The sequence below is a fragment of the Methylobacterium sp. 142-1Y genome (genome assembly GCF_057747795.1).
In genome coordinates, this window is record NZ_CM173224.1 from 5,641,967 (window position 1) to 6,095,106 (window position 453,140).

General features: G+C 70.1%; 396 protein-coding genes, 2 tRNA genes and 5 pseudogenes (1 of these 403 cut by a window edge). 196 read left to right on the plus strand and 207 right to left on the minus strand.

All coding sequences use genetic code 11. From position 1 onward, the window contains the following. On the plus strand, positions 1-561 hold the 3' portion of the coding sequence (locus AC3AOF_RS25905; RefSeq protein WP_488346889.1) for a GlxA family transcriptional regulator. The gene continues 447 nt to the left of window position 1, outside the view; the window shows 561 of its 1,008 coding nt (coding positions 448-1,008); its start codon lies beyond the left edge, outside the window; it ends in the stop codon at positions 559-561. Positions 562-1,452: 891 nt separating this feature from the next. Here the strand turns inward: AC3AOF_RS25905 and AC3AOF_RS25910 are convergent. Beyond that, positions 1,453-1,638, minus strand: coding sequence for a YdcH family protein (locus AC3AOF_RS25910; RefSeq protein ID WP_236988162.1), 186 nt, complete (start codon positions 1,636-1,638; stop codon positions 1,453-1,455). A 240-nt stretch (positions 1,639-1,878) separates the two neighbouring features. Between AC3AOF_RS25910 and AC3AOF_RS25915 the strand changes: the two genes are divergently transcribed. From AC3AOF_RS25915 to AC3AOF_RS25930, 4 genes are all read left to right on the plus strand, one after another. Next, positions 1,879-2,097: a YdcH family protein gene (locus tag AC3AOF_RS25915; protein ID WP_236988161.1), complete on the plus strand. Its 219-nt coding sequence runs from the start codon at positions 1,879-1,881 to the stop codon at positions 2,095-2,097. A gap of 117 nt (positions 2,098-2,214) precedes the next feature. Beyond that, entirely contained in the window at positions 2,215-2,712 is a 498-nt protein-coding gene (gene purE / locus AC3AOF_RS25920) for a 5-(carboxyamino)imidazole ribonucleotide mutase (protein ID WP_488346890.1), read from the plus strand. An 89-nt stretch (positions 2,713-2,801) separates the two neighbouring features. Next, positions 2,802-3,836 carry a 5-(carboxyamino)imidazole ribonucleotide synthase gene (locus AC3AOF_RS25925; RefSeq protein WP_488349058.1) on the plus strand — a complete coding sequence of 345 codons (1,035 nt, stop codon included), beginning with the start codon at positions 2,802-2,804 and terminating at the stop codon, positions 3,834-3,836. A gap of 260 nt (positions 3,837-4,096) precedes the next feature. After that, entirely contained in the window at positions 4,097-4,978 is an 882-nt protein-coding gene (locus tag AC3AOF_RS25930; RefSeq protein WP_236988160.1) for a tetratricopeptide repeat protein, read from the plus strand. 406 nt (positions 4,979-5,384) lie between these two features. Here AC3AOF_RS25930 and AC3AOF_RS25935 read toward each other — a convergent pair whose 3' ends face one another. The 4 genes from AC3AOF_RS25935 to AC3AOF_RS25950 form a co-directional block, all read right to left on the minus strand. Continuing rightward, positions 5,385-5,831: a GNAT family N-acetyltransferase gene (locus tag AC3AOF_RS25935; RefSeq protein ID WP_236988159.1), complete on the minus strand. Its 447-nt coding sequence runs from the start codon at positions 5,829-5,831 to the stop codon at positions 5,385-5,387. A 92-nt stretch (positions 5,832-5,923) separates the two neighbouring features. Continuing rightward, positions 5,924-6,922 (minus strand): class II fructose-bisphosphatase, encoded by a 999-nt coding sequence (gene glpX / locus AC3AOF_RS25940; RefSeq protein ID WP_236988158.1) that lies wholly within the window; start codon positions 6,920-6,922, stop codon positions 5,924-5,926. Positions 6,923-7,091: 169 nt separating this feature from the next. Beyond that, the gene (locus AC3AOF_RS25945) at positions 7,092-8,414 is read right to left on the minus strand and encodes a homoserine dehydrogenase (RefSeq protein ID WP_236988157.1); all 1,323 of its coding nucleotides are present in this window, start codon (positions 8,412-8,414) and stop codon (positions 7,092-7,094) included. 110 nt (positions 8,415-8,524) lie between these two features. Continuing rightward, entirely contained in the window at positions 8,525-9,190 is a 666-nt protein-coding gene (locus AC3AOF_RS25950) for a ceramidase domain-containing protein (protein WP_488346891.1), read from the minus strand. Positions 9,191-9,292: 102 nt separating this feature from the next. Here AC3AOF_RS25950 and xth point away from each other — a divergent pair, with 102 nt between their 5' ends. Next, on the plus strand, positions 9,293-10,084 hold the full coding sequence (xth, locus tag AC3AOF_RS25955; protein WP_236992652.1) for an exodeoxyribonuclease III: 792 nt from the start codon (positions 9,293-9,295) through the stop codon (positions 10,082-10,084). On the opposite strand, the gene AC3AOF_RS25960 is transcribed toward xth, so the two are convergent. Next, the gene (locus tag AC3AOF_RS25960; protein ID WP_236988155.1) at positions 10,085-10,855 is read right to left on the minus strand and encodes a Crp/Fnr family transcriptional regulator; all 771 of its coding nucleotides are present in this window, start codon (positions 10,853-10,855) and stop codon (positions 10,085-10,087) included. It lies immediately after the preceding gene. After that, a complete protein-coding gene (locus tag AC3AOF_RS25965; protein ID WP_488346892.1) occupies positions 10,852-11,217 on the minus strand; it encodes a response regulator in 366 nt (121 codons plus the stop codon). Before AC3AOF_RS25965 ends, AC3AOF_RS25960 begins: the two co-directional genes overlap by 4 nt. Before the next feature lie 311 nt (positions 11,218-11,528). Between AC3AOF_RS25965 and AC3AOF_RS25970 the strand changes: the two genes are divergently transcribed. The 3 genes from AC3AOF_RS25970 (at position 11,529) to AC3AOF_RS25980 (ending at position 12,500) form a co-directional block, all read left to right on the plus strand. Then, positions 11,529-11,915 (plus strand): Crp/Fnr family transcriptional regulator, encoded by a 387-nt coding sequence (locus AC3AOF_RS25970; RefSeq protein WP_488346893.1) that lies wholly within the window; start codon positions 11,529-11,531, stop codon positions 11,913-11,915. Positions 11,916-12,003: 88 nt separating this feature from the next. Beyond that, positions 12,004-12,243, plus strand: a complete 240-nt coding sequence (locus AC3AOF_RS25975; protein ID WP_488346894.1) for a helix-turn-helix domain-containing protein — start codon at positions 12,004-12,006, stop codon at positions 12,241-12,243. Beyond that, positions 12,243-12,500 carry a DUF6894 family protein gene (locus AC3AOF_RS25980; RefSeq protein WP_236988153.1) on the plus strand — a complete coding sequence of 86 codons (258 nt, stop codon included), beginning with the start codon at positions 12,243-12,245 and terminating at the stop codon, positions 12,498-12,500. Before AC3AOF_RS25975 ends, AC3AOF_RS25980 begins: the two co-directional genes overlap by 1 nt. Here the strand turns inward: AC3AOF_RS25980 and AC3AOF_RS25985 are convergent. Then, positions 12,478-12,738: a hypothetical protein gene (locus AC3AOF_RS25985; RefSeq protein ID WP_236988152.1), complete on the minus strand. Its 261-nt coding sequence runs from the start codon at positions 12,736-12,738 to the stop codon at positions 12,478-12,480. The two genes, AC3AOF_RS25980 and AC3AOF_RS25985, sit on opposite strands and share 23 nt — an antisense overlap. A 25-nt stretch (positions 12,739-12,763) precedes the next feature. Between AC3AOF_RS25985 and AC3AOF_RS25990 the strand changes: the two genes are divergently transcribed. Then, positions 12,764-13,012 (plus strand): hypothetical protein, encoded by a 249-nt coding sequence (locus tag AC3AOF_RS25990; protein ID WP_236988151.1) that lies wholly within the window; start codon positions 12,764-12,766, stop codon positions 13,010-13,012. A gap of 124 nt (positions 13,013-13,136) precedes the next feature. On the opposite strand, the gene AC3AOF_RS25995 is transcribed toward AC3AOF_RS25990, so the two are convergent. From AC3AOF_RS25995 to AC3AOF_RS26005, 3 genes are all read right to left on the minus strand, one after another. Then, positions 13,137-14,030, minus strand: coding sequence for a transglutaminase family protein (locus tag AC3AOF_RS25995; RefSeq protein WP_236988150.1), 894 nt, complete (start codon positions 14,028-14,030; stop codon positions 13,137-13,139). A gap of 129 nt (positions 14,031-14,159) precedes the next feature. Continuing rightward, on the minus strand, positions 14,160-16,730 hold the full coding sequence (locus tag AC3AOF_RS26000; protein WP_488346895.1) for a circularly permuted type 2 ATP-grasp protein: 2,571 nt from the start codon (positions 16,728-16,730) through the stop codon (positions 14,160-14,162). Next, positions 16,727-19,978 (minus strand): transglutaminase family protein, encoded by a 3,252-nt coding sequence (locus tag AC3AOF_RS26005; protein WP_488346896.1) that lies wholly within the window; start codon positions 19,976-19,978, stop codon positions 16,727-16,729. Before AC3AOF_RS26005 ends, AC3AOF_RS26000 begins: the two co-directional genes overlap by 4 nt. A gap of 324 nt (positions 19,979-20,302) precedes the next feature. Between AC3AOF_RS26005 and AC3AOF_RS26010 the strand changes: the two genes are divergently transcribed. The 3 genes from AC3AOF_RS26010 to AC3AOF_RS26020 all read left to right on the plus strand — a co-directional run bounded on the left by AC3AOF_RS26010 (position 20,303) and on the right by AC3AOF_RS26020 (position 24,604). Next, entirely contained in the window at positions 20,303-21,463 is a 1,161-nt protein-coding gene (locus tag AC3AOF_RS26010; protein ID WP_236988147.1) for a zinc-binding metallopeptidase family protein, read from the plus strand. A gap of 569 nt (positions 21,464-22,032) precedes the next feature. Then, positions 22,033-23,766: a dihydroxy-acid dehydratase gene (gene ilvD / locus AC3AOF_RS26015; protein WP_488346897.1), complete on the plus strand. Its 1,734-nt coding sequence runs from the start codon at positions 22,033-22,035 to the stop codon at positions 23,764-23,766. Beyond that, entirely contained in the window at positions 23,753-24,604 is an 852-nt protein-coding gene (locus AC3AOF_RS26020) for a tetratricopeptide repeat protein (RefSeq protein WP_203154310.1), read from the plus strand. Before ilvD (AC3AOF_RS26015) ends, AC3AOF_RS26020 begins: the two co-directional genes overlap by 14 nt. A gap of 51 nt (positions 24,605-24,655) precedes the next feature. On the opposite strand, the gene AC3AOF_RS26025 is transcribed toward AC3AOF_RS26020, so the two are convergent. Then, positions 24,656-25,279 carry a glutathione S-transferase family protein gene (locus tag AC3AOF_RS26025; protein ID WP_488346898.1) on the minus strand — a complete coding sequence of 208 codons (624 nt, stop codon included), beginning with the start codon at positions 25,277-25,279 and terminating at the stop codon, positions 24,656-24,658. Between the two features lie 150 nt (positions 25,280-25,429). Here AC3AOF_RS26025 and AC3AOF_RS26030 point away from each other — a divergent pair, with 150 nt between their 5' ends. Together AC3AOF_RS26030 and AC3AOF_RS26035 are read left to right on the plus strand one after the other, a co-directional pair. After that, complete coding sequence (locus AC3AOF_RS26030; protein ID WP_236988144.1) at positions 25,430-25,756, plus strand: hypothetical protein; 327 nt, start codon at positions 25,430-25,432, stop codon at positions 25,754-25,756. Positions 25,757-25,887: 131 nt separating this feature from the next. Continuing rightward, a complete protein-coding gene (locus tag AC3AOF_RS26035; protein WP_236988143.1) occupies positions 25,888-26,253 on the plus strand; it encodes a hypothetical protein in 366 nt (121 codons plus the stop codon). A 110-nt stretch (positions 26,254-26,363) separates the two neighbouring features. On the opposite strand, the gene trxA (AC3AOF_RS26040) is transcribed toward AC3AOF_RS26035, so the two are convergent. The 4 genes from trxA (AC3AOF_RS26040) to AC3AOF_RS26055 form a co-directional block, all read right to left on the minus strand. Then, complete coding sequence (trxA, locus tag AC3AOF_RS26040; protein ID WP_236992650.1) at positions 26,364-26,684, minus strand: thioredoxin; 321 nt, start codon at positions 26,682-26,684, stop codon at positions 26,364-26,366. A 225-nt stretch (positions 26,685-26,909) separates the two neighbouring features. Then, entirely contained in the window at positions 26,910-27,230 is a 321-nt protein-coding gene (gene trxA, locus AC3AOF_RS26045; RefSeq protein ID WP_236988142.1) for a thioredoxin, read from the minus strand. A 142-nt stretch (positions 27,231-27,372) separates the two neighbouring features. After that, on the minus strand, positions 27,373-30,828 hold the full coding sequence (gene addA / locus AC3AOF_RS26050) for a double-strand break repair helicase AddA (protein WP_488346899.1): 3,456 nt from the start codon (positions 30,826-30,828) through the stop codon (positions 27,373-27,375). A 166-nt stretch (positions 30,829-30,994) separates the two neighbouring features. Further along, positions 30,995-31,348 carry a CsbD family protein gene (locus AC3AOF_RS26055; protein ID WP_488346900.1) on the minus strand — a complete coding sequence of 118 codons (354 nt, stop codon included), beginning with the start codon at positions 31,346-31,348 and terminating at the stop codon, positions 30,995-30,997. 257 nt (positions 31,349-31,605) lie between these two features. Here AC3AOF_RS26055 and AC3AOF_RS26060 point away from each other — a divergent pair, with 257 nt between their 5' ends. Further along, on the plus strand, positions 31,606-32,595 hold the full coding sequence (locus AC3AOF_RS26060; RefSeq protein WP_488346901.1) for a DUF2865 domain-containing protein: 990 nt from the start codon (positions 31,606-31,608) through the stop codon (positions 32,593-32,595). Between the two features lie 356 nt (positions 32,596-32,951). Next, positions 32,952-33,878, plus strand: a complete 927-nt coding sequence (locus AC3AOF_RS26065; RefSeq protein WP_488346902.1) for an MBL fold metallo-hydrolase — start codon at positions 32,952-32,954, stop codon at positions 33,876-33,878. Between the two features lie 356 nt (positions 33,879-34,234). Here the strand turns inward: AC3AOF_RS26065 and AC3AOF_RS26070 are convergent, their stop codons facing one another. Next, positions 34,235-35,014 carry a DUF1499 domain-containing protein gene (locus AC3AOF_RS26070; RefSeq protein WP_236988137.1) on the minus strand — a complete coding sequence of 260 codons (780 nt, stop codon included), beginning with the start codon at positions 35,012-35,014 and terminating at the stop codon, positions 34,235-34,237. Between the two features lie 239 nt (positions 35,015-35,253). Here AC3AOF_RS26070 and hisC point away from each other — a divergent pair, with 239 nt between their 5' ends. The 4 genes from hisC (at position 35,254) to AC3AOF_RS26090 (ending at position 39,350) form a co-directional block, all read left to right on the plus strand. Then, positions 35,254-36,369 carry a histidinol-phosphate transaminase gene (gene hisC / locus AC3AOF_RS26075; RefSeq protein ID WP_488346903.1) on the plus strand — a complete coding sequence of 372 codons (1,116 nt, stop codon included), beginning with the start codon at positions 35,254-35,256 and terminating at the stop codon, positions 36,367-36,369. Continuing rightward, positions 36,362-37,294 (plus strand): prephenate/arogenate dehydrogenase family protein, encoded by a 933-nt coding sequence (locus AC3AOF_RS26080; RefSeq protein WP_236988135.1) that lies wholly within the window; start codon positions 36,362-36,364, stop codon positions 37,292-37,294. Before hisC ends, AC3AOF_RS26080 begins: the two co-directional genes overlap by 8 nt. Before the next feature lie 108 nt (positions 37,295-37,402). Beyond that, positions 37,403-38,599: a patatin-like phospholipase family protein gene (locus tag AC3AOF_RS26085; protein WP_488346904.1), complete on the plus strand. Its 1,197-nt coding sequence runs from the start codon at positions 37,403-37,405 to the stop codon at positions 38,597-38,599. A gap of 22 nt (positions 38,600-38,621) precedes the next feature. Continuing rightward, positions 38,622-39,350, plus strand: a complete 729-nt coding sequence (locus AC3AOF_RS26090; RefSeq protein ID WP_236988133.1) for an SDR family oxidoreductase — start codon at positions 38,622-38,624, stop codon at positions 39,348-39,350. A 418-nt stretch (positions 39,351-39,768) separates the two neighbouring features. On the opposite strand, the gene AC3AOF_RS26095 is transcribed toward AC3AOF_RS26090, so the two are convergent. Further along, entirely contained in the window at positions 39,769-40,248 is a 480-nt protein-coding gene (locus tag AC3AOF_RS26095; protein ID WP_488346905.1) for a cupin domain-containing protein, read from the minus strand. 294 nt (positions 40,249-40,542) lie between these two features. Here AC3AOF_RS26095 and AC3AOF_RS26100 point away from each other — a divergent pair, with 294 nt between their 5' ends. The 4 genes from AC3AOF_RS26100 (at position 40,543) to AC3AOF_RS26115 (ending at position 44,360) form a co-directional block, all read left to right on the plus strand. Continuing rightward, positions 40,543-41,151, plus strand: coding sequence for an SCO family protein (locus tag AC3AOF_RS26100; protein WP_236988131.1), 609 nt, complete (start codon positions 40,543-40,545; stop codon positions 41,149-41,151). Positions 41,152-41,321: 170 nt separating this feature from the next. Next, positions 41,322-41,903: a QcrA and Rieske domain-containing protein gene (locus AC3AOF_RS26105; RefSeq protein ID WP_236988130.1), complete on the plus strand. Its 582-nt coding sequence runs from the start codon at positions 41,322-41,324 to the stop codon at positions 41,901-41,903. Positions 41,904-42,051: 148 nt separating this feature from the next. Then, positions 42,052-43,854 (plus strand): PQQ-dependent dehydrogenase, methanol/ethanol family, encoded by a 1,803-nt coding sequence (locus tag AC3AOF_RS26110; protein WP_488346906.1) that lies wholly within the window; start codon positions 42,052-42,054, stop codon positions 43,852-43,854. Then, entirely contained in the window at positions 43,851-44,360 is a 510-nt protein-coding gene (locus AC3AOF_RS26115; RefSeq protein WP_236988128.1) for a hypothetical protein, read from the plus strand. Before AC3AOF_RS26110 ends, AC3AOF_RS26115 begins: the two co-directional genes overlap by 4 nt. Positions 44,361-44,421: 61 nt before the next feature. Here the strand turns inward: AC3AOF_RS26115 and AC3AOF_RS26120 are convergent, their stop codons facing one another. Then, positions 44,422-46,095: a methyl-accepting chemotaxis protein gene (locus AC3AOF_RS26120; protein ID WP_488346907.1), complete on the minus strand. Its 1,674-nt coding sequence runs from the start codon at positions 46,093-46,095 to the stop codon at positions 44,422-44,424. A gap of 378 nt (positions 46,096-46,473) precedes the next feature. On the opposite strand from AC3AOF_RS26120, the gene AC3AOF_RS26125 reads away from it, so the two are divergent. Then, positions 46,474-47,685: an acyl-CoA dehydrogenase family protein gene (locus AC3AOF_RS26125; RefSeq protein WP_488346908.1), complete on the plus strand. Its 1,212-nt coding sequence runs from the start codon at positions 46,474-46,476 to the stop codon at positions 47,683-47,685. Between the two features lie 77 nt (positions 47,686-47,762). After that, the gene (locus AC3AOF_RS26130; protein ID WP_488346909.1) at positions 47,763-48,740 is read left to right on the plus strand and encodes an alpha/beta hydrolase; all 978 of its coding nucleotides are present in this window, start codon (positions 47,763-47,765) and stop codon (positions 48,738-48,740) included. A gap of 93 nt (positions 48,741-48,833) precedes the next feature. Here the strand turns inward: AC3AOF_RS26130 and AC3AOF_RS26135 are convergent, their stop codons facing one another. Genes AC3AOF_RS26135 through AC3AOF_RS26155 form a run of 5 tightly spaced genes read right to left on the minus strand, consistent with a single transcriptional unit; the run spans position 48,834 to position 51,873 of the window. Next, a complete protein-coding gene (locus AC3AOF_RS26135; RefSeq protein ID WP_236988124.1) occupies positions 48,834-49,244 on the minus strand; it encodes a thiol-disulfide oxidoreductase DCC family protein in 411 nt (136 codons plus the stop codon). A 45-nt stretch (positions 49,245-49,289) separates the two neighbouring features. Further along, the gene (locus AC3AOF_RS26140) at positions 49,290-49,589 is read right to left on the minus strand and encodes a hypothetical protein (protein WP_236988123.1); all 300 of its coding nucleotides are present in this window, start codon (positions 49,587-49,589) and stop codon (positions 49,290-49,292) included. 50 nt (positions 49,590-49,639) lie between these two features. After that, positions 49,640-50,665, minus strand: a complete 1,026-nt coding sequence (locus AC3AOF_RS26145) for a CobW family GTP-binding protein (RefSeq protein ID WP_488346910.1) — start codon at positions 50,663-50,665, stop codon at positions 49,640-49,642. Then, complete coding sequence (locus tag AC3AOF_RS26150; protein WP_236988121.1) at positions 50,662-50,955, minus strand: hypothetical protein; 294 nt, start codon at positions 50,953-50,955, stop codon at positions 50,662-50,664. Before AC3AOF_RS26150 ends, AC3AOF_RS26145 begins: the two co-directional genes overlap by 4 nt. 18 nt (positions 50,956-50,973) lie before the next feature. Continuing rightward, positions 50,974-51,873 (minus strand): polysaccharide deacetylase family protein, encoded by a 900-nt coding sequence (locus AC3AOF_RS26155; RefSeq protein WP_488346911.1) that lies wholly within the window; start codon positions 51,871-51,873, stop codon positions 50,974-50,976. A gap of 128 nt (positions 51,874-52,001) precedes the next feature. Here AC3AOF_RS26155 and AC3AOF_RS26160 point away from each other — a divergent pair. Continuing rightward, positions 52,002-52,093, plus strand: a tRNA-Ser gene (locus tag AC3AOF_RS26160). Between the two features lie 203 nt (positions 52,094-52,296). On the opposite strand, the gene AC3AOF_RS26165 is transcribed toward AC3AOF_RS26160, so the two are convergent. From AC3AOF_RS26165 to AC3AOF_RS26180, 4 genes are all read right to left on the minus strand, one after another. Next, positions 52,297-53,169: an isocitrate lyase/PEP mutase family protein gene (locus tag AC3AOF_RS26165; RefSeq protein ID WP_488346912.1), complete on the minus strand. Its 873-nt coding sequence runs from the start codon at positions 53,167-53,169 to the stop codon at positions 52,297-52,299. Continuing rightward, the gene (locus tag AC3AOF_RS26170) at positions 53,166-54,506 is read right to left on the minus strand and encodes an MFS transporter (protein WP_488346913.1); all 1,341 of its coding nucleotides are present in this window, start codon (positions 54,504-54,506) and stop codon (positions 53,166-53,168) included. The genes AC3AOF_RS26165 and AC3AOF_RS26170 overlap by 4 nt, the downstream gene beginning before the upstream one ends. 145 nt (positions 54,507-54,651) lie before the next feature. Further along, a complete protein-coding gene (locus tag AC3AOF_RS26175) occupies positions 54,652-55,338 on the minus strand; it encodes an SDR family NAD(P)-dependent oxidoreductase (protein ID WP_488349059.1) in 687 nt (228 codons plus the stop codon). Positions 55,339-55,410: 72 nt separating this feature from the next. Then, positions 55,411-56,838 carry an FAD-binding oxidoreductase gene (locus tag AC3AOF_RS26180; RefSeq protein ID WP_236988087.1) on the minus strand — a complete coding sequence of 476 codons (1,428 nt, stop codon included), beginning with the start codon at positions 56,836-56,838 and terminating at the stop codon, positions 55,411-55,413. Positions 56,839-56,974: 136 nt separating this feature from the next. On the opposite strand from AC3AOF_RS26180, the gene AC3AOF_RS26185 reads away from it, so the two are divergent. Further along, on the plus strand, positions 56,975-57,649 hold the full coding sequence (locus AC3AOF_RS26185) for a GntR family transcriptional regulator (protein WP_488346914.1): 675 nt from the start codon (positions 56,975-56,977) through the stop codon (positions 57,647-57,649). Between the two features lie 19 nt (positions 57,650-57,668). On the opposite strand, the gene AC3AOF_RS26190 is transcribed toward AC3AOF_RS26185, so the two are convergent. The 8 genes from AC3AOF_RS26190 to AC3AOF_RS26225 all read right to left on the minus strand — a co-directional run bounded on the left by AC3AOF_RS26190 (position 57,669) and on the right by AC3AOF_RS26225 (position 66,324). Further along, positions 57,669-58,910, minus strand: a complete 1,242-nt coding sequence (locus AC3AOF_RS26190; RefSeq protein ID WP_488346915.1) for an NAD(P)/FAD-dependent oxidoreductase — start codon at positions 58,908-58,910, stop codon at positions 57,669-57,671. Between the two features lie 346 nt (positions 58,911-59,256). Next, on the minus strand, positions 59,257-60,072 hold the full coding sequence (locus tag AC3AOF_RS26195; protein WP_488346916.1) for an ATP-binding cassette domain-containing protein: 816 nt from the start codon (positions 60,070-60,072) through the stop codon (positions 59,257-59,259). After that, entirely contained in the window at positions 60,069-60,893 is an 825-nt protein-coding gene (locus AC3AOF_RS26200) for an ATP-binding cassette domain-containing protein (protein ID WP_488346917.1), read from the minus strand. The genes AC3AOF_RS26195 and AC3AOF_RS26200 overlap by 4 nt, the downstream gene beginning before the upstream one ends. 13 nt (positions 60,894-60,906) lie before the next feature. Continuing rightward, positions 60,907-61,755: an ABC transporter permease gene (locus AC3AOF_RS26205; protein ID WP_488346918.1), complete on the minus strand. Its 849-nt coding sequence runs from the start codon at positions 61,753-61,755 to the stop codon at positions 60,907-60,909. Then, positions 61,752-62,696 carry an ABC transporter permease gene (locus tag AC3AOF_RS26210; RefSeq protein WP_488346919.1) on the minus strand — a complete coding sequence of 315 codons (945 nt, stop codon included), beginning with the start codon at positions 62,694-62,696 and terminating at the stop codon, positions 61,752-61,754. The genes AC3AOF_RS26205 and AC3AOF_RS26210 overlap by 4 nt, the downstream gene beginning before the upstream one ends. A gap of 343 nt (positions 62,697-63,039) precedes the next feature. Beyond that, entirely contained in the window at positions 63,040-64,566 is a 1,527-nt protein-coding gene (locus tag AC3AOF_RS26215; RefSeq protein WP_488346920.1) for an ABC transporter substrate-binding protein, read from the minus strand. A gap of 125 nt (positions 64,567-64,691) precedes the next feature. Beyond that, positions 64,692-65,603 carry a LysR family transcriptional regulator gene (locus AC3AOF_RS26220; protein ID WP_488346921.1) on the minus strand — a complete coding sequence of 304 codons (912 nt, stop codon included), beginning with the start codon at positions 65,601-65,603 and terminating at the stop codon, positions 64,692-64,694. A 115-nt stretch (positions 65,604-65,718) separates the two neighbouring features. Continuing rightward, on the minus strand, positions 65,719-66,324 hold the full coding sequence (locus AC3AOF_RS26225) for a hypothetical protein (protein ID WP_236988079.1): 606 nt from the start codon (positions 66,322-66,324) through the stop codon (positions 65,719-65,721). A 227-nt stretch (positions 66,325-66,551) separates the two neighbouring features. Here AC3AOF_RS26225 and AC3AOF_RS26230 point away from each other — a divergent pair, with 227 nt between their 5' ends. The 3 genes from AC3AOF_RS26230 to AC3AOF_RS26240 all read left to right on the plus strand — a co-directional run bounded on the left by AC3AOF_RS26230 (position 66,552) and on the right by AC3AOF_RS26240 (position 69,564). Continuing rightward, a complete protein-coding gene (locus AC3AOF_RS26230) occupies positions 66,552-67,709 on the plus strand; it encodes an aminotransferase (protein WP_488346922.1) in 1,158 nt (385 codons plus the stop codon). Between the two features lie 81 nt (positions 67,710-67,790). Beyond that, positions 67,791-68,345, plus strand: coding sequence for a DUF4112 domain-containing protein (locus tag AC3AOF_RS26235; protein ID WP_488346923.1), 555 nt, complete (start codon positions 67,791-67,793; stop codon positions 68,343-68,345). A gap of 28 nt (positions 68,346-68,373) precedes the next feature. Continuing rightward, a complete protein-coding gene (locus tag AC3AOF_RS26240; RefSeq protein WP_488346924.1) occupies positions 68,374-69,564 on the plus strand; it encodes an ABC transporter permease in 1,191 nt (396 codons plus the stop codon). Positions 69,565-69,800: 236 nt separating this feature from the next. Here AC3AOF_RS26240 and AC3AOF_RS26245 read toward each other — a convergent pair whose 3' ends face one another. Next, positions 69,801-70,256, minus strand: a complete 456-nt coding sequence (locus AC3AOF_RS26245; RefSeq protein ID WP_236988076.1) for a cupredoxin domain-containing protein — start codon at positions 70,254-70,256, stop codon at positions 69,801-69,803. Between the two features lie 156 nt (positions 70,257-70,412). Here AC3AOF_RS26245 and AC3AOF_RS26250 point away from each other — a divergent pair, with 156 nt between their 5' ends. The 4 genes from AC3AOF_RS26250 (at position 70,413) to AC3AOF_RS26265 (ending at position 73,245) form a co-directional block, all read left to right on the plus strand. Then, a complete protein-coding gene (locus AC3AOF_RS26250) occupies positions 70,413-71,201 on the plus strand; it encodes a VOC family protein (RefSeq protein WP_488346925.1) in 789 nt (262 codons plus the stop codon). A gap of 123 nt (positions 71,202-71,324) precedes the next feature. Continuing rightward, complete coding sequence (locus tag AC3AOF_RS26255) at positions 71,325-71,798, plus strand: DUF2721 domain-containing protein (RefSeq protein ID WP_236988074.1); 474 nt, start codon at positions 71,325-71,327, stop codon at positions 71,796-71,798. 69 nt (positions 71,799-71,867) lie between these two features. Beyond that, the gene (locus AC3AOF_RS26260; RefSeq protein ID WP_236988073.1) at positions 71,868-72,302 is read left to right on the plus strand and encodes a PRC-barrel domain-containing protein; all 435 of its coding nucleotides are present in this window, start codon (positions 71,868-71,870) and stop codon (positions 72,300-72,302) included. A gap of 7 nt (positions 72,303-72,309) precedes the next feature. Then, positions 72,310-73,245: a hypothetical protein gene (locus AC3AOF_RS26265; protein ID WP_488346926.1), complete on the plus strand. Its 936-nt coding sequence runs from the start codon at positions 72,310-72,312 to the stop codon at positions 73,243-73,245. Positions 73,246-73,357: 112 nt separating this feature from the next. On the opposite strand, the gene AC3AOF_RS26270 is transcribed toward AC3AOF_RS26265, so the two are convergent. Beyond that, positions 73,358-73,726 (minus strand): hypothetical protein, encoded by a 369-nt coding sequence (locus AC3AOF_RS26270; RefSeq protein ID WP_236988071.1) that lies wholly within the window; start codon positions 73,724-73,726, stop codon positions 73,358-73,360. 184 nt (positions 73,727-73,910) lie between these two features. Here AC3AOF_RS26270 and AC3AOF_RS26275 point away from each other — a divergent pair, with 184 nt between their 5' ends. After that, positions 73,911-74,585, plus strand: a complete 675-nt coding sequence (locus AC3AOF_RS26275) for an HAD family hydrolase (RefSeq protein ID WP_488346927.1) — start codon at positions 73,911-73,913, stop codon at positions 74,583-74,585. A gap of 140 nt (positions 74,586-74,725) precedes the next feature. Beyond that, entirely contained in the window at positions 74,726-75,820 is a 1,095-nt protein-coding gene (locus tag AC3AOF_RS26280) for an alpha/beta hydrolase (RefSeq protein WP_236992646.1), read from the plus strand. Positions 75,821-76,128: 308 nt separating this feature from the next. On the opposite strand, the gene AC3AOF_RS26285 is transcribed toward AC3AOF_RS26280, so the two are convergent. Beyond that, positions 76,129-77,826, minus strand: coding sequence for a methyl-accepting chemotaxis protein (locus tag AC3AOF_RS26285; RefSeq protein WP_488346928.1), 1,698 nt, complete (start codon positions 77,824-77,826; stop codon positions 76,129-76,131). A 629-nt stretch (positions 77,827-78,455) separates the two neighbouring features. Beyond that, positions 78,456-79,391, minus strand: coding sequence for a DUF2336 domain-containing protein (locus AC3AOF_RS26290; RefSeq protein WP_488346929.1), 936 nt, complete (start codon positions 79,389-79,391; stop codon positions 78,456-78,458). Between the two features lie 339 nt (positions 79,392-79,730). Between AC3AOF_RS26290 and AC3AOF_RS26295 the strand changes: the two genes are divergently transcribed. The 4 genes from AC3AOF_RS26295 to AC3AOF_RS26310 all read left to right on the plus strand — a co-directional run bounded on the left by AC3AOF_RS26295 (position 79,731) and on the right by AC3AOF_RS26310 (position 83,851). Then, positions 79,731-80,882 (plus strand): patatin-like phospholipase family protein, encoded by a 1,152-nt coding sequence (locus tag AC3AOF_RS26295; protein WP_236988067.1) that lies wholly within the window; start codon positions 79,731-79,733, stop codon positions 80,880-80,882. 20 nt (positions 80,883-80,902) lie between these two features. Continuing rightward, positions 80,903-81,646 carry an acetoacetate decarboxylase gene (locus AC3AOF_RS26300; RefSeq protein ID WP_488346930.1) on the plus strand — a complete coding sequence of 248 codons (744 nt, stop codon included), beginning with the start codon at positions 80,903-80,905 and terminating at the stop codon, positions 81,644-81,646. A gap of 12 nt (positions 81,647-81,658) precedes the next feature. Further along, a complete protein-coding gene (locus tag AC3AOF_RS26305) occupies positions 81,659-82,444 on the plus strand; it encodes a 3-hydroxybutyrate dehydrogenase (protein WP_236988065.1) in 786 nt (261 codons plus the stop codon). 168 nt (positions 82,445-82,612) lie between these two features. Then, positions 82,613-83,851, plus strand: a complete 1,239-nt coding sequence (locus AC3AOF_RS26310) for a hypothetical protein (protein ID WP_488346931.1) — start codon at positions 82,613-82,615, stop codon at positions 83,849-83,851. A 4-nt stretch (positions 83,852-83,855) separates the two neighbouring features. Here the strand turns inward: AC3AOF_RS26310 and AC3AOF_RS26315 are convergent, their stop codons facing one another. Next, positions 83,856-84,275 carry a GtrA family protein gene (locus tag AC3AOF_RS26315; protein WP_488346932.1) on the minus strand — a complete coding sequence of 140 codons (420 nt, stop codon included), beginning with the start codon at positions 84,273-84,275 and terminating at the stop codon, positions 83,856-83,858. Beyond that, a complete protein-coding gene (locus AC3AOF_RS26320) occupies positions 84,275-85,798 on the minus strand; it encodes a UbiA family prenyltransferase (protein WP_488346933.1) in 1,524 nt (507 codons plus the stop codon). The genes AC3AOF_RS26315 and AC3AOF_RS26320 overlap by 1 nt, the downstream gene beginning before the upstream one ends. A 381-nt stretch (positions 85,799-86,179) precedes the next feature. Here AC3AOF_RS26320 and AC3AOF_RS26325 point away from each other — a divergent pair, with 381 nt between their 5' ends. Together AC3AOF_RS26325 and AC3AOF_RS26330 are read left to right on the plus strand one after the other, a co-directional pair. Further along, positions 86,180-87,028 carry a YfdX family protein gene (locus tag AC3AOF_RS26325; protein WP_488346934.1) on the plus strand — a complete coding sequence of 283 codons (849 nt, stop codon included), beginning with the start codon at positions 86,180-86,182 and terminating at the stop codon, positions 87,026-87,028. 110 nt (positions 87,029-87,138) lie between these two features. Next, a complete protein-coding gene (locus AC3AOF_RS26330) occupies positions 87,139-87,495 on the plus strand; it encodes a hypothetical protein (protein WP_488346935.1) in 357 nt (118 codons plus the stop codon). Positions 87,496-87,708: 213 nt separating this feature from the next. Here the strand turns inward: AC3AOF_RS26330 and AC3AOF_RS26335 are convergent, their stop codons facing one another. After that, the gene (locus tag AC3AOF_RS26335) at positions 87,709-88,053 is read right to left on the minus strand and encodes a CsbD family protein (protein ID WP_488346936.1); all 345 of its coding nucleotides are present in this window, start codon (positions 88,051-88,053) and stop codon (positions 87,709-87,711) included. A gap of 649 nt (positions 88,054-88,702) precedes the next feature. Between AC3AOF_RS26335 and AC3AOF_RS26340 the strand changes: the two genes are divergently transcribed. The 6 genes from AC3AOF_RS26340 to AC3AOF_RS26365 all read left to right on the plus strand — a co-directional run bounded on the left by AC3AOF_RS26340 (position 88,703) and on the right by AC3AOF_RS26365 (position 97,483). After that, entirely contained in the window at positions 88,703-90,073 is a 1,371-nt protein-coding gene (locus AC3AOF_RS26340; RefSeq protein WP_488346937.1) for an SWIM zinc finger family protein, read from the plus strand. 61 nt (positions 90,074-90,134) lie between these two features. Further along, on the plus strand, positions 90,135-91,691 hold the full coding sequence (locus AC3AOF_RS26345) for a DUF5691 domain-containing protein (RefSeq protein WP_488346938.1): 1,557 nt from the start codon (positions 90,135-90,137) through the stop codon (positions 91,689-91,691). Between the two features lie 22 nt (positions 91,692-91,713). Beyond that, entirely contained in the window at positions 91,714-92,820 is a 1,107-nt protein-coding gene (locus AC3AOF_RS26350; RefSeq protein WP_488346939.1) for an ATP-binding protein, read from the plus strand. 348 nt (positions 92,821-93,168) lie between these two features. After that, a complete protein-coding gene (locus AC3AOF_RS26355) occupies positions 93,169-95,472 on the plus strand; it encodes a DUF5682 family protein (protein ID WP_488346940.1) in 2,304 nt (767 codons plus the stop codon). Beyond that, positions 95,469-96,623, plus strand: a complete 1,155-nt coding sequence (locus AC3AOF_RS26360) for a vWA domain-containing protein (RefSeq protein WP_236988054.1) — start codon at positions 95,469-95,471, stop codon at positions 96,621-96,623. Before AC3AOF_RS26355 ends, AC3AOF_RS26360 begins: the two co-directional genes overlap by 4 nt. 65 nt (positions 96,624-96,688) lie before the next feature. Beyond that, positions 96,689-97,483: a nucleotidyltransferase domain-containing protein gene (locus AC3AOF_RS26365; RefSeq protein WP_488346941.1), complete on the plus strand. Its 795-nt coding sequence runs from the start codon at positions 96,689-96,691 to the stop codon at positions 97,481-97,483. A 236-nt stretch (positions 97,484-97,719) separates the two neighbouring features. On the opposite strand, the gene AC3AOF_RS26370 is transcribed toward AC3AOF_RS26365, so the two are convergent. Beyond that, a complete protein-coding gene (locus AC3AOF_RS26370; RefSeq protein WP_488346942.1) occupies positions 97,720-98,685 on the minus strand; it encodes a LysR family transcriptional regulator in 966 nt (321 codons plus the stop codon). A 105-nt stretch (positions 98,686-98,790) separates the two neighbouring features. Between AC3AOF_RS26370 and AC3AOF_RS26375 the strand changes: the two genes are divergently transcribed. The 5 genes from AC3AOF_RS26375 (at position 98,791) to AC3AOF_RS26395 (ending at position 103,793) form a co-directional block, all read left to right on the plus strand. Next, positions 98,791-99,513: an SDR family oxidoreductase gene (locus AC3AOF_RS26375; protein WP_236988052.1), complete on the plus strand. Its 723-nt coding sequence runs from the start codon at positions 98,791-98,793 to the stop codon at positions 99,511-99,513. Between the two features lie 272 nt (positions 99,514-99,785). Beyond that, positions 99,786-100,184, plus strand: a complete 399-nt coding sequence (locus tag AC3AOF_RS26380) for a nuclear transport factor 2 family protein (RefSeq protein WP_236988051.1) — start codon at positions 99,786-99,788, stop codon at positions 100,182-100,184. Between the two features lie 386 nt (positions 100,185-100,570). Next, on the plus strand, positions 100,571-101,731 hold the full coding sequence (locus AC3AOF_RS26385; RefSeq protein ID WP_442919341.1) for an acyl-CoA dehydrogenase family protein: 1,161 nt from the start codon (positions 100,571-100,573) through the stop codon (positions 101,729-101,731). A 14-nt stretch (positions 101,732-101,745) separates the two neighbouring features. Continuing rightward, a complete protein-coding gene (locus AC3AOF_RS26390) occupies positions 101,746-102,840 on the plus strand; it encodes an LLM class flavin-dependent oxidoreductase (protein ID WP_442919220.1) in 1,095 nt (364 codons plus the stop codon). 8 nt (positions 102,841-102,848) lie between these two features. Beyond that, positions 102,849-103,793 (plus strand): ABC transporter substrate-binding protein, encoded by a 945-nt coding sequence (locus AC3AOF_RS26395; protein WP_488346943.1) that lies wholly within the window; start codon positions 102,849-102,851, stop codon positions 103,791-103,793. A 3-nt stretch (positions 103,794-103,796) separates the two neighbouring features. Here AC3AOF_RS26395 and AC3AOF_RS26400 read toward each other — a convergent pair whose 3' ends face one another. Beyond that, on the minus strand, positions 103,797-105,044 hold the full coding sequence (locus tag AC3AOF_RS26400; RefSeq protein WP_488346944.1) for an Hsp70 family protein: 1,248 nt from the start codon (positions 105,042-105,044) through the stop codon (positions 103,797-103,799). 167 nt (positions 105,045-105,211) lie between these two features. On the opposite strand from AC3AOF_RS26400, the gene AC3AOF_RS26405 reads away from it, so the two are divergent. From AC3AOF_RS26405 to AC3AOF_RS26425, 5 genes are all read left to right on the plus strand, one after another. After that, complete coding sequence (locus tag AC3AOF_RS26405; protein WP_048430992.1) at positions 105,212-105,415, plus strand: CsbD family protein; 204 nt, start codon at positions 105,212-105,214, stop codon at positions 105,413-105,415. 142 nt (positions 105,416-105,557) lie between these two features. Beyond that, complete coding sequence (locus AC3AOF_RS26410) at positions 105,558-105,929, plus strand: CsbD family protein (RefSeq protein ID WP_236988046.1); 372 nt, start codon at positions 105,558-105,560, stop codon at positions 105,927-105,929. Positions 105,930-106,067: 138 nt separating this feature from the next. After that, complete coding sequence (locus AC3AOF_RS26415) at positions 106,068-106,805, plus strand: NepR family anti-sigma factor (RefSeq protein ID WP_236988045.1); 738 nt, start codon at positions 106,068-106,070, stop codon at positions 106,803-106,805. Positions 106,806-107,866: 1,061 nt separating this feature from the next. After that, positions 107,867-108,655, plus strand: a complete 789-nt coding sequence (locus tag AC3AOF_RS26420; protein WP_236988044.1) for a Crp/Fnr family transcriptional regulator — start codon at positions 107,867-107,869, stop codon at positions 108,653-108,655. Positions 108,656-109,131: 476 nt separating this feature from the next. Then, a complete protein-coding gene (locus AC3AOF_RS26425) occupies positions 109,132-109,689 on the plus strand; it encodes a 2,4'-dihydroxyacetophenone dioxygenase family protein (RefSeq protein ID WP_488346945.1) in 558 nt (185 codons plus the stop codon). A gap of 141 nt (positions 109,690-109,830) precedes the next feature. Here the strand turns inward: AC3AOF_RS26425 and AC3AOF_RS26430 are convergent, their stop codons facing one another. Further along, a complete protein-coding gene (locus tag AC3AOF_RS26430) occupies positions 109,831-110,034 on the minus strand; it encodes a hypothetical protein (RefSeq protein WP_488346946.1) in 204 nt (67 codons plus the stop codon). A gap of 3 nt (positions 110,035-110,037) precedes the next feature. Here AC3AOF_RS26430 and AC3AOF_RS26435 point away from each other — a divergent pair, with 3 nt between their 5' ends. The 10 genes and pseudogenes from AC3AOF_RS26435 (at position 110,038) to AC3AOF_RS26480 (ending at position 121,178) form a co-directional block, all read left to right on the plus strand. Continuing rightward, positions 110,038-111,357, plus strand: a complete 1,320-nt coding sequence (locus AC3AOF_RS26435; RefSeq protein WP_236988041.1) for an MFS transporter — start codon at positions 110,038-110,040, stop codon at positions 111,355-111,357. Further along, a complete protein-coding gene (locus AC3AOF_RS26440) occupies positions 111,354-112,079 on the plus strand; it encodes an SDR family NAD(P)-dependent oxidoreductase (RefSeq protein WP_236988040.1) in 726 nt (241 codons plus the stop codon). Before AC3AOF_RS26435 ends, AC3AOF_RS26440 begins: the two co-directional genes overlap by 4 nt. Positions 112,080-112,105: 26 nt before the next feature. Next, positions 112,106-112,915: an IclR family transcriptional regulator gene (locus AC3AOF_RS26445; protein ID WP_488346947.1), complete on the plus strand. Its 810-nt coding sequence runs from the start codon at positions 112,106-112,108 to the stop codon at positions 112,913-112,915. A 65-nt stretch (positions 112,916-112,980) separates the two neighbouring features. After that, positions 112,981-113,925: an NUDIX hydrolase gene (locus AC3AOF_RS26450; protein ID WP_236988038.1), complete on the plus strand. Its 945-nt coding sequence runs from the start codon at positions 112,981-112,983 to the stop codon at positions 113,923-113,925. 134 nt (positions 113,926-114,059) lie between these two features. Further along, positions 114,060-115,058: a quinolinate synthase NadA gene (nadA, locus tag AC3AOF_RS26455; protein WP_488346948.1), complete on the plus strand. Its 999-nt coding sequence runs from the start codon at positions 114,060-114,062 to the stop codon at positions 115,056-115,058. Then, on the plus strand, positions 115,055-116,566 hold the full coding sequence (locus tag AC3AOF_RS26460) for an L-aspartate oxidase (protein WP_488346949.1): 1,512 nt from the start codon (positions 115,055-115,057) through the stop codon (positions 116,564-116,566). Before nadA ends, AC3AOF_RS26460 begins: the two co-directional genes overlap by 4 nt. Continuing rightward, positions 116,563-117,426, plus strand: coding sequence for a carboxylating nicotinate-nucleotide diphosphorylase (nadC, locus tag AC3AOF_RS26465; RefSeq protein ID WP_488346950.1), 864 nt, complete (start codon positions 116,563-116,565; stop codon positions 117,424-117,426). The genes AC3AOF_RS26460 and nadC overlap by 4 nt, the downstream gene beginning before the upstream one ends. A gap of 71 nt (positions 117,427-117,497) precedes the next feature. Next, positions 117,498-118,339 (plus strand): IS5 family transposase gene (locus AC3AOF_RS26470; RefSeq protein ID WP_442919232.1). Its coding sequence is split into 2 segments (ribosomal slippage): positions 117,498-117,888 and positions 117,888-118,339, totalling 843 coding nucleotides; the frame shifts between segments, so codons are not numbered across the junction. Between the two features lie 508 nt (positions 118,340-118,847). Then, positions 118,848-119,096, plus strand: a pseudogene (locus AC3AOF_RS26475) (PAS domain-containing protein); the annotation flags it as partial. Positions 119,097-119,210: 114 nt separating this feature from the next. Beyond that, the gene (locus AC3AOF_RS26480; RefSeq protein ID WP_488349060.1) at positions 119,211-121,178 is read left to right on the plus strand and encodes a hybrid sensor histidine kinase/response regulator; all 1,968 of its coding nucleotides are present in this window, start codon (positions 119,211-119,213) and stop codon (positions 121,176-121,178) included. Between the two features lie 138 nt (positions 121,179-121,316). Here the strand turns inward: AC3AOF_RS26480 and AC3AOF_RS26485 are convergent, their stop codons facing one another. The 4 genes from AC3AOF_RS26485 to AC3AOF_RS26500 all read right to left on the minus strand — a co-directional run bounded on the left by AC3AOF_RS26485 (position 121,317) and on the right by AC3AOF_RS26500 (position 128,446). Continuing rightward, positions 121,317-123,422, minus strand: a complete 2,106-nt coding sequence (locus AC3AOF_RS26485) for a carbohydrate porin (protein WP_442919219.1) — start codon at positions 123,420-123,422, stop codon at positions 121,317-121,319. Positions 123,423-123,559: 137 nt separating this feature from the next. Beyond that, entirely contained in the window at positions 123,560-124,765 is a 1,206-nt protein-coding gene (locus tag AC3AOF_RS26490; RefSeq protein ID WP_488346951.1) for a fumarylacetoacetate hydrolase family protein, read from the minus strand. A gap of 95 nt (positions 124,766-124,860) precedes the next feature. Beyond that, entirely contained in the window at positions 124,861-126,363 is a 1,503-nt protein-coding gene (locus AC3AOF_RS26495) for a phosphomannomutase/phosphoglucomutase (protein ID WP_488346952.1), read from the minus strand. 103 nt (positions 126,364-126,466) lie between these two features. After that, complete coding sequence (locus tag AC3AOF_RS26500; RefSeq protein ID WP_236988031.1) at positions 126,467-128,446, minus strand: putative bifunctional diguanylate cyclase/phosphodiesterase; 1,980 nt, start codon at positions 128,444-128,446, stop codon at positions 126,467-126,469. A gap of 243 nt (positions 128,447-128,689) precedes the next feature. Here AC3AOF_RS26500 and AC3AOF_RS26505 point away from each other — a divergent pair, with 243 nt between their 5' ends. Together AC3AOF_RS26505 and AC3AOF_RS26510 are read left to right on the plus strand one after the other, a co-directional pair. Beyond that, entirely contained in the window at positions 128,690-128,953 is a 264-nt protein-coding gene (locus AC3AOF_RS26505; protein WP_236988030.1) for a hypothetical protein, read from the plus strand. Between the two features lie 166 nt (positions 128,954-129,119). Beyond that, positions 129,120-129,716: a metallophosphoesterase gene (locus AC3AOF_RS26510; protein WP_488349061.1), complete on the plus strand. Its 597-nt coding sequence runs from the start codon at positions 129,120-129,122 to the stop codon at positions 129,714-129,716. A gap of 352 nt (positions 129,717-130,068) precedes the next feature. Here the strand turns inward: AC3AOF_RS26510 and AC3AOF_RS26515 are convergent, their stop codons facing one another. After that, a complete protein-coding gene (locus AC3AOF_RS26515) occupies positions 130,069-130,731 on the minus strand; it encodes a DUF6602 domain-containing protein (protein WP_488346953.1) in 663 nt (220 codons plus the stop codon). A 198-nt stretch (positions 130,732-130,929) separates the two neighbouring features. On the opposite strand from AC3AOF_RS26515, the gene AC3AOF_RS26520 reads away from it, so the two are divergent. Continuing rightward, positions 130,930-131,005, plus strand: a tRNA-Asn gene (locus AC3AOF_RS26520). Positions 131,006-131,373: 368 nt separating this feature from the next. Here AC3AOF_RS26520 and AC3AOF_RS26525 read toward each other — a convergent pair. Beyond that, positions 131,374-133,665: an NADP-dependent malic enzyme gene (locus tag AC3AOF_RS26525; RefSeq protein ID WP_236988029.1), complete on the minus strand. Its 2,292-nt coding sequence runs from the start codon at positions 133,663-133,665 to the stop codon at positions 131,374-131,376. Positions 133,666-133,891: 226 nt separating this feature from the next. On the opposite strand from AC3AOF_RS26525, the gene mutS reads away from it, so the two are divergent. Next, positions 133,892-136,672, plus strand: a complete 2,781-nt coding sequence (gene mutS, locus AC3AOF_RS26530) for a DNA mismatch repair protein MutS (RefSeq protein ID WP_488346954.1) — start codon at positions 133,892-133,894, stop codon at positions 136,670-136,672. A 79-nt stretch (positions 136,673-136,751) separates the two neighbouring features. On the opposite strand, the gene AC3AOF_RS26535 is transcribed toward mutS, so the two are convergent. Beyond that, a complete protein-coding gene (locus AC3AOF_RS26535; RefSeq protein WP_236988028.1) occupies positions 136,752-137,354 on the minus strand; it encodes a TetR/AcrR family transcriptional regulator in 603 nt (200 codons plus the stop codon). Positions 137,355-137,430: 76 nt separating this feature from the next. Between AC3AOF_RS26535 and bdcA the strand changes: the two genes are divergently transcribed. Further along, positions 137,431-138,159, plus strand: coding sequence for an SDR family oxidoreductase (bdcA, locus tag AC3AOF_RS26540; protein WP_236988027.1), 729 nt, complete (start codon positions 137,431-137,433; stop codon positions 138,157-138,159). Positions 138,160-138,409: 250 nt separating this feature from the next. Here bdcA and AC3AOF_RS26545 read toward each other — a convergent pair whose 3' ends face one another. Continuing rightward, the gene (locus AC3AOF_RS26545; protein ID WP_488346955.1) at positions 138,410-138,868 is read right to left on the minus strand and encodes a response regulator; all 459 of its coding nucleotides are present in this window, start codon (positions 138,866-138,868) and stop codon (positions 138,410-138,412) included. Then, positions 138,865-139,887, minus strand: coding sequence for a PAS domain-containing protein (locus AC3AOF_RS26550; protein ID WP_236988025.1), 1,023 nt, complete (start codon positions 139,885-139,887; stop codon positions 138,865-138,867). Before AC3AOF_RS26550 ends, AC3AOF_RS26545 begins: the two co-directional genes overlap by 4 nt. Positions 139,888-140,377: 490 nt before the next feature. Between AC3AOF_RS26550 and AC3AOF_RS26555 the strand changes: the two genes are divergently transcribed. Continuing rightward, positions 140,378-141,715 carry an AmpG family muropeptide MFS transporter gene (locus AC3AOF_RS26555; protein WP_488346956.1) on the plus strand — a complete coding sequence of 446 codons (1,338 nt, stop codon included), beginning with the start codon at positions 140,378-140,380 and terminating at the stop codon, positions 141,713-141,715. 103 nt (positions 141,716-141,818) lie between these two features. Next, the gene (locus AC3AOF_RS26560) at positions 141,819-142,793 is read left to right on the plus strand and encodes an EcsC family protein (RefSeq protein WP_236988023.1); all 975 of its coding nucleotides are present in this window, start codon (positions 141,819-141,821) and stop codon (positions 142,791-142,793) included. Here AC3AOF_RS26560 and AC3AOF_RS26565 read toward each other — a convergent pair. After that, positions 142,757-144,160 carry a leucyl aminopeptidase family protein gene (locus AC3AOF_RS26565; protein ID WP_488346957.1) on the minus strand — a complete coding sequence of 468 codons (1,404 nt, stop codon included), beginning with the start codon at positions 144,158-144,160 and terminating at the stop codon, positions 142,757-142,759. The genes AC3AOF_RS26560 and AC3AOF_RS26565 overlap by 37 nt on opposite strands. A gap of 212 nt (positions 144,161-144,372) precedes the next feature. Here AC3AOF_RS26565 and AC3AOF_RS26570 point away from each other — a divergent pair, with 212 nt between their 5' ends. Further along, positions 144,373-145,191 (plus strand): tetratricopeptide repeat protein, encoded by an 819-nt coding sequence (locus AC3AOF_RS26570; RefSeq protein WP_236988021.1) that lies wholly within the window; start codon positions 144,373-144,375, stop codon positions 145,189-145,191. A gap of 913 nt (positions 145,192-146,104) precedes the next feature. On the opposite strand, the gene AC3AOF_RS26575 is transcribed toward AC3AOF_RS26570, so the two are convergent. After that, a complete protein-coding gene (locus AC3AOF_RS26575) occupies positions 146,105-147,121 on the minus strand; it encodes a PAS domain-containing protein (RefSeq protein WP_488346958.1) in 1,017 nt (338 codons plus the stop codon). A gap of 299 nt (positions 147,122-147,420) precedes the next feature. Between AC3AOF_RS26575 and AC3AOF_RS26580 the strand changes: the two genes are divergently transcribed. Then, positions 147,421-148,584, plus strand: coding sequence for an acyl-CoA dehydrogenase family protein (locus AC3AOF_RS26580; protein WP_236988018.1), 1,164 nt, complete (start codon positions 147,421-147,423; stop codon positions 148,582-148,584). A 53-nt stretch (positions 148,585-148,637) separates the two neighbouring features. Further along, positions 148,638-149,339, plus strand: coding sequence for an alpha/beta fold hydrolase (locus AC3AOF_RS26585; protein WP_236988017.1), 702 nt, complete (start codon positions 148,638-148,640; stop codon positions 149,337-149,339). Positions 149,340-149,390: 51 nt separating this feature from the next. Here the strand turns inward: AC3AOF_RS26585 and AC3AOF_RS26590 are convergent, their stop codons facing one another. After that, positions 149,391-149,672: a hypothetical protein gene (locus AC3AOF_RS26590; RefSeq protein WP_236988016.1), complete on the minus strand. Its 282-nt coding sequence runs from the start codon at positions 149,670-149,672 to the stop codon at positions 149,391-149,393. A 346-nt stretch (positions 149,673-150,018) separates the two neighbouring features. Between AC3AOF_RS26590 and AC3AOF_RS26595 the strand changes: the two genes are divergently transcribed. Then, the gene (locus tag AC3AOF_RS26595) at positions 150,019-151,689 is read left to right on the plus strand and encodes a methyl-accepting chemotaxis protein (protein WP_488346959.1); all 1,671 of its coding nucleotides are present in this window, start codon (positions 150,019-150,021) and stop codon (positions 151,687-151,689) included. Positions 151,690-151,733: 44 nt separating this feature from the next. On the opposite strand, the gene AC3AOF_RS26600 is transcribed toward AC3AOF_RS26595, so the two are convergent. The 5 genes from AC3AOF_RS26600 to AC3AOF_RS26620 form a co-directional block, all read right to left on the minus strand. Beyond that, entirely contained in the window at positions 151,734-152,624 is an 891-nt protein-coding gene (locus AC3AOF_RS26600) for an NAD(P)H-hydrate dehydratase (protein WP_236988014.1), read from the minus strand. After that, positions 152,621-153,385, minus strand: coding sequence for a histidine phosphatase family protein (locus AC3AOF_RS26605; protein ID WP_236988013.1), 765 nt, complete (start codon positions 153,383-153,385; stop codon positions 152,621-152,623). Before AC3AOF_RS26605 ends, AC3AOF_RS26600 begins: the two co-directional genes overlap by 4 nt. Before the next feature lie 243 nt (positions 153,386-153,628). Then, the gene (locus AC3AOF_RS26610; protein ID WP_488346960.1) at positions 153,629-154,171 is read right to left on the minus strand and encodes a hypothetical protein; all 543 of its coding nucleotides are present in this window, start codon (positions 154,169-154,171) and stop codon (positions 153,629-153,631) included. A 163-nt stretch (positions 154,172-154,334) separates the two neighbouring features. After that, a complete protein-coding gene (locus AC3AOF_RS26615; protein WP_236988011.1) occupies positions 154,335-154,718 on the minus strand; it encodes a type II toxin-antitoxin system VapC family toxin in 384 nt (127 codons plus the stop codon). Further along, on the minus strand, positions 154,699-154,947 hold the full coding sequence (locus AC3AOF_RS26620; protein ID WP_236988010.1) for a type II toxin-antitoxin system Phd/YefM family antitoxin: 249 nt from the start codon (positions 154,945-154,947) through the stop codon (positions 154,699-154,701). The genes AC3AOF_RS26615 and AC3AOF_RS26620 overlap by 20 nt, the downstream gene beginning before the upstream one ends. A 281-nt stretch (positions 154,948-155,228) precedes the next feature. Between AC3AOF_RS26620 and AC3AOF_RS26625 the strand changes: the two genes are divergently transcribed. The 11 genes from AC3AOF_RS26625 (at position 155,229) to AC3AOF_RS26675 (ending at position 168,266) form a co-directional block, all read left to right on the plus strand. Continuing rightward, a complete protein-coding gene (locus tag AC3AOF_RS26625; RefSeq protein ID WP_488346961.1) occupies positions 155,229-155,762 on the plus strand; it encodes a (2Fe-2S)-binding protein in 534 nt (177 codons plus the stop codon). Beyond that, positions 155,759-159,310, plus strand: a complete 3,552-nt coding sequence (locus AC3AOF_RS26630; protein ID WP_488346962.1) for a molybdopterin cofactor-binding domain-containing protein — start codon at positions 155,759-155,761, stop codon at positions 159,308-159,310. The genes AC3AOF_RS26625 and AC3AOF_RS26630 overlap by 4 nt, the downstream gene beginning before the upstream one ends. A gap of 273 nt (positions 159,311-159,583) precedes the next feature. Then, entirely contained in the window at positions 159,584-160,396 is an 813-nt protein-coding gene (locus AC3AOF_RS26635; RefSeq protein ID WP_236988007.1) for an FTR1 family iron permease, read from the plus strand. Between the two features lie 276 nt (positions 160,397-160,672). Next, a complete protein-coding gene (locus AC3AOF_RS26640; RefSeq protein ID WP_488349062.1) occupies positions 160,673-161,311 on the plus strand; it encodes a glutathione S-transferase family protein in 639 nt (212 codons plus the stop codon). Between the two features lie 231 nt (positions 161,312-161,542). Beyond that, positions 161,543-162,562, plus strand: a complete 1,020-nt coding sequence (gene ilvC / locus AC3AOF_RS26645; RefSeq protein WP_048425858.1) for a ketol-acid reductoisomerase — start codon at positions 161,543-161,545, stop codon at positions 162,560-162,562. 516 nt (positions 162,563-163,078) lie between these two features. Continuing rightward, positions 163,079-164,482 (plus strand): alpha/beta hydrolase, encoded by a 1,404-nt coding sequence (locus AC3AOF_RS26650; protein WP_488346963.1) that lies wholly within the window; start codon positions 163,079-163,081, stop codon positions 164,480-164,482. Then, on the plus strand, positions 164,479-166,032 hold the full coding sequence (locus tag AC3AOF_RS26655) for a GMC family oxidoreductase (protein ID WP_488346964.1): 1,554 nt from the start codon (positions 164,479-164,481) through the stop codon (positions 166,030-166,032). Before AC3AOF_RS26650 ends, AC3AOF_RS26655 begins: the two co-directional genes overlap by 4 nt. Next, positions 166,029-166,907 (plus strand): SDR family oxidoreductase, encoded by an 879-nt coding sequence (locus AC3AOF_RS26660; protein ID WP_488346965.1) that lies wholly within the window; start codon positions 166,029-166,031, stop codon positions 166,905-166,907. Before AC3AOF_RS26655 ends, AC3AOF_RS26660 begins: the two co-directional genes overlap by 4 nt. Before the next feature lie 196 nt (positions 166,908-167,103). After that, the gene (gene dps / locus AC3AOF_RS26665; protein WP_236988002.1) at positions 167,104-167,658 is read left to right on the plus strand and encodes a DNA starvation/stationary phase protection protein Dps; all 555 of its coding nucleotides are present in this window, start codon (positions 167,104-167,106) and stop codon (positions 167,656-167,658) included. 201 nt (positions 167,659-167,859) lie between these two features. Continuing rightward, entirely contained in the window at positions 167,860-168,120 is a 261-nt protein-coding gene (locus tag AC3AOF_RS26670) for a hypothetical protein (protein WP_488346966.1), read from the plus strand. A 2-nt stretch (positions 168,121-168,122) separates the two neighbouring features. Then, complete coding sequence (locus AC3AOF_RS26675) at positions 168,123-168,266, plus strand: hypothetical protein (protein WP_488346967.1); 144 nt, start codon at positions 168,123-168,125, stop codon at positions 168,264-168,266. Positions 168,267-168,273: 7 nt separating this feature from the next. Here AC3AOF_RS26675 and ilvN read toward each other — a convergent pair whose 3' ends face one another. Both ilvN and AC3AOF_RS26685 read right to left on the minus strand, forming a co-directional pair. Then, on the minus strand, positions 168,274-168,816 hold the full coding sequence (gene ilvN / locus AC3AOF_RS26680; RefSeq protein WP_236987999.1) for an acetolactate synthase small subunit: 543 nt from the start codon (positions 168,814-168,816) through the stop codon (positions 168,274-168,276). 19 nt (positions 168,817-168,835) lie between these two features. Beyond that, positions 168,836-170,614 (minus strand): acetolactate synthase 3 large subunit, encoded by a 1,779-nt coding sequence (locus AC3AOF_RS26685; protein ID WP_236987998.1) that lies wholly within the window; start codon positions 170,612-170,614, stop codon positions 168,836-168,838. A 512-nt stretch (positions 170,615-171,126) separates the two neighbouring features. Here AC3AOF_RS26685 and AC3AOF_RS26690 point away from each other — a divergent pair. After that, positions 171,127-171,810, plus strand: a complete 684-nt coding sequence (locus tag AC3AOF_RS26690) for a LabA-like NYN domain-containing protein (RefSeq protein ID WP_236987997.1) — start codon at positions 171,127-171,129, stop codon at positions 171,808-171,810. 85 nt (positions 171,811-171,895) lie between these two features. Here AC3AOF_RS26690 and AC3AOF_RS26695 read toward each other — a convergent pair whose 3' ends face one another. The 3 genes from AC3AOF_RS26695 to AC3AOF_RS26705 all read right to left on the minus strand — a co-directional run bounded on the left by AC3AOF_RS26695 (position 171,896) and on the right by AC3AOF_RS26705 (position 176,180). Beyond that, entirely contained in the window at positions 171,896-172,819 is a 924-nt protein-coding gene (locus AC3AOF_RS26695) for an NAD-dependent epimerase/dehydratase family protein (protein WP_488346968.1), read from the minus strand. Beyond that, on the minus strand, positions 172,816-173,826 hold the full coding sequence (locus AC3AOF_RS26700; protein WP_488346969.1) for an MraY family glycosyltransferase: 1,011 nt from the start codon (positions 173,824-173,826) through the stop codon (positions 172,816-172,818). The genes AC3AOF_RS26695 and AC3AOF_RS26700 overlap by 4 nt, the downstream gene beginning before the upstream one ends. 335 nt (positions 173,827-174,161) lie before the next feature. Continuing rightward, positions 174,162-176,180, minus strand: a complete 2,019-nt coding sequence (locus tag AC3AOF_RS26705; protein ID WP_488346970.1) for a protein meaA — start codon at positions 176,178-176,180, stop codon at positions 174,162-174,164. A gap of 202 nt (positions 176,181-176,382) precedes the next feature. Between AC3AOF_RS26705 and ccrA the strand changes: the two genes are divergently transcribed. The 3 genes from ccrA to AC3AOF_RS26720 all read left to right on the plus strand — a co-directional run bounded on the left by ccrA (position 176,383) and on the right by AC3AOF_RS26720 (position 179,738). Next, a complete protein-coding gene (gene ccrA, locus AC3AOF_RS26710) occupies positions 176,383-177,678 on the plus strand; it encodes a crotonyl-CoA carboxylase/reductase (RefSeq protein WP_236987993.1) in 1,296 nt (431 codons plus the stop codon). 106 nt (positions 177,679-177,784) lie between these two features. Continuing rightward, positions 177,785-178,387, plus strand: a complete 603-nt coding sequence (gene leuD, locus AC3AOF_RS26715; RefSeq protein WP_236987992.1) for a 3-isopropylmalate dehydratase small subunit — start codon at positions 177,785-177,787, stop codon at positions 178,385-178,387. A gap of 151 nt (positions 178,388-178,538) precedes the next feature. Then, entirely contained in the window at positions 178,539-179,738 is a 1,200-nt protein-coding gene (locus AC3AOF_RS26720) for a lytic murein transglycosylase (protein ID WP_236987991.1), read from the plus strand. 314 nt (positions 179,739-180,052) lie between these two features. Here AC3AOF_RS26720 and AC3AOF_RS26725 read toward each other — a convergent pair whose 3' ends face one another. Then, positions 180,053-181,309, minus strand: a complete 1,257-nt coding sequence (locus AC3AOF_RS26725; protein WP_488346971.1) for a deoxyguanosinetriphosphate triphosphohydrolase — start codon at positions 181,307-181,309, stop codon at positions 180,053-180,055. A 79-nt stretch (positions 181,310-181,388) separates the two neighbouring features. Between AC3AOF_RS26725 and erpA the strand changes: the two genes are divergently transcribed. Both erpA and AC3AOF_RS26735 read left to right on the plus strand, forming a co-directional pair. Then, positions 181,389-181,715: an iron-sulfur cluster insertion protein ErpA gene (erpA, locus tag AC3AOF_RS26730; RefSeq protein ID WP_203158773.1), complete on the plus strand. Its 327-nt coding sequence runs from the start codon at positions 181,389-181,391 to the stop codon at positions 181,713-181,715. A gap of 31 nt (positions 181,716-181,746) precedes the next feature. Next, positions 181,747-183,585, plus strand: coding sequence for a hypothetical protein (locus AC3AOF_RS26735; RefSeq protein ID WP_488346972.1), 1,839 nt, complete (start codon positions 181,747-181,749; stop codon positions 183,583-183,585). 181 nt (positions 183,586-183,766) lie between these two features. On the opposite strand, the gene AC3AOF_RS26740 is transcribed toward AC3AOF_RS26735, so the two are convergent. From AC3AOF_RS26740 to AC3AOF_RS26750, 3 genes are all read right to left on the minus strand, one after another. Then, positions 183,767-185,338, minus strand: coding sequence for an undecaprenyl-phosphate glucose phosphotransferase (locus AC3AOF_RS26740; RefSeq protein ID WP_236987988.1), 1,572 nt, complete (start codon positions 185,336-185,338; stop codon positions 183,767-183,769). 143 nt (positions 185,339-185,481) lie between these two features. Continuing rightward, a complete protein-coding gene (locus tag AC3AOF_RS26745) occupies positions 185,482-186,612 on the minus strand; it encodes a glycosyltransferase family 4 protein (RefSeq protein WP_236992642.1) in 1,131 nt (376 codons plus the stop codon). 224 nt (positions 186,613-186,836) lie between these two features. After that, positions 186,837-187,409, minus strand: a complete 573-nt coding sequence (locus tag AC3AOF_RS26750; RefSeq protein WP_236987987.1) for a polysaccharide biosynthesis/export family protein — start codon at positions 187,407-187,409, stop codon at positions 186,837-186,839. A gap of 196 nt (positions 187,410-187,605) precedes the next feature. Here AC3AOF_RS26750 and AC3AOF_RS26755 point away from each other — a divergent pair, with 196 nt between their 5' ends. After that, positions 187,606-190,182 (plus strand): exopolysaccharide transport family protein, encoded by a 2,577-nt coding sequence (locus tag AC3AOF_RS26755; RefSeq protein WP_488346973.1) that lies wholly within the window; start codon positions 187,606-187,608, stop codon positions 190,180-190,182. Positions 190,183-191,055: 873 nt separating this feature from the next. On the opposite strand, the gene AC3AOF_RS26760 is transcribed toward AC3AOF_RS26755, so the two are convergent. Both AC3AOF_RS26760 and AC3AOF_RS26765 read right to left on the minus strand, forming a co-directional pair. Further along, positions 191,056-191,592 (minus strand): GNAT family N-acetyltransferase, encoded by a 537-nt coding sequence (locus AC3AOF_RS26760; protein WP_488346974.1) that lies wholly within the window; start codon positions 191,590-191,592, stop codon positions 191,056-191,058. A gap of 180 nt (positions 191,593-191,772) precedes the next feature. Beyond that, positions 191,773-192,939 carry a type III PLP-dependent enzyme gene (locus AC3AOF_RS26765; protein ID WP_488346975.1) on the minus strand — a complete coding sequence of 389 codons (1,167 nt, stop codon included), beginning with the start codon at positions 192,937-192,939 and terminating at the stop codon, positions 191,773-191,775. 709 nt (positions 192,940-193,648) lie between these two features. On the opposite strand from AC3AOF_RS26765, the gene AC3AOF_RS26770 reads away from it, so the two are divergent. The 3 genes from AC3AOF_RS26770 (at position 193,649) to AC3AOF_RS26780 (ending at position 196,367) form a co-directional block, all read left to right on the plus strand. Beyond that, entirely contained in the window at positions 193,649-195,268 is a 1,620-nt protein-coding gene (locus AC3AOF_RS26770) for an OpgD/OpgG family glucan biosynthesis protein (protein ID WP_488346976.1), read from the plus strand. Continuing rightward, a complete protein-coding gene (locus tag AC3AOF_RS26775; RefSeq protein ID WP_488346977.1) occupies positions 195,265-195,753 on the plus strand; it encodes a GNAT family N-acetyltransferase in 489 nt (162 codons plus the stop codon). The genes AC3AOF_RS26770 and AC3AOF_RS26775 overlap by 4 nt, the downstream gene beginning before the upstream one ends. Positions 195,754-195,947: 194 nt before the next feature. Beyond that, on the plus strand, positions 195,948-196,367 hold the full coding sequence (locus AC3AOF_RS26780; RefSeq protein ID WP_488346978.1) for a hypothetical protein: 420 nt from the start codon (positions 195,948-195,950) through the stop codon (positions 196,365-196,367). A gap of 28 nt (positions 196,368-196,395) precedes the next feature. Here AC3AOF_RS26780 and AC3AOF_RS26785 read toward each other — a convergent pair whose 3' ends face one another. Next, on the minus strand, positions 196,396-197,007 hold the full coding sequence (locus AC3AOF_RS26785; RefSeq protein WP_488349063.1) for a CatB-related O-acetyltransferase: 612 nt from the start codon (positions 197,005-197,007) through the stop codon (positions 196,396-196,398). A gap of 84 nt (positions 197,008-197,091) precedes the next feature. On the opposite strand from AC3AOF_RS26785, the gene AC3AOF_RS26790 reads away from it, so the two are divergent. Next, on the plus strand, positions 197,092-199,431 hold the full coding sequence (locus AC3AOF_RS26790; RefSeq protein WP_272913242.1) for an NADP-dependent malic enzyme: 2,340 nt from the start codon (positions 197,092-197,094) through the stop codon (positions 199,429-199,431). 245 nt (positions 199,432-199,676) lie between these two features. Here AC3AOF_RS26790 and AC3AOF_RS26795 read toward each other — a convergent pair whose 3' ends face one another. After that, positions 199,677-200,438 (minus strand): hypothetical protein, encoded by a 762-nt coding sequence (locus tag AC3AOF_RS26795; RefSeq protein ID WP_488346979.1) that lies wholly within the window; start codon positions 200,436-200,438, stop codon positions 199,677-199,679. 254 nt (positions 200,439-200,692) lie between these two features. Here AC3AOF_RS26795 and AC3AOF_RS26800 point away from each other — a divergent pair, with 254 nt between their 5' ends. Further along, the gene (locus AC3AOF_RS26800; RefSeq protein WP_488346980.1) at positions 200,693-201,490 is read left to right on the plus strand and encodes an eCIS core domain-containing protein; all 798 of its coding nucleotides are present in this window, start codon (positions 200,693-200,695) and stop codon (positions 201,488-201,490) included. 233 nt (positions 201,491-201,723) lie between these two features. Here the strand turns inward: AC3AOF_RS26800 and AC3AOF_RS26805 are convergent, their stop codons facing one another. From AC3AOF_RS26805 to AC3AOF_RS26820, 4 genes are all read right to left on the minus strand, one after another. Continuing rightward, entirely contained in the window at positions 201,724-202,521 is a 798-nt protein-coding gene (locus AC3AOF_RS26805) for an LptA/OstA family protein (RefSeq protein ID WP_236987977.1), read from the minus strand. 3 nt (positions 202,522-202,524) lie between these two features. After that, positions 202,525-203,268, minus strand: a complete 744-nt coding sequence (lptC, locus tag AC3AOF_RS26810) for an LPS export ABC transporter periplasmic protein LptC (RefSeq protein ID WP_488346981.1) — start codon at positions 203,266-203,268, stop codon at positions 202,525-202,527. Positions 203,269-203,385: 117 nt separating this feature from the next. Beyond that, the gene (locus AC3AOF_RS26815; protein ID WP_236987975.1) at positions 203,386-204,000 is read right to left on the minus strand and encodes a ribonuclease D; all 615 of its coding nucleotides are present in this window, start codon (positions 203,998-204,000) and stop codon (positions 203,386-203,388) included. Positions 204,001-204,092: 92 nt separating this feature from the next. Continuing rightward, positions 204,093-204,491 (minus strand): ComEA family DNA-binding protein, encoded by a 399-nt coding sequence (locus AC3AOF_RS26820; protein ID WP_236987974.1) that lies wholly within the window; start codon positions 204,489-204,491, stop codon positions 204,093-204,095. Positions 204,492-204,750: 259 nt separating this feature from the next. Between AC3AOF_RS26820 and rpmF the strand changes: the two genes are divergently transcribed. Further along, positions 204,751-204,936, plus strand: a complete 186-nt coding sequence (gene rpmF, locus AC3AOF_RS26825; RefSeq protein ID WP_048425702.1) for a 50S ribosomal protein L32 — start codon at positions 204,751-204,753, stop codon at positions 204,934-204,936. Positions 204,937-205,028: 92 nt separating this feature from the next. Here the strand turns inward: rpmF and AC3AOF_RS26830 are convergent, their stop codons facing one another. Further along, positions 205,029-206,231 carry a YbfB/YjiJ family MFS transporter gene (locus AC3AOF_RS26830; protein ID WP_488346982.1) on the minus strand — a complete coding sequence of 401 codons (1,203 nt, stop codon included), beginning with the start codon at positions 206,229-206,231 and terminating at the stop codon, positions 205,029-205,031. A 73-nt stretch (positions 206,232-206,304) separates the two neighbouring features. On the opposite strand from AC3AOF_RS26830, the gene AC3AOF_RS26835 reads away from it, so the two are divergent. Further along, on the plus strand, positions 206,305-207,249 hold the full coding sequence (locus tag AC3AOF_RS26835) for a LysR substrate-binding domain-containing protein (protein WP_488346983.1): 945 nt from the start codon (positions 206,305-206,307) through the stop codon (positions 207,247-207,249). 141 nt (positions 207,250-207,390) lie between these two features. Here the strand turns inward: AC3AOF_RS26835 and AC3AOF_RS26840 are convergent, their stop codons facing one another. Next, positions 207,391-207,621 (minus strand): hypothetical protein, encoded by a 231-nt coding sequence (locus AC3AOF_RS26840; RefSeq protein WP_488346984.1) that lies wholly within the window; start codon positions 207,619-207,621, stop codon positions 207,391-207,393. Positions 207,622-207,738: 117 nt separating this feature from the next. Continuing rightward, positions 207,739-208,341, minus strand: coding sequence for a polyhydroxyalkanoate synthesis repressor PhaR (gene phaR / locus AC3AOF_RS26845; RefSeq protein ID WP_236987970.1), 603 nt, complete (start codon positions 208,339-208,341; stop codon positions 207,739-207,741). Positions 208,342-208,621: 280 nt separating this feature from the next. On the opposite strand from phaR, the gene AC3AOF_RS26850 reads away from it, so the two are divergent. Next, on the plus strand, positions 208,622-209,803 hold the full coding sequence (locus AC3AOF_RS26850) for an acetyl-CoA C-acetyltransferase (protein WP_236987969.1): 1,182 nt from the start codon (positions 208,622-208,624) through the stop codon (positions 209,801-209,803). 189 nt (positions 209,804-209,992) lie between these two features. After that, the gene (gene phbB / locus AC3AOF_RS26855) at positions 209,993-210,721 is read left to right on the plus strand and encodes an acetoacetyl-CoA reductase (RefSeq protein ID WP_488346985.1); all 729 of its coding nucleotides are present in this window, start codon (positions 209,993-209,995) and stop codon (positions 210,719-210,721) included. Positions 210,722-210,758: 37 nt separating this feature from the next. Here the strand turns inward: phbB and AC3AOF_RS26860 are convergent, their stop codons facing one another. Further along, positions 210,759-211,994 (minus strand): ABC transporter substrate-binding protein, encoded by a 1,236-nt coding sequence (locus tag AC3AOF_RS26860; protein WP_236987967.1) that lies wholly within the window; start codon positions 211,992-211,994, stop codon positions 210,759-210,761. 245 nt (positions 211,995-212,239) lie between these two features. On the opposite strand from AC3AOF_RS26860, the gene secA reads away from it, so the two are divergent. After that, positions 212,240-215,110 (plus strand): preprotein translocase subunit SecA, encoded by a 2,871-nt coding sequence (gene secA, locus AC3AOF_RS26865; RefSeq protein ID WP_488346986.1) that lies wholly within the window; start codon positions 212,240-212,242, stop codon positions 215,108-215,110. Positions 215,111-215,439: 329 nt separating this feature from the next. Here secA and AC3AOF_RS26870 read toward each other — a convergent pair whose 3' ends face one another. The 4 genes from AC3AOF_RS26870 to paaG all read right to left on the minus strand — a co-directional run bounded on the left by AC3AOF_RS26870 (position 215,440) and on the right by paaG (position 218,906). Beyond that, entirely contained in the window at positions 215,440-216,066 is a 627-nt protein-coding gene (locus tag AC3AOF_RS26870; protein WP_236987965.1) for a TetR/AcrR family transcriptional regulator, read from the minus strand. A 12-nt stretch (positions 216,067-216,078) separates the two neighbouring features. After that, positions 216,079-217,428: a phenylacetate--CoA ligase PaaK gene (paaK, locus tag AC3AOF_RS26875; protein ID WP_488346987.1), complete on the minus strand. Its 1,350-nt coding sequence runs from the start codon at positions 217,426-217,428 to the stop codon at positions 216,079-216,081. Positions 217,429-217,641: 213 nt separating this feature from the next. Beyond that, positions 217,642-218,067 carry a hydroxyphenylacetyl-CoA thioesterase PaaI gene (paaI, locus tag AC3AOF_RS26880; protein WP_236992639.1) on the minus strand — a complete coding sequence of 142 codons (426 nt, stop codon included), beginning with the start codon at positions 218,065-218,067 and terminating at the stop codon, positions 217,642-217,644. A 35-nt stretch (positions 218,068-218,102) separates the two neighbouring features. Next, on the minus strand, positions 218,103-218,906 hold the full coding sequence (gene paaG, locus AC3AOF_RS26885; RefSeq protein WP_488346988.1) for a 2-(1,2-epoxy-1,2-dihydrophenyl)acetyl-CoA isomerase PaaG: 804 nt from the start codon (positions 218,904-218,906) through the stop codon (positions 218,103-218,105). 244 nt (positions 218,907-219,150) lie between these two features. Between paaG and AC3AOF_RS26890 the strand changes: the two genes are divergently transcribed. The 4 genes from AC3AOF_RS26890 (at position 219,151) to AC3AOF_RS26905 (ending at position 224,116) form a co-directional block, all read left to right on the plus strand. After that, positions 219,151-220,323: an ABC transporter substrate-binding protein gene (locus AC3AOF_RS26890; protein WP_488346989.1), complete on the plus strand. Its 1,173-nt coding sequence runs from the start codon at positions 219,151-219,153 to the stop codon at positions 220,321-220,323. Positions 220,324-220,546: 223 nt separating this feature from the next. Further along, on the plus strand, positions 220,547-221,584 hold the full coding sequence (locus tag AC3AOF_RS26895; protein ID WP_488346990.1) for a branched-chain amino acid ABC transporter permease: 1,038 nt from the start codon (positions 220,547-220,549) through the stop codon (positions 221,582-221,584). Between the two features lies 1 nt (position 221,585). Continuing rightward, complete coding sequence (locus AC3AOF_RS26900; protein ID WP_488346991.1) at positions 221,586-223,364, plus strand: branched-chain amino acid ABC transporter ATP-binding protein/permease; 1,779 nt, start codon at positions 221,586-221,588, stop codon at positions 223,362-223,364. Further along, the gene (locus AC3AOF_RS26905; RefSeq protein ID WP_236987959.1) at positions 223,361-224,116 is read left to right on the plus strand and encodes an ABC transporter ATP-binding protein; all 756 of its coding nucleotides are present in this window, start codon (positions 223,361-223,363) and stop codon (positions 224,114-224,116) included. Before AC3AOF_RS26900 ends, AC3AOF_RS26905 begins: the two co-directional genes overlap by 4 nt. Positions 224,117-224,427: 311 nt before the next feature. Here the strand turns inward: AC3AOF_RS26905 and AC3AOF_RS26910 are convergent. The 17 genes and pseudogenes from AC3AOF_RS26910 to AC3AOF_RS26990 form a co-directional block, all read right to left on the minus strand. Further along, positions 224,428-225,819, minus strand: a pseudogene (locus tag AC3AOF_RS26910) (ComEC/Rec2 family competence protein); the annotation flags it as partial. 43 nt (positions 225,820-225,862) lie between these two features. Beyond that, positions 225,863-227,644, minus strand: coding sequence for a tyrosine-type recombinase/integrase (locus tag AC3AOF_RS26915; RefSeq protein ID WP_488346992.1), 1,782 nt, complete (start codon positions 227,642-227,644; stop codon positions 225,863-225,865). Between the two features lie 3 nt (positions 227,645-227,647). After that, the gene (locus tag AC3AOF_RS26920; protein WP_488346993.1) at positions 227,648-228,004 is read right to left on the minus strand and encodes a helix-turn-helix domain-containing protein; all 357 of its coding nucleotides are present in this window, start codon (positions 228,002-228,004) and stop codon (positions 227,648-227,650) included. A 160-nt stretch (positions 228,005-228,164) separates the two neighbouring features. Then, positions 228,165-228,410, minus strand: a complete 246-nt coding sequence (locus AC3AOF_RS26925; RefSeq protein ID WP_488346994.1) for a hypothetical protein — start codon at positions 228,408-228,410, stop codon at positions 228,165-228,167. 43 nt (positions 228,411-228,453) lie between these two features. Next, positions 228,454-228,729 (minus strand): hypothetical protein, encoded by a 276-nt coding sequence (locus tag AC3AOF_RS26930; protein WP_488346995.1) that lies wholly within the window; start codon positions 228,727-228,729, stop codon positions 228,454-228,456. After that, the gene (locus AC3AOF_RS26935) at positions 228,719-230,743 is read right to left on the minus strand and encodes an AAA family ATPase (RefSeq protein WP_488346996.1); all 2,025 of its coding nucleotides are present in this window, start codon (positions 230,741-230,743) and stop codon (positions 228,719-228,721) included. The genes AC3AOF_RS26930 and AC3AOF_RS26935 overlap by 11 nt, the downstream gene beginning before the upstream one ends. Positions 230,744-231,168: 425 nt before the next feature. Continuing rightward, positions 231,169-233,967, minus strand: coding sequence for a phospholipase D-like domain-containing anti-phage protein (locus tag AC3AOF_RS26940; RefSeq protein ID WP_488346997.1), 2,799 nt, complete (start codon positions 233,965-233,967; stop codon positions 231,169-231,171). Further along, complete coding sequence (locus tag AC3AOF_RS26945) at positions 233,967-236,939, minus strand: anti-phage-associated DUF1156 domain-containing protein (RefSeq protein WP_488346998.1); 2,973 nt, start codon at positions 236,937-236,939, stop codon at positions 233,967-233,969. Before AC3AOF_RS26945 ends, AC3AOF_RS26940 begins: the two co-directional genes overlap by 1 nt. 15 nt (positions 236,940-236,954) lie before the next feature. Then, the gene (locus AC3AOF_RS26950; RefSeq protein ID WP_488346999.1) at positions 236,955-237,545 is read right to left on the minus strand and encodes an anti-phage-associated DUF3780 domain-containing protein; all 591 of its coding nucleotides are present in this window, start codon (positions 237,543-237,545) and stop codon (positions 236,955-236,957) included. Beyond that, positions 237,542-240,742, minus strand: a complete 3,201-nt coding sequence (locus AC3AOF_RS26955; RefSeq protein ID WP_488347000.1) for an anti-phage-associated DUF499 domain-containing protein — start codon at positions 240,740-240,742, stop codon at positions 237,542-237,544. Before AC3AOF_RS26955 ends, AC3AOF_RS26950 begins: the two co-directional genes overlap by 4 nt. Beyond that, on the minus strand, positions 240,694-240,894 hold the full coding sequence (locus AC3AOF_RS26960) for a hypothetical protein (RefSeq protein ID WP_488347001.1): 201 nt from the start codon (positions 240,892-240,894) through the stop codon (positions 240,694-240,696). Before AC3AOF_RS26960 ends, AC3AOF_RS26955 begins: the two co-directional genes overlap by 49 nt. Before the next feature lie 326 nt (positions 240,895-241,220). After that, positions 241,221-241,925, minus strand: coding sequence for a hypothetical protein (locus tag AC3AOF_RS26965; protein WP_488347002.1), 705 nt, complete (start codon positions 241,923-241,925; stop codon positions 241,221-241,223). A gap of 39 nt (positions 241,926-241,964) precedes the next feature. Next, positions 241,965-242,996: a CBASS cGAMP-activated phospholipase gene (locus tag AC3AOF_RS26970; protein WP_488347003.1), complete on the minus strand. Its 1,032-nt coding sequence runs from the start codon at positions 242,994-242,996 to the stop codon at positions 241,965-241,967. 1 nt (position 242,997) lies between these two features. Further along, positions 242,998-243,462, minus strand: coding sequence for a type II CBASS E2 protein (locus AC3AOF_RS26975; protein WP_488347004.1), 465 nt, complete (start codon positions 243,460-243,462; stop codon positions 242,998-243,000). Continuing rightward, complete coding sequence (locus tag AC3AOF_RS26980) at positions 243,456-244,703, minus strand: nucleotidyltransferase domain-containing protein (RefSeq protein WP_488349064.1); 1,248 nt, start codon at positions 244,701-244,703, stop codon at positions 243,456-243,458. The genes AC3AOF_RS26975 and AC3AOF_RS26980 overlap by 7 nt, the downstream gene beginning before the upstream one ends. A gap of 153 nt (positions 244,704-244,856) precedes the next feature. Beyond that, positions 244,857-245,567 (minus strand): ImmA/IrrE family metallo-endopeptidase, encoded by a 711-nt coding sequence (locus AC3AOF_RS26985; protein ID WP_488347005.1) that lies wholly within the window; start codon positions 245,565-245,567, stop codon positions 244,857-244,859. Between the two features lie 16 nt (positions 245,568-245,583). Next, the gene (locus AC3AOF_RS26990) at positions 245,584-245,901 is read right to left on the minus strand and encodes a helix-turn-helix domain-containing protein (RefSeq protein WP_488347006.1); all 318 of its coding nucleotides are present in this window, start codon (positions 245,899-245,901) and stop codon (positions 245,584-245,586) included. A gap of 431 nt (positions 245,902-246,332) precedes the next feature. Between AC3AOF_RS26990 and AC3AOF_RS26995 the strand changes: the two genes are divergently transcribed. Both AC3AOF_RS26995 and AC3AOF_RS27000 read left to right on the plus strand, forming a co-directional pair. Next, positions 246,333-246,695 (plus strand): hypothetical protein, encoded by a 363-nt coding sequence (locus AC3AOF_RS26995; protein WP_488347007.1) that lies wholly within the window; start codon positions 246,333-246,335, stop codon positions 246,693-246,695. Positions 246,696-246,704: 9 nt separating this feature from the next. Further along, on the plus strand, positions 246,705-247,514 hold the full coding sequence (locus AC3AOF_RS27000; RefSeq protein ID WP_488347008.1) for a hypothetical protein: 810 nt from the start codon (positions 246,705-246,707) through the stop codon (positions 247,512-247,514). 23 nt (positions 247,515-247,537) lie between these two features. Here the strand turns inward: AC3AOF_RS27000 and AC3AOF_RS27005 are convergent, their stop codons facing one another. The 4 genes from AC3AOF_RS27005 to AC3AOF_RS27020 all read right to left on the minus strand — a co-directional run bounded on the left by AC3AOF_RS27005 (position 247,538) and on the right by AC3AOF_RS27020 (position 249,810). Continuing rightward, the gene (locus tag AC3AOF_RS27005; RefSeq protein ID WP_488347009.1) at positions 247,538-248,233 is read right to left on the minus strand and encodes a hypothetical protein; all 696 of its coding nucleotides are present in this window, start codon (positions 248,231-248,233) and stop codon (positions 247,538-247,540) included. A gap of 216 nt (positions 248,234-248,449) precedes the next feature. Further along, entirely contained in the window at positions 248,450-248,953 is a 504-nt protein-coding gene (locus AC3AOF_RS27010; RefSeq protein WP_488347010.1) for a metallophosphoesterase, read from the minus strand. 84 nt (positions 248,954-249,037) lie between these two features. After that, positions 249,038-249,262 (minus strand): metallophosphoesterase, encoded by a 225-nt coding sequence (locus tag AC3AOF_RS27015; protein WP_488347011.1) that lies wholly within the window; start codon positions 249,260-249,262, stop codon positions 249,038-249,040. After that, positions 249,259-249,810, minus strand: coding sequence for a metallophosphoesterase (locus tag AC3AOF_RS27020; protein WP_488347012.1), 552 nt, complete (start codon positions 249,808-249,810; stop codon positions 249,259-249,261). Before AC3AOF_RS27020 ends, AC3AOF_RS27015 begins: the two co-directional genes overlap by 4 nt. A gap of 249 nt (positions 249,811-250,059) precedes the next feature. Here AC3AOF_RS27020 and AC3AOF_RS27025 point away from each other — a divergent pair, with 249 nt between their 5' ends. The 4 genes from AC3AOF_RS27025 to AC3AOF_RS27040 all read left to right on the plus strand — a co-directional run bounded on the left by AC3AOF_RS27025 (position 250,060) and on the right by AC3AOF_RS27040 (position 252,576). After that, positions 250,060-250,770, plus strand: a complete 711-nt coding sequence (locus tag AC3AOF_RS27025) for a DNA-binding protein (RefSeq protein ID WP_488347013.1) — start codon at positions 250,060-250,062, stop codon at positions 250,768-250,770. Positions 250,771-250,911: 141 nt separating this feature from the next. Then, positions 250,912-251,394, plus strand: coding sequence for an Hsp20 family protein (locus AC3AOF_RS27030; RefSeq protein WP_488347014.1), 483 nt, complete (start codon positions 250,912-250,914; stop codon positions 251,392-251,394). Between the two features lie 100 nt (positions 251,395-251,494). Further along, the gene (locus AC3AOF_RS27035) at positions 251,495-252,010 is read left to right on the plus strand and encodes a hypothetical protein (protein WP_488347015.1); all 516 of its coding nucleotides are present in this window, start codon (positions 251,495-251,497) and stop codon (positions 252,008-252,010) included. Positions 252,011-252,105: 95 nt separating this feature from the next. Continuing rightward, positions 252,106-252,576 carry a YidB family protein gene (locus AC3AOF_RS27040; protein ID WP_488347016.1) on the plus strand — a complete coding sequence of 157 codons (471 nt, stop codon included), beginning with the start codon at positions 252,106-252,108 and terminating at the stop codon, positions 252,574-252,576. Positions 252,577-252,689: 113 nt separating this feature from the next. Here the strand turns inward: AC3AOF_RS27040 and AC3AOF_RS27045 are convergent, their stop codons facing one another. Then, the gene (locus AC3AOF_RS27045; protein ID WP_488347017.1) at positions 252,690-254,486 is read right to left on the minus strand and encodes a recombinase family protein; all 1,797 of its coding nucleotides are present in this window, start codon (positions 254,484-254,486) and stop codon (positions 252,690-252,692) included. A 48-nt stretch (positions 254,487-254,534) separates the two neighbouring features. Further along, positions 254,535-255,419, minus strand: a pseudogene (locus AC3AOF_RS27050) (DUF4131 domain-containing protein); the annotation flags it as partial. 159 nt (positions 255,420-255,578) lie between these two features. On the opposite strand from AC3AOF_RS27050, the gene gltX reads away from it, so the two are divergent. Then, a complete protein-coding gene (gene gltX / locus AC3AOF_RS27055; protein ID WP_488347018.1) occupies positions 255,579-257,000 on the plus strand; it encodes a glutamate--tRNA ligase in 1,422 nt (473 codons plus the stop codon). A gap of 273 nt (positions 257,001-257,273) precedes the next feature. Beyond that, positions 257,274-258,566 (plus strand): citrate synthase, encoded by a 1,293-nt coding sequence (gene gltA, locus AC3AOF_RS27060; protein ID WP_139034974.1) that lies wholly within the window; start codon positions 257,274-257,276, stop codon positions 258,564-258,566. A 230-nt stretch (positions 258,567-258,796) separates the two neighbouring features. On the opposite strand, the gene denD is transcribed toward gltA, so the two are convergent. From denD to AC3AOF_RS27090, 6 genes are all read right to left on the minus strand, one after another. Next, on the minus strand, positions 258,797-259,780 hold the full coding sequence (gene denD / locus AC3AOF_RS27065) for a D-erythronate dehydrogenase (RefSeq protein ID WP_488347019.1): 984 nt from the start codon (positions 259,778-259,780) through the stop codon (positions 258,797-258,799). A gap of 13 nt (positions 259,781-259,793) precedes the next feature. Then, a complete protein-coding gene (locus AC3AOF_RS27070) occupies positions 259,794-260,540 on the minus strand; it encodes an SDR family oxidoreductase (RefSeq protein ID WP_488347020.1) in 747 nt (248 codons plus the stop codon). 64 nt (positions 260,541-260,604) lie between these two features. Beyond that, entirely contained in the window at positions 260,605-261,765 is a 1,161-nt protein-coding gene (locus AC3AOF_RS27075; RefSeq protein WP_488347021.1) for a GNAT family N-acetyltransferase, read from the minus strand. Continuing rightward, on the minus strand, positions 261,762-262,628 hold the full coding sequence (locus tag AC3AOF_RS27080; protein WP_488347022.1) for an isocitrate lyase/PEP mutase family protein: 867 nt from the start codon (positions 262,626-262,628) through the stop codon (positions 261,762-261,764). The genes AC3AOF_RS27075 and AC3AOF_RS27080 overlap by 4 nt, the downstream gene beginning before the upstream one ends. 74 nt (positions 262,629-262,702) lie before the next feature. Beyond that, positions 262,703-263,419, minus strand: coding sequence for an aspartate/glutamate racemase family protein (locus AC3AOF_RS27085; protein ID WP_488347023.1), 717 nt, complete (start codon positions 263,417-263,419; stop codon positions 262,703-262,705). Between the two features lie 153 nt (positions 263,420-263,572). Beyond that, positions 263,573-264,349: a ferredoxin--NADP reductase gene (locus tag AC3AOF_RS27090; protein WP_236987951.1), complete on the minus strand. Its 777-nt coding sequence runs from the start codon at positions 264,347-264,349 to the stop codon at positions 263,573-263,575. Between the two features lie 302 nt (positions 264,350-264,651). Between AC3AOF_RS27090 and AC3AOF_RS27095 the strand changes: the two are divergent. Together AC3AOF_RS27095 and AC3AOF_RS27100 are read left to right on the plus strand one after the other, a co-directional pair. Then, positions 264,652-265,557 (plus strand): annotated as a pseudogene (locus tag AC3AOF_RS27095) (glycoside hydrolase 5 family protein); the annotation flags it as partial. Between the two features lie 5 nt (positions 265,558-265,562). Continuing rightward, the gene (locus AC3AOF_RS27100) at positions 265,563-266,456 is read left to right on the plus strand and encodes a PIG-L deacetylase family protein (protein WP_488347024.1); all 894 of its coding nucleotides are present in this window, start codon (positions 265,563-265,565) and stop codon (positions 266,454-266,456) included. Positions 266,457-266,478: 22 nt separating this feature from the next. Here the strand turns inward: AC3AOF_RS27100 and AC3AOF_RS27105 are convergent, their stop codons facing one another. The 5 genes from AC3AOF_RS27105 to AC3AOF_RS27125 form a co-directional block, all read right to left on the minus strand. After that, positions 266,479-266,730: a hypothetical protein gene (locus AC3AOF_RS27105; protein ID WP_236987949.1), complete on the minus strand. Its 252-nt coding sequence runs from the start codon at positions 266,728-266,730 to the stop codon at positions 266,479-266,481. A gap of 89 nt (positions 266,731-266,819) precedes the next feature. Then, a complete protein-coding gene (locus tag AC3AOF_RS27110; RefSeq protein WP_236987948.1) occupies positions 266,820-267,065 on the minus strand; it encodes a hypothetical protein in 246 nt (81 codons plus the stop codon). An 11-nt stretch (positions 267,066-267,076) separates the two neighbouring features. Further along, on the minus strand, positions 267,077-267,538 hold the full coding sequence (locus AC3AOF_RS27115; protein WP_488347025.1) for a hypothetical protein: 462 nt from the start codon (positions 267,536-267,538) through the stop codon (positions 267,077-267,079). Between the two features lie 8 nt (positions 267,539-267,546). Further along, positions 267,547-268,125, minus strand: a complete 579-nt coding sequence (locus tag AC3AOF_RS27120; RefSeq protein WP_488347026.1) for an acyl-homoserine-lactone synthase — start codon at positions 268,123-268,125, stop codon at positions 267,547-267,549. A gap of 796 nt (positions 268,126-268,921) precedes the next feature. Beyond that, positions 268,922-269,659, minus strand: a complete 738-nt coding sequence (locus AC3AOF_RS27125) for a LuxR family transcriptional regulator (protein ID WP_236987946.1) — start codon at positions 269,657-269,659, stop codon at positions 268,922-268,924. Between the two features lie 273 nt (positions 269,660-269,932). Between AC3AOF_RS27125 and purS the strand changes: the two genes are divergently transcribed. Both purS and purQ read left to right on the plus strand, forming a co-directional pair. Beyond that, the gene (purS, locus tag AC3AOF_RS27130) at positions 269,933-270,175 is read left to right on the plus strand and encodes a phosphoribosylformylglycinamidine synthase subunit PurS (RefSeq protein WP_048449910.1); all 243 of its coding nucleotides are present in this window, start codon (positions 269,933-269,935) and stop codon (positions 270,173-270,175) included. Then, positions 270,172-270,858 (plus strand): phosphoribosylformylglycinamidine synthase subunit PurQ, encoded by a 687-nt coding sequence (gene purQ, locus AC3AOF_RS27135; RefSeq protein ID WP_488347027.1) that lies wholly within the window; start codon positions 270,172-270,174, stop codon positions 270,856-270,858. The genes purS and purQ overlap by 4 nt, the downstream gene beginning before the upstream one ends. A 222-nt stretch (positions 270,859-271,080) precedes the next feature. Here the strand turns inward: purQ and AC3AOF_RS27140 are convergent, their stop codons facing one another. The 10 genes from AC3AOF_RS27140 to gap all read right to left on the minus strand — a co-directional run bounded on the left by AC3AOF_RS27140 (position 271,081) and on the right by gap (position 279,513). Then, entirely contained in the window at positions 271,081-271,626 is a 546-nt protein-coding gene (locus AC3AOF_RS27140) for an adenine phosphoribosyltransferase (protein WP_058618423.1), read from the minus strand. Between the two features lie 74 nt (positions 271,627-271,700). After that, positions 271,701-272,495: an inositol monophosphatase family protein gene (locus AC3AOF_RS27145; protein ID WP_488347028.1), complete on the minus strand. Its 795-nt coding sequence runs from the start codon at positions 272,493-272,495 to the stop codon at positions 271,701-271,703. 191 nt (positions 272,496-272,686) lie between these two features. Next, a complete protein-coding gene (locus AC3AOF_RS27150; protein WP_488347029.1) occupies positions 272,687-273,199 on the minus strand; it encodes a hypothetical protein in 513 nt (170 codons plus the stop codon). A gap of 63 nt (positions 273,200-273,262) precedes the next feature. Further along, the gene (locus AC3AOF_RS27155; RefSeq protein ID WP_488347030.1) at positions 273,263-273,538 is read right to left on the minus strand and encodes a hypothetical protein; all 276 of its coding nucleotides are present in this window, start codon (positions 273,536-273,538) and stop codon (positions 273,263-273,265) included. A gap of 30 nt (positions 273,539-273,568) precedes the next feature. Beyond that, the gene (locus AC3AOF_RS27160; protein ID WP_236987942.1) at positions 273,569-274,633 is read right to left on the minus strand and encodes a tetratricopeptide repeat protein; all 1,065 of its coding nucleotides are present in this window, start codon (positions 274,631-274,633) and stop codon (positions 273,569-273,571) included. Between the two features lie 2 nt (positions 274,634-274,635). Continuing rightward, entirely contained in the window at positions 274,636-275,352 is a 717-nt protein-coding gene (locus AC3AOF_RS27165) for a thiamine phosphate synthase (RefSeq protein ID WP_236987941.1), read from the minus strand. A 130-nt stretch (positions 275,353-275,482) separates the two neighbouring features. Continuing rightward, complete coding sequence (gene fba / locus AC3AOF_RS27170; RefSeq protein ID WP_236987940.1) at positions 275,483-276,568, minus strand: class II fructose-bisphosphate aldolase; 1,086 nt, start codon at positions 276,566-276,568, stop codon at positions 275,483-275,485. Positions 276,569-276,656: 88 nt separating this feature from the next. Then, entirely contained in the window at positions 276,657-277,859 is a 1,203-nt protein-coding gene (locus AC3AOF_RS27175) for a phosphoglycerate kinase (protein WP_236987939.1), read from the minus strand. A gap of 41 nt (positions 277,860-277,900) precedes the next feature. Further along, complete coding sequence (locus tag AC3AOF_RS27180) at positions 277,901-278,395, minus strand: hypothetical protein (protein WP_236987938.1); 495 nt, start codon at positions 278,393-278,395, stop codon at positions 277,901-277,903. Positions 278,396-278,505: 110 nt separating this feature from the next. Beyond that, positions 278,506-279,513: a type I glyceraldehyde-3-phosphate dehydrogenase gene (gap, locus tag AC3AOF_RS27185; protein WP_093568149.1), complete on the minus strand. Its 1,008-nt coding sequence runs from the start codon at positions 279,511-279,513 to the stop codon at positions 278,506-278,508. A 561-nt stretch (positions 279,514-280,074) separates the two neighbouring features. Here gap and AC3AOF_RS27190 point away from each other — a divergent pair. The 3 genes from AC3AOF_RS27190 (at position 280,075) to AC3AOF_RS27200 (ending at position 282,079) form a co-directional block, all read left to right on the plus strand. Then, positions 280,075-281,205, plus strand: coding sequence for a GGDEF domain-containing protein (locus AC3AOF_RS27190; protein WP_488347031.1), 1,131 nt, complete (start codon positions 280,075-280,077; stop codon positions 281,203-281,205). Between the two features lie 150 nt (positions 281,206-281,355). Further along, positions 281,356-281,643, plus strand: coding sequence for a DUF4164 domain-containing protein (locus AC3AOF_RS27195; protein WP_236987936.1), 288 nt, complete (start codon positions 281,356-281,358; stop codon positions 281,641-281,643). A 55-nt stretch (positions 281,644-281,698) separates the two neighbouring features. Next, the gene (locus AC3AOF_RS27200) at positions 281,699-282,079 is read left to right on the plus strand and encodes a cell division protein ZapA (protein ID WP_236987935.1); all 381 of its coding nucleotides are present in this window, start codon (positions 281,699-281,701) and stop codon (positions 282,077-282,079) included. A gap of 163 nt (positions 282,080-282,242) precedes the next feature. Here AC3AOF_RS27200 and AC3AOF_RS27205 read toward each other — a convergent pair whose 3' ends face one another. The 4 genes from AC3AOF_RS27205 to AC3AOF_RS27220 form a co-directional block, all read right to left on the minus strand. Beyond that, positions 282,243-283,484, minus strand: coding sequence for an IS110 family RNA-guided transposase (locus AC3AOF_RS27205; protein ID WP_488347032.1), 1,242 nt, complete (start codon positions 283,482-283,484; stop codon positions 282,243-282,245). A 540-nt stretch (positions 283,485-284,024) separates the two neighbouring features. After that, a complete protein-coding gene (locus AC3AOF_RS27210) occupies positions 284,025-286,868 on the minus strand; it encodes an ATP-binding protein (protein WP_488347033.1) in 2,844 nt (947 codons plus the stop codon). Positions 286,869-287,010: 142 nt separating this feature from the next. Then, positions 287,011-287,424: a DUF3830 family protein gene (locus tag AC3AOF_RS27215; RefSeq protein ID WP_165089608.1), complete on the minus strand. Its 414-nt coding sequence runs from the start codon at positions 287,422-287,424 to the stop codon at positions 287,011-287,013. Between the two features lie 69 nt (positions 287,425-287,493). Beyond that, positions 287,494-288,768 (minus strand): allantoate amidohydrolase, encoded by a 1,275-nt coding sequence (locus tag AC3AOF_RS27220; RefSeq protein ID WP_236987932.1) that lies wholly within the window; start codon positions 288,766-288,768, stop codon positions 287,494-287,496. A 227-nt stretch (positions 288,769-288,995) separates the two neighbouring features. Between AC3AOF_RS27220 and AC3AOF_RS27225 the strand changes: the two genes are divergently transcribed. From AC3AOF_RS27225 to AC3AOF_RS27235, 3 genes are all read left to right on the plus strand, one after another. After that, positions 288,996-289,898, plus strand: a complete 903-nt coding sequence (locus tag AC3AOF_RS27225) for a LysR family transcriptional regulator (protein ID WP_488347034.1) — start codon at positions 288,996-288,998, stop codon at positions 289,896-289,898. Between the two features lie 100 nt (positions 289,899-289,998). Beyond that, on the plus strand, positions 289,999-291,114 hold the full coding sequence (locus AC3AOF_RS27230) for a D-alanine--D-alanine ligase family protein (RefSeq protein ID WP_236987930.1): 1,116 nt from the start codon (positions 289,999-290,001) through the stop codon (positions 291,112-291,114). 837 nt (positions 291,115-291,951) lie between these two features. Then, positions 291,952-292,950 carry a Hint domain-containing protein gene (locus AC3AOF_RS27235; RefSeq protein WP_488347035.1) on the plus strand — a complete coding sequence of 333 codons (999 nt, stop codon included), beginning with the start codon at positions 291,952-291,954 and terminating at the stop codon, positions 292,948-292,950. 44 nt (positions 292,951-292,994) lie between these two features. On the opposite strand, the gene mdoH (AC3AOF_RS27240) is transcribed toward AC3AOF_RS27235, so the two are convergent. After that, a complete protein-coding gene (mdoH, locus tag AC3AOF_RS27240) occupies positions 292,995-294,797 on the minus strand; it encodes a glucans biosynthesis glucosyltransferase MdoH (protein WP_236987928.1) in 1,803 nt (600 codons plus the stop codon). Positions 294,798-294,869: 72 nt separating this feature from the next. Here mdoH (AC3AOF_RS27240) and AC3AOF_RS27245 point away from each other — a divergent pair, with 72 nt between their 5' ends. The 8 genes from AC3AOF_RS27245 (at position 294,870) to AC3AOF_RS27280 (ending at position 306,678) form a co-directional block, all read left to right on the plus strand. Then, the gene (locus AC3AOF_RS27245) at positions 294,870-295,772 is read left to right on the plus strand and encodes a zinc-dependent alcohol dehydrogenase (protein WP_488349065.1); all 903 of its coding nucleotides are present in this window, start codon (positions 294,870-294,872) and stop codon (positions 295,770-295,772) included. 111 nt (positions 295,773-295,883) lie between these two features. Continuing rightward, the gene (locus AC3AOF_RS27250) at positions 295,884-296,285 is read left to right on the plus strand and encodes a 6-pyruvoyl trahydropterin synthase family protein (protein WP_236987927.1); all 402 of its coding nucleotides are present in this window, start codon (positions 295,884-295,886) and stop codon (positions 296,283-296,285) included. Continuing rightward, positions 296,285-297,328, plus strand: coding sequence for a glycosyltransferase family 4 protein (locus AC3AOF_RS27255; RefSeq protein WP_488347036.1), 1,044 nt, complete (start codon positions 296,285-296,287; stop codon positions 297,326-297,328). Before AC3AOF_RS27250 ends, AC3AOF_RS27255 begins: the two co-directional genes overlap by 1 nt. 7 nt (positions 297,329-297,335) lie before the next feature. Beyond that, positions 297,336-298,190, plus strand: coding sequence for a methyltransferase domain-containing protein (locus AC3AOF_RS27260; protein WP_236987925.1), 855 nt, complete (start codon positions 297,336-297,338; stop codon positions 298,188-298,190). Between the two features lie 435 nt (positions 298,191-298,625). Continuing rightward, positions 298,626-299,666 carry a GHMP family kinase ATP-binding protein gene (locus AC3AOF_RS27265; RefSeq protein ID WP_488347037.1) on the plus strand — a complete coding sequence of 347 codons (1,041 nt, stop codon included), beginning with the start codon at positions 298,626-298,628 and terminating at the stop codon, positions 299,664-299,666. Between the two features lie 257 nt (positions 299,667-299,923). Further along, the gene (locus AC3AOF_RS27270) at positions 299,924-304,585 is read left to right on the plus strand and encodes a methyltransferase domain-containing protein (RefSeq protein ID WP_488347038.1); all 4,662 of its coding nucleotides are present in this window, start codon (positions 299,924-299,926) and stop codon (positions 304,583-304,585) included. A gap of 72 nt (positions 304,586-304,657) precedes the next feature. After that, the gene (locus AC3AOF_RS27275) at positions 304,658-305,254 is read left to right on the plus strand and encodes a D-sedoheptulose 7-phosphate isomerase (protein WP_236987922.1); all 597 of its coding nucleotides are present in this window, start codon (positions 304,658-304,660) and stop codon (positions 305,252-305,254) included. 197 nt (positions 305,255-305,451) lie between these two features. Continuing rightward, complete coding sequence (locus tag AC3AOF_RS27280; RefSeq protein ID WP_236987921.1) at positions 305,452-306,678, plus strand: HAD-IIIA family hydrolase; 1,227 nt, start codon at positions 305,452-305,454, stop codon at positions 306,676-306,678. Positions 306,679-306,749: 71 nt separating this feature from the next. On the opposite strand, the gene AC3AOF_RS27285 is transcribed toward AC3AOF_RS27280, so the two are convergent. Continuing rightward, positions 306,750-308,066, minus strand: a complete 1,317-nt coding sequence (locus tag AC3AOF_RS27285) for a sulfotransferase family protein (protein ID WP_488347039.1) — start codon at positions 308,064-308,066, stop codon at positions 306,750-306,752. A gap of 693 nt (positions 308,067-308,759) precedes the next feature. Between AC3AOF_RS27285 and AC3AOF_RS27290 the strand changes: the two genes are divergently transcribed. After that, positions 308,760-309,254: a hypothetical protein gene (locus AC3AOF_RS27290; RefSeq protein ID WP_236987918.1), complete on the plus strand. Its 495-nt coding sequence runs from the start codon at positions 308,760-308,762 to the stop codon at positions 309,252-309,254. A 145-nt stretch (positions 309,255-309,399) separates the two neighbouring features. Here the strand turns inward: AC3AOF_RS27290 and AC3AOF_RS27295 are convergent, their stop codons facing one another. After that, positions 309,400-309,939 (minus strand): cytochrome b, encoded by a 540-nt coding sequence (locus tag AC3AOF_RS27295; RefSeq protein WP_488347040.1) that lies wholly within the window; start codon positions 309,937-309,939, stop codon positions 309,400-309,402. A gap of 232 nt (positions 309,940-310,171) precedes the next feature. Here AC3AOF_RS27295 and ribA point away from each other — a divergent pair, with 232 nt between their 5' ends. Further along, entirely contained in the window at positions 310,172-311,290 is a 1,119-nt protein-coding gene (ribA, locus tag AC3AOF_RS27300; protein ID WP_488347041.1) for a GTP cyclohydrolase II RibA, read from the plus strand. Positions 311,291-311,415: 125 nt separating this feature from the next. Next, the gene (gene bfr / locus AC3AOF_RS27305) at positions 311,416-311,913 is read left to right on the plus strand and encodes a bacterioferritin (protein WP_236987915.1); all 498 of its coding nucleotides are present in this window, start codon (positions 311,416-311,418) and stop codon (positions 311,911-311,913) included. 105 nt (positions 311,914-312,018) lie between these two features. Here the strand turns inward: bfr and AC3AOF_RS27310 are convergent, their stop codons facing one another. Beyond that, positions 312,019-312,264 carry a (2Fe-2S)-binding protein gene (locus AC3AOF_RS27310; RefSeq protein WP_203152928.1) on the minus strand — a complete coding sequence of 82 codons (246 nt, stop codon included), beginning with the start codon at positions 312,262-312,264 and terminating at the stop codon, positions 312,019-312,021. Between the two features lie 301 nt (positions 312,265-312,565). Between AC3AOF_RS27310 and AC3AOF_RS27315 the strand changes: the two genes are divergently transcribed. Both AC3AOF_RS27315 and AC3AOF_RS27320 read left to right on the plus strand, forming a co-directional pair. Beyond that, entirely contained in the window at positions 312,566-315,112 is a 2,547-nt protein-coding gene (locus AC3AOF_RS27315) for a PAS domain-containing protein (RefSeq protein WP_488347042.1), read from the plus strand. A gap of 117 nt (positions 315,113-315,229) precedes the next feature. Then, complete coding sequence (locus tag AC3AOF_RS27320; RefSeq protein WP_236987913.1) at positions 315,230-316,966, plus strand: sensor histidine kinase; 1,737 nt, start codon at positions 315,230-315,232, stop codon at positions 316,964-316,966. Positions 316,967-317,029: 63 nt separating this feature from the next. On the opposite strand, the gene AC3AOF_RS27325 is transcribed toward AC3AOF_RS27320, so the two are convergent. The 3 genes from AC3AOF_RS27325 to AC3AOF_RS27335 form a co-directional block, all read right to left on the minus strand. Further along, a complete protein-coding gene (locus AC3AOF_RS27325) occupies positions 317,030-317,437 on the minus strand; it encodes a hypothetical protein (protein WP_488347043.1) in 408 nt (135 codons plus the stop codon). A gap of 111 nt (positions 317,438-317,548) precedes the next feature. Further along, positions 317,549-317,782: a hypothetical protein gene (locus AC3AOF_RS27330; RefSeq protein WP_488347044.1), complete on the minus strand. Its 234-nt coding sequence runs from the start codon at positions 317,780-317,782 to the stop codon at positions 317,549-317,551. A gap of 395 nt (positions 317,783-318,177) precedes the next feature. After that, complete coding sequence (locus AC3AOF_RS27335) at positions 318,178-318,336, minus strand: hypothetical protein (RefSeq protein WP_236987910.1); 159 nt, start codon at positions 318,334-318,336, stop codon at positions 318,178-318,180. Between the two features lie 184 nt (positions 318,337-318,520). On the opposite strand from AC3AOF_RS27335, the gene AC3AOF_RS27340 reads away from it, so the two are divergent. From AC3AOF_RS27340 to AC3AOF_RS27350, 3 genes are all read left to right on the plus strand, one after another. Continuing rightward, positions 318,521-318,787, plus strand: a complete 267-nt coding sequence (locus AC3AOF_RS27340; RefSeq protein ID WP_236987909.1) for a hypothetical protein — start codon at positions 318,521-318,523, stop codon at positions 318,785-318,787. 93 nt (positions 318,788-318,880) lie between these two features. Further along, positions 318,881-320,710 carry a dihydroxy-acid dehydratase gene (gene ilvD, locus AC3AOF_RS27345; protein ID WP_488347045.1) on the plus strand — a complete coding sequence of 610 codons (1,830 nt, stop codon included), beginning with the start codon at positions 318,881-318,883 and terminating at the stop codon, positions 320,708-320,710. A 4-nt stretch (positions 320,711-320,714) separates the two neighbouring features. Continuing rightward, on the plus strand, positions 320,715-321,878 hold the full coding sequence (locus AC3AOF_RS27350; RefSeq protein ID WP_488347046.1) for a winged helix-turn-helix domain-containing protein: 1,164 nt from the start codon (positions 320,715-320,717) through the stop codon (positions 321,876-321,878). A 266-nt stretch (positions 321,879-322,144) separates the two neighbouring features. Here AC3AOF_RS27350 and AC3AOF_RS27355 read toward each other — a convergent pair whose 3' ends face one another. The 3 genes from AC3AOF_RS27355 to dnaE all read right to left on the minus strand — a co-directional run bounded on the left by AC3AOF_RS27355 (position 322,145) and on the right by dnaE (position 328,309). Next, positions 322,145-323,620, minus strand: a complete 1,476-nt coding sequence (locus AC3AOF_RS27355) for a hypothetical protein (protein ID WP_488347047.1) — start codon at positions 323,618-323,620, stop codon at positions 322,145-322,147. A 17-nt stretch (positions 323,621-323,637) separates the two neighbouring features. Further along, complete coding sequence (locus AC3AOF_RS27360; RefSeq protein WP_488347048.1) at positions 323,638-324,537, minus strand: hypothetical protein; 900 nt, start codon at positions 324,535-324,537, stop codon at positions 323,638-323,640. A gap of 235 nt (positions 324,538-324,772) precedes the next feature. Beyond that, a complete protein-coding gene (dnaE, locus tag AC3AOF_RS27365) occupies positions 324,773-328,309 on the minus strand; it encodes a DNA polymerase III subunit alpha (protein ID WP_488347049.1) in 3,537 nt (1,178 codons plus the stop codon). 489 nt (positions 328,310-328,798) lie between these two features. Between dnaE and AC3AOF_RS27370 the strand changes: the two genes are divergently transcribed. The 6 genes from AC3AOF_RS27370 to AC3AOF_RS27395 all read left to right on the plus strand — a co-directional run bounded on the left by AC3AOF_RS27370 (position 328,799) and on the right by AC3AOF_RS27395 (position 333,044). Continuing rightward, on the plus strand, positions 328,799-330,166 hold the full coding sequence (locus AC3AOF_RS27370) for a glutamate--cysteine ligase (protein WP_488347050.1): 1,368 nt from the start codon (positions 328,799-328,801) through the stop codon (positions 330,164-330,166). A gap of 489 nt (positions 330,167-330,655) precedes the next feature. Further along, a complete protein-coding gene (locus tag AC3AOF_RS27375; protein WP_236987903.1) occupies positions 330,656-331,087 on the plus strand; it encodes a hypothetical protein in 432 nt (143 codons plus the stop codon). A gap of 113 nt (positions 331,088-331,200) precedes the next feature. Next, a complete protein-coding gene (locus tag AC3AOF_RS27380) occupies positions 331,201-331,488 on the plus strand; it encodes a sulfurtransferase TusA family protein (protein WP_236987902.1) in 288 nt (95 codons plus the stop codon). A 42-nt stretch (positions 331,489-331,530) separates the two neighbouring features. Continuing rightward, a complete protein-coding gene (locus AC3AOF_RS27385; protein ID WP_236992637.1) occupies positions 331,531-332,103 on the plus strand; it encodes an NUDIX domain-containing protein in 573 nt (190 codons plus the stop codon). Positions 332,104-332,265: 162 nt separating this feature from the next. Then, the gene (locus AC3AOF_RS27390; RefSeq protein ID WP_236987901.1) at positions 332,266-332,583 is read left to right on the plus strand and encodes a hypothetical protein; all 318 of its coding nucleotides are present in this window, start codon (positions 332,266-332,268) and stop codon (positions 332,581-332,583) included. Between the two features lie 305 nt (positions 332,584-332,888). Next, complete coding sequence (locus AC3AOF_RS27395) at positions 332,889-333,044, plus strand: hypothetical protein (RefSeq protein WP_236987900.1); 156 nt, start codon at positions 332,889-332,891, stop codon at positions 333,042-333,044. A gap of 692 nt (positions 333,045-333,736) precedes the next feature. Here AC3AOF_RS27395 and AC3AOF_RS27400 read toward each other — a convergent pair. Then, on the minus strand, positions 333,737-334,525 hold the full coding sequence (locus AC3AOF_RS27400) for an enoyl-CoA hydratase (RefSeq protein ID WP_488347051.1): 789 nt from the start codon (positions 334,523-334,525) through the stop codon (positions 333,737-333,739). Positions 334,526-334,744: 219 nt separating this feature from the next. On the opposite strand from AC3AOF_RS27400, the gene AC3AOF_RS27405 reads away from it, so the two are divergent. The 3 genes from AC3AOF_RS27405 to AC3AOF_RS27415 all read left to right on the plus strand — a co-directional run bounded on the left by AC3AOF_RS27405 (position 334,745) and on the right by AC3AOF_RS27415 (position 336,947). Beyond that, entirely contained in the window at positions 334,745-335,050 is a 306-nt protein-coding gene (locus AC3AOF_RS27405; protein ID WP_236992636.1) for a DUF3140 domain-containing protein, read from the plus strand. Between the two features lie 277 nt (positions 335,051-335,327). Beyond that, positions 335,328-336,557, plus strand: coding sequence for a COG3904 family protein (locus AC3AOF_RS27410; protein WP_488347052.1), 1,230 nt, complete (start codon positions 335,328-335,330; stop codon positions 336,555-336,557). A 114-nt stretch (positions 336,558-336,671) separates the two neighbouring features. Continuing rightward, positions 336,672-336,947: a GNAT family N-acetyltransferase gene (locus tag AC3AOF_RS27415; protein ID WP_488347053.1), complete on the plus strand. Its 276-nt coding sequence runs from the start codon at positions 336,672-336,674 to the stop codon at positions 336,945-336,947. Between the two features lie 139 nt (positions 336,948-337,086). Here the strand turns inward: AC3AOF_RS27415 and AC3AOF_RS27420 are convergent, their stop codons facing one another. The 3 genes from AC3AOF_RS27420 to AC3AOF_RS27430 all read right to left on the minus strand — a co-directional run bounded on the left by AC3AOF_RS27420 (position 337,087) and on the right by AC3AOF_RS27430 (position 340,667). Continuing rightward, positions 337,087-337,476 (minus strand): hypothetical protein, encoded by a 390-nt coding sequence (locus AC3AOF_RS27420; protein ID WP_488347054.1) that lies wholly within the window; start codon positions 337,474-337,476, stop codon positions 337,087-337,089. A gap of 260 nt (positions 337,477-337,736) precedes the next feature. After that, the gene (locus tag AC3AOF_RS27425) at positions 337,737-339,152 is read right to left on the minus strand and encodes a M20 family metallopeptidase (protein ID WP_236987895.1); all 1,416 of its coding nucleotides are present in this window, start codon (positions 339,150-339,152) and stop codon (positions 337,737-337,739) included. 135 nt (positions 339,153-339,287) lie between these two features. After that, a complete protein-coding gene (locus tag AC3AOF_RS27430) occupies positions 339,288-340,667 on the minus strand; it encodes an NAD(P)/FAD-dependent oxidoreductase (RefSeq protein WP_488347055.1) in 1,380 nt (459 codons plus the stop codon). Positions 340,668-341,001: 334 nt separating this feature from the next. Here AC3AOF_RS27430 and cysK point away from each other — a divergent pair, with 334 nt between their 5' ends. Further along, positions 341,002-341,982, plus strand: a complete 981-nt coding sequence (gene cysK / locus AC3AOF_RS27435; protein ID WP_236987893.1) for a cysteine synthase A — start codon at positions 341,002-341,004, stop codon at positions 341,980-341,982. A 252-nt stretch (positions 341,983-342,234) separates the two neighbouring features. Here the strand turns inward: cysK and AC3AOF_RS27440 are convergent, their stop codons facing one another. Further along, on the minus strand, positions 342,235-342,537 hold the full coding sequence (locus tag AC3AOF_RS27440) for a hypothetical protein (protein WP_236987892.1): 303 nt from the start codon (positions 342,535-342,537) through the stop codon (positions 342,235-342,237). Between the two features lie 148 nt (positions 342,538-342,685). Further along, on the minus strand, positions 342,686-343,150 hold the full coding sequence (locus AC3AOF_RS27445; RefSeq protein ID WP_236987891.1) for an Lrp/AsnC ligand binding domain-containing protein: 465 nt from the start codon (positions 343,148-343,150) through the stop codon (positions 342,686-342,688). A 119-nt stretch (positions 343,151-343,269) separates the two neighbouring features. Here AC3AOF_RS27445 and putA point away from each other — a divergent pair, with 119 nt between their 5' ends. Next, complete coding sequence (gene putA / locus AC3AOF_RS27450) at positions 343,270-346,359, plus strand: bifunctional proline dehydrogenase/L-glutamate gamma-semialdehyde dehydrogenase PutA (protein ID WP_488347056.1); 3,090 nt, start codon at positions 343,270-343,272, stop codon at positions 346,357-346,359. Between the two features lie 7 nt (positions 346,360-346,366). Here putA and AC3AOF_RS27455 read toward each other — a convergent pair whose 3' ends face one another. The 3 genes from AC3AOF_RS27455 to AC3AOF_RS27465 are packed head-to-tail and all read right to left on the minus strand — an operon-like array spanning position 346,367 to position 348,539. Further along, complete coding sequence (locus tag AC3AOF_RS27455) at positions 346,367-347,176, minus strand: N-acyl homoserine lactonase family protein (protein ID WP_488347057.1); 810 nt, start codon at positions 347,174-347,176, stop codon at positions 346,367-346,369. Positions 347,177-347,186: 10 nt separating this feature from the next. Further along, the gene (locus tag AC3AOF_RS27460) at positions 347,187-348,095 is read right to left on the minus strand and encodes an NAD(P)-dependent oxidoreductase (protein ID WP_236987888.1); all 909 of its coding nucleotides are present in this window, start codon (positions 348,093-348,095) and stop codon (positions 347,187-347,189) included. A 48-nt stretch (positions 348,096-348,143) separates the two neighbouring features. Continuing rightward, positions 348,144-348,539: a carboxymuconolactone decarboxylase family protein gene (locus tag AC3AOF_RS27465; RefSeq protein WP_236987887.1), complete on the minus strand. Its 396-nt coding sequence runs from the start codon at positions 348,537-348,539 to the stop codon at positions 348,144-348,146. A gap of 642 nt (positions 348,540-349,181) precedes the next feature. Here AC3AOF_RS27465 and AC3AOF_RS27470 point away from each other — a divergent pair. Next, the gene (locus tag AC3AOF_RS27470; protein ID WP_236987886.1) at positions 349,182-349,448 is read left to right on the plus strand and encodes a hypothetical protein; all 267 of its coding nucleotides are present in this window, start codon (positions 349,182-349,184) and stop codon (positions 349,446-349,448) included. A gap of 378 nt (positions 349,449-349,826) precedes the next feature. Next, positions 349,827-350,189, plus strand: coding sequence for a hypothetical protein (locus tag AC3AOF_RS27475; RefSeq protein ID WP_236987885.1), 363 nt, complete (start codon positions 349,827-349,829; stop codon positions 350,187-350,189). A 491-nt stretch (positions 350,190-350,680) separates the two neighbouring features. Here the strand turns inward: AC3AOF_RS27475 and AC3AOF_RS27480 are convergent, their stop codons facing one another. After that, complete coding sequence (locus tag AC3AOF_RS27480) at positions 350,681-350,863, minus strand: hypothetical protein (protein ID WP_236987884.1); 183 nt, start codon at positions 350,861-350,863, stop codon at positions 350,681-350,683. A 221-nt stretch (positions 350,864-351,084) separates the two neighbouring features. Beyond that, entirely contained in the window at positions 351,085-352,836 is a 1,752-nt protein-coding gene (locus tag AC3AOF_RS27485) for a carbamoyltransferase family protein (RefSeq protein ID WP_236992635.1), read from the minus strand. A 232-nt stretch (positions 352,837-353,068) separates the two neighbouring features. Here AC3AOF_RS27485 and AC3AOF_RS27490 point away from each other — a divergent pair, with 232 nt between their 5' ends. Continuing rightward, positions 353,069-356,632, plus strand: a complete 3,564-nt coding sequence (locus tag AC3AOF_RS27490) for a hypothetical protein (RefSeq protein ID WP_488347058.1) — start codon at positions 353,069-353,071, stop codon at positions 356,630-356,632. A 214-nt stretch (positions 356,633-356,846) separates the two neighbouring features. Here the strand turns inward: AC3AOF_RS27490 and AC3AOF_RS27495 are convergent, their stop codons facing one another. The 7 genes and pseudogenes from AC3AOF_RS27495 to rimP all read right to left on the minus strand — a co-directional run. Next, on the minus strand, positions 356,847-357,278 hold the full coding sequence (locus tag AC3AOF_RS27495; protein WP_488347059.1) for an acyl-CoA thioesterase: 432 nt from the start codon (positions 357,276-357,278) through the stop codon (positions 356,847-356,849). Between the two features lie 14 nt (positions 357,279-357,292). Further along, positions 357,293-358,372 (minus strand): tRNA pseudouridine(55) synthase TruB, encoded by a 1,080-nt coding sequence (gene truB / locus AC3AOF_RS27500; protein WP_236992634.1) that lies wholly within the window; start codon positions 358,370-358,372, stop codon positions 357,293-357,295. Positions 358,373-358,591: 219 nt separating this feature from the next. Beyond that, entirely contained in the window at positions 358,592-358,999 is a 408-nt protein-coding gene (rbfA, locus tag AC3AOF_RS27505; RefSeq protein WP_442919337.1) for a 30S ribosome-binding factor RbfA, read from the minus strand. Between the two features lie 185 nt (positions 359,000-359,184). Then, a complete protein-coding gene (gene infB, locus AC3AOF_RS27510) occupies positions 359,185-362,229 on the minus strand; it encodes a translation initiation factor IF-2 (protein ID WP_488347060.1) in 3,045 nt (1,014 codons plus the stop codon). A 114-nt stretch (positions 362,230-362,343) separates the two neighbouring features. After that, positions 362,344-363,135, minus strand: a complete 792-nt coding sequence (locus AC3AOF_RS27515) for an RNA-binding protein (RefSeq protein WP_488347061.1) — start codon at positions 363,133-363,135, stop codon at positions 362,344-362,346. A gap of 15 nt (positions 363,136-363,150) precedes the next feature. Then, entirely contained in the window at positions 363,151-364,872 is a 1,722-nt protein-coding gene (nusA, locus tag AC3AOF_RS27520) for a transcription termination factor NusA (protein WP_236987878.1), read from the minus strand. A gap of 71 nt (positions 364,873-364,943) precedes the next feature. Continuing rightward, a pseudogene (rimP, locus tag AC3AOF_RS27525) lies at positions 364,944-365,540 on the minus strand (ribosome maturation factor RimP); the annotation flags it as partial. A 304-nt stretch (positions 365,541-365,844) separates the two neighbouring features. Here rimP and AC3AOF_RS27530 point away from each other — a divergent pair. Continuing rightward, positions 365,845-366,201, plus strand: coding sequence for a nucleotidyltransferase domain-containing protein (locus tag AC3AOF_RS27530; RefSeq protein ID WP_236987877.1), 357 nt, complete (start codon positions 365,845-365,847; stop codon positions 366,199-366,201). After that, positions 366,176-366,661, plus strand: a complete 486-nt coding sequence (locus tag AC3AOF_RS27535; protein ID WP_488347062.1) for a HEPN domain-containing protein — start codon at positions 366,176-366,178, stop codon at positions 366,659-366,661. The genes AC3AOF_RS27530 and AC3AOF_RS27535 overlap by 26 nt, the downstream gene beginning before the upstream one ends. Positions 366,662-366,735: 74 nt before the next feature. Here AC3AOF_RS27535 and urtE read toward each other — a convergent pair whose 3' ends face one another. The 5 genes from urtE to urtA all read right to left on the minus strand — a co-directional run bounded on the left by urtE (position 366,736) and on the right by urtA (position 372,728). Continuing rightward, complete coding sequence (gene urtE / locus AC3AOF_RS27540) at positions 366,736-367,431, minus strand: urea ABC transporter ATP-binding subunit UrtE (protein ID WP_236987875.1); 696 nt, start codon at positions 367,429-367,431, stop codon at positions 366,736-366,738. A 15-nt stretch (positions 367,432-367,446) separates the two neighbouring features. Further along, entirely contained in the window at positions 367,447-368,238 is a 792-nt protein-coding gene (urtD, locus tag AC3AOF_RS27545; RefSeq protein WP_488347063.1) for an urea ABC transporter ATP-binding protein UrtD, read from the minus strand. Next, entirely contained in the window at positions 368,235-369,371 is a 1,137-nt protein-coding gene (urtC, locus tag AC3AOF_RS27550) for an urea ABC transporter permease subunit UrtC (RefSeq protein ID WP_488347064.1), read from the minus strand. Before urtC ends, urtD begins: the two co-directional genes overlap by 4 nt. A gap of 2 nt (positions 369,372-369,373) precedes the next feature. Continuing rightward, positions 369,374-370,963, minus strand: coding sequence for an urea ABC transporter permease subunit UrtB (gene urtB, locus AC3AOF_RS27555; RefSeq protein WP_488347065.1), 1,590 nt, complete (start codon positions 370,961-370,963; stop codon positions 369,374-369,376). A gap of 472 nt (positions 370,964-371,435) precedes the next feature. Then, positions 371,436-372,728: an urea ABC transporter substrate-binding protein gene (gene urtA, locus AC3AOF_RS27560; protein ID WP_236987871.1), complete on the minus strand. Its 1,293-nt coding sequence runs from the start codon at positions 372,726-372,728 to the stop codon at positions 371,436-371,438. A 271-nt stretch (positions 372,729-372,999) separates the two neighbouring features. Here urtA and AC3AOF_RS27565 point away from each other — a divergent pair, with 271 nt between their 5' ends. Further along, positions 373,000-374,664 (plus strand): alpha-amylase family protein, encoded by a 1,665-nt coding sequence (locus AC3AOF_RS27565; protein WP_488347066.1) that lies wholly within the window; start codon positions 373,000-373,002, stop codon positions 374,662-374,664. Positions 374,665-374,825: 161 nt separating this feature from the next. Here AC3AOF_RS27565 and AC3AOF_RS27570 read toward each other — a convergent pair whose 3' ends face one another. Continuing rightward, the gene (locus AC3AOF_RS27570) at positions 374,826-375,083 is read right to left on the minus strand and encodes a helix-turn-helix domain-containing protein (RefSeq protein WP_488347067.1); all 258 of its coding nucleotides are present in this window, start codon (positions 375,081-375,083) and stop codon (positions 374,826-374,828) included. A gap of 546 nt (positions 375,084-375,629) precedes the next feature. On the opposite strand from AC3AOF_RS27570, the gene AC3AOF_RS27575 reads away from it, so the two are divergent. Then, entirely contained in the window at positions 375,630-376,559 is a 930-nt protein-coding gene (locus AC3AOF_RS27575; RefSeq protein WP_236987868.1) for a DMT family transporter, read from the plus strand. 19 nt (positions 376,560-376,578) lie between these two features. On the opposite strand, the gene ycaC is transcribed toward AC3AOF_RS27575, so the two are convergent. The 7 genes from ycaC to AC3AOF_RS27610 form a co-directional block, all read right to left on the minus strand. Then, positions 376,579-377,211, minus strand: coding sequence for an isochorismate family cysteine hydrolase YcaC (gene ycaC / locus AC3AOF_RS27580; RefSeq protein ID WP_236987867.1), 633 nt, complete (start codon positions 377,209-377,211; stop codon positions 376,579-376,581). Positions 377,212-377,719: 508 nt separating this feature from the next. Further along, entirely contained in the window at positions 377,720-378,556 is an 837-nt protein-coding gene (locus AC3AOF_RS27585; protein ID WP_488347068.1) for an ABC transporter ATP-binding protein, read from the minus strand. Between the two features lie 231 nt (positions 378,557-378,787). Beyond that, positions 378,788-380,059 (minus strand): ABC transporter substrate-binding protein, encoded by a 1,272-nt coding sequence (locus AC3AOF_RS27590; protein ID WP_488347069.1) that lies wholly within the window; start codon positions 380,057-380,059, stop codon positions 378,788-378,790. A 259-nt stretch (positions 380,060-380,318) separates the two neighbouring features. Then, positions 380,319-381,392: a branched-chain amino acid ABC transporter permease gene (locus AC3AOF_RS27595; protein WP_488347070.1), complete on the minus strand. Its 1,074-nt coding sequence runs from the start codon at positions 381,390-381,392 to the stop codon at positions 380,319-380,321. Continuing rightward, on the minus strand, positions 381,392-382,285 hold the full coding sequence (locus AC3AOF_RS27600; RefSeq protein WP_048429761.1) for a branched-chain amino acid ABC transporter permease: 894 nt from the start codon (positions 382,283-382,285) through the stop codon (positions 381,392-381,394). The genes AC3AOF_RS27595 and AC3AOF_RS27600 overlap by 1 nt, the downstream gene beginning before the upstream one ends. Before the next feature lie 13 nt (positions 382,286-382,298). Further along, positions 382,299-384,233, minus strand: coding sequence for an AMP-binding protein (locus tag AC3AOF_RS27605; protein WP_488347071.1), 1,935 nt, complete (start codon positions 384,231-384,233; stop codon positions 382,299-382,301). Next, the gene (locus tag AC3AOF_RS27610; protein WP_488347072.1) at positions 384,230-385,039 is read right to left on the minus strand and encodes an ABC transporter ATP-binding protein; all 810 of its coding nucleotides are present in this window, start codon (positions 385,037-385,039) and stop codon (positions 384,230-384,232) included. Before AC3AOF_RS27610 ends, AC3AOF_RS27605 begins: the two co-directional genes overlap by 4 nt. Before the next feature lie 192 nt (positions 385,040-385,231). Between AC3AOF_RS27610 and AC3AOF_RS27615 the strand changes: the two genes are divergently transcribed. Next, complete coding sequence (locus tag AC3AOF_RS27615) at positions 385,232-385,897, plus strand: TetR/AcrR family transcriptional regulator (RefSeq protein WP_488347073.1); 666 nt, start codon at positions 385,232-385,234, stop codon at positions 385,895-385,897. 77 nt (positions 385,898-385,974) lie between these two features. Here AC3AOF_RS27615 and AC3AOF_RS27620 read toward each other — a convergent pair whose 3' ends face one another. Continuing rightward, the gene (locus tag AC3AOF_RS27620; protein ID WP_488347074.1) at positions 385,975-386,097 is read right to left on the minus strand and encodes a hypothetical protein; all 123 of its coding nucleotides are present in this window, start codon (positions 386,095-386,097) and stop codon (positions 385,975-385,977) included. Between the two features lie 138 nt (positions 386,098-386,235). On the opposite strand from AC3AOF_RS27620, the gene AC3AOF_RS27625 reads away from it, so the two are divergent. After that, the gene (locus AC3AOF_RS27625; protein WP_488347075.1) at positions 386,236-387,912 is read left to right on the plus strand and encodes a methyl-accepting chemotaxis protein; all 1,677 of its coding nucleotides are present in this window, start codon (positions 386,236-386,238) and stop codon (positions 387,910-387,912) included. Between the two features lie 48 nt (positions 387,913-387,960). On the opposite strand, the gene AC3AOF_RS27630 is transcribed toward AC3AOF_RS27625, so the two are convergent. Then, positions 387,961-389,151 carry a phenylacetate--CoA ligase family protein gene (locus AC3AOF_RS27630; RefSeq protein WP_488347076.1) on the minus strand — a complete coding sequence of 397 codons (1,191 nt, stop codon included), beginning with the start codon at positions 389,149-389,151 and terminating at the stop codon, positions 387,961-387,963. 143 nt (positions 389,152-389,294) lie between these two features. On the opposite strand from AC3AOF_RS27630, the gene AC3AOF_RS27635 reads away from it, so the two are divergent. Both AC3AOF_RS27635 and AC3AOF_RS27640 read left to right on the plus strand, forming a co-directional pair. Continuing rightward, positions 389,295-389,585 (plus strand): type II toxin-antitoxin system RelE/ParE family toxin, encoded by a 291-nt coding sequence (locus AC3AOF_RS27635; protein ID WP_488349066.1) that lies wholly within the window; start codon positions 389,295-389,297, stop codon positions 389,583-389,585. Beyond that, positions 389,586-389,858, plus strand: a complete 273-nt coding sequence (locus tag AC3AOF_RS27640) for a helix-turn-helix domain-containing transcriptional regulator (protein ID WP_236987859.1) — start codon at positions 389,586-389,588, stop codon at positions 389,856-389,858. Positions 389,859-390,099: 241 nt separating this feature from the next. Here AC3AOF_RS27640 and AC3AOF_RS27645 read toward each other — a convergent pair whose 3' ends face one another. The 6 genes from AC3AOF_RS27645 to ruvC form a co-directional block, all read right to left on the minus strand. Beyond that, positions 390,100-390,966: an HpcH/HpaI aldolase/citrate lyase family protein gene (locus AC3AOF_RS27645; RefSeq protein WP_488347077.1), complete on the minus strand. Its 867-nt coding sequence runs from the start codon at positions 390,964-390,966 to the stop codon at positions 390,100-390,102. 4 nt (positions 390,967-390,970) lie between these two features. After that, positions 390,971-391,465 (minus strand): MaoC family dehydratase, encoded by a 495-nt coding sequence (locus AC3AOF_RS27650; RefSeq protein ID WP_236987857.1) that lies wholly within the window; start codon positions 391,463-391,465, stop codon positions 390,971-390,973. Next, positions 391,462-393,408 (minus strand): acetyl/propionyl/methylcrotonyl-CoA carboxylase subunit alpha, encoded by a 1,947-nt coding sequence (locus tag AC3AOF_RS27655; RefSeq protein ID WP_488347078.1) that lies wholly within the window; start codon positions 393,406-393,408, stop codon positions 391,462-391,464. Before AC3AOF_RS27655 ends, AC3AOF_RS27650 begins: the two co-directional genes overlap by 4 nt. 18 nt (positions 393,409-393,426) lie before the next feature. Beyond that, complete coding sequence (locus AC3AOF_RS27660; RefSeq protein ID WP_236987855.1) at positions 393,427-395,034, minus strand: carboxyl transferase domain-containing protein; 1,608 nt, start codon at positions 395,032-395,034, stop codon at positions 393,427-393,429. Between the two features lie 220 nt (positions 395,035-395,254). After that, a complete protein-coding gene (locus AC3AOF_RS27665; protein ID WP_236987854.1) occupies positions 395,255-396,427 on the minus strand; it encodes an isovaleryl-CoA dehydrogenase in 1,173 nt (390 codons plus the stop codon). Between the two features lie 379 nt (positions 396,428-396,806). Next, positions 396,807-397,364 carry a crossover junction endodeoxyribonuclease RuvC gene (gene ruvC, locus AC3AOF_RS27670; RefSeq protein ID WP_236987853.1) on the minus strand — a complete coding sequence of 186 codons (558 nt, stop codon included), beginning with the start codon at positions 397,362-397,364 and terminating at the stop codon, positions 396,807-396,809. A gap of 195 nt (positions 397,365-397,559) precedes the next feature. Between ruvC and AC3AOF_RS27675 the strand changes: the two genes are divergently transcribed. After that, the gene (locus AC3AOF_RS27675) at positions 397,560-398,315 is read left to right on the plus strand and encodes a sulfite exporter TauE/SafE family protein (protein ID WP_488347079.1); all 756 of its coding nucleotides are present in this window, start codon (positions 397,560-397,562) and stop codon (positions 398,313-398,315) included. Between the two features lie 87 nt (positions 398,316-398,402). On the opposite strand, the gene AC3AOF_RS27680 is transcribed toward AC3AOF_RS27675, so the two are convergent. Then, positions 398,403-399,254 (minus strand): urea carboxylase-associated family protein, encoded by an 852-nt coding sequence (locus AC3AOF_RS27680; RefSeq protein ID WP_488347080.1) that lies wholly within the window; start codon positions 399,252-399,254, stop codon positions 398,403-398,405. 341 nt (positions 399,255-399,595) lie between these two features. Next, positions 399,596-403,087, minus strand: a complete 3,492-nt coding sequence (locus tag AC3AOF_RS27685) for an indolepyruvate ferredoxin oxidoreductase family protein (protein WP_488347081.1) — start codon at positions 403,085-403,087, stop codon at positions 399,596-399,598. Between the two features lie 227 nt (positions 403,088-403,314). On the opposite strand from AC3AOF_RS27685, the gene AC3AOF_RS27690 reads away from it, so the two are divergent. After that, on the plus strand, positions 403,315-404,346 hold the full coding sequence (locus AC3AOF_RS27690; RefSeq protein WP_236987849.1) for a cysteine synthase A: 1,032 nt from the start codon (positions 403,315-403,317) through the stop codon (positions 404,344-404,346). 294 nt (positions 404,347-404,640) lie between these two features. On the opposite strand, the gene AC3AOF_RS27695 is transcribed toward AC3AOF_RS27690, so the two are convergent. Next, a complete protein-coding gene (locus AC3AOF_RS27695) occupies positions 404,641-404,871 on the minus strand; it encodes a DUF1127 domain-containing protein (protein ID WP_236987848.1) in 231 nt (76 codons plus the stop codon). 109 nt (positions 404,872-404,980) lie between these two features. On the opposite strand from AC3AOF_RS27695, the gene gcvA reads away from it, so the two are divergent. Continuing rightward, positions 404,981-405,922, plus strand: a complete 942-nt coding sequence (gcvA, locus tag AC3AOF_RS27700) for a transcriptional regulator GcvA (RefSeq protein WP_236987847.1) — start codon at positions 404,981-404,983, stop codon at positions 405,920-405,922. A 308-nt stretch (positions 405,923-406,230) separates the two neighbouring features. Here gcvA and AC3AOF_RS27705 read toward each other — a convergent pair whose 3' ends face one another. After that, positions 406,231-407,127, minus strand: coding sequence for a LysR family transcriptional regulator (locus AC3AOF_RS27705; protein WP_236987846.1), 897 nt, complete (start codon positions 407,125-407,127; stop codon positions 406,231-406,233). A gap of 106 nt (positions 407,128-407,233) precedes the next feature. On the opposite strand from AC3AOF_RS27705, the gene AC3AOF_RS27710 reads away from it, so the two are divergent. From AC3AOF_RS27710 to AC3AOF_RS27720, 3 genes are all read left to right on the plus strand, one after another. Continuing rightward, positions 407,234-408,028: an SDR family NAD(P)-dependent oxidoreductase gene (locus AC3AOF_RS27710; RefSeq protein WP_236987845.1), complete on the plus strand. Its 795-nt coding sequence runs from the start codon at positions 407,234-407,236 to the stop codon at positions 408,026-408,028. A gap of 163 nt (positions 408,029-408,191) precedes the next feature. Further along, positions 408,192-408,953: an endonuclease/exonuclease/phosphatase family protein gene (locus AC3AOF_RS27715; RefSeq protein ID WP_236987844.1), complete on the plus strand. Its 762-nt coding sequence runs from the start codon at positions 408,192-408,194 to the stop codon at positions 408,951-408,953. Beyond that, on the plus strand, positions 408,950-409,960 hold the full coding sequence (locus AC3AOF_RS27720) for a lysylphosphatidylglycerol synthase transmembrane domain-containing protein (protein WP_442919215.1): 1,011 nt from the start codon (positions 408,950-408,952) through the stop codon (positions 409,958-409,960). Before AC3AOF_RS27715 ends, AC3AOF_RS27720 begins: the two co-directional genes overlap by 4 nt. Positions 409,961-410,311: 351 nt before the next feature. Here the strand turns inward: AC3AOF_RS27720 and AC3AOF_RS27725 are convergent, their stop codons facing one another. Next, positions 410,312-411,733 carry a phospholipase D-like domain-containing protein gene (locus AC3AOF_RS27725; RefSeq protein ID WP_488347082.1) on the minus strand — a complete coding sequence of 474 codons (1,422 nt, stop codon included), beginning with the start codon at positions 411,731-411,733 and terminating at the stop codon, positions 410,312-410,314. Between the two features lie 187 nt (positions 411,734-411,920). Here AC3AOF_RS27725 and AC3AOF_RS27730 point away from each other — a divergent pair, with 187 nt between their 5' ends. Continuing rightward, a complete protein-coding gene (locus AC3AOF_RS27730; protein WP_488347083.1) occupies positions 411,921-415,319 on the plus strand; it encodes a DEAD/DEAH box helicase in 3,399 nt (1,132 codons plus the stop codon). Between the two features lie 337 nt (positions 415,320-415,656). Here AC3AOF_RS27730 and AC3AOF_RS27735 read toward each other — a convergent pair whose 3' ends face one another. Together AC3AOF_RS27735 and AC3AOF_RS27740 are read right to left on the minus strand one after the other, a co-directional pair. Then, a complete protein-coding gene (locus AC3AOF_RS27735) occupies positions 415,657-416,424 on the minus strand; it encodes an EAL domain-containing protein (RefSeq protein WP_488347084.1) in 768 nt (255 codons plus the stop codon). A 104-nt stretch (positions 416,425-416,528) separates the two neighbouring features. Continuing rightward, the gene (locus tag AC3AOF_RS27740) at positions 416,529-417,089 is read right to left on the minus strand and encodes a cupin domain-containing protein (protein ID WP_336886923.1); all 561 of its coding nucleotides are present in this window, start codon (positions 417,087-417,089) and stop codon (positions 416,529-416,531) included. A gap of 157 nt (positions 417,090-417,246) precedes the next feature. Here AC3AOF_RS27740 and AC3AOF_RS27745 point away from each other — a divergent pair, with 157 nt between their 5' ends. The 5 genes from AC3AOF_RS27745 (at position 417,247) to AC3AOF_RS27765 (ending at position 423,733) form a co-directional block, all read left to right on the plus strand. Then, the gene (locus AC3AOF_RS27745; RefSeq protein ID WP_236987839.1) at positions 417,247-418,029 is read left to right on the plus strand and encodes an ABC transporter substrate-binding protein; all 783 of its coding nucleotides are present in this window, start codon (positions 417,247-417,249) and stop codon (positions 418,027-418,029) included. A 17-nt stretch (positions 418,030-418,046) separates the two neighbouring features. Beyond that, a complete protein-coding gene (locus AC3AOF_RS27750) occupies positions 418,047-418,703 on the plus strand; it encodes an amino acid ABC transporter permease (protein ID WP_236987838.1) in 657 nt (218 codons plus the stop codon). Next, entirely contained in the window at positions 418,700-419,431 is a 732-nt protein-coding gene (locus tag AC3AOF_RS27755) for an amino acid ABC transporter ATP-binding protein (protein ID WP_236987837.1), read from the plus strand. Before AC3AOF_RS27750 ends, AC3AOF_RS27755 begins: the two co-directional genes overlap by 4 nt. A 13-nt stretch (positions 419,432-419,444) precedes the next feature. Next, the gene (locus AC3AOF_RS27760; RefSeq protein WP_236987836.1) at positions 419,445-420,731 is read left to right on the plus strand and encodes an NAD(P)/FAD-dependent oxidoreductase; all 1,287 of its coding nucleotides are present in this window, start codon (positions 419,445-419,447) and stop codon (positions 420,729-420,731) included. A gap of 281 nt (positions 420,732-421,012) precedes the next feature. Next, entirely contained in the window at positions 421,013-423,733 is a 2,721-nt protein-coding gene (locus AC3AOF_RS27765; protein WP_488347085.1) for a bifunctional diguanylate cyclase/phosphodiesterase, read from the plus strand. Between the two features lie 7 nt (positions 423,734-423,740). Here the strand turns inward: AC3AOF_RS27765 and AC3AOF_RS27770 are convergent, their stop codons facing one another. After that, a complete protein-coding gene (locus AC3AOF_RS27770) occupies positions 423,741-424,985 on the minus strand; it encodes an amidase (protein WP_236987834.1) in 1,245 nt (414 codons plus the stop codon). 229 nt (positions 424,986-425,214) lie between these two features. On the opposite strand from AC3AOF_RS27770, the gene lptB reads away from it, so the two are divergent. From lptB to AC3AOF_RS27795, 5 genes are all read left to right on the plus strand, one after another. Next, positions 425,215-426,081, plus strand: a complete 867-nt coding sequence (gene lptB, locus AC3AOF_RS27775) for an LPS export ABC transporter ATP-binding protein (RefSeq protein WP_236987833.1) — start codon at positions 425,215-425,217, stop codon at positions 426,079-426,081. Positions 426,082-426,420: 339 nt separating this feature from the next. Next, entirely contained in the window at positions 426,421-427,983 is a 1,563-nt protein-coding gene (rpoN, locus tag AC3AOF_RS27780; RefSeq protein ID WP_488347086.1) for an RNA polymerase factor sigma-54, read from the plus strand. A gap of 162 nt (positions 427,984-428,145) precedes the next feature. Beyond that, a complete protein-coding gene (gene hpf / locus AC3AOF_RS27785) occupies positions 428,146-428,757 on the plus strand; it encodes a ribosome hibernation-promoting factor, HPF/YfiA family (protein WP_488347087.1) in 612 nt (203 codons plus the stop codon). Between the two features lie 91 nt (positions 428,758-428,848). Next, positions 428,849-429,313: a PTS IIA-like nitrogen regulatory protein PtsN gene (ptsN, locus tag AC3AOF_RS27790; RefSeq protein WP_203153008.1), complete on the plus strand. Its 465-nt coding sequence runs from the start codon at positions 428,849-428,851 to the stop codon at positions 429,311-429,313. 19 nt (positions 429,314-429,332) lie between these two features. After that, positions 429,333-429,647 carry a hypothetical protein gene (locus tag AC3AOF_RS27795; protein WP_488347088.1) on the plus strand — a complete coding sequence of 105 codons (315 nt, stop codon included), beginning with the start codon at positions 429,333-429,335 and terminating at the stop codon, positions 429,645-429,647. A 256-nt stretch (positions 429,648-429,903) separates the two neighbouring features. Here AC3AOF_RS27795 and AC3AOF_RS27800 read toward each other — a convergent pair whose 3' ends face one another. The 3 genes from AC3AOF_RS27800 to ftsE form a co-directional block, all read right to left on the minus strand. Next, a complete protein-coding gene (locus tag AC3AOF_RS27800) occupies positions 429,904-430,722 on the minus strand; it encodes a YdcF family protein (protein ID WP_488347089.1) in 819 nt (272 codons plus the stop codon). Positions 430,723-430,996: 274 nt separating this feature from the next. Next, a complete protein-coding gene (locus tag AC3AOF_RS27805) occupies positions 430,997-431,956 on the minus strand; it encodes a cell division protein FtsX (RefSeq protein WP_236987828.1) in 960 nt (319 codons plus the stop codon). An 18-nt stretch (positions 431,957-431,974) separates the two neighbouring features. After that, positions 431,975-432,694 (minus strand): cell division ATP-binding protein FtsE, encoded by a 720-nt coding sequence (gene ftsE / locus AC3AOF_RS27810; protein WP_236987827.1) that lies wholly within the window; start codon positions 432,692-432,694, stop codon positions 431,975-431,977. Positions 432,695-432,856: 162 nt separating this feature from the next. Between ftsE and AC3AOF_RS27815 the strand changes: the two genes are divergently transcribed. The 3 genes from AC3AOF_RS27815 to AC3AOF_RS27825 all read left to right on the plus strand — a co-directional run bounded on the left by AC3AOF_RS27815 (position 432,857) and on the right by AC3AOF_RS27825 (position 434,746). Next, entirely contained in the window at positions 432,857-433,591 is a 735-nt protein-coding gene (locus AC3AOF_RS27815) for a zinc-ribbon domain-containing protein (protein WP_488347090.1), read from the plus strand. Next, positions 433,588-434,157, plus strand: coding sequence for a hypoxanthine phosphoribosyltransferase (hpt, locus tag AC3AOF_RS27820; RefSeq protein ID WP_236987825.1), 570 nt, complete (start codon positions 433,588-433,590; stop codon positions 434,155-434,157). Before AC3AOF_RS27815 ends, hpt begins: the two co-directional genes overlap by 4 nt. A 208-nt stretch (positions 434,158-434,365) precedes the next feature. Beyond that, the gene (locus AC3AOF_RS27825) at positions 434,366-434,746 is read left to right on the plus strand and encodes a response regulator (RefSeq protein WP_488347091.1); all 381 of its coding nucleotides are present in this window, start codon (positions 434,366-434,368) and stop codon (positions 434,744-434,746) included. A gap of 9 nt (positions 434,747-434,755) precedes the next feature. On the opposite strand, the gene AC3AOF_RS27830 is transcribed toward AC3AOF_RS27825, so the two are convergent. Then, on the minus strand, positions 434,756-435,655 hold the full coding sequence (locus tag AC3AOF_RS27830; protein WP_488347092.1) for a LysR substrate-binding domain-containing protein: 900 nt from the start codon (positions 435,653-435,655) through the stop codon (positions 434,756-434,758). 111 nt (positions 435,656-435,766) lie between these two features. Here AC3AOF_RS27830 and AC3AOF_RS27835 point away from each other — a divergent pair, with 111 nt between their 5' ends. Further along, positions 435,767-436,747: a quinone oxidoreductase family protein gene (locus AC3AOF_RS27835; RefSeq protein WP_236987822.1), complete on the plus strand. Its 981-nt coding sequence runs from the start codon at positions 435,767-435,769 to the stop codon at positions 436,745-436,747. Between the two features lie 213 nt (positions 436,748-436,960). On the opposite strand, the gene AC3AOF_RS27840 is transcribed toward AC3AOF_RS27835, so the two are convergent. Beyond that, the gene (locus AC3AOF_RS27840; protein WP_236987821.1) at positions 436,961-437,482 is read right to left on the minus strand and encodes a TspO/MBR family protein; all 522 of its coding nucleotides are present in this window, start codon (positions 437,480-437,482) and stop codon (positions 436,961-436,963) included. Between the two features lie 103 nt (positions 437,483-437,585). Here AC3AOF_RS27840 and AC3AOF_RS27845 point away from each other — a divergent pair, with 103 nt between their 5' ends. Both AC3AOF_RS27845 and AC3AOF_RS27850 read left to right on the plus strand, forming a co-directional pair. Continuing rightward, the gene (locus AC3AOF_RS27845; protein ID WP_236987820.1) at positions 437,586-438,740 is read left to right on the plus strand and encodes a trans-sulfuration enzyme family protein; all 1,155 of its coding nucleotides are present in this window, start codon (positions 437,586-437,588) and stop codon (positions 438,738-438,740) included. Between the two features lie 71 nt (positions 438,741-438,811). Continuing rightward, on the plus strand, positions 438,812-439,276 hold the full coding sequence (locus AC3AOF_RS27850) for a hypothetical protein (RefSeq protein ID WP_488347093.1): 465 nt from the start codon (positions 438,812-438,814) through the stop codon (positions 439,274-439,276). A 255-nt stretch (positions 439,277-439,531) separates the two neighbouring features. On the opposite strand, the gene mdoH (AC3AOF_RS27855) is transcribed toward AC3AOF_RS27850, so the two are convergent. Beyond that, on the minus strand, positions 439,532-441,451 hold the full coding sequence (mdoH, locus tag AC3AOF_RS27855) for a glucans biosynthesis glucosyltransferase MdoH (RefSeq protein WP_488347094.1): 1,920 nt from the start codon (positions 441,449-441,451) through the stop codon (positions 439,532-439,534). A 645-nt stretch (positions 441,452-442,096) separates the two neighbouring features. On the opposite strand from mdoH (AC3AOF_RS27855), the gene AC3AOF_RS27860 reads away from it, so the two are divergent. Next, on the plus strand, positions 442,097-443,176 hold the full coding sequence (locus tag AC3AOF_RS27860; RefSeq protein ID WP_488347095.1) for a TIGR04295 family B12-binding domain-containing radical SAM protein: 1,080 nt from the start codon (positions 442,097-442,099) through the stop codon (positions 443,174-443,176). Beyond that, positions 443,161-444,333, plus strand: a complete 1,173-nt coding sequence (locus AC3AOF_RS27865; RefSeq protein WP_488347096.1) for a glycosyltransferase family 4 protein — start codon at positions 443,161-443,163, stop codon at positions 444,331-444,333. The genes AC3AOF_RS27860 and AC3AOF_RS27865 overlap by 16 nt, the downstream gene beginning before the upstream one ends. A gap of 71 nt (positions 444,334-444,404) precedes the next feature. Here the strand turns inward: AC3AOF_RS27865 and AC3AOF_RS27870 are convergent, their stop codons facing one another. From AC3AOF_RS27870 to AC3AOF_RS27880, 3 genes are read right to left on the minus strand one after another with little or no spacing between them, the layout of a single operon-like run. Continuing rightward, positions 444,405-445,535: a M20/M25/M40 family metallo-hydrolase gene (locus AC3AOF_RS27870; protein WP_488347097.1), complete on the minus strand. Its 1,131-nt coding sequence runs from the start codon at positions 445,533-445,535 to the stop codon at positions 444,405-444,407. 1 nt (position 445,536) lies between these two features. Next, on the minus strand, positions 445,537-446,430 hold the full coding sequence (locus tag AC3AOF_RS27875) for a polysaccharide deacetylase family protein (RefSeq protein WP_488347098.1): 894 nt from the start codon (positions 446,428-446,430) through the stop codon (positions 445,537-445,539). 14 nt (positions 446,431-446,444) lie between these two features. After that, entirely contained in the window at positions 446,445-447,758 is a 1,314-nt protein-coding gene (locus tag AC3AOF_RS27880) for an MFS transporter (RefSeq protein WP_488347099.1), read from the minus strand. A 118-nt stretch (positions 447,759-447,876) separates the two neighbouring features. Here AC3AOF_RS27880 and AC3AOF_RS27885 point away from each other — a divergent pair, with 118 nt between their 5' ends. Further along, on the plus strand, positions 447,877-448,614 hold the full coding sequence (locus tag AC3AOF_RS27885) for an IclR family transcriptional regulator (RefSeq protein WP_488347100.1): 738 nt from the start codon (positions 447,877-447,879) through the stop codon (positions 448,612-448,614). Positions 448,615-448,618: 4 nt separating this feature from the next. Here the strand turns inward: AC3AOF_RS27885 and AC3AOF_RS27890 are convergent, their stop codons facing one another. Continuing rightward, positions 448,619-448,762: a hypothetical protein gene (locus AC3AOF_RS27890; protein WP_236987811.1), complete on the minus strand. Its 144-nt coding sequence runs from the start codon at positions 448,760-448,762 to the stop codon at positions 448,619-448,621. A 252-nt stretch (positions 448,763-449,014) separates the two neighbouring features. Between AC3AOF_RS27890 and AC3AOF_RS27895 the strand changes: the two genes are divergently transcribed. Continuing rightward, positions 449,015-449,278 (plus strand): hypothetical protein, encoded by a 264-nt coding sequence (locus AC3AOF_RS27895; protein WP_236987810.1) that lies wholly within the window; start codon positions 449,015-449,017, stop codon positions 449,276-449,278. 69 nt (positions 449,279-449,347) lie between these two features. Here AC3AOF_RS27895 and AC3AOF_RS27900 read toward each other — a convergent pair whose 3' ends face one another. The 4 genes from AC3AOF_RS27900 to AC3AOF_RS27915 all read right to left on the minus strand — a co-directional run bounded on the left by AC3AOF_RS27900 (position 449,348) and on the right by AC3AOF_RS27915 (position 453,071). Beyond that, complete coding sequence (locus AC3AOF_RS27900; protein WP_488349067.1) at positions 449,348-450,529, minus strand: alpha-hydroxy acid oxidase; 1,182 nt, start codon at positions 450,527-450,529, stop codon at positions 449,348-449,350. Positions 450,530-450,747: 218 nt separating this feature from the next. Further along, entirely contained in the window at positions 450,748-452,298 is a 1,551-nt protein-coding gene (locus AC3AOF_RS27905; RefSeq protein ID WP_488347101.1) for a cation:proton antiporter, read from the minus strand. Between the two features lie 94 nt (positions 452,299-452,392). Next, the gene (locus AC3AOF_RS27910) at positions 452,393-452,608 is read right to left on the minus strand and encodes a hypothetical protein (protein WP_236987808.1); all 216 of its coding nucleotides are present in this window, start codon (positions 452,606-452,608) and stop codon (positions 452,393-452,395) included. Between the two features lie 58 nt (positions 452,609-452,666). Further along, positions 452,667-453,071 (minus strand): flagellar biosynthesis repressor FlbT, encoded by a 405-nt coding sequence (locus AC3AOF_RS27915; protein WP_236987807.1) that lies wholly within the window; start codon positions 453,069-453,071, stop codon positions 452,667-452,669. Positions 453,072-453,140: the final 69 nt, after the last annotated feature.

Below are 453,140 nucleotides of genomic sequence, written 5' to 3' on the forward strand. Positions count from 1 at the left end.
GCCTGCGCGGAACTGGCCGCGCTGGCGCCGGCCGCCCGGGTGCTGGAGGACCGGCTGTTCGTCGAGGACTGCGAGCGCCTGACCAGCGCCGGCATCACCGCCGGGATCGACCTGATGCTTCACCTCGTGGCGCGCCTCGTCGATCCGGCCTGCGCGGCGGCGGTGGCGCGCTACCTCGTGGTCTACCTGCGCCGGGCCGGCCACGACCCGCAACTCTCGCCCTGGCTGGAAGGGCGCAACCACCTCCACCCGGCGATCCACCGGGTGCAGGACGCGGTGAGCGCCGATCCGGCCCGGGCCTGGACCCTGGAGGCGCTGGCCGACCTCGCAGCCACGAGCCCGCGCCACCTGTCGCGGCTGTTCAACCGCCATGCCGGGATGAGCCTGCCCCGCTACATCAACGGCTTGCGGGTGGCGCTCGCCCGCGACCTGCTGGCCCGGACCCGCCTCGACATGGAGCGCGTGGCCGAACGGGCCGGCTTTGCCTCGCCGCGCCAGCTCCGCCGGGCCTGGAGCCGCTGGCACGACCAGCCGCCGAGTACCGCCAGGGACTTGCAGTAGCGGCGCCTGGATTCCGAATCACCGCTTGTGCGGGATGGTGCAATCCGCTTGCCCGCTTTGTCGACTCAGCGATCGTCCGGTCGCTTCGCGAGCGGCTGGAGAGGGGTCAGCCCGCGAATGGACGACCATCAGGGCTCATGGCACCAGAAGGTAACTTGGTGTATGTCGACAGACGCCGCTCAGCAACCCTCCCCCTTTGCGGGCTATTGCATTCACACATCTCGGTCCGGTGCTTCTTCCTTTGAAGATAGTGCGCCTCCCCCTGTGGGGAGGGGAGGCGCATATACTGACAGATAGTTAGATCTCAGAGGAAAAGTGTGAATCAGCCAGCATCTGCGGGGGAGGGCGACCCCCGCGTCAGTAGGGCCGGGAGTGGGGCAGCGCGGCGCTGATCCAGACGTGCCCTTGAATGTCGCGACCTCTCCGGAAGCGTCGCCCCCCGTCCCGCCCCGCATCCGAGGGGCACCCTCCCCCCTCCCAAACCGGGCTTGCCTGATTTGGGCATAGGGATGCGAAACTCGGGCAAGCCAGAGTTTCGTAGGGGGAGGATTCTGGCGCGATAGCCGTCACGCCGATGCAAAACAGGCCAAAAAGGATCTCTCGACCGCGGCCCGAGAGCTTGCTGCAGGTCTGGGCGTCGTCGAGTCGATGCGAAAGGTCTACCGGACACGTCGGCCGGCAAGGCGAGGCAACCTGCAGTTAAAAACGGTATCTTGCAGTCACATCTGCGAAACGGTGCGTCGAAATCGCGACGGAGAAGGACAAGAAAGAAGGAAGACTTCAATCGCCCGGGTCGGGCGGCTCCGACGGTGCCGGGGCTAGGCGAATGTCCTCCGGTCAGGGGCCGCCGCGTCGAACGCTGGCGCGGCGGCGCTGGAGAATTTTTCCGGGCTAGTGCATCACGCGGGTGGACGTCGTCCGCAGGCGACTGATCTCATCCTTCAGGTGAAGCTTTCGCCGCTTGAGTTCTACAACTCGCAAGTCGTCTGTGGAGAGGTGGGTGATTGCGTCCTGGATCTCGCGCTCCAACGATTCGTGCTTACGCTCAAGCTCGGAGAGATGCGTGTTCAGCGACATCAGCCATTGCCTCCTGTCATGTAGGTGACACACGGAGCCTGCCACAGCCCGCGGCCGATGTCTAAGGCATTCCGTATTGCATTTGCGTAATGTGCACCGCAGCACCCAGCCAAGGAGCCCGGCCAAGGAGGGGCTGCACAACCCTGCCGACACACTCGCGACGCCCTTGCCGGAGGCAGGGGCCTGGTTCATGCTTCGCCGCATATTTCCAGGGGCATATCTCCAGAACTTGGGGCGGCGATGGCGTTCGAGTTGAGTGCGGAATCGACGGAGGAATTCGAGACCGAGCTGGCGCGGCTCCGGGAGGAGCATCGCGACCTCGACGACGCGATCGAGGCCCTGTCCGGGGTCATGGCCGGCGACCGCCTGCAGCTCCAGCGGCTCAAGAAGCGCAAGCTGGCGCTTCGCGACCGCATCTCGTTCCTGGAGGACCAGCTGACCCCGGACATCATCGCCTGACGGGTCGACCGGGCATTTGCACTCGGCTTGCACGAATGCAAATGCGTCGCTACTGCGACAGGATCGGCTGCGGCCCGCTCGCGGCCTGGCAGCGCTTTCTGGAGGATGCGCTTGACGATGGCGGCATCGCCCCCCGTCGCGGTGATCATGGGCAGCCAGTCGGACTGGGCCACGATGCGCCACGCCGCCGAGACGCTCGATGCGCTCGGCATTCCCTACGAGGCCCGCATCGTCTCGGCCCACCGCACCCCCGACCGCCTGGTCGCCTTCGCCAAGGGCGCCAAGGCCGCGGGCTTCCGGGTGGTGATCGCGGGTGCCGGCGGCGCCGCCCACCTGCCCGGCATGGCGGCCGCGATGACGCCGCTGCCGGTCTTCGGCGTGCCGGTCGAATCGAAGGCGCTGTCGGGCCAGGACAGCCTCCTGTCGATCGTGCAGATGCCGGCCGGCATCCCGGTCGGCACGCTGGCGATCGGCCGGGCCGGCGCCGTCAACGCCGCCCTGCTGGCCGCTGCCGTCCTCGCCCTGAGCGACGACGACCTCGCCGGCCGGCTCGACGCCTGGCGCGCCCGCCAGAGCGCCGCGGTGGCCGAACACCCGGATAAGAGCGCCCCGTGAGCATCACGCCCCCCATCGCGCCGGGCGCGACCCTCGCCATCGCGCCCGGCGCGACCATCGGAATCATCGGCGGCGGCCAGCTCGGCCGCATGATCGCGGTCGCGGCGGCGCAGTACGGGCTGAAATGCCATATCTACTGCCCCGATCCGGACAGCCCGGCCTTCGAGGTGGCGGGACGGCGCACGATCGCGGCTTACGACGACGCGGCGGCGCTCCGGGCCTTCGCCGATTCCGTCGACGTGGTGACGTACGAGTTCGAGAACATTCCGAGTGCCGCGGCCGAGATCCTGGCGGCGCGCCGGCCGCTGCATCCGAGCGCCTCGGCGCTCGCCACCACCCAGGATCGGCTGACGGAAAAAAGCTTCGTCGCCGGCCTCGGCATCCCGGTGGCGCCGTTCCGGGCGGTGGACGACGCGGCGGGCCTCGCCGAGGCGATCAGGGAGATCGGCCTGCCGGCGGTGCTGAAGACCCGGCGCTTCGGCTATGACGGCAAGGGGCAGGTGATGCTGCGCGAGGCGGTCGCCGATCCCGCCGCCGTGATGGCGTCCCTGCGCGACCAGCCCTGCATCCTCGAAGGCTTCGTGCCGTTCGAGGCCGAGGTGTCGGTGGTCGCCGCCCGCAACGCGGAAGGGCGCTTCTCGGCCTACAGCCCGTGCGCCAACGAGCACCGCCACCACATCCTCGCCCGCACGGTGGTGCCGGCCCCCGGCATGGCGCCCGAGACCGCCGCGGAAGCGGTCGAGATCGCCCGCAGGATCGCCGACGCGCTCGGCTATGTCGGCGTGCTGGCGGTCGAGCTGTTCCTGGTGCGCGGCGCCGACGGCCGGGCGAGCGTGGTGGTCAACGAGATCGCCCCGCGGGTGCACAATTCCGGCCACTGGACCATCGAGGGAGCCGAGACCTCGCAATTCGCCCAGCACGTCCGGGCGATCTGCGGCTGGCCCCTCGGCAGCGCATCGCTCACCGGCACGAGCGTCGAGATGCTGAACCTGATCGGGGCCGAGGCCGACGACTGGACCCGGATCCTCGCCGAGCCGGGCCGCCATCTCCACCTCTACGGCAAGGGCGAGGCTCGCCCCGGCCGCAAGATGGGGCACGTCACCCGGGTCGCGACCGGGTCCTGACCCGTTGAGGCCCCTTGCAGGTGCGGCTTTCCGGCCACACCCGGTCCCGGCGGCGCGCTCCCCTGCCCTTGCGGCGGTAAGAGGCCACACCTTCGCCACATCGGACCGCACAAGCGTCGGGGGCGCATCGCTTTAAGCCGGCGTTCACCCCGATCCGGAATGGTCTGTCCGGCACCGGGACCGCGGCTCGAGCGGCGCGTGCGTGCGAATGGCGAAGGTGTGCGGCGCGACGTGGATGCGCCGCCCCGGGGGAGCGGGCGATGAACAACGTGATCGGCTTGAGCCGCGTGACACCGGCGGCCCGGATGCTGGGGGCGACGGTGCTGACCGCGCTGGCGCTCGCCGGCTGCGACACCGTCAGCCGGGCCACCGCGACGCGGCAATTCGCGGTGGTCGAGGCCGACAAGTCCGGCGCCACCGAGGTCAACATCGCCTCGCTGTCGGACGTGATCCAGCGCAACCCGAGCGACGCGGCGGCCTACAACACCCGCGGCGCGGCCTATGCCCGCGCGGGCAACTTCGATTCGGCGATCGCCGACTTCACCAAGGCGATCCAGCTCGATCCGAACTCGGCCTCTGCCTACGGCAACCGGGCCCTGGCCTACCGCCAGTCGGGCCGCAACGACGCGGCGCTCCAGGACTTCACCAAGGCGATCAACGCCGATCCGAACTACACCGCTGCCTATATCGGCCGGGCCAACCTGCAGCGGGCGCAGGGCAACTACGAGGCCGCCTATTCCGACCTGAGCCAGGCGATCCGCCTGACGCCGGAATCGGCCGAGGCCTATCACGCGCGCGGCCTGGTGCGGCAGGCGCAAGGCCAGCACCGCTCCGCGATCGGCGACTTCGATGCCGCCATCGACCGCAACCCCTTCGTGGCGGCGCCCTACGCCGCCCGCGGCCAGAGCCTGATCGCCACCAACCAGTACGACAAGGCGATCGAGGACTACAACGCGGCCCTCAACGTCAACAACAAGGACGCGGATTCCTGGGCCTATCGCGGGCTCGCCTACGAGAAGTCCAACCGCCGCCAGGAGGCGCTGGAGAGCTACCAGCGCGCCGTCGCCATCGACCAGGGCAACCAGATCGCCAAGCAGGGCCTGGGCCGGATGCAGGGTGGCATGGCGTCGCTGTTCCGGTAGGGGTCGCAGAAGTCTTGGATCAAAGGGCCTCCGGCGCATCGCCGGCGGCCTTTTTCTTTGGGACTCTACGCGCGCTTGAACCCTCCCCCCACTGCGCCGGGCTGCCCGGGGAAAAGAATGGCGCTGGAAATCCCCTCTCCCCGTGGGCGGGGAGAGGGCTGTGTCTCCGTTCAGGAGACGCAGCAAGCGGAGGCGAAGCCGGAGCGAGGGTGAGGGGGTGGTGCCGGAGGAGGCTCATCCGGAGATACCCCCTCACCCTCGCCCTGCGGGCTAGCTGCTGACCCAGCAAGGGGTCAGCAGCCCTCTCCCCGCCCGCGGGGAGAGGAGAGAACCCGCGCCTCTTCTTTCCCCGGACAGCCCCTGCGCAGTGGGGGGAGGGTCCCGATACGGCCCGCTCAGCGAGGCCTCACAGCACCTTCCGATACTGAATGAACCCGGGCCGGTCCGCCAGCGTGTCGTAGAGCGCCCGCGCCGTGACGTTGGCCTCCTGGGTCAGCCAGTAGACCCGGCTCGCACCGGCCTCGCGCGCCGCCGCGTAGACCGCCTCGATCAGCGCCCGTCCGGCCCCCTGCCCGCGCGCCGCTTTCGCGGTGAACAGGTCCTGGAGGTAGCAATAGGGACCCGCGGTCCAGGTCGAGCGGTGGAAGATGTAGTGGACGAGCCCGATCACGGCGCCATCCTGCTCGGCCACGAGGGCGTGCATCGGCTCCGACGCGTCGTGCAGGCGGGCCCAGGTGAGGTCGCTGACCTCGGGGGCGACCGTGGCGCCGTAGAAGGCGAGGTAGCCCTGCCAGAGCGGATCCCAGGCGGCGCGCTCGTCGGGGTGCAGCGGGCGAATCGTGGGGGTCGGCATCCGGCGGCGATCCTGTCGAAGGGAATCGCCGCCAGGGTCGCGGGGAACGATCCCCGGATCAAGGGGGCCGCGCGGCCCCCCGAGGAAACACCCTACTTCAGGTGGAACTTGTCGAAGTCGCGGTGCTCGGCCTCGATCCGGCGCACGGTGCCGGTATGCGAGCGGTAGACCACCGTCTCGGTACGGATGGTGTGGCGGCCGAAGCGGACGCCCTTGACCAGCGCCCCGTCGGTCACGCCGGTCAGCGCCACCACCACGTCGCCGCGGGCGAGGTCGTCGAGGGCGTAGAGGCGGTTCGGGTCGGAGACGCCCATCTGGGCGGCGCGGTCGCGCTTCTCCTGGGTGTCGAGGATCAGCCGGCCCTGCATCTGGCCGCCGATGCAGCGCAGCGCGCCCGCCGCCAGCACGCCCTCGGGCGCGGCGCCGATGCCGAGATAGATGTCGATGCCGGTCTCCTCCGGCATGGTGGTGAAGATCACGCCGGCCACGTCGCCATCGGAGATCAGGCGCACGCCGGCCCCGGTCCGGCGGATCGCCGCGATCAGGTCGGTGTGGCGCGGGCGGTCGAGGACGAGCGCGGTGATCTCGGCCGGCGGCACGCCCTTGGCCTTGGCGAGCGCGTGGATGTTCTCCTCAGGGCTCGCGTCGAGATGCACGGTGCCGGCCGGATACCCTGGGCCGATGGCGATCTTGTGCATGTAGACGTCGGGGGCGGCGAGCAGCGTGCCGCCCTCGGCCATCGCCATCACGGCGACCGAGCCCGGCATGTCCTTGGCGCACAGCGTGGTGCCCTCGAGCGGATCGACCGCGATGTCGACCTTCGGGCCGGAGCCGTTGCCGAGGGTCTCGCCGATGAACAGCATCGGAGCCTCGTCGCGCTCGCCCTCGCCGATGACGACGGTGCCGTCGATCGGCAGGCGGTTCAGCTCGCGGCGCATGGCATCGACGGCGGCCTGGTCGGCGGCCTTCTCGTTGCCCTGGCCGCGCAGGCGCGCCGCCGCCACGGCGGCGCGCTCGGTGACGCGCACCAGTTCAAGGGTCAGGATGCGCTCGATGACCTGGCTCGGCCCCGGCTTCTTGGCGTCCGACATGCGTTGGTGATCCTCGTTCTGGTCCTTGAGGCCGGGTCTTAAAGGAGAATCCGGCGGCGCTGAACTGAATTTTGTCAATCGGCCAGGGGTCGAGAGTCGATTGTGCGGGATCGTTTTCCGTTCAATCCGTGGCCGGAGCGGGCGGCGACTTGGCGCCGCCCACCCATGCTCACTCGCGCTCGATGCGGATGAGCTGCGGCGGCTCCGAGAGGAGACCGTCCGCCGCCATGGCGTCGAGGCTTGCGCGGATCGCCGCTTCGGTCGCCGCGTAGGTGATCAGCACCAGCGGCACGGGCAGGCCCGAGCGCCCGTGGCGGTCGCGGGCGGCGGCGCTTTCGGAGCGGTGCTGGAGGATGCTCTCGAGGGAGATCTCGCGCTCGGCCATCTTGGCGGCGACGCCGGCGGCGACGCCGGGGCGGTCGTGCACGGTGAGCCGGATGTAGTAGCCGCCCTCGTGGCGCTGCATCTCGGCCCGCACCGGGGGGTTCAGACCCGCCACCGGCCGTCCGAAGGCCGGCGGCACCCGGCCGGCGGCCACGTCGGCGATGTCGGCGACCACCGCGGAAGCCGTGGCCTCGCCGCCGGCGCCGGGGCCGATCAGGGTCAGCTCGCGCAGCGCATCGGTGTCGATGGTGACGGCGTTCGTCACGCCCATCACCTGGGCGATGGCCGAGGATTTCGGCACCATCGTCGGGTGGACGCGCTGCTCGATGCCGGCCTCGGTCGCCTCGGCGACGCCGAGCAGCTTGATCCGGTAGCCGAGCTCGTCGGCCATGCGCAGGTCGAGGGGGGTGATCGCCGAGATGCCCTCGACCGAGACACCCTCGGCGTCGAGCTCGGTGCCGAAGGCGAGGCTGGTCAGGATCGCGAGCTTGTGGGCGGTGTCGAAACCCTCGACGTCGAAGGTCGGGTCGGCCTCGGCGTAGCCGAGCGCCTGGGCGTCCTTGAGGCAGGCCTCGAAGGTCAGGCCCTCCAGCTCCATCCGGCTGAGGATGTAGTTGCAGGTGCCGTTAAGGATTCCGTAGACGCGGGAGATCCGGTTGCCGGTCAGCGCCTCGCGCAGGGCCTTGACCACCGGGATGCCGCCCGCCGCCGAGGCCTCGAAGGCGAGGGCGACGCCGGCGCCTTCCGCCGCGCGGGCCAGCGCCGGGCCATGCTTGGCGAGAAGCGCCTTGTTGGCGGTCACGACGTGCTTGGCCGAAGCGAGCGCCGCCTCGACGGTCTCGCGCGCCTTGCCCTCCGCGCCGCCGATCAGCTCGACGACGCAATCGACATCCGCAGAGCGGGCGAGCGCCACCGGATCGTCGAACCAGGTCACGCCCGCGAGGTCGAGGCCGCGGTCGCGGGTGCGGTCGCGGGCGGCGACGGCGGTGACCCGGACCGGCCGCCCGGCGGTGGCGCCGATCGCCTCGGCGCGGCGCGCGACCATGCGGACGACGGAGGCTCCGACGGTGCCGAGACCGGCGATGCCGAGGCGGAGGGCTTGAGTCATGGCGAACAATCCGGGCAGGCAGGCGCCGGGGCCGACATGTCGCAGCCCCGCAAGCGGGGTCCTTCTGCAACGGTTTCCGGACCCGTGCAAGGAAGGCGGCTCCCGCGGCGTCAGGCCGGCCCCGCGCGGCGGGTCGCCCGCACCAGCGCGTAGAGCACGCAGGCATTCAGCAGGTGCCAGAGCCAGTGGGTGCCGAAGGGCACGACCGGGCAAAAGGAGGCGTCGAGCGTGCGCGCCGCCAGCGAGACCAGGAACAGCGCCCCGATCCCGACCAGAGCCGCGCCCTCCCGCCTGCCCCGCGCCCAGGACGCCGCCCCGACGCCGAACAGGGCCAGAGCCGCGGGCGCATAGCCGATCGAACCGTTGGTGAGGGGCGAGAGCGGCTGCCCGGCGATCCGCGACAGGGCGGGCTCGAAGAACGCGGCGGCCACCGCGAAGGCCAGGGTGCCGGCGAGCGCGACGATGACGGAGAGACCGAGGAAGCGCCTGAGCGCCACGAAGAAATAAGCGTGGATGAACAGCGCGATCGGGATCACGTCGGCGAGCATCGACCATTGCACGGCGAGCGTATGGAACAGCGCGCTCCCGAGGCCGATCACCCCGATCAGCCAGGCAAAGCCGTCGGCGACCCGGTCCGGCGCCCGGCCGCGCCGCAGGAGCAGGGCAGCCGCGACCACGAAGGCGGCGTTCGAGACCGCGTTCAGCGGCTCGGCCCACAGCCCCGGCCCGGTGCGCTCGCAATAGTCGCGCACCGGCTCCCACCATCCCGACGCCATGCCCGTCCCCACCTCGCCGCTCCCCGCGGCTTGCCAGGGCGGCGCGAAACCCCGATGACGGGGCCTTCGGCGAGAGCTTGGTTGCGAGCGGCGCGGGACGCGATGCGGATCACCACCTGGAACGTCAACTCGGTCAAGCAGCGTCTGCCGCATCTCCTGGGCTTCCTGGCCGAGGCGCAACCCGACGTGGTCTGCCTCCAGGAGCTGAAATGCGTCGACGACGCGTTTCCCCGCACCGAGATCGAGGAAGCCGGCTACGTGGTGGCGACCCACGGCCAGAAGGCGTTCAACGGCGTGGCGCTCTTGGCCCGCCGGCCGCTGCCGCTCCAGGAGATCCGCCGCGGCCTGCCGGGCGACGCGACCGACGAGCAGGCGCGCTACATCGAGGCGCTGATCCCGACCCCGACGGTGCCGGTGCGGGTGGCCTCGATCTACCTGCCGAACGGCAACCCCGTCGGCACGCCGAAATACGACTACAAGCTCGCCTTCCTACGCCGCCTCCAGGCCCATGCCGTGGCCTTGCGGGCACGGGAAGAGGTGCTGGTGCTCGCCGGCGACTACAACGTGATCCCCGAGCCCGAGGATGCGGCCAACCCCGCGGAATGGGTGAGCGACGCGCTGTTCCTGCCCCAGACCCGGGCGGCGTTCCGCAGCCTCGTCAACGAGGGCTTCACCGACGGGCTTCGCGCCTGCGACGGGCGGCCGGGCGTCTACAGCTTCTGGGACTACCAGGCCGGCTGCTGGCCGCGCAACCAGGGCATCCGGATCGACCACCTGCTGCTCTCGCCGCAGGCTCTCGACCGCCTGGTCTCGGCCTCGGTGCAGAAACACCTGCGCGGCCTCGAAAAACCCTCCGACCATGTGCCGGTGACGGTGGAGCTGGATCTGGGCTGATCAGCCGGAGGTCGGCCGCAGGTAGCCGGGCTGGAACTCGGCGACGGCCTGCAAGCCGGGATGGTCGAGGATGTCGACCCGCCTGCCGCCGACCTCGACCAGCCGCATCAGGCGCAACTGCCGCAGCACCCGGTTGACGTGCACGTTCGACAGGCCGGTCGTGTCGGCGATATCCTGCTGCGTCAGCGCCAAGTCGTAGCCGCCCTTCGTCGCCCAGCCGACGATGCGCAGCCGCTCGTGCAACTCGCACAGGAGGTGCGACACCCGTTCGATCGCCGAGCGGCAGCCGATGTTCATCACCCACTCGCGGGTCGTCTCCTCCTCGGCGAGCTTGGCATGGCGCAGGGCCCGGGCGATGCCGGGATGCCGCTCGGTGAGACCGGCCATCGCCTCCCGGGGGATGCGGGCGATCCGGCAGGGGCAGAGGGTGCCGACGCTGTGGGTCATCCGGCTCAGGTACATGAGATCGGGGTCGCAGAGGTCCCCGGGCAGGAGATAGGCGGTGATCTGGCGCGCCCCGCTCGGGCGGTGGCGGTAGCGGCAGGCCACCCCCTCCAGGATCAGCACGGCGTTGTCGGGCACGGTTCCCTCGACCAGGAGGTCGAGGCGCCCGTCCACCCGCTGCCCGCCGGCGCTCAAGGTCGCGAGCGCGGATTGCTCCGCGTGGTCGAGGCCCCCGTAGGACGTGAGCTTGCGCACGATGGGATGGAACAGGGGCTCGCACGGGCCCGACACGCTGGCGGGATGGGGCATCGTCGATGTCGAAGTCATGATCGCGCCTCGCGGGCGAGCTGGCCGAGCACCAGGACGAGGTCGCGGTGCCAGGCCGGCTTGGTCAATCGGGGCGCGGCGCGAAGCTCCGGGCAAGCCGTGGCGCCGCACGCGTCGTCGGCATGGACCAGGAACGGCACGCCCCTCGCCCGCAAGACCTCGGCGAGGCGGCTGCCGTCGCCGTTCCGGAGCGGGAGGTCGAGAATGGCGAGGTCGGGCGCGGTGCCGGCCATCCAGGCCAGGGCCTCCGCCTGGCTCGCCACCGGCCCGGCGACCCGGTAGCCGACCTCCACCGGCACGTCGCCGACCAGCGGCTCTCCCTCGATCAGCAAGACGGTCGGACGGCGAACATCCTGGCGCACACGCGATTCTCCCGTCTTCGGCCCGCGGATGCGTGCCGTTGCGAAGAATTATAGGCGCATGTCGCCGCACCCGTAAGAGATCGCACGGTTCGGTGTTGTATCGTACAATGACATCACGCGGTGCCGGTTCCCGATTTGACGTAATAAATCGAAAACGATGTCGACTCGTACCAAATGACAGTCCCTATAACAATTGTTATAATTATCGATTATTTTCCAAATATTTTGAACGATTCGAGCCGAGCGCGAACCAACGACATGCCGTCCCGTTGGGACAGAAGTCCCAGCCGCCGATCCGCGAGGAGGGAGCCGTGCCGCAACCTCGGCAATCGACCCTGCGCAACCGTCTCCTGCGGGCCATGGCGCCCGAGGATTTCGCGCGGCTGCCGCCGCATCTCGAGCCGATCACGCGGCAGCTGCGCGAGGTGGTGATCGCCGCGGACGCACCGGTGGACGAGCTGTTCTTCCTCGAGACCGGCATGGTCTCGGTCTCGACCGCGCATGACGGGCGCCGGATCGAGATCGGCCTGGTCGGCCCCGAAGGACTGGTCGGCGCGGTACCGGTCGCGCTCGACGGCGTGACCACGCCGCATGTCTACTTCGTCCAGCTCTCGGGCGAGGGGTTGAGCATCGGCCGGGAGGCCTTCTGCGCCGCGCTGCGCGACAGTCCGCGCTTGCGCCGGCTGCTGCTGCGCTAAATCCATACCCTGATCGTCCAGATCACCCCGGACCGCCTACGCCCACGCGTCGCCGAGCCTGGAGGGGCGCCTCGCGCGCTGGCTGCCGATGTGCCACGACCGGACGGAGGGCGACGAACTGGTCCTCACGCACGAGTTCCTGTCGATGATGCTGGGGGTGCAACGGGCGGGGGTCACGCTGGCGATCCAGAACCTGGAGGGCGCCGGCCGCATCCGGGCCAAGCGGCGGCGCATCCAGGTGCTCGACCGCGACAAGCTCCTGGCGCTGACGAACGGCAGCTACGGCACGCCGGAAGCCGAGTATGCCCGCCTGATCGACGGCGCCTGATGCCGCGCTATTTCTTCCACGTGCGGCACGGTACCGGGTCCGACGGCCTGGCGTTGGACCCGGAGGGGGACGAGTTGGCCGGGCCGGAGGCGGCGCGCGCCCACGCGCTGATGGTCGCCCGGGACCTGATCACCCGGGTGCGGCTCCATGCGGTGCGGGACTGGTTCGCCTGCTCCTTCGAGGTGACGGACGAGGACGGCCGCCCGGTGATGACCGTGCCGTTCTCCGACACCGTCACGGAGGAGGACGGGAAATGACGTCGGCGAGTCGCCGGGCGATCCAGTCCTCCGCCGCGTCGAGATCGGCGAAGGTGATCGGCTGCGGCGAGGCCAGGCGGCCGAAGCCCGCCTCGAGGAACCATAGGCCCGCCTCGTCGCCGTACTCGTCGGAGAGACGCACCAGCACCGCCGCAAGATGGCCGTCGACGAAGACGAGCAATCCGTGCTCGGCCTCGCCTCCGGTCCTGACGCGCACGGGCTGAAGCGTGAGATCCATGCCGGGGCAACGAGGCGCCGCTAGCTTGGTTCTGGTGCGGGCCCAGCATGGCTGCGTCGCGGAACGGGTCCGGCAGGTGCGCTTGACCGGGATGCTTGCCGCGGAGCGGGCCGACCTCACCAGGGAACGGCGCAAGACGACCGGGATCACCCACGCCCTGATCGCCGCCGCACTCGTCGTCGGCACCGGCTATCGAACCCTCGCTTCGGCAAGCGCGATGACGTCAGCGATCTCTACCCGCCCCCCGAAATCGCCGAAGATTGATCCAGGTTGAGGACGCCCCCCCGAAACAGGCCCAGTGTGCCCCTCGCCACGCCGGCCCTGTCCCGTCCGAACGACGGCACTCGGCTGGTGTCGCACCCGCGGGCCGGGCCACTCGTCTCCCCGAGTTCAGCGCATCAGCCCGGCCCGCCCGCCTCTTCGTCCTCCGGCACCACGTCCACCGCGACCTGCAGGCTCTGCGCGCCCGATCCGGCGATGATGCCGGCGACCGGCGCGACGTCGGCATAGTCGCGGCCGCGGGCGACGACGATGTGGTCGTCCTGCACGCCGATGCCGTTGGTGGGATCGAGGCCGATCCACCCCTCCCCGCACCAGACCGAGACCCAGGCGTGGCTCGCATCCGCGCCCTCCAGCCGGGGCTGGCCCGGCGGCGGCAGGGTGCGCAGGTATCCGCTGACATAGGCCGCCGGCAGGCCGAGGCCGCGCAGGGCCGCGATCATGATGTGGGAGAAATCCTGGCACACGCCGCGGCGCCCGGAAAACGACTCGGCGAGCGGCGTGCCGACCTCGGTCGCCTCCGCATCGAAGGCGAAATCGGCCCGGATGCGGCGCATCAGGTCGAAGGCGCCCGCATAGGCGCCGCCGCCGGGAGGAAAGCTCGCCCGCGCATAATCGGTGATCTCGGGCAGGAGCGGCACCCGCCGGCTCGGCGCCGCGAAATGCAGGGGCGCGTCGGACCCGAGGCCGGGCCAGGTCAGCACCTGCGCCCGCACCTCCTCCCAGGCCGGTCCCGCCGCGGGGTCGGGCAATGGCGGCCGCTCGACCCGGATGCGGGAATGCGCATCGATCCGGAAGTCCCGGTGCGGCGTCTCGACGATGAGCGAGACCGCGCGGTTGCCGAAGAAGTCGGTGCGCTCGGTCGCGGTCTGCGGTGCGGGCTCGACCACCACCTCGTGCGACAGGAGCGCCTGCCCATCCCCCGCCGCGGGCGCGAGGCGCAAGGTGCAGCGGGCGAAGCCGACCGGGTTGCGGTAGGCATAGGCCGTGAGATGGCGAAGGCGGTAGAGCATCGTGGGGGGAGATAGAGCCTTGTCCGACGAAGTGGATACCGGTTCGTCGAAAGAAAATGCGGCAAAATCAAAGACCTAGAGCGCCATCCGCGTGTCGCGCGATCGGACGCCGCTCCAGGGGGCTTCGACTCACGCCAGGGTGGTGAGGGGTTCGGGCCGCGCGGCGTCCGACCCGCCCGGAAAGTAGCGCGCACCGATCGCCTCGGCGATCTCCCACAGCCGCGTCTCCCAGGCCGCCACGGTGTCGAGCGGCAGGGTGGCGGCTTCCGCGGCGGCGATCTCGCCGGATAAGCCGGCGACGAGCCGCACCGGCAATTCCGCCACCCCGTCCTGGCGCAAGGACGGCAGCACCGCAAGGCGCTCGGCGAGGCACGCGACCTGGAAGGCCAGCGAGCGGGGATTGTAGGGATCGAGCAGCACCATGTCGCGCACCGGCGCGAGCGCCACGCCGAGGATGTAGCGGGCGCCGTAGGAGATGCGCGAATCGACGAGTTCGAGCAGCACGCCGAGATCGTCGGTGCTCGCCCCCGCCGCGCCGAATTCGAGGGCGAAGCGGCAGGCGTTGACCGCCCGCTCGACCCGCCGGCCCATGTCGACGAAGGCGAAGCCACCGGCCCGGTTCATGTTCTCCTGGGCGAGGCCGGCCAGCGCCGCCGTGAGCGAGAGGGCGCGCTCGGCCCGGTCGAGGAGGGCGGCCTCCGAATCCGGGCTCTCGGCCGGCGCCTCCAGGGCGGCGTGTAGGGCCGAGAGGGCGCGCCAGGTCTCGCCGGACAGGCGCTCGCGCAACGACGCGGCGTTGCGCCTTGCCGAGAGGGCATGGGCGAGGCCGGAGCCCCATTGCGCCCCGTCCGACAGGGCGTGGTGGGCGAGAAGCACCGCCGGCCCCTCGACTGCCGGCACGGCGCCCAAGCGATGGAGCAGGGCGCGGATGCGGGCCGAGGTCGCGCGGTCCTCCTCGGCCGTCGAGATGCTGCCGGCCCCGTCGAGCAGGCAGGCGGTGAGGCGGATCACCGTCTCGGTACGCTCCAGGTGACGGCCGAGCCAGAACAGGTTGTCGGCGGCTCGGCTCGGCAACAGGCCGGGCACCCGGCGCACCGCGACCCGGTCGGTCGGCGGCAGCAGGCTCGCCTGGGCGGCGGTGGAATCGGAGGACAGGACCCAGACGTCGGCGGCGCGGACCCCGGCGCCCATCGCCACCGGGCGCACGTCCGGCGTCTCGGAGATGCGGCAGAAGCCGCCGGGCATCACCCGCCAGCCCTCCGGCGTCGCGGCGGCGAAGACCCGGAGCACGAAGGGCCGGGGCACCAGCCGGGTGCCGTCCCAGACCGGGGCGGTGGAGAGCCGCACCGGTTCGTGGGCGACGAGGTCGCCGGGCCGGTCGCGCAGGATGGCGCGCAGGCGCGCGGTCTCGGCCGCGTCGCGCCCCTCGCCGAAGGCCCGGCTGGTGAAGGCACCCTGCGCCGCCGCGGCCGCCGGCCGGAAAGCGAGGTCGTCGAACCGCGCCATCACGGCGTCGCGCTGCTCGGGATCGCCGCACCACCAGGTCGGCAGGCCGGGCAGGCGCAACCTCTCGCCGAGCAGCCGCTCGCACAGGGCCGGCAGGGAGGCGGCGAGCCAGGCGCTCTCGACGAGGCCGGTGCCCGGCATGTTGCCCATCGCCACGGCGCCGGCGCGCAGGGCCTCGACCAGGCCGGGGGCGCCGAGGCGGGAGGCGGGGTTCAGCTCGAGGGGATCGACGAAGTCGCCGTCGATGCGCCGCCACAGCACGTCGACCCGCTTCAGGCCGGCGACGGTGCGGATCGACACCATCCCGTCGCGCACCAGGAGGTCGTCGCCCTCGACGAGGGAGAAGCCGAGATAGCGGGCGAGCACCGCCTGTTCGACGTAGGTATCGCTGTAGGGGCCCGAGGTCATCAGGCCGATGCGCGGTTCGGCCCGGGTCGCCGCCGCGGCGAGGCCGTCGCGAAACGCCTGGAAGAACGAGGCGACGCGCTCGACGTCGAGGGCGCCATAGACCTCCGGCAGGGCCCGGGCCATGACGAGGCGGTTCTCGAGGGCGTGGCCGGCCCCCGACGGCGCCTGGGTCCGGTCCGCGAGTACCCGCCAGGCGCCGTCGGGCCCACGGGCGAGGTCGGCGGCGTAGAAATGCAGGTGACGCCCGCCCGGGGGCGCGACGCCCACGAGCGGACGCAGGAATTCCGGATCGCCCGCAGCGGCGGCGGCCGGCAGCTGGCCCGCCCGGGCCAGCGCCCCGTCGCCGTAGAGGTCGGTCAGCACCGCTTCCAGCAACTCGGCGCGCTGCGCCACCCCGGCGGCGATCGCCTGCCACTCCACCCCCTCGATCAGGAGCGGCAGGGCGCCGATCGGCCAATCGCGCTCGGTCGCCTCGCCATAGGCCCGGTAGGCGATGCCGGTCTCGTGGATATGCCGCCCGGCCGCGGCGAGGCGGGCGGCGATCTCGCAATCGGGCAGGTCGGCGAGGTGGCGCAGGAACCTTTCCCAGGCCGGGCGCAGGGACCCGTCCGGGGCGACCAGCTCATCGGGCAGGCCCGGCAGAGCGGCGTAACCCGCCGTCCAGCGTGCCAGCCGCTCCTCGGGCCCGTCCTTCCGCGTCCCGTCCTCGCGCAGCGCCTCCCCGCCCGGCCCGTTCTGCGGAGGAGCCGGCGCCGGGAGACCCGCCTTCGCCAGCGCCTCGCTCATCGGCCGCCAAGCGTGCGCAGGTCGAGGGTCAGGGGGAACTCGCGCCGGATTTCCTCCGGCGGCGCGCTCACCCGGCCCGGGGTGTGGCCGTTCTCCTGGAAGCGGGCGAGGCGGCGGCCTTCCGCCTCGTAGGTGTTGACCGGGAAGGTCTCGTAGTTGCGCCCGCCCGGATGGGCGACGTGGTAGACGCAGCCGCCGAGGGACCGGCCGCTCCAGGTGTCGAGCACGTCGAAGGTGAGCGGCGCGTGGACCGGGATCGTCGGATGCAGGGAGGAGGCCGGCTGCCAGGCCTTGAAGCGCAGGCCCGCCACCGCCTCGCCGGAGCGGCCGGTATCGGTCATCGGCAGGCGCCGGCCGTTGCAGGTCACGACGTGCCGGCTCGGCACGTAGCCCGACACCTTGACCTGCAGCCGCTCCACCGACGAATCGACGTAGCGCACCGTCCCGCCGATGGCGCCCTCCTCGCCCAGCACGTGCCAGGGCTCCAGGGCCTGGCGCAGCTCGAGCTTGACCCCGCCGCGCTCGACCTCGCCGTAGCGCGGGAAGCGGAACTCGGCTTGCGCCTCGTACCAGGCCGGATCGAAGGCGTAGCCGGCGCGGGTAAGGTCGCCCAGCACCGAGGAAAAATCCTCCCACAGGAAGTGGGGCAGCATGAAGCGGTCGTGGAGCGTCGTGCCCCAGCGCACGAAGCTGCCTTCCTGCGGCTCGCGCCACAGCCAGGCGACGAGGGCGCGCAAGAGCACCTGCTGGGCGAGGCTCATCCGCGCCTCGGGCGGCATCTCGAAGGAGCGGAACTCCAGCAGGCCGAGCCGCCCGGTCGGACCGTCGGGCGAGTAGAGCTTGTCGATGCAGATCTCGGACCGGTGGGTGTTGCCGGTCACGTCGGTGAGGATGTTGCGGAACAAACGGTCGACGAGCCAGAGCGGCACGTCCGGCCCGCCCGGGGGCGGCACCTGGGCGAGCGCGATCTCCAGTTCGTAGAGCCCGTCGTGGCGCGCCTCGTCCATCCGCGGCGCCTGGCTGGTCGGGCCGACATAGAGGCCCGAGAACAGGTAGGACAGGGACGGGTGGCGCTGCCAGTACAGCACCAGGCTCTTGAGCAGGTCGGGCCGGCGCAGGAACGGCGAATCGGCCGGGGTCGCGCCGCCGAGCACGACGTGGTTGCCGCCCCCCGTCCCGGTATGGCGCCCGTCGGTCATGAATTTCTGCGCGCCGAGCCGGGTCTGGCGGGCATCGTGGTAGAGGCCGGTGGTGATCTCGACCGCCTCGCGCCAGGTCTTGGCCGGCTGGACGTTGACCTCGATCACGCCGGGATCGGGCGTGACCTTGATCACCGAGAGGCGCGGATCGTAGGGCGGCTCGTAGCCCTCGACGTGGAGCGGCTGGCCGATCTCGGCGGCGGCCTCCTCCAGGACGGAGATCAGGTTCAGGTACTCGTCCACCCGCTCGACCGGCGGCATGAACACGCAGAGCACGCCGTCGCGCGGTTCGACCGCGAGTGCCGTGCGCACCGCCACGCCGACCGGGACGGGCTTGCGCGGCGGCGCGGCGGCGGCGCCGGGCTGGAACGGCCCGCGCTGCTCGACCGGATCCTGCGGCACGTAATACGGGTACTCACCCGGCGGCACGTAGGGCAGCGAGGCGAGCGGCAGGCGGAAGCCCGCCGGGGAATCGCCCGGCGCGAGGTAGATCGCCCCGCGCTTGAGTTGCCACAGTTCCGAGACCCAGTGCCGGTCGGCACCGACCGCCACGTTGGCGAGCGGCAGCACGAAGCCGACCGCGTTCTCGAGCCCGCGGGTATAGACCCGGACCATCCGCCGCTGCGATTCCTCGTCGCCGACCTTCGGGTCGAGGGGCGTGACGTTGACCGGCAGGTCGGCGACCTTGCGGTCCCAGTATTCCGGGTCCTCGAAGACCGGCTGGATATATGCGTCGAGACCGAGCCGCCGGGCGAGGCCATGGATCAGCGCCTCTGCCTCCTCGATGCCGGCATCCCGCTTGCCCGTCTCGGAGGCAATGAGCGCAGGGTCGCGCCAGACCGGCTCGCCGTCCTTGCGCCAGTACAGGCCGAAGGCCCAGCGCGGCAGGCTCTCGCCCGGATACCACTTGCCCTGGCCGTAATGCAGGAAGCCGCCGGGGCCGAAGCGGTCGCGCAAGCGGCGGATCAGCTGGTCGGCCAGGCCACGCTTCGTCGGCCCGACCGCAGCGGCGTTCCACTCGGGCGCCTCGAAATCGTCGACCGACACGAAGGTCGGCTCGCCGCCCATGGTCAGGCGCACGTCCTGGTCGGCGAGGTCGCGGTCGATGCGCTCGCCCAGCGCGTCGAGGGCATTCCACGCATCGTCCGAGAACGGCTTCGTCACCCGCGGCGCCTCGGCGACGCGGGTGACGGTCATCTCGAAGTCGAAGGTGACCTCGGCGTGGTCGGCCAGGCCCGCGATCGGCGCCGCCGAGCGGTAATGCGGGGTCGCGGCGAGCGGGATGTGGCCCTCGCCGCAGAGCAGCCCCGAGGTCGCGTCGAGCCCGATCCAGCCGGCGCCCGGCACGTAGACCTCGGCCCAGGCGTGGAGATCGGTGAAGTCGGTGGTGGTACCGGCCGGCCCGTCGACCGCGGTGGTGTCGGGCACGAGCTGGAGCAGGTAGCCGGAGACGAAGCGGGCGGCCATCCCGAGGCGGCGCAGCACCTGCACCAGCAGCCAGGCCGAATCGCGGCACGAGCCGCTGCCCTTGACGAGAGTCTCGGCCGGGGTCTGCACCCCCGGCTCCATCCGCACGACGTACTGCACCGAGTCGCGCACGAGCGCGTTCAGCGCCACCAGGAACAGCACGGTGTTGGGCTCGGCGGGCAGCCGCGCCATCAGGGCGTCGATCTCCGGGCCGCCCTCCTCGACGGCGAGATAGGGGCCGAGCTCGGCCTTCAATTCGTCCGGATAGGCGAAGGGCCGGGTCTGGGCATACTCCTCGACGAAGAAGTCGAACGGATTGATCACCGACATGTCGGCGACGAGGTCGACCTCGATCCGGAACTGCGTCGTCTTCTCGGGGAAGACGAGGCGGGCGAGCCAGTTGCCGTTGGGATCCTGCTGCCAGTTCACGAAGTGGTTGGCCGGCGTGACCTTGAGGGCATAGCTCTCGATCCGCGAGCGCGTATGCGGCGCCGGCCGCAGGCGGATCACCTGCGGGCCGAGGGAGATCGGCCGATCGTAGGTGTAGGACGTGACGTGGTGCAGTGCGGCCTTGATCGACACGACGAATCCGAACCTTCTGCTCTCGTGAGGGATGAGCCCGCCGGCCTGTTCGCGCGTTCCGTGGCTTCCAAGCTTGGGCTTCTACACCGTGGCAGGGCCCGCGTCAGCCGCCGCATCGCGTGACGGACGCTTCCTTGCACCGGTCTCGGCACCGGTCTCGCGTCTCTCTACGTCATCGCGAAACCGGTCCTGAGGCGGCAGGGCAAAAAATTGAGGCAAGTCCCGTGCCGTCCGCCACGGAACCTCCGGGCGGGATAGCTCCTTGAGGTTTCGCCCCGTCGGGTTTCCACCCCCGCATCCCGCGGGGCCCGTCCGGACGCCGCGATGAAGATCTTCCAGTGCCAGTCCTGCGCGCAGCCGGCCCATTTCGAGGCCGATTCCTGCGAGAGCTGCGAATGCCGCCTCGGCTACGATCCCGAACTGACCGACATGACCGCGATGCTGCGGGCCGGCTCGCGCTGGCGCGGCCTCGCCGATCCGCGCCGGAAGTACCGCGCTTGCGCCAACCGTGAGTCGGGCGGCTGCAACTGGCTCGTTCCCGCGGGCTCGGGCGAGACCTACTGCCTCGCCTGCCGGCACAACCGGGTGGTGCCGGACCTGTCGATTCCCTGGAACAAGACCCGCTGGCGCGAGGTCGAGGCGGCCAAGCGCCGGCTGTTCTACGCCATGCTGCGTCTGCGCCTGCCGCTCGCCTCCCGGCGCGACGACCCCACCGGCCTCGCCTTCGACTTCCTGGTCGATCCGGCGGAATCCTACCTCACCGGCCCGCCGGTGCTGACCGGGCACGACAACGGCCTCATCACCCTCAACATCGCGGAGGCCGACGACGTCGAGCGCGAGCGGCGGCGCACGCAGTTCGGCGAGCATTACCGCACATTGCTCGGGCACTTCCGCCACGAGATCGGGCATTACTTCTGGAACGTGCTGGTGCGGGCCGATCCCTGCCTCGATGCGTTCCGGACGGCATTCGGCGACGAGCGGGCCGATTACGGCGCGGCGCTCCAGCGCCACTACGCCCACGGCCCGGCCGAGGGCTGGCAGGAGACCTTCGTGTCGGCCTACGCCACCTCCCACCCCTGGGAGGACTTTGCCGAGACCTGGGCCCACTACATGCACATCGTCGACACGCTGGAGACGGCGAGCCAGTTCGGCGTGCGGGTGCAGCCCAAGCTCCAGGCCGGGCCGGCGCTCCACGCGCCGATCACGCTGGCCGCGAAAGTGGATTTCGACCCCTATCGCAGCCCGGATTTCGGCCGGCTGATCGAGGCCTGGCTGCCGCTGACCTTCGCCATGAACTCGCTCAACCGCAGCATGGGCCAGCCCGACCTGTACCCGTTCCGGATGACGCCGGCGACGATCGGCAAGCTGTCCTTCGTGCACGACCGCATCTACGCCCGCACCGACGCGGCGGAGACCGAGGCCGGGACGCTCCGGGCGGTGATCGCGGGGTTGCGGCACCGGGTGGCGGCGCCGCGCTCGGCGTGAGTACGACTCGAGGTTCGTACCGACCGTCTTGATACCCTCCTCGTCATCCCGGGGCCGCGCAAGCGGAGCCCGGAATGACCCTGTGCGGTGGAAGCTTTACTGGAAAACAGCTTTCCCGGAGCGATGCGACGCATCGCGCCGATCATCGGATGGCTGCCCCAAACCGTCCCGCGCGAGCCACATTCCCGCACGGCTCGCGCCTCACGCCGGGCACAAACAACCGGCACTCTCCCCCCATGCCGACGACCGACCGCCTCGCCTGTCAGAGCTTCTCCACAAGCTTAGCTGTGGCGAGGCCGCAACACCGCGAAAGCATCCCAGCTTTGCCCCAGACCGCCCCCCGCACCGCCGCGTTCCCGCCATAAACCGGCGGCACCTCAACGGCCACGTTAAACGACTGTCCCTACAGTGATTTATCGTGGTGTTCCGGGCCTCCCGGGGATCGCGGGCGGCGCTGGCGGATTGACTGAGGCGACGGGTCCGTTCGCGCGAGCCGTCCCAGGGCGGTGCAGGGAGCGGGACCGGGGAAAAACCGGCCTTTCAAGAAACTACGGGTACGGGACAGGGCCATGGACGCGCGTCACACCACCGACAAATCGAAGCTGCCCAGCCGCTACGTGACCGAGGGTCCCGAGCGCGCGCCGCACCGGTCGTACCTCTACGCCATGGGTCTGACCCGCGAGCAGATCCACCAGCCGCTGATCGGCGTGGCGTCCTGCTGGAACGAGGCGGCGCCCTGCAACATCTCGCTGATGCGCCAGGCCCAGGCCGTGAAGAAGGGCGTGGCGGCGGCCGGCGGCACGCCGCGGGAATTCTGCACCATCACGGTCACCGACGGCATCGCCATGGGGCATCGCGGCATGCGCGCCTCGCTGCCGTCCCGCGAGGTGATCGCCGATTCGGTCGAGCTCACCATGCGCGGCCACGCCTACGACGCGCTGGTGGGGCTTGCCGGCTGCGACAAGTCCCTGCCCGGCATGATGATGGCGATGGTGCGCCTCAACGTGCCCTCCGTCTTCATCTATGGCGGCTCGATCCTGCCCGGCACCTTCCGGGGCCAGCCGGTCACCATCCAGGACCTGTTCGAGGCGGTCGGCAAGCACTCGGTCGGCGCGATGAGCGACGACGACCTCGAGGAGCTGGAGCAGGTCGCCTGCCCGTCGGCCGGCGCCTGCGGCGCGCAGTTCACCGCCAACACCATGGCGACCGTCTCCGAGGCGATCGGCCTGGCGCTCCCCTACTCGGCCGGCGCGCCCGCTCCTTACGAGATCCGCGACCGGTTCTGCGCCACCGCCGGCGAGATGGTGATGGAGCTGCTCGCCAAGAACATCCGCCCGCGCGACATCGTTACCCGCAAGGCGCTCGAGAACGCCGCGACCGTGGTGGCGGCGTCGGGCGGCTCGACCAATGCGGCGCTCCACCTCCCGGCGATCGCGCACGAGTGCGGCATCGAGTTCAACCTGTTCGACGTCGCCGAGATCTTCAAGCGCACGCCCTACATCGCCGACCTGAAGCCCGGCGGGCGCTACGTCGCCAAGGACCTGTTCGAGGTCGGCGGCATCCCGCTGCTGATGAAGACGCTGCTCGACGGCGGCTTCCTGCACGGCGACTGCCTCACCGTCACCGGCCGCACCATCGCCGAGAACCTCGCCAAGGTGGCCTGGAACGCGCAGCAGGACGTGGTCCGTCCCTCCAGCCAGCCGATCACCGCGACCGGCGGCGTGGTCGGCCTCAAGGGCAACCTGGCGCCGGAAGGCGCGATCGTGAAGGTCGCCGGCATGCCGCCGGAGAAGCAGACCTTCGCCGGCCCGGCCCGGGTCTTCGACAACGAGGAACTCTGCTTCGAGGCGGTGAAGAACCGCAGCTACAAGGAGGGCGAGGTCCTGGTGATCCGCTACGAGGGCCCGCGCGGCGGCCCCGGCATGCGCGAGATGCTGGCGACCACCGCCGCCCTCTACGGCCAGGGCATGGGCGACAAGGTCGCGCTCATCACCGACGGGCGCTTCTCCGGCGCCACCCGCGGGTTCTGCATCGGCCATGTCGGGCCCGAAGCCGCGGTGGGCGGCCCGATCGGCCTCCTGCAGGATGGGGACATGATCCGCATCGACGCGATCCAGGGCACGCTCTCGGTCGACCTCTCGGACGACGAGCTGGCCCGGCGCCGCGCGGCCTGGCAGCCGCGGGCCAACGATTCGACCTCGGGCTACCTGTGGAAATACGCGCAGACCGTCGGCCCGGCGGTGACCGGCGCGGTGACGCATCCGGGCGGGGCCCAGGAGACGCTCTCCTATGCGGATATCTGAGGCCGGCCTGCCCAAGCGGGCGGGTCGCCGGTTCCTCCTCGCGCTCCTCGGCCTGACCATGGCCGGGGCCGGTCCCGCCGCGGCGCTCGACGCCGCGGTGCGGACCCCGGTGCCCGCCGCGACGGGCTACCGGAACGCCCGCGAGGCGATGCGGACGGGCATGCGCGACTACAATGCCGGCGACAAGGAGGGCGCGGCGCGCGCCCTCGAATACGCCGCCGGCCAGGGCCACGCCCTGGCCCTGTGGAAGCTCGGCCGCATGTATGCGGAGGGCGACGGGGTCCCGCACGACGACCTCAAGGCGTTCGAGTTCTTCTCGAAGATCGCCGACGAGAACGCCGACGAGGGCCCGGAGGCGCCGAATGCCGGCGTGGTGGCGAGCGCCTTCACGGCGCTCGGCCGCTATTTCCTCGACGGGATCAAGGGCTCCTACGTCCGCGCGAATGTCGAGCGGGCCTACGACATGTTCAACTACGCGGCGACCTATTACGGGGACCCGAACGCGCAGTACAACCTCGCCCGGCTCTACCTCGACGGGACCGGCGTGGGCCAGGACCCGCGCCAGGCGGCGCGCTGGTTCAACCTCGCCGCCGAGAAGGGGCATCCGGCGGCGCAGGCGCTGCTCGGACAGCTCCTGATCAACGGCCAGGGCGTCACGGTGCAGCGCGCCCGCGGCCTCGCGTGGCTGACGCTCGCCCGCGACGCGGCGGAGGGGCCGAAGGACCAGTGGATCGTCACCCTGCAGGAGCAGGCGATGGCGGCGGCCAACGAGCGGGACCGGGCCGAGGCCCAGGCCCAGGTCGACGGCTTCTACCGCCGCAGCGCCAAGGGACGCTGAGAGAGGGGACGCGGAAAGCCCCCTCTCCCTCCCTTTCTTAGCCGTCCTCGTTCAGCCTTGCCGGGCCGCGATCGCCGTCTGGAACGAAGGGCGCTCCAGGATGCCCTTGACGTAGGACGCCAGCTGCGGCCAGCGCCCCGCATCGACCGCCTCGCCGGCCAGATGCAGGTTGTGGAACGTCGTCGCGACCGAGATGTCGGCCAGACCGAAGGCGCCGCCGACCAGATACGGCCCGTCGATCACCCCTTCGAGATAATCGAACAGCCGCGGCAGATCCTCGGTCATGCACTTGGCGACCACCGCCTCGTCGCAGGGCTGGTTCATCATCTTGGGCCGCAACACCCGCTGGACGAAGGGCTTGATCAGCACCGGGAACAGCTCGGTATCGCCGAGCTCGTCGAGCCAGATCGCCCGGCCGAGATCGCGCGCCCCGCGCGGCAGCAGGGCCGGCTCCGGATATTGGCGCTCCAGGTAATGGATGATCGCCGAGGAATCGGCGAGCCGGAAGTCCTCGTCCTCCAGGGCCGGAATCTTGCCGAACGGGCTCGCCGCCCGGAAGCGCGGATCGGGATCGTGGAAGCGCAGCGGCACGTGCTGGACCTCGACGCCCTTCTCGGCGAGGACGACGAGGACCTTGCGGACGAAGGGCGACAGGCTGGTGCCGTAGAGTTTCATCGCGTCTTTCTCCCTTGCGGCCGCGCAGCGACCGCCGCGGCGGATATCGCACCCGACCGGCCGGTGGGAACCCCCTCCCCCGCCTGGAAACCGCCGGTCCGCACGCCCATAATCAGGGCCGGCCTTTCCCGGCCCGAAAGAGGCCGACCCGTGGACGATACGTTCGACTTACGTGAGCGCCTGTCCCGCGCCTGGCGGGCGGTGTTCGACAACGCCGTCGAGGCCGGCAGCCCGCCCGAGGCCTTGGTCGAGACGATGACGGCGGTCGCCCATGCGCGGTTCGCCGAATTGTTCGGCACGGCCGCGGCGGCGAGCTACCTCGCGCTGCTGGCCGAGCAGATGCGCGAGGTCGACCACGACGAGGCCGAGAGCCTGATCCGCGGCGAGACCCCGGCAGCGGCGCCCTTCGACGGGGTCGCCCCGGCGGAGGATGTCGCGGCGATGGACCCGGCCTGGATCGACCGCGACCCGGCATGAAAGCGAGCGGAGGCGCGGACCCTCGTTACGGGCGTGCGCCCGCGCACATGTCGGGCCGCGCGCGCAGGAACAGGGATGGTCCTCGCTCGTTCTCGGCGCAGATTCGTCATCGACGCATCGCGAGCCCATCCATGATTCTGCGCTCCTCCCTCGGATCCGCTCTCGCCGTGGCGTCCTGGATCGCCTTCGGCTTCACGGCCCAGCCGCATCGGGAACAGGCGACGCCGCAGGACCCGGTGCTGCTGTCCGGCATCGAGGCCGACCTCGCCAGCCGGAAATGCGACGGCGTCCGGATCGATGCCGACCATTTCCGGGCCTTCTCGTCGCAGACGCGCCTCAACCACGCCGACTTCTTCCAGAAGACGCGCTCGGTCCGTCTCCAGGCAGCCCTCGACGACCTCGACACCCGGCTGCGGCGCGACCGGCAGGCGGCCTGCGAGGCGATCTGGGTAGCCTATGGTCCGGGGAGCGCGCGGCCCTTGCTGCGGCGGGGGTGAGGCACCAACCGTCACCAGCACCCGGTCGGGCCGGCGCAGTCCGCCCCCTTCCCTCGGCCGGCGAGCGCGAGGACGACGCCTTCATCGGTTCGTCGCAGTCCAGCAAAAATTCAGCTGTTGCTCGTGATCCATTCGATCAGTTTGCTGGCCGGCAGCAGTCCAACCTTGCTCGCAACGACGTTGCCGTTCCTGAAAAGCAACAAGGCCGGAACCGCACGTACATTGTATCTCATCGGCACCGACGGGTTTTGATCGATGTTGATTTTGACGATCCTTACCCTTCCCGACATCTTGACCGAAACATCCTCCAGAATCGGATGGAGCATCCGACAGGGTCCGCACCACTCGGCCCAGAAATCCACTACGACCGGCTCTGCCGCCTGCAGCACGTCCTGCTCGAAGCTGTCGTCGCTCACGGCCATGATCGTCATCGTCACGTCTTCCTCACTCTCAAGGGTGGCGGATGAGCGTCCCAGACCAGCCCGAGAGCGAATGATCGACATGCGTACGTTAATTTTACACCAATATCGACTTTCCAGGGCTCCCGATCAGGGTCGGAATTGCATCGTGTCGGCAATGCATGACGACGACGGGCCTTGGATACGAAAAAGCCCGGCCTCTCGGCCGGGCTCCTCGTCGTTCGGCGGCCGCGCCGCTCAGGCCTTGGCCTGAATCCAGCGCGACAGCTCACCCTTGGGCTTGGCGCCGACGACCTGATCGGCGAGTTCGCCGCCCTTGAAGATCATCAGGGTCGGGATCGAGCGGATGCCGTACTTGGCCGAGATGCCGGGATTCTCGTCGACATTGACCTTGGCGATCTTGACCCGGCCGTTCATCTCGCTGGAAATTTCCTCGAGCGCCGGGCCGATCGCGCGGCACGGGCCGCACCACTCCGCCCAGAAATCGACGACCACGGGCTCGGCCGATTGCAGCACGTCCTGCTCGAAGCTCGCGTCGGTCACCTTCACGGTTGCCATCGCTTGAAAATCCTTTTCGTCATGAAGCCGGCCGACGGCGCGGACCGGCCCGCGTGGGAGGGAAGTTAAGAACCGCTTCGGGTCCGATCAAGCGTGACGGCCAAGCCGTCCCCGCTCCGATCGTGCGGTGGCGCACCTTCGGTCACGCCAGCGTGTCCAAGGCGGCGTCGCATTCCTCCGGCGTCAGGCGGCGCACGACCGGGCCGGCGGTCCAAACGAGGAGCGGGTGCAGGGCCCGGCCCGGATAGATCGTCGCGAGCAGGCGCGCATAGAGCGCGACCTGAGCCGCCTGGCCCCGCGGCGTCGGCGCGCCGTCCGCCGGGGGGCGGCCGGTCTTGAAGTCGACGAGCCAGACCGCCTCCCCCGTCACGGCGATGCGGTCGACCCGGCCATGCACCGGGCGCGAGGCTCCCCCGACATCGATGCTGCCGGCAAGCGTCACCTCGGCCCGGGCCGCGGGCCCGAACAGCACCGCGAGGTCGGGATCGTCGAGAAGGCGCAGGGCTTCCGCGGCGATTGTCCCGCGCTTGTCCGAATCGAGACCCGGGGCACGGGCGGCGACGAAGGCCGCGGCCGCCGCCGGCCGGCGCTCGGGCGCGAGACCGGGCAGGTGCTCCAAGAGGGCATGGACCAGCACGCCGCGACGGCGGGCCGCCGGATCGCTGGAGCGGGCGTCCGAGCGGCGCGGCTCGTCGGCGGCGCCCAACCCTGAGGGGCGCAGCGGCGGCAGCGGCTCGGCCTCCGGCCTCACCGCGCGATGCAGCCAATCCGGCACCAGGGCGGGCTCCTCGACCCCCTCGGGCTTAGGTGCCGCCTCCGGCAGGGCGGCGCCCTCGCGCCAACTCTCCGCCGGGCCGTAGGGCATCTCCGCCGCCTCGACGCCGCCGAGCCGGTGCACCAGGCCGCGGCGGATCATCTCGCACCAGGCCTCGGCCGGCGTCTCCTTGTCGTTGCCGGAATACGGCGCGATGACCAGCCGGTCCTTGGCCCGGGTCATCGCGACGTAGAGCAGCCGGTTGTGCTCCTCCCCGGCCTTGGCATGGAGCGCGTCGCGGGCGCGGGTGATCGCCGGGCTGTCATGCGCCTTGGCGCTCGACCAGACCGGCACGGTGCTGCCGTCCTTGAGACGCATCGGGATGAGCGGCGGATCGCGGCCCAGCGCATCGCAGCCGTCGAGCACCAGGACCAACGGTGCCTCCAGGCCCTTGGCGCCGTGCACCGTCATCACCCGCACCTCGTCGCGGGCGGAATCGAGGTCGCGCTTCACCGTGTGGCCGCCGGCGTCGCGCCCGCCGCTCGGAGCGTAGCGGGCGAGGAACCCGGTGAGCGAGGGCGCGTCCGGGCCGGCCTCGGCCTGGGCGGCGGCGGTGAGGAAGACGTCGATGGCATCCCCCGCCTCGCCGCCGAGACGCTGGACCAGCAGCGCCCGGCCGCCCAGCGGCCCGAGCAGCTCGGCATAGAAGCCGAACGGCCCGTGCTCGCGGGCAAGCGCCGCCCAGCCGTCGAGGGCGGAGACGCCGCGAATGGCGGCCGGGTCTCCGGCCTCGACCCGGCGGCGCAACGCCGCGACGAGGGACTCGGCCGGATCGCGCCCGGCCGCGATGCCGACGAGGTCGTCGTCGGTGAGGCCGACGAGCGGCGTCTTCAACGCGGTCGCCAGCGTCAGGTCGTCCTGCGGCAGCAGTGCGGCGCGGCCGGCGGCGACGAGATCGAGGACCGCGATATGGGCGGCGATGTCGAGGCGGTCCTGGCCGGCCACCGGCACGCCCTCGGCCTTGAGCGCCCGGATCACGCCCTCGAAGGCGGCCGAGCGCTTGCGCACCAGGATCAGCACCTCGCCGGGCCGCCAGACCCGGCCGGATTCGTCGCCCGAGGTGGTCCAGAGCCGCACCGCCCTGGCAACCCGGCGGGCGGTGACGAGCGCCGGCGCGCCGGCCTCGATCGCATCGACCGGATGGGTCCAGGCGTCGGGCTCCTCCTCGGCGCTCGGCCGCTCGACCGGCCACAGCTCGATCTGGCCCGGCGCCCGCACCCGGGCGGTGGAATGCACGGTGCCGATGGCCGCGTCGCCGAAGGACAGGCCGCGATAGTGATCCGCCAACGCGAAAGTCGCGTCGACCGCCTGCAAGACGCCGATCGCCGAGCGGAACGACAGGGTCAGGCCGACATCGGCGAAGGGCAGCCCGGCCCCTTCCGAGTCCTTGCGCCAGGCCCGCCGCGTGATCTCGAATTCCTCCGGCGCGGCTCCTTGAAAGCTGTAGATCGACTGCTTCGGATCGCCGACCGCGAAGCGGGTGCGGGCGAGCCCGTTGCCCGCCTCGCGGGCCCCCTCTCCGGCGCAGAAATCCTCGGTGATCCGGCGCAGGATCTCCCATTGCTGCGGGTTGGTGTCCTGCGCCTCGTCGATCAGCACGTGGTCGACGCCGCGGTCGAGCTTGTACAGCACCCAGGCCGAATCGACCCGGGTCAGCAGGTCGAGGGTCTTGTGGATCAGGTCGTCGAAATCGAGGGCGCCGAGGCGCGCCTTCTGCGCCTCCATCCGGCGGTGGATCTCGGCGGCGAGCGTGAACAGGGCCTCGGTGCGGGCAAAGGCCCGGGCGGCCTTGAGGCGGTCGCGCAAAGCGGCGAGCCGGGCCTGCTCGGCGAGCAACGCCTCCTTGGCGTCGGCCGCGACCGACTTGGTGCCGAGCGACGAGGCCGCGTAAGCGTCGCCCTCGCCCTCGTCCTTGAAGAACGCGGCGAGGGTCAGCGTCAGCCGGGCCGGGCCGGTGGCGGAGAGAGCGAGCGCCAGGGCGTCGGCGCGCTTCTCGTCGTTGGCCTTGCCGGTGCGCAGGGCCGCGATCAGCCCGGCGAGGTCGGGCCCGCCGTCGAGCATCCGCGCCTCGATCACTGCTAGCGTCTCGTCGGGGGCAAGCCCCAGCGCGCCGCGCAAGGCGGCGAGGCGCGCCGGCAGCCCGTCCGGGTGGCCGATCAGGCCGCGATTCTGCACCGCCGCCGTCATCGCCCGGCGCAGGGCCTCGCCCGCCGCCTCGGGGGCGACGAGGCTCAAAGCCGCCGCAAGGCCGGGATGGCGGGTATCGACCGCGTCGGCCAGCACGTTGTCGATGGTGCGGTCGATCGCCTCGCGGGTCTGGGCCTCGTCCAGCACCACGAAGCGGGCCGGCACGTTGGCCTCGAACGGCACGAGGTGCAGCAGGCGCTCGCACAAAGCGTGCAGGGTCTCGATCTTGAGACCGCCCGGCGTCTCGACCGCCCGGGCGAACAGGCGCCGCGCGCGGCGCAGGGTCGCGCCGTCCGGCGCCTCGCCCTCCAGCGCGGTCAGCTCTGCGCGCAAGGTCGCCTCGTCGAGGGTGACCCAGCGGCCGAGGCGCTCGAACACCCGGATCGCCATGTTGGCGGCGGCGGCCTTGGTGAAGGTGAGGCAGAGGATCTTGGCCGGGGCCGCGCCGTGCAGCAGCAGGCGCACCACCCGGTCGGTGAGCACCTTGGTCTTGCCCGCCCCGGCATTGGCCGACACCCAGGCCGAGGTCCGCGGATCCGCGGCCCGCCGTTGCGCATCCTGCGTCAGCCCGTCGACGACGAACCCCTCGATACCCATCCGCACTCCCGCCGAGGCCAGATGGCCATCCTGCCGCGGTCGCACTCAACAGGGCGTTGCCTCAAGCGGGATCGGGGGGTGCTGCACAGGGATTTCGCGCGGCGTGGCGGCGGGGGCACAGGATCGGCGACGCAAGCGAGCGTCACCGATCCCGAGGGAGCGGTGCTCAGTGGCGGTTGTGGAGCAGCCAGCCGAAGACGTAGCCGATCCCGCCCGCCACCAGCAGGGCGGCGAGGTGGTGGTCGCCGATCTGGCGGGCCACCGCCCGGTCGGCGCGTCGGTAATAATGGCGCCCGGTGTCGCGGGCCTGGTCGGCATAGTCCGGCGCGGAATCCGCAAGGCCGCGCACCGCGTCCCTCACCCCGTCCTTGGCCTGGCCGTAGACGTTGCGGGCCGCCCCCGCCGCCTGGTCGGCGAGGCCTTGCGCCTGGGTGCCGGCATCGCCCGTCCACTCGCCGAAGCGCTGCTGCACCTTGCCGCCGAGCTCCTTGCCGGCGCCGATGATCCGGTCGGAATCCATCGCGAGTCTCCTTGACTGTCGGCGGTCCGCGCAGGGCCGCCGCTCCCATCCTCAACGCATCAAGGCGCCAAACGGTGGCGCGGACCGGCGCTCACCCTCTTGAATCGCCGGGCGCAGGGCTCCCGCCCGAGGCGGCGGCAAGCCGAATCACCCCGCCGCCGGCGTCGAGTCATGAAATTGTTATCTCAGCGCTTTTCCGCAGTTGCGCGAGTCCCGGGCGAATCGTTAATTGGCCTTAACCTTCGGTGAGGCATCCCGTGAACTTCCCCTCGACTCCGTCCGGCGGCGCCCGGACGCGTGCCCTCGTCCGCACGCTGGCCCTCGGCGCGCTCCTCGGCATCGGGGGCGTGGGCGCCGGTACCACCCTGGTGCACGCGGCGGACGATGCCGGCGTGCTCGATTTCCTGCTCGGCGACGTGCCGCGCAGCCTCGGCCTGCCGGCGCGGGCGCCGCGGCCGGAGGCCTCCTTGGGCGAGCGGCGGGTGCGCTGGACGAGCCGGCCGGCCAAGGCGACGGTCGAGCGGCCGCGCTGGACCGACCCGGCGCCGCGGCCGCGGGCCGCGGTCGCGCAATCCGCCTCCCTGCGCCGGGCCGATGACGCCGCCGCGAGCCACCACACCGGCGCCGGCAACCATGCCCGCACCGTCTGCGTGCGTACCTGCGACGGCTACCTGTTTCCGCTCGCCAACCTCGACGGACGAACCGCGGCGCCGGCGCAGGAACAGGCCTGCGCCGCAGCCTGCCCGGGGGCGGAGACCGCCCTCTACACGGTGCGGGCCGGCGAGGAACTGGACCAGGCCGTCAGCCGCACGGGCAAGCCCTATCGCAGCCTCGCCGCCGCCTTCGCCTATCGCAGCCGGCGGGTTCAGAACTGCACGTGCAGCCCGGGCCCGGGCGGCTATGCCCGGCTGCTCCTGCAGGACGCGACCCTCCGGCCCGGCGACGCGGTGGCCGGCGGGACGGGAGGTCAGGTCTTCGCGGGGCGCGACCGGCGCGGGGAAGCCCGCTTCGTCGATTTCCGCCGCGCCGGAATGCTCTCCCGCGCCGAGCGGCGCGACCTCGACCGCACCCTCGACGTGAGCCGCCTGGAGCGGGCGCGGGCGGAGTTCCGCCGCTCGCTCGCCGAGGAGAAGACCGGCGGGTTCGGCCGCCTCCGCTACGCCTCCGGCAATCTCGGCTTTACCGACGTCGTCAGCGACGCGACCGCCGGCCCGATCCGGATCGTGGTGCCCTCCCCGTTCCGCTGATCGGCGCCCGCGGGATTCTGTTGCGGGCCGGAGACAGGGACCGTCTTCCGGGGCAGGACGCCCTCGCGGCGCTTGCGATTCACAGGGGCTCGTGACGAAACTCATTCCCGCCGAGGCCTCCGCCCGGCTCCCTCCCGCATCGTCGTCCGCCATGTCGCCCGCGCTCGAGAATCGTCTGTCGTCGTTCCGCGAAGTCGCGGCCGTTTTCGTGAGTTCCGGCCTGTTCTTCGCAGGCCTCCTGTGCTGGGCGTGGATGGCCGGCTGACGTCGGGGGGAGGCGCCCGGACCGGCCCCTCGACAGGGGGCAGCGCGCCGGCTAACCCGGACCCGTCGTCAACGCCGCGGGAGCCCGTCCGATGAGCGAGTCCGAGGCGCCCGAGGCGGCGCCCTCCTTCCTGCGCGAAGCGCCGGTGAGCGGCCGGGTCGAAGCGGTGTCGCCGCTGGTCCGGCGGCTGGTCTGCCCGAATTCCGGGCCCTTCACCCAGAGCGGCACCTGCACCTACATCGTCGGTCACGGCCGCGTGGCGGTGATCGATCCCGGCCCGGACCATCCGGAGCACCGGGCGGCCCTCCTCGCCGCCCTCGGGCCTGAGACGGTCGAGGCGATCCTCGTCACCCACACCCATCGCGACCACTCGCCCGGCGCCCGGCCGCTCGCCGCCGCGACCGGCGCCCCGATCCTCGGCTGCGGCCCGCACCGGCCGGCGCGTGCCGTGCGCGGCGCGGAGCAGGGACGGCTCGACGCGGCGGGCGATGCCGACCACCGGCCGGACCGCGAGCTGGCCGACGGCGAGAGCGTTTCGGGGCCGGGCTGGACCCTGACGGCGCTCGCCACCCCCGGCCACACCATGAACCACCTCGCCTTCTCGTTCCCCGAGGAGGAGACGCTGTTCTCGGGCGACCACGTCATGGCCTGGTCGACCAGCATCGTGGCGCCGCCGGACGGCTCGATGGGGGCCTACATGGCCTCCCTCGACAAACTGCGCGGCCGGTCGGAAAGCATCTACTGGCCCGGCCATGGCGGCCCGGTGCGGGAGCCGCAGCGCTTCGTGCGCGGGCTGCTGAGCCACCGCCGCGCCCGCGAGACCGGCATCGTCGAGCGGCTGGCCGCCGGCGAGCGCACCATCCCGGGCCTCGTCGCCGCGCTCTATTCCGGCCTCGATCCCAAGTTGCGCCCTGCGGCGGCGCTCTCGGTCTTCGCCCATCTGGAGGAGCTGGTGGAGCGCGGGCGGGTGGTGACGGAGGGGGTACCGACGTTGGATTCGGAGTATCGGCCGGGATGAGACGTCGGCTCGGCCCGTTCCCTGCGCATGCGTTCGACCATCGCGATCCCGTCCGCAACCTCATCCTGAGTGTCAGTCGATCAGAGATGGACTGACCTTGAAGGAGGCCTCCAGAGAGCTCCGAGACTTCTGGAGCCCTTCTTCGAGGCTCCCTGAGGTCGAATGCGATCTTTGATCGCCAGCACCTCAGGATGAGGTTGTGGGTGGGATTTTATGTTCACTCATACGCTTTCCGATTGATCGCTTCGCGATGCGGAAAGCGGCTTCGCTCAGGCGCCGCGCGGGCTGATGATACGAAATCCGGAAGTCATCTTCCGGATTTCGTATCAGTCAAGCAACCTCGACAAAGCGCCCGCCTACTTCACCGCTAGCGCCAGATTCCCGATTTCATCCAAGTACGCCCGGATGTGATCCGCATTCTGCCCGAAATCCCGATCCCCGAAGCGGGTCGCGGAGCGCACGTCGATGCGAGTGCCGTCGGCCCGCGGGTGCAGGCGGACCGTGACGTCGTAGGGCAGCCCGAGCAGGCGCGAGCGCACCACCGCCTCGATGCGGCCGTTGCCCACCCGGCCGCCGGGCTTGTAGGATTCGACCACCTGCCACTTGCGGTTCTGCGCCGCCTTCATGGCCAGCGCGAAGGCCTCGTCGGGGCCGAGATCGAGGGTGATCGGGGCGATCTGCGGATAGGCCTCGCGCTGGAGCGCGCGGGCGGCGGGGCTGGAATCGCGCGGCAGGCGCCAGCCCCGCGCCTCCCAGGCGGCGCGGGAGCGCGAGAAGGCCGGCGGGGTCTCGATGTCGGTCGAGACGTCGGTGAGCGGCGGCAGCATCGCGCCGCGGGCCACCATGTAGGCCGGATAGGCCAGGACCACGACGGCGAGCAGGAGGCCGCCCACCGCGATGCCGAGGCCGCGCGCGCCCTCGCGCCAGATCCGCACGAAGGCCGCCAGGGCGAGCAGGACCGCCAGGAGCGCGAGCCCCACCCCGGAGCCGAGGGCCGCCAGCGCCGCCTCGGTCTGCGCCCGCGGGTCGCGCACGAGGAGCAGCGACAGGCCGACCACCGCGAGGGAGAGCCAGGCGAGGCGCAACGCCCAGGGCGCCGCCCGGGTGACGGGTTCCTCGACGATCAGGCGGCGCATGAAGAAGGACGACTCGGCTGCATGATCCGGCGGGGCGAGGACCGCGCCGGAACGGGCGGCCTTGAAGCCCCGGTGTATCGCCCCGCGACCGCCGGCGCTACCGGGCGCCCGCCGCGGTGAACCGGCGAATCGCCGCCGTGCCCGGCGCAGGGCTCCCGCGCTTTTCGCGCCGTTTCCCAAAGGCCGCGACTTGCTCTAGACGGCGTCACGTTGTTCGACGCCGATTCCAAGGTTCGCCCATGTCCGCCGCCGCCCTTCGCCCCGTCCCGCGCCCCGGTGTCCTCGCGATCGAGGCCTACGTTCCGGGCAAGAGCGCGGCGCCGGCCGGCGTGACGCTGCACAAGCTCTCCTCGAACGAGACGCCGATGGGCCCGAGCCCGGCGGCGATCGCGGCGATGCAGGAGACGGCGGCGCATCTGGAGCTCTACCCGGACGGCAGCGCCACCAAGCTCCGCCAGGCCATCGCGCAGAAATACGGCCTCGATCCCGAGCGCATCGTCTGCGGTGCCGGCTCGGACGAGCTGCTGTCGCTCCTGACCTACGCCTATATGGGCCCGGGCGACGAGGGGCTGTACTCGCAATACGGCTTCCTCGTGTACCGCATCGCCATCCTGGCGGCGGGCGGCACGCCGGTGGTGGCGCCGGAGCGCGACTGCACCACCGACGTCGACGCGCTGCTGGCGGCGGTGACGGACAAGACCCGCATCGTCTACCTCGCCAACCCCAACAATCCGACCGGCACCTACCTGCCCTTCGACGAGGTGCGGCGCCTGCATGCCGGCCTGCCCAAATCCACGCTCCTGGTGCTCGACGCGGCCTATGCCGAATATGTCCGGCGCAACGACTACGCCGCCGGCCTGGAGCTGGTGGCCGAATCCGAGAACGTGGTGATGACCCGCACCTTCTCGAAGGTGTACGGGCTTGCCGCGCTGCGCATCGGCTGGATGGTCGCGCCCGCCGCGATCGCCGACGCGGTCAACCGCATCCGCGGGCCGTTCAACCTCGGGGCCGCCGCCATCACGGCGGGCGCCGCCGCGATGGCCGACGACGCCCACATCGCCAAGGCCGTGGCCCACAACGACGCGTGGCTGCCGAAGGTGACGAAGGCGCTGGAGGGCCTCGGCCTCGTGGTGACGCCGAGCGTCGGCAACTTCGTGCTGATCCACTTCCCTGAAACAGCCGGCCGGACCGCGGCCGACGCCGACGCCTACCTCACCGCCCGCGGGATGATCCTGCGCCGGGTCGGGGCCTACGGGCTGCCGAATGCGCTGCGCATGACGATCGGTACCGCCGAGGCCAACGAGGCCGTGGTGGCGGCGCTGACCGAGTTCGTGAAGGCTCCCCCGCGTGGCTGAGGCCCCGTTCCGGCGCCTCGCCATCATCGGCCTCGGGCTGATCGGCTCGTCGATCGCCCGCGGTGCCCGGGCGGGCGGGCTCGCTCAGGCGATCGTCGCGGTCGACCGCGACGCGGGCGTGATCGAGCGGGTGCGAGCGCTCGGGATCGCCGACGAGGCCACCACCGACCTCGCGGCGGGCGTCGTGGGGGCGGATCTCGTGATCCTGTGCGTGCCGGTCGGCGCCATCGGGGCGGTGGCGGCCGAGATCGCCGGCTCGCTCGCGCCCGGCGCGATCCTGTCCGATGTCGGCTCGGTCAAGGCCGCGGTGGTGGCGGCGGCCGAGCCGCACCTGCCCGAAGGCGTCGGCTTCGTGCCCGCCCACCCGGTCGCCGGCACCGAGCATTCGGGGCCGGATGCGGGATTCGCCAGCCTGTTCCACGGCCGCTGGTGCATCCTGACCCCGCCGGAGGGCACGGATCCGGCGGCGGTGGCGCGGGTGCGGGCGTTCTGGGAGGGACTGGGGTCGGTCGTCGAGACGATGACGCCGGCCCACCACGACCTCGTGCTGGCGATCACCAGCCACGTGCCGCACCTCATCGCCTACAACATCGTGGGCACCGCCGCCGATCTCGAGACCGTGACCCAGTCCGAGGTGATCAAGTTCTCGGCCGGCGGGTTTCGCGATTTCACCCGCATCGCCGCCTCCGACCCGACGATGTGGCGCGACATCTTCCTCACCAACAAGGAGGCGGTGCTGGAGATGCTGGGCCGCTTCAACGAGGATCTGGCGGCCTTGGCCCGCGCCATCCGCTGGGACGACGGCGAGGCCCTGCACGCGCTCTTCACCCGCACCCGGGCGATCCGCCGCGGCATCGTCGCCGTGGGCCAGGAGACCGCCGAGCCGGATTTCGGCCGCCGCGCCGGCTCCAAGGCGGCGGAGTGAGCCTCGCGCGGAACCGTTCGGCCTCTCGAGCTTTGCCATAAGCGTTGCCGTTTCGTCGTGTTCGTCGGATACTCCCCGGCGAGGCGGCGTGGCGAAACTCGTGGTGTGATGATCGTGTCCCTTCGATCGACCTGGAAGCGCGGCCTCGCGGTGGCCCTGATCGGAGCGCAAGCGGCCGCCTGCGCCTCGCTGCCGCGCATGCCCTACACGGCGGCGGAAGCCGCAACCGCCACGGTGCCGGGCCAGCAGCCCGACATCCGCTTCTGGGCCGACGGCTCGGCCCGCAGCTTCGCGGCGGTGGCCGACCAGGTGAAGGCCTCGCGCGAGCCGTTCAGCTACCTCGCCCTCTCGGGCGGCGGCGGCGACGGGGCCTACGGCGCCGGCGTGCTCAACGGCTGGAGCGAGACCGGCAAGCGCCCGACCTTCACCATGGTCTCGGGCGTCTCGACGGGTGCGCTGATCGCCCCGTTCGCGTTCCTGGGCCCGGCCTATGACGGCTACCTGCGCCAGATCTACACCAGCGGCGAGGCCGCGACCCTGGTGCGCTCGCCCAACCCCCTCAACGTGCTGACCGGTGACGGCCTGTTCGGCGATGCACGCCTGCGCGACCTCGTCGGGCGCTACGTGACGCCGGACCTGCTGGCGGCGGTGGCCGAGGAGCACCGCAAGGGCCGGCGGCTCCTCGTCGTCACCACCAACCTCGATTCGCAGCGCGCGGTGATCTGGGACATGGGCGCCATCGCGGCGAGCGGCCAGCCCAATGCCGTCGACCTCTTCCGCGACGTGCTGACCGCCTCGGCCAGCGTGCCCGCGGTCTTCCCGCCGATGCTGATCGACGCCCAGGCCGGCAACCACGCCTTCCAGGAGATGCATGTCGACGGCTCGGTGGTGACGCCGGTCTTCACCCTGCCCGAGGCCTTCCTGACCCAGGACGGGCGCATCGCCGCGAGCCGCGGCAAGCCCAACATCTACGTCGTCATCAACGGCCGCATCGAGCCGAGCTTCGACGTGGTGCAGAACGGCACCCTGCCGATCGCCGTCCGCTCGCTCTCGACGGTCGGGCGATCCCGCGCCCGGGCGACGCTCGCCAGCACCCAGGCCTTCGCCCGCCGCAACGGGATGGGCTTCAACCTGACCTATATCGACCGGCGCATCCCCGAGGTCCCGGCCTCGCAGGGGTTCGACACCGCCTATATGCGCCGCCTCTACGACGACGGCTACCAGAAGGGCAGCAGCGGCACGGTGTGGCAGACGACCCTGCCGCGCGACGGCGAGCCGGCGGTCCCCACGCTGGCCCTGCGCTGACATCGGCAGAGAAGGAAACGCCGTGGCGGGAGAACTGCAAGGCAAGGTCGCGGCGGTCACCGGCGCGGCCTCGGGGATCGGGCTCGCCAGCGCCGAGGCGATGCTGGCGGCGGGCGCCCGCGTGGTGCTGGTCGACCGGGACGAGGCGGCGCTTGCCAGACTATGCGCCAGGCATGGCGGGGCGGCGATCCCGCTCTCCCTCGACCTCCTCGATCCGGCCGCCTGCGCCGGCCTGCTGCCGCGGATCCTGGAGGCGGCGGGCCGCCTCGACATCCTGCATGCCAATGCGGGATCTTACGTCGGCGGCGACCTCGTCGATGCGGACAGCACCGCGATCGACCGGATGCTGAACCTCAACGTCAACGTCGTGATGAAGAACGTGCACGACGTGCTGCCGCACATGATCGCGCGGGGCTCCGGCGACATCATCGTGACGAGCTCGCTCGCCGCGCATTACCCGACGCCGTGGGAGCCGGTCTACGCCTCGTCGAAATGGGCGATCAACTGCTTCGTCCAGACGGTGCGGCGGCAGGTGTTCAAGCACGGCATCCGCGTCGGCGCGATCTCGCCCGGCCCGGTCGTCACCGCGCTGCTGGCCGACTGGCCGGCCGAGAAACTGGAGGAGGCCCGCGCCTCCGGCAGCCTGCTCGAACCCGAGGAGGTGGCGAACGTGGTGATGTTCATGCTGACCCGGCCGCGGGGCATGACCATCCGCGACGTGGTGATGATGCCGACGAACTTCGATCTGTAATGGTTTTCTGCGATATCGGATCGATTTGCTCCATGCCGTCGAGAGCTTGTTTGACCGATCAACGTATTCCCTCCTGCCCCGCAATCTCATTCTGAGAGTCTGTTTGGGCGGATCGAGCTGCTAAAATTTAGGGAAATCCCTAGAACATCCTAATCTTCACCTCATCCTGAGGTGTTAGTCGATCGGAGATCGACTGACCTCGAAGGAGGGCTCCAGGAGTCGTAGTGGTATCTGGAGCCCTCCTTCGAGGCTCCCTTCGGTCGCACCTCAGGATGAGGTCGTGGGTTGGACAAAGATGCAAGCTAAGTGAAACAGGCTGCCATCCCGGGCTCCGCTTCCGCGGCCCCGGAATGACCCTGCGAGTTGGCAATGGGCGTGATAGCTCGGTCGAAGGATACAGACGGAGCCGTCCGCCCGCTCACTCCCCCGAGCCGTACCAGGTGAAGTGCTTCTTGATCGGCTCGATCACGTCCCAGGTGCCGGAGAACCCCTTGGGCGTCACGAAGGCGTCGCCGGCCCGGTAGGTCTTCGAGACACCCTCGGCATCGGTGACGATCACCACGCCCGCGAGAATCTGGATGAACTCGGCCCGGCCGAAATCGATGCGGAACTTGCCGATCTCGCAGGTCCAGATGCCGGCGGCGAACAGGTTGTCGGGGCTGGTATAGATGTAGGTCGCGGTCTGGACCGGATTGCCCGACAGGATGTGGGAGCGCGGCCACGCGTAGGGCTCGGCCGGGGGCTGCAAAGCCGGAAAGTCGACGGTGGCCTGGAGCGGTCCATCGCGGAGCGGCGGCGCCGGGCGCTGCAGGAACGGCACCATGCGCAGCAGGGGAACGACGCCCATATAGGCCAGGAGCGGCCCGGACGATGTGATGAGCTGCTTGATGATTCCCATGATGCCCCCCGCGGTGACCGTCGCCGGCCGTCACGAACCGTTCCCTGATGGCGCCATACCAACCGACCGCCGTTAACGGAGGGCTGCGGCGAAGGCTCGAATGTGCCCGCATGCGGCAATGCCGGCAGAAGACGGTTAAGCAGCCCTCGCCGCGACAGGGCAACCTTTTGTAAAAGGCCGCCGGGGCGCGAGGTTATCGGTCAAAAGCCTGCGAGATGTGGGGATCATCGGCGCCGTCCGATGGCGCTTCGTGGCGAAGACGCTTACATCGCCAATTGGTGTGAGGTTTTGGCCATGGGTGCGGTCTCGTCATGGGTGCGGCGCCTCGGCCGGGGACCGCTCGTCGCGGCCCTGCTGTCGGTCGGTGCAGGCGTCGTCCCGCCCGCGGGAGCCGGTTCCCTGGCCTGGCCCGCCGGGCGCGGCCTCGTCGACCAGACCGGTGCGGCCGTGGACGAGGCCCGGTTCGCCGGCCGGCTGCGCCTGGTCTATTTCGGCTATACGCGCTGTCCCGACCTCTGCCCGACCGCCCTGATGACGGTGACGCAGGCCCTCGACGATTTGGCCCCGGCCCTGCTCGCCCGGCTGGTGCCGGTGCTGGTCGCCGCCGATCCCGAGCGCGACGGCCCGGCCGTGCTCGCGGCCTATCTCGACACGTTCCACCCCGCCATCGTGGCGGTGACCGGCCCGCTCGCGGTCATCGACGGCCTCGCCGCTTCCTACGCCGCACCGCCGATCCGGCGCCACGACGGCGTGGTCGATCACCCGGCCGAGTTCTTCCTCGTCGGCCCGACGGGAGCCGTGATGGCGCGGATCCCGACCACGATCGCGCCGGATGCGCTGGCCGAGACCCTGCGATCCGCGCTCGTCCGTCAGGATCTGGCCCGTCAAGACCTCGCTCGCTGAGCCTCCGATGCCGCGGCCGCGCTGCACCGCACAGGATTTGGGTGCGCCGCACCAAGCATACGAAACATCAGGAACCCGTGAATTGGCATGAAGCGGGTTGACGCGACCGCCGGCTCGGCTACTCATATAGAAAATCATAAGAACAAAGAACGATTCCACCGGGAGGAACGATGGATCGCGCAAGACGACGCGCGCAGCGGCACGAGCCTGGGCTCGACCGGCGCAGCGTGGTGATGGGGGCCGTGGCCTGCTGTGCGGCGGGGGGCGCCGCCTGGGCGGGACCGGAGGAGGCGCTGCCGCAGAAGGGCGACCGGCTGGTGCTCGGCGACGGCGCGAAGGCCGGCGAGCCGATCACCCTCGACGCGCTGCCGGTCGGTGGCGACCTCGTCGAGGCGGTGGCGGTCGATCCGCAGGGGGTCAGGCGCGAGGGCTCGCGCTTCGCCAAGATCCTCCTGGTGCGGGTCGCGCCCGACCAGGTCGCGGAGGACCAGCGCGCCCACGCGGTCGACGGGGTCGTGGCGCTCTCGGCCATCTGCACCCACCAGGGCTGCACCATCTCCGGCTGGAGCCACGAGACGCAGCGCCTGAGCTGCTTCTGCCACCATTCCGAGTTCCTGCCGGCCCAGGGCGGCCGGGTGGCCAAGGGGCCGGCGCGCAAGCGCCTGCCGATGCTGCCGCTCGCCAAGGGCGAGGGCGGCACGCTGATGGTGGCCGGCGGCTTCATCGGCAAGCCGGGGCCGGGGCCCGCCTGAGCGGGAGGTGAGGCGGCGCACGCGCCGCCTTGGTCTTCCAAGAGAAAGACCGAGACCCACGCAGCAACGACGCGGGTCCGGAACAAGGAATCGGGATCGAGGAAACGCCGGGCCGGCCCGTGCCTGCCCCTGTTTTGAGGAGAGCAGCATGTCACGTCTCGTTCGAGCCAGGGGCTGGCTCGCCGCGGTCGCGCCCTGTGCCGTGGCCCTCGCGCTCGCCGCCGCACCGCTGAAGGCCGACCCGGCCGGCAAGGTCGAGTACAAGCCGGTCACCGATCAGCGGCTGGCCAACCCGGAGCCGGAGAACTGGCTGCAATACCGGGGCAACTACCAGAGCTGGGGCTATTCCCCCCTCGACCAGATCACCGCGAAGAACGTCACCAAGCTCGTGCCGGCCTGGAGCCTGTCGACCGGCGTGAGCGAGGGCCACCAGGCCCCGCCGATCGTCAATAACGGGGTGATGTTCGTCACCACCCCGCAGGCCCAGGTGATGGCGATCAATGCCCGCACCGGCGAGATCCTGTGGCGCTACCAGAAGGAATTGCCGCCGGAGCTGTCGCAGCTGCACCCGACCAATCGCGGCGTCGGGCTCTACGGCGACAGCGTCTTCATGACCACCACCGATGCCTGCGTGGTCGCGCTCGGCGCCACCACCGGCAAGGTGAAGTGGGAGAAATGCGTCGCCCCCTGGCAGGACGGCTACTACATGACGCTCTCGCCGCTGGTGGCGAAGGGCAAGGTGGTGGTCGGCGTCTCCGGCGGCGAGTACGGCGTGCGCGGCTTCATCACGGCGCTCGATGCCGAGACCGGCAACGAGGCCTGGAAGACCTACACGGTGGCCGGCCCCGGCGACCCGGCGGCCGATACCTGGAAGGGCGATTCCTGGAAGACCGGCGGCGGCTCGGTCTGGATCCAGGGCAGCTACGATCCGGCGGCCAACCTCGCCTATTTCGGCACCGGCAATGGCGGTCCCTGGACGCCGGATGCGCGGCCGGGCGACAACCTCTACACCTCGTCGGTCGTGGCGCTCGACCTCGACAGCGGCAAGATCAAGGGCCACCACCAGTATCACTGGAACGACGCCTGGGACTGGGACGAGGTCTCGGCGCCGGTGCTGATCGACATCGAGCGCGACGGCAAGACGATTCCGGCCGCGATCCATGCCGGCCGCAACGGCTATCTCTGGACGCTCGAGCGCAGCAAGGACGGGCCGCTGAGCTTCGTCGACGGTAAGCCCTTCGTGTACCAGAACGTGTTCTCCTCCCTCGATCCGAAGACCGGCCGCCCGACCTACGACCAGTCCAAGATCCCCGGCATCAACCGCCGCGCCGCCTTCTGCCCCGGCCTGTGGGGCGGCAAGGACTGGCCGCCGGAGGCCTACAACCCGAAGACCGGGCTGTTCTACATCCCCAGTAACGACAACCTGTGCTCGGAGCTGGCCGGCGCCCAGGCCGGCACGCGCAAGCCCGGCGAGCTCTATATCGGCATCCCGATCGACGAGGTGCTGAACTCGCTGCGCCTGCGTGACGGCGTCGACAAGTCGAAGCCCTTCGCCATCGGGGCGATCCAGGCCTGGGATCCGAAGACCGGCAAGAAGGCCTGGCAGCACGACTTCCAGGATTCGGCGAACTGGGGGCCGCTCCTCACCACCGGCAGCGGGCTGATCTTCGCCGGCGGCACCAGCGACCGCAAGTTCCGGGCGCTGGACGGCACCACCGGCAAGGTGCTGTGGGAGACCCGTCTCAATTCCGGCGTCACCGGCGTGCCGTCGAGCTACATGGTCGACGGGATCCAGTACGTCGCGGTCCAGGCCGGCTGGGGCGTCGATGCCGAGCGCATGCTGACCGGCATCAACGCGCTCATTCCCGAGGAGCGCCGGGTCAGCGTCCTGCCGCAGGGCGGGGTGATCTGGGTCTTCCGGGTGATGGGCGAGGAGGCGGCGGCCCGATGAGGCGCCGCCTGACGGCCCTCGGGTTCGCCGCCCTCGCGGCGGCGAGCCTGACCGGAGCGGCGCGGGCACAGAACTCCGAGCCGGCCCAGGAGAGCGCCGCGAAGCAGGGGGCCGTAAGCCCCCTCCCCGCGCAAGCCGACGCCCTCGTCGCCTACGTGACGAAGGCCATGACCGACCACGACGCCTCCGCCTTCGAGCGGCTGGTGAACTGGACCGGCACCCGGGCGCACCGCAAGCGGCTGACGCTCTACCAGATCCGCGCCGGCTTCGGCCGGCCGATCAAGGCGGCCTCCCTGGAGCCGATGCCGGAGGACGGCCTGGCGGAAGCGACCTCGCGCGGCACCCTCAAGGCCAACATGCCGGTGACGGAGCGACTGCGGGTGGTGTTCGACGAACCGCCGGTGGAGGGCGACGCGCCGCCCACCAGCGTGTTCCTGATCGGCCGGGAGGGCGGCACCTACCGCATCGCCCTCCTGGTCCCGACCGGGCCGCCGAAGAGCAAGTGATGCAGGCAAGTGATGGCGGGTCAGTGACGGTGGGTCAGTGACGGCGGGATCCGGGGGGCCGTCAGGCCGCCCGGACGGTGGCGAGGAAGCGGCCGACCTCCGCCGAGAGTTGGCTCGACTGGCGCGACAGGTCGGAGGCGGAGGCGAGGAGCTGGGCGGCGGCGGCGCCGCTCTCCTCCGAGGCGTGGGCCAGCTCCACGACGTTGCTGGTGACCACCCCGGCACCGGCCGAGGCCTCGACCACGTTGCGGACGATCTCCTGGGTCGCCGCGCTCTGTTCCTCGACCGCGGCAGCGATGGCGGTGGCGCCGGCATCGACCTCCCGGATACGGTCCCCGATCGTGCCGATGGCACTCGCCGCCTGGGCGGTCACACCCCGGATCTCGCCGATCTGGCCGACGATCTCCTGCGCCGCCCGCGCGGTCTGGGTCGCGAGTTCCTTCACCTCGGCCGCCACCACGGCGAAACCGCGGCCGGCCTCGCCGGCCCGTGCCGCCTCGATGGTGGCGTTGAGGGCGAGCAGGTTGGTCTGGCTGGCGATCGAGGAGATCAGCCCGACCATGTCGCCGATCCGCACCGAGGTCGTACCCAGGGCCTCGACGAGGCGGCCGGTCTGGTCGGCCTCGTGCACGGCCCCCTGCGCCAGGCCCGCCGCGTTGTGGACCTGGCGGCCGATCTCCTGGATCGAGGCCCCGAGTTCCTCGGCGGCGACCGACACGGTGCCGACATTGTCGGAGGCCTGCGCGGCGGCAGCCGCCGCCGCGGTGGAGCGTCCGGAGGTCTGTGCCGCCGCCGCCGCCATGGCCTGGGCGGTCGCCTGCAACTGGGCGGCGGAGGACGACACCCGGTCGACGACGCCGCCGACCGCCTCCTCGAAACGCCCGGCCATCTCCCGCATCGTCGCCCGGCGCTGCTCCTCGGCCGAGGCACGGGCAAGGGCGCTCTCCTCCTCGATCTGCCGGGAGCGGATCAGGTTGTCCTTGAAGACCTGGACCGACGCCGCCATCGAGCCCACCTCGTCCTTCCGGCCGAGACCGGGAACCGGGCGGGCCGCGTCGCCGGAGGCCAGGTGCCGCATCGCCGACGTGATCGCCGCGAGTGGCGCCAGCACGCCGCGCAAGGTGGTCGCGAGGGCGAAGATCCCCGCCGCCAGCCCGCCGAGGACGATGCCGGCGCCGATCGTCTGGTTCAGCCGGTACGCCGCGGCGAAGCCGTCGTAGAGCTCGCCCGCCTCGGCGATCTGGAGATCGACGAGCTTCGCGACCTGCTCGCTGACCGGGTCGATCGCCTGGTACAGGCGGGTCCGGACGAAGGCATCGAGTGCCGCCTGGTCGTTCGCGCGCAGGATCGCCTGGAGATCGGAGACGCTGCCGTCGGCCGCCTCCATGCTGAGCCGGGCCGCGCCGGCGAGGCGTCGCTCGGCCTCGTCCATGTTGGTGAGCATGTAGGCCTGCCAGATCTCGGCGACGCGCGTCTGCGCCTTCCGGACCGAGGCGGTCCCGGCCGGCCAGGAGATGTTGCCGTTGCGCACCTTGTGCGCCGTGTCGACGATGTCGACCGCATACAAGTCGGCGATGATCTTGAGATCGCGCAAGGGCACGACGCGGTCCCGGTACATGCCGTTCATGTCGCGATTGGCGAGGCTCGACGCGTACCAGCCAATCCCGGCGATCGTCACGATGGAGGCGAACAACGCTGCCAGTGCGGCCAGGAGGCGCGCGCGAATCGAAGACATCGCGGAAGATCCGGAAAATGGGAATAGTCGGTATTTTACGAAATATATTTGACGCAAATTAACGTAAGGTAAATCGTAATATACTACCCAACCATATGACAATTGTGATCGAAATTGACCATGCACGGCATCCGGACACTCTGAAACGTTACTGACTGTCCTCCCGAGCGGTTCAACCATAAGAACGTTTGCCTCGCTCCGGCGCGATCGGCGCAGCGACCGGCGCAAGCGGCGGGAGGCCGTCGCGGCCGTTTCCATCCCTCCGATTGGGGCGGAGCGGTACCGAATGCGAGGTGCCTCGGCACGGTCGCGCTTGACCACGGGCCTCCGGACGGCGCAAGCGTATGGAAATATAGTTCCACGCCGGAGGATTCGCCGATGGACTTCACGCTCTCCCCCCGCATCGAGGAGTATCGCGCCCGCATCGCGGCCTTCGTCGAGAGCGAGATCCTGCCCGTCGAGGCCGACCGCAGCACCTGGGACGAGCACGAGAATATCGGCTCCGAGGCCCTGGCGGCCTTACGCGCCAAGGCCAAGGCCGCCGGCCTGTGGTGCCTCCAGCTCAAGCCCGAGACCGGCGGCCAGGGCCTCGGCAAGGTCGGCATGGCGGCCTGCTACACCGAGATGAACCGCTCGATCTTCGGGCCGGTGGTGTTCAACTCCGCCGCCCCCGACGACGGCAACATGATGGTGCTGGAGGCCCTCGGCACCCCGGAGCAGAAGGCGCGCTGGCTCGAGCCCATCGTCTCGGGCAAGGTCCGCTCGGCCTTCGCCATGACCGAGCCGCATCCCGGCGGCGGCTCCGACCCGTCGATGATCAGGACCCGCGCCGAGCGCCAGCCGGACGGCTCGTGGCGGATCACCGGGCGCAAATGGTACATCACCGGCGCCGAGGACGCGGCCCATTTCATCCTGATCGCCCGCACCTCGGACGATCCGCGCTACGGGCTGACCGCCTTCCTGTTCCACCGCGACCAGCCGGGCTGGGAGATCGTGCGCCGCATCCCGATCATGGGGCCGGAGGAGCATGGCGGCCATTGCGAACTTGCCTTCGACGGGCTCACCATTAAGCCGGAGGACGTGCTCGGCGGCGAGGGCAAGGGCCTGAAGGTGACGCAGGTGCGCCTCGGCCCGGCCCGCCTCACCCATTGCATGCGCTGGCTCGGCCTCGCCGGCCGCTGCGTCGAGATCGCGCAAGAGTATGCGGCGGTTCGCGAGGGGTTCGGCATTCGCCTCGCCGATCGTGAGAGCGTGCAGCTGATGCTCGGCGGCCTCGCGATGGATATCGAGATCGGCCGGTTGCTGGTGATGCGCGCCGCCTGGGAGCTCGACCAGGGCCGGTTTGCCCGCAAGGAGGTGTCGATGGCGAAGGTCCACGTCGCCAACACCCTGCACCGGGCGGCCGATATCGGCATCCAGATCAACGGCGCCCGCGGCTATTCCAAGGACACGGTGCTGGAATGGATCTACCGCTACGCCCGCCAGGCGCGGCTGGTCGACGGCGCCGACGAGGTCCACCGCATGGTGCTCAACCGGCACCTCGAATCGGAAGGCCGCGGCTTCTTCGCCTGGCCGACCGCCGAGGCGTGAGGCCGAAGGTCCGAGGCACATATGAAGCGGGGACCTGCTAAGGCTCTCCGCTCCTTTGTCCTCGTCCGAGCCGCCCGATGCCCGCCCTCCATCCCGACGTCCAGGCCCTGCTGGCGATGCTGCGCGCCGCCAACGCGCAGCCCCTCGAGGCGCTGCCGCCCGAGGCGGCACGGCGCGGCTACCTGGCCGGGCGCCGGGCCCTGCAACCGCCGCCGGACCCGGTCGCCGAGATCCGCGACCTCGCCGCGCCTTCCCCGGCCGGGCCGGTACCGCTGCGGCTCTATCGCGGCGAGGGCACGGTGCCGGGCGAGGCGCTGTCCTGCCTCCTCTACCTGCATGGCGGCGGCTGGGTGCTCGGCAACATCGAGTCGCACGACTGGATCTGCCGGCGGCTGGCCAACCTGACCCGCGCCTGCATCATCTCGGTCGATTACCGGCTCGCCCCCGAGCATCCCTTCCCGGCGGCAGTCGAGGATGCTGCCGTTGCCCTGGCCTTCGTGGCCGAGCGGGCGGAGGGGTTGGGAATCGATCCGAACCGTCTCGCGGTCGGCGGCGACAGTGCCGGCGGCAACCTCGCGGCGGTGCTGGCCCTGATGGGCCGGGACGGCACCCTGCCGAAGGTCGCCATGCAGGTGCTGCTCTATCCCTCCGTCGATCTCGGCCTGACCAGCGAAGGCTTCGAGCGCATCACGGACGGCCAGCCCCTCACCGCCGGCACGATGCGCTACTTCGTCGACCATTACGCGCCCGAGCCGAGCGACCGGACCGACTGGCGCGCCTCCCCGGCCCGCGCCGCCAGCCTCGCCGGTACGGCGCCCGCCCTGGTGCTGACCTGCGGCCACGACCCGCTCTGCGAGGAGGGAAAAGCCTACGCCCACCGCCTGGAGCGCGAGGGCGTGCCGGTCACGGCGCTCCACCTCTCCGACCAGACCCACGGCATCCTGACCATGAGCCGCCTGGTGCGGACCTCGGCGACGGTGCTGAGCTTCGTCGCCGAGGCGCTTCTGGAGCGCTGGAGCCTGGGCGGGCCGGAGGGCGGGCGCGGCGGGAGGTAGGGGCTTCGCTCCTCTGTCGCGTCGGACGCGAGCGCCGTCGCGGTGAGAGGCGGAATCGGCGGTCCGTGACGGCGCCGGGAGCCGCCATTCGCCTCACAGTATCCGGTCCCGGAAGCGCTCGGGCGCCATCCAGCACGTGTCCCGCCGGCCGAACAGGCGGTAGCGGTTGCGCGCGATCGCGCGGTAGACGGGATCGCGCAGGGCGGCCGGGACGATCCGGAACATCCGGGCCAGGCTCCAGGGAAAGCCGAGGCCCTCGTAGATGGCGAGGACGGCGTCGCTATCTCGGCGCATCCGGTCGCCCTCGACGACGAGCAGGCTCGCCGGATCGTCCGGGTCCATGCCGTGCCGCCGGTAGAGCGATCGGCCGACCTCGCTCTGCATCGAGGCCAGGCGAAAGGTCGCGGCGCGATCGCGCTCGAGGACGAACCGGGCATTGGCCGAACACAGCACGCATTCGGCATCGAACAGGATGATGGGACCGGGGGACGCCGACATCGTCATGCGGCGATCCTAGCCGATCGGCCGGACGCACGAGAAGCCCGCGCGTCACTCCGCCTTGGCTGCACCGCGCTTGGCAGCCGGCTTGCGGCGGGGCTTGGCGGCCGGCTCCGGGTCGGGGGCGGGCTCCGGCTCGCGCATCGGCTCGGGGCCGCGCGCCTCGCGGGTGATCATCTCCACCATGCTCTGCGGCAGGCGGACGAAATGGCCGGTGCCGTGGCCGGACCGGTCGAGGATCTCGGCGAAGACGGGCTTGTGCGGCTCGTGCCCGGCCTCGCCGAGCGCGCAGGGGCGGCGCGGCAGGGTGCTCAGCTTCGCGGCGAGTTCCTTCGGCACCAGTGCGTTCACGCCTCACCCTCCCGTCGGCCGGACAGGGGGGAGATGTAGGACCCGCAGGGTTAACGATCGGCTGCCGCCGGGAGCGGAGCGGCGTGTGGTCCCGGGACGGTCGATGCGCCGGTCAAGACTGGTGCGCCCGTGAAGGCGCCGTAGGAGCGGCGCAGGAGGTCGCCGTCGAGGTCGTGGCCGATTAGCACGAGGCGGGTGCAGGCGATGCCGTCGGGCCAGGCGGGCAGGTGCCGGGGCGGATGGACAAGGTGCTGCACGCCCTGGATCACCACCGGCGTGCCGACGCCCTCGACCGCCACCAGGCCCTTGAGGCGCAGGATCCGCGCGCCGTGCCGGTTGAGCAGCATGCCGAGCCAGAGCCCGAACCGGGTCCAGTCCACCGGCCCGCTCTCGATCGTCACCGCACCGACCGGGCCGTGCGGGACCGCCGGAACCTCGGCGCAGAGCCAGCGCCGGGCGCTGCCCTCACCCGTCGGATCGTCGGTGAGAAGGGCGGATTCCGGTTCGTCCTCCAGGGTGAGATCCGTGACCGGCGCGACGGGATTGAGCGCGGCGAGCCGCATGCGCAGCGACGCGACGCATTCGGGCTCCACCAAATCGGTCTTCGACAGGACCAGCCGGTCGGCGCAGGCCGCCTGCCGCACGGCCTCCTGGTGGGTGTCGAGTGTGCGGGCGCCGTTCACCGCATCGACCACGGTGACGATGCTCCCGACCGAAAAGGCGTGGCGCAGGACCGGATCGGCCACCAGGGTGGCGATGGCGGGGCCCGGATCGGCGAGGCCGGTGGTCTCGATCACCACCCGGCGGAAGTCCGGCACCAGCCCGCGCCGGCGGCGGTCGTGCAGGTCGATCAGCGCCGCCTTCAGGTCGCCGCGGATGCTGCAGCAGACGCAGCCGCCGCGCAGCAGCGCGACCTCGCCCTGCAGCGGCTCGACCAGCAGGTGATCGAGCCCGACCTCGCCGAACTCGTTGATCAACACGGCGGTGTCGCGGAGCGCCGGCCAGCGTAGCAGGCGGGCGAGGAGCGCAGTCTTGCCGGCCCCGAGGAAGCCGGTGAGCAGGGTGACGGGGGTCACGCCGTCTCCTCGAGCGCCGCGATCACCGCCGGGTCGAGGGGATCGCAGGCGCGCCCGGACAGGCGCTCCGCCGCCGGCCACAGCGCACCGAGATGGTCGACCACCGCGCTCCGCCCGGTGCGGCCCGACAGGGTGTAGCGGTCGGCCCAGGCGGCGAGGCGCAAGCCGTAGAGGCCGAGCACCCGGTTGGCGGCCGACGCCCGGGCCCGGCGCTCGGCCTGCGGGGTCCCGCGCCGCACGCCGTCGCTCCAGTGATCGGGCGCCCCGAAGGCGCCGCACAGGCCGCACATCGCCTTGGCTTACCGGGCTCAGGATTCCGGCCGCGCCGTGCCCTCGAACGGGAAGCGCGTCGAAAAATCCTCGGCGATCGTCTCCATCGTCACGAACCGCACGCCGTCATGGGCCTTGAAATGCTGGAACAGGCGCTCGTGCATCTGGAGCACGTGCGGCTTGCCCGAGACGTCCGGGTGGATGGTGATCGGGAAGACGGCGTAATCGTAATTGGCGTAGACCCAGTCGAACTGGTCGCGCCACATCTGCTCGATGTCACGCGGGTTGACGAAGCCGTGGCTGTTGGGCGCCGCCTTGACGAACATCATCGGCGGCAGGTCGTCGAGGTTCCAGGAGGCCGGGATCTCGATCAGCCGGGTCTCGGTGCCGTGCTCGAACGGCCGCATCCAGGTCGAGGGATGCTGGGCGTAATCGATCTTGGTCCAGGCCTCATCCACCCGCACGTAATAGGGGTGGTGGTCGTTGTGCATCAGCGAGTGGTCGTAGCGGATGCCCTTCTTCTGCAGGAGCTCGTTGGTCTTCTGCCCGAACTCCCACCAGGGCGCGACGTAGCCCCGCGGCGGTTTCCCGGCGAGATCGGTGATGAGCCCGACGCATTTGTCGAAGATCGCTTCCTCCTGCTCGGGCGTCATCGCGATCGGGTTCTCGTGGCTGTAGCCGTGCATCCCGATCTCGTGGCCGGCCGCCGCCACGGCCTTCATCTCCTCGGGAAATGTCTCGATCGAGTGGCCGGGAATGAACCAGGTGGTCTGGATGCCCCAGCGGGCGAACATCCGCAGGAGCCGCGGCGCCCCGACCTTGCCGGCGAACACGCCGCGGGAGATGTCGCAGGGGCTGTCCTCGCCGCCATAGGATCCGAGCCAGCCCGCCACCGCGTCGACGTCGACGCCGTAGGACACGAAGATCTCTTTCGCCATTCCGGTCTCCCCGCCTGCGGAGCCATCTGACAACCGGCAGCGCCAGGGGGTCAAGTCGCCTCCGAAGGGCAAGCCTCGCGGAAAACCGGTTGACCGCGCCCCGCCGATTCCCTAGAGCGTTGGCCACCGGAGACGTGGCCGAGCGGCTGAAGGCACTCGTTTGCTAAATGAGCAAGCCCCTAAAAGGGCTTCGAGGGTTCGAATCCCTCCGTCTCCGCCAAACACTCTTCCAAAATCTTGATTTCAAACAATTTCTGACGCGTTCGGCGTCATGGCCGTCGGCGTGGATACCGGCTGGCAGAGTCAACGGAAATCCTCAGGTCTTGCAGCTGTCCGGTGCCCATGCGAGGCCGGTTCGATGGCGGCTCGGCCGAACGCGCAAAGACGCGCGCGGCGTGGGAGCCGCGCGCGGGATCGGCGGGATCAACCGCCGAACCGGTCCGCCCGGGCCTGATGCCCGGCAAGGTCCACCAGATCGGCGAAATCGCCGTAGGTCGTCATGGCGTCGCCCCGCGCGCGGGGCGTGCCGTCGCGCTTGAGCACGGCCAGGGTCTCCTCCATCGCCCGCACGGCGGAGAACAGGGCGCTGAGCGCGTAGAAGGCGAGGCCGAAGCCCATCGCCTGGAGATCGGCGGCGGTCAGCGCCACCGCCTCGGTGCCGTCGACGATCGACACGACCTTCGGCCCCGGCACGGCGCGGGCGATCGCCTCGATCTCGGCGATGCGCTTGACGCCGTCGACGAAGACGAGGTCGACCCCGGCGCGCGCGTAGAGGGCGGCCCGGCGGACCGCCTCGTCGAGGCCGATGGCCGGCAGGGCGTCGGTGCGGCCGATGACCAGGAGGTCGTCGTCGCCCCGCGCCTCGAGGGCGCAGGCGAGACGCCGGGCATTCTCCTCGGCATCGACGAGGCGGATCCCGGCGAGCTGGCCGCAACGCTTCGGCGCCACCTGGTCCTCGAGGTGGATCGCCGCGACCCCGGCCTGGACGTATTCGCGCACCGTACGGTGGATGTTGGCCGGCCCGCCATAGCCGGTATCGGCATCGGCGACGACCGGGATCGTCACCGCCCGGGTCATGATCCGGGCCTGCTCGGTCATCTCGGTCTGCGACATCAGGCCGAGATCGGGCAGGCCGAGCCGGGATGCCGTGGCCCCGAACCCTGTCATGTAGACCGCCGGGAAGCCGGCCCGCTCGACGAGGCGGGCCGTCAGCGCGTCGGCCGCGCCGGGCGCCATGACGATGCCCTCCGCCATCCCGGCGCGCAGCCGGGCGGCGGGGCTCACGCGCGCCGTCATGCCAGCGCTCCCTTCGAGGCGACCGCGCCGGAGCGGGCCTCCTCCTTGAGCTCCGCCCGGGCCGGGATCAGCGCCACGAGGAGCGCGGCGAGGAGCGCGCCGCCGCCGATCACCCACAGCCCGGCGAGGCTCGTGCCGGCCCAGCCTTCCGCGGCGACCTTGAGGTTCGGCGCCACGAAGCCGCCGAGATTGCCGATGGCGTTGATGATCGCGATGCCGCCGGCCGCCGCGGCGCCGCCGAAATAGCCCATCGGGAAGGTCCAGAAGATCGGCTGGGCGCTGATCAGCCCGGCGACGGAGACGCAGAGCGCCATCACGGCGACGAGGGGCGGGAGGTAGCCGGACGCGATCATGCCGAGGCCGGCGCCGAGGAGCGACGCCACCGCGAACAGCCGCCGCCGGCCGGTGCGCTGGGCGAGGCCGGGCCAGAACGCGCTGACCGCGAAGGCGCAGAGCCACGGGATGCTGGTGACGAGCGTCACGGTGAGGCCGATCTTGGTGCCGAGGAGCGCGCTCACCTGCGCCGGCAGGTAGAAGGCGATGCCGTAGCCGCAGATCGCGATCGAGAAATAGGTGAGCGCGAAATGCGCCAGCAGCGGGTTGCGGAAGATCGCGCCGAGCTTCACCGCGCCGTGGGCCGACTTGGCGGCGTTCTCGGTGGCGAGCGCCGCCTCCAGCGCGGCCTGCTGACGGACGGGCATCCAGGCGGCGTCGCGCGGGCGGTCGGTGAGGTAGACGTACGCCCACACGCCGACGAGCGAGGCGGCCAGGCCCTCGACGACGAACATCAGCTGCCAGCCGTGCAGGCCGAAGGCGCCGTGCATGTCGAGGAGGAGCCCTGAGATCGGCCCGCCGAGGATGAAGCAGAGCGGCTGGCTCAGGTAGAACAGGCCGAGGATCTGGGCCCGTTCCTTCGCCGGAAACCAGTAGGTCAGGTAGAGCAGCACGCCCGGGAAGAAGCCCGCCTCGGCGATGCCGAGCAGCACCCGCAGGACCGCGAACGAGGTGTCGCCCTGCACGAGGGCCATCGCGGCGGCGAGCAACCCCCAGGTCACCATGATGCGCGACAGCCAGACCCGCGCGCCGACCCGGTGCAGGATCAGGTTGCTGGGCAGTTCGAACACCGCGTAGCCGACGAAGAAGATACCGGCCGCGAAAGCGAAGGCCGCCTCCGTGATCCCGGTCGAGAGCTGGAGCGCCTGCTTGGCATAGGCCACGTTGGCGCGGTCGAGATAGGCGAGCAGGTACATCAGCACCAGGAACGGCACCAGGCGGCGCCGGGCGGTGGCGACGGCGGCGTCGGTCTCCGAGGGCGGTGAGGCGGTGGCGGATGTCATGAGCGTTCCCCTTCGTTTGTTGTCGTGAGACCGTTCCGAGCGGACCCGCAGGGCGCAGGTCCGCGCGTTTCCCGACCGTCGCATCGTGGCCTTCGCCGGGCCGGTGACCGTTTCGACGGGCGATGCGTCGGTGCCGGCCGGCGCGTCAGCGCCCGCCGGCGATGTCGAGCACCGTGCCGGTGACGTAGGCCGCGGCCGGCGAGAGCAGCCAGAGGGCGGCCTCGGCCACCTCCGCCGCGGTGCCGGGCCGCTGCAGCGGGATCGCGCGGGCGATCTCCGCCACCCGGCCGCGGTCGCCGCCGAACACGTCGTCCTGGATCGGCGTGTCGATGACCCCGGGCGCCAGGGCGTTGACCCGCACCTCCGGGGCCAGTTCCTTGGCGGCGGCGATCGTCAGCGAGGCGACGGCGCCCTTGGTGGTGGCGTAGAGCGCGTTGCCCGGCATGCCGCCGGTGCGGGCGGCGATCGACGACAGGTTGACGATGGCCGCGCCCGGATGCGGCCGGCGCCGCTCCAGGAAGGCCCGGGTGCCGTAGAGCACGCTCTTGAGGTTGACGGCGAGCACCCGGTCGATCTCCGCCGGGTCCATCTCGGAGAGCCGCATCCGGCGGCCGATGATGCCGGCATTGTTGACGAGGTGGGTCGGCGCCCAGTCCGGGGTCAAATCGGCCATCGCGGCCGCGACCGCGCCGGCATCGGCGACGTCGACCCGCGCGAGGGTCACGCGAGCGCCGTGCGCGCCGGCGCAGGTCGAGAGGCCGGCCGCGTCCACGTCCCAGACGATCGCCCGGCCGCCGGCGGCGACGACCGCGTCGACGATGGCGCGGCCGATGCCGGAGGCGCCGCCGGTGACGAGGACGACCGCGTCCGGTCATGGAGGCCTGAGGCATCGCTTGCCGGGCGCTCATCGCGCGTCGCTCCTGTCGGGGGCCGGCAGCACCTTGCCGGGGTTGAGGATGCCGAGGGGGTCGAGCGCCTGCTTGATCGCCCGCATCACCCCGATCGCCGCCCCGTGCTCGAGGTCCATGAACTTGACCTTGCCCGAGCCGATGCCGTGCTCGCCGGTGCAGGTGCCGTCGAGCGCGATGGCGCGTCGCACCAGCCGGTCGTTGATCCCAGCGGCCTCCGCCAGCTCCGCCTCGCTCGACGGATCGACGATCAGGCCGAGGTGGAAGTTGCCGTCGCCGACATGGCCGACCGTGGTGATCGGGAACGAGGCGCCGGCGATGTCGGCCCGGGTCTCGGCGAGGCAGCGCGGCAGGCTGGCAATCGGTACGCAGACGTCGGTGCTCCAGACGCGACCGTTCGGGCGCAAGGCCTGGACCGCGTAGTGGACGTCGTGGCGCGCGCGCCAGAGACGCGCCCTCGCCTCGGCATCGGCCGCCGTCTCGAAGCCGAGCGCGCCGTTGCCCTCGGCCAGCGCCCCCACCACGGCCATCTGCTCGGCAGTGCCGGCCGGCGTGCCGTGGAACTCCATGAACAGGGTCGGGGCCTCGGGCAGGGCCGTGCCGGAATGGCGGTTCACCGCCGCGATGGTGACGGGATCGAGGAGCTCGACCCGGGCGATCGGCACGCCGCACTGGACGATCTCGACCACCGTGGCGACCGCCGCCTCGACGCTCGGAAAGGCGCAGACGGAGGCCGCGACCGCCTCCGGGATGCCGTGGAGCCGCACCGTCAGCTCGGTGACGATGCCGAGCGTGCCCTCCGAGCCGACGAGAAGCCGGGTCAGGTCGTAACCGGCCGAGGACTTGCGCGCCCGCGAGCCGGTGCGGATCACCGTGCCGTCCGCCATCACGGCGGTGAGCGACACGACGTTGTCCTTCATCGTGCCGTAGCGCACCGCGTTGGTGCCGGAGGCCCGGGTCGCCGCCATGCCGCCGAGCGTGCTCTCGCCGCCCGGATCGACGGGGAAGAACAGGCCGGTATCGCGCAAATGCGCGTTGAGCTGGTGGCGCGTGACGCCGGCCTCCACGGTCGCGTCGAGATCGTCGGACCGCACCGCGACGATGCGGGTCATGCGGCTCAGATCGAGGCAGACGCCGCCCTGGAGCGCCGCGACGTGCCCCTCCAGCGAGGTGCCGCCGCCGAACGGGATCACCGGAACCCGGTGGGCGGCGCAGGCGCGCACGATGTCCGCGACCTCCTGCGTCGAGACGGCGTAGCAGACCGCGTCGGGCGGCTCGGTCGGGTGGTAGGATTCGCCGCGCCCGTGATGCTCGCGCTCGGCCAGGCTGCGGGTGAAGCGCTCGCCGAGCAGGTCCGCCAGGGTGCGGACCAGCGCGTCCGGCAGGCCGGCCCGGAGCGGGCGGGCCGCGATGCTTCCTTCCATGATCGTCCCCTCCCCGGCCTGTCCGGCTCTCGCCCGCGATTCATGCAGCAGTCACCGGCACCGATCAAGTACCTTGTACCTTGGATACAGAGTACGATCGAGTCGCGGAGCAGGCGCGGCCGTGCGATAAGGTGCCATGCCGATCCAGCTCGACCTCGCGGTCCCGAAATCGCTCTCCGCCGCCGTCGAGGAGCGGATCCGCGACGCCATCGTGAATGCCGAACTCGCCTTCGGCCAGGCCCTGCCGGAGGACGGGGTCGGCCTCGCCATGGGGGTGAGCCGGACGCCGATGCGCGAGGCCCTGACCCGCCTCCAGGCCCAGGGTCTGGTGGTGATCGTGCCGAAGAAGGGCACGTTCGTGTTCGACCCCTCCCCCGACGACGTCGACCAGCTCGCAGGCTTCCGGCTGATGCTCGAGAGCGAGGCCGTCCGCCTCAGCCTCGCTGGCGCGCCCGCGGCGGCACTCGCCGGCTTGCGGACGGCCCACGCGGCGATGCTCGAGGCGAGGCGATCCGGCGATGCCCGCGCCTATGCCCGCGCCGATACGGCGTTCCACGCCAGCTTCTTCAAGGAATGCGGCAACGGCTACCTCGCCAAGGCCTACGAATCGATCGCCTGGCAGGTGGCGGCTTTGCGCGCCCAGCTCTCGGTGCCGCGCAGCCACGAGCAGGAGACCTCGTTCTCCGAGCATGCGGCGATGATCGGGCATTTCGAGGCGGGCGAGGCGGATGGGCTGCTGGAGATCCTGGCCCGGCATATCCTGCGTGCCGCCACGGTCTACCGCGAGGCGATCCGGGCCTTGTCCAAGTAGAGATCAGGTAGAATCAACCTTAGGCCGCCGCGAGGCGGGCCGGGCCGAACGGAGCGTCCGGTACGAACGGGGTCTCGCCCGACATCGCCTCGGCCAGGAGGCGGCCGCTCGCCGGCCCGAGGGTGAAGCCCTGGTGGCCGTGCCCGAACTGGAACCACAAGCCCGCATGGCGCGGCGCCGGCCCGACGACCGGCAGCATGTCGGGCATGCAGGGGCGGATGCCGGACCAGGGCGCGTTCTCGCGCGGGGACCCGAGATCGACGAGGTCGCGCGCCGCGGCCTCGGCGCGGGCGAGCTGGACCGGGCTGGCCGCGGCCTCGGAGGAGGCCAGCTCGGCACCGGTGGTGATGCGCAGGCCCGCCGCCATCGGGGCCATGACGTAGCCGTTCTCGGCATCGAGCAGCGGCACGTCCAGCGTCCGGGCGGCACGCCAGTGCCGGTGGTAGCCGCGCTTCTCCACCATGGCGATCCGGTAGCCGAACCGGCGCAGGACGACCGGCGACCAGGGGCCGAGCGCCACCACGGCGGCCTCCGCCTCGACCGCCCCGTCCGATGTCCGGACGCTCCAGCCCCGCGCGGTCGGCGCGAGGCTGTCCGCCTCGCCCCGCAGCAGCGACCCGCCCCGTCGGGCGAACAGGGCGGCATAGGCCGAGACGAGCGCACCGGGATCCCGGACCGACCACGGATCCTCCCAGTGGATCGCGCCCGCGCCCGTCTGCTTCAGCGCCGGCTCGGCCGCGGCGAGATCGGTCGGCGAGAGCACCCGTACGCGCAGGCCGTGGCGCCCCCCCAGCCGCTCGGCCTCCACGATCGCCGCGTCCATCGCCCGCTGCCCGCGATGGAGGATGCGAAAGCCGGTCGCGCGGACGAGGTCCGCGGCGCCCGCCGCCTCGATCAGCGCCGCGTGCTCGGGGGCGGCCTTTGCGATCAGCGTCGCGTAGGCGCACGAGGCCGCCGCGTGGCGGCGGGGGGACGAATGCCACCAGTAGTGCAGGAGCGGCCCGAGATGGCGGGGAAGATGGCGCAACTCGTAATGGACGTCGTTGCTGCGCCCGGTGGCGATCGCCCACAAGCTCGCCCGGTCGCGGGGCATGGCGTAGGGCTCGACCGCCTCGCTCTGGATGATGCCGGCATTGCCGTAGCTCGTCTCCCGCCCCGGCTCGCCCCGATCGACGAGGGCGACCGACCAGCCGCGCTGCTGCAGGTGGAGGGCGGTGCCGATGCCAGCCATGCCGGCGCCCAGAACGATCGCGCTGCGCAAAGCTCACTGCCTCGGGATCGTCGGAGGGTTCTTTGGGAGGATCCATGGGCCCGTCGCGGCCGGACAGGGTGCAGCCACGATACGCGGGATCCGCCCGGGTGCAACGGAAAGCCGGGCTCCCGGCTCCTCCTCACGCCGATCCGCAGAGCGGTCATCGCGCAGAAAAAAGGCCGCCCTTGCGAGGCGGCCCGAAGTCTAGGGAGGAAACGCCCAAGAAGGGCAACACCGCCGCGACGCCATCGCCGCGGTGCATGAAATCGTTTTCACATACGGCGTCGCGGCGAGCAAGCGGGTGGATGAGGGGGCGGCCATGCGCCCGTCACATGACGCAGCGGGAACCGTCCCGTCAGGCCCTCCGCTTGCGCTGCCCCAGCACCGCGAGGGTCGGCTCCGCGGCGAGCAACGTGCGGGTATAGTCCTCGCGGGGATGGTCGAGCACATCCCGCACCGGCCCGGTCTCGACGAGGCGCCCGGCCTGCATCACCCCGACCCGGTCGGCGATCTCGTCGACGACGCCGATATTGTGGGTGATGAATAGGACGGTCAGGCCGTGCCGGTCGCGCAACGACAGGATCAGGCGCAGGATCTGGGCCTGGATCGACAGGTCGAGGGCCGAGACCGCCTCGTCGGCGACGACGAGCTTGGGGTTGGTGATCAGCGCCCGGGCGATGGCGATGCGCTGGCGCTGGCCGCCGGAGAATTCGTGCGGATAGCGCTCGGCGGCTTGTGCCGGCAGCCCGACATCCTCGAGCGCCCGGGCGACCAGGGCGGCCCGGTCGCGGCCCCGAGGGGCGTCGTCGATGAGGTGCAGCGGCTCGGCGACGATGCGGCCGACCGAATGACGGGGGTTGAGCGAACCGTAGGGGTCCTGGAAGACCATCTGGAAGTCGCGGCGCTTGCGCGCCAGCGCCTTCGGCGACAGGGCGAACAGGTCGTCGCCGCCGAGCCGCACGGTGCCGCCGGTCGGCCGGTCGAGGGCCATGACGATGCGGGCGAGCGTGGACTTGCCGCAGCCGGATTCGCCGACCACCGCGACGATGCTGCCGGGCGCGACGGCGAGGCTGACGCCGTCGACCGCCCGCAAGGTCCGCGTGGTGCCGCCCTTGCCCCGGAGGGCATAGTCGCGGGTCAGGTTCTCGATCGACAGAAGCGGGCCGGTCATTGGGCGCCTCCCGCGGCGAGCGGGGATTCCGCGGCGAGCCCCGCCCGGGCCCGGCGCGGCAGGGCCGCGATCAGGTCGCTCGTGTATTGCGCGCTCGGGTGGCGCAGGACAGCCTCGGTCGGCCCCTCCTCCACCGCGCGGCCGCGGCACATCACCAGGGTCCGGTCGGTGCTGCGGGCGATCACCCCGAGGTCGTGGCTGATCAGGATCAGGGACAGGCCGAGATCGGCCACCAGCTCGTCGAGGATGTCCAGGATCTCCTTCTGCACCGTCACGTCCAGCGCCGTGGTCGGCTCGTCGGCGATCAGGAGATCGGGCTTCAACGCCAGGGCGATCGCGATGCCGACGCGCTGGCGCTGGCCACCGGACATCTCGTGCGGGTAGCTGTCGATACGACGCGCGGGATCGGGGATCCGCACCCGGTCGAGGAGGCGTAAGGACTCGGCCCGCGCCTCGGTGCGGCCGGTGCCGCGGTGCAGGCGGATTCCTTCGGCGATCTGCTGGCCCGCCGTCATGGCGGGGTTGAGCGCCGTCATCGGCTCCTGGAAGATCATGCCGATGCGCCGTCCGCGCAGGGAGCACAGGTCCTTCTCACCCATGGCGAGAATGTTCTTGCCATCGAGCAGGATCTCGCCGGAGGTGCGGGCGCTCTTCGGCAGGAGCCCGATGGTGGCGAGCGACAGCATCGACTTGCCGGAGCCCGATTCGCCGACGATGCCGAGGCTTTCGCCGCGGGCGACCGCGACCGAGACGTCGTCGACGACCCGGACCGGGCCGTCACGACCCGGAAAGGCGATGGAGAGGTTGCGGATCGCGAGCATCAGGAGACTTGCATCAGGAGGCTTGCCGGCGGCGCGGATCGAGGCGGGCGGCGAGCCCGTCGCCCAGGAGGTTGAGGCCGAGCACGGCTGCCGCGATGGCGAGGCCGGGGGCGAGCGCGAGATGCGGCGCCTGGAGCAGGTAGGTCTGCGACTCGGCCAGCATCCGCCCCCAGGTCGGGGCCGGCGGCGGCAGGCCGAGCCCGAGGAAGCTCAGGCCCGCCTCGGTCAGGATCGCCATGGCGAGCTGGATCGTGACCTGGACGATGACCTGGGCCGAGATGTTCGGCAGGACGTGCTCGAGGGTGATCCGCGCCGTGCCCTTGCCGGCCATCCGGGCGGCCATGATGTACTCGCGCGCCCAGATCTGCATCGCCGCGCCGCGGGTCACCCGGGCGAAGACCGGGATCATGAACACCCCGATGGCGACGATGGCGGTGAGCGCGCCGGGGCCGAGCAGCGCGCCGAGCATGATCGCCGACAGGATCGGCGGCAGGGCGAAGAGCGCGTCGCAGATCCGCATCAGGACCGCGTCGAGCGTGTGGTTCGCCGCCGCCGCGACCCCGGCCAGCGTGCCGAGTACCGCCCCGACCGCCACCGCCGCAAACGCGGTGGTGAGCGAGTTGAAGGCGCCGCGCATCAGCATCGAGGCGACATCGCGCCCGAGATGGTCGGTGCCGAGCAGCCCCGAGACCAGGGGCCCTTTCAGCTTCCGGAGGATGTGCATCCGGGCCGGGTCCTCGGGGGTCCAGACCAGGGACAGGAGCGCGATCCCGACGAGGCAGGCGGTCAGGATGCCGCCGACGAGGAGTGCACGGCTGCCGGGACGCCAGCCGCGGCGGAGCCTCACGGCCAGGGCCGTCATGCGCGCCTCCTCAGGCGGGGATCGACGATGGTGTAGAGCAGGTCGACCCCGAGATTGACCACGATGACGATGGTGGCGAAGACCATCACGACGTTCTGGATCACGATCAGGTCGCGCTGAGCCAGGGCCTGCCAGGCGAGCCGGCCCATGCCGGGCAGGGTGAACACGTTCTCGACCAGCACCGCGCCGCCGATCAGGAACGAGATCTGAAGGCCCAGCATGGTGATGACCGGCACCAGCGCGTTCGGGACCGCGTGTCGCCACAGGGCGCGGGACACCGAGGCGCCCTTGGCCCGGGCGGTGCGGACGAAATCCTCGTTCATCACCTCGACCACGGAGGCCCGGGTCACCCGGGTCAGCACGGCCGATTGCGGGATGGCGAGGGCGAGCGCCGGCAGCAGCAGGGCGCGCAGGCCTGCGCCGGGCACGCCCCAGCCCGGAAAACCCCCGGCCGGCAGCCAGCCGAGGCCGAGCGCCACCACCATGATGAGCAGGAGCCCGATCCAGAAATTCGGCACAGCGATGCCGGCCTGCGCATAGAGGGTGGCGGCGCCATCCGCCACGCCGCCGGGACGGGCCGCCGCGGTGACCCCGAGCGGCAGGGCGATGCCGACGGCGAGCAGCACCGCGAGCCCGGTGAGGGGCAGCGTCACCGCCAGCCGCTCAAGGATCAGCCCGCCCACCGGCACGCCGTAGGTGTAGGACACCCCCATGTCGCCGGTGACGAGCCCGCCGAGCCAGCGCAGGTAGCGTAGGACCGCCGGGGCATCGAGCCCCATCTGGGCACGCAGGGCCGCCAGCGTCTCGGGCGTCGCCGAGGTGCCGAGCATCGCCGAGGCCGGATCCCCCGGCACGATCTCCATCATGCAGAACACCAGGATGGAGATCAGCAGGAAGGTGGCGGCGAAGCCGGCGGCGCGGCGGAGAAGGTACCTCAGCATGGGGTGAACTCAAGCATTGGGAGCGCTTTGCGGTGATCGGACTGAGGGGCGAGAGTAACCGCCCTTGATGCATGAGGCGCAGGTTGTCCCCTCCCCCCTCTGCGGGGGAGGGTGCCCCACGGCGAGTGCGAAGCACTCGCACTGGGGCGGGAGAGGGGCAGCGCGACGCTGATCGAGAGAGCGCCCGTCAGACCGGTTCCGGCTTTTCCGGAAGCGGCGTCCCCTCTCCCGGCCTGCTCGGCAGGCCACCCTCCCCCGCAGAGGGGGAGGGAAAAGCCTGCGCCCTTTCTCGTCTCGGGACAGCCTTGCCGCCCGCGTGAATCACGTCTGACAGAGGCCTGCCCTACTCCGTCCAGCGCACCTCGGTCAGGTCGTTCGACGGAACCGGCTCGTTCTTCCAGAAGCCCGTGAGCTTGGCCCGCCACACGCTGAGCTTCGGCAGCACGAACAGGAACAGGGCCGGCACGTCCTCGGCGAGGATCTCTTGTGCCTCGCCGTACAGCTTCAGCCGGGTCGCCTCGTCGGTGGAGGCGGCGGCCTTCGCCACCACGTCGTTGAAGGCCGGGTTCTTGTAGCCGAAGTAATAGGGGTCGTTGGCGTAGATCGCGATGTCCATCGGCTCGGCATGCGCGATGACCGTCATGTCGAACTTGCGGTCGCGCATCACCTCCTGCACCCATTTCGCCGGAAACTCGGTCGGGACGATGTTCATCGTGACCCCGACCTCGGCAAACATCGCCTGGAGGATTTCCGCCGTGCGGGTGGCGTAGGCCATCTGCGGTGACTTGAAGCTGAAGGTCAGGCCCTTGGCGTAGCCGGCCTCGGCCAGCAGCGCCTTCGCCTTCTTGGGGTCGTAGGGGTAGACCCCCGTCAGGTCCTTGTAGCCCGGGTCGTTGGGCGTGTAGTGGCTGCCGATCGGAGCGCCGTAACCCGAATAGGCCCCCTCGATCAGGAGCTTGCGGTCCACCGCCATCATCAGCGCCTGGCGCACGCGCTTGTCGCTGAAGGGCTTCTCGGCGTTGTTCATGCCGGCCACGACCTTCATCTCGGTCAGGCCCGGCTCGGCGGTGAAGGCCTTGTCCTTCTGGAACGCCCCGTAGAGTTCCGGCGCCGGCAGCAGCGGATAGGCGTCGACGTCGCCGGCCCGGAGCGCCGCCGCGGCGGCCTGGGGATCGCCGATGAAGCGGAACGTCACCTTGTCGAGATGGACCGGGCGGGCCTTGTCCCAGTAATCGGGGCTGCGCGTCAGCTCGACCCGGTCGCCCTTGCGCCAGGCGGCGAAGCGGAACGGCCCGGTGCCGACCGGATTGCTCTTCAGCCCGTCGCGCGATTTCGGTTCCACCATCACCGCCGCCGGCTGGCCGAGCCAGAACAGCAGGTTGCCGGAGGATCTCGACAGGGTGAGGACCAGGGTCTGCGGATCGGGCGCCGTCACCTCGCCGATGACCGCGTAGAGCGCCTTCTGCGGGTTGACCGAGCCCGGCGCCCGGATCGCGTCGAGGGCGAATTTCGCCGTGTTGGCGTCGAACGCCTCGCCGTTGTGGAACTTGACGCCTTGCTGGAGTGCAAAGGTGTAGGTCAGGCCGTCGGGCGAGATCGTCCAGCTCTTGGCGAGCTGCGGCTGCACCTTGCCGTCGCGGTCGATCCGGGTCAGGCCCTGGAACACGTTCTGCCACACGACCTGGCCGATCACCGTCGGGGCGGCGCTGGTCGGGTCGAGGCCCGGGGGCTCCACCGGCATGCCGAGCACGAGGTCGGTGCGCGGCGCGGCCTGGGCGAAGCCCGGCAGGGCGAGGGCCGCCAGGAAGGCGCCTGCCACGAGGCTGCCGGCCAACCGACGGGAGACTGAGGAGCGCGTGAACAGGACCATGGAACCCCTCGGTTTGGCGTTGACCCGGCCGTCTTATGTCGTGCGGCTCGATGCTGCCGCTAGGAGATCAGGATTTTTGGTGTGGCCGCAACAGCGATCTGGTGCGCACCCCGTAGCCGAAACCGCTACACCTCGGCCCCTGCACAGAAATCCGGCATGTGATGCTCCAGAACCCCCACCAGCTTGGCGGCGGCGAAGGAGAGCGGCCGGTCGCGCAGGTGCGACAGGTCGAGATGGGTGCGGATGCGCAGCTCCCGGAACGGCCGCGCCACCAATGTCCCGGCCGCCGCGTCGCGCCGCACGCTGAAGGGCGGCAGGACCAGCACGGCCCGGCCGCGTCGGGCCAGTTCCAGCTGCACCTCGAGGGCGCTGGTGGTGAAGACCGGATCGAGGGCGGACAGGCCCGCCTCGCGCATCTGCGCGTCGAGCGCCTGGCGCACCCCGAAGGCGGCGTCCGGCACCGCCACCGGATGGGCCAGGAGGTCGCGCGGGCCGACCTGCAGGCGGTCGGCCAGCGGATGGTCGGGCGCCATGACGGCGGCATGGTCGACCGGCACGCGGACGCGCACGAAGGTCTCGGTCTGCGGCGGCGTGAACAGGGTGACGGCAAGATCCGCCTCCCCGTCGGCGAGGGCCTGCATGCTGCGCCCGACGCTCGCGACCACGACCTCGAAGCGCACGTCCGGGTAGGTCGCGGAGAACTCCGCGAGCGCCGGCACCAGCAGGCCCGAGGCCGCCGCCCCACTGGCATAGACCGTCACCCGCCCGGCCCGCAGACCCTTGAGGTCGTCGATCAGGGTGCGGACGTGGTCGAGCTCGCGCAAGGAGCGGGCCGAGCGGGCGGCGAGCAGCTCGCCGGCGGCGGTGAGCCGGATCCCGGTCGGGTCGCGCTCCACCAGCGGCGCGCCGAAATGGTATTCGAGATTCTCGATCTGCCGGCTGATCGCGGTGGGCGCGATGCCGAGCTTTTCCGCCGCCCGCCGCATCGACCCGTGCCGGGCGAGTTCGTTGAAGTAGATCAGGGCCCGCAGCTGCACGTCTCGCACCATCCAGGCGGTCGCAGGTCGTCAGTGCGGCCCGCAGGACGGGAGTACGGCGCGGCGGGGGCGGCGTCCATGCTCCCGGGGCGAGCGAGGCCGGGCCGGGCCGGCGTCAACCGACGGGCGCCTCGTCCATGAGGGCCGCCAGTTGCAGGTCCCGTTCCGACATCCCGCCCGCCGAGCGGATCGGAATCAGGCCGTGGCTCCGATACAGGACCGTCAGCGCGTCCCAATCGCGGAGCACGGCCTCGTAGATGCCGCGATAGAAGAAGGTCTTGGCGGCAATGTCGCGGGCGACGTCCGGGCCGAGCAGGTCACCGGCCGCCGCGATTTCCAGGTAGTTCACGATGAGGTGGAGATAGGAGGAGTGCTCGTCCTGCGCTCCTTGCGGGAATCCGACCGGCATCGATGGGTAGGTCTGCCGGAGGCCACGCCAGATCTCCTGCCAACCGGGCGTGTTCGCGTGCGAGTACCATGTCAGGTACCAGTGCATCTGCTCGTGCAGATAGGTGCAGAGGATCGGGTTCTCGCCGCGGACGCTCGTGTTCAGCGTCAGGACCGGATGGCTGTAGGCCTGCCCGGTCGGAACGATCCTGATCGTCCTGGTATATTCGTAGCGTTCGAGGTCGTAGCGCCCGCGCAGCGCCACGAGCGTGTTTCTGAGGTTTTCGGCAAGCGCCTGCGCCGCCGACAAGTCGATGTCGATGCGATCGTCCATGGTCGGCTCGTCTGTTCCGGACTGCCCTACCCTCTCGCCGCCATCTCGGGCAAGTGCGGCCGACGTCCTCCGTGCGCGATGCGATCCGGATCGTCCGCCGGCCCGGGCAGACCGACCGGCCGGCATGCGTCGGACCGCGACGCGGCCGCCCGGCCGGCTCGGTTCCGTCCGGCCCCCCGGCATGGTAGCGAGGCCATGTCCATCCTCGAACGCAAGCCCGTCCCTGCATGAATCCCATCTTCGCCGACCTGCCGACCACCGTGTTCGAGGTGATGTCGGCGCTCGCCCGCGAGACCGGCGCCGTGAATCTCGGCCAGGGGTTTCCGGACGATCCGGGCCCGGCGGATGTGCGCGCCAAGGCCGCCGAGGCGGTGGTGGAGGGCTGGAACCAGTACCCGCCGATGATGGGGCAGCCCGAGCTGCGCCGGGGGATCGCCCAGCACTATGCCCGCTGGCAGGGGCTCGACCTCGATCCCGACACCGAGGTGATGGTGACCTCCGGCGCCACCGAGGCCCTGGCCGGCGCCCTGATGGCCTTGATCGAGCCCGGCGACGAGGTGGTGCTGTTCGAGCCGATGTACGACGCCTACCTGCCGCTGGTGCGCCGGGCCGGCGGCGTGCCGCGCTTCGTCACCCTGACGCCGCCGCATTTCCGGCTGACGGAAGGTGCGCTGGCGGCCGCCTTCTCGCCGCGCACGAAGGTCGTGCTCCTCAACAACCCGCTCAACCCCGCGGCCACGGTCTTTCCGGACGAGGACCTGGAATTGCTTGCCGGCTTCTGCCAGCGCCACGACACGATCGCCCTCTGCGACGAGGTCTGGGAGCACGTGGTGTTCGACGGGCGGCGCCATCGACCGCTGATGGCGTTTCCGGGCATGCGCGAGCGCACGGTGAAGATCGGCTCGGCGGGCAAGATCTTTTCGCTGACCGGCTGGAAGGTCGGCTTCGTGATGGCCGCGCCCGGGCTGATGCGGGGGCTCGCCAAGGCGCACCAGTTCCTCACCTTCACCACGCCGCCGAATCTCCAGGCGGCGGTGGCCTACGGGCTTTCCAAGGACGACGCCTATTTCGAGGGCATGCGCGCGGACTTCGCCCGGGCCCGGGACCGGTTCGCCGGCGGCCTGACGGATCTCGGCTTCAGCGTGCTGCCGTCCGCCGGCACTTACTTCCTCAACCTCGACATCGCGCCGCTCGGCGAGAGCGACGACGTCGCCTTCTGCGAGCGGCTGGTGCGGCGACACGGCGTCGCGGCGATCCCCGTCAGCGCCTTCTACGCCCACCGGCCGGTGCGCACCATCGTGCGGTTCTGCTTCGCCAAGCACGACGACACCCTCGACCGCGCGCTCGAACGCCTGCGCGGCCTCGCACCGGGACGCGCGGCCTGATGCGGGGCCTCCTTGTTGAACGGGGGCGCCGGGGCCACATCCCGGCTCATGAGCACCACGCACCCGCTCCGGAGCCCCGGGATGACCTCTTCGCAGACGGCCGGCCGCGTTCCGCCCTTCGGGGCGGGCTCCTTCGGCACAGGTTCCTTCGGCACCGGAGCCGAGTTCCAGTCGGGCGGCCCCACGAACGGGCGCTTCCCGCAGGACGACCCGTTCGGCCTGCGGGCCAAGGCCGGCAAGGCCCTGGAAGGCTCGACGCCCGAGCAGGTCATGGCGCGGCTGGAGCTGCTGGCCCACATCCTCGACACGGCGATCCTGCTGCCGGGCAACCGGCGCATCGGCCTCGACGCGATCGTCGGCCTGATCCCGGTGATCGGCGACGCGATCACCACGATGATCTCGTCCTACATCGTCTGGGAGGCGCGTCGCCTCGGCGCGCCGCGCTGGCTGATCGCCCGCATGGCGGCGAACGTGGCGATCGACGGCGTGGTCGGGGCGGTGCCGCTGATCGGCGACCTGTTCGACGCCGCCTTCAAGGCCAACCGCCGCAACGTGCAGTTGCTGCGCCAGCATCTGGAGCGCAGCGGCGGGCTGAAGCCCAGCGTGATCGACGTGACGGCCACGCGCCTCGACTGACCGTGACCGCCCGGCCGGGGGACGCCGCATGAACCAGCGTCCTCCCGTGCCCGAACTCGACGCGATCCCCGTCACCTCCCCGGCGGCGGGCCCGGTCAGCCTGCCGCTGCCGGGACCCACCGGCACCGGACGGCTGTCGCCGCTCAACCGGCGGCGGCTCGCGAACTTCAAGGCGAACCGGCGCGGCACCTGGTCGTTCGTGCTGTTCTGCCTGATGTTCGTCACCAGCCTCTTTGCCGAGTTCATCGCCAACGACCGGCCGATCGTCGCCTCCTACAAGGGCGAGATTCTTTTTCCGATCGTGGTCGATTACCCCGAGGAGAAGTTCGGCGGCTTCCTCGCCCGCACCGATTATCGCGACCCGGTGAACGCCAAGGAGATCGCCGCACATGGCTGGGCGATCTGGCCGCCGATCCGCTTCTCCTACGACACCCACAACCTCGACCTGCCGGTCCCGGCCCCGGCACCGCCGACCTGGATGCTCACCGACGCCCAGTGCAAGGCGGTGGCCGAGAAGACCGGCGGCGCGACCTGTCGCGACATCGAGTGGAACTGGCTCGGCACCGACGACCAGGGCCGCGACGTCGTCGCCCGGCTGATCTACGGCTTCCGCCTCTCGGTGCTGTTCGGGCTCACCCTGGCGCTGGTCTCCTCGGTGATCGGGGTCTTGGCCGGCGCGGTGCAGGGCTATTTCGGCGGCTGGGTCGATCTGGTGTTCCAGCGCGTCATCGAGATCTGGACCGCGATCCCGTCGCTCTACCTGCTCATCATCATCTCGTCGATCATCACGCCGAGCTTCTTCGTGCTGCTCGGAATCCTGCTGCTGTTCTCGTGGGTGTCGCTGGTCGGGGTGGTGCGGGCGGAGTTCCTGCGGGCGCGCAACTTCGAATACGTGCGGGCGGCCCGCGCGCTCGGGCTCTCCAACGCCCGCATCATGTTCCGCCACCTCCTGCCCAACGCCATGGTGGCGACGCTGACCTTCCTGCCCTTCGTGCTGAACGGCTCGATCACCACGCTCACCTCCCTCGACTTCCTCGGCTTCGGCCTGCCCCCGGGCTCGCCCTCGCTCGGCGAGATGCTGGCCCAGGGCAAGGCCAACCTCCAGGCGCCCTGGCTCGGGCTGACGGGCTTTGCGGTGATCGCCGTGACGCTGAGCCTGCTGATCTTCGCAGGCGAGGCGGTGCGGGATGCGTTCGACCCGAGGAAGACGTTTCGGTGAGGGTCGTTGGCGAATGGACGCAATCTCTCCGCGACGGAATCTGATACCCTCCGCGTCATTCCGGGGCCGCGCAGCGGAGCCCGGAATCCAGACACTCGGTTGAGACAGGATAGAGCGGAACGCTGCCCGTCTTGTTCTGGACCATCAGCGGTTCTGGATCCCGGGCTCCGCTGCGCGGCCCCGGGATGACGCGGAGGATGGCAGGCCCGGCGAGAGAATGCCGTCCTCCCCGCCCCTCACTTCGCCGGATCGACCAGCGTCAGCTTGCCGGTGAACGGCTGATCCTGCTTCGTCGTCGCCGTGCAGCCATAGGTGTACTCGCCCGGCGCGATGGTGCGCAGGCGGATCGCGCCCTTGCCGTTGGCCTTGACCAGATAGGCGTCGTTGCTCGCCACGTGGACCACGTCGCCGTCGTGGTGGAGCACGTTCTTGTTCTGGAAGATCTGCGGCGCGGTGAGCGACACCTGCAGGGTCGACTGGTTGGTCACGTGCAGGTCGACATTGGTCTGGGCGGGCAGGCGCAGCTCGGCCGGGGCGCATGTGGGTACGCCGTTCTCGGCGGTGATCGTCACCTCGACCGGCGGCATCGCGTCGGTCTTCGGCGGCGGCAGGTCGTTGGCGGCGCGCGCCCCGCCCGACAGGGCGACGGTGAGCAAGGCGGCGGCCGCAGCAGTACGGGCGGGAATCGGCATCGGGGGTTCCTCTCGTGAGCGTGGATCGAGGTCGAGGCCAGAACGTCAGGTTGCGCCCGATGTTTCCTCGCGCGACCCGATGCCCGAGGTCGCCGCCGGCCCGCAGGGCGCCTATAGCTGTGCTCGACCCGGGGACCCGCCCGAAGAGGATCGCCCATGCTCACCCTCGACCATCTCGTCATCGCCGTCGCCGATCTCGACGCGGCGTTTGCGGATTACGCGAGCCTCGGCTTCACGGTGATCCGCGGCGGCGAGCACCAGAACGGGATCACCCACAACGTGCTGGTGGTGCTGGAGGACGGCGCCTATCTCGAGCTGATCGCGTTCCGCAAGCCGGAGCCCGGCAATCGCTGGTCCGACGTCTATCACCGGGCCGGCGAGGGCTTTCTCGATCACGCGCTGCTCCCCGGCGACATCGAGGCCGACGTTGCGGCCGCGCAAGAGCGCGGGCTCGACATCGAGGACCCGGTGCCCGGCGGCCGCTTCCGGCCGGACGGCGCCCGCCTCGACTGGAAGACCGCCCGGGCGCCGGGCTCGGACGTGCCGTTCCTGTGCGGCGACGTCACGCCCAGGGGCTTGCGCGTGCAGGAGGGCGACGTGCGCCGCCACGCCAACGGCGTCACCGGAATCCGCTCGCTCACGGTGGCGGTCCGCGACGTCGCGGCGTCCCGCGCCCGCTACGCTGCCCTCCTCGGCACCGGGGCCGGCGCGCCGATCGTCGAGGCGGAGATCCTCGGCGGGCCGGCCCGCGCCGTCACCCTGCCGCTCGGGCCCGCCACCACGGTCACGCTGGCGAGCCCGACGGGGACCGGCGGCGCGTTATCCGAGGCCCTGGCGGCGCGGGGCGAGGGCCCGGTGGCGGCGGTATTCCGGGCCGACCGGGATGGGGGCGATCTCGACCTGCGACTCACCCACGGGGCGCAGCTCGCGATCGCGGCGGGCTGATCCCGCCGCACTGCCGTTCCGCTGCGGCACCCTATATCGGATGAGCCGCGACACCCCGCCGGGACCGCCGAGCCCGGTTTCACACGGGGCGGATCCGCCCCCTCCCCCCTCCCCCGATCCCGCATGATCCCCACCACCGATCCATCCCAGGTCGATTCGACCGCCCACATCATCCAGGTCGCCCTGACGCCGGTCTTCCTGCTCTCCGGCATCGCGACGCTGCTCAACGTCTTCTCGACCCGCCACGCCCGCGTCGCCGATCAGGTGGAAAAACTCTCCGACCGGGCGAGCGAGCGACCCGGCGACCAGGCCCGGCTCCGGGACCTGCGCCGGCGCAGCCTCGCCCTCGACGTGGCGGTGGTGATCGCGGCGCTCGGCGGCGTCGCGATCTGCGGCGCGGTGCTGACCTTGTTCGTCGGCACCCTGCGGGACGCCGCGGTGGCGAGCGTGCTGTTCTCCCTGTTCGGCGCCGCGATCGTCTGCACGCTCGCCTCGCTCGCCGCCTTCGCGGTCGAGATGATGCTGGCGAGCCGCACCGTGCGCACCGAGGTCGCCAAGCAGCAGCAGGAGGACGAGGAGGAAGAGCGCGTGCGCTGACAGCGCGGAACCGGCGCGGGCGAGGTCGGTTCCCCCGAGGAACCCTTTCCCCCAACCCCGGAGCCCGCCATGCCGACCGAACTCCCCAACGAGCGCTCCCTCCGTGCGCCCGGCACGATGGAGCTCGACCCGTCCGGCGACGGCATCGCCCTCGACGAGACCCGCCGGCTGATCGCCTCGAACAAGGTCGAGGGCACCGCCGTCTACGATCGCAAGGGCGAGCATCTCGGCAGCGTCTACAACTTCATGGTCGACAAGGTGACCGGCCAGGTCGCCTACGCCGTGCTGTCCTTCGGCGGCTTCCTCGGCTTCGGCGAGAGCCACCACCCGGTGCCCTGGAAGGCCCTGACCTACGACGTGCGCCTCGGCGGCTACGTCATCGATATCGACGCCGACACCCTGGCCGGCGCGCCGCGCCACGGGCCGGGCGAGGACCCGTTCACCGATCCCTCCTATGGCGGGCGCCTCGACGATTATTACGGCGGCCGCGCGCCGACGATCTGAGGCGACCGTGAGCGACGCGGGACAGCAGGGACAAGACCCGCCGCCCGGCGAGGTCGCCCGCGGAGCGGGTTTCGCGGTGGCGCCGGGCACGGTCAAGCGCCCCGGCGTGCTGGTGGCGATGCCGTTCGACCGCGCCCTGCTGGCCCGCTTCAAGGAGACGTTTCCGACCGCCCGCTGGCGGCGCAAGCTGCGGCGCTGGTTCGTGCCCGGCACCACCGCCGAGCAGCGGGCGGATGCCTGGATCGCCCGCGAGATCTCCGCCCTCGACGCCTACGGCGACGACAAGGGCCGCGACGCCTACGCCTTCGAGCCGCTGGAGAGCCCCTACCTGACGGCGGAGCCCGCGGCGCTGCTCGTCCGCACCCCCTATTCGCGGGCGGTGGTGGATACCCTGCGCACCATCCCGTTCGCCGCCTGGGCGCCGGACATCCGGGCCTGGCGGGTGCCCTGGCGCTCCTACGAGGCGCTGAAGGAGGCGTGGCCGGTGATCGAGGCGGCGGCCATCGAGAACGAGCCGGCGGCCCGGCGCGCCCGGCGCGAGGCCGCCCGCAACCCCGCCGCCGAGGCGGAGCGACGGCGTCGCCGCCACCCGGTGCCGCGGGGCGATGCACCGCCGCTCGGCGCGGCGGTGGAGGTGGCGGAGGGCGTCGTGGTGTTCGAGGCCCTCGACGACGCTCCCATCACGGAGACCGAGGCGCTGGCCCACTACCCGGCGATCACCGTGCCGGGCCCCCTGGTCTGGGGCTGGTGGCGAATTCCGACCCTCAGTGAGATCGCCGAGACGGTGCCGGCGGCAGCACCGGATGCGCCCGGCCGCGGCTGGTGGCCGGCGACCCGCGCCGGCCTGGAGGAGCGCCTGCGGCGCCTGCGCGAGACCGCACGGGCGCAGGAGACCCGCAAGCGGCGGGCCGAGGCGGCGACGGAGAGCCGCGAACCCCGCTAGAGCGCTTCACGATCGCATTGCGATCGCGAAGCTCTCTCGATCTTCGATTTTGCCGCATTTTCTGCGACGAACCGGCATCCGCTTCGTCGGAAAATGCTCCAGACCTTGGCTTTTAGAACTTGCCGCCGAGCCCGACCGAGCCGCCCGAGCCCATCGTCGGCGACAGGCTGCCGCCGTTGCTGCCGCTCGGGCCGCCCTCGCCCTCGATGTCCTCGCGTCGGATGCGCCGAGGCTGGGCGGTCAGGGTATCGCCGCCGCGGGTGCTGCTCGGGACGTTGAGGCGGCGGGTCGGCTCGGTCGCGGCCTGGGCGAGGTCGCCGCTGCTGCGGGCCGGCAGCTTCACGTCGCCGCGCAAGGAGGGCGGCGGGCCGACATCGCCCGCCGGCAGCACGCCGCCGACCTGGCCGAGGGGATTTTGGATGCAGCCGCCCGCGAGCGCGGCCACGGCCACGACGAGGCAGGCTCTGGACAGGACGGACATCGGCAACTTTCCGGGTTCCTGAGGGGCCGCCCGCCGGAGAACGGGGAACGGCGTTGACGAACCTCTAACGGCCGAGGCGCCCGAGCGCCAGCCACGCCGCCCGCTCCGGGGTGGAACCCCGGTGCTTTGCCGGGCTTTCGTGCTCGGCTGCCACAGACGACAAGTCTCACCAATGAGTCCCGCCATGATCCGCAACCTGATCTTCGACATCGACGGGACCCTGCTCGACAGCGTGGACCTGCACGCCGACGCGTGGTCGGAGGCCTTTCGACACTTCGGCATCGACGTCGCGCCGGAGTCGGTCCGCAGCCAGATCGGCAAGGGCGGCGACCAGCTCATGCCGGTCTTCGTCCCCGAGGACCGCCTGGAGCGCGAGGGCGAGACAATCGAGACATTCCGCTCGGCGCTGTTCAAGGAGAAGTACCTGCACAAGGTCCGTCCGTTTCCGGGTGTGCGGGCCCTGTTCGAGCGGCTGAAGGCGGAGGGCCACGTCCTCGCCCTCGCCTCCTCCGGCAAGGCCGAGGAGGTGGAGCGCTACCAGGAGATCGCCGGCATCCGCGACCTCGTCGACGTGGCGACCAATTCCGACGAGGCCGAGCGCTCGAAGCCGCATCCGGACATCTTCGAGGCGGCGCTCGCCCGGCTCGGCCACCCGTCCCGGGGCCAGGCGATCGTGATCGGCGATTCGCCCTACGACGCCGAGGCTGCCGTGAAAGCCGGGCTGCCGGTGATCGGCGTCCTGTGCGGCGGCTTCCCGGAGGCGCAGCTCTCCGAGGCGGGCTGCATCGCGATCTACCGTGACCCGCAGGACCTGCTCGACGGCTATGCGAGCTCGCCCCTGCGGCGTGGGGTGCCGTAGACCGGGCCCATCTTGCCGGATGAACCCCGGCGTGCGACTCGTGCGGGCGATTCCACGCTCACAGGATCTCACGCCCCTTGTCCGGCCCGCGCCGCCTCGCCGCCCTGCTCCTGGCCGTCGCGCCGTCCTTGGCCGTCGCGCTGCCGACGACACTCCTCGCGCAGCAACCGCCGGCGCCCCCGAACGCCGATGCGTCGGATTTCGCCCGGCTGGAGGCGGCCCAGAACGCCGCCAACGCCGCGCCGGGCCCGCGCACCGTCCCGGGCCGGCGCATCCCGGTGCCCGGCACGGTGAGCCCGGAATTCCAGGCGGCGATCGCGGCGCCCTACCGGGTGCCGGCCTGGAACGCCGATCCGGGCAGCGCGGCGGAATGGAAGGCGCTGGTGGCCAAGCTCGCCGCCCAGACCGCAGCACCCTTGCCGGCCCTGCGCGAGCGCCTGGGCGTCGTCTCGACCCCGGAGGTGATCGGCGGCGTCAAGGCCTGGATCATCGCCCCGAAGGTGGTGCCCGAGCGCAACCGCCACCGGCTGCTGGTCCACATCCATGGCGGCGGCTACGTCTACAACCCGGGCGAGGCCGGCACGCTCGAGGCGGTGCTGATGGCGGCCTTCGGCAGCTTTACCGTGGTCTCGTTCGATTACCGCATGCCGCCGGACGCGCCCTACCCGGCGGCGATGGACGACGCCATGGCGGTGTGGAAGGCGGCGCTGACCCTGCAGCCGGCCGAGAACATGGCGGTGTTCGGCACCTCGACCGGCGGCGGCATGACGCTGGCGCTCATGCTGCGGGCCAGGCGCGAAGGCGTGCCGCTCCCCGCGGCCATCGCACCCGGCACGCCCTGGTCCGACCTGACCGAGACCGGCGACAGCTACAAGGCCAACGAGTGGCTGGACAACGTGCTGGTCTCCTATGACGGCATGCTGACCCGGGCGGCCCGGCTCTACGCCGCCGGCCACGACCTGCGCGACCCCCAGCTCTCGCCGATCTACGGCGACCTGCGCGGCCTGCCGCCCACCATCCTGACCACCGGCACCCGCGACCTGTTCCTGTCGAACACCGTGCGCACCCACCGCAAGCTGCGCCAGGCCGGGGTCGAGGCCTCGCTCCAGGTGTTCGAGGGCATGAGCCACGCCCAGTACCTGTTCGATCCCGATGCGCCGGAGACCCGCGAGGTCTTCACCGAGATCGCCGGCTTCCTCGACAAGCATCTCGGGACGGCGGCGAAGAAGCCGTGAGACTCGAGGAGGCCGCCTGTTCGGGCGGCCTGCTCCGCTTGTCGCGCCTCAGAGCCTGTTTGAGTGGTTTTTCTATCGCTGAAATCCAGATAGTCAGCGATATCCTACCCTCCCACCTCATCCTGAGGTGTTAGTCGATCGAAGATCGACCAACCTCGAAGGAGCCCTCCAGAAACCTCAGTGATCCCTGGAACCCTCCTTCGAGGTCAGTCCATCTCCGATGAACCGACACCTCAGGATGAGGTCGTGGGCAGGATATTCCCTGCCGTTTCCGGCTTCATGAAAGACGATCCCGCTCAAACAGGCTCTCAGGCGGCCCGGACCGTATGGAGGAAGCGCATCACCTCGGCCGAGAGGTGCTCGGACTGGCGCGACAATTCGGACGCCGCCGCCAGCACCTGGCTCGCCGCCGCGCCGGTCTCCTCGGAGGCTTGCGCCACGCCCGCGATGTTGCTGGTGACCTCGCCGGTGCCGGTGGCGGCCTGGGAGACGTTGCGGACGATCTCCTGCGTCGCCGCGCCCTGCTGCTCCACCGCCGAGGCGATCGAGACCGCGACCGTGCTGATCTCGCGGATGCGCCCGGTGATCCCGTCGATCGCCGCGACAGCCTGGTCGGTCACGCCCTGGATCTCGCCGATCTGGCCGGCGATCTCCTCGGTGGCCTTCGCGGTCTGGGAAGCGAGTTGCTTGACCTCGGCAGCGACGACCGCGAAGCCGCGCCCCGCCTCGCCGGCCCGCGCCGCCTCGATCGTGGCGTTCAGCGCGAGCAGGTTCGTCTGCGCGGCGATGTTGGAGATCAGCCCGACCATGTCGCCGATCCGGGCGGAGGTGGTCTTCAGCGCCTGGACGAGATGGCCCGTCTTGTCCGCCTCGCCGACCGCGGCCTGGGCGAGGTTGGCCGAGCCCTGGACCTGGCGGCCGATCTCCTGGACCGAGGCCCCCAGCTCCTCGGCCGCCGCCGCCACCGTGCCGACATTGGACGCGGCCTCCTCGGCGGCGGCGGCGACGGTGGTGGATTGCGACGCGGTCTGCGTCGCGGTGGCGGTCATCGTGCTGGCGGTGGCCTGGAGTTCCGTCGCCGAGGAGGAGACGAGGCCGACGATCCCGCCGACGGCGCGCTCGAACCCGTCCGCCATCTCGGCCATCGTCCGCTTGCGCTCGGTGGCCGCCGCCGCATCGGCCACACGCTTGACCTCCGCCTGCTCGGCGGCCTTGCGGGCAACCATCTCGCGGATGCCCTCGACCGCCCGGCCGACGGCGCCGATCTCGTCGCCCCGCGCCGCCTCCTTGATCGTCACGCCCGCCTCGCCCTGCGCCATGCGCTGGAGCACCGCGACGAGGCCGCCGAGCGGACGGGTGATGCCGACGATCACGATGAGGACCGCCAGAGCCAGGGCGGCGAGCAGACCCACCACCGCCGCGCCGACCAGCACCGTGCCGGCCTGGGCCGCGGCCTGGTCGGCGGCCTCGCTCGCCCGCTTGAGCTCCGCCGTCAGCAGATCGATGCGCGGCTGCACCACGTCGCGGACCTTCGCGCGGATCGGCGCGGCCTCGACGAGCAGGACCTTGGCGGCCCCGTCGTTGTCGTTCGCCAGACCCAGGGCGTTGGCCCGGGCGGAGATCGCGAAGAACTCGACCAGGGTCGCGCGCAGGCCCTGGTTGACGACTTTCCGCTCGGCCGTGTCGGACAGGGCGATCAGCGTGTCGGCGCTGGCGAGCGCGGCCTTCTCGGCGGCGTCGTAGCGCTCCTTGTAGCCGGCCATCTGCTCCCGGCGGGTCTCCATGGCGATGTTGCGGCTCTGGACCGCGGCCTCGTTCATGGTGAGGCGGATGGTCAGGATGCTCTGGAGACGCACCACCTGCACCTGGACGATCTGGCGCGTCTGCACGGCGAGGTCGTGGAGGTTGGTCCGCGCATACAGAACCAGCCCGCCCGCGACGGCCGCGACGATCAGGAGGGGCAAGGCAGCCTTGAGAAGGATGCGGGTGTTGCCGAGGAGCGTCATGGATCACGACCGGGAGTTGAGGATCGTGACCATCTGTTTCCGAAACCGGTTAACGAGGTCTGAAGGTCTCGCGGTCATGTCCAGGGATCAGTCAATCTAACGGTTTCCTGCGAGAGACGACGACCAGGATTGTCGGGAGATAGGCCGAAAAGCCTAGCCTCTGGACTGCCTTCCTTCAGGATAGATCAGACAGAACAGAGTTACGGACGAACGGAGATTCCGATCGGTCCGACCGGCGCCGGACATCACCGAGAGTGGCACAGAGCCCGTGGTGCGGGGCTTTGCCGGCCGCGACCTCTATGTGATCTGTTGGATCGGAATCGACGGCCTCGGGCACGCGATCCCACGCGCAACCTCATTCCGGGACTAATACCAACGCCTAAGATGCTGACGCATCGATTCGATCTCGGGCAGGCCCGAGATCGACGGGGCCGTTGAGCCATCTCGAATTTTCGACACCAAGCCCAGATGTCCGGAACCTTGGGCTTGGCGAAAATTCGAGAACGGAACCAAAGGTCGTTTTCAACGACCGTTGGTATAGCGCGGTACGGAGGAAATCCGGCTTGGCCAGCGGCCCAGCCGAGCCGTCGAAGATCGGGATTTCTTCCGAGACGCGGTATATAATCAGGTCAGGATTGCTCCGCCACCAGTTCCCGCGCCCGCGCCACCGTGACGGCCCGGTAGGCCTGCACCGCGGCACCCGCCGCCTCCGCCGTCGGGGCGGGGCCGGGGCGGGCGCGCAGATAGGCGCCGAGGGTCGAGAGCCGCAGGTCCGCCGCCCGCACGATCAGCGCCAGGGCGCTGAGGCCGGCCGCGCGGTGGGCTGCCCGCATCCGTTCGGGGGAAGTGCCGGCGAGGTGGGCAAGGCCGATCAGCGCCTCTTCCGTCCGGTCCTCCGCGAGCCAGAGGCGCAGGTCGGCCTCGTCGAGACCGAGCCGGACCCGCAGGGCGACCGCCTCGGCGGCGCGCCGGGCCGGACCGGGGCGGGCGGCGGGCCGCAGGAGCGCGTCGCGCTGGCGCGGCAGCAGGCCGCCGCGGGACTCCAGCCCGGCCGCGAGGCGGTCCCGGTCCTCCATCCGCTCGGACAGGAGCGTGAGGGCGAGGAGCGAGAGCTGCGCCCCGCGATTGGCGATGAGCGTCGTCATCACCGCCTGGTCGCCCCGCTCGGCGAGGGTATCGGCCACCCGGGCGGCGACCGTCTCGCGCCGGGCGATCGCCGCGAGATGCACCGGCCCGCGGCTGCGGGCGACGTGCAGCAGCACCTCGTCGGAAAGGGCGGCGCAGCGCGCGAGCACCGGCACCGCGACGCTCGCCTCGGGATCGCAGGCGAGCCGCCGCGCCAGCTTGCGCGGCGGCCGGGGGAGCGCGACGACCTGGCGGGCGAGCCGCCCGCGCGATCCCGTGCCGGCGCCATCGGCGAGCACCGTCATCACCTCGTCGAAGGCGCCGACCTCAAGGACCGAGAGCCCGCCGGACCGGGCCACCAGGAGATCAGCCACGCCGTCGAGGGCCCGCCCCGCGTCCGAGACCCGCTCGGCCGCCTCGACGAGGTCGGAGAGCGACATCGCCGGCGGGACGCTCGCGGGTTGGCGAAGTCTCTCGGGCCGGCGAAATCTCTCGGGTCGGCGAAGTGTCTCGGGTCGGGAAGCCGCGGCCGACGCCATCGGGCGAAAATCCTGTCACGAACCTTGCGGCACGCTACGGCCGCGATGGTTACACGGGCCTTAGCGGCGGGCCGGATTCAGGGGCGGGGTCGCGAATCCGGAGCAAGGCCGGCTCCCGCTCCGATCGGCGATCCCGCGAGATCCGCTGCGCGGCGCGACGGGAACCGGCGCCGGGCTTGTCATGCGGCAGTGCAGCATCATCTAACCGCCGAGTTTCGCGCGGCGGCCAGCGGAGGCCTTATGGACGAGCGGGATCGGGCGGTGCGGAAACCGGACAGCCGGCGAGACGACGACGAGTGCCGGGTGCTGGTGCTGCAGGGCGGCGGGGCTTTAGGCTCCTATCAGGCCGGCGTCGCCGAGGCGATGCAGGACGCCGCGCTCTCACCCGACTGGGTCGCCGGCATCTCGATCGGAGCGATCAACGCCGCGCTCATCGCCGGGAACCCGCCCGGGCGCCGGGTCGAGCGGCTGAGGGCGTTCTGGGACAAGGTGTCGTCGGGCATCACCGTCTCGCCGTGGTTTCCCGGCGAGCAGGCCCGCGAGGTGTTCAACGCCTGGAGCGCCGCCTTCGGGGCGACGGTCGGGGTGCCGGGCTTCTTCGCGCCGCGCTTTCCCCCCGCCCCGCTCTACCCGGCCGGCGCCCCCCAGGCGCTGAGCTACTACGACACCACCCCCTTGCGGCAGACGCTCGCGGAGCTGATCGACTTCGAGCGGATCAACGCATGCGAGACGCGGCTCAGCGTCGGCGCGGTCAACATCCGCACCGGGAACTTCGTCTATTTCGACAATTCCCGCGAGCGGATCGGGCCTGAGCACATCATGGCCTCGGGCGCCCTGCCGCCGGGCTTCCCGCCGGTGGAGATCGACGGCGAACTCTACTGGGACGGCGGCATCGTCTCGAACACGCCATTGCAATACGTGCTGGACGAGGAGCGATTCCGCGACCTCGCGGTGTTCCAGGTCGACCTGTTCAGCGCCCGGGGGCCGCTCCCCCGCACCCTGTCGGAGGCGGCCGAGCGCGAGAAGGACATCCGCTTCTCCAGCCGCACCCGGCTCAACACCAACGACCAGATCGAGATCCACAAGGCCAAGACCGCGCTCCGCCGCCTGCTCGACAAGCTGCCGCCCGAACTGCGCCAGGATCCCGACGTCGCCTTCCTGTCGGAGGTGAGCCACCAGAATGCGGTGACGATCCTGCAGCTGATCTACCGCGCCAAGAACTACGAGAGCGACGCCAAGGACTACGAGTTCTCGCGCACCACGATGCTGGAGCACTGGAAGGCCGGCCGCAACGACGTGCGCCGGTCCCTGCGCCACCGCCACTGGATCGAGCGCTGCCGGCCCGATCTCGGCGTGACCGTGTTCGACCTCACCCGCGACGCGCGGGACTGACCCTGGACGAGGAACGACGCATGACCCGCGACGAGATCCTGAAAGCCCCCTCGATGCCGGCCTTCAGCCCGAGCTACCCGCACGGGCCGTACCGCTTCCTGCGGCGCGAATACCTGATCATCACCTACGAGACCGACCCGGACGCGCTGCGGGCCGCGCTGCCCGAGCCGCTCGAGCCGGCGCCCGGCAACCTCGCGTATTACGAGTGGATGAAGATGCCGGATTCCTCCGGCTTCGGCGATTACGAGGAGAGCGGTTCGGCCATCGTCGCGACTTACAAGGGCGAGCCGTGCAACTACTCGGTCCAGATGTATCTCGACGACGAGCCGCCGATCACCGCCGGCCGCGAGATCTGGGGTTTTCCCAAGAAGTACGGCGTGCCCCGGCTCAAGGTGATGAAGGACACGCTGACCGGCACCCTTCATTACGACGAGGAGCGGGTGGCGATGGGCACGATGACCTACAAGCACCGCAGCCTGGAGGACCAGCTCGACAAGGTCCGTGACGGCATCGGCCAGCTCAACGTCAACCTGAAGTTGATCCCGGATGTCGATGGTGGGGTGAAGGTGGCCCAACTCGTCGGCTACCGCCTCCAGGACATCCATGTCCACGGCGCCTGGGAGGGCGAGGCCCGGCTGCACCTGATCCCGCACGTCAACTGCCGCGTCGCCGACCTGCCGGTGCGCAAGATCGTGCGCGCCCGCCACCAGATCGTCGATTTCACCCTGCCGTACGGCCACGTGCTGCACGACTATTTGGCCTGAGGAGACCTCGTCATGTCGCTGAAAACCAAGACCGCCCTCGTCACCGGCTCGACGAGCGGCATCGGCCTCGCCATCGCGCGGGGTCTGGCGCAACAGGGCGCCAACGTGATGATCAACGGCTTCGGCAAGCCGGAGGCGATCGAGAAGGAGCGGGCCGGCATCGAAGCCGAGTTCGGCGTCCGCGCGGTCTATTCCGGCGCCGACATGAGCAAGGGCGACGAGATCGCCGCCATGGTGGCCGAGGCCGAAAAAGAATTCGGCGCGGTCGACATCCTGGTCAACAACGCGGGCATCCAGTACGTCTCGGCGATCGAGGAATTCCCGGTCGAGAAGTGGGACCAGATCATCGCGATCAACCTGTCCTCGGCCTTCCACACCATGCGGGCGGCGATTCCCGGCATGAAGCAGCGGGGCTGGGGCCGGATCATCAACACCGCCTCGGCGCATTCCCTCGTCGCCTCGCCCTTCAAGTCGGCCTATGTGGCGGCCAAGCACGGCATCGCCGGCCTGACCAAGACCGCGGCGCTCGAACTCGCGACTCACAAGATCACCGTCAACTGCATCTCGCCCGGCTACGTCTGGACGCCGCTGGTCGAGGCGCAGATCCCCGACACCATGAAGGCCCGCGGCCTGACCAAGGACCAGGTGATCGACGAGGTGCTGCTCAAGGCCCAGCCGACCAAGGAATTCGTCACCGTGGAGCAGGTCGCGGCCGTCGCGACGTTCCTGTGCTCGGACGCGGCGAGCCAGATCACCGGCAGCAACCTCACGGTGGATGGCGGCTGGACGGCGCAGTGAGGGCCTGAACGGCGGGGGAGCCGGGGCTTCCGGCTCTCCCGCAGGATCGGCGCCGGCCGGGACCCCGCACCGGAAAAGCCTCCGCCGCGAAAGTCCCGATTAAGCTTGAGGGTGAAGAAAGGATCGCCGGCCACGGCACCGCTCGCCCCCTCAAGCTCCCAGGCCCCCATGCAGCGCAGTTCCGAGGACAACCGCAACCGGGCGCTCGCCGTCCTCGCCGGGCTCGGCGGCCTGGCGCTGCTCGGCCTCCTGATCCTGCGGGGGGTGTTTCGCGATCCCGGCCTCAACTCGCACGGGGCCCTCGCCGACGCGTTCCTGCACGGTCGGCTCTGGATCGAGAGCTGCCCGGAGATCGATTGCGCCCTGTTCCAGGGCCGCACCTACGTGATCTTCCCGCCGCTGCCGGCCCTGGTCGCCCTGCCCTTCGTGGCCGTGTTCGGGTTTCCCGGCTTCAAGGGCTTCGTGCTGCTGGCGCTCGCCCTCGCGGCCCTGAGCCTGTGGGCCTGGCACCGCATCTTCCGCGCCCTCGACGTCGAGGATCCGGACGCGCTCTGGCTCATCGCGGCCATCGCCTTTGCCAGCCCGCTGTTCCAGGTCACCCTGCGCTCGGAGGGAGTGTGGTTCTACGCCCAGTCGGTCGGCTTCCTGATGACAACCCTCAGCCTGTGGGCGGTGATCTGCCGGCGCTCGCTGCCGCTCGCCGGGCTGTTCGTGGCGCTCGCCTTCCTGTGCCGGCAGATGGCGATCTTCTATCCCGTGTTCCTGCTCGTGCTGGCGCTGCCGCGGCACGAGGGCTGGCGCGGGGAGTGGCGCGAGACCGCGCGGAATCTGGTGCGCCCGGTGCTGCTCGCCGGAATCCCGGTCGCGGCCGCCCTCGTCGCCTACTTCGCCTACAATTACGCCCGCTTCGGCAGTCCGACCGAGACCGGCTACGCGTTCATCCACAATCCCGGCAGCGCCGGCTTCATCTGGCGGCGCATCACCGAAGTCGGGCTGTTCTCGCGCGACTACCTCCTGTTCAACACCCTCTACCTGTTCCTCCAGGGCATCCATTTCGAGTTCGGCGGGCCGTACCTGACCCAGCTCACCGGCATCGACCGCTCGGGCTCGGCCCTGCTGGTGATGTGCCCGTGGCTGCTGCTCGCGTTCTACGCCCGCCTCGACCGGGTCTTCGCGGCGGGCGCCGTGGTGATCGCGGTCATCGCCGGCATCACCCTGCTCTACCACTCGAACGGCGCCGACCAGACCGCCACCCAGCGCTACACCCTCGACTGGCTGCCGATCCTGATCGTGCTGTTGGTGCGCGGCGAGCGGCCCCGGGCCTTCGCGGCCCTGCCGCTCCTCGTCACATGGGGCATCCTCGCCAACGCGGCGGTGACCCTGCTGACCAGCCTCTACAAGATCTGAGCCTTCAGGCTTCGACCGGGCCGCGGCGCGCGCCGAAGGTCAGGATCTGGTGGCCGAAATAGTTCGACACCGCGCCGGCCGCGATGCCGGCGCCGTGGCCGAGCGCCTCCGCCACCGGCAGCGGTACCGCCGGCACCAACCCGGCGAGCGCGGCGACCAGGGCCGCGCTCACCCCCAGCACCACGCCGGCCCCGACCGCGTTGACGGCGACGAAGACGGCCACCTGGCGGGGGAGACGGCCGGTCGCGGCGCCCCGGAACACGAAGGTGCGATAGAGCCAGAACCCCGCCGCCATGCCGATCCCGTAGGCGACCAGCATCGAGGCGACGTACGGCATCACCCACGACAGGGCGATGCGGGCAAGCCAGTTGATCGCGGCGGCCGAGCCGCCGGCGATCAGGAAGCGGACGACCTCGGGCGACATCACCACCCCCAACCGGGCAGGCCGAAGGCCGCGACCGCGAAGGACAGGGCGGCGATGCCGGCGAGGCCCAGGGACGGCCGATCCTTGACCGCGAAGGCGACGGGATCGTCGTTCAGCTCGTCGCGGCCGGCGAGCAGCCAGATCCGGCCCATGAACAGCACCAGCACCATCGGGAAGATCCAGAGCGCCAGCGGCGCCGACAGGACCGCGTGCCGGAACGCCTCGTTGGCGAGGTAGAGGATGAAGATCACGATGCTGGCGAGCCCCGCCGCGACCCCGAAGGCGAGCACCACCGGCTCGTCGGCCGGGCGGTAGCCGCGGCCCGAGAGCTGGCCGGTGCGCCCGCGCCTGACCGCCCCGCGCAGCTCGGTGTGGCGCTTGGCGAAGGAGAGCGAGGTGAACAGGAACATCGAGAAGGTGAGGAGCCAGGGCGACCAGGCCACGCCCACCGCCGCGACGCCGATGACGAGCCGCAGGGTGAACAGGCTGCCGAGGACCAGCGCGTCGAGCATCGGTACGCGCTTTAACGAGAACGAATAGGCCAGCGTCACGGCGAGGTAGGCCGCGATGGCGGCGAACAGGGCCGGTCCCCCGGCGGCGGCGAGGGCGAGGCCGAGGGCGAGGCCACCGACGGTCGCGGCGAGGCCGGTCGCCAGGGGCAGCCGCCCGCTCGCGAGCGGCCGGTGGCGCTTCGACCAGTGCGCCCGGTCGTGCGGCAGGTCCCAGAGATCGTTGAGGAGGTAGCTCGCCGACGCGACGAGACCGAGCGCCACGAAGGCGAGGAACGCCTCGGCCCAGGCCCCGGCGCTGCCGGCGAGGCCGCCGAGCATCATCGGCACGAAGACGAGGCCGTTCTTGGCCCATTGGTGCAGCCGCAAGCCCTTGGCGAGGGCACGCAGGCGCGGGGCGGCGGCGAATTCCTCGGACGGGCGGCCGCCGGCCCGGGCGGCACGGGCGACGCTCGCCGGGGTCTCGACCAGGATCACCCGCTGCGCGAGGGCCCAGATCGGCAGGTCGACCGCGGCGTTGCCCGCATAGTCGAACCCGCGCGGAAACAGGGCGGCGAGGCGCTTCGCCTTGACCTCGCCCTTCAGGTTGACGAGCCCGTCGCTCGACACCGCGCGGTCGAAGAGCGGGAAGCGCTCGACGATCCCGCGGGCCATCAGCTCGTCGGCCGCGGTCGCGAGCACGATCTCTCTCCCGAGGGTCTTCTGGAGCTCGATATAGGCGAGCAACTCCTCGTTCGCCGGCAGGGTGGCGAAGTCGAGGGCGGCGTGCTCGGCGACCCGGCGCTTGAAAGTGGCCCGGCCGCGCGGCAGCCAGGCCAGCATCGAGAACAGCATCAGGACGTTGCGGCGCAGGATCGCCACGACGCCCTCGAGCAGCAGGTCGGTGCGCAGGAGCGTGCCGTCGAGGTCGACGACGAGGGGCACCAGCGGGCCCTCGTCACGTCCGGGGATGGCGTTCGCGCTGTCGCGCTCGCGCGGGAGCGGAGCGGCCAGGAATGGACTTGCCAGGGACATCGTCTGCGACCTGCGCTGCTGTGATCTCGGCGAAGGCTACGATGGGACGAGCGGTGCAAGTCTTAATCGGACTTGAGGCGGCCGGATCATTCATCGATCAGGATGAGCGACGCGTTGATGCGACCCGCACGATTCGATGGACCGGCGGAAAGGTCCCGGTGAGCATCGCCTCACGCGGCCGGGCGGGCGCCTCCTCGACCCGGCCTGCGGCGCTTGCCGACAGCCGGTCCGCGCGTTTCGTGTTCGATGCCTTTCCTCTGCGTTACGAGCTTTTAATGAAATAGACCGGCAACCCGTCCTGCGTCCGTGTATTATCCGAATGTAGCGAACGCGCTGATGCCGCAAGGAACACCGGCATCGATTTCAAGAGGAGGCATAGTCATGTTCTACCGGAAATCTCTCGCCGTCGCCCTCGTCGCCACCACCGTTCTCGGCGGCGCCGCCTATGCGACCGAGCAGGCGACCAAGCCGGTGGTGACGCAGGAGAGCGCCGCCCAGCGGGCGGTCGACCAGGATGTCGGCAAGCTCTCGAAGGACGGGGCCCAGGCGTTCCGCGACATGCATCTGGCCCGCATCGCCATCTTCGACGCCGACCCCTCCCAGGCCAAGAGCCTGATCGCCAAGGCGCAGTCCGCCCTCACCAAGGCCAAGACCGACGATGCCGTGTTCCTCAAGGCCGAGTCCGAGCTGAAGACGCCGGCCGACCTCGCGGCGGCCAAGGCGGTGAAGGCCGACAAGACGGCGGATGCCAAGGCCTCTGATGCCAAGACCGCCGATGCCAAGACCGCCGACACAAAGACCGCCGATGCGACGCCGGTCTCCAAGGACAAGGTCGCCTGGGTGCCCGTCGATGCCCAGATGACGCTCGGCGAAGATTTCATCGCGACGCCCGAGAAGGCCTCGGCCGTGACCGAGGCGAACAAGAGCCTCGCCAAGGGCGACCAGAAAGGCGCCATCGAGAAGCTGCGGCTCGCCCATGTCGACGTGAACTTCGTCATGGCGGTGCTGCCCCTCGACAAGACCACCACCGACGTGAGCCAGGCGGCCACGCTGATCAACCAGGGCAAGTACTACGAGGCGAACGCGGTGCTGAAGACCGCCGAGGACGGGATGCGCTTCGACGTGATCGACGCGATCGGCATGCCGCAGAAGGCCAGCGTGACGGGCAGCACCGCCAAGCCCGCCAGCCAGCACCCGGCCACGGCCTCGGAGGGCAAGGCGGCCAAGTAAGCCTTTTGCGGCATCCCGTCGGAGCGTCGAACCGCCATGAGAACCCGGGGCGGCCCGTCCGTCCCGGGCCCTCCCCGTCCGGAACCGGTCCTCAGGAGTTCGCCGTGAGCGTGGCGTGGAGAGTGCTTCCCGTTCTGATCGGGCTGGCCCTGTGCGGCCCTGCGGCGGCGCAAGGCACCGATTTTCCCACCTTCACCCCGCGCGGGGCCTGCGGGCTGGAGCGCGGCTCCGGCACCCATGTCGGCCCCGCGAGCTATCGCGGCTGCCTGTCCGACGAGCGCGCGGCGCGGCGGACCCTGCGGCGCGGATGGACGCGGTTTCCGCTCGCGGACCGACGGAACTGCCGCGCGATGAACGCGATCGGCGGGGCGCCGTCCTACGTCGCCCTGCTGACGTGCCTGCAGCTCGGCGACGGCGGCCTGCCGCGCCAGCCGCCGCCGTTGCCGCCGCTTCCCGCGGCGCGGTGATCGACCCGCTCCTAGAACGCTTCAAGATCGCGTTGCAATCGCGAAGCTCTCTAAGCGGACTTGCGTTGGCAGGCCAACGATTCGTCCGCTTAGCTCCTTGTTTTATCGCAGATTTTTTCAGCAAAACCGGCGGCCGCTTTTGCGAAATCTGCTCAGGCCTTCGATCATACCGCATTTTCCGACGAACCGGCATCCACTTCGTCGGAAAATGCTCTAACGGCGTCCGTGCACCAGGAGCGCGAGGCCGTAGCCCACGGCCCCGGCGAGCAGCAGGGCGACGAGCGGGGTCTCCTCGACGGCGTGGGTCACCGTGCGGGCGCCGTGCCGCGCCGCGTGGCGCCCGCGCTCGTAGGCGTCCTCGGCATAGTCGATGGCGGTATCGGCGGCGTCCCGCAGGCCGTCGCGAGCCTGGCCGGCCAGGTTCTCGGCCTGGCCTTGCGCCTCGCGGAACCGGCCCTCGACCTGCGCGCGGCGGTCGCCCGCCAGGTCCCCGAGGGCGGCCTGCGCCTTGCCGCCGAGCTCGCGCGCCGCGCCGGTGATGCGATCGGTGTCGACCATCTGTCTCTCCCTTGACGGAGGAGGCCGTGCCGGGAGGCGTCCGGAGGACGCGCCCGACGACGGCGCCATGTGACGACAGGTGGGACGGACGGAGGGCACGGCAATGGCCGCGGACGACATTCCTTCCGCTCCGACCGGGCCGCTCCGGGTGTCATACGATTTCCGATTGATCGCTTCGCGATGCGGAAATCGTCTTCGCTCACGCGCCGCGCGGGCTGGTGATACGAAATCCGGAAGTGATCTTCCGAATTTCGTATCACAGGCATTCGGCCCAAGGAACTCGCTGCCACTCCTCCCAAGGGCCGCCCGTCCGCCGGGTCGGCTCACCCGGATGCTTCGGACGCGCGGAGCCGGAGGGGCGAGGCTGCGGCGGTCGGCGCGCGGCCCTGCGACCGCAGGGCGACGCAATGACGACGACGCCACGACGGAGCGTCGTCATGAGACGTGCGCAAGACGATCGCCGGCTCACGATCCATGCAGCCGAGCCGGCAAACAGCTGGGCATCCGGACCCCAAGATCACCCTTGGAATTGATTTAAAGTGCAGCGACCTCTGATCTTGCGCGGCAGGTCGCGCTTGCCTGCGACATCGTTTCGTGCAGACTGCGCCGCACGCCAGACATGGTGCATGGACAGACAGCCGACCGCCGCATGAGCCTGACGACTGCGCAGATCCTCGACCTCGCTCCCGATGCCGCGAGCCGCAAGGCCGGGCAGGACCAGGCCAAGCCCGCGAAATGGAGCGGCCTCGGCCGGGCCGGATCGGTGATCTGGGGCGAGATCAAGGGCAGCGGCGCCAGCCCCTACCGCACCGTCGCGGACCTCGCCGGGCCGACCTCGAAATGCACCTGCCCGAGCCGGAAGTTCCCCTGCAAGCACGGCCTCGGCCTGATGCTGGTCGATGCCGCCGGGCCCCTCGCGGAAGCCGAGCCGCCGGACTGGGTCGCGGCCTGGATCAAGGGCCGCGAGAGCCGCGCCGCCGCGGCCGAAACCCGCGCGAGCGAGCCGGGGAGGCCCGTCGACGAGAAGGCGCAAGTCCGGCGCCGCCAGGCCCGCGAGGAGAAGGTCGCGGGTGCCCTCGACGAACTGGATCTCTGGCTGCGCGACCTGATGCGCCGCGGCCTGGCCGCCGCCCGCGCCGAGCCCTACGCCTTCTGGGACCGCATGGCCGGGCGCCTCGTCGACGGCCAGGCCCCCGGCCTCGCCCGCCGGGTGCGCGCCCTGCCGGGGCTGGTCGCGGCGGCGCCGCAAGCCGGCGCGGCCCGGCCGGAGGCGGCCCTGGGCCTGGCGCTGGGGCGCATCGCCCTTCTGGTGCGCGCCGCGCGCCGGCTCGATGCGCTTACGCCGGACCAGGCGGCGGGGTTGCGGGCGGCTTTGGGCTACCCCGTCACCGCCGAGGAGATGGCGGCCCGACCGGACCACGCCGACGACTGGGCGGTGCTGGCCCACGCGATCGCGGAGGAGGACCGGCTCACCGCCCGCTCGGTCTGGCTCGTCGGCCGCCGCACCGGCGCCGTGGCGCAGGTGCTCGATTACGGCACCGCCGGCTCGCCCCTGCCCCCGGCCCCCGCCGCCGGCCAGGATTTTTCAGGGAGCCTCGCCTTCCAGCCCGGCGACCCGCCCCTGCGTGCGGTGTTTCGCGACGGCCGCGCCGGCCCGGCCTCGGAGCCCGGCCTGCCCGGCGGCGGCAGCGTCGCGGCGGCACGGGACGCCTTCGCGGAAGTGCTGGCCCGCGCGCCCTGGACCGAAAGCTGGCCGGTGAGGCTCGCCGGGGTGCGGTTCGGCCGGCTGCCGGCTTCGGGCGGTGCGGTCGCCTTCGCGGCCGGCGACGCAACCGGCTGCCTTCCCCTGCGGGCCGATCCGCGCCTGCCGAGCCTGCTCGCGGTCGCGGGCGGGCGCCCGGTCGACCTGTTCGGCCTGCATGACGGCCACGGCCTGAGCCCGCTGGCGCTCGCCACCGGAGGCCGCCTCTACGCGATGCCCGCGCAGGCCTCGCAGGCCGTGCTGCAGCAAGTGGCCTGAGGCCAAGTGGCGTGAGGCGAAGTGGCATGAGGCGAAGTGGCGTGAGACGGGCGGCCCGACCATGACCGACACGACCGACCTCGTCGCGGACGGCTGGGAGCCGATCCTGGCCGCCGCCCTCCTCGGCGCCGAGCGCGCGCCGCCTGGCCTGCCCGGTCCCCTGGCGGAGCTGGTGACGGAACCCGATTCCGGCAGCGCCCTGCTGGCGCGGCTGGCGCTCCACGGCATCCACCATCTCGCCGGGCTCGACCTCGCGCCCGAGGCGATGGAGCCGGTGGAAACCCGCGAGACGGCCGGGCCCGAATGCCCGCCGGCCGCCGCGACCCGGCTCCATGCCCTCCTCACCGGCGGCCACGCCGCGCGGGAGCGCCTGCGCGAGTGGTTCGACCTCGCGGCGGCCGCGCAGGTGCGCCCGCCCGCCTGGCTGCACCAGGCCCTGATGCTCCAGGCGGGCAACCTGCCGGAGACGGCCGGGGCCGTCGTCGGCCACGAACTCGCCTGGCTCGCACAGGCCTGCGGCGAGGACCGGGATGGTCCTGCGGCCGTGGCGCCCGGCGACTGGACCGAGGGCAGCCTGCCCGAGCGCCGCGCCGCCTTCTCGGCCTTCCGCGCCCGCGACCCGGACGGAGCCCGGGAGGCTCTAGAAGCGGTCTTCCGCAAGGAGAAGGCCGATGTTCGCCAGGCGTTGGTCGACGCCCTGTGGACCGGGCTGTCCCCGGACGACGCGCCGTTCCTCGAAACCTGCCTCGACGACCGGGCCGGGGGCGTGCGCGAGGCCGCCCAACGCCTGCTGCCGCGGCTGCCCCGCTCGCTCTACGCCTCGCGCATGGCGGTGCGGGCGACCGCCGCGCTCGTCATCGAGAGCAAGGCGCGCCTTCTCCGGAGCGCGACGCACGAGCTGGTGGTCACCCTGCCGACGGAATCCCCCACGCTCGCCCGCGACGGCGTCACGCCCAACCCCTGGGAGCAGCGCGGCGGCGGCACACGGGCGGGCCTGCTGCGGGACATCCTGGCGCGCGCGCCGCTCCACGCCTTCGCGAGCCATCCACCGCGGCGCTGGCTCGAACTGGCCCTGCGCAGCGAATGGGCCGATCCGATCCTCCAGGGGCTGTTTTCGGCGGTGGCGCGCGAGGGCGATCCGGCCTGGACGACGGACTTCGCCGACCTCCTGGCGGAGGCCTACGAGGGCAAGCTCTCCGGCATCCGGCGCACCAACGAACTCCTCGCCCGGTGGGTGCAGGCCCTCGACATGCTGCCTGCCCCCGAATGGGAGGCGCGGGTGACCGAGCTGATCCGCGCCCGCAAGATCGAGGTCGTCCTGGCGATGCTGGGGAAGGGCCCGGACGCCTTCTCCGAGCGGCTCAGCGCCGCCTTGATCGACTGGCTCGCCTTCGTCCTCCGCGGCTCCGAGGCCCTGCGGCGCGACCTCGCCAAGCCTTACGTGATCGCCCGCCTCGGCGAGCGGCTGTGGCCGGGCGAGGACATCGCGGCGACGGCCGGCGCCCTCGCCGCGCGGCTGCCGGAGGACGAGGGGCACGACCGCCTGCGCCAGCAGGTCGCCAGCCTGACCGAGACGCTGGATGTGCGCGTCGCGATCCGGCGCGAATTCCAACAGTGACACGCAGGGAGACAGCCCCAGGATGACGACCAAAGCTGCCCAGCTTCGCCAAGCCTCCCAGCTTCGCCAGGCCGCCGAGGACGCCTTCGCCGAGGAGATCGCCGCCCTGCGGCAGGCCGACGACCGGCCGCGCCCGCCGAACTGGCAGATGTCGCCGCAAGCGGTCGTCACCTACCTGCTCGGCGGCACGCTCGCCTCCGGCTTCGCGGTCACGCCGAAATACATCGGCGACCGGCGCCTGATGGAGGTGGCGGTGGCGACGCTCGCCACCGACCGGGCGCTGCTGCTCCTCGGCGTGCCCGGCACGGCCAAGAGCTGGGTCAGCGAGCATCTAGCGGCTGCCATCTGCGGCACCTCGCGGCTGATCGTGCAGGGCACCGCCGGCACCAGCGAGGAGGCGATCCGCTACGGCTGGAACTACGCGCTGCTGCTCGCCAAGGGGCCGAGCCGCGAGGCGGTGGTCGGCTCGCCGATCATGCGGGCGATGAACGAGGGCCGCATCGCCCGGGTCGAGGAGCTGACCCGCATCCCGTCGGAGACGCAGGACAGCTTCATCACCATCCTCTCCGAGAAGACCCTGCCGATCCCCGAACTGAACGAGGAGGTGCCGGCCCAGAAGGGCTTCAACCTCATCGCGACGGCCAACAACCGGGACCGGGGCGTCAACGAATTGTCGAGCGCGCTGAAGCGCCGCTTCAACACCGTGGTGCTGCCGCCGCCGGCGACGATCGAGGCGGAGATCGCCATCGTCGAGACCCGGGTGGCGTCGCTCGGCCGCGCCTTCGAGATCCCGGCCGAGCCACCCGGCGCCGACCAGATCCGCCGCGTCGTCACGATCTTCCGCGAGTTGCGCGAGGGCGTGACGGTGGACGGCAAGAGCAAGGTCAAGCAGCCCTCCGGTACGCTCTCGACGGCGGAGGCGATCAGCGTCGTCGGCAGCGGGCTGGCGCTGGCCGCCCATTTCGGCGACGGCCGCCTCTCGGCTCACGACCTCGTGTCGGGCATCTCCGGCGCGGTGGTGAAGGACCCGATCCAGGACGCGATCGTCTGGCGCGAATACCTCGAGACCGTGGTCAAGGAGCGCGAGGGCTGGAAGGATTTTTACAAAGCCGCCCGCGCCAGCGCGTGATCCCGCAGGCCGCTCGGTGGATATCCGTCGATCCGGCGGCCTCGCCTATCTCTCCCACCCACGACCTCATCCTGGGTTCGTGCTCGTTTGGTCTCTCCAGATCTCGAACCCTCCATGTCATTCCGGGGCCGCGCAGCGGAGCCCGGAATCCAGAGCCGCCGAGAGTGCGGAAAAAGGCGGATCGCGTTCCGCTCTATCCTTTCACACCTGCGGTTCTGGATTCCGGGTTCCGCTTTCGCGGCCCCGGAATGACACGGAGGGTTTTGAGACCGTCGAGACCAATCGGACAGGCTCCGGGATCGCGGGTGGGATGATCCGCACGAACGGTCAAACAGGCTCCCCGCGACGATGCCCGACATCCGCCTCTTCGGCATCCGCCACCACGGCCCCGGCTCGGCCCGCTCGCTCCGGGCGGCGCTCACCGACTTCGCGCCCGATTGCCTGCTGATCGAGGGGCCGCCGGATGCCGACGCGCTGATCCCGCTCGCCGCCCACGAGGCGATGGCGCCGCCGGTGGCGCTCCTCGTCTACCGGCCCGACCGCCCGCGGGACTGCGCGTTCTTCCCGTTCGCGGCCTTCTCGCCCGAATGGGTGGCGATGCGCCACGGGCTGGCGGCAGGCGCCGCGATCCGCTTCATCGACCTGCCGCACGCCATCCAGCTCGCCGACGGGTTCGGGGTACCGCCGGAGGGCGAAGCCGCGCCGATCGAGGCCGAGCCGGTCACCGACGCGGCGGAGGAGCCGGGCCAGGAATCATCGCTCGTGCCGGCCCCGGCCGCGATCCGCCGCGATCCCCTCGGCGAACTCGCCGCCGCCGCCGGCTACCCGGACGGCGAACGCTGGTGGGACGCCCTGGTGGAGAGCCGGGCCGGCGCCGACGGCGACGTGTTCGCGGCGATCGCCGAGGCGATGGGCGCCCTGCGCGAGGGCGCCGGACCCGATCCGGAGGACGGCATCCGCGAGGAGGCCCGCGAGGCGCATATGCGGGCGGCGATCCGCAAGGCCGCCAAGGAGGAGTTTTCGCGGATCGCGGTGGTGTGCGGCGCCTGGCACGTGCCGGCGCTCGCGCGCCACGACGCCAAGGGCCAGGCCTCCGCCGACAATGCCGTCCTCAAGGGTCTGCCGAAGACCAAGGTCGCGGCCGCCTGGGCACCGTGGTCCTACGAGCGGCTGGCGACCGCCTCCGGCTACCGCGCCGGGGTGCTGTCGCCGGAATGGTACGACACCCTGTGGCACCATGAGGGCCGGGTCGCCGCCCGTTGGCTCGCCCGCGCCGCCGCGCTCCTGCGCGAGGAAGATCTCGACGCCTCGCCGGCCTCGGTGATCGAGGCGGCGCGCCTCGCCGAGGCCCTGGCGGCCTTCCGCGGGCGCTCGCGCCCCTCCCTCGACGATCTCGACGAGGCGACGCAGGCGACGCTCTGCTTCGCCGACCCGGCGCCGATGGGGCTGATCCGGCGCAAGCTCGTCATCGGCGAGCGCCTGGGCGCCACCCCGCCCGACAGCCCCGGCACGCCGGTGGAGGCGGATTTCGAGGCGCAGTGCAAGCGTCTGCGCCTCAAGCCCGGCGCCGCGGCGGGCGACCTCGTCCTCGACCTGCGCAAGGAGACCGATCTCGCCCGCAGCCACTTCCTCAACCGGCTGGCGCTGATCGGCGTGCCCTGGGGCATGCGGCGCGAGGCGCGCGGGCGCGGCACCTTCAAGGAGGCGTGGTTCCTCGCCTGGCAGCCGGACTGGGTGGTGGAGCTGGTGGCCGCCTCGGCCGAGGGCGGCACCGTGGCGGAGGCCGCCGCATCCCGGGTGAAGACCCGGGCGCGGGGGGCGCAGCGCGTCGCCGACCTCTCTCGCCTCGTCGGGACGCTGCTCGATGCCGACCTGCCCGAGGCGACGGCGCAGGTGGTCCGGGCGCTCGACGACCGCGCCGCGGTCTCGGCCGACGTGTTCGACCTGATGGACGCGCTGCCGGCTCTGGCCGAGCTCGCCCGCTACGGCTCGGTGCGCTCCTCCGACACCGAACCGGTGCTGGCGCTCGTGCGAGGGCTGGTGCCCCGGGCCGCCGCCGGCCTCGTCGCCGCCTGCCAGAGCCTCGACGACGAGGCCGCGCAAGCCGCGAAGACACGCATCGTCGCGGTCTCGGGGGCGGTCGCCCTCCTGGAAGACCCGGAGCTGAAGGCGACCTGGCAGGACGCCTTGCGGTCGCTTGCCGACCAGGAGCACGTCCATGGCCGCGTCGTCGGCCGGGCCGTCCGGCTGCTGTTCGACGACCGCGCCATCGATGCCGAGGAGGCCGGCACCCGCCTGCGCCTGGCTTTGTCGCGGGCCACGGGCGCCGTTCCGGCCGCCGCCTGGATCGAGGGTTTCCTGGAGGAGAGCGGCCCGGTCCTGATCCACGGCCAGGGCCTCCTCGGCATCGTCGACGACTGGCTCGCCGGCCTCGACGAGGCCCTGTTCACCGAGCTGCTGCCGCTGGTGCGCCGCACCTTCGCGACGCTGGCCCCGGCCGAGCGCCGAGCGATCGGCGAGGCCCTGGCCCGTCCGGGGGGCGCAGCCCCCGGCGCGGAGGGCCCGGAGGGCTTCGATGCGCGCCGCGCCGCGAGCGTGCTGCCGATCCTGCGACTGCTGCTCGCGCCGACGACCACCGGAGACGCCGCATGAGCGAGACCGAACGCCTGCGCCGCTGGCGCCTCGTCCTCGGCGGCGGGGCCGCAGAGGGGACCGGCTGCGCCCTCGGGGAGCGCGACCAGCGCCTCGACCGGGCGCTCGGCGCCCTCTACGATTCCGACCGCAAGGGGGGCCTCGGCGCCTCCGCCCCCTCGGTGCCGCGCTGGCTCGGCGACATCCGCGACTACTTTCCGGCTTCCGTCGTGCAGGTGATGCAGCGCGACGCCTTCGAGCGGCTCGATCTCAAGCGGATGCTGACCGAGCCGGAGATGCTGGACGCGCTCCAGCCCGACGTGAACCTGGTCTCGACCCTGATCTCGATGCGGGGCCTGCTCGGCGGGCGCACCAGGGAGACCGCCCGCCTCGTGGTGCGCAAGGTCGTGGACGAGTTGATGAAGCGGCTGGAGGAGCCGGTCCGCCAGGCGGTCGCCGGCGCGATCGACCGCGCCAGCCTCAACCGGCGGCCGCGCCACGCCGAGATCGACTGGCACCGCACCATCCGGGCGAACCTGCGCCACTACCAGGCCGAGTACCGCACCATCATCCCGGAAACCCGCCTCGGCCACGGCCGCAGGAGCCGCGGTTCGCTCAAGGACGTGATCCTGTGCATCGACCAATCCGGCTCGATGGCGAATTCGGTCGTCTATTCGAGCATCTTCGGGGCGGTGATGGCCTCGCTCCCGGCGGTCTCGACGCGGCTCGTGGTGTTCGACACGCAAGTCGTCGATCTCACCGAAGATCTCGACGATCCGGTCGAGATCTTGTTCTCGGTCCAGCTCGGCGGCGGCACCGACATCAACCGGGCGGTCGGCTATTGCGCGTCGCGCATCACCCGGCCCGAGGATACGGTGCTGGTGCTGATCTCCGACCTCTACGAGGGCGGGGTCGAGGCCGGGCTGCTCGCCCAGGCGCAACGCCTGGTCGCGGCCGGCGTGCAGGTGGTGGCCCTGCTGGCCCTCTCCGACGAGGGGGCCCCTGCTTACGACCGCGCGCTCGCGGCCCGCCTCGCCGCCCTCGGCGTGCCCTCCTTCGCCTGCACGCCGGACCTGTTTCCCGACATGATGGCGGCGGCGATCCGCAAGCAGGATCTCGGCGCCTGGGCGGCTGGGGCGGGAATCGCGGCGGTCCCGGCGGTCGGGGTGTGAGGGGGTGGCGTAGGGCGGCGGCGCGGGATTGCCGGCAAAGCGGCGCCTGACGTAGGGTCTTCCGCATGGAGACCCCGACCTGCCCGACGCCCGCCGAGGCCTTGCGGATTGCCGAAACCGTCTTCCATGCCCGCTATGGAGGAGCGGCCTTCGCCTATGTGGCGGGCTCCATCATGCGCGGTGAGGGCACTTATCTCTCCGACATCGATCTGGTCGTCGTCTTCGATCACCTCGAATCGGCGCGGCGGGAATCCTTCATCGTCGAGGGCGTGCCGATCGAGGCCTTCGTCCACGATCGCGAAACATTGGCCTGGTTCGTCGACGACGACGTGGCGCACGGACGCCCCGTGATCCTCACCATGATCGCCGAAGGCAGGATCATCGGCGGCGCGCAGGAACGGGCCGAGGCATTGCGCGCCGGCATCGTGGAGCGCCTGGCCGAGGGGCCGCCGCCCCTGTCGCCTGCTGCGTTGACCATGCTGCGCTACGAGATCACGGATGCGATCGACGATCTCCGCGGCGAGCGAACCGCGAGCGAGAGGACGGCGATCGGGGCCATGCTTTATCCCAAGCTGGTCGAACTCGCGTTGCGCGGACGAGGGCGCTGGAACGGCACCGGCAAATGGGCGCCGCGTCTTCTCGGGGCGATGGATGCCGATCTGGCGGGACGGTTCGAGGACGCCTTCTCGGCACTGCTCATTCGTGGCGACACCGGCCCTGTCATCGCGCTCGCAGAAGTGGAACTGGCCCCGCATGGAGGCGCCTGCTTCGATGGCGATTGCCGCGCCGCGCCCTCGTCATGGCGCGTCGGCGAGGAGCCGGTTGCTCCGGAACGCGATCCTCCGCGGAAGGCCCGATGACGTTTGGCGAGCGGCGATGTCCGGCGCTGCTCTTCCCGCAGGCGGCCCGACCCATTTCCTGCGACCAGGCGCCCGCCGCCGGCCTCGGCGTACCCGCCTCCGCATCCCGACCTGACGGCGGCGATCCGCACGCGGACTTGCGGGGCCTGGGCGGCGGGCTGGCTCGCAGGCGGGGTCGGCTCCGGGGGGATAGCGAAGTAGCGTAAAGACCGAGGCGTCCCCGACGGCCGTCAGCATCAGTCCGGGTCGGCCTCGCCTTTCGCGACGGGCGGGGCGAGCATCCCGTCCCACGGCGCCGGCGCCGGAAAAATCTCGTCGAGAAAGCCCAGGAACGCCCTCACGTTCGGGTTGGCACGCCGGCTTTCCGGCCACAAAGCGGCGAAGACGGACCGCTCGACCGCGAAGGCCCGCAGGACGGGCACCAACTCTCCCCGCTCGACATGGGGCGCGGCGATGTAGGTCGGCGAGATCCCGATGCCGCCGCCCGCCACCAGGATCGCCGCGACGGCATCGCTGAAATCCGTGACGATGCCGGCCCTCGGCGTGACTTCGACCGTGCAGCCGCCGATGCGGAAGGGCCAGCGCAGTTCCTGGCCGGTACTCTGGAAGCGGAAGGTCACGCACTCGTGGCGGACGAGGTCGTCCGGATGCTCGGGGACGCCGCGCCGTGCCAGGTAGCCCGGCGACGCGAACGCGCAGACCCGGTGCGGCGCGAGGCGGCGCGAGATCAGGCGGGAATCGGACAGTTCGCCCACCCGGATCGCGACGTCGATGCCCTCCTCGATCAGGTCCGCGAAACGGTCGCCCAGGCGCAGGTCGATCGACAGCCTCGGGTAGCGCTCGCGGAACCGCGGCAGCGCGGGCGCGAGAAGGTGCACGCCCACCGGGAGCGGCGCCGTCACCTTCAGGGTCCCGGCCGGCTCGGAGCGCGCCGCCGCGGCAGCCTGCTCGATCGCCTCGGCCTCGCGCAGGAGCCGCAGCGCCCGCTCGTGCAGGTCGCGGCCTTCGGGCGTCAGCGTCAGCGAGCGCGTGGTCCTGGTGAACAGGCTCACGCCCAGCCGCTCCTCCAGCCGCTGCACGCTCTTGCTGACCGCGGAGGGCGAGATCCCGAGCGAGCGCGCCGCCGCCGTGAAGCTGCCGAGCGAGGCGGCCCGCGCGAAGGCGACGAGGCCGGTGAGACGGTCGAGGCCGATCTGTTCCATGACGGCATGACTGAAGCGATTGTCGGCTCGATTATCAAGATGCGGGCGCATAGCCATTCTCCTTCCATCGGCGCGACACCGGCGCCGTCGGGAAGGACCGTCGACGTGAGCAGCACCCTTCAGGACCGCACCATCGTCGTCTTCGGCGGCACCTCCGGCATCGGTCTCGCGGCGGCCCGGCAGGCCATGGCGGCGGGCGCGAAGGTCGTCGTGGTCGGCTCCCATGCCGAGGGCGCCGAGCGCGTCGCGGCGGAGAACGGCTTTGCCGGCTGGCGCGCCGCGGACGTGACCCGGCCCGAGACCATCGCGGCAGGGCTCGCGGATCTCCGCCGGGTCGATCATCTCGTGCTGCTCGCCGGCACCTTCGTCGCCGGCAAGATCCTGGAGGCCGAGGTCGATCACCTGAAGCGTGCCTTCGACGAGCGGATCTGGGCCGCGGTGCACGCCCTGCGCGCTCTCGGCGACCGGCTGGCCCGGGACGGCTCCGTCACCCTCGTCTCCGGGGCCCTGGCCGACCGCCCCAACGCCCACGGCACCGCCGTGCTGGCCGCCGCCTCGGCCGCGATGGAGGCCCTCGCCCGCGGCCTCGCCCTCGAACTGGCGCCGGTGCGGGTGAACACCCTGTCGCCGGGCACCACCGACACCCCGCTCCTGGCCCGCACGCTCGGCGCGAACCGCGACGCGTACGTCGCCGCGCTCACCGAGAGGCTGCCGCAGCGCCGTCTCGGCACGGCCGAGGAGGCGGGTGCGGCGGTGGTCTTCCTGATGAGCAACGGCTTCATGACCGGCGAGACCCTGCACGTCGACGGCGGCGCCCGTCTCGTCTGACCGGCAGAGCCCCTTCACGCCCCGCCCGGCGGGCGGGATGGCGGCCGGCTGCCGATCGCGCTCGGACGTAGGGGCCAGGACACCGGGATCGCCGCGCTCGCAGCCTTCCTGAGCGGGCCGGAGGCCGGCTTCGTCACGGGCGCCGCCTCGACCGCGGATGGCGGATATCTCGCCTGTCGCGCGTCGCGACCTTGCGAATGCTCTGCTCACGGACCATGCAGCCCGCGAACCGACACGGCCGGCGCGACGCCGGCGACCGACGGAGACGAACGATGCCCGATCCCATCGAGACCCGACCGGCGGGGGAGCCGGACCACGACCGGCTGCTGCGCGCCAACCTGGAGCGCGTCTTCAACGAGCGCGACGCCGGCAGGCGGGCGGCGGCCATGGACGACCTCTTCGTGGCCGAGCCGGTCATGTTCGAGCCGGCGGATATCGTGCGGGGGCGTGCCGCCATCGCCGCGGTGGCCGGCAAGCTCCTGGATCAGTTCGGGCCCACCTTCCGGTTCACGCCGATCGGCGCGGCGGTCGGGCACCACGGACTGGCTGCCCTGCGATGGCAAGCCGGTCCGGAGGGCGGACCCGTCGCGGTCACCGGAACCGACGTGGCCGAGATCGCCGACGGCAGGATCGTGCGCCTCTGGGTGCTGCTCGACCCGCCGGCCGGGTAAGGGCGGCCTCGCCTCCGGCACTGCGGGTCCCGGATGTCACGGCTGCCGGAGCGGCCCTTCCGGCGGCTCGGCCCGAGGATCCGGGCACGGCGAGATCCTGCTGCCCGACATCCGTCCCATTCAGAAGTAAGACGCCATCACGGTCGATCGCCTGGCAGAAATTCCGTCACTTGATTTCGCACATCTAAGAAAAAATGCTCCTCATATTCACGTAAAATGCGGAATATCATTCCGATTGACGTTCATGTCATCTCAGATCAAATTTCAGTTCGTGTCGGCATGCTTGCATCCCCAAGCCGACATTTCCGATTCGAAGGCGTGCCCGGCACAGGAAGGAGTGCGACGATGATCCCGTTTCGATGGATCCGCTCCGGCTCTCCTCGGGCATGACGGCCCCGCTGCGCGGCCTCGTCCCGGCAGACTGCGATCCGATCGCCGCCGCGCGGGCCCTCGTCCCCGTCCTCGCGCCGCTCGCCGCCGCCGCGGATCGCGAGGGGCGCTTCGCGCATGAGAGCCTCGCGGCGATCCGCGAGGCGGGGCTTGCCGCCCTGACGGTGCCGGAGGTCCGCGGCGGCCCCGGCGCCGGGCTTTCGGTCGCCGGCGCCGTCATCGGGACCCTCGCCGAGGCCGACCCGGCGGCGAGCCTCGTCCTGGCGATGCAATACGTCCACCACGCGACCATCGCCCGGGCGGACTGGCCGGCGGACCTCGCCGCGCGGCTGCAGCAGGCGGCCTTGCGCGAAGGGGCCTTCGTCAACGCGCTGCGGGTCGAGCCGGCCCTCGGCTCGCCGGCCCGCGGCGGCCTGCCGGAGACGGTGGCGCGGCGTGTGCCGGAGGGGTGGCGGGTCACGGGGCGCAAGATCTACTCGACGGGCGCGCCGATCCTCGCCTTCGGGCTGGTCTGGGCCCGCACCGACGAGGCGGAGCCGCGGGTCGGGTTCGTCGTCGTGCCGATGGCGGCACCCGGCGTGCGGATCGAGGAGACCTGGGACCATCTCGGCCTGCGGGCGAGCGGCAGCCACGACGTGGTGCTCGATGGGGTCCTGGTGCCGGAGGACCACGCCGTCGACTGGCGCCCGCCCGCCGCCGGGCCTACGCCCGACGCGATCACGCTCGCCTGGAACACCACCTTGCTCGCCAGCCTCTACGACGGCGTCGCCCGGGCGGCGCAGGGCTGGCTGTGCGCCCACCTCGCCGAGCGGGCCCCGGCCAATCTCGGCGCGCCCCTGGCGAGCTTGGCCAGGTTCCAGGAGGCTTTCGGCGAGAACGAGCGCCTGCTGTCCGTCAACCGCCGGCTCCTGCGCAGCGCCGCCGCCGAGACCGACGCGGGCGCGCCGCCCTCCGCCACGGAGAGCGGGCTGATCAAGCTCACCGTCACCGAGAACGCGATCGGGGTGGTGCAGGGCGCGGTCGCGCTCGTGGGCAATCCCGGATTGTCGCGAAGGAACCCACTCGAACGCCACCTGCGCGACGTGCTGTGCGCGCGCATCCATACCCCCCAGGGCGACGCGGTCCGGCTGGCGGCCGGGCGCGCGGTCCTGGGCTGAGAGGAGATGTGTCCATGCCGGACGTGAACTTCATCGGCTTCGTCGGAGCCCAATACGGGTCGGAGATCCATGCGCCCACCGGGCCGGTCGTCGACCGGGCCTATCTCCGGGCGGCGGCGCAGGCGCACGAGCATGGCGGATTCGACCGGGTGCTGATCGCCTTCCACTCGACCGCACCGGACAGTTTCGCGCTGGCGCAGTACGTCGCCTCGGTGACCGAGCGGATCGGCCTGATGATCGCGCACCGCCCGGGCTTCCAGGCGCCGACCGTGGCGGCGCGCCAGCTCGCCACCCTCGACCAGATCACCGACGGACGCGCGGCCGTCCACATCATCACCGGCGGCAACGACGCCGAGCTGGCGCAGGACGGCGATGCCCTCACCAAGGACGAGCGCTACGACCGGACCCGGGAATATCTCGACATCGTCAAGGCGTCCTGGACCAGCCCCGAGCCGTTCGACTACGACGGGCGATACTACCGCGTCGCCAAGGCGTTCTCGGCGGTGAAGCCGGTGCGGCAGCCGCACCTGCCGGTCTATTTCGGCGGCTCGTCGGACGCGGCCATCGCGGTCGCCGGCCGGCACGCCGACACCTACGCCCTCTGGGGCGAGACGAAGGCGCAGGTGCGCGAGACGATCGCCCGGGTGCGCGCCGCCGCCCGGGCGCATGGGCGCGAGGAAAAAATCCGCTTCAGCCTGTCGTTCCGGCCGATCCTGGCGGCCACGGAAGCGGCCGCCTGGGCCCGGGCGGAGGACATCCTGAAGCACACCAGGGCCTTGCGCGCCGCCCGCGGCCTCGGGCCCGCGGCGGTCCCGCAGAACGAGGGCTCGCGCCGGCTGCTCGCCGCCGCGGCTCAAGGAGACCGGCCCGAAGGACGGCTCTACACGGCGATCGCCGCCGAGACCGGGGCGCAGGGCAATTCCACGGCGCTCGTCGGCACGCCCGAGCAGGTGGCGGAGGCCCTGCACGAATACCATGCTCTCGGGGTGACGACCTTCCTGATCCGCGGCTTCGATCCGCTGGAGGATGCGGTGCAGTACGGGCGCGAGCTGATCCCGGCCTTCCGGCATCTCGCCGGCGCGCCGTCCCGCCGCCCGGCCGCCGCGTGATGCCGATCATGCGCAAGATTCTGGCTCTTCTCGCCCTCGTCCTCACCGCCCTCCCCCTCCATGCCGAGACCGTCCTGCGGGTCGGCGACCAGAAGGGCGGCTCGCGCGCCCTGATGGAGGCGGCGGGCGTCCTCGACGGCCTGCCCTACCGGATCGACTGGCGCGAATTCGCCGCCGCCGCGCCGCTGCTCGAAGCGCTCAATGCCGGGGCGATCGACACCGGCATCGCCGGGGACGCTCCCTTCACCTTCGCGGCGGCCGCGGGGGCGCCGATCAAGGCGATCTTCGCCATCCGCCAGAACCAGGCCGGCCTCGCCGTGCTGGTGCGGCCGGATTCGGCGGTGACGCGCTTCGCCGACCTGAAGGACAAGCGTATCGCCACCGGGCGCGGCTCGATCGGCCACATGCTCGTCCTGGCACAAGCTGAGCGTGCCGGCTGGAGCAAGGGCGATCTCGCTTTGTCGTTTCTGCCGCCGGCCGATGCCCAGATGGCGCTCACCTCCGGCGCGGTCGAGGCCTGGGCGACCTGGGAGCCCTACACCTCGCAACTCGAGACCTCGGGCCGGGCCCGCATCGTCGCCGATGGAGCTGGGCTCACCCCGGGCCTGACCTTCCAGGTCGCCCGCGACGATGCCATCGCCTCGAAGCGCGCAGCGCTCGAGGACTTCGTGCGGCGGCTCGCCCGGGCACGGGTCTGGGGCACGGCGAACCCGGAGGCCTTCGCCAAACGCTGGTCGGCGCTGATCGGCCTGCCCGAGGCGGTGCCGCTCGCCTGGTTCCGCCGGGCCGACATCCGCCCGGTGCCGATCGACGCGAGCGTGATCGCCGACGAGCAGCGCGTCGCCGACCTCTATCACCGCGCCGGGCTGATCCCGCGGCCGCTCGCGGCGCCCGGCGTGTTCGACGCCTCGTTCAACGCGGCGACCCGGGCCGGCGCGGCGGCGACGCAGTAAGGGTCACCCGTAGCGCCGCGCCGCCTCCACCGTCAGCCCGAGGCCGACCGAGCCGAAGGTGTCGCCCTCGACCACCCGTGCCTCGGGGGCCGCCGCCAGGATCGCCTCGCGGACCGGGGCGAGGCGGGTCGAGCCGCCGGTGAGGAACAGGGCGTCGATCTCCGAGGGCTTCACGGCGGCGTCGCGCAGGCAGCGCGCGATGCAGGCGCCGATGCGCCGGGCGAGGTCGGCGGAATGGCGGGCGAGGTCGGGGCGGTCGATCTCGGCCGTGAGGCCCGGCTCGACCCAAGCGAGCGGCAGGCCGACCCGCTCGACCTCCGACAGGGCGATCTTGGCCTCCTCGACCTCCATCGCCAGGGTGTGGCCGCGCTCGGCCTCGATCACCGCGGCGAGGCGGTCGATGAGTTCGGGACGCGCCACGTCGCGGCGGAGCGAGCGCAGCTCGCGCAGGGTCTTGCCGTCGTAGAGCCGGTTGATCTGCGACCAGGTGGCGAGGTCGTGGTAATAGGATGACGGTACGTCGAGACCAGGCCGCCGCATCGGGCTGCCGAGGCCGAGAAGCGGCATCACCTCGCCGACGCTGAGCGTGCGGTCGAAATCGGTGCCGCCGATCCGCACGCCGTCATTGGCCAGGATGTCGCCGGCCCGCTCCACCGCCCGGTGCCGCTCGGGGCTCAGGCGCACCACCGAGAAGTCCGAGGTGCCGCCGCCGATATCGGCGATCAGCGCCACCTCCTCGCGGTCGAGCCCGCGCTCGTAGTCGAGCGCCGCGGCGATCGGCTCGTATTGGAACGACACCTGAGTGAAGCCGACCTCCCGGGCGATGCCGGCGAGCGCCTCCTCGGCCCGACGGTCGCCGTCCGGATCGCCGTCGACGAAGTGGACCGGGCGGCCGTGGACCACCTGGGTCAGCGCCTCGCCGGCTTGGCTCTCCGCCCGCGCCTTCACGGCGGCGAGGTAGCGGGCGATGACCGCCCGGAACGACAGCCGCCGCCGCCCGACCGGGGTGGTCTCGTCGAGGAGCGAGGAGCCGAGCACCGATTTGAGGCTGCGCATCAGCCGCCCGGGATCGCCCTCGACATAGGCCGCCATGGCGGCCCGGCCGATCACCTCGTCGCCGGCCGGCGGGAAGAAGATCGCGCTCGGGATCGTGACCGCCTCGCCCTCCAGCGGCGCCAGCGCGAGCCCGCCGGCCCCGATCAGGCCGAGGGTGGTGTTCGAAGTGCCGAAATCGAGGCCGCAGGCCGCCATGCCGAATCTCTGCCGGAGCTCAAGGGAGGGCGCGCGACCTAGCGGGTTCCGCCGCCCCGGTCCAGCCCGCGGGCGGATTCGGCGTCTGTCGCTGCGGAACAAGGCGCCGCCTCGGCGGTTCTTCAGACCTGAGCAGTCGCTGAACTGCACGAGACGAGGAGCTTCCCATGAGCAGCACCACCGACAAGATCAAGGGTCTCGCCAACGAGGCCGTCGGCAACATCAAGCAGGGCATCGGCAGCGCCACCGGCAACGACAAGCTGCAGGCCGAGGGCAAGGCCCAGGAGCTGAAGGGCGAGGCCCAGAAGACCACCGGCGACGTCAAGGACGGCATCAAGAATGCCGCCGACACGGTGAAGAGCAAGCTCTGATCCAGGATTTGATCGTCGGGCGGGCGGGCTGAAGCCGGCCCGACCCTGCGAACGATCGGGCCGGTTTCTCGCGAGATGCGCGAGGGGCCGGCCCTTTGTTTTTTGGAGTGCTTGTCCTGTCTTTTCGGAAAAGGAGACCGCGATGAACAGGGACCAGATCGAGGGTGGATTGCGCCACCTCAAGGGCCGCGGCCAGACCGCGCTCGGCGCCGTCGCCGGCCGCGCCCGGCCGCAGGCGGAAGGCGCCCTGAACCAGGTGATCGGCGGCGCCCAATACGCCTATGGCCGCGGCCGGGAGGTCGCCGAGGACCTGTCGCATGACGGTGCGGCCCTCGCCCGCGAGATCGAGACGCGCGGCCGCGACGCCTACGAGCGCGGGCGCGAGATCTACGGCGAGGCGCGCCACCGCGGCCGTGCCGCCCTGCGCCGGGCCGAGTCGCACCCGACCGAGACGCTGGTTGCCGTAGCCGGCCTCGCCTTCGTCGCCGGCTGGCTGCTGAAGGGCCGCCGCTAGGGAGCGGCTCCGGAGTGCCGCCGCGGCCACGCGGCGGCCTCTTTGTTGCGCTGCATCGATGCCGGGTCGGGTTCGGCCTCGCCTCCGGGTTGCTTATGGTCTAGCTTGGGCACGATCCAGTGCGAGCCGAACGACCCGATGACCCAGAGCCAGCCCCCCGGCCTTCCGAAGACCGCCCCGGCCCTGCCCCACTCGGTGCAGGAGCACCTGGGCGAGCGGCTTCGCGCCCATTACGCGGCGGTCGAGGACGAGGCGGCGCCCGCCGCCTTCGCGGACCTGCTCTCGCGGCTGGACCTGGCGCTCGCGGCGCTCGGGGCACCGAAGGAAGACCGGTTCCGGGAGGACCTGCTCGCGGCGGCGCCGGCGCTCCGCCGCTTCGCCCTGACCCTGACCGCCAACCCGGCCCGGGCCGACGATCTGGTGCAGGACACGATGCTGAAGGCCTGGCAGAACCGCGACCGGTTCGAGTCCGGCACCAATCTCAGCGCCTGGCTGTTCACGATCATGCGCAACGCCTTCTACTCGGAGCACCGCAAGCGCTCCCGCGAGGTCGAGGATGGCGAGGGCGTGTACTCGGCTCGCCTGACCTCCGCCCCCAACCAGGGCGACCGCCTCGACGTGCAGGATCTCCAGGCCGCGCTCAACAAGCTGGTGGCCGAGCAGCGCGAGGCTCTGATGCTGGTCGCGGTCGGCGACCTGTCCTACGAGGACGCCGCCGAGTTGATGCAGTGCAAGGTCGGCACGGTGAAGAGCCGGGTCTGCCGCGCCCGCGACAAGCTGGCGGAACTCCTCGGCTATTCCGGCGGTGAGCTCGGGGCCGACCGGCTGACCCGCTCGGCGATGGGGCATGCCGGCGCGGTCGCGCTCGACGGTTGACGGGCTCGACCCGCGAGGACGTCCGGGCTCTCGATCGAGGCCGCGCGGCGGGCCGCGCTTGTCGCGAGAGTGCCCCTTGGGGAATGCGATCGCGATCGGGCGATCCCGCACGGGGCCGCCGGGCGAGCGGGCATCGTTCATCCGTTCGTCTCATACAATTCTCCGGTGATCGCGCGGCAATTGCCGCGCATTCACGGTCGCGACGCGGGAAATCGGCTTCGCTCAGGCGTGTGAAGCTGACCGCTTCACCACGCTGGTTGGTGATCCGGGGTCCGGACATCGGATCACGCGCCGTGCATGCAGCCCCGCATGACGCAATGAGCCGTCCCATGGGTGGTGCCCCGACGACGATCGCTCGCGACGATCTCAGGACAGCAGGCGCGACAGCCCCTGTCTCCGCCTGCGGGACGAACGGCGAACGTATCGAAGCCCTGCCGATCCGCGCAGACGATGCCCGTCACCTCGCCGCAGCCGAAAGCCCGCCCCCCCTGCCGCAGCGTCGCATCGAAACCGGAATTTGCCGCGCAGGCCGATGAAATGCTTCGACAATTCCGCGGCCGCTCGCTTGCGCCCCCACGGGCGAAACAGATCGATCGCATTGCGCTCCATATATTTGCACACCATACCTTCCTGCATTGTCCCGATTGCTTGAATACAATGACTTTAGGTTGACTGGAAAAAATTAGTGACAAACTGTGAGTTGACTAAGAGATCATCCCTGCGCTAATAAAGAAAATGATTGCAAAAACTTGATACATGGGTTAAATCCAGGCTTGTCGCGGAAGCGTCGCGTCTCTCGAACACGTCTCCGATTATAGTGCGGGACAGTATATTTGGCGGTGCGAGATCACCGTTTGGCTGATCGGCATAAGCCGGAATCGCACCCGCAATGTCAGAAATACGACAGACACGGGGGTGACGCACCGTTAGACCAAAGGCAGGCTCGTCCCCGCCGCGAGTCTGCGCACTGCGCCGGCTCGCGCAGCTTTTGCCAATTTCGGGCATTGCCGCCCTCGGCCCGATTCCACAGCGGGCCGCCGAATTTTCCGGAGACGACGACGTTGAATGCGCCGGACGAGTCGCGGTCCCCCGAGACCGGTCTTTTCGAGGGCAACCTCCTGCTCGAAGCCCTCGATGCGGGCGACCGCGCCCTTCTGGCGCCTTATCTCGAGCGGGCGCAGCGGAGCCGCGGCACGGTGCTGTTTCGCGCCGGCGAGGACGTGTCGCACGTGACGTTCCCGCTGAACCAGACCACCGTGACACTGGTCTCGCGCATGCGCGACGGACGGATGGTCGAGACCGCGACGGTGGGGCACGAGGGCGCGGTCGGCGGCGTCGTCAGCCACGGCTACCTGCCGGCCTTCAGCGAGGCGGTGGTGCAGGTCGCCGGCGAGGTGCTGCGCCTCGACGCCGAGCGGCTGACCCGGGCCCGGGCTGCCTCCCCGTCCTTGCGCGACCTGTTCGTGCGCTACGCCGATTGCCTGCTCGCCCAGGTGCTGCAATCGGTGGCCTGCAACGCCGTCCACCCGATCGAGGAGCGGTGCCTGCGCTGGCTCCTGACCTTCCAGGACCGGCTCGGCACCCCGGTCCTGCCGGTGACGCAGGAGATGCTCGCCGAGATGCTCGGCGTGCGCCGCACCTACCTCACCGGCGTGATCGGATCGTTGCAGCGCCGGGGCCTGATCTCGGTGCGCCGCGGCCAGATCACGATCCTGGACCGGGCCCAGGCCGAGCACGCCGCCTGCGAGTGCTACGGCAAGGTCCGGAACCATTTCCGCTCCGTGCTCGGGGCGATCTACGCCGAGAACGGCGCCATCGTGGCGGTCGATCCGACCCGGGCGCACGACTGATACCAACGGCCCAAGACGCCGACGCATCGATTCGATCTCGGCCAAGCCCGAGATCGACGGGGCCGTCGACCCATCTCGAATTTTCGACACCAAGCCCGGAAGTCCGGGACCTCGGGCTTGGCGAAAATTCGAGAACGGAACCAACGATCGTTTTCAACGACCGTCGGTATGACCGCCGGGCTCGGGCGGAACGCTCGAGCCTGACATACCGATCACGATGGCACACCTCCCGCGCCAACCGATCGGGCGCGGCGGACTGCGTCTCATACGATTTCCGACTGATCGCTTCGCGATGCGGAAATCGGCTTCGCTCACGCGCCGCGCGGGCTGGTGATACGAAATCCGGAAGTGATCTTCCGGATTTCGTATCACTGCAACGCTGCCATGCAGCGGCCAAGGTTTGACAGGGCGGCTCACCTCCTCGACCATCCACATCACGGACAAAATGTCCACAATATGGATATCGGGAGGATGTCATGAGTGCTGCCCCACCGGCGGCCGATCCCGCCGCCGGGCTCGACGCCGCGGCGCTGCGGCGAATGCCCTACCAGAATCCGCAGCCGGCGGAGATCCGGCCCGACCTCGTGGTGGCGCCGGCCATTCCCGAGGACGACCGGATCTGGGTGCCGCAGGCCGAGAGCGTGTGGTTCCGGCCGCTCTGCCTGAACGTCTCGGCCGGCTACTGGATGAACCTGCTCAAGGTCCGCAAGGCCGGCATCCTCAGTCGCCACCGCCATCCCGGCCCGGTCCACGCCTTCGTGCTCAAGGGCAGCTGGCGCTACCTGGAGCACGACTGGGTCGCGAGCGAGGGCGCCTACGCCTTCGAGCCGCCGGGCGAGACCCACACCCTCGTGGTCGACGAGGGCGTCGAGGAGATGATCACCTATTTCCAGGTCAACGGCTGCATGTACTACGTCGATCCGTGGGGCCGGCATACCGGCTACGAGGACGTCTTCACCAAGATCGACCTGTGCCGGGCGCATTACGAGGCGGTGGGGCTGGGGGCGGATTACGTCGATCGGTTCATCCGCTGAAGCGGCTGTCCGCGTTCCGACCGGAGCTGGCCATCCCGCCCATGACCGCATCCTGCGGTGTCGGTCGATTGAAAATCGACTGGCCTCGAAGGAGGGCTCCCGACGTCTCGCGATCCCTGGAGCCCTCCTTCGAGGCTCCTTTCAGTCGCGATCTTCGATCGCCGGCACCTCAGGATGAGGTCGCAGGCTGAAGCCAGAGCGGTCGGCCAGAGCATTTTCCGACGAAGTGGACACCGGTTCGTCGAAGAAAATACGATCAAACAAAGACTTGGAGAGCTTCGCGATTGCAACGCGATCGTGAAGCGGTCCACACACTGAAATCAAGATTACCGGGAGGACCGGCACGCGATGTCGTCCGGCACTGCAACATACATCAAATCACCGCGCCTGCGCCGCATCCAGTGGATCGCCGTCGCGTTCCTGACCGCCGCTGGCATCATCAACTACGTCGACCGCTCGGCGCTTTCGATCGCCAACACGGCGATCCGCGACGAGATGGCCCTTTCCCCCGCCGAGATGGGCTGGCTGCTCTCGGCCTTCTCGCTGGCCTATGCCTTCTCGCAATTGCCGGTCGGCGCGCTGCTCGACCGGATCGGCTCGCGGATCATGCTGGGGGCCGGCATGTTCTTCTGGTCGCTGGCGCAGCTCGTCTCCGGCTTCGTCGCCAATTTCCAGCAATTCGTGCTGGCGCGCGCCGTGCTGGGCCTGGGCGAGGCACCGCAATTTCCCGCCGGCGCCAAGACGGTGAGCGAATGGTTCTCAGTTCGCGAGCGCGGCACGCCGACCGGCATCTTCGTCGCCTCGTCCTGCATCGGGCCCTGCATCGCCCCGCCGCTCCTGACCGCGATGATGCTGGGGCTCGGCTGGCGCTGGATGTTCGTCGTCACCGGTCTCGTCGGCATCGTGGTGGCGGTCGGCTGGTACCTCGTCTACCGCAACAGGGCCGAGGTGGCGCTGACGCCGCAGGAGAATGCCCATCTCGACGAAGGGGCGGCCCCCGAGCCGCCGGCCCGGCAGATGACCTTCTCGGAGTGGCGGGGGCTGTTTGCGCACGCCACCACCTGGGGCATGATCCTGGGCTTCATGGGCGTCATCTACATGGTCTGGCTCTACCTGACCTGGCTGCCCTCCTATCTCGAGCACGAGCGGGGCCTGAGCGTCGCCCGCACCGGCTGGGTGGTGGCGATTCCCTACGTGTTCGGCACGCTGGGCATGCTCTGTGCCGGCCAGGCCGCCGACCGGCTGCTCGCCCGCGGCGCCGGCATCGTCGCCAGCCGCAAATGGCCGGTCTGCGTCGGGTTGCTCGGCGGCGGCGCCTTCACGGTGCCGGCGGCCTATACCCCGAGCGTGACGATGGCCGTAGTCTATATCTGCCTGGCGATGTTCTTCATCAACATGGCGAGCGGGGCCGCCTGGATGATGGTGAGCGTCGCGGTGCCCAAGCGCCAGGTCGCCTCGCTCGGCAGCATCCAGAATTTCGGCGGCTACTTCGCCGGGTCGTTCGCGCCGGTGATCACCGGCTACATCGTCCAGGGCACCGGCTCCTACGTCAACGCGCTGCTCGCCGCCGCCGCGGTCGCGGTGCTGGCGGCTGTCGCCTACATCGTCCTGGTGCGGAAACCCCTCGAAGGCGGCGAGACCCTGATCCGCAGCGAGCGTACGGCATGACCTTCCTTCCCGATCTGCTTCAGGGCCGCACCGCCCTCGTCACCGGCGCCACCTCGGGCATCGGCGCCGGCATCGCCGAGGCGCTCGCACGCCTCGGCGCCCGGGTCCACGCCGCCGGGATCGGTGCCGCGGCCTACGCGATCCCCAAAGACCTCGCGCTCACCGCGCACGAGCTCGACGTCACCGACGGCGAGGCCGTCGCCGCCCTGGTCGGGGCGTGCTCCCGGCTCGACATCGTGGTCAATTGCGCCGGCATCATCCGGCGCGGCGACGAGCACCGGCCGGAGGTGTTCGAGGAAGTGCTGGCGGTGAACCTCACCGGCACGATGCGGGTCTGCACCGCCGCGCGCCCGAAGCTGGCGGAGACCGGCGGTGCAATCGTCAACACCGCCTCGATGCTGTCGTTCTTCGGCGGCGGGCTGGTGCCGGCCTACAGCGCCAGCAAGGGCGGCGTGGCGCAGCTGACGAAGTCCCTCGCCATCGCGTACGCGCCGGATCGCATCCGGGTGAACGCGGTGGCCCCGGGCTGGATCGCCACGCCCCTGACGCAGGCGCTCCAGGACGATCCGGCCCGGGCGGGGCCGATCCTGTCGCGCACGCCGCTCGGCCGCTGGGGCACGCCCGCCGATGTCGCGGCAGCGGTGACCTTCCTGGCGAGCCCGGCCGCCGCCTTCATGACCGGGGTGGTGCTGCCGGTCGATGGCGGCTACCTCGTCGCTTGAGGTCACGGGAGAGGATCCAGTCCCGCATGGGTTCCGACGACGACGCGCGGGCGCTCCTTCGCCCCGACGTGCCGGGCACTGCCGCCTTCGGCAAGTTCATGCGGGTGCTCCAGGCGGTGGCGGACGCTCCCGACGACGCGACGGTGGCCCGCCTGACCCGGGACACGGCTCTGCCACGGCCGACGGTGCACCGCATCGCCGCCGCCCTGGTGGCGGAAGGCCTGCTGACCGACGAGGACGGGGCGTTGCGCCTCGGCCCGCGCCTCGTCAGCCTGGCCTTCCGCGCCTTCGACGGCTCGCTCCTGCGCCAGGCGGCGCGGGAGCCGCTCGCCCGCCTGCGCGACGACCTCGACGAGACGGTGCATCTCGCGGTGCCGGATTTCGGCGAGATGGTCTATATCGACAAGCTCGAGAGCCACCGCACCGTGCGCATGGCCTCGCGCATCGGCACCCGGGTGTCGCTGCATACGAGTGCCGTCGGCAAGGCCTGGCTCGCCACCCTGCCCGAAGCCGAACTCGCCTCCGTGCTGGACCGGCTCGCCCTGCCGGCGCGCACGCCCCACAGCCTCACCGACCGCGAGCGTCTGCGCCGCGCCATCGCCGAGACGCGGGAGCGCGGCCATTCCCTCGACCTGCAGGAGAACGAGCTCGACATCTGCTGCTACGGCCGGGCCCTGCGGGGCGCCGGGGGCAGGGTGCTCGGCTGCATCAGCGTCAGCCTGCCGCGCTACCGGTTCGAGTCCCTGCCGGCCGAGACGGTTTTACGGGCGATGCGGACCTGCGCCGAGGGCGTGGCGAGGGTCGCCGGCGTCGGACATCCGAACGCAGAGCGCTGACAACCGGTCTGGCATCCGCGGCAAGCCATGCTAAGGCCCCGGCGGATCGCAGGGGATGACCGGAGATGACCGAGGCGGAGCCGGGCATGGCGTTCCCCCTGGTGGGCCTTGCCGCCGTGATCCTGGCGGCGACGCTCGACGAGCCGCGGGTGCTTACCGTGCCGGTGGCCGGCCAGCCCGAGGGCCGGGAAGAGGGCCTCCCCGCCGGCCCGCTGGAACCGGCCCACCCGACGCTGGAGCGGGGCCTGCGCGCCTGGGTCGAGCGCCAGACCGGCCAGACCCTCGGCTATGTCGAGCAGCTCTACACCTTCGGCGACCGCAACCGCCGGCCGGGGACGGGCGATGGCGGCCGGCACGCCCTCTCGGTCGCCTACCTGGCCCTGGTGCGCGAGGCGCGGCCCGCGGCCGATTCGGCCTGGCAATGCTGGTACCGCTACTTCCCCTACGAGGACTGGCGCGCCGGGCGTCCGCCCGCCCTCGACGCGCTCCAGACCCGGCTGGAAGCCTGGGCCGCCGCCACGCCCGACCCGGAGGAGCAGCGCCGCCGCCTCGACCGGATCGGCCTGACCTTCGGGAGCGCCGGGAGCGGCTGGAACGAGGAGCGGGTGCTGGAGCGCTACGAATTGCTGTTCGAGGCCGGCCTCGTGCCGGAGGCCGGCGCCGCCGATGCCCTCGCCGGCCGGGCCATGGCCCTCGATCACCGCCGCATGCTCGCCACGGCGCTCGGGCGCCTGCGCGGCAAGATCAAGTACCGGCCGGTGGTGTTCGAGGTGATGCCGCCCGCCTTCACCCTCGGCCAGCTCCAGCGCGTGGTCGAGGCCCTATCGGGCATCCTCCTGCACAAGCAGAACTTTCGTCGCCTCGTCGCCCAGCAGGGCCTCGTCGAGGAGACCGACGCGATCACCGCCGAGACCGGCGGGCGGCCCGCCCGGCTGATGCGGTTCCGCCGGGAGGTGCTGCTGGAACGCCCCGCCCCGGGCCTGCGCCTGTCGGCCGGTCGCCTCGCCTGAACGGAGCGCCTGGACCGCAAAGCGTGGCGGCATGCCGCACTTATGCTCACATGAAGCATATCTGGACAGGACCGAAGCGCCGAAATAGCCTAGCCGGGTAAATGCTCATTATGAGCATATCTTGGGAGGCCGGAATGAACGCGATGACCGGAGGGGCAGCCGCACTGCCGGAAGCGGAGCTCTATGCGCGGGTGCGCCACCACGTGCCGGCGATCGAGTGGCCGGCGCTCGCCGGCGACGTGGCGGCGATCCGGGCGCTCAAGCGCGAGCGCAACGCCGTGGTGCTGGCCCACAACTACCAGGCGCCGGAGATCTTCCACACCGTGGCGGACATCGTCGGCGACAGCCTGGCTTTGGCCCGCGAGGCGGCGCGCACCGATGCCGACGTGATCGTGCTCGCCGGCGTGCACTTCATGGCCGAGACGGCGAAAATCCTGAATCCCGGCAAGACCGTGCTGATCCCGGATCCGGCGGCCGGCTGCTCACTGGCGGATTCGATCACCGCGGCCGATGTCCGGGCCCTGCGGCGCCGCTATCCCGGTGTGCCGGTGGTGACCTACGTCAATACGTCCGCCGCCGTGAAGGCCGAATCCGATCTCTGCTGCACCTCTGGCAACGCGAAGGCCGTGGTCGAATCCCTCGGCACCGACCGGGTGCTGATGATCCCCGACGAGTACCTGGCGCAGAACGTCCAGGCCGAATTGCCCCATATCGAGATCCTGACCTGGGCCGGCCATTGCGAGGTGCACGAGCGCTTCACCGCGGCGGATATCCGCGAGGCGCGCGAGGCCTATCCGGGCGTGACCGTGCTCGCCCATCCGGAATGCCCGCCCGCCGTCGTGGCCGAGGCCGATTTCTCCGGCTCGACGGCGGCGATGCAGGATTACGTCGAGACCCGCCGGCCGGCGCAGGTGGTGCTGATCACCGAATGCGCGATGGCCGACAACCTGGCGGTCCGCAATCCGGACGTCGCGTTCGTCAAGCCGTGCAACCTCTGCCCGCATATGAAGCGGATGAGCTTGGGCAAGATCCGGCGCAGCCTGGAGACGATGACCCACGAGGTCACGGTGCCCGACGACCTGATCGCGCCGGCCCGCCGCGCGGTCGAGCGCATGCTGGCGGTGCGGCCGTGAGCCGGGATCGCGTCGTCGTGGTGGGGGCCGGCGTCGCCGGCCTCGCCACGGCCCTGCGGCTCGCGCCCCTCCCCGTCACGCTGGTCACGGCCGCGCCCCTCGGCGAGGAGACCGCGACGGCCTGGGCACAGGGCGGAATCGCGGCGGCGATCGGCCGTGACGACGATCCCGCCCTGCACGCCGCCGACACCCTCGCCGCCGGGGCGGGCCTGAGCGATCCGGAGGTGGCGCGCCGCGTCGCCGAGGCCGGGCCCGGCCTGGTGGACTGGCTCACCGGTCTCGGCCTCGCCTTCGATCGCGGGCCGGATGGTGGGCTGGCGCTCGGTCTCGAAGCGGCTCATGGCCGGCGCCGGATCGTGAAGGCCGGGGGCGACGCCACCGGCGCGGCGGTCCTGCGGGTGCTCGCCCGGGCCGCGGCGGCCGCGCCGTCGATCGCGATCGTGGTCGGGCGGGCCTCCGCCCTGATGCAGGACGCGGCAGACCGGGTGACCGGCCTCGTCGCCGACACCGCCAGCGGTCCCCTCCCCCTGCCGGCGCGCGCCGTGGTGCTGGCGACGGGCGGCCTCGGCGGGCTCTACCGGACGACCACGAATCCGGCCGGCGCGGTCGGCTCCGGCCTCGCCCTGGCGGCCCGGGCCGGCGCGGTTCTCCGCGACGTCGAGTTCGTGCAGTTCCACCCGACGGCGATCGCGACCCGGACGGAAGGCCCCCTGCCGCTCGCCACCGAGGCCCTGCGCGGCGAGGGCGCGATCCTGATCGATGCCGCGGGGGGCCGGGTGATGGCGGGCATCGCCGGGGCCGAGCTGGCGCCGCGGGACGTGGTCGCCCGGGCCATCGCGGCGCGGACCTCCCGCGGCGAGCCGGTCTTCCTCGATGCACGCCGCCTCGACGTGGCGCGGCGCTTCCCGACGGTGGCGTCCTTGTGCCGGGCGGCCGGTCTCGACCCGGCCTTGCAGCCGATCCCGGTGCGGCCGGCGGCCCATTACCACATGGGCGGGATACGGGTGGACGGGCGCGGGCGGTCCTCGCTCCCGGGCCTCTGGGCCTGCGGCGAGGTCGCCGGCACCGGGCTGCACGGGGCGAACCGCCTCGCCAGCAACTCGCTCCTCGAGGCGATGGCCTTCGCGCCCGGAATCGCGGCGGACATCCAGGCCACGGCCCCCGCCGGCATCGGGCGGGTCTCCGGACCGCTCCCCTGCTCCAGGCCGGACGCCCTGCCGGAGATCCGCACCCTGATGGAGACGGAGGTCGGGCTGGTCCGCCACGAGGCGGGGCTCGCGCGGACGGTCCGGCGCCTCGCCGCCCTGGCCCAGGCCGGATCGGCCGAGGCGGTGGCCGGCCTTCTCGTCGCCGCCGCCGCCCTCGAGCGCCGGGAGAGCCGCGGCGCCCATTGGCGGGCCGACCACCCGGAACAGCGCGTCCCGCGGCACACCGAGATCACCCTGTCCCAGGTCCTGTCCGTCGCGGACTCGGCTCCCCGACCCGCCCTTCTCCAGGACGTCCCATGACCGACGCCACCCTTGTTCCGCCCCTGCCGCGCCTGATGGTCGAGCCGATCGTCCGGTCCGCCCTCCTGGAGGATCTCGGCCGGGCCGGCGACCTCACCACCGACAGCATCGTCCCGGCCGAGGCGCGGTTCTCCGGCGCCATCGTCGCCCGCCAGTCCGGCATCGTGGCGGGCACGCTGACCGCCCTGCTCGCCTTCGAACTCCTCGACCCGGCAATCCGGGTCCGGGTGCTGCGGCCGGACGGCAGCCCGATCGCCCCGGGCGAGGCGGTGATCGCCCTCGACGGGCCGGCCCGGGCGATCCTCTCGGCCGAGCGCGTCGCCCTCAACCTGCTCTGCCGGCTCTCCGGGGTGGCGACCGCCACCGCCTCGCTGGTCGAGGCGGCCCGCCCGCACGGCAAGGCGCGCATCGTCTGCACCCGCAAGACCACGCCGGGCCTGCGCAGCCTGGAGAAGCACGCGGTGCGCGCCGGCGGCGGGGCGAACCACCGCTTCGGCCTCGACGACGCGGTGCTGATCAAGGACAACCACGTCGCGGTGGCGGGCGGCGTCGCCCCGGCGATCCGGCGGGCCCGGGCGGGTATCGGGCATCTCGTGAAGATCGAGGTCGAGGTCGACACCCTGGCGCAGCTCGACGAGGCCCTGGCGGTCGGCGCCGACGCCGTGCTCCTCGACAACATGAGCCCCGAGACCTTGAGCCGGGCGGTGGCGATGATCGACGGGCGGGCGGTGAGCGAGGCGTCCGGCCGGATCTCCCGCGAGACGGTCGGTGCCGTCGCGGCCTCCGGGGTCGACCTGATCTCGACCGGCTGGATCACCCACAGCGCCCCGATCGTCGATCTCGGCCTCGACGTGGCGTGAGAGTCTGTCCGGGAAGAATTTGTTTTTTCGGAGCGCGTTGCGGTTCGCGCCGACAGGCGTATGCTTGAGCGATGTGGACGCCTGAGAACCGCCAGCGGTACGACCGCAGCAAGCTTCGCTATCCCACTGATTTGACGGATGAGGAATGGGCGCTTGTTGCTCCCCTTCTCCCGCCGGCTCGACGCGGGGGAAACAAACGAACGGTTGATCTGCGCGAGGTGGTCAACGGCTTGATGTATGTCCTTGGAACGGGGTGCCAATGGCGCGCTATCCCAAAAGATCTACCGCCTCGCTCGACGGTGCATGGCTACTTCGATCTATGGGATTACGACGGAACTCTCCTGCGCATCCATCACACCCTCTACGTTCTCTGCCGCGAACAGGCAGGACGTGAGGCCAGCCCAACGGCAGCGATCATTGACAGCCAGAGCGTCAAGAGCGCGGAAAAAGGGGGCGCACGATCGACCCGTCCGGCTATGATGCGGGCAAGAAGATCAAAGGCAAGAAGCGCCATCTCCTCGTCGATACACAAGGTCTGCTGATGCATGCTCTGGTGCATCCGGCCGACGTGCAGGATCGTGATGGCGGCGTGTGGGTCATGGCGACGCTGTTTAGTCTCTACCCGTTCCTGCTGAAGCTGTATGCAGATGGCGGCTACCAGGGGCCGGTGTTCCGGGAGGCATTGGAACGGGTCTGCCGGTCTGTGACGGTGGAAATCGTCAAGCGGTCGGATCAGGCGGTCGGGTTCGAGGTCCTGCCCAAGCGCTGGATCGTGGAGCGGACGATTGGTTGGCTCAATCGCTGCCGGCGGCTGGCGAAGGATTGGGAGTGCCGCACCCGCAAGGCGCTGGCTTTCCTGCGCCTTGCTTCCATCCGCATCATGCTCAGAAAACTCTGCCAACAATCAGCATGATCCCGGACAGACACTGAGAAATCGCGCGAGCAATCTCTTCACTCAGATATTTCAGCAGATTCGAGGTATCCCACCCTCTCACCTCATCCTGAGGTGTTAGTCGATCTTCGATCGACTGACCTCGAAGGAGGACTCCAGGGATCGCAGCGACTCCTGGAGCCCTCCTTCGCGGCTCCTTACAGTCGCACCTCAGGATGAGGTCGTGGGTGGAAAGAGCCGCACGATCTGGAATTGTCAGCACACCTGCGAGCCGTACCAAGCGCCGCATCGGGGTGAGGCCTCCTGCGACACCCCGCGCGCTTTGCCGCAATGCGAAGAGAATCGTGCGCGGGCGGGCCCGGCTGTGCTAGGCCCCGCTCCGGGTGGTCGGGAACCGCCGGAGGTCGCGAGGGGGCGGCGGGACACAGTGACGGATCGCCGCGAAACCGACCGCATCGACGCCGAGATCGGTCGCTCGACCCCGAGCCACGACCCGTTCGCCGCCGCCGTGCGCGCGACCCGGATGCCGATGCTGATCACCGATCCCCACCGGCCCGACAACCCGATCGTCTTCGCCAACGCCGCCTTCACCAAGCTGACCGGCTATACCCGCGCCGAGGTCCTCGGGCAGAATTGCCGCTTCCTGCAAGGACCGGAGACCGACCGCGCCGACGTGGAAAAGATCCGCGACGCGGTCGAGCGCCGCGTGGCGATCGAGATCGATCTCCTCAACCACAAGAAGAACGGCGAGCGGTTCTGGAACCGGCTGCTGATCTCGCCGGTCTTCGACGAGGACGGCACCCTCACCTACTTCTTCGCCTCGCAATTCGACGTGACGCTGGAGCGCGAGCGGCTGCGCGACCTCGGCGAGGCCCTGCGCCGGCGCGAGCAGATGCTGGACGCCCTGGTGCGCTCCTCGTCCGAGGTGCGCTACCGGATCAGCGCCGACTGGAGCCGGCTGGACCATCTCTCCGGCGGCGATTTTCTGGCCGACACGACCTCGGCCAGCACCGACTGGATCGAGACCTACGTCCCGCCGGAGGACCGCCCGGCGCTCAGGGCCGAGATCGCGCGGGCCATCGGGACCAAGACCTCCTTCAGCCTCGAACACCGGGTCTATCTCGTCGACGGGGCGACCGGCTGGGCCTCGTCCCGGGCGGTGCCGGTGCTCGACGCGCAGGGCCGGATCACCGAATGGTACGGCGCCGCCACCGACATCACCGAGCGCAAAGAGGCCGAGGCCGCCTCCCGCGACCTCACCCTGTCGCTCGGCCGGCAGGTGGCCGACCGCACGGCGGAATTGCGCCTCTACGGCGACATCGTCCAGTCGAGCGCCGACCCGATCTGCGCCTTCGACACCGAGTACCGGCTGATCGCCTTCAACCAGGCCCATAGCGACGAATTCTACCGGATCTTCGGCCACCGGGTGCGGATCGGCGAGGTGTTCCCCGATCTCTTCCCGCCCGACCAGGCCCCGGTGATGCGCGGCTTCATGGCCCGGGCGCTCGCCGGCGAATGCTACACGGTCACGGAGGAATTCGGCGATCCGGACCTGGCGAAGCCGGCCTTCGAGGTCTCCTACGCGCCTTTGCGCGACGGCGAGGGCCGGGTGATCGGCGCGTTCCACTTCGCCAAGGACATCTCCGACCGGCTGCGGGCCGAGGCCGAACTCGCGGCGACGCAGGAGGCCCTGCGCCAGTCGCAGAAGATGGAGGCGGTGGGCCAGCTCACCGGGGGCCTCGCCCACGACTTCAACAACCTGCTCGCCGGCATCTCGGGCTCGCTGGAGCTGATGCAGACGCGGCTCGCGCAGGGGCGCTTCACCGACGTGGAGCGCTACATGGCGGCCGCGCAGGGCGCCGCCAAGCGCGCCGCGGCGCTGACGCACCGGCTCCTCGCCTTCTCGCGCCGCCAGACCCTCGACCCGCGTCCCACCGATGTCGGCCGGCTGGCGCGGGGGATGCAGGAGTTGATCCAGCGGACGGTGGGGCCCGGCATCGCCCTCGAGGTGGCCGAGGCGCCCGACGCCTGGCCGGCCCTGGTCGATCCGTCCCAGCTCGAGAACGCGCTCCTCAACCTCTGCATCAACGCCCGCGACGCGATGCCCGACGGCGGGCGCATCACCGTCGAGACCGCCAACCGGACGATCGACGCCCCCACCGCCCGCCGGCACGACATGCCGCAAGGCGAATACGTGCGCCTGCGCGTGACCGATACCGGGACCGGCATGAGCCCGGAGGTGATCGCCCGGGTGTTCGAGCCGTTCTACACCACCAAGCCGATCGGCGAGGGCACGGGCTTGGGCCTGTCGATGATCTACGGCTTCGCGCAGCAATCCGGCGGGCAGGTGCGCATCGCCTCGCGGATCGGCGAGGGCACCGCCGTCAGCCTCTACCTGCCGCGACACGCCGGCGCGGTGCCGGGCGAGGACGAGACCGGGACGACCGCGCCGCTGCCGCGCTCCGCGGGCGGCGAGACCGTGCTGGTGGTCGACGACGAGCCGACCGTGCGGATGCTCGTCACCGACATCCTGGAAGACCTCGGCTACACGGCGATCGAGGCCGGCGACAGCGCGGCGGGCCTGCGCGTGCTGCGCTCCGACGTGCGGATCGATCTCCTCGTCACCGATATCGGCCTTCCCGGCGGGATGAACGGCCGCCAGATGGCCGAGGCGGCCCGGGAGACCCGGCCGGACCTCAAGGTGCTGCTCATCACCGGCTACGCCGAGACCGCCATCCTCGGCAGCGGGACCTTGAGCCCCGGCATGGCGGTGCTGACCAAACCCTTCTCCATCGAGACGATGGCCGCCCGGATCCGCTCGATCATCGAGGCCGGGCGGGAGCGGGAGCGGCTTCGCTAGACGAGTGCATCATCCCCTTTTCACGACCTCAACCTGATGTGCGACCTCCGATCGCCGACACCTCAGGATGAAATGAGTGGGCAGGATATTTCGTGCTCACTCTCAGTTTTCAGCAGATGAATCTGGTCAAACAGGCCCTCAGAAATCGGCGTGCAGGCGGGTGCCGAAGAAGTTGGCCGGGCCGCGGTCGCGGTTATAGGCGGGATTCACGACCAGCTGGTAGTTGAACGACACCGTGACCGCCTTGGTGAGGCTCATGGCATAGTAGGTCTCGAAGGCGCGCTCGGTGCCGTAGTTGAGCCGCCCGTCGCCGATGAGCAGGCCGAGGCCTCCATTGGCGAAGAAGGCCCGGTGCGACGGCGACAGGCCGTTGATCGCTCCGCCGATGCCGACCGTGTCGCTCGGCCGTTCCCAGGCGGTGCCCTTGAGCGAGAGCCCCCCCGAGATCGAGCGATCGACATCGGTGAAGGAGAGGCTTTCGTTGCGCCCGTCCGAGAGGCTCGCCCGGGCGAACAGGCCGAGATCCGGCGTCAGGGCCTGCTCCAGGTTGATGTAGGCGCCGGTCTTGCGCCGGGGCCGGCGGGTCGCGGCGGCTGCGTCGTTGATGTCGTCGTAGATCCCGGACCGCGTCAGGTCGACGACCTGGCGGTAATTGGCGGTGTTGCCGACATTGCTGAACAGGCCGATGCGCAGCTTGCCCGGCTGGTCGAGGCCGGGCAGGACGTGGCGCTCCTCGAACTCGATGTTGGTGCCGGCGCGCTGGAAGACCCGCGGGTCGAGCACGTCGTTCGACGGCTCCTTCGGCACCTGGGTGTAGGCGGCCCGGATGGCGAAGTCCGGCCGGTTGTACTCGACCATCAGCCCTTGCGTGAAGCCGGGGAGGTTCGCCGGGAAGTCCCAGGCCGAGGAGCCCCAGATCGACCAGTTCATGAAGTCGACCCGCGGGTCGTGGGCGTAGACGTTGCCGTCGAAGAAGTCGCCGAGCGCGAACTTGCCGGCCACGACCGAGATCCGCTCGACGTCGCGGGTCATCGCCACCTGGTTGACGCCGTCCGGCACGTCCTCGGTGGCGCCGCCCAGCCCGAAGGTCTGGCGGATGAAGTAGCGGTTCGAGCGCAGCTTCGGGAACGGCGCGCCGGCCTTCTGGGCCTCGCCGTTGACGAAGCCGGCGACGCCGAGCGTGCGCGACAGGCCGAAGCCCTGCGAGAATTCCGGGTTGTAGTAGAGTTCGGTGCTGTCGGTCAGCTTCACGCCGAGGAACAGGGTCGCGGTCGTGGTGGACTGGACCTGGTTCGGCACCAGGCTGTTCTCGCCGCGATAGGGCGCGCGGAAGCCCGGCACGCCTTGGCTGACGAAGGTGGTCTGGCCGTGGAACGAGTAGCGGCCGGTGTCGCGGCTGGCCGGGGCGTCCTCGGCCACTTCCGCCGGCAGCTTGAGGCCGTAGGGATACCAGGAGAGCCGCGCCATCATCTGGTGCGACGAGAACGCGGCCTGGGTCGAGACCGGCCCGAGGCCCGGCACGGTGCCGAGATCGAACCGGCCGGAGCGGCCGAGATCGATGTAGCGGTAGTCGAGGCCGAGCGCGAGGTTCGGGGTAATGGCGTATTGCACGCCGGCCCCGAGGGTGAAGCCGAGGAAGGACAGGTCCTTGCGCGCCGTCGCCATCGTCCCGGCGGCATCCGGGTAGGTCGCGAGCACCCGCGCATCGGCGCCCGCGAGCCCGAAGGTGGCGTAGACGAGGTAGCTCTCGAACGAATAGCCGAGGCGGGCGCGCACGGCCCCGTAGAGATCGGTCTTGCCCCGGATCACGCTGAAGGCCGGATCGACGTCCTCGTAGCCGAAGCCCAGCGCGGTCGAGGGGACCGGACGCTTGAGGTTGGCGCCGTAGAGGTCGGCCTCGATTCCGTAGAGGTAGGGGCCGGTCTGCCAGTTGTAGCCGCCGAACAGGCCGCCGACCGCCGTCGTGGCGGTGCGGCCGGTATCCGAGCGCCTCGTCGAATCGCCGCTCTGGAAGGCCGGGATCGTCCGGCCGCCGACGGTGCTCGGCCCGAAGCGGTAATTGCCGAACGAGGCTCCGGCACTGCCCTCGATCCCCAGATAGGGGCCGGACCAGTCGACGAAGGCCGGCCCGTCGGCGGGGGCAGGCGCAAGAGCGGGGGCGGGCGGTCGCAGGTCGGCCGCCGCCGCCATGCCGGCGCAGAGCCCCAACGCCACCCCGAATCCCGCTCCGCCCACGCACCGCATCGCCGCTTCCCCGTCCTGGTCCGGCAGCCAGGTATAGCCATTGCTATATTCCTGGCAACCGGCCACGCTTGCCCGGGACAGGGGTCTACGGTTTCCGTGACGGTAATGTCACGGCGTGAAGGCCTGCAACCGGATTCTCAGCCGTGCAGCAGCCCGCGGGCGGCGAGGTTGCGCATCAGCGCCGCCGCGCCGAGGGTCCAGGGCTCGCAATCCTGGCAATGGCGCATGCGGTTGACCAGCGCCCCCAGCGCCGGGCTGCGGATCACCACCCGGTCGCCGACCTTGTGGGTGAAGCCCTGGCCCGGTGCGCCCCGGTCCTCGACCGGCGCGAACATCGTGCCGAGGAACAGGACCGCGCCGTCCGGATACTGGTGGGTCCCGCCCATCATCGCCTCGACGAGGTCGGCCGGGTCGCGGCTGATCTCGGACAGGGCCGAGGTGCCCGCGAGCTTGAAGCCGTCGTCGCCCGTCACCTCCAGGCTCACCACCGTGCGGCGGACATGGTCGAGGGAGAAGCCGTCGTCGAACAGGCGCAGGAACGGGCCCAGCGCGCAGGAGGCGGCGTTGTCCTTGGCCTTGCCCAAGAGCAGGGCCGAGCGGCCTTCGAAGTCGCGCAGGTTGACGTCGTTGCCGAGCGTCGCCCCGACGATGCGCTGGTCGGAGGCCACCACCAGGGCGACCTCGGGCTCCGGGTTGTTCCATTGCGAGCCCGGATGCAGCCCCGCCTCCTGGCCGCAGCCGACGGAGGAGAGCGGCTGGGCCTTGGTGAAGATCTCGGCGTCGGGGCCGATGCCGACCTCGAGATACTGGCTCCAGGCGCCTTGCGCCACCAGCACGGCCTTCAGCGCCATCGCCTCGGGGGAGCCGGGCTTGAGCCGGCGCAGGTCGTCGCCGACGAGCCGCCCGACCTCCTGGCGGATCGCCGCCGCGGCGTCCGGGTTGCCGCGGGCCCGCTCCTCGATCACCCGCTCCAGCATCGAGACCGCGAAGGTCACGCCGGCGGCCTTGACCGCCTGGAGGTCGATGGGAGCAAGCAGCCAGGGCTTCGACGGGTCGCGGGTGTCGGGGGGCGTGTTGGCCAGAACCGCGTCGAGGCCCCCGACCGTCTCGCCCGCGGCTCCCCGCAGGGCGCCCGCCGGATCGGGCGTCTCGCACAGGTCGCGGATGGTCGGGAAGGCCCGGGTGATGTCGACGAGGTCCGGTGCGCCGCCGGCGCCCGGCCGCACCGCCACGACGCTCGGCCCGTTCAGCTCCGGCCGCCAGATCCGGCCGGCCAGCGCTCCGGCGCAGCCATCCTCCGGCAGGATGGCGCGGGCGTCGTAGGCGTCGAGAATCGGTTGCATCGGTGGGTCTCCTCCCGGCCGGCGCCCGTTCGGCGGGTGCGCGGTACGAGGAGAGACCTAAGCCCATCGGTTGCGGCGGGGAAGCGCGGACGCCGTCAGATCGTCTGGTTGTAGGTGCCGACCTGCGGGTTCTCGCGCAGCACGCCGTCCACCGCCCGGAACATCTCCTCCAGCCGCGCCCGCGAGACCGGACTCTCGACCACCACGACCAGCTCCGGCTTGTTCGAGGAGGCCCGTACCAGGCCCCAGGTGCCGTCCGCGGTGGAGACCCGCACCCCGTTCACCGTGACGAGACCGGTGATCGCCGCACCGCCGAGCGTCTCACCGCGCTCGTGCATCTCCCGGAAGCGCGCCGTCACCCGCTCGACCACGCCGTACTTCTCCTCGTCGGCGCAATGCGGCGACATCGTCGGCGAGCCGAAGGTGGTGGGGAGCGCAGCGTAGAGCTGCGACAGGCTCCTGTCCGGGTTGCGGTCGAGCATCTCGATCACGGCGATCGCCGTGAGGAGCCCGTCGTCGTAGCCGCGGCCCACCGGCGCGTTGAAGAAGAAGTGGCCCGATTTCTCGAACCCGGCCAGCGCGTTCAGCTCGTTGACCCGGCGCTTGATGTAGGAATGGCCCGTCTTCCAATAGTCGGTCTCGACGCCGCGCGCCTTCAGCTCCGGATCGGAAGCGAAGAGGCCCGTCGACTTCACGTCGACGACGAAGCGGGCATCGGGATATTGAAGCGAGAGGTCGCGGGCGAGCATCACCCCGACCTTGTCGGCGAAGATCTCGTGGCCCTTCTCGTCGACCACGCCGCAGCGGTCGCCGTCGCCGTCGAAGCCGAGACCCACATCGGCGCCGGTGGCCTTCACGGTGTCGGCGATGGCGTGCAGCATCGCCATGTCCTCGGGGTTCGGGTTGTAGCGCGGGAAGGTGGCGTCGGCTTCCACATCCAGCGGCACCACCTCGCAGCCGAGGCGCTCCAGCAGCCCGGGCGCGAAGGCGCCCGCCGTGCCGTTGCCGCAGGCGGCCACGACCTTGAGCTTGCGGGTCAGCGGGCGCGCCCGGGACATCAGGTCGTCGAGATAGGTCTTCGAAAAATCGGGTACGAAGCGATAGCCGCCACCGTCGCGGTACCGGAACTCGCCCGAGAGCACGATCTCCTTGAGGCGGCCCATCTCGGCCGGGCCGAAGGTCATCGGGCGCTCGGCGCCCATCTTCACGCCGGTCCAGCCGTTGTCGTTGTGCGAGGCGGTGACCATCGCCACGCAGGGGCAATCGAGGGCGAACTGGCCGAAATAGGCCATCGGCGAGAGGCAGAGGCCGATATCCTGCACCCGCAGGCCCGCGGCCTGCATGCCGGCGATGAGTGCCAGCTTGATCGATGCCGAGTAGGCGCGGAAATCGTGGCCGGTGACGATGTCGGGGCGCACGCCGAGCTCGTGGACGAGCGTGCCGAGGCCGAGGCCCAGCGCCTGGACCCCTATCAGGTTGAGATCCTTCGGGAACAGCCAGCGGGCGTCGTATTCGCGAAACCCCGTGGGCGCGACGAGCGGCAGGCTCTCGAACGCGAAGGTGTTCGGCGTGAGCGCGGCGTGGGGCTTCGGGAACATGAGCGGCCTGTCGTTTGGCGAGCGGACGAAGTCGGAGGCTCGGGAAGACTAGCCCGGCGGCCAGTCGCGCGCATGATCTCCGCGCGGAGGATATCCGAAAGGGTCAGGCCGCATCCGTGCGGTGGGCCAGGACCTGGCGGAGCGCCTGGTCGGCCGGGACCGGCCGGCCGAGATGGTAGCCCTGGAGGAACGGGCAGCCGAGGGCCCGCAGGGTGGCGAGGTCGTCCGCCGTCTCGACGCCTTCGGCCACCACTTCGAGGCCGAGCGTCCGGCCGAGGCCGAGCACCGTCTGGACCAGGCCGCGCTTGTCGTCGGAGGCCGACAGGCCGGTGACGAGGCTGCGGTCGATCTTGACCCGGCCGGCCCGCAGCTGGCGCAGGGAGGCGAGCGACGAATAGCCGACGCCGAAATCGTCGAGGGCCACCCGGATGCCGGCGCGGGACAGGGCGAGGAGCTTGTCCTGCACCGCCTCGATATCGAGGGCGGTCTCCTCGGTGATCTCGATCTCGAGGAGCAACGGTGCCAAGCCCAGCGCCCGCAGGCGGTCGAGCACGATCTCGTCGACCGGGATCTGCGCCATCTCCCGCGGCGAGACGTTCATCGCCACCCGGACGTCGCGGATGCCGGCGGCGCGCAAGGCCTGCATCGCGCCGCAGACCTGCTCCAGGATGAAGCGCAGGAGCGATTCGGTCAGGCCGGACCGGGCGGCGGCGGCGACGATCTCGCCGGGCGGGATCCAGCCATGGACCGGGTGGTTCCAGCGCACCAACGCTTCGAGCCCGGCGATGCGGGTACCGCCCTCGCCGAAGATCGGTTGGAACCAGACCGCGAGGCCGGTCTCGGCGAGGGCGTGCGAGAGGTCGCGCTCGCTGTCGCGCCGCATCTCCAGGCGACGGCGCAGGCCCTCGTCGAAGATCCGGAAGCGGTTCCGCCCGGCGGCCTTGGCGGCGTAGAGCGCGTCGTCGGCGCAGCTCAGCATCTGGGTCAGGCTGGGCCCGTGGGCGTGGCACAGGCCGATGCTGACGCCGAGGCGGCCGGCATCGAAGCTCTCGAACGGCTCGACCACCGCCCCGATCAGGGCCGCCGCCAGGTCGGCGGGCGGCCATCCGGCGCAGGGGTCGTACAGCACCGCGAACTCGTCGCCGCCGAAACGGGCCGCCAGCGCCTCCGGCGGCAGGGTCCGGCGCAGGCGCTGCGCCACCTCGGCCAGCACCCGGTCGCCGGTCGAGTGGCCGTAGACGTCGTTGACCGACTTGAAGCCGTCGAGGTCGAGCAGCATCAGGCAGGGCGCCGGTCCGGGCCGGCGGATCCGCGCTTCCGCCGCTTGCGCGAAGCCGGCCCGGTTCATCAGCCCGGTGAGGGCATCGTGGGTGGCGCGCCGGCGCATCTCGTCGGCGAGGCTGCTTGCCGCCGCATGCGCCTCGTGGCGGGCGCGGGCGAGCGCCGTGGCCTCGTTCTTCAGCCGGGAGGTCCGGCGAAAGCCCCGCTCGGTCTCGATGGCGCTGCGCAGGAGCGCCGCGAGGTAGAGCAGCACCGTGAGGGCGAGGCAGGTCCGGTCGAAGCCGCCGGTCCAGGCGAGGCAGCCGGCCACCGTCAGGAGCGGCGGCGTGATGAAGCTCGCGGGAATCGCCGCGTAGGCCATGCCGTGGGTGACGGCCCCGGCGGTGATGCCGCAGACGACGACGAGGTAGAACAGGGTCTGGGGCGCGGTGTAGCCGTCGCACAGGAGCGCCACCAGGGACCAGACGAGGCCCGACAGGAACGCCGCCAGGGTGGCGAGCTGCAGGTGCCGGTCGACCGCGCCGGCGGCGGCCCGGGCCTGGTCCGGCGGCGAGCCCTCGGGGGCGGCAAGGCCGAGGCAGGGCGCCCGGCACAGGCCGAACCGGGTGAGGTTGACGAGCGACGACACCGCGAACCAGGCGAGGCCCGCACGCCCGTGGCCGGCCTGGGCGGCGACCAGCGCCCCGGTGGCGCCGAGCAGCGCGTTGACCGGCATGGCCTGCTGCACGCTGCGGCGCACCGCCTCGAGCTGGTCGCGCCGGATCGAGGCGCGCAGGTCCGGACCGTCGCCACGGCGCGGCATGTCGGAGCCCGGTTCCTGGCTGCCTGGTTCTGACATGTCACCTCGGCGGGTCAGCCGTGCTATCATAACGGCCGCCGGTAAAGAATCGTTGACCACCGTCTGGGTCAAGCCGGGAAAGGTCAAGCCTGCCACGCCTCTGCCGGCCGAGGCGGCACCCGTCGCCGCTCCCTTCCGGAACCTGCCGCCACGGAACGGTGGCCGAGCCTGGCCGTTGAATAGGTCGCAAGACTGCGAGGAGGCATCATGCGCAATGTGGCGAGGGCGGCTTTGGTGGCGGTCGTGACGCTGGTGGGCGTCGGCGCGGCGGAGGCGAAGGGCTGCATCAAGGGGGCGATCATCGGCGGCATCGCCGGGCATTACCTGGCCGAGCGCGGCGTCGTCGGCGCCGTGGCGGGCTGTTTGGCAGGCCGGGCGCTGGCCAAGCGAAACGCCCAGCGCGACGTCGATTACGGCGCCCGGGTGCGCCCGCGCGACGGCTACGGCTACGGCGCGGGCCGGAACTACTGATACGCGTTCGGCATCGCAAAGCGACCGATCGGAAAGCGACGAGAATCCTGTCCGGCGGGGTATTCCCGCCGGCTTCGCGAAAAGCCGACGCGGCGATCCGTCCCGTGCCGGCGGCGCCGGCCGCCCCATCTTGTCCGCATCCGTCACGCTGGCGCACCGGGTGGGCATGGCCGTCTTCTTCACCGCCGACACGCATTTCGGCGACAGCCACATCCTGCGCCAGCGCGGCCGCCTGTTCACCTCCATCGACCATCACGACGAAACCCTGGTGGCTCATTGGAACGCCGTCGTCGGGCCCGAGGACGAGGTCTGGCATGTCGGCGACTTCGCCGCCCATGCCGAGCGCGCGCATTGCGCGGCGATCTTCTCACGGTTGAACGGCATCAAGCGCCTGGTGCGCGGCAACCACGACAGCAACCGCGTCCTCGACCTGCCCTGGGCCGCCCCGCCGGTCGAGAGCGCGCGGCTGACATTGCGGGAGGACGGCCGCGAGTGGCGGCTGTTCCTGGCGCATTACGCCCACCGGGCCTGGCCCGGCCTGTGGCGCGGCACCCGCCACCTCTATGGCCATACCCACGGGACCCTGCCCGACACCACCCGCTCCTGCGATGTCGGGGTCGATGCCTGGGAGTACCGGCCGGTGCGGCTGGCGGCCCTGGCAGAGCGGCAGGATGCGGCGACTCTGGTGCCGGAGGAATTGGCCCGGGATCAAGCAAGAGAGCGGGCGCAGGCCGAAGCCGCCCGCGAGGCGGGCGGTAATTGAGAGTGGAAGCGAAAGGTGACGCGCCCCCATTTTTCCCCACCGACGACCTCATTCTTGACAAGGCGCTCGCCTCCCGAGGCTCGTCAACGTGGTCGAGCGCTTCTTCCGCACATAGGACACCGGAGAGGAGACGGACGCCATTGGCGCCGTCCTCCTAGCCGATCACGGGCGCGCCTGGTGCATCGATCAGGCGCGGTTCGCCGAGCACATGAACGGGGACGCCGCCTCTGTCGCCGAGCCGACCCGGCCACTGTGGGATCGGGTCGCGGCTAGGTGGTCGCGTTAACGGTTCCAGAATTGATGAGTATGAATCGAAGAAAGCAAACTGGTGCGACGCCGCGGCTCACAAATGCTAGCTGGCATATTCAAGAGGGTCTGGTGACGCACTTTGAAGCGAATTTGTCATCCTATGAAGATCTGATATAAGCGCCCATAGGGCCAAGGGTCCTTGGGCAAAAAATCCAGATTTTGTATAATAAAGCTCGGCGTCTATCACTAGAGCACCGTGAATGCCCGACGCAGCGTTAACATTGTCTTCTAACGTTTTCATTGTTTTCCATCCGGTATATCCAACTACGAACAAAGGTATTTGTATTGGAGGCGGAAATCCCATAATCATCTGCGCACCAAAATTACGAACCAACGGGCTGAGTTGGGCGGCGGTATGCTGCGCCTGATGCCATTGTCCTGAAATGTTTGATTTAACTTCTATTACTGCAGCAATGCTCTCCGCTAGATATAATCTAGTTTGCGATCCCATGCCGGGCGTAAGTGATGGAAAGAACGGATGCTCAATAACTACATCGATCTGCCCACTTCTTGCGCCTTTTGCGTCTGTCGCATCACCTGTGCCAAACCGATAAATTGGCGGCATTATTAAACTAAGAAAATTATCGATTACGGCAGCTCTTTCTTGGCCACTTGTAGCAGTTGACAACCCAGAGCTACCCGCATGTACATGCATAAGCATACCTTGAATTGAACTCATGCGCTGCACAATAAATCTATTAGGCATTTATAAATTTCCCCTCTATCATCGTATGTTATCAGTGCATAAAATAGATTAAAATTGTCCTAAATTTTGCAAGGGGGCAGATCGGGGTAGTGGCTGCGCATCTGTTGTGACCAGTCGGGCGATCCAGGGCAGAACACCAGGGTCCCAAGGCGCACGCTCGGAGCCGCAAGGTACCCGAGCGGTTTGCTATCTGCTTGGTGGAATGTAGCTCATTCGGTAGAGCACCGCCCTGTTAAAGACAGGGTCGTAGGTTTGAGCCCTGCCGTTCCAGCCAATCCTTTGAAGTCGCATGGCCCCAGGATGTTCTCCACGGTGACCCAGCCCTAAACTATGCGACATGATTGGATTCCAACGACCCTCCGACAGCATTCCCGTTACGTGCACGAACTGTGCCGCTACGCGGCATATGGCGACGCATTGGCGCTCGCGTCCCGCACCGACTTGGAGCCAGTCCATCGTCGACAAGATCGCCCTTGTCGACCGGGGTGCACACCCACGCGACCGAAGGGGGCCTCGAAGGAGGCCTCCAGACATCGCCGGGGTATCTGGAACCCTCCTTCGAGGTCAGTCCATTTCTGATGGACTGACACCTCAAGATGAGGTTGAGGGTGGGACGGGAAGCCGGCTCTCGGCCTCGCCAACTCAACCGCCGATATTGTAGGCCGCCAGCGCCGCCATGTTGACGATGTCGGAATCGGTCGCGCCGAGCGGGACGATCTGCACCGCCTTGTCGAGGCCGACGATCAGCGGCCCGAGCACCTGGGCGCCGCCGAGTTCCTGCAGCATCTTGGTGGAGATCGCCGCCGAGTGGAAGGCCGGCATTACCAGCACGTTGGCCGGCTGCTTGAGCCGGCTGAACGGGTATTGGGCGAGCAGGTCCTTGTTCAGCGCCACGTCGGCGGCCATCTCGCCGTCATACTCGAAATCGACCCGCATCCCGTCGAGGATGCGCACCGCCTCCTGCACCTTCTCGGCGCGCTCGGCCTTGGGGAAGCCGAAGGTCGAGAACGACAGGAGCGCCACCCGCGGCTCGTAGCCGAGGCGCCGCGCCACGCCCGCCGCCTCGATGGCGATGCCGGCGATCTCCTCGGCGCTCGGCATCTCGTGGATCGCGGTGTCGGCCACCAGCACCACCCGGCCGCGGGCGAGGCAGAGCGAGACGCCGATCACCCGGTGGCCGGGCTTGTGGTCGATGACCCGGCGCACGTCCTCGAGCGCGATCGAGTAGTTGCGGGTGGTTCCCGTCACCATCGCGTCGGCGTCGCCGAGCGCCACCATCGAGGCGGCGAAGTGGTTGCGGTCCTGGTTGATCAGGCGCTGGCAGTCGCGGAACAGGTAGCCCTTGCGCTGCATCCGCGCGTAGAGGAACTGCGCGTAGACGCCGTTGCGGTCGGACTTCGCGGCGTTGTGGATCTCGATGTTGTCGCGGCCCGAGAGATCGATGCCGGCGGCCTCGGCATTGGCCATCACCCGGTCCTCGCGGCCGACCAGGATCGCGGTGCCGAGGCCCTGGTTGACGAAGGAGATCGCGGCGCGGATCACCACCTCCTCCTCGCCCTCGGCGAAGACGACGCGCTTGGGATACTTGCGCACCCGCTCGAACACCCGGTTCAGCGTGCCGGCGACGGGATCGCGCCTTGCCGAGAGCTGGGCCCGGTAGCGGTCCATGTTGTCGATGGGCTTGCGGGCGACGCCGGTCTCCATGGCGGCCTTGGCCACGGCCGTCGGGATGGTGTGGATCAGGCGCGGATCGAACGGCACCGGGATGATGTATTCGCGCCCGAAGCGCGGCCGGGTGCCCTGGTAGGCCGCCGCCACCTCGTCCGGCACGTCCTCGCGGGCGAGCGCCGCGAGCGCCTGCGCCGCCGCGATCTTCATCTCCATGTTGATCGTGGTCGCGTGCACGTCCAGCGCCCCGCGGAAGATGTAGGGGAAGCCCAGCACGTTGTTGACCTGGTTCGGATAGTCCGAACGCCCGGTCGCCACGATCGCGTCGTCGCGGACCTGCGCCACCTCCTCGGGGGTGATCTCGGGGTTGGGGTTCGCCATCGCGAAGATGATCGGCTGCGGCGCCATCGAGGCGACCATCTCGGGCGTGAACGCGCCCTTGACCGAGAGGCCGAACGCGATGTCGGCGCCCTCCATCGCCTCTTCGAGGGTCCGCTTCGAGGTCGCGACCGCGTGGGCCGACTTCCACTGGTTCATGCCCTCGGTGCGGCCCTGGAACACCACGCCCTTGGTGTCGCACAGGATCACGTTCTCGGAGCGGAAGCCCAGCGCCTTGACGAGCTCGATGCAGGCGATGCCCGCCGCGCCCGCGCCGTTGACGACGAGCCTGGCTTCCGAGATGTCGCGGCCGGTCAGGTGCAGGGCGTTGATGATGCCCGCCGCCGAGATGATCGCGGTGCCGTGCTGGTCGTCATGGAAGACCGGGATGTCCATCAATTCCCGCAGGCGCTCCTCGATGATGAAGCACTCGGGGGCCTTGATGTCCTCCAGGTTGATGCCGCCGAAGGTCGGCCCGAGATAGCGCACGCAGTTGATGAACGCGTCCGGGTCCTCGGTGCCGACTTCGAGGTCGAAGGAATCGATGTCGGCGAAGCGCTTGAACAGGACCGCCTTGCCCTCCATCACGGGCTTCGAGGCGAGCGCGCCACGGTTGCCGAGGCCGAGGATCGCCGTGCCGTTCGAGATCACCGCCACGAGGTTGCCCTTGGCGGTGTAGTCGTAGGCCAGCGCCGGGTCATCGGCGATGGCGAGCACCGGCACCGCGACGCCGGGCGAGTAGGCGAGCGACAGGTCGCGCTGCGTCGCCATCGGCTTCGTCGCCACCACCTCCAGCTTGCCGGGCCGGCCCTGCTGGTGGAATTGCAGCGCCTCCTGGTCGGTGAAGGTCGGGCGCTTGCCGCGGGTGACGGGGCGGGACTCGCTCATGCCAGGCTCTTCTCGTGCGACCAGGATCAGACGATCGGGGAAAGGTCCCTTAGGGCCATGATCCGGCCGGCTCAAGCGGCGCTGCGGCGCTAACACACCCGGGCGGGACATTTCAGCCGGGGACGATCATCCCCATCATCCCCGGAGTCCCGGTCTGGAGCGCGGGCCTGAGCTTCTGTTAGTCTGCCAGACCACGATGCCGCGGACCCGACAGCCCCCCGATCTCATGACGATGGACAGCGACACCGGCCGCCTGCTTCGCAACGAGGCGTACGAGCCCGCCGACGAGGCGCCGCCGCCGCCCGCCCGCGGCCGGCGTTCCGCCGCGCCCGACGACGAGGCCAAGGTCTCGCCGATGATGGCACAGTACATCGAGATCAAGGCGGCGAATCCCGATTCGCTGCTGTTCTACCGCATGGGGGATTTCTACGAACTGTTCTTCGAGGATGCCGAGACCGCCTCGCGGGCGCTCGGCATCGTGCTCACCCGCCGCGGCAAGCATGCGGGTGCCGACATCCCGATGTGCGGCGTACCGGTCGAGCGCTCGGACGATTACCTCCAGCGACTGATCGGGCTCGGCCACCGGGTCGCGGTCTGCGAGCAGACCGAGGATCCGGCGGAGGCCAAGAAGCGCGGCTCGAAGTCGGTGGTGCGGCGCGAGGTGGTGCGCCTCGTCACCCCCGGCACCATCACCGAGGACCGCCTGCTCGATCCCGGCCGGGCCAACGTGCTGCTGGCGCTCGCCCGCCGCCGCGCCTCGGACTCGGCCTGGATGTACGGGCTGGCCGCCGTCGACATCTCGACCGGGCGCTTCTCGCTCGGCGAGGTCGAGGGGACCGGGCTCGCCGCCGAGATCGCCCGGCTCGACCCGCGCGAGATCGTGATGGGCGACGCGATCCACCAGGACCCCGAGGTCGCCCGGCTGTGGCGCGACACGCGGGCCGCCGTCACGCCGGTTGGCCGCGGCGACGTCGATCCGGCCTCGGCCGAGCGGGCGATCAAGGAGCAGTTCGGCGTCCAGACCCTCGACGGGTTCGGCGCCTTCAGCCGGGTCGAGATCGCGGCGGCCGGCGCCGTCCTGCACTACATCGCCCGCACCCAGCTCGGCGCCAAGGTGACCCTGAGCCCGCCGACCCGCCAGGCGGCGGGTGCGAGCCTGATGATCGACGCGGCGACGCGCCAGAATCTCGAACTCACCCGCACGCTCTCGGGCGAGCGCCCGGGCAGCCTGCTCGCCGCCATCGACCGGACGGTCGGCGGTGCCGGCGCGCGCCTGCTTGCCGAGCGGCTGGCCGGCCCCTCGACCGATCTCGCGCTGATCCGGCGCCGGCACGACGCGGTCGAGTTCCTGGTGGCCGAGGGGGCTCTGCGGGCGGAACTGCGGGCCGAGCTGGCGCGGGCCCCCGACATGGCTCGGGCGCTCACCCGGATCGGCCTCGGCCGGGCCGGGCCCCGCGACCTCGCCGCGCTCCGCGACGGGCTCCTCGCCGCCCGCGGCATCGCCACGGCGCTCGCCGGGGCCGGCGCGCTGCCGGGCGAGATCGGCAAGGCCGCCCGCATCCTCGCCGGGCTCGACGAGGCGCTCGCCGACGACCTCGCCGCCGCGCTCGCCGACGACCTGCCGTTGCAGCGCCGCGACGGGAATTTCGTGCGCGAGGGTTACAGGCCCGAGCTCGACGAGACCCGCACGCTCCAGCGCGATTCGCGCCAGGTCGTCGCCGGCCTCCAGGCCCGCTACGCCGCCGAGACCGGCTGCCGCACCTTGCGGATCAAGCACAACAACCTGCTCGGCTACTTCATCGAGGTGCCGCAGGCCTTCGGCGAGACCCTGCTGAAGGATCCCTGGCGCGCGACCTTCGTCCACCGCCAGACCATGGTGGACGCGATGCGCTTCACCAGCGTCGAACTGGGCGAACTGGAAACCAGGATCGCCAATGCCGCCGGCCGCGGGCTCGCCCTCGAACTCGAGATCTTCGAGGCCCTGTCGAAGGCCGTGATGGCCGAATCCGATTCGATCGTGGCGGCGGCGAGCGCGCTCGCGGCTTTGGACGTCGCGGCCTCGCACGCGGAACTCGCCGTCGAGCTGAACTGGACCCGGCCGGTCGTCGATGACGGCCTCGCCTTCCGGATCGAGGGCGGGCGCCATCCGGTCGTCGAGGCGGCGCTGACCAGGGCGGGCGAGGCCTTCATCGCCAATGCCTGCGACCTCTCGGGCACCGAAGCGGGCCAGATCCTCCTCGTCACCGGCCCGAACATGGGCGGCAAGTCGACCTTCCTGCGCCAGAACGCGCTCATCGCGGTGCTGGCCCAGATGGGCGCCTTCGTGCCGGCAGCCGCCGCCCATCTCGGCCTCGTCGACCGGCTGTTCTCCCGGGTGGGAGCCGCCGACGACCTGGCGCGCGGCCACTCGACCTTCATGGTCGAGATGGTCGAGACCGCGGCGATCCTCAACCAGGCGACGAAGCGCTCCCTCGTCGTGCTCGACGAGATCGGGCGGGGCACCGCGACCTTCGACGGTCTCTCGATCGCCTGGGCCTGCCTGGAGCACCTGCACGGCACCAATGGCTGCCGGGCGCTCTTCGCCACCCATTTCCACGAGCTGACCGGGCTCGCCCAGCGCCTGGACCGCCTGTCCAACGCCACCCTCAAGGTGACGGAGTGGAAGGGCGACGTGGTGTTCCTGCACGAGGTGGTGCCGGGTGCGGCCGACCGCTCCTACGGCCTCCAGGTCGCGCGGCTGGCCGGCCTGCCCGCCCCGGTGATCGCCCGCGCCAAGGCGCTGCTCGCCGAATTGGAGAAGGGAGAGGGTGGTTCTGGACGGCGGAAAGCGCCCGCCGAGCTGCCGCTCTTCGCCGCGATGCCGCCCTCCCCGCCCCCGCCGCCTGCGCCTTTGGAGAAGCCCGACCCGGTCGGCGTGCTCCTCGACGGGATCGACCCGGACGCTTTGAGCCCGCGCGAGGCGCTGGACGCGCTCTACAGGCTCAAGGCGGCACGGGCGGAGGGGTAGGACCGAACCTCGCCCGCTCTCCCGATGGGCCGCGCATGCACGGGAGCCGCATGACGGCGTGGCGCCGCCGATGCCCCGCTCACCGCGGCGCGTCGGCGGCGAGTGCCTGTGCGAGGACCCGGCCGGCGAACCGGGCGGTGGCGAGGAGGCGGTCCGGGCCGTGGCCCTCGCGGGCCATCGCGGAGAGGCCGACCATCATGGTCACGACGTAGTCGGACAGGCCTTCGGCCGATGCCGGGTGGCTGGCCGCGACGAAGCACCGGATGGTCTCGCCGCCTGCCCCGGTCAGGGCGCGGGCGGCGTCCCGTGCCGCAGGGTCGAGGCAGCGCGTCCCCTCGATCGCGAGGCACCCGGCGGCCTCGGGATCCGCCCCGTAGCGGCGCGCCGCCTCCTCCAGCAAGGCGGCGAGGGCCTCGGCCACGGGGCGGCCCGGGCGCAGGATCTCGGCCAGCGGAATTCCCTCGGTCTGCGAGTAATGGCCGAGGGTGCGGGCATACAGGCCGGCCTTGCTGCCGAACGCGGCGTAGAAGCTGGGCGGATTGATGCCGAGCGCCTCGGTAAGATCGGCGACGCTGACGGCGTCGTAGCCGCGGGCATGGAAGAGGCGCTGCGCCACCGTGACGGCCTGGTCGGGATCGAAGCGGCGGGGGCGGCCGCGGGGGCGCGATGATTTTGTAGGCATCGATACAAAAACGGCTTGACCGGAGGTTCGGGCAATTTATGTAGTGGATACTAACTTAAGCCTCAAGGAGCCTCCGATGGCCACGACCCGCGACACCTATTTTCAGGGCAAATCCGTTCTCGTGCTCGGCGGGAGCCGGGGAATCGGGGCGGCGATCGTCCGGCGCCTCGCCGCCGAGGGCGCCGCCGTGACCTTCACCTATGCGGGCTCGCGGGACGCGGCGGACAAGCTGGCGGCGGAGACCGGCGCGACCGCCGCGAAGACCGACAGCGCCGACCGGGACGCGGTGATCGCCCGGGTGCGCGAGAGCGGTCCCCTGGACGTCCTGGTGGTGAATGCGGGCGTGGGCGCGTTCGGCGATCCGCTGGACCAGGACCCGGACGAGATCGACCGGATGGTGCGGATCAACGTGACCGCCCCCTACCACGCCGCCGTGGAGGCCGCCCGGCGCATGCCGGAGGGCGGACGGATCATCGTGATCGGCTCCGTCAACGGCGACCGGATCCCGTTTCCCGGCCTGTCCGCCTATGCGATGAGCAAGTCGGCCCTGCAGGGCATGGCGCGGGGGCTGGCACGCGATTTCGGACCGCGCGGGATCACCGTCAACGTCGTGCAGCCCGGCCCGATCGACACCGACATGAACCCGGCGGACGGGCCGATGAAGGACGTCATGCACGCCGTCATGGCCCTCAAGCGCCACGGCCGGCCGGAGGACGTGGCCGGGATGGTGGCCTGGCTGGCCGGCCCGGAGGCGAGCTTCGTGACCGGAGCGATGCACACGATCGACGGCGGCTTCGGCGCCTGACGATGTTCCGCGCCGCCGCGAGACATGTCGGCGGCCCAGCAACGAACGGGCTCGCAGGGGCCCACCCACCCGCATCCGCTCGGCCTCTCCTGCGATTGCAGGTTACCGAGCGTGCCTTTTCCTGGCGTGCCGTCGCCCGGTGTGAAAGCGGCAGCCCGGGCATGGAGGGCTGAGACGCTGCGTCGTCGCGCCGGGGGCAAATCGCGACGACGCGGCGCGGAGGAGGGCCGATGGCTCGTCGCTGTACCGATCAGGCCGGCAGGTCCGGGCGAGGCGCGTCGTCCCCGCTTCCGTCCGGCGCCAGCATCACCTCATCCGGCGGCTCTGCCGGCGCCCCGCCGTGATACCGCCCGGCCACGTAGGCCAAGGCTGCCCGGATCACCCGCTCCGAATACGGCTTGGCGATGATCCCGACCGCTCCCGCAAAATCCGGGGGGACGCGCTTGGCGTTGGCGGTCGTGAACAGCACCGTGATCCCCGCCTGAGCGCTCAGCGCCTGCGCCACCGCGACGCCGGTCGGGCCGTCGGCGAGGTGGATGTCGACGAGGGCGATGTCGGGGGAGAGGTCGTGGGCGAGCGCGATCGCGTCGCCCGAGCGGATCGCGACGCCGACCGGGACGTATCCGGCCTCCTCGAGCAGGCATTCGAGTTCGAGGGCGATGAACGCCTCGTCCTCGACGATCAGGACCCGCAGGCCTCCCCCGCTCAAGGACCGGTTCCCGAGTGACCCGGTCCCAGCGGCAGCACGACATGGGCGCGGGTGCCGGGGTTCAGGTCCTCGAAGGTCAGGCTGCCGCGCAACTGGCGCACCAGCATGCCGACGAGGTCGCGGCCGAAGCCTTCGGGATTGTCGGATTGCGCGGAGAGGCCGATGCCGTCGTCGCGGATGTCGAGGATCAGGCGCCCGTCATCGGCCCGGGCGGTGATCGCGACGCGGCCGTGCCGCTCGTCCGGGAAGGCGTGCCGGACCGCGTTGACGGCGAGTTCGTGCACCAGGAGCGCCAGGGGTGCTGCCATCGAGGCCGGCACGGCCACGGCCTCGACATCGACCGAGAGGGCGATCCGGTCCGTGTCGATGCCGGCTTCGAGGTCGGCGGCGAAATCGGCGGCGAAGTCGCGCAGGTCGAACCGGGCGACGTCGCTCATCGCGTAGAGCAGGCGGTGGGCGGTGGCGAGCGCCCCGATCCGGTCGGCCATGCTGCGCAGCACGTCGCGGCAGGCGGCGTCCCGGGCGCGCCGGGCCTTGAGCAGCACCAGGGAGGAGATGACCTGGAGGTTGTTCTTCACCCGGTGGTCGACCTCGTGCAGCAGGGCGGTCTGCTGGTCGAGGGCGGCCTGGAGCGCCCGGTTGCGTGCCTCGAGGTCCTGGGCGAGGGCATCCTTCTCCCGCACCAGCGCCCGTTCGGCCTGGCGGGTCTGGGTCACGTCGGTGAGCACCGCGAAGTAGGAGCGTAACCTGCCGGCCTCGTCCCGCACCGGGGTGAGCGTCATGGCGTTCCAGAACGGTTGGCCGTCCTTGCGGTAGTTCAGGAGATCGACCCGCAGGGGCTCGCCCTGTGCCAGGGCCGTCCGCACCCGGGCGATGTCGGCGGGGTCGGTGTCGGGCCCTTGCAGGAAACGGCAGTTGCGGCCGAGCACCTCCTCGGGCGCGTAGCCGGTGAGCCGGCAGAACGCGTCGTTGACGAACACGACCGGGTTGTCGTCCCGGGCCGTGTCGGTCATCACCATCGGCGCCTCGCTCCCGCGGAAGGCGGCCAGGAACGGCGCATCGGAGAACGGCGCATCGGAGAACGGCGCGTCAAAGGGCGCAGCCGCGGACGGTGCCTCCGCCCTGCGCGCGCTCCTCGTTCCGGTCTGTCTCGCAGCGTCCAAACCGATCATCCGCAACCCGCCTGTCCGCGGCCGACCCCGCCCGGACGATCCCTGGCGGAGCGGGATCGCAGTCCCATCCACCACAGCGAACCCGCCGCCGCGGGCGGGGTTCCCGCCGGTCAGGTAAGCTGCGGTGGATACGATGTTAATTCTTCATCCATCATGATCCCGCCCACATGCTGGGGTCGACTGCGCGGCGGTTGCCGGGCGCGGCATCTCGTGCCCGGACCGGACGACGCATCGGCAGGACGATGCGTCGTCCGCCCGGGTTCTTGCCGGGTTGCGGATTTGCGTTGCACCACCGGCCACCCCTTTCGCGAAACCTGCTCGGGAGACGGCGATCACGATGACGAAGACGGTCGGGAGAGAGGGCACGGGCTGGCTCGCCCGCACCCGCGCCACCCTGCGGGACGTGATGGCGGACCGGCAGATGGCGCTGATGCTGGTGCTCGGCTTCGGCGCCGGGCTGCCGATCCTGCTCGTCTTCGCCACCCTGTCGGCCTGGCTGCGCAGCGCCGGCATCGAGCGGTCGAGCATCGGGCTCCTCAGCTACGTCTCCCTCGCCTACACGCTGAAGTTCCTCTGGGCCCCGGTCATCGACCGGCTCGACCTGCCTGTCCTGTCGCGGCTCCTCGGCCGGCGCCGGGCCTGGATGCTCGCGGCGCAACTCGCCGTGGCGGCGGGCCTCGTCGCAATGAGCCAGGCCGATCCGGCGAGCGCGCTCGGCTACACCGTGGTCTGTGCGCTCGTCATCGCCTTCGCCTCGGCGACCCAGGACATCGTGGTCGACGGCTGGCGCATCGATTCCGCCCCGACCGAGCGCCAGGGCATGATGCTGGCCTCCTACCAGCTCGGCTACTCCCTCGCCCGCATCTGCGCCGGGGCCGGCGCGCTCTTCGTCGCCGATGCCTATGGCTGGGCCCCGGCCTATGCCAGCATGGCGCTCCTGATGGGGCTCGCCATCGCCGGCACCCTGGCGGCGCCAAGGGTCCAGGCGCGCGATCCGGGCCCCCGGCGCGGCTGGCGCCATGCCCTGCGCGAGGCGGTGGTCGATCCCTTCGCCGACCTCGTCGCCCGCAAGGGCACAGGGCTGGTGCTGATCCTGGCGCTGATCACCGTCTACCGCCTGCCCGACATCGTCTCGGGCATCATGGCGAACCCGCTCTACATCGACATGAAGTTCTCCCTCTCGGAGATCGCCACGGTATCGAAGGTCTACGGCGTCTGGGTCGGCATCGCCGGGGCCTTCGCGGGCGGCATCGCGGTGAGCCGGCTCGGCCTCTACCCGGCGCTCCTGATCGGCGGCATCGCGGCCTCGGCCTCGAACCTGATGTTCGCCTGGCTGGCGCTCGCCGGCCACGACCTGCCGCTCCTGGTGGCCAGCATCAGCATCGACAACTTCGCCGGCGCCTTCGCGGGGACGGCGCTCATCGCCTACATGTCGAGCCTGACCTCGCCGGCCTTCGCGGCGACGCAATACGCGCTGCTCTCCTCGCTCTACGCCCTGCCGGGCAAGTTCGTCGGCGGGTTGTCGGGCTTTGCCGTCGAGTCGATGGGCTATCCGGCCTTCTTCGTGATGACCTCCGCCGTCGGCATCCCGGTGACCCTGCTCTGCCTCGGCCTGCGCCTCCTGCCCGGCGAGACCGAGCCGGCCCCGGCGGAGGAACTGCCGGCGCGGGCCTGATGGGAGCTTGAGGGGCGGCGCACGCGAGAGGACAGACCCTTGCGGAACCCTGCCCCGGCGCACCAGCTTTAATCCCGACCCTGTTGTCCGCGAGGGAGCGCCCGTGTCCGAGATCGTCGCCGTCGAGCCCGCCCCGTCCCCCGTCCCGGTCGGGGCGCCGGAGCCGTTGAGCGCCGAGGACCGCGCGGCGTTGCGCCGGGCGGTCGCTGCCCTGGAGCGCCCGAGCCTCGCCGGCCGGCTCTCCGCCATGGCCGGCGCCCCCCTCGACATGATCACCCGCGCCCTGCCGACCCCCGTGGTCGATGCGGTCGGCCACGCCACCGAGACGGCGATGCGGGGCGCCCTGCACGTCGCGCTCGCGACCCTGCCGAAGGGGGCGGACGTGTCGTCCGAGCCGAGGTCGGAGGCGAATGCGCTCGCGCCGCTCGGCCCCGATTTGTCGCCGTCCTGGCGCACCCGCGCGATGGAGCTGCTGGAGCGCTTCCCGCCCGGCGACCGCGGCCACAAGGCGCTGGCGGCGGTCTCGGGCGCCATCGGGGGCGCCTTCGGCCTCTCCACGCTCGCGGTCGAGCTGCCCGTCTCCACCACCCTGATGCTGCGCTCGATCGCCGAGATCGCCCAGCGCGAGGGCGAGGATCTCGCCGATCCGGAAGCGGCTTTGGCCTGCATGCAGGTCTTCGCGCTGGGCGGTCGCGGCTCCACGCAAGCCGACGGCGCCGCCGGGACCGCCGCCGAGAGCGGCTATTTCGCGGTCCGCGGCGCGCTCGCCAAGGCGATGTCGGAGGCGGCGCGCTACGCCGCCGGACGCGGCCTCGTCGACGAGAGCGCCCCGGCCCTGATGCGCTTTGCCGGCCAGGTCGGCGCCCGGTTCGGGGGCGTGGTGTCGCAGAAGCTCGCCGCCCAGGCGGTGCCGGTGCTCGGCGCCCTGGGGGGCGCGGCCGTCAACACCGCCTTCATGGACCATTTCCAGGCCGTCGCCCGCGGCCACTTCACCGTGCGGCGGCTGGAGCGCCGCTACGGCAAGTCTCTGGTGCGGGAGGCCTACGAGGCGGAACGCGCCGCGCTCGGCACCGCGTAGCGGCGCTTCAGGAGGGCGTAGACGAGGCGCGCGGTCTGCACCTCGCCGCCCTCCGGCCGGCCAGGCTTCGTGCCCGGATTCCAGCCGTAGAGATCGAGATGGACATGGGCCTTCGCCGCCGGCGCGAAGCGGCGCAGGAAGAGGGCCGCCGTCACCGCCCCGGCGAAGGGGCCGCCCGAGACGTTGTTGAGGTCGGCGATCTTCGACTCGAGCAGCGAGGCATAGGGCCCCCAGAGCGGCATGCGCCAGACCGGATCGTGCACGGCGAGGCCCGTGGCGGCGAGGTCCGCCGCGAGCGCGTCGTCCTCGGTGAACAGGGCCGGCAGGTCGGGGCCGAGCGCCACCCGGGCGGCACCCGTGAGCGTCGCGAAGTCGAAGAGCAGCTCCGGCGCCTCCTCGTCGGCGAGCGCGAGCGCATCGGCCAGGATCAGCCGGCCTTCCGCGTCGGTGTTGCCGATCTCGACGGTGAGCCCTTTTCGGCTCGCCAGCACGTCGCCGGGACGGAAGGCGTCGCCGGCAATCGCGTTCTCGACCGTCGGGACCAGCACCCGCAGGCGGATCGGGAGACCGGCTCCCATCACCATCTCGGCGGCGGCGAGGGCGACTGCGGCGCCGGCCATGTCCTTCTTCATCAGCAGCATCGCCGCCGAGGGCTTGATGTCGAGGCCGCCGGTATCGAACACCACCCCCTTGCCGACCAGGGTCACGCGCGGCGCGCCCGGATCGCCCCAGGTCATGTCGATCAGGCGCGGCGCCCGCGGCGAGGCCCGGCCGACCGCGGCGATGAGCGGGAAACCCTGTTCCAGCGCCTCGCCGGAGACGACCGTGACGGCAGCGCCGAAGCGCGCGGCGAGCGCCCGGGACGCCGCCTCGATCTCGGCCGGGCCGAGGTCGTTCGCCGGGGTGTTCACCAGGTCGCGGCCGGCCGCCACCGCATCGGCGATGCGGTCGATCTCGGCACCGTCGACCCCCTCGGGCGCGACCAGCCGCGCCTTGGGGGCCGGCTTCTCGCGGTAGCGGCCGAAGCGATAGCCGGAGAGCCGCCAGGCGAGCGCCGCCAGGGCCGCATCACCCGGAAGGTTCTCCAGGCGGTACGTCCCCTCGGGCAGGGCATCGGGCAGGCGCCCGACCGCGAACGGATCGGCCCGGCTCCCGGCCTCGACCCCGAACAGGACATTCGCCAGCGCCCCGTCCGGCCCCGGCAGCAGGGCGATCTTTCCGGGCTTGGCCTCGAACCCCGAGGCCCGCGCGAAGGCAGCGGCGAGCGGCGGCAGCTCAGCGGCCACGGCCAGCCAGCCGGCGGCGTCGACGCAGCGGATCGGGATGGCGTCCTCGGTCGCGGGCAGGAGCGTGGTCACGCGGGGCATCCCTTCCTTCAACGCAACGGGAAAGGCCGGAGGGGGAGCCAAGACGGGACGGTTGTCAATGCCGGGCCGGCCCGCCCCCGGGAGCCCGTGCCGCCCCGAAGGCGACCCGCCGCAGCGTTAACGAGCGGTTAGGGTTAATGATTTAACTCCAGGGTCACGAGGCCGCGGGAGCGGGGTTGCCACATCTCCCGGGCCCGCCCCTGGAGTGGCCGATGCCCGCGACCGTCGAGACCCGTCCCTGCCGCTCGAACACCTTGCGGCGGCTCGCCCTCGTCGGCGTGGTGGCCGTGATGGCGTCGGGCTGCTGGTCGCGCCAGCCCCTCACCACCGGCTCGATCGATGTCAGCGCCCCGGCGGACACCGCCCGGCGCGACATCGGGCGCCTCGCCGCGCGCTACGACAAGGACCCGGCCGATATCGGCACCGCCATGGCCTATGCCCAGGCCCTGCGGGCGACCGACCAGGGCTCCCAGGCCACGGCCGTCCTGCAGCAGACGGCCCTGCGCAACCCGAAGAACCCGGCGGTGCTCGCCGCCTACGGCAAGAGCCTGGCCGAGATCGGCCGCTACGGCGAGGCGGCGGAGGTCCTGCGCAACGCCCATTCGCCGGCCAATCCGGATTGGCGCGTGCTCTCGGCGCAAGGCGCCGTGGCCGACCAGATGGGCGACCACGCCCAGGCCCAGCGCTACTACGAGGCGGCGCTCAAGATCGTGCCCGGCGAGCCGGCGGTGATGTCGAATCTCGGCCTGTCCTACGCGCTGGCCAAGCGCCTGCCCGAGGCGGAATCCACGCTCCGCCAGGCGAGCAACGATCCCCGCGCCGACGGGCGGGTGCGCCAGAACCTCGCCCTGGTGCTGGGCCTGCAGGGCCGCTTCGGCGAGGCCGAGCAGGTGCTGACCCGCGATCTCGGCCCGGCGCAAGCCGCGCAGAACGTGGCGGCGCTCCGCGCCTTCGTATCCCAGCCCAATGCCTGGAAGGCGATCAAGTCGGCCGAGAAGAAGGCGCCGCACGTCGCCGCCTCGGCGATGTGATACGGAATCCGGACGATCACTTCCGGATCTCGTCTCGCCAGCCCGCGCGGCGCCTGAGCCAAACCGCTTTCCGCATCGCGAAGCGATCAATCGGAAAGCGTGTGACGGGCCACGCGGATCGCCGGGTCGGCGCCGCGTCCGTTCCGGTATCCGGCCCCGGCCTCGCGGGGGATGCGCCCCGTCTTCGCCGGCGGCCTCATCGCCACGCTGGCGATGGCGGGCCTCGGCTGGGCCGGCGTCACGAGCGGCGGCCTGCCCGGACGCTTCCCCGACTTCCGCCTGCGGCCGGTCTCCGGCAGCGAGACCTGGAACCACCGCACCGGCTTCCTGTTCGCCGACCAGAGCCGGCAGGCCCGGGATCCGGAGCGCTGCATCCGCACCCGGACCAAGGACGGGCTCGTCCTGCTCCGGGGCGACAGCGTCGCGGCGCATGACGTGCCCGGCCTGATCCGGCATGCCGACGGGCTGCCCGGCCGCCTCGTCCAGGACACGGCGGCGGGCTGCCGGCCGGTGCCGGGCAAAGCCTCGCCCGTCCTGGCGCATGGCGGGGCCTTCAACGACGACGCCCCGGCGCCGATCCGCCGGCTCGGGATCCGCGACGTGTGCTGGCGGCCCGCTGGGGGCGCAGCGCGGACGCCCTGCGGGCGGCCTTGCCGGCGGGCGCGCCCTTCTTCGATCCCGCCGCCGCCCTGTGCGCGGGCGAGACCTGCCCCTTCACCCGCGGCGAGACCTTCCTCGACGCCGATGCCGGCCGCTTCTCCTCGGCCGGCAGGGCGCTGGCGGTGGAGCGCGTCCTCGAAGCCGGCCTGTTCGCCCCGAAGCGGATTTCGCAAAAGCGGTCGCCGGTTTCGCGACAGGAGTCTGCGATGGACCAAGACCCCGATCCGCCGCGGCGATCCCCTGACCACCATGGTCAGGCGCGGGCGACGGCGACCTCGCCATCGTCGAGCAGGACGAAGCGGATGCCGGCCTGGCGCAGGGCCGCGATCGCCTTGTGGCGGGAGCGGGCGCCCTGCCCCTCGGCATTCTCCTCGAGGCGCCGCACCGTCGAGAGCGACAATCCGCTGGCCTCCGCCAGATTGGTCATCGACCAGTCGAGCAATGCCCGGGCGGCGCGCAGGTGGTGCCCCTCCACCGCCTGCTCCAGGCCCGCCCGCAAGCCGGCCACCGCCACGGGGACGGCGAGCGCGGCCGGATAGACGAGGCCGTTGCGCTCGACCAGGCACCCGCGCTCGTCACGGACCGGAACCGACAGTACCCGGTAACGCTCGGGGTCCCGGTTCCGGTGATGGATCAGCGGAGCCGCCTGGAACAAACCGCCGACATCACGCCGCGCGATGCTGTCGCGGAACGCCGCACGTTCCCACGGCACCACGTCGGCGAAGGGATCGGCATTGATCTCCTCGATCGGGCGTCCGGCGAAGCGCGCCGTCTCGGGCGGAAAGCGGAAGCGTCCGTCCAGGCCGACGGGAACGAACAGCATGCGGGCCGCCGCGAACCAGGCGCTCTGCCGGCGCAGGTCGGCCCGGCGCAGCCGCAGCAGGGCGGCCGAATCGGTCACGTCGAGGACGAGGCCGGCCGCGGCGAGCGGCCGGCCCTCCGGGGACATGTGCAGTTCGGTACGCATCGTGAGCAGGCGCAAGGTCCCGTCCGGCCGCACCACCCGGACCTCGCGCTCGGGCAGGGCGTAGCCCTGCATCAGGTCGGCGGCGCTGGCCAGATGGAGCCGGTCGTCGGGATGGACGAGGTCGACGAGCAGGGCGTAGCTCGGCGGCACCTGGAGCGGATCGAGCCCGAGCAGGCGATGCAGGCCGGGCGACCATGTCTGCCGGTCGGAGGCGAAGACCCAGGCCCAGTTGCCCGTCAGCCCGGCAGTCTCGGTCAGCCGGAGGAAATCGGCGGGAGCGAAGGACAGGTCGGCCGCACGCATGGCGCCTCGGTTCTCAAGCCCGCGATCCGCTGTGGACGATCCGGGGTGGCAAATTCGCGACGACACGAGACGGTCGCGGAACATACAAGCCATGCGCAACGCGAAGGCAAGGCCGACGGTGCGAACCTGTGGTGGCAGGAAGGCCCGGACGGCATGACACCCATGACGATCGCCGGCATGACGCCCCCCCCGCATGACGATCCCGTGCCCTGTGGCCTCGGAGGGCGCGAACGCTGTAGCGTGCCGGAAACGAACCGAGCCGCGGTGCCCGCATCGCCGCCGTCAGAGGAGACGCCCGAATGACCGAGACCGACGCCCTGCGGCACCCGGAGATCCGCGAGGAGGTCGCCAAGCTCTGCGCCCGCTTCCCCGACGAGTACTGGCGCCGCCTCGATACCGACCGCGCCTATCCGACCGACTTCGTGAACGCGCTCACCGAATCCGGCTACCTCTCGGTGCTGATCCCGGAAGAGTACGGCGGCTCGGGCCTGCCGCTCTCGGCGGCCGCGGCGATCCTGGAAGAAGTGCAGCGCTCGGGCTGCAACGGCGCGGCCTGCCACGCCCAGATGTACACGATGGGCACGGTGCTGCGGCACGGCACGCAGGCCCAGAAGGAGCGCTACCTGCCGGAGATCGCCGCAGGCCGCCTGCGGCTCCAGGCCTTCGGCGTCACCGAGCCGACGAGCGGTACCGACACCACGGCTTTGCGCACCACCGCGCGCCGCGAGGGCGACAAGTTCATCGTCAACGGCCAGAAGATCTGGACCAGCCGGGCCGAGCATTCCGACCTGATGCTGCTCCTCGCCCGCACCACGCCCCGCGACCAGGTGGCGAAGAAGACCGACGGGCTCTCCACCTTCATCGTCGACATGCGCAGCGTACTCGGCCGCGGCCTGACCATCCGGCCGATCCGCACGATGATGAACCACAATTCCTGCGAGGTGTTCTTCGACAACATGGAGGTGCCGGCCGAGAATCTGGTCGGCGAGGAGGGCAAGGGCTTTCGCTACATCCTGTCCGGCATGAATGCCGAGCGGCTCCTGATCGCCGCCGAATGCGTCGGCGACGCCAAGTGGTTCATCGCCAAGGCTTCCGCTTACGCCCGCGAGCGCCAGGTCTTCGGCCGGCCGATCGGCCAGAACCAGGGCATCCAGTTCCCGATCGCCAAGGCCTACGCCAACATGCGCGCCGCCGAGCTGATGGTGCAGGAGGGCTTGCGCCTCTACGAGGCCGGGGCCAATCCGGGCGCCGAGGCCAACATGGCCAAGATGCTCGCCGCCGACGCCTCGTTCGAGGCGGCCAATGCCTGCATCCAGACCTTCGGCGGCTTCGGCTTTGCCGAGGAATACGACGTCGAGCGCAAGTTCCGCGAGACGCGGCTCTACCAGGTGGCGCCGATCTCCACCAACCTGATCCTGTCCTACATCGCCGAGCACGTGCTCGGCATGCCGCGCTCCTACTGACGGATCGAGGCCGCCCCTGGTGCCGGTGAGCCGATCCGGCCATAGGGGCGGTCATGACCGCCGATCTCGTCCCGCTCCTGTTCCTGCCCGGGCTCCTCAACGATGCCGTCCTGTGGCGCGCTCCGATCGACGCGCTCGCCGACCGGGCCGCCGCCTCGGTGGCGGACCTGACCCTCGACGACAATGTGCAGGCGATGGCGCGGCGGGCGCTCGCGGTGGCGCCGCCACGCTTCGGCCTCGTCGCCCTGTCGATGGGCGGCTACGTCGCCTTCGAGATCCTGCGCCAGGCGCCCGAGCGGGTGACACGGCTCGCCTTGTTCGACACCGCCGCGGCCCCGGAGACCGACGCGCGCGCCGCCGCGCGGCGCCAGGGCATGGACCAGCTCAAGGTCGGGCGCTTCGCCGGGGTCACGACGCGGCTGCTGCCGAAGCTCGTCCACGCCGCGCACGTGCACGGGCCGGTGGGCGAGGCCGTGAAGGCGATGGCCGAGCGGGTCGGCGGCGCGGCCTTCCTGCGCCAGCAGCGGGCGATCCTCGACCGGCCCGACAGCCGCCCGCTTCTGGCGACGATCCGGGTGCCGACCCTGGTGGCGGTGGGCGAGGACGACACGCTGACCCCGCCGGCCTCAGCCCGGGAGATCCATGACGGCATCGCCGGCTCGCGCCTGCACGTCCTGCCCGCCTGCGGACACCTGCCGCCGCTGGAACGGCCGGACGAGACGAGCGCGCTGCTACGGGAGTGGCTGGACGCGTGAGGCGTCAGGTCGGCATGGCCTTGACGAACTCGTCGCGTCGAGGCGAGACGCTCAGCGGTTCCCCGCTGCCGGCCCACCCGCGGTGCCGCCGCTCCCGGGCGGGCCCGCGGTCGGGCTGCCGCCGATCCATACGCCCGGATTGGTACCGGGCACGGACGTGCTGCTCGGATTGCCCGGCAGGTTGGTGGTCGGGTGGGATGCGGGCGGCTTCATGCCGGTGCCGGGTCCCGGCGCGCCGACGGCGTCGCTCGGCGGGGGGACCCGGGCGGTCTGGGCCTCGGCGGCGCCCGCGACGGCCAGCGTGAGGGCAAGGGCAAGGGGAAGCCTGGTCATCGGACTGTCCTGGTGGAATCTGTCGGCCGTCAACATCCGAAGCCCGCCCGGGTTCGGCCGACCGCAACCGACTGGAGGCACTATCTCTTCGCCCGGGCGCGCGGCACCACGTGAGTCCGGGGCCGACCGACGACGAATCCGAGCAGGAGGCGCGTTCGAGCGTCGGGGTACCGGGCGGGCGGACGCGCGAGCCGTCCCGTCACCGCCCCCCATCGCCGATCGGCCTCGCCCTCCGTAAGAAAACATTCCCTTTCGTTAGATCTTGTATTTCATTCAAATCATATCCATCTTAACTAGTAATTCATAAAGTATTGACACATTCGAGCCCATCTGGTGGGGCCGACACATGAAGATCAATTTATCTCACGTGCTGGGCGGACTGATCGCCCTGCTCGCAGTCGGCCTTCTGATGCAAGGAACCCTGAGCGTGACGCAGCTGCGCAGCGTCAACGCCAATGCGCTCGATATCTCCGACAACTGGTTGCCGAGCGTGCGTGAACTCGGCGAGTTCAAGTACAAGGTGACGCGCCTGCGCCTCGTCGATGCCCGATACGTCATGGCGACGGAGCCCGTGACCGAGCTCGACAGCATCTCGGACCGCCGCCTCAAGGAATCGGAGGCGGTGGCGCGGCGCTACGAGACGGTGATCACGAGCCCCGAGGAGCGGGCGCTCTGGACCGCGTTCCAGGGACATTGGGCGGAGTACCTGACCCTGCGCGGCAAGATCATGATCGCGGCGCGGGAGAAAAACGCCGTCACCGTCAACGAGCTGTTCCAGGCGTCGCGCCGTCCGTTCGATGCCGCGATGGCAGCGCTCGATCGCGACACGGCGCTGAACGTCGCCGGCAGCGACCGAGCACGGTCGACGGCGATCGACACCTATTCCAACGCGCTGTGGCTGACCGGACTGCTCTGCGCCGTCGCGTTGGCCGTCGGCTTGGCCGGCATCGTCTACGTCGTGGCCGCCGTGGCGCGGCCGATCGAGGGCCTGGTCCGGCGGATGCACGGCCTGGCCTCCGGCGACGTCGTCGCCCCGGTTCCCTATCTCCGCCGCACCGACGAGATCGGCGCGATCGCGGCCGCGGTCGACGCCTCCCGGGAGAACGTGATCCGGACCCGGCAGCTGGAGGAGGAGACCGCTCTCGCGCGGGCCTCCGCCGAGGCGCAGCGCAAGGCCGGCATGCGCCAGATGGCCGAGGGGTTCGAATCGGCGGTCGGCGGCATCGTCACCCTGGTGTCGTCGGCGGCGACGGAACTGCAGGCCACGGCCGAGCAGATGACCGCGACCGCCGCCGACACCGCCGCGCGCTCGGGCACGGTCGCGGCGGCGGCGGAGGAGGCGGCGGCGAACGTGAACACGGTGGCGGCGGCGACCGAGGAACTCGGCGCATCGGTCGGCGAGATCGGCCGGCAGGTCCAGGACTCGGCTGGGCTCGCCCGGAGCGCCGTCGCCGAGGCCGACCAGACCGCGCATCTCGTCCAGGTGATGAAGACCGCGTCGGGGCGGATCGGCGAGATGGTCGGCATGATCTCGACCATTGCCAGCCAGACCAACCTTCTGGCGCTCAACGCCACCATCGAGGCGGCGCGGGCCGGCGAGGCGGGCCGCGGCTTCGCGGTCGTCGCCGCCGAGGTCAAGGAACTCGCCAACCAGACCAGCCGGGCCACCGAGGAGATCTCCGGACAGATCGGCGAGATCCAGGGCGTGACCGATCAGGCCGTCGCGGCGATCGGCGCGATCACCGCGCGCATCCGGGAAATCGACGCGGTGACGGCGGGCATCGCGAGCGCGGTCGAGCAGCAGGGCGGAGCGACGCGGGAGATCGTGCGCAACGTCGCCGAGGCCGCGACCGGCGCGAGCGCGGTGACCCACACCATCGCGGGCGTGGCCCAGGCCTCCGAGGAGACGGGAGCGGCCGCGAGCCAGGTCCTCGCCTCGTCGTCCGAGCTGTCGCGGCAATCCGAGCACCTGTCATCCGAGGTGCGCCGCTTCCTCGCCACGGTACGGGCCGCCTGACCGCGGCGATCCGATGACGGCGGTGGAGCGCCCCTGCCGCAGGGTCAGATCGCGCCCTCCGCCACGTCCCGCATCAAGCCCGGCACCTCGCCGGGCAACTCGCGGGCGAGGAAACCGATCGGCCCGCAGGTCCGCGCCAGCCGCCGCCCCGCCTCGCCGTGGAGAAAGACGCCCCAGGCCGCGGCCTCGGCGGGCCTCGTGCCGCGGGCGAGCAGCCCGACGATGATCCCGGCGAGCACGTCGCCCGAGCCCGAGGTGGCGAGGCCGGCGCCGCCGCCGGAATAGTGCCAGGTGTCGCCCGCCGGATCGACGATCCAGGTCTCTGCTCCCTTCATCACCACGACGGCGCCGAGCCTCTCGGCCGCCTTCCGCGCCGCCCCGAGGGGATCGGCCTCGACCGCGTCGCGCTCGCAGCCGAGGCAGCGCGCCATCTCGCCGGCATGCGGGGTCAGCACCACCCGGCCTCCGCGGGCCCGCACCGCCGCGGCCTGGTCGCACAGCCCGTCGATGCTCGCCGCATCGAGGACGAACGGGCCTTCGGCCGGGCCGGTCAGGAGGGCGGCGGTCAGCGCCTTGGTCGGCTCGCCCGAGGCCATGCCGGCGCCGATCAGGATCGCGGCGGCCCGCTCGGAGCGCGGCAGCAGCACCTCGGCGGCCTGATGGTGATCGACATGGCCGCCCTCGCCCTCGGGCAGCCGGACCACCAGGGCTTCCGGCACCGCCAAAGCCGCGTGCGGGGCGGTGCCGGCGGCGATCGACATCTGCAATTTGCCGGCGCCGGCCCGGAGCGCCGCGGTGCCGGCCAGGATCGCGGCGCCCGGCACCTCGACCGAGCCGGCAATGACGAGGGCGCTGCCGCGCGCCTCCTTGCTGCCGCTGCCTGAATCCGGCAGGGGCAGGCCGCGCAGGGTCGCGGCGGTGATCTCGGTTGTCATCGGGCGGCTCCCGTGGCGTCGGGCTCGGCGGTCACCGGGGCGCCGGCCCGGGTCAGCGGGGCCACGAAGTTGTAGCGCTGCAGGACGAGCTTGCCGCTACTGCCCTTGTCCGGGTCGAAGGCGTATTCGGTCACCGCGCAATTGGCGACGTCGCCGTCCCTGTCGATCCCCAAGATCTCGTCCTCGGTCATGCCCTCGATCAGGTAGCGCAGGCACAGGACCACGACCTGATGCCCGACCACCAGCACGCGCCGGCCGCCGTAATGCAGCGAGACGGTGTCGAGGGCGCTGCGCAGCCGCAGGATCACGTCGCACCAGCTCTCGCCGCCCGGCGGCCGGTGGTAGAATTTGCCGAGCAGCCGCCGCAGCTCGGCCTGGTCGGGATGGAGCTGGGTGATGCCCTCGCGGGTGAGCCGGTCGAGGATGCCGAACTCCTTCTCGCGCAGGCGCTCGTCGGCGACGTAGTCCAGCAGCGGATCGGCGATGCCGCCGGCCTCGCAGATCAGCCGGGCGGTGGCCTCGGCCCGGCGATAGGGCGAGGTCAGCACCACGTCGGGCCGCTCGGAAGCGGGCTTCTCGGAAAACCAGCGCCCGACCGCCGCGGCCTGGCGCTCGCCGAGCGGGCTCAGCGGCACGTCGACGTCGCGCTCGGCGATGTCGATATGGGTGTGCCCGGCCGCCTGGGCGGCGTCGCGGGCGACGTTGCCGGCGCTTTCGCCGTGCCGCACGATCCAGATCCGGTCCGGCCAGCGCTGCTGCATGAATGAGCCCCCCTACTCCCGGGGAGCTAGCGGAGACGGGCCGCGCCGCAAGCGTCCGGGGCCTATAGAATCGGCCACGATCCCTGAGGGCGCCGCAGCATCGATCCCGGGGCGTGCCCGGGATCGACTAGAGCATTTTCCGACGAAGTGGATGCCGGTTCGTCGTAGAAAATGCGGCATAATCAAAAACCTAGAGAGCTTCGCGATTGCAGCGCGATCGTGAAGCGCTCTAGGTTCGGGGGATCAGGAGGCGAGGTCGGCCATCCCCTCCCCGGCCGCCAGGCTGGTCTCGTCGCACAGGCAGACCCCGTCGTGCGACGGCGCGAGGCCGGCATCCCCGACCTCGGACGGGTTGCCGGACCACATCACGGCCCAGTCCCGGAACAGGCTCGCGGTGTCGACCACGCCCGGCGGCGCCTGGACGACGGCCGGAGCGGTCGCCCCGTCCTGCCCCACGGCGACCGGGATCGCCGCCTCGCCGGCCTCCCCATCCGGCGGGCCGAGGATCAGGGCCTGGTCGGCCTCCGGACCGGTGCAGGGCACGGCCTCGCCGTCGTCGGGGGCCATCGGCTGCGGCGTCACGCCCCTGCCCATCTCCGAGGCGGAGGCGTCGGGGTCGCGCATGGTCGGGTTGAATGGGCTCGGCGGCGCGGTCTCGGAGACGGCGATGGTCCCGGTGCCGCCTTCCGTGACCGAGAGCGCGACGCCGTCCTCCGCGACGGTGCCGGCCTCGTCGGCCGCAGGCTCGCCCTCGGGCGTACTGCTTTGGGTGGTATCGCTGGACACTCCATCCTCCAAAAACATGATGTTTGATTGCTTTTTGTGAAATATTACATTGATTTAACTGTAAATCATTAACAAAATTAAGACATGAAATAACAATATAAAGCGCTCCGATCCAAGCTTGGCCATTATTTATGTCAGCTTGCGAACTATCAACAGTCCAAGCTCACCAGACACGGGGCACCATTCCGTCGAAAATCGCATCCGCCGAGATGAGCGGGAGACGGTGATGTTGCGCTGTCGCAGCCAGCATTCGATCGAACGGATCGCGGTGGGTCCATTCCATCGATCCGGCCGCGATGCAGATCTCCGGATCGAGCGAGACAGGTCGCCCGCCTTGCCTGGTGAGGAGCGCAGCCAATTGCGCAACATGAGGCTCCATCTCGGGCCATTTTCCGATGCGGACCTTCTGGGCGATCTCGAAGAAGCTGATCGGGCTGACGAAGACCTGCTTTGCGGCCATGATCGCGACGGTCGCCTGGCTCGATAGGCGCCGATCCTCGATCAGGCTCCAGACCCATGCGTGCGTATCAAGCAGGACCGACGTCATTGCCTCCCTCCCACAGGTCGAGTTCGTCATCCGGCATCGGCTCGAAGAAATCCGGTACTTGCCCCAACTGGTCTTTCAACAGGCCGATCTTGAACGGTTGCTGGGTGATCGGAACCAGACGAACGACCGGCTTGTGCCCTTTGGCGATCACGACCTCCTCGCCACCGAGCGCGGCCTCGATGAGCTTCGAGAGGTTTGTCTTGGCCGAATGGATGGTGACCTGCTTCATGACGACGTTCCTGATCCGACCCCAACGTCTCACCGGACAGCCTCCTTAGTCAAGTTAGCTAACCTCGCGCCGACCGCTCGTGTCGGCATAGGGTTGGCGGGAGGCACGATCGCACCCACTCTCTCGGCACTCCCGCCCAGCCAGACACAACCTGGCCAAGCTCCATCTGGCCAAGCTCTTGCAAGCCGCACCGATCGCGGGCGGGGTTCCGGTCCCCGCCGAAATCTGTGAGAACTACCGGCAGCCGGCGGAACAGCCGGGCCGGGGCGGGACAGGACCACATGCAGGACGATCGGCGGCCGATCGCCAACGACCCTCGGCTGGCGGCGATCCGCCACGTGCTCACGGTCAACGGCCGGAGCGTGGCGGTGGAGGCCGCCCCCGCCACCCGCCTCCTCTACGTGCTGCGCAACGACCTGGCGCTGAACGGCCCGAAATACGGCTGCGGCCTGGGCCAGTGCGGCAGCTGCACGGTGCTGGTCGACGGCCGGGCCCTGCGCTCCTGCGCGATTCCGTTGCGGGCCGCTGTCGGGCGCCGGATCACCACCCTGGAGGGGCTGGCGCAAGACGGGCGGCTGCACCCGGTGCAGGAGGCCTTCATCGCCGAGAACGCGGCGCAGTGCGGCTACTGCCTCAACGGCATGATCATGACCACGGTGGCCCTGCTGTCGGCCAACCCGGACCCGGACGAGGCCGAGATCCGGGCGGGGCTCCAGGGCAACCTGTGCCGCTGCGGCACCCATATCGAGATCCTGCGCGCCGTGCGGGCCGCCGCCGAGCGGATGCGCGCCGGCACCCGGGGAGACGCGGCATGACCCGGGATCCTGCGAACGCGAGCCGGCACTGGCAGGAGGCGGGCGACCTGCTCCTCGTCTACCGCGAGACGACGGGCCGCCCGCCGCGCCTCGGCGACGCGCCGGGCGCCGCCCAGGCGGCGGGGCCGCAGCGCGCGCTCTACCTCGCGGTCGACGGCGAGGGCCGGGTCACCGCCTTCAACGGCCATGTCGATCTCGGCACCGGCATCCGCACGGCGCTGGCCCAGATCGTCGCCGAGGAGCTCGACGTCGCTCTTTCTTGCGTCGCGATGGAGCTCGGCAGCACCGCGACCGCGCCGGACCAGGGCGGCACCATCGCGAGCGAGACGATCCAGATCGCCGCCATCCCCCTGCGCCAGGCCGCCGCCACCGCCCGCCGCCACCTCGTCGAGGCGGCGTCGCGCCGGCTCAACCGCGGCTCCGCCGAGCTGGTCGTCGATACCGGCACCGTCCGGGTCGCGGCGGAGCCGGAGGTGAGCGTGGCTTACGGCGACCTCGTGCGGGGCGCGCGCACCGAGCTGACCCTCGATCCCGAGGCCCCGGTGAAGCCGGTCGAGGCCTACACCTTGGTCGGCCGGCCGGTGCCGCGGGTCGACATCCCCGCCAAGGCCACCGGCGCCTGGACCTACATCCACGACGTGCGGGTGCCCGGGATGGTGCATGGCCGGGTGGTCCGGCCGCCGACACCGGGCGTCGATTCCACCCTCGGCCATCTGCTGGTGGCGGTGGACGAGGCCTCGGTCGCCCATATCCCGGGCCTCGTCGCGGTGGTGGTCGTCGGCGATTTCGTCGGGGTGGTCGCCGAGCGCGAGGAGAATGCCGCCGAGGCGGCGCGCTGCCTTGCCGTGACCTGGCGCCCCTGGTCGGGACTTCCCGACCTCAACCGGCCCGAGGCGGCCTTGCGCGACAACCCCGCGACGGCGCGCACGCTGCTCGACCGCGGCGACGTCGAACGGGCGCTGGCCCATGCGGAGGCGCGGCTCGATCGCACCTACGTCTGGCCCTTCCAGATGCACGGCTCGATCGGGCCGTCCTGCGCCGTGGCGGAGTTTCAAGGCGACGACCTCGTGGTGTGGTCGGGCACCCAGAACCCGCACGTCCTGAGAAGCGACCTCGCGCTCCTCCTCGGCATGCCGGAGGAACGGATCGCCATCGAGCGCCACGAGGCGGCGGGCTGCTACGGCCGCAACTGCGCCGACGACGTCGCCGCCGATGCCGCTTTGCTCGCCCGGGCGGTCGGCCGGCCGGTGCGGGTACAGCTCACCCGCGAGCAGGAGCACGCCTGGGAGCCGAAGGGCGCGGCGCAAGTCATGGACGTGCGCGGCGGCCTCGATGCCGAGGGCGGTCCGGCGGCCTACGATTTCGAGACCCGCTACCCCTCGAACGGCGCCCCGACGCTGGCGCTGATCCTCACCGGCAAGGTCGCCAGCGAGCCGGCGGTCTATCCGATGGGCGACCGAACGGCAGTGCCGCCTTACGCCTTCGGCAACGCCCGGGTGACGGTCCACGACATGCCGCCGATCGCCCGCGCCTCGTGGCTGCGCGGCGTCTCGGCCCTGCCCAACACCTTCGCGCACGAATCCTACATCGACGAACTCGCCGCCGCGGCCGGCATCGACCCGATCGCGTACCGCCTGCGCTACCTCGACGATCCCCGCGCCGCCGACCTCGTGCGCGCGGTCGCCGAGCGGGCGTCTTGGGTGCCGCACGCCAAGCCCGGCACGCATGGGAGCTCCGGCGACATCCTGTACGGGCGGGGCTTCGCCTACGCGGTCTATGTCCACGGGCCGTTTCCGGGAAAGGCCGCCGCCTGGGCCGCCTGGGTCGCCGACGTGGCGGTCAACCGGGTGACCGGCGAGGTGGCGGTCACCCGGGTGGTGGTCGGCCAGGATTCCGGCCTGATGATCAATCCGGACGGGGTGCGCCACCAGATCCACGGCAACGTCATCCAGTCGACGAGCCGGGTGCTGAAGGAATCGGTCGGCTTCGACGCCACCGGGGTGACGAGCCGGGAATGGGGCAGCTACCCGATCCTCGCCTTCCCGCAGGTGCCCGCAATCGACGTGCTGATGGTGCCGCGGCCGGACGATCCGCCGCTCGGCGCCGGCGAATCGGCCTCGGTGCCGAGCGCGGCGGCGATCACCAACGCGCTGTTCGACGCCACCGGCATCCGCTTCCGCGAACTGCCCCTGACCGCCGAGGCGGTCCGCGCCGCCCTCAACCCGCCGCGGATCGCAGGCCCCGACGAGGCGCCGCGCCGCCGCCGCGGCTTCCTCGCCGGGCTGTTCGGGGCCGGCGCCGGGGCGCTAGCCCTCGCCACCACTCTCCTGCCCTGGCGCCCGGCGTACCCGTCGATCGAGCGGCCGGACGATGCGGCCTATTCCGCCGCCACGATCGCGCAGGGGCGCCTCGTCGCGGCGGCCGGCGCCTGCCTCGTCTGCCATGTCGGGCCGGACGGCCGGTCCTTCGCCGGAGGGCGCGGGCTCGAGACTCCGTTCGGCATCGTCCACGCCTCGAACATCACGCCCGATGCCGAGGTCGGGATCGGCGCCTGGTCCTACCCCGCCTTCGCCCGGGCGATGCGCGAGGGGGTGTCGCGCGACGGGCACCACCTCTACCCGGCCCATCCCTATACGAGCTTCGCCAGCATCTCGGAGCGCGACCTGCAGGCGCTCTACGCCTTCCTGATGGCGCAAGCGCCGGTGGCGAACCCGGTCCCCGAGACCAGCCTGCGTCCTCCTTTCAATCACCGGCCGCTGATGGCGGGCTGGAACGCCCTGTTTCACCGCCCGACCGTCTTCGCCGATCCGGCTCGCGGCCCGGACTGGAACCGCGGCGCCTATCTGGTGGAAGCCCTCGGCCATTGCGGCGCCTGCCACACCCCGCGCAACGCGCTCGGGGCCGAGCGGCGCGGCGAAGCCCGCCTCGCCGGCGGCTTCGCCGACGGCTGGGAGGCGCCGGCCCTGACCGGCCTGTCGCGCTCCCCCCTGCCCTGGACCGAGGGCGATCTCTTCGCCTATCTGCGCACCGGCCGCTCGTCCCGCCACGGCAGCGCCGCCGGCCCGATGGCCGACGTGGTCGCGTCCTTGAGCCCCCTGCCGGATGCCGACATCCGCGCCATGGCGATTTATCTCGCGAGCCTCGCCGCCGAAGGGCCGGCACCCCGGCCGAGCGTCGCCGCGGCGGTCGCGGCCCCGCCCCTCTCCTCCGCCCTGTTCCAGGGCGCCTGCGCCTCCTGCCACGAGGGCGGGGCCGGGGGAGAGCTCGTGCCGCTCGGCCTCGTCACAGCCGTGCACAGCGCGTACCCGGACAACCTGATCCAGGCGGTCCTCAACGGCGTCGCGGCATCGGCCGAGCGCTTCCCGAATCCCGATCCCTCGGCACCACCCGCCGCGATGCCGGCCTTTCGCGACACCCTCACCGACCGCCAGGTGGCCGAGGTCGTGGCCTATACCCGCGCCCGCTACGCACCCGGCGCGCCGGAATGGACGGGGCTGGAGGCGGCGGTGGCGCGGGTCCGCGGGCTGAGGCCGCATGCGGCGTGGTGATGGATCTCCCGGATCGTCCGCGCGGCGAATTCGCCGTCGGAGAATGGTCGAGGCGGGCTGTATCTATTCCGCTCTGTTTCTGGATCCCCCGTTTTACGTCAGGGATCGACCGACCCTGGAGCAGGATACGACAGTCGTTACTCGCCTGAATCTAGATTAGAATCATACAAAACAAAGATTCGACGTTTGAAAGCCGGGACCGCCTCGCCTAAGAGGGCGGCCGACGGGGCGCGATGGTCCCCATTTTCGGACACTACGAGCGAGGAGCACCCCATGGCCGACGGATCCACCTTCGTGCAGGCCTTCACCATCCTGTTCCGGGAGGGGCTGGAGGCGCTGCTGGTGGTGGCCGCGCTCGCCGCGTTCCTGCGCCGGGCCGGCGGCGCCGACCGCATCCGCCCGGTCTATGCCGGGGCCGGCCTCGCGGTGCTGGCGAGCTTCGGCATGGCCTGGGTGTTCGAGGCCTTCTTCGACGGCAACCACAACGACCTGATCGAGGCTGGCGTCATCGTGGTCGCGGCCGGCCTGATGTTCACGATGAGCGGCTGGCTGTTCCTGCGCCAGGACCCGGCGGCCTGGAAGGCCGAGATCAACCGCATGGCCGAACGGGCGATGAGCGCCGGCACGGTCCTGTCGCTCGCCGGCATCGCCTTCCTGGCGGTGTTCCGCGAGGGCGCCGAGACGGTTTTGTTCCTGCACGCCCTGGCGCGCACCGCCGGCGGGTTCGACGGCTCGCTCTTCGGCGGCCTCGCAGTCGCGGCGGCCGCCCTCGCGGTGGTGTTCGTGGCGATGCAGTGGCTGGCGCTGCGGCTGCCCCTGCGCCCGGTCTTCCTGCTCACCTCGGCCTTCCTGTTCGTGATGGGCCTGCGCATGGTCGGCGCGGCGATCCAGGAATTCCAGGAGCAGGTGCTCGTTCCGGTGCACAACGACGGCGTGCCGGACTTCGTCACCGATCTCGGCTTCAACGGCAGCTGGGAGGCCTTGAGCGTGCAGGGCGCGATCGTGCTCTGCGCCCTCGTCTGGCTGGTGATGCAGCGCACCCGTCCAGTGGCCGGCGTGGCGGCACGCCCGCAAGTGTCCGCCTGAGCGCCTGCTCCGTCGGCACCTCACTCCGATCCGCAACCTCATCCTGAGGTGCGAGCGAAGCGAGCCTCGAAGGAGGGCTCCAGAGGTCTCAGGGCTTTCTGGAGGCCTCCTTCGAGGCTCACGTCGTTCGCACCTCGGGATGAGGTCGTGGATGGGATGACATCGCGGCATCGGGGCCGTTCCCGGCCAGTGGAACACCCCGCCCGGAGGCAGTACCGCTAAGGACCTGTTCGCGCTAAGGACCCGGGGCTTCGCCGGGAGGTCCCGTTGTCCGACATCACCACGCTCTACTATTCGCCGGGCGCCTGCTCGCTCGCGCCCCACATCGCCCTCGAAGAGACCGGCGCAGCCTTCGAGGCGGTGAAGGTCGACTTCGCCAAAGCCGAGCAGCGCGGCGGCCGCTACCTCGCCATCAACCAGAAGGGCCGGGTGCCGGCGCTCGCCGAGGGCGAGTGGGTCCTGACCGAGAACCCGGCGATCCTGCGCTACATCGCCCGAACGCACCCGCAGGCCGGCCTGTGGCCGGAGGACCCGCGGGAGGAGGCGCGGTGCGCCGAGTGGCTCGCCTGGCTCTCCTCCACCATCCACCCGGCCTACGCCCATATCCGCCGGGCCGAGCGCTACGCCACCGACGCCGCGGCGATCGAGGACGTGAAGGCCAAGGGCTTCGAGACCTGCGCCGATTTGTGGACGATGATCGAGGTCGGGCTGTCCCGCGGCGGCTGGGCGGCGGGCGAGCATTACAGCGTCGCCGATCCCTACCTGCTGGTGTTCTGGCACTGGGGCCGCGGCCAGGTGCTGGGCTACGACATGGCCCGCCAGTTCCCGCACTGGACGGATCACGCCCGCCGCATGGCCGCGCGCCCGGCGGTGCAGCGCGCCTTCGCCCGCGAGGGACTCGCCCTGCCGGCGTGAGGATCGACCGGCGGCGGACCGGGCTGCGATCCCGGCTCCGCCCCGGTCCGGGCTGGTCGAGCCGGCAACCCGAATGGTCGAATCCGCGTCCGGAACGGAGCAGTCATGTGCGCGTTCGCGCGCATCCCCTCTTCCGTGACGCGAATCACGCCGCTACAAGCCGCCGGTCGCACGGCCGCTCCAGCGCCGGAGCGTTCGAGTTTCTCGCCATCTGCACAAGGGGGAGCCGCCATGCGGGTCTATTACGATCGTGATGCCGACATCAATCTGATCAAGGGCAAGAAGGTCGTCATCGTCGGCTACGGCAGCCAGGGCCATGCCCACGCGCTGAACCTGCGCGATTCCGGCGTCAAGGACGTGGTGATCGCGCTGCGCAAGGGCTCGGCCAGCGCCAAGAAGGCCGAGGCCGAGGGCTTCACGGTCATGGAAGTCGCCGACGCCGCCAAGCAGGCCGACGTCGTCATGATGCTGACCCCCGACGAGCTGCAGGGCGAGATCTACCGCGACTCGCTCCAGGCCAACATGAAGCAGGGCGCCGCCCTGCTGTTCGCCCACGGCCTCAACGTCCACTTCAACCTGATCGAGCCGCGCGCCGACCTCGACGTGCTGATGGTCGCCCCGAAGGGCCCCGGCCACACCGTGCGCTCCGAGTACCTGCGCGGCGGCGGCGTGCCGACCCTGATCGCCATCGCCCAGGACGCCTCGGGCAACGCCCACGACCTCGGCCTGTCCTACGCCTCGGCCAATGGCGGCGGCCGCGCCGGCATCATCGAGACCACCTTCAAGGAAGAGTGCGAGACCGACCTGTTCGGTGAGCAGGTCGTGCTCTGCGGCGGCCTCGTCGAGCTGATCAAGGCCGGCTTCGAGACCCTGGTCGAGGGCGGCTACGCCCCCGAGATGGCCTATTTCGAGTGCCTCCACGAGGTGAAGCTGATCGTCGACCTCATCTACGAGGGCGGCATCGCCAACATGAACTACTCGATCTCGAACACCGCCGAGTACGGCGAGTACGTGACCGGCCCGCGCATCATCACGCCCGAGACCAAGGCCGAGATGAAGCGGGTGCTCACCGACATCCAGAACGGCACCTTCACCCGCAACTGGATGCTCGAGAACAAGGTCAACCAGACCTCGTTCAAGGCGACCCGCGCCCGCAACGCCGCCCACCCGATCGAGGAGGTCGGCGAGCGCCTCCGCGGCATGATGCCGTGGATCAAGGAGAAGGCCCTGGTCGACAAGGCCAAGAACTAAGCCTGACGTGCCGCGGCCGCTTCGGGCGGGCTGCGGCGCATCCCTCGGGAAACGCCGCGCGGACAGCCCGTCTGCGCGGCGTTTCGCGTTGTCGGGAGAGGCCGGAATTCGAGTGTATCTAGCCGGCCGTGCAGATACAGCGACGCTTCCCGCCGCTACGGCGAGATATGGGGTCTACATGTGCGGCTCTTCTCGCCTCCTGCCAGGATGAGGCGGCGACGGCTATTGGCTCATTGTAATAATTTAACATAGATCAAATTTGCAGTGCGGGCCGCGGAAGCCCGCGTCGCACCTCGATGTGCGAGACGAAGAAATCATATATTATCTCTGATCGGGCATAGCGCTCGACTGTCGAGGGAGTCCTTCGCCGCGCCCACCGCCGCATCAAGACCGATCGAGAGGTGATCCGCCGGCCTCTCCGGTCCGTCGATGACTCGACAGATCATCCCGGGGTGCTGCAAGGCGCCGCGGGCAGGCCGCCGTTGACGCAGCGCAGCACCGCGCGATCTCGCCGGCATGATCGACCACCCCGTCCTCTTCTGCCTGCACTTCCTCGGAGGCAGCGCCCGCACCTGGCGCCCCCTCGCCGAGCGTCTCGGGCCCCACCTGCGCTGCGTCGCCATCGACCTGCCGGGCTTCGGCGACGACGCCGACCATCCGGGTTGCGGCGTCGCCGCCATGGCCGACCACGTCGCCGCCCGCATCACCGCCGAGGGCCCGCCCGGGCCCTGGCTCATCGCCGGCAACAGCATGGGGGCGAAGGTCGCCCTGGCGCTCGCTCGCCGCAGCGAGGACGGCGATCCGGCGCTCGCCGGCCTCGCCGGGCTGGTGCTGCTGGCGGGCTCGCCGCCCGCGCCTGAGCCGATGGAAGAGGAGCGCCGGCAGGCGATGATCGCCTGGATCGACGCCGATCCCGAGACTCGGCGACGGGAGGCCGAGGCCTTCGTGGCGGCGAATGTCGGCGCCCCCCTTGATCCGGAGGATCATGCCCGGACCGTCGAGGACGTGCTGCGCGCCAATCCGCAAGCCTGGAAGGCCTGGCTCGCGAGCGGCGCCAACGAGGATTGGCGCGAGCGCATCGGCACCCTGTCGACCCCCACCCTGGTGGTGAGCGGGGCGGAGGACGGCGATCTCGGCCCGGAGGCGCAGGCCGCGCTGACCCTGCCCCACCTCGCCCGCCACCGCCACGCGGTCGCGCCCGGAGCCGGCCATCTGCTTCCCCTGGAGCGGCCGGAGATGCTGGCGGCCCTGATCCGCGACCTCGTCGCGACCCCGCCGCAGACCGCCGAGTCCCCTGCCCTGCCGCCGGCCTTCGCGGCGCTGATCGGTTCCGACCGGGTCAATACCCGCCTGCGCACGACCCTGCGCGAGCGGATGCGCGAGCCCGACGGCCCGTTCTGCTTGGAGCCCGACGAGCGCGCGACCCTCGCCGCCTGCCTCGATCGGGTGCTGCCGCAGGCAGGCCCGGGGAAGATCGATCTCGCCCGCCGCATCGACGCGCGGCTCGCCTCCGGCACCGGCGACGGCTGGCGCTTCGCCGCCCTGCCGCCGGACGCGGAGGCCTACAGCCGCGCGCTCCGGACCCTCGACGGGGCCGCGCGGGAGGCCCATGGGCGTCCCTTCACGGCCCTCGGCGGGCCTGAGCAGGATGCCCTTCTCACCCGCGCCGCCTCCGGCGACCTGCCGGAGATCCAAGGCGGCCTCGCGCCCGACCTCATGACCTGCTGGTTCGAGGAATTGCGGGGCGAGGCGGTGCGCACCTACCTCGCCCATCCGGCCGGCCTCGCGGTGATCGGCTTCACCGGGATCGGCGCGGGGGGCGACGACGCCGACAGCCTGCCCGGCTATCGCCTGACCGGCCTGAACGAGCGCGAATCCTGGGAAGCCCCGATCCTCGACACCGTGGGAGACGCCCGATGAACCTCTCGGGGCAGAACCGTTACAGCACCGACGAGGTCGTCGACGTGGTGGTGGTCGGCACCGGGGCCGGCGGCGCGCCACTCCTCGCGGAACTCGCCGCCGCCGGCCTCAAGGTCGTGGCGTTGGAGGCCGGGCCGAACTTCGATCCCGCCGGATACGGCTTCGACGAGACGCTCGCCGACGAAATCTACTGGACCGAGGAGCGCCTGAGCGGCGGCTCGACCCCGGAGGCCTTCGGGGGCAACAACAGCGGCACCGGCGTCGGCGGCTCGACCCTGCATTGGGGCGCCTTCGTGCCCCGGGCCGATCCGCGCGACTTCCGGCTGAACGCCGAGACCGGCGAGGGCTGCGACTGGCCGATCGACCACGCCGAACTGGTGCCGTTCTACGACCGGGTCGAGCGGTTCATCGGCACGTCTGGCCCCACGCCCTATCCGTGGGACGAGGCCCGCCGCTTCCCGCTGCCGCCGGTCCTGCGCAACGGCCCTGCCCAGATCATGGCCTCGGCCTGCCAGACACTCGGGATCACCGCGACCGACGCGCCCGCGGCGGTGGTCTCGCGCGACTTCACCGCCGATCCTGCCGTGCCGGAGCGCAAGGCCTGCATCAATTGCGGCTTCTGCCACCAGGGCTGCCGCACCCGCGCCAAGGCCAGCATGGACGTGACCTACCTGCCGCTGGCCGTGGCCCGCGGCGCCGAGATCCGTGCCGAGGCCAGGGTGCACGGGGTCGAGCGCGACAAGGCCGGGCGGATCACGGCCGTCATCTATCGCAGCGGCGGCCGCGACCATCGCCAGCGTTGCGCCAACTTGATCCTGTGCGCCGGCGCCGTCGAGACGCCGCGCCTCCTGCTCCATCTCGATCTCGCCACCGGCAGCGGCCAGGTCGGGAGGAACTATATCGGCCACGTCGCGACGCAGGTCTGGGGCACCTTCGCCGACGAGGTCGGGATGAACCGGGGCTACCCGTCCTCGCTCATCACGGAAGACTATACTCGGCCGAAGGGCGCCGATTTCGCCGGCGGCTACCTGGTGCAGAGCCTCGGCGTCGAGCCGCTGACCTGGGCCAATGCCGTCGCCCGCGGCCGCGGCCTGTGGGGCACGGCGCTGACCGATTACCTCCGCCACTACAACCGCGTCGCCGGCATCGGCATCAACGGCGAGACGCTGCCCTGCGACGCCAACGTCCTGACCCTGTCGGACGAGACCGACGCGCTCGGGATGCGGAAAGCCAAGGTCGATTTCGGCTACGGGTCGAACGAGGACAAGCTCAACGCCCACGCCACCAAGCTGATGCGCGAGATCTGGGAGGCGGCGGGCGCCTCCGACATCTGGGTACTGGAGCGGGTCGCCCACACCCTCGGCACCTGCCGGATGGGACGGAACCCGGACGCCTCCGTCGTCGATGCCTATGGGCGCAGCCACGAGGTCGAGAATCTCTGGATCTGCGACGGCTCGGTCTTCCCGAGTTCGCTCGCGGCGAATCCGGCGCTCACCATCATGGCGTTGTCCTTACGCACTGCCGGCGCGTTCCTGAAAGGCCCCCGATGAGCGACGATCCCCGCACGGCCCATCCCCGGCCGCCCTTCCCCGGCGCGCAGCAGCAGCCGCGCCCCGGCCTCACCGGGCCGATGGACCCGGCCCCGGACCACGGCGAGGAGTCTTACGTCGGCAAGGGCCTGCTCACCGACCGGATCGCGCTGATCACCGGGGGCGATTCCGGCATCGGCCGGGCGGTCGCCATCGCCTATGCCCGCGAGGGCGCCGACGTGGCGATCTCCTACCTCGACTCGGAGGAGGAGGACGCGCAAGGCACGAAGGCCTGGGTCGAGAAGGCCGGCCGGCGCTGCCTGCTGCTGCCGGGCGACCTGCGCGACGAGGCGCATTGCCGGGCGATCGTCGCAAAGACCGCCGCCGCGTTTGGCCGGATCGACATCCTGGTCAACAACGCCGCCGCCCAGGTGGTGAACGAGGGCCTCGACGACGTCACCGCCCACGACGTCGAGGGTTCGTTCCGCGCCAACGTCTTCGCGATGATCTACCTGGCGCAGGAGGCCGTGAAGCACATGCGGCCGGGCTCGGCGATCGTGAACTCGACGAGCCAGCAGGCCAAGGTCGCCGATGCGAGCATGCTGGTCTACGCCGCCACCAAGGGGGCGATCAGCACCCTGACGGTCGGGCTGTCGAACCTGCTCGCCCCGAAGGGCATCCGGGTCAATTGCGTCGCCCCCGGCCCAGTCTGGACGCCGATCCAGCCGATCGTGAAGAAGCCGGAGCAGATCGAGCAGCTCGGCGCCGACACGCCTCTGGGTCGGGCCGGCCAGCCGGCGGAACTGGCCCCGGCCTACGTGCTGCTGGCCTCGCGGGAGGGCAGCTACATGACCGGCGCGCTCGTGCCGGTCACCGGCGGCCAGCCGATGCTCTGACGGAGGGTCAGGGTTTCGCCCGGCGGGGTGTCTGCCTCAGTACCCAGCCCTAGTTCCTTCATCATCGGACGGCCCCGGTCCGGGATCGTCCAACCGCCCCGGCGAAAAGCGCGGGACGGCTCACGAAACCCCACCGCAGCATCGGAACGGCCGCCCCTCGGCCTCGTTGTTGCGGGAAATCGACGGAGTAATCGACATGGCGGATTCCAAGGGCAAGGCCGGCGAGCCGCGCCAGCACCGCACCCGCAACGACACCGACTCGAACGCCAAGCGCGTCTCGATCGAGGCCCTGAACGCGCGCCTCGCCGACGGCATCGACCTGGCGCTGAACATCAAGCAGGCGCACTGGAACCTGAAGGGCCCGCAATTCATCGGCATCCACGAGATGCTCGACGGGTTCCGCACCGAGATCGACGACCTCAACGACAAGGTCGCGGAGCGGGCCGTGCAGCTCGGCGCCACGGCGCTCGGCACCGCCACGGTGGTCGCCGCCTCCTCGAAGCTCTCTCCCTACCCGACCGACGTCTACGCCATCGCCGACCACCTCTCGGCCCTGATCGACCGCTACGCGGCCTACGCCAACGCCGTGCGCGAGAACATCGACCAGACCGACGAAGCGGGTGACGCCGGCACCGCCGACCTGTTCACCGAGGTCTCCCGCGCGGTCGACAAGCAGCTCTGGTTCCTGGAGGCCCACGTCCAGGAGCCGACCGGCGCGATGCGCGACGGGGACGGCAAGGGCGCGCGCTGAGGCGAGAGGGTGTTCGGGAGCCGGGTCTCGCGATTCGAGCGGCCTCCGGCGCTGAGCCGACCACCATTCTGCTCACGCTGAAGAATGGAAGTATCGTTTGCCTCCCCCACACAGGGGGAGGCATTTTTATGTGCGGGAACAGATATCGACGGCAGAGGAGCATTCGGTTACTCTAGGTCACGAAGCGATGAGGCAATCTGCGTGACCGAGGCAACGCCCGATGCAGCGGAGATCGCTGCGCGCCGCAAGCACACGGCGAAACGCCTGAACGAGCATGTCAAGCTGACGGCATCGTACGTGAACACCATGGCAATCGCCATTGCCGGAGCGGCCATCATCGTACCGATGGTCAGCAGCCCCGATGCGACGCTGGATCGATCACGCGTCTCTTGGTTCGTGGGGTCCCTCGCGTTACATTGTGCCGGTCACATCGTGATCCGACTTCTGCGCCGGGAGGAATAACGATGCCCTGGAACGATACGCTCGTGATGCTCGGCTTCGTCCTCTTCGTCTCTGTGACGAGCATTGCTGGAACGTATATCGCCGTCTACCGCTTCGAGCGGAAGTACGGTCAGGCGGGGCGCACCGGCACCCCGCCCGCCGAGTAGCCGAGCGCTACATCGCCTCCGCGCCGCGCCCCATCGCGGCGACGCCGGTGCGCGACACCTCGACCAGCCCCACCGACGCCATCAGCTTGACGAACCGGTCGATCTCGTCGGTCGTGCCGGTCAGCTCGAACACGAACGAGGCGAGCGTCGCGTCGAGAGTGCGGGCACCGAAGGCGGCGGCGAGCCGCATCGCCTCGACCCGGTGCTCGCCCTTGCCGGCCACCTTCACGAGAGCCAGCTCGCGCTCGAGCGACTCGCCCTGAAGCGTGAGATCGACCACCCGGTGCACCGGCACCAGCCGGTCGAGCTGCGCCTTGATCTGCTCGATCACCGCGTTGGTGCCCGCGGTCACGATGGTGATGCGGGAGATGTGCCGGGCCTCTTCGGTCTCCGACACGGTCAGGCTCTCGATGTTGTAGCCGCGGCCGGAGAACAGGCCGGCGATGCGGGCGAGCACGCCGGGCTCGTTGTCGACGATGACCGCCAGCGTGTGGCGGTTCACCGGCTCGACGCGGACCGGATCGGGATAATGGGTGTTCATGGCGTTCATCGTCCTAACCCTTGCCCGCTCAGACCAGCATCTTGCCTTCGTCGGAGATCACGTCGCCCAGGTCCGCCCCGGTCTCGCCGAGGTAGTCCGAGAGCAGCATCTCGTTATGTGCCTTGCCCGACGGGATCATCGGGAAGCAGTTCTCGGTCTTGTCGACGATGCAGTCGAAGATGACCGGGCCGTCATAGTCGAGCATCTCGGCGATCGCCGCATCGAGGCTGCCGGGATCGGAGCAGCGGATGCCCTTGGCGCCATAGGCCTCGGCGAGCTTGACGAAGTCGGGCAGGCTCTCCGAATAGCTCTCGGAGTAGCGCGAGCCGTGCAGCAATTGCTGCCACTGGCGCACCATGCCCATGTATTCGTTGTTCAGGATGAAGATCTTGACCGGCAGGCGGTACTGCACGGCGGTCGACATCTCCTGGATGTTCATCTGGATCGAGGCTTCGCCGGCGATGTCGATGACGAGCGCACCGCGATGCGCCAGCTGGGCGCCGATCGCCGCCGGCAGGCCGTAGCCCATGGTGCCGAGGCCCCCCGAGGTCATCCAGCGGTTCGGCTCGTCGAACTTGTAGTACTGGGCCGCCCACATCTGGTGCTGGCCGACCTCCGTGGTGACGTAGGTCTCGCGATCCTTGGTCGCCTCGTAGAGGCGCTGGACGGCGTATTGCGGCTTGATGGTGGTGCCCGACGGCCAGTAGCCGAGGCATTCGCGCGCCTTCCAGCCGCGGATCTTCGACAGCCACTCGGTCAGGCGGCCCTTGTCGGGCTCCGGCGTCAGGGTACGCCACTCGCGCAGCATGTCGGCGAGCACCGAGCCGCAATCGCCGACGATGCCGATATCGGCCTTGACCGTCTTGTTGATCGAGGAGGCGTCGATGTCGACGTGGATCTTCTTGGAGAAGGGCGAGAACGCGTCGAGCCGGCCGGTGATGCGGTCGTCGAAGCGCGCGCCGATGCAGACCATGACGTCGCATTCGTGCATCGCCAGGTTGGCCTCGTAGGTCCCGTGCATGCCGAGCATGCCGAGGAACTGCGGGTCCGAGCCGGGGAAGGCGCCCAGGCCCATCAGGGTCGAGGTGACCGGGAAGCCGGTGGCGCGGGCGAGCTCGCGCAGTAGCGCCGAGGCCTCCGGCCCGGCATTGATGACGCCGCCGCCGGTATAGAAGACCGGGCGACGCGCGCCCGCCATCAGCGCCACCGCGGCGCGGATCTTCTCCGGGTCGCCCTGCGTCTGCGGGTTGTAGGTCTTGTGGCTGTTGTCGACCGGACGGCGGTAGACGCCGCTGGCGAACTGGATGTCCTTCGGCAGGTCGATCACCACCGGGCCGGGCCGGCCGTGCGAGGCGACGTAGAACGCCTCGTGCAGGATCCGCGGCAGGTCCTCGATCGATTTGACCAAGTAATTGTGCTTGGTGCAGCTGCGGGTGATGCCGACCGTGTCGCATTCCTGGAACGCGTCGGAGCCGATCAGGTGCGTCGGCACCTGGCCGGTGATGCAGACGAGCGGGATCGAATCGAGCAGCGCGTCGGTGAGGCCGGTCACGATGTTGGTGGCACCCGGCCCCGAGGTGACGAGGACGCAGCCGACCTTGCCCGACGAGCGGGCATAGCCCTCCGCCGCGTGCACCGCGCCCTGCTCGTGCCGGACCAGGATGTGCTTCACCGACTCCTGGTGGAAGAGCGCGTCGTAGATCGGCAGCACCGCGCCGCCCGGATAGCCGAACAGGGTGTCGACTCCCTGATCCTGAAACGCCCGGATCACCATCTCGGCGCCCGTCATGACCTCGCCCGCACTCATCGCCGCGCTCCGTTCCTTGGGTCTCGTCCGCGCTCTCGGGTCCGTTTTACGCAACAAAAAAGGGCCCCGAAGGACCCTGCATGCGCCACCCATGGGATGCCGGGCTTCTCAAGCCCGCCCCTTCGGTGGCGCCTCCGCTACAATAAGGACCGTACGCATGCTGTGGAAAGCCTGCCCTTTAGAGAGTGGCGCGGACCCTACGCCCCTCGCCCCATAGGGTCAACCGGTTTCGACCTGCCTCTTCGGGCACATCAAAGGAGCACCGCACTCGCCGAAGACGGCTCGCACCCGATGCTCGACCGGATCCAGATCGCCGCGCACGCCACGGCATCGCCGCTTGACAGGCGCTGCGGCGCATCCTTAGCTGTGCTTATTGCGGCCGCTATGCGGTGTGCGGCACCCGCACTGATTGCCCCAAGCTGGATACTCAAGGGGCAGTTGCATTCTTCGTAGCGGCTTTTCTCGCAAGTGATTCTTTTCGTGCGGCCGTGCCGCACCTTCAAGGATATAGGATGCCTAATCCCCCACGCAGCGCCCTGTTCATCGACGGCGCCAACATCTACGCTACCACCAAGGCCCTCGGCTTCGACATCGATTACCGCAAGCTCCTGGCCGATTTCCGGGCGCGCGAGAATCTGGTCCGCGCCTTCTACTACACCGCCTTGATCGAGGATCAGGAATACTCCTCGATCCGGCCGCTGATCGACTGGCTCGATTACAACGGCTACCGCGTCGTCACCAAGCCGGTGAAGGAATTCACCGATTCGACCGGCCGGCGCAAGATCAAGGGCAACATGGACATCGAGCTGACGATCGATGCCATGGAACTCAGCCCCTATATCGACCACATGGTGCTGTTCTCCGGCGACGGCGATTTCAAGCCGCTGGTGGCGGCCTTGCAGCGCCGCGGCGTGCGGGTGACCGTGGTCTCGACGGTGCAGACCCAGCCGCCGATGGTCGCCGACGAGCTGCGCCGCCAGGCCGACGACTTCGTCGACATCGTGCAGCTGATCCCGCGCATCGGCCGCGACCAGGGCGACCGCCCCGTCCGTGCGCCGCGCTCCCTCGGGCCGGACGGGCCGCGCGAGATGGGCCCGCGTGATCTGGGCCCCGGCGAGCGGGCGCCGCGCACCACCGTCAACCTCGAGAACCGCTACGGCATCCGCCAGCCCGACGAGGACGACGCGGAGGATTGATCCCGGCTCCGGCGCGGACCGCGCCGAGGCTCTCGCATGGCGGCTACATCGGCCGCCATGCCGCATCCGGCCCTTTGTCGGCCGCTCAGCCGCCGGCCCGAGCCAGGGAAGCGAGGCCGCTGCGGGTCTCGACCGGCGCCGTCCAGCCCAGGGCCTCCAGGCCCGCCGGGCGGGCGACCAGGGAACCGGCCAGGCGCTCGCGCAGCGCGCTGCGCCCCGTCAGCGCCAGGGCCGCGTCGAGGAGCGCCTGCGGCACCGGCACGAGGCCCGGCCGGCGGTCGAGGCCGGCGCGCAAGGACGCGATCATCTCCGGCACGCGCAAGGGCTCGGCCTCGGCGACGATCAGCGGCCGGCGCAAGGGGCCGGGGGCGCGCAACACCGCATCAACGGCGTCGCTCAAGGTTTCGACCGAAACCAGCGAGCGCCGTCCGGACAGGCCCCCGAGGGGAAGCGGGTACGGCGCCCGGGCGAGCCGCATCAGCGCCGCCATGTTGCCCTTCTGGCCCGGCCCGTAGACCAGCACCGGCCGCAGCGAGACGTGGTCGATATCGATTTCGGCCAGCGCCTCCTCGGCGGCGAGCTTGGAGCGGCCGTAAGGATCGGTCGGCGCCGGGGCATCGGCCTCGGTGAGGAGACGTGAGGCGGAGGGCCCCGACTGGGCCCGGATCGAGGACAGGAACACGAAGCGGCGCACCCGGGCGCGGGACGCCGCCTGGGCGAGGCCCCGCGTCGCCTCGGTGTTGAAGGTCCGGTAATCGTCCTCGGGCGCCCCCGACATCGCGTGGGCGAGACCGGCCGAATGCACCACCGCATCGGCGCCGGTAAGCGCCGCCGCCATGTTCTGCGGCCGGGCGAGATCGCCGACCACCGCGCCGCTGATGCCCGGCGGCAGTTCCACCGGCCGGCGCAGCAGCACCCGCACCCGGTAGCCCCGGGCGCTCAAGGCCGCCAGGAGATGGCGGCCGATGAAGCCGGTCGAGCCGGTGAGGGCGACGAGGGGTGCGGTCATGCGGCGGCGTTCCTCACGGCGGGCAGGGAGAAGAGCCGGAGCAGCCCCGCGACGAGCCCGGCGCCGAGCGCAAGCGCCGCGAGGGACGTCGTCCAGCCCGGCGCGGCGAGCGTCGCGGCGGCGAGGCCGGCCAGGGCGAGGTTGAGCCCGAAGACCGCCCCGACCACGAAGGGCACGGAGCGGCCGTTGGTCGTGGCGCGCTGATAGAAATGGCTGCGATGCGCCTGCCAGACCGGCTCCCCGGCGAGCGCCCGGCGCCCGAGGGTCAGGGTAGCATCGGCGAGGTAGTAGAGCGGCAGCAGGATCGCGGCGGCGAAGCCTCCCTCCCCGGCGAGCCGATAGAGCAGCCAGGCGACGACGAGGCCGATCGGCAGCGAGCCGACATCGCCGAGGAAGAGTTTCGCGACCGGCCGGTTGAACGGCGCGAAGCCGAGGATGCCGCCGAGCAGGGCCGCCGCCACCAGGGCCGCGTCCCCGGGCAGCCGGTCCGCGAGGCCGAAGGCCAGGAGGGCGGCGAGCAGCGGCACCATCTCGGCCACCGTCATCCAGTCGAGCCCGTCCATGAAGTTCGTGAGGTTGACGAACCACAGGCCGGCCAGGACCGCGAAGGCACGCTCGCACCAGAGCGGAATTCCGGGCACCAGCTGCCCGCCGGCGGCGGTGAGCACCAGCACCACGCAAGCCCCCTGGAGCGGCAGGCGGACCCTCACCGGAAGCGGCCGGATGTCGTCGACGGCCCCGACCAGCGCCAGGACGACCGTGCCGATGGCGAGAGCCGCGACGTCGGCGCCCGGTATCCCGGCCAGCCCCAACGTCACGACGAGCGCGGCCGCCACCACCGCGATGCCGCCGCCCTGCGGGGTCGGGACGCGGTGGCTCGACCGGGCGTTCGGCCGCGCGAGGGCGTAGCGCTGGAGCAGCGGCCGCAAGGCGACGATCAGCCCGGCCGACAGGGCGGCGGCGAGGGGGATGGCCAAAGAGGTGGCAACGAGGGGGCTGAGCGGCATGCGGCGAGCGATGTGCGGGAGGAGCGCCGTACCCCTACCCTACCCGCCGGGCGGCAGCCAGTCGCCGCCTTGCGCCGGAGACGCCAGCGGCTTGCCCTTCGCGGCGATGGAGGTGCTGACGAGGCGCACCGGCTGCGCCCCGCTCTTGGCGCCTCGCCATGAGGCGCGGCCGCCGGCACCTGGAACCCGTCGCCGGCCTTGAGCGCACGGGTCGGCACGAAACGAAGTGTCGCGACGATTGCCGACACACGGGGTCATCCCAGGCTCCGCTTTCGCGGCCCCGGGATGACGCGGAGGGTGTGGATTCGGTCGAGGATACCGAAGCCGGCCCTCTCTCAGAACACCTCTTCCCGCCGCGGCTCCGCATCCTCCGCCTCGCGCTTCGCGATCGACCGCTCGACCACCTTGGCGAGGCCGACCATGATCGTGTCGAGGGCGTAGTCCTTGGGGGTGTAGATTGCGGCGACCCCCATGTTCTTCAGCACCAGTTCGTCCTCGGCCGAGATGATGCCACCGACGACGACCGGGATGTGGTCGAGGCCTTCCTTGCGCAGCAGCGCCCGCACCTCGCGCACCAGCGGGACGTGCGAGCCCGACAGGATCGACAGGCCGATGATGTGGGCGTTGCGCTCGCGCGCCTTGGCGACGATCTCCGTGGGGGTCTGGCGGATGCCGTCATAGGTCACGTCGAAGCCGACGTCGCGGGCGCGGAGCGCGATCTGCTCGGCACCGTTCGAGTGGCCGTCGAGGCCGGGCTTGCCGACGACGAGCTTCGGCGCCTCGCCGAGCCGCTCGCCGAGATCGGCGATGAGGAGCCGCGCCTCCTCGGCCGCCCCAGAGGTGACGGTCTCGGGGGTCACGCCGGTGGGCGCCCGGTACTCGCCGAACACCTGGCGCAGGCGCTCGCCCCACTCGCCGGTGGTGACGCCAGCCTTGGCGCAGGCGATCGAGGCCGGCATCACGTTGCGGCCCTCGCGGGCCGAGGCCTCGAGCTCGTCGAGCGCCGCCGCGACGGCCGCCGCGTCGCGCTGAGCGCGCCAGGCCTTGATGCGCCCTTGCGCCTCCATCTCGACGGTCTCGGAGACGGTGAAGATCGCCCCGTCGCCGGCGGTGAGCGGCGAGGGCTCGCCGTTCTGGAACTTGTTGACGCCGACCACGACCTGCTCGCCGCGCTCGATCGCGGCGATGCGCTTCGCGTTCGATTCGACGAGCGCCCGCTTCATCAGGCCGGTCTCGATCGCCGTCACCGCGCCGCCGAGCGCGCCGATCCGGGCGAGTTCCGCCCGGGTCTCGGTCTTCAGGGCCTCGACCTTGGCGTCGATGGCGGTCGAGCCGTCGAAGATGTCGTCGTATTCGAGGAGATCGGTCTCGAAGGCGAGGATCTGCTGCATCCGCATCGACCATTGCTGGTCCCAGGGCCGCGGCAGGCCGAGCGCCTCGTTCCAGGCCGGCAGCTGGACCGCGCGGGCGCGGGCGCGCTTCGACAGCGTCACGGCCAGCATCTCGATCAGGATGCGGTGGACGTTGTTCTCGGGCTGCTGCTCGGTCAGCCCGAGGGAATTCACCTGCACGCCGTAGCGGAAGATGCGCTTCCTCTCGTCGGTGATGCCGTAGCGGTCGCGGGTGATCTCGTCCCAAAGATCGCTGAACGCCCGCATCTTGCAGATCTCGGTGACGAAGCGCATGCCCGCATTCACGAAGAACGAGATGCGCCCGACCACGTCGGCGAAGCTCGCCTCGTCGAAATCGGGGTCGTCCCGCACCGTGTCGAGCACCGCGATGGCGACCGCGAGCGCGTAGGACAGTTCCTGGACCGGCGTCGCCCCCGCCTCCTGCAGGTGGTAGGAGCAGACGTTCATCGGGTTCCACTTGGGAACCTGGCTCGTCGTGAACAGGATCACGTCCTTGGTGAGCCGCAAGGACGGTCCCGGCGGGAAGACGTAGGTGCCCCGCGACAGGTATTCCTTGATGATGTCGTTCTGGGTGGTGCCCTGGAGGGCCGAGAACGGCGCCCCCTGCTCCTCGGCCACCGCGAGATAGAGCGCCAGCAGCCACGGGGCCGTGGCGTTGATGGTCATCGAGGTGTTCATCTGGGAGAGCGGGATGTCCTGGAACAGGGTCCGCATGTCGCCGAGATGCGCGATCGAGACGCCGACCTTGCCGACCTCGCCGCGGGCGAGCTCGTGGTCGGGGTCGTAGCCGGTCTGGGTCGGCAGGTCGAAGGCGACCGACAGGCCGGTCTGCCCCTTGGCGAGGTTGCCGCGGTAGAGCGCGTTCGATTCCGCCGCCGTGGAATGGCCCGCATAGGTGCGGATGATCCACGGCTTGTCCCGCTTGACGTCCGGCTCGCCCATCTGCGCCCTCGTCCCTCGTTATCCGCTATGCGCGCGGGCCCGGATGCCCGCCGTGAAGCAGCAATGGTAACCCTACCCGGCTTGACCGTCATCCATGACGTAAGGCCGACAAGTAGGCCACGCCGCCAAATGGGCTATTGAGGCCCCTTGGAACGGCGCTAGAATTCACGGTGCAGTGCATCATACCAAGGGAGGGTCCGCAATGGCAGCGAGCGCCGCGCTGGAACCGGTGGCAAAGGGTGGGCCCCAGATGAAGGATCTCTACGAGATCGGCGAGATTCCGCCGCTCGGCCACGTCCCGGCGAAGATGTATGCCTGGGCGATCCGGCGCGAGCGCCACGGCCCGCCGGAAACCTCGATGCAGATCGAGGTCCTGCCGACCTGGTCGATCGGCGACGACGAGGTGCTCGTCCTCGTGATGGCCGCCGGCGTGAACTACAACGGCGTCTGGGCGGGCCTCGGCGAGCCGATCTCGCCGTTCGACGTCCACAAGGCCGATTTCCACGTCGCGGGCTCGGATGCCTCGGGCATCGTCTGGGCGGTCGGCGCCAAGGTGAAGCGCTGGAAGGTCGGCGACGAGGTCATCGTTCACTGCAACCAGGACGACGGCGACGACGAGGAGTGTAACGGCGGCGACCCGATGTTCTCGCCGTCGCAGCGCATCTGGGGCTACGAGACCCCGGACGGCTCCTTCGGCCAGTTCTGCCGGGTGCAGTCGCGCCAGCTGATGCACCGGCCCAAGCACCTGACCTGGGAGGAGAGCGCCTGCTACACGCTCACCCTGGCCACCGCCTACCGGATGCTGTTCGGCCACGCGCCGCACACGATCAAGCCGGGCCAGAACGTGCTGATCTGGGGCGCCTCGGGCGGCCTCGGCGTGTTCGGCGTCCAGCTCTGCGCGGCGGCCGGCGCCAACGCGATCGCGGTGATCTCCGACGAGTCGAAGCGCGACTACGTCATGAGCCTGGGCGCCAAGGGCGTCATCAACCGCAAGGACTTCAACTGCTGGGGCCAGCTGCCCAAGGTGAACTCGCCCGAGTTCAACGAATGGACCAAGGAAGCCCGCAAGTTCGGCAAGGCGATCTGGGACATCACCGGCAAGGGCAACGACGTCGACATCGTGTTCGAGCATCCCGGAGAGGCGACCTTCCCGGTCTCGGCCCTGGTGGTGAAGCGCGGCGGCATGGTGGTGTTCTGCGCCGGCACGACCGGCTTCAACATCACCTTCGACGCCCGCTACGTCTGGATGCGGCAGAAGCGCATCCAGGGCTCGCACTTCGCGCACCTGAAGCAGGCGGCCGCCGCCAACCAGTTCGTCATCGACCGCCGGGTCGATCCCTGCATGAGCGAGCTGTTCCCCTGGGACAAGATCCCGGAGGCCCACACCAAGATGTGGAAGAACCAGCACGCGCCGGGCAACATGGCGGTGCTGGTGAACTCGCCGCGTCCGGGCCTGAGGACCTTCGACGACGTGCTGGAGCTGTCGGGCTCGCGGTGACGCGACCCGCGCTTCCCGCCGCACCGGTGACTTGCTAGAACACCTCCGAACTGACGCCGCGCGGAGACCACATCCCGCGCGGCGCGCATCTCGGACGAAGCGACCCATGGAAAAATTCACCGTGCTGGAGGGCGTTGCGGCCCCGCTGCCGATTGTCAACGTCGACACCGACCGCATCATCCCCAAGCAGTACCTCAAGACGATCAAGCGTACCGGCCTCGGCAAGGGCCTATTTTCCGAGATGCGCTACCGCGACGACGGCTCGGAGAACCCCGACTTCGTCCTCAACCAGCCGGCCTACCGCAACGCCAAGATCCTGGTCGCGGGCGACAATTTCGGCTGCGGCTCCTCGCGCGAGCACGCCCCCTGGGCGCTGGCCGATTTCGGCATCCGCTGCATCATCTCGACGAGCTTCGCCGACATCTTCTTCAACAACAGCGCCAAGAACGGCATCCTGCTGATCACGGTGAGCCCTGAGGACCTGGAGAAGCTCCTCGACGACGCCAATCGCGGCGCCAACGCGACGCTGACGATCGACCTCGAGAACCAGATCATCAAGGGACCCGACGGCGGCACCCTGCATTTCGACATCGATCCGGGCCGCAAGCACAACCTGCTGAACGGCCTCGACGATATCGGGCTGACTCTCGAGAAGGCGCCGGCGATCGACGCCTACGAGCAGAAGCTCGCGGAACGGCCCTGGGCTTGAGGACGGCCTTCCGCAAAAAATAATCCCGCCGGGCCGGCGGGCGGTTCGCCGCGGCGGATCTCCCATCGGTCGCCGATCCCGTCAGGTTTTCCTTAACCCTGATGACGCCCTATTCCGGTGCTTGGATCGGCGAAACGGGAGAGATTTCTGCATGACGCGGCGCGCGACCCTCACGGCCGCCACCCTGCTCTGCCTCGCCGGATTCGGCCTGCCGCAGGCGGCTTTGGCGGATTTCCGCTCCTGCCTCGCCGGGATCGGCCAGGATGCGGCGGCTTCCGGCGTCTCGCCGGCGGCGTTCCAGGCGGCGACGGCGGGCATCGCCTTCGACGACAAGGTGATCGAGCTGTCCCAGGCCCAGCCCGAGTTCAAGACCCCGATCTGGGACTACATGGCCGCCCTCGTCGACGACGAGCGGGTCGATGACGGCCGCGCCGCCATGCGCCAGCACGCCAACGCCCTCGCCCAGGCCGAGGCGCGCTACGGCGTCGACCGCTACACCATCGCGGCGGTGTGGGGCGTCGAATCGAATTTCGGCAAGAACCTCGGCAAGATGCCGCTGGTGCAGTCGCTGGCGACGCTCGCCTGCGGCGGCACCCGCCGGCGCGAGTTCTTCCGCAGCGAACTGATCGCCACCCTCAAGATCATCGACCGCGGCGACATCGCGCCCGAGCGCCTGACGGGCTCCTGGGCCGGCGCCTTCGGCCAGACCCAGTTCATGCCGACCACCTACCAGCGCCTCGCGGTCGATCTCGACGGCGACGGGCGGCGCGACGTGGTCGATTCGGTGCCGGACGCGGTCGGCTCCACCGCCAACTTCCTACGCGTCGCCAAGTGGCACAACGGCCAGCCCTGGGGCTACGAGGTGCGGCTGCCCCGCGGCTTCAACGTCGCGGCCGCCGGGCGCAAGAACAAGAAGCCGGTGGCGCATTGGGCCTCCCTCGGCGTCACCCGGATCGACGGGCGGCCGCTCTCGGGCGAGGGACCGGTCGGCATCCTGGCGCCGGCCGGCGCCGACGGCCCGGCCTTCGTGGTGACGAAGAACTTCGACGCGATCTATTCCTACAACGCCGCCGAATCCTATGGCCTTGCCATCGCAGTCCTGTCGGACCGCCTGCGCGGCAAGCCCGGCGTGCAGACGGCGTGGCCGACCGACGACCCGCCCCTGTCCCGGGCCGAGCGCCGCAGCCTTCAGAGCGCGCTGACCGCCCGCGGCTACGACGTCGGCGAGCCGGACGGCAAGGTCGGCGCGAAGACCCGCGAGGCGATCAAGGACATCGAGCGCCGGCTCGGCATGCCGCAGACCGGCCGCCCGGGCGGCAAGGTGCTCGAGGCGCTTTCGCGCGGCAATTGATGGCCCCGCCCTCCCCTCGCGTGGCGACGCGCGGGGGAGAGGCAAGGTCCGGTGTCCGGCCGCATCATCAATGACGGCCCGTGAAGTCCGCCGAGATCGGCCTTCCCACCAGCGGCCTCATCCTGAGGTGCGAACGAAGTGAGCCTCGAAGGAGGGATCCAGGAATCGCAGAGATTTCTGGAGGCCTACTTCGAGGTCAGTCGATCTTCGATCGACTAACACCTCAGGATGAGGTGGTGGATGGGAGCGGCGATTGTACCGCTGGATTGTGCCGCAGCGCCTTATGGCACAGCCATTTCTTCCCGATCTCCGGATCACCCCTCCAGCCCCGGCCAGATCACCCAGTGCAGGTCCGGCGTCGCGGGAAACAGCCGGCGGTGCTGGCTCACCGCGTAATTGTCGGTCATGCCGGCGATGTAGTCGGCGACGCGGCGCGGGGTGCGGGGGTCGTCCGGGCCGGAGAGGCCGGCGCACCACTCCTCGGGCATCCGGCTCGGGTCGCGCCGGAAGGTGGCGAACAGGTCGTCGACGATCGAGGCGGCGCGGCGGCGCACCGCCATCACGCCGGGATGGCGGTACATCCGGGCGAACAGGAAGGTCTTGATGTCCCGGTCGGCCGCGGCCATCGCCGCCGAGAAGGCCACGACCGGGGCCGCAGCATGGCGGATCGCGGCGGCGTCCGCGGGCTGCAACGCGGACAGGCGCCGCTCGGCCTCCGCGATCACGTCCTCGACGAAGCGGGTGATGACCCGGCGGGCGAGTTCGTGCACCACCCGCGAGCGCTCGAGGCCCGGATAGGTGCTGCGGATCTCGCCGAGGAGACCGTCCAGGAACGGCACCTCCCCCAGGTCGTCGAGGCCGAAGAGGTCGGCCCGCAACCCGTCGTCGAGGTCGTGGGCGTCGTAGGCGATGTCGTCGGCGAGCGCCGCCACCTGGGCCTCGGGCCCGGCGAAGGTGGCCAGCTCCAGGTCGTTGACGGCGTTGTACTCGGTGATCGCCACCGGGATGCCGCTCGTCTCGTAATGCGGCGTCGGCCGCCCGTCGCGGGCCAGGAGCGGGCCGTTATGCTTGACCAGCCCTTCCAGCGTCTCCCAGGTGAGGTTCAGCCCGTCGAAGGTGGCGTAGCGGCGCTCCAGCCGGGTCACCAGCCGCAGGGCCTGGGCGTTGTGGTCGAAGCCGCCATGATCGCGCATGCAGGCATGCAGCGCATCCTCGCCGGTATGGCCGAAGGGGGTGTGGCCGAGGTCGTGTGCCAGCGCCAGGGCCTCGGCCAGGTCCTCGTCGAGGCCGAGCGCCCGGGCGAGCGCGCGGGCGATCTGGCTCACCTCCAAGGTGTGGGTCAGGCGGGTGCGGTAATGGTCGCCCTCGTGATGGACGAACACCTGCGTCTTGTGCTTGAGCCGCCGGAAGGCCGCCGAATGCACGATCCGGTCGCGGTCGCGCTGGAAATCGGTGCGGGTCGGCGAGGCCGCCTCCGGGATCAGCCGCCCGCGCGACGCGAACGGGTCGCTGCCGTAGGGGGCCCGCCAGCGCTCGCCTGTCCGTCTCACGTTGCCGCCCTCATCTGTCATCCATCCACCGCTGTTGCGGCGCACGGTCATCATTCTTATGTTGCCATCGCACGCCGGACCCCCACCCGAGAAGCCGTCGATGACCCCGATCACCCTGACGTCCCGCGCCGCCCGCCGCATCAACGAGATCATGGGCGCCGAGCCCCCCGGCTCGATGCTGCGCATCAGCGTGAATGGCGGCGGCTGCTCCGGGTTCCAGTACGCCTTCGACATCGCGAAGGATCGCGCCGACGACGACCTGGCGGTGGAGCGCGACGGCGCCACGGTGCTGGTCGACCCGACCTCGCTGCCGTACATGGAGGGCGCGACGATCGATTTCGTCAACGACCTGATCGGCCAGTCGTTCAAGATCGAGAACCCGCAGGCTACCGCCTCCTGCGGCTGCGGCACCTCGTTCTCGCTGTAATTTCGTCTTCAAGCTTCCGGGACGTTCCGCCATGACCCGCTCTCTTTCAACGGGCGTGGCCCGGGCCGCGCTCGGCGCCGTCGCCTGCGCCACGCTGGCCGCCGCCCTGCCGGCGACGGTGCCGTGGCTCGCGGGCCCCGCCCAGGCACAAGGCGCTCCGGCGCTCGCACAGGACGCCTCGGTCGCCCTCGAAGAGGTGGTTCTGCCGCTCGGCCCCGTCACCCTGAAGGCACCGAAGCTCGAATTGCGCGGTACCGCCCTGTCGCGGGACGAGACGCGGGCCATCCTCGACCCGGCCGGCCCGGCGCCGTGGCGCACGCGGCTGGAAAAGCTCTCCGCCCGCGAGATCGTGATCCCGGTCCTGCGGGTCGAGCAGCCGGTCGGCGGGCGGGTACAGGTTGCGGTCTATCACGACGTGGTCGCCAAGGACGTCGCGGCCGGCCGGATCGGCACGCTGGAGGCCGGCGGCGCCACCCTGACGGTCGAGGGGCCGGGCCCCGACGCCGCCGGCGCCTATGGCCGGTTGAGCGCCCGCGAGGTCGACCTGCCGGGACTCGCGCGCCTGTTCACCGAGCCCGGCGGCCCCGGTGCCGCGCCGATCCGGGTCTATGGCGGCGTCACCGCCGAGGACATCGCGATGACCGGCCCCGACGGGGCCGCCTTCCGCATCGCCCGCATCGACGCCCGCGACCTCATCGGCCGTCCGACCACGATTCCCTGGGCCGAATCGGTCCGGGCGCTGGCGGAGGGGGCGGGCCAAGGGGCGGGCAAGGCCGAGGGGCCGGAGCGGTCCCGCCTGTCGGGCCTCGCCGCCGACCTGCTCGACGGGATCGACATCGGCGGGCTCGAGCTCAGCGGCATCAGCTTCGCGGCGCCGGGCGGCGGCCCGAAGCCGAACCCGGTCCAGGCGAGCCTTGCCCGCCTCACCTACGGCACCGAGGACGGCGCCGGCCGGATGAAGGCCGAGGGTCTGAAGGTGGACGCTGCGTCCGGCCGCGTCGCCCTGAAGGAGCTGACCTTCTCCGGCCTGTCGCTCAAGCCGGTGCTGGAGGGCCTGCGCCGCGCCGCCGCCGGCCCGCTCGACCAGGCCGAATTGCGCCGCTACGCCCCTTCCGTCGGCCGCGTCGCCCTCGACGGACTCGACGTCGATCTGCCGGCGGACGCTGCGCCGACGGACCCGCTCGCCGCTTCGGGCCCGCTGCGCTTCGCCGTCCGCAACGCCGCCCTCGCGATGAGCGATCCGCATGACGGCGTGCCGACCGCCTCGCACTTCACCTTCGACGGCTTCACCTGCGCGGTTCCGCCCGGCACCACGGCACCGGTGTTGGCCGACCTCTCCGGCCTCGGCTATACCGCGCTGGACCTCTCCGGCAGCCTCGACGCCCGCTGGGACGAGGCCGCCCGCGAGGTGAGCTTTCGCGATGTGACGCTCACGGGCAAGGACATGGGCACCGCCCGGATCACCGGCACGATCGGCGGGATCGGCAAGGAGGTGTTCGACCCCGAGCCGATGGTCTCCTCCCTGGCCCTGCTCGGCGCCAGCGCCAAGACCTTGGCCCTCACCCTGGAGAATGGCGGCCTGTTCCAGCGCTTCGTCGACCAGCAGGCCAAGGCCCAGAGCCTCAAGCCCGAGGAGCTGCAGCGCGAATACGGCACCGCGGCGATGCTGGGGATCCCGGCGGTGCTCGGCGGCTCGCCCTCCGCCAAGGCTTTGGGCCAGGCGGTATCGCGCTTCGTGGTCAAGCCCGGCCGCCTCTCGGTCAGCGCCGCCGCCAAGGATCCGGGCGGGCTCGGCCTGATGGATTTCAGCACCGCCCCGAGCCCGGGCAAGATCTTCGATCGCCTGAACGTGAACGCGACCGCGGAGTGATCGATACACGGTCTTGTTTGGCTGATCTCTACAAAAATATCAAATTCTCCGCGTCATTCCGGGCTCCGCTCGCGCGGCCCCGGAATGACGCGGAGGGTGTCAAAGACCCTCGATCGAAAAACAGGTTCGAGGCGAAGTCCTGTGGGGGGTTAGAGAATGCGCCCCCGTCCCCCCACCCACCTCAATACGCGTTCTCGGTCTTGAACAGGGCCAGCGGGGTCATCGCCAGGATCTGCAGGTCGAAGAACACCGACCAGTTCTCGATGTAATACAGGTCGTGCTCGACGCGGCGCTGGATCTTCTCGCTGGTGTCGGTCTCGCCGCGCCAGCCGTTGATCTGGGCCCAGCCGGTGATGCCGGGCTTGACCTTGTGGCGGGCGAAGTAGCCGTCGACGACCTGGTCGTAGAGGGTGTTGGCGGCCTTGGCCTGCAGGGCGTGCGGGCGCGGCCCGACCAGCGACAGGTCGCCCTTCACCACGTTGAGGAGCTGCGGCAGCTCGTCGAGCGAGCTCTTGCGGATGAAACGGCCGACCGGGGTCACCCGCGGGTCGCCCTTGGTGACGACCTTGGCGGCGGTATAGTCGCACTGGTCGGTGTACATCGATCGGAACTTGTAGACGTCGATGACCTCGTTGTTGAAGCCGTGGCGCTTCTGCCGGAAAAAGACCGGGCCCGGCGAGGTGAGCTTGACCGCGAGCCCCACCGCCAGCATCACCGGCGAGAGCAGCAGCAGCAGCACGGCGCCGACCACGCGGTCGAACACGCCCTTCACCACCACGTCCCAGTCGGCGATCGGCCGGTCGAACACGTCGAGCACCGGCACCGAGCCGAGATAGGAGTAGCTGCGCGGCCGCAACCGCAGCTTCGAGGCGTGGGCCGACAGGCGGATATCGACCGGCAGCACCCAGAGCTTGGCGAGCATCTGCAGGATGCGCGCCTCGGCCGAGATCGGCAGGGTGAAGACGATCAGGTCGACCTTGGTGCGGCGGGCGAAGGTGACGAGGTCGCTGACGGTGCCGAGCTTCGGGTAGCCGGCCACCACGTCGGCCGAGCGGCCGTCGTTGCGGTCGTCGAACAGGCCGACCACCTTGAGGCCGGAATCGCCCTGCGCCTCGATCGCCCGGATCAGCGCCTCGGCCGGCTCGCCCCCGCCCACGATGGCCACGCGCCGGTCGAAGCGGCCGCGGCGCATCTGCGCGCTCACCGCCAGGGCGAGAGCGAGGCGCTCGACGAGCAGCAGCGCCAGGCCGCCGCCATAGACGCTCACCAGCCACAGCCGCGAGTAGTTGTCGCCGAGCTTGGCGAGGAACAGGGCGGTCGCGGCGAGCAGCATCACCAGCGACCAGCCGAGCACGACCCGGGCGCCGACGCTGAAGAAGGCCCGGAACGCCCGGATGCCGTAGGCGCCGAGCGCCTGCAGCACCAGCACGTTGAGGGCGGCAAGCCCGAGGATCGCCGCCCCATAGCCGAGGTTGAGCGGCACCACGCCGGCGAGCAGCCCGCGCTGGGCGCAGAGGCCGGCCAAAGCCACCAGGACGAATTCGAGGGCCCGTACGCAGCCGGTGAAGACCACCGGCGAGAGGACGGGGTTCGGCCGCACCGGCGCCACCGTCTCGGCGGGGGGCACGGCCTCGCGCACGGCCTCGCGCACGGCCTCGCGCACGGCCTCGCGCTCTTGGCCCAGGCGGCCCAGGGGCCCGGCCTGGTCGGCCGCCACGGTCTTGAGGATGTCGCGGACGTCGAACGCACTCATGGCACGGTTCCGGTCTCGGTCAAGGCGGAGAAAGTCCCGCATCGACCGGGGGTTAGGATCGGTATCCTGCCGCCAAGCCCTGAGCGAAGGCTTAAAAGGACCATGACGGGTTTGTGGAAAATCGGCGGGACCGGGACGGCGGGTCAGCCCCGCGCGGCGGCGTAGCCGGCGAGCCCGTCCTCCGCCATCCGGCTCATCGAGAAGCGGCAGCGGACGAAGGCGCTGAGCGCCGCCGCCTCGCCGGCGCGCTGCTCCGGATCCTGGTCGACCTTGCGCAGGATCGCCGTGCTGAGGGCGGCGGCATCGCCCGGCGGCACCAGAGCGGGCGCGGCGGGCCCGAAGATCTCCGGGATACCGCCGACATCGGTCGAGACGAGGGGCTGGGCGGCGGCCGCCGCCTCCAGGATCACGTAGGGCAGCGACTCGGCCAGCGAGGGCACCACCATCACGGTGGCGCGGCTCAACGCGGCCCGGATCGGCTGCGGCGGCTCGAACAGCACGTCCTCGGCGAGGCCCAGCGCGGCGACGCGGTTGCGCAAAGCGACCTCGTCGGGCCCCGAGCCGACCACCAGCAGGGTCAGGCGCCGCCCCAGCTCCCGGCGCAGGCGCGCCAGCGCCTCGAACAGCACCGGCACGCCCTTCGCCTCGCGCAATTCGCCGATATAGACGAGGTCGAGCGGGGCCGGACCCAAGACGATCGGGGCGAACTCGGCCGGCGAGATGCCGTTGTGCACCACCCGCACCAGCCGGTCGGTCGGGCCGACATAGGCCCGGTAGCGCCCGGCGATGTAGTCGCTCTCGAACAGGAACACGTCGGTGCGCCGGGTGAGCATACCTTCCGCCAGCATGTAGAGGCGGTGGAGCGGCGAGCCCGGGCGGTAGTTGAAGCTGCCGCCATGCGGCGTGTAGGCCCGCACCGGACGCGCGCTGCCGCCGGCCGGCGCCAGGCGGGCGAACAGGCCGCCCTTGGAGCCGTGACCGTGCAGGACGGTGGGCGCGAGCCGGGTCACGAGGCGGGAGAGCGCCGCCAGGGCGGCGAGGTCGCTCGGATGCGGGTTGCGGCGCATCGGCAGTCGGGTGATGCCCAGCGCGAGATGCGGCGCCAGCTCGGCGAGGACCGCCTCCGCCCGGGCGCCTCCGGTGCTCGCATCGCAGAACAGGCCGACGGCGTGGCCGGCCTCGGCTTGCAGCCGTGCGACGTCGAGGACGTGACGGAACAGGCCGCCGACCGGGGCGCGGAAGACGTGCAGGATCCGCTCGCGCGGGGCGGACACGGGCTCCGGCGGCGGGGGATCGGCGGCGAGGCGGAGGGGGGTGGCGGCCACGGGCTTGAATCCTCTGAGCGGATGACGGCGCCGCGGCGGGCGGCTGCCGGTATCTCGCCCCAAGGCCGTGGCCGGGCGGTTAAGCGGCGGGAGGGAAGTCCAGTCCGGAGAGCGATGGATGAGGGCGTGGTTAATCGACGGTCAGCGCAAGTCGAAGGGTTTGCGCAATGCGGTCAGAACCACCGCTCCTTGACCACGATCGTGTCACCGGGGCGGACCGGATAGGTCATCGGGACGATGCCGGAGACGAGGCCGGTCGGTCCCTCGCGGGTGAGCACGGCGTAGTCGCGGGCGGCGCGGGGGCCGAAGCCCGCCGCGATCGCCACCGCGGTCTCGACCGTCATGCCGCTCACGAAGGGATACTGGCCCGAGGTGGTGACCTCGCCCAGGATGAAGAACGGCCGGTAGACCTCGACCTCGACCGTGACGTGGGGCTCGCGCACGAAGCCGTCGCGCAGGCGCGCCTCGATGGCGCGGGCGGCCTGGGCGGTCGAGCCGCCGGCGACCTTGATCGGGCCGATCAGCGGCATGGCGATGCGCCCGGCCCCGTCCACCGCGTAGATGTTCGAGAGGTTGTCCTGGCCGAACACGATCACCCGCAGCCGGTCGCCGGAGGCGAGCGAGTACGACGCGCCGATCCCGCCGGTGCCGGTCTCGTCGAGGAGCGCGGTGCGGTACTCGGGCCGCAGGCAGCCGCCGAGCGCGAGCGTGGTCGCCAAGCCTGTGAGAAGGGCGCGTCGGTTCATCGCTTCCGGCCAGTCCAAGTCGTGTCGGAGATGTTGTCCCCAGGCCTAGGGTGTCGTGGTTAATGAAGTCTCACCCGGACCGCGATCGGGACGGCGCAAGAGGAATCCGGTCTTAACCGCGCGGCAACCTTAATCGCGTCTGCTGACGGCAAGGCCCGGTCCGGGCCAATCCCCGCCTCCTCATCGACGGTCCGCAATGCCCCGCGTCTTCCCCTTCGCCGAGCGGTCGCAGGCCCGGCTGCCCGACCGCCTCGCCGGCCGGGCCCGCAAGGGTCCCAAAGACTCCGGCTCCGAGGAGCCGAGAAGCGCGAGGACGGTCGCCAGCCCCGACCGGGAACGCGACCCCGAGGACGGCCTGACCCTCAGCGATGTCGGCCGCCTGCTGCGGCGGCGCTGGCTCGTCATCCTGCTGCCGACCGTCGCGGCCTTCGGCCTCTCGGTCGCCTTCGTCCAGGTGGTGACGCCGCGCTACACCGCGGAGGCCAAGCTCCTGCTCGAGAGCCGCGACAGCGCGCTGACGCGGCTGCAGCAGGACCGGGGCGAGATGCCCCTGCCGATCGACGAGCAGGCGGTGGCGAGCCAGGTCCAGGTGGTGATGTCGCGCGACATCGCCCGCGAGGCGATCAAGAGCCTCGGCCTCGTCGGCAATCCCGAATTCGACCCGATGGTCAAGGGCGTCGGCGGCCTGCAGCAGATGCTGGTGATGCTCGGCCTCGCCCAGAATCCCCTCGACCGCGAGCCGGTCGACCGGGTGCTGGAAAAATACTTCGAGCGGTTGCTGGTCTACCCCGCCGGCAAGTCGCGCATCCTGACGATCGAGTTCCGCTCAAAGGATCCGGAACTGGCCGCGAAGGCCGCCAACACCATCTCGGACCTGTACCTGTCCTCGCTCGCCGCCGTGAAGGTCGACACCGCCCGCTACGCCTCGACCTGGCTCGGCACGAATATCGAGACCCTGCGCAGCCGCGTCGCGGAGGCCGAGGGCAAGGTCGAGGCGTTCCGGGCCCGCAACGGGCTGATCGGCAGCGGCGGCACCGCCAACCAGCCGCTCGCCGCCCAGCAGCTCGCCGAACTCTCGACCCAGCTGACCCAGGCCCGCGCCGCCCAGGCCGATTCCGGCGCCAAGGCCAAGCTGATCCGCGAGATGCTGAAGGACGGTCGCGGCTTCGAGATCCCCGACGTCGCCAACAACGAGCTGATCCGTCGCCTGGTCGAGCAGCGCATCGGCCTCAAGGCGCAGCTGGCGCTGGAGGCCCGGACCCTGCTGCCCCAGCATCCGCGGATGAAGGAGCTGCGCGCCCAGCTCGAGGGCCTGGAGACCCAGATCCGCGCCGCCGCCGACCGGGCGGTGCGCACCCTCGAGAACGATGCCCGCATCGCCGGCAGCCGGGTCGAGAGCCTGCAGGCGGCGGTGGATGCCCAGCGCGGCATCGTCGCCAAGGCGAATGGCGACGAGGTCGAATTGCGCGCGCTCGAGCGCGAGGCGAAGGCCCAGCGCGAACAGCTCGAATCCTATCTCGGCCGCTTCCGCGAGGCGGCGGCCCGCGACGCGGCGAGCGCCGCGCCGGCCGATGCCCGCGTGGTCTCCCGCGCGGTGGTGCCCGACCTGCCGTCCTTCCCCAAGAAACTGCCGATCGTCCTGTTCGCCACGGTGATCGCCTTCCTGTTCGCCATCGGCGCCATCGTCGCCAAGGCGCTGCTCTCCGGCGATCCGCCGGGCCGCGGCCGCGGCCGTCCACCCGTGCGCCGGCCGGAGACCGAACCGGTGCCGGAGGCCCCCGTCGCGGCGGTGCCCTTCCCTGCCCCTGTCATGCCCGCTCCGGTCATGCCCGCGGCGGCCTCCGCCGCCCGCATGGCGGAGCCGGACGTGTCCGCAACGCCCGCAACCGGCCTCGAAGCCGATCTGCGCCCGAGCGTCGATCCGGTCGCGGCTGCCGTGCCGGCGGCGTCCCCGGCTTTCACGCCGCCCGTCGAACCGGCGCCCCTCGCGACGGCGCACGCCGCCCCCATCGCCGCGACACCGGCCGCGCCGCTCCCGGCCGCAGAGCCGGCCCTCGCCGCGACGGTTCTACCTGCCGATCCGGCTCCGATTGCCGCAACGGTCCCGGTCGTCGCACCGGCTCCCGCGCCGCTCCCGGCCGCTCCCGTTCCGCCCGCCCTGCTGCCCTTCGAGGCCCGCTACGACCTCGACATCCTGGTGGCGCGGCTCGACGCGATCGAGACGGCGGGGGGCGGCCGGCGGGTGCTCCTCATCGGCGCCGGCGACGAGACCGACCTCGACGGGCTCGCCCGCAGCCTCGGCCGCGCCGCCGCCCTGCACGGCCGCGCCCTCCTGGTGCGCCTCGACAGCCCGCGGGAGGACCGCCCGGGCCTCGCCGACCTCGTCGCCGGCCGCGCCGACTTCACCACCGTAATCCAGCCCGACGAGGGCCCGCGCCTGAACCTGATCGAGCGCGGCCGCGGCGGGGCCGAGGCCCTGGTCGCCGGACGCGACGCCCTCGGGCTCACCTTCGACGCCCTCGGCGAGGCCTATGATTGGGTGATCGCCTGCCTCGGCGACGGCTTCTCCGCCGAGACCCGGCCGCTGGTGAGCGCGGTCTCGGCCTGGATGGACGCGGTGGTGATCGCCTCGAACGCCGAAGCCGACGACCCGCGCCTCGTCGGCCTGTTCGACACCGCCGAGGCCGCCGGCGTGCCGGAGGTGATCGTGGCCCAGGACCGGGTTCCGGCCGAGGTGCCGATACCGACCTATTCGCTGCGCCGGTCGGCGTGAGCCGGGGGCCGGGGCTGCCCGATGATGGACGACGACGAGGTGGAGGGATTTCCCCCTCCCCGTGTGAGATCAGGTTGCTCGATCTCTCGCAATCTCAAATCCACCGGGTCATTCCGGGGCCGCGAAAGCGGAGCCCGGAATCCAGAACCTCGGATGGGTCAGGATCGAGCGGAGATCGTTCCGCTTTCTTCTGGATCACCTGAGTGTCTGGATTCCGGGCTCCGCTACGCGGCCCCGGAATGACGAGGAGGGTGACAACAGTGTCGAGGAAGGCAAGCGAACTTTCTGAGAATTCGTTTGAGAATTTTTCCAACATATACTTGGGAAACATATACTTGGGAATCGTGCGGTTATCTCATCCACTTACCTCATCCTGATGTGCGACAGAAGGGGGCCTCGAAGCAGGGCTCCGGGGATCGCCGCGGCAGCTGGAGTCCTCCTTCGAGGTCAGTCGATCTTCGATCGACTAACACCTCAGGATGAGGTGGGTGGTTGGGAGAGTCCGCAGTCCTTCTCGCTTTTTCGGAAGATAAATCCACCCGAACCGGCACTGAGAGATTGCCGCACTCTTATCCGATCGCTCTCAACCTGATCCCAGGGTTCGTCGAAGACGAGGACCCGGGATCCATAGCCGCCGAAGATTCGGAAGAAGCGGATAGCGTTCCCGTCTTGTCCGGCATCGTCAGCGGTTACGGATCCCGGGTTCCGCTTTCGCGGCCCCGGGATGACGTTGAGGATATCAGTTGGGTCGGATCACTCGGGCAGGCTCCGAGAGGTGGGGATCGTCGATGGGAAGACTATCCACCTGCGATGCAACAGCCCTCCCCCCAGCTTGCCGCAAGGCCGGGCAGCCCCGGCCTCGATTGGCGCCGGTCAGGCGGCGACACGGTACGTCTCCGCCGGCAGCGCGCTCTGCTCCATCCGCCCGGTCGCCCGGACCATGCCGGTCGCGCCGTCGAGCGCCCCCGGCACGAGGTCGAGGGCGAGGAACCGCTCCGGCGCGTAGGGCCCCGGCAGGCTCAAGGTCCCGACCCGCTCGTGGGTGAAACCGAAGCGGGCGTAGTAGGGCGCGTCCCCGACCAGTATCACCGCCCGGTGGCCGAGCGAGGCCGCGCGGGCCAGCGCCTCGCGCATCAGCCCGTTGCCGAGGCCGAGCCCGTGCAGGGCCGGATCGACGGCGATCGGGCCGAGCATCAGGGCGGGGATACCGCCGGCATCGACGTGCCACAGCCGCACGGTGGCGACCAGACGGCCGTCCATCTCGACGACGAGGGCAAGGCCGTCGGCCGGAAGGCGGCCTTCGCGCAGGCGCTCGCAGGTCTTGGTGAAGCGGGCCTCGCCGAAGCAGGCATCGAGCAGGTGCTCGCGGGCGGCGACATCGGTGGCGCGCTCGTCGCGGATCTGGATCACGGCCGTACCCTCCCGATACTCACAGAAAGCGGGCAAAGGACAGCCCTCGCACCCGCCGCACGCGGCGGGCCGTCCGGGACTTGTTCGGTGGCTGGAAAAGGCGCGAAAGCGCCGGGGCCCGTGAGAACGGCCGACCCGGCGCTTCGTTCCGAAGGACCGGCGCCTCGCGGCGCCGAGCCCTCAGATCACGTAGGACTGGAGCGGCGGGAAGCCGTTGAACGCCACCGCCGCATAGGTGGTGGTGTAGGCGCCCGCGCCCTCGATGAGCACCTTGTCGCCGATCGCCAGCGAGATCGGCAGCGGGTACGGGGTCTTCTCGTAGAGCACGTCGGCCGAGTCGCAGGTCGGGCCGGCGAGCACGCAGGGGATCGTGCGGTCCTCGTCGTGCTCGGTGACGATGCGGTAGCGGATCGACTCGTCCATCGTCTCGGCGAGGCCGCCGAACTTGCCGATGTCGAGATAGACCCAGCGCACCTCGTCGGCCGCGTCGGACTTCTGCGAGACCAGCACCACCTCGGCCTCGATCACGCCGGCATTGCCGACCATGCCGCGGCCCGGCTCGATGATCGTCTCCGGCAGCTGGTTGCCGAAATGCTTGGTCAGCGCCCGGAAGATCGCGTCGCCGTAGGATTCCACGCCCGGCACCGCCTTGAGGTACTTGGTCGGGAAGCCGCCGCCGAGGTTGACCATCGAGAGATGGATGCTGCGATGGGCGCATTCGCGGAAGATCGCCGCGGCCGAGGCGAGCGCCCCGTCCCAGGCTTCGGTGTTGCCCTGCTGCGAGCCGACATGGAACGACACGCCGTAGGCGTTGAGCCCCGCCCGGGTGCCGTGCTCGAGCACGTCCACCGCCATCTCCGGCACGCAGCCGAACTTGCGCGAGAGCGGCCACTCGGCACCGGCGCCGTCGCACAGGATGCGGCAGAACACCTGCACGTCCTCGCGGGCGACCTTGACCGCGTCGGCGGCGCGGGCGATCTTGTCGATCTCGGCCTGGCAGTCGACGGCGAAGAGCCGCACGCCGAGCTGAAGCGCCCGGGCGATGCAGCGCTCCTTCTTGATGGTGTTGCCGAACGACACGCGGTCGGCGGTGGCACCGGCGGCGAGCGCCATCTGGATCTCGACCACCGAGGCGGTGTCGAAGCAGGAGCCCATCTCGGCGAGCGCCCGCAGCACCTCGGGAGCCGGGTTCGCCTTGACGGCGTAGAAGACGCGCGTGTCCGGCAGGGCGCGGGCGAAGGCGGTGTAGTTGTCGCGCACGACGTCGAGGTCGAGCACCATCACGGGACCCTCGTCCCGGCCGAGCTCGCGGCGCACGCGCAGGAAATCGCGGATGCGATCGGTCATGATCAGCCCCACCAAAGGTTCGAGAGGGCTCCCGCGGGAACCCGAAGTCGAGATCGAGACGGCGCGCGTCGGCCGTCCGGCGTCAGGGGGCGATGCGGCGCGGCGCGGACGTGCTGTGGAGACACGCCGTGCGACGCGGGCGCAGAGCACCCGGAAGCTGCCTTTGCTTGGAACGGGGAAACCCGATCCGCACTCGGGGCAAGGAGAAACAAGCCTCTTCGGTGTCGGCCTTTGGAGGGCCGACGAGACCAAAAAAGCCCGTTCGTCGTTGCTTTAAGCTGCGTCCCCCGTGGAGAGCGGGGTTCGCCGGTTTTGCCTCCGGCTGCCGGTTGTTGTCGGGGTCCGGTGTTGCCACCTGGATGCCGGCCGGAGGGATCCACCCTTCCCGGCCATCGATCCTTTAAGACCCCTGGCGGCTGTCCGGCCTCTTGTCCGGATGCCCACCAACCGGCACGCGGCCACAGGCACGTGCGAAATTGGGCAAGGCGGTAGATACGGGCCATGCCCCCCGGCCGCAAGCCCCGATCTCCCGATTTCCGCCGGAATTCCCCAGCGTGGCGCGGGAGATACAGCGCGCGACAGGCTCGGATCCGAAACATGACGACACCGTCACATGGCGGGGCCTTCTCAAGTGACGCCGGACGGGCCATTCAACCCGACGACGCACGAGGCGCCCGTTCAGCCGGAGCGCCTTATTCTCCGGGACACCATGACCATCGCACCCTCGCGCCGCGCGCTCATCGCCGGCCTGCTCTCCTCCGCCGCCCTGACCGGGGCGGCCACAGCCCAGGTCGGGCCGACCCAGCCCGGCCCGAGCGCCCTGCCGCCGCCGGAGCCCGCCCCGGCGCCGTCCGGCCCGCCGCGCTTCCGTTTCGACGAGGTGGTCCGCCGGGCGAAGGCGCTGGCCGGGGCGCCGTTCGAGGCCACCGTGGCGCCGCTGCCGGCGCCCCTCGCCTCCCTCGACTACGATGCCTGGCGCGACATCCGCTTCCGGCCGGACAAGGCCTTGCTCGGCGACCTGGACGGGCCGTTCCGGCTCCAGCTGTTCCATCCCGGCTTCCTCTATACGAGGCCGGTGACCGTGAACGTGGTGCGCGACGGCGTGCCGACGCCGATCCCCTACCAGCCCGCCCTGTTCGATTACGGCCGCACCACCATCGACAAGCCGCTGCCGGTGACGCTCGGCTTCGCCGGCTTCCGGCTGCATTATCCGCTCAACAAGCCGGGCGTGCTCGACGAGCTGATCTCGTTCCTCGGCGCCAGCTATTACCGCTTCCTCGGCCGCGACCAGCTCTACGGGCTCTCGGCCCGGGGCCTGGCCGTCAACGTCGAGGGCGTCGGCGGGCCGGAGGAATTCCCGGTCTTCCGCGAGTTCTGGATCGAGATGCCGCCGAAGGGCGCCGACCGGGCGGTGATCTATGCCCTCCTCGACGGGCCGTCCTGCACCGGGGCGTTCCAGTTCCTGGTCTATCCGGGCGACGAGACCGTGGTCGACGTGCGCTGCACGCTGGTTCCGCGCCGGGAACTCGCCACGGTCGGCATCGCGCCGCTGACCTCGATGTTCTTCATCGGCGAGAACGACCGCCACCACTCGGACGATTACCGGCCCGAACTGCACGATTCCGACGGGCTCCTGATGCAGTCCGGCGGCGGCGAGTGGATCTGGCGGCCGTTGCGCAACCCGAAGGAGCGCTGCATCTCGGCCTTCGAGGACCGCAACCCGAAGGGCTTCGGGCTGATGCAGCGGGACCGGGTGTTCGAGGATTACCAGGATCTCGAGGCGTTCTATCACCGCCGCCCGGGCTACTGGGTCGAGCCGCAGGGCGAGTGGGGCGAGGGCACGGTGCGCCTCGTCGAATTGCCGACGCAGAACGAGACCCACGACAACATCGTGGCCTCCTGGCAGCCGAAGCAGCCCTACAAGCCCGGCGAGGCGGTGGAGCTGTCCTACAAGATCCGCTCGCTCTCCGAGACCGACGATCTGCATCCCGGCGGGCGGGTGGTGAACACCTACGTCGCCCGCGCGACCGCGAGCGGCGGCACGGCGGATGCCAGCGAGCCGCGCACCCGGCGCTTCCTCGTCGACTTCTCGGGCGGCGACCTCGGCTTCTGGCTCGCCGACCCGAAGGCGGTCGAGATCGTGCCCTCGACGACGCAGGGCAAGGTCCTGGCGGTCTCCCTGGTGCCCAACCTCCACGTGAAGGGCTTTCGCGCCGCGATCGACGTGCGGCTCGACCAGCCCGGGCAATCGACCGAGCTGCGCGCCTTCCTGCGCGCCCGCGGCCAGACCCTGACCGAGACCTGGACCTATCCGTGGACGGCCGCGTGAGCGGCCACCCCTCCCCTGCACCGGTCGTCACGATCCGGCCGGCGATCCGGGACGACCTCGACGCCCTGATGGCGCTCGAAGCCGCGGCCTTCGCCACCGACCGGGCCGAGCGCCGGGCGATCCGCCACGCCATCGGGTCGCCGTCGATCTCGCTGCTGGTCGCCCTCGACGAGGCGGTGCTGGTCGGCGCCGCCACGATCGAGCGCCGCCGCGGCAGCGGTCGCGCCCGCCTGTCCTCGATCGCGGTGGCGCCGAGCCGGGCCGGCACGGGGCTCGGCCGGGTGCTGCTCCAGGCTGCCGAGGCCGAGGCCCTGGCCCGGGGCTGCGAGGCCTTGCGCCTGGAGGTCCGCGAGGATAACGGCGCCGGCATCCGCCTCTACGAGCGCAGCGGCTATCGCCGCTTCGAGACCGTGCCGGACTATTACGAGGACGGCACCACCGCCTGGCGCTACGAGAAGCGTCTCGCGGGTGGGGAAGAGTGCTGAGCAACCTGCCCCGTCCTGATACAACCACGCATCGAACGGGACGGGCCCGGCACCACCGGACCCGCCCCGCTCCGGCAAAATGTGCCGTAGCGGCATGGTTTCCAATCGGTTTCCGTTGGCACGCCTGACGCAAGGAGATGCCCGACCGGGGCCGTCGCGCCCCATTGTGGGATCCTCGGACAAGGGTGGCAGCCATGGCTCTGACGAACGCCGATTTCCGCCGGATGGTCGCCGAGAGCCGCGAGGGAGGGTCGCGCTCTTTCGCGCCCGCGACCCTGCCCGATCGGTTCACGCCGCAGGGCGAGGCGGTGTCCCGGCCTCCGATGCGCCGGGACAGGCACGACATACGCACGATCGAGATCGTCTGGGCGCCGACCCCCGAACCGTCGCGGAGCCGCTTCCTCGGTGGCCTCGCGGCTCTCGCCAAGGTGCTGGCCCTGCCGGTCCTGTTCGTCGGCGGCCTCTACGCCCAGCCGGTCTACGAGTGCCAGAAGCAGAAGAGCCTCGGGATGCTGTATTACGGCACCACCGTGCAGATGTGCGTGAACGAGCGCATGGCCGAACGCGCCGGAAACGTGCAGGCCTTCCTGGAGCGGCAGATGCAGGGGATGTGAGACCCCGCAACCACCGGGCCCGCGGCGGTCACCGCGGCGCCGGATCCGGGTTCCTCAGGGCCCGCACCAGGGCCTCGGCCTCGCCGCTCTGGATCAGCGGCACCAGGGCCCGCACCCGCTCCGGCGGCAGGTCCCACCAGGCGGTCTCGACGAGCGCCGCCACGATCTCCGGCGGGAAGCGGCGGCGGATCACCCGGGCCGGGTTGCCGGCGACGATGGCGTAAGGCGGCACGTCCCGGGTGACGACGGCGCGGGCCGCCACCACGGCGCCCGGGCCGACCGTGACCCCCGACAGGACCAGGCAGCCGGAACCCAGCCAGACATCGGCGCCGATCGCCACGTCGCCCCGCGAGGCGTGGTAGTCGTCCGGAGCGTCGAGGTCCGGCCACAGGCCCTTCATCGCGGCGAACGGGTAGGTCGAGACCCAGTCGGTGCGGTGGTTGCCGCCGAGCAGGATCTCGACCTTGTCGGCGATCGAGCAATAGGGGCCGATCGACAGTCGGGCGCCGGATTCCGGGAAGCGGATTTTCGGCCTGCCGTAGGAGTACGGGCCGATCCGGAAGCCGTAGCGGGCGGTAAGCTTGGCGAGATGCAGGCGGGTCTCGTTGTGAGGGTTGCGCCCCTGCCGCAGGCGGTGCAGGAAACCCATCACCCGCGCACTCCGGCATGAGTCGCGGGCAGGATGGCAAGCCCGACTTTTCGGGCGACCCGGGGAGACAGCGCGGTGAGCAGCAACATTTCGGACGATCTGAAGAGCGGCGCGCTGTTCTATCATCGCAATCCGAGACCCGGGAAGCTGGAGATCCAGCCGACGAAGCCGCTCGGCAACCAGCGCGACCTCGCGCTCGCCTATTCCCCGGGCGTGGCCGCCGCCTGCGAGGCGATCGTCGCCGATCCGGAGGAGGCCGCGAGCCTCACCGCACGCCAGAACCTCGTCGCGGTGGTCTCGAACGGCACCGCGGTGCTGGGCCTCGGCGATATCGGCCCGCTCGCCTCCAAGCCCGTGATGGAGGGCAAGGCGGTCCTGTTCAAGAAATTCGCCGGCATCGACGTCTTCGACATCGAGCTCGACGAGAAGAACGTCGACAAGCTCGTCGACGTGGTGGCGGCCCTGGAGCCGACCTTCGGCGGCATCAACCTCGAGGACATCAAGGCGCCGGAGTGCTTCGAGGTCGAGGAGCGCTGCCGGGCCCGGATGAACATCCCGGTCTTCCACGACGACCAGCACGGCACCGCGATCATCGTGGCGGCCGCCGTCCTCAACGGCCTCGAATTCGCCGGCAAGAACATCGCCGACGTCAAGATCGTCACTTCGGGCGCGGGGGCGGCTGCGCTCGCCTGCCTCAACCAGCTCGTCTCGCTCGGCGCACGCCGCGAGAACATCTTCGTCACCGACCTCGAAGGCGTCGTCTTCAAGGGCCGTGAGAAGCTCATGGACCGCTGGAAGTCGGTCTACGCGCAGGACACCCAGGCCCGGACGCTGGCCGAGATCATCCCGGGCGCCGACGTCTTCCTCGGCCTCTCGGCCGGCGGCGTCCTGAAGCCCGAGATGCTGGAGCGGATGGCCGAGAAGCCGCTGATCATGGCGCTCGCCAACCCCTATCCGGAGATCATGCCGAACCTCGCCGAGGAGAAGCGGCCGGACGCGATGATCTGCACCGGGCGGTCGGATTTTCCGAACCAGGTCAACAACGTCCTGTGCTTCCCTTACATCTTCCGGGGCGCGCTCGATGTCGGCGCGACCACGATCAACGAGGAGATGAAGGCGGCGGCCGTCAAGGCGATCGCCGGGCTTGCCCGAGAGACCCCCTCCGACGTCGTCGCCCGCGCCTATGGCGGCGAGGCGCGGCCCTTCGGCCCGCACTCCCTGATCCCGAGCCCGTTCGACCCGCGCCTGATCCTGCGCATCGCCCCCGCCGTCGCGCAGGCGGCGATGGAGTCCGGCGTCGCCAAGCGGCCGCTGCCGGACGTGCAGGCCTATGCCGAGTCCCTCGACCGGTTCGTGCACCGCTCCGGCTTCATCATGAAGCCGGTCTTCACCAAGGCCAAGGAGGACCCGCGCCGGGTCGTCTACGCCGAGGGCGAGGACGAGCGGGTGCTGCGCGCCGTCCAGGCGATCGTCGAGGAGGGCTTGGCCAAGCCCATCCTGATCGGCCGCCCGAGCGTGATCGAGACCCGCCTGAAGCGCTTCGGCCTCGCGATCCAGCCGGGCCGCGAGTTCGAGCTGATCAACCCGGACGACGATCCGCGCTACCGCGCCTACGTCCAGACCTACATGGATCTGGCCGGCCGCCGCGGCATCACGCCCGACGCCGCCCGCACGCTGGTCCGCACCAACAACGCGGTGATCGGCGCGCTGGCTGTCCGCCGCGGCGAGGCCGACGCGCTGATCTGCGGCCTGGAAGGGCGCTTCGAGAGCAAGCTGCGGGTGATCCGCGACATCATCGGGCTCGCGCCCGGTGCGCGGGACTTCGCGGCGCTGAGCCTCATCGTCACCTCGAAGGGCGCCTACTTCATCGCCGACACCCATGTGCGGCCCGATCCGAGCGCCGAGGAGATCGCCGACGTCGCCATCGCCTGCGGCGACACCGCCCGCCGCTTCGGCCTGTCGCCGAAGATCGCGCTGGTCAGCCACGCCGATTTCGGCTCGTTCGACACGGCCTCGTCCCGCAAGATGCGCCAGGCCCTCACGTTGCTGCGCGAGCGCGCGCCCGACCTCGAGGTCGACGGCGAGATGGCGGCCGACACCGCCCTGTCCCAGGCGATCCGCGACAAGGTGCTGCCGGGCTCGCGCCTCAAGGGCGAGGCCAACGTGCTGATCATGCCGAACCTGGACGCGGCCAACATCGCGTTCCAGTTCTCCAAGATGCTCGCCGACGCGCTGCCGGTGGGGCCGCTGCTCCTTGGCCCGGCGCAGCCCGCCCACATCCTGACCCCGTCGGTGACGGCGCGGGGCATCGTCAACATCACGGCGGCGGCGGTGGTCGAGGCGCAGGGGAGCGAGGGGGTGAAGGTCGAGGCGGATAGTACGGCGGAGGCGGGGACGCCGTTGGTTTCGGCGTAATTGGAATGGGGCGGCCCGGCGAGGTGATCGCTGGGCCGCCAGATTTACAAGGATATTACGGTTTGGGGCGCAGTTTCATTCCGTATGCAGCAGGGAAAGCTCCGAGATATTGGACATCTGCACCCGAACTTGATTAGCTTGTCGCATTTGAATGACGCATTGCACTGCTTTAGAATAATATTTCCGATGCCAGACGTTGATGCCAAATCTTGTGATACAGCACCGAGTGAGTCACTGCCATAGTCTCATGGCTTAGCCGGACAAGGTGGAAGGGCGGACGGCAACGGCAGGACGGCAGGAGCGCCTGTACGGATTGCGAAGTTGCTAGTTACATAAAGTGGGGGGATCTCACCAACCACTGCACAGTCAACTCGAAATCCCTGCTGAACACGCAGGCCGAGCAGGTTGCTCTGGAACGCGATAGCAAGAATGCCAAGTGCCCTTTCTTTTGTCAAAGGATCACCTTTGTTATTATAATACCAGTTCGCAAATTGAGATGCAAATTCGTCATACTGATACTTATACTCGTTTCTAAGCACAAACTCTAGCATATCAAATGCTATACGTCTGTCTTGCAAATTATCATCATCCGCGCGCACAGCAAAATATTTGTTATCGCGTAACTTTATTGCACTTCCATTCATAAGCTCTAAAAGAACGCCGTATATCTCTTCCCTTGAATAATTTTTATCTACGAGCCTGAATTGATCTCTATAAGCATTCGCAATATTCCGGTATTTCGCTTCGATGTCTTCTATAGACATTGGCTTCTGAGAATTTAGAAGAGTAGAAAATATTGCACCTTTTTGCCAGTCCCTCGTTGAATTCCTGATATCTACGTTAATTTCTTTGTTTTGCGACAGATAAATCGAAAGTCCTGCTAAGAGAGTCGAAGCGACTGAAATAATTAATGCAAAAATACTTATCATATGAGAGATATTTTGCGATCTTACTTGGAAATCTGCTGTTTTGTTCTGATCTGTTCGAATGCTGGGGTTTTCAGACATTTTACGCTCCGATTAAAAATCTTGGCGCAGTAAACCTTGATCCGCCCCGCCCTGTCTAGGCTAGCATAGAGGCTATTTGCGGCCGGAGCCAACTAGACATCCACACCGGACGTTTCGCATGCCGCGAACGGTAGACGCGCTTTGGAACGCGCGCATACCGCCGCAATCGAAGCGGTAAAGTCAAGTCACGAAGCCTATTGAAAATTGCTAAGTTGCATGCCAGCTTTCAGTTCACAACGAAGGAGGACGGGGCCATGCGCTCTCGTTTTGCCGCATCCACTTGTCTTTTTCTGCTATCGGCCAACTACACCTCCGCTCAAGGATTGGCTACGTGGTTCGGCGACCGCGTCGGCTTAGGTGGTGTTGGGCGAGCCATAGATAGAGGCCATGATCAAATCAAACAGGCAGTCCCGCCATATAAACATTTAGAAGAAGGCATATCAGGTGTCGTTAGGCATGGCACCGGCGAGTTGCTTGGCGAAACTGCAGGTCCTACCCTTGCCGGCCTTATCCAAGCATCGCGGAATGATGCGATAAGTGCCGGCGTCAGTCCAATTTCACCGAATATCAGAAATGCTTTGTCGGGATTTTTTCCCGATGATATTATCAATACCGTGAGATTTAGGGTTGGACTTGGAAATGATTTACTTCTCGCGTCAAATGCTTTTCGTTACGGCGATGCCATAGCCATAACCCTTGTTGATGTGATCATGTTTAAAAATGCAAATCAAGCTTTTGGAGATATAGCGCTCTGGGCACACGAACTCGGGCATGTTGAACAGTACCGCAGATGGGGCTTGATTGATTTTTCAAAGCGCTATGTCAAAGACAGTAGCGGCGTTGAGAATGAGGCAAATTCTAGAGCAAACAACTTTGTTGCCTGGCACAACAATCGCTTTCAGCAGGGGCAATATAGTCCATATTTTGGACAATCTACCAACATTTGCAGCACTCCTTACGGCCGATGCGGGATGGGACTTCCTGTCCAATATGGCACCCCCTGCGGATGCCAATCTCAATGGGGCTTGCTATATGGGGTAGCTTCAAATTAGATAAATCAGAGGCAAAATATCACAAAACGCGAGACAATGTAATATTTTTCTATCGCGCCAAGAGGTTACTATATGCCCATATTTATCAGCAATCGAAATCCAGAAAATATCAGATTTAACACATTACATCTGCGCAGCTGACCCTCCTCCACAATCAATCCCGCAGCAGATCAAGTCAGATAGATCCAAACCATACCGGGCCTGTGGTGAATAGTTCTTCCACACGCCTCCACCTACCCCCGCGGCTTCGGCGCCGCCTTCCCCGCCTGTCCCGGCGGCTGCGCACAGCCCGCCTGCTTGCCCTTGGCGCCGTCATCCTTGCCGCCCGGCACGAACATTGCCGAGACGCGCCCGCCGGCGACCGGGTCCATGTTCGCCCGGCCGGTATTCATGTCGTAGACGAGGCGCGAGCCACGGGTGACGTTCTGGCACTGGCTCAGCACCACGTTGCCGGTCAGCACGACCCGATTCGCCACCCGGTCGAACACCGCGTTGTCGCCGCTCGCCACCTGATCCTTCGACACCACCGTGACCGGGCCGGCGCAGACCACCTGGCGGATCGCGCTGCCGTCGGTCGGGTCGGAGGATTTTTCGGCCTTCTCGACCTTGGGCTCGGGCTTCGCCTCGACCTTCACGGCCTTCTCGACCGGTTTGGCCTCCACCGGCTGGGCGATGGACGCCTTCGCGTCGGGCTTCACCTCGCCCCCCTTGGCCTCGGCCCCCTTGCCCTTCGGCTCCTTCTCCTTGCGCTGGTAATGCACGGTCATGCTGGAGCAGCGGATCGTGCTCTCGCCCTGCACCGCCACGACGTTGCCGGCGAAGACAGCCTTATTCTCGCGGTCGAACACGTCGAGCCGGTCGGCGTCGATCTTGATCGGCTCCTTGCCGCCGCCGCTGCTGAAGGCGCCGAAGCCCGAGCCGGCCTCCTTCTTCTTGGGCGCGGGCGCGGGCGTCTCGGACCGCGAGGCCGACGGGAGGGCGACGACCGCGAGGGTGAGGAGCGCCGCGAGGGCCGGGAGACGGGGACGCACGGGCTACTCGTCCTTGATCTGGGCCTCGGAGGTCCGCAGCGGCGGATCCTGCTCCGAGGATTCTGGCGAAGGGGCGTGGTTGAAGACCGCCTTGACGTTGCCGACGAACGAGATGGTCTTGCCGTTCTCGGTCACGTCGAGGCCGTCGGCCTTGATCGAGCCGGTCGGCATCGTGACGGTAACCGCCTCGCGCGAGGACATCGTGCCGGCCTTGAAGTCGACATGGGCCGAGGTCAACCGCGCCTCCTGGCCCTTGTCGGTCCAGAGGCGGATGTGCTGGCTCAGGTCCAGCGCTTCCTTCTGGGTGTCGAAGATGCCGGCCGTCGCCTCGATATGGGCGAGCCCCCCCGATTCGTCGGTGGTGAGGCGCCCCAGCATGCTCTGCAATTCGATCACGAAGGGCTTGCGCACGTCCTGGAGCGCAGCCTTCGCGGTGACGACGTAGGGCCGGTTGTCCTTCGAGCGGTAGCCCGAGAGCCGCGGGCTCTCCATCGTCACCTTCGAGCCCGAGACGCCGATCCCGCCGAGGCTGACCGAGACGCCGAGATCGGCGAAGGGGTTGAGCCAGGTGCCGACCACGAGGGCGAGCCCCGCCGCCCCCGCCCCGAGGGGAATCGCGCGCCGCAGCCAGCGCACCTGGGCGCTGTGCCGACGCGCCCGCACATGGGCGCGCAGGCGCCGGGGATCGAGGCCCTGGGAAACCGTCTCGAGCGGGGAAGCTTGCAGCAAGGTCGTGACCGCCTGCATCGTACCGAGGTCCGGCGCGGAATGCGTGGGACGTCGGCCCCCATGCTCCGGCCCGGTGTCGAAGTTATGGCCGGCAGGTTACCAGAACGGCAACGCTTCGTCTCGCCCGGTCGAGGCTCAGCTATGGGCGAAGATGTCGGTCTCGTCCCATTCGAGCAGGTCGAGGCGGGCGCGGGTCGGCAGGAAGTCGAAGCAGGCCTGGGCGATCGCGGTCCGGTCCTCGCGGGCCAGCATCATGTCGAGCCGGTCGCGCAGGGCGTGGAGGTGGAGCACGTCGGAGGCCGCATAGTCGATCTGCGCCTGGGTCAGGGTGTCGGCGCCCCAATCCGAGGATTGCTGCTGCTTCGACAGGTCGACGCCGATCAGCTCGCGCACCAGGTCCTTCAGGCCGTGCCGGTCGGTATAGGTGCGGGCGAGCCGCGAGGCGATCTTGGTGCAGTAGACCGGCCCCGGCATCACGCCGAGGCGGTGGTAGAGCACCGCGAGGTCGAAGCGGGCGTAATGAAAGATCTTGGTGACCGCCGGATCGGCCATGACCCGCTTGAGCACCACCGGCTCGGGTCCGACCTTGGGGATCTGCACCACGTCGGCCTCGCCGTCGCCGCGGGAGATCTGCACCACGCAGAGCCGGTCGCGGTGGGGCTGGAGGCCGAGGGTCTCGGTATCGACCGCGATGGCCGGGCCCGGCACGTAATCGTCGGGCAGGTCGCCGCGGTGCAGGCGGTGGGGCATGGGAAAGTGCGTCCGGGGATGCGAAGGGCTGCCCCGGCGCCTAGCACCCCTCCCCATGGTCGGCAAGGATCGGCCGGCGAGGATGCCCGCCGTCAGGACTTCTGGCGGGCGATCACCTTGTCCTTGATGTCGTCGTAGACGTTCGACGGGACGATCTTCTTCGACAGGAGTTCGTCCTTGCCGCGATAGGGCCGGCCCTTGATGATCGCCTCCGAGCGCGCCGCCCCGATGCCCTTCAGGGTCTCGAGTTCCTGCTTGCTCGCGCTGTTGAGGTCGATGAGGGCGGGCTTGCCGGCTTGCGCCGGCTGCGCGGCGGGGGCGGCCTTCGGAACCTCCGGCGCCTTGGGGGCGACCGGCGCCGCGGGAGCCGTCGTGGTCGGTGCCGGCCGCGTCGTCGGGGTCGACGGGGCCGGGGTCTGGGCCAGAGCGGGGCCCGCGGCCAGGAGGGCGGTCAGCGCCAGGGCGCGGGTCAGGCGGGGAAAGCGCGTCATCGGGAAAGCTCCGATCATGCCGCCCTCAGGGCCTCCGGATCTGGAGCTTCCGGGGCGGCAGGGCCCATCATGCGACCTTCGCCGTTGAACGCCAGCTTAATGAGAGTGTATGAGGGCTTGAGCGGATTTATGGGACCGGTCCCCTAGCCAGGGCGGCGCGTCTCCTCTATAGACCCCGCTCCGATCAGGATCGCGACGCGCGCGGCGGCTCCGCCCGGGGCAGCTTCGCGCCTATTTTGTTGCACGGGAAGTAGTTCCAATGGCCGTTCCGAAGCGAAAGACCTCTCCGTCGCGGCGCGGCATGCGCCGCTCCGCCGACGCCCTCAAGGCCCCGACCTACGTCGAGGACAAGGATTCCGGCGAGCTGCGCCGCCCGCACCACATCGACCTGAAGACCGGCATGTACCGCGGTCGCCAGGTGCTGAAGGTCAAGTCCGACGCGTGATCCGGCGTGGCGGCGCTCTTGACGCGCCGCCGATGACCGGCACGGGATGACGGCGCCCCTCGCGGGCGCCGTTCTCGTTTGGAGACCCCACATCAGACCGGGGCGCGGCCGGCCCGCCACAGCCACAGGGCGGTGAGCGCGAGCAGCAGCGTCGCCAGCGCGCCGGTCAGGTCAAGGGCGTCGAGGCCCGCCCAGCGCCCCGGCCCGAGGGCGCGCACCAGCAGCGGGCCCAAGATCTGCCCGGCCGCGAAGGCGGCGGTCATCCGGGCGAGCAAGGGCGTCGGCGCGTCCGGCCGCGCCTCGCGGGCCAATTGCAGGCCCGCCATGGTGGCGAGCATGAAGGTGCCGCCGACGAGCACGGCCGAGGCCGCGACCGCCCAGAGGGCATGGACGGCGAGCGGCAGGGCGGTGCCGAGCGCCATCGTTCCTTGCGCCACCGCCCAGAGGCGCCGGCGCGGCACGCCCGCGAGGAGGCGCGCCGCCACCGCGACCGAGACGAGGGCGGCGAGGCCGAACAGCGGCCAGGCCAGGCCGAAGACCAGCGGGTCCGGCGCCAGGTCCCGCGCCATGGCCGGCAGGAACGTCGCCGGCACGATGTAGCCGAAGCCGAAGGTGCCGTAAGCGAGGACGAGGGCCCCCTGCCCCGCTCCCCGGGCGACGGACGCCGCCTCGCGCTCCGCCGGACCGGCCGGGCGCGCCCCCTGCCGGCGCGACAGGAGCCCGACGACGAGCGCGCCGAAAGCCGCCAGCGCCCCGAGTTCGAGCCACAATCGCGCCGCCGGCTGGCGCCCGCCGAGCCAGGCGAGGAGGCCGGTGAGCGCGATGCCGAGGCCGACGCCGGCATAGATCCAGGCGCCGAGCCGCGGCACCTGCCGCCGGGCGAGTTCGGCGAGGCACCAGCCGCTGGCGCAGACGAGGGCCCAGGCGCTGAATATCCCGGCCGCCGCCCGCAGGAGCGCGCCGACCGCGATCGGGACGGGGTGGCCGGCGACCGCCATCGCCAACGTCGTCAGTGCCACGCCCGCGAGGCTCACTCGCAATCCCCGGACCGGATCCCCGGAGAACCACGCCGCCGTGAGAGCCCCGACGAGGTAGCCGGCATAGTTGGCGGCCGCCCATTCGGCGCCGTCCGCCGGGTTCAATGTCCCGTCGCGCAGCATCAAGGGCAGGAGCGGCGTGAAGGCGAAGCGGCCGATGCCCATGGCGACCGCCAGCGCGATGATGCCGCCGGCGACGACAGGCCCGTGGTTCGGGCGGGCGTCGAATCGGGCGAGGGGGAGATCCGTGGTGCTCATGGGTCGACCAGACACCCGCCGTCCCTTCTTGGAAAATGAATTTTCGTGACGTATTCTTCTCTTCATGAGAATGATGGACCTCGACGACCTGCACATCTTCCGCAGCGTGGTGCGGGAGGGCGGGGTCACGCGGGCGGCGAACGTCCTGAACCGGGTGCCGTCCAACGTGACGACCCGGATCAAGCAGTTCGAGGAGCGGCTGGGCGTCGCCCTGTTCCGGCGCGAGGGCCGCACGCTCGCCCTCACCGAGGCCGGGCGCACCCTGCTCGGCCATGCCGAGAAGCTGTTGCAGCTGGCGGACCTGGCCGAGCGGGAACTGCGGGGCGGTGCCGTGCGCGGGGTGCTGCGGCTCGGCTCTCTGGAGAGCGCCGCCGGCGCCCGGCTGCCGCCGATCCTGTCGGCGTTCCACGCGCGCTATCCCGACGTCACGATCGAGCTGCAGACCGGCACGACGCGGGCGATGCTGCGCCAGTTGGAGCGCCACGAGGTCGAGGCCGCCTTCGTGTCGGAGCCGTTCGAGCGCGGAACCCTGTCGTCGATGCCGGCCTTCGACGAGGAGCTGGTGCTGATCGGCGCCAAAACTGCGGACGAGCGCGCCATGACCCGGACCGTGGTGGCCTTCCCGCATGGCTGCTCCTACCGCCAGCGCCTGTTCGACTGGCTCGCGGCGGAGGGCCGATCGCCGGAGCGGGTCCTGGAGATGAGCTCGTACCACGCCATCGTCGCCTGCGTGGCCGCCGGCACCGGGGCGGCGATCGTGCCGGCGGAGGTGCTGGACCACGCGGTGCTGGGGAGTGCCGTGGCGCGCTACAAGCTGCCGGATCCGTTGCGGCTCAACCGCACGCACCTGGTCTGGTCGGGGGAGGCCAGCCCCGCCCTGCGCTCGCTGATGGGTCTGCTGGAGGCGAGGGAGCGGGATCGGAGGGGAACCGCCTTCGAGCGGCCGTTCGAGCTGGCCAACCGAATTGACGCCCTCGATGTCGTCCCGGGGCCGCGGAGCGGAACCCGGGATCGATAATCGCCGGCGATGCAGGAAAAAGCGGAACGCTGGTCGCCTTGTCTGGCACCGTCGGCGGTGATGGATCCCGGGCTCTCGACTTCGTCGCGCCCCGGGGATGACGCAGCGGGTTTCTAGACGGTCGCGTGACGCGAACAATCGTCAGAGACCGCGGCCGGCCGCATAAAGCTCCGAGGCCACCCGCGACCGATCGAGGCGCGACGGCCTCAAGGTCCCGGTCGGGCCATCGATCAGCTGGACCAGGAAGGTCGCCAGGGGCCGGGCCGGAAGCACCCGGGGGCCGGCGGGCCGGTCGGGCTCCGGAGACCCGGTCGGGACGAGGGCCCGGCCGGTGGCGTCCGGATCCGGGACGGGCGTATCGGGCTGGGACATGCCGGAGGCTCCGCGAGGCGACGACGGACCAAAGCCGCAAGCCGCCTGCCGTGTTCCCTCTGTGCCCGCTTCCTTCTTCGCCGCGCGACTCCTCGGCCGCGCTACCTCTTGGCCGCGCTACTTCTTCGCCAGGGCCTCGAGCCGGCTCTGCATCTCGGCCATCTGGCGTTTGATATCGTCGAGCTCGCCCTTCGGGGCGGCCGAAGCGGGTACCGGCGCCTCGGCCGGCTTGTCGCCGCCGGCCGGCTGGCCGCCGGCGCCGAACGGCGTGAACATCCGCATCGCCTCGCTGAAGAAGCTCATGTTGGCGCGGACCTGCTCCTCCATGGCGTGCTGGAAGGCGGTGGGGCCGAAGGTCTGGGACATCTTCTCGCGCAGGCCGTCCTGCTCGCGGGCGAGATGGTCCATGGAATATTCGAGGAAGCTCGGCACCATCGCCCGCATGCTGTCGCCGTAGAAGCGGATCAGCTGGCGCAGGAAGGCCACCGGGAGCAGGTTCTCGGCGCCGGCCTTGTTCTCCTGCTCGAAGATGATCTGGGTCAGCACCGAGCGGGTGATGTCCTCGCCCGACTTGGCATCGTAGACCACGAAGTCCTCGCCGGCCTGCACCATCGCGGCGAGGTCCTCGAGCGTGACGTAGGTCGAGGTGCCCGTGTGGTAGAGACGCCGGTTGGCGTACTTCTTGATGACGGTGGGTGTCGACTTGCCGCTGTCCGCCATCGGTACGCTGTCTCCCTGTTGGCGAACCCGGCGGGAATTGGACGGCGCCGGGCGAGCCGAATTTTCACCGGTTCTCATGATTGGACCTTAAGGCCTTCGTGCGCTGGCGAAAATAGCAATCTGCGCGCCGTCCACGCAAACTGGCCGCGCTGCCAGCGCGAGAACCGGCCGTGCACGCCTTGACTTCGCGCAGGGCAACGCTTTCATCCACGCCAAAGCGCGCGGGATCGACGCAGCCGCCGACCCGCGACGCTGGGTGAGGATGCAAGAGGAGAGGCGCATGGCCGAGAAGACAGATATCGTCATCGTGGGGGCCGCCCGCACCCCGGTGGGTTCGTTCAACGGGGCCTTCGCCACCGTGCCGGCCCACAAGCTCGGCGCGGTCGCCATCAAGGCCGCCCTGGAGCGCGCCAAGGTCTCCCCCGAGGAGGTCGACGAGGTGATCTTCGGCCAGGTGCTCGCCGCGGGCGAAGGCCAGAACCCGGCCCGCCAGGCCGCCATGGCCGCCGGCATCCCGCAGGAGAAGACCGCCTGGGGCCTCAACCAGCTCTGCGGCTCAGGGCTCCGCACCGTCGCGGTCGGCATGCAGCAGATCGCCAACGGCGACGCCGACATCATCGTGGCCGGCGGCCAGGAATCGATGTCGATGGCCCCGCACGCCCAGTACCTGCGCGGCGGCCAGAAGATGGGCGACCTCAAGCTCATCGACACGATGCTGAAGGACGGCCTGATGGACGCCTTCAACGGCTACCACATGGGCAACACCGCCGAGAACATCGCCCAGCAGTGGCAGCTGACCCGCGAGGAGCAGGACGCCTTCGCGGCCCGCTCGCAGAACAAGGCCGAGGCGGCCAAGAAGGACGGCCGCTTCAAGGACGAGATCGCCCCCGTCACCGTGCCCGGCCGCAAGGGCGACGTGGTGGTCGATACCGACGAGTATATCCGCGAGGGCGCGACCCCCGAGGGCATGGCCAAGCTCAAGCCCGCCTTCTCGAAGGACGGCACCGTCACCGCCGGCAACGCGTCGGGCATCAACGACGGCGCCGCCGCCCTGGTGCTGATGTCGGCGGCCGAGGCCGAGAAGCGTGGCCTCAAGCCGCTGGCCCGCATCGCCTCCTGGGCCACCGCCGGCGTCGACCCGAAGATCATGGGCACCGGCCCGATCCCGGCCTCGCGCAAGGCCCTCGAGAAGGCCGGCTGGAAGGCCTCCGACCTCGACCTGATCGAGGCCAACGAGGCTTTCGCCGCCCAGGCGCTCGCGGTCAACAAGGACCTGGGCTTCGACGACGCGAAGGTCAACGTGAACGGCGGCGCCATCGCCATCGGCCACCCGATCGGCGCGTCGGGCGCCCGCGTCCTCGTCACCCTGCTGCACGAGATGCAGCGCCGCGACGCCAAGAAGGGCCTCGCCACCCTCTGCATCGGCGGCGGCATGGGCGTCGCCATGTGCCTCGAGCGTTGAGCGCTGAAGTCACGCTGAAATATTAGCCGCGTGGCGAAGGGCGGCCGGGAGCCCGGCCGCCCCCTTACAGTTAGTACTTAAAGAAGCGGGACAGCACCCGCCTTCGTTGTGGAACGGCCGCCTTCCGTAAAGTACGACGGATTCGCGCCGAGGGATGAAATCGCTCGCACGTCCAAGAGGAGAGGGCACATGGCAGAACGCGTCGCATTGGTCACCGGCGGCACCCGCGGCATCGGCGCTGCGATCTCGAAAGGTCTCAAGGAGGCCGGATACAAGGTCGCGGCCAATTACGGCGGCAACGACGACGCCGCTCAGGCCTTCAAGGCCGAGACCGGCATCCCGGTCTTCAAGTTCGACGTCGGCGATCCGGCGGCCTGCGAGGCCGGCATCCGCGCGGCGGAGGCCGAGCTCGGCCCGATCGAAATCCTGGTCAACAATGCCGGCATCACCCGCGACGGCATGTTCCACAAGATGACCTTCGAGCAGTGGCAGGCGGTGATCCGCACCAATCTCGACTCGATGTTCACCTGCACCCGTCCGCTGATCGACGGCATGCGCTCGCGGGGCTTCGGCCGCATCATCCTGATCTCGTCCATCAACGGCCAGAAGGGCCAGATGGGCCAGACCAACTACTCCGCCGCCAAGGCCGGCGTGATCGGCTTCGCCAAGGCGCTGGCGCAGGAGAACGCCAACAAGGGCATCACCGTCAACGTGATCGCGCCGGGCTACATCGGCACCGAGATGGTGAAGGCGATCCCCGAGGAGGTGCTGAAGGCCAAGATCCTGCCGCACATCCCGGTCGGCCGCCTCGGCGAGGCCGAGGAGATCGCCCGCGCGGTCGAGTTCCTGGCCGGCGAGCAGGCGGGCTTCATCACCGGCTCGACCCTGACCATCAACGGCGGCCAGTACTTCGCCTGATCGGGTTGGGGGCGCCGGTTGGCGCCCCCACTTCGCTTTACTGCGTCAACGGGCAGCCGCTCGCCTTGGCCGACAGGAAAGCCTTGTCGCCCGGGATCGTCGCCAGCAGCTTGTAATAGTCCCACGGCGCCTTCGACTCGGCCGGCGACTTGACCTGGAACAGGTACATGTCGTGGACCATGCGGCCATTGGCCTGCACCGTGCCGCCGCGGCCGAAGAAATCGTCGACCTTCAATTCGCGCATCTTGGCCGCCACCGCGTCGGTGTCGTCGGTGCCGGCGGCCTTCACGGCCTTGAGATAGTGGGTGACGGACGAGTAGGTGCCGGCCTGGATCATGTTCGGCATCTTGCCGGTGCGGGCCATGTAGCGCTTGGCGAAGCCCCGGGCCTGGTCGTCGAGATCCCAGTAATAGCCTTCGGTCAGCACGATGCCCTGCGCCGCCTTGAGGCCGAGACCGTGCACTTCGGCCAGGGTGAACAGCAGGGCCGCGAGGCGCTGGCCGCCCTGGACGATGCCGAATTCCGACGCCTGCTTGATCGCGTTGGCGGTGTCGAGGCCGGCATTGGCAAGCCCGATGATCTTGGCACCCGACCCTTGGGCCTGGAGCAGGAACGAGGAGAAGTCCTGCGCGCTCAAGGGGTGGCGCACGGAGCCCACCACCTTGCCGCCCTTCTGGGTGACGTATTGCGTCACGTCGGCCTGGAGCGCGGTGCCGAAGGCGTAATCGGCGGTGAGAAAGAACCAGGTGTCGCCGCCGGTCTCGACCAGGGAGCCGCCGGTGCCGACCGCCAGCGCGTGGGTGTCGTAGGCCCAGTGGAAGCCGTACGGCGTGCACTGCTTGCCGGTGAGATCGGACGTGGCGGCCCCGTCCACGATCGTGATCTTGCGCTTCTCCTTCGACAGGCCCTGCACGGCGAGGGCCACCGAGGAGGTGGTCAGTTCCATGATCGCATCGACCTTGTCGGTGTCGTACCACTGCCGGGCGATGTTCGAGGCCACGTCCGGCTTGTTCTGGTGGTCGGCATCGACGATCTGCACCGGCACGTCGAGGACCTTGCCCCCGAAATCCTCGACAGCCATCTTCGCCGCCTCGACGGAGCCGCGGCCGCCGAAATCGGCGTAGACGCCGGACTGGTCGTTGAGGATGCCGATCTTCACCACGCCGTCGGAGGCGCCTTTGGGCGCCGCAGTCTGGGCCTGCGCGGCGACGGCGAAGACCAGCCCCGCGGCGAGTGCGGTGGTGCGGGCGAGCACCCGGCTCAAGCGTGTCATGTCGTTCCTCCCCGGCCGCTTGCCTGTCCGCTGCGGCCCTCGTTCGACCCGTGTGGCCGCAGCGCAGCTAGGGCGGTGCCGAGACAGGAATCAAGCGGCGTCGCAGGCCCCCTCCCCCCGTCTTTCGCAGCACGGCCAAGTTGGTCCGCGAGGACCGCTGCCTTTTGGGTGCACGGCTCCCTATATGGGCCTATAAGGCGCCCGCGGCGCGCGCCACTACCGTTACGATCGATCGCAGGTTCACGATGCTGGGTTCCCTTGCCAAGAAGATCTTCGGGTCGTCCAACGACCGCCGGGTGAAGGGATACCGACCCCGCGTCCAGGCGATCAACGCCCTCGAGCCCGAGCTGGCGGCCCTGACCGACGAGGCTCTGCGCGCCCGCACCGACATGCTGAAGGCCGAGCTCGCCGCCGGCAAGACGCTCGACGACATCCTGGTCCCGGCCTTCGCCACGGTGCGCGAGGCGGCCAAGCGCGTGCTCGGCCAGCGCCACTTCGACGTGCAGATGATCGGCGGCATGGTGCTGCACGAGAGCGGCATCGCCGAGATGAAGACCGGCGAGGGCAAGACCCTGGTGGCGACGCTCGCCACCTATCTCAACGCCCTGTCGGGCAAGGGCGTCCACGTCGTCACCGTCAACGACTACCTCGCCCGCCGCGACGCGGAATGGATGGGCCGGGTCTACCGTTTCCTGGGGCTCACCACCGGCATCATCGTCCACGGCCTCGACGACGCCGAGCGCAAGGCGGCGTACGCCTGCGACATCACCTACGGCACCAACAACGAGTACGGCTTCGACTATCTTCGCGACAACATGAAGTACGAGCTGGGCCAGATGGTCCAGCGCGGGCACAACTTCGCGATCGTCGACGAGGTCGATTCGATCCTGATCGACGAGGCGCGCACGCCGCTGATCATCTCGGGTCCGATCGACGACCGCTCCGATCTCTACACCATGATCGACGCGGTGATGCCGCGGCTCAAGCGCGAGGATTACGACCTCGACGAGAAGCAGCGCACCGTCTCGCTGACCGAGGACGGCAACGAGCACATCGAGGAATTGCTGCGCGAGGCCGGCATCCTCAAGGAGGGCGACCTCTACGACGCCCACAACGTGACGCTGGTCCACCACGTCAACCAGGCGCTCCGCGCCCATACCCTGTTCACCCGCGACAAGGACTACATCGTCCGCAACGACGAGGTGGTCATCATCGACGAGTTCACCGGCCGCATGATGCCCGGCCGGCGCTACTCGGAAGGGCTGCACCAGGCGCTGGAGGCCAAGGAGCGGGTCGAGATCCAGCCCGAGAACCAGACGCTGGCCTCGATCACCTTCCAGAACTATTTTCGCCTGTACAAGCACCTCGCCGGCATGACCGGCACCGCCTCGACCGAGGCGGACGAGTTCCACGAGATCTACAACCTCGAAGTGGTCGAGATCCCGACAAACAAGGAGGTCGAGCGCGTCGACGAGGACGACGAGGTCTACCGCACCGTCGACGAGAAATACGCCGCGATCATCAAGGAGATCGACAAGGCGCATGCCCGCCTCCAGCCGGTGCTGGTCGGCACCGGGTCGATCGAGCGCTCGGAGCACATCGCCGGCCTCCTGGTGAAGCACGGCTACACGCCGCTCGACTACAGCGACCCGTCGGCGCTGGAGGACGTCTATGCGGCGGCCCGCGAGGGCCGGGTGACCAAGCGCTTCGCGGTGCTGAATGCCCGCTTCCACGAGCAGGAGGCCTACATCGTGGCCGAGGCGGGCGTGCCCGGCGCGATCACCATCGCCACCAACATGGCCGGCCGCGGCACCGACATCAAGCTCGGCGGCAACCTCGACATGCGGATCGAGCAGGAGCTCGCCGACGTCCCCGAGGGGCCGGAGCGCGACGCCCGCATCGCCACCCTGAAGGCCGAGATCGAGCAGAACCGCGCCAAGGTCCTGGCCTCCGGCGAGCCCGCCGACCCGGCGGCCGGTCGTAAAGTCGCGCTGCCCGGCGGCCTCTACATCGTCGGCACCGAGCGCAACGAGAGCCGGCGCATCGACAACCAGCTGCGCGGCCGCTCCGGCCGCCAGGGCGATCCCGGCCGCTCGAAGTTCTACCTCTCGCTTCAGGACGACCTGATGCGGATCTTCGGCTCCGACCGCATGGACGGCATGCTCCAGCGCCTCGGGCTCGAGGAGGGCGAGGCGATCATCCATCCCTGGATCAACAAGGCGATCGCCAAGGCGCAGCAGAAGGTCGAAGCCCGCAACTTCGACATGCGCAAGAACGTGCTCAAGTACGACAACGTCATGAACGACCAGCGCAAGGTCGTGTTCGAGCAGCGCCGCGAGTTCATGGCGCAGGACAGCGTGCGCGAGACCGTCGACGAGATGCGCCAGGGCGTGATCGACGACGTGGTGGCGCGCCACGTGCCCGAGGACGCCTATCCGGAGCAGTGGGACATCGCGGGCCTGCGCGAGAGCGTGACCCGCGACCTCAATCTCGACGTGCCGGTCGAGGAATGGGCCAAGGAAGAGGGCATCGCCGACGAGGAGATCCGCGAGCGCCTGCGCAAGGCCGCCGACGACGCTTACGCCGAGCGCACCGCCCGCAACACCCCGGAGGTGATGGCCTATGTCGAGAAGCAGGTCCTGCTCCAGAGCCTCGACCATCTCTGGCGCGAGCACCTCGTCACCCTCGACCACCTGCGCCAGGTGATCGGCTGGCGCGGCATCGCCCAGCGCGATCCGCTCAACGAGTACAAGTCGGAGGCGTTCGACCTCTTCAACAGCCTGGTGGGCTCGCTTCGCGAGCAGGTGACCGGCCAGCTGATGCGGGTCGAGATCATGTACCAGGAGCCGGAGCAGCCGAGCCTGCCGCCGATGTTCCCCCAGCACCTCGACCCGGTGACCGGCGAGAACGAGTTCGCCTTCGCGGAGGGCCCGGCGGGCGGCGGCGGCGGCGCCTACGAGTATGCCGGCCAGGCACTCAACTCGGACGCGCCGGTGCTGGAGCGCAAACCCGACGACGAGACGACCTGGGGTCGCGTCGGCCGCAATGAGCCCTGCCCGTGCGGCTCGGGCAAGAAGTACAAGCACTGCCACGGCCGCTTCGCCGCGGAGGTGTGATCGTCAGCTCGCCGATGAACCTTCCCCCCTCTGCGGGGGAAAAGAATGGCGCGGGTCCTCTCCTCTCCCCGCGGGCGGGGAGAGGGCCGCGTCACCGTCCAGGGGACGCGGCGAGCGGAGGCGAAAGCCGGAGCGAGGGTGAGGGGGTGTTTCCGGAGGAGCCACATCCTGAAACTCCCCCTTACCATCGCCCTACGGGCTACCTTCGCCCCCGACCAGGGGGGCAAAGGCCTCTCCCCGCCCGCGGGGAGAGGGTAAACCTGCGCCTTTTTATTCCCCCGGACAGCCTTGCGCAGGGAGAAGGATTGCCAGACGGCATCCGGCAAGCCTCACCCCGCCACCCGCACCTCCGGTGACCGTTCCCCCACGATCCCCCGCGCCCCCTCGGCGATCAGCCGGGTGACGAGATCGGCGTAATCCGCCCGGGTCAGTCCGGCGCCGGGCTTGAACCAGAGATAGTGCCAGTTGACCATGCCGAAGAACGACATGGTCACGGGCTTGAGCAAGGGCGTCCCGGCGAGGTGCGGTGCCACTCCGGCAATCGCCTCGGAGAACAGCCGCACCAATTCGCGCTCGCTCGCCTTCAGCTCCGCCTGCCGCTCGGGCGGGAGCAGGCCGAGATGGTTGATCTGCACCTTGTGCTGGGCGTCGGCATCCCGGTAGGCCTCGAGCAGCGCCTCGGCGAGGCCGCGCAGGCGCGGCTCCGGCGCGAGGCCCGGACGGTCGGCGGCCTCGACGGCTTCCAGCAGCTCCTCCAGGTGGAGCCGGATCACGTCGAACAGGATCTCGTCCTTGTCGCGATAGTAGTGATACAGGTTCGCCTTCGAGACGCCGCAGGCCTCGGCGATCCGGCTCATCGAGGCGCGGTCGTAGCCGTGGGCGGCAAAGAGTTCGGCCGAGCGATCGAGGATCGCCCGGCGCTTGTCGTCGTAGTCGCTGGCGCGGGTGCGGGCCATGGGGTCTCGTCGCTACTGGTTCTGTCGTGACTCGCGCGGGCGCTGGTCGATGACCCGGCGGGCCTTGCCCAGCGAGCGCTCGATTCCCCCCGGCGGCAGCACCTCGACCGTCGTGGTGACGCCGATCGTGTCCTTGACCGCCTGGCAGAGCCGGTCGGCCGCGGCCTCGCGCAAATCCGCGATGTCGGCCTCCGGCCGCGCCTCGACGCGGATCGTCATGGTGTCCATCCGGCCCTCGCGCGCCAGCACCACCTGGTAATGCGCCGAGAGCGCCGGGATCGTCAGGATCTTCTCCTCGATCTGGCTCGGAAAGACGTTGACCCCGCGCACGATCATCATGTCGTCGGAGCGGCCGGTGATCTTCTCCATCCGCCGCATCGCCCGGGCGGTGCCGGGGAGCAGCCGGGTCAGGTCGCGGGTGCGGTAGCGGATCACCGGCATCGCCTGCTTGGTGAGCGAGGTGAAGACCAGCTCCCCCTCCTCCCCGTCCGGCAGGACCGCGCCGGTGCGCGGATCGACGATCTCCGGGTAGAAGTGGTCCTCCCAGATGTGCAGGCCGTCCTTGGTCTCGACGCACTCGCTCGCCACCCCCGGTCCCATCACCTCGGACAGGCCGTAGATGTCGACGGCGTGGAGGTCGAACGCCTCCTCGATCTCCTGGCGCATGGCGTTGGTCCAGGGCTCGGCCCCGAAGATGCCGACCTTGAGCGAGGAGGCCCGCGGGTCGAGCCCCTGGCGGCGGAACTCGTCGAGGATCGCCAGCATGTAGGACGGCGTCACCATGATGATGTCGGGCCGGAAATCCTGGATCAGCTGGACCTGGCGCTCGGTCATGCCGCCCGACATCGGGATCACCGTGCAGCCGAGGCGCTCGGCACCGTAATGGGCGCCCAATCCCCCGGTGAACAGGCCGTAGCCGTAGGCGACGTGGACCAGCATCCCGGGCCGCCCGCCGGCGGCGCGGATCGAGCGCGCCACCACGTCGGCCCAGATGTCGATGTCGGCCTTGGTGTAGCCGACCACCGTCGGCTTGCCGGTGGTGCCGGATGACGCGTGGATGCGCGACACCTGCTCGCGCGGCACCGCGAACATCCCGAATGGGTAGTTCGCCCGGAGATCCGCCTTGGCGGTGAAGGGAAAGCGGGCGAGGTCGGGGAGATCCTGGAAATCGCGCGGGTGCACGCCGGCGGCGTCGAAGGCGGCACGGTAATGCGGCACGTTGGCGTAGGCGTGGTGCAGGGTCTCGCGCAGCTTCTCGCGCTGCCAGGCGGCGAGCTCAGGCCTGGAGGCGGTCTCGAACCGGTCGAGCTCGGAAGCCTCCGGGACCATGCGGGTGAGCTTGCGGGGGGCGATCTGGAGCATGGCGTTTCTCCCTGAAATATTTTTTGACTTTCCATTCGTAGATTAACCCGATCATCCCACTTGCGACCTCATCCTGAGGTGCGAGCGAAGCGAGCCTCGAAGGAGGGCTCCAGAAGTCTTTCGATCCCTGGAGCCCTCCTTCGAGGTCAGTCGATTTTCAATCGACTGACACCTCAGGATGAGGTCGCGGGTGGGATAAGGGGATGATGGCGTTCAGCCAGGCTCCGACCGGGCAGACGGCACAGCCCCACCCTCCCCCGCCCGCACCGTCCCCGGCACGGTCCGCGAATGCCCGCGGAACTCCGCCACCACGTGGCCCTCCGCATCGGTCACCGTCACGTCGGTGATGCCGGAGCGCCCCTCGCGCACCCGCTCGACGGCCCGCGCCGTCAGCACCTCGCCGCGCTTCCCCGGCCGCAGGAAGGTGACGGCGCAGGCTTGCGCCACCGCCCGCTGATCGTAGGCGTTGCACGCGAAGGCGAAGGCCGAATCGGCCAGCGCGAAGATGAAGCCGCCGTGGCACGAGCCGTGGCCGTTCGTCATGTCGTCGCGCACCCGCATCGACAGGACCGCCTCGCCCGGGCCGACATGGTCGAGGCGCATGCCGAGTCCCTGGCTCGCCCGGTCCTCCGCCCACATCGCCGCCGCGCAGGCGCGGGCAATCTCCTCCGGGCTCACCGCTTGCGCCCGGTGAAGCGGGCGGGGCGCTTCTCCAGGAAGGCGGCCACGCCCTCGCGGTAATCCGGCGAGCGCCCGGCCTCGCCCTGCAACTCGCTCTCGACCTGGAGTTGCTGGTCGAGGTCGTTCGTCTCCGAGGCGTCGAGGGCGCGGCGGATCAAGGCGAGACCGTAGGTCGGCGCCTGCGCCAGTTGCGCGGCCAGCCGATGCGCCTCGGCCATCAGGTCGGCATCGTCGATCACCCGCCAGATCATGCCCCAGGCTTCCGCCTGCTCGGCGGTGATCGGCTCGGCCAGGAGCGCCATGCCGCGGGCCCGGGCCCGGCCGGCGAGGCGCGGCAGCAGCCAGGTGCCGCCGGCATCCGGGATCAGCCCGAGCTTGGCGAAGGCCTGGAGGAACTTGGCCGAGCGCGCGGCCAGCACGAGGTCGCCGTGAAAGGCGAGGCTGGCGCCCGCCCCCGCCGCCACGCCGTTGACGGCGCAGATCAGCGGCATCGGCAGGTCGCGGATCTGCTTGACCAGCGGGTTGTAGAATTCCGCGAGGGTCCGGGAGAGGTCCGGCACGACGTCGGGCGCGAAGTTGCGGGCCGAGAGGTCCTGGCCGGCGCAGAAGCCGCGCCCCGCCCCGGTGAGGATCAGCGCCCGGCACTCCGGATCGGCGGCGGCGGCGCCGAGCGCCTCGCGGAGGGCGAGGTGCAGCGGCTCGTTGAAGGCGTTGAGCCGGTCGGGCCGGTTGAGCACCAGCACGCGGTAACCCGCGTGGCGCTCCGTCAGTACCAAGGTCTCGCTCGTCTCGCTCATGTGGTTACGCCCTCCCCGTCCCGCCGTGTCGAGCCCTTCGGAGCCGCCGGCGCGATCTATTGACCAACCGGACGGTAAATTATAAACCCCGGGGAACGAAGTCAAACGCGGATGCCGTTAGCCGAACGCCAGGGTGGACGGCGGCCGCGGGGAATTGCAAAGCAACGATCCGCGGGCCCAACGAGGCGCGCGATGCCGGCGACCGGGCTCCAACCGGCGCGGCTCCGAATGGGAGGACATGACCATGAGGCGCATCGTCTGGGCGCTCGCCCTTATCGGCCCTCTTCTGGCCGGCACCGTTCTGGCCGGACCCGTGCTGGCACAGCCGATCAAGATCGGCGTCACCATCGCCAAGACCGGCCCGGCGGCCTCGCTGGGCATCCCGCAGGCCAACACCATGACGCTGCTGCCGACCGAGATCGGCGGCCAGAAGGTCGAGTGGATCGTCCTCGACGACGCCACCGACACCACCAAGGGCGTCGCCAACGCGCGCAAGCTCGCGAGCGACGATCACGTCGATGCCATCGTCGGCTCCTCGGTGACGCCGGTCTCGCTCGCCATGGTCGAGGTCGCGGCCGAGGCCAAGGTGCCGATGATCAGCCTGGCGGCCTCGTCCAAGATCGTCGCTCCCATGGACGACAAGCGCCGCTGGGTGTTCAAGGCGCCGCAGAACGACGGCCTGATGGCCGAGGCGATCGCTACACACATGGCCAAGGCGGGGGTGAAGTCGGTCGGCTTCATCGGCTTCAACGACGCCTATGGCGACGGCTGGCTCGCCGAGATCACCCCGCGGCTCGAGGCCAAGGGCATCAAGCTCGCCGCGACCGAGCGCTACGCCCGCACCGATACCAGCGTCACCGGCCAGGTGCTGAAGGTGATGGCGGCGCGTCCCGACGCGGTGCTGATCGCCGGTTCGGGCACGCCCGCGGCGCTGCCGCAGAAGACGCTCAAGGAGCGCGGCTACGCCGGCAAGTACTACCAGACCCACGGCGTCGCCAATGCCGACTTCCTGCGCGTCGGCGGCAAGGACCTGGAAGGCACGGTGCTGCCCGCCGGCCCGCTGCTCGTCGCCGAGCAGCTTCCGGAATCGAACCCGGTGCGCAAGGTCGCCCTCGACTACACCAGGGCCTACGAGGCGAAATTCGGGGCGGGCTCGCTCGCGACCTTCGGCGGCCACGCCTACGATGCCGAGGTGCTGCTGGCGAACGCGATCCCGGTGGCGCTCAAGACCGCCAAGCCGGGTACCCCTGAGTTCCGTTCGGCGCTCCGCGACGCGATCGAGGGCTTGAAGGACGTCGTCTACACCAACGGCGTCGTCAACATGACCCCTACCGACCATGTCGGCCAGGACGACCGCGCCCGCGTGATGGTGACGATCGAGAACGGCAAGTGGAAGCTGTTGTCGGCGACGAATTGACGGGTAGGGCCGCGCCAATCGCGCCGGCAACGATCCCTTCCTCCACCTCATCCTGAGGTGTCAGTCCATCGCAGATGGACTGACCTCGAAGGAGGGCTCCAGACATCTCTGCGATCACTGGAGCCCTCCTTCGAGGCTCGTTTCACTCGCACCTCAGGATGAGGTCGCGTGTGGGATAGACATAAAAATTCGACATCTCCCACGACGCCCAGGATACCATTCCGTGGACGCCACGATCCTCCTTCTCCTCCTCCAGGACGGCGTCGTGAACGGCGCGATCTACGCGCTGATCGCCCTGTCGCTGGTCCTGGTCTTCACCGTCACCCGGGTGATCCTGATCCCGCAGGGCGAGTTCGTCGCCTACGGGGCGCTGACGCTGGCGAGCCTGGAGGCCGGCACCCTGCCGGGCACCGTGCCGCTGCTCCTCGGCCTCGGCGGCCTCGCCTTCCTGGCCGATTGTGCGGAGGGCCGCCACACCCTCGATCGCCGGACGCTCCTGCGCCTCGGCTTGCGCGACCTCGCCCTGCCGGTGATCGTCGCCGCGGCCGCCTGGATCCTGGCGCCGATGAAGCCGGGGCTCCTCGTCGAGATCCTGGTGACGCTCGCCATCGTGACGCCGATGGGCGGCTTCCTGCACGCGGTGGCGTTCCGGCCGCTGGCGCATGCCTCGGTGCTGGTGCTGCTGATCGCCTCGGTCGGCGTCCATCTGGCGCTGACGGGCCTCGGCCTCGTCTTCTTCGGCGCGGAGGGCTCGCGCACCCCGCCCCTGTCGGAGGCCTCGTTCCCGGCCGGGCCCCTGCTCATCAGCGGGCAGTCGCTGTGGATGATCGGCCTGACGCTGGCGATCATCGTCGGGCTGTGGCTGTTCTTCTCGCGCACGCTGCTCGGCAAGGCGCTGATCGCCACCGCGGTCAACCGGCTCGGGGCCCGGCTGATGGGCATCGCGCCCTCGCTCGCCGGCCGGCTCAGCTTCTCGGTCGCGGCCTTCATCGGGGCGCTCTCGGGCGTGCTGATCGCGCCGCTGACCACGGTCTATTACGACACCGGCTTCCTCATCGGCCTCAAGGGCTTCGTCGCGGCGATCATCGGCGGGCTCGCGAGCTATCCGGCGGCGGCGGCCGCGGCGATCCTCGTCGGCATCATCGAATCCGTCGCCTCGTTCGAGGCCAGTGCCTTCAAGGAGGTGATCGTGTTCATGGCGATCATCCCGGTCCTGCTCTGGCGCTCCCTGCGCTCGGCCCCGATCGAGGACGAGGAGTAAGATGCCCGCCCGCCTCACGCCCACCGGCACTCTGGCCGGCCTGACTGCGCTGGCCGTCGTCGCCCTGCCGTTCCTGCCCGGCGTGCCGCCGTTCTGGCTCACGCTGCTCACCTATGCCGGCCTCTCGGCGATCGTGGTCACCGGCCTCGTCGTGCTCACCGGGGTCGCGGGCATCACCTCCTTCGGGCAGGCGATGTTCGTCGGCATCAGCGCCTACGCCACGGCCTTGCTGACCACCCAAGGAGGGCTGTCGCCCTGGCTGTCGCTGCCGGTGGCCCTGCTGCTGTCGGGCATCGCCGCCTGGGTCATCGGCGCGATCACCCTACGCCTGTCGGGCCATTACCTGCCGCTCGGCACGATCGCCTGGAACATCTCGTTCTTCTACGTGCTCGGCAACACCGACGCGCTCGGCCGCTACGACGGCCTGACCGGCCTGCCGCCGATCGCGATCCTCGGCTATCCCGTCCTCGGCGGCGGCGAGGCGTTGCTCCTCACCTGGGGGTTCCTCGGGATCTGCCTCTGGCTCACCCACCGCCTGCTGCGCTCGCGCACCGGCCGGGCGATCCGGGCGCTGAAGGGCGGGGTCGTGGCAGCCGAATCCTTCGGGGTCGACACCGCGCGGGTGAAGATCGTCGCCTTCGTCTATGCGGCGGTGCTGGCGGCGCTCTCGGGCTGGCTCTACGCCCATATCCAGCGCGCCATCAACCCGACGCCGTTCGGCATCAATGCCGGCATCGAGTACCTGCTGATGGCGGTGATCGGCGGGGCCGGCTCGATCGGCGGCGGCGTGTTCGGCGCCGTGCTGGTGACGGTGCTGAAGGACCAGCTCCAGAACGTGCTGCCGCTGGTCTTCGGCAGTCAGGGCAACTTCGAGGCGATCGTGTTCGGGGTGCTGCTGGTGCTGATGCTCCAGCGCGCGCCGGAGGGCCTGTGGCCGCTGATCGTCCGCCGCACGGTCTCGGGGCCGCCGGATCGCGGGCCGGCCGCGGAGCCCCTGGCGCCGCGCCCGGCCGCCGCCGCCGGCACGGTCCTGCTGGAGGCCGCGAACCTCAGAAAAACCTTCGGCGGCCTCGTCGCGGTCAACGACATCGGCTTTTCGGTCGAGGCCGGCGAGGTGGTGGCGCTGATCGGACCGAACGGGGCGGGCAAGAGCACCACCTTCAACCTCGTCACCGGCGTCGCGCGGCTGACCTCCGGGGCGGTCCGGCTCGGGGGCCGCGAGGTGACCGGCCTGCCGGCCCGGCGCATCGCCCGGCTCGGCTGCGCCCGCACCTTCCAGCACGTCAAGCTCGTCGCCGGCATGTCGGCGATCGAGAACGTGGCGCTGGGCGCTCACCTGCGCGGCTCCGCCGGTCCGGTCCGCGGCGCGCTCGGGCTCGACGCGGCCGAAGAAGCCGCGCTCTTCGCCGAGGCCGAGAGCCAGCTCGCCCGGGTGGGGCTTTCCGCCTGCCGCGACCTGCCGGCGGGCAGCCTGGCGCTGGGCCAGCAGCGCATCGTCGAGATCGCCCGGGCGCTCTGCCTCGGCCCCCAGCTCCTCCTCCTCGACGAGCCGGCCGCCGGGCTTCGCCACCAGGAGAAGCAGGCGCTCGGCGACCTGCTGCGCCGCCTGCGCCAGGAAGGCCTCGGCATCCTGCTCGTCGAGCACGACATGGATTTCGTGATGGGGCTCGCCGACCGGCTGGTGGTGATGAATTTCGGCGCCAAGCTGTGCGAGGGCGCGCCCGCCACCGTGCGCCGCGATCCGGCGGTGGTCGAGGCCTATCTGGGGAGCGCCGCATGACGCAGGCCATGCTCGAAGCGGAGAACCTGTCGGTCGCCTACGGCAAGGTCGAGGCGGTGCGGGGCATCTCGCTCAGCGTCGCGCCCGGGCGGCTCGTCACGGTGCTGGGCGCCAACGGCGCCGGCAAGACCACGCTGCTGAACGCCCTGATGGGGGTGCTGCCGGCCCGCGGCCGCATCCTGTTCGAGGGGAGCGACCTGACGCGGCTGCCCGTCGAGGCGCGGGTGGCGCAGGGCCTGAGCCTGATCCCCGAGCGGCGCGAGCTGTTCGCCACGATGAGCGTCGAGGACAACCTGAAGCTCGGCGCCTTCCGGTTCCGCGGCAAAGGCGGCGGCGGCGACATCGGCGAGATGTACCGGCTCTTCCCCCGCCTCGCCGAGCGCCGGCGCCAGCACGCCGGCACGCTCTCGGGCGGCGAGCGCCAGATGCTCGCCATGGCCCGCGCCCTCATGGGCCGGCCGCGCCTGCTGATGCTCGACGAGCCGAGCCTCGGCCTCGCCCCGCTGATCGTCGCCGAGGTGATGCGCACGGTGGCGCGCCTGCGCGACGAAGGGGTGGCGATCCTCCTCGTCGAGCAGAACGCCCGCGCGGCGCTCCAGATCGCCGATCACGGCTACGTCCTCGACGGCGGCCGCGTCGTGCTCCAGGGCGACAGCCGCACGCTCCAGGGTGATGCCCGGGTGGTCGAGACCTATCTCGGCACGCTGGCGGTCGACGAGGCGCCGCAGGGGCGGGCTGCGGCAGGGCGTTGAGAGCGCCGCCCAACCGGGTTGCGACACGGGATACGACACAGTCGGCTGCGCAACCAGGAAGTGACGGCCGCCACGCATAACCCTCCCCCCTCTGCGGGGGAGGGTGGCCTACGAAGTAGGCCGGGAGAGGGGCAGCGCGACGATGCCGGGTATGGCGCCCGTCATCATGGTCGCGACCTCTCCGGAAGCGTGGTTCCCCTCTCCCGCCCCACTCCGTGGGGCACCCTCCCCCGCAGAGGGGGGAGGGTTCAGGTGCGGCAGCCCTCGCCCGCGTCCCGGGTCTTGGTAGCAGGCAAGAGGGAAGCCCCGCCTCACGGCTCGCCCTGCCCCTCCTCCGCCTCACCCTCCGGCGCCGCGGGCGCCGGACGAGGCGCCGGGCCCGGCACCGGCGCGGCGGGCGGTGCCGGCGCCTTCACGACGGGCGCCGGCCGCCACGGCCGCGTCTCGCCTGGCCGCTTGGCCGTCTCGATCACCACCCCCTCCGCCGTGAAGCGCAAGGTCGTCGCCCCGTGCGCGGCGAGAAATATCCGGTCGAGGATGTGCTTGGCGGCGCAACCCGGCGGCGCCTCCAGGCGCGAGATCACCACGGTCGCCCGGGCGCAATCCTCCGGGAAGGCGCGCTTGTCGCGCACCAGCGCCACGCTCACGCCGCCGGGCCCGTGGCCGACGCAGCCGAGCTTGTCGCAGCGGGCGCCGGCGCTCAGTCCGGATTCGTCGCGGGACCTGCCGTCGCCGTCGGCCTTCAGCCATTGCTCGAGCCCGAAGGCGTGGGGCTTGCCCAACACCACGAGGCGGCCGTCGGCCCCGCGCAGGGCCGCGCCGCCGCCCTCGCGGTCGACATAGAGGTCCGGCCGCACCGGGCTCGCGGCGAGTGCGATGCCGAGAAGTCCGGGAATGAGGCCGAGCCAGCGTAGCCCTGAGACCGGCAGCACCAGCAGCAGCAACGCTACCGTCATCAGCCCGAGCGCGCCCGGGCCGAAGGCCGGCAGCACGAGGGTGGCGCGATCGAAGCCCTCGATCCAGGCCGAGATGTCGATCATCCCGCGCACGGCTAAGCCCATCGTCCACCAGACCGGCCGGTCGAGGGCGAAGAGGGTGGCCAGGATGCCGAGCACGGCTGCCGGCATCACCACCAGCGAGACGAGCGGCAGGGTCAGGGCGTTGCCGACGAGGCCGAAGGGCTGCACGGTCTGGAAGTGGTAGGTGGCGAAGGGTGCGGTGGCGATCTGCGCGACGAGCGTGGTGGCGAGCGTGCCGATCACCGTGGCGAGGCACCAGGCGAGCGCCCGGGTGATCGGCCCGGCGCCTTCCGGGTTCCAGAGCCGTCCGTCGATCAGCCGGGCGCAGGCGATGAGCCCGGCCACCGCCCCGAACGACATCTGGAAGCTCGGGCCCAGGAGACCTTCCGGCTCGCGGGCGAGCGAGATCAGCGCCGCCAGCGCCAGGTTGCGCAGGCTGAGCGCCGGCCGGTCGACCAGGATCGCGCCCAGCATCACCAGGGTCATCACCAGCGAGCGCTCGGCGGCGAGGTCCCAGCCCGAGAAGGCGCAGTAGCCGGTGACCCCGACCATCGCGAAGGCGGCGGCGATCTTCTTGATCGGCCAGGAGAGCGCCAGCCCCGGGCCTAAGGCGAGGAGCGCCCGGGCGAGCCAGAACACCACGCCGGCGGCCAGCACCATGTGGAGACCGGAGATCGAAACAACAATGTCGTGGATAGGCCGGCAGAGTTAGATTGTCGGGCAGCGCTTAGTCGCAGTCGTCCTGATCCGGTCGAAACGGAGCACCGCCGAGGTCGACCAAGTCGTCCGGTTGCCGTTCGTCGGCCATGGCTTCGAACACGGACAGGAGACGATTGCGGATCGGGCGCCACCTAAGGACCTGGGCGAACGCGTTCATCAGGTCGGTCATGTTTCGTGGAAAGCCGGGCAGCTGAATAACCATCGGCTCATCGCCGACCCCGGGATTCCTACGGGAATTTAGCCGCACCATGCTGCCGTCCGGTGCGGGTCCAGGGAAATGGAGGTTGATCACAAACGGGCGAAAGTTCGATGTCCTAGGCAGAAAAACCATTCCCCCACAATCGCTTAACCACTCCCTTGCGCCATCTTCCCCATCCCCCTCAAAACTCGTGAGAGAAGATGAATGGATGGACGACGTGGACGAGAATGGCTTTTCGGCCTCGTGGCTTAGCCCTTTGGCGGGGTCCGCCTCGGGATTGTCACGGGAAAATTCTACTGCGGGGACCGGCGAGGGTCCAGGCAGCCCCTGCGCGGCCTCGAAGCGGGCGCGCAGGCTCGACACGTAGGCGTTCGTCTGCACCATCGCCGCGTACAGGTCGGCCGACGCCACGTGGGCGTAGTGCCTCGAAGTCGTCTGGATGTCCGAGTGCTTCAGCAGGGCCTGCACCTTGGAGATGTCCCCGGTGGCTCGCAGCATGAGCGACCCCCGGGTCCGGCGCAGGTCGTGGATGCGCAGATCCTTGATCCCGATCCGATCCCGGACCCTGTGCCAATACGCCTGGAACGACTTGCGTCGGATCGGGTAGCGCACGCCCCGCTCCATCTGCCTACCGGTCCTGGGGCAGCGGTACGTGGCGCGGCATACGAAGGTGAACACCGCCGTCTCGTGCCGATCCGGCCTCTCCCACTCCGTGCGCAGGATGCGTTCGAGCGCAGGAGTGATCGGGATCTCGGCCGACTTACGCCGCCGCTCCACGTCCCGACGCTTGCGTCCGCGGCCCGTAGCGGGAGCCTTGACGTTGAAGCGGATCACGCCGGTGACGAAGTCGACCTGGCCCCAGGTCAGCTCGACGGAGTTCGTGAGCCGTTGCCCGCCCTCGTAAAGGAATTGGAGGGCCGGCCAGTAATCCTCCCGCCATTCTTGCGCGATCCTGTCGAGATCACCGAGGCTGGCCTCCCGCTTGCGCGGGGCGTCAGCCAGCGTATGGCGTGGCCAGTCGGGCATGTCGGGCAGGTGGAACTTCCACGTGCCGACCGCGTGACGCATCATGCGGCGCAGCATCTTTATGTGGGAATTGACCCGTTCCTCGCTGATCTTGCCGCGCGCCGGGTCTTCACGAAAGTCGAGGTTCTCCAGCGCCCCGATCAACCGGACGACGGCGTCGTCGTCGATCGCGCTCAGCATGGTCCTCTCGCCCAACGCGTCGACCACGTTGTGAAGCATGTACAGATTGTCCGCATGGCCGACGTCGAGGTGCATCCGCTCGGCGTAGAACCGGTCGACCGCCGTCTCCAGCGGGGCGTCCCGCTGCTTCTTGGCGATCCCGGGCGTGCCGTGGACGCGGATATGATGCGCGATCTGTTCGTCGCGATGCTCCCGGGCGAAGCGCTCCGCCTCGTCCTTGCGCGTGCAGCCGGTATCGCCGAAGTGGCGCTTCTTCCACAGCGTGTAGTCGAAGTCCCACCGGCCCTTGCTCTCGCTCCAGTAGACCCACTTCCCCTTCTTCGGGCCGCTCGTGTGCTTCGCGCCGGCCCTCTTGGGGTTCGGCTTCCGCTTGGCCTCGGCCATGGCTCAAGCCCTCCCCTTGGACGCGCGGGCGCGCCGCTGGGCGATGAAGGTGCCGGCGAGCGGGGCCGCCGCCGGCGGCTGCGAGCTCCTTCGAGGAGCCGGGGCGTGAGAGGCCCCGAACGCTCCGGCAACCTTGCGGGCCTCCACGAACCGGTCGAGATCCTCGTCCAGGATCCGCAGGTCGCGGCGCGCGGAGCCGCGCCCGACGTCGACGGCCGCCAGCGTACCGTCGGCGATGTGCATCTCCACCTGCCTCGGCGAGATGCCGAGGCGCTCGGCCGTCTCCCGCACGGTGAAGACGCGATCGAAGTCGAACGCGATCTCGGCGTCCGGACCTCCGGCGCGGGCCGGCGCGGGCATGGCTTCTCCTTCGCGCGCCTCAAGGGGCGCGCGGTCTCTCGTCGCGAACATGTCTCGATCCTCGCTCCGTCCCACTCGGGGACCTTCTCCATGGGTGGCCGGGTCTTTCACCCGGACCGGGTTCGGCGGGTCGCCTTGAGGCCGGCGCCGCACGTCCGTGCTAGGACGCGACCTCCCTGGCCGTCGAATCTTCGGAAACGATGCCGGCGGGATCGCCGGATCGAAAATACACCAGTGATTTCAGTAGTTTGTGGGTTAAAAGATTGGCGTTCCAATCCTTTACCGACACGAGGCGATCGACCGGCCGGGAATCGAGCTTTTCTCCAGCTAACTCTTTGATTTGGTTGGTTCCAAGGAAAGAGGCACCGATCCTTTGGGCGATTGCCGGCTGCGCGCCTTCATCCAAGCGTTCGGTTTTCCCCACCACATGAGTTCACATATGCGTGATCTCATGGCTGATCTCCCTCGAAGTCGCCTGGCCAGGGATCCATGGGCGAAGAGCGGGCGGCGAAGGGGCGGACCGCGATGTCGCCCGGGCGCCGGACGCCACGGTCCCGAAGGACCTGGGCACGGGCCTCGGCCTCGCGCAGGGCGGCGCTGCCGAGCGTCTTCAACAGGTCCCTGATCGTCCGCTCGAACGCGGGTTCTCCGAGCTCGACCCGCATCGTGGAGAGCCGGCGGAACAGCTGCCCCACCTGGGCGTCGGGGTTCGTCTCATCGCGCATCGCGTGTCCTCCCGTTGCGGTTCGACCGCGCCGGGGTTCCGGCGTGGCTTCGGATCAGGCGCTCGACCTCCTCCCCCGAGAGGACACGGGTCGCGACGAGCCGCTGGGCCACCGCCTCGATCGCGGGACGGTGGTCGCGCACGAACGCCACGGCCCGGGCATAGAGGGCCTGGAGATCCCGCTCGACGACCCGGCGCAGGGCGGGGTCGTCGCGCATCGCGGCGACCGCCGCGTCGGGTCCGCCGCGGATCGCGAGCTCGTCGCCGAGCCCGAACGTCGCGTGGATGGAGGCGACGAGCTGGGTGGCCTTCGCCAGGTCGCTGCCCGGTCCCCCGCCGGCGCCGGTGTTCGCCGTCCCGCCGAGGGCATCCATCGCCCGGCCCGCGAGCGCGACGATCACGAGGTCCTCGATCTGAGCCCGGGTCATCAGCGCTCGACCGTGGAGCAGGGCGCGGACCGATCCGGCCGTGCCTGCGCCCATGGCGAGGCTCACCGAGCGGAGCGCGCCGATGTCACGGATCCGGGCCGCGACGGCATGGGCCGCCTCGTGGCGCGCGCAGACCGCGAGTTCCTCGGCCGTTCGGTCGTCGCCGGGCGACACGGCACTGGCGAGGTCGGCGACGACCATGCGACGGCCCTCGGCGCGGGCCGCGGAGCGCGCGGCCTTGATCCACCCGACCGCCTCCGCCCCGGTGGCGCCGGCGCCGATCATCGCCACCGGCATCAGGTCCTCGCCGGGCAGGTCGGCACCGAGGTGCTGCCGGAGGATGCCCGCGAGATCCTCGGGCGAGGGGCGCGCGATCTCGATCGTCGGGAACAGCCGGCCGGGCCGGATCATCGCCGGATCGAGTGCCGACAGGTGGTTGGTCGCGCCGACGACGATGAGCCTGGAGGCGTCTCCGGATGTCGTGCTGTCGAGGGCGGCGAGCACCCCGGTGATGACGGGGGTCCACCAGTCGCGCCCGCGGGCGCTCAAGCCATCGCGGCTCGGGATCGCGTCGACCTCGTCGAGGAAGAGCAGCGCTGGGGCCTGGGCCGCGGCGAGGGCGAGCTTGCCTTCGAAGGCCTTGAGGACGCCGTCGAGGTACCCGTTCGAGCCGGTGAACCACCCGCTCACGGACGTCGCGATGAGCGGGATGCGCGCGGACTTCGCCACGGACCGGACGAAGGAGGTCTTTCCCGTTCCGGGCGGGCCGTAGAGCAGCGCGGTCCGCTGGACCGCGGACCAGTCAAGACGGCCCTCGCGCCAGGCGTCCAGGTCCCGGACGAGATCCCTCGCCCACCCCATGGCAGGGCCGCCGTAGCCGTGGAGCGTCTCCAGGTCCGGCACCTCGCCGAGCTGGGGATCGATGCCCGAGCGCGCCTCGGCGATCGAGCGGATCCGCGCGATGCACTCGCGGGGCGTGGAGCCGATCCGGATCTGCGAGGTCAGCTCGTCGAGGTTGAGCGACCCCGAGACCGCCGGGGGCATGCGGCGGACGCGCTTGCCCGTAGCGGCGCGGATCGTCTCCGCGACGACACGGTTCGAGGGCGGGCCGATGCGGACGACGAGGTCGGCCGCTGCGACGAGGGTCTCGGGCAAATAGCGCTCCGGGACGTGCGAGACGCCGGCGACGCGGGCGCCCTCGGAGAGCAGCCGCGCGACCTTGTCGTTGCCCTCGCTCGGCTTGTGCTGCGTCTTCGAGGATCCGTCGCGCACCTCGACGTGGACGAAGGGGGCGATGTCGCGAAGGGCGCTACCGACATGCTGGCACCAGTCGGCCGTCGGAACCTCGACGACGACCGCCAGGCTTCCCGGGGCACGCAGACGGCGCAGGCCGGCCGGGCCGAGGGCTTCAAGGAGCGCGGCGGCGGGCAGCACCTCACGCGCGGCGCGCAGGCCGGCGAGGCCGTGCCGGACGTAGGGCGTCTGTGCGTCGTCGGCGGGAAATCTCGCGTCGCCGTGCGGCATCTCAACGGGAAAGAACGCGTCGTGACCGTGCTTCGGCTTTCCGCCGGTCTGGGAGCTGGACATCTTGGCTGCCTCCATGCGCGAGGCAGCCGGCCGCGATCGCGGCCCGGTCAGACCCCGGGAGGTTTCGGTTCGGTGCGAGGGATGCGACGCGGGCCAGGTTTGGCGACATGCGTCACGAGCCGGTCGGAACGCCGGCGGGTCACCCGTTTTCGCGGGGCTCGCATGGGCATCGGGAGAGCTTTCCAGGCTGGGTCCGCCCGAGCGTCAGCTACGAGGGCGGGATGGAGCTCCGGCACCGGGCCGGTAGCGCATGGGGCGCCATCCAGGCGCAGGGAAACAGATACAGAACAGCAGGAATCGCCGTCAATCGCCGCGCAAGAATGGATCGGAAAATTTCCTACTGCGGTGGAAAGCGGGGATCCGAACGGGATGCTTAACCAGCATTTAACCATTGAGTCGAGCGCCGGTAGTGCGCATACGACGCTTCAAATCGTTTTGCGTGACGTTCTCTCCCCCCAGCCACGCGAAAGCGTCTCGACCACGTCGGCTCGCGACAAAACGCGGTCACACAATTCCCACCGCTCGTCAGTTGGGTTCACATCCATCGCGTAGCGCAGGTCGAAGGCATTTGCCCTCGCTTTCTCACGCCGGTTCGTGAAGTCCTTCAGGGCCTCGTCGAGCCGCTCGATGTCCGAGATCCAGTCGTCCTCGATGACGTCAGGCAGCGTTCCGAAGATGTCATACCGGTTGCGCATGCGATCCGAGAGGGCTGCGTAAACACGCTCGTCGATCGTACCGTGATAGACGAGGTTTAGCATGTCGACCCTGTCGCGACGCTGGCCAAAACGCTTGATCCGGCCGATCCGCTGCTCCAACCGCGAGGGATTCCAGGGTAGGTCGACGTTGATGAGGGTGCCAAGGGTCTGCAAGTTCAGCCCCTCGCAGGCGGCGTCGGTTGCTACGACCAGGCGGATCGTCCGTTCCCGTACGGCCTTCTTGATCTGCTCGCGCTCGACGCTCATCCACTCGCGGTCGCGGAACAATCCCGACTTTCCGGCGCCGGCATAGACCGCCACCGTCTCGCGACCGAGCCGCTCCGTAAGGCGCTCACCGATCCATCGCGCCGTGTCGTAGTATTGGCTGAACACGATACAGCCGAGGTCGAGCCAACGGGGCGAGCTCTCCTGGAGGAAGTGAAGGACGGCGTCGAGCTTCGGGTCGGTCGGGTGGGGACCCAGGGCATCCAGGATGGTTTGAAGGTGTCTTCGCTCCTCGTCGATGACGAGCATGCCTTCGTCACCGAGTTCCAGGACCAAATCTTCGTCATCTAGCGCGCGGCCCTCCAGGAGCTTCCGGGCGGTCGCGATGCCGCTCGCATAGCTCGAACATAGCCTCTGCAGGACGAGCCCCTTAAGCAGGCCGGCCGACTTCTGCCGCCTGCCGAAAGCTACCGTGAACCGCTCCGCAGCCTGATAGGCATCGTCGAAGGCTGCCGAGGTCCGAAGCCCGAGCCCGTCGAAGAAGCTGGGACGGGTCTGATCTGGCAAGGGATGGATGTCGACTGGAATGCGAGGGATTAGGCCCTCTTCCTCCAGCGTCGCGCGCTTCCGGAGGACAACGTGGCGAACGACCGGGTTGTTGCGCTGGAAGAAACCGAGGCCGGCTTTCTCGGAGAGAACCTCGTCCTCGAAGTAGCCATGGAGGAACCCGTCTTCGTCCGGGATCTGGCTGTACGGCAGGTCGCACACGAACTGGTCGTCCCGGAGCCCGACCGCCTGCCGCATCTGCCCGAATACGATCTCGGGCTCCTTCGATGGTGGCAAGGGATTTCGGAAGAGCTCCCAAGCTTCCCTATCGTCAATGACCCTCTTGCTGCCCGTCACGAGGGGGATGGCCTTGGCCGGGTCCACCCATGTACTCCAACCGTCACCGAGCACGTGACGGGCCCCCTGCCCAAGGATCTTCAGGAGGTCCCACAGATCCTGCACATCCGTCTGGATCGGGGTGGCCGTCCCGAGAAGCACGTGACGGGTCCGTGGGGCGATCCCCAGCATGAAGGCGAGGAGATTGTTCGGCTTGCGGTCGTCTTTCCCCAGGATGCGGCTCCCCCGTGCCCGGTGTGCCTCGTCGAGCACAACCATCCCGAAGGTCTTCGACAACAGGTGGTCGCGCTCCTCCGTCTTGTGGAAGATGAGGCCAGTGGACACGATCGCGATCTGGCGGGGGCAGCTCAGGACGCCGGAAGCCCCCACCGACGGCAGAGGCAGCTCGTCCGGATCAAGCTGCCAGGCCTTCTCCGTCGATAGCCACACCGCGGAGGGAATGTTCAGCTTGTCCTTCAGTTCGAGCTGCCACTGCGTCGTCAGAGTCGCCGGGCACAGGATCAAGGTTGGACCATCACCGAGGAGAGCCGACACGAGGGCGCTTCCGGCGAGCGACAGCGTCTTGCCGACGCCGACCTCGTCGGCGAGGAGCAGGCGCACGTCCCCGTAGGTCTCGCGGTGCTGGAGGAAGATACCGACGAAGGCGCGCTGCCACGGCATGAGCTGCTCGCCCCGCCGGTAGAGGCTGCTCTCGACCAGCGCCGCCGGCGCCACGTCGGCCGGTCGCAGGTCCGCGAGCTTCACCTCGGCCCGCTTCGACGCACGGCCGATCTCCTCGACGATCGCATCCGGGAGAGGCTTTCCCCTGGCCCAGAGATGCTCGAACTCGTCCTCGACCCAGGCGACCCCATCGGGCGAGGTATCTTCCCAGACCAGCTCGTAGTTTTGCGACCAGCCTTCGCGCGTCTCGTTGAGGCTGCCCATGAAGGCACTGGCCGTGCCGTCCGGTCGCCGCACGACGCCCGCCTTGCCGTGCAGGAAAGGCGCGTCGGTGCGCGCGACCACGCGCACCTCCACGTTTCCGCCCTTGAGGATCTCGTACAAGCGCCGGTAGCGCGGCCGGCGCAGGAAGCCCTCGACCGCGTCGTCGACCTCGTTCCAGCGCTCCTTCAGCAACTGGTCGCGGGCCTGCTTAGCGGCGTTGATGTCCTGCGGGTCGAGGTCCGAGTTGCAGACGATGCGGACCTTCCCGATCCCTTCAATCTCCTCGTTGACGAGTTCGAAGATCGAGGAACGGAAGTAGCCCGCGATCCTGAGGTACTCCGATGCTCCACGGAGACGGTCCTTGAGGTAGACGTTGGAAAGGCGGCCAAGCCGCGACGAGAAGCGGTCGAGCGTGCCGCCGCCGACGATGTCGGTCGTCCTGCGGCCCGTACCCTCTGCGGGCGCCGTCGCATCCATCAAAGCGCTTCGTTCCGGATCAGGCCATGGAGGATGCGGGCAGCGCGAGCCTCGGCTTCATCGACGGTGGCACGCTTACGCGCCACGTAGTCCGCCAATGCCATCACCTCCTCACGGACGGAGAAGTAACCGGGAACGAGCTCTCGGAGATGCGAGATGACCTCGTCCCCATCAACCTCCTTTTCCACCTCCCAGATCGCGTAGAGCAGCGCCCTGGACTTCGACGTGGCGAACTCGCCACCCTCGAAGCCTGCCTTCTTGAACTCTCGGGCGGACTTGAGATGGGCTTTGTTAGCCTCCATGCTGCTCATGAGGGCGCCGTAGTCCGCCACCCGGAACGCCTTAGCGAAGTTCTGATAGTTATCGAGCTTGCGGGCGCCGGTCGTTTCTACATCCATCATGCGGAAAAAAAACCTCTCGGCTCCGGTTAGGCACTCCCATACTATCGCGGGCATACCCTCGGGAACCATGTGTTCATTCGCAATTTGGACGGCGAAGTCGATGATCTCACCGACAAGGCTGCGCTCGACCTTGGAGCGCGGTCTGAGCGCCTCCTTGGTCATGTCAATACCGTCAATGACCGAATATCGGGTCAAAACTCGGAGAGCGGCGGCGTAACCAGCCATCTGTAGGTCGGCGTCCTCGAAAAGATTTTCGACGCGGCCATGTCCTCTCAGATTCTGATTCAATCCGATCATTGTATCGATTTGCTCTGCGACCTCGAATTTAACCTCCTGCACAACTTCATCTTTGAAACCGCCTATGTGTTCACGCCTCTTGCGCAAAACCATGATGACGGTTCCTTGGACATAGCCGCCTTTCTTCAGTTCTGAGGTGGTCTCGGTAGCGATATACCAAGCTGCCATAACTTGCAGGCCGGCCCCCCAAAATATCTGAGCCATGTCGGCCCAGACACCAGCATCTTGATGTGTAAACATTACAATTTGCTGGCCATTTTCAGGCATGTGCTTGGACATCGCCTCGTAGGCGTGAACCATCCGGTGACGAAACTCTTCGCCAGAGCCCTTAATGGCAAGTGGGCGGCGAGCATCCCACGTCCAATGCTTGAACGGATCCGCAGGTCGCCTTCGGAGCCATGCTATGAAAAACTCCGATATCTCATGATAATTCACCGCATCAGCATATGGAGGATCGGTAATATAAATATCCGATGTATGTTCAATATCTAACGCCGAGATATTCGAGATTTCAGCTGTTCCGGGCAGAGGATTCCTTGCGCTTCTGTCAGAAAGAACGAGGTCGCGAAGCAAGAAGCTCGACGCACGCGAGGCGTAATTCCAGAAAGTGTTGTAAGCTTGATTGTAAAACACATCCTGCGGGAGATCGTGCGCACCGCCAAGCTGCCGTCCATTTGCATCAACTGGGGCATTCGTTGTTCCCCACCTGCATAACTTGCTTGAGTGATTTAGTAATGATGGGATTGCGACCGCAATTTCTGCAGTTAAGTCATGCTTTAGGAGTGCGGCAAATATGATGTAGTCCCTGGGAGTGAACGCATGATGCCAGTATGTCCAACCACGAGTTCTAATCAGTTCCTGCGTTTTTTCACCGGGTTCAATTGGCATGTCGGGAATCAAACCCTCCCGTTGCCAATCCAGGAAATTCGACTTCACTATCTGAAGCACGCGCGCCTCCCGCTCCAAATCTGCTTCTGTAATTGAAGCAAAGAAGGTCTGAGGGCGTGCCTTTCCAATGGTTTCTGCTCTTGTCCATTGTATGGCATACAACCTTTCCTGGAATATATCAGTTTCATTGTGCATGAAATCCGACTTATCCCAGAGTCTCAGGGATGTAAGCGTGGAGCCGTCAGAGCCTCTTCGATCGCCGCGAATGGCTTTGATCGAAGTGGCGTATGTTTCTCCATCAACAGAATGAACCAAGCGTCCGTTTTGAACCGTACCCTGGGCAGCATTCTTCATTTCTTCGTCGCTGACGCCGCTCCTGACCTCGATGTCGTACCTTTTGTTCTGAGTGTCAGGGACCAGATCTGCGATTACCTTTTTAGACTTCGATATAACCCACGACGGCGCCATCGGAACGAGCCAGCCTGTTTGTGGGCAGCGCGTTTCAAGGCAATAGAGAAACGCTTTAGCCCTATTTCCATCGCGATCATGTTCAATGCCTAGATTCGATATCTCGGCATCAATAGAAGCGATGAGGCGGGTCTCTGCCTCTCTCATTCCAGCGCGGCGAAGATCGTCGCCACCAACGATGTTGACTGCGCCCCAAGTCAATAGGCACGCAATTGGGTTGAGATCTGAGGCGCGCGCTTCGCAGCCCATCCGCGCAGCCTCGAACGGGATAGAACCGCCGCCACAAAAGGTGTCAGCGATGATCGGCCGCCGGCCAAACCTCATTGTACCAAGTTGCTCAACTAACTCGGCCAAAGACTCTGCGTTCGTTCCTAGATGCTCGTTAGCGATCTGCATCCACTTACCGGTTAGATCCTTCTCCGGAACTTCCTCCGGACGCAGCAGTCGCTCTACGCGCGACTGATATGGCATCGACCTAAGAACCTCGACAAACAGATCAATCCGTTGTTCTCTCGGCATCTTTCTAAAACGTACGCCCTTCTCATCTTCTTCGAGAAGGGCGGCCTTCTGTTCCGTATTACCAAATTCTTGTATGTCAGCGACCGTCAGGGCCACCTTGAAGCGGTCGGGGATTTGTGAATCGTCTAGTCCGCACAGAATTTCGAATACCTTAAGGTCAGCTTCGTCATTTCCAGTCGATGGCAGCAGTGAGCCAAGAATGCAGGCCCTCACCAACACCAAAGGCTTTCGCCCTTTCCAATACGATCCGAGGCCGGTGAGCGTCTGGCCCTTCACGGCCTTCCGTTCCTTTTGAGCTTCGACCGATATCTTCTGCGCGGGCCAGACACGCTCTATCAGAGAGGGAGCGTCCTGGAGGGAAAGGGAAAGAGGTGGCTTGACCATGACGGGTGCGTTCATGCGGCTATCCAAAGATCAAGCTTTGTCGAACAGGGGAAGTTGTGGGCGATCCGCCTCGCTTTGGGGGCGGGCCCGCTTCGATCGAACGGCGGCTGCCTCTTCACTGCCAGGGCTCTCGGTCAGCGCGATCCGGATGGCCTTCCGCCACCCGACGTCGGTGTCTCCGCTCGTCCCGGTCAGGGTCGCGGCCATCGAGAACAGCCACCACCGCTCCTCCGGCTTAAGCGCGACCCAGCTGCGCACGCCGTTCGGGATTAGGGTAACGGGCGCGACCTCGACGCCCCAGGCGAGGACGCAGAGCTCGCGTCCGAGGAGGCGCTCGACACGGTTCGTGCCCGAGGACCACCGGCTTGTCCCAAGGCCCTTCTCCTTGAGGCGCTCGTTCAGGACCCGTTTGATCTCTCCGGCGATGACCGACCATGCCGCGCGCGGAAGCCTGCACCGCTCGACTGCATCGGGAAGCCCGTTGGATCCCCCTCGGAGGCCGAAGTTCTCCGTCACGATGACATCGTCGCCGCGCGCGGCCGGGATCACCACGGTGAAGTGATGCGGGTCCACCTCGTCCGGGACTCCGAAGCCGATGGTCTTCCTGGCGGCTGTGCTCATTGCTCCACCTCGGTCGGGTCGACCTTAATGGCGGAACCAGCCTCTGAGAGGAATTCCTCGAAGGCGCGACCGGTCTCGCAACGGAATTCGCCGAAGCCGACCTCGACGTCGGCCGCGTCGTCGCCGAGGGCGAGCCTCGCAGCCGTGATGAAGGCCTCGATCGCCTCGCCAGTCAGGCGAGTGCCCGGCCCGAAGCGCGTGACGGCATTACGATCGCCCTTGCCCACCGACACCGAGACACCGTTCCCGAAGGCCGCGTTGGTCTTCTTGGCAGCCTTCAGCGTGGCGAAGGTCTCGCCGGTAGTCGCCAGCTTCACCTTGCGCGTGACCTGTGCGGCCTTGTCCGGATCGATCTCCTTGCGCCCGCCAGGCTCGGGAATCGTGAACTCCTTGCGGATCTCTACCCCGGCATCCTCCGCGTAGGCGTAGACAGTGGCCGCCGCGGTTCCCGGGATCTCGATCAGGCCGTCGTAAGGTTTGCCTTCCCTTGGGTTGGTACCGTCTAGGGTCCACCGGATCGTACCCCGCGGCTTGACGTCGAGCGTGACGCGGCGCTTGCCGAGTACCTCGCTGCGCTCGTGCGTCAGCGACAGGGTGTTTGACCAGCGCTCGGGCTCCCCGGTGTCGTGCTTCCCCTCCGGGTCGATCGCCAGGAAGTAGAGGACGGTCTCGTCGCGCTCGATGATAGTGTCGTCGAGCACCGGGGACGATGCGGAAACGTCGGGCGTCGTAGAGTGGTGGATACGGGCGTTCGGCCCGGCGTTGCTGACGGAGAGACGGATCGTCGCCCGGCCGGTCGCGTCGTCGCGCGACTGCGTGATCGCCTTCACCCCGGTGCGTGCCGGCGGGAACGGCCCCTTCTCGACGTAGCCGTCGCCCTGGTCGCGCCATGTGCCCGTATTGACCGCACGTTTGCGCAGCTCGTCGATCCCCTTCGGCGGGAGCCAGGGCCAGCGGGGGTTGCAGATCGCCTGCTCCTCGACGTCCTTGAAGCGCGCCCGCCGGTCGCCCGACAACCAGAGGACCGTCTCGGCCCGCGAACGCAGGGCCTCCGCGTTGGTGTCGTCGATCGCGACGTACAGCTTCGAGGCGGCGGTCGCCGACAGGGCCTCCTCGACGGCGGCCTCGCCATCCACGGCCGCGGGCTGGCCATCCCTGGCCTTCCGTTCGACGAGCTTTAGCGGCACGTAGAGCAGCCCCTCGCCGCTCTTGGGGTGCCGACCGGGATAGTAGACCCGGTTGAACAGGTTGATGAGCGTGGCGTTGAAGGCGAACTCGGCTGCCTCGGCTTCCTCGTTCAGCTCCGCCAAGTTGGGCGACCGGTCGCCGCCGTCCTCGGCCTTCACCTTCTCTACCGCCCAGATGCGGCGGACCTTGTCCTCCAGCTTGGCGATGTCAGAGCCGTCGCCTGTCACTACGCAGAAGTTGTTCTTTTGCGGCACGGCCTCGTAGAGGCGCTGGGCATCCTCAGGCGGTATGCGCTTGTCGGGACTGAGCACGAGCAGCAGGCGCGCGCCGGAGGGCTTGATGTCCTCGACGCGGGGAAGGGCCAGGACCTGGCTGTAGGCAATCTTGCGGCGCGGCTCGAACACGGAGGCCAGGCGACGCTGCATCTCGGCATCGACCTTGGGCTGCGGTGCCCCCTCCGCATACTTCTCGATCTTCTTCTTGAGGTTCTCGTTGCGGGCAAAGACCCAGGCGTCGTTCTCGCGCTTGTGCAGGTACCAGCAATCGGTACGCAGCTTCTCGAACGCGTCGTCGAACTCGATGGCGCCGCGGTGGGGGGCGACGAGGTTCTCGACCACCTGCGCCTTGCTGAGCCCCTTCACGGCCCCGTTCGCCTCCGGGAGCGAGGCCATCAGCACGAGGCGGGCGACCTGGCTCGCCGCGTCAGATCCCGTCTGCTCGTCGATGACCTGGGCGTGGGCGCGCTCGCCGCCGGTGGCCGCTACGTCGTGGGCGATGGCGCCCGACAGGTCGTAGATGTTGGTTATGGCGTCGCGGATCTCGGGATTCGCGAGGTCGATATGCTGGCAGCCGATCAGGAGTACATCGTTCGTCGGCCGAGCCATCACGGAGCGCACCATCAGCGCGGCGAGGGTCATCAGCCCGCGCGTCTGCCGGAACCGCTCGTTCTCCTTGAACAGCGCGAGGATGTGCTTGAACGACGGGTGGAAGGGATAGGAGGCGACGATGTCGCCCGCGATCTGCTCCGCCGACTTCGCCACCGCCTTGGCCCTGACCGCTTCCGAGATGGCATCGGAAAACCCGCTGGCCACCGCGTCGACGACCCGCGCGTCGGGGGCCGAGGCCAGCAGGCGCGTCCTGAGGATGCTGTAGATCTCGTCGGAGCCCAACTCGACCGGCGTGATACCCTTGGCCTGGCGCGCCGCCTCGTTCTGCAGGTCGCGCGTGGCGCGCGCGACGAGGGCGGAGATTTCCTTGCTCGCGCCCTCGTAGCTGCCCGACAGGTTCGAGAGCACGATGCAGAGCCTGGGGCACTCTTTCTTGAGAGCCGCGGAGAGGAGGTTCGAGACCGCGGTGACGGCGACGTGCGCGAGTGTGCCGCCACCGACCGACTGCGTCATTGCGTACTGGAAGAACGGCGGCAGCTCGTCGAGGAGGATGAGCGTCGGCTCGTCGCCTATCAGCTGGATCCAGTCCCTTTCGTTGGGGGCCTGCGGGACCCCCTTGTAGAAGGCCAAGAACTCGTCCGCCTTCCCGAGCTGGTCGGCGATGTCGCCCCAGAGATGCCGCTCGCGCGAGATGGAGCGTCCTGAGATCGCGACCACCTTCGCCGCGGCCGGCTCGAACCCCTCGGTCACCTCGGCCGGGACGAGCCGCGTCAGGTCAGGGTTGGCGGCGAGGTAGCCCAGGGCCAGCATGGAGTGGGTCTTGCCCCCGCCCATCGCCTGCTTGAGTTCGAACACGGCCTGCCCCGACTTGCCGGAGAGGCGCTGTAGCCCCTGCCGGAGGAGGGTCCGCATGCCGCCGGTGACGAAGGTCTTCTCGAAGAAGGCCTCGGCCGCCGCGGGCGTGTGCCCGACGAGATCGGCCAGGTCTTCGATCTGCTCGCTCAAGGCGTAGTCGATCGCCTTCGGATCGAAGGCGCAGGTATCCCGAACCGTCTGCAACATGAAACAGCCCCTCACTCCCCGGCCGTCTTCGCGGCTTTGCCATTCCTGCGCTTCAGCCATGCGCGAAGGGCCTCGTCCACGATGGCCGAGACCGTGGTGTCGCCTTCGATCGCGACCTTCTTGACATCCTTGATGAGGTCCGGCGCAAGGTAGACGAGCAGCTGGCGGCGGCCGTCGGCGCGCCGTCGTCCGGTCGTCTTCTCGTCTGTCACGGGGGAGCTCACGGATAGTCAGATAGCCGGATAGCAAGGCGACACCCGAGCAGCCTCGCACGCGAATCGTCGAGCCACAACCTAGCTTGGCCGGACATCCTCAGGTGGCTTCCGCGGCCTCGCACCTGCGGCGGTAAACGCCCAGAAAGTCGGGGTCGGCGCAGATCCGGCGGCCCGAGGTGTCTCGGGCGCGCGCGGGTCGGCGTACTGCCCGATCAGGTGTGTAGACGATAGGGGTGCGGCCAACCGAATGGCTGACGGCATGTGCGGGGCCTTCAAAGCGAGAGGCTGAGGGAGTGCAGCCGTGGGGGATGCTAACGACAGGCTCACGACGGCTGGCGCCAGAACTGGGTGCTGTAATTGTTGAGCGCGCGGGAGTGGGGATCTGTGGAAACTCGGTAGGTCGCCGGGATGTCACTTCCTTCGCCCCCGCCCTTCAAGAACTCTTTGACCGAATGGAGCCCGCCACTGGTCAGGTCCTCCCATGTGCTGAAGAGTCTTTCCTGTGCTTCCTGCGCCTGCCTCGCCGAGCTGGGCCTCCGTTTGGGAACCGGGACTGTGTAGTCGGGCCGCGGATCGACCTCGTGATGGAAGGTGATGTTCCCGTACGTCCACTCCTCGTCGGTGGAACGTCGCCAGCGAAATCCTATACGAACGCTGAGGCGGTTCCCAAAGTGCGACGGAGGCATAATTCGGTCATCGACATGAAACAGCTGACCTTCCTTCTCTTCCCTGGCGAGCCGATGCTTCATGGCAGACACGGCATAGGCCAAGTCCCGACCGGCGCGTCTGGCGCGATCATCCGTCTCGGCCCGCTTTCGGGGCGCCCTGGCCTGGGCATGATCGGCCAATGCGCGCTCGAACGTCCTCAGTCGACCCGCGACGTAGGGGCCGCAGTCCGTGAGGGACAGACCAAACAACGGTGTCGCCCGTTCCTCCCTCAAGGCGTCATCGATTAGCCGGTTGAGCTCTCTTGCGTCGATCGCGCCGAGCGCCCGGGCCTCGTCCTCGGGGATGTTGATCTCTACCACGGCAATTCCTTCCCTTAGCATTGACGGCGACGAAGCCCCTCAGGCCGAGAATGGGCACGGAACGTAAGCGTCGGCCTCCCCAGCGAGGAACACCCGCGCGATCTCCCGCCCTGACGCTTCGACGAGCGAGCGCGCCATCGCCGGTAGTTCCGCCGTCGCCCTGCGATGATCGTCGAGCGCGATCGCATTCGTGCTCTCGGGGGCATCGACCCGCATCACCCTGTCCTTCCCGACGAGGAGGTAGGCCTGGCCGAGCGCGTTGTGCGACTGCGCCCGCATCGCGGCCCGGATCACGCCCTTCCACTGGAAGAGGCCGCCCTGCGCCTTGGTGTCGTCGACCTTGAAGGCGGTCTCGCCGCAGCCAAGGCTGAGGATCTCGATCTGGTCGCGATCGAGATCGTAGCAGGCCAGCGCGTCGACGAGTGCGTTCATGACGGGGTTGTTTGCCCAGAGCCCGCCGTCGACCATCACGTAGCCGTTGTTCGGGAGCGCCTCGAAGTAGGTGGGGGCCGCTGCCGTCGAGAGGCCGACCTTCACCATGCGCTCGACCCGGTCCTTGCGGTAGTCGGGATGGTGGGGCGTCTTGAAGACCCAAGGCTCGCCGTGGCGTCCTTCGAAGGATGGGATGCAGAGGCGTGTCCGGGCATCGCCGAACGGCGTGTCGCCGAAGATCCGCAATAGCTCCTCTTCGAGCGGCCCGCGGTCGTAGGCGTAGCGATGGGTCCGACGCACCGACCGCACGATGCGCCCGATCCGCGAGGGCGGCGGGAAGATGTTGGCGCCGCGCTCGACGTAGATGTCGCGCACGTCCGCCGCGGTCCGGCCGTGGGCGAGGCCGAGGGCGATGATGCCGCCGGTGCTGGTGCCGGCGATCATATCGAAGTGGCGGGCGATGGAGCGGCCCCCGAGGAATCGGCGTTCGAGTTCGGCGAGGACTGAGGCTGGCAGGATCCCGCATATGCCGCCGCCGTCGATCGACAGGATCCGGAACGGCCGGTCAGCCGGCCAGGGCTGGCGGATACGGCGCGTCTGATGGGTTTCGTCGGAGCGACGAGGGGGAACGTAGTTCATCTCAGGCCTCCGCCTTCAGTGGCTCGATGTGGCGTCCGCCCCCGGTCCACTCGCCTGTCGCCCGCCAGCCCTCATAGCAAGCGAGCCAATCGAGCGACCAAGGCACCGTCGTCAGCGCGAGCAGGTCGAACGGCGTCCATTCGGCGGTCTCGATGTCGAACAGGCAGAGGCTCGGCTCGCCCTTCCTGCTCCAGTAGACGTGCGGGAGCCGTCCCTCGGGATCGCCGGGCCGGCTCCTCAACGCGGGTGAGACCACGCGCACCCGCGGCTGCTGCCGGAGCGGATCGAGACGTTCGATGATGTGAGGGACGCGGTACGAGATCTCCACCTCGTACCGCGCCATGAGGGGGCGCAATGGCCCCCGCCAAACGGCCGATCGCTCGTCGAGCGACCGCATCCGGAAGCCAGGCCAGCGCTGGCGCATCGCCTCGGCCTGATCGGCGATGCTCGGGAAGCCCTTCACCACCGGCGCTCTCCCATAAAGGTGTGGGAGCGCGCGCTTGCCGGCGTTAGGGCGGCGGCGGAGCCCGCCCCGATGATCCTCGGGGCGCTCGGCACGTAGAGGCTGCCTCGCTGCGTGTAGGCTCTTGTGGACTGGGTGACCCCTCCTCCAATACGTTTGTTGAACGCCTTCAGTGAGCGGCTGACCACGCGGTCTCCGAACTGCGTCCGAAGCCAGTTCTGGGCCTCCTCCAGCGAAGCGGCGCGCCGGACCGCCTCCAGGCCGTCAGCCAATCGGGTAAGATGTGCCGCGTAGGCGTCCTGCTGGGCGAGGTTCTCGGGCCAGCGGTCCGTGAAGCAATCCCGGTCGTAGACCGGGTTCACGACCGACACCTTCTGACCCCGCGCCGACGCGGCCAGGATCGTCCGCGCGACGGCACGGGCGAGGCGGATCAGCATGTCGGAGAGGGTCGAGCCGGGGCTCGCGACAAGGCCGGCGATGCAGCTCAGCATGACCGAGGGCGGGATGCGCCCGTCATAACCGGCGTAGACCACGTTGCGGTGGCGCTTCAGCAACTGCAGGGCCACCGTCGTGACGCTCTTCACGATCAGCGGCACTTGGTCGGGCACCTCGTCGAACTGCGCGTCGGCGCGGATATCGAGGCCGGAGGCCTCTCGGATCCTGCGGTTTACAGCGTCGGCGAAGCGTCGTTCGATCGGGGTGCGCAGGTTGTACCAGTCGCCGAACCCGAAGGCGTTCATGGGAACGTGCCGTTCCTCGTTCGCCGGCTTGTCTGGGTTCGCGTGGAAGATGTGGCTCTCGCGCTGTGCGCCGTAAGGCAACAGCGAAGACGGCGTCACGTCGACGTGCATGCCGTCCGCGAAGAACACCGTCACGCACCGGGTCTGTCGCTCGACCGATTTGAGGGTCGGATAATCGACGAGGGACAGGTAGACGAGGTCGAGCACGTCCGCCGGCGAGGTCTCGTGATGGACGTCGAGCTCGGCGACATAGTCGAGGTCGTACTCCTCGTCCGTCCCGCGCGTGGAGATGGTCGCGTCGATGCGCATCGATCCCTGCGGATAGAAGCACCGTACCCGATCCTTCAGCGGGCTCCCCTGGCGCTCCATATGCTTGCAGACGGACTCGCCGCGCTCGCGCGCCGTTCGGTGCAGGCCAGGCGGCAACTGCACGCGCACGGCAATGTCGACGAGGAGGGCGTCGAGGGGATCCTGGAGAGGATCGATCTCGTAGTGGGGCGTCATACGGTTCACGGTGATCTCCCGCTGCTGATGCGAGGCTGCCGGGCGATCCAGCTAGGTCCTCGCGGCGCCCGGACTACGCCGAATCGCCGATACGCGGATCAGCGTAGTTTGAGTCCAAAGCGAGAGTCAACCCGATCTTGGAAGACGCCGGGATCAGCCGAAGAGTGTCGGGGCTCGTGGCGCCGAGCTGATGTAATCGAGCTTCGACAGCCGGACGCGGGCGGCATCCCGCGAGACCTGGAACCGGACCATCACGGCCTCGATCATTGCGTTGGAGGCGACGCCGCCGACCTGGAAAGGGGTGAGGCCCCCGTGCGCCGCCAGTATCGGCCTCAGTTCGTCCCGCAGGGCGGTGACGGGCATCAGGTAGCTGCCGGAGGCGTAGCAGGCCTGCCATTCGAGCCAGTCGCCCTTAGGTGCATCGACCATGGTGTCGCGCTTGCAGACGAGCCGATGCTCGCGCGCGTGCTCGAAGAGATCGCCCGGCGAGAAGGCTGTCTGAAAGAGGCGGTCGTGGAGGCGGACGTGGCCGAGCTCGTGGGTCAGCGTGGTCCGGAAGCGGTTCTCGCGACGGGCATCGTTCGAGAGGGGTTCGGAGATCTCGATATCGGGAACCGTGCCGATCTTGAACCGCGTCACTCCCTCGACATCGAGGCCGTCGGGCGTGAGGTCGGCATAGACGTCGAGCGCACCGACATGTTGCTCAATCAGGACGGTCAGGTCGTCCGTCGTGATCGGGTACGCGACCTTCCCGCGATGTTTCAGAAGAAATCCGGAGACTAGGGTCTCGCACTCGCGGTCGATCTCGCTCTGCTTGAAATGGGGCCGCCTGCGGAACCGTTTCGTCTCATCGGGGACCCACATCACCATGGCGGACTTCTCAGCTCCCGCTCTTCCGGAAGGCACTGAAAATCTGGGTCGCCTGCTCCGGGCTTAGGTCGGCGTCCCTAGCGTACTGCGGCAGGGTTCCGGCGAGATAGAACAGGTACTCCGGCGGCTCTCCGAGCGCTTCCGCGAACTGGTTGATGATATGGTCCGACGTGGGGTTGCGACGATCCCGCTCGATGTCGTTGAGGTACTGCGGGGAAATGGGCTTGCCGTCCTCCTCGCGATGGATGCGGGCTGCGAGATCCTTCTGGCTGATGCCCTTCGCCTTACGCTGGCTGACGATGTATGACCCGAAGGTCGGCCCGGCCATCGATCCCGTCCCGTCATTCACGAATATGCTGATTAGCATATCGTACCGGGACTCCCGAAGCCAGCACGTTTCGCTGTCGCATATGGCCACGGTTAATGCGTATGGCGCCCGCACATCGGCCCGCACACTCGTGGGCGCATCGAAACGGACGCGCGTGCCGTTCTTGGCCCCGGTCACCCGCTCCCGGGGGGCGATTGTTTTTGGGCTTACGGCTTGGAAGGCGCCGTCTACGACACCGTGAGTTTCCTCAAGCTGCCATTGGACAACCCTACGATCGCCTGGCAGCGTGATCCCACCGGTCGGGCGCGGCCCACCGGTTCTCTCGTGTCGCTGTCGTTGACGGACTGCCACCGCGCCCCACTCGACCGCGGGCGTGGCGCGGTGGCCTTTTGTCGATGGCCGTGACGCGCCCCTCTCTCGTCGGAGCGTCGATGCCTGCACCGTCCCCCCTCGGTTCCCAACTCGAACACGCCTTCTCGCTGGATCCGTCCTACAGGGTCCATGACGTCGGCCATGCCGAATACCTGCTGAGGTATCGGACCGCTTCCGAGCTCGCCTTCGCCGTCGGCCGCACCACGAAGACCGCCGCGAAGGTCTGGCTCCCTGCGGACGAGCGCTGGAGGGAGGCGCTCGTCGCCGACGGGTTCGACTGCGTCGAGCGCGACTGCGCGAGCGACGGTAAGGGGCGCATCATCACCTTGCAGGCCATGCCGGAGTTCAGGGGCAAGCGGGCCTACTCGGTGCGAGTGAAGACCGTGGGCGAAGCGCTCGCGGTTGCGGCCAAGCTGCGCTGAGGAGGCGTGATGTCGAACTTTCTCGCACGCTTCGCTCCCGTCATCACCGCGGCCTCCGAGGCTGAGATCCGTAAGGACCCGACCATTTCGGGGCGCCTCGTACTCGGGAGTGCCGGCGACCTGACTGTCTCGTACGCGCCGTTCGAGCACGTCGTGCCGACGGCGAGGATCGTGATCGTCGGCATCACGCCGGGCGCCGAGCAGGCGCGGAACGCTCTGCTGGAGGTCAGGCGGGCGCTCGTCGCCGGCGCTTCCCACCCGGATGCCCTGGCGCGAGCGAAGGTCTTCGCGAGCTTCTCCGGGCCGATGCGCAACGCCTTGGTCGCGATGCTCGATCACGTCAGCGTCCATCGAGGTTTGAGGATCGCAGGCGCGGGCTCTCTCTGGACGACGCATGCGCATCTCGTGCACTTCACGTCGGCGTTGCGCTTCCCGGTGTTCCGGGCCGGCGAGAACTACAGGGGCAACCCCTCGATGTTGCGGACGCCGTTGCTCCGGGCACAGCTGGACGAAGGCCTTGCCGAGGAGGCTCGGATCCTGCCGCATGCGATCTGGGTCCCGTGCGGGCCCAAGGCGGCCGAGGCGGTCAACGAGATGGTGCGGCGCCGGCATCTCTCGGCCGGGCAGGTACTCGACGGAATGCCGCATCCATCGGGGGCCAACGCAGAGCGCATCGCGTACTTCCTCGGGCGGTCCTCTAAGGAAGGGCTTTCGGTGAAGACGGACCCCGTCAGGATCGACGCGGCGCGCGAGGCCATGTTGGTGAAGCTGGCCAGGTTCGGTGAATTGGCCGCGACCGCGCCGATGCCGGTCGCTTGATCGCCCGATCTCGCGTCGACCGACTAATGCCGCCGCAAGCCGAGCCGAGAGAAGCGGTGCTTGAGGATCGCGGCGACCTGGGCCTTGGCGTCGAGTTCGCGCCAGAGGCGCTTCTCGATCTCGACATGGAGCGGAAAGCCCGTGAGAGCCGGCTTCCTAGCAAGACGGCGAAAACCAGCGGCCTCGATGTAGACCGGCGTGATGCTGCCCCCCGTGACCGCGCTCAGGATGAGGCGCCCTCCCTGCATACGTGCATAGACGACGGGGATCCCCGCGAGCCGGCTCGGCTCGACACGGGCCTCGACGTAGTCCCCGGTCGCGTAGTTGCGAAGGATGGTTCGGTCGTCTCGCTCGCGCGGATCGCGAACGATCCGGTACGGCGTCCACCCCTCAAGCAGCCAGTCGGCCCGATGCTTGGGCTGGGCGACCTGCGGAACCGCGACCACGATACGGTGCACCATGGCTTGGTTCGAGGTTCGGTCGGTGCAGGGATGCTTCGGCCAAGGCGGGCCAAGCTCATCGAAGAACACCCGGCTGCCATGGGTGTTCTGGTAGAAGAAGACCGACGCTCCGCAGACCGGGCACCGGGCGTTCGGGATCGTCAGGCTGTGGAAGTCGCCGAACCGGATCCGACGCTCGATGGACGTCGTGGGAGTCGGCGGAACGATCTCGACCCTCGGCGGGGACGATAAGCGGATCCCCCCGCCCCCGTAGGGCACGTTCCCGTGCCATGTGCCTCCCCAGCCGCACGTACAGTCGAATGAGTGGTTGTGCCCGTTGCAAGGCATGAACGCCTCCCTACAACTCAAGCTTAACTTTTCGCCGGCGCCCGTAAAGGGCGCGGATCCGTTGAAGTTTCGACTGCCGTTCGATCGCGGGGTAGATGTCGGTGCTCTGCCTGGGCAGGCGAAGGCGCCCCGGCTTTCCCGGGGCATTCAGCCTCCCACGTGCACGATCCGGTCGGGTTCGAAGCCGCTGACCTCCTCGACGTGCCCCCGCGGATTGCAGACGATCCTGGTCGAGCCGACGCGGTAATCGGCGGCCCTGTGAACATGCCCGTGAACCCATAGGGCCAGCCCACGCGCGTGGATCAGGTCGCACAGGTCAGAGGCGTAGCACCAGCGCAGGTCGGACCTTGGATCGGACAGGCTGTCCGGGTGGGGCGCGTGATGGGTGACGACCACGGTGGGGCCATCATGCGGCGCCGCGAGAGTGGCATCCAGGAAAGCGCGGGTCCGCCGGTGCAGGGCGAGGACCTCCTTCGGCTCGATCCGATCGCGCGAGCGCGGGCCGGTGCGGATCCGGCGGTAGTCGACCATGCCGCCGCGCCCCTGGGCCGACCGCATGCCGTGCGTCAGTGTGGTCGAGCCGAGGCGGAAGTCGGTCCAGAGCGTGCCGCCGGCGAAGTGGGTCCCGCCGATAGTGACGACGTCGTCCATCAGGAGGTGGATGCGATGGCGGGCGGCGAGCTCCCGCCCACGGGCCATCTGGTCGGCGAGCGTGTAGCGCTCCTCGCCGCGGTCCTACCAGAAATCGTGGTTGCCCGGCGCATACACGACCGGCACCCCGGGCAGGCGCTCTGCCAGCCAGTCGAGGGCGCGGGTGAGCGGCATGTGGACGTCGCCGGCGACGACGACCACGTCGAAGCCGCCCGGCGGCGCGTGCGCGGCCGGGTCCCAGGCGTTCTCGGGCCATTCCTGGTGCAGGTCGCTGAAGACCCAGAGCTGAGAGGCAAGCGACGCGGTCATGTCGAGCCTCCCTCACAGGCGGCGTTCTCGGCGAGGCGAAGGCGGATCTCGTCGAGGGTCACCGGACGGAGGCCGAAGCAGTCGACCCCGACGTCGGTGCTCGTGGCGGTGCCGGAGAGCCGGCCGTGGGAGTGGCCGTAGAGATGCAAGTCGCCCCGGTGCTGGCGGGGCCATGCGCGGTGGGCGTAGTGGCTGCACCAGACGCCCTGGACGGTGCCGTCGGGCTGCGGGACGAGGACGCGCGCGACGTCGACGACGGCGTCCCAGGGCAGTCGTGCGCCGACTCGGTCGTGGTTGCCCCGGACGAGGTAGCGCCGGCGACCGTTGAGGCGGGCGAAGATCGCGCGGGCACGGTCCTCGGGGCAGCGATGGCAGAAGTCGCCGAGATGCCAGACGGTGTCCTCGGGGCCGACGGCGGCGTTCCAGTTCGCGACCAGGGTCTCGTCGTGCTCGTCGATCGTGGCGAAGGGACGGTTCAGGCCGAGGCGCGGGCCGAGGACGGCCCGGTGGGACCAGTGGGTATCAGCCGTGAAGAGGGTTCCGGGCATGGGGCCTCCTTGGCGGAGGCTCGCGCGGTCGAGCGCTCCGGCGGTCAGCGGATCCGGGGGCGTCTCGATCGTTTCATGGGGGCCTCTTGGATGGGCTGGCTCGTGACGGATGTGGGCGTCGCCGCTGGGGAACGCGACTTCGCGGGTAGCAGGTAGCGGTAGCGCTACCTCGCAACCGCTACCATTGGGGCGAAGCCTTTTTTAATCGGGTCCGGGCGAGGATCGGGCACTTGCCAACAGGAAGTGTCGATGCCGACGCGTCAGCAGGTCGATTGGGCCGCCAGGAAGGTGCTGGCGGACGGAAGGCGCGTCTCGCTGCGCAGCGTGGTCGCGGCGCTCAAGGCGGGACCGGCGCGCGGGGGCTCGTACCGCGACGTCGGACCCCTCCTCAGGGACTGGAAGGCGGAGCAGTCCTACCGGCCGCGCCTGGCGCCGGCGGGGCTGCCGGAGCGATTGCAGGGCGTCCTGGCGAAGGCGGCGGCGGAGATGTGGGAGGCCGCCCAGGCCGAGGCGGCGGCCGCGCTGCTCGTGGACCGGGAGAACATGGAGGCGCGGATCCGGGCCGGCGACGAGCTGCTCGTAGAGGCTCTGGGCCGCCTCGACATCGCCGAGGCCGAGGCGGCCCGCCTGAACGAGCGTGTCGAGCGTCTGGAGGAACGGCAGGTGAAGGCCCGTTCCGAGGAGTTCTGGGACCGGGTGATGCGGGAGGTCTACGACATCCTGTCCCCCGGCGTCGCCATGAGCGCGGCCGAGATCCTGCCGCTCCTCAACCCCGCGACCGTGCGCGGGGCGGCCGAGCACCGGGAGCCGCTGACCAAGCGGACGCTGCGCAAAAAGATGGCCGGACGCGCCGAGCAGGGGTGGTATTTCAAGGCTGCAGCGGACGGGGCGTTCGCCCGCGGCACGTTCCCGACGCTCGGCCGGCGGAAGAGCGCAGCGCCATCCGATCCGGCCCCCTGACCGACGCGAAAGAACCACCAAAACTCTGGAACCGGAAGTCTGCGTTACCCGCGCGCGAGGCCCGAACGGGCTCGCATGTTGGGCGCCGGACCGGGTGTCCGGCGGCCCTCGTCATCACGTCGCTTCAAGGAGGATGTGGTCATGAGGACCTACGATTTCGCGCCGCTCTACCGTTCCACCGTCGGCTTCGACCGCCTGTTCTCGATGCTGGACCAGGCCGCCCGGGTCGAACCGTCGACCCAGTGGCCGCCCTACGACATCGAGAAGGTCGCCGACGACGCCTACCGCATCACGATGGCCGTGGCCGGCTTCTCGCAGGACGAGATCGAGCTGACGCAGCACGACACCACCCTGCTCGTCACCGGGCAGAAGAAGGACAAGGACGGGGAGCGCGAGTACCTGCACCGCGGCATCGCCGCGCGCGCTTTCCGACAGACCTTCAACCTCGCCGATCACGTGAGGGTCACCGGCGCCAGCCTGCAGAACGGCCTGCTCGCCACCGACCTGAAGCGCGAGGTGCCGGAGGCGCTCAAGCCTCGCCGCATCGCCATCGGCAGCACACAGGCGGTGGCTGGCCAGGACAACGCGCCGGCCCAGATCGAGGATCGCGCCAAGGCCGCCTGATCCAGGCTTCAGCCCGTTGATCGACGAACCTTGGGGGCACGCGCCTCCGGGGCCCGACCCCTTTTCGTGCCCCGTCACGCACCATCAGGGAGGATGACCCATGTCGACGATGGAGACGCAATTCGCCCGTTCCGGACCCATGAACCCGCCCGGCCTGCGGCCCGCCTCGTTCGAGGCGTGGCAGGCCCTCGTCGCGCCGGGCGACGTATTCCGGCATCCGCGCGAGGTCCTGGCGCATCCGCAGCTGTCCCGCGCCGAGAAGCGCACGATCCTGGCGTCGTGGGCCTCGGACGCTTGTGCCCTTGAGAACGCGCCTGTCCTGCGTTGCCTTGCCGGTACCAGGGTAGAGCCGGTGCCGGTGGACGCCGTGCTCGCGGCGCTGGCAGAACTCGATCGGGACGCGGTTCCTCAGGTGAGGCAGGAGCCTCCGCGCAAGCGCCTGCGCGGTCTCGGGAGCCTGCACCGGTTCGTCCGCTCACGCCGGAAGGACGACGATCCGCCTCCGTGCCCTGCGGCGGCGATGCCGGTCTCACCCCTGCCGTCGGACACCGCGACGATCCCCTTCCCCCGCGCGACGTCGAGGGACCCGGCGGATCTGTGCGTCACGGCCGCGTAATCGCGCGCCTGCATCCCCGGCGGTCCCCGCGCGTTTGAGGGCGTAGCGTATCGGGCGGATCGGCCCACGAAGCTTCCGGGCGAAGGAGACGAAGCGTGAGCGATGGCTACCCCTCCATGACCACGCTCCTGGGCCTCCTCGCCCTCGCCGGATATCAAAATCGCGACAAGCTCGCGGAGCTGCTGGGCGGCTCGGGACAGGCCGCCCCGGCCCCGCCGGGCCCCAGCGCGGCGCCCGGCGCCTCCGGCGGACTGGGCGGGATCCTCGGCGGTTTGCTGGGCGATCGGCGCGGCGAGGACCCCGGCGGGTTCCTGCACAGCGGTCTTGGCGAGATGCTGGAGCGCTTCCAGCAGGCCGGGCACGGGGCCGCGGCGCAATCCTGGGTCAACCAGGGACCGAACCAGGAGATCGCGCCGCAGCACCTGGAGCAGGCCATCGGGCCCGACGTCCTGGCGACCCTGACGCAGCGCACCGGCCTGTCTCGCGAGGAGCTGCTCTCCCGCCTCTCACGGGAGCTGCCGCAGGCCGTGGACCGCTACACGCCGGACGGACGGATGCCGGCCTAGACATCAGCTGTCCTCGGGCCGTAGGCGCGACCTGTCCATGGCCCGAGGCCGAGGATGCCGAAGCGATGACGGCAACGCTCATGTCGCTCGTCCGCAGCGTCCGAGCCATCGCCTCACTCTTGGATCCACTCCTTCCGCTCGCGATCCCAGCGCAAGGGCTGTCGGGCAGCGTCCGCCTCGGCGAGCCAGGCCGCGCGTCGGGCGAGCTCCGCCTTGGTGGCCCTGTAACCCATGCCCGCCATCGCGCCGGCCCAGGGAAGCCAGGTCTGGGACTCCTCGTGCCACCAGTAGCCGTCGCGGAAGCGGTGTTCGCCGCCGTCGATCGTCGCGATCTCGATGAGCCCATCGTCGCGGCAGTCCATCGAGGTGAAGGTGTCCCGCACGATCTGGCGGATGCGCAGCCGCACCGCGGCGATCTCCTCCTTTGGGGCTTCCCTCTTCCGAAGGGTGACGAGCGTCGCGACGGCCATCTCGCGCTCGTCGCGGCCGCCGGAGGCCTTGAGCACCGCGATGCGCCCTTCCAGGTCGACTATGGTCGCCTCGGCCTCGGCGACCTTCCGCTCGATGTCCGCGAGCGGCGCCTTCGCGAAGCGGTTGCCGATGCCGAACTCGGCGACGATCGCCTCGCCGCGGGCCTGGAGCTCGTCCCGGCTCGCGAGGGCCGTGCGCAGGGCCTCGACGAGGCGTGCGGTCTCGCCCGGCGCGCCACCCGACAGATCGAGCTTCACCAGCCAGCTCAGGACGGCGTTCTCGGTATCCTCGTAGGGGATCTTGTAGGTGTTCGTGCAGGCGCCCCCGCGCTCGGCCGAGCACCGCAGCACGGGCGTGGAGCGGGGCCCTCGGTCCCTGTAGTTCATCGGCTGCCCGCACGTCGCGCAGGTCGCGACGGACCCGAATAGGTTGCTGATGATGGTCCCCGTCTGGCCGCCTGCGTTGTGGGCGCGCCCGAGCTTGCGCTTGTTCGCGACCCCGCGCGCCCGCGCCCAGAGCTCCTCGCTTACCACGCGGGGGTAGTAGTCCGGGATCGGGTCGCCGACAGGGACCCGCTTGCCGACGAGCTTGCCCCCGCGCTCTTCGAACACGAGCTTGTGCGGCTGGAATTCACCGATGAGCGCCCGGTTGTCCGTCAGCTTCTGGATGGTCCCGCCGTGCCAGGACCGCCCGTGTCCCCAGCACCTCTTTTCGGGGTCCGGGTCGGCGTTGAGCTTGCGTGCGATGCGGTCGCGCCCCCAGCCGTCGGCGAGGTAGCCCATGATCTCGTTGACGACCTCGACGCGCTTCTCGTTCGGCCGGAACTCCTCTCCGATCTTCGTCAGCCACGCGGGGCCTCTGGAGGTGAGCTTCTTGGAGGCGATCTTCCGGCGCTTCTCCTCCCATGTCGCGCTCAGCCGCTTGGACTTCATGCGGGACTCCTCGTGAGCCCGCATGAGGGTCATCACAGAGTACATGAAGTTCGCGTGGGAGGCGGGGTCGTCGGGGGCGCTCCGGTAGGTCATCCGGTCGGTCAGCGAGACCACGATGATGCCGGAGTTGACCAGGTTGAGCAGCATGGCCTGCGCCACGTTGACCTGGGTGCGCGTCATGCGGTCCAGGCTTTCGACCAGGAGGTAGCTTCCCTTTGCGACGCGGCCCTCCTCGACCGCTCGTTGGAATGCGGCGAGCTTGCCTTCGCCCTCGGGCGCGCTGTTCGCGCCCCGAAAGCCGGAGACGCCGATGTCGTGCAGCTTGAGGGTTGTGTCGAGCGTCAGGTGCGGGTTCTGTGCGAGGTACTCGTCGCAGAGCTCGATCTGGCGGCGGTAGCCGTCCCGGTACTTCTTCTTGTCGTCGGCCGTCGCCTGGCGCTTCGAACTGAGGCGGATGTACGAGTAGGCCGTGGCTGGAGCAGGCGTTCGTGGGATGCCGTCTGTCATGGCTAGGTCCGTGCGGAGAGCCGATCGCTAGTCGATGGTTTGCCGGCCTATACCCGAACTTGTGACGACGTGGTAGATCCCGGCCGCCCGCAGGGCGTCGTTGGTGGGCTGGTCGATGAGGCCGCGCTTGCCGGTGACGAGGGCCGCCGCCACCGCCCCCGCCTGCCCCCCGTTCGACTCGGCGATGCGGCGGGTGAGCGCGTTGCGCGCCTCGTCGAGGCCGGCGGCGAGGCGCAGGGAGAGCGGCGCCGGCTCGGGCGGCGGCTTGATGGCCGCTTGCCCGAGCAGCGAGCCGACGGCGCCGATCCCGCGAAAGTAGGCGTCGCGGGCGAAATCGTAGCCGCCCGGCCGCGCCGGCTCCGGCGGGGGCAGCAGCCGCGCCTTGGCCTCGATGTAGTCGCCGGGCTTGATGCCGTCGGCGCGGCGATAGGAGACCCGCACCCGGGTCGGGCGCTCAGGTGCCGCCATCTCGCCGAGCCGCGTGACCCGCACCACCAGCCGCGCCCCCTCCTCGCGCTCCTCCAGCGCCTCGACGAAGCCGTGGAGCGGCGCGATCACCGTGCGGGCGAGCACCGGCGCGGCGACGCTCATCGTGCGTGTGGCCGCGGCGGCGAAGCCGAGGGACAGGAAGGCGGCGGCGAGCAGAATGGCCGGCGCCACCGCCCGCGCCCGGCAGGCGAAGGCGGCCCCGGCGAGCGCGAGGCCGACACCGAACGGGGCGGCGAGAAAAACCGGGCCGTCCGCCACGGTGAGGAACAGAAGCGCCCCGGCCCCGAAGGCCACCGCCAGCCAGGGGAACAGCCGGCGCTGGGCGGCCTCCGCGGCGAGGCTGCCCGAGACCCAGCCGCCGAGCGCCGGCAGCAAGAGAACGGGCGCCGGCAGCGCGCGGAAACCGCGCACCACGACTCCCGTCCCTGCCCTCGGCCCCGCCATTCCGCGCCCCGCAAGCGACGAGACGGCCCGGACAACGGTTTCTTAACGGCTCGTCTCGCGCATGCTACAGGACCCGGCGCCGGCGGGTCGACTCACCCGACCCTGCCCTAACGGCCCCGGCCACACCGTTTTTTCGCTCTCACCCGGTTCTCGAAGCGCATGTCCTCCGTCGTCACCCGCTTTGCCCCGTCGCCCACGGGCTTCCTCCACATCGGCGGGGGTCGCACGGCCTTGTTCAACTGGCTCTATGCCCGGCGCCATGGCGGCCGGATGCTGCTGCGCATCGAGGATACCGACCGCGAGCGCTCCACGGACGCCGCCATCGAGGCGATCCTCGACGGGCTCAACTGGCTCGGCCTCGATTGGGACGGCGACGTGGTCTACCAGTTCGCCCGGGCGGGCCGGCACCGCGAGGTGGCCGAGGGGCTGCTCGCCTCCGGCCGGGCCTATTACTGCTACGCCACGCCCGAGGAACTGACCGAGATGCGCGAGGCCGCCCGCCGCGAGGGCCGGCCGATCCGCTACGACGGCCGCTGGCGCGACCGCGACCCATCCGAGGCGCCGGCCGGCGTCAAGCCGGTGATCCGCCTGCGCGCGCCGACCGAGGGCGAGACCGTGGTCGAGGATGCGGTGCAGGGCCGCGTGGTCTGGCAGAACAAGGATCTCGACGACCTCGTCCTGCTGCGCTCGGACGGCACGCCGACCTACATGCTGGCGGTGGTTGTGGACGACCACGACATGGGCGTGACCCACATCATCCGCGGCGACGACCACCTGACCAACGGCGCGCGCCAGACCCAGATCTACCAGGCGCTGGGCTGGGACGTGCCGAACATGTCGCACATCCCGCTGATCCACGGGCCGGACGGGGCCAAGCTCTCGAAGCGCCACGGCGCGCTCGGGGTCGATGCCTATCGCGACCTCGGCTACCTGCCGGTGGCGCTCCGCAACTACCTCGTGCGCCTCGGCTGGAGCCACGGCGACCAGGAGATCTTTTCCACGCAGGAGATGATCGCCGCCTTCGACCTCGCCCAGGTCGGGCGCTCGCCGGCCCGGTTCGACTTCGCCAAGCTCGAGAGCCTGAACGGGCACTACATCCGCTCCTCCACCGACGAGGCGCTGGTCGCGGCGATCGAGGCGATCCTGCCGACGCAAGGGGCGCGCTGGGGCCTCTTGGCGCCGCTGCCTGCGGAGACCCGCCAGAAGTTCATCGCCGCGATGCCGGGGCTGAAGGAGCGGGCCAAGACCCTGATCGAGCTCGTCGACAGCGCCTATTACCTCTACGCGCCGCGCCCGCTCGCCCTCGACGAGAAGGCGACCGGGCTGCTGGGCAACGGGGGCCGCGAGCGGCTGGCCGGGGCGCTCACCCATCTCGAGGCCCTGACCGAGTGGTCCGCCGCCTCGACCGAGGGTGCGGTGCGGCAATTCGCCGAGAGCGCCGGGGTCAAGCTCGGGCAGGTCGCCCAGCCCCTGCGGGCCGCGCTCACCGGCCGGACCACCTCGCCGCCGCTCTTCGATGTGATGGCGGTGCTCGGCCGCGAGGAGAGCCTGGAGCGCCTGCGCGAGCAGGCGGCGGCCTGAGGCAGCGGTCTGAAGCGGACGGACACTCGCTGCCGGACATGCAACCGGGCCGCGCACCCCCGCGAATCCGCATTCGCGGGGGTGATCCTACAACCCCTGAACAGAAACTGAATTCTGTCACCAGGGCGGGGAGCTGCGGTTGATGCCGGTGCGGCGATCCGCTAACCGGAAACCCGAGTGAGCAACCGCAGCAAAGTCGCCGCCCTGCACCGGGGGCCGCGGTCGGAACGGCGCCGACGCTCAGTCACGTTGATGGAAAGGGTCCGCAACCCCATGAGCCTCCCCACCAGCACCCTCACGGTGAACGGCCGCGCGATTGAGATGCCCACCAAGACCGGCACGATCGGTCCGAGCGTCATCGACATCAGCAAGCTCTACGCGCAGACCGGCCAGTTCACCTACGACCCGGGCTTCACCTCGACCGCCTCCTGCGAATCGAAGATCACCTACATCGACGGTGACGAGGGCGTGCTCCTGTACCGGGGCTACCCGATCGAGCAGCTGGCCGAGCACGGCGACTTCCTCGAGACCTGCTACCTGCTGCTGTACGGCGAGCTGCCGACCGCGGCCCAGAAGGCCGATTTCGATTACCGCGTCACGCGCCACACGATGGTGCATGACCAGATGAACCGGTTCTTCCAGGGCTTCCGCCGCGACGCCCACCCGATGGCCGTCATGGTCGCCTCGGTCGGCGCGCTCTCGGCCTTCTACCACGACTCGACCGACATCACGGACGAGAAGCAGCGCATGGTCGCCTCCATGCGCATGATCGCCAAGATGCCGACGCTCGCGGCGATGGCGTACAAGTACACGATCGGCCAGCCCTTCGTGTATCCGAAGAACGACCTCGACTACACCTCGAACTTCCTGCGGATGTGCTTCGCGGTGCCGTGCGAGGAGTACCAGCCGAACCCCGTGCTGTCGCGGGCGCTCGACCGGATCTTCATCCTGCACGCCGACCATGAGCAGAACGCCTCGACCTCGACGGTTCGTCTCGCCGGCTCCTCGGGCGCCAACCCCTTCGCCTGCATCGCCGCCGGCATCGCCTGCCTGTGGGGGCCCGCCCATGGCGGCGCCAACGAGGCGGCGCTGAAGATGCTGGCCGAGATCGGCACCCCTGAGCGCGTCGGCGAGTACGTCGCCAAGGCCAAGGACAAGAACGATCCGTTCCGCCTGATGGGCTTCGGTCACCGGGTCTACAAGAACTACGACCCGCGCGCCCGCATCATGCAGAAGACCACCCACGAGGTGCTGAGCGAGCTCGGCATCAAGGACGATCCGCTGCTCGACGTCGCGATGGAGCTGGAGCAGATCGCCCTCAAGGACGAGTACTTCATCGAGAAGAAGCTCTACCCGAACATCGACTTCTACTCGGGCATCACGCTCAAGGCGATGGGCTTCCCGACCTCGATGTTCACGGTGCTGTTCGCGCTCGCCCGCACCGTCGGCTGGATCAGCCAGTGGGCCGAGATGATCGAGGACCCGTCCCAGAAGATCGGCCGTCCGCGCCAGCTCTATACCGGCGCCCCGAAGCGGGATTACGTGACGGTGGCCCAGCGCGGCTGAGCGTCCGTCAACGGGAAATGAGAACGGGCGGCACGCGAGTGCCGCCCGTTTCTTTTTGTGCTTTGGAAAGAGCTCGGCGTCGAGAGTTGAAGCGCCTCCCCTCCCCCTTGTGGGGAGGGGTAAGGGGGTGGGGGTGGTGCCGGATAGAGCGAGGTGGTGCCTCCTGCACCACCCCCACGCGGGATCTTCGATCCCCATGGCCCCTCCCCACAAGGGGGAGGGGAAGTGTTCTAGGCCGGCACCTTCCCGCCCAGCTCGTCCTCGATATGCGCCCGCACGATCGCGTCGAAATCGGGCTCGGCCTTGAAGCCGAGGTCCAGCGCCCGCCGGGCATCGAAGGTGCGGGGCCAGCCGGCGACGATGCGCTCGATGGTGGGGTCGGGCTCGCGGCGGATGCGGGCCACGGCCGCGTCACCGGCGGCGCGGCGCAGGGCCTCGATCTGCTCGGCGACGGTGGCGCCGACGCCCGGCATGGTCAGGTTGCGCCGGTCGCCGAGGCGCTTGGTATCGATCGTCGCGGCGTGGATGAGGAAGCCGACCGCCGAGCGCGGCGAGGCGTGCCAGTGACGGACCTGGTCGGAGACCGGCAGCACCGCCTCCTGGCCGGCGAGCGGCTCGCGGATGATGCCGGAGAAGAAGCCCGACGCCGCCTTGTTGGGCTTGCCCGGCCGCACGCAGATGGTGGGGAGCCGAATGCCGACGCCGTCGAAGATGCCGCGGCGCGAGTAATCGGAGAGCAAGAGCTCGCCGATCGCCTTCTGGGTGCCGTAGCTGGTGAGCGGCGCCGTCAGGTACTCGTCGGGGATCGGGTCGGGCATCGGCGCGCCGAAGACAGCCACCGACGAGGTGAAGACGAAGCGGGGCTTGTAGCCCTCGCCGATCGCCCGCACGGCATCGTAGAGGCGGCGGGTGCCGTCGAGGTTGATCCGGTAGCCCTTGTCGAAATCGGCCTCGGCCTCGCCCGACACGATGGCGGCGAGGTGGAAGATCACGTCCGGGCGGCCGGCGACCAGGCGCTCGGCCTCGCCGGGATCGGAGAAGTCGGAGGCCGAGAGCGAGACCGGGATTTTTGTGCCGGCCGGCGCCTCGGGCGGCACCACGTCGTGCAGGGTCAGGCGCGAGATCGTCTCGCCGCCCAAGGAGCCGTCCTTGACCAGCCGGTCGAGGAGCTTGCGCCCGACCATGCCGGCGGCGCCGAGGATGAGGATATGCATCGAAGCGTCTCCCTCAGAGCGTGAAGCCGCCATCGGCGACGTGGGTCTGGCCGGTGGTGAAGCGGGATTCGTCCGAGGCGAGGTAGACGGCGAGCGCCCCCATCTCCTCCGCCGTGCCGAGCCGGCCCATCGGCTGGCGGTCGATGAAGGCCTGGCGGGCGGCCTCGACCGAAGTCTTGTTCATCTCAGCCAAAGCCGCGATGCGCTCGTCCAGCGAGGGCGACTGGATCGTGCCGGGGCAGATCGCGTTCGCCCGCACGCCGCTGCGGATGAAGTCCCGCGCCACCGCCTTGGTGAGACCGACCACCGCCGCCTTCGAGGCGCCGTAGACGTAGCGGTTCGGCGCGGTGGCGTCCGCCCCGACCGCCGAGGCGATGTTGACGATCGAGCCGTTGCCGCGCTCCAGCATGCCGGGCAGGAAGGCCCGGATGGTGCGGTGCATCGAGCGCACGTTGAGGTCGAAGGCCAGATCCCACTCGGCGTCGGTGCAATCGAGGATGGTGCCGTGATGGACGAAGCCGGCGGCGTTCACCAGCACGTCGACCGGGCCGGCGCCCTTCGCGAACTCCGCCACCGCCGCGTCCGAGCGGACATCGAGGGACGCGGCCTGCACGCCCTTCAGGCTCTCGAGCTTCCCCGCGTCGAGATCGGTCGCCAGCACCTCGGCGCCCTCGGCGAGGAAGGCCGCCGCGATGGCGCGTCCGATCCCCTGGCCCGCCGCCGTCACGACCGCGCGCTTGCCCGTCAGCCGTCCCGCCATGTGTATCCTCCCGTTCGTCGCGCCCCGCTCGGCGGCGGGGCTTGTTCGTGAAACCGTGTCGCCGTCAGGCGAGGGTCTTCGTCATGTGGACCAGGCGCCGGTCCGGCAGGTCCTCGACCCGCTCGGTGGCGTAGCCCCGCCGCGCGTACCAGTCGATGTTCCGCACGAGCTTGTCCCCGGTGTAGAGCCGCAACTCCGACAGGTCGAGGTCCCGCGCCCGCGCCTCGGCCGCCGCCAGCAGGGCATTGCCGAGGCCGGTGCCCTGATGCGCGGGAGCGACCGACACGCTCCAGATCATCAGGTGATCGGGATGCGGATCGAGCACCAGGGCCCCGGCGAGCGCCCCGTCCTGGTCGGCGAGCCAGACCTCGTAGCGCGCCAGCACCTCGGCGGCCGGGGTGAGGAGCGGGACCGGCTCGACGCCGAGGAGCGGGCGGTTCGGCGCGTAGGCCGCCTCCTGCAGGCCTGCGAGGGCGGCCTCGTCGGGGGTCGTCGCGCGGCGCAAGGCTTCGCCCGGGATCGACGCGCTCGTCAGCGCGCCGAGGCGCAGGGACTGGCCGCCGTCGAGATTGGCGGGATCGAGCCAGCGGTCGAAGCCCTGGCGGGTCTGCGGCCACTCGGCATCGAGCATCGAGAACCAGGTCGTGTCCCGGTTGCGGCCCTTGACGATCATGCCCTGGCGAAACAGCCCCTCGTAGGAGAAGCCGAGGCGCCGCGCCGCGCTCCGGGACGGGGCGTTGAGGGCGTTGCACTTCCACTCGTAGCGGCGATAGCCGAGATCGAAGACGTAACCGGCCAGAAGCCGCATCGCCTCGGTGGCGCCGGGCGTGCGCTGCAAAGCCGGGGTGTAGAGGATGTTGCCGACCTCGATCACCCGGTTCGCCCGGTCGATCCGCATCAGCGCGGCGTGGCCGATCGCCTTGCCCGACCGCGAATCCAGGATGGCGTAGAACAGGGGATCGCTCGAGGCCGCGCAAACCGCGAGATGGGCCTGGAAACTCGCATGATCGTGGAACGGGCCGGCGGGCATGTATTGCCACAGGGCTTCCTTGCCTGGCCCGACCGCGCCCTCGGCGAGGTCGGCGCCGTGCGCCGCCGCATCGAGCGGCACGATCGAGACGTGGCGCCCGTCGAGGCGGATTTTCTCGGGCCCGGGCGCCGGGCCGGTCGTGGCGACGGGATGGCCGATCGGCAGGCCGGTGACGGGATCGCGATCGGGATTCATGCGCCGCTCCGCTCCTTCAGGTCCCGGTTCTTGAGATCTTGGCGGAAGAATCCGTTGATCTCGGAGAAACCGACCGAGCCGTCGAAGCCGCCGAAGCTGCCCTCGTCGTGGATGCGCCGCGCCGCACGGATGAAGCCGGTCCAGGCCGCCCGCGCCAGCGACGAGCCGACGCTGATCCTGCGCACGCCCAAGCCTTCGAGATCGGCGACCTTGAGGCCCGGATTGGTGCTCATCAGGATGTTGACCGGCACCGGCGCCAGGGCCTCGACCAGGGTGCGGATGTCCTCGCGCCGCTTCGGGCCCGGCGCATAGACCACGTCGGCCCCGGCCTCGGCATAGGCCTGGAGCCGGCGGATCGCCTCGGGCAGGGGCTCGGGATGGCCGGTGAGGTAGCATTCGGCCCGGCCGGTCAGCACCACGCCGGTGCCGGAGGCATCGATTGCGGCCTTCGCGGCGCGGATGCGCTCGGCGCCCTCCCGGATGTCGTAGAGCGGCCGGCTCGGGTCGCCCGTGGCATCCTCGATCGACAGGCCGGCGACGCCGGTCGCCACGCAGGCCGCGACGTTGCGGGCGACGCCCTCGGGATCGTGGGCGTAGCCGGATTCGAAATCGGCGTTCACCGGCAGGTCGGTGGCGGCGGCGATCTCGGCGATGTGGGCCAGCATCGCGTCGAGGGGCACCGCCCAGTCGGTGTCCGGCAGGGCGCGGGTGAAGGCGAAGCCCGAGCTGGTGGTGGCGAGCGCCGGAAAACCCATCGCCGCGAGGTAGCGGGCGGTGCCGATGTCCCAAGGGTTCGGCATCACGAAGCAGCCGCTCTCGTGGAGCCGCCAGAAGGCGGCGCGGGCTGCGGCGGGGTCGGTCATCGGACAAGTCTCGCGGGAATCGGGGCGCCAGCCTTTCATAGGGCGCCGCCCGCTGTAAACCGGCGCCGTTGCGCTCAGGCGCGCAGCATCCGCGCCAGATCCTCCGGCAGGCCCACGCTCTCCGTCGGCGGCAGGGTCGGCCGGGCGCCCGCGAGCCCGGCCGCGGCGATCACCGCCCGTGCCCCGGCCTCGACCGAGCAGATCACCGGCACGGCGACCTGCGGCTGCACCCGCTCGGCCAGGCCGGCCAAAGCCGCGCCGCCGAGCACCACCACGTCGGCCCCGTCGATCTCGGCGCAGTCGCGGCAGGCGGCCGCGAGGCGGCCCAACGCCGCGTCGGGGTCGCGGGCGATCTCGCCGCCGGTCGGTGCCACGGTGCGGATGCCGGCGAGGCGCTCGGAGAGGCCGAGCATCGCCGCGAACTCGGTCAGCATCGGCTTCCACAGGACGCCGCCGGTGACGATGCCGATGCGGCGCCCCCGGGTGCAGGCGAGGTGCAAGGCGCCCTCCGCCATGCCGACGACCGGAACGGGGGAGATTTCCTTGAGGGCGAGCAGGCCCGGATCGCCGAAGCAGGCGAGATAGACCGCGTCGCACCCGGCGACGTTGGCCGCCAGGGCGTCGAGGGCGGCGTGGCCGGCGATGGCCGCGGCGGCGCGGCTCGCGATGTAGCGGGCGCCGAAGCGGCCCGTCACCGGCACGATCTCGGCGGGGATCAGGCGCCGGACATGTGCGGCCGCCTGCTCGGTGACGGCGGCCGTGGTGTTGGGGTTGATGAGCAGGATGCGCACGATCAGGTTTCCCCGCAGGTTTCCCGGCGCATCCCGCGTATCATACGCTTTCCGATTGATCGCTTCGCGATACGGAAAGCGGCCTCGCTCAGGCGCCGCGCGGGCTGATGATACGAAATCCGGAAGTCATCTTCCGGATTTCGTATCACAGGGCTACTTCTCGACGAAGGCCTTCTCGATGACGTAGTGGCCGGCCTCGCCGTGGTTGCCCTCGATGTAGCCGGCACCGGCGAGCAGGTCGCGGGTGTCGCGGATCATGTCGGGGCTGCCGCAGAGCATGAAGCGGTCGGCCTCCTTGGTCATCATCGGCAGGCCGATGTCGGAGAAGAGCTTGCCGGAGGTCATCAGGTCGGTGATGCGGCCGCGGTTGCGGAACGGCTCGCGGGTCACGGTCGGGTAGTAGATCAGCTGGTCGCGGACCATCTCGCCGATCAGCTCGTGCTGGGGCAGCGTCTCGGTGATCGTCTCGCCGTAGGCGAGCTCCTGGACCTGGCGGCAGCCATGGACCAGGATCACCTTCTCGAAGCGCTCGTAGGTCTCCGGATCCTTGATGATCGCCAGGAACGGCGCGAGGCCGGTGCCGGTGCCGAGCAGGTAGAGGTGCCGGCCGGGCATCAGGTTGTCGAGCACCAGGGTGCCGGTGGCCTTGCGGCTGACCACGATCGGGTCGCCGACCTTGAGGTGCTGAAGCTTCGAGGTGAGCGGGCCGTTGGCCACCTTGATGGAGAAGAACTCCAGCTCGTCCTCGTAATTGGCGCTCACCACGCTGTAGGCGCGCAGCAGGGGCTTGGCGCCCTCGCCCTTGAGGCCGATCATCGTGAACTCGCCGTTGCGGAAGCGGAACGACGGGTCGCGGGTGGTGCGGAAGCTGAAGAGCGAGTCCGTCCAGTGATGGACGGACAGGACGCGCTCCTCGTTGAAGTTGCTCATCGTGCCAGGAATCCTGAAGGCGCTCGACGGGTCGCGAGGTTCTCGGTTTGGGATGCTCATCTCGCAGGTGCGGCATCGCCGTCAAGGCGTCGCCGCACAGGCGAGGTCTGCGTGCGAGGTCTGTGTAACCGTCAAGCCGCAGGGACAACCGGCTGTTCTTCGCAATGCTTCCAGTGCGCCGCCGCCCCGGTGGCCTGCACCGCGCCCGGCCTGTCGCCATGACGGACCCCCAAACTCCCCACCCCTCTCGTGCGACGAGGGCGGCATGATCGAAGCGGGGACGATCCGGAACGAGCCCAGAAAACGAGCCCAGCAACAAGTCGCACTTGGGATCCCGAGATCGATCCGGGCTGGTCGCTCGTCGCCGAAACGCTGGATTGCGCGGCGCATGCCGTGAAGGGGGAAACGCCGCACCTGCCGACGGTGCTCGGCGGCATCTCGCCGACCGACCCGACCTTCATCCGGATGCTCGACGGTCGCGGCGCCCTCGACCACGTCGACGCGGTGGCTTTGCACGGCTTCCCGCTCGACTGGAACCTGTGGCAGACCGACGAGTGGCCGGACAAGTTCGCCGAGATCCGCGCGCGGTAACTTCCAGGCCGATCTGGGTCACCGAGGTCGGCGTCTCGACCTTCGGGGCCGAGGAGGTGCAGGTCGTCCGGATCGACCGTACCGCCGAGCTGCTGGCCGGACGGGCGCCGCGGATCCACCGGTCCGGCCTCTACGACCCGCCGCAGGCCTTGGGCGCCACCACACGGCACCGGGAGGCGGAGGGCTCCTCCTATGATCGGCATTTCTATATGGGTTGCTGCGCGAGGACGGCACGCCCAAGCCGGCGCACGAGCATTTCGCCCGCCACACCCCGGCGCGCGGCCCGTGCCGGTGGTTCCGTGACCAGGATCACCGGCTCGACGAGGCGGAGGCCTGATGCGGCGGCTCGGGGTGACGTATCTCCGCACCGGCCCGTCCCGGGCCGATTGTTTCGGCCCGATGCCCTCGAGTGGTTCGACCGGCGGATGGATGCCCTGGCGGAGTTCGACGTGACCGTGACCTTCTGCTTCACCCCCGAGCACCGGGGTATCGCCCCCCACCACACCAGCCCGCCGCAGGTGAGGGAGGAATCCGCGGGATTCTGCGCCGCGATGGTCCGGCGCTATGCCGGGACGATCCGGCCCGGGCCGGCCCTCGGGCCGCAAGCAGCGATCTGACCGCGATGGCGATCGCCCCGACCTCGCCGGCCGCCGAAAGGTTCCTGGCAGCCCTCGCCGATCCGGCCTGCGGGCCGGTGGCGGCACACGCCGCCGCGCTCGTGGTCGCTCATCCGGACGACGAGAGCATCGGCTGCGGCGCGCAGCTGCCGCGCCTTGCCGGCCTCACGGTGATCCACGTCACCGACGGCGCGCCCCGCGACGGGCGAGACGCCGCGCGCCGCGGTTTTTCGGACCCTGCCGCCTACGCGGCGGCCCGCGCCCGGGAGCTCGATGCGGCACTGAGCCTTGCAGGCGTCGAACGGGCGCGGCGCATCGCGCTGGGGCATCCCGACCGGGGTGTGGCGGAGATCATCGCGCCGCTCGCCCGGCAGCTGGCCGGGATTTTCAGCGCATGCGGGATCACGGTGGCGCTGACCCACGCCTACGAGGGCGGCCACCCGGACCACGACGCGGTGGCGCTCTCCCTGCGGGGTGCCCGGCGGCTTCTCGGGCCGGAGCGCCTCGCGGTGATCGAGATGCCGTTCTACCATGCCGGCCCGGACGGGTTCGATGCCGGCAGCGTCTTGGCCACCGAATTCTTGGCCACCGGATTCTTGGCCACCGGATTCTTGGCCACCGAGTTCTTGGCCACCGAACCGCCGCGGCGGGCGATCGCGCTCCATCTCGACCCTGAGGATTGCGCCTTCAAGGCCGCCCTGTTCGCCGCCCATGCGAGCCAGGCCGCGACCCTGAACCGGGTCCCGATCGCCCTCGAGCGCTTCCGCGAGGCGCCGGACGACCGGTTCGGGATCCTGCCGAATGGCGGGCGGCTCCTCTACGGGGAATCGGGACTCGACGGGGCGCGGTTCCGGGCGCTCGCCGAGGCGGCGGAGCGGGAGATCGCCGGCATCGGCTGACCGCCCGCCGGCGCGGCAAACGTCAGGACGACATCGTCCGCTCCAGCTCGCCGTCGGTCCGCTCCGCCTCGCTCCCCTCGCCGAAGCCGAGCTCGTCGAACACCGCCGCGGCCGCGCGGATCATCGCCTGCACGGAGGGCAGTTCGCGGATCTGCGGGCTCGCGGTGCGCTGCAGGTCGAGGATGCCGGCGGCGAGGCGCAGGGCCTGGATCTCGGCCCGGGCCGCCTGGGAAAGGTGGGACTGCGACGGGGTGCAGCGGGTCGCGGGCGCCATGGTGCGTGCCTGATCGGGGGTGGACGAAGTGGATGGATGGGCCGGTGCGCGACGGGCGCGGGACCGATGGGGCAAGGTGACGCCGGCCGTCACGACCAGTGCTCCTCCCGACGCTGCTCCTCCGGGATGTGGCCGGAGGGCGGGTAGGTGCGGCCGACATGCCAGAGCGCGAGGCGGATCAGATCGAGGGCGACCGGGTCCTCGCAATCCGCGGCGCTCCGATAGGCCTCGATCAGGTGCTCGGCCAGGCGGTCGGCCGGGCTTTGCGGACTGGCCGGTGGCCGCACGAGGCGGGCAACCGGAGTGGGGAGACGGGTGTCGCCGTAACGCGCCATCGCTGACGACCTCACACTGATGATACCGACCCGGGATGCCGATGCACCGGGCCGTCGGACCATCTCGAATTTTCAATGCCCAGACAGAGACTTGGCAATAAGTCGCGACTTGGCAAGAATTCGAGACTTGGGAAGAATTCAAGACTTGGGAAGAATTCAAGACTTGGGAAGAATTCAAGACTTGGCAAGAATTCGAAACCGGACGAGAATTCGAGACCGGAAACGAGGGTCGTTGTCGAAGACCCTCGGCATGACGGGCGGGACACGATCCGGTCCGGCGGAGTGGACGGCCGGGGATGGGCCGGTACGGAGACGTTGACGCCGCAGGTCGCCCGGGTTTCTCCCGGCGCCTCCTCGGTCATGGCGGTCGTGATGGCGCGGAGCGAGACGCCCGCCCCGGCGGCGGGATGGTCGAGGACGACCGCTCCCGTCGACGCACGGCCCTGCGACGACATCTGGTTGTCGGTCGACATCCGTCATCTCAAGCCGACAGGGTGCGGTCGGATGCAGGGTGGTCGTAGGCGGGAACGAGATCCTTCGCCCGGACCAGGGACGGCGCGTCGATCCCGTAGACGGCGCGGGTCGCCTGCAGAGCCTCCTGCGTCATCTCGATCGTGAAGGCGCAGATCGACAGTCCCTCATGGGCGAGGGGCAGGCCCAGAGGCCGCGGGCGCCAGCCGAGGGCCGAGACCTTCGGGATCCAGTAAGCCTCGGCGACCACGTTCATGCGCGGGATGTACCGATCGAGACAATACTCCACCATGCCCGCCGCGACGATGCCGGCCACCCGCGACAGCCGCTTGTCCTCCCGGTAGCGGGGGGCGACGAAGAAGCGGGTCCATTCCCAGATCTCCGCCGACCGCTCGAAGCCGCGCTCCTCGGCCAGTTGCGGGAACACCTCGCTCAGCAGCGTCGGCCCGAGGGACGGCAGCAGGCGCGTGCCTCCCGCGACCTCGCCATCCGCCCCGATCGCCAGGAGATACACGGTGCTGTCGGTATCGAACTGATCGATCTCGCGGCCGTCGACCGCGCGCAGGGCACTCCACTTCTGCTCATCCATGTAAATCTTCTTACGAAGAACATAATGTTGATCGATGGCATCAGCGTAAGCGCTGCGATTCGTTCGATCGATGACGTGAAGCCGGATCATGCGGGTATCTCTCTCGCTCTGGCAGCATTCGCGCAGACGAGAGGGTGTCCCGGTATCCCGAAAAATAGTGATGGAAGGGCTGACCTTTACGGCGCATCGATCGCTAGAGCATTTTCCGACGAAGTGGATGCCGGTTCGTCGCAGAAAATGCGGCAACATCAAAGACCTAGAGAGCTTCGCGATTGCAACGCGATCGTGAAGTGCTCTAGGCCGTTCGGATTATATCATGATGCCAGGGTCACGGCGGTCCGCGCACCCGCCAAGACTTGACGCGAAATGGCTCGGCGAGCGACGTGTCGGCCGGCGTTGCGCCTGCGGACCGTCCCGCATGGGCGGCGGGTCGTGGCTGCACGGATGACGGGATGCGCCGCTCGCTCGGTCGCCGGGCAAGATCCGGCGGGCGCCGAAGCCGTTCGCGTGCACGGGCGGCCGGACATCCGCTCCCGACCGGACATCGACGTGCCACGCCGGGCATCGTAGGGGACGTTACGCCCTCGGCCGCGCCGGAGGACGCCCGCCGCACTGGCGCCGCCGCAGCGATCGACGATGGCGGCCGGGAGTTGCGCCAAAGGCATCAAGCCGGGGCGCAGGGCGCAACATTGCCTGAAGTATTTTTAGACAAAATGGATAACATTTCGTCGGAACATACTATCGCAAAATAAATAAACCAAGGAACCGTCCGATCGCAACGTGATCGGGCAGCGGTTTAGAGCGTGATCTCACGCCGTCGCAAGGCCTCGACCACAGTGTGGGTCGTGTTGCGTGTGCCGATCTTCACGCGGGCGTTCTTGAGATGCGTGTTGACGGTCTGGTTGGAAATACCCAAAATGTCGGCGACTTCTTCGGATGTGTGGCCGAGCGCTGCCCATGACAGCACGTCGCGCTCGCGGGCACTGAGCAGCCGTCCGGTCGGCTTTCGCCGCTGGGCCGTGGTCCGTTCCGCCGCCCCCCAGGCGTAGAGCCCGAGCATGTGGACGCCGCGGCGGACACGCGGGGGCAACTCGACCTGCCGCCCTGCCAGGGATACGACCGCCTGGAAGCCCATCGCGTCGTGGATCGGCACGCAGAATCCGACCGCCATGCCGTGGTCGGTCGCCTCGTCCATGACGCGGCGGGCGCGCGGCAGGATTTCCGGCTCGTAATGCACTTCGGTCCAGGTGAACGGCTCGATAGTCCGGTAGCAATGTCGGACCACCGGGTCGTAGCGGTAATGGCCGACCCGATCGTAATGCGACAGCCAGCCCTTGGGCCAGATGCTGAGCAGGACGTTAGGTCCCAGTCGCTCGCTCGGCTGCGGCAACCGCGTGATCGTGAAGTACGTGAAGCCGCAATCCTTGACGAGATCGAGCACGCGCTGCTGCACGTCGAGCGGATCCGACATCTCGTCGAAGCCGTCGATCAGGTCGAATGATTGGCGAATGAACGCGTCACCGGCGTCCGACATGACCCACCCCTGAACCCCGCACCCGCGCGCGAAGCGACCTCGTCCACCGTGCGATCGCCGCCGGCCCTGGTCCAGTATTAGAATCCTACCAGCAAAGATCAATGTGTGCGCCGGCCCATATAACACCCAAAGGACCTGACGCCCGGGACCGGCCGATGGGCCGCTCCTCGCGCTGTCCTCGTCCCGGTGCGAGCCGCACCCGGCGTTGCCTCGGGGACCGTTCCGCACTATCGGAAGCCGGAAAGAAGCCCTCCGCTGCCGAAGGTCTGGCCGATGAAAGCGCGCGTCACCGTTACCCTGAAGACCGGCGTCCTCGACCCCCAGGGCAAGGCGATCGAGGGGGCGCTGCGCTCGCTCGGGATCACCGGCATCGCCGGAGTGCGCCAGGGCAAATTCTTCGAGGTCGAGGTCGAGGCCGCCGACGAGGCCGCCGCCGAGGCGACCGTGAAGGCGGCCTGCGACCGGCTGCTCGCCAACACAGTGGTCGAGAACTACCGCGTCGAGATCGCCCGATGAAGGCCGCCATCGTCGTCTTCCCGGGCTCGAACCGCGAGCGGGACGTCGCGCGGGCCCTGCGCCTTTCGGGCGCCGAGGTGGTGAACGTCTGGCACACCGAGACCGAATTGCCCGCCGGCACCGACCTCGCGGTCCTGCCCGGCGGCTTCTCCTACGGCGATTACCTGCGCTGCGGCGCCATCGCTGGGCGGGCTCACGCCATGGACGCGGTGCGGGCGCATGCCGCCCGCGGCGGGCTGGTGCTCGGCATCTGCAACGGCTTCCAGATCCTGTGCGAGTCCGGCCTGCTGCCGGGCGTGCTGATGCGCAACGTCAACCGCCGCTTCCTCTGCCACCGGCAGACCCTGCGGGTCGAGCGCACCGACACCGCCTTCACCCGGGCCTATGCCCAGCACCAGGTGATCGACGTCTGCATCGCGCATGGCGAGGGCAACTACTTCGCCGATCCCGAGACCCTGGCGCGGATCGAGGGCGAGGGAAGGGTGGCGTTCCGCTACTGCGACGCGGCCGGCGGGCTCACGGTCGAGGCCAACCGCAACGGCTCGCTCAATTCCATCGCCGGCATCTATTCCGAGAGCCGCAACGTCCTCGGGCTGATGCCGCACCCGGAGAATTTCGTGGAAGGCCTGGTCGGCGGCACCGACGGGCGCGGGCTGTTCGAGAGCCTGGCCAAGGCGGCGTGAGGGGAGCTTTTCGGCTGCTCCCCCCATCCCATCCCGCCCTCGACCTCATCCTGAGGTGCCCACGCAGTGGGCCTCGAAGGAGGGCTCCAGTCAGCTCAGAGACTTCTGGAGCCCTCCTTCGAGGTCAGTCGATCTTCGATCGACTGACACCTCAGGATGAGGTGGGCAGAGTGGGATGAATAACGATTACGAGGCGGGCCATGCAGCCCGCCTTTCTTCGTTTCAGTGCCCCTCGAACTCGATCAGGGTGCGCACCGGCAGGTCGAGGGCGCGCAGGCGGTCGGCGCCGCCGAGTTCCGGCAGGTCGATGACGAAGCAGGCCGCCACCACCTCGGCGCCGATCCGGCGCAGGAGTTCGACCGCCGCAGTGGCGGTGCCGCCGGTGGCGATCAGGTCGTCGACGAGGATCACCCGGTCGCCGGGCTTCACCGCGTCGGAATGGATCTCCATCTCGTCGGTGCCGTATTCGAGCGCGTAGGCGATCGAGACCGTGGTGTGGGGCAGCTTGCCCTTCTTGCGGATCGGCACGAAGCCCGAGGAGAGCTGGTGGGCGATGGCGCCGCCGAGGATGAAGCCCCGCGCCTCGATGCCGGCGACCTGGTCGATCCGGCCGCCCGCGTAAGGGTGCACCAGCTCGTCGACCGCGCGCCGGAAGGCGCGGGCGTCGCCGAGCAGGGTGGTGATGTCGCGAAACATGATGCCGGGCTTCGGATAGTCCGGGATCGAGCGGATCGCGTCCTTGAGGGCGGACGTGGTGCGCGGGTCCATGGCGTAGGGCCTTTTTTCGAGAGTTCGGCGGGGAAGGCCCGGGGCCGGTCGGGAACCGGCCCGGGCGGCTGCCGTCAGCCGCCGACCTTGCGCAGGATGGCGACCAGCTCGCGCTGGAGCACCTCGTTGCCGCAGGCGACCGAGCGGGCGGTCATCGGGTCGGCGCCGCCATCGGCGCTGCTGGCGAAGCCCCCGGCCTCGCGCACCAGGAGCAGGCCGGCGGCCATGTCCCAGGTCTGGAGGTCGCGCTCCCAGTACAGGTCGGCCCGGCCGCAGGCGACCGCCGCGAGGTCGAGGGCTGCCGAGCCGGTCTGGCGCACGCCGCCGGTCACCGCCATCACGGCGGCGAGTTCCTTGAGCAGGCGCGGATGGCTGCCGCGGCCGAGATAGGGCGAGCCGTAGAGCGCCAGGCTGTCGGCGAGGTCCTGCCGGCCGGCGACCCGCAGGCGCTTGTTGTTGAGGAAGGCGCCCTTACCGCGCTCGGCGATGTAGAGCTCGTCCTTGATGGGCTCGTAGATCACCGCCGCGACGATCGTGCCCTCGCGCTCGAGGCCGACCGAGATGCAGAAATGCGGCACGCCGTGCAGGAAGTTGGTGGTGCCGTCGAGGGGGTCGACGTGCCAGGTATGGGTCTTGTCCTGGCCCTCGATGACCCCGCTCTCCTCCATGATCAGGCCGTAGCCCGGCCGGGCCTTCATCAGAGCCTCGCGCAGGGTCGCCTCGGCCTTGCGGTCGGCGGCGGTGACGAAGTCGCCCGGGCCCTTTCGCGAGACCTGCAGGTTCTCGATCTCGCCGAAATCGCGCTTGAGCCCGCGCGCCGCCTTGCGCACGGCATCGACCATCACGGTCATCAGGGGGGAGACGATCATCGGGCGGCGGCTCCCGGAATGCGGGTCGGGGTCATGGGTGGTCCTTGATGGCGGGCGCGGTTGCCCTGCACGACGAATGCAAACGGAATGCGGCCCGCACCTCGCGGCACGGGCAGCGTCACTGATGGATGCCTCTAAGCCGCATCGGGCGGCATGTCACATCGGTTCGTGGAGAAAATCCGGCCTGCGTCTCACACGGGGGCCGTCGCCTCGCCGAACAGGAGGTCCAGCCGCGCCGGCAGCCCGTGGCGACGCCGGACCACGTCCCGCGTCGCCCGATCGACCGCGACCTCGTCGGCGTGCAGGAGCAGCAGCGCCATCAGCCCTTGCGTCAGCGCCGCCCGGCAATCGAAGGCGAGACCCGCATCGATCGCGGCCAGCCGGTCGAGGGAGTGGTCGATGGGATCGTCGCGATCCGGCCCGTCCTCGCGCCCCGGGGCGCGCGCGAATTCCGCCACCCGGGCCCGCCCGACGGCGGGATCGGCCAAAGCCGCCGCCTGGTTGTAGAGCACGGCCTTGAGGAGGGCGGGCACGCGGTCATCCGCCAGCGCCCGCTCGGTGACCGCGAGGCAGCGGGACAGGTCCATCCGCGCGCCCTCGATCAGGCGGGCTTTCCGGCGCGCCTCGGCCGTCATCCGGACGAGCTCCCGGGCCGACAGAGCCGCGAGCGCGAGGATCGCGATAATAATGGCCGTTTCTTGCATGATCAGCACCGGGGCGCGGATGTCCGGGGTGAAAGATAGGGACGAAGGGCGGGTTTGTCGCGGTTACAGCGATTTCCTGGCCTTCTCGATCATGCGCTTCCCGCCCCGCTGCGCCTCGATCTCAAGCTCGGCCTTCTTGGTACGCAACGCGATCAGCGCATCCACGTAGTTGCGCAGCAGCCAGAGCAGGCAAAATCCACAACCCGCAGCAACCGTCCAGGCCGGAGGCGCGCCGACCGCCAATGCCCCGAACGTTCCAAGGATCGCCAGGGCGAAGACAAGGCCGTCCGGGCCGAACCGCTTCAGGCCTTTGACCGCCTCGGTCAGTGCACGTTCCACGATGCCCTCCGGTAGATGGACATCACCCGCTCACGGCCCCGCCCGGTCCGCCGCCAGCCGCTCGGCCCGGGCCTTCTCCTCCGCGTTGAGCCCGGACACCGCCTGGGTGAGCCAGGCATCCGACAGCCCCTGCGCCCGGGCGGCGATGTCCCAGGCGGCGGCCTCGACGAGGTTCTTCTGCACGCCGCGGCCGCTGGCGTAGAGCCGGGCGACCCGGTTCTGGGCCACGGCGTTGCCCCGGAAGGCGGCGTGGCGGAAGTAGCGGGCGGCGCGGGTCTCGTCCTTCGGCACGCCCTCGCCGTTGAACAGCAGGATCGAGAACTCGACCTCGCCGGCGAGATCGCCGTTATCGGCCGCGCGGCGGAACCAGCCGGCGGCCTTGGTCGTGTCCTTGGGCACGCCGCGGCCCTGGAGGTAGAGCACGCCGAGCGCGTGCTGGGCCGGGGCCAGCTCCTGGTGGGCGGCCTGGCGCAGCAGCTCGACGGCGCGGGTCAGGTCGGCGGGCGTTCCGGTGCCGAGGAGGATCAGGGCGAGGTTGTAGCTCGCCGTGGCATCGGCCCGGGCGGCGGCCTTCTCCAGGAGGGCGCGGCCCGCGGCCTGGTCCTTGGGCACGCCGCGGCCCTCGATCTGCATCATGCCGAGGGTGGCGGCGGCATGGGGATCGCCGAGATTGGCGGCCAGTCGGTACCACTCGGCGGCCCGCGCGGGATCCTGGCGGACGCCGAGGCCCTGGCTGTAGAGTTCCGCCAGCAGGGTCATGGCGGGAAAGTCGGTCTTGTTCTTCTCCAGCCGCTTCGTCGCCTCGCGGAACGCCGTGACGTAGAAGCCGCGCTGATAGGCGCCGTAGGCGAGATCCGCATTCGGGTCGTTCGAGGGCGCGGGCGGCAGCGAGGCCGCGCCCGGCAGGGTCTGGTTCGACTTCGACGCGCCGAAGGTGTTGGTGGTCGCGCCGAAATTCGGCGGGACGACGCCCGGCTTGACGCCTCCCGGTGTGGCGGATTCGGCCGGAGCCGGGACCGAGCGGGCCCCGGCCGGCCCGGCCGCGAGGCCGAAAGCCCCGAGAAGCGCGAGAGTCGCGAGGCGGGAATTCCGCATTCTCACCCCTCCCCGCCCGCGGGGCGGTTCCGGATCGCGGCCTGCGCCTCGGCCACCGCGGCCTCGCCCCCCTCCCCGGCCCAGAGGGCGGGATCGAGGCCGATGAACTCGGCCCCCGTGGCGACGAGGTCCGGCACGTCCTCGAGGTTGCGGGCGAGCGCGATGCAGGGCGTCTCGAAGATCTCGACCCACCAGGTCAGCCGCGCCAGGAGGTCGTCGTGGGCAAGCTTCGACTCGTCGCCGAACAGGACGTAATCGGCGCCGGCCTCGCCGGCCTCCATGGCGGCGTGCTTGCTGCGCAGGCGCCCGACCCCGAGGATGCGGCCGTCGCGCAGGCGCTCGCGGAGCGCACGCAGCGGGCCGTCGCTCTCCTCGTCCTCCGCCTCGTCGCCGTCGGCCTCCGCGGGGATGTCGGCGTCCGGCTGATCCTCCGCCCCGTAATTCGCCGGGACGTGGACGCCGTCGGCGCCGCTGCGGGAGGCCACGGTGGCCAGATCGATGCCGCCGCCGCCGGCCAGCACCAGGGCGGCGCCCGCCTCCTGCACCGCCGGCGCCACCGCCTTGACGGCGTTGACCAGCGCCCGCTCGTCGCCGGGCGGCAGGCGCAGGATCACCGCGGCGACGTCGCCGGCCGCGACCGCGCGCGCCAGCCTGTCCTTCAGGTCCGGGCCGGCCTCGGGGGCGGTGAGGAGGATCAGGCGGGTCTGGGGATCGGCCATCGGGGTCTTCGAGCCTTCGGGACGGACAGGGGCGCAAAACGCGCGGGGCGGACGGCCCCCCGGCCGCCCGCCCTGCTGCATGGTCAATGGGGCGGCGATGCGGCGCGAGATCACCCGCGCCGCAAGGGCCTTACTCCGCGGCGGCCTTCGACGGGGCGAAGGACGGGTCGAGCTTGCCGGCGGCGTAGCGCTTGGCCATCTCGGACAGCGCGACCGGACGGATCTTGCCGGCGTTGCCCGCCGTGCCGAACTCCTCGAAGCGCTGCTTGCACAGCTTCGTCATCGCGTCCATCGCCGGCTTCAGGTACTTGCGCGGGTCGAACTCGGCCTTGTTCTCCATCAGGATCTTGCGGATCTGGCCGGTCATCGCCATCCGGTTGTCGGTGTCGATGTTGATCTTGCGCACGCCGTGCTTGATGCCGCGCTGGATCTCCTCGACCGGCACGCCCCAGGTCGGCTTCATCTCGCCGCCATACTGGTTGATGATGTCCTGGAGGTCCTGCGGGACCGACGAGGAGCCGTGCATCACCAGGTGGGTGTTGGGCAGGCGGCGGTGGATCTCCTCGATCACGTTCATCGCCAGCACCGCGCCGTCGGGCTTGCGGGTGAACTTGTAGGCGCCGTGCGAGGTGCCCATGGCGACGGCGAGCGCGTCGACCTTGGTGGCCGCCACGAATTTTTCCGCCTCGGCCGGGTCGGTGAGCAGCTGGTCGTGCGACAGGACGCCTTCGGCGCCGTGGCCGTCCTCGGCCTCGCCCTCGCCGCTCTCGAGCGAGCCGAGCACGCCGAGCTCGCCCTCGACCGAGCAGCCGGCCCAGTGCGCCATCTCGGTCACCTTGCGGGTGATCTCGACGTTGTAGTTGTAATCCGCCGGAGTCTTGCCGTCGGCCTTCAGCGACCCGTCCATCATCACCGAGGTGAAGCCGTACTGGATCGCAGTGGCGCAGGTCGCCTCGTTGTTCCCGTGATCCAGGTGCATGCAGACCGGGATGTGGGGATAGATCTCGACGAGGCCGTCGATCAGCTTGGCCAGCACGACGTCGTTGGCATAAGACCGCGCGCCGCGGCTCGCCTGCAGGATCACCGGCGAATCGGTGGCGTCGGCCGCCGCCATGATGGCGAGGCCCTGCTCCATGTTGTTGATGTTGAAGGCCGGCACCCCGTAGCCGTGCTCGGCGGCGTGGTCGAGGAGTTGCCTAAGCGTGATGCGCGCCATGTCGAAATCCTCCGAGACTGTCACTGTTGCTGGATTATAGCGGAAGGGTCGGCCGGCGTCCTAACGCGGCCGACCTGAACGAAAACCCTCAAGCTTGCCGGCGCAGGGCGTCGACGCCCGGGAGCGGCTTGCCCTCGAGCCATTCGAGGAAGGCGCCGCCGGCCGTCGAGATGTAGGTGAAGTCCGCCGACACGCCGGCATGGTTGAGCGCCGCCACCGTATCGCCGCCGCCGGCCACCGAGACGAGCTTGCCGGCCTTGGTGCGCGCCGCCGCGTGGCGGGCCGCCGCCACCGTGCCCTGGTCGAAGGGTGCGATCTCGAAGGCGCCGACGGGGCCGTTCCACACCAGGGTCCTGGCGTCGTCGATCGCCGCCGCGATCCGGTCGACCGACAGGCTGCCGATGTCGAGGATCATGCCGGTGTCAGGGATAGCGTCGACCCCGTAGGTGTGGTGGGGGGCGCCTGCCTTGAACTCCTCGGCCACCACGCCGTCGACCGGCAGGATGATGGCGCAGTTGTTCTCGCGTGCCGCCTCGATGATGGCTTGGGCGGTGGCGGCCAGATCCCGCTCGCACAGCGACTTGCCGACGCCGAGGCCGGCGGCGTGCAGGAAGGTGTTGGCCATGCCGCCACCGATCACCAGGGCATCGACCTTGGCGACGAGGTTCTTGAGCAGGTCGATCTTGGTCGAGACCTTGGAGCCGCCGACGATCGCCACCACCGGCCGGGCCGGGGCCTCGAGGCCCTTGGTCAGCGCGTCCAGTTCGGCCTGCATCAGGCGGCCGGCATAGGCCGGCAGCACGTGGGCGAGGCCTTCCGTCGAGGCATGGGCCCGGTGGGCGGCCGAGAACGCCTCGTTGACGTAGACGTCGCCGTTTGCGGCCAGCGCCTCGACGAAGGCCTTGTCGTTCTTCTCCTCGCCGGCGTGGAAGCGGGTATTCTCCAGCATCAGGACGTCGCCGTCCTTCAGGCTCGCGACCGCCGCGGCGGCCGTCTCGCCGATGCAATCCTCCGCGAAGGCGACCGGGCGGCCGAGTTCCCTGGCGGTCGCCTCGGCGATCGGGCGCAGGGATTCGGCGGCGACCGGCTTGCCCTTCGGGCGGCCGAAATGGGCCAGCAGAACCACCTTCGCGCCGGCCTCGACGAGTTCGTTAAGCGTCGGCAGCACGCGCGTGATGCGGGTGGAATCGGTGACGCGGCCCTGGTCCATCGGCACGTTGAAGTCGACGCGGACGAGGACGCGCTTGCCCTTCAGGTCGCCGGCATCGTCGAGGGTACGGAACTGGGTCATCGGCGGGGGCACCTTGCGGGATAAGGGGAAGGGCGCGGGGATCAGCGCGGCGGGATCAGGCCCTGGAGGTTGAGGCGCTGCGCCACCAGGGTCAGCGCCACCGTCAGCACGGCCGTGACGATCGCGGTGACGATCAGGGCGCCGGCACCCGGCAGGCGGCGGGTGCGGTCGGCAATCGCCCGGACCTCGTTGCGCAGGGCGGCGAGGTCGGACTGGCGGGCGGCCTCGTTCATGCGGGCGCCGGCCGCCTCGACCCGGTCCTCGACGCGGGCGAGCAGGGCCTCGGAGCGGGCATACTTGTCCTCGATCCGCGAGGCCTTGTCCTCGATGCGGGCGAGCTGGTCGGCGACGCCGGGAGGCAGCGCGACCGGCTGGGGCTGCGCGGAGACCGGAACGGAAGGAGTGGCCGGCGGGACGTGCGCCGGGACGGCGGACACCGTGGTCGGCACTGGGGCGGCCGGGCTCGGCACCTGTCCCTGGAGCAGGGCGGTGTCGGCGGCGTTCGCGGGGCGGGGGGCGGGCACGGCGTCGGTCATCGGCGGATCCTCGGGGGCGAATCCTGGGGCAAGGCGGGCGGCCCCGCGACGGGGCCGCCCGAAAACGAAGGCCGGCGCCCGAGGGAGCCGGCCCGTCGCGTCGGCCGCGATCAGATGAGCTTGGCCATCGCGATGGCGGTGTCGGCCATGCGGTTCGAGAAGCCCCACTCGTTGTCGTACCAGGTCAGCACGCGCACGAAGGTGCCGTCCATGACCTTGGTCTGGTCGATGTGGAAGGTCGAGGAGTGGGGATCGTGGTTGAAGTCGATCGAGACGTTCGGGGCCTCGGTGAAACCGAGCACGCCCTTGAGCGGGCCGTTCGCCGCGGCCTTGATCGCCTCGTTGATCTCGGCGACCGAGGTGGCGCGCTTGGAATTGAACTTGAAGTCGACGACCGAGACGTTCGGGGTCGGCACGCGGATCGAGGTGCCGTCGAGGCGGCCGTTCAGCTCCGGCAGAACCAGCCCGACGGCCTTGGCGGCGCCGGTCGTGGTCGGGATCATCGACAGGGCCGCGGCGCGAGCCCGGTAGAGGTCCTTGTGCATCTGGTCCAGCGACGGCTGGTCGTTGGTGTAGGAGTGGATCGTGGTCATGAAGCCGCGCTCGATGCCGACGGCGTCGTTGAGCACCTTGGCGACCGGAGCCAGGCAGTTGGTGGTGCAGGAAGCGTTGGAGACCACCAGGTGGTCGGCCGTCAGCTTGTCGTGGTTGACGCCGTAGACGACCGTGAGGTCGGCGCCGTCGGCGGGGGCCGAGACGAGGACGCGCTTGGCGCCGGCATCGAGGTGGAGCTTCGCCTTGTCCTTCGAGGTGAAGATGCCGGTGCATTCCATCGCGATGTCGACGCCGAGCTCGCGGTGGGGCAGCTCGGCCGGATTCTTGATCGCGGTGACGCGGATGCGCTGCCCGTCGACCACGATGTGGTCGCCTTCGACCGAGACGGTGCCGGGGAACTTGCCGTGGACCGAGTCGAAGCGCAGCAGGTGGGCGTTGGTCTCGACCGGGCCGAGATCGTTGATGGCCACGACCTCGATGTCGGTGCGGCCGGCTTCCTTGATGGCGCGCAGGACGTTGCGGCCGATGCGTCCGAAGCCGTTGATGGCGACCTTGACCGTCATGTGTTCTCTCCCGTGGACTCGGTGTGGCGGAGGCGGTGGGGGCGGCGACGCCCCGGAGCGGAACGGGCCGCACGGATCGGTCCGGCGCGGCGCGTCTCGACGCTGACGAAGGGCCGGCGCTCGCCGGCGCGGCCTGCTGCTCTCCTGGTCCCGCACGCACCGGCCGTCCCGGCGGGGACGGCACTGGCGGGGAGCACGGGAGGCGTCACGGCAGCTCGTATTTCTGTCAATCCGCCGGCGACAGCCGCCCGGCGGGGGCGCGGGCTTCCTAACATGGTGCCGGGGCGTGTCAAACCCGAGCGGGGCTTTGGGGAAAACCATCCCGTCGACGGCCTCGATCCTGCGGCATCGCGCGGTTTTCGAGTCGGATGAAACGGCGTTCACGCCCGTGCGCGCAAGCGGCCGTCATCCTCCCGCCACGATGACGCCGGCGATGATCGGGCCCGGACATCGTCGAGAAGACACTTAACCATGCTCGCGCAACGGGGAGGAGACGATCGGAACCGTAACGAAGATGGCAATCGCCGGCGCGTATGCCGTGAGGCCTAGGTGACGGCAGCGATGCAGATCGATCTTCACACCCTCTATTGCCTGATTGTGGGAACGGTGCTGGTCGCCGCCGCGACGATGTTGTGGGAGCGCCAGGCCCACAAGCGGCGCGCGCGCGAGCTCGGAATCTGGGCCGGCGCCTTCCTGGCCTTCGCGGCGGGCTTGGTCGTGTCGATCAACCGGGCCGCCCTGCCGGGTATCCTGGGCTCGGCGCTCGGCAACCTGCTGATCGTGTCCGGCTACCTGATGATCCTGCACGGCGTCGCCCTCCTCGACGGGCGGGCGCGGCTGCGCCTGCCGCTCGCCGTGCTCGCGGTGCTCGCTCTCCTGTGGGCGACGCTCGGGGTCCGCTTTCCCGTTGTCCTCTGGACCTATGTCGGCTCGCTGCCGATCGCGCTCGCCTGCGGTCTCACCGCCTGGCGGCTCCTGCGCAGCCGCACCGCCCGGGCCTTTCGTGCGCGGCGGCTCGCGATCGCGGTCGCGGGCGGGCACGCCCTGTTCTACCTGGCTCGGGCCCTGGTGACGCCGGTCATCGTGGCCCTCTACGGCGACTGGCTGATGCCGGTCTTCGGCAAGATGACGATGTACGAGGGCGTGCTCTACTCCGTCGCCATGCCGATGGGGCTGATCGCGCTCGTGCGCGAGGAGGCGCAGGCGAGCGCCCTGGCGGCGGCCCGAACCGACTACCTCACCGGCCTCCAGAACCGCCACGGCTTCTTCGAGGACGGGGCGCGGCTCCTCGACGACCGCCCCGCGGCACTCCTCGCCTTCGACCTCGACCACTTCAAGGCGATCAACGACCGCCACGGCCATGCCGCCGGCGACGCGGTTCTGCGGCTCTTCGCCGACACGGCGCGGCGGGCGGCCGGGCCGGACGCGCTGGTCGCCCGGCTCGGCGGCGAGGAATTCGCCGCCCTGCTGCCGGGCTTCGACCTCGTTGCGGCGCGGCAGGTCGGCGAGGGCATCGCCCGCCGCTTCGCCGCTTCGTCCGTGCACCGCGACGGGCCCGGCATTCCGGCGACCGTCAGCGTCGGCCTGGCGGCCGGACGCGGCGACCTCACGGCCCTGCTCTCGGCCGCCGACCGCGCTCTCTACCGGGCCAAGGCGGCCGGGCGGAACCGGCTGGAGGTGGCGGCGGCCTGATTGTCCCCACCGTCCCCAGGATGGAGCCCCCCACGCCCGGCGGATCGGCACGACGATTGCGACGCGGGCCCCGGACCATTAGGGTTTCGGCCGGGTATCCCTGGTCTTTTCAGTCGGCGTTGTCGCGTCCGGCGTTTTTCGGAGGTGAGCATGACCGCAGCGGTGGAGGAGGCGTTGCGCCGCCTCGAAGCCTCGGTGTCGCTGCTCGAATCCGCGGTGACGCGCCGGCTCGACGCGGAGCGCAGCCACAGCGACCTCGAGACCGAGCTGGAGATCATGCGCGACGACCGGGCCCGGCTGGCGGCGGAACTCGACGGGGCGACGGCGCGCCTCGCCGAGATGCAATCGGTGACCGAGGAGGTCGATCACCGCCTCGGCCGCGCCATCGGCACCGTCGAGGGCGTGCTCGGCCGCAACGGCGAGCGGGGCGAGGGCTGAGGCCGCCGGACCTACCGGTGTCGGACTGGCGTTTCATGCGTTCGAGGAGGGGGCGATGCCTCAAGTGACGGTCACCATCGCCGGCAAGACCTACCGCATGGCCTGCGGCGAGGGCGAGGAGCGCCACCTCGAAGGGCTGGCCGCGAGCTTCGACGCCCGCATCGGCGACATGCGCAAGGCCTTCGGCGAGATCGGCGACATGCGCCTGCACGTGATGGCGGCGCTGACGCTCGCCGACGAGTTGGCGGAGACCAAGCGCCGGATGGAGGCGATGGAGCGCGAGACCGCGGCGTTGCGCGAATCCACCGATGCCGGCAGCGCCGAGCGGGAGGCCTCGGAGGCGCGGCTGGCCGAGACCGTGCAGCGCACGGCGGAGCGGATCGAGCGGCTGGCCAAGCGGCTCGGGTCGGTGCCGGGCGGGGCGCAGGGGGGGTGACGCATCTTTCGCGAAGTTCTGCCCGGCTGGTACCGATAGGGCTTGACATCGGAAGTTGCGAAGATGCGGGAGGGACGGTTGCCGCGCACGAACCCTCCCCCCTCTGCGGGGGAGGGTGGCCTGCGGAGCAGGCCGGGAGAGGGGACGCCGCTTCCGAAAAAGGCTAAATAGAAACTGGCTCTACGGGTTTGATTTCGCACGCAAATCCGAGGCGCTCGATCTGCCGCACGAGCGCCTTGGCGCGGATGGTCGGGGCCGCCTTGCGGCCGTGATCAGGCCCGGGATCGACGTAAGCCGTGCCGGCCTTGAGCATGTGATAGATCGCGGTCAACATCGAAGCGGCGACCGCGCAGATCGCCTTCTTGGGGCCGCGCCGGCCGCGCAAGCGCTGGAACTGCGCCCTGATGTAGCTCGCCTTCTTGCGCACTCCGGCCCAGGCGGCCTGCACCAAGGCCGTCTTGAGCCAGGGCGCGCCCTTGCGCAGCCGCGTCGAGCGCCGCTTGCCCGCGCTCTCGTCGTTCCTCGGGCACAGCCCGGCCCAGGAGATCAGATGGCCGGCGGTCGGGAAGCGGCTCATGTCGGGGCCGATCTCGGAGAGGATCACCTGCGCGGTGAGGTCACTGATGCCCGGGATCGTCACCAGCAGCTTCACCGCTTCCCGGAAAGGGCCGAGGTCGCGCTCCACCTGCGCGTCGATCTCCACGATCGCTCGCCCCAACCCGTCGTACTGGCGTAGATGCACGCCGAGCAGGAAGCGATGATGATCCCCGATCCGGCCGGTCAGCGCGGCCCGGATCGCCTCGGGCGCCGCCTTCACCCGCGGGCTGACCAGCGCCTGCAGCCCAGCCGGATCGCGCTCGCCCTTGACCAGCGCGTCGAGCACGGCGCGGCCGGACTGGCCCATGATGTCGGTGAGCACCGAGGAGAGCTTGAGGTTGGCCTCCTCGAGGGTCTTCTGGATGCGCTGGACGTGGCTGGCCTGCTCGCGGACCAGTTGCTTGCGGGTGCGCAGCAGGTCGCGCATCGCCTGGGTCTGGGCCTCGGGCACGAAGCTGGCGCGGATCAGGCCGTGGGCGAGCAGGTCGGAGAGCCAGACCGCGTCGGCGACGTCGGTCTTGCGGCCGGGCACGTTCTTGACATGGGCGGCATTGGCCAGGATCAGGGTGCGGCTGTCGGCGTCGAGGACCTGCCAGACCGGGCGCCAGTAGATGCCGGTCGCCTCCATGGCGACATGGGTGCAGGCGTGCTCGTCGAGCCAGGCGGAGAGGTCGAGCAGAGCGGGCGTGGTGGTGGCAAACGTACGCACCTCACGCTGAACCTCGCTGCTCTCGGCCAGGCGGATGGCTGCGACGACGGTGTCCTTGTGAACATCGAGGGCGGTGCAGCGGGGGTAGAGGACCTCCATCACGATCTCCTTGCCGTCAGGCCGCCGGCGCAGGCTCCCGTGAGATCAAATCTAAATGACGCGCTCCGGGGCTGGCCCGAGGACCGGCCCGTGACGCAAGCGAGGGGACTGAAGAGGAGCCCGGATCCAACTGATACGCGGGGTCTGGCACACCAAAGACGAACCGATCTCTCCGCCGACGGCAAGTCCACTCTGCCATATGTTTCATCCGCAAGGGACCGCGAAGCCGGTGACGAACTGATACGAAATCCGGAAGATGACTTCCGGATTTCGTATCATCAGCCCGCGCGGTGAAGCCGTAGGCTTCACACGCCTGAGCGAGGCCGCTTTCCGGATCGCGAAGCGATCAATTGGAAAGCGTATGAATCGTTCTGACGGGCGCTTCCTGGATCAGCGTCGCGCTGCCCCTCTCCCGGCTCACTTCGTTCGCCACCCTCCCCCGCAGAGGGGGGAGGGTTCATGCTCTCGGCCGTCGCTCCCGGGCGGCTGGACCTGCTATGCCGCTTGCGGCGTAACCCGCCAACGCAACTCCGGCTCCGCTCACGCCGCCCGCAGCGTCTCGATCTGCGCCAGCGCCGCCGCCCGGGCCGCCTCGATCCGGCGCTGGAGGTCCGGCAGGTCGGCGCCGGCGAGGCAGGCTTCCTCGATCTCGCGGCAGAGGTCGGACAGGCCGGTGAAGCCGAGCAGGCCGGCGGCCGAGATCATCGCGTGGGCGTCGCGGGCAAAGCCCGCGCGGTCGCCGCTGCGGGCGCGGAAGCGCTGCTCCAGCTCCGCCGCCAGCATGCCCAGCAGGCCGTCGATCCGCTCCGGCCCCATCAGCGTGCGGGCCGCCGCGAAGGCGTCGATATCGACCAGCACCGGAACGGAGACCACGGCGCCGTCGGCCCGGTGCTGCGCGATGGCCGCGGCGAGCTCGGCGCGCTTGAACGGCTTGCCGACATGGCCGTCCATCCCGGCGGCCCGGAAGGTCTCGAGCTGGGCCGGCAGCACGTTGGCGGTCATCGCGACGATCGGCACGGTGCCGACCGGCCCGGGCATCGCCCGGATCACCTTCGTGGCGGTGATCCCGTCCATGCCGGGCATCTGCACGTCCATCAGCACGAGGTCGTAGGGGCGCGCCCGCACCGCCTCGATCGCCGCCGCGCCGTCGCCGGCGACGTCGACGCTGTGGCCGTCGGCCTCCAGCACCGCCCGGGCGAGATCCTGGTTGATCGGCACGTCCTCGACCAGCAGCAGGCGGGCCGGCCGCACCGGCTCGGGCCGCCCTTCCGCGGCTTCCGCCGCCGGCGCGGCGCAGGCCGGGACCCTGACCCGGAACCAGAAGGTCGAGCCGGCGCCCGGCCGGCTCGCGACGCCGATCGTCCCGCCCATCAGCTCGACGAGGCCCTTGCAGATGGCGAGGCCGAGCCCGCTGCCGCCGTATTGCCGGCGGATCGAGCCGTCGACCTGGCTGAAGCGCTGGAACAGCCGGCCGTGCTGCTCGGGGGCGATGCCGATGCCGGTATCGGAGACCGAGAAGCGCAAGGTCCCGCCCTCGATCCCGCCCTCGGCCTCGACCCGTACCGCGACCCGGCCGGCGGGGGTGAACTTGACGGCGTTGTTGAGGAGGTTGAGCAGGATCTGGCGCAGGCGGTCGGGATCGCCCCGGACCCAATCCGGCACCGCGGCATCGAGGGAGACGTCGAGGACGAGGCCCTTGGGCTCGGACAGGCCGCGCACGATCGAGGCGGCGTTGTCGACCAGCGCCGCGGGGGCGAAGGGCACCTCGGCGAGCGCGATGCCGCCGGCCTCGATGCGCGAGAAGTCGAGGATGTCGTCGACGACGGTCAGCAGCGCCCCGCCCGCCGCGGCGATCCGGTCGACGTAGCGCCGGTGCCGGCCCGGCAGGGTGCGGTCGGCGAGCAGGAGGTCGGCATAGCCGATGACGCCGTTCAGCGGCGTGCGGATCTCGTGGCTCATCGAGGCCAGGAAGTCGGTCTTGGCCTGGCTCGCCCGCTCGGCGGTGATCCGCGCCTCTTCGAGGGCGCGCGCATGGCGCTGGCGCTCGCCGACGTCGCGGAAGGTCGCGATGATCGCGGGCTCGCCGGGCGCCGCGCCCGGGATGCGCCGGAACGCCCCCTCGACCCAGACCCAGGCCCCGGTGCGGTGGCGGGCCCGGCAGACCACGCTGACCTGCGGCTCGCCGGCGGCAAGGCGGCGGGCCTGGGTCACCAGCAGGGCCAGATCCTCGCGGTGGACGCCGTCGCGCAGGCGCATCGCCACGGCCTCCTCCGGCGTGTAGCCGAGGAGGCGCCGCACCGCCGGCGAGACGTAGCTGCGCCGTCCGTCGTCGTGGGCGAGCACGATCAGCTCGCTGGTATTCTCGGCGAGCAGCCGATAGCGCGCCTCGCCGGCCGAGAGCATGCCGGCGGCGCGGCGCGCCTCCGCCTCGAGGTCGCGGTGGCGCACCAGCGCCCGGGTCAGCCCGAAGCCGAGGCCGACGAGGACGGCGCTGATGCCAAGCACCACCGCGGCGTCCTGCTGCACGCCCTCGCGCCAGGCCGCCAGGGTCTCGTCCCTCGAGACGCCGGTGGTGACGAGGAGCGGCGCGCCGGAGACGCGCTGGAAGCTGCCGTAGCGCCGCACGCCGTCGATCGGCGAGGCGGTGCCGTCGAAGGTGCCGCCGGCGGCCCCCGCGGCGGCCCGCATCAGCGAGCCGCCGGCGACGCTGCGGCCGACCTTGTCCGGCACGTAGGGGTGGCGCACCAGGATCACGCCGTCGCTGCGCAGGAGCCCGATGGCGCCGTTGGGGCCGAGATCGAGCCGGCCGTAGAGCCGCTGCAACTCGGTGAGCGACAGGTCGGCCACCGCCACGAGCGGCGTCTCGCCCGGGCGCGGCACCACCAGCCGGGCGACGCTGACGAACCAGGAATCGGCCGGCCCGACCCGGGTCGGCTGCCCGATCGCCAGTTCGGACTGGCCCACCGCCAGGGCGGCGCGGACGAGATCGGCATCGTTGGGCCGGCCGGCGCTGCCGGCCCCGCCCTGGCCGAACAGGGGGCTGCCGGTGCTGCCGTCGAGCACCCGCACCGCCATCACCGCCGGGATATGGGCCATCAGGCCGGAGAGGAGCTGGCGGGTATAGGCCTGGTTCGCCCCGAAGGTGTGCGCGTCGACCCGGGCGGCGGCGGCGCTGAGCAGCATGTCGACGGAGGAGACGAGGCGGTTCGCTTCCTGGCCCAGCGCCTGGGCCACCGCCTCGGCGGTGCTGCGGGCGTCGCGGATCGTGCGCTCGTAGTCGCGGGTGTCGGTCCAGACCGTGACCGTGGCCAGCCCGAGGCAGGTCGTCAGCACGCCCACCCAGACGCCGCCGACGAGAGAGCGGTAGGACCGTTTCAGGTTCATCTCACCAACGCCCCGCGCGCGCCCGTCCGGGGGCCGCGAACGGCCTCCCGGGCGGGCCGCCCGACAGGCGTACGGGGCGGATCGCCCCGCCGCAAGGGGCTCCTGTCAGAGCATACCCCGCGGCGGTTCCCGGATCAGGCGGTCACGGTGCCTCGAAGCGGATCGGCTGGGCGCCCTTGAGCAGCGTCATGCGGCCGAGGTCGTAGACGTGCTCGATGCCGGTGGTGATGGTCAGGAAGTGGTTGCCGGCGAGCTGGCCGACCTTGCTGGCGAAGTGCACGCCGCCATAGGCGAGCAAGATTTCGGTCTCGCTGATGCCGCCCGGATAGAGGATCATCTGGCCCGGGGCCGGGTAACTGGTGTGGTTCTCGTAGCCGACGCCGAAATCGAGATCGCCCAGCGGCATCCACACGCCCTCGCCGCTCCAGCGCACGTGGATGACCTCGCTCACGAAGGGCAGGGCCTTGAGGAAGGCCGCGCAGGTCTGGGGCGCCTTCTCGAGCTCGAGCCGGCCGACGAGGTCGAACGGGCCGGCCTTGATCTTCAGTTCCTTCACGGGGTCTCTCCTGGTCGAGGGGTAGGAAGTGGGACCGAGCCCGACGAAGCGAGAGCCGGGCCAGACGGATCAGGGACGCAGCGATTCCGGCCCTAGGTGCCGCAGCACGTCGACGAGCAGGCGCGTCGCCACGTCGACATCGGCCTCGGTCACGGATTCGGCCGGGGAATGGCTGAGCCCGCCGGCGCAGCGCACGAAGATCATGCCGATCGGGCACAGGCCGGCCAGAGCCAGGCCGTCATGGCCGGCGCCGCTCGCCAGGCGCAAGGGGGCGAGCCCCAAGCGCGCGATGCCGTCGGACAGGGCGTCCATCAGCCCGGGCGCGCAGGACGCCGCGGGCTCGTCGTAGCTGCCCTGCCGGCTCACCGTCACGCCACGGCGCGCGGCGATCGTCCCGAAGGCGGCGTCGAGGCGCGCGAGCGCGGCGTGGCGCACGGCGTCGCTCGGGCTGCGCAGGTCGAGGCTGAACCGGGTGAGCGCCGGGATGACGTTGACGGCGCCCCGCGGCACCTCGATCTGGCCCACCGTGGCGACGAGATCGGGGGTCCCGTTCGCCTCGGCCTCGATCGCCAGAACCATCTCGGCCGCCGCCGCCAGGGCGTCGCGGCGCAAGGCCATCGGCACCGTGCCGGCATGACCCGCCCGGCCCTCGACCGTGACGACGAGGCGGCTCGCCCCGGCAATCGCCGTGACGATGCCGACCGGCAGGCCTGCATCCTCCAGGACCGGGCCCTGCTCGATATGGACTTCCAGGTAGCCGAGCACCGAGGCCGGATCGCGGGCGAGGCCCGCCACGCCGTCGGGGTCGCAGCCGAAATCGCGCAGGGCCTGGGCCAGGCTGATCCCGTCGCGGTCGCGGGCCTCCAGGAAATCGGGCCGGACCAGCCCGGCGAGCGCCCGCGAGCCCGTGAGGGTGACGGGGAAGCGCACCCCCTCCTCGTCGCCGAAGGCCAGCACCTCGACCGCGAAGGGCAGGCGCTCGCCCGCCTCGTGCAGCGCCTTCACGGCGGAGATCGCCGTCACCACCCCGAGATTGCCGTCGTAGCGGCCGGCGTTGCGCACGGTGTCGATGTGGGAGCCGAGCAGCAGGGTCGGGGTGCCGGGCGTCGCCGCCTCGTAGCGGCCGACCACCGTCGCGGCGGCATCGAGCCGGACGCTCATGCCCGCCTCCTCCATCCAGGCCGCCACCTGCCGGGCGGCCTCGGCATGGGCGGGGGTGAGGTAGAGGCGGGTGAGCCCGTCCGGATCGGCGCTGAAGCGCGCGAGCGCGTCGAGGCGGGCCATCACCTCGGCGCCGAGGCAAGTGGCGAGGGATGGGTGGGGAAGCGGCCTGTCGTGCGGCATGGCGGTCAAGTCCGTTCAGCGGCGCGGGAGGTCAGTGACTCCGGGGTATGGCCGGGCCGTGGGGCTGTCCAGCCGCATCGTGCTCGACGGAGGCCAGAACGGCATCGGTCGAGGCCCGCCGCGTGCCCGGATCGCAGCCTCACCACTGGGACTCCCGCCCCTCGACGTCCAATATTCCGTTGCGTATGGTCCAGTCGTTTTTCGTCTGGATCGGCCCAGCCCCTCCCGTGGAATTGCGGCACCTGCGCTACTTCGTGGCGGTGGCGGACTCCTTGAGCTTCACCGGGGCGGCGGAGCGCCTGGGCGTCTCGCAACCGCCGCTGAGCCAGCAGATCCGCGACCTGGAGGCGGAGCTGGGCACGCCGCTCCTCTGGCGCACCAGCCGCAGCGTGGCGCTGACCCCCGCCGGCACCGCCTTCCTCGCCCGGGCGCGGCATATCCTGGCGGAGGTGGAGGAGGCCTGCACCGAGGCCCGGGCGGTCGGGGCCGGGCGCAGCGGCACCCTCGATGTCGGCCTCACCGGCTCGATCCTCGCCGGCCCCCTCGGGCGGCTGATCCGGCTCTTCGGCGAGCGCTACCCCGCCGTGCTGGTGCGTCTGCACGAGATGCCGCCGGGCGAGCAGCCGGCGGCGCTCCATGCCCACCGCACCGATCTCTGCTTCCTGCGCCGGCCGCCGGAGGATCCGTCGTTGCGGGTGGTGCGGGCCTGGCCCGAGGCGGTCGGCGTCGCCCTGCCGGCGGGGCACCCCTTGGCGGAGCGCGCCGCCATCGCCTTGGGCGACCTCTCCGACGAGCCCTTCGTCTCGCTGCGCCTGCGCGATTCGCGCTTCGCGACGTATCTGCAGGAGGCCTGCCTGTCGGCCGGCTTCGTGCCGCGGATCGTGCAGCAGGTGGTCGAATCGGCTTCGCTCGTGAACCTCGTGGCGGCGGGGCTCGGCGTCGCCCTGGTGCCGGCCTCGGCCGGCGCGCTGCCCCGGCCGGACATCGCCTACCGCCCGCTGGCCGGGCCGGCCCCGGTCGCCGACGTCTGCGCCCTCTACCGGGTGCCGGCCGGCGCCGTGACGGAGAATTTTTTGAACCTGATGCGCGACGCGCTCGGCCGGGCCGATCCGGACCGTGCCGGCTCGTAGGGTTTCTGAAATCTTCCACGCGCGATAATCAGGGCCGCCCCGCGGGTACCCGCGCGGGTTTGAAAAGCTCGAGTTTCAGGCGATCGAGGGTGCGCGCATCATGACCGAGAAGACCCGCGTCGCCGTCCTGTATGGCGGCAGATCCGGCGAGCACGAGGTCTCGCTGCGCTCCGCCGCCTCGGTGATCCGCCATCTCGACCGCGACCGCTTCGAGGTGATCCCGGTCAGCATCGACAAGGCCGGGCGCTGGCAGCGCCACGACCTGCGCCGGATCACCCAGACCGGGGACGAGAGCCTGTCGATCCCGGCCGAGAGCCCCGAGGTGCGGCTGGCGCAAGGCGCCGAGGGACGCGCCGCCTTGGTCGGGCTCGACGGCGCGCCGGCCCGCGCCGAGATCGACGTGGTGTTTCCGGTCCTGCACGGGCCGCTCTGCGAGGACGGCACGCTGCAGGGCCTGCTGGAGCTGACCGAGACGGCCTATGTCGGCTCGGGCGTGATGGCCTCGGCGGTCGGCATGGACAAGGACGTCACCAAGCGGCTCGCCGGCCTCGCCGGCATCCCGATCGCGCCCTATCGCGCCTTCACCCGGCGGGCTTACGAGCGCGGCGACATCTCCCTCGACGACATCGCCGCCGGCCTGACGCTCCCGGTCTTCGTCAAGCCCTGCAACATGGGTTCCAGCGTCGGCATCCATAAGGTGAAAGACTGGGCCGACCTGCCCGCGGCTTTGGCCGACGCCTTCCGGTACGACGTCAAGGTGCTGGTCGAGCAGGGCATCGACGCCCGCGAGATCGAGGTGGCGGTGCTCGACGGCGATCCACCCTTCGTCAGCGTGGCGAGCGAGCTGAACCCGCAAGCCCATCACGACTTCTACTCCTACGCCGCCAAGTACCTCGACCCCGAGGGCGCCAGCGTCGACCTGCCGGCCAACATCGGCGCTGAGCAGATGGAGCGGGTGCGCGCCCTGGCCTTGCGCGCCTTCGAGGCGCTCGAATGCAGCGGGATGGCCCGCGTCGACTTCTTCCTCGACCGAAAGGGTGGCGATTTCTACCTCAACGAGGTCAACACCCTGCCGGGCTTCACCTCGATCAGCATGTACCCGCAGATGATGGAGGCCTCCGGCGTGCCCTATCCGGAGTTGCTGACGCGTCTGGTCGACCTGGCGCTGGAGCGGCACCGGACGCGGCAGGGCTTGAAGCGCGAATTCGTGGGGTAGCGGCTCTCTTCTCTCCGCGGGGCGAGCCCGGCTGGGGGCGGTTGCGCCGCCCTCCGCATCCCGACCCGCGGCAAACACGATTCGCGCCCTTGTCCCGCCGGTTCCGGTCTCGCCCGGGATCGGCGGAACCCGCGTCGTCCCACTGTGACGGCACGACTGGACGGCGCTTGCGTCGACCGCTCCCACCAAGGGAGCCTTTTGTCGTCTCGCTCGACAGTCCTGACGCTCTCGGCGTCATCCCGGGTCTGCGAAAGCAGAACCCGGGATCCATCGCTGCAGACGGTACGGTATCGGGCGGAAAGCGAAGGGCCCTTCTCTTGAACGGTCCGAGATTCCGGATCGTCCTTCGCGCCCCTCGGGTCAGGGTTCCGCGGCGCAGCCGCGGAACGACGGGCGATGTCGACTGAGCGAGATCCTGTCTGATCTGATCGCAGAGTGGGTCCAGCCACACAGCCGCTCGCAGGCTTCGCCCGCCAGCCCGGTGTGCCAGCCCTGGCCCTGGCCCTGGTCGAAGCTGTCCCATCGGGAACATTCGGCAATGCATCTCGGGAAAATGCGGCAATCGAATTGCTGATCTTACCGATAGATCGACAGGACTCAGATGTCCGTGTCTCGATGAGATCGTAGCAATAAAACCACAGACCTCGAGAAACCTCTGGATATGCCTGCAAGACCGGGTGTTGCTGCGGCTTGCGACGTGCTTACCCTGCGGGCGTCGCCGCAACGGCTGCCGGCAAGCATCGCGCGGCCGCGCCATACCATCGCGTGAATGCTCATTCGCGCGATTCGCGTGGCCTATACAGCAATCATCTTGAATAAGCCGGGGAGGTTCATCCGATGCCTGTTTTCAACAACACCATGTACGGTGCGGGATTCGTCGCCACGGATGACGGAGCACCGTCGGCCGGCTTCGGCCTCGACGACGTGTCGACCTCGACCATCACGGTGACCGGTACGGTCGCCAAGGTCGGCGACACCGTCCAGGCGACCGGCATCTTCCCGGCCGAGAGCGCGTCCACCACCAAGACGCTCTACGCGACTCAGTACGATTCGCAGAGCATGATCCAGTTCACCGATAATCCGGGCGCCCCCACGACGCGCTACGTCTTCTCGAACACGGCGCTCGCCAAGCGCCAACGCGTCAGCTTCGACGACAACAACAGCCCGACCGACTACACGCCGCCGGTCTGCTTCGTCACCGGCACGCGCATCCGCGCGATGCGCGACGGCACCGAGGCCGAGATCGCCGTCGAGGACCTGCGGGTCGGCGACAGCGCGGTGACCGCCTCCGGCGCCCTGCGGCCGATCGTCTGGATCGGGCACCGCGCCATCGACGGCGCCGGCAAGGCCCTGCACCACGACCAGCAGCCGATCCATGTCCGCGCCGGCGCCTTCGGGGCGGGCCTCCCCACCCGGGATCTGCGCCTCTCGCCCGGCCACCCGGTCCTCGTCGGCATGGATGCGGACGGCGCGGGCGGCCATCTCGTGCCGATCATGTGCCTGATCAACGGCACCAGCATCGCCCGCGAGCCGGTGAGCGCCGTCACCTATTGGCACGTCGAACTCGACGCCCACGACATCCTGCTCGCCGAGGGGCTGCCCGCCGAGAGCTACCTCGATTGGGGCGACCGCCCGTTCTTCACCGAAGGCTCCGACCACGCCCTGCACAACCCGGACTTCGTCGTGCCGGGCTTGACCGCCCGCTGCCGGCCGGTGGCCGTGGACGGTCCGGTGGTCGAGGCCGAGCGGGCCCGCCTCTCGGGCGTGTTCGCGGCGTCGCTCGGCGAAGCCTGCGCCTGGGACGAGGCCGAGCGCTTCACCTGGATCGCAGCCTGAAGACACAGATGTCGGGCCGGGCCGTGAAGGCCCGGCCCACCCTGTCAGGACACGGCCGCCTCCGCCCGGCCGGCCTGGAGCCGCGCGATCTCCCAGGGCGGAGCGATCTCCTCCCGTGTCGCGCAGAGCCCGGACCGGACCATGGCGCGCCCGGCGCCCGGGGCCGCGGTGAGGACCGCGAAGGGCACGCTGAGAAGGCTGCCGAGGGTGAGCGGCAGGCTCCAGGCGAGGAGCGCCGGCGCGATCACGGCGAGCGCCGCGCAGACGAGAACCCCGAACAGCGTGACGCCGCCGAGCGCCCGGAACGCCTCGCCCCAGCGCAGGCCCGTCGTGTCCCGCCCTTGCGCCGTCCAGAGCCCGGCCCGGCCGACGGCGAGCCCGATCATCACCCCGGTGAGCCGCACCGACGAGGCGCCGAGCAAGAGGAACGACGCCGCGATCTCGGCCGCCATCCCGGCGAGGAAGCGGACACCCCCGCCATGGGCCGCCCGGACCTCGCGATCCGCCAGCACGGCGGCGTAGCCGGCGAGCTTCGGAGCGAGCGAGAGCAGGAGCCAGGCGAGGGTGAGCGCGGCGGCCCCCGTCGCCGGGCCGTCCTGCGTCGCGGCGCGCCAGGGCAGCAGCAGGAGCGCCAGCGTCAGGGCCGGCGGGTTGAGGAACATCAGCACCGCCCAGGCGAGCTGGAACCGGCTCATCGGCTCGAGGCCCGGCATCGCCGGCAGGCGCAGGTATTGCAGGTTGCCGCGGCACCAGCGGGCATCGCGGGTGAGGTGGTCGAGGAGCGTCGGCGGATTGTCCTCGAAGCTGCCCTCCTCGATCGGCAGCACCCGGACCTCGTAGCCGGCCCGGCGCATCAGCACCGCCTCGACCTGGTCGTGCGACAGCACCGCGCCTCCGCCGCGCAGAGGGGGCAGCCGGCAATGGGCCGCGAAGGGGGCGATGCGCAGAACCGCGTTGTGGCCCCAGAACGGGCCGCATTCCGCCCCCCACCAGGCCGCGCCCAGCGTGTAGGGCAGCATGCCGTGGCGCATGCCGAACTGGAACAGCCGGGCAAAGGCGCTTGAAGCCGGCGCGCCGACCGCCAGGCTCTGCAGGATGCCGAGGCGCGGATGCGCCTGCATGATGCGCACGAGGCGCAGGATCGCCGGTCCCGTCATCAGGCTGTCGGCGTCCAGCGGCAGCATCAGGTCGGCGTCGCTGCCGGCGCAGAAGTCCTGGAGGTTGCCGGCCTTGTAGCCGGCATTGTCGCGCCGGCGGCGATACCGAATCCGGTCCGCCTCCGGGCCGGGCAGCCCGGCGCGCCAGGACGCGACCCACGCCTCCTCGGCCCGGATCACCTGCGGATCGTCGCTGTCGCTCAGCACGTGGTAGCGGAAAGCATCGCCGTGGCCGGTGCGCTCCAGGCTCTCGCGCACCAGGGCGAGACGCGACAGCGCCCGGGCCGGATCCTCGTTGCGCAGGGTCATCACCACGGCGGTGGAGACGTGGAGCGGCGCCTCCCCCTCCCCTGCCGCCGCGTGCGGCGCGGCGGCGAGCATGCCCGGGCGGCCCGCCCGCAGGAGCAGGAAGCCGATCGCGGCATTCCAGAATCCCAGCACCGTCCAGGGCAGGGTGGCGAGGCCACAGGCGAGGAGCGCGAGGTCGAGCCCGTCGATCCCGTCCCCGTCCTGCGCCAGCACCCCCCAGAGACCCGCCGCGAGGGCCAGGATCGTGGTGAGGTTGAGCCCGAGCACCAGGAGGCGACGGCGACGCAAGGTGACGCAGGCTTGCAGGCCCGTCGGCGTCGTGAGAGGAGCGCGGGCGGGCCCCTCCGCGAGGGTGACCACCGAGGAGTCGGTTTGCGGCATCGTCAGGCATCCGGGAGCGACACGGCGGACGCCGTGCGGGCGCTCTGGTATAGCGCAGCCGGCCAGGCGGAGCTGCGGCAAGAGCGCCTGCCCCCAGCCGGTCCGGACGAGGTGCGGGCACGTACCCTGTGGACGGCCCTGAGCCGCGGCACCGAACGTCTGGTCTTCGAGGGCCGGGTTCCGCAAGCGGTGGCGGAACGGATGCGGGCCCCGGGCCAGGGCGGCGAGTTCTCCTTTCCGGTCAAGTACGGCTATTGCGCCGTCGCCGAGACGGAGGACGGCGAGCGGATCTTCGCGCTCCAGCCGCACCAGGAAGCGTTCAATGCCCCGCGGGACAGCCTGTGCCCCCTGCCGGAGGGCCTGCCGCCGCGTCGCGCCGTGCTCGCCGCCAACATGGAGACGGCACTCAACGCCCTGTGGGATGCGGGCGCCGGGCCGGGGGACCGGATCGCGGTGGTCGGCGGCGGCGTGGTCGGGCTCCTCGTCGCCCATCTCTGCGCCGGCCTGCCGGGGGCGGAGGTCTGCCTGATCGACCGCGACCCCGCCCGGGCGGAGACGGCGCGGGCGCTCGGCCTCGCCTTCGCCCTGCCGGAGGCGGCGCCGCGGGAGGCCGACATCGTGTTCCATGCCAGCGCGAGCGCGGCCGGGCTGGAGCTCGCCCTGTCGCTCGCGGGAGAAGAGGGGACGATCGTCGAATTGAGCTGGTACGGCACCGATACCGTCGCCGCGCCGCTCGGCCTCGCCTTCCATGCCCGGCGCCTGCGCCTGATCGCCAGCCAGGTCGGGGCGGTGGCGGCCTCGCGCCGCCCGCGCTGGAGCCACCGGCGCCGCCTCGCCAAGGCCCTCGCCCTGCTGCGCGATCCCCGCCTCGACGCCCTCGTCACCGAGGAGGTCGCCTTCGACGCCCTGCCCGCCGCCCTCCCCCGCCTGCTCGCGCCCGGCGCGCCGGGCCTGTGCACCGTGATCCGGTACTAGGGCACGTCACGATCGCACTGCAATCGCGACGTGCCCTAGTCTTTGTTTTGCCGCATTTTCTACGACGAACCGGCATCCACTTCGTCGGACAATGCTCTTGAAGGAGACCCCATGTACGCCATCGAGGTCCGCGACCACGTGATGATCGCCCACAGTTTCCGGGGCGAGCTGTTCGGGCCGGCGCAGGCCCTGCACGGGGCGACCTTCGTGGTCGACGTCGCGTTCTTCCGCGAGAGCCTGACCCCGGACGGGGTGGTGGTCGATATCGGCCGGGCGAGCGAGGCGCTGAAGACGATCCTGGCGCCCATCAACTACCGCAACCTGGACGACCTGCCGGAATTCGCAGGCAAGAACACCACCACCGAATTCCTGTGCGGGCACATCCACGGCGCGATGGCCGCCGCCGCCCGGGCCGGCGATCTCGGCCCCGGTGGCGAGGGCGTGAGCCGCATCCGGGTGACCCTGCACGAATCCCACCTGGCGCGGGCCTGGTTCGAGGCGCCGCTCGCCTGATGCGCCTCTGTCTCGCCGTCCCGGGCGACCTCTCGGCCCCGACCGGGGGCTACGCCTATGCCCGCGAAATCCTGGCGCATCTGCCGGCGCACGGCGTCGCGGCGACCCATCTGGCGCTGCCGGGCGGATTTCCGGCTCCGGGCCCCGACGATCTCGCCCGTACCGCGGTCCTCCTGGCGGCGGTACCGGCCGGGACGGGCCTCCTCGTCGACGGCCTCGCCTACGGGGCGCTGCCGCCGGATCTGATCCGCGCCGTCGGGCGCCCGGTCTCGGTGCTGGTGCATCACCCCCTCGGCTACGAGACCGGCCTGTCGCCGGAGCGGGCGGCGGCCCTGGTCGCGAGCGAGCGGGCGGTGCTGGCGCTCGCAGACCGTGTCGTCGCGACGAGCCGCTACACCGCCCGGTTGCTCGCGGCCGAGTTCGGCGTGGATCACGCGCGGATCGCGATCGCCGAGCCCGGCACCGCCCCCGCCGCCCGGGTGGCGCCGCGGCCGGGCCCGCATGTCAGGCTGCTGGCCGTCGGCACCGTGACGCCGCGCAAGGGCTACGCCGTGCTGGTACAGGCCCTCGCCGCACTGATCGATCTCGACTGGTCGCTCACCATCGCCGGGAGCCTCGACCGGGCGTCCGCTTGCGCCGCCGCCCTGCGCGAGCAGATCGCCGCCTCGTGCCTTTGGGACCGCATCACGCTCGCGGGCACGGTGACGCCCGAGGCCCTGGAGCGGCTCTATCAAGAGGCCGACCTCGCGGTCTCGGCCACGCTGTTCGAGGGCTACGGCATGGCGCTGGCCGAGGCCCTGGCCCGCGGCCTGCCCCTCGTCGCCACCACCGGGGGCGCCGCCGCCGAGACCGTGCCGGCCGGCGCCGGCCAGGCGGTGCCACCCGGTGACGCGCCTGCCCTGGCCGCGTCCTTGCGTGCGCTGATCGCCGATCCGGTCCGCCGCGCCGAGGCCGCCGCGGCGTCCTGGAATGCGGGGCGGCGACTGCCGGACTGGCCCGACACCGCGGCGGCGGTCGCCGCCGCCATGAGGACGTCATCGTGAGGACGACATGAGCGGCTTCAGCACCGACTGGCTCGCCCTGCGCGAGCCCGCCGACCACGCCGCCCGCGACGCAGGCCTCGTCGCGGCCCTCGCGCGGGCGCTGCCGCCGCAGGTGCGGGCCGTCGATCTCGGCTGCGGCACCGGCTCGAACCTGCGGGCGCTGGCGCCCCATCTGGGTCGCGCCCAGGACTGGGTGCTCGTCGACCACGATCCCGCCCTGCTCGCCGCCGCGAAGGCCCGCCTCGCGGCCTGGGCCGAGCGGGCGGAGGCGGCCGGGGACGGCCTGGTCCTGCATCGCGGCGGCGCGCGGATCGCCGTCCGGTTCCGGGTCCTCGACCTCGCGGCCGACCCGGCGGCGGCGCTCGCCGAGGGGCCGGACCTCGTCACCGCGGCGGCGTTGTTCGACCTCGCCTCGGACGCCTGGATCGCCGCCGTCGCCGGAGCGGTCGCCGAAGCCGGCGCGGTCTTCTACACCGCCCTCACCTATGACGGCCGGGAAGAGTGGACGCCGCCGCACCCGGCGGACGCCGCGATCCACGCCGCCTTCCTGGCCCACCAGGCCGGCGACAAGGGGTTCGGGCCGGCCAGCGGCCCGGGTGCGACCGGGGCGCTGGCCGAGGCCTTCCGGGAGCGCGGATATACGATCGGGACCGCCTCGAGCCCGTGGCGCCTCGGGCCGGACGAGGCCGCCCTGCTGCACCAGCTCGCCGAGGGCACGGCGCGGGCGGCGCGGGAGACCGGGCAGGTCGCGGCAGCGGATGTCGCCTCATGGTCGGCACTGCGGCAGCGCCCCGGCACGGGAGCGGTGATCGGCCATCGAGACCTCCTCGCCGTCCCCTCGGTGACGCGGATGCTTGCCTGATTCTTGGTTGCCGACCCTCGGTCGGTCTCCGGCCGAACGGACCATCGGCCGGGCGACGCGGCAGCGGCCGGCGACCCGGGATCGACCGTCGCGAATCCGGCCCGATCATCACTGACTTTGGGTAAGGCAGCACAAGCAAGACAATCCTGATCCACCCATGACCCCGTGCAACGCCCTCCATCGGCTGCGGCCCTAGGTTTTCGCGCCCGGCTGTTCCACCACCCATAAGTTGTCGGCACCGTGCCTCGCCGACATCGCCGTCTCTCGGGCAACGCGATAGTGGCACAGCCCAGCGGAAACACGTTGGACATGGGTGATTCCGAGGCAACAGAACCTTATCTCACAATCTTTCTGTCATTCTAAATTTGGCTACAATTCTCTTGCATCAGAATGAAAAATTTGCTTCATGCCGCACCAGGCAAAGGAGTCAGTGTCTTGCGAGAAGTTACCATCCGCTCACGAGCGCCTCTGAGGCTCGGTCTCGCAGGTGGCGGCACCGACCTGTCCCCGTATTGCGACGAGTACGGCGGGGCCATTCTCAATTGCACGATCGATCGCTACGCATACGCGTTCATCACCCCTCGTAACGACGGCGTCATCCGCTTCGTGGCGAGCGACATCAACAAGGAAGAGAGCCATCAGACCGGGAAAGTTCTCGATATCGGCGCGGGCCTGAGGTTCCATCGGGCGGTCTACAACTATTTCGTCGAGTCCGGCTTCCTCGATCCCAAGATCGGCATGACGGTCACGACCGGCGTCGATTCTCCGCCCGGATCGGGCCTCGGCTCCTCGTCCGCCCTCGCCGTCGCCCTGTGCGAGGCGTTCCGGTTCTTCTGCAACACGCCGCTCGGGCTCTACGACCTGGCCCATCTCGCCTTCGAGATCGAGCGCCTGAAGCTGAGCCTCGCCGGCGGCAAGCAGGATCAGTACGCCGCCTCGTTCGGCGGCGTGAACTTCATCGAGTTCCTTCCGCAGGACCGGGTCATCGTCAACCCGCTGCGGGTCGACCGGTCGGTGCTCAACGAGCTCGAAGCATCCCTCGTCGTCTGCTCCACGGGCGTGTCGCGCGAATCCGAGCAGATCATCAACCAGCAGGTCGGCCGCATGGTCGAACGGAACGCCCAGACGCTCGAGGCGCTCCATGCGATCAAGCAGGCCGCGATCGACATGAAGCAGGCGCTGCTGACCGGGAACCTTCGTGCGCTCGGCGAGATCCTGAATCATTCGTGGATCTCGAAGAAGAAGACCGCGTCCGGCGTGTCGACCCAGGTCATCGACACGCTGTTCGACGCCGGCATGCAGAGCGGTGCGCATGCGGGCAAGATCTCCGGCGCGGGCGGCGGCGGCTTCATCATGTTCCTGGTCGAGCCGGAGAAGCGGCGCCAGCTGATCGCGCGCCTGAACGAGGCCGGCGGCTCGGCCGGGCCGGTCCACCTGACCGGGCGGGGCGTCGAATCCTGGAAAACGCAGAACTAGCGCATTTTCCGACGAAGCGGGCACCGGTTCGTCGGAAAATGCAGCAAAATCAAAGACCTGGAGTAGCATCCGGTTGCACGGCAATCGGGCGCCGCTCCAGACGGGACGATCGCAACCAACCTTAACCCCCCGCGCCTCGACCGAACTGTCCTTCTGCTGGTGAATCGATAATGGCCGATCTGGAGCGCTACGACCCTTCGATCAAGGGGCGCATAGCCTACGAACATCTGCATCGCTATGCCGTCGCGAAAGATTACGTGACCGGAGCGGCCGTGCTCGACATCGCCTGCGGCGAGGGTTACGGCGCGGCGAACCTCGCATCCGTGGCGCGCCACGTCACCGGCGTCGACATCGACGCCGGAACGGTCGCCGAGGCCCGGGCGCGCTACGGCAACCGCGACAACCTGACCTTCCTGCACGGCGACGCGGAGAAGATTCCGGCGGACGACGCCAGCTTCGACGTGGTGGTGTCGTTCGAGACGATCGAGCACCTCAAGGACGCGGATCGCTTCCTGCGGGAGATCAAGCGGGTCCTGAAGCCCGGCGGCCTTCTCATTATCTCGTCGCCGAACGAGCCCGAATACCGGAAGAGCCTGTCGCACCCGAACCCGCATCATCTGCGCGAGTTCGATCTTCCGAGCTTCCAGGGCATCCTCTCGGCGAACTTCAGGACCTGCGACATGCGCGGCCAGCGCATGTTCATCGGATCGATGGTCGCGCCGCTGGCGAACGGGTCCATCCCGAACGAGCCGAGCTACCGGGCCTTCACCGGCGACCTCGGCGGGCTGACCCGGCCGACCGAGATCCATTCCGGCGTCGGCCGCCTGGCCTCGCCCGAATACTACGTCTGTTTCTGCAGCGACAACGAGATCTATCACCCCGTCGCGGCCGATTCGGTTCTCGTGCTGCCGGACGACGACCTCTGGCTCAGCCATCGCGAGATCACCAAGTGGGCCTCCGGCGTCCATGACGAGACGGAGATCCTGCGCCGGCGGATCGGCGAGGTCGAGCACGAGCTCGCCCTCGCCCGCCAGCGGGAGAGCGCCCTGGCGGAGCAGGCGCGCCTCGCCGAGGCCACCCACCAGATCCTGTCCGACAACCGGTCGACGGTCCATCAGCTGCTCGAAACCGGCCAGCAGCTCGCCGCCCACACCGCGCGCGCCGACCGCGCCTTGTCGCAGCGCGAGGAGCAGATCGGCGAGTTGCTGGCACAGGCCGAGCAGCGCGGCTCCGACCGGCAGCGCCAGGCCTTCGAGCGCGACCTGTCGATGCTCTCGCCGCTCCTGTCCCGGCTGAACGGCGAGCAGACGCCCGCCACGGTCCACGCCCTGGTCGACGGCCTCGCCCTCGCCTGGCACGAGCGGGAAATAGCGAACAGGGAGGCCGCGCTCGTTCGCGGCCGCCTCACCGACGAGCAGAGCTTGCGCGACCGGCTCGAGACCTCCGTCGCCTCGCTCGCGGCGCTCGAGCGCCGGATGCAGGAGCGGGAGGCGGAACACGCGGCCGACCGCCAGGCACGCGACGCGCGGGACGCCGAGCGGAAGGCGGCGCATGCCGCCGAGCTCCAGGCACGCGACGCGCGGGACGCCGAGCGGGAGGCGGCGCACGCCGCCGAGCTCCAGGCACGCGACGCGCGGGACGCCGAGCTGCGCGAGACCGTGCAGGGGCTCGGGCAGCAGCTCACCATCGCGAAGAACGAGCAGGGCCGGCTGGAGACCGAGGCGCGGGACCGTATCGCGCGCTCCGACGCCGCCCTCGCCGAGGCCGCCCGCGATGCGGAGAACCGCCTGCGCGCCCGCGACGAGGCCCATCGCACCGCCACGGCGGCCCTGCAGGAGCGGATCGAGCGGCAGAGCCAGACCGTGCTGCGGCTGACGGCCGAGGTCGCGGCGCGCGAAGCCGCCCTCGCCCAGGCCGCCGGCGAGGCGGAGAGCCGCCTGCAGGCCCGCGACGAGGCCCATCGCACCGCGGTGGCGGCGCTCACGACCGAGATCGCCGTGCACGAGGCGGACCGCGTCCACGCCAACCGCCAGGCGACGGAGGCGGCCGCTTCCCGCGACGAGGCGCATGCCGCACAGATCGCCTCCCTCACCGCGACCCTCGCCGACCTCCGGCGGCAGCTCGAAGCGGCGGAGAGGAAGCTCGCGCAGACCGGGTCCGCGCCGACCGACACCGTCCTCGCCTACCGGGACGCGCTCGACCGCAGCTCGAGGCGTGCCTCGCACGTCGTCCGGCTGGACATGATGCGGAATCCGCCGTCCTCATCCGTGAACCTCCAGGCGTTCAACCCCGGCGAGCCGCTCTACGAGAAGCTGTTCTTCGACGAACAGCGCTACGTGAGGCTCTACGGCGACGCGCTGGAAGACGGCGTCGATCCGTTCCGGCATTACATCGAGACCGGCTGGCGCGAGGGCCGGTCGCCGAACGTCATGTTCGACGGCGACTGGTACCTCGCCACGCATGCCGAGGCCCTGGCCTCCGGGCTCAATCCGCTGTCGCATTACGTGCGCGTCGGCGCCGCCGCCGAGCTGCAGCCGCATCCGCTGTTCGACCGCCACTACTACGTGAGCCGCCACCCCGAATCGGTGCGCCATGCGGGCGATGCGTTCCAGCACTTCGTGCGGGCCGGCCTGTGGGCGAACCACGCCCCCAACGCGGAGATCGAGACGCTGGCGGGCGAGGGGCCGGTCATCGCGGTGATCGAGCAGTGCCTCGGCGAGGAGCTCAGCCCGGCGATCGACGCCGAGACGTGGCCGTCGACCCTCAACGACTACTGGATTCCCCAGAGCCTGCGGGACTACGTCGGCGACGAGTTCGGCCAGGATCCGATCGACGGACTGTCCTACCTGTTCTCGGTGATCGAAGCCTACGACGCCGATCCGGACGGGTTCGCGGCGAGTCCCGCGCTCAAATACCTCGTCCAGCGCGCCCGGCGGCTCACCGCGCCGTCCGACCAGACGCAGCCCGACGTGTCGATCGTCATTCCGGTCTACAACAACCTCGTCTACACGCTGACCGCGATCGTCTCGATCCTCGAGCACGAGACGTCCTACAGCTACGAGATCGTCGTCGGCGACGACCGGTCGACGGATGCGACGCCGAGCATCGTCTCGCGCCTCGGCCACAACATCGTGCTGGCCCGGCACGCGACCAATCTCGGCTTCCTGCACAATTGCAACGAATGCGCGCGGCAGGCGAAGGGGCGTTACCTCGTCTTCCTGAACAACGACACGATCGTCCTGCCGGGCTGGCTCGACGAGCTCATCGCCCCCTTCGCGGCCGACCCGGCCGTCGGCATGACCGGATCGAAGCTCATCAACGGCGACGGCACGCTGCAGGAAGCCGGCGGCATCCTGTGGAACGACGGCAGCGCCTGGAATTACGGCCGGGGCAGCAACGCCCGGCTGCCGCATTTCAGCTACTCCAAGGACGTCGACTACATCTCGGGCGCCTCGATCGCGTTCCCGAAGACGCTCTGGGACGAGCTCGGCGGCTTCGATCCGCTGTACACGCCGGCCTACAACGAGGATTCGGACATCGCGTTCCGGGTCCGCGCCGCCGGCTACCGGACCTGGCTCGCGGCGCATTCGGTCCTGATCCATCACGAGGGCCGCTCCCACGGCCGCGACGTCACGTCGGGGATCAAGGCCTATCAGGTCGCCAACCAGCGCAAGTTCCTCGAGCGCTGGAGCGCCACGCTCGCGGCCGAGCACTTCCCCAATGCCGAGAGGGTCTTCCTGGCCCGGGACCGCAGCGCGCGCCGTCCCCACATCCTGATCGTCGACCACTACGTGCCGCAATGGGACCGCGATGCCGGATCGCGCACCATGCTGCACTTCATCCGGATGTTCCTGAAGCAGGGCTTCCACGTCACGTTCTGGCCCGACAACCTCTACAACGACCGGACCTATGCCCGGCCGCTGCAGAATCTCGGCGTCGAGGTCATCTACGGTCCGCAATACGTCGGCGGGTTCGAGGCCTGGTACCGGGACAACGCGGACGATCTCGGCTACGTCTTCCTGAGCCGGCCGCAGATCGCCGAGAAATACATCGACGCGATCGACCGCCAAAAGAGCAAGGTCCTGTTCTACGGCCACGACCTGCATTGGCGCCGGCTGGAAATCCAGTGGAACGTATCCCAGGACGAGGCGGTCCACGATGAGATGACCGCGATGCGGACGCTCGAGGAGAAGATCTGCCTCGGCTCGGACGCGATCTTCTATCCGAGCCAGACCGAGATCGACATCCTGCGGGCCTCCCTGCCCGACCTGCCGCCGGCGGCGGCGGTGCCGGCCTGGTTCTTCGACGAAGCCGAGATCGCCGCGATGTGGGAGCGCAACACGCAGGCGCCCAGCCGCGACGCCGCCCACCTGATGTTCGTCGGCGGCTTCCAGCATGGGCCGAACGTCGACGGCGTGCTGTGGTTCGTCTCGGAGGTGTGGCCGACGATCAAGGCCGCGGTGGCCGATGCCCGGCTGACGATCGCCGGCTCGAACCCGCCGGGCGACATCCGCAACCTCGTCAACACGGCGCCCTCGGTGACCGTGGCCGGCCATATCAGCGACGCGGCTCTGCGGCAGCTCTACGCCCAGGCCTCGGCGGCGATCGTCCCGCTGCGCTTCGGCGGCGGCGTCAAGGGGAAGGTGATCGAGGCGTTCTCCAACGCGATCCCGGTCGTATCGACCTCGATCGGCATGCAGGGCATCGACGCCGACGACATCTGCATCGTGGCCGACGAGCCCGGCGCCTTCGCGGACGGCGTCATCCGCTGCCTCCTCGATCCGGCGGCGACCCAGGCGCGGGCGGCGCGGGCGATCGAATTCCTGTCGCGCGACTATGCGCTGGCGGCGCTGGTGCGCAGCATGCAGCCCTACGTGCCGGAACTCGGCGGGCCTCCCGCCGCTTCCGGCGAGTCGTGACCCGTCCGCGCGCCGCCGATTCCCATCCCGACAGAACGACCGGCCCGAAAGACCAGCCCGAAAGACCAGCCGATGTCCGATAAGCCCTGCCACGTCCTGTCCCACTTCGAGGCGTCCAGCGCCGCCTTGGCCGACACCCTCAAGGAACAGGCCTTCATCGAGTCCTGCCGCCAGATGACGGCGGCCTGCGTCCGCACCCTGCGCGGGGGCGGCAAGCTCCTGTTCGCCGGCAACGGCGGCAGCGCGGGCGACGCCCAGCACATCGCCGGCGAGTTCGTCTCCCGCCTCAACTTCGATCGCGCGCCGCTGGCCGCGATCGCCCTCACCGTCGACACCTCGGTGCTGACGGCGGTGGGCAACGATTACGGGTTCGATCGTGTCTTCGAGCGGCAGGTCCTGGCGCTCGGCCGCAAGGGCGACCTGTTCTGCGGCATCTCGACCTCGGGCCGCTCGCCCAACATCCTGCGCGCGCTGCGCGCCGCGCGCGAGCTCGGCGTCACCACGGTCGGGCTCATGGGTGCGAATGGCGGCGAGATGGCGGATCTCTGCGACCTGGTGCTGGCCGCGCCCCACACCAGGACGCCGATGATCCAGCAGCTCCACATCACGGCGGCCCACGCGATCTGCGGCGCCGTCGAGGAGGAGATCTTCGGCGGCCCTGCCGCCTGATACGCGGCGCCCTCCAGCGAGAGAGCGCGCCCGCATCGGCCGCCGGGGAGGGAGCCTCCTCTCGAGCATTTTCCGACGAAGTGGGTGCCGGTTCGTCGCAGAAATTGCGGCAAAATCAAAGACCTAGAGAGCTTCGTGATTGCAACGCGATCGCGGCACTCTCCAAGGTGCCCGATCGTCCGTGACTGGAAACCAAGATGATCGCGACCCATTCCCAGCCGACGGACGTCCGGCAGGCCGTCATCCTCTGCGGGGGGATCGGCAGCCGCCTCGGCGCCCTGACGGCGGCGACGCTGAAGCCCCTGCTCCCCGTGGCGGAGACGCCGTTCCTCGAGCGGCTGCTGTTCGAGATCGGCCGGTTCGGGATCGACCGGGTCCTGTTCCTCGCCGCTCACCGCGCCGACGACATCCGCGCCTTCGCGGCGGAGGCGTGTCCACGGCTCGGCCTGACCTTCGAGATCGCGGTCGAGCCCGACCGGGCCGGGACCGGCGGCGCCCTCTGGCACGCCCGCGACCAGCTCGACCCGGTCTTCTTCCTGTTCAACGGCGACAGCTGGTTCGACGTCAACCTCCTCGACCTGGCGACCCGGCTCGGGCCGGACGACCTCGCGGTCCTGGCCCTGCGGGAAGTGGAGGATGCGGCACGCTACGGCACCGTGACGGTGGACGGCCCGCGCGTGCGGCGTTTCGCGGAGAAGACCGGCTCCCCGGCGCCGGGCCTCGTCAATGGCGGCATCTACGTCGTCCGCCGCTCGCTCGTCGACAGCCTGTCGCCGTCCTCCTCGCTCGAGGCCGACGGCCTGGCCAAGCTCGCCGAGAGCGGCCGGGTCGCAGGCCGGCGCTATGACGGCTTCTTCATCGATATCGGGATCCCGAGCGATTTCGAGCGGGCCCAGAGAGCGATCCCGGCGGCCCAGCGCCGGCCGGCCGTCTTCCTCGACCGCGACGGCGTCCTCAACGAGGATTGCGGCTATGTCGGCGAGATCGAGCGGTTCCGCTGGCTGCCTGGCGCCCGGGAGGCCGTCAAGACCCTGAACGATGCCGGCGCCTTCGTGTTCGTGGTGACGAACCAGGCCGGCGTCGCGCGCGGCTTCTACGACGAGGCGGCCGTCGGCCTGCTACACGCCCACATGCAGGCGGAGCTGCGGACGATGGGCGCGCATATCGACGCCTTCCGGTACTGCCCCTACCATCCGGACGGCACGGTGCCGGCCTATGCCCGCGTCTCGGACTGGCGCAAGCCCGCACCCGGCATGATCCTCGATCTCCTGAGCCGATGGCCCGTCGACGCGGCGACGAGCTTCCTGGTCGGCGACCAGGATCACGACGTGGCCGCGGCCCGGGCGGCGGGCATCGTCGGATACAAGATCGGCGGGAGCGACTCCCTCGACGACCTGGTGCGGGCCCGACTCCCGCGTTCGTGACGATCCGCACTGGGCGGGGTGCGGCGACGGCGATGCTCCGGCCCCGCGCCCCGTCCGGGCGGCGGCGGCCGTCAACCGCCCGGCATCGCACCGGCCCATCGGCCGGCCTCCACGGCGCAGCGGTCGTCGAAGGCGACCGGCGGCGTCCTCCACCGGATGTCCGCCATCGCCGCCCCCGACATGACCTGTTCGTAGATGTTCTCCAGATCGAACAGATGGCTGCTCTGGGCATCGTCGAACCGGGGGGATGCGGGGGACGGAGTGCCGTCTCTCGCGAGGCTCGCCTCGCAGCCCCTGAAAAAGGGCTCGCCGCAGAAATCCAGTACCGTGCGCATCACCCTGGCCGGATTCTCGGTCACGTCGCCCTGCCTGACCGGAAGCGCCCTCCCCGGCCCGAGATGCCGCATCGCCTCGACCAGACATTGGGTCGCTCTCTCCCACGCCTCGGCGGCATCCTTGAAGGCCGCGGGATCCACGCCCGCCTCCCCGGAGACCAGCCGGGACGTTACCGCCGCCGTGGGGCGCCCGAGCGTGCCGATGAACCGTGCGTCGGGGAACATGCGCGCCAGACCGATCGCCAGGCCGGTATTGTCCGCCGTGCCGTCGACCCAGCGGCCCTTCGTCGAGTGCGGCGACCGGATCATCTGGAACCGTCTGTCGAAGTGCGGCGACATGTTCTCCGCGCGGGCAAACAGGATCTCCAGCGACCGGCGTCGGCTGATCTCGTGGTGCATGTCGCTGATCATCTGCCCCTGTCGGCGCAGGACATCGTCGAGATCGAGGCTGTACGTCTTCACCGACGAGCCGGGAGCCCGGCTCGCTGCCTCGAACGCCCGCAGCGCTCCGACGTAGAAGCCCGGCAGCCAGCTGGTCTCGTCCATCGGGTAGACGTTCGGATGCTGCCCGACCGCCCAGGCGAGACGGCGGGTGTCGGGCCGGTGCGGGCCGATGACGAAGATCGGAGCGTTCGACGACGGCCCCCGGGGCGTCGCCTTCCTGGGGCGCAGATGGACCATCGGGTCGTAGGCAAAATCCGAGACGACGAGGGCGAGCTCGCGCTGATCGTCGTTCATGCCACGCGCGGACGGGGTCGCGGCGTAATCGCTCTCGATCCTGATCGCGAACGAGCCGGACGGATCGTGGATCGGGTAGCTCAGCTTGAGATTCTCCCAAGGCCTGCCGAACTCGACGACCTCCGCGATTTGCCCGTTCAAAAAAATGCGGACATTGAACGGGAAATAATCATAAAGGTCAGGATCTCCCGTCGACAGGCAGAAGCTTAGATCGCCCTCGTTATCGATTTTCTTCACGACGATATTGCAGATCTTAGCGATCCATCCGTCGCCGCTCACGGCGACGGAATCATCGATGACGATCTCCGGCTTCATGCCATACCATCCTATATATAATATATGCGATTTTCAATCTGCGTGACTATAAATCATAATTTAGAATATTTCATACCTCTTGACTGATTATAATTCAGACTGCATTTGCAAATGAAGTTTGCGACTGCATGGAAAACTCGCATTTTCGACCAATCCGGCATGTCATCCTACTCGTCGCAGCCCGAGTGCGGCACGCATCGATCGGCTGGGCTGTCCGGCACGGCAGACCCAAGATACTGGTACATAGCACATACATCAGACGCTCCATTGGATCAACGAAGTCCAGCCGAATGCCGCCATGCACGTCGGGTCGGAGGCCCGGATGACACGGCGTTGCGAAAGTCCGGTCGAAGCGGCTCCGGCGCAGGCGTCGGTCGCGGGACGTCTCGCCGAGCCCTGCGCGGCGCCACCGCCGCCATGGCAACCGCAGAATCAAGATCTCGTGGTGCACGAAAAGGCGCTCCGGCCGCCACCCTGCGACGGATCGTCGGGGCTGCGGGAGGCCGGATCACGACCGCCGCCGCCAGAACAATGGCCGCACCTCCCAAGACGAGGCGATCGGAAATCTTGACTGACGGGATCTCCGTGAACGGCGACGTTCATCGACATGCCATCCATTCATAGCGTGACATCGCAGATAAATCGGATATGAATACCATATCTCGCTTGCACCCCTCCATGCTCGATACTGGGATGACATCCGATCAGCACGGCGGTTCCTGCTTGCAATCACGCAGCGCGATTGTTATGGCGTCTGCCATTCCGTTTCAAGTCGGAGCTGGTATTGTGAAGTCCATTCGCCCGGATCTCAATGGTCGGCGTCTCATCAACGAAGAGAGCACGCGGACATGGCTGGTATTCAATGGATTGCGCCACCATGTAACCAGCTCCCCCGTCTATGACGCGCTGTTCAGGCCGGGAGTGACCTTCGATCACGTTCCGGACCTCGACAGCGTCGCCGAAGGTCCGGATCTCGGCCCCGGCACGTGCCTGGTGAGCGATAGCGAGACCGGCGAAATCTATCTGGTCTTCGGCGAGCCGTCGATCAACATCCGCAAATATGCCATCAAGACCTACGAAAATTTCGTAGAGCTGGGCTTCAACGAGGCGCTGGTGCGGACCGTTCCGCCCATCCTGCTTGCGGCCATTCCCTCCGGACGGCCGATACACTTCGCGATGCCGGCATAGCAGGCCGGCTTGCACGATCGCCCGGCGATTGCCGCGCAATCGCTGTCGCGATGCGGATATCGGCTTCGCTCGAGCGCGTGGAGCCGTCGGATCCGCCGCGCGGGCTCGTCATCCGACATCCGGGCGATCGTTTCCGGATGTCGGATCACTCCGTCCGTCCCGGCAGCATCCGCCGCAAGGTCCCGTCCCGCCGCACCAGATGGTGATGCAGGGCGGCGGCGGCATGCAGCAGCACCAGCGCGACCAGCGTGAAGGCCGCGACCTGGTGCACCCGGAGGATCGCCTCGCCCACCGGCATGCCGCCGGAGATCGGCAGGGTGAGGGGCAGGGTGAAGTACAGCATCACCGGGGCGCAGCAGGCCGAGGTGCCGGCCCAGCCGAGCAGCGGCACCGCCACGATCAGGGCGTAGAGCGCCAGGTGCGAGGCGTGGGCCGCCCGGCGCTGCCAGGCGGGCAGGCCGACCGCCAGCGGGGGAGCGCCGCGGGCGGCGCGCACCAGGAGCCGCGCCAGGGCCAGTGCCAGCACGGTGAGCCCGAACGACTTGTGCCACTCGTAGAGCGCGTTCTTCACCGGTCCGTCGGGCAGGTTGGCCATGGCTAGAGCGATCGGCACCAGGGCGACGATCAGGACGGCGACGGCCCAGTGCAGCACCTTCTGGGACGGAGCATAGCTGGGCGGCGTCATGCGGCCTCACTCCCCGGATGTATGGACGGTCTGGACAATCGCGAAAGGTTGATGGAGGGATCCCGGCAAAGCGGGGCGGAACGCCCCACTTGAGCCAAGCGTGGCGAAACGCCCCGCATGCCGTCCGGCGTCGAACCGTGGCTTTGTCCCTTCACCGGTTCGTCCTCATGGTTCCCGGCCCGTCACGACCGTGCCGGGGCCATCTCTCTCAGGGTCGATGATGTCGGTCACGATGCAGAGTAGCAGCAGCAATCTAGACCCGGCCGCGGGCCGCGAACAGAGGCAGGAGCAGGTCGACGTCGAGCGGGCGCTGGCGGAGATCCGCGCCGGCCGGCCCGTCGCCCTGCGCGGCGCGGATCCGGTTCTCGCGCTGTCGGTCGAGGCCCTCGACGGCGACGCGGCCGGCGCCCTGGCGGCGCTCGCGGGCACGGGCGCGCGTCTCGTCCTGCCGGCGGCGCGCCTGCGCCGCCTCGGCCTCGCGGATCGGAGCGAGGCCGGCGCGGTCGCCCTGCCGGCGATCGACCCCGTCCGGATCGAGACCCTGGCCCTGCGCCTCGACGGGCGGATCGACGCGCCCGTGGCGCCGGCCTCGGCCGGCGACGAGGCGGCCCTCGCCCTGATGGCGCTGGCGCAGGTACTGCCGGCCGTCCTGGTGGTGCCCGGCGAGGCGGCGCCCTCCGGCACCCTCGCGGTCGGGGCGGCGTCGGTCGCGGCCTATCCGGGCCGGCAGGCGGCGTCCCTGAGGCCGGTCAGCCGGGCGCCGGTGCCGCTGGCGAGCGCGCCCGACAGCGAGTTCGTGGTCTTCCGCGGCGGCGAGGGGCTGCGCGATCAGGTGGCGGTGGTGATCGGCCGGCCGGACCTGTCGCGGCCGGTGGCGGTGCGGCTGCACTCGGCCTGCCTCACCGGCGACCTGTTCGGCTCGCTCAAATGCGATTGCGGCGACCAGCTGCGCGGCACCGCCGGCTGGATGGCGCAGAACGGCGGCGGCATCGTGCTCTACCTCGACCAGGAGGGCCGCGGGAACGGGCTCGCCAACAAGATCCGCGCCTACGACCTCCAGGCGCGCGGGCTCGACACCTACGAGGCGGACGAGGCCCTCGGCTTCGGCCTCGACCAGCGCCGGTTCGACTTCGCGGCCGCGATGCTGAAGGCGCTCGGCGTCACCTCCGTCCGGCTCCTCAGCAACAACCCCGAGAAGGCCGCGAGCCTGGAGGCCGCGGGGCTCACCGTGGTCGAGACCCAGCGGGCGCTCGGGCGGATCACGCCGGAGAACATCCGCTACCTGACCGCCAAGCGCGACCGGGCCGGCCACGCCCTCGACCTCGACGCCTTCGCCTGCCTCGACGTGTGAGCGCCGGATCCCGGGCTGTCAGCGCCTGGACGCTGTGGCCCTGCGGCACGTTCGCTGCTAGCTAGGGCCCCGGTTGGGCCGGCACCCGCCCGGCCCCATGGACGATCGACACGGGAGATCGAGCGATGAAGGGTGACGCCAAGGTCGTCGAGTACCTCAACCGCGGCCTGCGCAGCGAGCTGACCGCGGTGAGCCAGTACTGGCTCCACTTCCGGATGCTGAACGACTGGGGTTATGTCGATCTCGCCAAGTTCTGGCGCAAGGAGTCGATCGAGGAGATGAACCACGCCGATCGCTTCGTCGATCGGATCCTGTTCCTCGATGGCTTCCCGAACCTGCAGGAGCTCGATCCGCTGCGGATCGGGCAGAACGTCCTGGAAATCATCGAGTGCGATCTCGCCGCCGAGAACGAGGCGCGCAGCCTCTATCTCGAGGCCGCGAAGTACTGCGACTCGATCAACGACCGGGTGTCGAAGCAGCTCTTCGAGGCACTGGCCGCCGACGAGGAAGGCCATATCGACTTCCTGGAGACTCAGCTCGAGCTGATCAGCCAGATCGGCCTGCAACTCTACTGCCAGCGTCACATCGGCGGCCTGGAGACGATCCAGCCCGAGGCCATGTGAGCCCGAGGCCATGTGAGCCCGAGGCCACGCGGCCCGAGACTCTGCGAGATCTCAGGTTGCGTGGCCAGTCGCGTGGCTTTCAGGTCGTGACGAGAGGGGGCCGCCTCAGGCGGCCTCTTCCTTCAATTCCTTCAGCGTGCAGGCCGCCCCGCAGGTGGTGGTGCAGGCGGCATGCGCCTCGGACAGGGCCCGATCGAGGATGCCCCGGATCGTGCGGGCGCAGCGGCCGCATTTCGGGCTGCAGCCGAGGCAGGCATAGACCTGGGCGGGCGTCCGCGGACAGCCCGGGCCGGGATTGAGGCACGCGCGCACCTGGCCGTCGGAGAGCACGTTGCAGGAACAGACGATCATGTTGTGACTGGAGCACCCGATCCGCGGAGCGCCGAGGGAATCGCTCCCGCAGACGGCTCTCAGATTAGAACTTTTGAAAACTACAACATAATCAACAGGTTACCGATTCGGTGCAGGGTCCGCAACCCGCACGGATGCGGTCATCGCGCCGCAGGCGGTCGCCCGTGCGCGCCATTCGCGCATCCTTCGGCGCACCTTCGGGAAACCCTGCGCCGTCTTGGCGGTTGCCTGCAGGGTATCGCTCCGTCTATCCGGCTGCGGTTCCGCAGGGTCCGGCGGGGGCGGGCCGCAACGATCAGCCATGACCAGCGACGACGCGAGCGGACAGATCGAACCGGCCGGATGGGGCACCGTCATGCTCCCGGCCGGAGACCCGGAACCGGACATCCGGGAATCGGACCTTCCGGAACCGGACCTCACCGAGACCGCCCGCCTCGCCCGTGCGGTCTGCGGCAGCGCCTTCGCGCTAATCCACCGGGCGGACGCAGCCCCGGTCGGGTTCGTCCCGCCCGGGCTGTCCCCGCGGGATGCGGCGGCGCTCGCTCGCCTCGCCGGCGTCGAACCCGTGATCGTCCCGAATCTGGCCCAGGACGATCGCACCGCCGCCTTGCCCGCCGTGGCCGGTCCGCCGGGCTTGCGCTTTCATGCCGGCATCGCGCTTGCGGGCCCGGATGGCCGGACCCTTGCCACCCTGTGCGTGCTCGATCCGGATGCGCGGCCGGACGGGCTGACGGAGCGGGAGGCCGAGGGCCTCGCCGTGCTCGCCGGGCAAGCGGCGCGGGAGATCCGCCTCGCCCGGGCGCTCGCCGAGGCCCGGGCCGACCGCGACGACCTGCGCAGCATCACCGAAGCCGCCCCCGCGCTGATCGCCGCCCTCGACCGCGACGAGGTCTGCCGCTTCGCCAACGGCAATTTTTCGCGATGGTTCGGCCTCGCGCCGGACGAGGCCGTCGGGCGCCCGCTGCGGGCGATCCTCGGTGAGGACGCCTATGCGGTGCGCCAGCCGCTGCTCGCCCGGGCCTTCTCGGGCGAGACCGTGTCGTTCGAGATGCCCCATCCCGGTGCCGACGGGCGCCACGCGCTCGTGCGCTACGTGCCCCATCGCGGGCCCGACGGCGCGATCGCCGACCTGCACCTGCTCGGCGTCGACATGACCGCCGAGAAGGAGGCGCGGGCGGCGCTCGCCGACAGCGCCCTGAAGTTCCGGGCCATCGCCGAATCGATGCCCCAGATGGTGTGGTCGACCCTGCCGGACGGCTACCACGACTATTACAACACGCGCTGGTACGAGTTCACCGGCATGCCGGAGGGCTCGACCGACGGCGAGGGCTGGAACGCGATCTTCCATCCCGCCGAGCAACCGGAGGCCTGGCGGCGCTGGCGCCACTCGCTTGCCACCGGCGAGCCCTACGAGATCGAGTACCGCCTGCGCCGGCACGACGGTGTCTATCGCTGGGTGCTCGGCCGGGCGATGCCGATCCGCGATGCCCGCACCGGCGCGATCGAGCGCTGGTTCGGCACCTGCACCGACATCGACGACCAGGTCCGGGCCCGCGAGACCCTGGCCCGCAGCCGCGAGGCGCTGGAGGCGCTGGTAGCCGAGCGCACGGCGGCGCTCGCCGAGGCCAATGCGCGCCTGACCGCCGAGATCGAGGAGCGGGCCCGGATCGAGGAGGCGTTGCGCCAGTCGCAGAAGATGGAGGCGGTGGGGCAGCTGACGGGGGGCATCGCCCACGACTTCAACAACCTGCTCACCGGCATCGTCGGCTCGCTCGACCTGATGCAGACCCGCATCGGCGAGGGCCGCACCGAGAACCTGACCCGCTATGCCGGCCTCGCCATGGCCTCGGCCCAGCGCGCCGCGGCCCTGACCCACCGGTTGCTGGCCTTCGCCCGGCGCCAGCCGCTCGAGGCGCGGGCGGTCGACGCCAACCGGCTGGTGAGCTCGATGGACGAGTTGCTGCGCCGGACGCTCGGCGAGCGGGTGCAGCTGGAGGTGGTGGTGGCCGGCGGCCTGTGGCTGACGCTCTGCGACCCCAACCAGCTCGAGAACGCGATCCTCAACCTCGCGATCAACGCCCGCGACGCGATGCCCGACGGCGGGCGGCTGACCATCGAGACCGCCAACGCCCATCTCGACGACGCCTATGTGGCGAGCGAGATCGGGGTGCGGGCGGGGCAGTATGTCTGCCTCTGCGTCAGCGATACCGGGACCGGCATGAAGCCGGACGTGATCGCCCGCGCCTTCGACCCGTTCTTCACCACGAAGCCCATGGGCGAGGGGACGGGCTTAGGCCTCTCGATGATCTACGGCTTTGCCAAGCAGTCGGACGGGCACGTGCGGATCTATTCCGAGGTCGGCGCCGGGACGACGGTCAAGCTCTACCTGCCGCGGCACCGCGGACGCATCGCCGACGAGCCCGCCCCCGAGAGGGGCCTGCCGGTGCCGCGGGCCGAGCACGGCGAGACGGTGCTGGTGGTGGAGGACGATTCCACCGTCCGGGCGCTGATCGGCGAGACCCTGACCGAACTCGGCTACCGGGTGATCGAGGCGCCCGACGGGCGGACCGGCCTTCGCCTCCTCGAAGCGCCCGGGCGGATCGACCTCGTCGTCACCGATGTCGGCCTGCCGGGCCTCAACGGCCGCCGGATGATCGACGAGGCCCTGGCGGCGCGGCCGGACCTGCGGGTGCTGTTCATCACCGGCTACGCCGAGAACGCCGCCTTCGGCAACGGTCACCTCGCGCCCGGCATGCGGATGATCACCAAGCCTTTCGCCATCGACGCCTTCGCCGCCAAGGTCCGGGCGATGATCGAGCCGACGGGGAAGCGGCGCTTCGAAAGCTGACGTTTCCGCCGTATCCGGAACCGCGAGGCTTTCTCGCGCGGGTTGCTTTGAGATAGGGTTGGCCCGTACCCGTAGGGCAGCCTCCCCCTGCCCCGCCTTCAGGACCCGGATCGCCCCGTGCTCCAGCCGCCGCTCCGCGTCTTCCTGGCCCTCGGTTTGGGAGCCGCGGGCTTGGTGGCGACCCTGGTGCTCGCCCTGGTGGCCTCCCGTGTGGCGAGCGACCGGCTCGAGGCGCGCATCGAGGCCGAACTCGGCGACCTCGCCGTCACCATGGCCGGCCGGCTCGATCGCGGCCTGTTCGAGCGCTGGCGCGACATGGTGATCCTGGCCGAGAACGACACCATCCGCGATCCCGCCGTGCCGGTGGAGCGCAAGCGCCGGGTGCTGCGGCGGGCGCAGGAGACCTATCCGGACTACGCCATCATCGGGCTGATCGACGCGGACGGCCGGATCGCGGCGACGAGCACCGGCGTGCTGGAGGGGATCGACGTCGCCCATCGGGAGTATTTCACCAAGGGCCGCCACGGCCCCTTCGTGAGCGACGTGCACGATGCCACCCTGCTCGCCAGCCTGAAACCGAACAGCGATCCCGCCGACCCGCCGCGGGTGCTCGACATCGCCGCTCCCGTACGGGACGATGCCGGTCGCCTCGTGGGGGTGGTCTCGGGCCATCTCGACTGGACCTGGGCCCGGGCGGCCGAGGCGGCCTTGCGCGAATCCGCGGCCGGCCAGCGCGACGTCACCCCCCTGGTGCTCGCCCGGGACGGCACGGTGCTGCTCGGCCCCGACCGTTGGCGCCGCACCGACCTGCCGGCGGATCTGCCGAGCGTGGCCGCCGCCCGCGCCGGCCGCTCCGGCACGGTGGCGGAGACCTGGCCCGACGGAAAGCGCTACCTCACCGGCTACCGACCGACCCGGGGCTACCGCGACTTCCCGGGCCTCGGCTGGACGGTGCTGGTCCGCCAGGACGCCGACACCGCCTTCGCGACGGTGGCGGAGCTGCGCCGGCAGATCCTGCTCTGGGGCCTCGTCGTCGCCACCGTGGCGGCGGGCATCGGCTGGTTCGCCGCCGGCCTGCTCGCCCGGCCGCTGCGCCGCCTCGCGGTCGCCGCCGCGGCGCTCGGCCGGGGCGAGCCGGCGGTCGTCCCGGCCTCCGCCGTGCGCGAGGCGCAGGCGATCAGCCACGCCTTGACCGCCGCCGCCGACGCCCTGCGGCGGCAGGAGGAGGAGCGCCGGGCGGCCGATGCCCGCCAGGACCTGCTGATCCACGAGCTGAACCACCGGGTGAAGAACACGCTCGCCACCGTGCAATCGATGGCGCGCCAGACCGCCCGCAGCGCCGCCACCCTCGCCGACTTCACCGGCAGCTTCGAGGCCCGGCTGCTGGCGATGTCCCAGACCCACAACGTGCTGACCGCCAACCACTGGGAGGGGGCGGGCCTGCGCGGCATCCTGTCGGCGGAGCTGGAGCCCTATGCCGGCGGGCGGCCGGACCGCATCCGCCTCGACGGGCCGCCGGTCTCCCTCACCCCGGCGGTGGCCTTGCCCCTCGGGATGGCGATCCACGAACTCGCCACCAACGCGGCGAAGTACGGCGCGCTCTCGGTCGAGACGGGCCAGGTGGCGGTGGACTGGGAGGTGGCGTGGCAGGCCGGTGCCGGCCTTCTCTCCCTGCGCTGGCGCGAGAGCGGCGGCCCCGCGGTGGCGCCGCCGGCCCGGACCGGCTTCGGTACGCGGCTGATCCGCACCAGCCTGGAGCGGGAACTCGCCGGCGCGGTCCGGCTCGATTACGCGGCGTCGGGCCTCGCCTGCCGGATCGCGGTGCCGCTCACGGCCCGGACGCAAGCCGCGTGACACGGCATCATTCGCCGAAGTGGTTGCCGGTTCGGCGAAAAAAATGATGCGCAGGCAAAAGCCTCAGCGCCCGTACGGGTAGCAGCGGCTGCGCTCGAGCGGAATGCCGAGATGCGCCGCCAGCGCCCGGATCGCCGCGTCGTGCTCCACGTAAGGGTCGCGATTGCCGACGCCGACGATGATCGGGCAGCCCGCCCCCGAGGGCACCATGGCGGTGGCGAGCCCGTTGCCCTCCGGATCGCGCAGGGTGAAGAAGCGCGGCATGGTCCGGCGCAGATGCGCCTTGAGGCCGATCTGCTGCTCGATGAAGGGCCCCGGGGGCGGCACGTAGGAGGCCTCGGCGCGCTCCCGCGCCTGGCGGAAGTGCTTTTCGACCGCGTGGCCCATCAGGGCCGATTCCTGGATCGCCTCCGCCTCGGTCTCGATCCGGAACCAGGTTTTTCCGCCCGTGACGTCGCAGACATAGTCCATCGCTCACCTCGGCGGTCTGTCCGGGCCGGTGGCCCTACCTCCGGGATGTAGGCGCGAACAGGCCGGTTTTGAAGCGCCGGTGCGACGCGACGCCCTTGCCGGCCCCGGCCTTCAGGCCTCCCGCAGCGCCTGCCGGCCCCGCGCGGTGAGGCGCCATTCGGCCGAGGCGCCGCCGGGCAGCGGGCCGGGCCGCTCGCCCAGGAACAGCAGGTGGCCGTCATTCTCCAGGGCGCAGAGCCGGCTGTGGTCGCCGGGCCAGGCCCGGTCCGGCTCGCGCCGGATCGTGATGCGCCCCTCCTCCGTGAGGGCGGCGCGGCTCAGGAGGCGGCGGCGGTGATCGATCATCGCGTCGGATCCTTGACGATGGGTGCGGCCACGCGCGACGAACCCGACGCGGGAGGCGATGGGCGGCGCGGCCTGGGCGGGCGCGAGAAGCCGCGCCCAGATGGGTCGAGGATGCGCCGGCGCTCAGGGACCGGGTCGCGCGGCGCATCGGAATCCGACGTCGCTCTCCGGCGGCGCGGGAGACGTGTGGCGCCCCTTCATCGGGCGGCAGGCCTGGCCCGTGGGCACGGCCAAGCTTAGCAGCCGAGACCCTGGACGCAACCCGGATGGGTTCGAGATCGCATGAGACGAGAATCTGGCCCACACACGACCTCATCCTAAGGTCGCGGGTGGGATTGAATCTGTGGAGCGACCGAACCCGCTCGCAAGCGGGAACCCGCCGCGCCCTCGAAGAATCAGCCCCGCCCCGTGAGGATCCGCCCGGCCTGCTCCCAGCCGCCGAGGAGATCGGCCCCCGTACAGGCGATGCCCACCGTCAGCAGGGCGATCCAGAACGCGATATGGCCAACCGCTTCAAGCGGGCGCCAGCCGTAGTGGCGAAGCTGTGAGTACATCGCCGATTCGTGGCGCCGAAATGGTTAACAAGCCGTTACCACGCCGCCGGAACGGTCGCTTCCGGGCGGCCGCCGGATCGGCGCGCGCCGATCATGGGTGAACAAGCTCGGCCACATCTCGGGAACTTCGCCGGGTCCGCCGCGTCGACTCGGGCGAGAGAGTCTTACAAGGAATGATCCCGCCATGCCGGCCCGCCCCCTCCTCCCCACGCTGCTCGCCCTCGGTCTCCTCGCCCCCCTCCCCGCCCTCGCGCAGGTGAGCGAGACCGGCACCGGCGGCGGCCCGGCCTCGACGATCAAGGCGCCCAACACCACCGGCACCGGCCAGACGGTGCCCAAGCCCGGCGCCCTCGGTCCGAACGAGACCGGCACCGTCTCCCCGCAGATGCGCCGGGAGGCGAAGCGCGAGGACCAGATCATGAAGGGCATCTGCATCGGCTGCTCGAAGTAACGGCTCTCCGCGGGCCTGATCTGCATTCAGGGACTTGCGGGAGACGGGGCGGCGGCGGCATGACGCGGGGGAGCCTCCCTTAGAAGAGTTCCGATGCCCGCCTATCGCTCCCGCACCACCACCCACGGCCGCAACATGGCCGGCGCCCGCGGCCTGTGGCGCGCCACCGGCATGACCGACGCCGATTTCGGCAAGCCGATCATCGCGGTGGTGAACTCGTTCACGCAGTTCGTGCCCGGCCACGTCCACCTCAAGGACCTCGGCCAGCTCGTGGCGCGGGAGATCGAGGCGGCGGGCGGCGTCGCCAAGGAGTTCAACACCATCGCGGTCGATGACGGCATCGCGATGGGGCACGACGGCATGCTCTACTCGCTGCCGTCCCGCGACCTGATCGCCGATTCGGTCGAGTACATGGTCAACGCGCATTGCGCCGACGCCATGGTGTGCATCTCGAACTGCGACAAGATCACCCCCGGCATGCTGATGGCGGCGCTCCGCCTCAACATCCCGGTGGTCTTCGTCTCCGGCGGGCCGATGGAGGCCGGCAAGGTCAACCTCTCGACCGGGATCAAGAAGGTCGACCTCGTCGACGCCATGATCGCCGCCGCCGACGACCGCGTCACCGACGAGGACGTGCAGGTGATCGAGCGCTCGGCCTGCCCGACCTGCGGCTCGTGCTCGGGCATGTTCACGGCGAACTCGATGAACTGCCTCACCGAGGCTTTGGGTCTCTCGCTGCCCGGCAACGGCTCGGTGCTGGCGACCCATGCCGACCGCAAGCGCCTCTTCGTCGAGGCCGGCCACCTCATCGTCGACCTCGCCAAGCGCCACTACGAGCAGGACGATGCCTCGGTCCTGCCGCGCGCCATCGCCTCGATGACGGCGTTCGAGAACGCCATGACCCTCGACATCGCCATGGGCGGCTCGACCAACACGGTGCTGCACCTGCTCGCAGCCGCCTACGAGGGCGAGGTGCCCTTCACCATGGCGGACATCGACCGGCTGTCGCGCCGGGTGCCGGTCCTGTGCAAGGTCGCGCCGGCGGTGGCCAACGTCCACATGGAGGACGTGCACCGCGCCGGCGGCATCATGGCGATCCTCGGCGAGCTCGACCGGGCCGGCCTGATCGACACGAATGTCGGCAATGTCGGCTCCGGCACCCTCAAGGAGGCGCTGGCGCGCTGGGACGTCGCCCGCACCACCAGCGAGAGCGTGCGCGAGTTCTACCGCGCGGCGCCGGGCGGCATCCCGACCCAGGTCGCCTTCAGCCAGGCCTCGCGCTGGGACGAGCTCGACCTCGACCGCGAGGGCGGCGTGGTGCGCGATTCAGCCCACGCCTATTCGCAGGATGGCGGCCTCGCGGTGCTGTACGGCAATCTGGCGGAGGACGGCTGCATCGTGAAGACCGCCGGTGTCGATGCCAGTATCCTCAGCTTCTCCGGCCCGGCCCACGTCTTCGAGAGCCAGGACGCGGCGGTCGAAGGGATTCTCGGCGGCAAGGTCAAGGCCGGCGAGGTGGTGCTGATCCGCTACGAGGGCCCCCGCGGCGGCCCCGGCATGCAGGAGATGCTGTATCCGACGAGCTACCTGAAGTCGAAGGGCCTCGGAAAGGCCTGCGCGCTCGTTACCGACGGGCGCTTCTCGGGCGGCTCCTCGGGCCTGTCGATCGGCCACGTCTCGCCGGAAGCGGCGGAAGGCGGGTTGATCGGTCTCGTCGAGCAGGGCGACCGGATCGAGATCGACATCCCGAACCGGCGCATCCACCTCGCGGTCGATTCCGAAGAGATCGAACGCCGCCGCGCGGCACAAGTTGCGAAGGGCTGGCAGCCCGCCGCGCCGCGCAAGCGCAAGGTGAGCGCGGCGCTGCGGGCCTTCGCCAGCATGACCACCAGCGCCGCCCACGGGGCCGTGCGGAAGATCTGACCCGATGGGGATCGTGCGGCTGACGCCCAGCGAAGCCCGCCGGGTCGCCCTGGCGGCGCAAGGGTTTCACGCCGCACGCCCTACCACCGCTGGTCCCCGGCACCTCGCCGCCACGATCGACCGGCTCGGCCTGCACCAGATCGACAGCGTCAACGTCCTGGTGCGGGCGCATTACCTGCCGGCCTTCTCGCGGCTCGGCGCCTACGACACGAGCGTCCTCGACCGCCGCGCCTGGGGCCCCAGGCGCGACCGGCGGCTGTTCGAGTACTGGGCGCATGAATGCTCGCTGCTGCCGCTCTCCCTCCACCCGCTGCTGCGCTGGCGCATGGAACGGGCCGATCGGGGCGAGGCCGGCTACCGGGCGATGCGGACCTTCGCCACCGAGCGCCGGCCCGAGGCGATGACCTTGCTCGCGCGACTTCGCGACGAGGGCCCGCTCTCGGCCTCCGACATCCAGACCGGCCGGGCCGGCTGGTGGGCCTGGAGCGAGCCCAAGCGCATGCTCGAATGGCTGTTCTACGCCGGCCACGTCACCACGGCGACGCGGCGGCGCAGCTTCGAGCGGGTCTACGACCTCACCGAGCGGGTGATCCCGCCGGACATTTTGTCTCTGCCCGACGTGCCGGAGGCGGAGGCGCAGGCCCAACTGGTCGCCCTCTCCGCCCGGGCGCTCGGCCTCGCCACGGCGTCAGAACTCCGCGACTATTTCCGCCTCGATGCGTCGGATGCCGCCGCTTCCATCACCCGGCTGGTGGAGGAGGGCATCCTGCTCCCGGCCGAGATCCCCGGCTGGCCCCCCGCCTACCTCCACCGCGACGCCACACTCCCCCGCCGCGTCTCGGCCCAAGCCTTGCTCGCCCCCTTCGACCCCCTGGTCTGGGAGCGCGCCCGCACCGAGCGCCTGTTCGGTTTTCGCTATCGCATCGAGATCTACACCCCGGCGGCGCAGCGGCAGTACGGCTATTACGTGCTGCCGTTCCTGTTCGGGGAGGAACTGGTGGGGCGGGTGGATTTGAAGGCGGATCGGGCGGGGGGGCGGCTCTTGGTGCATGCGGTGCATTGGGAGCCGGGGAGGGCGGATGGGGCGCAGGAGGCTTTGGGGGTTGAGTTGGGGGTTTTGGCGGGGTGGTTGGGGTTGGAAAAATTGCGTAGCTTGTTACCGCTTTGAGCACCCCGCCACTAAGATTAACGTCAAATTTTTCTCAATTAAGCACTGGGAGGCGCCGCATAGAGAAATTTGTACTTCTCGGATTCTGCCTGATTTCCGTGTAGATCAAGATCGTTTCGAGCCAGATCGAACGCTTGCTGGAAGCTGACACCGTGTGACAACGCCCTATAAAATGCTCGCGTGAACATAATGGCCGCCTCATCATCGATTGAATTGTTACATCCTATTACAGCGTCGACATATGGCAAAATCTGTTTCGATATCGATTAGGAAAAACAACAATTTAGAACAACGCACTTCACCGACCCAACTATCTCGATTAATCTCGCAATAGCATTACCAGACACCTCGACCGAGTTTCCATGGACATCTTCGAAAACTATAGCATTCGAATTACCATGACCGCTAAAATGAACAATACTAGGATTATTATTTAATATTTCCTGCTGAATTTGATCGATGCGTGCCGCCCATGCATGCTCCACTTCGATTTGTAACTTTGCATTCCGTACAGCGGCTAGTTGCGCTTTGAGATCATTAGCTTCACGGTCGGTTTTCAGCCTTCCTCCATCGAGAGGATTAGCGGACAAGAACAATACTTTCATATTCACCACTTCCTCCGAAAGATTTACTGCCTGACGAAACATGTTTTCTAGACCAGGCGCGGCGCCGAACAGATCCTTCATGCCGGTCCTTACATCTCGTGCCTGAAGCTGACCCCAAAGTCTTTTACCTTCCGCCTTCACCATAAGGCGATCTAAAAGCTTCTTATTTGCCTCTGCAATTGCCAATGCTTTATCGCCATAGGGCCTGCACTCCTCAGAAAATCCTGCGAAATGTTCAGCTATTAGAGCTTTGACTTCCTCATCGTCCTCTTGATCATACCAATTGAGCGTTATATCCGCCAAGCCGTCGTAGAAGGTGCCAGCTATCCCTTTAGCAAGCCCGGCTCTAGCTTCAGCGTGCTCTGAGTACGTTCCTTCATGGATGATCTGTGTGCGGAACTTCAGATCGGGCACGCGCTCCGCCGCGAGCTGGTATAGTTTGGCTTGAACATTGACTGGCTGCGCAGTAATTGAACCAAATTCAATTCCGAGATCTTCGAGACTCAAACGTCTGTTTTCCATGACAGACCAAACGCTATATTGCCTGACAATAACGTCGTCATGCCGACACAATTGGCGAACAATTTCACCGTTGGAATGCTTAGGATGCAATAAATTTTGCATATCTCGGTTGAGGCCAACGGTTAAGAGGGCGAGTTTAAGGACTTCAACGTCGGAATTGTCAATATCAATTCTAAGATCAGCCATATCTATCTTATTTGGGCTAGTCGTCTGCATTGACGCCAAAACCCTGATAGCCGGATCGATGACTGGAAAAGATTGTACCATATCAAGCCGACCATCGTACAGGCGAGATAAAGCAGCAACGGCCGCACCAATTATCTCGGGACTTCCTTCAAATTTCCGCATCGCAGAGCTGATGTAAGGTGCGCTTCCATCGCGCGTTCCTAGCCGAGCCAGTGCGTTTAGGCCCCATCGGACTACTTTTCGGTCCTTTTCTCTGAGCAGAGAGCCGCATATTATTCGCTCTAAGGAATTTCGCGCCTCTGAGTTGAGTTGCTGCCCCTGCCGATAAAGCCGCGTTAAATCCTGCAACGCACCTTTTTTTCGCTGCGATGAGCCATTTTCAATCTCAAATTTGATAAGAGCCGTCCGCCCATGCGAAATCGTCGACATTATAAATCGCCGCCGTCCTAGCAAAAAACATCGAGCGTGGCTTTAGTCCACGGCTCAAAATCGTCAATATTATTATGAGCTCTGAGATTGAGCCAGCGGGGATCATTTAACGAGAGCCGTCGAGTTGTTGGCTCAAACCAAGTTGGGCAATCCCAACTCATAACTAGCAGCAAAATATCGTTTTTGTCGTCCTGCCGTACTCTTAGTGGCCTAAGAGGTTTAGGATCTGGCAGAGTCCCTCCGTGCATAGCTACCGCAGAAATATCGAGATCCCACTTAAGAGCGTTGAGAGAATTCTCTCGCGCGCCGTAATCACTGCCAGAAAATAGAGTAAAATCCTGATAACTAATAACTCCCGGGAACCCAATAGTTCTTTTGTCCATAAACGTATCGCGGTCGTTACGATATCTACCTGTCCTGTACGAAAGAACTTCGAAGCCACGCCTCACAACAGAGAATGTCCATACAATCAACGCCCCTTGGGTTTCCTTCTTTGATGAAAGATAATGAAGCGCATTGCACTTCTCGGCCTTATCAATGAAATCATTCCAGTCGTGCATCAAATCGACACTACAATTTGAGACAAAATCCTCATCGACCCCAAGAAATGGGGCGACATGCAAATCTCGAATTCGGCGGCGAGCTTCGAATTTTTCCTTAAACTTATTAGGAATTGTCGGATCAGAAATCAGTTCATTTAAAAAGAAATGACCCGGCTCGGTGCGAAAGAATGCCGAGATCTGGCTATATAGCACATCTTCACTGAGGCGCGCTTGTAAAGTTTTTACTTGGGTCCGACCGTAAAGATGTTTTGGAACGATCCCGGCAGCATACGCGGCCTCAAGAATGCCAGCCGCAGACATAGGACGTCGGCTGGCACGCAGAACCCTCTGAGCAATCTCAAGATACGAGTCCATCGATCCCAAAAAGCAAAACGACCTACCAGACATTATAATTCAATTGGCGTAATATCAAGGACAAAAAATCAAAAATCACTGCCAATCCACGCAGATACAAAAAATCCAAGTTGCATCGTAGGATCTTTCTCAAAAAAACAAGATTTATCCCCGCATCAGATGGTAGAAATTCCGCCTACGAAGCGCGATATAAATCCGGGCAAATCTAGTTAGCAGGCACACTCGGCCCATTAACTCAACTCACCTCCACCTGCACCACCCCCGGCACCGCCCGCAGCGCCCCGGCAATCTGCGGGGTCGCCTGATACTTCCCCCCCAGCTTCACCTCCACCTCCCGCTCACCCCCATCGAGGATCAGGATCAACGACACCTCTCCCTCCCCTTTCACCTGCAACCGCTGCTGCACGCTGGAGATCGGGCGCTCGTCGCGCAGGTAGATGCGCATGCCCTTCTGGTGGCGGGCGACGGCCTGGTCGAGGGGTTCGCAGGTCTGGATGCGGGCGCGGACGTCCTCGCCCTCGGTGCTGGCCTGGAGCTGGAGCACCAGGGCGGCGCCGGGTTCCAGCATGTCGCGGTAATGCGAGAGGCCTTCGGAGAAGATGATCGCCTCGAAATGGCCGGTCTGGTCGGAGAGCGTGACGATGCCGAGCTTGTTGCCGGTCTTGGTGCGGCGTTCGGCGCGGTCGAGCACGCTCGCCGCGACGCGGCCGACCGTCGAGGTGCCGGCGCGGACCGAGCGGCAGAACTCGGCCCAGGTCTGCACCCGGAGCTTTTGCAGGAGGTCGCCGTACTCGTCGAGCGGGTGGCCGGAGAGGAAGAAGCCGACCGCGTCGTATTCGCGCTTGAGCCGGTCGGCCATCGGCCAGTTCTCGTAGGCCGGGATGCGCAAAGCCACCTCGGCGGCGGCGACGCCGCCGAACATGTCCATCATGCCGACGGTCTCGGCTTCCGCCGCGCCTTGGGCCAGCCGCATCATCGGCTCGACGGCCGCAAAAGCCTTGGCCCGGTCGGGCTCGATCGCGTCGAGGGCGCCGGCGGCGACGAGGTTTTCCAGCGTGCGCTTGTTGACCTGCTTCGGGTTGAGGCGCCGGGCGAAATCGCCGAGATCGCGGAACGGCGTGTCGTCGCGGGCCTGGACGATCGCCTCGACGGCGGCGCGGCCGACGCCCTTGATGGCGGCGAGCGCGTAGCGGATCGCGCCGTCATGCACCTCGAAGGTGACGCCGGAGCGGTTCACGTTCGGCGGCTCGACCTTGATGCCGAGGCGCTGCGCGTCCTGGCGCAGTTCGGCGAGCTTGTCGGTGTTGTCGATGTCGAGCGACATCGAGGCGGCCATGAACTCGACCGGGTAATTCGCCTTGAGATAGGCGGTCTGGTAGGTGATCAGCGCGTAAGCCGCGGCGTGCGACTTGTTGAAGCCGTAATCGGCGAACTTAGCGAGCAGGTCGAAGATCTCGTTGGCCTTCGCTTTGTCGAGGCCGCGCTCGACCGCGCCCTTCACGAAGCGGTCGCGCTGGGCGTCCATCTCCGCCTTGATCTTCTTGCCCATGGCGCGGCGCAGCAGGTCGGCGTCGCCGAGCGAGTAGCCGGCCAGGACCTTGGCCACCTCCATCACCTGTTCCTGGTAGACGATGATGCCGAAGGTCTCGGCGAGGATCGGCTCCAGCGTCTCGTGCGGGTACCAGTTCTTCTCGTTGCCGGCGTCGCGGCCGAGCTTGCGCTCGCAATAGACCGGGATGTTGGCCATCGGGCCCGGGCGGTAGAGCGCCACCAGCGCGATGATGTCCTCGAACCGGTCGGCGCTCATCTCGACCAGCGCCTTGCGCATGCCGGCCGATTCCACCTGGAACACCCCGACCGTCTCGCCCTTGCGCAGGCGCTCGTAGGTGAGGGTGTCGTCGATCGGCAGCGAGGGCAGGTCGACCTCGATCCCGCGCAGCTTCAACAGGTCGGTGGCGGCGCGGAGCACCGTCAGGGTCTTGAGGCCGAGGAAGTCGAACTTCACCAGCCCCGCCTGCTCGACCCACTTCATGTTGAACTGGGTCACCCGCATCCCGGTCTTCGGATCGCGGTAGAGCGGCACCAGCTCTTCCAGCGGCCGGTCGCCGATCACCACGCCGGCGGCGTGGGTCGAGGCGTGGCGGTGCAAGCCCTCGAGCTTCTTGGCGATGCTCATCAGGCGGGCGACGACCGGCTCCTCCTCGATCGCGCTCTGGAGCTTCGGCTCGCCCTCGATGGCTTGCGCCAGCGTCACGGGGTTGGCCGGGTTCTGCGGCACCAGCTTCGTCAGCTTGTCGACCTGGCCGTAGGGCATCTCCAGCACCCGGCCGACGTCGCGCAAGACGCCGCGGGCGAGCAGGGTGCCGAAGGTGATGATCTGGCCGACCTGCTCCTCGCCGTAGCGCTCCTGGACGTAGCGGATCACCCGCTCGCGGCCCTCGACGCAGAAATCGATGTCGAAATCCGGCATCGAGACGCGCTCGGGGTTGAGGAAGCGCTCGAACAGCAGGCCGAAGCGGATCGGGTCGAGATCGGTGATGAGGAGCGACCACGCGACGAGCGAGCCGGCGCCCGAGCCGCGGCCCGGCCCGACCGGGATGTCGTGCTCCTTGGCCCACTTGATGAAGTCCGAGACGATCAGGAAGTAGCCCGGGAACTTCATGTTGGTGATGACGCGGATCTCGTATTCGAGCCGGTCGCGGTAATCTTTTTCCGTCAGCCCCTCGGCCGGGCCGTGCTGGCGCAGGCGCTCGGTCAGGCCTTCCTCGGCCTGCCGGCGCAGCTCGGCGGCCTCGTCGGGGGCGATCTCCTTCGCCACCGCGGTGGTGGCCGCCGCCACCTGCGCCTGGAGGGCGGCGCCCTCCTTCGTGCCTTGCGCGGGCGTCGTCAGGCTCGGGGCGCCGAAGCTCGGCAGGATGGGTTTCCGGGTCCGCACCCGGTAGGCGCAGCGCATCGCGATCTCGACACTGGCCTGGAGCGCGTCGGGCAGGTCGCGGAACAGCTCGGCCATCTCGGACCGGGTCTTGAAGGCGTGGCGCGGGGTCAGGCGCCGGCGCTTGTCGTCGGAGACGAGCCGCCCTTCGGCGACGGCGAGCAGCGCGTCGTGGGCCTCGTAATCCTCGGGCTTGGCGAAATAGGGCTCGTTCGTCGCCACCAGCGAGAGGCCGTGCGTGTCGGCCAGCCGGATCAGCTCGCCCTCGACGGCGCGCTCGTCGGAGAGGCCGTGGCGCTGCAGCTCGACGTAGAGGTGGTCCTCGCCGAAGGCCGCCTTCAGGGCGTCGAGGCGGGCCAGCGCCAGTTCGGGCCGATTGGCGCGGAGCGCCGCATCGACCGGGCCGCCCATGCCGCCGGTCAGCGCGATGAGGCCGCCCGCGCACTCGGAGAGCGCCTGCGCGGAGACGCGGGGCACCTCGCCGAGATGGTTGTCGAAATAGGCGCGGCTGGCGAGCCGCAGCAGGTGGCCGTAGCCGGTCTCGTCCTTGGCCAGCACCACGATGTGCGGGTGGGAGGCGTTCAGCTTGGCGTTCGCCTCCGGCGCCTCGAAGGCGACGCTGAGCTGCATCCCGGCGATCGGCTGGATGCCGGATCCGGCCGCCTTCTCGGAGAATTCGAGCGCGCCGAACAGGTTGTTGGTGTCGGTGAGCGCCAGGGCCGGCTGCCGGTCGGCGCCCGCGGCCTTCACGAGGTCGCCGATCTTCAGCGCGCCCTCGAGCAGGGAATACGAGGAGTGGACGTGCAGGTGGACGTAGCCGACGGGCTTCAGGATCTGCAAGGCGACTCACTCCTACCGAGCGGGCTAGGATTCCCGGCAGAGCTTGAGGAGTCACGACCAGCGGCGCAACACAGCGGCGCCATCCACCGGATTCGGGCCGAAGGGCCCGAGCCGTGGCCCATGGGCCACGGCGCGAAGGCTCAGTGCATCGGCGACAGGGCCACCGCCCACAGGGCAATCGCGCCGGTGAGCAGGCCCATCGAGGCGACCTCCGTGACAGCGATGAGGATCTTGCGTATGTTCATGGTCTGTCCCCTTGCGATGACCGGATGTTCGTTCCTGTTTTGTTCCATGTCAAAGGGGGCTGGCGCCGGATCCGGCCGCTATGGTGAACGGTTGGTTGACGGCCGGGAGCGCATGGCTCGCGGGGGGGCGTTTCGCAGCCGCGTTGCGGCTCGGTCGTCCGCGGCCTATTTAGGCGCAACCTTGACGGTGGGCCGCCGGCCCGCCGGGAGTCATCGTTTTTCGCTTTCAAGCACGAGGTGGCGCATGGCGCGCGACGTGTCCGACGCGACCCCGCTCAGCGCGCGGTCCGAGCTGATCGAGTGGTTCGCGGCCGGCGAGAAGCCGCAGGACGCCTTCGCCATCGGCACCGAGCATGAGAAGGTCCCGTTCTACCGCGCCGACCTCTCGCCGGTGCCCTACGAGGGCGAGAACGGGATCGAGGCCCTGCTGGAGGGCCTGCGGGCCATCACCGGCTGGGAGACGATCGAGGATGCGGGCCGGGTGATCGGCCTGTCCGCGGTGGAGGGCGGGGGCGCGATCTCGCTCGAACCCGGCGGCCAGTTCGAGCTCTCGGGCGCGCCGTTGCCGGACGTGCATGCCACCGCCCACGAGCTGAGCCAGCACCTCGACGCGGTGCGGCAGGCCGCCGATCCCCTCGGCATCGGCTTCCTCACCCTCGGCATGAGCCCGAAATGGACACGGGAGGAAACGCCCGTGATGCCGAAGAGCCGCTACCGCATCATGAAGGGCTACATGCCCAAGGTCGGGTCCTTGGGCCTCGACATGATGCTGCGCACCGCCACCGTGCAGGTGAACCTCGACTTTTCGTCCGAGGCCGACATGGTGACGAAGATGCGGGTCGGGCTGGCCCTGCAGCCGGTCGCGACGGCGCTGTTTGCCAACTCGCCCTTCACCGACGGCAAGCCGAACGGCTTCCTGTCGCGCCGCTCCGAGATCTGGCGCGACACCGACCGCGACCGTACCGGCATGCTGCCCTTCGCCTTCGACGAGGGCTTCGGCTACGAGGCCTATGCGGACTGGCTCCTCGACATGCCGATGTACTTCGTCAAGCGCGGCGAGACCTACCACGACGTGAGCGGCGCCTCGTTCCGTGATCTTCTGGAGGGGCGGCTCTCCGCCCTGCCGGGCGAGCGCGCCACGGTCTCCGACTGGGCCAACCACGCCTCGACCGCCTTCCCCGAGGTGCGCCTGAAGCGCTTCCTCGAGATGCGCGGCGCCGATGTCGGCGACGCCAACATGATCGCCGCCCAGGCCGCGTTCTGGGCCGGGCTCTACTACGATGCCGGCGCCCTCGACGGCGCCTGGCAGCTGGTGCGCGAGCTCTCGGCGGAGGAGCGCGAGACGATGCGCGCCGAGGTGCCGCGGCTCGGCCTCGACGCGCCGGCCGGCAAGCGGCCGTTGCGCGAGCTGGCCCGCGACGCGCTGGCGCTGGCGGAGGCCGGCCTGAAGGCGCGGGCCCGCCGCGACGCGCAGGGACGCGACGAGACGCTCCATCTCGCCCCGCTCCAGGCCATCGCCGCCTCGCAGAGCCGGGCCGAAAACCTGCTGGCGCTCTATCATGGGCCGTGGAACCGCTCGGTCGATCCGGCCTTCGCGGCTTGCGCGTTCTGAGGCGTGTTTGATGCGACGAGCCGGTGACGTGTAGCGTCGGTAACTTGGCGCAACCGCTGCCGTCACTCGACGTCATCCCGGGGCCGCGCAGCGGAACCCGGGATCCATAACCGCCGACATCGAAGAGCACGGCGTATCCCGTTCCGCATCGTCCTGCACCGTCAGCGATGATGGATCCCGGGTTCGGCTGCGCGACCCGGGCTGACGATGGGAATGTCAGCTCGGTCGGCCCGCTCGAACAGACTCTGACGACACCCCGGCACTCTGCGGTCGAGCCAGTGACGGCCGCGGCGATCCGATGAACGCTCAAGCTTATCCGGGTCGCCCGATGCGGTCTCGCCGAGTGCGGCCGCGCACACGCGCAGGACAAGCGTAGCCGCTACCGATTGACGGTCCGTCAATTCGCACCGAATCTTGGAACACAGGTCGCCCCTTGGCCGTTCTTGAGGCCATCGGGGCACGTTCCTCAGACCATTCGGAGAGATAAGTATGTCTCGCTTCACCACCCTCGCCCTCGCGGCCGGCGCGGCCGCCGCCCTGACCGCCGGCACCGTCGGCGCCCAGGCTGCGCCGCTGCCGGCGGCGACCTCGGCCGCCATCGCCGGGTCGGGTGCGACCGTCGACCAGGTGCGCTGGCGCGGCGGCGGCTATTACGGCGGATACCGCGGCGGCTATCGCGGCTACGGCTATCGCCGCGGCATCGGCGCCGGCGGGGCGCTCGCGGCCGGCGCGGCGCTCGGCATCATCGGCGGTGCCATCGCGGCCGGTTCGGCCTCGTCCTACGGCTACGGCTACCCGGCCTATGGCGGCTATTACGGCGGCGGCTACGCCCCGGTCGGCGGCTACGGCTACGGATACAGCTACCCGTCCTACGGATACAGCTACCCGGCCTATGGCGGCTATTACGGCTACGGCTACTGATCGGCCGCACGGCCTGAAGTAACGGAAGCCCGGCGCGGGACGCTCCCGCGCCGGGCTTTCTCGTGGGCGCCGGATATGCTCAACCGGTCGAGCGACGCGCGGCACGGACGATCATGCGACACCGAGACCTCGACCTGCCCGATCTCGACCTGCAAAATCTCGATCTGCCGGATCTCGATCTGCGCGGGCTCAAATGCCCCCTGCCGGTCCTGCGCACCGCCAAGGCCCTGCGCGGCCTCGCGCCCGGCGAGGGCCTCTCGGTGCGCTGCACCGACCCGATGGCCGCCATCGACATTCCCAACCTGCTGCGCGAGCGCGGCGACCATCTCGAGCGGATGCTGCGCGACGACGGCATCCTGACCTTCGAGATCCGTCGCGGAACCGCGCCCGACGAGACTTAAGGAGAGCGCCGCGTGAGCCGAGACGAGACCCCGCCGCGGATCATGGGCGCCCGCACCGTCTACGAGGGCTGGGCGCGCTACCTCGTCGCGGAGGTGCGGATGCCGGACGGCAGCCGGATCGGCCGCGAGGTCGAGGATCACGGGCCCGCCGTGGCGGTGCTGCCCTACGATCCCGAGCGCCGGGTCGCACTGCTGGTGCGGCAGTTCCGCACGCCGCCCTGCTTCGTCGACGGCACCGCCTCGGTGCTGGAGACGCCCGCGGGCTTGCGCGAGGAAGACGACCCGGAGGCCTGCGCCCGGCGCGAGGCCTTCGAGGAGGTGGGCCTGCGCCTGTCGGTGCTCGAACCCGCCGGCAGGGTCTGGTCGCTGCCGGGTCTCTCGACCGAGCGGATGGACCTCTTCCTCGCCCCCTACCGCGCCGCCGACCGCGAGGGCGCCGGGGGCGGGCTGGCCGAGGAGCACGAGAGCATCGAGGTGGTGGAGGTGGCGCTGTCGGACCTCGCTGCGATGGCCGACCGGGGCGAGGTCGCCGACATGAAGACGCTGTGCCTGGTCCAGACCCTGCGCCTGCGCCACCCGACGCTGTTTACGGCATCCTCCGAAGAGCGGCCTTGAGGCCGGGCTACGCCCCCGTCATCCTGGCCGCGAACCTGAACGGCCGGTGTACAAGCGCCTCGTTCACGGGTTCGTGATCGGGGCTGGCGTCTTGTTCACCAGCTGTTAACTTTGGGCGGTTCCGATAGCCCTCCGTCGCAGGGGCCTCGACAGGAGACGCCGATGTTCAGCATTGGACCCTTCCACCGCCCGACTGGTCAACCCGTCGGTCCTTACGCCTCGATGCTCCCGCTGGAGCCCGAACCCCTGGATTGCGCCGCGAGCCCGCAGCGCGAGCCCTCGCCGCCCCCGGCAGAACCGAGCATGGCCGGCCAGGCTGTCTCGATGCTGGTCCTCCTCTGCCTGACCCTGGCGGTGCATTCGGCCGTCGGCTGGTGGACCCTGCCCGGCAAGGCCCCGACCCTGGCACCGTCCGCCCAGAGCGCGCCGACGCTTCAAGGGCCGAAGATCCATCTCACGAGCGTTCGCTCACCGTCCTGAGCCGAACCTCCCCTCACGTCCCCTGCGACATCGTCCATCGCGATTCCGAGCCGGCCGAGACTTTCGCCGGATCAAGATTTCCGGCCTACCAGTCCCGTGCCCGGAGCTGTTCGGCATGGTGCTGCCCGCGGCGAGGTGCCTCCCCCCGGGCTGGCGGCGCCTCCCCCGGCCGACTGTACTTTGGTCAAGATCGTGTCGAGAAGCCGGCGGTTTCGCGGTCCCCCTCTTGCGCGGCTCCGCCGAGTCGTTAACGTCACGTTCAAATCCAAGAAAATCGGTCGTGATTCGCGCAAGGGAGCCAGCGCATGTCTCAGGTCATTCGCGTCAAGCCCACCCAGGACGGCACCTACACGGTCTACCGCGGCGCGCTCGTGCTCGTCAGCGGCCTGACCCGTGCACAGGCCGAGAGCTACGAGGCCACGCTCGCCCAGAACGAGCGCAAGGACCAGCCGATCCACTGAGCGCGCCGCGCCGCGGAAGGCGGTGCGTCCCGAATCCGGCGCTTCATGCCCGGCCCGCGCCGACGACGCCATGCGCCGCCGGCCTTTTTCTTGAAGAATACCGCTCGTTCTGCGGCGTCTGTTGCAGGGGTTCGTCGCTCGCAGAGCGGCTACTTGTTGCAAAGCGGGTCTTCCCGGCATCCCGCATGACATGTCACCAACATCGCAACGCCCGACGAACCACCTCTGCGCCTGACCTCGAAGTCGCAGGAGGATTTCTGCGCCCATAGCTGGCATAGACGTTCAGAAACTTTGTGCTCGCGGTAAGACGCGGGCGCTCTCCTCTCCCCGCGGGCGCAGTGCTGCCCGGAGAAACTTCCGAGACGAGAAGAGTGCGGGTTTCCCCTCTCCCCGCGGGCGGGGAGAGGACTTCATCGACCGTGTCGTCGATGAAGCGAGCCCGCAGGGCGAGGGTGGAGGGGGGGCCCGGAAGAGCCTCACGCGTCGAGACCCCCTCACCCCTCGCTCCGGCTGCGCCTCCGCTTGTCACGACCCCGACAAGGGGGTCGTGACCCTCTTCCCTCCCGCGGGGAGAGGGGAATTCCCGCGCCATTCTTTTCCCCGGACAGCCCTGGGCAGGCCGGTCGCCTCGAACACGCCGGACCACGTGGACACCACGCCCCTCCGCGCTCGACCCGCGCCGGAGCCCCCGCTCACCGCCCCTGCCAGCGCGGCGCGCGCTTGCCCAGGAAGGCCTCCATCCCCTCGCGGAAATCCGCGCTCGTGTAGCATTGCAGGATCAGGTCGTCCCCGGCCTCGGACGGCGCCTCGTCGCGCACCCGCCGCAATCCCTCCTTGGTGGCGGCGAGCGTCAAGGGTGCGTGGCCGGCGACCAGGCGGGCGAGGTCGGTCGCCCGCTCGGCCAGCGCAGTGGCATCCTCCACCACCGCGCTCACCAGGCCGATCGCCCGCGCCTCCTCGGCCTCGACCAGGCGGGCGGTGAAGATCATCTCCTTGACCCGCGCGGCGCCGACGAGGGCCGAGAGCCGGCGCAGGTTGGCGACCGACAGGCAATTGCCGAGGGTTCGGGCGATCGGGAAGCCGAACCGGGCATCCCGCGTGGCGATGCGCAGGTCGCAGGCGGCGGCGATCGCCGCCCCGCCGCCGGTGCAGGCCCCGGCGATCGCCGCGATGGTCGGCTTAGCGCAGCGCTCAACGGCGCCGAGCACCCGGTCCATGAAGCGTTCGTAGCCGAGCGCATCTTCTGCCGTGGAGAAGGCGCGGAACTGAGCGATGTCGGTACCGGCCGCGAAGGCGCGCCCGCCCGCCCCCTGGATCACCACGGCGCGGATCGCCGGATCGGCGTCGATCTCCAGGCTGAGGCCGTGCAGGCGCTCGTACATCGCGAAGGTCAGGGCGTTGCGCGCCTGCGGCCGGTTGAGGGTGATGCGGGCGATGCCCTCGGCATCGACCTCATAGAGCAGTTCGTTGATCTCGGTCATGGGGGACGCAATCCGGGTGAGACGGGTGCCCGACCCTAGCGCTTAAGGCTGCTTCCCGTCTTCCGACGATCCACCACCGCGCGACGAACGCGAAGGCCGTTCGTGACGTTGATGCGCGACATCCGATCACCCGAGGAGACGACTTCCGTGAGCAAGCAGGCCGAATCCGATGCGAGCGACCACGAGGACACCTACGCGGCCTTCCGCGAGGCGGTGAACATGGCCCCGGCCGAGCTGGAGAAGTGGCTCGACACCGAGGAGAGCCGGTCGGTCGGCTGGAGCGACGGCGCCAAGAAGGAGAGCGCGAAGGGGGGCGAATCGGTCGGCCACCACCAGGGACGCCGGATCGTCGCGATCAAGCACATCAAGAAGGCGGACCTCTCGGACGACGACTATGCCGACATGCGCAAGGTCGTGGCCTACGTCAGACGCCACCTCGCCCAGGGCGGGCCGAAGGAAGACGTGAAAACCTCGCGCTGGCGCTACTCCCTCATGAACTGGGGCCACGATCCGCTCAAAGATTGAGGCAATTCCGCCACCGCGACATGGTGGCGCGGGGCGGAGCGCAAGTTTCTCCCGTGCCGCACTCCCGCCGACAACTGTTTGCGTCACGGGAGCCATTGGCGAAACGAACCATGCTCCGGCCCCAGTTCGGCCCGGATCTTGCTGACCCTTGCGGGTGCCTCAACGTCTTCGCATCGCCCCGGCGATGTGGCTGAGTGGAGGTCAAGGACAAGAGGGCCCAAGCCCGAAGAGGCTGAGCCCGGCAAGGTGGCGGGGGACCGGAATGGGAGCAACGGGCGTGCGGCGTGGCCGGCGATGGGCCGGCGCCGGATTCGTGCTGGCGTGCCTTGGGCTCGCCGGAGTGACGGGCACCCTGACCCCGGCCTTCGGCGGCTTGTCGCGCAACCTCGAAGCCGTTCTCGACACCACGCCCGACGGGCCGCCGGCCCGCGTCACCCTCGGCCCGGGCGGGCGCGACGTGCGGCTGTGGGGCGACCTCAACGACGGCACCGCCGCGCGGCTGCGCGCCCTGCTCGACGCCAATCCGGGCGTGACGCGGCTGCACCTGACCAGCGATGGCGGCCTCGTCGACGAGGGGGTGGCGATCGGCGAGATCGTCGCCGAGCGGGGGCTTGCCACCTACGTGCCGGATTACTGCGTCTCGGCCTGCACCCTCGCCTTCGTGCGCGGGCGCGAGCGGATCATCATGGGCGACAGCCGGCTCGGCTTCCACGCCCCCTACGAGCCGGGCCTGTTCGGGCAGATGATCCCGGTCGATGCCAGCGACGAGCGCGGCCGCTACCTCGCCGCCGGCCTGGAGCCCACCTTCGTCGACCAGGCCCTCGCCACCCCCTCCCGCGACGTCTGGATCCCCGATTCCGCCCGCCTGCGCTCGGCCGGGGTCGTCACCCGGGTGGTCGGGCCGGGCGACCTGCCGGATTCGACCCTCGACGACGACGATTCCCCGGCCGGCGCCCGGGCGGCGGCGCTCCGGGCGGTCGACCTCCTCGCCGCCTTCGCGGCCCACCGGCCGGGAGTGCTCGACGGCATCGCCGCCCGCTACCGCGCGGCCTACCGGCAGGGACGCAGCGAGAGCGACGGCCTCGACCTCATTCGCGCCGAAGCGGTGGACGCGCTGCGGACGGCTTTTTCGGGCGCCGACGACGCGACCGTCGCGTCCCTCGGCCGCCTCGTCCTCGAGGCCATGACGGCGAGCGGGAGCGAGGAGACGTGCCGCGCCATCGGGCAGGACGGCGACCTCCTCTCCGCCGCCGAGTCCTTGCCGGGAAGCCGCGGGTCGGGCGGCGTCGCGCGGATGCGGCCCCTCCTCGATCGGGCCCTCGCCGGCCCGGCGCCGATCGTGCCGACCACCACGGCGCTGCCGCCGCCCCGCGCCCTGCCTTGCGCCGACCTGCGCCGCCGCCTCGCCGCGATCCTCGGCCGGGGCGACGCCTTGCGGCTGCGCGAAAACCTGTTCGGCCGCACCGCCCGGCGCCTGGAAGCCTCGGCCCTGCCGGGAGAGCCGTAGGGTGCCTTCCCCAGGGAAGGCACGGCCGCGGGACGGGAGCGGAACCACCCCGGCTCCCGCTCCTTTCCCTCCCGCATGCCCGACCATGCGGATCAGCCCATCACGAAGGCGCCCATGAAGGCCGTCCTGCGCGACAACCCGGAGCGGAGCCGGTTCGAGCTCGAGATCGACGGCGAGGTCGCCTATGCCGATTACCGCCGCCAGCCCGGCACCCTCGTCATCGCCTATGTGTATGCGCCGCCGCGCCTGCGCGGCACCGGCGCCGCCGACCGGCTGATGCAGGGCGTGGCCGCGGCCGCCCGGGCGGAGGGCGCGCGGATCCGGCCGCTCTGCGGCTACGCGGCGGCGTGGCTGCGGCGCCACCGTGAGCACGGCGACCTGGTGAGCTGACGCACCGTCGCCGTCGCGAAGATTCGGGCGCGGCGACGGTTCGAGCCGCGCAACCGGCCCGTCCTGCCTTCGACCTCATCCTGGGGTCGCTGGTGGGATGGAAGACCTCTCGCGATCACCGAGCCCGTCGAGTGCCGGCCTACGCCTGCGGCGCCAGCGGCGTCCCCATGCTCTTGCGGCTCTCGAGGGCGGCGGTCATCGCGCGCACCAGGTCGGGATCCACGACGGTCCGGCCGCCCATCAGGGTCTTGTCCCGCCGTTGCGGGCCGGCCTCCAAGTCCGGCGCGGACAGGTGCGCGAGAGCCCGGGTTCCGGTCGCCGCCCCGGCGCCCTGCGACGACACCGTCAGCGCGAACAACGCGTCGAGGGTCGAGAGCGACATCGTCACCGAGGCCAGCGTCGATACCGGTTCGGGCCGGGTCGCGGGCACGGCCTCGGCCGGGGCGGAAGCGGCCTTGGCGGGTGCGAAGCCGGACGATGTCCGGTTCGTGAGGATCTGCCCGAGGAGGGACGCGCCCGTGACGATCATGACCTGCTCCGTTCCGACGAGCGACGCAGCCTTCGCGCCGGTTGCCGCCTGGTGGGGGCGGTCGCTTGCATCAGGAATGGTCAGTACGAGGGGAGGTCTGGTCCGATGGTGACGCGAATCGGTTGCATTTGATGCATCCGGCGAAATCCTGGGGGCCGGCGCAGGATCGGGCCTTCGGCCCGGAGGCGGGGCGAGCGCAGGGACGGTGGGCCCGCCCCGGCTCAGGCCGCCGATTCAGCCCGCCGATTCAGCCCGCCAATTCAACCCGCCATGTCGAGCGGCGGGGCGAGCCCCGCCGGCAGCGGGCTGACATAGGGCGTACGGGCCAGCCGCTCGGCATGGTCGGCCTTGGCGCGGGCCAGCAGGTCGGGGTCGCGCAGCACGTCCACCGCCGTGCCGGCCATGGCCTTGGCGACGTGGATCATGCCCTTGTGCGCCGCCGGGGTCTTGCCCTGCGCGGTCATCTGCCAGGAATGGCCGGGGGTGCCGATGGCGTAGGTGGCGCCGCGGGCCTGCACGGTCGGCACCGCCCAGCTCACGTCGCCGACATCGGTCGAGCCCATCATCCGCTCGCCGACCGCGCCGAGCGGCACGATCGTGTCGCAGAGCGGGGCCTCGGTCACCGGCACGCCGAAGCGGCGATGGGCCGAGACGATGTCCTCGGCCGTCAGCGTCGCCCGGATTTCTTTCGCGAAGGCGCGGTCCTCGGCATCGAAGGGCGGGGGGCCGAGCCGCATCAGGTTGGCGTGCAGCGCCTGCTCCAGCGGCGGATTCGCGAGCAGGTTCGACATCGCGCTCACCACCCGGCTCGTCACCGTGGTCTCGGTCATCAGCGCGGCACCTTGCGCGATCCTCTCCACCCGCGCCGCGAGGTCGAGGAGGCCGGGCAGGTCGGCGGCGCGCACGAGGTAGCGCACGCTGGCGCCGGCCTGGACCACGTTCGGGGCGATGCCACCGGCATCGAGATAGGCGTAGTGGACCCGCGCGTCGCTCGGCATGTGCTCGCGCATGTAGTTGACGCCGACATTCATCAGCTCGACCGCGTCGAGGGCCGAGCGGCCGAGATGGGGCGCGGCCGCCGCATGCGAGGCCTTGCCGGCGAAGGTGAAATCGAGGAGCTGGATCGCCAGCGAGACCGGCTCCCAGATCGCCACGAACGGGCCCGGATGCCAGGTGATCGCCACGTCGACATCGGCAAAGACGCCGTCGCGCACCATGAAGGTCTTGGCGGCCCCGCCTTCCTCGGCCGGGCAGCCGTAATAGCGCACGCGGCCCGGCAGCCCTTGCGCGGCGAGCCAGTCCTTGACGGCGGTGGCGGCGAGCAGCGCCCCGGCTCCGAGCAGGTTGTGGCCGCAACCGTGGCCGGCCCCCTCCCCCGGCCGCGGCCGGTGCTCGGCCACGCCCGCCTCCTGGCTCAGGCCCGGCAGCGCGTCGTACTCGCCCAGGATCGCGATGACCGGACCGCCCTCCCCCGCCTCGCCCATCATCGCGGTCGGGATGCCGCCGGTCCCCTCCGTGACCCGGAAGCCCTGGGCGCGGAGCATCGCGGCATGCTCGGCCGCCGAGCGCACCTCCTGGAAGTTGAGCTCGGGCATCTCCCAGACGCGGTCGGAGAGGGCGACGAAGGCCGCGGCGTGCTCCTCGACGTGCCGCCAGATCGCCTCGCTGTTGTGCATGTTTCCTCGCGACTTCGGGATGTCGTTCTCGGGGGCCTGTCCGTTGTTAGGCCCGGCCCCTTGTCGCACGATGGGGGCCGGGCGCCATGCGTCCGGCTCGGTCCAGGTCTGCAAAGGCCCGCGGCACCGAAAGAATCAGGGCGGCGGGATGCGGCCGGGCGGCGTGCCGCGGATCAGCGCCATCACGGCCTCGTCGCGCTCGGAGATCAGGCGGGCGCCGCGCTGGAAGCTCAAGTAAGCCCAGAGCCAGCGCAGGGTGACCACGAGCCGGTTGTGGAAGCCGACCAGGAGGTAGACGTGGGCGACGCCCCAGACCACCCAGGCCAGGAAACCCTTGAGCTTGACGTGGTCCCACTGCACCACGCCCGAATTGTGCCCGATGATCGCCAGGTTGCCGCGGCTGCGGAAGCGGAAGGCTTTCGGCATCGTCCCGCGCAGGATGCGGTCGCGCAGGGAGCGGCCGAGATAGCGGCCCTGCTGATCGGCCACCTGGGCGAGGCCCGGCAGCGGCTTGCCGTCCTCGCCCTTCGTCATGGCGAGGTCGCCGAGCGCGTAAACCCCCGGGCGGCCGATCACCGCGAGGTCGGGTCCCACCGGCACGTGGCCCGTGCGCGTCGTCTCGACCCCGAGCCATTCCCCCGCCGGCGAGGCGCGCACGCCTGCGCCCCAGACGATGGTAGCGGCGGGGATCAGCTTGCCGGCGACGGTCACGCCCTCCTCGGATACATCCTCGACGGCGTGCTCGGTCAGCACCGTGACGCCCAGGCGCTCCAGCGATTGCCGCGCATAGGCCGAGAGGTCTTCGGTGAAGGTGCCGAGCACCCGGGGCGCCGCCTCGATCAGCAGGATCCGGGCCTGCTTCGGGTCGATGCGGCGGAAATCCTTCGACAGGGCGTGGTGGGCGAGGCCCGCGATGGCGCCGGCCATCTCGACCCCGGTCGGCCCGCCGCCGATCACCGCGAAGGTCATCAGCCGCTCGCGCGCAGCCGGATCGTCCTCGCGCTCCGCCGCCTCGAAGGCCAGCAGGACCCGGGCGCGGATCCGGCGGGCATCGTCGAGGGTCTTGAGGCCGGGCGCGAAGCGCTCCCATTCCGGGTGGCCGAAATAGCTGTGGGTGGCGCCGGTCGCCAGCACCAGGGTGTCGTAGGGGATGCGGGTGCCGTCGCGGAGCTGCACCGCGCGCGCCTCGGTGTCCACGCCGACGACCTCGCCCATCAGCACGCGGACATTGCGGTCCCAGCGCAGGATCGCCCGGATCGGCTCGGCGATCTCGCCCGGCGCGATCACGGCGGTGGCGACCTGATAGAGGAGCGGCTGGAACAGGTGGTGGTTGCGCCGGTCGATCAGCGTGACCTCGATCCCCTCGGCGCCGCCGAGCCCCCGCGCCGTCGTGAGGCCACCGAACCCGCCGCCGACGATCACGACCCGGTGCGGCACGGCATCCGGACGCGCCGCGCCGCGCGCGCCGTCGAGGGGGGCGGGTTCGAGAGTGGTGCGGTGCAGGGTCTCGGACATGCGGTTCTCTCTCGCGGCGCTCTCGGGCGGTTGCGGCGGTCGGGCCGGGGCGGGTCGCGGGAGGACTCGCCGCGTCGGGGCTTGCCGGAGCGACATTGTGACCCAAGGTTACGAGGCTGGCGAGGGCCGCAGGGTTCCCCCTTGTGACCCCCTTGCCGGGCTCCGGGCGGTGCCGACAGCTTTGATGCACCAACAACGCTCCGACGGGCGTCCGCCGGCCAGGCGGATGCGTATTTCACAGTCGAAAACTGTATAAATCGGCATATCTCGACGGCAGGCCGGATTTCCGCTACCCGTGCGGCGGACGACGTACCCTCGAGGGAGAGAGATACCCATGGCCGACGCCACCGCCACCTCGGAATCCGGCCGCCGGATCGGCCACGGCCGGGTCTACGAGTCGATCACCGAGACCATCGGCAACACCCCGCTGGTGCGCCTCAACCGTCTCGCCAAGGAGCGGGGGATCGACGCCGAAATCCTGCTGAAGCTCGAATTCTTCAACCCGATCGCCTCGGTGAAGGACCGGATCGGCGTCAACATGATCGACGCCATGGAGGCCTCTGGCGCGCTGAAGCCCGGCGGCACCCTGGTCGAGCCGACCTCCGGCAATACCGGCATTGCCCTCGCCTTCGTGGCGGCGGCCCGCGGCTACCGGCTGATCCTGGTCATGCCCGAGACGATGTCGCTCGAGCGGCGCAAGATGCTGGCCTATCTCGGCGCCGAGCTGGCGCTCACCCCCGGCCCGCAGGGCATGAAGGGCGCGATCGCCAAGGCCGAGGAGCTCCTCAAGGAGATCCCGGGCGCGATCATGCCCCAGCAGTTCAACAACCCGGCGAACCCCGAGATCCACCGCAAGACCACCGCGGAGGAGATCTGGAACGACACTCAAGGGCAGCTCGACGCCTTCGTGGCGGGCGTGGGCACCGGCGGCACCATCACGGGCGTCGGCCAGGTGATCAAGCAGCGCCTGCCGAACCTCCGCGTCGTCGCGGTCGAGCCGGAGGATTCCCCGGTCCTGTCCGGCGGCCAGCCCGGTCCGCACAAGATCCAGGGCATCGGCGCCGGCTTCGTGCCGAACGTGCTCGACCGCGGCGTGATCGACGAGGTGGTGACGGTCTCCAACCAGACCGCCTTCGACACCGCGCGCCTGCTCGCCCGGATCGAGGGCATCCCCGGCGGCATCTCGACCGGCGGCAACGTCGCGGCGGCCCTCGAGATCGCAGCCCGGCCGGAATTCAAGGGCAAGCGCATCGTGACGGTCGCCTGCTCGTTCGCCGAGCGCTACATCTCGTCGGCTCTGTTCGAGGGGCTGTGAGGGGTCGAGGGGTGGGGTTCCTTCGGGGACCCCGCCCATTCAGGGACCGCGGCGCCCGAACCCTCCCCCCTCTGCGGGGGAGGGTGGCGAGCGGATGCGAGCCGGGAGAGGGGCAGCGCGACGCTGATCCAGATGGCGCCCGTCACCACGGTCGCGACTTCTCCGGAAGCGGGTTCCCCTCTCCCGCCCCACTGCGTGGGGCACCCTCCCCCGCAGAGGGGGGAGGGTTCGGGCGCGTTGCCGGATGGGTGCTCACGCCACCAATTCGGGCCGCCGCTCCTCCTGGCGTTCGTCCTGGCAGGCGCCCCGGCGAAAGAGCGCCGCGCAGCGCGATTCGCGGTGGACGCTCAGGATCGAAGCCCGGTCGATATCGGGGTTCTCGGCCAGGATGCGTCGGACATCCTCGACAAGGCGGCCGTAGCGGCCAGCATCGTAGCCGCTCTCCAACGGAGAGACCGCGATATAGGCCTCGACCACCAGCACCTTCTCGGACTTCTCGCGGGACACTTCGGCGGCGATCCAGGCGGATTTGACGAGACGGTTCGGATTGACCATCGGCGTACCTCCATTCGCGTCGGGCCGCTCTGCGTCGGCTTGGTGAATGCGAGACTGCGACACGTTGCGCCTCCTGCCAACTCCGCAGCCGCTGCAAAGCTCCATTATGTCGCAGGGAAATCATGCGCTGGACGCATGAGACGGCGGATTAAAGCGGCAGCAACCCGTCGCTCTTCACCTCCTCCATCACCGCGTAGGTGCGGGTGTTGTTGACCCCCGGCAGCGACAGCAGGCCCTCGCCGAGGAAGCGGCGATAGGCCGGCATGTCGGCGACCCGGGCCTTGACCAGGTAGTCGAACCCACCGCCGACCATGTGGCACTCCAAGACTTCCGGTGCGCGGCGCACGGCGGCGGCGAAGCGCGCGAAGGCGTCGGGCGTGGTCTTGTCGAGCGACACTTCCACGAAGACGAGCAGGCTCAGACCCAGGAGATGCGGGTCGAGCCGCGCGCCGAAGCCGGTGATCACCCCCTCCTTCTGCAGCCGGCGCAGCCGCTCGCCGGTGGCGGTCGGCGACAGCCCGACCCGCTCGGCCAGTTCCACGTTCGGGATGCGCCCCTCGCGCTGGAGGATTTTCAGAATCTGCCGGTCGACCCGGTCGAGCCCATCCGTCATTTTCACTCCCCAAGGCCGATCTCACCGCCGATCCTGCGGCCGATCGGCGATATGCGCCATCGAAGCGCGGTGAAAGGCCGAATACGCTGAGGATCGCCGCCTAGCCCTGGACCGCCCCGATGCCCGCGCCCCTCCCCGTCTTCCACGCGCCTTTCGCCGCCGACGATGCCGCCCTCGCCCGGCTGTTCCTGGAGCGGGGCGCGCTGCCGCCCGAGCGCGAGGCGAAGGTCGATGCGCTGGCCCGCGACCTCGTCGGGGCCATCCGGCAGGAGACCGGGGGCCTCGGCGGCGTCGAGGCGATGCTGCGCGAATACTCGCTCTCGACCAAGGAGGGCCTGGCCCTGATGGTGCTGGCGGAAGCCCTGCTGCGGGTGCCGGACGCCGCCACCGCCGACCGGCTGATCGAGGACAAGCTGCGCTTCGGCGGCTTCGAGCAGCACGCCACCCGCTCGGAGGCGCTTCTCGTGCGCTCCTCGGCCTGGGCGCTCGGCCTCTCGGCCCGGATCATCCAGCCGGGCGACACGCCCGAAGGCATCCTCGCCGGCCTCGCCAAGCGCCTCGGGCTCCCCGCCGTGCGCCAGGCCGCCCGCCAGGCGATGCGGGTGATGGGCGGGCATTTCGTGCTCGGCGAGACGATCGAGGCGGCGCTCAAGCGCTCGGCGAGCGGGCAAGGGCGGCTCTACCGCTACTCCTTCGACATGCTCGGCGAGGGCGCCCGCACGGCGGAGGACGCAAGGGCCTATGCGGAATCCTACGCCGCCGCCATCGAGGCGATCGGGCGGGCCGCCGGCAACAAGCCGCTGCCGGACCGGCCGGGCATCTCGGTCAAGCTCTCGGCGCTCCATCCGCGCTACGAGGCGGTCGGCCGCGACCGGGTGATGGCGGAGCTGGTCCCGGTGCTCCTGCGCCTCGCCCAGGCCGCCAGGAGCTACGACCTCAACTTCACGGTCGATGCCGAGGAGGCGGACCGGCTGGAGCTCTCGCTCGATGTCATCGCCGCCGTGCTCGGCGATCCCTCGCTCGCCGGCTGGGACGGGTTCGGCCTCGCGGTCCAGGCCTACCAGAAGCGCTGCCTCCAGGTGATCGACCACGTCGCGGACCTCGCCGCGCGCCTCGACCGGCGGCTGATGGTGCGCCTCGTCAAGGGCGCCTACTGGGACACCGAGGTGAAGCGGGCCCAGGAGCGGGGATTGCCCGACTATCCCGTCTTCACCCGCAAGAGCATGACCGATCTCAGCTACCTGGCGGCGGCCGAGCGGATGCTGGCGCACCGGCCGCGGCTCTTCCCGCAATTCGCCACCCACAACGCGCTCACCGTCGCGGCCATCGTCGAGCGGGCGGGGCCGCAAGCCGGCACCTACGAGTTCCAGCGCCTGCACGGCATGGGCGAGGCGCTCTATGCCCGGCTGCTGGCGAGCGTGCCGGGGGCGGCCTGCCGCACCTACGCGCCGGTCGGCGGCCACCGCGACCTCCTGGCCTATCTGGTGCGGCGGCTCTTGGAGAACGGGGCCAATTCCTCCTTCGTCTCGCAGGCCGCCGACCCGGCGGTGCCGGTCGAGAGCCTGCTGCGCCGCCCCGCCGAGAGCGTCGGCAATCCCGACCGCGCCCGGCACGCCAAGCTGCGCCGCCCGGCCGAGATGTTCGCCCCGGAGCGGATCAACTCCGCCGGTGTCGAGTTCGGCGACCGGGCGGCCCTGGAACGCCTGACGGATGCGGTCGCCGCCGCCCGCGGTCCCGCCGAGGCGGCGCCGGTGATCGACGGCGCACAGCAGACCGGCACGCCGCGCGATGTATTGAGCCCGAACGACGCGCGCACGATCGTCGGCACCGTCACCGAGGCCTCTCCGGACACCGCGTCCTCCGCGATGCTCGCCGCCCGCAAGGGCGCGCTCGCCTGGGGCAGGGTTCCCGCCGAACAGCGCGCCGCCGCCCTGGAGCGGGCCGCCGACGCGATGGAGGCGTCGACCGGCCGGCTGATCCACCTGCTCCAGGCGGAGGCCGGCAAGACCCTCGACGATGCGGTGGCGGAGCTGCGCGAGGCGGTGGATTTCTGCCGCTACTACGCCGCGCAAGGGAGAAAGCTCTTCGGGGCGCCTCAAGGACTGCCCGGCCCGACCGGCGAGAGCAACCGGCTCACCTTGCGCAGCCGCGGCGTCTTCGTGGCGATCTCGCCGTGGAACTTCCCGCTCGCGATCTTCGTCGGCCAGGTCGCCGCGGCCCTGATGGCCGGGAACGCCGTGGTGGCCAAGCCCGCCGAGCAGACGCCGCTCGTCGCGGCCGAGGCCGTGCGCCTGCTGCACCGGGCCGGCATCGCTCCGTCGGCCCTCCACCTCGTGCCGGGCGACGGCGCGGTCGGCGCGGCGCTCGTGGCGCATCGCGACGTGGCCGGCGTGGTCTTCACCGGCTCGACCGAGGTGGCGCGCCACATCAACCGGGCACTCGCCGCCAAGGACGGCCCGATCGTGCCGCTCATCGCCGAGACCGGCGGCATCAACGCGATGCTGGTCGATGCCACCGCTCTGCCCGAGCAGGTCGCCGACGACGTGGTGATGTCCGCCTTCCGCTCCGCCGGCCAGCGCTGCTCGGCCCTGCGCCTGCTGCTGGTGCAGGAGGACGTGGCCGACAAGGTGATCGGCATGGTGGCGGGCGCCGCCCGGGAACTTCGCCTGGGCGATCCGCGCGACCCGGCGACCCATGTCGGCCCGGTGATCGACGCGGAAGCCCGCACCCGCCTCGACCGCCACGGCGCCGCCATGCGCCGCTCCGCCAAGGCGCATTACGTCGGCGAGGTGCCGGGCGAGGGCCATTTCGTGGCGCCGCAGATCTACGAGATCGGCAGCCCCGAGGCGCTGACGGAGGAGGTGTTCGGGCCGATCCTGCACGTCGCCCGCTATCACGCCGCCGATCTCGACCGGGTGCTCGATGGAATCGAGGCCAGCGGCTACGGCCTGACCCTCGGCGTCCATTCGCGCATCGACGCCACGGTGGAGCGGGTGGTGTCGCGGCTCTCCACCGGCAACGTCTACGTCAACCGCAACATGATCGGCGCGGTGGTCGGCGTGCAGCCCTTCGGCGGCCACGGCCTGTCCGGCACCGGCCCGAAGGCCGGCGGTCCGCACTACCTCACCCGCTTCGCCACCGAGCAGACCGTGACGATCAACACCGCGGCCGCCGGGGGTGACGCGGCGCTGATCGCCATGGAGGGGTGAGGCCGCATCACGACGCCGGCTCCCGCGGCGGGCGGTGCAGCAGCACCGCCTCGACCTCCGCCGCGGGATGGCGCGGGTAGCGGGCCATGACGAGCGGGTCGTGGCCCGGAACGATCCGTTCCGGGTCGCCCGCGAGCCTGGCGAGCCGGCGCCAGCTCTCCATCATCGCGGCGATGTCGACCACGATCGGGAAGGGATTCTGCTGGGCGAGGTTGGCGTAGAAATGGGCCGCGTCCGAGGCGAGGACGACCGGGCCGCGCTCCGTCTCGACCCGCACGCATTGGAGCCCGCGCGTATGCCCCGGCACGGCATGGACCGTGATGCCCGGCGCGACCTCGCCCTCCCCGTCGACGAAGGCGACCCGGCCCTCGTAGACGCGCCGCACCATGGTGCAGACATCCTCCACCGCGAAGGCGCCGCGCAGGCGCGCATGGCCCATGCAGCGCCCGGTTGCGTAGGCCATCTCGGCGTCCTGAAGATGGAAGGTGGCGTTCGGGAACGCCGACAGGTTGCCGGCATGGTCGTAGTGGAGATGCGTGATGATCACGTCGCGCACCTCGGCCGGATCGACGCCGAGATGCCGCAACCCTTCCAGGGGATGACGCACCATGGTCCGGCCGTAGGCGGCGCAGGCGGGCCAGTCGAAGCCGGTATCGACGACGACCACGCGGCTCGCGTCGCGGATCACCCAGACGAAGTAGTCGATCGGCATCGGCCCGTCATGCGGGTCCCCGCCCTCCGGCGGATAGAGCAGGTTCGCCGAGGCCGGGCGCTGGTGCGTCGCGTAGCGCAACGCGATGACCTCGTAAGCCGGCATGGCTCTCTCCTCATTCCCGCGCCGGCAACGCCGCCAGGAACGCGTCGATCGCCGTGTGGTCCGCCTCCGTCCCGAGCTCGTCGAGGGCCTCCTGCCACAAGGAGGCGACCGCCCGCGACAAGGGCGCCGGGACGCCTTCGTGGCGGGCGAGATCGTCCGCGGTCCGCAGGTCCTTGGCCATCAGCGCCATCGAGAAGCCCGAGGCGTAGGTCTTGGGGATCACGAAGGGCTTCAGCTTCACCTCGGTCGAGTTGTTGCGGCCGGTGGAGACGTTGAGGACATCCGTCATCAGGCCGGGGTCGAGGCCGAAGGCCGCGCCGATGCGCAGCGCCTCGCAGGCCGCGGTGAGGCCGGCGGCGGAGACGTAGTTGTTCAGGGCCTTCATGGCGTGGCCGGAGCCGATCGGCCCGGTCTCGAAGATCGAGGCGCCGAGGCATTCGAGGAGCGGCCGCAAAGCCGCGGCGGCGGCCTTGTCCCCGCCGACCATGATGGCGAGGGTGCCGTCGACCGCGCGCTTCACCCCGCCGGAGACCGGCGCGTCGAGGAGCGTGACGCCGGCGCCGGCGAGGTCGTGGGCGAGTTCGCGGGTGCCGACCGGCGCCGACGAACTCATGTCGATGGCGATCGCGCCGGGAGCGAGATGCCCGGCCACGCCCTCGGCGCCCGCGAGGACGGCGCGCACCGCACGGCCGTCCGGCAGCATCGTCACGACGACGCTCGCCCGCTCCGCCGCCTCCCGCGCCGAGGGCGCCGCCCGGCCGCCGGCGGCCGCGAAGGCGTCGGCGGCGGCCGGCGCGGGATCGAACCCGGCGACGGTCCAGCCCGCCGCCACGAGCCGGCTCGCCATCGGCAGCCCCATCTTGCCGAGGCCCAGGAACGCGATGCGGGCGGAGGATCGATCGATGCGCATGAAGTCCATGACCCTCTTGTCCTGGCATCCCGGAAAAAGCCCCGCTGCGGGGCCGGGTCACGGCTTGTCGGGGATGGCTCCTTCGGCCTTCAGCACCTCGTGCGCGGCCTTGAACGCTTCGAGGCCGGACGGGATGCCGCAATAGACGGTGGCGTGCAGCAGGATCTCCTTGATCTCGTCGACGCTGACGCCGTTGGCGAGCGCGCCCTTGACGTGGAGCTTCAGTTCCGCCGGCTTCGACAGGGCGGTCAGCATCGCGAGGTTGAGCATCGAGCGGGTCTTGCGATCGAGCCCGTCGCGCGTCCAGGCATAGCCCCAGCACCATTCGGTGGTGATGCGCTGGAACGCCATCATGAAGTCGTCGGCCTTGGCGAGGCTGGCATCGACGTAATCCGCCCCGAGCACCGCCCGGCGGACCTCGAGACCCTTCTCGAACTGGTCGCTCTCGGCCATCGCCGTTTCCCTCCCTGACGAATCCTTTTCCGGAAGGCTATCAGGCAACTTCGCGGAGGGCGACCGGGGGGCGGGACGAATCCGGCGATGCGCGGCATCCCAGACGGGCGATAGGGCAAGACATCTCTTCCGCCCGCGAATGGTCGAGCGGGAGGACCGCGGTAGACGACAGTGGCTTGAAGCCTGCCGGCCCTGGGGCTCTCCCACCCTCGACCTCATCCTGAGGTGTCAGTCCATCTCGATGGACTGACCTCGAAGGAGGGCTCCAGAGATCGCAGCGACATCTGGAGCCCTCCTTCGAGGCTCAGCGATCTTCGATCGCCCGCACCTCAGGATGAGGTTCGTGGGTGGGAAACGCTGGAGCCGCGGAGGCGCCGTCACGGCCGCATCCAGCGCGCACCATCGCACCTGCCGCTGTGACGATCCGCAGCCCGCAGCGCATGCCGGAGAGGCAGCGTGACCGAAGCGGTCGGGAACGGCCTCGCTCTCCATCCATCCGCCCGATTCCTCCTGATTTTTATTCCATTATTCCGCGTGCGCGATGACACATCACGGCGTCGAGCGGCCAACTATATTCGGATCATCGAAAGGCACAGGGACAACAAGCCCCGGCCACCCCAAGTAACCGGAGATCGAACTCACATGAAGACTCGCATTGCCGCCGCCGTCACCGCCCTCGCTCTGGTCGCCGCCCCGCTCTCCTCCGCCATGGCCTTCGGCCCGAACGGCCCCGCCAATGCGTTCTGGCCGCGCGACGTCGAGACCACCGGCTCGATCGGCGGCCGCGCCAACGACAGCGTGCCGTTCTACGGCGCCTGCCCGATGAGCTCGGCTGCGGAGGGCAACGCCAAGCAGCAGAACTTCCCGGTCAAGCAGTACGGCCAGACGGCCGGTGGCTACCGCTGCTGAGGGGAGCGACGATGAGCGAGATGAAGCTCCTGCGCGCCGTGTCCTACGGCATGATCGGTGTCCTGGCTGGTGGCCTCGCCATGACGGTCGCCGGCACCGCCAGCGCCCTGATGAACCTGTAGCAGTGAACGAAGGGCCGCCTCGGGGCGGCCCTTTTCGCGTCGGGCCCGACGCCACCGTGTCCCGAAATACACACACCCTGTGGAAGCTCGGGCATACCCGGAAATCGCCGCAAACCGCCCTCATCTCTCGGGCCCGACGGCGCGAGGCTTTCGTCGGCCCCGGGCCGTGCCCGACCTCCCGGTCGGGCGGCAAGCTTGGCACTTCGTTAAGCAGTCCCTCGCATCCTCGCGCCAACACCTTCGGGAGACCCTCAGCGTGCGCGCTCCGACCTCTTACGGCCTTCCGCGCCTCGGCGCGGGCGCGGCGCTCGCCGCCGCCCTCTTCGTCACCGCCGTCCCCCAGGCCCAGGCCCGCGACAATGTCGGCGCGGCGATCATCGGCGGTGCGGCCGCCGGCGTGCTCGGCGGCGTCGCGGCCGGCGCCATCATGAACGGCATGCAGCCCCCGCCCCCGCCGCCCCCGATGTATGCCGCGCCGCCGCCGCGCCGGGTCTATGTCGAGGAGCCCGAGACCGTATACGTGCGCCCGCGCCGCGGCCCGATCTGCCATTTCGAGCGCCGCAAGGTGTGGCTCGACGACGAGTCCTTCACCTACAAGCGCGTCGAGGTCTGCGAGTAAGCCTCGCAGCCTCTCTGAGAATTCAGGGCCGGCATCCGGGGACGGGGCCGGCCTTTCTTTCGTTGGGCAGGTGGCATCGCTTCCACCGCCCCGGGGTATTCAGCGCCGCCCCGGCCGAACCCGCCCGAAGAAACCCGGGCAGAGGCGACGAGACTTTGGCATAGAGGTTCACATCGTTTCCGGCAGGCAAACAGGCCTTCTTGAAATCCGTAGATCGCTGAGGAGGGCACCGTGTCGAGGCGGACAAGCCATATTCTCCGCCTTCCGGCACTCCTCCTTGCAGCCCTCGCACTACCATTTTTTCAATTGGCAATCCTACCCGTCGTGTTTTTCGGCCTGACCTTCTCCGGAATCGCCTTCACTGGTCGACATGATGGATTATTGCCACTCCTTCTATTTATGACGATTAAAGAAATTGGCCTCAAGGCACCGATAGTTTGGTTTCCTCTTTTAGTATTGACGATGTCTAATTGCATATTCTTGATGATCAATTACAGGAGCACAAATTTCGGACGATGCATGACGACCTCGGCGGCGATTGCCGCGTTGCCTTCCGTGCCGATCATATGCTTCATGCCTCCGGCCGGCGCGATTGTCTGCCTCGCCGCGTTGGTCTTCCTCATGGTGTTTTTCGGATGCTTTTTCATGTCCCTCGCAACGATGAGGCTGAGCATGGGACGGTGGATCGCGCGCGATACCTCTCACGGCTGAGCCCGTGGGATCACCTCGCGGGTCTCAAACGAAAGGGCTGACCGACGTCGGAGGCCGACCGCAGGTAGGGCCGAACGAATCGAGCCTCGATCCCATGTGGCAGGGTGGAACGCGTTTCTGAGCAGGTTCCGCGTTCGCGCATCATCTCCGCCGCCGAAGCGGCGCCCGCCTCGGCGAACAAAGCTCAGAACGTCTTCACCCCGTCCTTCACCAGGATCCAGTCCTCGATCACCACGGCGTCGAGCCCGGTGGTGGAGAACATCAGGATCGCATCCTCGGCGGTGTGGAGGATCGGCTTGCCCATCACGTTGAAGCTGGTGTTGAGCAGGATCGGCACGCCGGTCCGCTCCGCGAAGGCGCGGATCAGGGCGGCATAGGCCGGGTTGCGCTCGTCGGTCACGCTCTGGAGCCGGCCGGTGCCGTCCTCGTGCACCACCGCCGGCACCCTCTCGCGCACCTCCGGCCGCCAGACCAGGGTGCGCTCCATGTAGGGGCTGTCCTGGTAATCCTCGAACCAGTCCGGCCCGGCCTCGGCCAGGATCGAGGGCGCGAAGGGCCGGAAGGCCTCGCGGTACTTCACCTTGGCGTTCAGGATCGCCTTGGCGTCGGCGGGGCGCGGATCGGCCAGGATCGAGCGGTTGCCCAGCGCGCGGGGCCCGAACTCCGCCCGGCCCTGCACCCAGCCGACGAGCCCGCCCGCCGCCAGGATGCCGGAAGCGGCCTGCGTCACGCCGTCATGGCCGAGCCGGCGCAGCCGCGGCTCCCAATCGGTCATCCGCTCCAGCGGCTCGGTCGAGACGCGCGAGCCGAGATAGGGGGTGGCGAGCGCGCCCGGCCCGGTCCAGCCGGGGTTGTCCTCCTGGAAGGCGAGCCAGGCCGCCCCCAGCGCGTTGCCGTCGTCGGCCGGCGCGGAGGGCACGTGCAGGCGCCGGAAGTCGCTGCGCGTCAGCAGTTTTCCGTTATAGGACGAGTTCAGCGCGCAGCCGCCGGTGACGACGAGGTTCTCGTGGGGGCTGAGGCGCCAGGCCTCGGCGACCAGCACGTCCATCATCTCGGAGAAGATCGCCTGGCCGCAGGCCGAGAGATCGGCCCAGCCCTCCTCGTCCGCCTCTGCCGGGCGGCGGGCGCGGATCTCCTCGGCCACCGCCTGCACGGTGGCGGCCTCCGCGAAGCGCAGGCGCCCGCCTTCGATCCGGTAGAGCCGGCGCAGGAGCGCCATCAGCTCGGGATCCTGCCGGCCGTAGGGGGCGAGCCCCATGATCTTCCATTCCTCGCCCTTGGCCTGGTCGAAGCCGGCGAGATCGGTGACGAAGCCGAAGAAGAAGCCGACCGATTCGCGGCCACGATGGCGCTTCACCTCCCGGAGGCGCCCCGCCTCCATGCGGTAGATGGCCGAGGCGCCGGTCTCGCCCATGCCGTCGACGACGAGGCAGGTGGCGTCCCGGAACGGCGAGCCCCACAGGCCGTAGGCCGCGTGCGTCAGGTGGTGGGGGTAGCGCTTGAGCCCCGCGATGGTCGAGCGGCCCCCATGGGCCCGGTCGAGGCCGAGCAGCGTGCCGTAGCCGGCCCGGCCCTGGGCGAGGGCCAGCTCGGCGATGAAGGTGCGCTCGGCCCGCTCCGGCACCAGCGAGCGGTTGAGGGCGGGAGAATGCCCCTTCAGCGTCTCGAGCCCGAAGGCGCCGGCCCCGGCCTGGCCGGCGAGGTAGCGGCTGAAATCCGGCCCCCAGGTGGTGGCGATCACCAGTTCGGCGCCCGGCGGCAGGTGGGCCTTGAGCAGGCCGGCCATGCGGGGCGCCGAATCCGGCTCGCAATTCGGGGCGCGCTTGTATTGCAGGTAGCGCTCCGTCGCCTCGGCGAAGAGCACCGTGCCGTCCGGCCCGACCAGGGCGAGGGCCGGGTCGTGGAAGGTGGTGGCGAGGCCGAGATAGTAGCGCATCGGATCCATCTGCATTCTCAGGCCGCCGCTCTAACAGTGTCCGCCGACCCTGTCAGGCCGGGCGGAAGCGTGGCGCGGGTGCATCGGGGGGCGGCTCTCGCTGCGTGATCCTGCCGGATTTCGCCCGTGTGTCCGGTATCGATATGCTAGCGCTGTCATCGGGGTACGGCCCGTCGGGCCGTCGACGAAAGGGGCGGCGCTCTCCTCGCGGGGCGGCACGGATGGCTTCACGGTGCGCGACATCCTGACAGCCCTGGCGGGCCTCGTCATCCTGATCCTCGCCGCGGCCCTGATCGCGCCGCCCTTCATCCCGTGGGAAGCCTACCGCTCGACCTTCGACGCGGCGCTCGGCCGCTCGCTCGGGGTCGAGGCGCAGAGCGACGGCCGGCTCGAGGTGCGCCTGCTGCCCTCGCCGCGCCTGCGGATCGATCACCTGCGGCTCGCGACCGGGCGGGACCGGCCCTCCCTCGATGCCCGCTTCGTCAAGGCCGAGATCGCGCTCACCCCGCTCCTCTCCGGCGAGATCCGCTTCACCGAGACCCGGATCGGCCGCGGCGAGGTCACCCTGCCGATGAATGAGGCCGGCAGCTTCCTGCCGCCGCCCGCCCTCGGCGAGGGCCGCGACCTCGCCGTCGAGGATCTGCGGGTCTCCCAGCTCCTCGTCACCACCCGGGTGGCGGCGACCGGGCGCACCGACCAGGTCTATGCCGAGAATGTCCGGCTCTCGGCGCCGCGCCTCGCCGGCCCGTGGCGGGCCGAGGGCACCGTCGAGACGGTGCCGTTCCGCCTCACCACCGGAGTCCCTGCGCCCGACGGGGCGGTGCCGGTGAAGCTCGGCGCCGGCGGCGACACGGTGCCCCGGCTCGACCTCGACGCCCGTGTGAGCGTGGCCCCCGGCCCGGAGGGCGGCGGCGTGCCGGAGGCGAGCGGCACCGCCCGCCTGGTGGTGGGACCGCCGGCCCAGGCGGCGGGCGCCGCCCTGCCGGTCTCGGTCCAGGGGGCGTTCAAGGCGAAGGGCCGGCTCGCCACCTTCGAGACCCTGAACGTCGAGGTGCCGGGCGAGACGCCCCTGCGCTTTGCCGGCCGCGGCAGCCTCGACCTCGCGGCCGCCCGGGCGACGATGAGCCTGGACGCCCGCCGCCTCGACCTCGACGGCTTCCTGATGAGCGCCACCGGGCAAGCCCTGCTCGGCCGGGGCCTGTCGACGGCCTCGATGCCCGGCACCCTGGCGCTCGACGTGGCGGTCGACAACCTGACGCTCGCGCGCGAGGACTGGAGCGGTGCGGCGTTGAGCGCCGTGATGCGCCCCTCCGGCGCCGTGACCCTGCGCCGTCTCGTCGGCACGGCCGCCGGGGGCCTGAAGCTGGCGCTCGACGGCGACGTGACGCCGAGCGGCGGCTTCTCGGGCCACGCGGCGGTCGATGCCCCCGCCTCGGACCGGCTCGCGCGCCTCCTCGACCGGCTGGGCTTGAGCGGCCCGCTCACCGGGCTCCTCGACGGCCGTCCGTTCTCGGCCGAAGCCGACGTGGCGGCGGCCCTCCCGGTCCTGTCGCTGCGCAACGCCCGCGTGGCCTTGGGGACCGCGAAGATCACAGGCAGCGCCCGCTACAGCCCGGCCGGACCGGACCAGGCCCGCCCGCGCTTCGATGCCCAGATCATCGCCGACGGGCTCGACATCGCCGAATTGCCGCCGATGCGCGGCGCCATCGCCGCCCTCCAGGACCACGATGTCGGGCTGACGCTGCTCGCCCGCGACCTGCGCTACGGCCCGACCGGCACCCGCACCGGCGAGATCGCCGCCAGCCTGCAATCCGAGGGCGCGGCGCTCCGCCTCGACAGCCTGGAGGTGCGCGACCTCGCCGGGGCCAAGGCCAGCCTCTCGGGCCGGATCGGCGCCGACGGCGCCGGGCGCATCACCGGGCGGGTGAGCGCCCCGGTGGCCGCCCCGCTGATCGATCTCGTCGCGCGCACCTTCGTGGACGAGGCGCGGCTGCTGCCGGGTTTCCTGCGCGACGGCCCGGTCGCCCTCGACGTGACGCTGGAGCGGGATTCCGGGCCCGAGGCGGGCCGGCTGCGCGGCCAGGCCCGCGGCAGCGCCGCCGGCGGCCGCCTCGGCCTGTCGCTCGCCGCCCGGGCCGGGCGGCTCGACGAGCTCGATGCCCGCCTCGACGGCGTCGCCTCCGGCCGCTGGCTCGGCCGGCCCACCGATCCGGCCCTGGCGATGCCGGCGACCCTGCACCTGACCGGACGCCGGGCGGGCGGGCCCGACGCGACCCGCCCCTTGAGCCTGACCGTCGATGCCGAGATCGCCGGGGCCGCCATCGCCACCGCCCGGCCGCTGGTGCTGCCCGCTTCGGGCCCGCTCCAGGACGGGGCGCTCACCCTCGCCGCGCCCGATCTGCGGCCGGTCGCCGGCCTCCTCGGCGGCGGCCCCGCCCTGCCGGACCCGGTCCCGGCCCGGCTCAGCCTCGGCTTCGGCCGTACGGGCGACGTGCCGCGCCTCGTCGTCACCGGCACGATCGCCGGGTCGGCGGTGGACGCGACGCTGACCCGCCCGGCCGGCGGCGAGATCGCCGGCAGCGTCTCGCTCGAACGGCTGTCCCTGCCGTGGATCGCCGGAGCACTGATGCTGAATCCCGGAGCGGCGCCGGCGGGCCCGGATTCCTGGTCCGCCGCCCGCTTCGGCTCCGTCCCGGCCCTACCGGCCACCGGTCAGGTCGCCATGACCGTGCGGCGGCTCGATCTCGGCCGCGGCCTCGCGGCGGACTGGGCGCGGTTCGACCTCGGGCTCGGGTCCGACGGCCTCTCCTTCCGCGACTTCGCCGCCGGCCTCGCGGGCGGGCGGCTTGCCGGTCACGCCACCCTGGCACGCCAGGGCGCCCAAGCGACCTTGTCGGCGGAGGGCAGCCTGACGGCGGCAGCCCTTCCGGCGCTCACCGGCGGCGACGCCTTGCGGGGCCAGGTCACCTTGCGCCTGCGCCTCGGCGCGGCGGGGGACAGCCCGGCGGCGCTCGTCGGCAACCTCGCCGGCAGCGGCGCTCTGGAACTCGCCGGGCTGACGCTCCCCACCCTCGACCCCGCTTCGGTGCAGCGTGCCCTGACCCGGTTGCTGGCCGAGGAGGACCCGCTGCGGGCCGGCCGCGTCGAGCGGGTGGTGTCGGAGGAATTCGACCGCGGGCCGCTGGTGCTGGCGGGGCCCGTTTCGGTGCCGGCCTCGGTGGTCGGCGGCATTTTACGGACCGGGAGCCTCACCCTCGATCTCGGTCCCGCCACCTGGGCCGGCCTGGTGCAGGTCGATGCGAAGACCTGGCGCCTCGACGCCCGCGGTACGCTCACCGCCACCGCGACGCCCCGGGCCTGGACGGCGCCTGCGCCGACCCTCGGCCTCGCCCTCGTCGGCCCCCTCGCCCGGCCGCAGCGCGAGCTCGACGTCGTCCCGCTCGGCAACCTGCTGGCAGCGGTCGTGCTTCAACGCGAACTGGACAAGATCGAGACCGTCGAGGCCGACCGCAACGAACTCGCCCGCCGCCGCAGCCGCCTGGAGATGGACCGCGCCCGGGCGATCGAGGAGGCCCGGCAGGCCAGGCAGCGGGCGGAGGAGGTGGTGAGGGCCGCGGAGGCTGCGCGCGCGGCGGAAGCGGCGAGGGCGGCCGAGGAAGCCCGACAGGCCAGGCAGAGGGCGGAAGAAGCGGCCAGGGCCGCGGAGGCTGCGCGGGCGGCGGAAGCGGCCCGCCGCAAGGCCGAGGACGAGGCGCGCCGCCAGGGCGCCGGGGCGCCGGAGGCGAACGGGCCGTGACCGCTGGGGCGGAACGAGCGCGGTTAGCCGGCCTCGCTCCCCGGACATCGCACTGAGATCCTGTGCGATGAACCTCTACAGATCTGAAACCCACCGAGTCATTCCGGGGCCGCGCAGCGGAGCCCGGAATGACGAGGAGGGTGTGAATTGTGTTGGGCGAAACGAACGGGCTTTGACAGGTGATGCGGCGAGCCAGCCCCCGGCCCATCCCGCCTCACCCCGCCGGCGCCTCGATCACCAGCCGCGCCGCCGCCTCGCCGGCCGCGCCGAGCGGCGACGGCCGGCGGGTGTCCTTGGCCATCAGCACGCAGATCGACTCCGCCTCGCCCGCCACGACGTCGCCGGTGAGGATCCGATGGCGAAAACCCAGCGAGGTGCGGCCGGTGCGGGCGAGCCAGGTCGCGGTACGGACCCGGCCCGGATAATGCAGCTCGGCCCGGTAATCGATGACGAAGCGGGCGATGACGAAGAAGGTGTCGGGCGTGAGCAGCGGGGTCAGGTGGTGGGCGAAGAACTGCACCCGGCCGCTCTCGCAGAAGGCGGCGAAGACCGCGTTGTTGACGTGGCCGTTGGCGTCGGTGTCGCGGTAGCGCAGGACGTCCTCGCTCCACAATACCCGCGGATCGGCCTCGAACCCGTCGGTCATCGCCCTGCCCCCTCTCAGCCGTTGCGCGGGGCGGTGCCGCCGAGGTGGAACACCCGGTGCGGCACGAGTTCGCCGCGCTCGACGTCGCCGACCGCCACCAGCACGCCGCCGCAGGTCGCGTAGGCCTTGCCCTCGGTCGGGGCGTCGCGCCCACGCAGGATCACCGGCTGGCCGCGCATCAGCCGCATCGCCATGTCGCGGGAGACCGGGACGTGCGGCACGGCGTCGAGCGCCGTCTCGACCGGGCGGAGCACCGCGGCATTGGCCTCGGCCTCGGCAGCCTCCAGCGCCCCGATGGTGCAGGACTGGTCCTCGGCGAAGGGGCCGACGCGGGTGCGGCGCAGAGCCGAGACGTGGCCGTAGCAGCCGAGCGCACGGCCGAGGTCGCGGGCGATGGCCCGCACATAGGTGCCCTTGCCGCACTCGGCCTCGATCACCGTGCGCTCGGGCGTGTGCGCCACGATCGCCAGCCGGTCGATCTGCACCGGGCGGGCAACCAGCTCGACCACCTCGCCGTCGCGGGCGAGATCGTAGGCGCGCTCGCCCTGGATCTTGATCGCCGAGTAGCGCGGCGGCACCTGCTCGATCGCCCCGACGAAACGCGGCAGCATCGCCTCGACCTCGCCTTGCGTCGGACGCTCGTCTGAGGTCGCGACCGGGCGGCCTTCGGCGTCGTCGGTATCGGTCTCGACGCCCCAGGTGACCGAGAAGACGTAGGCCTTGCGGCCGTCCATCACGAAGGGAACGGTCTTGGTCGCCTCGCCGAGCGCGATCGGCAGGATGCCGGAGGCCAGCGGGTCGAGAGTGCCGGCATGGCCCGCCTTCTTGGCGTTGAGAGCGCGCTTCACCGCCGCGACCGCGTGGGTCGAGGTCATGCCGACGCCCTTGTCGAGGATCACCCAGCCGCTGATCTCACGGCGCTTGGGCCGGTCGCCCGGCGGGCGGCCGCGGCCGCGCGGCCGGTCGTGCCGCGGGCGGTCCTGACGCTGGCCCTCGGGGCGCTGACCATCCTGGCGCTGGCCATCGCGCGGAGCGTCGTCGCGGGCGGGGCGGGTCGCCTGCGGCCCGGGCTCTGCGGGCTGATCCTCGTGCATCGTCATCTGTATATCCGTTCTCGAACGGCGGTCGCCGCGGGACGTGCCGCCCGCTTGTCGTCCCTGCCAATCCTGTGATGTCCCAAGTCGCCACCCGTGGGCCGGTTCACCGGCCCGGGCGCCTGTGCGGGTCGAACGCCGCATCGCGGGTTTTCGCCCGGCCGACCGGCTTCGCCTCGCGGTCGTCGCCGAACCGGTGACCGATTCGGCCGGGGATGCCTAGTCCTCCGAGTCCTCGTCGGATCCGAGGTCGCGCTGGACCTTGTCGCTGCGCAGGAGCGCGTCGATGCGCGCGGCTTCATCGAAGGTCTCGTCGCGGCGGAAGCGCAGGTCGGGGGCGAATTTCAGCGCCACCCGGCGGGCCACCTCCTGGCGCAGCACCTTCTTGTTGCGCTCCAGCGCCTCGATCACCGGGCGCTCGTCCTGGCCGCCGAGCGGCATGACGTAGGCGGTGGCGAGCTTGAGGTCCGGCGACATCCGGACCTCCGGTACCGTGATCACGTGCTGGCTCAGCACCGGATCCTGGATGTCGCCGCGGCTCAACACCTCGGCGAGGGCGTGCCGCACGAGTTCGGCCACGCGCTGCTGGCGCTGCGAGGGGCCTGCGGATTCCTGGGGTTTGCGCACCATCGTCTCTCCGGGCTCGGACCGGGCCGCGGGGCGGTCATCCGGGTCTGGCCTTCTCGGCCGTCAGGCCCTCGCGGCTGTCGTCTCATGAACCGACGAGCCCGGGACGCTGGCGTCCCGGGCTCGCGGTGTCTTTCGTTGGCCGCCGCCACGACGGCGGACGGCCGATGGCAGCGGGGTTCACGTCAGAGCGTGCGACGCTCCTCGTGCACGATGTAGCACTCGATGACGTCGCGGGGACGCATGTCCTGGTAGTTCTCGAAGGCCATGCCGCATTCCTGGCCCGCCGCCACTTCCTTGGCGTCGTCCTTGAAGCGCTTGAGCTGCGAGAGCTTGCCCTCGTGCACCACCACGTTGTCGCGGATGAGGCGAACATGGGCGCCGCGCTCGACCCTTCCGTCCTCGACCCGGCAACCGGCGATCTTGCCCACCTTCGAGACGTTGAAGATCTCGAGGATGCGCGCCTCGCCCAGGCGCTCCTCGCGGAGCGTCGGCGGCAGGAGGCCCGACATCGCCGCCTTCACGTCATCCACGAGGTCGTAGATGATGTTGTAGTAGCGGATCTCGACGCCAGCCCGCTCGGCGGCCTCTCTCGCCTCCTTGTGGGCGCGGACGTTGAAGCCGACCACGACCGCACCCGAAGCCTGGGCGAGCGTGATGTCCGACTCGGTGATGCCGCCGACACCCGTGTGCAGGATGCGGGCCGCCACCTCGTCGTTGCCGAGCTTCTCGAGCGAGCCGGCGATGGCCTCGACCGAGCCCTGCACGTCGCCCTTGATGACGAGCGGGAACTCCTTGCGACCCGCGCCCTCCTTGAGGTCGCGCATCATGTCCATCAGCGTCCGGCCGGCACCGCTGCCGGTGGCCGCCGCGCGCTCGCGCTTCACGCGGGCCCGGTACTCGGTGACCTCGCGGGCCCGGGCCTCGTTCTCGACCACCGCGACGCGGTCGCCCGCCTCCGGCGTGCCGTTGAAGCCGAGCACCTCGACGGGAACCGACGGGGCCGCTTCCTTGGCGTTGCGGCCGGCATCGTCGACGAGGGCGCGCACGCGGCCCCACTCGGCGCCCGCCACGATGATGTCGCCGGTGCGCAGGGTGCCGCGCTCGACGAGAACCGTCGCCACCGGGCCGCGGCCGCGGTCGAGCTTGGCCTCGATCACGGTGCCTTCCGCCGAACGGTCGGGGTTGGCGCGCAGATCCAGGATTTCGGCCTGGAGGGCGAGGCCCTCCAAGAGCTCGTCGAGGCCGTCCCGGGTCTTGGCCGAGACCTCGAATTCGAGGGTCTCGCCACCCATCGACTCGACCTGGATGTCGTGCTGCAGCAGCTCGGTGCGGACCCGCTGCGGGTTCGCGTCGGGCTTGTCGATCTTGTTGATCGCCACGATCAGGGGCACCTCGGCCGCCTTGGCGTGGGAGATCGCCTCGATCGTCTGCGGCATGACGCCGTCATCGGCCGCCACCACCAGCACCACGATGTCCGTCACCCGGGCGCCGCGGGCGCGCATCGAGGTGAAGGCGGCGTGGCCGGGGGTGTCGATGAAGGTGATCTTGCCGCCGGACGGCGAGGTCACTTGGTAGGCACCGATATGCTGCGTGATGCCGCCCGCCTCGCCGGAGACGACGTTGGCGTTGCGGATCGCATCGAGCAGCGAGGTCTTGCCGTGGTCGACGTGGCCCATGATGGTCACGACCGGCGGGCGCGGCTGGGTGTCGTCGTCGGTATCGGCCTCGTCGAACAGGCCTTCCTCGACATCCGACTCCGCGACGCGGCGCACGGTGTGGCCGAGCTCCTCGGCGATGAGCTGCGCCGAATCCGAGTCGATCACGTCGGTGATCTTGTGGATCTGGCCCTGCTTCATCAGCATGCGGATGACGTCGACCGCCCGCTCGCTCATCCGGTTGGCGAGCTCCTGGATGGTGATCGTCTCCGGGATGACCACCTCGCGGGCCAGCTTCTCCTTCTGCTCCACCTGGCGGTGGCCGGTCAGGCGCTGGTTGCGGCGGCGGAACGAGGCGAGCGAACGGGTGCGCTCGTCCTCGCCCGAGGTCGCGGTCGCGATGGTCAGGCGGCCGCGGTTGCGGTCGCCGCCCGGGGACTTCGGCGTCTTGGGCGGGGTGATGACCTTGAGCGGCATGCCGGGACGGCGGATGACCCGCTTGGTCTCGGCCTCCTCCTCCGCCGCGGCCGGACGACCGGTGGCGGGGCGCGCCGCGCCGGCGGCACCCGTGGCGGTCTTGGCCGTCGTCGCGGCCTTCGCCGCCGCCGGCTCGGGCTTGGCGGGCTCGGGCTCGGGCTTCGGCGCCGGGCGGGCCATGAAGTTCAGGTCGCGCGGCTTGCGGGCATCGGCCGTCAGCGTGCGGCGCGGCTCGGCCGGGGCGCTCGGACGGGTGATCCCGGTGCTCGGGGTCGCCGGACGGGTGCCGGCGGGCACCACGGGACGCGCACCGGCGGGGGCAGCCGGACGGGCACCGGCGGCGGCCGGACGAGCCCCTGCCGCCGCGGCGGGACGAGCGCCCGCGGCCGCGGCAGGCCGGGCGCCGGCCGGAGTTGCCGGGCGGGCCGCACCCGCGGTGGCCGGACGGGCAGCGGCAGGCGCCGCCGGACGCGGAGCAGCGGCGACGGCGGGCGCAGCCGCCGGAGCCGATGCATCGGGGGCGGCCGGAGCGGAAGCGGCAGCAGCGGCCGCGCGGGCCGCATCGTCGTGGGCGCGGCGCTCGGCCTCCTCGGCGGCGCGGCGCTTGCGCGCGTCCTCCTGGCGGCGGCGCTCCTCTTCCTCGTGCTTGCGGGCCTCGGCAGCCTCGCGCTCACGGATCTCGGCAGCCTCGCGCTCGGCACGGCGCTGGGCCTCCTCGGCAGCGCGGCGGCGGTCCTCCTCCTCGCGACGCTTGGCGTCGACGAGGGCGGCCATGCGGGCGCTCTGCTCCTGATCGCTCAGGGTGCGCAGCACGACGCCGGACCTCGAGGCAGCCGGGCGGTCCTGACGCGACCCGCCCGGACGGCCCTGCCCCTGGGGAGCGGAGCGCGCCTGGTTCGGCGCGGCATCCTTCGGCGCGGCCGGAGCCGGCGCGCCGCCGGGGCGACGTTTCACCGTCTCGACCACGACCGCCTTCGAGCGGCCATGGGAGAAGCTCTGGCGCACCGTCCCCTGCTCGACCGGACGCTTCATCGACAGCGTCTTGGAGGGACCGGTATGCAACGTCTTGTCGCCCGGATTCTTCGTCTCACTCATTCAGTTCAGACCCTGGGGGTTCTCGTCCGTCCCGGGACCCGGCCTCCCGGCGGCCGCCTCCCATCGTGTTCCCGGGAGCGCACCCGCCAATCGGGCCGATCCCATTCGATTCACTCAACCACCGGCCTCCGGGGGGCCGGTCCGCAGCGATGTTCCACCATCCTGGACAGCGTCCGGGAGCGCCGCGTCGGAGCCTGGGGGCTCCGTTCCGGTGCGTCCCGACGTCGCCGTCCCGCCGCGGAAGACGTGGAGCCGACGCCAACGCGCGAGCAAGCCGGTCGTGCCGGCTCCCGCGACGAGGGCAGCGTGTATCACATGATCCCGGCCCAAGGCCATGTCCAATTCTTCACCGGACAGGTCATCAACGACCGGAACCCGCGATATGGCATCGCCGTAGCGCCTTCGCAATGCCTGGGCGAGCTTGCGGCGCCCGTCCGGGGCCGCATCGCTGGCATGCACCAGGGCCTTGACCCCGGTCTCGCTGTCCACCGCGCTCTCCACCTTGGTGAAGCCGGTGACGACGCAGCCCGCCTTGTTGGCGAGCGAGAAACCCTGGCGCAGGTCGTCGCGCAACCCCGCCTCGATCACATCGGCGAGATCGGGGGCGACGCGGGCGTCCTTCTGCCGGAAGGCGCGCTGGAACAGGCGCTTCTTGGCCGCTTCCTGCACCATGGCCCGGGTCGCGGTGACCCACGCGCCGCGGCCGGGGAGCCGGGCACGCAGGTCGGGCACCACCTGGTTGTCGGGGCCGAGCACGAAGCGGATCATCCGATCCGGCCTGCCCGCCTGCCGCGTGACCAGGCAGGTGCGCTCCGCGTTGGCACGGCCGCGACCGGCGCCGGCGTCGAGGACGTCCGGCGGCAGCGCATCCGCGTCGTGAGCGTCATCCTGCATGGTCGGGTCCATCGCTCCTTACGCGCCTCAGGTCGGCTGCCGCTCGGCGGTCGCGGCGGCGTCCTCCTCGACCGGCACGGTCTCGGATTCCTCACCCTCGGCGTGCTCCGCCGCGGAATCCGCGCCGTCCGGACCCTGAGCCTCGTCGTCCTGACCTTCTTCCTGGCCCTCGTCTTCCTCCTGCGTCTCCTCGACCGGGGGCGCCTCGACCCAGCCGGCATGGACGCGGGCGGCCATGATCATCGCCTCGGCCTCGGCGCGGGAGACCTCGAACCCGTCGAGGTAGCCGGCATGGCGCACCGCCTCGGGCCCGCGGCCCTCGGTGTAGCCGACGAGGTCGTCGGTGGCGCAGCCGGCAAGATCCTCGACGCTCTTCACGTCGTTCTCGCCGAGGGCGACCATCATCGGGGTGGTGATGCCGTCGATGTCGCGCAGTTCGTCGGCAACGCCGAGTTCGATCCGGCGGGCGTCGTTCTCGGCCTCGATGCGGTTGAGGTAATCGAGCGCGCGGGCCTGGATCTCGGCACCGGTCTCCTCGTCGAGACCCTGGATGTTGGCGAGTTCCGTCGGCTCGACATAGGCGATCTCCTCGACGGAGCGGAAGCCTTCCGCGGCCAGCAGCTGGCCGACGGTCTCGTCGACGTCGAGGGCCTGCATGAAGGTGTTGGTGCGCTCGACGAACTCCTTCTGCCGGCGCTCCGATTCCTCGGCCTCGGTCAGGATGTCGATGTCCCAGCCGGTAAGCTGGGAGGCGAGCCGGACGTTCTGGCCGCGCCGGCCGATGGCGAGCGACAGCTGGTCGTCGGGCACCACGACCTCGATGCGGTCGGCCTCCTCGTCGAGCACCACCTTGACGACTTCCGCCGGCTGGAGCGCGTTGACGATGAAGGTCGCCTGGTCCTGCGACCACGGGATGATGTCGATCTTCTCGCCCTGCAGCTCGCCGACCACCGCCTGGACGCGGCTTCCGCGCATGCCCACGCAGGCGCCGACCGGATCGATCGAGGAATCGCGCGAGATCACCGCGATCTTGGCGCGCGAGCCCGGATCGCGGGCGACCGCCTTCACCTCGACGATGCCGTCGTAGATCTCCGGCACTTCCTGGCCGAAGAGCTTGGCCATGAACTGCGGATGCGAGCGCGAGAGGAAGATCTGCGGCCCGCGCACCTCGTGGCGGACGTCGAACAGGTAGGCGCGGATACGGTCGCCGGGGCGGAAGGTCTCGCGCGGGATCGACTCGTCGCGGCGCACGATGCCCTCGCCGCGGCCGAGATCGACGATGACGTTGCCGTACTCGACGCGCTTGACCAGGCCGTTGACGACCTCGCCGATACGGTCCTTGTACTCGTCGTACTGGCGCTCGCGCTCGGCCTCACGGACCTTCTGGACGATGACCTGCTTGGCCGACTGGGCGGCGACGCGGCCGAAATCGAACGGCGGCAGGGTGTCGGAGATCACGTCGCCGACCTGGGCGGCCGGGTTGTGGCGCCGCGCCGACGGCAGGTCGATCTCGCGGGAATCGTTCTCGACCTCGTCCACCACCAGAAGGTGGCGCGACAGGCGCAGCGCGCCGGTGCGGGGATCGATCTCGGCATGGACGTCGGTCTCGGCGCCGTAGCGCGAGCGGGCGGCCTTGGCGATCGCCTCCTCCATGGCGCCGATCACGATCGAGCGGTCGATCACCTTCTCGCGGGCGACCGCCTCGGCGATCTGGAGGAGTTCGAGCCTGTTGGCGCTGACGACGGCCATCGGATCAGTCCTTCCTGGTTTCTCGTTCGTTTACGGGTCTGGGGCGGTTTCTAGTGGCTGACGGAGGGGCTCGCGCCCTCGTCCTCGTCATCCTCCTCGTCGTCCTGCGGCGGGGCCGAGCCGCGCCGCAGGGATTCGCGCACCAGGGCGTCGGTGAGGACGAGGTGGGCCTCGCCGATGTCGCGCAACGGGATGTCGTAGGAGGACGGCAGGCCCTCCTTCACGTCGGGCAGCTCGATGCGGACCGTGTCTCCTTGCGGCGCCCGGATGATGCCGCGGAAGCGCTTGCGGCCATCCATCGGCATCGCCAGCTCGACCTTGGCCTCGTAGCCGGCCCAGCGGGCGAAATCGCCGGCCCGGACCAGCGGCCTGTCGATGCCCGGCGAGGAGATCTCGAGGTAGTAGGCGCCGCCGATCGGATCGTCGACGTCGAGGATCGGCGAGATCGTGCGGCTGACGGTCTCGCACTCGTCGACCGACATGGTGCCGTCCGGCCGCTCGGCCATGATCTGCACCGTGCAGCCGTTCTGGCTGGACACCTTCACCCGCACGAGGCGGAAGCCGAGGCCCTCGATGGCGGGCTCGATGATCTGCGCGACGCGCGCGGCGATGCCGGTCTCGGTGATGAGGCGCTTCTCGGCCGGGTCATGGTCTGGGGCGTCGGTCATGGATCGAAAAGCCGTGGCGCGGTCCCGTGAGGGAAGGCAATCTGGCGTTCGGCTCGCGCCCGGGGAGGCTTGCGGCAATAAAAAAGAGCGGGCCCCGGGGGGACCCACTCCCGCACCGCAGCCTCATCGGCCACGAACAGAACTGATGAAGAGGAGATAATCCGGGTGGGGGCGGAATGCAAGGTGGTCTGCGCCCGTCACGGCCGAGGAGCGCCGCAGACGAGCCGGCTCCGCGCCCTCTACCTCGCGTCAGGATGACGAGATGCCGAGCCCTTGCTAAGATCGCGGCCCGGAGGATCAGATCATGGCGCTTCCGGCATCCGTGGCGGAACTCGTGCCCGCCACGGGCGAGTATCCCGTGCTGAAGACACTCCTGGAGCGGATCGAGGCCGTCTACGCCCCCGAGGACGTGCTGCTGTTCGGCAGCCGCGCGAAGGGCACGGCGGGACCCGACAGCGACTGGGACATCCTCGTGGTTCTGCCCGACGATGCCGACGAGCGCCTGCTCGACCCTCTCCTCGGTTACGAGACCCAAAGGGGCTCGGGCGTCTACGCGGACGTGCTGTGCTCTCTCAAGAGCGAGTTCCTATCGGACCTGGCCGTTGCCAATTCGCGGACGCGGGACATTGCCGGGCATGCCGTCCGTGTCTTCAGCCGCTAGTCTTCACATCGCCAACCATCTCAGGCTCGCGGACCGCGACCTGAAGGACGCAATCGTCCTGCACGGCTGCAGAAGCAGGAACGACGCTTACCATCTGGAGCAAGCGGCAGAGAAGCTGCTTCTCGCCCTGCTTACCTCGGAAGGCGAACACGTCCAGATCAAGGATGTCCACATCCTCGACCGTCTGGCCGACCGGCTTCCCGAGAACCATCCTCTCCGGACCGCGATGCAGGGGCTGGGCTACCTCAAGACCTACGCCACTGCGTTCCGCTACCCGAAGACGGGCGGCAGGTTGCCTGCGACGATTCCTGACGATAAATTCGACCTTGCCTCAGGTATTCTCCGCCGTCTCATCGACGCCAGTGCTCGGCATTTCCAGGTCGACTTGGAGGCCGGAGACGACGTGCCGGCGGCAAATACGAGCCCGATGCGCCTGAAGGCCGAGCCTCGGTCGTTGTAACCCTTCAAGACATGACGACAGGATGAAGCCTCGATCCCGTCATCATTGTCATGGGCCTTCTCAGGCCGCCGCCCTCACACCGACAGCCACCGCCTGACCTGCGCCTCGACCATGCCCGAGCGCGGCCCGGCCTCGACCACCTGGCCGCGATCCATCACCGCGTAGGTGTCGCACAAATCGCGGGCCCATTCGAAATATTGCTCGACGAGCACGATCGCCATGTCGCCCTTGCCCCGCAGGTAGTCGATCGCCCGGCCGATATCCTTGATGATCGAGGGCTGGATGCCCTCGGTCGGCTCGTCGAGGACGAGGACGCGGGGGCGGGTCACCAGGGCGCGGCCGATGGCGAGCTGCTGCTGCTGGCCGCCCGAGAGGTCGCCGCCGCGCCGGCCCAGCATGTCCTTGAGGACCGGGAAGAGGTCGTAGACCTCGCTCGGCACGTAGCGGTCGGCGCGCTTGCAGGGCGCAAAACCCGTTTCCAGGTTCTCCTTGACGGTGAGGAGCGGGAAGATCTCGCGTCCCTGCGGCACGAAGGCGATGCCCTGGCGGGCGCGGTCGTAGGGCGCGAGCCGGCTGATGTCGCGGCCGTCGAGCCTGACCGCGCCCTTCGACACCGGCTGCTGGCCGACGATGGCGCGCATCAGCGAGGTCTTGCCGACGCCGTTGCGGCCGAGCACGGCCGTGACCTTGCCGGGTTCGGCGCTCAGCGAGACGCCGCGCAGGGCCTGCGCCGCGCCGTAATGGAGATCGATGGTCTCGACGGAGAGCATGACTGAAAAAGATCCTCAGCGGCCGAGATAGACCTCGACCACCCGCGGGTCGGCCGAGACGGAATCGATCGAGCCTTCGGCGAGCACCGCGCCCTCGTGCAGGCAGGTGACGCGGCATTGCAGCGCCCGCACGAAATGCATGTCGTGCTCGACCACGATGACCGCGTGGTCTTTCGCGATGCGGCGCAGGAGCGTCGCGGTCGCCTCGGTCTCGGCATCGGTCATGCCGGCCACCGGCTCGTCGACGAGGAGGAGCTTGGGGTCCTGGGCGAGCAGCATGCCGATCTCCAGCCACTGCTTCTGGCCGTGCGAGAGGTCGGCCGCCGGCCGGGCCCGGTGGGCGGTGAGCCCCACCGTCTCCAGGATGGCGTCGATCTGCGCCCGCTCGACCCGGTTGCGCCAGCCGAACAAGGAGGCGGTCGCGGCGCGGGGTCCTTTCAGCGCCAGCAGGACGTTGTCGGCGACCGACTGGCTCTCGAACACCGTCGGCTTCTGGAACTTGCGGCCGATGCCGAGCTCGGCGATCGCCGCCTCGTCCATCCGGGTCAGGTCGTGCAGGCCGTCATAGATCACCTGGCCGGTATCGGGCCGGGTCTTGCCGGTGATGCAATCCATCATCGTGGTCTTGCCGGCGCCGTTCGGCCCGATGATCGCCCGCATCTCGCCGGGCATCAGGGTCAGGGACAGGCCGCGCAGGGCCCGGTAGCCGTCGAACGTGACCTTGATGTCGTCGACGTAGAGCAGGGCCTGGGTGAGGCGCTTCTCGTGCACCGGGTCGGCGGTGGGCAGGGCGACCGCTGCGCTCATGATCCGCGGCCCTCCTCGGCCAGGGCGGGGGGAATGTCGGTCCGGGTCCGGGCGCGCCGGGCGCCGAGGCGCTCGGCGAGGGTGCCGAGGATGCCCTTGGGCAGGTACAGGGTGACCACGACGAACAGGGCGCCGAGCGCGAACAGCCAGGCATCCGGCATCGCGCCGGTCAGCAGCGTCTTGGCGTAATTGACCAGCACCGCCCCGAGCGCCGCGCCGACGAGGGTGCCGCGGCCACCCACCGCGACCCAGATCACCGCCTCGATCGAGTTGGCGGGGGCGAATTCGGACGGGTTGATGATGCCGACCTGCGGCACGTAGAGGGCGCCGGCCACCCCCGCCATCATGGCGGAGACGGTGAAGGCGAGCACTTTGTAATGCGCCGTGCGGTAGCCGAGGAACCGGGTGCGGGATTCCGCGTCGCGGATCGCGATCAGCACCTTGCCGAAGGCCGAGGTCGTCATGAAGCGGGCGACGAGGTAGGCGAGCGCCAGCGCCACGGCGGTGAGGACGAACAGGACGACGCGCGTCCCTTGCGCCTGGACGTTGAAGCCCAGAATGTCCTTGAAGTCGGTCAGCCCGTTGTTGCCCCCCAGGCCCATATCGTTGCGGAAGAAGGCGAGCATCAGCGCGAAGGTCATCGCCTGGGTGATGATCGACAGGTAGACGCCGGTCACCCGCGAGCGGAAGGCGAGCCAGCCGAACACGAAGGCGAGGAGGCCGGGGACCAGCAGCACCATCACGGCGGCGAAGGGAAACCAATCGAAGCCGTGCCAGTACCAGGGCAGGGACTTGTAGTTCAGGAAGACCATGAAGTCGGGCAGGATCGGGTTGCCGTAGACGCCGCGCGGGCCGATCTGGCGCATCAGGTACATGCCCATCGCGTAGCCGCCGAGCGCGAAGAACGCGCCGTGGCCGAGCGAGAGGATGCCGCAATAGCCCCAGACGAGATCGAGGCTGAGCGCCAGGATCGCGTAGGCGAGGTACTTGCCCATCAGCGAGACGGCGTAGGTCGGGACGTGGAGGGCGGAGCCCGGCGCGGTGAGGAGATTGAGGGCCGGCACCACGAGGCAGGCGAGGGCCAGCACGCCGAGGAAGATCCAGCCCGGTTTGTCGATGCGGGAGAGCAGCATGGTCAGGCCTCCACCGCCCGGCCCTTGAGCGCGAACAGGCCGCGCGGCCGCTTCTGGATGAACAGGATGATGAAGACGAGGAGCAGGATCTTGCCGAGCACCGCGCCGGCATAGGGCTCCAGGAACTTGTTGGCGACGCCGAGCGTCAGCGCGGCCACCAGCGTGCCCCACAGGTTGCCGACGCCGCCGAAGACCACGACCAGGAACGAATCGATGATGTAGCCCTGGCCGAGATTCGGCGAGACGTTGTCGATCTGCGAGAGCGCGACCCCCGCCACGCCGGCGATGCCCGAGCCGAGGCCGAAGGTGAAGGCGTCGATCCAGGGCGTGCGGATGCCCATGGCGGCGGCCATGCGGCGGTTCTGGGTGACGGCGCGGGTCTTCAGGCCGAAGGAGGTCGCCTTCAGGATCAGGTTGAGGGCGACGAAGACGGCGAGCGCGAACACCACGATCCACAGCCGGCCCCAGGTGATCGAGAGGCCGAACAGGTCGAAGGCGCCGGACATGTAGGAGGGCGCGCCGACCTCGCGGTTGGTCGGGCCGAAGACCGAGCGCACCGCCTGCTGGAGGATGAGGCTGATGCCCCAGGTGGCGAGCAGGGTCTCCAGCGGCCGTCCGTAGAGGTGGCGGATGACGGTCCGCTCGATCAGGATGCCGACGGCGCCGGCGGCCAGGAAGGCGAGCGGGATCGCGATCGGCAGCGACCAGTCGAACAGGCCAGGGGCCTTCTGGCGGATCAGCTCCTGCACCAGGTAGGTGGTGTAGGCGCCGAGCATCACCATCTCGCCATGCGCCATGTTGATAATGCCCATCACCCCGAAGGTGATGGCAAGGCCGATGGCGGCGAGCAGCAGCACCGAGCCGAGCGAGACGCCGTACCAGGCGTTCTGGACGTTCGCCATCAGGGCCTGGCGGGTCTCGATGCTGGACACGCCGCGGGCGGCGGCGTCGCGCACGCTCGGCGTCGGGTCGTTGGCGAGGCCACGCAGGATGCCGAGCGCCTCCGAATCTCCGCGGGCCTGAAGGGTGTCGAGGGCGGCGAGCCGCTCGATCTCCGGGGCGCCGGCTTTCGCCAGCAACGCCGCGGCGCGGGCCTCCTGCAGGCTGCGCTTCACGCCCTTGTCGGTCTCGCGGGCGAGCGCCGCGTCGAGGGCCGGGAGCGCGGCGGCGTCGCGGGCCTTGAACACCGCATCGGCGGCGTTGCGGCGGGTGGCGGCGTCGGGGGCGAGCAGGTTGAGGCTGCCGAGGGCGGCGTCGATCGCGCGGCGCACCCGGTTGTTGACCCGCACGGGCTTGAAGCCGTCCGGGCTCACCGCGGCGCCGGTGCGGGCATCGGTGGCGTTGGCGCCGTCCTTGAGGGCGAGCGCCTTGTCGTCCGGGCGGTAGAGCAGGCGGTTGTCGGCGAGCGCACGCAGGACCGGCCCGGCCTTGGGATCGCCGCTGGTGGCGAGCGCCGCAATGCCGGCCTCGATGTCGGAATAGCTGTCGCTGGCGAGCCGGGCATAGGCGGCGTCGGGGCCGGTCTGCGCGGCGGCGGGCAGGGCCCAGACGGCGCACCAGGCGACGAGGAGAAGGACGAGGCAGCGGCGCATACAGTCAGTGTCCGGGGGAAAGGTGCCAACATTCCCCTCTCCCGTGTGGGAGAGGGGTTAGGGGTGAGGGTGCTACGGTGCTGAGTCGATCTCAGAGCCTGTTTGAGCGGGGTCGTCTTTCATAATGCCGGAAACATCAGGGCATATCCTGCCCACGACCTCATCCTGAGGTGTCAGTTCATCGGAGATGGACTGACCTCGAAGGAGGATTCCAGGGATCGCTGAGGATTCTGGAGGGCTCCTTCGAGGTCAGTCGATCTTTGATCGACTAACACCTCAGGATGAGGTGGGAGGGTAGGATATCACTGATTATATTGATCTTGGCGATAGAAAAAACACTCAAACAGGCTCTCAGGTGGTCACGCTGCCAGCACGACGATCAGTGCATTACTCAGAACCGCAGAAACCTCACGCGGGATCTTCGATCCCCCTGCCCCTCTCCCACACGGGAGAGGGGAGAAGTGCTCAGCCGTTACGCGCCGCCGCACTTCTTCGTCTGGGTGTTGTAGTTGCCGCACTTGAGCTTCACCCAATCGGCCTCGAGGTCCTTCGAGCCCTCGAGCTGCTTTGACCAGGCCTCACCGGGGATGAGGTCCTTGGTCTTCCACACCACGTCGAACTGGCCGGAGGCCTCGATCTCGCCGATGAAGACGGGCTTGGTGATGTGGTGGTTCGGCAGCATCTTGGCGGTGCCGCCGGTGAGGTTCGCCTGCTCGATGCCGGGCAGCGCGTCGATCACCTTGTCGGGATCGGTGCTGCCGGCCTTCTCGACCGCCTTCACCCACATGTTGAAGCCGATGTAGCTCGCCTCCATCGGGTCGTTGGTGACGGCCTTGGGGTTCTTCTTGAACGCCTGCCACTGCTTGATGAACGCCTCGTTCTCCGGCGTCTTGATCGACTCGAAGTAGTTCCACGCGGCGAGGTGGCCGACGAGCGGCTTGGCGTCGATGCCGGCCAATTCCTCCTCGCCGACCGAGAAGGCCATCACCGGGATGTCGGTGGCCTTGATGCCCTGGTTGCCGAGCTCCTTGTAGAACGGCACGTTGGCGTCGCCGTTGACGGTCGAGACCACCGCGGTCTTCTTGCCGGCGGAGCCGAACGCCTTGATCTTCGACACCTCCGTTTGCCAGTCCGAGAAGCCGAACGGGGTGTAGTTGATCATGATGTCCTCGTCCTTTACCCCCTTCGACTTGAGGTAGGCTTCGAGGATCTTGTTGGTGGTGCGCGGGTAGACGTAGTCCGTCCCCTCCAGCACCCAGCGCTTGGTGCCGCCACCATCCTCCGACATCAGGTAGTCGACCGCCGGGATCGCCTGCTGGTTCGGCGCCGCACCGGTATAGAACACGTTGCGCTCGCTCTCCTCGCCCTCGTACTGGACGGGGTAGAACAGGATGTTGTTGAGTTCCTTGAACACCGGCAGCACGGACTTGCGCGACACGCTGGTCCAGCAGCCGAACACCGCCGAGACCTTGTCCTTGGCGATCAGCTCGCGGGCCTTCTCGGCGAAGAGCGGCCAGTTCGAGGCCGGATCGACCACCACCGCCTCGAGCTTCTTGCCGAGCACGCCGCCCTTCTTGTTCTGCTCGTCGATGAGCATCAGCATGGCGTCTTTGAGCGTCGTCTCGGAGATCGCCATCGTGCCCGAGAGCGAGTGCAGGATGCCGACCTTGATGGTCTCCTGCGCCGAGGCGGCCGTGCTCGCCAGCGTGCCGAGTGCCACGCCGCCCGCAACCGCAGCGCGCGAGAGCCAACCCTTCCACGTCATCGTCATCGTCTCCCTGGGCCGATGCGGCCGGGCAGCGATCCGCAAAGCTCGTGCCAAGGAATTTTTTGAAAAGGTTCCCGTGCTCCCGGGCTCATTTTGTGGGCAAGCGCCGGATTTCGGGGCCGTCTGCCCACGTTTCGCCACCGCGGATGCCCGTCGCGGCGCCATTCTGCCTAAGCCGGCGCCAAGTCGACGCCAAGGCTACGCTCGGGCTGCGCCTGCCCTAGTTGTCCAGTCGAGCCACAATCGACGAGGCGTGAGGAGAACCGCGGTGATCGAGGACCTCTGGTACAAGAACGCGGTGATCTACTGCCTCTCAGTCGGCTCCTTCATGGATGCCAACGGAGACGGCATCGGCGATTTCGAGGGACTGGAACGTCGCCTCGATTATCTGCTCGGCCTCGGGGTGACGGCGATCTGGCTGCATCCGTTCCAGCCCTCGCCGGGGCGCGACCACGGCTACGACGTGGCCGATTATTACGGCGTCGATCCGCGCTACGGCACGCTCGGCGATTTCGTCGCCTTCACCCACGCCGCCAAGCAGCGCGGCATGCGGGTGCTGATCGACCTCGTGGTCAACCACACCTCCGACCAGCATCCCTGGTTCAAGGCCGCCCGCTCCGACCCGAATGCCCGCACCCGCGACTGGTACGTCTGGTCGAAGACCAAACCGGCGAACGCCCACGAGGGCATGGTCTTCCCCGGCGTGCAGAAGAGCACCTGGAGCTACGACAAGGAGGCCAAGGCCTGGTACTTCCACCGCTTCTACGACTTCCAGCCCGATCTCAACACCGCCAATCCCCACGTCCAGGCCGAGATCCTGAAGATCATGGGGTTCTGGATCCAGCTCGGCGTCTCGGGCTTCCGGATGGATGCGGTGCCGTTCGTGATCGCCGAGAAGGGGCCGGAGGTCTCGGGCGAGCCGCGCGAGCAGTTCGAGTTGCTGCGGCTGTTTCGCGAGTTCCTGCAATGGCGCCAGGGCGACGCGATCATCCTGGCGGAGGCCAACGTGCTGCCGCGCCAGGACCTCGATTATTTCGGCGACGACGCCGACCGCATGCACATGATGTTCAACTTCCAGGTCAACCAGGCCTTGTTCTACGCGCTCGCCTCGGCGGACGCGCGCCCGCTGGTGAAGGCGCTGCAGAAGACCTGGAACCGGCCGCCCTCGGCGCAATGGGCGATCTTCCTGCGCAACCACGACGAACTCGACCTCGGGCGGCTCACCGAGAAGCAGCGCCAGACCGTCTTCCAGGAATTCGGCCCCGACCCGGACATGCAGCTCTACGGCCGCGGCATCCGCCGGCGGCTGGCACCGATGCTCGGCGGCGACCGGCGGCGGATCGAGCTCGCCTACAGCCTGATGTTCACCCTGCCGGGCACCCCGGTGCTGCGCTACGGCGACGAGATCGGCATGGGCGACGACCTCTCGCTGCCGGAGCGCGATTGCGCCCGCACGCCGATGCAATGGTCGGACGAGCCGCAGGGCGGCTTCACCTTGAGCGATCACCCGGAATCGCCGCCGATCCACGAGGGCGCTTACGCCTTCACCCACGTCAACGCGGCGGCGCAGCGCTGCGCGCCGGAATCGCTCCTCAACTGGATGGAGCGGGTCATCCGGATGCGCAAGGAGGTGCCGGAGATCGGTTGGGGCGATTTCACCGCCCTCGAGACCGGCGACCCGAGCATCCTGGCGCTGCGCTACGACTGGCGCAACAACGCGGTCCTGTGCCTGCACAACCTCGCGGCCGAGCCGAAGGAGATCACCTTCGCCACCGGCCTCGACGGCGACGGCCGCAACCTGATCGACCTGCTGACCGGCCAGCGCAGCCTGGCCAATGACGACGGCTGCCACTGCGTGCTCATGGAGGGCTACGGGTACCGGTGGTTCCGGGTCGGGGGGCTGGATTACCTGTTGCGGCGGACGGAGATCTAAGCCGTCGCTGCACTCGCCAATTTTGCCACCCTCCGCGTCATTCCGGGGCCGCGAAAGCGGAGCCGGAATGACGCGGAGGGTTCGGGGACGGATAGTGGGCCATCAGGCCCCGAGTCTTTGCAGGCTGCGGGCCTTTGCATGAGCAAGGCGGAGACCGCCCCTCAAACCACCTCCGCCGGCGCCGTCAGCATCCCGGCCTCCTCCGGCGAGAACTCCCCCTCCGGCCAGTCGGACCAGACGACGTTGCGGTAGATCGGCAGGCAGACGCCGATCCTCCTGTATTCGGCGATCCGGTTGCGCACCGTGCGGACCGAGATGCCGAGCATCTTGGCGGCGTGGGTGCGGTTGCCGCGGCAACGGATGAGCGTCTCGATGACGAGCTTGCGCTCGGCCTCCGCGAGGGTGGTCGCTGGCGCCATGCTGTGTTCCTCCTGGTTCGAGGGCCCCCGGGTATATTTGTTCTTGCGACCCGTAAAAGCTGCGCAATCGCGGTTAATAAGTCGTTAACGGTACTATCGGGCCGATATGCGCCCTTCTGTGCTTGCTCCCCCGAAGGCAGAACGGCAAACAATACGATCCATCGTCGATCGATGAGATCCGGTCCTCGACAGGAGGAAGGCCGGCCCGTTCCGGCATTCGCCAGCGGCCGGGCGCGCCCGGCGAGGTCTGCCGGGCCGGCGGCGCAAGACGTGTCGTGACGAGGCGCACCGATATCGCGTCCGGGCCGTCGCTCGGTCCGGGCGGGGGCTGCCGGCAGGATCGTCCGGGGGCTGCAGGACCGCAGCGGCACCGAATACGAGGCCCCGTCACCTCGGTCAGGTCGCCCGCGGATCTTGATCGAGACGGCGCCCTGCCCTCGCCCGGCGCCGCTCCGGGCCGGTGGCGCCGATTGCCGCGCAAGGAACGGGATGCCGATGGGTGCGCCCTCGCGCCAGAGTGCGGCCTCCCCCACCGGAGAGCCCGCGATGCAGCCTGCCGCCAACCGCCCCATGGCCCCGTCGGAATGGGGTCTGCTCCTCGGCCTGTCGGTGCTGTGGGGCGGCTCGTTCTTCTTCGTCGGGGTCGCCTTGCGGGCGCTGCCGCCGCTCACCCTGGTGAGCCTGCGCGTCGGCCTCGCGGCCGTGATCCTCGCCCTGGTGCTGCGGGTGCGGGGCTTGCCCATGCCGCGGGGCGCCCCGGTCTGGCTCGCCTTCCTGGGGGCGGCCTTCCTCAACAACGCGGTGCCGTTCTGCCTCATCGCCTGGGGGCAGACCCACATCGCGTCCGGTCTCGCGGCGATCCTCAACGCCACCACGCCGCTCTTCGGCGTCCTGGTGGCCCATGGGCTCACCGACGACGAGCGATTGACGGGGAACCGCCTCGCCGGCGTGCTGGCCGGGCTTACGGGCGTCGCCGTGATGGTCGGGCCGTCGGTCCTCACCGGGCTCGGGGGCGAGGCGCTGGCCCAGGGCGCGGTGCTGCTTGCCGCCCTCTCCTACGCCTTCGCCGGGATCTACGGCCGGCGGTTCAAGCGCATGGGTATCCCGCCGCTCTCGGCCGCCGCCGGGCAGGTCACCGCCGCGACCGTGCTGCTCCTGCCGATGGCGCTGGCGGTCGACCGGCCCTGGACCCTGGCGCCGCCGCCCCCGACCGCCGTGGCCGCGGTGCTCGGCCTCGCGGCACTCTCGACGGCACTCGCCTACGTGATCTTCTTCCGCCTGCTGGCGAGCGCCGGGGCGACCAACCTGATGCTCGTCACCTTCCTCATCCCGGTTTCGGCGCTCGTCCTCGGCGCCCTGGTGCTCGGCGAGCCGGTCGTGCCGCGCCAGCTCCTCGGCATGGCGCTGATCGGGGCCGGGCTGGTGGCGATCGACGGGCGGTTGCTGCGGCGCAAGAGGCCCGCAGCAGCCGAGTAGCCGCCGCGGGCGGGGGTGTTCAGGCGCCGTGCTTACCCTGCATCGCGGCGTAGCTCGTCATCAGGTTGCGGTAATCCGGGATGTGGTCGCCGAGCAGCGTCGCCAGACCTTCGACATCCCGGCGCCAGTCGCGATGCAGCTCGCAGGCGACCGCGAACCAGTTGACCAGTTGCACGCCGGCCGCCGACATCCGGTTCCAGGCCCCGTCGCGCACCACCGGGTTAAAGGTGCCCGACGCGTCCGTGACGGCGAAGACCTCGTAGCCCTCCGCGATCGCCGACAGGGCGACGAAGGCGACGCAGACCTCGGTGACGACGCCGGCGATGACGAGCTGCTTGCGCCCCGTCGCCTTCACGGCGGCGACGAAATCGGGGTTGTCCCAGGCGTTGATCTGCCCGGGCCGGGCGATGAAGGGCGCGTCCGGGAACTTGGCCTTCAGCTCGGGCATGATCGGCCCGTTCGGCCCGTCCTCGAAGCTGGTGGTGAGGATGGTCGGCAGCTTGAAGTAGGCAGCAAGGTCGGCGACCGCCAGCACGTTGTTCTTGAAACGATCGGGATCGAAGTCGCGCACCAGCGACATCAGGCCGGCCTGGTGATCGACCAGAAGGACGACGGCCCGGTCGAGGTCGAGGCGATTGTACGGCTTGGTCATCGTCGTCTCCATCGTGGCGGCCGGTGCGGCGCGGTGTCGATGGGGGGAGTATGTCCGGGAGGTTTCTGACTGAACAGAGAACCGATGGAAAACGATCGTTTCCGGGAGCGCGACTATGGATCTGGATGGCGGAATCCGGCCGGATCTGACGACGCTCGCCGTCAGGCCGTCTCCTGCGATGGGCGCATCCGTCCGTCGCACTGGGAGCGGGAGGGGCTTTCGATCCATGCCGTCATCATGACGGAGGGAGCCGAGAACGTCCTGATCGGTCTTGCTGTTGGGGGATGGCGCCCCCAAGGCACCTCGCTTCGAGCCGGTCCCGTCAGCCAACCGCGATCGTCCCGTCCGCAACCTCATCCTGAGGTGCCACGTAGCGGCCTCGAAGGAGGGTTCCAGGAACAGCTGAGAGTTCTGGAGCCCTCCTTCGAGGTCAGTCGATCTGCGACCGTGTGCGATCTCCGATCGCCGCCACCTCAGATGAGGTCGCGGGCAGGACGGATAAAGAGCCTCAAATCCACCGCTTGCGCCGCTTGAAGCTCTTCAGGTTCCGAAAACTCTTGCGCTGATCGCCGGCGCCGCCGAGATAGAATTCCTTGACGTCCTCGTTGGTGCGCAGTTCCTCGACGGTGCCGTCGAGGACCACCTTGCCCTGCTCCATGATGTAGCCGCGATCCGCGACCGACAGGGCGGCGCGGGCATTCTGCTCGACGAGCAGGATGGTGACGCCGAGATCCTGGTTGATCTGGCGGATGATGGAAAACACCTCCTTCACCAGCAGCGGCGAGAGGCCCATCGACGGCTCGTCCATCAGGATCAGGCGGGGCCGGGCCATCAGGGCGCGGCCGATCGCCAGCATCTGCTGCTCGCCGCCCGAGAGGTAGCCGGCTGCTCCCGTGCGCTCCTTCAGGCGCGGGAAGTAGGTCAGCACCCGCTCGAGGTCCTGGCCGATCTCGCGGTCGCGGCGCGAGAAGGCGCCGAGGCGAAGGTTTTCCATCGGCGTCATGTCGGCGACGATGCGGCGGCCCTCCATCACCTGGAAGATGCCGCGGCGCACGATTTTGTCGGGCTCGATGCCGTCGATGCGGGCGCCGTCGAACACGATCTCGCCGCGGGTGACCTCGCCGTCCTCCGAGCGCAGGAGGCCCGAGATGGCCTTGAGCGTGGTGGACTTGCCGGCCCCGTTGGCGCCCAGCAAAGCCGTGATCGAGCCCACCGGCACGTCGAGGCTCAAGCCCCGCAGGACCAGGATCACGTCGTCGTAGACGACCTCGACGTTGCGCAAGCTGAGGAGCGGGGCCTGAGTGGCCTCTTGGGTCGGGCGTTCGAGGGTCGTGACCTGCGACATCGGATGGCTCCAGGGGTGAGATGCGAGGTCGACCCTCCCCCCTCTGCGGGGGAGGGCGGCCTGCGGAGCAGGCCGGGAGAGGGGACGCCGTGTCCGGAAAGGTCGCGAGCGCGATGACGAGCGCCACGTTCGGCACCGTCGCGTTCCCCTCTCCCGGCTCACTGCGTTCACCACCCTCCCCCGCAGAGGGGGGAGGGTTCAGGGCGGCGGGTCACCCGCCGGCGGCGATTCTCACCACCCCTGCCACTCGCTCTTCCTCGGCAGCGTCACGGTCTTGACCGGCTCGAGCTTGATCGTGCCGGCCTTCATCAGGTCGGGCAGCGCCCCGTCGGTCGGGCCCGAGACCTTGGCGCGGTAGATGTGCACCTCCATCATCCCGCGATGGTCGGTGGGCGACCAGGTCGAGGGGACGCAGACGCCCTCCATGCCGGCCGGCACCCAGTCCTTCTTCTGGTAGAAGCCCTTGCGGACGTTCGGGCCGGCCAAGCCGCCATTGTCCTTGGCCCAGGCCAGGGCCTCGGTCATGTAGAGGGCGGCGCAGATGCCGGTATAGTAATGAACCGGCCGGTAGGCGGTGCCGGCGGCATCCGACACCTTCGAGATCTCGGCCGCCATCGCCATGCCGGGCGCCGTGCTGCCGCTCACCGCCGCGGTGCGGACCGGGAAGACGACGCCGTTCGCCGCCTCGCCGGCCGCCTTGGCGGCGTTCTCGTCCATGCCCCAGACGTTGCCCATGAACTGGATGTCGGTGCCGACCGACTTGCAGGATTTCAGAAGCGAGATGTTCGAGCCGCCGGTATTGCCGAGATAGGCGTAGTTCGCGCCGGCATTCTTGGCGGTCAGGCATTGCGCCGTGTAGTCGCCGGGCGCCAGCGCGAAGACGATCGCCGGCAGCACCTCGAAGCCGAGGTCCTTCGCCATCGCCTCGCCGGCTTCCTTGGGCGAATTCGGATAGGGGTGGTTGCCGCCCATATGGACGTATTTCGGCTTGCCGGTCTTGCCCTTGGCCTTCCAGTCGTCGGCGGCCCACATGAGCATGGCGCGCAACGCATCCGAGTAGGACGGGCCGTAGAAGAAGTTGTAGGGCGCGGCCTTGGCCTTGCCGCTGGCGCCGGTCGGGTCGCTCACCTGCGCGGCGTAGCTCCCCGAGATGTACGGCACCTCGTCCTTGGTGACGAAGGCCGACAAAGCCTCGGTGTCGGCGGTGCCCCAGCCCTGGATCGCCGCGACCTTGTCGCGCCCGCCGGTCCACTTCTTGTAGAGCGCGACGGCGCGGGGCACCTGGTAGCCGTAATCGACGGTCTCGACCGCCATCTTCTCGCCCTTGATGCCGCCCTTGCGGTTCACGTAGGCGAGGGCATCGGCCACCCCTTGGGCGTAGGGAACGCCGACATCCGAGGTGGCGCCGCTCTGGTCGGCGAGATGGCCGATCGGGATCTCGGCGGCGAGGGCCGGGACAGCACAAGCGAGGACAGTGGCCGAGGCCAGGGACAGGCGAAGCATGGGTCTGGTTTCCTCCGGTGGATGGGCTGGTTTTCCAGCCTCGTCGGTGAATTCAGAATTCGCGGGACGGGTTTGATCCGCCTGCCCCATCCGCAACCTCATCCTGAGGTGCGAGCGAAGCGAGCCTCGAAGGAGGGCTCCAGAAGTCTCGGAGCTTGCTGAACCCCTCCTTCGAGGCCGCTACGCGGCACCTCAGGATGAGGTCGCGGGTGGGATAACAGGGATGCTCACGGCGCTGCCGCCCCGGGTCAAGACAGGTCTAGTGCGAGAACGGATACAGCTTCCAGTACGCCTTGATCTGGCGCCAGCGATGGGCGAGCCCGTCGGGCTCGAACATCAGGAAGAGCACGATCACCAGACCGATCGCCATCTCGCGCAGGAAGGACAGGTTGTCCTTGAGCGACAAGGCCCGGTCGAGGGCCGAGCCGCGGACCGCGTCGGTGATCCAGCCCATGGCTTCCGGCACCAGCACCATGAAGGCGGTGCCCATCAGCGTGCCCATGATCGAGCCGAGGCCGCCGATGATGATCATGCCGAGAAACTGGATCGAGAGCAGGATGCCAAAACCCTCGACCGAGACGAATTGCAGGTAATGCGCGTAGAGCGCCCCGCCGATGCCGGCGAAGAAGGCCGAGAGCCCGAAGGACAGGGTGCGGTAGCGGGTGAGGTTGATCCCCATCATCTCCGCCGAGAGGTAGTGGTCGCGCACCGCCACCAGCGCCCGGCCGTCGCGGGAGCGCATCAGGTTGGTGGCGAGCACGAAGGTCAGCACCAGGTAGGCCAGCACCACGTAGAAGTAGCGGTGGTCGGTGTCGAACGCGAAGCCGAAGATCGAGAAGGCATCGGCCGCCGTGCCGGCGACGCCCCCGGTGAACCAGTTCGCCCGGGCGAAGAAGTCCTGGAGGATGTATTGCGCGGCGAGCGTCGCGATGGCGAGGTAGAGCCCTTTGAGCCGCGCCGCCGGCAGGCCGAAGATCAACCCGACCGCGGTGGTCATGACGCCGGCGAGCGGGATCGCGAAGAAGACGGGAATCCCGTAATTGTTCGAGAGCCAGGCCGACGCGAAGGCGCCGAAGCCGAAGAAGGCGGCATGCCCGATCGAGATCTGCCCGGTGAAGCCGACCAGGATGTTGAGGCCGAGCGCTGCGACCGCGAAGTAGCCGATCTGGATCAGGAGGCTCAGCCAGTAGCGGTCGAGCACCAGGGGCGCGCAGCAGAGCAAGGCCAGCCCCGCCCAGACCGCGTAGCGGCTGCCGGCGGTGGGGAAGATGGTGGTGTCGGCGGCATACGTGGTGCGGTAGTCGCCGGCGGGGATCAGGCTCTGGGTCGCCATCAGACGCGCTCGATGTCGCGGGTGCCGAACAGGCCGTAGGGCTTGATCATCAGGATCACCACCAGGACGTAGAAGGGAACGATCTCGTAGAGGTTGCCCCAGTGCAGGTACTGGCCGTCGACATATTGCGCGACGTTCTCCAGCACCCCGATGACGAGGCCGCCGATGACCGCACCGACGACCGAATCGAGCCCGCCGAGGATGACGGCCGGAAACACCTTGATGCCGTAGAGCGACAGGGCCGACGACACGCCGTTGACGATGCCGACCACGATGCCGGCGACCGACGACACCACCGCCGAGATCGCCCAGGCCATCGCGAACACGTTGCGCACCGAGATGCCGAGCGACTGCGCCACCTGCTGGTTGAAGGCGGTGGCCCGCATGGCGAGCCCGTGCTTCGAATACTGGAAGAACCAGGCGAAGCCCGCCATCATGGCGACCGAGATGCCGAGGCTCATGAGATAGACGGTCTGGATCTCGAGCCCGAGGAACGACACCGACTGGGTCTGGAAGATCGGCGGGAAGGGCTGGGCGAAGACGCCGAACAGCCACTTGCACAGGGCCTGGAAGAAGATCGACAGGCCGATCGTCACCATGATGACGGAGATGATCGGCTCGCCGATCAGCGGCCGCAGCACCACGACTTGCAGCGCGATGCCGAAGACCAGCATGAACGCGAAGGTGATGCCCATGCCGACGAGGAACGGCAGCTGGTAGGTGGTGAGCAGCCACCAGCACACCCAGGCGCCGATCAGCAGGAACTCGCCCTGCGCGAAGTTCACGACCTGGCTCGCCTTGTAGATCAGGACGAAGCTCATCGCCACGACCCCGTAGAGGGCGCCGACGATCAGCCCGTTGACGACGAGCTGAAGCAGGAGATGGGTGTTCATGGCCTCAAGGCCCCTATTCGGCGGCGGCGAGGGTGGCGGGGGCCGCCGTGAGGTCGATCACCGGCAGGGTGGTGCGGATGCGCTGCGTCGTGCCGTCCTGGAACCGGATCACCGTATCGACCCGGTAGCTCGGCGCCCCGGCATAGATCGTGTCGATCAGGTCGCCGTATTTCTCGTTGATGACGCCGCGGCGAACCTTGCGGGTGCGGGTCAATTCGCCGTCATCGGCGTCGAGCTCCTTGTAGAGGAGCACGAACTTCGCGACGCGCTGCACGTCGGTCAGGCCCGCATTGACCTTCTCGACCTCCCGGCGGATCAGCTCGATCACCGCCGGCTTCGCGGCGAGGTCGGAATAGGTGGTGAAGGCGATGCGGTTCTTCTCGGCCCATTTGGCGACGACCGCGTAGCGGATGCAGACCAGGGCCGCGAGATATTCACGCCCGGCGCCGAGGATCACGGCTTCGGCGACGTAAGGGCTGAACTTCAGCTTGTTCTCGATGTATTGCGGCGAGAAGCGCTCGCCGTGGACGTTGACGGCGAGGTCCTTGATCCGGTCGATGACGACCAGTTCGCCCTTCTTGTCGACGTAGCCGGCGTCGCCCGTGTGCATCCAGCCGTCGCGCACGTCGCTCGGGGTGTTGGCATCGGCCTTGTAGTAGCCGTGGAACATGTTGGCGTGGCGCGCCAGCACCTCGCCGATGCCGTTGCGGTCGGGATCCAGCACCCGGATCTCGATGCTGTCGTCGAAGGGCACGCCGACCGTGTCGAAATCGACCGTCTCGCCCCGGTGCAGGGTGTAGGCGCCGAGCGTCTCGGTCTGGCCGTAGAGCTGGCGCAACGGCACGCCCATGGCGCGGAAGAACCGGAACGTGTCGGGGCCGAGCGCCGCCCCGCCGGTCGCGGCGGAAGTGAGCCGCGTGAAGCCGAGGCGATCGCGGAGCGCCCGGAACAGCAGGGCCTCGGCGGCGCCCGAGCGCGTGCCCCTGTCGAGGGCCGAGAGGCCCATCCTCATGCCGCGCTCGTAGAGGGCGCGCTTGAAGGGCGAGGCGTCCATCATCCGGGCGCGCACGTCGGCGGCCACCGCCTCCCAGACCCGGGGGGCGAAGAGCACGAAGGTCGGGGCGATCTCCCGGAAGTCGTGCATGAGCGTGTCGGCATCCTCGACGAAGTTGACCTTCATGCGAGAGAGGAGCGCCTGACCCAGCGCGTAGACCTGCTCCATGATCCAGGGCAGCGGCAGCACCGAGACGTAATCGTCCTGCGGCCCCTTCGGGTCGGCGGCGAGGTAGCGGGCGCAATGGCGCAGGACCCGGCCACCGCTCAGCATGGCGAGCTTCGGCCGCGCCGTGGTGCCCGACGTGGTGCAGAGGATCGCCACCGCCTCGGCGTCGGTCGCATCGACCATCCGGTCGTAGAGGCCGGGATCGGCGTCGTGCAGGGCCTCGCCCCTCGCGGCGAGCGCATCGGCCGAGATCAGCCGCGGATCGTCGTATTTGCGCATCCCGCGGGGATCGCAGAACACGATGTGGCGCAGGCTCGGCACCTGATCGGCGAGGTTCAGGAGCTTGTCGACCTGCTCCTCGTCCTCGGCGATCACCGCCTTCACCTCGGCGAAGGCCAGGAGATACTGGACCTCGTCCTCGAGCGCGTCGCGGTAGAGGCCGAGCGACAGGGCGCCGAGCGCGTGGGCGGCGATCTCGCCGGCCACCCAGTCGGGCCGGTTGTCGCCGATGAGCCCGACCACGTCGCCGCCATCGATCCCGAGATCGGACAGGCCGAGCGCGAAGGCGCGGGTGCGGGCGTGGTACTCGCCCCACGTCGTCGGGCGCCACAGCCCGAAGATCTTCTCGCGGAGCGCCACCTCGCCCGGATGCGCGGCGGCGTTGCGGCGCAGGAGCTTGGGGAAGGTGTCGGCCTCACGGGCGATGGCAGAGAAATCGGTCGTCACGACGCGGCCCTCGCCGGTTCGGGAGCGGCCGGCTCCTCGTCTTCCTCGCCGAGATAGGCTTTTCGCACGTGCGGATCGGCCAGAACGGCCTCCGGTCGCCCGAGGGCGATGCGGCGGCCGAAATCGAGCACCATCACCCGGTGCGAGATATCCATGACCACGCCCATGTCGTGCTCGATCATCACGACGGTCATGCCGAACTCCTCGTTGAGATCGACGATGTAGCGGGCCATGTCCTCCTTCTCCTCGAGGTTCATGCCGGCCATCGGCTCGTCGAGGAGGATCAGCTTGGGCTCCAGCGCCATGGCGCGGGCCAGTTCCACCCGCTTGCGCAAGCCGTAGGAGAGGGTGCCGGCGGGCGCCTTGCGGTAGGCCTGGAGATCGAGGAAATCGATGATCTCCTCCACCCGGCGGCGATGCGCCAGTTCCTCGCTCCGCACCCCCGGCAGCCAGTAGAGCGAGCCGGTGACGAAGTTGTTGCGCATCAGGTGGTGGCGCCCGACCAGGATGTTGTCGAGCACGCTCATGTGGTGGAACAGCGCGAGGTTCTGGAAGGTCCGGCCGATGCCGAGCGTCGGGCGCTGGTTCGGCGTCGCCTTGGTGATATCGCGGCCGTCGAGCAGGATCTGGCCCTCGGACGGCTTGTAGCGGCCCGAGATGCAGTTGATCATCGAGGTCTTGCCGGCGCCGTTGGGGCCGATGATCGAGAACAGCTCGCCCTTCTCGACCGCGAAGCTGACATCCGTCAGCGCCTTCACGCCGCCGAAGCGCAACGAGATCTGGCGAACCGCGAGGGTTTCCGCCACGCCTGATCCTCCCTGGGATGGCGGCCGCGCTCGTGTCCGGCGCCGCTCTGCCTGTGGCGGATGCCCGGTATGCGTCCCGGTCATCCGCCTTGAAAATACGTTCGACTGTTTTTTTCCGAGCGTCAAGTGCTACACTGGCGCGACGAAAGTCGTGGGGCGGCAGGCCCCGTGAGGGTGGGGTTAGGGGCCAGCATGGCGCGTATCGCAGGCTCGTCGGGACCGCGGACCGAAGAATCCATCCGGCGGGCGGGGCTCAGGCTCATCGCCACCCACGGCTACGCCGCGATGAGCCTGCGCCAGCTCGCGGCCGAGGTCGGCATCCAGCAGGGCTCGCTCTACAACTACTTTCGCAACAAGCAGGAATTCCTGTTCGACCTGATCCGCGGCCACATGCTCGACCTGCACGCGGCCCTCGACGCGGCTTTGCTGGCGGAGGGCAGCGCGGAACAGCGGCTGACCCGGTTCACCACGTTCCACGTCGCCTACCACGTCGAGCGGCCGCAGGAGGTGTTCATCTGCTACTCGGAGTTGCGCAGCCTCGAGCCGGACAACCTCGCCGCCGTGGTGGCGATGCGGCGCGACTACGAGCGCAAGCTCGGCGACATCCTCGATGACGGCTGCGCCACCGGCGAGTTCCGCCTGGCCGATACCCGGATGGCGACGCTCGCCATCCTGGCGATGCTGTCGGGCATCTGCACCTGGTACAAGCCGGGCGGGCGTCTCTCGACGGACGGATTGCAGGAGATCTTCACCGGGATGGTGCTGGCGCTCGCCAGAGGCGAGACGCAGGCGCTCGCCCGCGATGAGGTCGCCGTGCCGCCGCGGCGGCGCGGGGCGCTCCGGGCGGGGATCGGGTAGGCGCGGGGATCGGCGACCGACCGTACGGATGATCTCTCGCCGTCGATCGCCAGTCTTCGGCTGGCGATGCCCCCTCGTCATGCTTGCGGGTCCCGTGCGTCCGCTGCCGCAACGGCATGGTCGACGCATTTGCGCTCGCGCCCTGCTTGTTTCACGTTCGATTCCGCCATGATTTCACGTTGTTTTTCGTCTTCTGCCATGACGATTTTTTTAGCGGCGTGCCAAAAACATCATCCGCCGGAATGCTTGTTACACGAACAGCATATACCGCCCATTCACGCTTTCCCGGCTATTTCGACGGGTAGTCCGGCGAGACCCGGAACCGGAGCGGCCTTTCGATGTTCGTGCTCACCCTCCCCCGCAAGTTCGCGCTCCTGATCGCGCTCGCAGGCTTGAGCCTGATCGCCCTGGGGGGGATCGCGCTCACCTACCAGTACGACGCGATGATGGCGCAGCGCATCGATCGGCTGTCGGTCATGACCGAGGCGGCGGCCAACATCGTCGAGCGCTACCGGCAGAAGGTGGACAAGGGCGAGATGGCCGAGGCGGCGGCCCGCGAGGCGGCGCTCGCCGATATCGCGGCGATGCGGCACGGGCGCGACAACTACGTCTACGTCAACGATGCCGCCGGAACGGTGGTCGCCCATCCCTCCGCGAAGGTGGTCGGCCGCAACCTGATGGGCATGGCCGATCCCACCGGCTTCCGCTTCGTCGCCGACGTCATGCCCCGCGCCAAGCGCGACGGCGTGGCGACTTTCCGCTACGTCTGGGCGCAGGAGGGCCAGGCCGCGCCGGTGCCGAAGATCGGACTGTTCCGCTACTACGCGCCGTGGGACATCTATATCGGCGTCAGCGAGTATGTCAGCGACCTGCGGGCGATGATCGTCGAGCAGGTCGAGCGCCTCGCCGTCGCCGGTCTCGTCATCATGCTGGCCCTCGGCGGCGCCTCGATGCTGCTCGTCCGCTCGGTGGTGCGGCCGATGGCGCGCCTGCGCGCCACGATGGGCACCCTGGCCGAGGGCCGCACCGACCTCGCGGTGCCGGAAGCCGGGCGGCGCGACGAGGTCGGGGCGATGGCCCGCGCCGTGCTGGTCTTCCGCGACAACGCCATCGAGCGGGAGCGCCTGCGCGGCGAGAGCGAGGCCGAGGAGCTGCGCCGGATGCGCCGCGCCGCGGCGCTGAACGAGCTGATCCAGGGCTTCGAGGCCTCGATCACCGGCGTGGTGGCCGGCGTCGCCGCCGCCTCGGGCGAGCTGCGCGGTACCGCCCAGGCCATGACCGCCACCGCCACCCAGACCGCGTCCCAATCCACCACCGTGGCGGCGGCGGCCGAAGAGGCCTCCGCCAACGTCGAGACCGTCGCGGTCGCGGCGGAAGAGCTCGGCGCCTCGGTCCAGGAGATCGGCCGCCAGGTCGACGGCTCGGCCCGGCTGGCCCAGGCCGCGGTGGTGGAAGCCGGGCAGACCGCCCGCCAGGTCCAGGCGCTGACCGAAGCCACGGCCCGGATCGGCGACGTGGTCGGGCTGATCTCGTCGATCGCCGCCCAAACCAACCTGCTCGCGCTCAACGCCACGATCGAGGCGGCGCGTGCGGGCGCGGCGGGACGGGGCTTCGCCGTGGTGGCCGCTGAGGTGAAGGAACTGGCCGGCCAGACCGCGAAGGCGACCGAGGAGATCACCAGCCAGATCGCCACGATCCAGGCCTCGACCGGCCAGGCGGCGGGGGCCATCGGCCAGATCACCGCGCGCATCGAGGAGATCTCGACGGTGGCGACCTCGATCGCCGCGGCGGTGGAGGAGCAAGGCGCGGCGACCCAGGAGATCGTGCGCAACGTCGCGCAGGCTGCCGCCGGCACCGGCGAGGTGACGGGCAACATCGCCGGCGTGGCAGGGGCGGCGGAGGAGACCGGCGCCGCGGCGAGCCAGGTGCTGGTCTCGGCCTCCGACTTGTCGCGCCAGTCCGAGCGCCTCTCGGCCGAGGTCGACCGCTTCCTGGCGCAGGTCCGGGCGGCCTGAGGACCGAAGGCCCTGGAACCCGGCCGGCCCGAGGGCCGCCCGGATCGCTCAGCCCACCGGCCGCTCGTCGGCGATGACCTTGCCGTCGTTCGGCAGGCTGCCGGGGGGAACGAGGGCGACCGTGCCGCGCAGCTTCGTCACCGCCCGCAGGGTCTCGGCCACGGCCTCGGCGAGGGCGGCCTCGGTCGTCCCGGCCTCGGCCCGCAGGGTCATGACGTCGGCCTCGTCGGCCCGGGTCACCACCAGGCGCAGGCGGCCGAGCTCGGGATGGCGGCGGGCGATCTCGGCGACCTGCTCGGGGCGCACGAACATGCCCTTCACCTTGGCGGCCTGGTCGGCCCGGCCCATCCAGCCGCGGATGCGGCCGCCGGGCATGGACGCCGTGAGGTCGCCCAGCGCGTAGCGGATCAGCGGCCGGTCGAGGTCGGGCACCGTGACGACGATCTCGCCGACCTCGCCCTCCGGCACCGGATCGCCGGTGCCCGGCCGGACGATCTCGAGGATCAGCCCGGCACCGATCAGGAGGCCCGGCTCTCCCGGCGTCTCGTAGGCGATGAAGCCGACATCGGCGGTGGCGTAGGCTTGGGCTGCGGCGATGCCGCGCGTCCGGAATTCGGCCTGGAGCGAGGGCGGGAAGGCGGCCCCGGAGACCAGCGCCTTCACGAGCGACGACACGTCCCGCCCGGCCTTCTGGCCTGCATCGAGCAGCACCTTGAGGAAGTCCGGCGTGCCGACATAGCCCGCCGGGCGGTAGGCCTCGATCAGGTCGAGCTGCTGCTCGGTATTGCCGGGCCCGGCCGGGATCACCGCGCAGCCCAGCGCCCTGGCGGCGGTATCGAAGATGAAGCCGCCCGGCGTCAGGTGATAGCCGAAGGTGTTGAGCACCACCTCGCCGGCCGTGAACCCCGCGGCGGCGAGCGCCGGGGCCCCGCCCCAAGGGTCCTCGCCCGCCCGCTGCGGCTCGAAGATCGGTCCGGGCGAGGTGAAGAGGCGTGGAAACGCCCCGGCCGCCCCCGGCACGTAGCCGCCGAAGGGCAGCGCCTCGCGCTGGCGCGCCGGCATCTCGCCCTTGCGCAGGACCGGCAGGCGGGCGAGCGCCGCCCGGTCGGTCACGGCGGCGGGGTCGAGGCCTGCGAGGTGGGCGGCGTAGGCGGGGGCCTGACGGGCGGCAGCGAGGGCGGCCGGGAGGCGGGCGAACAGGGTGGATTCGGGAGCCTGAGGGGCTTCGTGGCGTGGCATATGCGGCGTACTCCCTGAAGCCCGCGCGTTGGTCGCGCGGTGCGTCACGATTGAAACGAAGGATTCGCGATCACGGTACCGTCGGCGTCGTTGCCCGGCGATCCGAGGCCCGGCAAGCCGAGAGCGGCAACTGTCGCAACGTCATGACGCGCATACGGCAGCATTCCGAATTCGCGGCGTGGTTTTCAAGGCTGCGCGATGCGACGGCGTTCGCTCAGATCGCGAAAAGAATCGATCGGCTGGCGCTCGGGAATCCGGGCGACGTGGCACCTGTTGGCGATGGCGTGAGCGAAATGCGCATTCATGGCGGCCCCGGGTATGGAGTCTATTTCGTGCGTCGCGGCGAGGAGATGGTCATTCTCCCGTGCGGCGGTGACAAATCCTCTCCGCCGCGCGATATCCGCCGAGCGAAGGCCTTGGCAGCTTCTCTCTGAATGTCGATGGTGACGCCCATGACCGATGTCTTGCTCACCCCCTACGATACGGCGGACTACCTCGATAGCCCCGAACGGATCGCCGCCTATCTCGACGCCGCGCTCGCCGAGGACGATCCAGCCCTGGTCGCCCGCGCGCTCGACGCCGTCGCACGGGCCCGCGGCCTCGCTCGCGGCGAGGTGCAGGCGGGAGCGCCGCAACTGACCGCCGTGATCGATCTGTTGAACCGTCTCGGCCTCAGGATGAGTGTCGCCCCGCTCGAAGTCCCGTGAGAGGGCCGGCACCGCCACGGAGTCACAGGCCTAGGCGGTCGAGATCACGCGGATCCTGCATCAGGTCTGCATGATCATAATCAGTCTAGAGCATTTTCCGACGAAGTGGATACCGGTTCGTCGCAGAAAATGCGGCGAGATCAAAGACCTAGAGAGCTTCGCGATTGCAATGCGATCGTGAAGCGCTCTAGACGCCTCTCTCCTTCAGAACGGCGTCGAGCGCGGTGCGGGTCTCCCCGCCTCACCCCACCCGCGCCAGCAGCCGCTCCGCCCGGCGCAGGTGCGGCCGGTCGAACATCTCGCCGTCGATCCCGACCACGCCGACCCCCGGCGATTGCGCGAAGGCGGCCACGACCTGGCGGGCCTGGGCGAGGGCGGCCTCGGTCGGCGTGAAGGCCTCGTTGATGACCGAAACTTGCGCCGGATGGATCGCCATCTTGCCGACGAACCCGTCGCGGCGCGCCGCCCGGCACTCGCGCGCCAGGCCATCGAGGTCGCGAAACTGGGCGTTGATGGTGTCGATGGCGTCCACCTCCGAGGCGGCCGCCGCCATCAGGGTCAGGTTGCGGGCGAGCGCGAACGGGGCGGTCCAGGCACCGTCCTCAGCCCTGTTGGTCTCGGCGCCGATGTCGGCGGAGAGGTCCTCCGCCCCCCAGGTAATGCCGGAGAGCCGCGGGCTCGCTCCCGGCAGGCTCTGGAGCGCGAAGACCGCCCGGGCCGTCTCGGTGGCGATCGGCAGGATGCGGGTGGCGCCGTTCTCCAACCCGTATTCGGCCTCGTGGACCGCCAGACGCGCCCCGAGATGCGCCACGCTCAGGCCCCCCTCGGCCTTCGGCAGCATGATCCCGTCGGGGGCGTGCGGCATCACCGCGGCGAGGTCGTCCTCGGTGAGGCCGGTATCGAGGGCGTTGACCCGGACATAGAGTTTCGGGCGCGTGGCCCGATCCCGCATCCGCGCCAGGAAGCCGGCCGCGACCTCGCGGGCCTTCGGCTTCTCGGCGAGCGCGACGGAATCCTCCAGGTCGAGGATCAGGGCGTCGGCGCCGACCTCCAGGCCCTTCTCCTGCTTGCGGGGGGAATCGCCGGGGACGAACAGCAGCGAGCGCATCGTCTCAAGCCTCCGCCACCGGTCGCTTGCGCATCATCGCCTGGCGGCGGCATTCCGCCACCAGCGTGCCGTCCTGATTGTAGGCGCGGTGGACGAGGTCGACGATGCCGGCGGTCGGGCGCGAGCGCGATTCGCGCTTGGCGACGACCTCCGTCGTCACGCTCACCGTGTCGCCCTCGAAGAGCGGCGCGGGGAAGCGGGTCTCGGTCATGCCGAGATTGCCGATGGTGGTGCCGACCGTGGTGTCGTTGACCGAGATGCCGATCATCAGCCCCAGCGTGAACAGCGAGTTCATCAGGGGTTTGCCCCACTCCGTCTCGGTGGCGCAGAAATGCGCGTCGATGTGGAGCGGTTGCGGATTGAGCGTCATGTTGGAAAAAAGCATGTTGTCCATCTGCGTCACCGTGCGGGTGAGGCGATGGCGGAGCGTGGCGCCGACCTCGAAATCCTCGAAGTACAGCCCGCCGCGCGGGTGGGTCGAAGCCGGAATCGTGCTCACGCGGCGTCCTCCGTGGTCAGGGTGATCAGGCGGGCGCCCTCGGCGACCTGCTGGCCGGCTTGCCCCGCGACCTCGGCGACGATGCCGTCGCTGGGGGCGGTGAGCGCGTGCTCCATCTTCATCGCCTCGACCACCGCGAGGCGCTGGCCGCGCACGACCGTGTCGCCGGGGGCGACCAGCACGGCGACGAGGCGGCCGTGCATCGGCGCCTTGATGGTGCCGCCCTGGTCGATGTGGTCGAGATCGACCGCGAAGGGATCGGGGGGCTGAAGCGCGATCTGGCGGCCCTCGGCCAGCACCAGCACGCCGGGCGGCGCGTCGACCACCGTGACGGCGTCGGGCTCGAGACCGGCTTCGCCATAGTCCACTTTCGGCCCGGAGGGGCCCCAGTGCAGCACGGCTTCGGCCGGCTCGCCTTCGAGCACGAACGGCCACACCTGGCGCCGGGCCTCGCCGAGCTGGAACCCGTCCACCGCGTCCCAGGGCGAGCCGGTGCGCGCAGAACTCTCCCGTGCCACCAGCGCCCGGATCCCGGCCCGGATCGCGGCGTCGCGATGCGGGCTCGGCGCCGTCAGGACACCGAGGTCGCGGTCGATGAAGCCGGTATCGAAGCGGCCCTCGCGAAAATCCGGCGCCTCGGCGAGCGCCTTGAGGAAGGCGACGTTGGTCTTCGGCCCCGCCACCAGGGTGCGGCCGAGCGCCCCCGCCAGCCGGTCCAGGGCCTCGGTACGGGTGGCGCCGTGGGCGATCACCTTGGCGATCATGGGATCGTAGAACGGCGTCACCCGGTCGCCCGCCCGCACGCCGGTATCGACCCGGACCCCCTCCCCTTCCGGAAGCTGGAGCGCCCGCAAGGGGCCGGTCGAGGGCAGGAAGCCGTGATCCGGATCCTCGGCATAGAGCCGCGCCTCGACGGCGTGGCCGTGGATCGCGAGACCCGCCTGATCGACCGGCAAAGTCTCGCCGGAGGCCACGCGGAACTGCCACGCGACGAGGTCGTGGCCGGTGATCGCCTCGGTCACCGGATGCTCGACCTGGAGCCGGGTGTTCATCTCCATGAACCAGAAGCCGTCGGGTCGCAGGCCCTCGCGGCCGTCGGCGATGAACTCGACCGTGCCGGCGCCGACATAGCCGACCGCCTTCGCCGCCTCGACGGCGGCCCGGCCCATCGCCGCACGGACCTCCTCGGGCATGCCGGGGGCGGGCGCCTCCTCGATCACCTTCTGGTGCCGGCGCTGGAGCGAACAATCGCGCTCGAACAGGTGGACGGCGTTGCCGTGGCCATCGCAAAACACCTGGATCTCGACGTGGCGCGGCGAGAGGATGTATTTCTCGACCAGCACCCGCGGATCGCCGAAGGCTCCTCTCGCCTCGCGCTGCGCGGATGCCAGCGCGTCGGCGAAGTCCGCCGGCCCCTCGACCCGCCGCATGCCCTTGCCGCCGCCGCCGGCCACCGCCTTGATGAGGACGGGGTAACCGATGGCCGCCGCTTCCGCGGCGAGGAAATCCGGGTCCTGGCGGGCGCCGTGATAGCCCGGCACCACCGGCACGCCGGCCTCGGCGACGAGGGCCTTCGCCGCATCCTTGAGGCCCATGGCGCGGATGGCGGAAGCGGGCGGGCCGACGAAGACGATGCCGGCTTCCGCGCAAGCATCGGCGAAGTCCGGCCGCTCCGACAGGAAGCCGTAGCCCGGATGGATGCACGCGGCGCCGCTCGCCCGTGCCGCCTCCAGGATGCGGTCGATGCGCAGGTACGAGTCGGGCGCGGGCGCCGGGCCGATGCAACGGGCTTCGTCGGCGAGCGCGACGTGGAGGGCGTCGCGGTCGGCCTCCGAGTAGACTGCGATGGTGCGCATGCCGAGGCGTTTGGCGGTGCGGATCACCCGGCAGGCGATCTCGCCGCGATTGGCGACGAGGACGGAAGTGAGACGGCGTATGGTCATGACTGTCCTCTGGCGTCCTCACATCCGGAACAGGCCGAACCGGGTCTCCGGCACCGGCGCGTTGAGGCAGGCCGAGAGCGACAGGCCGAGCACCCGGCGCGTTTCCTCCGGCAGGATGATGCCGTCGTCCCACAGCCGCGCCGTGGCGTAGTAGGGCGAGCCCTCCTCCTCGAACCCGGCGCGGATCGGGGCCTTGAACGCCTCCTCCTCCTCCGGGCTCCAGGCGCCGCCACCGGCCTCGATGTTGTCGCGCCGCACGGTGGCGAGCACGCTCGCCGCCTGCTCGGCGCCCATCACCGAGATGCGCGAATTCGGCCAGGCGAACAGGAAGCGCGGCGAATAGGCCCGGCCGCACATGCCGTAATTGCCGGCGCCGTAGGAGCCGCCGACGATCACCGTGAGCTTCGGCACCGCCGCGGTGGCGACCGCCGTGACGAGCTTCGCGCCGTTCTTGGCGATGCCCCCGGCCTCGACCTCGCGCCCGACCATGAAACCGGAGATGTTCTGGAGGAAGATCAGCGGGATCCGGCGCTGGCAGCACAATTCGATGAAGTGCGCGCCCTTCAGCGCGCTCTCCGAGTAGAGGATGCCGTTATTGGCCAGAATCCCCACCGGCATGCCGTGGAGCCGGGCAAAGCCGGTGACGAGCGTGGTGCCGTAGAGCCGCTTGAACTCGTCGAACTCCGAGCCGTCGACGAGGCGGGCGATCAACTCGCGGGCATCGTACTGCTTGCGCAGGTCCGTGGGCACCAGGGCGTCGAGATCGCCCGCCGCGTAGGCCGGATCGACGGAGGCCGCGATGTCGAGGTCCGGCCGCTTGACGGTGTTGAGGCCCCCGACGATACGGCGCAGGATGGCGAGCGCGTGGGCATCGTCGGTGGCGTAATGGTCGGCGACACCCGACAGCCGCGCGTGCACGTCGGCGCCGCCGAGGTCTTCGGCGCTCACGACCTCGCCGGTCGCGGCCTTCACGAGCGGCGGACCGCCGAGGAAGATCGTGCCCTGGCGGCGCACGATCACGCTCTCGTCCGACATCGCCGGCACGTAGGCGCCGCCGGCGGTACAGGAGCCCATCACGCAGGCGATCTGCGGGATGCCGGCGGCCGACATCTGCGCCTGGTTGTAGAAGATGCGGCCGAAATGCTCGCGGTCGGGGAACACCTCGGTCTGTTGCGGCAGGTTGGCGCCGCCGGAATCGACGAGGTAGAGGCAGGGCAGCCGGTTCTGGAGCGCGATCTCCTGCGCCCGCAGGTGCTTCTTCACCGTCAGCGGGTAGTAGGTGCCGCCCTTGATGGTGGCGTCGTTGCAGACCACCATCACCTCGCGGCCGGCGACCCGGCCGATGCCGGTGATGATCCCGGCGGCGTGGATCTCCTCGCCGTAGAGTCCGTGGGCGGCGAGCCCCCCGACCTCCAGGAAGGGCGAGCCCGGATCGAGCAGGCGCAGGACCCGGTCGCGGGGCAGGAGCTTGCCGCGGGCGACGTGGCGCTCGCGGGCCCGCGCCGGCCCGCCGGCGGCGGCCTTGGCGCGTTGAGCCTTCAAGGTGGCGCGCAGATCGGCCCAGGCGGCACGGTTCTGCTCCGCCGCCCCGGAGGTGAGGTCGGCGCTGGTGGGGATGACCGGCATCGGCTTCAGAACCTCGGAGCCTGTGTGAGCGGCTTGATCTGACGAGAGCTGAACATCATTCGGCGTCTCCACCCTCTCACCTCATCCTGAGGTGCCCGCGAAGCGGGCCTCGAAGGAGGCCTCCAGAGATCGCCGCGTCTTCTGGAAGCCTCCTTCGAGGCTCACTGCGTTCGCACCTCAGGATGAGGTCGATTACTGGAACAATAGCTCAGACAGGCCTTCAGGCGGACTTGGCGAAGAGCTCGCGGCCGATCAGCATCCGGCGGATCTCGCTGGTGCCGGCGCCGATCTCGTAGAGCTTGGCGTCGCGGAGCAGGCGCCCGGTCGGGTAGTCGTTGATGTAGCCGTTGCCGCCGAGCAGCTGGATCGCGTCGAGGGCGCATTGCGTCGCCCGCTCGGCGGCGTAGAGGATCGCGCCGGCCGCGTCCTCGCGGGTGGTCTCGCCGCGGTCGCAGGCCTGCGCCACCGCGTAGACATAGGCCTTGGCGGCGTTGGTCGAGACGTACATGTCGGCGAGCTTGCCCTGGACCAGCTGGAACTCGCCGATCGCCTGGCCGAACTGCTTGCGCTCGTGGACGTAAGGGACGACCACGTCGAGGCAGGCCTGCATGATGCCGAGCGGCCCCGCCGCCAGCACCGCCCGCTCGTAGTCGAGCCCCGACATCAGCACGTTGACGCCGCGCCCGACCTCTCCGAGCACGTTCTCTTCCGGAATCTCGCACTCCTCGAAGACCAGCTCGCAGGTATCGGAACCGCGCATCCCGAGCTTGTCGAGCTTCTGGGCGGTCGAAAACCCCTTCATGCCTTTCTCGACCAGGAAGGCGGTGATGCCGCGGGGTCCCGCCGCCGGATCGGTCTTGGCGTAGACCACCAGGGTCTCGGCGATGGGGCCGTTGGTGATCCACATCTTGGAGCCGGTCAGGACGTAACGGTCGCCCCGCTTCTCGGCGCGGGTCTTCATCGACACCACGTCCGAGCCGGCGCCCGGCTCCGACATCGCGAGCGCGCCCACATGCTCGCCGGAGATGAGCTTCGGCAGGTATTTCCGCTTCTGCGCGTCCGAGCCGTTGCGGGTGATCTGGTTGACGCACAGGTTCGAGTGCGCGCCGTACGACAGGCCGACCGAGGCCGAGGCCCGCGACACCTCCTCCATCGCCACGCAATGGGCGAGGTAGCCGAGGCCGAGCCCCCCGTACTCCTCCTCGACCGTGATGCCGTGGAGGCCGAGCGCCCCCATCTCGGGCCACAGGTCGCGCGGGAAGGTGTTGGTGCGGTCGATCTCCTCGGCCCGTGGCGCGATCCTGTCCTGCGCGAACCCGCGCACGCTGTCGCGGATCGCCTCGGCAGTCTCGCCCAGGCCGAAATTGAATGCTCGCGCGGCGTTCGGGATCATCGGCGCCCTCCCTGGATTTTCCCCATTCATACGAACGATCGTTTTTTAAGACAAGCGGGGAGAGGGCTGAGGGCGCAGTGCCGAACGGACATCCCGGCACGGCGGCCGGGTGACGGCGCCGTGTCGGTCGAGCGATCCGAGCGCGGACTCGACCTCTCCGCCTCACAGGGTCACCCCGGGGCTCGCCGCAGGCGGGAGCCCGGGATCCAGAAACTCAGGTGCGTGGAGGATCGAGCGGAACGCCATTCGCCTTTTCCGAACGATCCGCGGTTCGGGATTCCGGTTTCCGCATCGCGAAGCGATCCATCGGAAAGCGTATGACGCGGAGGGTTTCAGTCGTTTGATCGCCTCTGGTCCACTGCTCTTGCCGGCCTTCCCCTCACCCCCGCGCCACCGCCCGGGCGATCCGCGCCGCCCCCGGCCCGGCCGCGGCGGCATGGGCGGCCGTGCGCATCCGCGCCGCCCGGTGGCTCGCATGGGTGATGGCGATGGCGAGCGCGTCCGCCGCATCCGCGGTGTCGGCGGTGGCCTTCGGCAGGAGGAAGCGCACCATGGCGCCGACCTGGTCCTTCTCGGCATGGCCGGCGCCGACCACGGTCTTCTTCACCAGGTTGGCGGCGTATTCGGCCACCGGCAGGCCGGCAAGCGCCGGCACCAGCAGCGCCACGGCGCGGGCGTGGCCGAGCTTCAGGGTCGCCTGCGCGTCCTTGTTGACGAAGGTCTCCTCCACCGCCGCCTCGTCGGGCAACAGCGTCGCGACCACCTTGGTCAGGCCCTCGTGCAGGGTGCGCAGGCGGGTGGCGAGGTCGTCATCGCCGTTCGACGTCACGGTGCCGCTCGCCACGAAGGCGAGGCGGGTGCCCGTGACGGTGATCAGGCCCCAGCCGGTGCGGCGCAGGCCCGGATCGATGCCGAGGATGCGGATCGGTTCGCTCATCGCCGCTCGAAGTTCCTTGTCAACCGGTGCAGGCGGCGCCCGCATCATGCCGAAAAACCGCCCCGGCGCGAAGAGCGTCGGATCTTAGCCGGGAAACGACTGCGCCGCCACCACGGGACGTTCCGTGAACACGCCCGGACCACTCATGCGGCGAGACCCTTGACGAATCGTAGCCGTGGCGCGCGTGGTGACGTCATGTCGCTCGATCTCGCCACCCTGCTACCGCTCGACGCCCGGGCCGCCACCCTGTTCCTCGCGGCCCTCGTCGGCGGGCTGGTGCGCGGCTTCACCGGCTTCGGCTTCGCGATGGTGTTCGTGCCGGTCGCCGCGGCCGCCGTCGGCCCGGCGGCGGCGGTGGGGCTGATCTGGGTGGTCGATGCGCCGTTCTCGTTGTGGTTCGGCGCCCGTTCCGCCCCGCGGGCGGTCTGGCGCGAGGTGGTGCCGCTCCTCATCGGCTCCACCCTCCTGCTGCCGCTCGGCGTCCAGCTCCTCACCCATCTCGATCCGACCCTGACCCGCTGGATCACCGCCGGCGCCATCCTGCTGGCGCTCGCCGCCCTGGTCTCGGGCTGGCGCTACAAGGGCGATCCCTCGCTGCCGCTCTCGCTCGCGACGGGGGGCGCCTCGGGGCTGGCGAGCGGATTCGCCGCGCTCGGGGGCATGCCGCTCGCCGTCTTCTGGCTCGCCAGCCAGCGCGCCTCGGCGCGCCAGGTGCGCGACAACCTGATGGCCTATTTCGGCCTCTCGACCCTGGTCTCGGGGGGGGTGTTCACGGCGACCGGGGTGCTCACCGGCCCCCGCTTCGCGGAAGCCGTGCCGCTGCTCCTGCCCTACGGGTTCGGCCTCTGGATCGGATCGCACGGCTTTGCCCGCGCCTCCGACCGGATGTTCAGGGTGGTGGCCTATGCGGTGATCCTGGTGGCGGTCTGCCTGGCGCTCCCGGTGCGCTAAGCAAAGTTGCACGGGGCACCTCTGCTTGGCTTTGCCTTCTTGCATCATCTTTGTCGCCGAACCGGCGACCACTTCGGCGAATGATGCTCAGGCCTTGTCCCACCAGCCCTTTTCCGCGTGCAGCCCGTGCTGGCCGCGATACGACGCCACGGCCGGGCTCTGCCACCCCTCGGTCAGTTCCGGGTCCAGCCGGTAGACCTCGACGGCGAGCGGCCGGCAGACGTCGATCGGGTCGCGGGCGTCGGGCCCCCAGAGCGGCACCGAGAGATCGCCGCCCGGGCAGGTCGAGAGCGCGCAGAGCAAATCGATCTCGGCGAAGAACTCCAGATAGTCGCCGGCTTTCGCCGGGCAGTCGCGCATGAAGTACAGGTCGTCGTGGTTGAGGCCGGTGACCTGGAACACGTTGAGTACGTCGTGCACGTCGAATTCGGTCAGGCCGAACGGCATCACCGCGCGGACCAGGTTCGAGTGGCAGTGGAAGTGGAAGTCCTGGCCGGTCAGCAGCTTGTTGATATAGGGGTCGCAGCGGGTTCCCAAGAGATCGTGGATCCGGCCGCCATACTCGTCGGTGCCGTAATGGCTCAAGCTGTCGGCCGTGATGGTGACGAGCGGGCGCAGGAACGGCAGGGTCGACCACAGCCGGTCGAAGGTCGTGACATGGGCGCCCTGGAGCTGGCGGGTCCGCGCCGCCCAGAGCCGCTCGCGCGGATCGTGCCGGTTCCAGATGTTGAGGTCGCCGACCTGCGGCCCCTCCGGCGCGACGATGCGAAAGACATGGCCCGCCGGCACGCTCCAGGCCCGGCCGAAGCGGATCGGGATGGTGAAGCCGTCGACCAGGGTGCGCCCGCCGGTCTCGGCGGCGATCCGCTCGTAGAACGGCCGGTCGACCGACAGGGCCGAGCCCTCGCTGACCTGATAGGCGGCGGGAAAGTCCTTCATGCCGGGGGCTCCGGGTGGGGTGGGATGCGCCGGGAGTGGCAGACGCGGAGGAGAGGGGCAAATACCGAGCCAGGGCGGGCGCGAGTCCCGCGTTTCCCGCCCGGCGCGAAGCTGTCCGGGGAAAAGAAGAGGCGCGGGCTTCCCCTCTCCCCGCGGGCGGGGAGAGGGCCGTGTCTCTGTCCAAGAGACACGGCAAGCGGAGGCGAAAGCCGGAGCGAGGGTGAGGGGGTCTCGACGAGTGAGGCTCCTCCGGAAACACCCCCTCACCCTCGCCCTCCGGGCTCCCCGAGCCCCTTCGGAGCTCGGGCCTCTCCCCGCCCGCGGGGAGAGGAGGAAGGCGCCTACTCCGCCGCCGTCGCGAGCGCGGCCTCCTTGCTGCGGAACCGTGCCAGCAGCGCCGCCTCCTCCTCCCGTACCGCCGCGAGGTTCTTCGCCTTCACCGGCCCGTAGCCGCGGATGCGCTGGGGCAGGCCGGCGAGGCCCACTGCCGTGGCGTGGTTGGCCGGCGTCAGGTCGCGGGCGATCTCGGCCATCCGCGCCTCGAAATCCTGCACCAGCCGCCGCTCCTCGCGCCGCTCCTGCGTGTAGCCGAACGGATCGAAGGCGGTGCCGCGCAAGGCCTTCATCCGGGCCAGCACCCCGAACGCCTTCATCATCCACGGCCCGAAGGTCATCTTGCGCGGCCGGCCGGTGGCGGGGTCGCGGCGGGCCAGCAGCGGCGGGGCGAGGTGGAACTCGTAGCGAAGGGTCTCGCCCTCGAAGGTGCGCTGAACTTGCGCCTGGAAGCTGCCGTCGGTGTAGAGCCGCGCGACCTCGTATTCGTCCTTGTAGGCCATGAGCCGGAACAGCGAGCGCGCGGCGGCCTCGGCGAGCGCCGACTGGCCCGGCACGATCGCGGCTTCGCGAGCCCGCACGGCCGCCACGGCCTTTCCGTAACGGTCGGCATAAGCCGAATCCTGGTAGGCGGTGAGGAAGGCGACGCGCCTGGCGATGACGCCGTCGAGATCCGGCGCCTGCTCCGGGGCGGGGGCCTCGACCGCCCGCATCGTCTCGGGTCGAGCCGCCGCGCGCCGCCCCCAGGCGAAGGCGGCGAGGTTCATCGCCACCGCCTCGCGGTTGAGCTCGATCGCCTTCAGGAGTGCGTCCCGCGACAACGGCACCCGCCCGCGCTGCCAGGCGTAGCCGAGCATGAACATGTTGGCGGCGAGCGCATTGCCGAGCATCGAGACCGCGAGGCTCGTCGCATCGGTGAAATCGGCGGCGTCGGCGCCTGCGGCCTCGCGGATCGCCCGCTTGATCCGCTCGGCCGGCAGGGAGAAATCGGGCCGGCGGGTGAACTCGCCCGGCATCACCTCGGCGGTGTTGACGACGAGGTGGGTGCGGCCCTTCGCAATCGCCGACAGCACCTTGCGGTTGCCGCTGACCACGAGATCGCAGCCGAGCACGAGGTCGGCCGCGCCCGCCCCGACCCGGATGGCGTGGATGTCCTCCTGGCGGTTCGCCAGCCGCACGTGGCTGAACACCGCCCCGCCCTTCTGGGCGAGGCCGGCCATGTCGATCATGCCGAGGCCCTTGCCCTCGAGATGCGCCGCCATGCCGAGGATCGCCCCGATCGTCACCACGCCGGTGCCGCCGACGCCGGTGACGATCAGGTTGTAGGTGCCGGCGATCTCCGGAATCGCGGGCTCGGGGAGACCCGCATCCGGCGCCGCGTCGGTCGTCACCGGGACACCGGCCGGCCGGCTGCGGGGCTTTGCTCCATGCACCGTCACGAAGGACGGGCAGAAGCCCTTCACGCAGGAAAAGTCCTTGTTGCAGCTCGACTGGTCGATGCGGCGCTTGCGGCCGAACTCGGTCTCGACCGGCTGCACCGCGACGCAGTTCGACTGCACCGAGCAATCGCCGCAGCCCTCGCAGACGAGTTCGTTGATGATGACGCGCTTGTCGGGATCGGGAAACGCGTTGCGCTTGCGCCGGCGGCGCTTCTCGGAGGCGCAGGTCTGGTCGTAGATCATCACCGAGACGCCCGGCACCCCGGCCAGTTCCCGCTGGACCGCGTCCAGCTCGTCGCGGTGGTGGATCGTCAGCCCGTGCGGCCAGCTCACCGTCGAGGGGTACTTGTCCGGCTCGTCGGTGACGAGCGCGATGCGCTCGACGCCCTCCGCCCGGACCTGGGCGGCGATGCGGTCGACGGTGAGCCCGCCCTCGTGCGGCTGGCCGCCGGTCATGGCGACGGCGTCGTTGAACAGGATCTTGTAGGTGATGGTGGTGCCGGTATCGACGGCCCATCGCAGGGCCAGAGAGCCCGAATGGTTGTAGGTGCCGTCGCCGAGATTCTGGAAGACGTGGCCGCGCTTGGAGAAGGCGTTCTCGCCGATCCAGTTCGCGCCCTCGCCGCCCATCTGGGTGAAGCCGTCGGTGCTGCGGTCCATCCACTGCGCCATGTAGTGGCAGCCGATGCCGGCATAGGCCCGCATGCCCTCGGGCACCTTGGTGGAGGAATTGTGCGGGCAGCCGGCGCAGAAATGCGGGATCCGCGCGGCGATGTCGGCGGTCGCCGCCAGCCGCTCCTGCGCGCCCTTGAGGCGGGCGACGCGGGCCGCGAGGTCGTCGTTGCGGTGGTAGCGCAGCAGCCGCTCACCGAGCGCCACCGCGATGTCGTTGGGATCGAGGGCGCCCTTGACCGGGAAGAGCGAGTGGCCCTCCTCATCCCGCTTGCCGATGCAGGCCGGCTGGTGGCGCGATCCGTAGAGTTCCTCGCGCAGCTGCACCTCGATCAGGGATCGCTTCTCCTCGACCACCATCACGAGGTCGAGGCCGTCGGCGAACTCCGCCAATTCGCGCCGCGACAGCGGCCACGGGCAGGCGACCTTGTAGAGCCGCACCCCCATGTCGTTGGCCTTGACCTCGTCGAGGCCGAGGTCGTCCATCGCCTGGCGCACGTCGAGATACGACTTCCCGACCGTGATGATGCCGATCTTCGGCTGGCGGCCCCCTGAGAGCACGATCCGGTTGAGGTTGTTGGCCCGCACGAAGGCCAGCATCGCGTCGCGCTTGAAGTCCTGGAGGCGGGCCTCCTGCTCCAGGATGCCGTCCGGCGTGCGGATGTTGAGACCGCCCGGCGGCATCAGGAAGTCGTCGGGCAGGTGAATCTTCACCCGGTCGAGGCGCGCATCCACGCTCGCGGTCGATTCGATGTTCTCCTTCACGCACTTGAAGGCGACCCAGGTGCCGCAATAGCGGCTCATCGCGTAGCCGTAGAGGCCGTAATCCAGGATCTCCTGCACGCCGGCCGGGTTCAGGATCGGGCTCATCACGTCGACGAAGTGGAACTCCGACTGGTGCGCGACGGTGGAGGATTCCGCCGTGTGGTCGTCGCCCATCAGCGCCAGCACGCCGCCGTGGCGCGCGGTGCCGGCCATGTTGGCATGGCGGAACACGTCGCCGGAGCGGTCGACGCCCGGGCCCTTGCCGTACCAGAGGCCGAACACGCCGTCGTAGCGGCCTTCGCCCCGCATCTCGGCCTGCTGCGCCCCCCAGATGGCGGTGGCGGCCAGTTCCTCGTTGAGGCCGGGCTGGAACACGATGTTGGCCCGGTCGAGCACTGTCTTGGCCCGCACCAGGTTCTGGTCGAGCCCGCCGATCGGCGAGCCGCGATAGCCCGACACGAAACCCGCGGTGTTGAGCCCCGCCGCCCGGTCGCGGGCCTGCTGCATCAGCAGCATCCGGATGACGGCTTGCGTGCCGGTGACGAAGACCTGATCGCGGGAGAGATCGTACTTGTCGTCGAGGCTGACCGGCCGAAGGGACGGGGTGGTCGCGGGCGAACCCATCGCGTGTTCCTCTCCTCCTCGCGCGGTGCGGGCCGGTTTCACCGGCCTCTCGGGACCACGCCGATTAAGTCAGGAAGGCTGACATTTGCGGCCAGCCCCGTCAACGCGGCTCGGACGACACGGCTTGGAGGTATTCCAGGCAGGCGCGCCTTGCCGCCCACTCGCATTCACGGCATCACCGCCACCCCCGCGGGCGCAAGGCCCGCCAGCCCCGGATGACCTTCGCGATGATCCGCTCCGACATCCTCGCCGCGATCGGCGGCACGCCGCTGATCCGCCTCAAGCGCGCCTCGGAGGAGACCGGCTGCACCATCCTGGGCAAGGCCGAGTTCCTGAATCCGGGCCAGTCGGTGAAGGACCGCGCCGCCCTGTCCATGGTCGAGGCGGCCGAACGCGCCGGCAGCTTACGGCCGGGCGGCACCATCGTCGAGGGCACGGCGGGCAATACCGGCATCGGCCTCGCGCTCGTCGGCGCGGCGCGCGGCTACCGCACGGTGATCGTGATCCCGGAGACCCAGTCGGCGGAGAAGAAGCAGGCGTTGCGTCTCGCCGGGGCCGACCTCGTCGAGGTGCCGGCGGTGCCGTTCGCCAACCCCAACAACTACGTGAAGGTGGCAGGCCGCCTCGCCGAGCGCCTCGCCGCGACCGAGCCCGGCGGTGCCTTCTTCGCCGACCAGTTCGACAACCTCGCCAACCGTGAGGCGCACATCGCCACGACGGGGCCCGAGATCTGGGAGGCGACGGACGGCAAGGTCGACGGCTTCATCTGCGCGGCCGGCACCGGCGGCACGCTTGCCGGCACCGCGGCGGCGTTGCGCGCCCGCCATCCCGGGGTGACGATCGGGCTCGCCGATCCCGACGGTTCGGCCTTGCACCCGTACTACGCCACGGGCGAGCTCAAGGCCTCGGGCACCTCGATCACCGAGGGCATCGGCCAGGGCCGCATCACCGGCAACCTCGAGGGTTTTCGGCCCGACATCTCCTTCGGCATCCCCGACGCGGAAGCACTGCCGCTGGTCTTCGGCCTGCTGGAGGAGGAGGGCCTGTGCCTCGGCGGCTCGTCGGGGATCAACGTGGCAGGCGCGATCCGGCTCGCCCGCCATCTCGGCCCGGGCCACACCATCGTGACGATCCTGTGCGATTACGGCACCCGCTACGCCTCGAAGCTGTTCGATCCCGATTTCCTGCGCGCCCGCGACCTGCCGGTGCCGCACTGGCTGGCGCACCCGCGGGCGATCGATCCGGGGTTGGTGGCGTAAGGGGGCGTGAGGGGGTTCGGCTGAGGCGTTGTGCGGGCCGCGCGGCGCCCGAGCGAAGCCGCTTTCCGCATCGCGAAGCGATCAATCGGAAAGCGTATGAGACGCCTCCGGAAACACCCCCTCACCCTCGCGGCGAACCTGCGGTTCGCTGCCGGGCTCCCTGAGCCCCTCCGGAGCTCAGGCCTCTCCCCGCAACGAAGTCGGGCTTGCCCGACTTCGTCCGTCGCTTGCAGATCCCGGGCAAGCCCGGGATCTGTCGGGGAGAGGGGAATGCCCGCGCCTCACACGGCGACCTCACTCGATCCAGAACGGCTTCCCCGCCTCGCGCGCCGCATCGGCCCGCGACAGGCCGACATCCTTCAGCAGTTCGTCGGGGCAGGCGAGCAGCGCGCGGCGCTCGTGCCAGCGGTCGGCCCACAATTCGAGCCGCTGGAGCAGCGAGACGGCGGAGCGCCGGCGCGGCGCACCGACACGGATGGTGGGAACGAGGCGCAGGTTTCCTCGGCCAGCGACGAGGGTCGTCATGGCTCTCTCCAAGTCGGACGGGGTGTTGCTGATGGAGGGAGATTGCCTTTTCGGAGCCCGCCGATCAAACCAGATCGACTCGTCCGTCGCCCCAGGAAATCTGGGTCACTTGGAGGATCGCATCGTGGCCCTCGACCGGACTCCCCGCCGCCGCCTGCCGCCGCTCAATGCCGTGCGGGCCTTCGAGGCCGCCTCGCGCCACGCCACCTTCCACGAGGCCGGGGACGAGCTCGGGGTGAGTGCCGGCGCGGTGGCGCAACAGGTGAAGATCCTGGAGGGCTGGTTCGGCCTCGCCCTCTTTCGCCGCCTGCCGAGCCGCGGCGTCGTCCTCACTCCGGCGGGCCAGCGCTTCGCGGTCGCCGCCGGCGAGCTGCTGGACGGGCTCGCCGAGGCGACCGCCCGGCTGCGGCGTCAAGGCCAGGACCACGTGCTGACGGTGAGCACCACCCATTCCTTCGCCAGCCTGTGGCTGATCCCGCGCATGAGCAGCTTCCGGACGCAAAATCCCGACCTCGACGTGCGGGTCGTCGCCAACAACCGGCTGGTGGACTTTTCCCGCGACGACGCGGACGTGGCGATCCGGCACGGGCGCGGGCGCTATCCGGGCCTGCGCTCCGACCTCCTGATGCACGACGTCGTCTTCCCGGTCTGCAGCCCGGCCCTGCGCGACGGCGAGCCGCCGCTGCGCTCACCCGGGGATCTCGCCCGCCACACGCTGCTTCACGACGACGACCCGATCGACGTCGAGGCGGTGGACTGGTCGCAGTGGCTCGCCGCGGCGGGCGTCACCGGCATCGATGCCTCGCGCGGGCCCCGCTTCACCCACACCTTCATGATCCTGCAGGTCGCCACCGCCGGTGGCGGGGTCGGCCTCGCCACACGGGTGCTGGGCGGTGATCTCGTCACCGGTACCGGACTGGTCCGGCCCTTCCCCGACGAGGTGGCGAGCCCCTACAGCTTCTTCCTCGTCACCCCGACCGAGGACGACGCCCCGAAGGTCGCCCGCTTCCGGGAGTGGATCACCGCGCAGGTGGCGGAGTCGGACCGCTGAGCGTCGGGCCGGCCGCCTCGCTGTTCCCAGACCACGAGACGCCACGCCCGTCGCCGAGCAGGATGCAGGCGCAGCGATCGGAGGACGGACGCCCCGGCAGCTTTCCGAGGAGGGCGGCGACGAGCCGTAAGAACCAGGACGACATGATGACAAACAGACTCCGCCGCGTTCGGGCGCGGTCGGCGCGCGCTCCGGTGAAGTCCGGAGTGTGCCCGAGCGTGACCGTGTCCTCCATGCTCGTACGTCCCACTTCGTAGACCCCACGTCCAAACGACGCGGACCGACCGCGCCGGCCTGCCGGGGCGGCCTCACCCGCGGACCACCGCGTGCGCCGCGAGGAAATCCACGAAGCAGCGGATACGCGAGGACAGCCGCTCGTGCCCGGCATAGAGGGCATGGATGTCCTCCGCGTCGCCCGGGCTGAACTCTTCGAGCACCGGCACGAGGCGGCCGGCCGCGATGTCCTCGTCGACGTGGAAGCGGGCGAGACGGGCAAGCCCGGCGCCGCCGAGCGCCATCAGCCGCACCACCTCGCCGGAATTGCCGAAGAAGGTGCCGTGGACCGGCCGCTGCACCACCGCCCCGTCGATCAGGAACGGCCAGGTGTCCAGCGAGCGGCGGAAGCTGAAATTGAGGCAGTTGTGAGGGCCAAGCGCGTCCGGATGGGCGGGCGTGCCGCAGCGCTCCAGGTAGGCGGGAGCCGCCACCACCGCGAGGCGGCTGCGGCCTAAACGCTTCGCCCGCAGACTCGTGTCGCGCAGAGGGCCGATGCGGATCGCCACGTCGGCGCGTGCCTCGACGAGATCGACCACGTCGTCGGTGAGCGCGAGATCGACCCGCATCCGCGGCTGCTCGATGAGAAAGCGCGGCAGCACCGGCAGGATCGCCTTCATACCGAACGGCACCGAGGCGTTGACCCGGAGAAGCCCGCTCGGCTGGGCGGCGTCGCGGCCGAAGCCGTCCTCGATCGCGTCGAACTCGGCGATCAGCTCGCCCGCGCGGACGAGGTACGTCTCGCCCTCCGGCGTCAGGGTCATCGCCCGGGTGGTGCGCCGGATCAGGCCGACGCCGAGGCGTGATTCCAGCCGCGCCACCGCCCGGCTCACCGCCGAGGGGGTGCAGCGCAGGGCCTTGGCGGCGGCCGCGAAGCTGCCGCGGCGGGCCACCTGCACGAAGGCCTCCATCTCGCCGAGGCGGTTGTCCATCGCCGGTCCATTGTTGCGTCCGATGCACGATCATCGTGCCGGCCCGCGCGCTGGTCATCAATCCCCGGCATCGTCATCTCGGGACCTCCAGAGACGGAGACCGACCATGGACCTGAAGATCGGCGGCAAGATCGCCCTCGTCACCGGCGCCACCGCGGGCATCGGGCTCGCCATCGCCCGCCGCCTCGCCGCGGAAGGCGCCGAGGTGGTGCTGCCCGGCCGCAACCAGGGCAAGCTCGATGCGGCCGCGGCCGTGATCGCCGCCGAGCCCGGCGCGCGGGCGCCCCGCACGGTGCTGGCCGATCCGGCGACCGCGGACGGCGCGGCGGCTTTGGTCGCGGCTTTGCCGGCGGTCGACATCCTGGTCAACAACCTCGGCATCTACGAAGCCAAGGCGTTCGAGGAGATCACCGACGCCGATTGGCACCGCCTGTTCGAGGTCAACGTCGTCTCGGGCGCGCGGCTGGCCCAGGCCTATTTCCCCGGCATGCTGGAAAAAAATTCCGGGCGGATCGTGTTCGTGTCGAGCGAATCCGGCCTCGTGCCGCCGCCCGACATGCTGCACTACGCGGTGTCGAAGACCGCGCAGCTGACGATCACCCGGGGCCTGGCCCAGCGCACCCGCGGCACCGGCGTGACGGTGAACGCGGTGATGCCCGGCCCGACCCGCTCGGAGGGCATCGTGGACTTCCTGAAGAGCGTCGCCTCGGACCCGGACGCCCCGCCGGCCGAACTGGAGGCGGAGTTCTTCCGGGTCCACCGCCCGCTCTCGCTGCTTGCCCGGATGATCGAGCCCGAGGAGATCGCAGGCCTCGTGGCCTATCTGGCGAGCCCGCTTGCGGCGGCGACCAACGGTGCGAGCCTGCGGGTCGAGGGCGGGATCGTGCCGACCATCGCCTGATCCCCCTAGACCACCGCCTGCGCCTCCGGGCCGCCCAGCGAGAGGCGCCACCCGGCGGCGTGATCCGCTCATGATCTAACATTCCGACGGCGCCCGGGGGCTCCGAACCACAGCCAGGCTCGGCCGTTGAGGGAGGTTCGTCCCGTCGTGAAAAGGCCCCCGGTTGCTCCGCGTCCTCACCTACAACGTGCGCCGCTGCCTCGGCGCCGACGGCCGGCTTGCCCCGGAGCGCATCGCCGCGGTGATCGCCGCCTGCCGGCCGGACGTGGTGGCGTTGCAGGAGCTCGATGTCGGCCGCGCCCGCAGCGGCGGGATCGACCAGGCTGAGGTGATCGCCGGCCATCTCGGGATGCGCTCCCACTTCCATCCGGCAATGCGGGTGAGGGAGGAACTCTACGGCGACGCGATCCTGACCTCCCTCCCCTCCCGGCTGGTGCGGGCGAACGGCCTGCCGGGGCGGGACGGCTGCGAGCCGCGCGGCGCGCTCTGGGTCGCCGTCACCGCCGGCGACGCCGAGGTGCAGGTCGTCACGACGCATTTCGGCCTCGGCCGGCACGAGCGACGGGCGCAGGCCGAGGCGCTGCTCGGGCCCGCCTTCCTCGGCGATCCGGCCTGCCGCGACCCCGTGGTGCTGCTCGGCGACTTCAACGCCCTGCCGGGATCGCACGTCCATCGCCGCCTCGCCGCCCGGCTGCCGGACGCGCACGGGAAACGGGTCTGGATGCGGCCGACCTTCCCGGCCCGCCTGCCGCTCCTGCGCATCGACCACGTCTTCGTCAGCCGCGGCGTCGCGGTGCGGCAGGTCAGCCCGCTCGGCGGCCGGCTCGCCCGGGTCGCCTCCGACCACCTGCCGCTCGTCGCCGACCTCGACCTCGCGCCGGCCCTCGGCCCCCGCATCTCCGTGCCCCGGGAGGAACCCGCGTGACGCAGGCTCAAGACCGAACCCAAGAACGACCCGAAGACGAACACGAGACGTCCGCCCGCCGCCGGTTCTGGACCATCCTCCTGACGATCCTCAGCGTCGCGCTCGGCGGCTACCTGCTGTACCGGACGCTCGCGGGCTACAGCCTGGCGCAACTCGTGGACTCCGTGCGGGCGCTCCCCGCCGGCCGGCTCGCCGCCGCCGGGGGCTTCGCCGCCGCGAGCTATCTCTGCCTCACCGGGATCGACTGGCTGGCGTTGCGCGCCGCCGGCAAGCCCCTGCCCTATCCCCGGGTGGCGCTCGCGGCCTTCATCAGCCTGTCGCTCGGCCACAGCATCGGATTCGCGGGCCTGAGCAGCGGGGCGATCCGCTACCGCTTCTACACCCGCTGGGGCCTCAGGACCGCGGACGTCGCCAAGGCGGTCCTGTTCTGCGGCGTTACCGTGGCGGTCGGCCTGATGGCGCTCGGCGCCGTCGCGGTGCTGGTCCATCCCGGCCTCGCCCGGGAGGTGACGGGCCTCGGCCAGGGTGCGGTACTGGCGGCGGGCCTCGCCTGCGCGGGCGGCGTCGCGACCTATCTCGGCCTCGCCGCCTGGTGGCGCAAGCCGGTGACCTTCCGGCGCTGGTCGATCGAGATGCCGCCGCTTCCCCTCGCGGCGGCGCAGGTAGGCTTGGGAGCGGTCAACTTCGCCCTGGTCTCGGCCTGCCTGCACCAGGTGCTGGCGGCGGTCTCCGATGTCGGCTTTCTCGCCGTCGCCTCGGTCTTCGTCATCGCCAACGCGGCGGTGCTCGTCACCCATGTGCCCGGCGGCGTCGGGGTGATCGAGAGCGTGGTCGTCCACCTCCTGCCGAAGACCGACGTGATCGGCCCGCTGATCGCCTTCCGGTGCCTGTACTTCCTCGGCCCCCTGGCGCTCGGCCTCATCGTCTTCGCGGTGACGGAGGCGGTGTTCCGGTGGCGGGATGCGGGTGGAGCGGCGCGGGAGGTCGCGTCCGTGCGGTCGTCGTGACCGGAGCGTGGCGATGACCGCGTGCCCTGTCGCCTGGCACGAGCGGAATCGCCGGTCTCTTTTCCATCCCGACCCTCGACCTCATCCTGATGTGTCAGAGCCTGTTTGACCGATCAACATACTCTATCCCACCAGCAACCTCATCCTGAGGTGTTAGTCGATCAAAGATCGACTAACCTCGAAGGAGGGCTCCAGAACTCTCCGGGATCACTGGATCCCTCCTTCGAGGCTCACTGCGTTCCCACCTCAGGATGAGGTTGAGGGTGGGATGATTGACATGGAGCATCCGACCAAGCTCCGAGCATGAACGCACACCGCGGAATCGCGACCCGTCGCTGGGCGCAAGCCCCCCTACGCCGTCCCGAACGGCCGCTCCGGGTCCAGCAACTCGGAGCTGACGAGCGGGTCGAGCAGCCCCTCCTCCTCCGGCACCTCGCAGACCCGCAAGGAGCGTGGGCCCCCCATGTGCCGGCGGATCGCCGCGACGAGGCCGAATTCCGCGATCGCCTCTTCCGCCACCTCCGGCGCCACGCCCAGATGCTCGGCCACCAGGCGGGCGCGCAAACGACGGAGCGCGGCACGCTCCTCCGGGTCGCGGGCCTCGACCGCGAGGTCGCACTCGGTGTCGAGGGCGACGGAGCGGTTGTTGAGGTTCGAGGAGCCGATGCGCAGGAAAGAATCGTCGATCAGGACGAGCTTGGCGTGGACCTCGATCTCGCAATCTCCTTCGGGTCCCGGCACCACCGGATAGGCCACGAGGAGACGGCCGAAGCGGTCGATTTCGCGCAGGCGGCGCAACACCCGGTCGCGCGGCGTGCCCATGGCGACGCGCTCGGTGAAGTTGTGCGAGCGGCGCGTCAGCACCACCACGATCTCCGGGCCCGCCTCCGCCGCGAGATGGGCGGCCAGCGCATCGGCGACGAAATCCGCCGTGAGGTACTGCGCCTCGAGGTAGATCGTCTCCCTGGCCGCCGCGAGCGACGCGGCGGTGAGCGCCGCCGCCTCCTCGACCGAGGGTTCGTCGCCCTGGAGCGGCATGGTGCGGGCAATGGCGACGGGCGCGTCGGTGACGAGCGGCGCCAGTCCCTGCGGCCAGACCGGAGCGGCGGCCGCTACCGGCGCCAGCCCCTCGCCGGTGGCGGCCCGCCAGCGCGCGCGGGCGAGATCGCCGAGCCTTGCCGCCGCCTCGCCGTCCACCGCCATCTGGAGGTCGTGCACCGGCGGGTAGAGGTCGCCGTCGGGATTGGTGCGCAAGGGATCGCCGGCCGTGTGGGCGGGGGTATCCCAGCGCCCGACCGTGAGGTCGATGCCGCCGCAGAACGCGACCCGGTCGTCGATGCAGACGAGCTTCTGGTGGTGGGCGGCGTAGAGCGGGTGGTGGGTGTCGAGGCGCACCTCGACGCGCGGATGCGCCTCCCACTCGGCCCCGAACAGCAGCGGCAAAGCCGCGCCCGGCCCGTGCAAGGTGGCGACGCTCCAGACCAGCACCCGCACCTCGAGCTCCGGCCGCCGCGCCGCGAGGTCGCGCAGGAGCGGGCCCAAGGGCGGAGATTCCTCCGGGCTCGCCTCGTGGCGCAGGCGGATGCGCCCGTCGAAATCCCAGCCGACGATCAGGATCGAGCGTTGCGCCTGGCGCAAGGCGTCCTCCAGCCGGGCGAAATACTCGGCGGAATCGATCATCACCGCGACCCGCTCGGCCCGCGCCACGCACCAGCAGGTGCGGCCGGGCTGGAACAGGCTGTCGGGCTCGTCGCGCGCGGGGTCGATGGTCATGAGCGCTCGTGGACTCCTCACATTCCCTTGGTCCCGGAACGGCAGGCGGGGCCGTCCGTTCCGGGACCAAGGGAAACGCACAGGCGATTTGCCCGCAAGACTGCCGCAACGGTTCCCAAGACCGGCCCGGCTTCCTACCTTCGCCAAGGAGGCCCGGCAGGGCAGGCCGGAGGTGGATCCCGTTTCGATGCGCAGGAGGCCGTCCTTCACCGAACGCGACATCCTGCGCAACTGCGGCCACGCCTCCTTCCACGACGGCGCCCGCGACCTGGCGCAGGGCCGGGTGCTCGACATCGAGGCCGACGGGGACGAGTACGTCGAGGGCGACGTCGAGAGCCGCAGCGGGCGGACGGTGTACAGCGTCTCGATCTCCATCGGGCGAGATTCCCAAGGCATCTCGATCCGCGGGGATTGCACCTGCCGGGACCGCTTCAATTGCCGGCACGTGGCGGCCGTGCTGCTCGCAGCGCTGAACGGCACCGCCGTGCGGCCGCCACCACCCCCGCCGCCGACCCCCGAGGAGCGGGCGGCCCGCCTGCTCCGGCTCCAGGATTCCGCGACCGACGACACCCTGTCGCCCGAGTTGACGAACTGGCTGGCGCGCCTCGACCAGGTCCGCAAGACCGGCAGCGAGGAGTTCCCGCCCGACATCGACCGGCGCCTGATCTACGTCATCCTGGCCCTGCCCGGCCGCGGCGGCACCGCCCCCCGGCTCGCCGTCGCGCCGATGCAGGCCCGGATCCTGAAGAGCGGGGCGATGTCGGCGAAGGCGCGCCCGGTCGATCCGCAGAGCATTGGCTACGCGGCGAGCCCGGCCCAGTACCTGCGCCCGTCCGACCGGCGCATCCTCAAGTCGCTCAACGGGCGGATGCGCGAGACCGACGGCGACGGGCCGCCGGCCTATCCCCTGATCGACCAGGCCGGTGCCGAGATCCTGGACCAGGTGCTGGCCACCGGCCGGGCCCGGTCCGGGACCGTGCTGGGGCCGGCGCTGGTGGCCGGCCCGCCCCGGCCCGGCCACCTCGCCTGGGTCGAGGGCGAGGAGACGCTGACGCCTCGGCCCGTCCTCGACGGCGAGAACGGGGACAGCCAGGTTCTGGCGCTGGCCGCCCAGCCGCCGGCCTATCTCGACCCGCAGGCCGGGCAGGTCGGGCCGATCGAGGTTGGGTTGCCGCCGCACCTCGCGGCCGCCCTGCTGGCCGGACCGCCGGTGCCGGCCTCCGCCGCGCCGGCCCTCAACGCCGCCCTCGCCCGGCAGATGCCGGGCCTGACCTTGCGCCTGCCGGAACCGCCGCGGGAGAATGTGGTCGACCAGGCGCCGGTGCCGGTGCTGCGCCTGACCCAGATCGAGCTGCCGGCGCCCGCTTACTATTTCGGCCTCGGCGAGAAGCCGCCGCCCGAATCCGTGCGCCTCGCCGCCCTCTCCTTCCGCTACGGCCCGGTGACGGTGCCGTTCGGCGACCTGCGGGCCAAGCCGACGCGGCTTTCGAACGGCCGGCTCTACGTGGTCGAGCGCGACGGCCCGGCCGAGCGGCGGGCGGTGGCGCGGCTCCTCGCCCACGGCCTGTCGCCGGCCCAGGAGCGCCGCATGGACCTGCCGCAGGCCCATGCCCGGGATTTCCTGCCCGATGGCGGCGAGGAGGCCTGGACGGCGCTCCAGTCCGACGCGCTGCCGGCCCTGAAGGCCGCAGGCTTCGAGATCGTGACCGATCCGGCTTTTCGCGGCCGGGTGCTGCACCCGGATGCCGCGGTCGAGTTCGCGATCCACGAGAGTTCCGGCATCGACTGGCTCGAACTCGATCTCGGGGTGGAGATCGAGGGCGAACGCATCCCCCTCGCCGAGCCGGTCGCCGCGCTGCTGGCGCGTCCCGACTTCACGATCGAGTCGATCGACGAGGCCTCGCCCGAGCCGGTGATGCTGCCGCTCGGCGACGGGCGGCTCCTGGCCCTGCCGGGCGCGCGGCTGAAGCCGATCCTGCTCGCGCTCCGCGAACTCAGCCTCGGCGGCGCCTCGGGCGAGGGCGGGCGGCTGCGGCTCGGCCTCGTCGATGCCGCGACGCTCGCGGCCCTGGAGCGGATGAGCGAGGCGGCGATGCTGGCCTGGCGCGGCGGCGAGGCCTTGCGCGCCATGGGAAGGATGCTGCTCGCCGAGGGCGGCATCCCGCAGGTCGCACCGCCGGACACCTTTCGCGCATCCTTGAGGCCCTACCAGGCGGAAGGGCTGTCCTGGCTCGCCTTCCTGCGCGATGCCGGCCTCGGCGGCATCCTCGCCGACGACATGGGGCTGGGCAAGACCGTGCAGGCCCTGGCGCTGATCGCCCGCGAGAAGGCGCAAAGGCGCCTCGACCGGCCGGCCCTGGTGATCGCCCCGACGAGCCTGATGGCGAACTGGCGCCGGGAGGCCGAGCGCTTCGCCCCCGACCTCTCCGTGCTGGTGCTGCACGGCCAGGGCCGGCACGAGCATTTCGACGCGATCGACGGCCACGACCTCGTGCTGACGACCTATCCCCTCGTGGTCCGCGACCAGGCGGTGCTCTCCGCCCAGGACTGGCACCTCCTGATCCTCGACGAGGCGCAGACGATCAAGAATCCGGACGCAACGACGACCCAGCTGATCCACGGCCTGTCGGCCCGGCACCGGTTCTGCCTCTCGGGCACGCCTTTGGAGAACAACCTCGCCGAATTGTGGTCGCTGTTCTCTTTCGCCTGCCCGGGGCTGCTCGGCGAGCGCAAGACGTTTGCCCGGACCTGGCGCACGCCGATCGAGAAGCACGGCGATGCCGAGCGCAGCCGGCTGCTCGCCCGCCGGATCAAGCCGTTCCTGCTGCGGCGGACCAAGGAGCAGGTGGCGAGCGACCTGCCGCCCAAGACCGAGATCACCGAGGAGGTCGAGCTGGGCGAGGCCCAGCGCGCCCTCTACGAGTCGATTCGCCTCGCCATGCATACGAGGGTGCGGGAGGCCATCGCTGCCAAGGGCTGGGAGCGCAGCCGGATCGTCATCCTCGATGCCCTGCTCAAGCTGCGCCAGGCCTGCTGCGACCCGCGCCTGCTGAAGCTCGACCGGGCGAAAGCCGCCGGCTCGGCCAAGCTGGAGCGGCTGGAGGAATTGCTCGACGCGCTCCTGGCCGAGGGACGCCGGGTGCTGGTCTTCTCGCAATTCACCGCGATGCTCACGCTGATCAAGCCGCGGCTCGATCAGGCCGGCATCGCCTATACCGAGCTGACCGGCCGCACCCGCGACCGGGAGGGGGCGATCCGGCGCTTCGAGACCGGCGAGGCGCGGGTGTTCCTCATCAGCCTGAAGGCCGGCGGCACCGGGCTCAACCTCGTCGCCGCCGACACGGTGATCCTGTACGATCCGTGGTGGAACCCCGCGGTGGAGGCGCAAGCGATCGACCGCGCCCACCGCATCGGCCAGGACAAGCCGGTCTTCGTCCACAAGCTCGTGGCGTCCCGCAGCATCGAGGAGAAGATGGAGGAGTTGAAGGCGCGCAAGAGCGCGCTCGCGGACGCCCTCTTCGACCACGAGGGCGCGCCGACCAGCGCACTGACGCAAGCCGACCTGGATGTGCTGCTGGAGGGGTGAGCCGAGGATGCCTCTTCGCTCACGCACCTCTGTTCAGGACGATCTCTCGGTCATGAAACCCTCGATGTCATCCCGGAGTTCGTCGAAGACGAAAGCCCGGAATGACGCGGCTGGTTCGAGAACCGGATTGACTTCTGACATCGACAGCGTGATCGAATTCCACTTCCCATCCGCGACCTCATCCTGAGGTGTTGGTCGATCGAAGATCGACTGACCTCGAAGGAGGGCTCCAGGGATCGCGGAGGCTTCTGGAGCCCTCCTTCGAGGCTCCCTGCGGTCGCACCTCAGGATGAGGTCGCGGATAGGATTGCACGCATGATCTCAAATAAACAGCCTCTCACGCCGCCTGCCGCATCCCCGGCAGGTTCAGCTCCGGCAGGGCTGCGACCGTGGGCCGGGCGAAGAGATAGCCCTGGAACAGGCTGATGCCGGCCTCGCGGAGCGCCGCGAGTTCGTCGGGCGTCTCGATCCCTTCGGCGATCACCGCGACGCCGAGCGCCCGACTGATGCCGATCACGCCCGACACGATCGCCCGCCGGGCCGGCGATTCGGCGATGCCGCGGATCAGCTCCATGTCGAGCTTGATCAGGTCGGGCTGGAACCGCGCCAAGAGGCCGAGGCCGGCATAGCCGGCGCCGAAATCGTCGAGCGCGGTGAGGAAGCCGCGCTGGCGGTAATCGGTGATGATGCGCTGGACATGGGCCACGTCGGTCATGCGCTCGTTCTCGGTGAACTCGAACATGATCCGCTGGTGGGCGAACCCGATGCGGCGCGCCGCTTCCAGGGTCGCCCGGATGCAGGCCGCCGGCTCGTAGACCGCGTTCGGCAGGAAGTTGATCGACAGCCGCACGTCGCCGGCCGGAAACAGCCCGCCGGCCAGCTCGATCGCCTTGGTGCGGCAGGCCTGGTCGAAGCGGTAGCGGTTGTCGTCGTCGACCTGGCCGAGGATGTAGCCCGCACCCTGCCCCTCGGTGCCGCGCACCAGGGCCTCGTAGCCCCAGACGCCCCCGCTCTCGAGGTCGACGATCGGGTGGAACGCCATCGTGAAGGTGAAGGGTAGCGGTTCGCCGCTCCGGCACTGCCCACACTCGCTGCGCTTGGTCATGGTACCGTCCGGCTCCGTCGACGGATACCCTCCCACCGTTATCTTGACGCAAGATGAAACCGGCCTTGCGGATGCGGAATTAAGATAATTGTCCCGTCATAGCCTCAGGCCCGCGGCACGGCATTGACCCACAGCACCAAGGCGATCCGGTCGGGTGACGGGTTGCGGTAGCGGTGCGGGCGCCGGCTGGCGAAGCGAAAGCTGTCGCCGGCCCTCAGTTCCGCCGTCGTGCCCTCGACCGTGAGGACGAGGGCCCCCTCCATCACCAGCCCGGCCTCCTCGCCGTCATGGACCAGGGGCTCGTCGCCGGTGCCGGCCCCGGGCGCGAGCTGCATCAGGAACAGGCTCAGGGCCGCGTCGCCCTGCGTGAGCAACTGCTTGGTGATGCCGGCGCGCCACAGCGTGAGCGCCGCCCGCTCGCCGGCCCGGGTGACGATCCCGTCGGCGGCCGCATGCTCCGGCGCGCCGAACAGGGCGCCGAGCCCGACCCCGAACAGGTCCGCGACCTGCGTCAGCACCCGCAAGGACGGCGAGGACAGGCCGCGCTCGACCTGGCTGAGATAGCCGATCGACAGCCCGGTCAGCGCCGCCACCGCCTTGAGCGAGAGCCCGCGCTCCTGACGCAGGGAGCGCAGCCGCCGGCCGACCGCGAGATCGGCCGCCATCGGCTCGCTTGCCTGCCCGTTCGATTGCCGATCTGCCGCCTGTTTCATGTGCATGAAATTCGATTGCGTGATGCAACGAATTATGGCCTGATGTTCATGTCAATGAAATTTATGCGGTGGGACGGCGAGCCGCACACAACCGTCAGGGGAGCAGAGGATGACGAGGCGTCTGATTCGGGCCGCGGGCGCGGCCCTGGTGCTGCTCGCGGGAAGCGCGCTCGCCCGCCCCGCTTTGGCGCAGGAGACGGTCCGGGTCGGCTCGACGCCGACGGGCGTCCCCTTCACCTTCCTCGACACCAAGACCAACACCATCCAGGGCGTGATGGTGGACGTGATCACGGCCATCGGCAAGCAGGCCGGCTTCTCGGTGCAGATCGAGCCGTTCCAGTTCTCGAGCCTGATCGCCGCGCTCAACGCCAGGAAGATCGACGCGATCTCGGCGGCGATGTTCATCACCGCGCCGCGCAAGGAGGTGATCGCCTTCTCCGAGCCGGTCTATGCCTATGGCGAGGGGCTGGTGGTGCCGAAGGCCGACACCAAGGCCTACACGGCATTTTCCGACCTGAAGGGCGAGGTCGTCGGCGCCCAGGTCGGCACCGCCTTCGTCGATGCGCTCAAGAAATCGGGCGAGTTCAGCGAGGTGAAGGCCTACGACACGTTCCCCGACATGCTGCGGGACGTCAATGCCGGCCGGGTCAAGGCGGTCTTCGCCGACGCGCCGATCATCGCCTACAACCTCAAGAGCGGCAACTTCCCCAACGCCCACCTCGTCGCCTCGTACAAGCCGGTGGTCGTCGGCTCGGTCGGCATCGGCGTGCGCAAGGACGACACGGCGCTGCTCGCCAAGATCAATGCGGGGCTGGCCAAGATCAAGGAGAACGGCGAACTGGCGAAAATCCTGGAGAAGTGGGGCCTGCAACCGTCGGTGAACCCGTCCTGACGGGCTGAGACCGTCCCATGTCCGGTTTCCTGTCCGACGCCCGCGAGTTCATGCCGATCCTGCTCCAGGGCGTGGGGCTGACGATCCTGATCACGGCGGGCTCGCTCGTGGTCTCGACCGCGCTCGGCCTCGTCTGGGCGATGATGCGGGTCTCAGGGGTGCCCGTCCTGTCGTTCCTCGCCGCGAGCTTCATCAACGTGATCCGGGGCATCCCGATCATCGTGCAGCTGTTCTACATCTACTTCGTGCTGCCGGATTTCGGGGTGTCCCTCACGGGGGTGCAGGCGGGCATCATCGGGCTCGGCCTCGCCTATTCGGCCTACCAGGCCGAGAATTTCCGCGCCGCCATCGAGGCGATCGACAAGGGCCAGGTCGAGGCGGCGCAGACCATCGGCATGGGCTGGGGGCTGACGATGCGGCGGGTGCTGCTGCCGCAGGCCTTCCGCGCCGCCCTGCCGCCCTTCGGCAACGTGATGATCATGATGCTGAAGGATTCGTCGCAGGCCTCGACCATCACGGTGGCCGAGCTGGCGCTCCAGGGCAAGCTCATCGCCTCGTCGACCTTCAAGAACACCAGCGTGTTCACCCTGGTGGCGCTGATGTACTTGGGCCTGAGCCTGCCCCTGATCCTGATCGTGCGCCACTTCGAGAAGCAGCAGGCCGGCCGGCGATGATCGAGCTCGACGACGTCCGCAAATCCTATGGCGCGCTGCCCGTCCTCAAGGGCATCACCGCCCGGGTCTCGAAGGGCGAGGTGGTCTGCGTGATCGGGCCGTCGGGCTCGGGCAAGTCGACGGTGCTGCGCTGCATCAACGGGCTCGAATCCTACGAGGGCGGCACCATCACGGTGAACGGCCGCAAGGTCGACCGGTCCGACCGCTCGATCCGGAGCGTGCGGGTCCAGGTCTCGATGGTGTTCCAGCGCTTCAACCTGTTCCCGCACCGCACGGCGCTCGAGAATGTCATCGAGGGGCCGATCTTCGTGAAGGGCGAGGACCGTGGGCAAGCCACCGAGCGCGGCCGGGCCCTGCTCGCCCGCGTGGGTCTCGCCGGCAAGGAGGAGGCGCATCCGCCGCAGCTCTCCGGCGGGCAGCAGCAGCGGGTCGCCATCGCCCGGGCGCTCGCCATGCGGCCCGACGCGATCCTGTTCGACGAACCGACCTCGGCCCTCGACCCGGAACTCGTCGGCGAGGTCCTGGGCGTGATGCGCGGGCTCGCCGAGGAGGGGATGACCATGATGGTCGTCACCCACGAGATGAGCTTTGCCCGCGAGGTCGCCGACCGGGTGCTGTTTCTCGACGGCGGCGTGATCGTCGAGGAGGGCCCGGCCCGCGAGGTGCTGGGCCGCCCGCAGCAGCCCCGCACCCAGGACTTCCTGCGGCGCGTGCTGAACCCGCTGTGACGAGGCGTACCCGATGACCGAACCCTTCCCCCTCGGGCCGGCCCTCTGGGCCACCACCGCCCCGCCCGCCCCCGCGACGCAGCCGCTCGCCGAATCCGGCCGGGCCGACGTCGTCGTGATCGGCGCCGGCTTCTGCGGCCTGTCGACGGCGCTCCACCTCGCGGAAGCCGGCATGAAGCCCGTGGTGCTGGAGGCGCGCGAGATCGGCTTCGGCGGCTCGGGCCGCAATGGCGGCCAGGTGATCCCGGGCCTCAAGCACGATCCCGACGAATTGGTGCAGATGTTCGGGCGAGAGCGCGGCGAGCGCCTCGCCGCCTTCGGGGCCGGGACGGCGGATGCGGTGTTCGACCTCATCGCGAAGCACCGGATGGACGTGCCCCACATCCGCACCGGCTGGATCCAGGGCGCCCATACCGCCGAGGGTCTGGCCCTGTCCGAGCGCCGGGCCGAGCAATGGTCCCGCCGCGGCGCGCCCGTGCGCCTGCTCGACAAGGCCGAGACCGACCGGCTGCTCGGCACCGAGCGGTATCTCGGCGGCTGGCTCGACGGGCGCGCCGGCGCGGTGCAGCCGCTCGCCTATGCCCGCGGGCTCGCACGAGCGGCGCTGGCGGCCGGCGCACGCATCCATACCGATACCCCCGTCACCGGCCTGTCCCGCCAGGGCGGCACCTGGACGGTCGGGACGGGACGTGGCCCGAGCCTCACCACCGAGCGGGTGGTCTTGTGCACCAACGGCTATTCCGGCGACCTGTGGCCGTCCTTGCGCCAGACCATCATCGCGGCGAACTCGTTCCAGGTCGCCACGACCCCACTCTCCGACAACCTGCGCCGCACGGTGCTGCCCGAGGGCCAGGTCTGCTCCGACACCCGCAAGCTGCTGCTCTACTTCCGCCTCGACCATACCGGCCGGCTGCTGCTCGGCGGGCGCGGGCCGTTCCGCGAGCCCAAGGGGTCCGGCGACTGGTCGCATCTGGAGCGGATCGTCCCGAAACTGTTCCCGCAGCTCGCCGGCATCGGCTTCGACCATCGCTGGTGCGGACGGGTCGCGGTCACCCGGGACTACCTGCCCCACCTGCACGCGCCCGCGCCCGGCCTCCTCATCGATATCGGCTGCCAGGGCCGCGGCGTCGGGCTCCAGACCCGGATGGGCCAGGCGATCGCCGCCTTCATCGCCCGGGACGATGCCGACGCGCTGCCGATCGCCCCGACACCGATCACGCCGCTGCCGCTGCACGGGCTGCACCGGCTCTACGCCTCGGCGGTGGTGGCCTGGTACCGGCTGCAGGATGGGGGGCTGTAGCGAAGCGCCGGCGCGGAGACGGTCCGGAGCGGCCGTGAGATCCGCACGCCTCGAACCTCCCCCGTCGATCGATCTCGGATCTGCGCCGCCGGCGGCATTCCCGGCAAGGAGATCGAACCCGGCAAGAAGACCGAAATTCTTTCATCATCGCCGAAATCGATACCGCGATTGACCCAAAGACATACCCCCTCGGCGCGCAGATTCCGCCAACCGATTTTCATCGCTTCTTAAAGCTCCGCGGTACATAGGGAAGCGTTCGCCGCACCGACCAGACGAGAGCCGTGGGCCCGACGATCGACACTCCGCCGGCCGGCGCCTCGCGCGGCCGTTCCTTCCGGATCGTCGTCGCGTCCGCCGGCCTTCTGGCGGCAGTGATCGCGGTCTCCTCGGGGCTTTTGGTGAGCAGCCTGCACCGGCACGCGATCACCGAGGCGGAGGGCAATCTCGTCGGACTCTCCACGGTGCTGGCCGACCAGGCCGACCGGGCGCTGCAATCGATCGAGCTGGTCCAGGACAGCCTGATCGGCGAGTTCCGAACGGCGGGAGTCGCCAGCGACGAGGATTACTCCGTCCTGGCCTCGCAGCAGGTGCTGCACGACGCGTTGAAGACGCGCATCGCCGGCTTGCCGCAAGCGAACGCGATCACGGTGATCGACCGGCACGGCAAGCTCCTGAACTTCAGTCGCTACTGGCCGATCCCGACGGTCAACATCGCCGACCGGGACTACTTCAAGGTGCTGGCGTCCGATCCCGGGCTCGATCGCTATATCAGCCAGCCGGTGCAGAACCGCGGCGACGGGGTGTGGACGATCTACATCGCCCGCAAGGTTCGCGCCCCGGACGGATCCTTCCTCGGCCTGGTTCTCGGCGCCGTCGAACTCGGCTACTTCGAACGACTCTACCGGACGATCGCCCCGATCCGGGATGACGTGATTTCGCTGTTCCGCGACGACGGGACGCTCCTCGTACGCCATCCCCAGCACGACGGCACCGTCGGCAAGACCTTCCAGAGGGTCGGAGCCTCCCCCGTCGCGCTCAAGAAACGAGCCGAGGGCGTGATCCGCGCGCTCAGCCCGGTCGACGGGCGCGACCGCATCATCGCCAGCCGGACGCTGACGCGCTACCCGATGCTCCTGAGCGTCAGCCGCACCGCGGAGGCGAGCCTCGCGGCCTGGCGCCAGCAGGCGTGGATCATCGGCGCGGCCGCCCTGCTCCTCGATCTCGGCATCGCCGGGTTGGTGCTGCTCGGGCTGCGCCAGGCGCGGGTGCAAGGGCGGCTCGCCGCGGCCGAGGCCGCACGCTCCGCCGCCGAGGCGCGGGAGCAGGGCGAGCGGAAGCTCGGCGCCCAGCGGGCGAAGTTCGGCATCGCCCTCGACCATATGACCCAGGGTCTTTGCCTGTTCGATCGCGACGACCGGCTGATCGTGATGAACGCGCGCTACGCCGCGCTGCACGCCGTGCCCGAGGCCCTGCGCTGGGAGGGCACGCCGCTCGCAGCCCTCCTCGACTATCTCGGGGCGGACGGGACGCGGGCGGCCCTGGTGGCGGCGGCGCGCCGCCGTATCGCCACGGGCGGGCCGGCGAGCTTCACCTGCGACCTCACCGACGGGCGCGCCATCGCGGTCGTGCATGTGCCGATCCCGGGCGGCGGCTGGATCTGCACCCACGAGGACGTGAGCGAGCGCCGCCGCAACGAGGCGCGCATCGCCCACATGGCCGGCCACGACGCCCTCACCGGCCTGCCGAACCGCACCCAGTTGCAGGAGCGCCTCGACGCGGCGCTGGCGGAGCGCGGCGCCGACGATGCGGTGAGCGTGCTCTGCCTCGACCTCGACGGCTTCAAGGAGGTCAACGACACCTACGGCCACCCGGTCGGCGACGAATTGCTTCGCCTCGTGGCGCGGCGGCTGCGGGAGGCGGTCGGCGCCACGGCCTTGGTCGGACGCCTGGGCGGCGACGAGTTCGCGGTGATCCGCTGCGCGCCCTCGAACCCGGCCGGTATCGCGGCGCTCGCCGAGCGGATCGTGCGGCTGCTGCGACGGCCCTTCGAGGTCCAGGGCCACGAGGTCGCCATCGGCACCTCGATCGGCGTCGCGACGACGGAGGAGCCCGAGGTCAGCACCGCCGAACTGCAGCGCCGGGCCGACGTGGCGCTCTACCAGGCGAAATCCTCGGGGCGGAACGGCTGGCGCTTCTTCGACCCGGCGATGGATGCCGACCTCCAGCGGCGCCGCCAGCTCGGTGCCGACCTGCGCGTCGCCCTGGCCGAGGGGCAGCTCGATCTCCACTACCAGCCGATCGTCGCCGCCGACGGGTCGGCCTTGCGCGCCCGCGAGGCGCTGCTGCGCTGGCGCCACCCGCGCGAGGGGTTCGTCAGCCCGGGCGAGTTCATCCCGATCGCCGAGGCGACCGGGCAGATCCGCGGGCTCGGCGCCTGGGCCCTCGCCCGGGCCTGCAGCGACGCCGCCGGTTGGCCGGCGGAGATCAAGGTGGCGGTGAACCTCTCCCCGGCGCAGTTCGTCGGCGACGGGCTCGTCGAGGAGGTGGCGGGCGCGCTGAAGGAGAGCGGCCTGCCGCCCGCGCGGCTCGAACTCGAGATCACCGAATCGGTGCTGCTGCAGGACGATGCCGCCACCCTGGCGATCCTGCACCGGTTGCGGGCGCTGGGGGTCGGCACCGCGATGGACGATTTCGGCACCGGCTATTCGTCCTTGAGCTACCTGCGCCGCTTCCCCTTCGACAAGATCAAGATCGACCGCTGCTTCGTGCAGGATCTCGGGCAGGAGGACGGCAGCGCCGCGATCGTCCGCGCCACGATCGGCCTCGGCAAGGCGCTCGGCATGGTCGTGCTGGCCGAGGGCGTCGAGACCGAGATCCAGGCCGCGGTCCTGCGCGAGGCGGGCTGCGACGAATTGCAGGGCTACCTGTTCGGCCGGCCCTGCCCGATCGGGGAGGTGCAGGGAGTCGCGGCGGACGGCGGCCGGATCCCAGCCGCCGCCTGATCCCGCCCTATCCCCGCAACGCCCGCTCGATCAGCCCCGCCGCCGCCAGCGCCCGCCCGTCGTCGCCGAACCGGGCGATCACCTGCACGCCGACCGGCAGGCCGGCGGACGTCCGGTCGACCGGCAGGGTGACGCAGGGCACGCCCATCAGGGTCCAGAGGCGGTTGAAGCGCGAATCGCCCGTGTGGTCGAGGCCGGCGGGCGCCGCGCCGGGCGCCGCGTAGGTCAGGAGCACGTCGACCCCGTCCTCGGAGAAGACGTCCTTGAGGCCGCGGCGGGCATGGTGGGCGGTGCGGCGCGCATCGTCGTAAGCTGCGGTCTCGATCTCTTGCGCCGCGTCGAGGGCGGCGCGCAGGCGCGGCGGCAGGGCGTCGCGGTGCGCCGCGTATTCCCAGGCCAGCGCCTGGCGCGCCTCGTAATCCTGGAGCGTGCCGTGGGCCGCAAAGGCCTCGCCGAACCGGGCCGGCAGGGTCAGGTCGCGGATCACGGCTCCCGCCCGCTCGGCGGCCTGCGCCGCCCGGGCAAGCGCTCCTTCCGCCTCCGGTTCGGGGGCGGCGCAGAACTCCTGGCGCAGGATCCCGATCCGGGGCGCGCCGGCCTCGCCGGTCCGCGCGATGGCCGGCCGGTCGGCGATGAGCGCCAGGGCGTGGGCGGCATCCGCCACGCCCGCCGCGAACAGGCCGAGCGTGTCGAGGGCCCAGGAATAGCACTTCACCCCGACCGTCGGCAGCAGCCGGAACGACGGCTTGACCCCGACGACGCCGCAGAACGCCGCCGGGCGGATGATCGAGCCCCCGGTCTGGGTGCCGAGCGCCAGCGGCAGCATCCCGGCCGCCACCGCGGCGGCCGAGCCGGCCGAGGAGCCGCCGGGGGTGTGCCCGGGGTGATGGGGATTGCGGGTCGCGGTGGGGTCGAGGAAGGCGAAGGGCGTGGTGGTGGTCTTGGCGAGCGGCACCGCGCCGAGGCTCTTGAGCCGCGCCACCACCGGCGCGTCGGCGCGCGGGCGCCAGCCCTCGTAGATCGGGGAGCCCATGGTGGTCGGCAGGTCGGCGGTGTCGATGATGTCCTTGATCCCGACGGCGATGCCCGCGAGCGGGCCCTTGGCCGGGATCGCCGGCGCGGGATCGACGCAGACCAGGGCGCCGACCTCCGGCTCGCGGGCCGCGATCGCCTCGCGCACGAGGCCGACCGCCCCCTCGGGCGTCAGCCGGCCGGCATCGATTCGGGCGCAGAGGTCGAGGAGCGGGAGCATCGGGCCGTCCGGGCGGGAGGAGTCGGATGAACGACTTTGTAAGCGCATTCGGGCAGTGTGTTCCAGAACACGAAGCGAGGCCTGGCAGGGCCCGGCGAAACTCCGAGCGCGTTGCGGCCGGGGTCCCGCTTCGGCTAAACCGGCGCCGTTCACCCGCCGCACGGCCGCCTGGGGCGGATCAGGCCGACGCGGCGGGGCGCCGAAAACGGCATCCTTCGCGAGAGAGCCCGTGACCCTTCCCTCCGCCCTGCCCCTGCAAGCCCAGGCCATACCTGCTCCGCGGCCCGTCTCGCGCCTCGGGCGCCTGTTCGGCCGCGGGCGCAGGGCCGAGGCCGCGGCGGAGCGGGACGGCGCCGCCGAGGCCTTCGGCGGGCCCGGCATCCTGGCGGTGGCCGGCCTCAAGAAGAGCTACGGCGCCCGCACCGTCGTGCACGATGCCGGCCTGACCGTGCGCAACGGCGAGGCGGTCGGCCTGCTCGGCCCCAACGGCGCCGGCAAGACCACGATCTTCTACATGATCACCGGCCTCGTCTCCGCCGATCGCGGGACGATCAGCCTCGACGGGCACGAGATCACCCGGCTGCCGATGTACCAGCGCGCCCGGCTCGGCATCGGCTACCTGCCGCAGGAAGCCTCGATCTTCCGCGGCCTCAACGTCGAGGACAACATCCGGGCGGTGCTCGAGGTGGTCGAGCCCGACCGCAAGGCGCGCGAGCGCAAGCTCGATTCGCTGCTGGAGGAGTTCAACATCACCCGCCTGCGCAAGTCGCCCTCGATCGCGCTCTCGGGCGGCGAGCGGCGGCGCTGCGAGATCGCCCGGGCGCTGGCCTCCTCGCCCTCCTTCATGCTGCTCGACGAACCCTTCGCGGGCATCGACCCGATCGCGGTCGGCGACATCCAGGAACTGGTGATGCATCTCAAGGGCCGCGGCATCGGCGTGCTCATCACCGACCACAACGTGCGCGAGACGCTCGGCCTGATCGACCGGGCCTACATCGTCCATTCCGGCCGCATCCTCACCGAGGGCACGCCGGACGAGATCGTGGCGAACGAGGACGTGCGCCGGCTGTATCTCGGCGAAGATTTCCGGCTGTAGCCAAGAAGCGGGCGTCATCCGGGTTCGCCGCTCCGCCGCAACCGAAATCCCCGAACCGTCGATGGGCGCTCACCGGAACCTCGGTACGGCACTCTGCTTCGTCCGGCTCCCGGCGGACTTGCCTCACCCGGCGTCTCGTCCATGACGGCGGCGCCGACGAGCCGTTTTTCCACTGGCGACCCACCCCGCCCTGCGCCACCCTGACGGAGAAACGCACGGGGAGGACCACGTCCGCTTTGACGCGAGTCCCGCTTCGGTTTAAAGCTGCTACGGGATGTCTGAAGCAAGAGTTGTGCCGACCCCGGCGCGAACCGGGGCGTCGCAGGGCGGGGCTGGCTGATGGGTTTGCTGCAACGGCTCGAGATGCGCCAGGGCCAGGCCCTGGTGATGACGCCGCAACTCCTGCAGGCGATCAAGCTTCTGCAGCTCTCCCATCTCGACCTCGCGACCTATGTCGATGCCGAGCTGGAGCGCAATCCGCTCCTGGAGCGGGCCGAGGTCGAGGCGCCCGAGCCGGGCGAGCCCCGCGGCGAGGCGGCCGATCAGGGCGGCGACGGCGACGGTTTCGACGGCGGCGGCTTCGACGGAGATGGGGCCGCGGAGCCCTGGCTGTCCCACGATCTCAACCCGAGCCGCAGCGAGATCGAGGGCGATCTCGGCACCCGGCTCGACAACGTGTTTCCCGACGAGGGCCCGGTGGCCCGCGAGCTGCCGACGGGATCGGAGGGGCTGTCGCTCACCCCGGCACCCTGGAGCGGTACCGGCGGCAGCTTCGACGGCGAGGCGCCGGATTTCGAGGCGACGCTGACGGCCGAATCGTCGCTGCACGAGCACCTGTCGGCGCAGCTGGATCTCGCCACCCGCGATCCCGTCGAGCGCCTGGTCGGCGGCTTCCTGGTCGATGCCATCGACGAGGCCGGCTATCTGCGCGAGGATCTGGCGGCTTTGGCCGAGCGCCTCGGCGTCGCTCCGGCGATCGTCGAGCGGGTGCTGGGGATCGTCCAGGGCTTCGACCCCTCGGGCGTCGGCGCCCGCGACCTCGCCGAGTGCCTGGCGATCCAGCTGCGCGAGCAGGACCGGTTCGATCCGGCGATGCAGGCGCTGGTCTCGCGCCTCGATCTCGTCGCCAAGCGCGATTTTTCCGGATTGCGCCGCCTGTGCGGGGTCGACGAGGAGGATCTGGCGGACATGCTGTCCGAGCTGCGCCGCCTCGACCCGAAGCCCGGCCGCGCCTTCGGCGCCGGCCCGGTCGAGGTGCTGGTGCCCGACGTGTTCGTCCGCCCGGCCCCGGACGGCTCCTGGCTCGTCGAGCTCAACAGCGAGGCCCTGCCCCGGGTGCTCGTCAACCAGAGCTACTACGCCACCGTCTCGCGCGGGGCGGCGACCGAGACCGACAAGGCCTTCCTGTCGGAATGCCTCCAGACCGCCAACTGGCTCACCCGCAGCCTGGAGCAGCGCGCCCGCACCATCCTGAAGGTGGCGAGCGAGATCGTACGCCAGCAAGACGGCTTCTTCGTCAACGGCGTCGCGCATCTGCGGCCGCTCAACCTGAAGACCGTCGCCGACGCGATCGGCATGCACGAATCCACCGTCTCGCGGGTGACCTCGAACAAGTCGATCGGCACCAGCCGCGGCACCTTCGAGATGAAGTACTTCTTCACCGCGGCGATCCCCGGGGCGGCCGGCGCGGCGGCCCATTCCTCGGAGGCCGTGCGCCACCGCATCAAGCAGCTCATCGACGCGGAGGCCGACGACGTGCTGTCGGACGACGCCCTGGTGCAGCGCCTGAAGGGCGAGGGCGTCGACATCGCCCGCCGCACGGTGGCGAAGTACCGGGAATCCTTGCGTATCCCGTCCTCGATCGAGCGCCGGCGCGAGCGCGCCGCGATGCCGGCGCGGTGAGCGCACGACCTTGAGGGCAAGCCCTCCGAAAGGCCCCTGCCGCATCGGGACCGGCTTCGTTGACTTCGCGTCCGGACGTTCCTAGCTCTTGAGGGCTGGCCCTTGCGCCGGAGACGTCCCCGGAAAACCAAGGGCGGCGAACGACGAGACCGGAGGGAGCTGATGGCAGCGTTGCGCGTGTCGGGTCGTGGCGTGGATCTCGGGGAAGCCCTGAGAACCCGGGTGGAGGAGCGGATCTCCGCGGCCCTCGCCAAGTACTTCGACGGTGCCTACAACGGTCATGTGACGGTCGGGCGCGACGGCAGCGCCTATCGCACCGACTGCGTGCTGCACCTGCCCTCGGGCATCACCCTCGAGGCCTCGGGCTCGGCCCACGACGCGCATGCGAGCTTCGACCAGACCGCCGAGCGGATCGAGAAGCGCCTGCGCCGCTACAAGCACCGCCTCAAGGCCCACCCGAACGGCCACGCCAAGGACATCGCCATCGACGGCGGCCTGCCGGGTGCCGCCATGCCCGATACGGCCGTGATGGAGGCGGCCTATTCGGTGATGGAGGCGCCCGAGGAGGATACCGGCGAGCACCCGCCGATCATCGCCGAGAGCACCCGCACCCTGCACCGGCGCACGGTGAGCGAGGCGGTGGTGGAGCTCGATCTCACCGGTGTCCCCGTCCTCGTCTTCGTTCACGCTGGCACCGAGCGGGTCAACGTCGTATATCGTCGGGGCGACGGCGCGATCGGCTGGATCGATCCGCCGGAACGCGGCACTCCGTGAGCGGGCTCAAATCCTTCTCGCGGAAGGCCTCCGGTCCTGGAACAAGTGCGGGGCGCCGTGGGCGCTTCCCGCCGATGAGGCAGCGGTCTCGATGCCATTGCTGGAATTCCTGAAGCCGGAGGCGGTCCTCCCGGCGCTGCGCGCGCAGGGGAAAAAGCAGGTTCTGCAGGAGCTGGCCGCCCAGGCGGCCCGCCACCTGCCGGGCCTGGACGAGCGCGAGATCTTCGAGACGCTGCTGCAGCGCGAACGCCTCGGCTCGACCGGCATCGGCGAGGGCGTGGCGATCCCGCACGGCAAGCTGCCGGGGCTCGGCACGCTGTTCGGCCTGATGGCCCGCCTGGAGCGTCCGGTCGATTTCGAGGCCCTGGACGGCCAGCCGGTCGACATCGCCTTCCTGCTGCTGGCCCCCGAGGGCGCCGGCGCCGACCACCTGAAGGCGCTGGCCCGGGTCGCCCGGGTGCTGCGCGAGCCCGGCATCATCGACCGCATCCGCGCCGCCCGCGACGCCGACGCGCTCTATGCCCTCCTGACCCAATCCCCCGCCCAAGCGGCGTGACCGTAAAGCCGGCCTGACCATGCGGACCTCTCTCTGCGCGGCGGCGTTCCTCTTCGCCGCGACCACCGTCGCGTGCGCCGACGGCACCTGCGCCCGCGATCTCCTGGTGGCGCAATCCTCGCAGAAAACGGCGATCGAGCGCCTGGAGACCCTGGGCGACAGCGACGCCGACCGCTGCCGCGGCTGGCGCCAGCACGTCGACACGATGCGCCGCGCCGCGACCGTCTACGGCCGCTGCCTCTCGGGGGCGGAGCGCAGCGAGCGCCTGGCCCAGGTCCAGGGCTCGGAGAAGGAATTTTCGGAGTTGCTGCGGAGCCGCTGCAAGGGGCGGTGAGGCGACCGCCGCGCCAAAACCCTCCCCCCTCTGCGGGGGAGGGTGGCGAGCGGAGCGAGCCGGGAGAGGGGCAGCGCAACGCTGATCCAGGGGGCGCCCGTCACCACGGTCGCGACATTGCCGGAAGCGTCGCCCCCTCTCCCGCCCGGCTCCGCCGGGCACCCTCCCCCGCAGAGGGGGGAGGGTTTGGCGCAGGGCAGCACCCGCCCAGCCTCCTGGGTCGTGCAGTGCGCGCCAGGCCAATCGAAATCACCCCTCACCGCACCAGCGGCTCGGCCACCACCTTCACCGGGTGCCCACGGCTGACCAGCACCGCCGCCCGCGAATGCTCGGGGTCGGTCTCGAACCGGGTGCGGACCCAGGCGACCAGGAACTTCGCGTATTCGGAGGCCAGCAGGCGCGCCGAGGCCGGGTGGCGCCACCACTGGTCCGGGTCGATCCCCTCCGGGACGACCGGATGCGGCACCACCTGGTGGCCTTCCGCAAGGGCGTGGTCGAGTTCCACCAGGGTGCGTGGCATGTGGTAGTTCGACGTGACCACCGCGACGCTCCGGAAGCCGTTCTCGCGCATCCAGCGCCGGATCTCGATGGCGTTGCCGATGGTGTTGCGCGCCCGGTAGTCGAGGTCGACGCAGCAGGCGATCAGGTGCTGCTGGCCCGGATTGAGCCGGGCGATCTCGTCGCGGCTGGTGCGCTCGTTGACCCCGGTGATGAGCAGGCGCCGGCCGTAGCCGCCGGCGAGCAGATCCATCGCATCCTCGATGCGCTGGGCGCCGCCGGTGAGGGCCACGATGCCGTCGGAGGGGCCGAGCGGCAGCTGCTCCGACCGGGCGAGATGGGCCACGAAGGCGAGGAAGCCGGCGCCGAGGGCGATCCCGGCGACGAGGCCCAGCCCCGCGACCCCGAGGGCCAGGCGACGGCGCAGGCTCCAGGACGACGATTCGGGGTCGGGCGTTTTGGGGGCCGTCAACTTGGGCGCCGGCAACTTGGGGGCCGGCAACTTGGCAGGCGGCATGCCGTCGGGCCGATCGCCCGACCAGAACCAGCCCACCACGTCCCCGGTTCGCGTTGTCATGTCGCGCTGCATCCGCGAGGTCATCTCACCCGTGCCGAGCATAGTGCCGATTACGGCGGCCGAGAGGCAACCGCCCCGGAGGGCGATTCGTTCAACCGGGCCGGCCCTGTGGAGAGCGGGCAAGGATCGACGCTACCGCCGCTGGCTGGCGCCGGGCTGGCCTCGGCAGGGTTGCGAGACGCAACCCTGCCGAGGCTATCGGCTTTGGCATCATTCTTTGCGCCGAACCGGCAGCCACTTCGGCGCCGGCCGCCCCCGGCCGGCGGAGTGATGCTCAGTCGAGGAAGCGCCGCACGGTGAGGCGCGAGACGACCGCCGTGACGATCGAGGCGATCACCCCGATCAGGACCACGCTGGCATAGCCGCGCCAGCCGATGGCGAAGCCGCCGAACAGGGCCTCGATCTCGTCGCCGGCCGGTCCCGCGCGCCAGAGCCGGGCGAGCGCGCCGCCGGCCCCGATCACCGCGAGCGCCGCCACCGCCCCGATCGCCCCGCCGCGCAGGCCGAGGCGGAAGAAGCGGCGCTGGAACTCGCGGGCGATGAAATCGGCATCGGCGCCGACGAAGTGCAGCACCTCCACCACCTCGCGGTTGCCCGCCATGGCGCCGCGGGTCGCGAAGGTGACGGCGAGCCCCGTGGCGAGCAGCACCAGGGCCACGACCGCCACGCCGACGCCCACCACGGTGTTGGCCATGGTCGAGAGGCGCGAGAGCCAGAGCGCGTGGTCGTCGAGGCTCGCCACCCCGGGCAGGGCCTCGGCGAGGCGCTGGCGCAAGGCGCCGAGATCGGGCGTGCTCGCGCCCAGCCGCACGGTGATGAGCCGCGGCACCGGCAGGTCGCCGAGATCGAGGCCGCTGCCGAGCCAGGGCTCGAGCAGGCGCTCGGATTCCGCCTTGGTGAAGGGCCGCGTCGCCGCGATGCCGGGGGTGCTGGAGGCGAGCGCCGCGGCCTTGGCGACATCGGCGTCGGTGTCGCGGCCCGGGCCCGGACGGATCTGGATCGTCACCTCCTGGGCCACCGAGCCCTGCCACTGCGCCGCGCTCGAGGCGACGATCTCGGCGCCCCCGGCGCAGAGGGCGGCGAGGAAGGTCAGGATCGCGATCACCGCCGCCAGCGCCCGGCCGGCGCTGGTATCGGTCGGCACGAGAGGGGCGTTGCGGCGTAGGGTCGGCGGCAGGTCGGAGGCCGGGGCCTCGCGCCGCGGCGCCCGCTCCAGGGTGGCTCCATCAGACATGATGCGTCTCCCCGCGGCTCATCCCTCGATCCGCAGGCGGTTGTTGCCGAGCACGAACCGGCGCGCGTCGACGAGGTCCATCAGGGCGAAATCGTGGGTGGCGATCAGCACCGAGGTGCCGAGGCGGTTGAGCTCGACGAACAGGCGCAGCAGGCGCCGGCCGAGCTGGGGATCGACGTTGCCGGTCGGCTCGTCGGCGAGCAGCAGTTCCGGCCGGGCGATCAGCGCCCGGGCGATCGCCGCGCGTTGCTTCTCCCCGCCCGACAGGAGCGGCGGCAACACGTGCATGCGCTCGCCGAGACCCACCCAGCGCAGGAGCTCCACCACCTCGGCCCGGTAGCTCGTCTCGGCCCGGCCCTGGACGCGCAGAGGCAGGGCGACGTTCTCGTAGGTGGTGAGGTGGTCGAGCAGGCGGAAATCCTGGAACACCACGCCCATGCGCCGGCGCAAGGATGTGAGCGCGCCGCTCGAGATGCCGCTCACCTCCTCGCCGAACACCGAGACGAGGCCGCGGCTCGGCCGCACCGAGAGCAGGATCAGGCGCAAGAGCGTCGTCTTGCCGGCGCCCGACGGGCCGGTGAGGAACTGGAACGAATGCGGCGCGATGGTGAAGCTGATGTCGCTCAGGATCTCGGGGCCGACCCCGTAGCGCATCCCGACATTCTCGAACCGGACCACCGGCTCGTCCATCCCGCCGAGCAGGCTGCTTCCGGTCCCCCGGTCCGTTCTCGCGTCCATCCGGTCTCCATGCGCGATCGCCTCACGAGGCGTCCCGATCCGCGAACGCTCGGGCGATTTCGATGCGCCGGCGCCTCATAGTCCGCGCCGCTTTACCACGCATTAAGGCTGTGGCGTGAGGAGTCGTGGTCCGGCCCCGGTGCCGCGCCCGACTGATTCGCCATGCTGATCGTCTGCCCCGCCTGCGCAAGCGAATATACGCTCGATCCCGAGCAGATCGGCCCGGCCGGGCGCACCGTGCGCTGCGCGGCCTGCCGCGAACCCTGGTTCGTCGCCGCCGCCCCGCCTGAGCCGGGCCTCGAGCTCTCGCCCACCGGCGAGGCGGTGTTCTCGGCCGCCGAGACCGCCCCGCCGCGCCGGGCCGGCCCCCGCACCGCGAAGGCGAAGGCGGCCCCCGCGCACCGGCGCCTCGCCGTGGCGGCGCTCGCGGTCGCGGGCTGTGCGGCGATCGGATTGTCCCTCATGCCGGCGGGACGCGCCGGCATCGTGCACGCCCTGCCCCAGACCGCCCGGCTCTATGCCGGCATCGGCCTGCCGGTGAACCTGCGCGGCCTGACCTTCCGGGACGTCGCCGCCTACCAGGTGCCGGATGCCTCAGGCGTCGGCCGCCTCGTGGTCGAGGGCGACGTGGTGAGCGCCTCGAAGGAGGCCGTGCCGGTGCCGCCCTTGCGCGTCGAACTGCGCGACGAGCACGGCCAAGTGGTCTTCCGCTGGACCGCAGAGGCGCCGCGGGACCGGCTGGAGCCCGAGGAATCCGCCCGCTTCCGCGCCGAGCTTCCGAACGCCCCGGCCAAGGGGCGCGCGGTGCTGGTCCGCTTTGCCGCGGTTGACAGCGGGGATTCTGCCGTCAGCCTGAGGGCTCCGATGAACCCCCAGGCGAACCTCAAAGACCGATGACCCCGCCCCTGCCCCGCGTCCGCGTCCTCTTCGACGAATCCGCCATCGCGCAGCGCAACGAGGAGATCGCCCGCGCCATCGCCAGCCAGCCCCTGGAGAACCTTCTGGTGGTGGCAGTGCTCAAGGGCAGCTTCATGTTCGCCGCCGACCTGATCCGGGCGCTGCACCGGGCCGGCCTCGCGCCGCAGGTCGAGTTCATCCACCTGTCGAGCTACCGCGCCGCGACCGTGTCGTCGGGCCAGGTCGCGATCCTGCGCGACGTCGAGAGCGAGGTGCGCGGGCGCGACGTGCTGTTGATCGACGACATCCTCGAATCCGGCCGCACCCTCGTCTACGCCAAGGACCTCCTGATGGCCCGCGGCGCGCGGCGGGTGCTCACCACCGTCCTGCTGGAAAAACCCGGCAAGCGCGCGGTGACGATGGATGCCGATTACGTCGGCTTCACCTGCCCGGACGTGTTCGTGGTCGGATACGGGATGGACGTGGCCCACGCCTTCCGGCAATTGCCCTATGTCGGCCTCGTCGATTACGGCGACGGGGGCCCCGATCTGTTCGACAAGGATTGAAATTCCCGGGTCGGGGCTTCGGGATCAGGATATCTGGGCTCAGGGTTGCGGGCCCGGAGCGATGCGCGATTGCAACGTCGCCGGGCTTCGTGCGGCGTCGCCGCACGAAATCGGAACCTCAGCTGCGGCGGTGGCTTGACCCGGCAGCGCCGGGCCGATCACATCTGCCGTATCCGCGCGGTTTTTCGGCCCAGAGAGACGAGAGGACATGGCGCGCATCCTGCTGGTCGACGACGAGGAACCGATCCGCGGCTTCCTGAAGCGCGGGCTGGAGATGGACGGCCATACGGTCGTGACGGCGGTCGACGGCAGCGACGGTCTCGACCGCCTGTCCGAGACCGCTTTCGACCTGATGCTGACCGACATCCGCATGCCGCTGATGGACGGGATCGCCCTGGCGCTCGCGGCCAAGCGCGACTACCCGGACCTCACGATCCTGCTGATGACGGGCTTTGCCGACCAGCGCGAGCGCGCCCGCGGCCTCGACGCGATCGTGGCCGACGTGCTGACGAAGCCCTTCACCCTCGCCGACATGCGCGCCACCGTGTCCCGCACCCTGCGCAGCGCCGGGGTGGTGGCGGCGCGCTGACGGGTCTCGTCAACCCGCGGGAGCCGGGCCGGCGAAGTGGGCGAGCGCGAAATCGATGAACGAGCGCAGCTTCGGGGTGATCCGCCGATCGGGTGCGTAGAGCAGGTGCATCGGCCTTGACACGGGCCGGTAGGCCGGCAGCACCCGCACCAGCTGGCCCGCCGCGACGGCGTCCCGCACCAAGGCCGTCGGCTGCAGCAGCAGGCCGAGGCCGGCGAGTGCCGCGGTGAGCAGGGCCTGGCCATTGTTGACCAGGAGCCGGTACGACACCTCGACCGCCTCCGGTCCCCCCGGCCCGGTGAACAGCCACTGATCCCCCGTCGCCATATGGGCGAACCCCAAGCATTCGTGCTGGCGCAGCTCGGCCGGGGCGCGCGGCGCGCCTCGCGCCGCCAGGTAGGACGGCGCGGCGCAAAGCGCGAAATCCATCGGGCGCAAGGGCCGGGCGACCAGACCGTTGTCGACCGGCGAACCGACGCGGAAGACCACCTCGTCGCCTTCCTCGATCAGGTCGATCTTCCGGTCCGAGAGGGTCAGCGCGACATCGACCTTCGGATGGGCCGCCAGATAGGCCGGCAGCACCCGGGCGAGGTCGTAGGCGCCGAAGGTGACCGGGGCATTCACGCGGATCTGGCCCCGCGGCACCGCCTGGCTGCTCGCCGCCAGCGCCTCCACCGCTTCGACCTCGGCCAGGATGACGCGCACCCGCTCGTAGAGCTCGCGCCCCGCCTCGGTCAGGCTCTGCCGGCGCGTCGTGCGGTGGATCAGCCGGACACCGAGATGGTCTTCCAGCAGGCGCACCTGCTTGCCGACCGCCTGCGGCGAGAGCCCGAGGATCTCGCCCGCCGACGAGAACGACCCGGTCTCGACGGCCTTGGCGAAGGCCTCCATGCCCGAGAGACGGTCCATCGATTGCAAACCCGGCGTTTCGAATGTCGAAGGCGGGTCCGGATTTATCACGCCGCCGGCCCGGTCCATACCGGGCGCACGAGTTGGACAGAGCCAGAGAAGAGGCCCGACATGTCGACCCAACGCCGCGTGGTGCTCACCGAGTTCGGCCCGCCGCAGGTCATGACCCTGCAAAGCGGGGATCTGGCCGCGCCCGGCGCCGGCGAGGTGCGGTTGCGCCAGACCGCCATCGGCTTCAACTTCATCGACGTCTACCAGCGCCGAGGCGTCTACCCGCTGGAGCGCCCGACCGGGCTCGGCTTCGAGGCGGCGGGCGTGGTCGAGGCGGTCGGGCCGGAGGTCGCTGAGTTCCAGCCCGGCGACCGGGTGGCCTACATGAATGCCGGGGTCGGCGCCTATGCGGACCGGCGCAACCTGCCGGCGGCGAAGCTCGTGCGGATCCCCGAGGGCATCACCGACGAGGAAGCCGCCGCCCTGCTGTTCAAGGGCATGACGGCGCAGTACCTGCTGCGCAAGACCCATGCGGTGCAGCCGGGCGACCTGCTGCTGGTCCATTCCGCCGCCGGCGGCGTCGGCCAGATCCTGACCCGCTGGGCCACCGCGCTCGGCGCCAGGGTCGTCGGCACCACCGGCTCGCCGGGCAAGCGCGATGCGGCTTTGGCCGCCGGCTGCGCGGCGGTGATCGACCTCACCGATCCCGACTGGCCCGAGGCCTTCCTGAAGGCGACCGGCGGCGCCAAGGCGCGGGTGGTCTACGACGCGGTCGGCAAGGACACGCTGCTGAAGTCCCTCGATTGCGCCGCGCCGTTCGGCCTCGTCGTCTCCTACGGCGCCGCCTCGGGCCCCTCGCCGGCGATCGACCCGGAGCTTCTCAACAAGAAGGGCTGCCTGTTCCTCACCCGCCCCTCCGTCTTCCCGCACAATGCCGACCCGGCCACCTTCCGGGCCAACGCCGCCGACCTGTTCGACGCGATCGCGCGCGGCCACGTCTCGGTCGAGATCGGGGCGCGGTTCGCCCTGGAGAAGGTGGTGGAGGCGCACGAGGCGGCAGAGGCGCGGGCGGTGACGGGCGCGATCGTGTTGGTGCCGTGAGGCACCTCCCCTGTTCGTGACATGAGAAGGGTTCGCTTCTCCTACACACAACCTCATCCTGAGGTGTGGAGCGATCGAAGATCGCGGAGCCTCGAAGGAGGGCTCCAGAAATCTCCGAGCTATCTGGAGCCCTCCTTCGAGGTCAGTCCATCTTCGATGGGCTGACACCTCAGGATGAGGTTGCGGGTAGGACGAACGCGGGTGCCTGCGCCCTCAATTCATCCACCAGATCGCCGCGTTGAGCGCCGTCGCGTAGGCGACCCAGGCGGCGTAGGGGACGAGGACGAGGGCGGCGATCCGGTCGAGTGGGGCGAAGAGCCGGATCGTCCACAGGATCATCACCAGGAGGGCGACCACCACGACGAGGCCGCCGCCGAGATCGTGCCGGGCGAAGAACACCGGCGTCCAGGCACCGTTGAGGGCGAGCTGGACGAAGAACGCCCACAGGGCGAGCGTCCGGGTGCGGCGCAACCCGCCGGTCGCCGGGGCGGTGCCGAGCACGCGCCAGCCCGAGAAGGCGATCAGCGTGTAGAGGATCGTCCAGGCGACCGGAAACAGCCAGTTCGGCGGCGTGAAGCCGGGCTTGGCGAGGCCCGCATACCAGGTCGGGATGTTCGGCGTGGTCGCCAGACTCCCCACCACCGCGACCGCGGCGACGGGCGCGATCGCCGCAAGCAGGCGCGGCACGGGGGAGAGGACGGGTCTGGGATCGGTCAGCGTGGCGGTCGGCGGCATCGTTGGCTCGGGTGCTATACCGGGATGGAGGTTGCGCGCCGGCACCGGTTCTGCAAGGGCGGCGGGGGAGCAAAACAATTCCCCCGCACCCTGGAGTCCCGGCATGAGCCACGCCCCGCGCCACTGGTCGAAGAAGAGCCTCGCCGCGCAGGCGCTCGGCCATGTCGATCCGATCACCAAGGCCGTGGTGCCGCCGATCCATGTCGCCACCACCTACATCCGCGACGAGGACAACCAGTATTCCTCCGGCTACGTCTACGGCCGGCCCGACAACGCCACGGTGCGCGAGGCGGAAGCCGTGATCGCGATGCTGGAGGAGGCGCAGGCCGGCGCGCTCCTGTTCTCCTCCGGCATGGCCGCCGCCACGGCGGTGTTCGGCGCCCTCGATCCGGGCGACCACATCGTGGCGCCGACCGTGATGTACTGGGCCCTGCGCCGCTGGCTCTCAGAGGAGGCGACCCGCTGGGGCCTCAAGGTCGATTTCGTCGCCACCGACGACCTTGCTGCCCTGAAGCAGGCCGTGCGACCCGGGCAGACCAAGCTCGTCTGGCTCGAGACCCCCTCGAACCCGCTCTGGACGATCACCGACATCGCCGCCGCTGCCGAGATCGCGCATGCGGCCGGCGCGCGGCTCGCCGTCGATTCGACCGCGAGTTCCCCGGTGGTGACCCGGCCCCTGTCCTTGGGCGCCGACGTGGTGATGCACGCCGCCACCAAGGTGCTCAACGGCCATTCCGACGTGATCGCAGGTGCCCTTGCCGGGGCGAAGGCGGATGCGTTCTGGGCCCGCATCCAGCGCATCCGCTCCGGCAACGGCGCGATCCTGGGGCCGTTCGAGGCCTACCTCCTGATGCGCGGGATGCGCACGCTGCACGTGCGCATCAATGCCCAGATGGCGAATGCCGGCGACCTCGCCCGGCGGCTCTCGGCCCATCCCGCCGTGGCGCAGGTGCTGTATCCGGGACTGCCCGAGCATCCCGGCCACGCGGTGGCGGCGCGGCAGATGACCGGCGGCTTCGGCACCATGCTGTCGATCCGGGTGGCGGCGGGCGAGGCGGCGGCGATCCGGACGGCGGCCCGGGTGGGTCTGTGGAAGCGCGCCACCTCGCTCGGCGGCGTCGAGAGCCTGATCGAGCACCGCGCCTCGATCGAGGGCCCGGGCACCCCCTGCCCGCCGGACCTGCTGCGCCTCTCCGTCGGCATCGAGGATGCGGACGACCTGTTCGCAGACCTCGATCAGGCCCTGCAACAGGGTTGAGGGAGCCTCCGGCGCGGTTTGCGCGTTGAACCGGCGAAGCTTTTCCTTCTCCGGCTCACGGGAGACCCGCCATGCCCGCCGCCCTGCCCCTCGCGCTCCTCGGTGCGCAGCTCGTTCTCGTCGCGGCGGATGGACCGCCGCGGCTCGACATCTCGGCCACCTGCAACTCGCCCGGCCGCGCCTCGGTCAGCCAGGAGGCCGGCGCCGATGGCTGCCTGCGCTCAGAGCGCTCGGCCGGCGACGAGTTGCGCAAGCGCTGGGGCCAGTTCTCCGGCTCGGCCAAGACGCAGTGCTCGCAGCAATCGACGGCCGGCGGCTTCCCGAGCTACGTCGAGATGCTGACCTGCCTCGAACTCGCCAGCGGCGCCGTGCCGGTGACGAGCCCGACCAACCGCGCCACCGCCGGCCAGGGCAGCCCCGCCACCACCGGCAGCGTCCGCGGCCGCCCGGAGGAGCGCGCCGACAGCCTGACCGCCGAGCCCTCGCCGAGCCAGCGCACCGACCCGCTCAAGGTGCTGGGTAAGCCGGCGAAATGAGACTGTGCTGAGAGCCTGTTCGAGCAGTTGTGCCGATCGATCCGGCGCATACGTTGACATCTCGCTACGTCATCCCGGGACTCGCCGAAGACGAGAACCCGGGATCCATGAACGCCGACGAATCCTGAAAACGCTGACAGCGTTCCGCCTCGTCCCGAAACCTCAGCGTTCATGGATCCCGAGTTCCGCTGCGCGGCCCCGGGATGACATCGCGGGTTTCAATTCAGTCGGCCAACTCAACCGGGCTCATGGTTCTTAGCGTGGCGGCGACGCCTTCGCATCATCCGTCGCGGTCGCGAGCCAGACCGGCGCCTCGCCGCGACCCGGGTGCGCCCGTGCGGCGCCTTGCGGCGCGGCGCGGGCGATCATGAGGTCGCGCAGCTCCGGGGCCTGGGCGGTGTCGTCGATGGTGAGAAACAGGCCGCGGCGGCGCGCCGCCTGGCCGAGATCGGCGCGGCTGGTCAGCACGCTGAGCGCGGGGCTCGCCAGCAAGGCGAGGACCAGCGGCGCCATCCACAGTGCCAGCCACGGATCGGCGGCATAGGCGAGCGCCGCCGCGAGCACGCCGCCCGCCACCAGAGAATCGGCCTGGAGCCGGCAGGCCTCGGACCACGGCACCCGGCGGTCGTCGCGGACCTGGGTGTCCCAGCGCACCACCCGTCCGGCGAAGGTCGTCGCGACCGCGCCGGCATTGAACAGGGTCATGACCGGCCAGAGCAGCACCCAAAGGGCCTGTTCGAGGGCGGCGCTGACGAGCAGGCGGCGCGTGCCCCCGAAGGCGGCGCGGCGCTCCGGCGAGAGCAGGACGTGGCCGAGGCTGAGGAGCTTCGGCAGGGCCAGGACGGCGAGGCTCAAGGAGGCCAGGATGACTGACGCCGGCCCCTCGCCGGTGAGGCCGTAGGCGATGAGCCCGAGATCGCCGCTGCGGATCGCCTGCCAGGTTCCCAGGCCTAAGAAGGCGACCCAGACCGGCGAGGCGAGGTAGGACAGGATGCCGGCGCCGAGATGCCAGCGGCTGCCGGCGGTGAGGCCAGCTGAGCGGATGATGCCGAGATGCTGGAGGTTGCCCTGGCACCAGCGCCGCTCGCGGCCGAGCAGGTCGATGAGGTTGGTGGGCATCTCCTCCCAGGTGCCGGGCTCCTCCGGCAGCAGGCGCAGCTCCCAGCCGGCCCGGCGCAGGAACGCGCCCTCGACCGTGTCGTGGCACAGGATCTCGCCGCCGAGCGGCGCGCGGCCCGGCAGCACCGGCAATTCGGCATTGGCCGCGAAGGCCGCGATGCGCAGGATGGCGTTGTGGCCCCAATAGCCCCCATCCGGCCCCTGCCAGGTCTCCAGCGCCCGGATCGAGAGCGGGGCGTAGAGCCGCACGGCGAATTGCTGGATGCGGGCGAACAGGGTGTCGCGCCCGGCGGCGTAGCTGACGGTCTGGATCAGGCCGGTGCGGGGATTCTCCTCCATCAGCCGCACCAGGCGGCGCATGGCGGCACCGGTCATCAGGCTGTCGGCGTCGAGCACGATCATGAAGTCGTAATCACCGCCGTAAGTCCGGCAGAACTCGCCGACATTGCCGGCCTTGCGGCCGCTATTCTCCTGGCGGCGGCGGTAGCGGATCGCCGGGAGGCCGGGTCCGGCGGTCTGGCGCCACGCCTGGATCCGGGCGAACTCGCGCTCCTCGGCCGCCGCGATCTCCGGGTCGCGCGTGTCGCTGAGGACGAAGATGTCGAGGTCGCGCCCGTCGCCGCCGGTGCGGGCGAGCGACCGGGCCATCACCCGGATCGCCGCGAACACCGCCGCCGCGTCCTCGGCGTGGATCGCCACCACGGCCGCGGTGCGGCTGCGGCCGCTCGCCTGCGGGGCGATCTCGGCGGCCTGCCGCTCCACCCGCGACATCACCCGCGTCCCGAGACCGGCGGCAACGGCGCCGTAGAGATACGTCCAGGCGATGTAGGATTGCCAGGCCATCGCCAGGCAGAACAGGATCAGCACCGCGCCTTCGAGCGGCCCGTCCGGCACGCCGGTGCCGGCGAGGGCGGCGAGCGCGAGGGCGAGGGCCGTCGCCACCGTCGGCAGGAACAGGGCCAGCCGGCGCCGACGCAAGTCGGCGGTCTCACGGGGGCAAGGGTCCGCGCCGGGCGCAGCCGGCGCCGCATCGTGCGACGGGGGAACGAGGGGCATGGAGGGTCGCGTGAACTCGGTGGAGGGGGCCGGAGCGGGACTCCGGAAGACGCGCCGTGGCTGCGCTATCCCGCTGGCATCGCTTGGATCGTTCTTGTGGATCAATCGGGCTGAATGACGCCAGAACGATGACACATGTTCGCGGCACTCTCGCCCGGTAGAGACAGCCTGGGCGTCTGCGCCGGCGCCGGTCGGCAACTCGAGGAGCGTGACGCGCGCCGCAGGGAGGCCATACCCTCGACCTGGGTTTCCTCGATCCGGGATTCGAGGACCGGCGCGCCGGCGACCGGCACTGCTACGTCTCCGATACTCGCCGCGCTGCCGCCGATCTCGGGCTGCCCCGGCCGCTGCCCTCGCGGTGGGGCCTCACGCGTTTGGCCGCCTGGCTCGCCGGAAGCCGGGGCCTGCGGACGGCCGTGCCAGCCTGAGACACGCGCGAAACGCGTTTCGGTTCCAGCTCGGGGCCTGCGGCTGCGGCATGGTCGGCCCCATGCCATGCGCCGGCTGCATGGCGGACGCCTCATCGGTATCAATCGCTTAACCGCATTCGGGCGAAAAGCCCTTGTCGTCCGGAGCGGACCCGCCACTTCGCACATAGTCGCCACCAGTATCTGCGATGCCCGTTTCCGGTCCAGGACAGCCGCTTTGAGAATCGCCCTCGTCAACCCGACCTGGAGCTTCGAGAACAGCACCGATTGCGGGTGTCGTTCGCTGCGCCTCCCCCTGGATCTCGGGGCCTGCAAGGTGCTGCTGGAGCGGGCCGGCCACGACGTGCTGATGCCGGACGGCGCCCTCGACGGTCTCTCGCTCGAAGGCCTCGCCGACCGGGTGGCGGACTTCGCCCCCGCCATGACGGTGGTGACCACCGCCTCGACCTCCCTGTTCCGGCGCTGCGCCCAGCCGGAATCGCGGGTCCCCCGCGCCTTCCTCGACGCGCTCGCCGGCCGCGGCGGCCGCACCGTGGCGGTCGGCCCGCACGGCTCGGTCACCCCGGCGACGACGCTTGGCAAGCTCGGCTTCGATCGGGCGCCGGAGGGGCCGGGCGCCGAGGTCGAGGTCTCGCGCGGCCGCCCTTATTCCTGCACCTTTTGCGCCGAGATCGACTTCCGGGACAAATACCGGCGGCGCGCGCTGCCGGCCATCCTGGAGGAGGTCGACCGGTTGATCGCGCAAGGGCTGAGCGACCTCTCCTTCATCGACGAGATCTTCCTGCCCCGAAGAGCCCTGCCGGAGGCGCTCGCAGCCCGCGCGGTGGAGTTCGGGGTGCGGACGCGGATCGACCTGTGGAAGCCCGGCATGCTCGACCTGCTGGGCGCTGCCGGCTGCGTCTCGATCGAGGCCGGCGTCGAGGGCCGGATGGAAGGCGGCCGCGCGATGCGCGACAAGACCTGCAGCGCCTCGACCGACGACCTCGCCTTGCGCCTGGTCCATGCCCGCCGCTCGGTGCCCTTCGTGCAGGCAAACCCGATCAAGGTCGCGGGCGACGACCCCGAGACGGTCGCGGCCCGGCGCGACCGCCGGCGCGCCGCCGGCATCCGGGCCAACGATCCCGTGCCGCTCTCCCCGTCCTCGCCCGACTACCGCCGCCTCTGGGGCGAGCCGGACGGCGAGGCCTGGGAGCGGGCACGCGCCCATGACCTCGGCCAGTTCGACCGCTTCGGCGACGGTCAAGAAGAACGGCCGGCCCCGTTGCGCGAGTTGGAGGCGGCATGCTGCCCAGCCTGACGGTCCCGGCCGGACGCCCCCTCACCTATCGGGGGGCGCCGGCCCTCAACCTGTTCATGACCGTCGATGCGGTCGGTGGAATCTGGCAATACGGGCTCGACCTCGCCGAGGAGCTGACGCGCCAGGGCGTCGGCGTGACCCTGGCGGTGCTCGGCCCCGAGCCGAGCCAGGACCAGCTCCGCGCCGCCCGTGCCATCCGCGGCCTCGCCCTGTGCCCGCTGGGCGCCAGCCTCGACTGGACAGCGCTGACCCGCCGCGAGGTCGAGGCGGCCGCCACCCTGGTCGCCCGCGAGGCCGAGCGGGCCGGCGCCGACCTGATCCACCTCAACAGCCCGGCGCTGGCCGCCATCACCGATTTCTGCGCCCCCGTCATCGCGGTCGCGCATTCCTGCGTGGCGACCTGGTGGGCGGCGATGCGCCCCGGCCCCCTGCCCCCCGACCTCGCCTGGCGGGCGAGCCTGGTGGCGGAGGGCTACCGGCGGGTCGACATGCTGCTCAGCCCGACCCGCGCCTTCGCGGAAGCCACCGCCGCGACCTACGGCATCGCCCCGCCCCGGGTGGTGCCGAACGGCCGGCGCAAGCCCGCCGACCGCGGCCAGCGCAGCCCGGCAGGCGCCGCCGCCTCGCCCTTCGCCTTCACCGCCGGCCGGCTCTGGGACGAGGGCAAGAACGCCCGCACCCTCGACCGGGCCGCTGCCCGGATGCAGCTGCCGCTGCTCGCCGCCGGCGACCTCAAGGGCCCGAACGCGGCGCAGTTCTCGCCCGAGCACCTGCGCCCCCTCGGTCGGCTCAGCGACCAGGACGTGGCGCGCTGGCTCGCCGGCGCCCCGATCTACGCTTCCGCCGCCCGCTACGAGCCCTTCGGCCTCGGCGTGCTGGAGGCCGCGAGCGCCGGTTGTGCCCTGGTGCTCTCCGACATCCCGACCTTCCGCGAATTGTGGGACGAGGCCGCGATCTTCATCGCGCCCGACGACGAGGCCGGCTTCGCCCACGCCATCGAGATGGTGGCGGGCGACCCCGCGATCCGCGCGCGACTCGGCGCCGAGGCGCGGTCCCGGGCCGAGGCCTACACGGTCGAGGCGATGACGGCGGGCGTCCTCGACGCCTACCGGGCGGTGCTGGAGGCCCCGCCCCTGCGGGCCGGGGTTCCGGGTTGAGGATCGTGTCGCGTGCCCGCGCTCGTGCTGGAACCACGGCCACGCGGTCGCGGCACCCGAGCCGCAAGCGCTCACGCCGTCCCACCGACCCGCACCAGCAGGTTCGCCATCACGCCGATCCGCGGCCCCAGGCTCGCGAGATCCAGATGCTCGTCATGGGCGTGGAGCCCCGCGCCGCAGGGACCGAGCCCGTCGAGGGTCGGCACGCCGAGGGCGCCGGTGAAGTTCCCGTCCGAGCCGCCGCCCGACACCTCCGGCGAGACGACGACCCCGAGCGCCGCCGCCACCGCCTGCGCCGCCTCGTAGAGCGCCCGGTCCCCCGTCCCGGTGCGCCAGAGCGGGCGCTCGCTCGCGAGGTCGATCGCCAGCCGCTCATCCGCCTCCGCGGCGACGATCCCGGCGATCTCCGCGCGCCGCGCGTCGTCGGCGGCAACGCATAGCATCTCGGCCGAGGCGTGCTCGGGCACGCAATTGACCCACGTGCCCCCGCCGATCACCCCGACGCCGAGGCTCGCGCCCGGCACGCTCCGGCTCTCTAGGGCGACGATCGCGCGGGCGAGCCGGTGGATCGCGGAATCTCCCTTCGCGGGGTCGCGGCCGGCATGGGCGGGCCGGCCGGTCGCCGACAGCGCGTAGCGCAGGATCGCGTGGCGGCCGACGACGAGGCCGCCATTGTCGCGGGCGGGCTCCGGCACCAGGACGCAGGCCGCCGCCTTCGCCCGCGCCTCGATCAGCCCGCGGGAGCGGGGCGAGCCGATCTCCTCGTCGGAGGTGATCAGGATCTCGACCGGCCGGGCGAGATGCGGGCCGGACCGGCGGAGCGCCTCCAGAGCCAGCACGATCCCGCCCTTCATGTCGAGGATGCCGGGCCCGAAGGCACGGCTCCCCTCGATCCGCCACGGATTGGCGGCGAGCTCGCCGACCGGGTGGACGGTGTCGAGATGGCCGAGGATCAGGATCGGCGGGCCGGTCAGCGCCCCGCCCCGATCGTACCTGGCCCGGACGGCCCCGGCGGCGTCGAGATCGGGGGCGGGGTCCGACACCGCGAGGCCGTCCGCCGCCAGTTCCGCCCGCATCAGGGCGAGCCCGGCGGCAAGCGCGTCGGGGGCGTAGCTCGGCGTCTCGCACAGGACGAGGCGCCGCAGGCGGTCGAGGGCGGGCGCGAGGTCCGCCGGGCCCGGAATCAGAGGAACCTGGGGCACGTCACAACGCCGTCGCCGCGTGGGCGGCGATGTCGGCATGGGTGGCGAACCACACGTCGCCCTTCGCCTTGGCGGCGCGGATCAGTTCCTCGACGATCCACAGGCGCGAGCGGTAGCCGATGATGTGCGGGTGCATGGTGAGCTGGAACAGCCCGCCCTCGCGATAGGCGCCCTCGAACTCGCGCATGAAGATCGCGAGCACGTCCTCGGGCCCGATATGCGGGCGCAAGCCCTCGAACCGGCTCATCATGAAGTAGGGCGCGTCGTCCCGGATCCATTCGACCGGAATCTCGACCACCCCGGTCGGCTCGCCGTCCTCAAGGAGTTCGTAGCAGGAATCGTCGGCCATCAGCGACGAATCGTAGCGCAGACCCATCTCGCGGATGATCGCCAAGGTCGCGTCCGAATAGTCCCAGGACGGGGTGCGCAGGCCCACCGGGCGCGTGCCCGTGATCGCCTCCAGGGCGTCGGCGCTGCGCAGCATCAGGTCGCGCTCGGCCTCCCGCGGCAGCACCGAGTTCAGCTCATGGATCCAGCCGTGGATGCCGATCTCGTGGCCGGCCGCCACCACGGCGCGCTGCTCGTCGGGATAGAGCATCGCCACCACCGCCGGCACGTAGAAGCTCGCCGGGACATCATGCTCGGAGAGGAGCTTCAGGATGCGCGGCATGCCCTGGCGGTTGCCGTACTGGCCCCAGGAGAGCCGCCCGAGCGACTTGCCGCCGTCGCGCAACTCGTTGGTCTCGTGGTCGACGTCGAAGGACAGGGCGACCGCGCACCGCTTGGCCCCGGGCCAGGCCGGGGCCAGGGTGCGGCCGGCCCGGACCTTGTTCACGCGCTGGCGCCAGTGGCTCTCGGGCCATTGCCACGGCTTGAGGGCGGCGGGGTCGGTCATGGGGGGCACTCCGATCAGGCGAGCCGGGCCTTGCCGGTCTCCGGCATCCGCACGAGGACGGCGAGCGTGACCGCCGCCATCGGGATCAGGTAGGCGACGCTCGGCGCCAGCGCCGAGCCGGTCGCGGCGATGAGCCAGGTGGCGACGAAGGGCGCGAAGCCCCCGAACACCGCGACCGCGAGCGTGTAGCCGATCGACATCCAGGTCGAGCGCAGGTGGCTCGGAAACATCTCCGAGATCGCCGCCGGGCCGGGGCCGGAATAGAGCGCGACGATGATGCCGAACACGACCTGGATCGCCACCACGGTGGCAAAGCCCGCCCCGTCGGCGACGATCCGGAACAGCGGGTAGGACAGGAGGATCGCCGCGACCGCGCTGGCGATCAGGAGCGGCTTGCGGCCGATCCGATCCGAGAGATGGCCGAAGACCGGAACGGTCAGCACCATCGCCACGAGCCCGATCGTGTTCGACCACAGGGCCTGCGAGGCGGAGAGCGCGCCGTATTTCTGCGTGAAGGTCGGCATGTAGGACAGCAGCATGTAGTACGACACGGTCCAGAAGATCGTGAAGCCGAAGGCGCGCAGCCCCAAGCGCGGGCCGCTCTCGCCCGCGGGCGGCACCGCGGCGGCCTTGCCGTGCTGGACCTTCGCCTCGAAGACCGGGGTCTCGTCGACGCTGCGGCGGATCAGGATGCCGACGACGAGGAGCGAGGCGCCCAGCAGGAACGGGATGCGCCAGCCCCAGGCCAGCATCGCCTCGGGGCTGAGGAGCGAGGTCAGCAGGGCCGCGACGCCGGACCCGAGCAGGATGCCGGAGGCGGTGCTGACCTGCTGGAACGAGCCGAACAGCCCGCGCCGCCCTTCCGGCGCCCATTCGATGATGAAGGCCGTGGAGGCGCCCCACTCCCCGCCGGCCGCGATGCCCTGGAGGATGCGCAAGGTCACCAGCAGGGCCGGCGCCGCGATCCCGATCCGGGCGTAGGTCGGCAGCAGGCCCAGCCCGATCGTGCCGAGCGCCATCATCAGCAGGGTCAGCACCAGCGCGACCTTGCGCCCGCGCCGGTCGCCGAGGCGCCCGATCACCGCGCCGCCGAAGGGCCGGGCCAGGAAGCCGACGCCGTAGGCCGCGAAGGTCGCGAGCAGCGAGGCGGTGGGGTCGCTCGAGGGGAAGAACGCCGCCGAGATCGACCCGGCCAGGAAGGCGTAGACCCCGAAATCATACCATTCGAGCATGTTGCCGATGCAGGCGGCGGCGATCGCCTTGCGCGCCCGGGGGTCGAGGCTCGGCCGGGATCGACGGGCCTCCCTCGTCGCGACCGTGCCGTCCATGCCGAACTCCGCTCGTCTGTATTGCCATGCAATACGCTGCATTGCATGATATGCTGGTTCAGGAGACGAGGCGATGTCAACGGACGCGAGCGGCGAAACCGCGCGAAGCCGGCTCTTTGTGCAATCCGTCGAAAAATGCTTCGCCGTACTCGAAGCGTTCCAGGGCGCCCGCTATCTGTCCTTGCAGGAGATCAGCCAGCGTTGCGGCCACGACAAGAGCACGTGCCAGCGCATGGCCCACACGCTGGCGCAGCTCGGCTATCTCGACCAATGCGAGACGACCCGGCGCTATGCGCTTGCCGACCGGGTGCTCGATCTGAGCTATCACCTGCTGCGCAACCACCCGCTGATCGAGCGGGCGACCCCGATCCTGATGGACCTGCGCCGGGCCTGCGACGCGCGGGTCGACCTGAGCTTCTTCTCGCGGGCATCGCTGGTCTATGCGCTGCGGCTGCAGGCGCGGGCCGAGCCCTATTACACCAACCTGGTCGGGCGCCGGATTCCGCTCTTCTGCAGTGCCGGCGGTCGCGCGGTGCTGGCGGCCCTCGCGGAGCCGGAGGCCCGCGCCCTGGTGGAGGCGGAGGATCGCCGGCCGCTGACCCGGTTCACCCGCACGGAGGCCGAGGCGGTGATGGAGGCGGTGGCGGTGGCCAGGCGCGACGGCTACGCGGTCGCCGCCCACGAGGTGATCGAGGACGAGGTCGTGGTCGCGGTGGCGCTCCTCGACGGAGCCCGCCGGCCGTTCGGCGCCCTGCATGTCGCCGGCGAGGCCGGACGCTGGAGCGATCCGGAGGCCGTCGCCCGGGCCCTGCCGGGGCTGATGCGTGCCGCCGCCCTGGTGAGCGGCGCGGCGTGAGACTTCAGTACCGCACGAACTCGCCGAGACGGCCGGCGAGGCGATAGGCCCGCTCGCGGGTGAGGCCGCGCAGGATCACCCGGGCATCGCTGTAGAGGGTGAAGGTGCCGTCCGCGTCGGCCTGGATCCGGATGCCCTCGTGCTGCATGGCCTGCCCCCTCCCCTGTCGTTGCGTCACCGCTGCGGGGCGCGAGGGAAAACGCGCGGGGGCGCCGAAGGGTACGGCGCCGGCTCACATTTTTTAAACCATCGCTCGCACGAAAAATGATCGTGTCGCCGGAACCTATGCCGTTGGATGAACCTTTCTCGTGACCCGCCCCGAGCGGGAAAAGCCTCCCGCTCCGGCGGGCCGGTCCGCGCCCTCGAGGGCTTGAGGGCCGCGCAAGAGGAGACACCAAAGATGAAGAAGCTGACTCTGGGCCTCGCGGCAGCCGCCGTTCTCGGAACGCTCTCCTTCGGCGTCGGCGCGGCCTCCGCCGCCCCGGCGAGCCCGGCCGGCATCCAGGCCGCTCCCATGGTGGAGACGGTGCAGATGACCCGCGGCGAGCGCCGGATGATGCGCCACCACCGCATGCACCGGCACATGATGCATCGCCGCCACATGATGCACCGGCGGCACATGATGCGTCACCGCATGATGCACCGCCACATGCACCGCATGTAAGGGTTTTCGCTCCGCCCGGCCCTGTCGTCCCGCGGCCGGGCGGAGCCTTCCTTCGTCAGATGTCTCGCGTCAGAACGGCCGGTTCGTCGGAGCCGGCTGACCCGCCAGGATCCGCTCGTCGACCTGGCGCACGTCCCGCAGGCCGCACATCGCCATCGTGACGTCGAGTTCCTTGCGGATGATGTCGAGGCACTGGGTCACGCCCGCCTCGCCGCCGGCCCCGAGCCCGTACAGGAAGGCCCGGCCAATGAAGACGCCGTGCGCCCCGAGCGCCAGCGCCTTGATCACGTCCTGGCCCGAGCGGATGCCGCCATCCATCAGGACCTCGATCCGGTCGCCCACCGTCCGGACGATCTCGGGCAGGGCGGCGATCGACGAGATCGCGCCGTCGAGCTGGCGCCCGCCGTGGTTGGAGACGATCATCGCCTCGGCGCCGCTCTGCGCCGCCAGTTCCGCATCCTCGGGATCGAGGATCCCCTTCAGGATCAGCTTGCCGCCCCAGCGGTCGCGGATGCGCGTGACGTCGTCCCAGTTGAGGCGCGGGTCGAACTGCTCGGCGGTCCAGGACGAGAGCGAGCGCAGGTCCCCCACCCCTTGCGCGTGCCCGACGATGTTGCGGAAGGTGCGGCGCTGCGTGCGCAGCATGTTCAGGCACCAGCGCGGCTTCGTCGCCAGGTTGACGATGTTGGGGATCGTCATCCGGGGCGGGGTCGAGAGGCCGTTCTTCACGTCCTTGTGGCGCTGGCCCAGGATCTGGAGGTCGAGGGTGAGCACGAGCGCCGAGCATTGCGCCGCCTTGGCGCGGTCGATCAGCCGGTCGATGAAGTCCCGGTCGCGCATCACGTAGAGCTGGAACCAGAACGGCGCATCGGTGTTCTCGGCCACGTCCTCGATCGAGCAGATGCTCATGGTCGAGAGCGTGAACGGCACGCCGGCCTTGGCGGCGGCACGCGCGGCCAGGATCTCGCCGTCGGCATGCTGCATGCCCGTCAGCCCGGTCGGCGCCAGCGCCACCGGCATGCTCACCGGCAGGCCGACCATGGTGCTGGCGAGCGTGCGGTTCGTCATGTCGACGGCGACGCGCTGGCGCAGCTTGATCTTGGAAAAATCGTCCTCGTTCGCCCGGTAGGTGCCCTCCGTGTACGAGCCGGAATCGGCGTAGTCGTAGAACATCCGCGGCACCCGCCGCTCGGCGAGCACGCGCAGGTCCTCGATGCAGGTGACGGGGCCGCTCGTGAAGAACCGCGACATCCAGGATGGCGGCCGCGACGAGGGCATTCGGGTGGCGTGCATGGCGTCTCGCTCGTTTGACGTCTCTTCTCGCCCTGCGCGGGGAACAGCCTTGGCGGGGACGGCCCTCTGGCCCGGCGCGCAGGTTTTTGGTCTCAAGCCCGCCCGGGATACAATCAACCGTTCGGGTCTGACCATCGTTTTCGCCGTGCGCCCGGCGCGGCCCGGCACCGCGTGGATCAAGGGGCGACCTCCTCCCGCGGCGTCGCGCTGAGCTCGGTCCAGTCCAGCTCCTCCTCGAGGCGCAAGTAAGCGTCGTCGCCGATCTCGTCGCGCTCGCGCAAGGACAGGATGACCGCGCGGGCGGCCTCGACGGCGCGGCGGCGCAAGCGGTCGGCCGGCAGGCTCTCCGGGGCGAGGCCCTCGTCATGGTCCTCCGCCTCGCTGAGCGCTGCGTCGAATTCCCGCCGCAGGGCCTCGGCATGGGGCGAGGTCTCGTCGGCCAGGCTGTCGCGGGCCGCCCGGTAGGCCGCGGCGCGGGCCCGGCCGATCTCGATCCCGACCGGATCGTCGTCGCCGAGCGAGAACCAGGCCAGCAGCGGGCGCAAGGTCAGGCCCTGGATCACCAGGGTGCCGAGCACGACGCAGAACGCCGTCAGCACCACGAGATCGCGATGCGGGAAGTCGCCCGGCAGCGCCAGCGCCAGCGCGATGGTGACGACACCGCGCATCCCGCACCACGCCACCGTCGTGCCCGAGCGCAGGCCGATCGGCGCCGGCCCGACCGGACCGAACAGGCGGTGCCAGAGCCGGGCGACGGCCCGGGCACCGAGCACCCAGGCGAGCCGCACCACCACCGTGGTGGCGAACACCGCCGCGGCGACGACCGCCGTGTGGCGGCGCTCCTCCGGGCTCAACCCCTCGAGGATCGGGCCGATCTGGAGGCCGATCAGCACGAAGGCCAGCACGTTGAGCACGAACACCGCCGTCTCCCAGACGGTGTTGGAGGTGACGCGCAGATGCGCCGGCATGGTCTGGGGCGAGAGCCGCGAGACGGTGAGCCCGAAGCTCACCACCGTCAGCACGCCCGAGACCTCGACCCGCTCGGCGGCAAGCCAGAGGCCGAAGGTGGCGACGAACTGGAGCACGACGGCGCTCGGCGGATCGGTGACCCGGCGCATCAGCCGGACGTAGAGCATCGCCAGGACCGGCCCGGCGACCAGTCCCCCGACGACGCCGATCAGGAAGGTCGGGGCGACCTCGGCGACCGAGAACGAGCCCGTCGCCACCGCCCCTAAAGCGAGGCGGTAGATCAGCAGCGACGAGGCGTCGTTGAACAGGCTCTCGCCCTTGAGAATGGTGACGAGGCGGTGCGGCAGCCGGAGATGGGCCAGCACCGAGAGCGCCGCCACCGCGTCCGGCGGCGCCACGATGGCACCGAGCACGATGCCGGCGGCGAGCGGCAGGTCGGGCACGAGCCAGCGCGCCACCAGCGCCACCGCGACCGTCGTGACCCCGACCGCCCCGACGACGAGGCCGGCGATCGGCATCCAGTTGCGCTTGAGGTCGCGCAGGCTGGTGTCATAGGCCGCGTCGAGCAGGACCGGGGCGAGGAAGAGCGCCAGCGCCAGGTCGGGATCGAGGCCGGGACGCGGCACCTGCGGCACGAAGGCCAGCACCACCCCGCCGATGGCGAGGAAAGCCGGGAACGGCGCCCCCAGGCGCCGCGCCACCCCGGCGAGCAGGACCGCGACGACGAGCACGCCGGCGATCCATTCGAAGATCAGCATCACCCCTCCAGTCTGAAGGAGGGCAACGCGCGCGGGGCTGGGAAGGTTTGGGGGCGATGACGTCGCTGGGCGCGATGAGCGGCACCCGGAGCGCTCAAGATCGCGGCAGGGCGGCCTGCAATTCGGCGATCTGGTTGGGCCGCAGGATGTGCCCGTCGGCGAGCACGATCCACACCACGCCGCCCTCGATCCGGCCGGCTTCCGCCACGGCCTCGCGCAAGGTGACGGTGGGTCTCTCGGCCGTGTCGTCGCCCGGCCAGACGACGAGCTGCGCGGGGGTGCTCCAGTCGATGCGGGTGCGGTCGCTCATGGCCGCGTCATCACACCCCATTGCGGCCGGGCCGGGGCGAATTCGTTGCGAGGGCGTGTCAGGCGGCGTTGGTGGCGCCGGCGAGCCGCTCCATCAGGCTGCGCTCGTAGGCGACGAGTTCGCGGCCGACCTTGAGCGCGCGGTGATACTGCTTGTTCGCGAGCTCGTCCTGGATCGCCACCAGGTAGGGCGCGCTCGTCGGCATGCCGCGCAGGATCTCCATCGATTGCCGCACCAGCAGGTCGTCGGCCTCCATCGGATGATCGGCGAGGTAGATCAGCTGGAGCGTGACGCACAGGCGCTTGCAGGCGGTGTCGGCCCCGCTCTCCGGGATGATCTCGCTCTCGCGCAGGAACTTGCAGGTGTTCTCGATCAGCAGGTTGGTCGAGCGCTCGCCGTTGCGGAGCGCAGCACCATTGATGATCAGGCGCTCGAACGGCTTCAGGTGGATGCGCAGGGGCATGGGCGTCTGTCCGTATGATCTTGGGCGAAGGGTGCGCCTTTACGAGTTGGGTTGCATCCGGTCCGTCAC

Excerpts from the sequence above, each read along its gene's own strand:
- AC3AOF_RS25910 (WP_236988162.1), bottom strand. The coding sequence starts at position 1,638 with ATGTCGCTGAACACGCATCTCTCCGAGCTTGAGCGTAAGCACGAATCG.
- AC3AOF_RS25915 (WP_236988161.1), top strand. The coding sequence starts at position 1,879 with ATGGCGTTCGAGTTGAGTGCGGAATCGACGGAGGAATTCGAGACCGAG.
- purE (WP_488346890.1), top strand. The coding sequence starts at position 2,215 with ATGGCGGCATCGCCCCCCGTCGCGGTGATCATGGGCAGCCAGTCGGAC.
- AC3AOF_RS25925 (WP_488349058.1), top strand. The coding sequence starts at position 2,802 with ATGATCGCGGTCGCGGCGGCGCAGTACGGGCTGAAATGCCATATCTAC.
- AC3AOF_RS25930 (WP_236988160.1), top strand. The coding sequence starts at position 4,097 with ATGAACAACGTGATCGGCTTGAGCCGCGTGACACCGGCGGCCCGGATG.
- AC3AOF_RS25935 (WP_236988159.1), bottom strand. The coding sequence starts at position 5,831 with ATGCCGACCCCCACGATTCGCCCGCTGCACCCCGACGAGCGCGCCGCC.
- glpX (WP_236988158.1), bottom strand. The coding sequence starts at position 6,922 with ATGTCGGACGCCAAGAAGCCGGGGCCGAGCCAGGTCATCGAGCGCATC.
- AC3AOF_RS25945 (WP_236988157.1), bottom strand. The coding sequence starts at position 8,414 with ATGACTCAAGCCCTCCGCCTCGGCATCGCCGGTCTCGGCACCGTCGGA.
- AC3AOF_RS25950 (WP_488346891.1), bottom strand. The coding sequence starts at position 9,190 with ATGGCGTCGGGATGGTGGGAGCCGGTGCGCGACTATTGCGAGCGCACC.
- xth (WP_236992652.1), top strand. The coding sequence starts at position 9,293 with ATGCGGATCACCACCTGGAACGTCAACTCGGTCAAGCAGCGTCTGCCG.
- AC3AOF_RS25960 (WP_236988155.1), bottom strand. The coding sequence starts at position 10,855 with ATGACTTCGACATCGACGATGCCCCATCCCGCCAGCGTGTCGGGCCCG.
- AC3AOF_RS25975 (WP_488346894.1), top strand. The coding sequence starts at position 12,004 with ATGTGCCACGACCGGACGGAGGGCGACGAACTGGTCCTCACGCACGAG.
- AC3AOF_RS25980 (WP_236988153.1), top strand. The coding sequence starts at position 12,243 with ATGCCGCGCTATTTCTTCCACGTGCGGCACGGTACCGGGTCCGACGGC.
- AC3AOF_RS25985 (WP_236988152.1), bottom strand. The coding sequence starts at position 12,738 with ATGGATCTCACGCTTCAGCCCGTGCGCGTCAGGACCGGAGGCGAGGCC.
- AC3AOF_RS25995 (WP_236988150.1), bottom strand. The coding sequence starts at position 14,030 with ATGCTCTACCGCCTTCGCCATCTCACGGCCTATGCCTACCGCAACCCG.
- AC3AOF_RS26000 (WP_488346895.1), bottom strand. The coding sequence starts at position 16,730 with ATGAGCGAGGCGCTGGCGAAGGCGGGTCTCCCGGCGCCGGCTCCTCCG.
- AC3AOF_RS26010 (WP_236988147.1), top strand. The coding sequence starts at position 20,303 with ATGAAGATCTTCCAGTGCCAGTCCTGCGCGCAGCCGGCCCATTTCGAG.
- ilvD (WP_488346897.1), top strand. The coding sequence starts at position 22,033 with ATGGACGCGCGTCACACCACCGACAAATCGAAGCTGCCCAGCCGCTAC.
- AC3AOF_RS26020 (WP_203154310.1), top strand. The coding sequence starts at position 23,753 with ATGCGGATATCTGAGGCCGGCCTGCCCAAGCGGGCGGGTCGCCGGTTC.
- AC3AOF_RS26025 (WP_488346898.1), bottom strand. The coding sequence starts at position 25,279 with ATGAAACTCTACGGCACCAGCCTGTCGCCCTTCGTCCGCAAGGTCCTC.
- AC3AOF_RS26035 (WP_236988143.1), top strand. The coding sequence starts at position 25,888 with ATGATTCTGCGCTCCTCCCTCGGATCCGCTCTCGCCGTGGCGTCCTGG.
- trxA (WP_236992650.1), bottom strand. The coding sequence starts at position 26,684 with ATGACGATCATGGCCGTGAGCGACGACAGCTTCGAGCAGGACGTGCTG.
- trxA (WP_236988142.1), bottom strand. The coding sequence starts at position 27,230 with ATGGCAACCGTGAAGGTGACCGACGCGAGCTTCGAGCAGGACGTGCTG.
- addA (WP_488346899.1), bottom strand. The coding sequence starts at position 30,828 with ATGGGTATCGAGGGGTTCGTCGTCGACGGGCTGACGCAGGATGCGCAA.
- AC3AOF_RS26055 (WP_488346900.1), bottom strand. The coding sequence starts at position 31,348 with ATGGATTCCGACCGGATCATCGGCGCCGGCAAGGAGCTCGGCGGCAAG.
- AC3AOF_RS26065 (WP_488346902.1), top strand. The coding sequence starts at position 32,952 with ATGAGCGAGTCCGAGGCGCCCGAGGCGGCGCCCTCCTTCCTGCGCGAA.
- AC3AOF_RS26070 (WP_236988137.1), bottom strand. The coding sequence starts at position 35,014 with ATGCGCCGCCTGATCGTCGAGGAACCCGTCACCCGGGCGGCGCCCTGG.
- hisC (WP_488346903.1), top strand. The coding sequence starts at position 35,254 with ATGTCCGCCGCCGCCCTTCGCCCCGTCCCGCGCCCCGGTGTCCTCGCG.
- AC3AOF_RS26085 (WP_488346904.1), top strand. The coding sequence starts at position 37,403 with ATGATCGTGTCCCTTCGATCGACCTGGAAGCGCGGCCTCGCGGTGGCC.
- AC3AOF_RS26095 (WP_488346905.1), bottom strand. The coding sequence starts at position 40,248 with ATGGGAATCATCAAGCAGCTCATCACATCGTCCGGGCCGCTCCTGGCC.
- AC3AOF_RS26100 (WP_236988131.1), top strand. The coding sequence starts at position 40,543 with ATGGGTGCGGTCTCGTCATGGGTGCGGCGCCTCGGCCGGGGACCGCTC.
- AC3AOF_RS26105 (WP_236988130.1), top strand. The coding sequence starts at position 41,322 with ATGGATCGCGCAAGACGACGCGCGCAGCGGCACGAGCCTGGGCTCGAC.
- AC3AOF_RS26110 (WP_488346906.1), top strand. The coding sequence starts at position 42,052 with ATGTCACGTCTCGTTCGAGCCAGGGGCTGGCTCGCCGCGGTCGCGCCC.
- AC3AOF_RS26115 (WP_236988128.1), top strand. The coding sequence starts at position 43,851 with ATGAGGCGCCGCCTGACGGCCCTCGGGTTCGCCGCCCTCGCGGCGGCG.
- AC3AOF_RS26120 (WP_488346907.1), bottom strand. The coding sequence starts at position 46,095 with ATGTCTTCGATTCGCGCGCGCCTCCTGGCCGCACTGGCAGCGTTGTTC.
- AC3AOF_RS26125 (WP_488346908.1), top strand. The coding sequence starts at position 46,474 with ATGGACTTCACGCTCTCCCCCCGCATCGAGGAGTATCGCGCCCGCATC.
- AC3AOF_RS26130 (WP_488346909.1), top strand. The coding sequence starts at position 47,763 with ATGCCCGCCCTCCATCCCGACGTCCAGGCCCTGCTGGCGATGCTGCGC.
- AC3AOF_RS26135 (WP_236988124.1), bottom strand. The coding sequence starts at position 49,244 with ATGACGATGTCGGCGTCCCCCGGTCCCATCATCCTGTTCGATGCCGAA.
- AC3AOF_RS26150 (WP_236988121.1), bottom strand. The coding sequence starts at position 50,955 with ATGTGCGGCCTGTGCGGCGCCTTCGGGGCGCCCGATCACTGGAGCGAC.
- AC3AOF_RS26155 (WP_488346911.1), bottom strand. The coding sequence starts at position 51,873 with ATGGCGAAAGAGATCTTCGTGTCCTACGGCGTCGACGTCGACGCGGTG.
- AC3AOF_RS26165 (WP_488346912.1), bottom strand. The coding sequence starts at position 53,169 with ATGACGGCGCGCGTGAGCCCCGCCGCCCGGCTGCGCGCCGGGATGGCG.
- AC3AOF_RS26170 (WP_488346913.1), bottom strand. The coding sequence starts at position 54,506 with ATGACATCCGCCACCGCCTCACCGCCCTCGGAGACCGACGCCGCCGTC.
- AC3AOF_RS26180 (WP_236988087.1), bottom strand. The coding sequence starts at position 56,838 with ATGGAAGGAAGCATCGCGGCCCGCCCGCTCCGGGCCGGCCTGCCGGAC.
- AC3AOF_RS26185 (WP_488346914.1), top strand. The coding sequence starts at position 56,975 with ATGCCGATCCAGCTCGACCTCGCGGTCCCGAAATCGCTCTCCGCCGCC.
- AC3AOF_RS26195 (WP_488346916.1), bottom strand. The coding sequence starts at position 60,072 with ATGACCGGCCCGCTTCTGTCGATCGAGAACCTGACCCGCGACTATGCC.
- AC3AOF_RS26200 (WP_488346917.1), bottom strand. The coding sequence starts at position 60,893 with ATGCTCGCGATCCGCAACCTCTCCATCGCCTTTCCGGGTCGTGACGGC.
- AC3AOF_RS26205 (WP_488346918.1), bottom strand. The coding sequence starts at position 61,755 with ATGACGGCCCTGGCCGTGAGGCTCCGCCGCGGCTGGCGTCCCGGCAGC.
- AC3AOF_RS26210 (WP_488346919.1), bottom strand. The coding sequence starts at position 62,696 with ATGCTGAGGTACCTTCTCCGCCGCGCCGCCGGCTTCGCCGCCACCTTC.
- AC3AOF_RS26215 (WP_488346920.1), bottom strand. The coding sequence starts at position 64,566 with ATGGTCCTGTTCACGCGCTCCTCAGTCTCCCGTCGGTTGGCCGGCAGC.
- AC3AOF_RS26225 (WP_236988079.1), bottom strand. The coding sequence starts at position 66,324 with ATGGACGATCGCATCGACATCGACTTGTCGGCGGCGCAGGCGCTTGCC.
- AC3AOF_RS26230 (WP_488346922.1), top strand. The coding sequence starts at position 66,552 with ATGAATCCCATCTTCGCCGACCTGCCGACCACCGTGTTCGAGGTGATG.
- AC3AOF_RS26235 (WP_488346923.1), top strand. The coding sequence starts at position 67,791 with ATGACCTCTTCGCAGACGGCCGGCCGCGTTCCGCCCTTCGGGGCGGGC.
- AC3AOF_RS26240 (WP_488346924.1), top strand. The coding sequence starts at position 68,374 with ATGAACCAGCGTCCTCCCGTGCCCGAACTCGACGCGATCCCCGTCACC.
- AC3AOF_RS26245 (WP_236988076.1), bottom strand. The coding sequence starts at position 70,256 with ATGCCGATTCCCGCCCGTACTGCTGCGGCCGCCGCCTTGCTCACCGTC.
- AC3AOF_RS26250 (WP_488346925.1), top strand. The coding sequence starts at position 70,413 with ATGCTCACCCTCGACCATCTCGTCATCGCCGTCGCCGATCTCGACGCG.
- AC3AOF_RS26255 (WP_236988074.1), top strand. The coding sequence starts at position 71,325 with ATGATCCCCACCACCGATCCATCCCAGGTCGATTCGACCGCCCACATC.
- AC3AOF_RS26260 (WP_236988073.1), top strand. The coding sequence starts at position 71,868 with ATGCCGACCGAACTCCCCAACGAGCGCTCCCTCCGTGCGCCCGGCACG.
- AC3AOF_RS26270 (WP_236988071.1), bottom strand. The coding sequence starts at position 73,726 with ATGTCCGTCCTGTCCAGAGCCTGCCTCGTCGTGGCCGTGGCCGCGCTC.
- AC3AOF_RS26275 (WP_488346927.1), top strand. The coding sequence starts at position 73,911 with ATGATCCGCAACCTGATCTTCGACATCGACGGGACCCTGCTCGACAGC.
- AC3AOF_RS26285 (WP_488346928.1), bottom strand. The coding sequence starts at position 77,826 with ATGACGCTCCTCGGCAACACCCGCATCCTTCTCAAGGCTGCCTTGCCC.
- AC3AOF_RS26290 (WP_488346929.1), bottom strand. The coding sequence starts at position 79,391 with ATGTCGCTCTCCGACCTCGTCGAGGCGGCCGAGCGGGTCTCGGACGCG.
- AC3AOF_RS26295 (WP_236988067.1), top strand. The coding sequence starts at position 79,731 with ATGGACGAGCGGGATCGGGCGGTGCGGAAACCGGACAGCCGGCGAGAC.
- AC3AOF_RS26300 (WP_488346930.1), top strand. The coding sequence starts at position 80,903 with ATGACCCGCGACGAGATCCTGAAAGCCCCCTCGATGCCGGCCTTCAGC.
- AC3AOF_RS26305 (WP_236988065.1), top strand. The coding sequence starts at position 81,659 with ATGTCGCTGAAAACCAAGACCGCCCTCGTCACCGGCTCGACGAGCGGC.
- AC3AOF_RS26310 (WP_488346931.1), top strand. The coding sequence starts at position 82,613 with ATGCAGCGCAGTTCCGAGGACAACCGCAACCGGGCGCTCGCCGTCCTC.
- AC3AOF_RS26315 (WP_488346932.1), bottom strand. The coding sequence starts at position 84,275 with ATGTCGCCCGAGGTCGTCCGCTTCCTGATCGCCGGCGGCTCGGCCGCC.
- AC3AOF_RS26320 (WP_488346933.1), bottom strand. The coding sequence starts at position 85,798 with ATGTCCCTGGCAAGTCCATTCCTGGCCGCTCCGCTCCCGCGCGAGCGC.
- AC3AOF_RS26325 (WP_488346934.1), top strand. The coding sequence starts at position 86,180 with ATGTTCTACCGGAAATCTCTCGCCGTCGCCCTCGTCGCCACCACCGTT.
- AC3AOF_RS26335 (WP_488346936.1), bottom strand. The coding sequence starts at position 88,053 with ATGGTCGACACCGATCGCATCACCGGCGCGGCGCGCGAGCTCGGCGGC.
- AC3AOF_RS26340 (WP_488346937.1), top strand. The coding sequence starts at position 88,703 with ATGAGCCTGACGACTGCGCAGATCCTCGACCTCGCTCCCGATGCCGCG.
- AC3AOF_RS26345 (WP_488346938.1), top strand. The coding sequence starts at position 90,135 with ATGACCGACACGACCGACCTCGTCGCGGACGGCTGGGAGCCGATCCTG.
- AC3AOF_RS26350 (WP_488346939.1), top strand. The coding sequence starts at position 91,714 with ATGACGACCAAAGCTGCCCAGCTTCGCCAAGCCTCCCAGCTTCGCCAG.
- AC3AOF_RS26355 (WP_488346940.1), top strand. The coding sequence starts at position 93,169 with ATGCCCGACATCCGCCTCTTCGGCATCCGCCACCACGGCCCCGGCTCG.
- AC3AOF_RS26360 (WP_236988054.1), top strand. The coding sequence starts at position 95,469 with ATGAGCGAGACCGAACGCCTGCGCCGCTGGCGCCTCGTCCTCGGCGGC.
- AC3AOF_RS26365 (WP_488346941.1), top strand. The coding sequence starts at position 96,689 with ATGGAGACCCCGACCTGCCCGACGCCCGCCGAGGCCTTGCGGATTGCC.
- AC3AOF_RS26370 (WP_488346942.1), bottom strand. The coding sequence starts at position 98,685 with ATGGAACAGATCGGCCTCGACCGTCTCACCGGCCTCGTCGCCTTCGCG.
- AC3AOF_RS26380 (WP_236988051.1), top strand. The coding sequence starts at position 99,786 with ATGCCCGATCCCATCGAGACCCGACCGGCGGGGGAGCCGGACCACGAC.
- AC3AOF_RS26385 (WP_442919341.1), top strand. The coding sequence starts at position 100,571 with ATGACGGCCCCGCTGCGCGGCCTCGTCCCGGCAGACTGCGATCCGATC.
- AC3AOF_RS26390 (WP_442919220.1), top strand. The coding sequence starts at position 101,746 with ATGCCGGACGTGAACTTCATCGGCTTCGTCGGAGCCCAATACGGGTCG.
- AC3AOF_RS26395 (WP_488346943.1), top strand. The coding sequence starts at position 102,849 with ATGCGCAAGATTCTGGCTCTTCTCGCCCTCGTCCTCACCGCCCTCCCC.
- AC3AOF_RS26400 (WP_488346944.1), bottom strand. The coding sequence starts at position 105,044 with ATGGCGGCCTGCGGCCTCGATTTCGGCACTTCGAACACCACCCTCGGC.
- AC3AOF_RS26405 (WP_048430992.1), top strand. The coding sequence starts at position 105,212 with ATGAGCAGCACCACCGACAAGATCAAGGGTCTCGCCAACGAGGCCGTC.
- AC3AOF_RS26410 (WP_236988046.1), top strand. The coding sequence starts at position 105,558 with ATGAACAGGGACCAGATCGAGGGTGGATTGCGCCACCTCAAGGGCCGC.
- AC3AOF_RS26415 (WP_236988045.1), top strand. The coding sequence starts at position 106,068 with ATGACCCAGAGCCAGCCCCCCGGCCTTCCGAAGACCGCCCCGGCCCTG.
- AC3AOF_RS26425 (WP_488346945.1), top strand. The coding sequence starts at position 109,132 with ATGAGTGCTGCCCCACCGGCGGCCGATCCCGCCGCCGGGCTCGACGCC.
- AC3AOF_RS26435 (WP_236988041.1), top strand. The coding sequence starts at position 110,038 with ATGTCGTCCGGCACTGCAACATACATCAAATCACCGCGCCTGCGCCGC.
- AC3AOF_RS26440 (WP_236988040.1), top strand. The coding sequence starts at position 111,354 with ATGACCTTCCTTCCCGATCTGCTTCAGGGCCGCACCGCCCTCGTCACC.
- AC3AOF_RS26445 (WP_488346947.1), top strand. The coding sequence starts at position 112,106 with ATGGGTTCCGACGACGACGCGCGGGCGCTCCTTCGCCCCGACGTGCCG.
- AC3AOF_RS26450 (WP_236988038.1), top strand. The coding sequence starts at position 112,981 with ATGACCGAGGCGGAGCCGGGCATGGCGTTCCCCCTGGTGGGCCTTGCC.
- nadA (WP_488346948.1), top strand. The coding sequence starts at position 114,060 with ATGAACGCGATGACCGGAGGGGCAGCCGCACTGCCGGAAGCGGAGCTC.
- nadC (WP_488346950.1), top strand. The coding sequence starts at position 116,563 with ATGACCGACGCCACCCTTGTTCCGCCCCTGCCGCGCCTGATGGTCGAG.
- AC3AOF_RS26480 (WP_488349060.1), top strand. The coding sequence starts at position 119,211 with ATGCTGGACGCCCTGGTGCGCTCCTCGTCCGAGGTGCGCTACCGGATC.
- AC3AOF_RS26485 (WP_442919219.1), bottom strand. The coding sequence starts at position 123,422 with ATGCGGTGCGTGGGCGGAGCGGGATTCGGGGTGGCGTTGGGGCTCTGC.
- AC3AOF_RS26490 (WP_488346951.1), bottom strand. The coding sequence starts at position 124,765 with ATGCAACCGATTCTCGACGCCTACGACGCCCGCGCCATCCTGCCGGAG.
- AC3AOF_RS26495 (WP_488346952.1), bottom strand. The coding sequence starts at position 126,363 with ATGTTCCCGAAGCCCCACGCCGCGCTCACGCCGAACACCTTCGCGTTC.
- AC3AOF_RS26500 (WP_236988031.1), bottom strand. The coding sequence starts at position 128,446 with ATGCCGCGCCGTGGCGACGGTCCGGACCTGCGCGCCTCGATCCGGCGC.
- AC3AOF_RS26505 (WP_236988030.1), top strand. The coding sequence starts at position 128,690 with ATGCGCAATGTGGCGAGGGCGGCTTTGGTGGCGGTCGTGACGCTGGTG.
- AC3AOF_RS26510 (WP_488349061.1), top strand. The coding sequence starts at position 129,120 with ATGGCCGTCTTCTTCACCGCCGACACGCATTTCGGCGACAGCCACATC.
- AC3AOF_RS26515 (WP_488346953.1), bottom strand. The coding sequence starts at position 130,731 with ATGCCTAATAGATTTATTGTGCAGCGCATGAGTTCAATTCAAGGTATG.
- AC3AOF_RS26525 (WP_236988029.1), bottom strand. The coding sequence starts at position 133,665 with ATGAGCGAGTCCCGCCCCGTCACCCGCGGCAAGCGCCCGACCTTCACC.
- mutS (WP_488346954.1), top strand. The coding sequence starts at position 133,892 with ATGACGATGGACAGCGACACCGGCCGCCTGCTTCGCAACGAGGCGTAC.
- AC3AOF_RS26535 (WP_236988028.1), bottom strand. The coding sequence starts at position 137,354 with ATGCCTACAAAATCATCGCGCCCCCGCGGCCGCCCCCGCCGCTTCGAT.
- bdcA (WP_236988027.1), top strand. The coding sequence starts at position 137,431 with ATGGCCACGACCCGCGACACCTATTTTCAGGGCAAATCCGTTCTCGTG.
- AC3AOF_RS26550 (WP_236988025.1), bottom strand. The coding sequence starts at position 139,887 with ATGGTGATGACCGACACGGCCCGGGACGACAACCCGGTCGTGTTCGTC.
- AC3AOF_RS26555 (WP_488346956.1), top strand. The coding sequence starts at position 140,378 with ATGACGAAGACGGTCGGGAGAGAGGGCACGGGCTGGCTCGCCCGCACC.
- AC3AOF_RS26565 (WP_488346957.1), bottom strand. The coding sequence starts at position 144,160 with ATGCCCCGCGTGACCACGCTCCTGCCCGCGACCGAGGACGCCATCCCG.
- AC3AOF_RS26570 (WP_236988021.1), top strand. The coding sequence starts at position 144,373 with ATGCCCGCGACCGTCGAGACCCGTCCCTGCCGCTCGAACACCTTGCGG.
- AC3AOF_RS26575 (WP_488346958.1), bottom strand. The coding sequence starts at position 147,121 with ATGCGTGCGGCCGACCTGTCCTTCGCTCCCGCCGATTTCCTCCGGCTG.
- AC3AOF_RS26580 (WP_236988018.1), top strand. The coding sequence starts at position 147,421 with ATGACCGAGACCGACGCCCTGCGGCACCCGGAGATCCGCGAGGAGGTC.
- AC3AOF_RS26585 (WP_236988017.1), top strand. The coding sequence starts at position 148,638 with ATGACCGCCGATCTCGTCCCGCTCCTGTTCCTGCCCGGGCTCCTCAAC.
- AC3AOF_RS26590 (WP_236988016.1), bottom strand. The coding sequence starts at position 149,672 with ATGACCAGGCTTCCCCTTGCCCTTGCCCTCACGCTGGCCGTCGCGGGC.
- AC3AOF_RS26595 (WP_488346959.1), top strand. The coding sequence starts at position 150,019 with ATGAAGATCAATTTATCTCACGTGCTGGGCGGACTGATCGCCCTGCTC.
- AC3AOF_RS26600 (WP_236988014.1), bottom strand. The coding sequence starts at position 152,624 with ATGACAACCGAGATCACCGCCGCGACCCTGCGCGGCCTGCCCCTGCCG.
- AC3AOF_RS26605 (WP_236988013.1), bottom strand. The coding sequence starts at position 153,385 with ATGCAGCAGCGCTGGCCGGACCGGATCTGGATCGTGCGGCACGGCGAA.
- AC3AOF_RS26615 (WP_236988011.1), bottom strand. The coding sequence starts at position 154,718 with ATGACGTCGGTCCTGCTTGATACGCACGCATGGGTCTGGAGCCTGATC.
- AC3AOF_RS26620 (WP_236988010.1), bottom strand. The coding sequence starts at position 154,947 with ATGAAGCAGGTCACCATCCATTCGGCCAAGACAAACCTCTCGAAGCTC.
- AC3AOF_RS26625 (WP_488346961.1), top strand. The coding sequence starts at position 155,229 with ATGCAGGACGATCGGCGGCCGATCGCCAACGACCCTCGGCTGGCGGCG.
- AC3AOF_RS26630 (WP_488346962.1), top strand. The coding sequence starts at position 155,759 with ATGACCCGGGATCCTGCGAACGCGAGCCGGCACTGGCAGGAGGCGGGC.
- AC3AOF_RS26635 (WP_236988007.1), top strand. The coding sequence starts at position 159,584 with ATGGCCGACGGATCCACCTTCGTGCAGGCCTTCACCATCCTGTTCCGG.
- ilvC (WP_048425858.1), top strand. The coding sequence starts at position 161,543 with ATGCGGGTCTATTACGATCGTGATGCCGACATCAATCTGATCAAGGGC.
- AC3AOF_RS26650 (WP_488346963.1), top strand. The coding sequence starts at position 163,079 with ATGATCGACCACCCCGTCCTCTTCTGCCTGCACTTCCTCGGAGGCAGC.
- AC3AOF_RS26655 (WP_488346964.1), top strand. The coding sequence starts at position 164,479 with ATGAACCTCTCGGGGCAGAACCGTTACAGCACCGACGAGGTCGTCGAC.
- AC3AOF_RS26660 (WP_488346965.1), top strand. The coding sequence starts at position 166,029 with ATGAGCGACGATCCCCGCACGGCCCATCCCCGGCCGCCCTTCCCCGGC.
- dps (WP_236988002.1), top strand. The coding sequence starts at position 167,104 with ATGGCGGATTCCAAGGGCAAGGCCGGCGAGCCGCGCCAGCACCGCACC.
- AC3AOF_RS26675 (WP_488346967.1), top strand. The coding sequence starts at position 168,123 with ATGCCCTGGAACGATACGCTCGTGATGCTCGGCTTCGTCCTCTTCGTC.
- ilvN (WP_236987999.1), bottom strand. The coding sequence starts at position 168,816 with ATGAACGCCATGAACACCCATTATCCCGATCCGGTCCGCGTCGAGCCG.
- AC3AOF_RS26685 (WP_236987998.1), bottom strand. The coding sequence starts at position 170,614 with ATGAGTGCGGGCGAGGTCATGACGGGCGCCGAGATGGTGATCCGGGCG.
- AC3AOF_RS26690 (WP_236987997.1), top strand. The coding sequence starts at position 171,127 with ATGCCTAATCCCCCACGCAGCGCCCTGTTCATCGACGGCGCCAACATC.
- AC3AOF_RS26695 (WP_488346968.1), bottom strand. The coding sequence starts at position 172,819 with ATGACCGCACCCCTCGTCGCCCTCACCGGCTCGACCGGCTTCATCGGC.
- AC3AOF_RS26700 (WP_488346969.1), bottom strand. The coding sequence starts at position 173,826 with ATGCCGCTCAGCCCCCTCGTTGCCACCTCTTTGGCCATCCCCCTCGCC.
- AC3AOF_RS26705 (WP_488346970.1), bottom strand. The coding sequence starts at position 176,180 with ATGGGCGAGCCGGACGTCAAGCGGGACAAGCCGTGGATCATCCGCACC.
- ccrA (WP_236987993.1), top strand. The coding sequence starts at position 176,383 with ATGGCAGCGAGCGCCGCGCTGGAACCGGTGGCAAAGGGTGGGCCCCAG.
- leuD (WP_236987992.1), top strand. The coding sequence starts at position 177,785 with ATGGAAAAATTCACCGTGCTGGAGGGCGTTGCGGCCCCGCTGCCGATT.
- AC3AOF_RS26720 (WP_236987991.1), top strand. The coding sequence starts at position 178,539 with ATGACGCGGCGCGCGACCCTCACGGCCGCCACCCTGCTCTGCCTCGCC.
- AC3AOF_RS26725 (WP_488346971.1), bottom strand. The coding sequence starts at position 181,309 with ATGACAGATGAGGGCGGCAACGTGAGACGGACAGGCGAGCGCTGGCGG.
- erpA (WP_203158773.1), top strand. The coding sequence starts at position 181,389 with ATGACCCCGATCACCCTGACGTCCCGCGCCGCCCGCCGCATCAACGAG.
- AC3AOF_RS26735 (WP_488346972.1), top strand. The coding sequence starts at position 181,747 with ATGACCCGCTCTCTTTCAACGGGCGTGGCCCGGGCCGCGCTCGGCGCC.
- AC3AOF_RS26740 (WP_236987988.1), bottom strand. The coding sequence starts at position 185,338 with ATGAGTGCGTTCGACGTCCGCGACATCCTCAAGACCGTGGCGGCCGAC.
- AC3AOF_RS26750 (WP_236987987.1), bottom strand. The coding sequence starts at position 187,409 with ATGAACCGACGCGCCCTTCTCACAGGCTTGGCGACCACGCTCGCGCTC.
- AC3AOF_RS26755 (WP_488346973.1), top strand. The coding sequence starts at position 187,606 with ATGCCCCGCGTCTTCCCCTTCGCCGAGCGGTCGCAGGCCCGGCTGCCC.
- AC3AOF_RS26765 (WP_488346975.1), bottom strand. The coding sequence starts at position 192,939 with ATGACCGATCGCATCCGCGATTTCCTGCGCGTGCGCCGCGAGCTCGGC.
- AC3AOF_RS26770 (WP_488346976.1), top strand. The coding sequence starts at position 193,649 with ATGACCATCGCACCCTCGCGCCGCGCGCTCATCGCCGGCCTGCTCTCC.
- AC3AOF_RS26780 (WP_488346978.1), top strand. The coding sequence starts at position 195,948 with ATGGCTCTGACGAACGCCGATTTCCGCCGGATGGTCGCCGAGAGCCGC.
- AC3AOF_RS26795 (WP_488346979.1), bottom strand. The coding sequence starts at position 200,438 with ATGTCTGAAAACCCCAGCATTCGAACAGATCAGAACAAAACAGCAGAT.
- AC3AOF_RS26800 (WP_488346980.1), top strand. The coding sequence starts at position 200,693 with ATGCGCTCTCGTTTTGCCGCATCCACTTGTCTTTTTCTGCTATCGGCC.
- lptC (WP_488346981.1), bottom strand. The coding sequence starts at position 203,268 with ATGCAGGCGGTCACGACCTTGCTGCAAGCTTCCCCGCTCGAGACGGTT.
- AC3AOF_RS26815 (WP_236987975.1), bottom strand. The coding sequence starts at position 204,000 with ATGCCCCACCGCCTGCACCGCGGCGACCTGCCCGACGATTACGTGCCG.
- AC3AOF_RS26820 (WP_236987974.1), bottom strand. The coding sequence starts at position 204,491 with ATGACGCGCTTTCCCCGCCTGACCCGCGCCCTGGCGCTGACCGCCCTC.
- rpmF (WP_048425702.1), top strand. The coding sequence starts at position 204,751 with ATGGCCGTTCCGAAGCGAAAGACCTCTCCGTCGCGGCGCGGCATGCGC.
- AC3AOF_RS26830 (WP_488346982.1), bottom strand. The coding sequence starts at position 206,231 with ATGAGCACCACGGATCTCCCCCTCGCCCGATTCGACGCCCGCCCGAAC.
- AC3AOF_RS26835 (WP_488346983.1), top strand. The coding sequence starts at position 206,305 with ATGGACCTCGACGACCTGCACATCTTCCGCAGCGTGGTGCGGGAGGGC.
- AC3AOF_RS26840 (WP_488346984.1), bottom strand. The coding sequence starts at position 207,621 with ATGTCCCAGCCCGATACGCCCGTCCCGGATCCGGACGCCACCGGCCGG.
- phaR (WP_236987970.1), bottom strand. The coding sequence starts at position 208,341 with ATGGCGGACAGCGGCAAGTCGACACCCACCGTCATCAAGAAGTACGCC.
- AC3AOF_RS26850 (WP_236987969.1), top strand. The coding sequence starts at position 208,622 with ATGGCCGAGAAGACAGATATCGTCATCGTGGGGGCCGCCCGCACCCCG.
- phbB (WP_488346985.1), top strand. The coding sequence starts at position 209,993 with ATGGCAGAACGCGTCGCATTGGTCACCGGCGGCACCCGCGGCATCGGC.
- AC3AOF_RS26860 (WP_236987967.1), bottom strand. The coding sequence starts at position 211,994 with ATGACACGCTTGAGCCGGGTGCTCGCCCGCACCACCGCACTCGCCGCG.
- secA (WP_488346986.1), top strand. The coding sequence starts at position 212,240 with ATGCTGGGTTCCCTTGCCAAGAAGATCTTCGGGTCGTCCAACGACCGC.
- AC3AOF_RS26870 (WP_236987965.1), bottom strand. The coding sequence starts at position 216,066 with ATGGCCCGCACCCGCGCCAGCGACTACGACGACAAGCGCCGGGCGATC.
- paaK (WP_488346987.1), bottom strand. The coding sequence starts at position 217,428 with ATGCTCCAGATCGCCCCCCGCAAGCTCACCCGCATGGTCCCGGAGGCT.
- paaI (WP_236992639.1), bottom strand. The coding sequence starts at position 218,067 with ATGTGGGCGGAGGACCGGGCGAGCCAGGGACTCGGCATGCGCCTCGAC.
- paaG (WP_488346988.1), bottom strand. The coding sequence starts at position 218,906 with ATGAGCGAGACGAGCGAGACCTTGGTACTGACGGAGCGCCACGCGGGT.
- AC3AOF_RS26890 (WP_488346989.1), top strand. The coding sequence starts at position 219,151 with ATGAGGCGCATCGTCTGGGCGCTCGCCCTTATCGGCCCTCTTCTGGCC.
- AC3AOF_RS26900 (WP_488346991.1), top strand. The coding sequence starts at position 221,586 with ATGCCCGCCCGCCTCACGCCCACCGGCACTCTGGCCGGCCTGACTGCG.
- AC3AOF_RS26905 (WP_236987959.1), top strand. The coding sequence starts at position 223,361 with ATGACGCAGGCCATGCTCGAAGCGGAGAACCTGTCGGTCGCCTACGGC.
- AC3AOF_RS26915 (WP_488346992.1), bottom strand. The coding sequence starts at position 227,644 with ATGGCCGAGGCCAAGCGGAAGCCGAACCCCAAGAGGGCCGGCGCGAAG.
- AC3AOF_RS26920 (WP_488346993.1), bottom strand. The coding sequence starts at position 228,004 with ATGCCCGCGCCGGCCCGCGCCGGAGGTCCGGACGCCGAGATCGCGTTC.
- AC3AOF_RS26930 (WP_488346995.1), bottom strand. The coding sequence starts at position 228,729 with ATGCGCGATGAGACGAACCCCGACGCCCAGGTGGGGCAGCTGTTCCGC.
- AC3AOF_RS26935 (WP_488346996.1), bottom strand. The coding sequence starts at position 230,743 with ATGTCCAGCTCCCAGACCGGCGGAAAGCCGAAGCACGGTCACGACGCG.
- AC3AOF_RS26940 (WP_488346997.1), bottom strand. The coding sequence starts at position 233,967 with ATGGATGCGACGGCGCCCGCAGAGGGTACGGGCCGCAGGACGACCGAC.
- AC3AOF_RS26945 (WP_488346998.1), bottom strand. The coding sequence starts at position 236,939 with ATGAACGCACCCGTCATGGTCAAGCCACCTCTTTCCCTTTCCCTCCAG.
- AC3AOF_RS26950 (WP_488346999.1), bottom strand. The coding sequence starts at position 237,545 with ATGAGCACAGCCGCCAGGAAGACCATCGGCTTCGGAGTCCCGGACGAG.
- AC3AOF_RS26955 (WP_488347000.1), bottom strand. The coding sequence starts at position 240,742 with ATGGCTGAAGCGCAGGAATGGCAAAGCCGCGAAGACGGCCGGGGAGTG.
- AC3AOF_RS26970 (WP_488347003.1), bottom strand. The coding sequence starts at position 242,996 with ATGAACTACGTTCCCCCTCGTCGCTCCGACGAAACCCATCAGACGCGC.
- AC3AOF_RS26980 (WP_488349064.1), bottom strand. The coding sequence starts at position 244,703 with ATGACGCCCCACTACGAGATCGATCCTCTCCAGGATCCCCTCGACGCC.
- AC3AOF_RS26985 (WP_488347005.1), bottom strand. The coding sequence starts at position 245,567 with ATGTGGGTCCCCGATGAGACGAAACGGTTCCGCAGGCGGCCCCATTTC.
- AC3AOF_RS26990 (WP_488347006.1), bottom strand. The coding sequence starts at position 245,901 with ATGGCCGGGCCGACCTTCGGGTCATACATCGTCAGCCAGCGTAAGGCG.
- AC3AOF_RS26995 (WP_488347007.1), top strand. The coding sequence starts at position 246,333 with ATGCCTGCACCGTCCCCCCTCGGTTCCCAACTCGAACACGCCTTCTCG.
- AC3AOF_RS27000 (WP_488347008.1), top strand. The coding sequence starts at position 246,705 with ATGTCGAACTTTCTCGCACGCTTCGCTCCCGTCATCACCGCGGCCTCC.
- AC3AOF_RS27010 (WP_488347010.1), bottom strand. The coding sequence starts at position 248,953 with ATGGACGACGTCGTCACTATCGGCGGGACCCACTTCGCCGGCGGCACG.
- AC3AOF_RS27015 (WP_488347011.1), bottom strand. The coding sequence starts at position 249,262 with ATGACCGCGTCGCTTGCCTCTCAGCTCTGGGTCTTCAGCGACCTGCAC.
- AC3AOF_RS27020 (WP_488347012.1), bottom strand. The coding sequence starts at position 249,810 with ATGCCCGGAACCCTCTTCACGGCTGATACCCACTGGTCCCACCGGGCC.
- AC3AOF_RS27025 (WP_488347013.1), top strand. The coding sequence starts at position 250,060 with ATGCCGACGCGTCAGCAGGTCGATTGGGCCGCCAGGAAGGTGCTGGCG.
- AC3AOF_RS27030 (WP_488347014.1), top strand. The coding sequence starts at position 250,912 with ATGAGGACCTACGATTTCGCGCCGCTCTACCGTTCCACCGTCGGCTTC.
- AC3AOF_RS27035 (WP_488347015.1), top strand. The coding sequence starts at position 251,495 with ATGTCGACGATGGAGACGCAATTCGCCCGTTCCGGACCCATGAACCCG.
- AC3AOF_RS27045 (WP_488347017.1), bottom strand. The coding sequence starts at position 254,486 with ATGACAGACGGCATCCCACGAACGCCTGCTCCAGCCACGGCCTACTCG.
- gltX (WP_488347018.1), top strand. The coding sequence starts at position 255,579 with ATGTCCTCCGTCGTCACCCGCTTTGCCCCGTCGCCCACGGGCTTCCTC.
- gltA (WP_139034974.1), top strand. The coding sequence starts at position 257,274 with ATGAGCCTCCCCACCAGCACCCTCACGGTGAACGGCCGCGCGATTGAG.
- denD (WP_488347019.1), bottom strand. The coding sequence starts at position 259,780 with ATGCATATCCTCATCCTCGGCGCCGCCGGCATGGTCGGGCGCAAGCTC.
- AC3AOF_RS27070 (WP_488347020.1), bottom strand. The coding sequence starts at position 260,540 with ATGGCGGGACGGCTGACGGGCAAGCGCGCGGTCGTGACGGCGGCGGGC.
- AC3AOF_RS27075 (WP_488347021.1), bottom strand. The coding sequence starts at position 261,765 with ATGAATCCCGATCGCGATCCCGTCACCGGCCTGCCGATCGGCCATCCC.
- AC3AOF_RS27080 (WP_488347022.1), bottom strand. The coding sequence starts at position 262,628 with ATGACCGACCCCGCCGCAGCCCGCGCCGCCTTCTGGCGGCTCCACGAG.
- AC3AOF_RS27090 (WP_236987951.1), bottom strand. The coding sequence starts at position 264,349 with ATGAGCAACTTCAACGAGGAGCGCGTCCTGTCCGTCCATCACTGGACG.
- AC3AOF_RS27100 (WP_488347024.1), top strand. The coding sequence starts at position 265,563 with ATGGCGATCGCCCCGACCTCGCCGGCCGCCGAAAGGTTCCTGGCAGCC.
- AC3AOF_RS27105 (WP_236987949.1), bottom strand. The coding sequence starts at position 266,730 with ATGGCGCCCGCGACCCGCTGCACCCCGTCGCAGTCCCACCTTTCCCAG.
- AC3AOF_RS27110 (WP_236987948.1), bottom strand. The coding sequence starts at position 267,065 with ATGGCGCGTTACGGCGACACCCGTCTCCCCACTCCGGTTGCCCGCCTC.
- AC3AOF_RS27115 (WP_488347025.1), bottom strand. The coding sequence starts at position 267,538 with ATGTCGACCGACAACCAGATGTCGTCGCAGGGCCGTGCGTCGACGGGA.
- AC3AOF_RS27120 (WP_488347026.1), bottom strand. The coding sequence starts at position 268,125 with ATGGATGAGCAGAAGTGGAGTGCCCTGCGCGCGGTCGACGGCCGCGAG.
- AC3AOF_RS27125 (WP_236987946.1), bottom strand. The coding sequence starts at position 269,659 with ATGTCGGACGCCGGTGACGCGTTCATTCGCCAATCATTCGACCTGATC.
- purS (WP_048449910.1), top strand. The coding sequence starts at position 269,933 with ATGAAAGCGCGCGTCACCGTTACCCTGAAGACCGGCGTCCTCGACCCC.
- purQ (WP_488347027.1), top strand. The coding sequence starts at position 270,172 with ATGAAGGCCGCCATCGTCGTCTTCCCGGGCTCGAACCGCGAGCGGGAC.
- AC3AOF_RS27140 (WP_058618423.1), bottom strand. The coding sequence starts at position 271,626 with ATGGACCCGCGCACCACGTCCGCCCTCAAGGACGCGATCCGCTCGATC.
- AC3AOF_RS27145 (WP_488347028.1), bottom strand. The coding sequence starts at position 272,495 with ATGATCGTCTCCCCCCTGATGACCGTGATGGTCGATGCCGTGCGCAAG.
- AC3AOF_RS27150 (WP_488347029.1), bottom strand. The coding sequence starts at position 273,199 with ATGCAAGAAACGGCCATTATTATCGCGATCCTCGCGCTCGCGGCTCTG.
- AC3AOF_RS27160 (WP_236987942.1), bottom strand. The coding sequence starts at position 274,633 with ATGCGGAATTCCCGCCTCGCGACTCTCGCGCTTCTCGGGGCTTTCGGC.
- AC3AOF_RS27165 (WP_236987941.1), bottom strand. The coding sequence starts at position 275,352 with ATGGCCGATCCCCAGACCCGCCTGATCCTCCTCACCGCCCCCGAGGCC.
- fba (WP_236987940.1), bottom strand. The coding sequence starts at position 276,568 with ATGGCGCGCATCACGCTTAGGCAACTCCTCGACCACGCCGCCGAGCAC.
- AC3AOF_RS27175 (WP_236987939.1), bottom strand. The coding sequence starts at position 277,859 with ATGACCCAGTTCCGTACCCTCGACGATGCCGGCGACCTGAAGGGCAAG.
- AC3AOF_RS27180 (WP_236987938.1), bottom strand. The coding sequence starts at position 278,395 with ATGACCGACGCCGTGCCCGCCCCCCGCCCCGCGAACGCCGCCGACACC.
- gap (WP_093568149.1), bottom strand. The coding sequence starts at position 279,513 with ATGACGGTCAAGGTCGCCATCAACGGCTTCGGACGCATCGGCCGCAAC.
- AC3AOF_RS27190 (WP_488347031.1), top strand. The coding sequence starts at position 280,075 with ATGCAGATCGATCTTCACACCCTCTATTGCCTGATTGTGGGAACGGTG.
- AC3AOF_RS27195 (WP_236987936.1), top strand. The coding sequence starts at position 281,356 with ATGACCGCAGCGGTGGAGGAGGCGTTGCGCCGCCTCGAAGCCTCGGTG.
- AC3AOF_RS27200 (WP_236987935.1), top strand. The coding sequence starts at position 281,699 with ATGCCTCAAGTGACGGTCACCATCGCCGGCAAGACCTACCGCATGGCC.
- AC3AOF_RS27205 (WP_488347032.1), bottom strand. The coding sequence starts at position 283,484 with ATGGAGGTCCTCTACCCCCGCTGCACCGCCCTCGATGTTCACAAGGAC.
- AC3AOF_RS27210 (WP_488347033.1), bottom strand. The coding sequence starts at position 286,868 with ATGAACCTGAAACGGTCCTACCGCTCTCTCGTCGGCGGCGTCTGGGTG.
- AC3AOF_RS27220 (WP_236987932.1), bottom strand. The coding sequence starts at position 288,768 with ATGCCGCACGACAGGCCGCTTCCCCACCCATCCCTCGCCACTTGCCTC.
- AC3AOF_RS27230 (WP_236987930.1), top strand. The coding sequence starts at position 289,999 with ATGACCGAGAAGACCCGCGTCGCCGTCCTGTATGGCGGCAGATCCGGC.
- AC3AOF_RS27235 (WP_488347035.1), top strand. The coding sequence starts at position 291,952 with ATGCCTGTTTTCAACAACACCATGTACGGTGCGGGATTCGTCGCCACG.
- mdoH (WP_236987928.1), bottom strand. The coding sequence starts at position 294,797 with ATGCCGCAAACCGACTCCTCGGTGGTCACCCTCGCGGAGGGGCCCGCC.
- AC3AOF_RS27250 (WP_236987927.1), top strand. The coding sequence starts at position 295,884 with ATGTACGCCATCGAGGTCCGCGACCACGTGATGATCGCCCACAGTTTC.
- AC3AOF_RS27255 (WP_488347036.1), top strand. The coding sequence starts at position 296,285 with ATGCGCCTCTGTCTCGCCGTCCCGGGCGACCTCTCGGCCCCGACCGGG.
- AC3AOF_RS27260 (WP_236987925.1), top strand. The coding sequence starts at position 297,336 with ATGAGCGGCTTCAGCACCGACTGGCTCGCCCTGCGCGAGCCCGCCGAC.
- AC3AOF_RS27275 (WP_236987922.1), top strand. The coding sequence starts at position 304,658 with ATGTCCGATAAGCCCTGCCACGTCCTGTCCCACTTCGAGGCGTCCAGC.
- AC3AOF_RS27280 (WP_236987921.1), top strand. The coding sequence starts at position 305,452 with ATGATCGCGACCCATTCCCAGCCGACGGACGTCCGGCAGGCCGTCATC.
- AC3AOF_RS27285 (WP_488347039.1), bottom strand. The coding sequence starts at position 308,066 with ATGAAGCCGGAGATCGTCATCGATGATTCCGTCGCCGTGAGCGGCGAC.
- AC3AOF_RS27290 (WP_236987918.1), top strand. The coding sequence starts at position 308,760 with ATGACATCCGATCAGCACGGCGGTTCCTGCTTGCAATCACGCAGCGCG.
- AC3AOF_RS27295 (WP_488347040.1), bottom strand. The coding sequence starts at position 309,939 with ATGACGCCGCCCAGCTATGCTCCGTCCCAGAAGGTGCTGCACTGGGCC.
- ribA (WP_488347041.1), top strand. The coding sequence starts at position 310,172 with ATGCAGAGTAGCAGCAGCAATCTAGACCCGGCCGCGGGCCGCGAACAG.
- bfr (WP_236987915.1), top strand. The coding sequence starts at position 311,416 with ATGAAGGGTGACGCCAAGGTCGTCGAGTACCTCAACCGCGGCCTGCGC.
- AC3AOF_RS27310 (WP_203152928.1), bottom strand. The coding sequence starts at position 312,264 with ATGATCGTCTGTTCCTGCAACGTGCTCTCCGACGGCCAGGTGCGCGCG.
- AC3AOF_RS27315 (WP_488347042.1), top strand. The coding sequence starts at position 312,566 with ATGACCAGCGACGACGCGAGCGGACAGATCGAACCGGCCGGATGGGGC.
- AC3AOF_RS27325 (WP_488347043.1), bottom strand. The coding sequence starts at position 317,437 with ATGGACTATGTCTGCGACGTCACGGGCGGAAAAACCTGGTTCCGGATC.
- AC3AOF_RS27330 (WP_488347044.1), bottom strand. The coding sequence starts at position 317,782 with ATGATCGATCACCGCCGCCGCCTCCTGAGCCGCGCCGCCCTCACGGAG.
- AC3AOF_RS27335 (WP_236987910.1), bottom strand. The coding sequence starts at position 318,336 with ATGTACTCACAGCTTCGCCACTACGGCTGGCGCCCGCTTGAAGCGGTT.
- AC3AOF_RS27340 (WP_236987909.1), top strand. The coding sequence starts at position 318,521 with ATGCCGGCCCGCCCCCTCCTCCCCACGCTGCTCGCCCTCGGTCTCCTC.
- ilvD (WP_488347045.1), top strand. The coding sequence starts at position 318,881 with ATGCCCGCCTATCGCTCCCGCACCACCACCCACGGCCGCAACATGGCC.
- AC3AOF_RS27350 (WP_488347046.1), top strand. The coding sequence starts at position 320,715 with ATGGGGATCGTGCGGCTGACGCCCAGCGAAGCCCGCCGGGTCGCCCTG.
- AC3AOF_RS27355 (WP_488347047.1), bottom strand. The coding sequence starts at position 323,620 with ATGTCGACGATTTCGCATGGGCGGACGGCTCTTATCAAATTTGAGATT.
- AC3AOF_RS27360 (WP_488347048.1), bottom strand. The coding sequence starts at position 324,537 with ATGGACTCGTATCTTGAGATTGCTCAGAGGGTTCTGCGTGCCAGCCGA.
- AC3AOF_RS27370 (WP_488347050.1), top strand. The coding sequence starts at position 328,799 with ATGGCGCGCGACGTGTCCGACGCGACCCCGCTCAGCGCGCGGTCCGAG.
- AC3AOF_RS27375 (WP_236987903.1), top strand. The coding sequence starts at position 330,656 with ATGTCTCGCTTCACCACCCTCGCCCTCGCGGCCGGCGCGGCCGCCGCC.
- AC3AOF_RS27380 (WP_236987902.1), top strand. The coding sequence starts at position 331,201 with ATGCGACACCGAGACCTCGACCTGCCCGATCTCGACCTGCAAAATCTC.
- AC3AOF_RS27385 (WP_236992637.1), top strand. The coding sequence starts at position 331,531 with ATGGGCGCCCGCACCGTCTACGAGGGCTGGGCGCGCTACCTCGTCGCG.
- AC3AOF_RS27390 (WP_236987901.1), top strand. The coding sequence starts at position 332,266 with ATGTTCAGCATTGGACCCTTCCACCGCCCGACTGGTCAACCCGTCGGT.
- AC3AOF_RS27395 (WP_236987900.1), top strand. The coding sequence starts at position 332,889 with ATGTCTCAGGTCATTCGCGTCAAGCCCACCCAGGACGGCACCTACACG.
- AC3AOF_RS27400 (WP_488347051.1), bottom strand. The coding sequence starts at position 334,525 with ATGACCGAGATCAACGAACTGCTCTATGAGGTCGATGCCGAGGGCATC.
- AC3AOF_RS27405 (WP_236992636.1), top strand. The coding sequence starts at position 334,745 with ATGGCCCCGGCCGAGCTGGAGAAGTGGCTCGACACCGAGGAGAGCCGG.
- AC3AOF_RS27415 (WP_488347053.1), top strand. The coding sequence starts at position 336,672 with ATGAAGGCCGTCCTGCGCGACAACCCGGAGCGGAGCCGGTTCGAGCTC.
- AC3AOF_RS27420 (WP_488347054.1), bottom strand. The coding sequence starts at position 337,476 with ATGATCGTCACGGGCGCGTCCCTCCTCGGGCAGATCCTCACGAACCGG.
- AC3AOF_RS27425 (WP_236987895.1), bottom strand. The coding sequence starts at position 339,152 with ATGCACAACAGCGAGGCGATCTGGCGGCACGTCGAGGAGCACGCCGCG.
- AC3AOF_RS27430 (WP_488347055.1), bottom strand. The coding sequence starts at position 340,667 with ATGTCCGAGACCCTGCACCGCACCACTCTCGAACCCGCCCCCCTCGAC.
- cysK (WP_236987893.1), top strand. The coding sequence starts at position 341,002 with ATGGCCGACGCCACCGCCACCTCGGAATCCGGCCGCCGGATCGGCCAC.
- AC3AOF_RS27440 (WP_236987892.1), bottom strand. The coding sequence starts at position 342,537 with ATGGTCAATCCGAACCGTCTCGTCAAATCCGCCTGGATCGCCGCCGAA.
- AC3AOF_RS27445 (WP_236987891.1), bottom strand. The coding sequence starts at position 343,150 with ATGACGGATGGGCTCGACCGGGTCGACCGGCAGATTCTGAAAATCCTC.
- putA (WP_488347056.1), top strand. The coding sequence starts at position 343,270 with ATGCCCGCGCCCCTCCCCGTCTTCCACGCGCCTTTCGCCGCCGACGAT.
- AC3AOF_RS27455 (WP_488347057.1), bottom strand. The coding sequence starts at position 347,176 with ATGCCGGCTTACGAGGTCATCGCGTTGCGCTACGCGACGCACCAGCGC.
- AC3AOF_RS27460 (WP_236987888.1), bottom strand. The coding sequence starts at position 348,095 with ATGGACTTCATGCGCATCGATCGATCCTCCGCCCGCATCGCGTTCCTG.
- AC3AOF_RS27465 (WP_236987887.1), bottom strand. The coding sequence starts at position 348,539 with ATGGCCGAGAGCGACCAGTTCGAGAAGGGTCTCGAGGTCCGCCGGGCG.
- AC3AOF_RS27470 (WP_236987886.1), top strand. The coding sequence starts at position 349,182 with ATGAAGACTCGCATTGCCGCCGCCGTCACCGCCCTCGCTCTGGTCGCC.
- AC3AOF_RS27480 (WP_236987884.1), bottom strand. The coding sequence starts at position 350,863 with ATGCTCAGCCTCATCGTTGCGAGGGACATGAAAAAGCATCCGAAAAAC.
- AC3AOF_RS27485 (WP_236992635.1), bottom strand. The coding sequence starts at position 352,836 with ATGCGCTACTATCTCGGCCTCGCCACCACCTTCCACGACCCGGCCCTC.
- AC3AOF_RS27495 (WP_488347059.1), bottom strand. The coding sequence starts at position 357,278 with ATGACCGACGGGTTCGAGGCCGATCCGCGGGTATTGTGGAGCGAGGAC.
- truB (WP_236992634.1), bottom strand. The coding sequence starts at position 358,372 with ATGCACGAGGATCAGCCCGCAGAGCCCGGGCCGCAGGCGACCCGCCCC.
- infB (WP_488347060.1), bottom strand. The coding sequence starts at position 362,229 with ATGAGTGAGACGAAGAATCCGGGCGACAAGACGTTGCATACCGGTCCC.
- AC3AOF_RS27515 (WP_488347061.1), bottom strand. The coding sequence starts at position 363,135 with ATGGACCCGACCATGCAGGATGACGCTCACGACGCGGATGCGCTGCCG.
- nusA (WP_236987878.1), bottom strand. The coding sequence starts at position 364,872 with ATGGCCGTCGTCAGCGCCAACAGGCTCGAACTCCTCCAGATCGCCGAG.
- AC3AOF_RS27530 (WP_236987877.1), top strand. The coding sequence starts at position 365,845 with ATGGCGCTTCCGGCATCCGTGGCGGAACTCGTGCCCGCCACGGGCGAG.
- AC3AOF_RS27535 (WP_488347062.1), top strand. The coding sequence starts at position 366,176 with ATGCCGTCCGTGTCTTCAGCCGCTAGTCTTCACATCGCCAACCATCTC.
- urtE (WP_236987875.1), bottom strand. The coding sequence starts at position 367,431 with ATGCTCTCCGTCGAGACCATCGATCTCCATTACGGCGCGGCGCAGGCC.
- urtD (WP_488347063.1), bottom strand. The coding sequence starts at position 368,238 with ATGAGCGCAGCGGTCGCCCTGCCCACCGCCGACCCGGTGCACGAGAAG.
- urtC (WP_488347064.1), bottom strand. The coding sequence starts at position 369,371 with ATGCTGCTCTCCCGCATCGACAAACCGGGCTGGATCTTCCTCGGCGTG.
- urtB (WP_488347065.1), bottom strand. The coding sequence starts at position 370,963 with ATGCGCCGCTGCCTCGTCCTTCTCCTCGTCGCCTGGTGCGCCGTCTGG.
- urtA (WP_236987871.1), bottom strand. The coding sequence starts at position 372,728 with ATGACGTGGAAGGGTTGGCTCTCGCGCGCTGCGGTTGCGGGCGGCGTG.
- AC3AOF_RS27570 (WP_488347067.1), bottom strand. The coding sequence starts at position 375,083 with ATGGCGCCAGCGACCACCCTCGCGGAGGCCGAGCGCAAGCTCGTCATC.
- AC3AOF_RS27575 (WP_236987868.1), top strand. The coding sequence starts at position 375,630 with ATGCAGCCTGCCGCCAACCGCCCCATGGCCCCGTCGGAATGGGGTCTG.
- ycaC (WP_236987867.1), bottom strand. The coding sequence starts at position 377,211 with ATGACCAAGCCGTACAATCGCCTCGACCTCGACCGGGCCGTCGTCCTT.
- AC3AOF_RS27585 (WP_488347068.1), bottom strand. The coding sequence starts at position 378,556 with ATGTCGCAGGTCACGACCCTCGAACGCCCGACCCAAGAGGCCACTCAG.
- AC3AOF_RS27590 (WP_488347069.1), bottom strand. The coding sequence starts at position 380,059 with ATGCTTCGCCTGTCCCTGGCCTCGGCCACTGTCCTCGCTTGTGCTGTC.
- AC3AOF_RS27595 (WP_488347070.1), bottom strand. The coding sequence starts at position 381,392 with ATGGCGACCCAGAGCCTGATCCCCGCCGGCGACTACCGCACCACGTAT.
- AC3AOF_RS27600 (WP_048429761.1), bottom strand. The coding sequence starts at position 382,285 with ATGAACACCCATCTCCTGCTTCAGCTCGTCGTCAACGGGCTGATCGTC.
- AC3AOF_RS27615 (WP_488347073.1), top strand. The coding sequence starts at position 385,232 with ATGGCGCGTATCGCAGGCTCGTCGGGACCGCGGACCGAAGAATCCATC.
- AC3AOF_RS27620 (WP_488347074.1), bottom strand. The coding sequence starts at position 386,097 with ATGGCAGAAGACGAAAAACAACGTGAAATCATGGCGGAATCGAACGTG.
- AC3AOF_RS27625 (WP_488347075.1), top strand. The coding sequence starts at position 386,236 with ATGTTCGTGCTCACCCTCCCCCGCAAGTTCGCGCTCCTGATCGCGCTC.
- AC3AOF_RS27630 (WP_488347076.1), bottom strand. The coding sequence starts at position 389,151 with ATGCCACGCCACGAAGCCCCTCAGGCTCCCGAATCCACCCTGTTCGCC.
- AC3AOF_RS27635 (WP_488349066.1), top strand. The coding sequence starts at position 389,295 with ATGACGCGCATACGGCAGCATTCCGAATTCGCGGCGTGGTTTTCAAGG.
- AC3AOF_RS27640 (WP_236987859.1), top strand. The coding sequence starts at position 389,586 with ATGTCGATGGTGACGCCCATGACCGATGTCTTGCTCACCCCCTACGAT.
- AC3AOF_RS27645 (WP_488347077.1), bottom strand. The coding sequence starts at position 390,966 with ATGCGCTCGCTGCTGTTCGTCCCCGGCGATTCCCCCCGCAAGCAGGAG.
- AC3AOF_RS27655 (WP_488347078.1), bottom strand. The coding sequence starts at position 393,408 with ATGACCATACGCCGTCTCACTTCCGTCCTCGTCGCCAATCGCGGCGAG.
- AC3AOF_RS27660 (WP_236987855.1), bottom strand. The coding sequence starts at position 395,034 with ATGCCGGTCATCCCCACCAGCGCCGACCTCACCTCCGGGGCGGCGGAG.
- AC3AOF_RS27665 (WP_236987854.1), bottom strand. The coding sequence starts at position 396,427 with ATGATCCCGAACGCCGCGCGAGCATTCAATTTCGGCCTGGGCGAGACT.
- ruvC (WP_236987853.1), bottom strand. The coding sequence starts at position 397,364 with ATGAGCGAACCGATCCGCATCCTCGGCATCGATCCGGGCCTGCGCCGC.
- AC3AOF_RS27675 (WP_488347079.1), top strand. The coding sequence starts at position 397,560 with ATGTCGCTCGATCTCGCCACCCTGCTACCGCTCGACGCCCGGGCCGCC.
- AC3AOF_RS27680 (WP_488347080.1), bottom strand. The coding sequence starts at position 399,254 with ATGAAGGACTTTCCCGCCGCCTATCAGGTCAGCGAGGGCTCGGCCCTG.
- AC3AOF_RS27685 (WP_488347081.1), bottom strand. The coding sequence starts at position 403,087 with ATGGGTTCGCCCGCGACCACCCCGTCCCTTCGGCCGGTCAGCCTCGAC.
- AC3AOF_RS27690 (WP_236987849.1), top strand. The coding sequence starts at position 403,315 with ATGATCCGCTCCGACATCCTCGCCGCGATCGGCGGCACGCCGCTGATC.
- AC3AOF_RS27695 (WP_236987848.1), bottom strand. The coding sequence starts at position 404,871 with ATGACGACCCTCGTCGCTGGCCGAGGAAACCTGCGCCTCGTTCCCACC.
- AC3AOF_RS27705 (WP_236987846.1), bottom strand. The coding sequence starts at position 407,127 with ATGGACAACCGCCTCGGCGAGATGGAGGCCTTCGTGCAGGTGGCCCGC.
- AC3AOF_RS27710 (WP_236987845.1), top strand. The coding sequence starts at position 407,234 with ATGGACCTGAAGATCGGCGGCAAGATCGCCCTCGTCACCGGCGCCACC.
- AC3AOF_RS27725 (WP_488347082.1), bottom strand. The coding sequence starts at position 411,733 with ATGACCATCGACCCCGCGCGCGACGAGCCCGACAGCCTGTTCCAGCCC.
- AC3AOF_RS27730 (WP_488347083.1), top strand. The coding sequence starts at position 411,921 with ATGCGCAGGAGGCCGTCCTTCACCGAACGCGACATCCTGCGCAACTGC.
- AC3AOF_RS27735 (WP_488347084.1), bottom strand. The coding sequence starts at position 416,424 with ATGACCAAGCGCAGCGAGTGTGGGCAGTGCCGGAGCGGCGAACCGCTA.
- AC3AOF_RS27740 (WP_336886923.1), bottom strand. The coding sequence starts at position 417,089 with ATGGCGGCCGATCTCGCGGTCGGCCGGCGGCTGCGCTCCCTGCGTCAG.
- AC3AOF_RS27745 (WP_236987839.1), top strand. The coding sequence starts at position 417,247 with ATGACGAGGCGTCTGATTCGGGCCGCGGGCGCGGCCCTGGTGCTGCTC.
- AC3AOF_RS27750 (WP_236987838.1), top strand. The coding sequence starts at position 418,047 with ATGTCCGGTTTCCTGTCCGACGCCCGCGAGTTCATGCCGATCCTGCTC.
- AC3AOF_RS27755 (WP_236987837.1), top strand. The coding sequence starts at position 418,700 with ATGATCGAGCTCGACGACGTCCGCAAATCCTATGGCGCGCTGCCCGTC.
- AC3AOF_RS27760 (WP_236987836.1), top strand. The coding sequence starts at position 419,445 with ATGACCGAACCCTTCCCCCTCGGGCCGGCCCTCTGGGCCACCACCGCC.
- AC3AOF_RS27770 (WP_236987834.1), bottom strand. The coding sequence starts at position 424,985 with ATGCTCCCGCTCCTCGACCTCTGCGCCCGAATCGATGCCGGCCGGCTG.
- rpoN (WP_488347086.1), top strand. The coding sequence starts at position 426,421 with ATGGGTTTGCTGCAACGGCTCGAGATGCGCCAGGGCCAGGCCCTGGTG.
- hpf (WP_488347087.1), top strand. The coding sequence starts at position 428,146 with ATGGCAGCGTTGCGCGTGTCGGGTCGTGGCGTGGATCTCGGGGAAGCC.
- ptsN (WP_203153008.1), top strand. The coding sequence starts at position 428,849 with ATGCCATTGCTGGAATTCCTGAAGCCGGAGGCGGTCCTCCCGGCGCTG.
- AC3AOF_RS27795 (WP_488347088.1), top strand. The coding sequence starts at position 429,333 with ATGCGGACCTCTCTCTGCGCGGCGGCGTTCCTCTTCGCCGCGACCACC.
- AC3AOF_RS27800 (WP_488347089.1), bottom strand. The coding sequence starts at position 430,722 with ATGACAACGCGAACCGGGGACGTGGTGGGCTGGTTCTGGTCGGGCGAT.
- AC3AOF_RS27805 (WP_236987828.1), bottom strand. The coding sequence starts at position 431,956 with ATGTCTGATGGAGCCACCCTGGAGCGGGCGCCGCGGCGCGAGGCCCCG.
- ftsE (WP_236987827.1), bottom strand. The coding sequence starts at position 432,694 with ATGGACGCGAGAACGGACCGGGGGACCGGAAGCAGCCTGCTCGGCGGG.
- AC3AOF_RS27815 (WP_488347090.1), top strand. The coding sequence starts at position 432,857 with ATGCTGATCGTCTGCCCCGCCTGCGCAAGCGAATATACGCTCGATCCC.
- hpt (WP_236987825.1), top strand. The coding sequence starts at position 433,588 with ATGACCCCGCCCCTGCCCCGCGTCCGCGTCCTCTTCGACGAATCCGCC.
- AC3AOF_RS27825 (WP_488347091.1), top strand. The coding sequence starts at position 434,366 with ATGGCGCGCATCCTGCTGGTCGACGACGAGGAACCGATCCGCGGCTTC.
- AC3AOF_RS27830 (WP_488347092.1), bottom strand. The coding sequence starts at position 435,655 with ATGGACCGTCTCTCGGGCATGGAGGCCTTCGCCAAGGCCGTCGAGACC.
- AC3AOF_RS27835 (WP_236987822.1), top strand. The coding sequence starts at position 435,767 with ATGTCGACCCAACGCCGCGTGGTGCTCACCGAGTTCGGCCCGCCGCAG.
- AC3AOF_RS27840 (WP_236987821.1), bottom strand. The coding sequence starts at position 437,482 with ATGCCGCCGACCGCCACGCTGACCGATCCCAGACCCGTCCTCTCCCCC.
- AC3AOF_RS27845 (WP_236987820.1), top strand. The coding sequence starts at position 437,586 with ATGAGCCACGCCCCGCGCCACTGGTCGAAGAAGAGCCTCGCCGCGCAG.
- AC3AOF_RS27850 (WP_488347093.1), top strand. The coding sequence starts at position 438,812 with ATGCCCGCCGCCCTGCCCCTCGCGCTCCTCGGTGCGCAGCTCGTTCTC.
- mdoH (WP_488347094.1), bottom strand. The coding sequence starts at position 441,451 with ATGCCCCTCGTTCCCCCGTCGCACGATGCGGCGCCGGCTGCGCCCGGC.
- AC3AOF_RS27865 (WP_488347096.1), top strand. The coding sequence starts at position 443,161 with ATGCTGCCCAGCCTGACGGTCCCGGCCGGACGCCCCCTCACCTATCGG.
- AC3AOF_RS27875 (WP_488347098.1), bottom strand. The coding sequence starts at position 446,430 with ATGACCGACCCCGCCGCCCTCAAGCCGTGGCAATGGCCCGAGAGCCAC.
- AC3AOF_RS27880 (WP_488347099.1), bottom strand. The coding sequence starts at position 447,758 with ATGGACGGCACGGTCGCGACGAGGGAGGCCCGTCGATCCCGGCCGAGC.
- AC3AOF_RS27890 (WP_236987811.1), bottom strand. The coding sequence starts at position 448,762 with ATGCAGCACGAGGGCATCCGGATCCAGGCCGACGCGGACGGCACCTTC.
- AC3AOF_RS27895 (WP_236987810.1), top strand. The coding sequence starts at position 449,015 with ATGAAGAAGCTGACTCTGGGCCTCGCGGCAGCCGCCGTTCTCGGAACG.
- AC3AOF_RS27900 (WP_488349067.1), bottom strand. The coding sequence starts at position 450,529 with ATGTCGCGGTTCTTCACGAGCGGCCCCGTCACCTGCATCGAGGACCTG.
- AC3AOF_RS27905 (WP_488347101.1), bottom strand. The coding sequence starts at position 452,298 with ATGCTGATCTTCGAATGGATCGCCGGCGTGCTCGTCGTCGCGGTCCTG.
- AC3AOF_RS27910 (WP_236987808.1), bottom strand. The coding sequence starts at position 452,608 with ATGAGCGACCGCACCCGCATCGACTGGAGCACCCCCGCGCAGCTCGTC.
- AC3AOF_RS27915 (WP_236987807.1), bottom strand. The coding sequence starts at position 453,071 with ATGCCCCTGCGCATCCACCTGAAGCCGTTCGAGCGCCTGATCATCAAT.